Origin of the sequence: Parabacteroides johnsonii DSM 18315, from assembly GCF_025151045.1 — a bacterium.
In the GTDB taxonomy this organism is placed as follows: domain Bacteria; phylum Bacteroidota; class Bacteroidia; order Bacteroidales; family Tannerellaceae; genus Parabacteroides; species Parabacteroides johnsonii.
In genome coordinates this window covers 1211100-1672472 of sequence record NZ_CP102285.1, presented here as the reverse complement: position 1 = coordinate 1672472, position 461373 = coordinate 1211100, and the positions used below count along the sequence as shown (strand labels likewise).

General features: G+C 46.4%; 391 protein-coding genes, 5 tRNA genes, 10 pseudogenes and 1 riboswitch (2 of these 407 running past the window's edge). Of the genes and pseudogenes, 169 read left to right on the top strand and 237 right to left on the bottom strand.

The window, feature by feature from the left end; genetic code table 11:
- Together NQ564_RS06940 and NQ564_RS06935 are read left to right on the top strand one after the other, a co-directional pair.
- Window positions 1–1798, top strand: partial view of an outer membrane beta-barrel protein gene (locus NQ564_RS06940; RefSeq protein ID WP_008149495.1) — the 3' portion only. 578 nt of this gene lie to the left of the window's left edge; only the last 1798 of its 2376 coding nucleotides appear in the window; the start codon falls outside the window, past its left edge; its stop codon occupies window positions 1796–1798.
- A 239-nt stretch (window positions 1799–2037) separates the two neighbouring features.
- Complete coding sequence (locus tag NQ564_RS06935; protein WP_050771046.1) at window positions 2038–3111, top strand: PDDEXK nuclease domain-containing protein; 1074 nt, start codon at window positions 2038–2040, stop codon at window positions 3109–3111.
- A gap of 112 nt (window positions 3112–3223) precedes the next feature.
- Here NQ564_RS06935 and NQ564_RS06930 read toward each other — a convergent pair whose 3' ends face one another.
- Window positions 3224–3976 (bottom strand): sulfite exporter TauE/SafE family protein, encoded by a 753-nt coding sequence (locus NQ564_RS06930; protein WP_008149499.1) that lies wholly within the window; start codon window positions 3974–3976, stop codon window positions 3224–3226.
- A gap of 150 nt (window positions 3977–4126) precedes the next feature.
- Between NQ564_RS06930 and NQ564_RS06925 the strand changes: the two genes are divergently transcribed.
- Together NQ564_RS06925 and dnaB are read left to right on the top strand one after the other, a co-directional pair.
- Window positions 4127–5035, top strand: coding sequence for an AraC family transcriptional regulator (locus NQ564_RS06925; protein WP_008149501.1), 909 nt, complete (start codon window positions 4127–4129; stop codon window positions 5033–5035).
- An 11-nt stretch (window positions 5036–5046) separates the two neighbouring features.
- Window positions 5047–6570, top strand: a complete 1524-nt coding sequence (gene dnaB / locus NQ564_RS06920) for a replicative DNA helicase (protein WP_008149502.1) — start codon at window positions 5047–5049, stop codon at window positions 6568–6570.
- Window positions 6571–6581: 11 nt separating this feature from the next.
- On the opposite strand, the gene NQ564_RS06915 is transcribed toward dnaB, so the two are convergent.
- The gene (locus tag NQ564_RS06915; protein WP_008149504.1) at window positions 6582–6716 is read right to left on the bottom strand and encodes a hypothetical protein; all 135 of its coding nucleotides are present in this window, start codon (window positions 6714–6716) and stop codon (window positions 6582–6584) included.
- A 198-nt stretch (window positions 6717–6914) separates the two neighbouring features.
- Between NQ564_RS06915 and NQ564_RS06910 the strand changes: the two genes are divergently transcribed.
- The 4 genes from NQ564_RS06910 to NQ564_RS06895 all read left to right on the top strand — a co-directional run bounded on the left by NQ564_RS06910 (window position 6915) and on the right by NQ564_RS06895 (window position 12284).
- Window positions 6915–7508, top strand: a complete 594-nt coding sequence (locus NQ564_RS06910) for a hypothetical protein (protein WP_008149505.1) — start codon at window positions 6915–6917, stop codon at window positions 7506–7508.
- A gap of 133 nt (window positions 7509–7641) precedes the next feature.
- Window positions 7642–9519 carry a glycoside hydrolase family 127 protein gene (locus NQ564_RS06905; RefSeq protein ID WP_008149507.1) on the top strand — a complete coding sequence of 626 codons (1878 nt, stop codon included), beginning with the start codon at window positions 7642–7644 and terminating at the stop codon, window positions 9517–9519.
- A 134-nt stretch (window positions 9520–9653) separates the two neighbouring features.
- Window positions 9654–11972, top strand: coding sequence for an ATP-dependent helicase (locus NQ564_RS06900; protein WP_227963237.1), 2319 nt, complete (start codon window positions 9654–9656; stop codon window positions 11970–11972).
- Between the two features lie 72 nt (window positions 11973–12044).
- Window positions 12045–12284 carry a DUF6722 family protein gene (locus tag NQ564_RS06895; protein WP_008149513.1) on the top strand — a complete coding sequence of 80 codons (240 nt, stop codon included), beginning with the start codon at window positions 12045–12047 and terminating at the stop codon, window positions 12282–12284.
- Between the two features lie 235 nt (window positions 12285–12519).
- On the opposite strand, the gene NQ564_RS06890 is transcribed toward NQ564_RS06895, so the two are convergent.
- Window positions 12520–13839: a M56 family metallopeptidase gene (locus NQ564_RS06890; protein WP_008149516.1), complete on the bottom strand. Its 1320-nt coding sequence runs from the start codon at window positions 13837–13839 to the stop codon at window positions 12520–12522.
- Between the two features lie 20 nt (window positions 13840–13859).
- Window positions 13860–14219 carry a BlaI/MecI/CopY family transcriptional regulator gene (locus NQ564_RS06885; protein WP_005638199.1) on the bottom strand — a complete coding sequence of 120 codons (360 nt, stop codon included), beginning with the start codon at window positions 14217–14219 and terminating at the stop codon, window positions 13860–13862.
- Window positions 14220–14680: 461 nt separating this feature from the next.
- Between NQ564_RS06885 and nspC the strand changes: the two genes are divergently transcribed.
- The 16 genes from nspC (at window position 14681) to NQ564_RS06805 (ending at window position 30732) form a co-directional block, all read left to right on the top strand.
- Window positions 14681–15820: a carboxynorspermidine decarboxylase gene (nspC, locus tag NQ564_RS06880; RefSeq protein ID WP_129649933.1), complete on the top strand. Its 1140-nt coding sequence runs from the start codon at window positions 14681–14683 to the stop codon at window positions 15818–15820.
- 123 nt (window positions 15821–15943) lie between these two features.
- Complete coding sequence (gene ftsY, locus NQ564_RS06875; protein WP_005642931.1) at window positions 15944–16897, top strand: signal recognition particle-docking protein FtsY; 954 nt, start codon at window positions 15944–15946, stop codon at window positions 16895–16897.
- Window positions 16898–16917: 20 nt separating this feature from the next.
- Window positions 16918–18213 carry a 30S ribosomal protein S12 methylthiotransferase RimO gene (gene rimO / locus NQ564_RS06870; RefSeq protein WP_008149525.1) on the top strand — a complete coding sequence of 432 codons (1296 nt, stop codon included), beginning with the start codon at window positions 16918–16920 and terminating at the stop codon, window positions 18211–18213.
- A gap of 83 nt (window positions 18214–18296) precedes the next feature.
- Window positions 18297–18587, top strand: coding sequence for an HU family DNA-binding protein (locus tag NQ564_RS06865; protein ID WP_005642933.1), 291 nt, complete (start codon window positions 18297–18299; stop codon window positions 18585–18587).
- On the top strand, window positions 18580–19848 hold the full coding sequence (locus tag NQ564_RS06860) for an HU family DNA-binding protein (RefSeq protein ID WP_008149528.1): 1269 nt from the start codon (window positions 18580–18582) through the stop codon (window positions 19846–19848). The genes NQ564_RS06865 and NQ564_RS06860 overlap by 8 nt, the downstream gene beginning before the upstream one ends.
- A gap of 156 nt (window positions 19849–20004) precedes the next feature.
- Window positions 20005–21000: an AAA family ATPase gene (locus tag NQ564_RS06855; protein WP_008149530.1), complete on the top strand. Its 996-nt coding sequence runs from the start codon at window positions 20005–20007 to the stop codon at window positions 20998–21000.
- A gap of 104 nt (window positions 21001–21104) precedes the next feature.
- Entirely contained in the window at window positions 21105–21974 is an 870-nt protein-coding gene (locus NQ564_RS06850) for a DUF58 domain-containing protein (RefSeq protein WP_008157604.1), read from the top strand.
- Between the two features lie 9 nt (window positions 21975–21983).
- On the top strand, window positions 21984–23000 hold the full coding sequence (locus NQ564_RS06845; protein WP_008157607.1) for a hypothetical protein: 1017 nt from the start codon (window positions 21984–21986) through the stop codon (window positions 22998–23000).
- A gap of 1 nt (window position 23001) precedes the next feature.
- Window positions 23002–23988 carry a vWA domain-containing protein gene (locus NQ564_RS06840; RefSeq protein ID WP_008149537.1) on the top strand — a complete coding sequence of 329 codons (987 nt, stop codon included), beginning with the start codon at window positions 23002–23004 and terminating at the stop codon, window positions 23986–23988.
- A gap of 13 nt (window positions 23989–24001) precedes the next feature.
- Window positions 24002–25021 carry a vWA domain-containing protein gene (locus tag NQ564_RS06835; protein WP_008149539.1) on the top strand — a complete coding sequence of 340 codons (1020 nt, stop codon included), beginning with the start codon at window positions 24002–24004 and terminating at the stop codon, window positions 25019–25021.
- Between the two features lie 13 nt (window positions 25022–25034).
- Window positions 25035–25787, top strand: coding sequence for a tetratricopeptide repeat protein (locus NQ564_RS06830; RefSeq protein WP_187368673.1), 753 nt, complete (start codon window positions 25035–25037; stop codon window positions 25785–25787).
- 50 nt (window positions 25788–25837) lie between these two features.
- Window positions 25838–27649 (top strand): BatD family protein, encoded by a 1812-nt coding sequence (locus tag NQ564_RS06825; protein WP_008149542.1) that lies wholly within the window; start codon window positions 25838–25840, stop codon window positions 27647–27649.
- A 4-nt stretch (window positions 27650–27653) separates the two neighbouring features.
- Complete coding sequence (locus NQ564_RS06820) at window positions 27654–28421, top strand: tetratricopeptide repeat protein (protein ID WP_008157612.1); 768 nt, start codon at window positions 27654–27656, stop codon at window positions 28419–28421.
- Window positions 28418–29110, top strand: coding sequence for a phosphatase PAP2 family protein (locus NQ564_RS06815; RefSeq protein ID WP_008153581.1), 693 nt, complete (start codon window positions 28418–28420; stop codon window positions 29108–29110). The genes NQ564_RS06820 and NQ564_RS06815 overlap by 4 nt, the downstream gene beginning before the upstream one ends.
- Window positions 29111–29225: 115 nt before the next feature.
- Complete coding sequence (locus NQ564_RS06810) at window positions 29226–29501, top strand: hypothetical protein (protein ID WP_008153583.1); 276 nt, start codon at window positions 29226–29228, stop codon at window positions 29499–29501.
- A 115-nt stretch (window positions 29502–29616) separates the two neighbouring features.
- Window positions 29617–30732 carry a universal stress protein gene (locus tag NQ564_RS06805; protein WP_008157616.1) on the top strand — a complete coding sequence of 372 codons (1116 nt, stop codon included), beginning with the start codon at window positions 29617–29619 and terminating at the stop codon, window positions 30730–30732.
- Between the two features lie 104 nt (window positions 30733–30836).
- Here NQ564_RS06805 and NQ564_RS06800 read toward each other — a convergent pair whose 3' ends face one another.
- Window positions 30837–32030, bottom strand: a complete 1194-nt coding sequence (locus tag NQ564_RS06800) for a glycosyltransferase family 2 protein (RefSeq protein WP_039848182.1) — start codon at window positions 32028–32030, stop codon at window positions 30837–30839.
- 188 nt (window positions 32031–32218) lie between these two features.
- On the opposite strand from NQ564_RS06800, the gene NQ564_RS06795 reads away from it, so the two are divergent.
- The 7 genes from NQ564_RS06795 to NQ564_RS06765 are packed head-to-tail and all read left to right on the top strand — an operon-like array spanning window position 32219 to window position 40651.
- Complete coding sequence (locus NQ564_RS06795) at window positions 32219–33157, top strand: UDP-glucuronic acid decarboxylase family protein (protein WP_008149549.1); 939 nt, start codon at window positions 32219–32221, stop codon at window positions 33155–33157.
- Window positions 33158–33167: 10 nt separating this feature from the next.
- A complete protein-coding gene (locus NQ564_RS06790) occupies window positions 33168–34331 on the top strand; it encodes a glycosyltransferase (protein WP_021862555.1) in 1164 nt (387 codons plus the stop codon).
- Between the two features lie 13 nt (window positions 34332–34344).
- Complete coding sequence (locus NQ564_RS06785) at window positions 34345–36132, top strand: asparagine synthase-related protein (protein WP_008149552.1); 1788 nt, start codon at window positions 34345–34347, stop codon at window positions 36130–36132.
- Window positions 36133–36153: 21 nt separating this feature from the next.
- Window positions 36154–37191, top strand: a complete 1038-nt coding sequence (locus NQ564_RS06780) for a glycosyltransferase family 2 protein (protein ID WP_227963236.1) — start codon at window positions 36154–36156, stop codon at window positions 37189–37191.
- On the top strand, window positions 37173–38264 hold the full coding sequence (locus tag NQ564_RS06775; protein ID WP_008149556.1) for a glycosyltransferase family 2 protein: 1092 nt from the start codon (window positions 37173–37175) through the stop codon (window positions 38262–38264). The genes NQ564_RS06780 and NQ564_RS06775 overlap by 19 nt, the downstream gene beginning before the upstream one ends.
- 6 nt (window positions 38265–38270) lie before the next feature.
- The gene (locus tag NQ564_RS06770; RefSeq protein WP_008149558.1) at window positions 38271–39830 is read left to right on the top strand and encodes a lipopolysaccharide biosynthesis protein; all 1560 of its coding nucleotides are present in this window, start codon (window positions 38271–38273) and stop codon (window positions 39828–39830) included.
- On the top strand, window positions 39830–40651 hold the full coding sequence (locus NQ564_RS06765) for a glycosyltransferase family 2 protein (protein WP_129649929.1): 822 nt from the start codon (window positions 39830–39832) through the stop codon (window positions 40649–40651). Before NQ564_RS06770 ends, NQ564_RS06765 begins: the two co-directional genes overlap by 1 nt.
- 508 nt (window positions 40652–41159) lie before the next feature.
- Here NQ564_RS06765 and NQ564_RS06760 read toward each other — a convergent pair.
- The 11 genes from NQ564_RS06760 to NQ564_RS06710 form a co-directional block, all read right to left on the bottom strand.
- A complete protein-coding gene (locus NQ564_RS06760; RefSeq protein WP_008149566.1) occupies window positions 41160–42179 on the bottom strand; it encodes an acyltransferase family protein in 1020 nt (339 codons plus the stop codon).
- A 9-nt stretch (window positions 42180–42188) separates the two neighbouring features.
- A complete protein-coding gene (locus NQ564_RS06755) occupies window positions 42189–43130 on the bottom strand; it encodes a phosphoribosyltransferase (protein WP_008149567.1) in 942 nt (313 codons plus the stop codon).
- Window positions 43127–44332, bottom strand: coding sequence for a glycosyltransferase (locus NQ564_RS06750; RefSeq protein WP_008149569.1), 1206 nt, complete (start codon window positions 44330–44332; stop codon window positions 43127–43129). The genes NQ564_RS06755 and NQ564_RS06750 overlap by 4 nt, the downstream gene beginning before the upstream one ends.
- A gap of 7 nt (window positions 44333–44339) precedes the next feature.
- Window positions 44340–45464 carry a glycosyltransferase family 4 protein gene (locus NQ564_RS06745; RefSeq protein WP_039848183.1) on the bottom strand — a complete coding sequence of 375 codons (1125 nt, stop codon included), beginning with the start codon at window positions 45462–45464 and terminating at the stop codon, window positions 44340–44342.
- A gap of 16 nt (window positions 45465–45480) precedes the next feature.
- Window positions 45481–46710 (bottom strand): glycosyltransferase, encoded by a 1230-nt coding sequence (locus NQ564_RS06740; RefSeq protein ID WP_008149572.1) that lies wholly within the window; start codon window positions 46708–46710, stop codon window positions 45481–45483.
- Between the two features lies 1 nt (window position 46711).
- On the bottom strand, window positions 46712–48172 hold the full coding sequence (locus NQ564_RS06735) for an O-antigen ligase family protein (protein ID WP_008149574.1): 1461 nt from the start codon (window positions 48170–48172) through the stop codon (window positions 46712–46714).
- A 2-nt stretch (window positions 48173–48174) separates the two neighbouring features.
- A complete protein-coding gene (locus tag NQ564_RS06730) occupies window positions 48175–50337 on the bottom strand; it encodes a GumC family protein (RefSeq protein WP_008149577.1) in 2163 nt (720 codons plus the stop codon).
- The gene (locus NQ564_RS06725) at window positions 50337–51131 is read right to left on the bottom strand and encodes a TolC family protein (RefSeq protein WP_036608314.1); all 795 of its coding nucleotides are present in this window, start codon (window positions 51129–51131) and stop codon (window positions 50337–50339) included. The genes NQ564_RS06730 and NQ564_RS06725 overlap by 1 nt, the downstream gene beginning before the upstream one ends.
- A gap of 18 nt (window positions 51132–51149) precedes the next feature.
- Window positions 51150–52313 (bottom strand): sugar transferase, encoded by a 1164-nt coding sequence (locus tag NQ564_RS06720; RefSeq protein ID WP_129649927.1) that lies wholly within the window; start codon window positions 52311–52313, stop codon window positions 51150–51152.
- Window positions 52314–52318: 5 nt separating this feature from the next.
- Window positions 52319–52684: a response regulator transcription factor gene (locus NQ564_RS06715; RefSeq protein ID WP_036608461.1), complete on the bottom strand. Its 366-nt coding sequence runs from the start codon at window positions 52682–52684 to the stop codon at window positions 52319–52321.
- Window positions 52685–53158: 474 nt separating this feature from the next.
- A complete protein-coding gene (locus tag NQ564_RS06710; RefSeq protein WP_008149589.1) occupies window positions 53159–53611 on the bottom strand; it encodes a YhcH/YjgK/YiaL family protein in 453 nt (150 codons plus the stop codon).
- A gap of 187 nt (window positions 53612–53798) precedes the next feature.
- Between NQ564_RS06710 and NQ564_RS06705 the strand changes: the two genes are divergently transcribed.
- Genes NQ564_RS06705 through trhA form a run of 3 tightly spaced genes read left to right on the top strand, consistent with a single transcriptional unit; the run spans window position 53799 to window position 56895 of the window.
- Entirely contained in the window at window positions 53799–56009 is a 2211-nt protein-coding gene (locus tag NQ564_RS06705) for a heavy metal translocating P-type ATPase (protein WP_129649925.1), read from the top strand.
- Window positions 56010–56030: 21 nt separating this feature from the next.
- Window positions 56031–56237: a heavy-metal-associated domain-containing protein gene (locus NQ564_RS06700; RefSeq protein WP_008157645.1), complete on the top strand. Its 207-nt coding sequence runs from the start codon at window positions 56031–56033 to the stop codon at window positions 56235–56237.
- Between the two features lie 4 nt (window positions 56238–56241).
- The gene (trhA, locus tag NQ564_RS06695) at window positions 56242–56895 is read left to right on the top strand and encodes a PAQR family membrane homeostasis protein TrhA (RefSeq protein WP_008149596.1); all 654 of its coding nucleotides are present in this window, start codon (window positions 56242–56244) and stop codon (window positions 56893–56895) included.
- 155 nt (window positions 56896–57050) lie between these two features.
- On the opposite strand, the gene NQ564_RS19330 is transcribed toward trhA, so the two are convergent.
- The 6 genes from NQ564_RS19330 to NQ564_RS06670 all read right to left on the bottom strand — a co-directional run bounded on the left by NQ564_RS19330 (window position 57051) and on the right by NQ564_RS06670 (window position 63495).
- The gene (locus NQ564_RS19330) at window positions 57051–57161 is read right to left on the bottom strand and encodes a hypothetical protein (RefSeq protein ID WP_317135402.1); all 111 of its coding nucleotides are present in this window, start codon (window positions 57159–57161) and stop codon (window positions 57051–57053) included.
- A 158-nt stretch (window positions 57162–57319) separates the two neighbouring features.
- Window positions 57320–58639, bottom strand: coding sequence for a TldD/PmbA family protein (locus NQ564_RS06690; RefSeq protein WP_008149600.1), 1320 nt, complete (start codon window positions 58637–58639; stop codon window positions 57320–57322).
- Between the two features lie 96 nt (window positions 58640–58735).
- On the bottom strand, window positions 58736–60268 hold the full coding sequence (locus tag NQ564_RS06685; RefSeq protein WP_008149602.1) for a TldD/PmbA family protein: 1533 nt from the start codon (window positions 60266–60268) through the stop codon (window positions 58736–58738).
- A 52-nt stretch (window positions 60269–60320) separates the two neighbouring features.
- Window positions 60321–61556 (bottom strand): anaerobic sulfatase-maturation protein, encoded by a 1236-nt coding sequence (locus tag NQ564_RS06680; RefSeq protein ID WP_008149604.1) that lies wholly within the window; start codon window positions 61554–61556, stop codon window positions 60321–60323.
- A gap of 72 nt (window positions 61557–61628) precedes the next feature.
- Window positions 61629–62642 (bottom strand): N-acetylmuramoyl-L-alanine amidase family protein, encoded by a 1014-nt coding sequence (locus tag NQ564_RS06675; protein WP_008149606.1) that lies wholly within the window; start codon window positions 62640–62642, stop codon window positions 61629–61631.
- 292 nt (window positions 62643–62934) lie between these two features.
- Window positions 62935–63495, bottom strand: a complete 561-nt coding sequence (locus NQ564_RS06670) for an NUDIX hydrolase (protein ID WP_008149609.1) — start codon at window positions 63493–63495, stop codon at window positions 62935–62937.
- Window positions 63496–63777: 282 nt separating this feature from the next.
- Here NQ564_RS06670 and NQ564_RS06665 point away from each other — a divergent pair, with 282 nt between their 5' ends.
- The 3 genes from NQ564_RS06665 to NQ564_RS06655 are packed head-to-tail and all read left to right on the top strand — an operon-like array spanning window position 63778 to window position 68096.
- Window positions 63778–65226, top strand: a complete 1449-nt coding sequence (locus NQ564_RS06665) for an SGNH/GDSL hydrolase family protein (RefSeq protein ID WP_129649923.1) — start codon at window positions 63778–63780, stop codon at window positions 65224–65226.
- Complete coding sequence (locus NQ564_RS06660) at window positions 65198–66544, top strand: GDSL-type esterase/lipase family protein (protein ID WP_008149614.1); 1347 nt, start codon at window positions 65198–65200, stop codon at window positions 66542–66544. Before NQ564_RS06665 ends, NQ564_RS06660 begins: the two co-directional genes overlap by 29 nt.
- Window positions 66537–68096, top strand: coding sequence for an MBOAT family O-acyltransferase (locus NQ564_RS06655; RefSeq protein ID WP_039848202.1), 1560 nt, complete (start codon window positions 66537–66539; stop codon window positions 68094–68096). The genes NQ564_RS06660 and NQ564_RS06655 overlap by 8 nt, the downstream gene beginning before the upstream one ends.
- A 125-nt stretch (window positions 68097–68221) precedes the next feature.
- Here the strand turns inward: NQ564_RS06655 and NQ564_RS06650 are convergent, their stop codons facing one another.
- The 3 genes from NQ564_RS06650 to mfd form a co-directional block, all read right to left on the bottom strand.
- Window positions 68222–70825: a beta-mannosidase gene (locus NQ564_RS06650; RefSeq protein ID WP_008149618.1), complete on the bottom strand. Its 2604-nt coding sequence runs from the start codon at window positions 70823–70825 to the stop codon at window positions 68222–68224.
- 87 nt (window positions 70826–70912) lie between these two features.
- Window positions 70913–72817, bottom strand: a complete 1905-nt coding sequence (locus NQ564_RS06645) for an AMP-dependent synthetase/ligase (RefSeq protein WP_129649921.1) — start codon at window positions 72815–72817, stop codon at window positions 70913–70915.
- A gap of 7 nt (window positions 72818–72824) precedes the next feature.
- Window positions 72825–76184 carry a transcription-repair coupling factor gene (gene mfd, locus NQ564_RS06640; RefSeq protein WP_039848203.1) on the bottom strand — a complete coding sequence of 1120 codons (3360 nt, stop codon included), beginning with the start codon at window positions 76182–76184 and terminating at the stop codon, window positions 72825–72827.
- Window positions 76185–76292: 108 nt separating this feature from the next.
- On the opposite strand from mfd, the gene NQ564_RS06635 reads away from it, so the two are divergent.
- On the top strand, window positions 76293–77051 hold the full coding sequence (locus tag NQ564_RS06635) for a polyprenol monophosphomannose synthase (RefSeq protein ID WP_008149627.1): 759 nt from the start codon (window positions 76293–76295) through the stop codon (window positions 77049–77051).
- Between the two features lie 61 nt (window positions 77052–77112).
- Here NQ564_RS06635 and NQ564_RS06630 read toward each other — a convergent pair whose 3' ends face one another.
- Entirely contained in the window at window positions 77113–78231 is a 1119-nt protein-coding gene (locus NQ564_RS06630; protein ID WP_008149629.1) for a hybrid sensor histidine kinase/response regulator, read from the bottom strand.
- A gap of 200 nt (window positions 78232–78431) precedes the next feature.
- On the opposite strand from NQ564_RS06630, the gene NQ564_RS06625 reads away from it, so the two are divergent.
- Window positions 78432–80882: an alpha-L-arabinofuranosidase C-terminal domain-containing protein gene (locus NQ564_RS06625; protein ID WP_129649917.1), complete on the top strand. Its 2451-nt coding sequence runs from the start codon at window positions 78432–78434 to the stop codon at window positions 80880–80882.
- A gap of 145 nt (window positions 80883–81027) precedes the next feature.
- Here the strand turns inward: NQ564_RS06625 and NQ564_RS06620 are convergent, their stop codons facing one another.
- From NQ564_RS06620 to NQ564_RS06555, 14 genes are all read right to left on the bottom strand, one after another.
- Window positions 81028–83376, bottom strand: a complete 2349-nt coding sequence (locus NQ564_RS06620; protein WP_008149635.1) for a family 20 glycosylhydrolase — start codon at window positions 83374–83376, stop codon at window positions 81028–81030.
- A gap of 195 nt (window positions 83377–83571) precedes the next feature.
- Window positions 83572–84852, bottom strand: a complete 1281-nt coding sequence (glyA, locus tag NQ564_RS06615) for a serine hydroxymethyltransferase (RefSeq protein WP_008157671.1) — start codon at window positions 84850–84852, stop codon at window positions 83572–83574.
- Window positions 84853–84961: 109 nt separating this feature from the next.
- Entirely contained in the window at window positions 84962–86017 is a 1056-nt protein-coding gene (locus NQ564_RS06610) for a Gfo/Idh/MocA family oxidoreductase (protein WP_008149639.1), read from the bottom strand.
- Window positions 86018–86141: 124 nt separating this feature from the next.
- A tRNA-Arg gene (locus NQ564_RS06605) sits at window positions 86142–86215 on the bottom strand.
- Between the two features lie 33 nt (window positions 86216–86248).
- Window positions 86249–86325 (bottom strand) — tRNA-Arg (locus tag NQ564_RS06600).
- Window positions 86326–86358: 33 nt separating this feature from the next.
- A tRNA-Arg gene (locus NQ564_RS06595) sits at window positions 86359–86435 on the bottom strand.
- Between the two features lie 75 nt (window positions 86436–86510).
- On the bottom strand, window positions 86511–88826 hold the full coding sequence (locus NQ564_RS06590; RefSeq protein WP_008157674.1) for a patatin-like phospholipase family protein: 2316 nt from the start codon (window positions 88824–88826) through the stop codon (window positions 86511–86513).
- Window positions 88827–89054: 228 nt separating this feature from the next.
- The gene (gene htpG, locus NQ564_RS06585; protein WP_008149646.1) at window positions 89055–91106 is read right to left on the bottom strand and encodes a molecular chaperone HtpG; all 2052 of its coding nucleotides are present in this window, start codon (window positions 91104–91106) and stop codon (window positions 89055–89057) included.
- A gap of 319 nt (window positions 91107–91425) precedes the next feature.
- The gene (locus NQ564_RS06580; RefSeq protein ID WP_008149647.1) at window positions 91426–92982 is read right to left on the bottom strand and encodes a sodium:solute symporter family protein; all 1557 of its coding nucleotides are present in this window, start codon (window positions 92980–92982) and stop codon (window positions 91426–91428) included.
- Window positions 92979–93119 (bottom strand): symporter small accessory protein, encoded by a 141-nt coding sequence (locus NQ564_RS06575; RefSeq protein WP_008149649.1) that lies wholly within the window; start codon window positions 93117–93119, stop codon window positions 92979–92981. The genes NQ564_RS06580 and NQ564_RS06575 overlap by 4 nt, the downstream gene beginning before the upstream one ends.
- Before the next feature lie 13 nt (window positions 93120–93132).
- A complete protein-coding gene (locus NQ564_RS06570; protein WP_005643216.1) occupies window positions 93133–93558 on the bottom strand; it encodes a hypothetical protein in 426 nt (141 codons plus the stop codon).
- 35 nt (window positions 93559–93593) lie between these two features.
- On the bottom strand, window positions 93594–94895 hold the full coding sequence (locus NQ564_RS06565; RefSeq protein WP_039848204.1) for a phenylacetate--CoA ligase family protein: 1302 nt from the start codon (window positions 94893–94895) through the stop codon (window positions 93594–93596).
- 204 nt (window positions 94896–95099) lie between these two features.
- The gene (locus tag NQ564_RS06560) at window positions 95100–96416 is read right to left on the bottom strand and encodes a Na+/H+ antiporter NhaC family protein (RefSeq protein WP_008149654.1); all 1317 of its coding nucleotides are present in this window, start codon (window positions 96414–96416) and stop codon (window positions 95100–95102) included.
- Between the two features lie 18 nt (window positions 96417–96434).
- Window positions 96435–99020, bottom strand: coding sequence for a DUF5686 and carboxypeptidase-like regulatory domain-containing protein (locus NQ564_RS06555; RefSeq protein ID WP_129649915.1), 2586 nt, complete (start codon window positions 99018–99020; stop codon window positions 96435–96437).
- A 187-nt stretch (window positions 99021–99207) separates the two neighbouring features.
- Between NQ564_RS06555 and NQ564_RS06550 the strand changes: the two genes are divergently transcribed.
- Both NQ564_RS06550 and guaD read left to right on the top strand, forming a co-directional pair.
- Window positions 99208–100119, top strand: coding sequence for a cation diffusion facilitator family transporter (locus NQ564_RS06550; RefSeq protein ID WP_039848205.1), 912 nt, complete (start codon window positions 99208–99210; stop codon window positions 100117–100119).
- Window positions 100112–101413: a guanine deaminase gene (gene guaD, locus NQ564_RS06545; RefSeq protein WP_008149662.1), complete on the top strand. Its 1302-nt coding sequence runs from the start codon at window positions 100112–100114 to the stop codon at window positions 101411–101413. Before NQ564_RS06550 ends, guaD begins: the two co-directional genes overlap by 8 nt.
- Before the next feature lie 124 nt (window positions 101414–101537).
- Here guaD and NQ564_RS06540 read toward each other — a convergent pair whose 3' ends face one another.
- Window positions 101538–102806, bottom strand: coding sequence for a type IX secretion system plug protein (locus NQ564_RS06540; RefSeq protein ID WP_039848206.1), 1269 nt, complete (start codon window positions 102804–102806; stop codon window positions 101538–101540).
- 132 nt (window positions 102807–102938) lie between these two features.
- Here NQ564_RS06540 and NQ564_RS06535 point away from each other — a divergent pair, with 132 nt between their 5' ends.
- The 6 genes from NQ564_RS06535 to nqrF are packed head-to-tail and all read left to right on the top strand — an operon-like array spanning window position 102939 to window position 108942.
- On the top strand, window positions 102939–104288 hold the full coding sequence (locus NQ564_RS06535) for a Na(+)-translocating NADH-quinone reductase subunit A (protein ID WP_008149665.1): 1350 nt from the start codon (window positions 102939–102941) through the stop codon (window positions 104286–104288).
- A gap of 22 nt (window positions 104289–104310) precedes the next feature.
- A complete protein-coding gene (locus tag NQ564_RS06530; RefSeq protein ID WP_008149667.1) occupies window positions 104311–105513 on the top strand; it encodes an NADH:ubiquinone reductase (Na(+)-transporting) subunit B in 1203 nt (400 codons plus the stop codon).
- Between the two features lie 13 nt (window positions 105514–105526).
- Window positions 105527–106345 (top strand): NADH:ubiquinone reductase (Na(+)-transporting) subunit C, encoded by an 819-nt coding sequence (nqrC, locus tag NQ564_RS06525; protein WP_008157696.1) that lies wholly within the window; start codon window positions 105527–105529, stop codon window positions 106343–106345.
- A gap of 7 nt (window positions 106346–106352) precedes the next feature.
- A complete protein-coding gene (locus NQ564_RS06520; protein ID WP_008149670.1) occupies window positions 106353–106982 on the top strand; it encodes an NADH:ubiquinone reductase (Na(+)-transporting) subunit D in 630 nt (209 codons plus the stop codon).
- Between the two features lie 25 nt (window positions 106983–107007).
- Entirely contained in the window at window positions 107008–107625 is a 618-nt protein-coding gene (nqrE, locus tag NQ564_RS06515) for an NADH:ubiquinone reductase (Na(+)-transporting) subunit E (protein WP_008149672.1), read from the top strand.
- A gap of 27 nt (window positions 107626–107652) precedes the next feature.
- The gene (nqrF, locus tag NQ564_RS06510; RefSeq protein ID WP_008157699.1) at window positions 107653–108942 is read left to right on the top strand and encodes an NADH:ubiquinone reductase (Na(+)-transporting) subunit F; all 1290 of its coding nucleotides are present in this window, start codon (window positions 107653–107655) and stop codon (window positions 108940–108942) included.
- A 490-nt stretch (window positions 108943–109432) separates the two neighbouring features.
- On the opposite strand, the gene NQ564_RS06505 is transcribed toward nqrF, so the two are convergent.
- Window positions 109433–109882 (bottom strand): type I restriction enzyme HsdR N-terminal domain-containing protein, encoded by a 450-nt coding sequence (locus tag NQ564_RS06505; RefSeq protein WP_008149677.1) that lies wholly within the window; start codon window positions 109880–109882, stop codon window positions 109433–109435.
- Window positions 109883–109936: 54 nt separating this feature from the next.
- Here NQ564_RS06505 and NQ564_RS06500 point away from each other — a divergent pair, with 54 nt between their 5' ends.
- The 7 genes from NQ564_RS06500 to NQ564_RS06470 all read left to right on the top strand — a co-directional run bounded on the left by NQ564_RS06500 (window position 109937) and on the right by NQ564_RS06470 (window position 118061).
- Window positions 109937–110713 (top strand): AMP nucleosidase, encoded by a 777-nt coding sequence (locus NQ564_RS06500; RefSeq protein WP_005637985.1) that lies wholly within the window; start codon window positions 109937–109939, stop codon window positions 110711–110713.
- Between the two features lie 24 nt (window positions 110714–110737).
- The gene (holA, locus tag NQ564_RS06495) at window positions 110738–111760 is read left to right on the top strand and encodes a DNA polymerase III subunit delta (RefSeq protein ID WP_008149679.1); all 1023 of its coding nucleotides are present in this window, start codon (window positions 110738–110740) and stop codon (window positions 111758–111760) included.
- 1001 nt (window positions 111761–112761) lie between these two features.
- Window positions 112762–113211, top strand: coding sequence for a helix-turn-helix domain-containing protein (locus tag NQ564_RS06490; RefSeq protein ID WP_008157705.1), 450 nt, complete (start codon window positions 112762–112764; stop codon window positions 113209–113211).
- Window positions 113212–113273: 62 nt separating this feature from the next.
- Window positions 113274–114053 (top strand): dihydroorotate dehydrogenase electron transfer subunit, encoded by a 780-nt coding sequence (locus tag NQ564_RS06485; RefSeq protein ID WP_008149685.1) that lies wholly within the window; start codon window positions 113274–113276, stop codon window positions 114051–114053.
- Window positions 114041–114952, top strand: a complete 912-nt coding sequence (locus tag NQ564_RS06480; protein WP_008149686.1) for a dihydroorotate dehydrogenase — start codon at window positions 114041–114043, stop codon at window positions 114950–114952. Before NQ564_RS06485 ends, NQ564_RS06480 begins: the two co-directional genes overlap by 13 nt.
- A 202-nt stretch (window positions 114953–115154) precedes the next feature.
- Complete coding sequence (locus NQ564_RS06475) at window positions 115155–117314, top strand: alpha-galactosidase (protein ID WP_129649909.1); 2160 nt, start codon at window positions 115155–115157, stop codon at window positions 117312–117314.
- Between the two features lie 42 nt (window positions 117315–117356).
- Window positions 117357–118061 carry an MgtC/SapB family protein gene (locus NQ564_RS06470; RefSeq protein ID WP_008149689.1) on the top strand — a complete coding sequence of 235 codons (705 nt, stop codon included), beginning with the start codon at window positions 117357–117359 and terminating at the stop codon, window positions 118059–118061.
- Between the two features lie 4 nt (window positions 118062–118065).
- Here the strand turns inward: NQ564_RS06470 and NQ564_RS06465 are convergent, their stop codons facing one another.
- From NQ564_RS06465 to serB, 3 genes are read right to left on the bottom strand one after another with little or no spacing between them, the layout of a single operon-like run.
- Entirely contained in the window at window positions 118066–118539 is a 474-nt protein-coding gene (locus tag NQ564_RS06465) for a C-GCAxxG-C-C family protein (protein WP_008149690.1), read from the bottom strand.
- A 15-nt stretch (window positions 118540–118554) separates the two neighbouring features.
- Window positions 118555–118857, bottom strand: a complete 303-nt coding sequence (locus NQ564_RS06460) for a Dabb family protein (RefSeq protein WP_008149691.1) — start codon at window positions 118855–118857, stop codon at window positions 118555–118557.
- A gap of 20 nt (window positions 118858–118877) precedes the next feature.
- Window positions 118878–120104 (bottom strand): phosphoserine phosphatase SerB, encoded by a 1227-nt coding sequence (gene serB / locus NQ564_RS06455; RefSeq protein ID WP_129649907.1) that lies wholly within the window; start codon window positions 120102–120104, stop codon window positions 118878–118880.
- Between the two features lie 117 nt (window positions 120105–120221).
- Between serB and bla the strand changes: the two genes are divergently transcribed.
- Window positions 120222–121094: a class A beta-lactamase gene (gene bla / locus NQ564_RS06450; RefSeq protein ID WP_317127970.1), complete on the top strand. Its 873-nt coding sequence runs from the start codon at window positions 120222–120224 to the stop codon at window positions 121092–121094.
- 76 nt (window positions 121095–121170) lie between these two features.
- Here the strand turns inward: bla and NQ564_RS06445 are convergent, their stop codons facing one another.
- Together NQ564_RS06445 and coaW are read right to left on the bottom strand one after the other, a co-directional pair.
- Window positions 121171–122547 (bottom strand): aminopeptidase P family protein, encoded by a 1377-nt coding sequence (locus tag NQ564_RS06445; RefSeq protein ID WP_008149695.1) that lies wholly within the window; start codon window positions 122545–122547, stop codon window positions 121171–121173.
- A 264-nt stretch (window positions 122548–122811) separates the two neighbouring features.
- Window positions 122812–123654: a type II pantothenate kinase gene (gene coaW / locus NQ564_RS06440; protein ID WP_008157717.1), complete on the bottom strand. Its 843-nt coding sequence runs from the start codon at window positions 123652–123654 to the stop codon at window positions 122812–122814.
- 95 nt (window positions 123655–123749) lie between these two features.
- Between coaW and NQ564_RS06435 the strand changes: the two genes are divergently transcribed.
- From NQ564_RS06435 to NQ564_RS06410, 6 genes are read left to right on the top strand one after another with little or no spacing between them, the layout of a single operon-like run.
- Entirely contained in the window at window positions 123750–124094 is a 345-nt protein-coding gene (locus NQ564_RS06435) for a hypothetical protein (protein WP_008149697.1), read from the top strand.
- A 17-nt stretch (window positions 124095–124111) separates the two neighbouring features.
- A complete protein-coding gene (locus NQ564_RS06430) occupies window positions 124112–124537 on the top strand; it encodes an ATP-binding protein (RefSeq protein ID WP_008149699.1) in 426 nt (141 codons plus the stop codon).
- A 2-nt stretch (window positions 124538–124539) separates the two neighbouring features.
- On the top strand, window positions 124540–125916 hold the full coding sequence (locus tag NQ564_RS06425) for a [Fe-Fe] hydrogenase large subunit C-terminal domain-containing protein (protein ID WP_008149701.1): 1377 nt from the start codon (window positions 124540–124542) through the stop codon (window positions 125914–125916).
- Entirely contained in the window at window positions 125903–126241 is a 339-nt protein-coding gene (locus NQ564_RS06420; RefSeq protein ID WP_008149703.1) for a DRTGG domain-containing protein, read from the top strand. Before NQ564_RS06425 ends, NQ564_RS06420 begins: the two co-directional genes overlap by 14 nt.
- Window positions 126238–126978, top strand: coding sequence for a PHP domain-containing protein (locus NQ564_RS06415; RefSeq protein ID WP_008149704.1), 741 nt, complete (start codon window positions 126238–126240; stop codon window positions 126976–126978). The genes NQ564_RS06420 and NQ564_RS06415 overlap by 4 nt, the downstream gene beginning before the upstream one ends.
- Window positions 126975–127502, top strand: coding sequence for an ATP-binding protein (locus NQ564_RS06410; RefSeq protein WP_008149706.1), 528 nt, complete (start codon window positions 126975–126977; stop codon window positions 127500–127502). Before NQ564_RS06415 ends, NQ564_RS06410 begins: the two co-directional genes overlap by 4 nt.
- Here the strand turns inward: NQ564_RS06410 and NQ564_RS06405 are convergent.
- From NQ564_RS06405 to NQ564_RS06395, 3 genes are all read right to left on the bottom strand, one after another.
- Window positions 127499–128896, bottom strand: coding sequence for an MltF family protein (locus NQ564_RS06405; RefSeq protein ID WP_008149708.1), 1398 nt, complete (start codon window positions 128894–128896; stop codon window positions 127499–127501). The two genes, NQ564_RS06410 and NQ564_RS06405, sit on opposite strands and share 4 nt — an antisense overlap.
- Window positions 128897–128903: 7 nt before the next feature.
- Window positions 128904–130322, bottom strand: coding sequence for a 23S rRNA (uracil(1939)-C(5))-methyltransferase RlmD (gene rlmD / locus NQ564_RS06400; protein WP_087375452.1), 1419 nt, complete (start codon window positions 130320–130322; stop codon window positions 128904–128906).
- A gap of 82 nt (window positions 130323–130404) precedes the next feature.
- Entirely contained in the window at window positions 130405–130761 is a 357-nt protein-coding gene (locus NQ564_RS06395) for a winged helix-turn-helix transcriptional regulator (protein ID WP_008149712.1), read from the bottom strand.
- Between the two features lie 166 nt (window positions 130762–130927).
- Between NQ564_RS06395 and NQ564_RS06390 the strand changes: the two genes are divergently transcribed.
- Window positions 130928–131455, top strand: a complete 528-nt coding sequence (locus NQ564_RS06390; RefSeq protein WP_021862019.1) for a DJ-1/PfpI family protein — start codon at window positions 130928–130930, stop codon at window positions 131453–131455.
- Window positions 131456–131533: 78 nt separating this feature from the next.
- On the opposite strand, the gene NQ564_RS06385 is transcribed toward NQ564_RS06390, so the two are convergent.
- A complete protein-coding gene (locus tag NQ564_RS06385) occupies window positions 131534–132163 on the bottom strand; it encodes a recombinase family protein (protein WP_008149716.1) in 630 nt (209 codons plus the stop codon).
- A gap of 219 nt (window positions 132164–132382) precedes the next feature.
- Between NQ564_RS06385 and NQ564_RS06380 the strand changes: the two genes are divergently transcribed.
- A tRNA-Pro gene (locus tag NQ564_RS06380) sits at window positions 132383–132457 on the top strand.
- Window positions 132458–132968: 511 nt separating this feature from the next.
- Here the strand turns inward: NQ564_RS06380 and NQ564_RS06375 are convergent.
- The 7 genes and pseudogenes from NQ564_RS06375 to NQ564_RS06345 all read right to left on the bottom strand — a co-directional run bounded on the left by NQ564_RS06375 (window position 132969) and on the right by NQ564_RS06345 (window position 140069).
- Window positions 132969–133904: pseudogene (locus NQ564_RS06375) on the bottom strand (ISAon1 family transposase).
- Window positions 133905–133932: 28 nt separating this feature from the next.
- Window positions 133933–134292 carry an ISAon1 family transposase N-terminal region protein gene (locus NQ564_RS06370; protein ID WP_129649905.1) on the bottom strand — a complete coding sequence of 120 codons (360 nt, stop codon included), beginning with the start codon at window positions 134290–134292 and terminating at the stop codon, window positions 133933–133935.
- A gap of 104 nt (window positions 134293–134396) precedes the next feature.
- A pseudogene (locus NQ564_RS06365) lies at window positions 134397–134654 on the bottom strand (SAM-dependent methyltransferase); the annotation flags it as partial.
- Window positions 134655–134887: 233 nt separating this feature from the next.
- Window positions 134888–135859, bottom strand: a complete 972-nt coding sequence (locus tag NQ564_RS06360; RefSeq protein ID WP_227963233.1) for an IS30 family transposase — start codon at window positions 135857–135859, stop codon at window positions 134888–134890.
- A gap of 124 nt (window positions 135860–135983) precedes the next feature.
- Window positions 135984–136556: pseudogene (locus NQ564_RS06355) on the bottom strand (class I SAM-dependent methyltransferase); the annotation flags it as partial.
- A gap of 803 nt (window positions 136557–137359) precedes the next feature.
- Entirely contained in the window at window positions 137360–138625 is a 1266-nt protein-coding gene (locus tag NQ564_RS06350) for a mechanosensitive ion channel family protein (protein ID WP_008157735.1), read from the bottom strand.
- Window positions 138626–138899: 274 nt separating this feature from the next.
- Window positions 138900–140069: a mechanosensitive ion channel family protein gene (locus NQ564_RS06345; RefSeq protein WP_008147988.1), complete on the bottom strand. Its 1170-nt coding sequence runs from the start codon at window positions 140067–140069 to the stop codon at window positions 138900–138902.
- A 113-nt stretch (window positions 140070–140182) separates the two neighbouring features.
- Here NQ564_RS06345 and NQ564_RS06340 point away from each other — a divergent pair, with 113 nt between their 5' ends.
- The 8 genes from NQ564_RS06340 to hisB all read left to right on the top strand — a co-directional run bounded on the left by NQ564_RS06340 (window position 140183) and on the right by hisB (window position 151122).
- The gene (locus NQ564_RS06340) at window positions 140183–143071 is read left to right on the top strand and encodes a M16 family metallopeptidase (RefSeq protein WP_370758854.1); all 2889 of its coding nucleotides are present in this window, start codon (window positions 140183–140185) and stop codon (window positions 143069–143071) included.
- A 15-nt stretch (window positions 143072–143086) separates the two neighbouring features.
- Window positions 143087–143542 carry a DUF4268 domain-containing protein gene (locus tag NQ564_RS06335; RefSeq protein WP_005643292.1) on the top strand — a complete coding sequence of 152 codons (456 nt, stop codon included), beginning with the start codon at window positions 143087–143089 and terminating at the stop codon, window positions 143540–143542.
- A 23-nt stretch (window positions 143543–143565) separates the two neighbouring features.
- A complete protein-coding gene (locus NQ564_RS06330) occupies window positions 143566–146118 on the top strand; it encodes a M1 family metallopeptidase (protein ID WP_008147997.1) in 2553 nt (850 codons plus the stop codon).
- Window positions 146119–146146: 28 nt separating this feature from the next.
- Complete coding sequence (locus tag NQ564_RS06325; RefSeq protein ID WP_008147999.1) at window positions 146147–146464, top strand: DMT family transporter; 318 nt, start codon at window positions 146147–146149, stop codon at window positions 146462–146464.
- Between the two features lie 252 nt (window positions 146465–146716).
- Window positions 146717–147568, top strand: a complete 852-nt coding sequence (hisG, locus tag NQ564_RS06320; RefSeq protein WP_039848104.1) for an ATP phosphoribosyltransferase — start codon at window positions 146717–146719, stop codon at window positions 147566–147568.
- A gap of 23 nt (window positions 147569–147591) precedes the next feature.
- The gene (gene hisD / locus NQ564_RS06315; RefSeq protein ID WP_008148004.1) at window positions 147592–148881 is read left to right on the top strand and encodes a histidinol dehydrogenase; all 1290 of its coding nucleotides are present in this window, start codon (window positions 147592–147594) and stop codon (window positions 148879–148881) included.
- The gene (hisC, locus tag NQ564_RS06310; protein ID WP_008148006.1) at window positions 148878–149909 is read left to right on the top strand and encodes a histidinol-phosphate transaminase; all 1032 of its coding nucleotides are present in this window, start codon (window positions 148878–148880) and stop codon (window positions 149907–149909) included. The genes hisD and hisC overlap by 4 nt, the downstream gene beginning before the upstream one ends.
- 85 nt (window positions 149910–149994) lie before the next feature.
- Complete coding sequence (gene hisB / locus NQ564_RS06305; protein ID WP_008148008.1) at window positions 149995–151122, top strand: bifunctional histidinol-phosphatase/imidazoleglycerol-phosphate dehydratase HisB; 1128 nt, start codon at window positions 149995–149997, stop codon at window positions 151120–151122.
- Window positions 151123–151211: 89 nt separating this feature from the next.
- Here the strand turns inward: hisB and NQ564_RS06300 are convergent, their stop codons facing one another.
- The gene (locus NQ564_RS06300; protein WP_039848105.1) at window positions 151212–152324 is read right to left on the bottom strand and encodes a glycoside hydrolase family 43 protein; all 1113 of its coding nucleotides are present in this window, start codon (window positions 152322–152324) and stop codon (window positions 151212–151214) included.
- Window positions 152325–152426: 102 nt separating this feature from the next.
- Between NQ564_RS06300 and NQ564_RS06295 the strand changes: the two genes are divergently transcribed.
- A complete protein-coding gene (locus tag NQ564_RS06295; protein WP_008157744.1) occupies window positions 152427–152828 on the top strand; it encodes a lipocalin-like domain-containing protein in 402 nt (133 codons plus the stop codon).
- A gap of 142 nt (window positions 152829–152970) precedes the next feature.
- On the opposite strand, the gene ybaK is transcribed toward NQ564_RS06295, so the two are convergent.
- Both ybaK and NQ564_RS06285 read right to left on the bottom strand, forming a co-directional pair.
- Window positions 152971–153456, bottom strand: a complete 486-nt coding sequence (gene ybaK, locus NQ564_RS06290; RefSeq protein ID WP_008148013.1) for a Cys-tRNA(Pro) deacylase — start codon at window positions 153454–153456, stop codon at window positions 152971–152973.
- Between the two features lie 23 nt (window positions 153457–153479).
- Window positions 153480–155606 (bottom strand): Tex family protein, encoded by a 2127-nt coding sequence (locus NQ564_RS06285; RefSeq protein ID WP_008148016.1) that lies wholly within the window; start codon window positions 155604–155606, stop codon window positions 153480–153482.
- Window positions 155607–155764: 158 nt separating this feature from the next.
- Between NQ564_RS06285 and NQ564_RS06280 the strand changes: the two genes are divergently transcribed.
- A complete protein-coding gene (locus NQ564_RS06280; RefSeq protein ID WP_008148018.1) occupies window positions 155765–157273 on the top strand; it encodes a PAS domain-containing sensor histidine kinase in 1509 nt (502 codons plus the stop codon).
- Here the strand turns inward: NQ564_RS06280 and NQ564_RS06275 are convergent.
- The 3 genes from NQ564_RS06275 to NQ564_RS06265 all read right to left on the bottom strand — a co-directional run bounded on the left by NQ564_RS06275 (window position 157270) and on the right by NQ564_RS06265 (window position 162278).
- Entirely contained in the window at window positions 157270–158652 is a 1383-nt protein-coding gene (locus tag NQ564_RS06275) for an ATP-binding cassette domain-containing protein (RefSeq protein ID WP_039848121.1), read from the bottom strand. The genes NQ564_RS06280 and NQ564_RS06275 overlap by 4 nt on opposite strands.
- Before the next feature lie 8 nt (window positions 158653–158660).
- Window positions 158661–159575, bottom strand: coding sequence for a substrate-binding domain-containing protein (locus tag NQ564_RS06270; RefSeq protein ID WP_039848106.1), 915 nt, complete (start codon window positions 159573–159575; stop codon window positions 158661–158663).
- Window positions 159576–159689: 114 nt separating this feature from the next.
- The gene (locus NQ564_RS06265) at window positions 159690–162278 is read right to left on the bottom strand and encodes an ATP-dependent Clp protease ATP-binding subunit (RefSeq protein ID WP_008148023.1); all 2589 of its coding nucleotides are present in this window, start codon (window positions 162276–162278) and stop codon (window positions 159690–159692) included.
- A gap of 370 nt (window positions 162279–162648) precedes the next feature.
- On the opposite strand from NQ564_RS06265, the gene gyrA reads away from it, so the two are divergent.
- The 3 genes from gyrA (at window position 162649) to aldA (ending at window position 168511) form a co-directional block, all read left to right on the top strand.
- Window positions 162649–165258 carry a DNA gyrase subunit A gene (gene gyrA, locus NQ564_RS06260; protein ID WP_008148025.1) on the top strand — a complete coding sequence of 870 codons (2610 nt, stop codon included), beginning with the start codon at window positions 162649–162651 and terminating at the stop codon, window positions 165256–165258.
- 41 nt (window positions 165259–165299) lie between these two features.
- A complete protein-coding gene (locus tag NQ564_RS06255) occupies window positions 165300–166526 on the top strand; it encodes a tetratricopeptide repeat protein (protein WP_008157752.1) in 1227 nt (408 codons plus the stop codon).
- 548 nt (window positions 166527–167074) lie between these two features.
- The gene (gene aldA, locus NQ564_RS06250; protein WP_008148032.1) at window positions 167075–168511 is read left to right on the top strand and encodes an aldehyde dehydrogenase; all 1437 of its coding nucleotides are present in this window, start codon (window positions 167075–167077) and stop codon (window positions 168509–168511) included.
- A gap of 96 nt (window positions 168512–168607) precedes the next feature.
- Here aldA and NQ564_RS06245 read toward each other — a convergent pair whose 3' ends face one another.
- The 26 genes from NQ564_RS06245 to hypF form a co-directional block, all read right to left on the bottom strand.
- Window positions 168608–169096, bottom strand: a complete 489-nt coding sequence (locus NQ564_RS06245; protein ID WP_008157754.1) for an NADH-quinone oxidoreductase subunit NuoE family protein — start codon at window positions 169094–169096, stop codon at window positions 168608–168610.
- Window positions 169097–169108: 12 nt separating this feature from the next.
- Complete coding sequence (locus tag NQ564_RS06240) at window positions 169109–170899, bottom strand: NADH-dependent [FeFe] hydrogenase, group A6 (RefSeq protein ID WP_008148037.1); 1791 nt, start codon at window positions 170897–170899, stop codon at window positions 169109–169111.
- Window positions 170900–170926: 27 nt separating this feature from the next.
- Entirely contained in the window at window positions 170927–172720 is a 1794-nt protein-coding gene (locus NQ564_RS06235) for an NADH-quinone oxidoreductase subunit NuoF (RefSeq protein ID WP_129649899.1), read from the bottom strand.
- 33 nt (window positions 172721–172753) lie between these two features.
- Complete coding sequence (locus NQ564_RS06230; RefSeq protein ID WP_008148043.1) at window positions 172754–173152, bottom strand: (2Fe-2S) ferredoxin domain-containing protein; 399 nt, start codon at window positions 173150–173152, stop codon at window positions 172754–172756.
- Between the two features lie 175 nt (window positions 173153–173327).
- Complete coding sequence (gene epsC / locus NQ564_RS06225) at window positions 173328–174215, bottom strand: serine O-acetyltransferase EpsC (protein ID WP_008148044.1); 888 nt, start codon at window positions 174213–174215, stop codon at window positions 173328–173330.
- 2 nt (window positions 174216–174217) lie between these two features.
- On the bottom strand, window positions 174218–176422 hold the full coding sequence (locus NQ564_RS06220; protein WP_021862689.1) for a Kelch repeat-containing protein: 2205 nt from the start codon (window positions 176420–176422) through the stop codon (window positions 174218–174220).
- 12 nt (window positions 176423–176434) lie between these two features.
- A complete protein-coding gene (locus NQ564_RS06215; RefSeq protein WP_039848123.1) occupies window positions 176435–177382 on the bottom strand; it encodes a hypothetical protein in 948 nt (315 codons plus the stop codon).
- A 7-nt stretch (window positions 177383–177389) separates the two neighbouring features.
- Window positions 177390–179222: a serine/threonine-protein kinase gene (locus tag NQ564_RS06210; protein WP_008148050.1), complete on the bottom strand. Its 1833-nt coding sequence runs from the start codon at window positions 179220–179222 to the stop codon at window positions 177390–177392.
- Window positions 179223–179267: 45 nt separating this feature from the next.
- A complete protein-coding gene (locus NQ564_RS06205; RefSeq protein ID WP_008148052.1) occupies window positions 179268–180071 on the bottom strand; it encodes a PP2C family protein-serine/threonine phosphatase in 804 nt (267 codons plus the stop codon).
- 14 nt (window positions 180072–180085) lie between these two features.
- Window positions 180086–180601: an FHA domain-containing protein gene (locus tag NQ564_RS06200; RefSeq protein WP_008148054.1), complete on the bottom strand. Its 516-nt coding sequence runs from the start codon at window positions 180599–180601 to the stop codon at window positions 180086–180088.
- Window positions 180598–180837: a hypothetical protein gene (locus NQ564_RS06195; protein WP_008148056.1), complete on the bottom strand. Its 240-nt coding sequence runs from the start codon at window positions 180835–180837 to the stop codon at window positions 180598–180600. Before NQ564_RS06195 ends, NQ564_RS06200 begins: the two co-directional genes overlap by 4 nt.
- Before the next feature lie 134 nt (window positions 180838–180971).
- The gene (locus tag NQ564_RS06190) at window positions 180972–181625 is read right to left on the bottom strand and encodes an FHA domain-containing protein (RefSeq protein ID WP_008148058.1); all 654 of its coding nucleotides are present in this window, start codon (window positions 181623–181625) and stop codon (window positions 180972–180974) included.
- Window positions 181622–182014 carry a LytTR family DNA-binding domain-containing protein gene (locus tag NQ564_RS06185; RefSeq protein WP_008148059.1) on the bottom strand — a complete coding sequence of 131 codons (393 nt, stop codon included), beginning with the start codon at window positions 182012–182014 and terminating at the stop codon, window positions 181622–181624. Before NQ564_RS06185 ends, NQ564_RS06190 begins: the two co-directional genes overlap by 4 nt.
- Window positions 182015–182231: 217 nt before the next feature.
- Complete coding sequence (ppdK, locus tag NQ564_RS06180; protein ID WP_087375653.1) at window positions 182232–184952, bottom strand: pyruvate, phosphate dikinase; 2721 nt, start codon at window positions 184950–184952, stop codon at window positions 182232–182234.
- Window positions 184953–185221: 269 nt separating this feature from the next.
- Complete coding sequence (locus NQ564_RS06175) at window positions 185222–187282, bottom strand: acetate--CoA ligase family protein (RefSeq protein ID WP_008157823.1); 2061 nt, start codon at window positions 187280–187282, stop codon at window positions 185222–185224.
- A 79-nt stretch (window positions 187283–187361) separates the two neighbouring features.
- Window positions 187362–188135, bottom strand: a complete 774-nt coding sequence (hypB, locus tag NQ564_RS06170; protein WP_008157824.1) for a hydrogenase nickel incorporation protein HypB — start codon at window positions 188133–188135, stop codon at window positions 187362–187364.
- A 232-nt stretch (window positions 188136–188367) separates the two neighbouring features.
- Complete coding sequence (locus NQ564_RS06165; protein WP_008148070.1) at window positions 188368–189093, bottom strand: toxin-antitoxin system YwqK family antitoxin; 726 nt, start codon at window positions 189091–189093, stop codon at window positions 188368–188370.
- Window positions 189094–189163: 70 nt separating this feature from the next.
- Window positions 189164–190036, bottom strand: a complete 873-nt coding sequence (locus tag NQ564_RS06160) for a hypothetical protein (RefSeq protein ID WP_008148071.1) — start codon at window positions 190034–190036, stop codon at window positions 189164–189166.
- Window positions 190037–190071: 35 nt separating this feature from the next.
- A complete protein-coding gene (locus NQ564_RS06155) occupies window positions 190072–190500 on the bottom strand; it encodes a hypothetical protein (protein ID WP_008148072.1) in 429 nt (142 codons plus the stop codon).
- Between the two features lie 86 nt (window positions 190501–190586).
- Entirely contained in the window at window positions 190587–191042 is a 456-nt protein-coding gene (locus NQ564_RS06150; RefSeq protein ID WP_008153420.1) for a macro domain-containing protein, read from the bottom strand.
- A gap of 173 nt (window positions 191043–191215) precedes the next feature.
- The gene (gene mobV / locus NQ564_RS06145) at window positions 191216–192583 is read right to left on the bottom strand and encodes a MobV family relaxase (RefSeq protein WP_227963231.1); all 1368 of its coding nucleotides are present in this window, start codon (window positions 192581–192583) and stop codon (window positions 191216–191218) included.
- Window positions 192584–192977: 394 nt separating this feature from the next.
- The gene (locus NQ564_RS06140; protein ID WP_157632038.1) at window positions 192978–193172 is read right to left on the bottom strand and encodes a hypothetical protein; all 195 of its coding nucleotides are present in this window, start codon (window positions 193170–193172) and stop codon (window positions 192978–192980) included.
- Window positions 193160–193552: a hypothetical protein gene (locus NQ564_RS06135; protein WP_008148077.1), complete on the bottom strand. Its 393-nt coding sequence runs from the start codon at window positions 193550–193552 to the stop codon at window positions 193160–193162. Before NQ564_RS06135 ends, NQ564_RS06140 begins: the two co-directional genes overlap by 13 nt.
- Before the next feature lie 21 nt (window positions 193553–193573).
- On the bottom strand, window positions 193574–194806 hold the full coding sequence (locus NQ564_RS06130; protein ID WP_227963230.1) for a site-specific integrase: 1233 nt from the start codon (window positions 194804–194806) through the stop codon (window positions 193574–193576).
- A 263-nt stretch (window positions 194807–195069) separates the two neighbouring features.
- Window positions 195070–195411, bottom strand: coding sequence for a hydrogenase maturation nickel metallochaperone HypA (gene hypA / locus NQ564_RS06125; RefSeq protein ID WP_008148079.1), 342 nt, complete (start codon window positions 195409–195411; stop codon window positions 195070–195072).
- A gap of 96 nt (window positions 195412–195507) precedes the next feature.
- Window positions 195508–197790 (bottom strand): carbamoyltransferase HypF, encoded by a 2283-nt coding sequence (gene hypF / locus NQ564_RS06120; protein WP_081450202.1) that lies wholly within the window; start codon window positions 197788–197790, stop codon window positions 195508–195510.
- 192 nt (window positions 197791–197982) lie between these two features.
- Here hypF and NQ564_RS06115 point away from each other — a divergent pair, with 192 nt between their 5' ends.
- The 7 genes from NQ564_RS06115 to NQ564_RS06085 all read left to right on the top strand — a co-directional run bounded on the left by NQ564_RS06115 (window position 197983) and on the right by NQ564_RS06085 (window position 204599).
- The gene (locus tag NQ564_RS06115; protein WP_036608482.1) at window positions 197983–198210 is read left to right on the top strand and encodes a HypC/HybG/HupF family hydrogenase formation chaperone; all 228 of its coding nucleotides are present in this window, start codon (window positions 197983–197985) and stop codon (window positions 198208–198210) included.
- A complete protein-coding gene (gene hypD / locus NQ564_RS06110) occupies window positions 198198–199310 on the top strand; it encodes a hydrogenase formation protein HypD (protein ID WP_008148086.1) in 1113 nt (370 codons plus the stop codon). Before NQ564_RS06115 ends, hypD begins: the two co-directional genes overlap by 13 nt.
- A 9-nt stretch (window positions 199311–199319) precedes the next feature.
- Window positions 199320–200360, top strand: coding sequence for a hydrogenase expression/formation protein HypE (hypE, locus tag NQ564_RS06105; RefSeq protein ID WP_021862412.1), 1041 nt, complete (start codon window positions 199320–199322; stop codon window positions 200358–200360).
- A gap of 191 nt (window positions 200361–200551) precedes the next feature.
- Window positions 200552–201649, top strand: coding sequence for a hydrogenase small subunit (locus NQ564_RS06100; protein ID WP_087375651.1), 1098 nt, complete (start codon window positions 200552–200554; stop codon window positions 201647–201649).
- A gap of 37 nt (window positions 201650–201686) precedes the next feature.
- Entirely contained in the window at window positions 201687–203408 is a 1722-nt protein-coding gene (locus tag NQ564_RS06095; RefSeq protein WP_021862410.1) for a nickel-dependent hydrogenase large subunit, read from the top strand.
- Window positions 203409–203419: 11 nt separating this feature from the next.
- Window positions 203420–204160, top strand: a complete 741-nt coding sequence (gene cybH / locus NQ564_RS06090) for a Ni/Fe-hydrogenase, b-type cytochrome subunit (protein WP_008148095.1) — start codon at window positions 203420–203422, stop codon at window positions 204158–204160.
- A complete protein-coding gene (locus NQ564_RS06085; RefSeq protein WP_008148096.1) occupies window positions 204153–204599 on the top strand; it encodes a hydrogenase maturation protease in 447 nt (148 codons plus the stop codon). The genes cybH and NQ564_RS06085 overlap by 8 nt, the downstream gene beginning before the upstream one ends.
- 74 nt (window positions 204600–204673) lie before the next feature.
- Here NQ564_RS06085 and NQ564_RS06080 read toward each other — a convergent pair whose 3' ends face one another.
- Window positions 204674–205174: a thioredoxin-like domain-containing protein gene (locus NQ564_RS06080; protein ID WP_008148098.1), complete on the bottom strand. Its 501-nt coding sequence runs from the start codon at window positions 205172–205174 to the stop codon at window positions 204674–204676.
- A gap of 386 nt (window positions 205175–205560) precedes the next feature.
- Here NQ564_RS06080 and NQ564_RS06075 point away from each other — a divergent pair, with 386 nt between their 5' ends.
- Genes NQ564_RS06075 through NQ564_RS06055 form a run of 5 tightly spaced genes read left to right on the top strand, consistent with a single transcriptional unit; the run spans window position 205561 to window position 210330 of the window.
- The gene (locus tag NQ564_RS06075) at window positions 205561–206466 is read left to right on the top strand and encodes an ABC transporter ATP-binding protein (protein WP_317127969.1); all 906 of its coding nucleotides are present in this window, start codon (window positions 205561–205563) and stop codon (window positions 206464–206466) included.
- Window positions 206459–207184 carry a hypothetical protein gene (locus NQ564_RS06070; RefSeq protein ID WP_008148103.1) on the top strand — a complete coding sequence of 242 codons (726 nt, stop codon included), beginning with the start codon at window positions 206459–206461 and terminating at the stop codon, window positions 207182–207184. The genes NQ564_RS06075 and NQ564_RS06070 overlap by 8 nt, the downstream gene beginning before the upstream one ends.
- Complete coding sequence (locus tag NQ564_RS06065; protein WP_008148105.1) at window positions 207181–207570, top strand: GntR family transcriptional regulator; 390 nt, start codon at window positions 207181–207183, stop codon at window positions 207568–207570. The genes NQ564_RS06070 and NQ564_RS06065 overlap by 4 nt, the downstream gene beginning before the upstream one ends.
- The gene (locus NQ564_RS06060) at window positions 207557–207979 is read left to right on the top strand and encodes a hypothetical protein (protein WP_008148106.1); all 423 of its coding nucleotides are present in this window, start codon (window positions 207557–207559) and stop codon (window positions 207977–207979) included. The genes NQ564_RS06065 and NQ564_RS06060 overlap by 14 nt, the downstream gene beginning before the upstream one ends.
- Window positions 207980–208014: 35 nt before the next feature.
- Window positions 208015–210330 (top strand): TonB-dependent receptor, encoded by a 2316-nt coding sequence (locus NQ564_RS06055; protein WP_008148108.1) that lies wholly within the window; start codon window positions 208015–208017, stop codon window positions 210328–210330.
- Between the two features lie 179 nt (window positions 210331–210509).
- Here the strand turns inward: NQ564_RS06055 and NQ564_RS06050 are convergent, their stop codons facing one another.
- Window positions 210510–211037 carry a hypothetical protein gene (locus tag NQ564_RS06050; protein ID WP_008148110.1) on the bottom strand — a complete coding sequence of 176 codons (528 nt, stop codon included), beginning with the start codon at window positions 211035–211037 and terminating at the stop codon, window positions 210510–210512.
- A gap of 376 nt (window positions 211038–211413) precedes the next feature.
- Between NQ564_RS06050 and NQ564_RS06045 the strand changes: the two genes are divergently transcribed.
- Window positions 211414–212973 (top strand): PAS domain-containing sensor histidine kinase, encoded by a 1560-nt coding sequence (locus NQ564_RS06045; protein ID WP_008148113.1) that lies wholly within the window; start codon window positions 211414–211416, stop codon window positions 212971–212973.
- A 50-nt stretch (window positions 212974–213023) separates the two neighbouring features.
- Window positions 213024–214298, top strand: coding sequence for a BamA/TamA family outer membrane protein (locus tag NQ564_RS06040; protein WP_008148115.1), 1275 nt, complete (start codon window positions 213024–213026; stop codon window positions 214296–214298).
- A gap of 117 nt (window positions 214299–214415) precedes the next feature.
- On the opposite strand, the gene NQ564_RS06035 is transcribed toward NQ564_RS06040, so the two are convergent.
- Window positions 214416–216971 (bottom strand): DUF5686 and carboxypeptidase-like regulatory domain-containing protein, encoded by a 2556-nt coding sequence (locus tag NQ564_RS06035; RefSeq protein ID WP_008148117.1) that lies wholly within the window; start codon window positions 216969–216971, stop codon window positions 214416–214418.
- A gap of 251 nt (window positions 216972–217222) precedes the next feature.
- Between NQ564_RS06035 and thiD the strand changes: the two genes are divergently transcribed.
- Genes thiD through thiC form a run of 4 tightly spaced genes read left to right on the top strand, consistent with a single transcriptional unit; the run spans window position 217223 to window position 221110 of the window.
- Window positions 217223–218062 carry a bifunctional hydroxymethylpyrimidine kinase/phosphomethylpyrimidine kinase gene (thiD, locus tag NQ564_RS06030; protein ID WP_008148119.1) on the top strand — a complete coding sequence of 280 codons (840 nt, stop codon included), beginning with the start codon at window positions 217223–217225 and terminating at the stop codon, window positions 218060–218062.
- On the top strand, window positions 218059–218658 hold the full coding sequence (locus NQ564_RS06025; RefSeq protein WP_008148121.1) for a thiamine phosphate synthase: 600 nt from the start codon (window positions 218059–218061) through the stop codon (window positions 218656–218658). The genes thiD and NQ564_RS06025 overlap by 4 nt, the downstream gene beginning before the upstream one ends.
- A complete protein-coding gene (locus tag NQ564_RS06020) occupies window positions 218649–219386 on the top strand; it encodes a thiamine phosphate synthase (protein ID WP_008148124.1) in 738 nt (245 codons plus the stop codon). Before NQ564_RS06025 ends, NQ564_RS06020 begins: the two co-directional genes overlap by 10 nt.
- 17 nt (window positions 219387–219403) lie before the next feature.
- Window positions 219404–221110, top strand: a complete 1707-nt coding sequence (gene thiC / locus NQ564_RS06015) for a phosphomethylpyrimidine synthase ThiC (protein WP_008148125.1) — start codon at window positions 219404–219406, stop codon at window positions 221108–221110.
- A 3-nt stretch (window positions 221111–221113) separates the two neighbouring features.
- Here the strand turns inward: thiC and NQ564_RS06010 are convergent, their stop codons facing one another.
- Together NQ564_RS06010 and NQ564_RS06005 are read right to left on the bottom strand one after the other, a co-directional pair.
- The gene (locus NQ564_RS06010) at window positions 221114–221728 is read right to left on the bottom strand and encodes an HU family DNA-binding protein (RefSeq protein WP_008157856.1); all 615 of its coding nucleotides are present in this window, start codon (window positions 221726–221728) and stop codon (window positions 221114–221116) included.
- A gap of 276 nt (window positions 221729–222004) precedes the next feature.
- Window positions 222005–222964 carry a DMT family transporter gene (locus tag NQ564_RS06005; protein ID WP_008148129.1) on the bottom strand — a complete coding sequence of 320 codons (960 nt, stop codon included), beginning with the start codon at window positions 222962–222964 and terminating at the stop codon, window positions 222005–222007.
- Between the two features lie 159 nt (window positions 222965–223123).
- On the opposite strand from NQ564_RS06005, the gene NQ564_RS06000 reads away from it, so the two are divergent.
- Complete coding sequence (locus NQ564_RS06000) at window positions 223124–223981, top strand: helix-turn-helix transcriptional regulator (protein WP_227963229.1); 858 nt, start codon at window positions 223124–223126, stop codon at window positions 223979–223981.
- An 84-nt stretch (window positions 223982–224065) separates the two neighbouring features.
- On the opposite strand, the pseudogene NQ564_RS05995 reads toward NQ564_RS06000, so the two are convergent.
- Window positions 224066–224359: pseudogene (locus NQ564_RS05995) on the bottom strand (helix-turn-helix domain-containing protein); the annotation flags it as partial.
- Here NQ564_RS05995 and NQ564_RS05990 point away from each other — a divergent pair.
- A pseudogene (locus NQ564_RS05990) lies at window positions 224294–224837 on the top strand (flavodoxin). The pseudogenes NQ564_RS05995 and NQ564_RS05990 sit on opposite strands and share 66 nt — an antisense overlap.
- A 149-nt stretch (window positions 224838–224986) precedes the next feature.
- On the opposite strand, the gene NQ564_RS05985 reads toward NQ564_RS05990, so the two are convergent.
- The 4 genes from NQ564_RS05985 to NQ564_RS05970 all read right to left on the bottom strand — a co-directional run bounded on the left by NQ564_RS05985 (window position 224987) and on the right by NQ564_RS05970 (window position 228255).
- The gene (locus NQ564_RS05985; protein WP_008148136.1) at window positions 224987–225589 is read right to left on the bottom strand and encodes a DJ-1/PfpI family protein; all 603 of its coding nucleotides are present in this window, start codon (window positions 225587–225589) and stop codon (window positions 224987–224989) included.
- Between the two features lie 33 nt (window positions 225590–225622).
- Entirely contained in the window at window positions 225623–226309 is a 687-nt protein-coding gene (locus tag NQ564_RS05980; RefSeq protein WP_008148138.1) for a zinc ribbon domain-containing protein, read from the bottom strand.
- 201 nt (window positions 226310–226510) lie between these two features.
- A complete protein-coding gene (locus tag NQ564_RS05975) occupies window positions 226511–227341 on the bottom strand; it encodes a helix-turn-helix domain-containing protein (RefSeq protein ID WP_008148143.1) in 831 nt (276 codons plus the stop codon).
- Window positions 227342–227358: 17 nt separating this feature from the next.
- A complete protein-coding gene (locus NQ564_RS05970; RefSeq protein WP_008148144.1) occupies window positions 227359–228255 on the bottom strand; it encodes a helix-turn-helix domain-containing protein in 897 nt (298 codons plus the stop codon).
- Between the two features lie 280 nt (window positions 228256–228535).
- On the opposite strand from NQ564_RS05970, the pseudogene NQ564_RS05965 reads away from it, so the two are divergent.
- The 12 genes and pseudogenes from NQ564_RS05965 to NQ564_RS05910 all read left to right on the top strand — a co-directional run.
- Window positions 228536–228931 (top strand): annotated as a pseudogene (locus NQ564_RS05965) (putative quinol monooxygenase); the annotation flags it as partial.
- Between the two features lie 7 nt (window positions 228932–228938).
- Entirely contained in the window at window positions 228939–229754 is an 816-nt protein-coding gene (locus tag NQ564_RS05960) for a carboxymuconolactone decarboxylase family protein (RefSeq protein ID WP_008148148.1), read from the top strand.
- A gap of 32 nt (window positions 229755–229786) precedes the next feature.
- On the top strand, window positions 229787–230356 hold the full coding sequence (locus NQ564_RS05955; protein WP_036608487.1) for a sugar O-acetyltransferase: 570 nt from the start codon (window positions 229787–229789) through the stop codon (window positions 230354–230356).
- Window positions 230357–230501: 145 nt separating this feature from the next.
- Window positions 230502–231368 carry a DUF3737 family protein gene (locus tag NQ564_RS05950; RefSeq protein ID WP_039848125.1) on the top strand — a complete coding sequence of 289 codons (867 nt, stop codon included), beginning with the start codon at window positions 230502–230504 and terminating at the stop codon, window positions 231366–231368.
- Between the two features lie 19 nt (window positions 231369–231387).
- Complete coding sequence (locus tag NQ564_RS05945) at window positions 231388–232821, top strand: MATE family efflux transporter (protein WP_008148154.1); 1434 nt, start codon at window positions 231388–231390, stop codon at window positions 232819–232821.
- 3 nt (window positions 232822–232824) lie between these two features.
- Window positions 232825–233994, top strand: a complete 1170-nt coding sequence (locus tag NQ564_RS05940) for a MalY/PatB family protein (RefSeq protein WP_008148155.1) — start codon at window positions 232825–232827, stop codon at window positions 233992–233994.
- Window positions 233995–234046: 52 nt separating this feature from the next.
- Window positions 234047–234510, top strand: a pseudogene (locus NQ564_RS05935) (SDR family oxidoreductase).
- A gap of 145 nt (window positions 234511–234655) precedes the next feature.
- Entirely contained in the window at window positions 234656–235468 is an 813-nt protein-coding gene (locus NQ564_RS05930; RefSeq protein WP_008148159.1) for an AraC family transcriptional regulator, read from the top strand.
- Between the two features lie 131 nt (window positions 235469–235599).
- Window positions 235600–236433 (top strand): carboxymuconolactone decarboxylase family protein, encoded by an 834-nt coding sequence (locus NQ564_RS05925; RefSeq protein ID WP_129649893.1) that lies wholly within the window; start codon window positions 235600–235602, stop codon window positions 236431–236433.
- Between the two features lies 1 nt (window position 236434).
- A complete protein-coding gene (locus tag NQ564_RS05920; RefSeq protein WP_008148165.1) occupies window positions 236435–237007 on the top strand; it encodes a flavodoxin in 573 nt (190 codons plus the stop codon).
- An 11-nt stretch (window positions 237008–237018) separates the two neighbouring features.
- Window positions 237019–238191 (top strand): iron-containing alcohol dehydrogenase, encoded by a 1173-nt coding sequence (locus tag NQ564_RS05915; RefSeq protein ID WP_129649891.1) that lies wholly within the window; start codon window positions 237019–237021, stop codon window positions 238189–238191.
- A gap of 66 nt (window positions 238192–238257) precedes the next feature.
- Window positions 238258–238557 (top strand): LbetaH domain-containing protein, encoded by a 300-nt coding sequence (locus NQ564_RS05910; RefSeq protein WP_008148171.1) that lies wholly within the window; start codon window positions 238258–238260, stop codon window positions 238555–238557.
- Between the two features lie 185 nt (window positions 238558–238742).
- Here NQ564_RS05910 and NQ564_RS19395 read toward each other — a convergent pair whose 3' ends face one another.
- Window positions 238743–238931 (bottom strand): hypothetical protein, encoded by a 189-nt coding sequence (locus NQ564_RS19395; RefSeq protein WP_039848109.1) that lies wholly within the window; start codon window positions 238929–238931, stop codon window positions 238743–238745.
- Window positions 238932–239784: 853 nt separating this feature from the next.
- Here NQ564_RS19395 and NQ564_RS05900 point away from each other — a divergent pair.
- The 4 genes from NQ564_RS05900 (at window position 239785) to NQ564_RS05885 (ending at window position 243477) form a co-directional block, all read left to right on the top strand.
- Window positions 239785–240489: an acyltransferase family protein gene (locus NQ564_RS05900; RefSeq protein ID WP_008148180.1), complete on the top strand. Its 705-nt coding sequence runs from the start codon at window positions 239785–239787 to the stop codon at window positions 240487–240489.
- A gap of 434 nt (window positions 240490–240923) precedes the next feature.
- Window positions 240924–241676 carry an SDR family NAD(P)-dependent oxidoreductase gene (locus NQ564_RS05895; RefSeq protein ID WP_129649889.1) on the top strand — a complete coding sequence of 251 codons (753 nt, stop codon included), beginning with the start codon at window positions 240924–240926 and terminating at the stop codon, window positions 241674–241676.
- Window positions 241677–241701: 25 nt separating this feature from the next.
- A complete protein-coding gene (locus NQ564_RS05890) occupies window positions 241702–242865 on the top strand; it encodes an aldo/keto reductase (protein WP_129649887.1) in 1164 nt (387 codons plus the stop codon).
- Between the two features lie 228 nt (window positions 242866–243093).
- Window positions 243094–243477, top strand: coding sequence for an ISL3 family transposase (locus tag NQ564_RS05885; RefSeq protein ID WP_449406516.1), 384 nt, complete (start codon window positions 243094–243096; stop codon window positions 243475–243477).
- Between the two features lie 737 nt (window positions 243478–244214).
- Here the strand turns inward: NQ564_RS05885 and NQ564_RS05880 are convergent.
- From NQ564_RS05880 to NQ564_RS05850, 7 genes are all read right to left on the bottom strand, one after another.
- Window positions 244215–245099 (bottom strand): RelA/SpoT domain-containing protein, encoded by an 885-nt coding sequence (locus NQ564_RS05880; protein WP_009859883.1) that lies wholly within the window; start codon window positions 245097–245099, stop codon window positions 244215–244217.
- Window positions 245096–247252 carry an NACHT domain-containing protein gene (locus tag NQ564_RS05875; RefSeq protein WP_009859882.1) on the bottom strand — a complete coding sequence of 719 codons (2157 nt, stop codon included), beginning with the start codon at window positions 247250–247252 and terminating at the stop codon, window positions 245096–245098. Before NQ564_RS05875 ends, NQ564_RS05880 begins: the two co-directional genes overlap by 4 nt.
- Before the next feature lie 131 nt (window positions 247253–247383).
- Entirely contained in the window at window positions 247384–248292 is a 909-nt protein-coding gene (locus NQ564_RS05870) for a DUF5712 family protein (RefSeq protein ID WP_008148193.1), read from the bottom strand.
- A 4-nt stretch (window positions 248293–248296) separates the two neighbouring features.
- Window positions 248297–248881, bottom strand: a complete 585-nt coding sequence (locus NQ564_RS05865; RefSeq protein ID WP_087375795.1) for a BfmA/BtgA family mobilization protein — start codon at window positions 248879–248881, stop codon at window positions 248297–248299.
- Between the two features lie 284 nt (window positions 248882–249165).
- Entirely contained in the window at window positions 249166–249498 is a 333-nt protein-coding gene (locus NQ564_RS05860) for a helix-turn-helix domain-containing protein (protein ID WP_008148196.1), read from the bottom strand.
- A 153-nt stretch (window positions 249499–249651) separates the two neighbouring features.
- Window positions 249652–250293 carry an RteC domain-containing protein gene (locus NQ564_RS05855; protein ID WP_118220489.1) on the bottom strand — a complete coding sequence of 214 codons (642 nt, stop codon included), beginning with the start codon at window positions 250291–250293 and terminating at the stop codon, window positions 249652–249654.
- Between the two features lie 31 nt (window positions 250294–250324).
- Window positions 250325–250816 (bottom strand): hypothetical protein, encoded by a 492-nt coding sequence (locus NQ564_RS05850; RefSeq protein WP_008148201.1) that lies wholly within the window; start codon window positions 250814–250816, stop codon window positions 250325–250327.
- A gap of 167 nt (window positions 250817–250983) precedes the next feature.
- Between NQ564_RS05850 and NQ564_RS05845 the strand changes: the two genes are divergently transcribed.
- The 4 genes from NQ564_RS05845 to NQ564_RS05830 all read left to right on the top strand — a co-directional run bounded on the left by NQ564_RS05845 (window position 250984) and on the right by NQ564_RS05830 (window position 253035).
- Window positions 250984–251769, top strand: a complete 786-nt coding sequence (locus tag NQ564_RS05845; protein WP_008148204.1) for a LuxR C-terminal-related transcriptional regulator — start codon at window positions 250984–250986, stop codon at window positions 251767–251769.
- A gap of 316 nt (window positions 251770–252085) precedes the next feature.
- Window positions 252086–252400, top strand: a complete 315-nt coding sequence (locus NQ564_RS05840; RefSeq protein ID WP_009859875.1) for a helix-turn-helix domain-containing protein — start codon at window positions 252086–252088, stop codon at window positions 252398–252400.
- A complete protein-coding gene (locus tag NQ564_RS05835; protein ID WP_008148209.1) occupies window positions 252387–252680 on the top strand; it encodes a DUF3876 domain-containing protein in 294 nt (97 codons plus the stop codon). The genes NQ564_RS05840 and NQ564_RS05835 overlap by 14 nt, the downstream gene beginning before the upstream one ends.
- Window positions 252681–252741: 61 nt before the next feature.
- Window positions 252742–253035, top strand: coding sequence for a helix-turn-helix domain-containing protein (locus NQ564_RS05830; protein WP_004293696.1), 294 nt, complete (start codon window positions 252742–252744; stop codon window positions 253033–253035).
- A 284-nt stretch (window positions 253036–253319) separates the two neighbouring features.
- On the opposite strand, the gene NQ564_RS05825 is transcribed toward NQ564_RS05830, so the two are convergent.
- Complete coding sequence (locus NQ564_RS05825) at window positions 253320–254540, bottom strand: site-specific integrase (RefSeq protein ID WP_008148213.1); 1221 nt, start codon at window positions 254538–254540, stop codon at window positions 253320–253322.
- A gap of 242 nt (window positions 254541–254782) precedes the next feature.
- Window positions 254783–254855 (bottom strand) — tRNA-Lys (locus NQ564_RS05820).
- A 442-nt stretch (window positions 254856–255297) separates the two neighbouring features.
- Here NQ564_RS05820 and ettA point away from each other — a divergent pair.
- The 7 genes from ettA to cbiD all read left to right on the top strand — a co-directional run bounded on the left by ettA (window position 255298) and on the right by cbiD (window position 266022).
- Window positions 255298–256986, top strand: coding sequence for an energy-dependent translational throttle protein EttA (gene ettA, locus NQ564_RS05815; protein WP_008148217.1), 1689 nt, complete (start codon window positions 255298–255300; stop codon window positions 256984–256986).
- Window positions 256987–257011: 25 nt separating this feature from the next.
- Window positions 257012–257665 carry a 3-keto-disaccharide hydrolase gene (locus NQ564_RS05810; RefSeq protein WP_227963228.1) on the top strand — a complete coding sequence of 218 codons (654 nt, stop codon included), beginning with the start codon at window positions 257012–257014 and terminating at the stop codon, window positions 257663–257665.
- 187 nt (window positions 257666–257852) lie between these two features.
- A complete protein-coding gene (locus NQ564_RS05805) occupies window positions 257853–259517 on the top strand; it encodes an AMP-binding protein (protein ID WP_008148225.1) in 1665 nt (554 codons plus the stop codon).
- A gap of 48 nt (window positions 259518–259565) precedes the next feature.
- Window positions 259566–260978 carry a precorrin-3B C(17)-methyltransferase gene (gene cobJ, locus NQ564_RS05800; protein ID WP_008148227.1) on the top strand — a complete coding sequence of 471 codons (1413 nt, stop codon included), beginning with the start codon at window positions 259566–259568 and terminating at the stop codon, window positions 260976–260978.
- A complete protein-coding gene (cbiE, locus tag NQ564_RS05795) occupies window positions 260975–262234 on the top strand; it encodes a precorrin-6y C5,15-methyltransferase (decarboxylating) subunit CbiE (RefSeq protein ID WP_087375218.1) in 1260 nt (419 codons plus the stop codon). Before cobJ ends, cbiE begins: the two co-directional genes overlap by 4 nt.
- Entirely contained in the window at window positions 262227–264164 is a 1938-nt protein-coding gene (gene cobM, locus NQ564_RS05790) for a precorrin-4 C(11)-methyltransferase (protein WP_129649885.1), read from the top strand. The genes cbiE and cobM overlap by 8 nt, the downstream gene beginning before the upstream one ends.
- 13 nt (window positions 264165–264177) lie before the next feature.
- The gene (cbiD, locus tag NQ564_RS05785; protein WP_129649883.1) at window positions 264178–266022 is read left to right on the top strand and encodes a cobalt-precorrin-5B (C(1))-methyltransferase CbiD; all 1845 of its coding nucleotides are present in this window, start codon (window positions 264178–264180) and stop codon (window positions 266020–266022) included.
- Here cbiD and NQ564_RS05780 read toward each other — a convergent pair whose 3' ends face one another.
- The 5 genes from NQ564_RS05780 to NQ564_RS05760 form a co-directional block, all read right to left on the bottom strand.
- Window positions 266023–266697 (bottom strand): hypothetical protein, encoded by a 675-nt coding sequence (locus tag NQ564_RS05780; RefSeq protein WP_008148234.1) that lies wholly within the window; start codon window positions 266695–266697, stop codon window positions 266023–266025.
- Between the two features lie 123 nt (window positions 266698–266820).
- On the bottom strand, window positions 266821–267828 hold the full coding sequence (locus tag NQ564_RS05775) for an ABC transporter ATP-binding protein (protein ID WP_039848129.1): 1008 nt from the start codon (window positions 267826–267828) through the stop codon (window positions 266821–266823).
- Window positions 267828–268865: a FecCD family ABC transporter permease gene (locus NQ564_RS05770; RefSeq protein ID WP_008157907.1), complete on the bottom strand. Its 1038-nt coding sequence runs from the start codon at window positions 268863–268865 to the stop codon at window positions 267828–267830. The genes NQ564_RS05775 and NQ564_RS05770 overlap by 1 nt, the downstream gene beginning before the upstream one ends.
- Before the next feature lie 9 nt (window positions 268866–268874).
- Window positions 268875–270035: an ABC transporter substrate-binding protein gene (locus tag NQ564_RS05765; RefSeq protein ID WP_008148240.1), complete on the bottom strand. Its 1161-nt coding sequence runs from the start codon at window positions 270033–270035 to the stop codon at window positions 268875–268877.
- A 56-nt stretch (window positions 270036–270091) separates the two neighbouring features.
- Window positions 270092–270293: riboswitch (cobalamin riboswitch) on the bottom strand.
- Window positions 270294–270334: 41 nt separating this feature from the next.
- Window positions 270335–270694 carry a hypothetical protein gene (locus NQ564_RS05760; RefSeq protein ID WP_008148242.1) on the bottom strand — a complete coding sequence of 120 codons (360 nt, stop codon included), beginning with the start codon at window positions 270692–270694 and terminating at the stop codon, window positions 270335–270337.
- Between the two features lie 333 nt (window positions 270695–271027).
- Here NQ564_RS05760 and NQ564_RS05755 point away from each other — a divergent pair, with 333 nt between their 5' ends.
- The gene (locus NQ564_RS05755; RefSeq protein WP_008148246.1) at window positions 271028–271726 is read left to right on the top strand and encodes a precorrin-2 C(20)-methyltransferase; all 699 of its coding nucleotides are present in this window, start codon (window positions 271028–271030) and stop codon (window positions 271724–271726) included.
- Window positions 271727–271740: 14 nt separating this feature from the next.
- Here the strand turns inward: NQ564_RS05755 and NQ564_RS05750 are convergent, their stop codons facing one another.
- Window positions 271741–272175: a glutamine synthetase gene (locus NQ564_RS05750; protein ID WP_227963227.1), complete on the bottom strand. Its 435-nt coding sequence runs from the start codon at window positions 272173–272175 to the stop codon at window positions 271741–271743.
- A 465-nt stretch (window positions 272176–272640) separates the two neighbouring features.
- On the opposite strand from NQ564_RS05750, the gene NQ564_RS05745 reads away from it, so the two are divergent.
- The gene (locus tag NQ564_RS05745; protein ID WP_008148250.1) at window positions 272641–274308 is read left to right on the top strand and encodes a formate--tetrahydrofolate ligase; all 1668 of its coding nucleotides are present in this window, start codon (window positions 272641–272643) and stop codon (window positions 274306–274308) included.
- A 203-nt stretch (window positions 274309–274511) separates the two neighbouring features.
- On the opposite strand, the gene NQ564_RS05740 is transcribed toward NQ564_RS05745, so the two are convergent.
- Both NQ564_RS05740 and NQ564_RS05735 read right to left on the bottom strand, forming a co-directional pair.
- Window positions 274512–275318, bottom strand: coding sequence for an alpha/beta hydrolase (locus NQ564_RS05740; protein ID WP_370009009.1), 807 nt, complete (start codon window positions 275316–275318; stop codon window positions 274512–274514).
- A 70-nt stretch (window positions 275319–275388) separates the two neighbouring features.
- Window positions 275389–276492: a cytochrome-c peroxidase gene (locus NQ564_RS05735; RefSeq protein WP_008157915.1), complete on the bottom strand. Its 1104-nt coding sequence runs from the start codon at window positions 276490–276492 to the stop codon at window positions 275389–275391.
- 95 nt (window positions 276493–276587) lie between these two features.
- Between NQ564_RS05735 and NQ564_RS05730 the strand changes: the two genes are divergently transcribed.
- Window positions 276588–277448, top strand: a complete 861-nt coding sequence (locus NQ564_RS05730) for an urea transporter (RefSeq protein ID WP_129649881.1) — start codon at window positions 276588–276590, stop codon at window positions 277446–277448.
- A gap of 114 nt (window positions 277449–277562) precedes the next feature.
- Here NQ564_RS05730 and NQ564_RS05725 read toward each other — a convergent pair whose 3' ends face one another.
- Together NQ564_RS05725 and NQ564_RS05720 are read right to left on the bottom strand one after the other, a co-directional pair.
- Window positions 277563–277739, bottom strand: coding sequence for a DUF4250 domain-containing protein (locus NQ564_RS05725; protein WP_008148256.1), 177 nt, complete (start codon window positions 277737–277739; stop codon window positions 277563–277565).
- 39 nt (window positions 277740–277778) lie between these two features.
- Window positions 277779–278105, bottom strand: coding sequence for a hypothetical protein (locus NQ564_RS05720; protein ID WP_008148257.1), 327 nt, complete (start codon window positions 278103–278105; stop codon window positions 277779–277781).
- A 167-nt stretch (window positions 278106–278272) separates the two neighbouring features.
- Between NQ564_RS05720 and NQ564_RS05715 the strand changes: the two genes are divergently transcribed.
- A complete protein-coding gene (locus NQ564_RS05715; RefSeq protein WP_008148261.1) occupies window positions 278273–279172 on the top strand; it encodes a helix-turn-helix domain-containing protein in 900 nt (299 codons plus the stop codon).
- A 210-nt stretch (window positions 279173–279382) separates the two neighbouring features.
- Here NQ564_RS05715 and dapA read toward each other — a convergent pair whose 3' ends face one another.
- The 31 genes and pseudogenes from dapA to NQ564_RS05560 all read right to left on the bottom strand — a co-directional run bounded on the left by dapA (window position 279383) and on the right by NQ564_RS05560 (window position 315040).
- Window positions 279383–280276 (bottom strand): 4-hydroxy-tetrahydrodipicolinate synthase, encoded by an 894-nt coding sequence (gene dapA, locus NQ564_RS05710; RefSeq protein ID WP_008148263.1) that lies wholly within the window; start codon window positions 280274–280276, stop codon window positions 279383–279385.
- A gap of 132 nt (window positions 280277–280408) precedes the next feature.
- Entirely contained in the window at window positions 280409–280930 is a 522-nt protein-coding gene (locus NQ564_RS05705; RefSeq protein WP_008148266.1) for a DUF6913 domain-containing protein, read from the bottom strand.
- On the bottom strand, window positions 280927–282927 hold the full coding sequence (ligA, locus tag NQ564_RS05700) for an NAD-dependent DNA ligase LigA (RefSeq protein ID WP_021863177.1): 2001 nt from the start codon (window positions 282925–282927) through the stop codon (window positions 280927–280929). The genes NQ564_RS05705 and ligA overlap by 4 nt, the downstream gene beginning before the upstream one ends.
- Window positions 282928–283025: 98 nt before the next feature.
- Window positions 283026–283988, bottom strand: a complete 963-nt coding sequence (locus NQ564_RS05695) for a PCMD domain-containing protein (RefSeq protein ID WP_008157931.1) — start codon at window positions 283986–283988, stop codon at window positions 283026–283028.
- Window positions 283989–284042: 54 nt separating this feature from the next.
- Entirely contained in the window at window positions 284043–285146 is a 1104-nt protein-coding gene (locus tag NQ564_RS05690; RefSeq protein ID WP_008148275.1) for a sulfotransferase family protein, read from the bottom strand.
- 3 nt (window positions 285147–285149) lie between these two features.
- Window positions 285150–286613, bottom strand: a complete 1464-nt coding sequence (cysN, locus tag NQ564_RS05685; protein ID WP_021863179.1) for a sulfate adenylyltransferase subunit CysN — start codon at window positions 286611–286613, stop codon at window positions 285150–285152.
- Window positions 286614–286712: 99 nt separating this feature from the next.
- Entirely contained in the window at window positions 286713–287624 is a 912-nt protein-coding gene (cysD, locus tag NQ564_RS05680) for a sulfate adenylyltransferase subunit CysD (protein ID WP_195281458.1), read from the bottom strand.
- Between the two features lie 29 nt (window positions 287625–287653).
- Complete coding sequence (cysC, locus tag NQ564_RS05675; protein WP_008148283.1) at window positions 287654–288319, bottom strand: adenylyl-sulfate kinase; 666 nt, start codon at window positions 288317–288319, stop codon at window positions 287654–287656.
- Window positions 288303–288669 (bottom strand): annotated as a pseudogene (locus tag NQ564_RS05670) (four helix bundle protein). The gene cysC and the pseudogene NQ564_RS05670 overlap by 17 nt, the downstream one beginning before the upstream one ends.
- A gap of 20 nt (window positions 288670–288689) precedes the next feature.
- Window positions 288690–290243, bottom strand: a complete 1554-nt coding sequence (locus tag NQ564_RS05665) for an SLC13 family permease (RefSeq protein WP_008157937.1) — start codon at window positions 290241–290243, stop codon at window positions 288690–288692.
- A gap of 204 nt (window positions 290244–290447) precedes the next feature.
- Window positions 290448–291263: a 3'(2'),5'-bisphosphate nucleotidase CysQ gene (cysQ, locus tag NQ564_RS05660; RefSeq protein WP_008157939.1), complete on the bottom strand. Its 816-nt coding sequence runs from the start codon at window positions 291261–291263 to the stop codon at window positions 290448–290450.
- A gap of 175 nt (window positions 291264–291438) precedes the next feature.
- Complete coding sequence (locus NQ564_RS05655; RefSeq protein WP_008148290.1) at window positions 291439–292305, bottom strand: patatin-like phospholipase family protein; 867 nt, start codon at window positions 292303–292305, stop codon at window positions 291439–291441.
- A gap of 94 nt (window positions 292306–292399) precedes the next feature.
- A complete protein-coding gene (locus NQ564_RS05650) occupies window positions 292400–293398 on the bottom strand; it encodes a 2-hydroxyacid dehydrogenase (protein WP_008148291.1) in 999 nt (332 codons plus the stop codon).
- A 273-nt stretch (window positions 293399–293671) separates the two neighbouring features.
- A complete protein-coding gene (locus NQ564_RS05645) occupies window positions 293672–293863 on the bottom strand; it encodes a DUF6722 family protein (protein WP_008148293.1) in 192 nt (63 codons plus the stop codon).
- A 75-nt stretch (window positions 293864–293938) separates the two neighbouring features.
- Window positions 293939–295117, bottom strand: a complete 1179-nt coding sequence (locus NQ564_RS05640; protein ID WP_008148294.1) for a sensor histidine kinase — start codon at window positions 295115–295117, stop codon at window positions 293939–293941.
- Window positions 295114–295791 carry a response regulator transcription factor gene (locus tag NQ564_RS05635; RefSeq protein ID WP_008157944.1) on the bottom strand — a complete coding sequence of 226 codons (678 nt, stop codon included), beginning with the start codon at window positions 295789–295791 and terminating at the stop codon, window positions 295114–295116. The genes NQ564_RS05640 and NQ564_RS05635 overlap by 4 nt, the downstream gene beginning before the upstream one ends.
- A gap of 76 nt (window positions 295792–295867) precedes the next feature.
- A complete protein-coding gene (locus NQ564_RS05630) occupies window positions 295868–298993 on the bottom strand; it encodes an efflux RND transporter permease subunit (RefSeq protein WP_129649879.1) in 3126 nt (1041 codons plus the stop codon).
- 8 nt (window positions 298994–299001) lie between these two features.
- Window positions 299002–300090 (bottom strand): efflux RND transporter periplasmic adaptor subunit, encoded by a 1089-nt coding sequence (locus tag NQ564_RS05625; RefSeq protein ID WP_129649877.1) that lies wholly within the window; start codon window positions 300088–300090, stop codon window positions 299002–299004.
- 174 nt (window positions 300091–300264) lie between these two features.
- Window positions 300265–301527, bottom strand: coding sequence for a TolC family protein (locus NQ564_RS05620; RefSeq protein ID WP_129649875.1), 1263 nt, complete (start codon window positions 301525–301527; stop codon window positions 300265–300267).
- A 99-nt stretch (window positions 301528–301626) separates the two neighbouring features.
- A complete protein-coding gene (locus tag NQ564_RS05615) occupies window positions 301627–302088 on the bottom strand; it encodes a septal ring lytic transglycosylase RlpA family protein (protein WP_008148299.1) in 462 nt (153 codons plus the stop codon).
- 43 nt (window positions 302089–302131) lie between these two features.
- A complete protein-coding gene (locus NQ564_RS05610) occupies window positions 302132–303511 on the bottom strand; it encodes a cytochrome c peroxidase (RefSeq protein ID WP_008148300.1) in 1380 nt (459 codons plus the stop codon).
- A 102-nt stretch (window positions 303512–303613) separates the two neighbouring features.
- Window positions 303614–304336 carry a tyrosine-protein phosphatase gene (locus NQ564_RS05605; protein ID WP_008148302.1) on the bottom strand — a complete coding sequence of 241 codons (723 nt, stop codon included), beginning with the start codon at window positions 304334–304336 and terminating at the stop codon, window positions 303614–303616.
- Window positions 304337–304341: 5 nt separating this feature from the next.
- Window positions 304342–306717 carry a GumC family protein gene (locus NQ564_RS05600; protein WP_129649873.1) on the bottom strand — a complete coding sequence of 792 codons (2376 nt, stop codon included), beginning with the start codon at window positions 306715–306717 and terminating at the stop codon, window positions 304342–304344.
- A gap of 13 nt (window positions 306718–306730) precedes the next feature.
- Window positions 306731–307498 (bottom strand): polysaccharide biosynthesis/export family protein, encoded by a 768-nt coding sequence (locus NQ564_RS05595; protein WP_008148307.1) that lies wholly within the window; start codon window positions 307496–307498, stop codon window positions 306731–306733.
- Between the two features lie 53 nt (window positions 307499–307551).
- Entirely contained in the window at window positions 307552–308790 is a 1239-nt protein-coding gene (locus tag NQ564_RS05590; protein WP_227963226.1) for a carboxypeptidase-like regulatory domain-containing protein, read from the bottom strand.
- Between the two features lie 87 nt (window positions 308791–308877).
- The gene (locus NQ564_RS05585; protein ID WP_039848112.1) at window positions 308878–310419 is read right to left on the bottom strand and encodes a YjbH domain-containing protein; all 1542 of its coding nucleotides are present in this window, start codon (window positions 310417–310419) and stop codon (window positions 308878–308880) included.
- 515 nt (window positions 310420–310934) lie between these two features.
- Entirely contained in the window at window positions 310935–311177 is a 243-nt protein-coding gene (locus NQ564_RS05580) for a DUF4248 domain-containing protein (protein WP_008153732.1), read from the bottom strand.
- Window positions 311174–312355, bottom strand: a complete 1182-nt coding sequence (locus tag NQ564_RS05575) for a DNA primase (protein ID WP_129649871.1) — start codon at window positions 312353–312355, stop codon at window positions 311174–311176. The genes NQ564_RS05580 and NQ564_RS05575 overlap by 4 nt, the downstream gene beginning before the upstream one ends.
- Window positions 312352–313743 (bottom strand): replicative DNA helicase, encoded by a 1392-nt coding sequence (locus NQ564_RS05570; RefSeq protein WP_008157963.1) that lies wholly within the window; start codon window positions 313741–313743, stop codon window positions 312352–312354. The genes NQ564_RS05575 and NQ564_RS05570 overlap by 4 nt, the downstream gene beginning before the upstream one ends.
- Window positions 313740–314240 carry a helix-turn-helix domain-containing protein gene (locus NQ564_RS05565; protein WP_008157965.1) on the bottom strand — a complete coding sequence of 167 codons (501 nt, stop codon included), beginning with the start codon at window positions 314238–314240 and terminating at the stop codon, window positions 313740–313742. Before NQ564_RS05565 ends, NQ564_RS05570 begins: the two co-directional genes overlap by 4 nt.
- Before the next feature lie 332 nt (window positions 314241–314572).
- Complete coding sequence (locus NQ564_RS05560; RefSeq protein WP_008148317.1) at window positions 314573–315040, bottom strand: hypothetical protein; 468 nt, start codon at window positions 315038–315040, stop codon at window positions 314573–314575.
- 342 nt (window positions 315041–315382) lie between these two features.
- On the opposite strand from NQ564_RS05560, the gene NQ564_RS05555 reads away from it, so the two are divergent.
- The 3 genes from NQ564_RS05555 (at window position 315383) to NQ564_RS05545 (ending at window position 316821) form a co-directional block, all read left to right on the top strand.
- Complete coding sequence (locus NQ564_RS05555) at window positions 315383–315838, top strand: HU family DNA-binding protein (protein ID WP_008148320.1); 456 nt, start codon at window positions 315383–315385, stop codon at window positions 315836–315838.
- Window positions 315839–315944: 106 nt separating this feature from the next.
- Window positions 315945–316385 (top strand): glycoside hydrolase family 73 protein, encoded by a 441-nt coding sequence (locus NQ564_RS05550; protein WP_008148322.1) that lies wholly within the window; start codon window positions 315945–315947, stop codon window positions 316383–316385.
- 130 nt (window positions 316386–316515) lie between these two features.
- Entirely contained in the window at window positions 316516–316821 is a 306-nt protein-coding gene (locus tag NQ564_RS05545) for a hypothetical protein (RefSeq protein ID WP_039848477.1), read from the top strand.
- A gap of 111 nt (window positions 316822–316932) precedes the next feature.
- Here NQ564_RS05545 and NQ564_RS05540 read toward each other — a convergent pair whose 3' ends face one another.
- The 41 genes from NQ564_RS05540 to NQ564_RS05340 all read right to left on the bottom strand — a co-directional run bounded on the left by NQ564_RS05540 (window position 316933) and on the right by NQ564_RS05340 (window position 367700).
- The gene (locus NQ564_RS05540; RefSeq protein WP_129649869.1) at window positions 316933–317343 is read right to left on the bottom strand and encodes a WbuC family cupin fold metalloprotein; all 411 of its coding nucleotides are present in this window, start codon (window positions 317341–317343) and stop codon (window positions 316933–316935) included.
- Between the two features lie 27 nt (window positions 317344–317370).
- Window positions 317371–318357 carry an MraY family glycosyltransferase gene (locus NQ564_RS05535; protein ID WP_129649867.1) on the bottom strand — a complete coding sequence of 329 codons (987 nt, stop codon included), beginning with the start codon at window positions 318355–318357 and terminating at the stop codon, window positions 317371–317373.
- A gap of 3 nt (window positions 318358–318360) precedes the next feature.
- Window positions 318361–319287 (bottom strand): NAD-dependent epimerase/dehydratase family protein, encoded by a 927-nt coding sequence (locus NQ564_RS05530; protein ID WP_021863081.1) that lies wholly within the window; start codon window positions 319285–319287, stop codon window positions 318361–318363.
- The gene (locus NQ564_RS05525) at window positions 319284–320408 is read right to left on the bottom strand and encodes a glycosyltransferase (RefSeq protein WP_021863082.1); all 1125 of its coding nucleotides are present in this window, start codon (window positions 320406–320408) and stop codon (window positions 319284–319286) included. Before NQ564_RS05525 ends, NQ564_RS05530 begins: the two co-directional genes overlap by 4 nt.
- A 1137-nt stretch (window positions 320409–321545) precedes the next feature.
- Complete coding sequence (locus tag NQ564_RS05520) at window positions 321546–322610, bottom strand: glycosyltransferase (RefSeq protein WP_008148331.1); 1065 nt, start codon at window positions 322608–322610, stop codon at window positions 321546–321548.
- Window positions 322607–323170 carry a serine O-acetyltransferase gene (locus NQ564_RS05515; protein ID WP_008148333.1) on the bottom strand — a complete coding sequence of 188 codons (564 nt, stop codon included), beginning with the start codon at window positions 323168–323170 and terminating at the stop codon, window positions 322607–322609. Before NQ564_RS05515 ends, NQ564_RS05520 begins: the two co-directional genes overlap by 4 nt.
- Window positions 323167–324036, bottom strand: coding sequence for a glycosyltransferase family 2 protein (locus tag NQ564_RS05510; RefSeq protein ID WP_008148335.1), 870 nt, complete (start codon window positions 324034–324036; stop codon window positions 323167–323169). The genes NQ564_RS05515 and NQ564_RS05510 overlap by 4 nt, the downstream gene beginning before the upstream one ends.
- Window positions 324030–325109, bottom strand: a complete 1080-nt coding sequence (locus tag NQ564_RS05505; protein WP_165352359.1) for a glycosyltransferase — start codon at window positions 325107–325109, stop codon at window positions 324030–324032. Before NQ564_RS05505 ends, NQ564_RS05510 begins: the two co-directional genes overlap by 7 nt.
- 4 nt (window positions 325110–325113) lie before the next feature.
- On the bottom strand, window positions 325114–326250 hold the full coding sequence (locus tag NQ564_RS05500) for an EpsG family protein (RefSeq protein WP_129649863.1): 1137 nt from the start codon (window positions 326248–326250) through the stop codon (window positions 325114–325116).
- 43 nt (window positions 326251–326293) lie between these two features.
- The gene (locus NQ564_RS05495; RefSeq protein WP_008148339.1) at window positions 326294–327388 is read right to left on the bottom strand and encodes a Coenzyme F420 hydrogenase/dehydrogenase, beta subunit C-terminal domain; all 1095 of its coding nucleotides are present in this window, start codon (window positions 327386–327388) and stop codon (window positions 326294–326296) included.
- 390 nt (window positions 327389–327778) lie between these two features.
- Window positions 327779–328810: a glycosyltransferase family 2 protein gene (locus NQ564_RS05490; protein WP_008148340.1), complete on the bottom strand. Its 1032-nt coding sequence runs from the start codon at window positions 328808–328810 to the stop codon at window positions 327779–327781.
- Window positions 328801–329916 carry a polysaccharide pyruvyl transferase family protein gene (locus NQ564_RS05485; protein WP_008148342.1) on the bottom strand — a complete coding sequence of 372 codons (1116 nt, stop codon included), beginning with the start codon at window positions 329914–329916 and terminating at the stop codon, window positions 328801–328803. The genes NQ564_RS05490 and NQ564_RS05485 overlap by 10 nt, the downstream gene beginning before the upstream one ends.
- Before the next feature lie 152 nt (window positions 329917–330068).
- Window positions 330069–331166: a polysaccharide pyruvyl transferase family protein gene (locus tag NQ564_RS05480; RefSeq protein WP_008148343.1), complete on the bottom strand. Its 1098-nt coding sequence runs from the start codon at window positions 331164–331166 to the stop codon at window positions 330069–330071.
- 218 nt (window positions 331167–331384) lie between these two features.
- Entirely contained in the window at window positions 331385–332530 is a 1146-nt protein-coding gene (locus NQ564_RS05475; RefSeq protein ID WP_008148345.1) for a Coenzyme F420 hydrogenase/dehydrogenase, beta subunit C-terminal domain, read from the bottom strand.
- 74 nt (window positions 332531–332604) lie between these two features.
- Entirely contained in the window at window positions 332605–334134 is a 1530-nt protein-coding gene (locus tag NQ564_RS05470; RefSeq protein ID WP_008148347.1) for an oligosaccharide flippase family protein, read from the bottom strand.
- Window position 334135: 1 nt separating this feature from the next.
- Window positions 334136–335197 carry an endonuclease/exonuclease/phosphatase family protein gene (locus tag NQ564_RS05465; RefSeq protein ID WP_008148350.1) on the bottom strand — a complete coding sequence of 354 codons (1062 nt, stop codon included), beginning with the start codon at window positions 335195–335197 and terminating at the stop codon, window positions 334136–334138.
- Window positions 335172–337097: a UDP-N-acetylglucosamine 4,6-dehydratase family protein gene (locus NQ564_RS05460; protein ID WP_039848115.1), complete on the bottom strand. Its 1926-nt coding sequence runs from the start codon at window positions 337095–337097 to the stop codon at window positions 335172–335174. The genes NQ564_RS05465 and NQ564_RS05460 overlap by 26 nt, the downstream gene beginning before the upstream one ends.
- 988 nt (window positions 337098–338085) lie before the next feature.
- Window positions 338086–338973, bottom strand: coding sequence for a beta-propeller domain-containing protein (locus NQ564_RS05455; RefSeq protein ID WP_008148356.1), 888 nt, complete (start codon window positions 338971–338973; stop codon window positions 338086–338088).
- 4 nt (window positions 338974–338977) lie between these two features.
- The gene (lsrF, locus tag NQ564_RS05450) at window positions 338978–339850 is read right to left on the bottom strand and encodes a 3-hydroxy-5-phosphonooxypentane-2,4-dione thiolase (protein ID WP_008148358.1); all 873 of its coding nucleotides are present in this window, start codon (window positions 339848–339850) and stop codon (window positions 338978–338980) included.
- Between the two features lie 117 nt (window positions 339851–339967).
- On the bottom strand, window positions 339968–340582 hold the full coding sequence (locus tag NQ564_RS05445; RefSeq protein ID WP_008158010.1) for a DAK2 domain-containing protein: 615 nt from the start codon (window positions 340580–340582) through the stop codon (window positions 339968–339970).
- A 7-nt stretch (window positions 340583–340589) separates the two neighbouring features.
- Window positions 340590–341606 (bottom strand): dihydroxyacetone kinase subunit DhaK, encoded by a 1017-nt coding sequence (locus NQ564_RS05440; protein ID WP_008148363.1) that lies wholly within the window; start codon window positions 341604–341606, stop codon window positions 340590–340592.
- A gap of 35 nt (window positions 341607–341641) precedes the next feature.
- Window positions 341642–341956: a hypothetical protein gene (locus NQ564_RS05435; protein ID WP_008148365.1), complete on the bottom strand. Its 315-nt coding sequence runs from the start codon at window positions 341954–341956 to the stop codon at window positions 341642–341644.
- A gap of 116 nt (window positions 341957–342072) precedes the next feature.
- Window positions 342073–344508, bottom strand: a complete 2436-nt coding sequence (ccsA, locus tag NQ564_RS05430) for a cytochrome c biogenesis protein CcsA (protein WP_008148367.1) — start codon at window positions 344506–344508, stop codon at window positions 342073–342075.
- A 130-nt stretch (window positions 344509–344638) separates the two neighbouring features.
- Window positions 344639–348634 (bottom strand): SUMF1/EgtB/PvdO family nonheme iron enzyme, encoded by a 3996-nt coding sequence (locus NQ564_RS05425; protein ID WP_008158017.1) that lies wholly within the window; start codon window positions 348632–348634, stop codon window positions 344639–344641.
- Between the two features lie 28 nt (window positions 348635–348662).
- Entirely contained in the window at window positions 348663–349424 is a 762-nt protein-coding gene (locus NQ564_RS05420; protein ID WP_008148370.1) for a cupin domain-containing protein, read from the bottom strand.
- 152 nt (window positions 349425–349576) lie between these two features.
- Window positions 349577–350671, bottom strand: coding sequence for a chorismate transformation enzyme, FkbO/Hyg5 family (locus NQ564_RS05415; RefSeq protein WP_008148371.1), 1095 nt, complete (start codon window positions 350669–350671; stop codon window positions 349577–349579).
- The gene (locus tag NQ564_RS05410) at window positions 350668–352443 is read right to left on the bottom strand and encodes a YncE family protein (protein WP_008158024.1); all 1776 of its coding nucleotides are present in this window, start codon (window positions 352441–352443) and stop codon (window positions 350668–350670) included. Before NQ564_RS05410 ends, NQ564_RS05415 begins: the two co-directional genes overlap by 4 nt.
- A 6-nt stretch (window positions 352444–352449) precedes the next feature.
- Entirely contained in the window at window positions 352450–353259 is an 810-nt protein-coding gene (locus tag NQ564_RS05405; protein ID WP_008148377.1) for an IclR family transcriptional regulator, read from the bottom strand.
- A gap of 172 nt (window positions 353260–353431) precedes the next feature.
- The gene (locus tag NQ564_RS05400; protein ID WP_036608518.1) at window positions 353432–354523 is read right to left on the bottom strand and encodes an ABC transporter permease; all 1092 of its coding nucleotides are present in this window, start codon (window positions 354521–354523) and stop codon (window positions 353432–353434) included.
- A 5-nt stretch (window positions 354524–354528) separates the two neighbouring features.
- Window positions 354529–355665, bottom strand: coding sequence for an ABC transporter permease (locus NQ564_RS05395; RefSeq protein ID WP_039848134.1), 1137 nt, complete (start codon window positions 355663–355665; stop codon window positions 354529–354531).
- A gap of 38 nt (window positions 355666–355703) precedes the next feature.
- Window positions 355704–356432: an ABC transporter ATP-binding protein gene (locus NQ564_RS05390; RefSeq protein ID WP_008148381.1), complete on the bottom strand. Its 729-nt coding sequence runs from the start codon at window positions 356430–356432 to the stop codon at window positions 355704–355706.
- The gene (locus NQ564_RS05385; protein WP_008148383.1) at window positions 356429–357361 is read right to left on the bottom strand and encodes an ABC transporter ATP-binding protein; all 933 of its coding nucleotides are present in this window, start codon (window positions 357359–357361) and stop codon (window positions 356429–356431) included. Before NQ564_RS05385 ends, NQ564_RS05390 begins: the two co-directional genes overlap by 4 nt.
- A gap of 66 nt (window positions 357362–357427) precedes the next feature.
- The gene (locus tag NQ564_RS05380) at window positions 357428–358321 is read right to left on the bottom strand and encodes an HlyD family secretion protein (RefSeq protein WP_008148384.1); all 894 of its coding nucleotides are present in this window, start codon (window positions 358319–358321) and stop codon (window positions 357428–357430) included.
- A gap of 479 nt (window positions 358322–358800) precedes the next feature.
- On the bottom strand, window positions 358801–360120 hold the full coding sequence (locus NQ564_RS05375; protein ID WP_039848136.1) for a TolC family protein: 1320 nt from the start codon (window positions 360118–360120) through the stop codon (window positions 358801–358803).
- Between the two features lie 13 nt (window positions 360121–360133).
- A complete protein-coding gene (locus NQ564_RS05370; RefSeq protein ID WP_039848116.1) occupies window positions 360134–360781 on the bottom strand; it encodes a TetR/AcrR family transcriptional regulator in 648 nt (215 codons plus the stop codon).
- A gap of 121 nt (window positions 360782–360902) precedes the next feature.
- On the bottom strand, window positions 360903–361883 hold the full coding sequence (locus tag NQ564_RS05365) for a glycoside hydrolase family 43 protein (RefSeq protein ID WP_370009012.1): 981 nt from the start codon (window positions 361881–361883) through the stop codon (window positions 360903–360905).
- 123 nt (window positions 361884–362006) lie between these two features.
- Window positions 362007–363212: an L-serine ammonia-lyase gene (locus tag NQ564_RS05360; protein ID WP_008158041.1), complete on the bottom strand. Its 1206-nt coding sequence runs from the start codon at window positions 363210–363212 to the stop codon at window positions 362007–362009.
- Window positions 363213–363316: 104 nt separating this feature from the next.
- Window positions 363317–364447, bottom strand: a complete 1131-nt coding sequence (locus NQ564_RS05355; protein WP_008148396.1) for an acyltransferase family protein — start codon at window positions 364445–364447, stop codon at window positions 363317–363319.
- A 128-nt stretch (window positions 364448–364575) separates the two neighbouring features.
- A complete protein-coding gene (locus NQ564_RS05350) occupies window positions 364576–365691 on the bottom strand; it encodes an acyltransferase family protein (protein ID WP_008148399.1) in 1116 nt (371 codons plus the stop codon).
- An 81-nt stretch (window positions 365692–365772) separates the two neighbouring features.
- Window positions 365773–366978, bottom strand: a complete 1206-nt coding sequence (locus tag NQ564_RS05345; protein ID WP_039848137.1) for a DUF418 domain-containing protein — start codon at window positions 366976–366978, stop codon at window positions 365773–365775.
- Window positions 366979–367244: 266 nt separating this feature from the next.
- Entirely contained in the window at window positions 367245–367700 is a 456-nt protein-coding gene (locus NQ564_RS05340; protein WP_008148403.1) for a DUF6078 family protein, read from the bottom strand.
- Between the two features lie 126 nt (window positions 367701–367826).
- Between NQ564_RS05340 and NQ564_RS05335 the strand changes: the two are divergent.
- The 10 genes and pseudogenes from NQ564_RS05335 to NQ564_RS05290 all read left to right on the top strand — a co-directional run.
- A pseudogene (locus tag NQ564_RS05335) lies at window positions 367827–368038 on the top strand (type II toxin-antitoxin system YafQ family toxin); the annotation flags it as partial.
- On the top strand, window positions 368027–368131 hold the full coding sequence (locus tag NQ564_RS05330; RefSeq protein ID WP_233441443.1) for a type II toxin-antitoxin system RelE/ParE family toxin: 105 nt from the start codon (window positions 368027–368029) through the stop codon (window positions 368129–368131). The pseudogene NQ564_RS05335 and the gene NQ564_RS05330, both read left to right, overlap by 12 nt.
- A gap of 1028 nt (window positions 368132–369159) precedes the next feature.
- On the top strand, window positions 369160–369375 hold the full coding sequence (locus NQ564_RS05325) for a hypothetical protein (protein ID WP_004291535.1): 216 nt from the start codon (window positions 369160–369162) through the stop codon (window positions 369373–369375).
- Window positions 369376–369386: 11 nt separating this feature from the next.
- Complete coding sequence (locus NQ564_RS05320) at window positions 369387–369608, top strand: hypothetical protein (protein ID WP_004291534.1); 222 nt, start codon at window positions 369387–369389, stop codon at window positions 369606–369608.
- A 13-nt stretch (window positions 369609–369621) separates the two neighbouring features.
- A complete protein-coding gene (locus NQ564_RS05315; protein ID WP_004291533.1) occupies window positions 369622–370038 on the top strand; it encodes a PcfK-like family protein in 417 nt (138 codons plus the stop codon).
- Window positions 370035–371366: a PcfJ domain-containing protein gene (locus NQ564_RS05310; protein WP_004291532.1), complete on the top strand. Its 1332-nt coding sequence runs from the start codon at window positions 370035–370037 to the stop codon at window positions 371364–371366. Before NQ564_RS05315 ends, NQ564_RS05310 begins: the two co-directional genes overlap by 4 nt.
- A gap of 24 nt (window positions 371367–371390) precedes the next feature.
- Window positions 371391–371648 carry a hypothetical protein gene (locus NQ564_RS05305; RefSeq protein ID WP_004291531.1) on the top strand — a complete coding sequence of 86 codons (258 nt, stop codon included), beginning with the start codon at window positions 371391–371393 and terminating at the stop codon, window positions 371646–371648.
- 19 nt (window positions 371649–371667) lie between these two features.
- Window positions 371668–371901, top strand: coding sequence for a DUF3873 domain-containing protein (locus NQ564_RS05300; protein ID WP_004304291.1), 234 nt, complete (start codon window positions 371668–371670; stop codon window positions 371899–371901).
- Window positions 371898–372143: a DUF6956 domain-containing protein gene (locus NQ564_RS05295; protein ID WP_004291529.1), complete on the top strand. Its 246-nt coding sequence runs from the start codon at window positions 371898–371900 to the stop codon at window positions 372141–372143. The genes NQ564_RS05300 and NQ564_RS05295 overlap by 4 nt, the downstream gene beginning before the upstream one ends.
- A 53-nt stretch (window positions 372144–372196) precedes the next feature.
- On the top strand, window positions 372197–372505 hold the full coding sequence (locus NQ564_RS05290) for a hypothetical protein (protein WP_004304290.1): 309 nt from the start codon (window positions 372197–372199) through the stop codon (window positions 372503–372505).
- 33 nt (window positions 372506–372538) lie between these two features.
- Here NQ564_RS05290 and NQ564_RS19315 read toward each other — a convergent pair whose 3' ends face one another.
- From NQ564_RS19315 to NQ564_RS05195, 19 genes are all read right to left on the bottom strand, one after another.
- Window positions 372539–372928: a hypothetical protein gene (locus NQ564_RS19315; protein ID WP_004291527.1), complete on the bottom strand. Its 390-nt coding sequence runs from the start codon at window positions 372926–372928 to the stop codon at window positions 372539–372541.
- Between the two features lie 64 nt (window positions 372929–372992).
- Window positions 372993–373520 (bottom strand): glycoside hydrolase family protein, encoded by a 528-nt coding sequence (locus NQ564_RS05280; protein ID WP_004291526.1) that lies wholly within the window; start codon window positions 373518–373520, stop codon window positions 372993–372995.
- Complete coding sequence (locus tag NQ564_RS05275) at window positions 373517–374020, bottom strand: DUF3872 domain-containing protein (RefSeq protein ID WP_004291525.1); 504 nt, start codon at window positions 374018–374020, stop codon at window positions 373517–373519. Before NQ564_RS05275 ends, NQ564_RS05280 begins: the two co-directional genes overlap by 4 nt.
- Window positions 374017–374919 (bottom strand): toprim domain-containing protein, encoded by a 903-nt coding sequence (locus tag NQ564_RS05270; RefSeq protein ID WP_004291524.1) that lies wholly within the window; start codon window positions 374917–374919, stop codon window positions 374017–374019. Before NQ564_RS05270 ends, NQ564_RS05275 begins: the two co-directional genes overlap by 4 nt.
- A gap of 7 nt (window positions 374920–374926) precedes the next feature.
- Window positions 374927–375502 (bottom strand): conjugal transfer protein TraO, encoded by a 576-nt coding sequence (locus tag NQ564_RS05265; protein WP_004291523.1) that lies wholly within the window; start codon window positions 375500–375502, stop codon window positions 374927–374929.
- A gap of 2 nt (window positions 375503–375504) precedes the next feature.
- Window positions 375505–376491, bottom strand: a complete 987-nt coding sequence (traN, locus tag NQ564_RS05260; protein ID WP_004291522.1) for a conjugative transposon protein TraN — start codon at window positions 376489–376491, stop codon at window positions 375505–375507.
- A gap of 34 nt (window positions 376492–376525) precedes the next feature.
- Complete coding sequence (gene traM, locus NQ564_RS05255) at window positions 376526–377878, bottom strand: conjugative transposon protein TraM (RefSeq protein ID WP_004291521.1); 1353 nt, start codon at window positions 377876–377878, stop codon at window positions 376526–376528.
- On the bottom strand, window positions 377859–378146 hold the full coding sequence (locus NQ564_RS05250) for a TraL conjugative transposon family protein (RefSeq protein WP_018697145.1): 288 nt from the start codon (window positions 378144–378146) through the stop codon (window positions 377859–377861). Before NQ564_RS05250 ends, traM begins: the two co-directional genes overlap by 20 nt.
- 27 nt (window positions 378147–378173) lie before the next feature.
- Window positions 378174–378797 (bottom strand): conjugative transposon protein TraK, encoded by a 624-nt coding sequence (traK, locus tag NQ564_RS05245; protein WP_004291519.1) that lies wholly within the window; start codon window positions 378795–378797, stop codon window positions 378174–378176.
- Between the two features lie 31 nt (window positions 378798–378828).
- Window positions 378829–379833 carry a conjugative transposon protein TraJ gene (gene traJ / locus NQ564_RS05240; protein ID WP_004291518.1) on the bottom strand — a complete coding sequence of 335 codons (1005 nt, stop codon included), beginning with the start codon at window positions 379831–379833 and terminating at the stop codon, window positions 378829–378831.
- A 3-nt stretch (window positions 379834–379836) separates the two neighbouring features.
- Complete coding sequence (locus NQ564_RS05235; RefSeq protein ID WP_004304283.1) at window positions 379837–380466, bottom strand: DUF4141 domain-containing protein; 630 nt, start codon at window positions 380464–380466, stop codon at window positions 379837–379839.
- A 23-nt stretch (window positions 380467–380489) separates the two neighbouring features.
- Window positions 380490–380870, bottom strand: coding sequence for a DUF3876 domain-containing protein (locus tag NQ564_RS05230; RefSeq protein WP_004291516.1), 381 nt, complete (start codon window positions 380868–380870; stop codon window positions 380490–380492).
- A gap of 40 nt (window positions 380871–380910) precedes the next feature.
- Entirely contained in the window at window positions 380911–383415 is a 2505-nt protein-coding gene (locus NQ564_RS05225) for a TraG family conjugative transposon ATPase (RefSeq protein WP_004291515.1), read from the bottom strand.
- Window positions 383412–383744, bottom strand: coding sequence for a DUF4133 domain-containing protein (locus NQ564_RS05220; protein ID WP_004291514.1), 333 nt, complete (start codon window positions 383742–383744; stop codon window positions 383412–383414). Before NQ564_RS05220 ends, NQ564_RS05225 begins: the two co-directional genes overlap by 4 nt.
- 10 nt (window positions 383745–383754) lie before the next feature.
- Window positions 383755–384072 carry a DUF4134 domain-containing protein gene (locus tag NQ564_RS05215; RefSeq protein ID WP_002560983.1) on the bottom strand — a complete coding sequence of 106 codons (318 nt, stop codon included), beginning with the start codon at window positions 384070–384072 and terminating at the stop codon, window positions 383755–383757.
- Window positions 384073–384273: 201 nt separating this feature from the next.
- Window positions 384274–385002, bottom strand: a complete 729-nt coding sequence (locus NQ564_RS05210) for a hypothetical protein (protein WP_004304280.1) — start codon at window positions 385000–385002, stop codon at window positions 384274–384276.
- 16 nt (window positions 385003–385018) lie between these two features.
- Entirely contained in the window at window positions 385019–385372 is a 354-nt protein-coding gene (locus NQ564_RS05205) for a DUF3408 domain-containing protein (protein ID WP_004291505.1), read from the bottom strand.
- Between the two features lie 2 nt (window positions 385373–385374).
- Complete coding sequence (locus tag NQ564_RS05200; RefSeq protein ID WP_004291503.1) at window positions 385375–385815, bottom strand: DUF3408 domain-containing protein; 441 nt, start codon at window positions 385813–385815, stop codon at window positions 385375–385377.
- A gap of 2 nt (window positions 385816–385817) precedes the next feature.
- Window positions 385818–386867, bottom strand: a complete 1050-nt coding sequence (locus tag NQ564_RS05195) for a ParA family protein (protein WP_004291492.1) — start codon at window positions 386865–386867, stop codon at window positions 385818–385820.
- Between the two features lie 421 nt (window positions 386868–387288).
- Between NQ564_RS05195 and mobA the strand changes: the two genes are divergently transcribed.
- Genes mobA through mobC form a run of 3 tightly spaced genes read left to right on the top strand, consistent with a single transcriptional unit; the run spans window position 387289 to window position 390992 of the window.
- Entirely contained in the window at window positions 387289–387717 is a 429-nt protein-coding gene (mobA, locus tag NQ564_RS05190; RefSeq protein WP_004291488.1) for a conjugal transfer protein MobA, read from the top strand.
- A complete protein-coding gene (gene mobB / locus NQ564_RS05185) occupies window positions 387696–388943 on the top strand; it encodes a conjugal transfer protein MobB (RefSeq protein WP_004291483.1) in 1248 nt (415 codons plus the stop codon). Before mobA ends, mobB begins: the two co-directional genes overlap by 22 nt.
- Before the next feature lie 30 nt (window positions 388944–388973).
- Window positions 388974–390992, top strand: a complete 2019-nt coding sequence (mobC, locus tag NQ564_RS05180) for a conjugal transfer protein MobC (protein WP_004291482.1) — start codon at window positions 388974–388976, stop codon at window positions 390990–390992.
- 131 nt (window positions 390993–391123) lie between these two features.
- Here the strand turns inward: mobC and NQ564_RS05175 are convergent, their stop codons facing one another.
- The 17 genes and pseudogenes from NQ564_RS05175 to NQ564_RS05095 all read right to left on the bottom strand — a co-directional run bounded on the left by NQ564_RS05175 (window position 391124) and on the right by NQ564_RS05095 (window position 418199).
- Window positions 391124–394378: a P-loop NTPase fold protein gene (locus NQ564_RS05175; RefSeq protein WP_004291481.1), complete on the bottom strand. Its 3255-nt coding sequence runs from the start codon at window positions 394376–394378 to the stop codon at window positions 391124–391126.
- 16 nt (window positions 394379–394394) lie between these two features.
- Window positions 394395–395525 carry an ATP-binding protein gene (locus tag NQ564_RS05170; protein WP_004291480.1) on the bottom strand — a complete coding sequence of 377 codons (1131 nt, stop codon included), beginning with the start codon at window positions 395523–395525 and terminating at the stop codon, window positions 394395–394397.
- A 301-nt stretch (window positions 395526–395826) separates the two neighbouring features.
- Window positions 395827–396432, bottom strand: coding sequence for an RteC domain-containing protein (locus NQ564_RS05165; RefSeq protein ID WP_004304269.1), 606 nt, complete (start codon window positions 396430–396432; stop codon window positions 395827–395829).
- Window positions 396433–396670: 238 nt separating this feature from the next.
- The gene (locus NQ564_RS05160) at window positions 396671–397093 is read right to left on the bottom strand and encodes a dihydrofolate reductase family protein (protein ID WP_004291474.1); all 423 of its coding nucleotides are present in this window, start codon (window positions 397091–397093) and stop codon (window positions 396671–396673) included.
- Between the two features lie 301 nt (window positions 397094–397394).
- Window positions 397395–397646 (bottom strand): efflux RND transporter periplasmic adaptor subunit, encoded by a 252-nt coding sequence (locus tag NQ564_RS05155; RefSeq protein ID WP_005809234.1) that lies wholly within the window; start codon window positions 397644–397646, stop codon window positions 397395–397397.
- Window positions 397646–398689 (bottom strand): ABC transporter permease, encoded by a 1044-nt coding sequence (locus NQ564_RS05150; RefSeq protein ID WP_005809236.1) that lies wholly within the window; start codon window positions 398687–398689, stop codon window positions 397646–397648. Before NQ564_RS05150 ends, NQ564_RS05155 begins: the two co-directional genes overlap by 1 nt.
- 2 nt (window positions 398690–398691) lie before the next feature.
- Window positions 398692–398919, bottom strand: a pseudogene (locus tag NQ564_RS05145) (hypothetical protein); the annotation flags it as partial.
- 121 nt (window positions 398920–399040) lie between these two features.
- Window positions 399041–400399, bottom strand: coding sequence for an efflux transporter outer membrane subunit (locus tag NQ564_RS05140; RefSeq protein ID WP_005809240.1), 1359 nt, complete (start codon window positions 400397–400399; stop codon window positions 399041–399043).
- A complete protein-coding gene (locus NQ564_RS05135; protein ID WP_005809243.1) occupies window positions 400400–403513 on the bottom strand; it encodes an efflux RND transporter permease subunit in 3114 nt (1037 codons plus the stop codon).
- Window positions 403510–404631 carry an efflux RND transporter periplasmic adaptor subunit gene (locus NQ564_RS05130; protein WP_005809248.1) on the bottom strand — a complete coding sequence of 374 codons (1122 nt, stop codon included), beginning with the start codon at window positions 404629–404631 and terminating at the stop codon, window positions 403510–403512. The genes NQ564_RS05135 and NQ564_RS05130 overlap by 4 nt, the downstream gene beginning before the upstream one ends.
- Entirely contained in the window at window positions 404628–406574 is a 1947-nt protein-coding gene (tet(Q), locus tag NQ564_RS05125; RefSeq protein ID WP_008148693.1) for a tetracycline resistance ribosomal protection protein Tet(Q), read from the bottom strand. The genes NQ564_RS05130 and tet(Q) overlap by 4 nt, the downstream gene beginning before the upstream one ends.
- 660 nt (window positions 406575–407234) lie before the next feature.
- Window positions 407235–413075: an N-6 DNA methylase gene (locus NQ564_RS05120; RefSeq protein WP_057326955.1), complete on the bottom strand. Its 5841-nt coding sequence runs from the start codon at window positions 413073–413075 to the stop codon at window positions 407235–407237.
- Window positions 413065–413517 carry a DUF1896 domain-containing protein gene (locus tag NQ564_RS05115; protein ID WP_004304266.1) on the bottom strand — a complete coding sequence of 151 codons (453 nt, stop codon included), beginning with the start codon at window positions 413515–413517 and terminating at the stop codon, window positions 413065–413067. Before NQ564_RS05115 ends, NQ564_RS05120 begins: the two co-directional genes overlap by 11 nt.
- 162 nt (window positions 413518–413679) lie before the next feature.
- Window positions 413680–415767 carry a type IA DNA topoisomerase gene (gene topB / locus NQ564_RS05110; RefSeq protein ID WP_044132009.1) on the bottom strand — a complete coding sequence of 696 codons (2088 nt, stop codon included), beginning with the start codon at window positions 415765–415767 and terminating at the stop codon, window positions 413680–413682.
- A 60-nt stretch (window positions 415768–415827) separates the two neighbouring features.
- The gene (locus NQ564_RS05105) at window positions 415828–417399 is read right to left on the bottom strand and encodes a DUF3945 domain-containing protein (protein ID WP_004291455.1); all 1572 of its coding nucleotides are present in this window, start codon (window positions 417397–417399) and stop codon (window positions 415828–415830) included.
- Window positions 417400–417419: 20 nt separating this feature from the next.
- Window positions 417420–417770, bottom strand: coding sequence for a helix-turn-helix domain-containing protein (locus NQ564_RS05100; protein ID WP_004291454.1), 351 nt, complete (start codon window positions 417768–417770; stop codon window positions 417420–417422).
- Between the two features lie 3 nt (window positions 417771–417773).
- The gene (locus NQ564_RS05095) at window positions 417774–418199 is read right to left on the bottom strand and encodes a helix-turn-helix domain-containing protein (protein ID WP_004291432.1); all 426 of its coding nucleotides are present in this window, start codon (window positions 418197–418199) and stop codon (window positions 417774–417776) included.
- Between the two features lie 138 nt (window positions 418200–418337).
- Between NQ564_RS05095 and NQ564_RS05090 the strand changes: the two genes are divergently transcribed.
- Window positions 418338–418637, top strand: a complete 300-nt coding sequence (locus NQ564_RS05090) for a helix-turn-helix domain-containing protein (protein WP_004291426.1) — start codon at window positions 418338–418340, stop codon at window positions 418635–418637.
- A gap of 31 nt (window positions 418638–418668) precedes the next feature.
- Window positions 418669–418974: a helix-turn-helix domain-containing protein gene (locus NQ564_RS05085; protein ID WP_004291424.1), complete on the top strand. Its 306-nt coding sequence runs from the start codon at window positions 418669–418671 to the stop codon at window positions 418972–418974.
- Between the two features lie 77 nt (window positions 418975–419051).
- Here NQ564_RS05085 and NQ564_RS05080 read toward each other — a convergent pair whose 3' ends face one another.
- Entirely contained in the window at window positions 419052–419414 is a 363-nt protein-coding gene (locus tag NQ564_RS05080) for a hypothetical protein (protein ID WP_004291423.1), read from the bottom strand.
- Between the two features lie 11 nt (window positions 419415–419425).
- Window positions 419426–420661 (bottom strand): site-specific integrase, encoded by a 1236-nt coding sequence (locus NQ564_RS05075; RefSeq protein ID WP_004291422.1) that lies wholly within the window; start codon window positions 420659–420661, stop codon window positions 419426–419428.
- A 354-nt stretch (window positions 420662–421015) separates the two neighbouring features.
- Between NQ564_RS05075 and NQ564_RS05070 the strand changes: the two genes are divergently transcribed.
- From NQ564_RS05070 to NQ564_RS05020, 11 genes are all read left to right on the top strand, one after another.
- Window positions 421016–421573: a LemA family protein gene (locus tag NQ564_RS05070; protein ID WP_008148675.1), complete on the top strand. Its 558-nt coding sequence runs from the start codon at window positions 421016–421018 to the stop codon at window positions 421571–421573.
- 2 nt (window positions 421574–421575) lie between these two features.
- Window positions 421576–422544 (top strand): M48 family metallopeptidase, encoded by a 969-nt coding sequence (locus tag NQ564_RS05065; protein ID WP_039848149.1) that lies wholly within the window; start codon window positions 421576–421578, stop codon window positions 422542–422544.
- A gap of 85 nt (window positions 422545–422629) precedes the next feature.
- Window positions 422630–423802, top strand: a complete 1173-nt coding sequence (locus NQ564_RS05060; RefSeq protein ID WP_008148669.1) for a M24 family metallopeptidase — start codon at window positions 422630–422632, stop codon at window positions 423800–423802.
- A gap of 28 nt (window positions 423803–423830) precedes the next feature.
- Entirely contained in the window at window positions 423831–425525 is a 1695-nt protein-coding gene (locus NQ564_RS05055; RefSeq protein ID WP_129649859.1) for an alkaline phosphatase, read from the top strand.
- A 293-nt stretch (window positions 425526–425818) separates the two neighbouring features.
- Window positions 425819–426925 (top strand): efflux RND transporter periplasmic adaptor subunit, encoded by a 1107-nt coding sequence (locus NQ564_RS05050; RefSeq protein ID WP_008158055.1) that lies wholly within the window; start codon window positions 425819–425821, stop codon window positions 426923–426925.
- Between the two features lie 11 nt (window positions 426926–426936).
- Window positions 426937–430131 (top strand): efflux RND transporter permease subunit, encoded by a 3195-nt coding sequence (locus tag NQ564_RS05045; protein ID WP_008158057.1) that lies wholly within the window; start codon window positions 426937–426939, stop codon window positions 430129–430131.
- Between the two features lie 3 nt (window positions 430132–430134).
- Complete coding sequence (locus NQ564_RS05040; protein WP_008148658.1) at window positions 430135–431496, top strand: efflux transporter outer membrane subunit; 1362 nt, start codon at window positions 430135–430137, stop codon at window positions 431494–431496.
- A 197-nt stretch (window positions 431497–431693) separates the two neighbouring features.
- Window positions 431694–432614, top strand: a complete 921-nt coding sequence (pyrB, locus tag NQ564_RS05035) for an aspartate carbamoyltransferase (protein WP_008158061.1) — start codon at window positions 431694–431696, stop codon at window positions 432612–432614.
- A 16-nt stretch (window positions 432615–432630) separates the two neighbouring features.
- Window positions 432631–433095, top strand: coding sequence for an aspartate carbamoyltransferase regulatory subunit (gene pyrI / locus NQ564_RS05030; RefSeq protein ID WP_008148653.1), 465 nt, complete (start codon window positions 432631–432633; stop codon window positions 433093–433095).
- 18 nt (window positions 433096–433113) lie between these two features.
- Window positions 433114–433680, top strand: a complete 567-nt coding sequence (locus tag NQ564_RS05025) for a flavin reductase family protein (RefSeq protein ID WP_008148650.1) — start codon at window positions 433114–433116, stop codon at window positions 433678–433680.
- 2 nt (window positions 433681–433682) lie between these two features.
- Complete coding sequence (locus NQ564_RS05020) at window positions 433683–434411, top strand: porin family protein (protein ID WP_008148648.1); 729 nt, start codon at window positions 433683–433685, stop codon at window positions 434409–434411.
- A gap of 195 nt (window positions 434412–434606) precedes the next feature.
- Here NQ564_RS05020 and dnaJ read toward each other — a convergent pair whose 3' ends face one another.
- Together dnaJ and NQ564_RS05010 are read right to left on the bottom strand one after the other, a co-directional pair.
- Window positions 434607–435764 (bottom strand): molecular chaperone DnaJ, encoded by a 1158-nt coding sequence (dnaJ, locus tag NQ564_RS05015; protein ID WP_008158068.1) that lies wholly within the window; start codon window positions 435762–435764, stop codon window positions 434607–434609.
- A gap of 42 nt (window positions 435765–435806) precedes the next feature.
- On the bottom strand, window positions 435807–436409 hold the full coding sequence (locus NQ564_RS05010) for a nucleotide exchange factor GrpE (RefSeq protein WP_008148644.1): 603 nt from the start codon (window positions 436407–436409) through the stop codon (window positions 435807–435809).
- Window positions 436410–436641: 232 nt separating this feature from the next.
- Here NQ564_RS05010 and NQ564_RS05005 point away from each other — a divergent pair, with 232 nt between their 5' ends.
- Genes NQ564_RS05005 through corA form a run of 3 tightly spaced genes read left to right on the top strand, consistent with a single transcriptional unit; the run spans window position 436642 to window position 441648 of the window.
- Window positions 436642–438060 carry a PDZ domain-containing protein gene (locus tag NQ564_RS05005; RefSeq protein ID WP_129649857.1) on the top strand — a complete coding sequence of 473 codons (1419 nt, stop codon included), beginning with the start codon at window positions 436642–436644 and terminating at the stop codon, window positions 438058–438060.
- 15 nt (window positions 438061–438075) lie between these two features.
- Window positions 438076–440553 carry an endonuclease MutS2 gene (locus tag NQ564_RS05000; protein WP_008148638.1) on the top strand — a complete coding sequence of 826 codons (2478 nt, stop codon included), beginning with the start codon at window positions 438076–438078 and terminating at the stop codon, window positions 440551–440553.
- A gap of 12 nt (window positions 440554–440565) precedes the next feature.
- Entirely contained in the window at window positions 440566–441648 is a 1083-nt protein-coding gene (gene corA / locus NQ564_RS04995; protein WP_008148636.1) for a magnesium/cobalt transporter CorA, read from the top strand.
- Here corA and NQ564_RS04990 read toward each other — a convergent pair.
- Entirely contained in the window at window positions 441645–442241 is a 597-nt protein-coding gene (locus NQ564_RS04990) for a recombinase family protein (protein ID WP_008158077.1), read from the bottom strand. The two genes, corA and NQ564_RS04990, sit on opposite strands and share 4 nt — an antisense overlap.
- Before the next feature lie 335 nt (window positions 442242–442576).
- Here NQ564_RS04990 and NQ564_RS04985 point away from each other — a divergent pair, with 335 nt between their 5' ends.
- The 4 genes from NQ564_RS04985 to NQ564_RS04970 all read left to right on the top strand — a co-directional run bounded on the left by NQ564_RS04985 (window position 442577) and on the right by NQ564_RS04970 (window position 450188).
- Window positions 442577–442963, top strand: a complete 387-nt coding sequence (locus NQ564_RS04985; protein WP_039848157.1) for an HYC_CC_PP family protein — start codon at window positions 442577–442579, stop codon at window positions 442961–442963.
- A 213-nt stretch (window positions 442964–443176) separates the two neighbouring features.
- Complete coding sequence (locus NQ564_RS04980) at window positions 443177–446923, top strand: efflux RND transporter permease subunit (protein ID WP_129649855.1); 3747 nt, start codon at window positions 443177–443179, stop codon at window positions 446921–446923.
- A gap of 123 nt (window positions 446924–447046) precedes the next feature.
- Window positions 447047–448534, top strand: coding sequence for a TolC family protein (locus NQ564_RS04975; RefSeq protein ID WP_008148630.1), 1488 nt, complete (start codon window positions 447047–447049; stop codon window positions 448532–448534).
- A gap of 4 nt (window positions 448535–448538) precedes the next feature.
- Entirely contained in the window at window positions 448539–450188 is a 1650-nt protein-coding gene (locus NQ564_RS04970; protein WP_039848156.1) for an efflux RND transporter periplasmic adaptor subunit, read from the top strand.
- Window positions 450189–450231: 43 nt separating this feature from the next.
- On the opposite strand, the gene NQ564_RS04965 is transcribed toward NQ564_RS04970, so the two are convergent.
- Both NQ564_RS04965 and NQ564_RS04960 read right to left on the bottom strand, forming a co-directional pair.
- Window positions 450232–451074 carry a helix-turn-helix domain-containing protein gene (locus NQ564_RS04965; RefSeq protein ID WP_008148627.1) on the bottom strand — a complete coding sequence of 281 codons (843 nt, stop codon included), beginning with the start codon at window positions 451072–451074 and terminating at the stop codon, window positions 450232–450234.
- A gap of 30 nt (window positions 451075–451104) precedes the next feature.
- Window positions 451105–451911, bottom strand: a complete 807-nt coding sequence (locus NQ564_RS04960; RefSeq protein ID WP_008148625.1) for a helix-turn-helix domain-containing protein — start codon at window positions 451909–451911, stop codon at window positions 451105–451107.
- 113 nt (window positions 451912–452024) lie between these two features.
- Between NQ564_RS04960 and NQ564_RS04955 the strand changes: the two genes are divergently transcribed.
- The 5 genes from NQ564_RS04955 (at window position 452025) to NQ564_RS04935 (ending at window position 458388) form a co-directional block, all read left to right on the top strand.
- Window positions 452025–453890, top strand: a complete 1866-nt coding sequence (locus tag NQ564_RS04955; RefSeq protein ID WP_008148623.1) for an SLC13 family permease — start codon at window positions 452025–452027, stop codon at window positions 453888–453890.
- Window positions 453891–453941: 51 nt separating this feature from the next.
- On the top strand, window positions 453942–454850 hold the full coding sequence (locus tag NQ564_RS04950; protein ID WP_008148621.1) for a DUF2156 domain-containing protein: 909 nt from the start codon (window positions 453942–453944) through the stop codon (window positions 454848–454850).
- A gap of 9 nt (window positions 454851–454859) precedes the next feature.
- Entirely contained in the window at window positions 454860–455804 is a 945-nt protein-coding gene (locus tag NQ564_RS04945) for a GNAT family N-acetyltransferase (RefSeq protein WP_021862098.1), read from the top strand.
- A gap of 134 nt (window positions 455805–455938) precedes the next feature.
- Entirely contained in the window at window positions 455939–457282 is a 1344-nt protein-coding gene (locus NQ564_RS04940; protein WP_129649853.1) for an MATE family efflux transporter, read from the top strand.
- A 179-nt stretch (window positions 457283–457461) separates the two neighbouring features.
- The gene (locus NQ564_RS04935; protein WP_008148613.1) at window positions 457462–458388 is read left to right on the top strand and encodes a magnesium transporter CorA family protein; all 927 of its coding nucleotides are present in this window, start codon (window positions 457462–457464) and stop codon (window positions 458386–458388) included.
- A 308-nt stretch (window positions 458389–458696) separates the two neighbouring features.
- Here the strand turns inward: NQ564_RS04935 and NQ564_RS04930 are convergent, their stop codons facing one another.
- Together NQ564_RS04930 and NQ564_RS04925 are read right to left on the bottom strand one after the other, a co-directional pair.
- Window positions 458697–459986: an L-cysteine desulfidase family protein gene (locus NQ564_RS04930; protein WP_008148611.1), complete on the bottom strand. Its 1290-nt coding sequence runs from the start codon at window positions 459984–459986 to the stop codon at window positions 458697–458699.
- A gap of 283 nt (window positions 459987–460269) precedes the next feature.
- Window positions 460270–460932: a hypothetical protein gene (locus tag NQ564_RS04925; RefSeq protein ID WP_008148610.1), complete on the bottom strand. Its 663-nt coding sequence runs from the start codon at window positions 460930–460932 to the stop codon at window positions 460270–460272.
- 134 nt (window positions 460933–461066) lie between these two features.
- Here NQ564_RS04925 and NQ564_RS04920 point away from each other — a divergent pair, with 134 nt between their 5' ends.
- On the top strand, window positions 461067–461373 hold the 5' end (the start) of the coding sequence (locus tag NQ564_RS04920; protein WP_039848154.1) for an AAA domain-containing protein. The gene runs 1607 nt beyond the window's last position; 307 of the gene's 1914 nt are visible here — the first part of the coding sequence; it begins with the start codon at window positions 461067–461069; the stop codon falls past the right edge of the window.

Genomic DNA, 461373 nt, shown 5'->3' with positions numbered 1-461373 from the left:
GGTATGTAACGTAGAGATCATGTATAATGCACCAGCCAAGTATAATATCAAAGGAGCTATGATCAATGTCGTATTAGATAAGGAAACTGTCGAAAAGAATGCTCTGCAAGGAGAAACCGGTGTCGATTATTTGCAGCGCCATTACGCGGAGGGGAAAGTTCATGGCAACTTGCTTTACTCCACATCCCGTTTCAATATAGATTTCTTAGCCAATGGGGCTAAGGGACGGAACTATATGGGAGAGGAGATCCAGGCCCTCCATACCTTGAAAGATCAGGTAACGGAGGTCAACCAATCGGGACGTGGCACCCGGAGAGGTATAGATGGAACGATGCGTTTAGGTATGGACTATACTTTCAAAAATGACGACAGGCTCTCTGCCGCCTACTATCTTACGGCCGGCAAATCCGATCTTGAACGGACGGCTGCCACAACCTTCCAGGTATTGGAATCCGGACAGCCGGTGGAAGAACGCCTGAGCCGTACATACATAGAGGGAAACAGTGCGTTGCACAATGTCCGTATTCAATATGACGGTAACTCCGGACTGATGGCGGGTGCGGATTTTACGCGTTATCATTCACCCGGTTTCCAGACATTTGTCGATCAAAGCCATGAAACGACAGTGACGGATATGCAGAATAATTCCAAGCAGGATATTTCACAAGGAGCACTATTTATTAACCATAGCCACACTTTTGAAACCGGGTGGGCACTGAATTACGGTGTCCATGGCGGTTTCACCTCTTCGAAGACTTATATCGATTATCTATATAATAAAGGTAACGGCTATGAATCGGCTCTTGATGAACTTGAAAATAACCGCCAGAAAGAGTATAGTGGAAATGCATTTTTGGAGGTGTCCAAGGATTTCGGTTCGCATTTCTCTGCAACAGCTTCTCTGAAAGTTGAATACTTTAAATCGGATTATACCTCTAACGGGATGAAATCCACACTTTGGAATGATTGGACTTTATTCCCGAATGCGACACTCAGCTATACGGTCAATCCGATGCACATCATCCAATTGGACATAAGCAGCGACAAAACCTATCCGTCCTATTGGGATGTGACGCCGCAGGAAAGCCCGATCAACTCTTATTCCGTTATCTTGGGCAATCCTTCCCTGAAACCTTACCGTTCTTATAGCGGGCAGTTGATTTATATCCTGAAGCAGAAATATACGATTCTGGCTTTTTGCGACTATGTGCCCGATTATTTCGCCCAGTTACCTTATCAGAATACCTCGGAACTGAAAAACGTTTTCCGGTATGAGAACATGGACTACCAGTTGCAATTCGGTGTAGGGGTGATCGTTCCTTTCCGGGTCGGCGAGTTCTGGAACAGCCAGGTGACTTTGTCCGGTCAGCGTATGCAGGAGAAGTTAGACCATTTTCATGATCTGTCTTTCCATAATGAAAAATACACCGGGCAGTTCAAGATGGATAATACGTTTACCCTTTCCAAGTCTCGTCCGAATTTGAAGCTGGATTTGAATGGCTATTTCGTTACCGGAGCTGTACAGGGAATCTATGATCTCGGTCATCTCTATGATGTGTCTTCTGCATTGAAATGGCAGTTTGCCGACGATCGTGCTACTCTGATTCTGAAATGTAACAACATTTTCCGCAGTAATATGCCTCATACGATGGAAATCAACCAGTCCGGCCAATATAGCCGCCTCTGGAAACTGGACGACCAACGTTGTGTAACGGTTTCTTTTGTTTGGAAGTTCGGCGGTTATAAGAAAAAGCAACATGAAGCGGTGGATGCTTCCCGATTCGGCAAATCGATGTGACCTGTTCTTTTGACATTTAGATAGGGAAAAGAGGGTCTTTACTATCAAACTGAATGTTAAAAAATATTACCCTTGCGGGTAATTTCAAATAGATGGGGTACAAATCCGATTTTGATGGGATAGTGCTGTCTTTTTGATAAAAGGAGATGGTCGGGATTAAAATAAAATGAGTATGTTTGTATATAAATCAAAGAAGAGTATGGCTAAAAAAACAGATATACAAATGGCTGGATAACTTGATGGGTAATTTTCGAGGTTATGCAGCACTACTTCGAAAAATCAAGCAAAGAGTACTGACCGCTCAGCAAAGGGTGATTTATGCCGCCAATGAAGAGATGCTTCGGATGTATTGGGACGTTGGCGAAATGTTGCAGCAAAGCCAGGATGCGGACGGTTGGGGTAAGAAAACGTTGCAACGGTTGTCAGTGGATTTGAAAAACGATTACTCTGAGATAAAAGGTTTCACTGTACGCAATATGCAATATATGGTGCAGTTTTCCAATGAGTACAATCAAGCACTTACGATGGTAAAAAGTTCTGCTTCTCCAATTGCGAAATCACTGATTTCGCAATTAGGTGAGTATAATTTTAACCTCCCTGTCAAGCACTTGGATTGGACGCACAATCTCGTGTTGATGAAGCAGGTTAAAGACATTCGTGCCCGCTATTGGTATATGATGCAAAGCATCACCAATCATTGGACGACACGCTATCTGCAAGAAGCCATCAAACTTGATGATTACGGCAAGCATGGAGCGTTGGCGAACAATTTCGCTGAAACGCTGCCTGCACCGGAAGCAAATGATGTAAAATCCATGCTCAAAGATCCGTATATATTCGATATGTTGACTTTCACCGACCAATACAATGAGCGTGATGTAGAAATCGGTTTAGTGAGGCATGTGGAGAAATTTCTCGTGGAAATGGGAGCTGGTTTTGCTTTTATGGGCCGGCAGTATCACATAGAGGTGTCGGGTGATGATTACTATATTGACATATTAATGTATAATGCGTTTTTGCATAGATATTTAGTGATTGAGTTGAAAGATACGGAGTTTATGCCGGAGTATATCGGCAAACTGAATTTTTACTGTTCTGCTGTGGATGACATTCTTTGCCGAGAAGGAGATAACCGGACTATTGGACTGCTGCTTTGCAAGAACAAAGATCGTATCAAGGCTGAATACGCCTTGCGCGGCATTCAGAAGCCTATTGGAATTTCCGACTATGAATTAGGACAAGCCTTGCCGAAAGACATCAGAGGTAGTCTGCCTACGATTGAAGAAATCGAGAAAGAATTAGGATTGAAGTAGGTCGATAATTCAACAAGCCCAAAGGAATATTGTAAAGGCGATACCGTTTATGTCCGGTTACGCAAATGTGTCGTTCCTACAGTCCTTTTTTGAGATACCCTTCTACAGTTACTTAAATTAATAACATCAATACCGACAAGCAGGTAACCGCTGTTGTGAAATAGCGGAAGCCTTTTTCCGGCAGTTTTTTAACCAAGATGATACCCAAGACTCCGCCTATGATGATAAAAGGGATGGTACAGGCATCCAGCATCAGAGAGGAAAGGGTGATATTATCCCAGGCAAATACCTGTATGGGAATCTTCAGATAGTTGACGACCAGGAAAAACCAAGCATTCGTCCCCACAAAATTGTATTTGGGCATTTTAACAGATAGTAGGTAAATGGCCATCACAGGACCCGCAGCATTGCCTATCATGGTGGTAAAACCTCCCATTAACCCGAATAAGGGGCCATACCACCAATGATTGGAAAGGGAGTTTTCCTTACCTTTCCAGTCTGACCAAAACATGACAAGCAGCACTACCAAAAGGCAACTTCCCATTAAATGCTTGAATTCTGTAGGGGGAACCAGTTTGTCGACAAACAGAGCTACTGCAAATCCCACTAAAGCTGACGGCAACAATTTCAGCACGTATTGCCATTCGGCTATCCTGCGATAATACCAAACGGCCATCAGATCGGCCAAACACAAAATCGGCAATATCAGGCCGGTAGAGGGTTTGGCCCCGAAAGTCACAGCCATCATTGGCACTGCAAGAAGGCTGAGGCCTTGAATACCGGTTTTGGATATACCGACAAACAGGGCGGATAAAAATAATATTCCCCAGTCGTAAGGTGACTGTATCCATATTGAAAAGTCCATAACTTTAACAATTATATAGGTTACTAAAATAGGATACAAAGCGGGATAAGCCCCCCGATTTGACTTCGCAAAAGTAGGGTATATTTCTAATATGAAATTCTATTATATTTGCTAAATGTTTTCTTATATTTGCAGGGTGAAAAAGAAAGTATGGGTATACTGGAACGTAAAATCATTCATGAACGGACAACATTATGCAGTCATATCCCTTATCCTCAATTCGTATTGCCCCGTCATAAGCATATAGAATATGAGATTATGCTGTTTACTTCTGGAAGTGGAAAACAGTTTGTCGGGGAAGGGGTTCTTGACTATCAGCAGGGTGACATTGCCTTGATTGGCAGTAATGTTCCGCATTTGCACCTTTGTAATGCCAAATTGAATCCTGCGATGAGTTTTGAACCAAGTGCCGGAGAGGCTTTGCAGTTTCATCCGAAAATGTTTCCTTCTGAGTTGGAGGAGGTTCCTGATTACCAATTTATTTATCAGTTGCTTCAGAAGAGCCAATATGGGATACGTTTTTATGATAAAGAGTTGTTCGAGGAATTGAGACAACGGTTTCAAGAAATCGATCGTTACGAATATACCCACCGAATAATAGGCCTGTTCCGTATTTTGGAGCTATTGTCCACTTGTAAAAGCACGAAGCTGATGTCCGCTACGGCATATAGCAGTACAAATTTTGCTGTAGAGGCGAATGAGCCGGTCAGTAAAATATATACTTATTTGTTCAACCATTATAAAGAGAAAATCACATTGCGGGAAATTGCTGACTATGTCAAGCAGAATCCGTCGGCGCTATGTCGGTATTTCCGGCAACGGACAGATAAAAGCATTTTCCAATGTCTTGCAGAAATTCGGGTTGAACATGCTTGTAAATTATTGTCGTATTCTAATTTGAGTGTCTCTCAAATAGCCTACGAATCAGGCTATGGTAATGTTCCATATTTTATCAAGCAATTTGAAAGTATAACCCGGCAAACTCCCAAGGAGTATCGTATTTCTCTTTTGCAAGGTTCGGAGAACCGGATAAAAAGTAGTACATTTGGTGCCCGATAACAATTAGAACAATGGCAGAAAGAGGAAAAAATACAGGAGGAAAAGGAAGACAGAAACCGGTTATAGTACCTGATATGGGGCGTTTGCAACCACAAGCCCGTGAGTTGGAAGAGGCGGTGTTAGGCGCTCTGATGCTTGAAAAGGATGCCTATTCCATCGTCAGCGAGATCTTGAAACCGGAGAGTTTCTATGAGAAAGCACATGAGAAAATTTATGCAGCCATCGTAGATTTGGCGATCAGCCAGCGTCCGGTGGATATGCTGACCGTCACCGAGCAACTGAAGAAACGCGGCGAGCTGGAAGAGGTAGGCGGCCCGTTCTATATCTCCCAGCTGACCAGCAAGGTGGCCAGTAGCGCCCACATCGAATATCATGCCCGTATCATCGCCCAGAAATACCTGGCACGTGAGCTGATTTCTTTCACTGCCATGATACAGGGCAAGGCTTTTGATGAGTCGATCGATGTGGAAGATCTTATGCAGGAGGCGGAAGGAAAGCTTTTTGAGATTTCCCAGCGTAATGTGAAGAAAGATGTTACCCAGATCAATCCTGTCATCAAGGAAGCGATGGTTATGCTTGAGAAGGCTGCCAATCAAAAAGAAGGGTTGAGCGGTCTGCGCACTGGTTTCGAAGGATTAGACAAAATGACGTCCGGATGGCAGAACTCCGATCTTATCATCATTGCCGCCCGTCCTGCGATGGGTAAGACGGCTTTCGTCCTTTCGATGGCTAAGAATATGGCGGTGAACCATAACACGCCGGTGGCTTTGTTCTCTCTTGAAATGAGTAACGTCCAGCTTGTCAACCGTCTGATCGTGAACGTATGTGAGATTCCGGGCGAGAAGATCAAGAGCGGGCGTCTGGAAAACTATGAATGGGAACAGTTGGACTTTAAGATAAAAGAATTGTATGATGCACCGATTTATGTAGACGATACGCCGAGTCTTTCGGTATTCGAACTGCGTACGAAGGCCCGCCGCCTGGTGCGTGAGCATGGTATTAAGATCATCATTATCGACTACCTTCAGCTGATGAATGCGAGCGGCATGAGTTTCGGCAGCCGTGAACAGGAGGTAAGTACCATTTCACGGTCGTTGAAAGGATTGGCGAAGGAACTGAATATTCCGATCATTGCCCTGTCTCAGTTGAACCGTGGTGTCGAGGCGCGTCAGGGCGTGGAGGGAAAACGTCCGCAGCTGGCCGACTTGCGTGAGTCCGGTGCTATCGAGCAGGATGCCGATATGGTTTGTTTCATCCATCGTCCCGAATATTATAAGATAACGGAAGACGAGCGTGGAAATTCCCTGATCGGCCTGGCGGAGATTATTATTGCCAAACATCGTAACGGTGCGGTTGGAGATGTCCGTCTCCGTTTCAAGAGCGAGTTCGCCAAATTTATGAATGTGGATGAAGATGTCCCGGTCCGTGAGTTCTCCTCCAATATGAACGGTTCGGACCCGATGGAAACAATGCCTCCTATACCGCCGGCCGGTGCCGATTTCTTGGCTCCCGGCAATAATGAGGTGCCGTTTTGACGGTGCCTCGTCTATTTGCCGTCGGATGAATCTTTTTCGCTAATGTCCAGTATGTCTTTGACTATGTACCAAATGACGAATAGGACCATGACGCATCCGATCACGATGCCTCCGGCTTTTATGACTGTACCAATGTATTCTTCCATGTTTTCCAGGTATAATTTTCGTAAATATAGGAATAATATGATCACATTCCTGTTTTTCAGAATAAAAAGAGATTTATTTCCTATTATTCAGGAGTGTTGTTATTTCTGATATCAATTATTAAGATACTTCAATGTTTTTAATGAACTATCCAATAGGGGATTTCCACTTCTTGTTGTCTTTATAAGAAAAACAATGATATGTGGCGATACGGATTGGTTTTTCTATTTCCTTTTTTGTATACTGCTGTTCTTTCTGCTCAGAATATTTTACAAGAAGATTCGGTATGGGGATCGGTCGGTAAAGACACGATACGGCTGAATCCGGAATACCTGAAAGCGATAGAAAACGGGACTTTGATAAATATTGGGCAACCCTTGGAACTCGAATCCTCCCGACTGCCGATTCTGATAGATTTTTCGGAATATATAAAAGCGGATACTATTCGGCAATTGTTGCAAGTCGATTCACTTCCTCCGGCAGTGTTCTGGCTCTATCAGGCAGATACAGTGCATAAGGGCATACGGGGAGATTATCATAAGCCTATCAAATCGTTAGTCATAAATAATCAGATACGATTAGGACAGACGCCTTTTTACGGTAGAGCCGGAGCACAAAACCTTTTTCTGACAGAGGTGAAGGACGGACAGCGGAGGGGATCGGCGGGGGTTACCATAACATTCCATTTCTCAATAGAAGATATGTTGCGTTCCGCCTTTTGGAAAAGTGAACGGGATAAAAAGCGCAATCGGAAACGGGACTTTACCTGGAAGCATTATAATTCGTATCCTTAAACGGAAATATGGCGGCAGAGTGTGGTAGAGAAGCAGACACTTATCATAATTGACAGGTATTCTGTCAATTTTATAACACTATATCGTGGTTATCTCCTTATTTTTGTCTTATAATTCTTAAATTCTCAATATTATGATGATTCCGTTTAAGGTGAAAACCTTCTCTTTCCTGTTGGCTTGTGCCTGCTCGACGGCAGGGATGGCGCAAGTAGTGAATGACTCTCCTGTGAGACAGGTAAAAATATCCGGTTATGTAGGGACTCGAATCGCAGATTGTATCGAACGTCGTGTGAAAGCGCAGGATGTTGATCATCTGGTCGAACCGTTCCGCCACCAGAACGAGAAGTCGCGCTGGCAAAGCGAGTTTTGGGGGAAATGGATACAGGGGGCGATCGCTTCTTATCGTTATAACCGGGACCCGGAACTGTACCGGATCATAAAGGATGCGGCCGAATCGCTTATGGCAACACAACAGCCGAACGGCTATATCGGGAACTATGCACCGGAATACCAGTTGCAGCAATGGGATGTCTGGGGGCGCAAGTATACTTCATTGGGATTGATTGCCTGGTATGATCTGTCGGGGGATAAGAAAGCATTGGAGGCGGCTTGCAAAGTTGTCGATCATCTGATGACACAGGTCGGGCCCGGAAAAGTGGATATCGTCTCGACCGGTAATTATATCGGTATGCCGAGCTCGTCCGTTCTCGAACCTGTCATGTATCTGTATAACCGGACGAAAGAGGAACGTTATCTTGATTTTGCCAAATACATTGTCGGACAGTGGGAGACGCCTGGCGGTCCGCAGTTGATCAGTAAAGCCATTGCCGAAGTGCCTGTTGCCAACCGTTTCCCGCATCCGAAAACTTGGTTTTCGAGGGAGAACGGACAGAAAGCGTATGAAATGATGTCCTGCTACGAAGGGTTGCTCGAACTCTATAAGGTAACAGGCAATCCGCTTTATCTTTCTGTTGTGGAAAAGACAGTCGGGCATATCGTACGTGAAGAGATCAATGTGGCCGGATCGGGCAGCGCGTTCGAATGTTGGTATGGTGGGAAGGAACGGCAGACACAGCCTACCTACCATACGATGGAAACTTGCGTGACCTTTACCTGGATGCAGCTTTGTAACCGCCTGTTGCAGATGACGGGCAATTCCCTGTATGCCGATTATATGGAGACGGCTATCTATAATGCTTTGATGGCTTCTTTGAAAGCGGATGCCTCACAGATAGCCAAATACAGTCCGCTGGAGGGTTGGCGCCATGAAGGGGAGGAGCAATGCGGCATGCATATCAACTGTTGCAACGCGAACGGTCCGCGTGCTTTTGCCATGATTCCCGGGTTCGCTTATCAGGTACAGGACGATTGTGTCCGGGTGAATTTCTATGCTCCCTCGGAAGCGGAGTTAGTGTTGCCGGGCAAGAAGTCGGTCTGGTTGAGGCAAACGACCGAATATCCGCGGACTGATCAGATCGAGATAGAGGTCGATCCGACGAAAGAGACAACTTTCACCATTGCCTTGCGTATCCCGGCATGGAGCAAGATTGCGACAGTTTCCGTAAATGGGAGACCAGAGGCCGGTGTCCTGCAAGGTGCTTACTTGCCGGTGAACCGTAAGTGGAAAAAGGGCGACCGGATCACTGTTAAGCTCGATTTGCGTGCCCGTCTGGTGGAAAGGAACCAGGCGCAGGCCATTGTGCGCGGTCCGCTTGTTTTGGCTCGTGACAGTCGTTTCGGGGATGGTTCTGTCGATGAGGCGTCTGTTGTTGTGAGTAAGGATGGATATGTGGAGTTGACACCTGTGGAGGCTCCTGATTTTGCTTGGTTGGCTTTTACTGCCCCGATGGTATTGGGAACGGACTTGGAAAGCCACCGGACTCCGAGGCAGATTCATTTCTGCGATTTTGCTTCTGCGGGGAATACTTGGGACAAAACACAGCGTTACCGGGTGTGGTTGCCGAAGACATTGAATGTGATGCATTCACCTTATAAACCGTATAACCAGTAAACGGGAGCGCTTTACCCTTTTGGTAATCGGAAAATGTAAGGTGTTTATCGAAGCACGCAATATCGAGAACGATGACCTGGGGCAGGAAGGTAAATAAAAATTCGTACCTTTGTATCCTTAAAAATACAAGATACGTGGAAGAATATCTGAAACAATTAAATGAAAGTCAGCGCGAAGCAGTTGTCTATACCGACGGGCCTTCGCTTGTGGTAGCCGGGGCCGGATCGGGAAAGACACGCGTGCTGACCTATAAGATAGCTTATCTGTTAAGGCAAGGGTTGCCTCCCCAAAGTATTCTGGCACTTACTTTTACCAATAAGGCGGCACGCGAGATGAAAGAGCGTATCGCCTCCCTGACGGACGAACGGACGGCACGACGGTTATGGATGGGAACGTTCCATTCCATCTTTTCCCGTATTCTCCGTTCCGAGGCGGAGCGTATCGGCTATCCGTCCAATTTTACCATTTACGATGCGACAGATTCCAAAAGCTTGCTCCGTTCCATTATGAAGGAGATGCAGCTCGATGACAAAGTGTATCGGCTGGGAATGGTGCAAAGTCGTATCTCGAATGCGAAAAACGCGCTTATTACCTATAAGGCGTATGAGCAGAACAAGGAGTTGGTGCAACATGATATAGATTCGAAAGTCCCTTTGTTGCGTGAGATATATAAGCGGTATCAGAACCGTTGCCAACAAGCGGGGGCGATGGATTTCGACGATTTGTTGTTGCAAACGAACATCCTCTTCCGCGATCATCCGGACGTATTGGAGAAATACAGGAGCTTTTTCCAGTTTGTGCTGGTGGACGAGTATCAGGATACGAACTTTGCACAGCATCTGATCGTTCAGCGTTTGTGCGAAGTGCATCGGCGTATCTGTGTGGTTGGGGATGATGCGCAAAGTATCTATTCTTTCCGAGGAGCCAATATCGATAATATCCTGCAATTCAAGAACCAGTATCCGGGTTGCCGTATTTTCAAACTGGAACGGAATTACCGTTCGACACAGAATATTGTGAATGCGGCAAACAGCCTGATCCATAAGAACACGAAGCAGATCCAAAAAACCGTTTATTCGGAAAAGGAGGAAGGGAGCAAAGTCGCCATCTGTTCGTCCTATTCCGATTATGAAGAGGGATATGCTGTTGCCGGTAAGATTAACGATATGAGGATGCGGAATTATGATTATGCCGATTTTGCCATCCTGTACCGGACAAATGCACAGTCTCGCATCTTGGAAGAAGCTTTGCGTAAAAGGGGAATCCCTTATAAGATATACGGAGGTCTGTCTTTCTATCAGCGTAAGGAAGTGAAGGATGTCATCTCATATCTTCGCCTGATTGTCAACCCGCATGATGAGGAGGCCTTCAAACGTGTGCTCAACTATCCGGCTCGAGGGATAGGCGATACGACTCTCAATAAATTAATCGTTGCCGCCACTGATCATAACGTCAGTTTGTGGACCGTGTTGAACGATCCGATCGGGTACGCTTTGCCGGTCAATAATGGTACGGCAAAGAAGCTAAGTGATTTCCGGGAGCTTATTTCCGGTTTTATCGAACGTAATGTTAAACTCTCTGCCGAAGAAATCGCTGCAGCGGTGGTGAAGGAGAGCGGCATTGTCAGTGTCTTGTTTCAGGATCGTTCGGTGGAAGGGATCAGCAAGCAGGAAAACTTGCAGGAGTTATTGAAAGGCATTGCCGAGTTTTGCGAGATACGCCGCGAAGAAGGAGCGGAGCATGTATCGCTTGCCGACTTCCTGTCTGAGGTGTCGTTATTGACAGATCAGGATAACGATAAGGAAGAACAGGCAAACAAGGTGACAATGATGACGGTGCATGCAGCCAAAGGTTTGGAGTTCCGGAATGTTTTCGTTGTCGGGTTGGAAGAGGACCTGTTCCCTTCTGCCATGTCGAAAGACAATCCGAGGGCGGTGGAGGAAGAACGCCGCCTTTTCTACGTCGCTATTACCCGTGCGGAGGAAAATTGTGTGCTGACATATGCCAAAAGCCGTTACCGTAATGGCCAGAGTGCGATGTGTTCGCCCAGCCGCTTCTTGAGAGATATCGATACCAAATATATTTATGCGTCGGCAGATGTTGCTACTGATGGTTCATTTGCCGGCACCCGTCGTTCTTCGGCTTTTTCCTCTCCTTTCCGCCAACCGAAGGCAATGGAAGAAGACGCTTATGTCTCTCCGGTCGCTCAGGCAGTCGGACGGCAGGCACGTCTGACACGGATGGAAGCGGCTTCTTCGTCTCCCTCTTCTGTTTCGACGTCTGATCTGTCAGGATTGTATGTCGGGGCTAAAGTCCAGCACGATCGTTTCGGGGAAGGTGAGGTGACTGCCATTGAAGGAGAAGGCGGTAATGCGAAAGCAACCGTTTCGTTTGCCCATTTCGGTCAAAAACAACTGCTTTTGAAGTTTGCACGCTTGACAATTATCGAATAAATCGGCTGAATCAATTGATATTCCAGAATGAATCTCCTATCTTTGAGGCATTAACGAATAAAAGACTTAATTATGGGGAAATTCATGGAACAACAAGAGGCTTTGAAGGCTTTGAGAGAGATGAAAAGGGTTAAAAAAGAAGCGATGGCGAAGTATTTCTACGATTTATCGAAGTTGGCTTTTGCGGCAATGGTATTAGGAGGGATGGTTTCATTCTTTCAAGATGCAGATTTGAAGTGGGGAATCGTTATCGTATTGGGAATGCTGATGGCCATTAGTTTTTGTATAACGGGTAATAACTTATTAAAATAGTGAAATTATGGATGTAGCGATATTTTCATTCGGGTTAATGGCTGCTTTAGCCGTAGGTTTTTGTGTGTTTTTATATACACCGGCTGGCAAGCGCTGGAAGGATAGAAATTTATAAAAAATATCTCCCTCTTCGAGAGGAGCGTGGGGCATGTGATCTTCGTTTATCGCCTGGCAGCATTTTTGAAGATTGCATGCCTTTTTTTGTGTCCTGCTCAAAAAGGGAAATACTGTCAGGCTACTGCAATCGGTAAGTTAACGGGACCGTGTATTGTACGCGGACGGCTTTCCCACCTTTCATCTTTCCCGGAGTCCATTTGGGCATCGACTTGACAACCCGTAAGGATTCTTCGTCCAATGAGGGATATAAAGCCTGTGTCACTTTGGCGTTTGTAATACTTCCGTCTTTTTCGATAACGAATGTGACGACTACTTTTCCCTGTTTTCCCTGTTGCTGGGCTTCTGCCGGATATTTTATGCTTTTAGCAAGAAACTGCAATAATGCACTTTGCCCACCCGGAAATTCCGGCATGATATCACATGTGTCATAAATCTTGTCTTTTTCCGGTGGAAGCGGATTGGCTGCTTCCATTTTGGAAACAGTAGTGGTGGCGAGAACAGTCGGTTGTTGGATAACCTCTGCTACCTTTTCATTCAATACACGTGCCATCGCATCGATATTATTGAGCAATAGCAAGCCTGCGGCCATTAGAACCAGTGCCAGGTATTTCACTTTTCTGGCGTTGTTCGTCCTTTTTTTGTTTAACATAGTAATTCTCTTTTTAAGTGGTAAGACACTGAAATTGTTATATAAATTTGCAATAGCCGTATTGGGATGTTTTACTCCGATCAGATGGTACTGGTATTCTTTTTTGTCGAATCCGGCAAGCATGACCTGTTCATCTGCGATAAATTCATGGTTGATACCGATCTCTTTCTTTATCCACCAGGCAAACGGATTTATCCAGCAGGCGATACAGACGATTTCACTGGCCATCATGTCGATCGAATGCCATTGGCGGACGTGTGTTTGTTCATGGATCAAAATGTCATCAAGCTTTTCCCGTCGATGCGGATCGGGTGAAATGAAAATCCAGCCGAAAAAAGAGTAGGAGGCTTCCGCTTCCGGAAGGATACAAACTTCGGTGCCGTTCAAAGTGATTTTCCTACATTTCCGGTGTAAACGAGAAACAGTGAACAGCTCCGCCAGACACCTGGACAGCAACAGGCCGGCTCCTGCCAGCCAGATAACTTGCATAACCTTGAGTCCGGCTTCTTTCCAGTCGGAGGCGGCTATTTCATTGCTTGCCGTCAGGACTGTTTCTTTAGGTAGTAACCCCGAATAGTAGCCGACTATACCCGCTACGCTTGTCTGGGTGGACAACCAGCCGCTTAAATCCGGTAAAGGATAAAGGAATGCGATCAGGTAAATCGACAATAACACCCCTCTGCGAAGCCTGAAGAACGTATCGTCACGGAATAAGAGGCGATAACAGATATATAAAAATGCCAACGCCAGATTTACCTTTAGAAAATAGATAAGTATCGGAGTTATCATATTGATATCTTTATAATTGATTATTCTTCTTTTTCGATCTGGTCCATCAGGTCCTGTAAATCGCTTTTGGATAATTTACGGTCACGGACGAAGAAGGAAACCATTTCCTTATAAGAACCGGTGAAATAATTTTGTACGACATTCGACATGAAGGTACGCTTATATTCCGCTTCTTTCACACGTGGAGAGAAGAGGGTGATCGTTCCGAATTTTTTCGGGGTGACATACTTCTTTTTTTCAAGATTCCGGACCACCGATGCCACGCTGGTGTAGGGTGGTTTCGGATCGGGCATTTCGTTCAGTATGTCACGGATGAAACACGATCCTAATTTCCAGATATACAACATTACACTTTCTTCTTGTGCTGTCAGTCTTTCCATTGTCTTGTTGTTTTTGAATTTCAATTTACTATCTTTTCGCAAATCTACTTTATTTTAGTAGATGACAGCGTGCGTTTTGTTATAATAATTGTTAATGAAGAGGAAAGAGGCGTTTGGGAGGCCGTTTGCCTCCTTGCTTCCGGTATTGCGGAGAATAACGGGAAGAATATCTATTTTGAAATGTTAAAACATACAATAACCCCTCTAAAAGCAGTTGTTTTGCAATATATTGATAGTCAATGTTATAGTATGTGTTGGATTATTAAAAAATATTACCCTTGCGGGAAATTTCGTTTTCATGGGTATGAAAATCGATTTTCATGCTTGTGTGTTTCGATTTAGACTAACGGGTATTTTTCAGAAAAGTACAATAAGGGAGGAGGAGACAATAAGCCTCTCTCTTGTTTTTCGCTTTTTATTTAGTACCTTTGCACATATATACTAAATAGAATACTTACCGGATGATAGACTTCAATATGATACCATCCCCTTGTTATGTGATGGAAGAAAAATTGCTCCGCCGTAATTTATCACTGATCAAAAGTGTGAAGGAGAAGGCGGGAGTTAATATAATCCTGGCTTTTAAGGCATTTGCAATGTGGAAAGCATTTCCGATCGTGCGTGAATATATCCCGTATTCGACAGCAAGTTCAAAGTTCGAGGCCAGGCTGGCTTTTGAAGAGATGGGGAGCCGAGCACATACCTATTCGCCGGCCTATACGGAAGCGGATTTCCCGGAGATCTTGAGATACAGCAGCCATGTGACGTTCAATTCGCTCACGCAGTTCGAACGTTTCTATCCGATGGTGAAGGCAGACGGAAACCGGGTATCGTGCGGCCTGCGCATCAATCCGGAATATTCGGATGTCGAAACGGATTTGTATAATCCTTGTGCGCCGGGTTCCCGGATGGGAGTGGTCAGCGACCTTTTGGGCGACAAGTTGCCCGACGGTGTCGAAGGCTTGCATTTTCATACGCTTTGCGAGTCGAGTTCATATGATTTGGAAAAGACGTTGGGAGAGGTCGAAAAACGTTTCGGCCGTTTCCTGCCACATATCAAATGGTTGAATATGGGTGGCGGACATCTGATGACACGAAAAGGCTATGACACGGAGCATCTGATCGGTCTGTTGCAGTCGTTCAAGGCCAAGTATCCGAATCTCGAAATCATCATGGAGCCGGGAAGTGCATTTGCCTGGCAAACCGGGTTCCTGCTGACGACGGTGGTGGATATCGTGGAGAATCATGGCATCAAGACTGCGATTATAGATGCCTCTTTCACTTGCCATATGCCGGATTGTCTGGAGATGCCCTATAAGCCGGTGATTCGCGGGGCTATGGAGCCGGAAGAGGGGAAGCCGACCTATCGTATCGGGGGCAACAGTTGCCTGAGCGGCGATTATATGGGCGACTGGTCTTTTGAGCAGCCATTAAAAGTAGGTGATAAATTGATATTCGAAGATATGATCCATTATACCGTTGTCAAGACGACCATGTTCAACGGAATTCCGCATCCTTCTTTGGCTTTGTGGAGCAAGGAAGACCGGCTCGTGATGTACAAAGAGTTCGGTTACGAAGACTATAAGGGGAGAATGGACTGAAGCAATTGACAATTGACAATTAAAGAGTGTGACAAATAAAATTGTCAATTGTCAATTGTCAATTGTCAATTATTTAGTAATTTAGCGCACTCATTCAAAAGAAGAACAAAAATAAATTAAGGTATGGGTATTTTTAGCTTTTTCAGTAAGGAAAAAAAGGAAACTCTGGACAAGGGGTTATCTAAGACAAAAGAAAATGTATTTTCTAAGATTACCAGAGCCATTGCCGGTAAAAGCAAGGTGGACGACGAAGTCCTGGACAATCTGGAAGAAGTACTGATTACTTCCGATGTCGGAGTAGATACTACACTGAAAATCATATCCCGTATCGAAGACCGCGTAGCCAGAGACAAATACGTGACGACCAGTGAGCTGACAGCGATCCTGCGTGAAGAGATCGCTTCCCTGCTTACAGAAAATCATACGGAAGACCTGGAGTCGTTTACGGTTCCGGAAGACAAGAAGCCGTATGTCATCATGGTCGTAGGCGTGAACGGGGTAGGCAAGACGACCACGATCGGCAAACTGGCTTATCAGTTCAAGAAGGCCGGTAAAAATGTGTATTTGGGAGCAGCCGATACGTTCCGCGCCGCAGCAGTAGAGCAATTGGTGATTTGGAGCGAACGGGTAGGAGTGCCTATCGTGAAGCAGAAGATGGGTTCTGACCCTGCTTCAGTGGCATTTGACACGTTGAGTTCGGCAAAGGCGAACGGGGCGGATGTGGTGATCATCGATACCGCCGGTCGCCTGCATAACAAGATCAATCTGATGAACGAGCTGACCAAGATCAAGAATGTGATGAAGAAAGTGGTTCCCGATGCACCGCACGAAGTCTTGTTGGTATTGGACGGTTCTACCGGACAAAACGCATTTGAACAAGCCAAGCAGTTTACGGCTGCAACCGAGGTGAATGCTTTGGCGGTTACCAAACTGGACGGAACAGCCAAAGGTGGCGTCGTGATCGGTATTTCGGATCATTTCCGTATCCCTGTCAAATACATCGGCTTGGGAGAAGGAATAGAGGATCTCCAGGTTTTCAATAGAAAAGAATTTGTAAACTCCCTTTTCGGAGAATAAAGGGAGTTGTACCATAATATATGAGGAAAAATAAGGTAGATATTATAACACTGGGATGTTCAAAGAACCTGGTGGATTCGGAGCAGCTTATGCGCCAGTTCGTAGCGAACGGATATACCGTCGAACATGACCCCCATAAGATTAACGGTGAAATCGTTGTTGTGAATACCTGCGGTTTCATCGGAGATGCCCAGGAAGAGTCGATTAATATGATACTCGATCTGGGAGAGGCCAAGAAGAAAGGGAAGATCGGTAAATTGTTTGTCATGGGATGTCTTTCCGAACGGTTCCTGAAAGACTTGGAAAATGAGTTACCGGAAGTCGATCGTTTCTATGGAAAGTTCAATTGGAAAGAACTGTTGAACGATTTGGGTAAATCCTACCACCGGGAATTGGCTGCCGACCGTGTTTTGACGACTCCCCGGCACTATGCCTACCTGAAGATCGCCGAAGGGTGTGACCGCACCTGTTCGTATTGCGCCATTCCGATCAGTACGGGGCGTTACCAGTCCATACCGATGGAAGAAATCGAGAAAGAAGTCCGCCTGTTGGTGAAACAGGGTGTGAAAGAATTTCAGGTGATCGCCCAGGATTTGACCTATTATGGTTTGGATCTGTATAAACGCCATGCGTTGCCGGAACTGGTGGAGCGCATCTCCGATATTCCGGGAGTGGAATGGATTCGCTTGCATTATGGCTATCCGTCCCATTTCCCTTATGATTTGCTCAGGGTGATGCGCGAACGCGATAATGTCTGCAAATATATGGATATCGCCCTTCAACATATCAGTGACCCGATGTTGAAGAAAATGCGCCGTAACATCACGAAAGAAGAAACGTATGCCTTGATACGCCGGATGCGGGAGGAAGTTCCCGGCATCCATCTGCGTACAACCTTGATGGTCGGCCATCCGGGGGAAACCGAGCAGGATTTTGAAGAGCTGGTCGAGTTCGTAAAGGAAGCCCGCTTCGAACGTATGGGCGCCTTTGCTTACAGCCATGAGGAAGGAACCTATTCGTTTAAACATTATACCGATGATATCGATCCGGACGTCAAACAAGACCGGTTGGACTATCTGATGCGCATACAGGAAGGTATTTCGGCCGAAGTGAACGGCTCCAAGATCGGAAAGGAATTCAAGGTGATGATCGATCGGGAGGAAGACGACTTCTATGTCGGCCGTACGGAATTCGATTCACCGGAGGTCGATCCGGAGATTCTTGTTTCTAAAGAGAAGCCGTTGATCCCCGGAACGTTTTATAACGTACGGATTGACGATGCGCAGGCTTTCGACCTGTATGGAAGCGTACTTTAATTTGATATAAAAACTGCAAAGATGTTTGTCGGTTTACGAAAAAATAACTAATATAGCTGCATAATCTATTAATGGACGCGGATATGAAAAATAAGGAACTGGTTACTGAACTTGCCGCTCGTATGGGCTGGACTGCACAGGAAGTCGCCGAAACGCTTTCTGTCCTGAGTTCCGTCGTCAGTTCGCGTCTGGTAGACAACGACACCATCTATTTGCAGGGTTTCGGCCAATTCGAGGTGAAAAAGAAAGCGGAACGGATCTCGGTCAATCCTTCAAACGGCAAACGGTATTTAGTCCCTCCCAAGCTCGTTCCGGTGTTTAAACCCGGAACGACAGTCAAGAATAAACTAAAAGAATTAGGCGACCATGAATAACCGGCTGACGATACAGGATTTAGCCGGTCTGTTGGCCGAATATACAGGCAAGGACAAGAATAGTTCCGAGCGCTTTTTAAGGGAATTCATAGCGGTCGTATCGGAAGGTGTCTATACGGATAAGCTGGTAAAGGTCAAAGGTCTCGGCACTTTTAAAATTATTCCGGTGGAGAAGCGTGAAAGCATCCATGTGAATACGGGGGAACGTTTTGTAATCCCGGAACATTATAAGTTTTCCTTTCTGCCGGATAAGGAACTGCGGGAGCTTGTCAATAAGCCGTTCTCTTTTTTTGAAACGACCGAACTGGGCGAGAATGTCGATTTTACCGATATGGATATCGTGTCGGATGAACCGGAAATAAAAGAAACGGAAGATGAATCGGTCGAGGAGGTGATACCTGAAGAGAATCGTTTGCTTCAGGAAGAAGAGGCTCTTGATACTCCTGAAATCCAGGAAGCTTCAGAAGATATAGGAAGTCAGGGAGTCTCGGAAACTGATGAGGTGTCAGAAACTCCTGATATATTGAAACCTGCTGAAAGCCTTGAAAAAACTTCTGAAACATTTGAAGAAGCCCGGGAGATACCGGTAGTAGACCAACCCGTTTGCTCCGTTAAAGAAGAAGAGGATGAAGTAGCTCGCTATTCGGAAACAAGCGTAGGTGTGGATATGTCCCGGAATAAACTGAAATTGATTATTTGGGTGATTGTTATCTTTCTGGCCTGTTTTGGTCTTTGTTTGTCCTTGAATGTTTTCTTTTTTTCCAAAGAAGCCAAGGATATGCTTGATTTAAAAAAGAAAGTGGCTGTTTGGAAGAATCGTGCTGCTGTAGGAGATTCCATCTCTTTGAGGGAAGATACTGTTGTGGTCAGGGATGATGCCGCTCCTTTACCGGAAGACACGCTTTCTAAATTGCCGGATATGAGTTCTCCGGAAGCAGAAGAGCCTGTATTGGCTCCTCATGCCGGTTCACCGGATACGAAGGTAAAGTCTGAAACTGCTTCGCCTAAAGTCATTGCCCGTGTCAAGATCGAGCCGGGAAGCCGCCTGACGCTGATCTCGTTGAAATATTACGGGAGCAAATTGTTCTGGGTATATCTGTATGAATATAACAAAGCCATCATTAAAGACCCGAATAACGTGCCTATCGGCACTGTGATTGAGGTGCCTGCACCGGAAACGTATGGCATCGACCGTCGTGACCGTTCTTCCGTCGAAAAAGCCGCTGCCCGCCAGACTGAGATACTGAGTGGCAAACTGTAACGAAAACTCTCCCTTTTAAGTAAAATAAAACAAAATAGTTCTGCGCAGGTTAGTATTATTTAACTGCGAAAGTGCAGGATACGAATTTAACATTTCTAATTTTGTGCATCTTAAAAAAGCAAGTAAAAATAATAACAATATAATTGAAGAAAATCTATGAGTCAGACAGTAGACATTCGTGAGTTGAACGAGCGAATTGAAAGTAAAAGTTCGTTTGTGAACATGATTACGATGGGTATGGACCAGGTAATTGTTGGACAGAAACATTTGGTTGAATCGTTATTGATCGGTCTGCTTTCAGATGGCCATATCCTGCTGGAAGGTGTGCCGGGATTGGCAAAGACATTGGCTATTAAGACACTGGCATCATTGATCGATGCGAAATACAGCCGTATTCAGTTTACGCCGGACTTGCTGCCGGCCGACGTGATCGGTACAATGATCTATAGTCAGAAAAGCGAAGAATTCCAAGTCAAACAAGGTCCCGTCTTCGCTAATTTTGTATTGGCGGATGAAATCAACCGTGCTCCGGCAAAGGTGCAGAGCGCCCTTCTGGAAGCGATGCAGGAACGTCAGGTGACAATCAGCGAAAATACATACAAGTTGCCGTCTCCTTTCCTGGTAATGGCAACCCAGAACCCGATCGAGCAGGAAGGAACCTATCCGCTGCCTGAAGCACAGGTAGACCGTTTCATGCTGAAGGTCATCATCAACTATCCGAAGAAAGAAGAGGAAAAGCTGATTATCCGTCAGAATATCTCCGGAGTGAAGCCGGACATCAAACCGATCCTGACGAAAGAGGAGATCCTCGAAGCCCGCAAGGTGGTCCGTGAGGTTTATCTGGACGAAAAGATCGAACGCTATATCGTAGATATCGTGTTTGCTACCCGCTTCCCGCAGGAACATGGTTTGGCAAACCTGTCTAACATGATCTCTTTCGGTGCCTCTCCGCGTGCATCCATCAGTTTGGCGCTGGCCGCCCGTGCGTATGCCTTTATCAAACGCAGAGGGTATGTGATCCCCGAAGATATCCGTGCCGTATGTCACGACGTGATGCGTCACCGTATCGGTTTGAGCTACGAAGCGGAAGCCAATAACCTGACATCCGAAGAGGTGATCAGCGAAATTCTGAACAAAGTCGAAGTCCCCTAAATAGTTGAAAGTTGAAAGTTGAGAGTTGAAAGTTGCGTAAGCAGCCCGTTTTTAGCTCTCTTATTAACTTTCAACTTTCAACTCTCAACTTTCAACTGAATAATATGGAAACAAGTGAACTATTAAAGAAGGTTCGACGGATTGAGATAAAGACGCGTGGCTTGTCCCGCAATATTTTTGCAGGACAATACCATTCTGCGTTCAAAGGGCGTGGTATGGCGTTTAGCGAGGTGCGCGAGTATCAATACGGAGATGATATCCGCGATATCGACTGGAACGTGACCGCCCGTTATGTCCGCCCCTACGTGAAGGTGTTTGAAGAAGAACGGGAGCTGACGGTGATGTTGCTGATCGACGTGTCGGGGAGTAGGGACTTTGGTTCTGTGAATGTAATGAAGAAAGAAGTCATTACGGAGATCGCTGCGACATTAGCCTTTTCGGCTATCCAGAACAACGACAAGATTGGCGTGGTGTTCTTCTCCGACAAGATCGAGAAGTTTATTCCTCCCCAGAAAGGGAAGAAACATATCTTGTATATCATTCGCGAACTGATCGACTTCCAGCCGGATAAAAAGCAGACCAATATTGCACAGGCATTGAAATATCTGACCAATGCGATCAAGAAGCGCTGTACGGCTTTCCTGATCTCCGACTTTATCGACAAGGATGGTTTCAAGGATGCCTTGACCATCGCCAACCGCAAACATGACGTGGTGGCCATACAGGTGTATGACCGCCGCGAGACGGAATTACCGGCTGTAGGGTTGATGAAGATCAAGGATGCGGAGACCGGACAGGAACGCTGGATAGACAGTTCTTCCGCCCGTGTACGGGCCGCCTACAAGGAATGGTGGGACCGCCGGCAGGCTGCTATGAGCGATTCGTTTAAGAAATGTCGTGTCGATTCGGTCTCTGTCCGTACGGAAGATGATTATGTGAAAGCATTGATTGCTCTTTTTGACAAACGTAATTAAAGCAAACAAATGAAATTAATAAAGAAAAGCATTCTGTTACTTGCACTTGCCGGTGGAACGTTCCTGTCCGGCGGGAAAGCGTATGCGCAGCAGGCACTCGTTGACGTCCGTGTCGATTCTGCTGCTATACTGATCGGAGAGCAGACTGTTTTACATTTGACGGTAACGACAGACAAAGATAAGGCCGTCCAGCTTGTCATCCCGCGTGACACGTTGATGGCAGGAGTGGAGGTGCTGGAAATTCCGAAAGCGGACTCCACCTTGATCGAAAACGACCGCCTGCTGATCAAGCAGGACTTGCTGGTGACCTCTTTCGACTCTTCCCTTTATCTGTTGCCTCCATTCATGGTGATCGATGGGGCGGATACCGTTTACTCCAACCAGGTGGCCTTGAAGGTGTCGACAGTTCCTGTCAATGCTGACAAACCGGAGGAGTTTTACGATATCAAAAGCGTCTGGAAGCCGCCTTTTGTATTGGCCGATTACTATCCCTGGATATTCGGCGTGTTGCTGACTCTGTTCCTGATTTGTGTGGTTGCCTACGTGATCAAACGTATGCGTAACCGTCAATCCATCCTGCCGTTCAAGAAGCCGGAACCGAAACTTCCGCCTCACGAACAGGCGATCAAGGAACTCGACGAGATCAAGCAGCAGAAACTCTGGCAACAGGGGCGCAGCAAGGAGTATTATACCTTGATTACGGATACGTTGCGCCGTTATATTGTGGATCGTTTCGGTATCAATGCGATGGAAATGACTTCCGGTGAGATACTTGATATCATCCGCAAGCAGGAAGAAGCGACTTCTGTCTATGAAAGCCTGAAACAGATCATGCAACTGGCTGATTTCGTGAAGTTCGCGAAGATGAATCCGCTGCCCGATGAAAACGATTTGAGCTTGATGAACGCTTATTTGTTCATTAACCAGACGAAGGTGGAAGAGATTCCCGTTCCCGGAGAAGGTGAAAAGGTGGAAGGTGAAGTAAAGCCTGTAGAAAAGAATGATTCAAATATAAGTAAAGAATAAGATGATATTTGCAAATCCTACATATCTGTATTTGTTATTATTGCTGATCCCGATGATCGGATGGTACGTCTACAAACTGAGCAAGAATCAGGCAAGTTTGCAGGTATCGTCTACGGAAGGTTTCGATGCTCCGGGAGCAAGCTCCTGGAAAGTCTGGCTCAGGCATGTCCCTTTCATCTTGCGTATGGCGGCGGTGGCTGTCCTTATCGTGATATTGGCGCGTCCGCAGTCGACCAACAGTTGGCAGAACTCTTCGACGGAAGGCATCGACATCGTGCTGGCAATGGATATCTCGACCAGTATGATGGCGCAGGACTTGAAACCGAATCGTCTGGAAGCGTCCAAAGATGTGGCGTCCGCTTTTATCAACGGCCGTCCGAACGATAATATCGGGTTGGTCGTATTTGCGGCGGAGAGTTTCACGCAATGTCCGTTGACGACGGACCATACGGTCCTGTTGAACCTCTTCAAGGATGTCCAGCCGGGTATCATCCAGGATGGGACGGCGATCGGTCTGGGGTTGGCGAATGCTGTCAGCCGTATCAAGGACAGCCAGGCCAAGTCGAAGGTTATTATCCTGTTGACGGATGGTGTAAACAACCAGGGCGAGATCGCTCCGGTGACGGCTGCCGAGATTGCCAAGACGTTCGGCGTACGTGTTTATACGATCGGTGTCGGAACGCAGGGCAAGGCGCCTTATCCGTTCCAGACCGCTTTCGGTGTCCAGTATATGGATGTCGATGTGGAGATCGACGAACCGACTCTGAAACAGATCGCAGCTACGACCGGCGGGCAATATTTCCGTGCGACGGACAACGCCAGTCTGAAGGAGATCTATTCGGAAATCGACAAGATGGAGAAGACAAAGATCAGCGTACAGGAATATAGTAAAAAGCAGGAAGAGTACAAGAATTGGGCGATCCTGCTGTTCTCACTGTTGCTGGTCGAGATATTATTGAGAAATACATTGTTAAGAAATATACCGTAAATATAAAAGGCTTATGTTTCGTTTTGCACATCCGGACTTTTTATACTTGTTCTTCTTGCTTCCCGTACTGGTTGCATTCTATGTGTATGCAATCGTCTTGAAGAAGAAGGCAATAAAGAAATATGGTAATCCTGAATTGTTGGCAGAGTTGATGCCGGAGGTTTCTCCCAAACGTCAGCATCTGAAGTTTTGGCTGTTGTTCGGAGCCATTACGATGGTTATCATAGTTATGGCCGGGCCACAGTTCGGTTCCAAACTGGAGACAGTGAAGCGTCAGGGAGTGGAGATCATGGTTTGTCTGGACGTATCCAATTCGATGTTGGCGGAAGATGTTTCGCCCGATCGTTTGTCCAAAGCCAAACAGATGTTGTCCAAACTGACCGACGGCTTTTCGAATGATAAGGTCGGACTGATCGTTTTCGCAGGAGATGCTTTCACGCAGCTCCCTATCACATCCGATTATGTCTCGGCCAAGATGTTCCTTTCATCCATCAACCCGTCGATGGTGTCGACACAAGGTACGGCTATCGGGGCTGCCATCAACCTGGCTGTACGTTCCTTTACGCCGAGCGAGACATCTGACAAGGCGATTATCCTGATTACCGATGGTGAGAACCACGAAGACGATGCCGTGAAAGCAGCTGCCGCAGCAGCAGAAAAAGGTATTCATGTAAACATTGTCGGTATGGGCGACCCGAAAGGTTCTCCGATCCCGGTGGACGGTAGCAACAACTACATGAAGGACAAGGATGGAAATGTGGTGATCACGAAACTGAATGAAGAGATGTGCCAGGAGATTGCGGCTGCCGGTCATGGGACGTATGTCCGGGCCGACAACACCAATTCTGCGCTTCGTGCACTTCAAAAAGAGATCGATAAGATGAATAAATCGGAACTGGACAGCAAAGTCTATTCGGAATATGACGAACGTTTCCAGACGTTTGCCTGGATTGCATTGATTCTGCTTTTGGTGGATTTCATGACGCTGGATCGCAAGAACCGTATATTCAGAAAAGTAAAATTATTCTCTTAATGCTATGGATAAGATGAAACGTATGCGAAAATCGATTATATGGATGGCGGCATTTATGTTCTGTTCTGGAGCCGTGTTGGCCCAGAAAGCGGAGCGTAAGAATGTGCGGGAGGGGAATAAACTTTATGAGACGGAAAAGTTTACCGAGGCAGAAATCGCCTACCGGAAAAGCTTGGAGGTGAACCCGCGTTCATCCGAGGGGACTTATAACCTGGGGAATGCCTTGTATAAACAGAAGAAATTTCCTGAAGCTGCCGAGCAGTACCAGCTGATAGCCGGACAGGGGGAGAAGATGATTGAAACGCCCGAAGGCAAAGCTCGCTTGGCGGAAATTTATCATAATGTCGGAAATATTGGCATGCAGAGCAAAGAGTATGCCAAAAGTGTCGAAGCTTACAAACAATCTTTGCGCCTGAACCCGAAAGATGATGAGACACGTTATAATTTGGCTTTGGCACAAAAATTGTTGCAGGATCAACAGAATCAGCAGAATGAAGATCAAAATCAGGATCAGAACGAGGATAAGAAGGAAGATCAGGATAAACAGGATCAACAGCAGCAGAATCAGGATCAGCAACAACAGCAGGATGATAAGAAGCAGGATAAGACACAGGAGCAACAACCGCAACAGCAAGAACAGATGAGCAAAGATAACGCTCAGCAGATGTTGGATGCCTTCCTGCAGGATGAAAAAGACACTCAGGAAAAGGTGAAGAAAGCGCAGGCTCAACAGCAACAGCGCCGTCGCACGGATAAAGAGTGGTAGTTGACAAATTAAGAATTAAGAATTAAAAATTAAAAAATAAGGATTGAGGAATGAGGAAATTAGTTTTCTTATTTGTTCTCTTTGCAACTTTCGGAGTGGTAGCCAGAGCGGCGGATGTAACGTTCAAGGCTTCTGCTCCGGAAGCTGTTGTTATGGGAGAAACTTTCAGATTGTCGTACACGGTGAATGCGGAAGGTAAAGATATACGTGTACCGGAAATACCGGACTTCGAGGTATTGATAGGTCCGTCTACTTCCACAAATATGAGTACCCAGATTATTAACGGTAAAATGACAACCGAAACATCATTGACGTTTACCTATATCCTCCAACCGAAGAAAGAGGGTACTTTCAATATCGCACCGGCAACAATCAAGGTCAAAGGCGCTAATTACACGTCTAACGCATTAGTGATAAAAGTGCTTCCTCCCGATAAGGCGGAAGAGGCAACCAAAGGTGGTTCGACCGGTACCGGAATCAGTAAGGACGATGCTTTTCTGACAATCGATGTTTCTAAACGGAATGTGTATGAACAGGAAGGCATTTTGGTTACGTTTAAATTGTATGTAAGAAAAGATATCGGAGGGATTGATCAGCCTAAGTTCCCCGAATTTACGGGTTTTCTTGCCCAAGAGGTAGAGCTGCCGCAAAATAAGCAGCTGGTAATGGAAAACTATAAGGGAAAGAATTACGGGACTGCTATTATAAAACAAACGGTGTTGTATCCTCAGCGTTCAGGGAAGATTACGATTCCTTCCGGGAAATTGGATATTGTTTTGCGTGTGCCTGGACCGGCCAGACAGAGAACCAGCGTATTCGACGATTTCTTCGGTTCTTCGTCTTATATAGATGTAAAGAAAGAACTGACTACTCCCCCTGTAACAATCGATGTTAAACCGTTGCCGTCGGGTAAGCCGGCTTCATTCTCCGGTGCGGTAGGTAATTTTACAATGACATCCAGCATCAGTTCCAATAATGTAAAGACAGACGATGCTGTTACTGTGAAGGTGAAGATTTCCGGTAATGGAAACATTAAACTGATAAAGAATCCGGAAGTGGCTTTCCCGAACGATTTCGACGTGTACGATCCGAAGGTGGAAGTGGACATCAAGACTACTACGGCTGGATCTTCCGGTACGAAGACGATCGAATATATGGCGATCCCGCGTTACGCAGGTGATTTCGAAATTCCGGCTGTCGCATTCTCTTATTTCGATACCAAAACAGGTTCTTATAAGACGATTACATCCGAACCGTACAAACTGCATGTAGAGCAGGGTAAGGGGGGAGGAACATCTCCTGTCGTTTCTAACTTCAGCAATAAGGAAAGTGTTAAATACTTGGGTAAGGATATCCGTTACCTGAAGGTGAACGACATTCATTTCGTTCCGAATAATGAACTGTTCTTCGGTTCATTCATGTACTATATGTGCTATCTGATCCCGGCAATCCTATTCGTTGTCTTCTTCTTCATCTACCGTAAGCAGGTGAAAGAGAATTCCAACTTGGCATTGGTTCGAACGAAGAAAGCTAATAAGATGGCGGTAAGACGTTTGAAAAATGCCGGCAAGCTGATGAAGGAAAACAAGAAAGAAGAATTTTATGACGAAGTGCTTCGTGCTTTGTGGGGCTACCTGAGCGACAAGTTGAGTATCCCGCAGGCCAACCTGACAAAGGATAATGTCGAAACGGAACTGGCGAAATATGGTGTGGACGACGCTTTGATCAAAGAATTTATGGATATCCTGAACACTTGCGAGTTTGCTCGCTATGCTCCGGCACAGGCTTCGGATGCGATGGATAAGTTATATGAACTGACAGTGGATGCCATTGGCAAAATGGAAAATACAATTAAAAAGTAACGCGATGAAGATGAATATAAATATGAAAAAGATCGTATTCTTTCTCCTGGTTCAATTTGTTGCCATAGGAGCGTTTGCTCAGGAGGCAGCGATCAAAGAAGCGGAAGTTGCCTATACGAAAGAAGATTATGGCAAGGCTATCGAACTCTACGAAGGGCTTCTGAAGACTCATGGTGAATCGGCCGAAATTTACTATAATTTAGGGAACGCTTATTATAAGGAGAACAAGATTGCTCCGGCCATCTTGAACTATGAGCGGGCTTTGCTACTGGATCCGGGGGATGGGGATATCCGTTTCAACTTGCAGTTGGCACGTCAGAAGTCTGTCGACAAGATCGAACCGGTGGGCGATTTCTTCCTCCACCGTTGGTTCGACAAGGTTCAAAATATGGGGGCTGCCGATTCATGGGCGCAGACCGGTATCGTTTGTTTTATCCTTTTTATCGGCTGCCTGATCCTGTTCTTCTTCTCCAAATGGATTCATTTGAAAAAAATCGGGTTCTATTTGGGGCTGGTATTCTTGGTGTTGGTCATCTTTGCCAATATCTTTGCCGGGAACCAGAAGGACGAGCTGGTAAACCGGAAGAGTGCAATCGTGTTTGCTCCAACAGTGACAGTGAAAAGTTCTCCCGATGCAAGTGGAACCGACTTGTTTATTCTGCATGAAGGAACAAAGGTTTCTATCAAAAGCAAGTTGGGAGACTGGAATGAAATAGAAATGGAAGATGGAAATGTTGGATGGATGCCGAGCAAAGACATTGAAGTTATATGATTGAAAAAATACTAATTTACGAACGCGATGCGTTCTTTGCGCTTAACGGCAGCGACTCTGCTTTTCTGGATCGTTTTATGTGGATTTTCACAGGAAAGGCAGTTTGGCTGCCGTTAGCCTTTTTGATTCTGCTGGTTTTGATTTATAAAAAGAACTGGCGCGAGTCGTTATTGGTTCTGTTGGCGATCGTATTGGTCGTTACGCTGTGCGACCAGTTTGCCTCTCATGTCTGTAAGCCTATTTTTACCCGTTTCCGTCCGACTCACCATCCTGATTTTATGGACCAGGTGAAAATTGTTTTCGGATACCGGGGGGGACTTTACGGGTTTATCTCCAGCCATGCTGCGAACGCTTTCGGTTTTGCGACTCTTATGGCATTGATCATGCGGGATAAACTGTTTGGCTGGACGATTTTTTTCTGGGCGGTTCTTACCGCTTATACGCGGGTTTATCTCGGAGTCCATTTCATTTCGGATATCGTGCCGGGTGCCGTTTCGGGTGTGTTCTTCGGTTATCTGGTCTACAAGCTCTATTCTTTCGGCCGTTCGAAGTTATTTCCTGTGGAGGTGAATAACCGGGAACCGCTGTATTCGAAAAAACGTATCCGTCTCATTGTCTATGCAATATATGTGACGATCCTTATTATTATCATTTTTAATGTACCGCTTGCGGCTTGCCTGCAAAAATGATACATGTCGTAAAGCATATTTATTTACACGGAATAATTTTGTCGCTGTAATTTATAATGACTAAGTTAGTGGCACGAAATAAAACAAAGTAATTAACCTTCAAAATAAGGAAGCCATGACAAAAACTATTACATTTAATGAACTTCGCAGACTGAAAGACAGTCTGCCTGACGGAAGCACTCACCGTATTGCTGATGAGCTGGGAATCTCTGTTGAAACAGTTCGCAACTATTTCGGTGGGCATAATTTTAAAGATGGCAAAAGTTGTGGAATACATATTGAACCGGGACCTGACGGAGGTTTAGTAGTATTGGACGATACCACAATATTCGAACGTGCTTTGCAGATACTCGCTGAAAACGAAGAAGTATCGGAAGCACAGCAAGCGTAAAGAAATTCATTTTACAAAGAAATCCCATAGCTGAATCTAAAAAGACGCTGTGGGATTTTTTGTTTACTCAACATTTAGTGATTTCCGATTGTTTAATTTATAAAAACACACGAGTATGGAAGATAAATTAGTAACGTTAGCGATTCACACGTTCGAGAAAGCCCAGATTCTCAAAACGATGCTTGAAACAGAGGGGATTGAAGTCTACATACACAATGTAAACCAAATCCAACCGGTAGTTTCGGCTGGTGTACGTGTGCGAATTAAAGAAAGCGATCTGCCTCATGCCTTGCGTATCATCGAAGACAGTAAATGGCTTAACGAGGATGCCGAACAAGAGGAAAAAGCCGGTCCACAGGAGAAGAAGATATTGATACCGATAGACTTTTCCGACTATTCTGTCAAAGCGTGTGAATTGGGAATCAACTATGCCCATAAAGTCGGAGCCGAAGTGATGATCATGCACGCTTATTTCAGTCCTTATTTCCCGTCTGCTATTCCGATGGGCGACACGTTGGCTTACCAGGTGAACGAGGAAGAGACGGCACAGAATGTCCTGAAGCGTGTCCAGATCGATATGGAAAACATCTGTACGTTGATCAATCGCAAGATGCACTCTGGTGAACTTCCTGAAGTGAAATACAATTATGTTCTCCGTGAAGGTTTGCCGGAAGAAGAGATCATCGCCTACAGCAAGGAATACCATCCGTCATTAATCGTGATGGGAACTCGCGGAAAGAGTCAGAAAGATCTGGATCTGATCGGTAGCGTCACGGGTGAAGTGATCGAGGTGAATAAGGTTCCTGTCTTGGCTATTCCTGAAAATGTGCCTTTTGAAGATTTGAGCGAAGCTAAAAATATAGCGTTTGCCACTTCCTTCAATCAGCGTGACTTGGTGGCGTTCGATGGGTTTATGGAAATCATCAAACCGTACAATGCCCATATCCACTTGTTTAATATTTCGACAAGTAAGAACGAATGGAATGAAATACGTTTGACAGGAGTCAACGAGTATTTCAAGAAGCAATACCCGGAGGCCCATATCACCCACACGGTGCTGGCCGATGGCGATCTGTTATTGGCAATCGAAAAGTTTGTGCGGGATGAACATATCGACGTGATAGCACTCAGTACCTATCGACGGAATATCCTGGCACGCATGTTCAACCCTTCTATCGCCCGTAAGATGTTGTTCCATACGGACACACCGTTGCTGGTCATGCATGCATAAGCCATAGTGATCTGAAACAGTCGGCATCTACTGCTGACTGTAGAGGATATGGAACACCCAGATGAACGAGATCCCTAAATCTGCGTTCATCTGGGGTGTTTTTATTATAGGGTGGACGGTCCCCTTTTAGCCTTGCTCCAAGCTCCATTTCCCTTGTTTTTGTGCAGGTAGAAGAATCCCCGAATAACATTTATATTCATAAAAATAAAATAGTAGGGGATAAATAGCAGTTTATTACGCAGGTTCCGCTGTTCCATTTTGTAACCAGCATAGGCGGCAGTGTAAAACAGCAGTTGCAGGACGAATATCCCTATGTAGAAAGGACTTCCTGACAGAGCGAGGACAAAATTTGCCGGCAATAGTAGGAAAAGCATTAATGGGGTAAGCGTCCAACGCAATACACGGTGGCTGACATACTGGAAACTAAGTGTGCCGTAGCGGAAAATATTGAACAGGCCTTTAAGACGCCAGACCGATTGCAGGCCGCCGGCTGCTATTCGTATTTTCCGTTTCTCTTCTTCTTTCATGTTCAGGGAAGCAGTCTCTGTAGCATAGGCTTCCTTGCAATAGGCTATCTTATAACCTTTGGCGGCAATGCGGAGGGAAAGGATGAAGTCGTCTAACAAGGTATCTGCCGGCATTTGTTCGAATAGACAGGTTTGTATGGCGAAAAGTTCCCCTGCCGCACCGACAGCTGAATAAAGCCGATCGTCCAAATCTTTCAAAGCCGATTCATATCTCCAATAGATGCCTTCTCCGGCGGTCGCCCCTTGGGCTGATTGAGTATCGACTCTCTTTTCTCCTGCCACACATCCGACTTCGGGATTTGAAAAACTATGGACGATCTCTTTTATGGCATCTGTATTCAGCATTGTGTTGGCATCCGTAAAAACGACATAGGGTGTCGAGACATATTGCATTCCCCGGTTCAAGGCGGCTGTTTTGCCTTTCCGTTCGGGATTGAAGAGGACGGTGGCATCTTCATAGGCTGCCAGCCGTTCGTTTGTGAGGTCGTTTGATCCGTCGGTCACCCATACGATATGTAGTTTGTCGGCTGGATAGGAGAGACTCCGGCAGTTTGCCATCTTTTTCGGGATAATGTCTTCTTCATTATAAGCAGCGATGAAGAGCGTCACGTCGGGCAGGGGGACTGGGAGAGCCCGGATATCCTCCTTCTTAATTGTTTCTTTGATACGTACCAGAAGGTATAACAGGATTCCATAACCGATATAAGTATAAAAGACGATGAATAGTCCGAACCAAAATAAGAAGACGAAGAGGGAGTATATTTGTTCCATGCAGTTTTTTGTATAAATTATATTATTCCGAGTGTTGCAAATGTACTTAATTTTTCTTCCATCCCTCATGAATAGAAGAATAATATTTTTAATAGTATGTAATAATCAATATATTTTGGATTTTACTGAAAACAAATCATTACATTTGTTGACGATTAAAAAATAAACAAATCTAAGGGGTAAAATACATGAAATCTATATTGGTGACCGGAGGAGCCGGATTTATAGGGTCGCATTTATGCAAACGATTAGTGAAGGAAGGAAACAGGGTGATCTGCCTGGATAATTATTTTACCGGCTCCGAGCTCTTTGTGCACGATCTGCTTAAGTACCCCGGATTTCAATTGGTCGAACACGATGTGACCATTCCCTATAAAACGACTTCAATGATTGATGAAATCTATAACTTGGCATGCCCGGCTTCGCCGATCCATTACCAGTATGATCCGATTAAAACAATTAAGACTTCTATTTTGGGAGCTATCAATATGCTGGATTTGGCTCAAGAGCATGATGCCCGTATTTTACAGGCTTCGACGAGCGAGGTATATGGTGACCCTTTCGTTCATCCACAGCCGGAATCGTATTGGGGAAATGTGAATACAATAGGTCTCCGTAGCTGTTACGACGAAGGGAAACGGGCATCGGAAACGCTTTTCATGGATTATTACCGCCAAAACAAACTGAAGGTTAAAATTATCCGTATCTTTAATACTTATGGTCCATATATGACGGTCAATGACGGTCGTGTCGTTTCTAACTTCATTATTCAGGCTCTTAACAACGAGAGTATAACAGTCTACGGCAGTGGGCATCAGACCCGTAGTTTCCAGTATGTGGATGATTTGGTAGAGGGAATGGTCCGCATGATGTCGACCGGAGACTCTTTTACGGGGCCGGTCAACCTGGGCAACCCCGACGAGTTTACGATGCTTGAACTGGCAGAGCATATCATCCGCCTCACAGGCTCCCGCTCGGAGATCGTTTTCCGTCCTTTGCCGTCCGATGATCCTAAGCAACGGAAGCCGGACATTACGCTTGCCAGGAAGATGCTCCACGGGTGGACGCCTTCTATCTCTCTGGATGAAGGGCTTAGAAAGACAATCAGTTATTTCCAAGGTTTGTAAAGGCTGGCATATGTTACTAATAAGGCTACTGGAGATCATCTTGTTTGTATGTTTCTCCGTCAATATATTGTATTTGCTCGTTTTCAGCATCGCTTCTGTGTTCGGAAAACGGGAGAAGAGAGAGAAGGAGGCCGTTTCTTTTCGTCGTGTCGCCATATTGGTGCCGGCCTATAAAGAAGACCGGGTGATCATGGAGTGTGTGGAATCTTGCCTGCGGCAGAATTATCCTCATGACCGGTATGATGTGGTGGTTATCTCCGACCGGATGGAAGCGGTAACGAATGGGAGGCTGTCGGCTTTACCTCTTATTTTGGAGGTCGTCCGCTTCGAGAACAGTACGAAAGCAAAGGCGCTGAATCTGGCCATGAGTCATCTGTCGGGCTATGATTTGGCTTTGATCTTGGATGCGGATAATACCATAGGCCCTGACTATCTCAATCAAGTCAATGCTGCTCCTTTCAACGGAAACATCGTCGGCTACCAGACGCACCGGACAGCCAAGAATAAGAATACGAGTCTCGCTTACCTCGATGCTGTAAGTGAAGAGATCAATAACAGTATTTTCCGGCAAGGGCATGTGAATATGGGCCTGTCGGCCGCTTTGATCGGTTCAGGTATGGTCTTTGATTTCGAACTAATCAAAAAGATGCTATCCGATATACACGCGATTGGCGGTTTCGACCGGGCTTTGGAACTTACTTTATTTAAAGCTGGTAAACGTATTGATTATTTGCCGGATACTTATGTCTTGGATGAGAAGGTTCAGAACTGCCGGGATTTTGCCCGACAACGTAGGAGGTGGCTGTCGGCACAGATTCATTACCTGAGGGAGTTTGTTGGTGATGTGCCGGTTGCCTTGTTGAATAAGAATTGGGATTTTTGCGATAAACTGTTCCAGCAGATGAGTATTCCCCGTTTGCTCCTGTTGGGAGGTGCTTTTATTATTGCTCTGGTCATTTCTTTCATTTCCTGGCAAGTTTCCCTGAAATGGTGGGCGCTGTTCTGTATATTGATAGTCTCTTTGCTACTGGCTGTTCCAAAGAGTTTATATACTAGGAGACTATTCGTTGCCGTGATAGAATTGCCGGAGACGTTTTTCAGTATGTTCCTGAACCTTTTCCGTTTAAAGGGAGCTAATGAGAAGTTTATTCATACGGAGCATGGGGTAGAATAATAAAAAGATCGATATGTTTGTCGGATGTTGGAATAGAGGAAGTGAACTCCCGGAAGGGCAACAGGCTGAGCTGGAAGAGGGGATGGCTTATAAGGTGGATTGTCAGTGCTATCTGCGGAAGAATGTGCATATCTGGTTTTTCGGTGAGCTATATAATAAGAAGGAATATGGCTCGATAGACGATGCGGAAACATTTTTCACCTTATATGACCTAAAGGGAATCCAGGGGCTTTCCTCTTTGGATGGAGCTTTTACCTGTGTTATGAAAACTCCTGATTCGGTATTGATCGTTCGTGATCGACACGGCCTGGCTGACCAGGTATATTATACGGATAAGTATTTTGCTTCTTCTCTTTCTCTTTTGACATTGACGAAGGGATTCGAGGCGACACCAGATTACCAAGCATTGAGTTCTTTCTTATCGATCGGTTATATCGCTACCCCTTGTTCTGCCTTTTCAAGCGTTCGGAAATTAGGTGCTGGAGAAGTCTTGACATACAAGGATGGACATATGGAGTCCGGTCCCTTGTTTCCTACCGATGCCATAATTCCGGTTTCATCCGAGAAAAAAACATTGGAGGCTTATGCCGAAGAATACGCCGCTTTGCATATCGGAGCTATAAGAAAGCGTATCGGTGAAAGTTCGAATGTTGGCATTCTTTTGAGTGGTGGATATGATTCCGGATGTAATCTGGCAGCATTACGTTCCTTTTACAATGGCGATATCCGTTCTTATTCAATCGGGTTCAAAGGGGACAATTGGACGGAATTACCTTTGGCCCGGTGTATGTCCGAAACGTTCCGGACGATTCATACCGAATATGAGATGGACGGGAGCGAGATAAAGGCGCTTCCAGCTTTGGTCGAGCAGTTAGGGGATCCTTTTGTGGAAGGTGGATTAATGGTAAATTATGCTGTTATGCGCCTGATAGGGAAGGAGAAACCGGATGTAATATTGGGAGGAGATGGCAATGATCAATATTTCGGGACTTCCGGGCGCGAGGTCGCCTTGCATTATCTGATATCCCGCTATGGGATGAAGCCGATCGTGAATTTTTTATATAAGGTCCTGGATCGGCCTGCTTTTGATACAGATGCAAGTCCTTACCGGATCCGTTTCCACCTGGATAAGATATTGCATATTTTGGAGGGAGATTTATTTGGCTTTCCTACGTTTCGGTTAGAAAAACTGCTCAGAGACCATTCTTTTCTTTATTCTTCTCCACATCCGCTTCCTGATATGCGTAGTTTTGAGTATTTATATACCCAGCATAACTATAAGACTGATGTAGAAAAGATTATTAATCAGGTCATCTTGTTTAAGGCTTCTAAAATTGCTGATATGTTCGGCAACCATCTGGTCTTTCCTTACATGGATCTGGATTTATATATGTTCCTGGTGCGATTGCCGGTTCGTTATAAATGCAAAGGAGACAGTGTCTTTCGAATAGCTAAAGGAGATGTTACGGCTAAATATCTATTGAAATATCATTATCAGTCTATGCTTCCGGAGGCAATCACCGCAAAGAAAAAGCAGGGAGGATTTGCTCCTATGCCTGTCTTTTTCAAGGATGACAAACAGCGTGCGCGGATTGCCGACTACGTCCTTAGTTCATCTCTTGTTTCCGATTTCCTGAATAGAGACTATGTGGAGAAGTTTGTCGTTTCATACGACAGGGAATCGCATGAAGCTGGTAATTGGTTCTGGTATAAGCAGAATAGGGCTATACAATATTTTAATTTGCTGGCTCTATCTGTCTGGTGGGAGAAGTTTGTCAAACAGGGTAATCAATTTTTCTGATCTTATTATGAGTTTATGAAGATGAAAGTTTCTATAATCATACCTGTTTATAATGTTTCCAAATATATCGAGCGTTGTTTAAAATCTGTTCTCGGCCAGACTTGGAAAGATCTTGAGATCATCTTGGTCGATGACTGTACTCCTGATGATTCGATGGATATTGTCCGGGGTATATTGGAAACTTCCTCCCGAAGTGATATTGTCACCATTCTGAAACATGAGAAAAACAGAGGCCTTTCGGCTGCCCGCAATACAGGCATCCGGCAGGCTACAGGTAATTATCTTTATTTTTTGGACAGTGACGACTATTTGCCGGCCAATGGTATCGAGTTATTGGCGGATGCGGCGATCCAATATGATGTCGACTTTGTAATCGGTAATTATGAAATAACAGGCTCGCCCCGTTGGACTCCTCCTTTATTATTGGATACCTGTCTGTTAGTTAATAACAAGGAAATATTATCGGCTTATTCTAAAGATAAATGGTATGTTATGGCTTGGAATAAGTTGATAAGAAAATCATTTGTAGATGATAGTAGTCTTTTTTTTCAGGAAGGGATTATACATGAGGATGACTTATGGTCTTTTATGTTGGCTTGTAAAGCTCAGAAGGCTTGTTGTGTGGATCAGACGACTTATTATTATACAATTCAATCAGATTCCATTATGGGTAAACCGTCAATGTATGCTTTGGAATGCAGGGTGAAAATAATTGGATGCTTATATGATTACATAGATTTGCATTCGAATTTGAAAGAGGTCTCTGATGTTTATGTATTGTTTGAAACTTTAAAAGCCAAATATTTTGACAGAATCCTCTATTTTTCGAAAGATAAGGAGTTTCAATATGCGGCATATGTTTCCTTCCGTACGCAAACGTATATTTCGCCAATAAAAGCATTACTCGTTTTTAATCCTGGTATCAAACTTTGCTTGCGTAATGTTCATAAGCTCCTTCCTGAAAAACTGGGCTTTGAATATTTTAAAGCATTTGTGTATATGTCGTATAAGTTATTAATAGCATCGATAAAACTAAGACAATGGAGCGGTCGGCAATAGACAGGATACGAAGGTGTAAGATTTCAGTTATCGTACCTATATATAAAGCGGAAAAGACTTTGTCTAAATGTATAAGCAGCATTTTAGAACAATCTTTACCGGATTTTGAATTATTATTGATAGATGACGGAAGTCCTGATGCTTCAAGTAGTATTTGTGAAGATTGGGCCGATAGAGACGAACGAATTCGTGTTTTTCATCAGCAAAATGCCGGTGTCAGTGCTGCCCGGAATAAAGGATTAGTTGAAGCCACAGGGGAGTATGTCTGTTTTGTCGATTCGGATGATTGGGTAAAAACTGATTATTTAAAAGATTTATATGAGGCATTATTATCTGATGATAGTAAGTCCGGGCTAATCGTACATGGTTTTGTCGAATGTCTTCCTGATGGCAGGGTGATTTCGGAAATCAAATTGCAGGATAAAATTTTGAAGGAAAAACAATTTGCTGATGCTTTTATTCAGGATGATATATGCAGGTTAGGGTATATATGCTCTAAATTGTACCGAAAAGATTTAATTGACAAGCATAATATTGCTTTTAATACAGAAGTAGCATGTTGCGAAGATTTACTTTTTATGTTGGAGTATTTGTTGTATTGTGATTATATCGTATATGGAAAAAGTACCCATTATATTTATGTTAGGTATTGCACATCGCTGTCTGTTCGTGTGAATTCTTTTGAATCGGAATACGTTTGTTTCTTGCAGTATATATCATTGGCAGAACAGATAAAGCATAAATATGGTCTATCGTCTGAGGATATGGAAGCTGTCTATCGTTCGTTGATGGTTTGTTTTCGCCGTACCTTGAAGACCGATTATCAGCCGGGAAATACTGTTTTAAGAAAAGAAAGACTTATGCATTTGAGAAAACTGGTAGATACACGTCTGGAAATGATACGTTTCTATTATCATCCGGTATATAAAATAGACCTGTTTGGAAGATACCTGTTATTACATCGTATGTTCTATTTATATGATTTACTGATGACAACAGTCTTTTTATTAGGTATACGATCCGTTTTTATGGGTCCTAAAAGTAGTTCTATGATAAGCAGTCCAATTCCATAAAGCAAAATGATGAATGAGTCCCGTTCTTACAAAAGTTTATTGAACGCCCAGATCGGTCTGATTTTTTATTTGGTCACACTGGCTTTATCCTTTGTGTCCAGAAAAATATTTTTGGATAATCTAGGGGTGGAATTTATTGGTCTGACCGGAACGTTAACTAATATTCTTGGTTTTCTCAATTTGGCGGAATTCGGAATAGGATCGGCTATTAGTTTCTTTCTTTACAAACCGTTGCAAGTTGCCGATCGTGGCCGGATTTCGGAACTTATTTCTATATTTGGATATGTCTACCGCAAAATAGGCTGTATGATTGGGGCAGGGGGAATTGTGGTCAGTCTGTTTTTCCCTTTGATCTTCAAACAGACACCGATGGAATTCGGTATTATTTACTTTGTGTTTTATTGCTATCTCGGTTCTTCACTGATCGGTTACTTCATCAACTATCGCCAGGTATTGTTGACTGCCGATCAAAAGAACTATATTGTCACTGCCTATTTTCAAACGGCCAGTATTATTAAAACACTGGTACAAATCTTATTGGCTTGGTATTTCAAAAAACTTTTTATCTGGATCAGTATAGAGTTCTTGTTTAGTATAATCAGTTGTTTGATCTTGAACTGGAAAATCGATAAGGAATATCCGTGGTTAAAAAGTAATCTTTCTGATGGTAAACGACTACTGGAGAAAAATCCCCGATTATTCGTATATACCAGGCAGATATTTATACATAAAATTAAAGATTTCTTACTGAATAGAAGTGACGAAATCATGATCTTCGCTTTTGTTTCGCTGAAAATGGTTGCATATTACGGAAATTATACCCTCATTATCACAAAAATAAATCAAATCATCTCCACCGCTCTCGACAACGTCAGTGCGGGTGTAGGACAATTGATTGCCGAAGGAGATCAGCAAAAGATTATGAAGGTTTTTTGGGAACTTACAGCTATTCGCTATTTTATAGCAGGTGTAGTCGTTTTTGGTCTTTTTCATCTGTTGCCGCCTTTCATCACTCTCTGGTTGGGATCGAAATATTTACTTGGCCAGAGTGTACTAATCCTTTTAATGATCACTGTCTTTGTTATGCAAACACGGGGAGTGGTAGATATTTTTAATCATGCTCATGGCCTATATGCCGATGTCTGGACTGCTTGGGTGGAAGGTGTTGTGAATCTTGCGGTCACTATCACTGCTGCTTATTATTTGGGTATAGCAGGAGTATTACTGGGTAAAATAGCCAGTATCTTGCCAATCATTGTTTTTTGGAAACCTTATTATTTGTTTTCTACCGGTTTTAAGCTTCCGGTTAAAGTTTATTGGAAGCAGACAATCCGTTATTATTTTTTGTTTGCTGTTGGTTTTTTTCTCTTTACCTTGCTAAGCCGATGGGTTCCTTTCAAGCCAGAAAGAAATTTTAGCAATCTGATCGGGTATGCTTGTTTGACGGTGCTCCCTTTTACTTTCTGTTATTTCTTCTTATTACTGTTTGGTGCTACAGGAATGAAAGATTTTTTAGGCCGGTTTTTCCAGCTTGTACAATTATTAAAAAATAAATTTTGCAGATAATGAAAAAAGTATCAGTTATCACAGTTAACTACAATAATGCGGATGGCTTGAAAAGAACGCTTGAAAGTCTTTTTGCTCAAACTTTCACTGATTATGAATCAATTGTAATAGATGGCGGATCAACTGACGGAAGCCGGGAGATAATCGAAAACTTTGCTGATCGGATTACGTATTGGGTGTCGGAACCCGACGGAGGTATTTATCATGCAATGAATAAAGGTATTCGTCAAGCCACAGGTCTTTATTATAATTTTATGAATTCGGGTGACCTTTTTGAAGATCCGACGGTCCTGGAAAATATATTCGCTTCTGATCCTACCGAAGATATTTTGTTTGGAAAGTATGCCAGTGACCGTCACCCGAAAGGAGTTGCCTATCCGACTCCTATCACAATGTTGACTTTGTACAAGACGCATCCGAATCATCAAGCTTCTTTTTTGAGGCGGACACTGTTTAATGATCATTTGTATGACGAAACTTATCGGATTGCCTCAGATTGGAAATTTTTTATAGAGTGTCTGATTTTCCGTCAATGTAGCTATGCACATCTTGATGTAATAGTTGCCCGGTACGACCAGACTGGGATCAGTAGTGTGAACCAGAAACTTTATGAAGAAGAGCGGGAACAAATACTTCATTTGTTATTGCCTGATAGAATCTATGCCGATTACATCTATTTGGGAGATGCCGATTCACCTCTTCTCAAACTCACTCCCTACTTCAATCGGACAAGGGGATTCCAGCAGTTAATTTATGGAATCACTTATGCTTTGATACGGTTTCGCTCACTTTTTGTCAGGGAGTTAGGACAACTACACTAAAATCGCAACTAAATATCGTATTTTGTATCTTGTATGAATATTTACAAAACAACTATCATACTATCATTATTACTTAGTTACTATTGATTATCAATTTATTGAGTTATGATAGTCTCTATTCTCAACTATCATGCCTCTATCATACTATCATCTTATATATTTCTTTATTTGATTGATAATATGTTGTTTATGTGAATTATGAGCAAAAAACATATAGACAGATAGAAGCGGATTTTTATTAAAAACGACGTATTTCCCCGGATTAAGAAGAGAAACAGTGTATAAAATCCTGCCAAACAAGGCGGAAAAGTTGTCCGACATCCCTGTCACAGCTCTCCGAGACCCGGATCTCCTGCCTTTCAACATACGGGTCTCGGTACTCCGATATCCGGGTCTCAAGCAGCTTCTCAAGTTGTTTTTGCAAAAAAAGGCTTGATTGTGTGATAAAATGTAGGGTATTAGAATTTTGATACGGTTACCCTATCAGGAAGTAGGAAGTCTTTTCAATTTATTTGTGGGGTACAGTCCCTAAAAACAGCCTACTTGAAATTTTCCACTTTTTACAGACTTTTTCCACTAATATAGGACAGAAGGTTGCAATAGATCCAGCAAACAGAAATACAAGAAATTCGTTTTGTATGCCTATCCCTGAAAGGATAATACGACCTCCTGATGTGCCAAAACCATGATATAGATAGATTGTGTATGCATATTGGGCTAACCAGATAAAAAAGCGATTGTTTAGTTTTAAGTTGACTAAAAATGAGGAGGAAAGAATACCAATAATGATTGATAAATGATATTTGGTATAAAATGTTGTAATATGCGGGTAAAAGAAATTCATTTGTTGTAAAACAATTCCTATAATAAGGCCCGCTAAATATATTTTTAGCATTACCGGGCTTGATAGTCTCTCTTTGAACCTGACAATACCTACACCGGTAAGGAAGAAAGGCGATAAGTAGAACGCATTTTTAAATGCAAAATAATTAGGAACGGACCTTGGTATTATACCTGTTAATTCAGAATAGCATAATAGGCAGGCTACAATCATAAGAATATACCATCTGGATATGGTATTCAGATATTTTCTTATGTCACAGATAGCTATGCCGATAAAAACAAGGAACAGGGCAGGCAAATACCAGTAGATGCTGTAAGGAAATATATAAATTTTCCATATATCGGGTAATACCATTTTGTTGTTTGTTCCAGGAATGAAATATTGGAGCAGGAAATATAAGGAACCGACAAATACCATCGGAAATAGTAGACGTCTGACCTTCTTCCTTAGAAAGATGGAAATATTATCAGCCTTTACGGGATGTAAAGCATATACCCACCCTGAGATAACAGTGAAGAGAGGCATTCGAATGTTTACAAAAAGATCGTATAGATATCTGAAAAAGGAATCATTGGCAACTTTCATTCCTCCTTCCGATGTAGAGCCGATAACGTGCCCCAGCACAACAAGTAAGATTGCAATTCCACGTAAAGTCTCTATGTGGCAGGATTTTTGTTTTATCATAAGAAATCTCTATCGGATTATTTTTTTAATCAAATCTCTAAGTTTTAATAGCCCTTTTCGAACCAAGGGTAAAGACTGGCCGTTTTTTATGTTGTACAGTACAGACTGTGAGTCAAATATCATCTCGAAGTTCTCAGTGCATAAAACGGGTTTTCCTGTAATTTTATTTATTTCGATAGCTTGTGGTAAAGAGCTTTCTATAAATAATTTATATGGATTGAGTCTATATTCGTTTGCTTTATGTGAAGCATGACAGTTTGCTTTTTGCCTGGCTTCTTTGTTTGGTAGATCCAACATGACCAATTTGTTGTATTTAACCTTGTTAGCCTTTAACCATATTTCTGTTTCCGACCTATATTTTTCCAGACGGGAAGTTACCAATGTGCCAATTGGGGCACCTGGGATGAATAGAGGCTGCGCATGAAGAATAAAGTTTTTATATAATATACCATCGTCATTTTGTTCGGGTAAGGGATCTACACATAAAACACCGTCTATATCCATACAGGTTTTTTCCAATACGGTGTGATTCAGAATATTCCATTGGAAATAACGAGGAAGAGGAACGATATCAAAAGCATAATCAACCATATTTTCTTTACCGGGAATAGCATAAACGACACAATATCGGATGTTAAACTCATTTTCCAGATGTTTGACTTGTTCTTTACACTTTTGTATAGCTGACCCAGACGAAATGCTGTCATCGACGATCAATATTTTTTTGTATCGCCGGGAATCAAAGAACTGTCCTCTTTCTCCGGCTTTGTAGATATGACCATTGATAAATGAACCGAGATCGGTCACAGGCCTATTCAGATAAAGAGCCAGGAGGTTTGCCGGAAACATTCCACTTCGAGGAATGCCGACAACCAGATCGATATCCCTGGGAATGATATATAAGCGCTTTAATATGATCTGATTAAGGTCGGAGATACTTCTATAGTTCATAATGTCTTCTTTTGAAATTGTTCGATAATATTATAAATTTTCTGGACACTATGCCCCCAACTGTGTGTTTCTGCAAAACAGATACGTTCTTCTTTCTTTATCGGATCATTTATTTCTTTCAGGGCCTTGTCTAAGGCTTGAAGATATTCGTCTTTATTTGCCGGCAGATATGTATGTGCCGCAAAAATGTCCCGCATGGTATGAGTACTGGTCGCAACAATCGGCTTCCCCATAGCCAGGTATTCGTCTATTTTTAATGGATAATTTCCGTTTGTAATATCGTTGACCATTTGGGGATTGATGCAGACATCGTAGCTATTGATATAAGCCGGTAAAGTTTCAACCGGCTTTTTGCCTAAAAAATAGACATTAGGGAGTCGGTGTATCGGATGTTGACTGAACACTTCGTCTTCCGGGCCTGTAAAAACAAAGCTGTATACAGGTCGTTCTTCTGCAATTTGTAAAAGCAGATCACTATCCAGACGGGTACTGTTGACTGTGCCGACATAGCCAATTATAGGATGGGGTATAGGCTTTATATCTTCCGGTATCAGCCATTTTTTCCGACCATCATACAGAGCAAGATTGACTCCGGTTTCAATAGAAAAAGTGTGACGGTTATATTGCCGGAAACGTTCGGCAAAGTGTGTAGAGTTTGCCAGGACAATATCAGATTTGGCGGCCAATAGCGGTTCAAGTCTCACCCCGTTCTTTTTCCAATAGGATTCTCCAATGACGAAGTCTCTGCAATAATAGATGGAAAGAGATGGGGTTAGGTACTCCTTTAAATATTGGCTGCGATAGATATCCGTATCTATCAGATGTATATAATTATTGAAGTTCAATTGAGTCGTTATTTGACGGATATAGTCTGCTATTTTCCGGTTATTGATTCTGTTTATCCAATCGAATAGGCAAGTAGTCGGTAATCCTCCGACCGGCAAGACGCAAAATGGGCAGTCTGCAATCCACATATGTTCGTTAATTTGACGGATGGGAGAGGCCTGTTTCTTTATCACATCCATCCTGCGAGTCCAGGCTTTATTTTTATTTCCCCGTAATCGGGTGGAATAATCCATCGGGGTATTGATGTATAAAACCCGGTTATTTTTCGAGATCTCCAAGGCCGTATTTTTGATGGTACTGCCTATTTCGATATCCCAAGGTTGTAAGCTGGTAATGATAAAGTCGCGATTCTTCATGGTGGTGTTATTTAGATTTGACGGTTGATTGATATAGTTTTAACAGTTCACAGGCTGTCTGTTCCCATGAAAAACATTTGGCACGTTCGAGCCCATAAGCCGATTGTTTTTGATAGTATTCTTTATCCTGTTCCAATAAAAGGAGTTGGGCTGCTATCGATCGCTCGTCTGTCGGGTCCGTCAGAATAGCGCCTTCTCCTCCGATCTCCGGCATGGATGAGGTGTCGGACGTTATTACTGGGATGCCGCAAGCCATTGCTTCCAGCAAGGGGATACCGAAACTTTCCCGCAAAGATGTATAGAGAAAAGCGAAAGCACCATTGTATATAAAAGGCAAATCGGTATTGGGGATATATCCCAGTAGATACAGGTAAGGGCGTATATTCTCCAAACCTGTTTCTTTTAGCATCTCATCTACAAATTCCGGTTTCAGGTCTGCGATTAATAGAGGGCGCTTCTCTTTGGATTGTTGCAGATACGAATAATATGCTTTCAATGTACGGGGCGTATTTTTCTTGGGATCTGTATTCCCTAAGAAAAACAAATAGCCGGTTACCGGTATGTATTTTTGTATGACTGTTTCTATGTTGTCCAACGGCTGAAAATGATTACTAAAACCATTATAGATAGCCATAATCTTGTTTTCCGGCAAATGAAGCGTTTCCCGTATACGGTTGCATTCGAAATGAGATACGGTGATTATTTTTCGGCATTTAGGCAAAATGCGAGGCACAACCAGACGCCTGTAGCACCTTCCCATATTTTGGTATAAGGATTTACTGCTGCCCTGTCTATTCTCCAAAAAAATAATATCGTGAAGAGTCAGAATCAGAGGAACCTGAATACGCAAAGGAGCAGTATTGCTTGTGCAATGGAGTAAATCCGGTTTACACTTATTTATCGCACGCGGTAATGCCCATTGTTCCCAAAGCGGATAGGTCGGACATTTCACTTCGATGATATGTACATTATCCGTTTCTCCCAGGCAGTGATCTGTTCCCGGACTTACAAAAATGAAATATTCATTTTCTTTATCGATCTTCTGCAGTTCCCGGACGGTTTCGAGGACTACGAAATCCATTCCGTGCTTGTTCGGGCGAAAAATGCGTTGTGCTTCTATTGCGATTTTCATTTTGTCGGGTTTTATATTAATTGTTATCGGATGAATGATCACCGTGTACCGTATGAATAAATTTTTTGTTTGCTCCTCTCAGGCGGAAAAGATTGAGGAACATTAAAATGAACAGAAGCGGCAGGCTGATGATGGCTTTCTGGAAACGATTGTCCACCAGATAATCCGGTATCGCCATGAAAAATGAAATGATCAGTATGAATGTGATTCCCCACCATTTAAGAGATAAAGACCAATCGTACCAAGTTGTTACAATTGAAAATATCACCAGAAAACCAAATAAGATTATTCGCGGAGGCATCATCCATTGCAAAAGTTTGTCACAATAATCCCAGTTGCCTGAGAAGAAAGCTTTGGGGAGCTTCCATAAGCCGGAAAACAAATTCGTGAATTGTGTAGCGATCCATCTGCGTCGTTGTTCGTAGAACTGTCCTTTCTTTTCGATTTTTTCATCATAAGTATAAACGTCTTCCAGAAATTCGATATAGATATTCTGTGAAAGCAACATGCTTTCAAGTTGTTTATCCACTCCGACATGAGTCGCTTTATAAATGTATTGTATAAGCCAATCATAATCGAAAGCCATGCCGGAACCTATCAATGCGGAGGAAAAGCCCAGGCGGGTATGCCCGGAACGGAAAATGGAATTATTTATCTCTTCGCTGACCGCATCCAGAACGGCTGTATTGGTATTCCTGTTTTTGGCAACTCGATGTGTTTGTATGGCGAGGCAGCCGGAATAATAGGCATCGTTCAATTTATTCAGGAAAGATGCGTTCACGATGTTGTCCGCATCCATGATTACGACCATGTCACATTTTTCAGTTTTTGTACTCAGGTAGTCCATGGCGAGACGGAGCGCATTCGTTTTGGTACTTTGGGCATATCCAGCTTCCAATACTGTGATGGATGGTAATGCTTTGAGTGTTTGAATAGTTCTTTCCCGCATTTTGTCGGTTATCACGATAATCTCATACATATAGGAAGGGTAATCCTGTTCCAAAAATGAACAAACAGAATTAATAATGACTGCATCTTCCTGGTAGGCAGGAAATAGAACGACAAAGCGGTGTTTCTTCCGGGCAGGAGGATATTTGTTCCTTGTCTTTTTCAGTGAAGCCAATGAAAAAATGAAAATATACAATACTGCTATCAGAAACAAAAGAAATACGATTGCATCTGCATATTCTATCAGTTTATCCCCATTGGAGAACCACCATTTGTTTATTTCATATTCAAAATCCATGCTATAATATGTTTGTATTGGGTTCTAATTTTGTTTGTCCTGTCAATTCATTGTCATACGATTTTCCTAAAACAAGAAAAGTCTGAAATATATACGCGATATATCCTGTCGGGTACTGCCAGAAAAAATTATTGCCGTATGCACTGAGCATGATACCCCATAGACCGCAATTCATGGCTATCAACATGCCTTTCAGCTCCCTGTTTCGTATGCGGAACATGATCAGATAGGCACTGTATGTAATGATAAACAATAAAATGACGATATGCAGGCATAATCCGACGATCCCAAACTGTACCCAAATATTGACATAGTGTGAGTCTGTCGGTACCTCGGTTGTAAAACGGTGGGAAAAGCGTCTTCCTTCTATGCCTGCCAACCCGACTCCTTCTCCGAATGGTTTATGAACCATATATTCGGCAAGTCGTTTCTGATTTGCTTTCCTGACCAGATAAGAAGCGTCTTTTTCCGGATGAAAAGCTGTGCGCATACGATGTATCTGCCGGTTTGAATCCCAAATATGTGTTTGAGCGAAAAAAATATAAATAAAAAGTAAACAGATTGCTCCTCCCACAATATAGCGGACATTTTTATTAAGCAGGATAAACATGGCTAATCCTCCAAGTGGGACGATCATGGCGCCGCGTGTACCGGACATTATTAGTCCATAAGCAGCAAATAGAGACACGAACCTGTAGTAATACCGGAGCTTCTTATTGGACATATAAAAAGATAAAATCATAAAAACGACTGCTGCCATTCCCATATTGGAACCAAAATTTCCAGCATCCGAAAAAATGGAAAAGTAACGGATTCCACTTGGTAAAAGATGTGTTTTATAGCTTTCACTTCTTATTAGCCAGGCATTTTCTCCAGCATCAAACCCTATATAACGTTGTATAAGTGCTTTAGCGATCGCTATCAAGGTGAAAATGGATAACAGGAATAATATTCTTTTGATATCCAACACTCTGCTTAATAGCAGGGAGGTTAATAACACCAATAGCGTAAAATTGTAAAAAGAATTGCGAGTATATACCCAGGCTTCTATGACTGCGGATGGATTGAACAACTCAAAAAACACATAGATCATCCATACAAGAGATATATACAGTAGTTTATTGTTGGCTCTTTGCCAGGGTATTTTCCCTCCGCATAAAGAATAGAGGAAAATACATACCAATAGAAATATAATAAAAGCATCCATCATCACACTGCTGTTTTGGATATTCACATAACGTAATATCCCGATGAAAAAATAGTTCAATGTAAATAGGGTTATAAATCCCCAGTAGGGTTTATTAAGCACGGTAACGATGTAAAAAGTAAGAAAAGGAACTATCACGACAGCTGCCGCCATCAACCATATTTGTTGTATTAATGCATAAGCTAACAGTATAAGCCCTATAACCAATAGCGGATAGGGGCTGAAAGATTTAGTATCTTCTTTTATCCCTTCCATATTTATGATTTATTGGCTGTGAGACCGAATTGATTGAGCCGGAATGTCAGATTCTTCAATCCTGAATAGGGAGGAAGCTGGCCGGTAAAATCTTCTACAAATTCCCGTTCCGCACGGTTTAATAGCAAATAAAGAGGTTTGTCCTTGATCTGTTTTCTGAAATGTCCTAAAAGCTGGGTGTCACTGGTTGTCCATACCCGGCAGGCATCTGCTACTAACAGGTTGACTTGTGCTTCCTGCAACAAAGCAGTGGAGATGGGATAATCTCTTAGTGGAGGATATTTGACTATCAGGATATCGGGGCTTTCCTGTCCGTATGGAGGCTCGTAAATACTATGAATGCTATTGGCTTGAGCATATACCATCGATTGTGAATTGTAGTCTTTACCATAAGATATTATTTTGACAGTGAAACCCAAATCCTCCCAATATTCCTGTAAATAGGATGCAATAAAACTTTTTCCTTCCTGCTCTCCGAAGCTGATCAAATTAATGATTGAGGTACGGCCGAGTTGCAAGAATATATTTAATTGATTGCAACAATAAGCTGCGACAACCCTGTTCGAAGCCTTTGTAAATCCCCGGTATTTCAGATTGATGTGTCCGGTGAATGCTGCCAGAACCGGAAGACCGGTAAGCCGTCTGGCACGGTCTGCATCCCGTAGGGTGCGGTCCAGTAATTCTATCAGCAGATTAAATCCGATAATAAAAAGTATGCTACCCAAAAAGGCGGCTATAACCAGTAAAGATCGTTTACTTTTATCACTCAAGATAGGGAATGTCGGTTCGGAAATCAACCTTAGTGTTGCAGAGGTGAGCTGTATATCCTTCTGTTTCATTTTAGCCATGTTCAGTGCATGCAACATTTGCAGATAGGATTGTTCCAACACTTTGATTTCGCGTTGTTGCCTATCTATTTGTGTCCCGATGGGAGAGTAAATCTTATACTGTTCGTTGTAAACCTTTCTTCTTTGGTCCAAAACATCCAATTCGGCTTTCGCTTTTGTCTTCACGATCGTTTGCCTTAACCACTCGTCTACAAGTCCGTCGATTGCAACCCCTTCCTTACTTTCTTTATAGCTGTTTATCATTGTCGTCAAGGAGGATATTTTTTGTTCGGCGCTTCTTAATTGCTCTTTATATTTTAGAAGATCGGTGTTTTTATTTTGCATCTCTTCCGAATTGAATGTTTCAATCTCGGTTATTTTTCCATTGATCGAAGATATTTCATTCAGAGCTTGAATAAACTCATCATTGGCTTTCACCAATTTTGTTCGGATATTCATATATTGTTCCATTTTTTGAATGACTTTGTCCGCACTTTCGTGAGCCCTCCGGGTCGCTTCGTAACGGTTTTCAAATTCTGAATATGAGTTAGCTATAGCTTTGGTCTGTTCCGGATAGTTGATGACACTGTTTGCGACATTATAGTTGACTAGATTATCTTCCAGGCTTGACAGTTTTGCTTGCTGTCTGTTAAGTTCTTTTTCATAATAGGCAACGATGTCATTTGTGGTTTTATAGCGTATGTCTTCATAGGCGGCTCGCAATTCGTCATATATGAGTTTGATTGTACTTAGTGTGATGCCCGGATCTGTTGTCTGGTAGGAAATTTCGATAAGATCGCTGTTGTCCAGTCTTTTTGCGGTGAGGGAAGACAGCTTGTTGTAGCTATAAAATGGCCCGTTGCCGTTAAGTATGCCATATAAGAAATTTTCAGGATCGTTTTTCATGTATTTCATGAAATTGTCGATTGTTCTTTCTTCAGAATCTTTGTCTACTAATTGCAGCAAGTCTTCAGGTATGATTTTTATTAGCTCTTGGTAATTTTTGGCACGTATATAAACATTGTCTTCATCAAGGTTGCCGTGGACAAGATTTATAGCGAGTAGTTTGATTGCAATATTTTTCTGTATACCTTTTTCCTGAGTCAACTTGACAAGGTTATCGAACATATTCTCTACAGATTTCCAATTGGCCGGTTGCTGATCGCTATTTAAACCTGTGTCGGAGACAATGCCGGTGTAGATTGTTGCTTTTACGGTGTATGTTTTAGGTATAAAGCGAGAAAAATAGATAACCAACCCCGTGACAATAACGGAGCCAAATATCAGTTGATATCGAATCCGGTAAAGGAAACGTATTATGTATAATGTGATATTCATTATTTTTCCTGGCTGCTTCTGTTGATAATCTTTACATTCGTAAGCATCTCCAATAGTGTGACGGCGTTATGTAAGGCGGCACGGCCTTCTTGATAGGTAATCACAGCACTTGAACGGCGTCCTCTTTCAAGAGAAAGGGCGGTAATATCTATTTTCCCGTTAATAAAATCCTGTTCGGATATTTTCATTTGGGCGTTGTACAACGCAGCGGCATCGGATTTCGCTTTTAGTGTCGCCAATTGCTGGAGTACATTGTTGTAAGCCTGTAAAATCATCAATTTTCGTTCTTCTACCGACATTTCATATTCGGATTGCAGTTGAAGATATTGTGCTTTTTTAGCCTTGTTTTTTTGTTTTCTACTCACCAAGTCACCGATCGGGATACTAACGGATACTCCTGCATTATATAAATTCTGGTTATTTCCTATGTCACTGATTATAGGATTTCCATCTGTGGAAGAAGTAGAATAGAGATTATTCCGACCGTATTGGTATGTACCATGCAATCTCAGGTAACTAAGCCATTCCCGTTGGGTGATTTTTCTTTCCGCGTTTACCTCATCCCGTTTCGCTTCATATATTTTGACGGAAGGATGTTCATAGACGGATTGAAGAAACACTGAAAGGGGAGGTAGTTGAACACGTTCGTAATCATCCAACATAGCCTGTATGGAGTCGGAGTCGGACTTGGCTCCGACTTCTACAATTGTCGCATTGTCCGTATAGCTTTTGCGTTTTTGCGCCATGCAATGCATAGAGCTGAATATCAATAATAATATAAGTGTTGTTTTCATGATGTTCCTCCGTCGGGTTTAGACATTTTCCTCCTGAATAAAGGCTGTAAAAGTCCGGATGATTATTTTCATATCCAGGCTGAAAGAAAAAGTCCGGGCATATTTAATATCCAGTTGTTTACGCTCTTCTGGAGACAGACTGCCTCCATTTCCTCGCTTCTCAACCTGCCAAAGGCCGGTTAATCCGGAAGGGGCCATGAACCGTTCGATATAATTATCGGAAGTTAATTGTTCAGCCTCGTAGATAGGCAATGGGCGGTTTCCTACGACAGACATGTCACCTTTTAGAATATTGAATAATTGCGGAAGTTCGTCAATGCTGTATTTTCGAATAATACGGCCTACGCGGGTGACACGCGGATCGTTTTCCATCTTAAAAAAAGTATTGGCACGTTCTGTCGATTTATTTTTTAAATAATCATGCTCTGTCGTGCTAAAGTTATCGGAATATAGAAGGGAACCTGCCGATCGATCATTCGCTAATGGTACCTGCAGTACTGCAGAGGTAGAGGGGCCAAGCCTCTCTACCTCTGCGTTATACTGATTTTGCGTCTTATATTCAGCCAATCTTTTATCTGCGTCAGGATACATGGACCTGAATTTATAAAAGTCGAATATTTTGTAACTGCTGCCTACCCGTTTGGATTTATAGACAATAGGACCTTTACTTTCCAATTCTATAGCAATAGCCGTTATGGCGAAAATGGGAGATAAGCATAGTATGGCCCCTAAGGATGCGGCGATATCAAAAGCCCGTTTCCAAAGAGGGAGGTGGAAAGAGTATAATCGGTCCGGCTCTTTGTCTTTCTTGTCACAGATTGCTTTTTTACTCAGGAAATCTTCTGCGATAGCGAGTAAACGGAGCAGCTCTTCTTTAGTTATGCTTTCTGTGATGACACAATTGACCCCTACTTTTATATATGCGATCTTTTCTTCTTTATCCAGGAAATTCGCAAATAAAATAATATAGGCGGTAGAATAGAGCTTTCGTAGTTTTTGGATTGTCTCCAAGTCTTCCCTGACATCGTCCTTTTCTAAAAATATGCAAAAGTTAACAGGATCCACATGTACCATAGCCTGACAAAACTGTGTAAGTGTCGGACATTCTACCACGCGTCGATTTAAGGCTCTCTCCAGCCTGCCAGGTAGTGAAGAATGATTTCCAAAGAAGATATATTCCATATCAGTTATTTTACAAGTCTTTTAATCCTGATTCTTAACTCTTCGGGATTGAATGGTTTTATTATAAAATCTTCAGCTCCTTCTTCCAGTAGGCGTATTCGTGTTGAACTGCTTTCTTCGCTCGATAATACTAAAATTGGGATGTGATTGAAAAGGTTGTTCCCTTTTAAATAACATACGAATTCTTCACCACTCATCTCCGGCATATTCAAATCAGAAATTATACCGTCCGGAATATTTCCCTCGTTCATCCATGAAATGGCTTTTACTGGATTTTCCATATACACCACTTGATAGGAGCTGGATAAATAGATCATGATGATCTTTGCTATTTCCGGCTTGTCATCAACAATTAGAATCGACTTCATTATTGGCAATTTTGCGTTACCCTACAATTATTTGACTTTAAAACTCGTTGGACTTCTCCACTATTGGCTTTATCATTGAAGAATGTATAAAATACAAAAAACTCTGACCCACCTTGGAAGTCGGGTAGAGTTAGATTCTATAAATTCATTGGAATAATATGTGTCTTTGTGAATATGCCAATGCAAAAGTAGAGAAAACTTTTGAAAATTAAAGTATATTGAATAATATTTTTGTGAGAATAACGGTTTGCTTGAGGTTTTTCCGGTTTATTGTACCTTTAGTCGAAGTTTGGTTGGTGCTTTTTTGTCTGTTTCGCGTATAAAAAATAAGAGAGTGTGTCGAAACTATCCTGTTCCCGCGCCTCTCGCGGGATCGCGTTAAAACCAGCCCTATAAAAGTCAGATTAATAAGGCCTGTCCTTTTGCGTCCCCGCATCAAGTGCGGGGACAAGGAGATTTTGACACACTCTCTTATTTTTATTTTTCAACTTGTACCTTTACGATCACCTTACGGATATTGCCCTGACCGATGCCGGGTGCATGGCCGTCTTCGGGGAAATAAATGGCGAACTGTCCCGGGTAGATCTTGGTGTAGGCTGTAGGACGGTCAATATAGAAAGCGATGTCTTTTTGCTCGTTATAAGGAGTCGATTCTTCCTGTAGCTCACATCCCGGTTTCCAGCCGATTTTCTCCACACCTAACAGGGGCATCTGGATGTCGATGTATTTTTTGTGTGTTTCGATAGCAGCATCTTTCTTTTCTTTACCGAAAATACTGACGACGCTTACATATAAACGAGAACCTTCCAGTTCATACTTACCATCTTCCACCTTAGAGAAGTCCGTAGATTTTAAATAGTCGAATGCTTGTTTGAATAGAGGATGCAGGCATTCGATTTTTTCTGTGTTGTTTAATGAATCAAGTATCATACGTCTTATTTTTTAATTCGTTCATTCGTTTGATCATCGGCAAAGGTCGTATATTCGAATGTTAAATAATAGCCCCTTTCTGCAAATAATTCTATTAAAATCAAAGAATATTTATTTAGTTACGAAATAACCGAATAAACCGTATCTTTGTTATACTAATGAAACAAATTTGACATTTGAACGCGATATGAGAGAAACAGAAACAAAGGTATTGCCTGTTCTTGAAATGAGTTGTGCCGTTTGTGCGGCGAGTGTGGAGAGTACGGTACAGGCATTGCCTGGTGTGGAGAAGGCAAGCGTGAATTTCGCTGCGGGTACGTTGACGGTGACTTATAATCCGTCTATCATCACTTTGAAGGCTATGCAAACAGCTGTACAGGCTGCCGGATATGATCTGATAGTCGATGCTGAAGATCCTGTAGCCATGCAGGAGGAGATGGCTAGAAAACATTATAAGATATTGAGGAGGAATACGATAGGTGCATGGGTGCTGTCCATCCCGTTAGCACTTTTGGGGATGGTGTTTATGCATATGCCGTTTGCCGACTGGATCATGATGGTGTTGGCATTGGCCATTATGGTCTTTTTCGGACGCTCGTTTTATGTGAGCGGCGTGCGGCATGCCCTGGGGGGAAAAGCCAATATGGACACATTGGTCGCACTCAGTACTTCGATCGCTTTTCTGTTCAGCCTTTTCAATACTTTATGTCCCGGATTTTGGTTGGAAAAAGGGCTGGAACCACATGTTTATTATGAGGCTTCAGGCGTGATCATCGCGTTCGTGTTGTTGGGCAAACTGATGGAGGAGCGTGCTAAGAACAGTACGTCTTCGGCGATAAAAGGATTGATGGGGTTGCAGCCTAAAACGGCCCGTTTGGTAATGGACGGGAGAGAAGAAGAAGTGCCTATCTCGATTCTTCAGGTCGGTAATATAATCAGTGTACGACCGGGAGAAAAGATTCCGGTGGACGGAACTCTTTTACAGGGAAGTTCTTCGGTAGACGAAAGTATGCTGAGCGGAGAGCCGATTCCGGTGGAGAAAAATGCCGGTGACCGGGTGTTGGCCGGAACGATCAATCAGAAGGGCGCTTTTACGATGGAAGCGACAGGTGTCGGGGGAACGACCGTATTGGCTCAGATCGTGCAGATGGTTCAATCGGCACAGGGAAGCAAGGCTCCTGTTCAGCGGATTGTAGATAAAATAAGCGGTATATTTGTTCCTGTCGTCGTATTGCTTTCGATTCTCACCTTTGTCTGTTGGCTGATGATAGGGGGAGAAAGCTATTTCTCGTATGCATTGCTATCGGCCGTCTCGGTGTTGGTTATTGCTTGCCCGTGTGCATTGGGATTGGCTACGCCGACAGCCTTGATGGTCGGAATGGGAAAAGGGGCCGAACGGCATATCTTGATTAAGGATGCTTTCGCTCTGGAAAATCTATGCAAGGTCGATACGATTGTTTTGGATAAGACCGGGACACTGACGGAAGGTGTGCCGGTTGTTACGGATTCTTACTGGATTTCAGACGACAATACCCGTTACTTGGACATTCTGTACACGGCAGAGCAGAAGTCCGAACATCCTTTGGCATCCGCTATTATCCGTTGGTTGGAAGATTCCAGTGCAAAGGTCTGTGAGACTGAGAATTTCGAAAGCCTGACAGGACGGGGCGTGCGCATTCAGGTCGAAGGGGCCACCTACTGGGTAGGGAGCCAGGGATTACTGGAGCTATTCCAGGCCGATATTCCGGAAAAGGCACGTAAGCAAATCGGACAATGGCAGGAGGAGGGGCAAAGTGTTGTCTTTTATGGTCAGGATGCCCGGTTGTTGGCTGCCTTGGCGATCTCGGACCGTATCAAGCCGACTTCTGCGGAAGCTGTTAAGGAACTGAAAAAACAGGGAATAGAAGTACATCTTCTGACAGGCGACGGTGTCCGGACAGCTGAACGAGTCAGCGAGGCATTGGGCATAGATCATTATAAGGCTGAAGTGATGCCGAACGATAAAGAGGAATATATCGTATCTTTGCAAAGACAAGGAAAGAAAGTAGCGATGGTCGGCGATGGTATTAACGACTCGCAAGCACTTGCCCGGGCGGATGTCAGTATCGCGATGGGAAAAGGAACGGATATTGCGATGGATGTGGCGATGGTCACGCTTATCACGTCTGACCTGTTGCTGCTTCCCGATGCGATCCGTTTGTCCAAACAGACAGTTCGCCTGATTTATCAGAACTTGTTTTGGGCATTTATATATAATGTGATCGGTATTCCGTTGGCTGCGGGCGTTTTGTTCCCGATAAACGGACTGCTGTTGAATCCGATGTTGGCAAGTGCAGCAATGGCTTTTAGCTCTGTATCGGTAGTATTGAATAGTTTACGGTTAAAATTCATGAAATAACAATTTAAAAATAGAATGATTATGGCAACAACAAAATTTAAGACAAATGCAAAGTGTGGTGGATGTGTAGCGGCAATAGGTGCAAAGCTCAATACGTTAATGGCCTCGGATGACTGGTCGATCGATTTGACCGATCCGAATAAGGTGCTGGAAGTGAAAGTTGATCTTGCTCCTGCTACTGTGATTGCAGCAGTAAAAGAGGCCGGGTTCAAGGCTGAACAGTTATAAGCGGATGATTGCCCGGCAACGACAAACATACGGTGAAGAGGTAGCCAATGTCCTGACACATGGCGCCGGGATGCTTTTGGGACTAACCGCTATCGTTGTTTTGATGATGGCGGCTATCCGAAGCGGCAATCCTTGGGCGATCGGCAGTTTTGCTGTTTATGCTGTTTGTATGACACTTTCGTATGTGACATCTACATTTTACCATGCTTCGACCCATGCACGGCAGAAAAGGCTTTTACGCCGGTTCGACCATAGTGCGATCTATCTGCATATTGCGGGGACTTATACACCCTTTACTCTGGTAGCCCTTCGGCAGGAAGGCTATTGGGGTTGGTCGCTATTCGCCATCGTATGGATTGCGGCAGTGGTCGGTGTCTGGTTGAGTTTCCGGAAGATGAAGAAGAAAGACCATCTGAAAACGGTTTGCTATCTGGCAATGGGCTGGGTAGTCATAATTGCCTTCAAGCCCTTACTGCATGTCTTTCGTGAGACTGGTTCGATGGATGTTCTGTATTGGTTGATAGGAGGAGGGCTGTTTTATACGGTGGGCAGCTTGTTTTTCTTCCTGGACAAGTATAAATATATGCATCCTGTTTGGCATTTCTTTGTGCTGGGAGGGAGCGTCTGCCATTTTATATCGATTTACCTGTTGGTATAAAAGAAAAAGGAGAAAGCAATTGCCGCTTTCTCCTTTTTCTTATTACTTACATTCTTCCGGATGTTCTTTCTTGTATTTCCGTTCCCGGTAGGAAAGGATCGCAATCATAATTAATCCGAAAACAATCATACTACTGAATAAATATACGGCTTCCATCATTTACCTCCTTTTTCTTTATAATATTTAAGACCTACAATAACAAATACTACAGTAGCTGAAATACCCAATATTAAAACTAACAGTTTATCACTTGTTATATCCAACAACGTACTTAAAACAACTCCTGCAAAGACCAATTTGGCAATATCGATAAAGAAATCACCCAGTTTCTCATTGATGATTAATACCGGAGGATACAAATAATCCGATAAAATAAAAAGGCAGACTTGGGTAAGCCCGCCTTTTTGCGATATGTCTCGTTTCTCTATAGTCCGCTAAAATCCACTCCGTCGAATAATAACGAAGGAACACGCCAGCTGGAGAACGTGCGAGGGTCGTTGCCGACTTCGGCTAGGTTGCTCCACAAAGAAATCATGTTGCCTGTTGCATTCATTTCGGAGATGGGCTGTGTCAGGCAGCCTTTTTCGATTAGGAAACCTTCCACACCGTAGGAGAAGTCGCCGGTCGTACTGTTGCTGTTGCCGCCGTTGAAGCCGGTTACCAGAATGCCTTTATCGACAGATGCGATCAGACCATCCGCATCTCTATTTCCCATCTGCATGGTCAGGATAGAAGGGGAGGCGATAGTCTGTTTCATATCCATCTTATTGGCTGAATAAGTATCGATATAATAGGTTTTCAGAACACCGTTTTCAAACACCGGCATACGCTTTGTCGCTACGCCTTCGCCATCGAAATAGCGGGCACCGGATGCACCCACCATGTGCGGCTCGTCGATAATTGTCAGGCGGTCACCCAATACTTTCTGGTCGATTTTATCCAACAGAAAAGAGTTTTTCTGCTGGATGGAAGAACCGTACAATGCATCGATTACCGGAGAAAGCAGGCGGGAGGAATTCATATTGTCCACAACCATCTGATACTTGCCGGAAGCGACCTTCTTCTGTCCCAGCTTACGCATTACACGTTCCAGAGCTTTTGCACCCAAGCCTTCCTTAACCAGCGTATCATAATAGAGCGAAGAGTCGAACCAGTATGATTCCGGGCGGGCATCCCCTTCGCCTTTGATGCTTACGCTGGCAACCAAGCTGAAAGAGGAACCGGATGCTTCCCCTTCGAAACCATTGCTGGCAACCATATATTTGAAATCCTTTTCGTCGCTGTAGGATGAATTGGCCGAGATGATACGGGCGTCTTTCCCCATCATTTCGTTGCAGACGTTCATGGCCAGCGCCACTTTATCGTCCGGCTGGATCGAGTCGAATTTCGGATCGATCAGTTGCAGGTCAGCACCTCCTCCTTTATAATAGAGAGAAGCGTCGGGCAACGTGCGTGCCTTGTCTTCCGCTAGGAAACGAGTGGAAGCGATACCGTTGCGAATGAAACCTTCCAGTTCCTTTTTATCCAGACGGTTTGTGGAGAAGGAGCCGAAACGCCCGTCCACAAACAGATGGATCACCAAACTGTTTTCCGATGCCTGCTGCAAACGGTCCATCTTCATGTCGCGTATTTCGAAAGAACTGCTCGATCCGTTATAGATGCTTACACGTGAGGCCTGGCAACCGTTTTTCAAGGCAAATTCCATAGCCCATTGAGCCAGCTTTTTATTTTCGTTCGTTATCATGTCTAATAATTTATGATTTATGATTTATGAATTATGATTCCAGATTATAGATTCATGTGTCGGTGATAAATCATAAATCTGAAATCATAAATCATATCAATTTTCTCCTCCTACTGTAAGTTTACTAACTAAAGCTGACGGCATCCCGCAGGTTACCGGGCAGGATTGTCCGTCCTTGCCGCATGTCCAAGTGCCGTTATCCATCTTGTAATTGTTTCCGACCATCGTGATATCGGCCAATGCACGAGGACCGTTACCGATGATATTGATATCCTTGATCGGCTGTGTCAGTTTACCGTTTTCAATCAGGTAACCGTCTTTCACGAAGAAGGTGAAATCGCCCGCACCGATCTGTACCTGTCCATTGGTAAAGCTGGAGGCATAGATACCTTTTTTCACGGTCGAGATCATTTCTTCTTCCGTCACGTTTCCGGCTTCCATGTAGGTAGCGCGCATACGCGGGATCGGCATCTGGCGGAATGACTCGCGGCGGCCGTTGCCCGTTGACGGAATACCGTAATGCTTGGCGCTGATACGGTCGTGCAAGTAGCTGGTCAGGATGCCTTCCTTCACGATATAGGTCTTCTGTCCGGCGATGCCTTCGTCGTCGATGTTGACAGAACCGCGGTTGAAAGGAATCGTACCGTCGTCCACCACATTGATATGCTCGTTACAAACCTTCTTGTTCAGCTGGTCGGAGAAGATAGACGTATTCTTGCGATTGAAGTCGGCTTCGAAAGCATGGCCGATTGCTTCATGCAACAAGATACCGGAGCCTCCGGCACCCATTACGACCGGCATTTCGCCTCCTTTAGGCTTGATGGCCTGGAACAGGATGGAGGTTTTTTCTACTGCCTCCTTTGCTACTTCGGCAATGATATCGTCTGTCAGGAATTCAGCCCCCATACGGAAAGCGCGGGATGCATACGAATTTTCGATCTTCCCGTTGTCTTCCATGATGCAGACCGCACCTAACGTCACCATCGGGCGATAGTCGTAGTACATCTGTCCCTCGGAATTGCAGAACAAGATGTGTGAAGTCGTGTCTCCCAGTGAAGCCATTACCTTATGTACCCGCTTATCGAGTGCAAAAATCTGATCGTTCAGTTTCTGAAGATACGGGGTCTTTGCGTTTACGGCGAGTTCGTCCCAGGGAGTCTGCACGCCATAATAATTATTCAGGATCGGTTCCTCTGTCAGGGCTGCCGGAGCTTTTCCTGCCGAGCCGGTTGCGATACGGGCTGCCGTACGGGCTGCTTTCAGCATCTCGTCGAGAGTCACGTTTTCCACATACGCATAACCGGTCTGGTCGCCGGCCAATACGCGTACACCCATACCGAAATCGATATTGGAGGAAGCCCGGTTTACGGCTCCGTCCTGCAATCCTATGTTATTCCGGTAGGAATGTTCAAAGAAAAGATCGGCATAGTCGCCGCCTTTTTCAAGTGCTGCCGCCAGCACTTTCTTCATGTCGCTTTCACTGACACCAAAATGGTTCTGAGCGAATGAGATACCGGTAGCTTGATCTGTTCCATTTCCGGTACAACTTCCCAGGAATGAGGGAGCCGCTAATGATCCAAGCATAACCATACCTCCTGTTTTGATAAAATCACGTCTATTGATTTTCACGTTATAATTGATGATTTATAATTAATTCTTTAATTCCTTAATTCTTTAATTTTTAATTCCCATCCTCCCTTGCCCATCGCATAACATTAGCAGGCGGGCGCTCGGCCAACAATTCTTTTTTCATGAAATCCATGTAAGGAGCCACATGCTTGAAAAATTTCTTGTAACCTTTACATAGATAGTTCAATCCGGGTTCGCCGTTTGCCGTATGGAGGAAACGGTTTTTGGGGCATTCGCCGTTGCAGGCAAACAAGTAATCACACTCCTTGCACTGAGTTGGGAGTTTTTCATATTTGTCTGCTCCGAACTTCAGTTGGCGCTGACTGTACATCATCTCGGTAAGCGTCTGGGTATGGATGTTACCCAACTTGTATTCCGGGAATACGAAGTGGTCACAGGCATATACATCTCCATTGAATTCCATCACTCCGGCATGTCCGCAAGTACGTGCCAGTGTGCAGACACCCGGTTGCTCGCCTACCCAGTTTGCCAGTGTGGAATCGAAAAGTTGGATATAATAATTACCGACATCTTCTTTCAGCCATTCGTCGAAGACCGCGCAGAGGAAATCTCCCCATTTCCCGGCATCGACCGTGAAAGGGGCCAGTTTGATATTTGCATCCTGCTGTTCCGGCGAGGTGAGCAATGTTCCGTCCTGATGGAATCCGAGACGTTCCACAATCGGGGTGAACTGGATATAGTGGCAATCTATTTCCTTGAAAAAGTTATAGAATTCCAGCGGATAATCTACGTTATAGTCGTTGACGACTGCCATCGCATTATATTCCACACCATGTTTCTTCATCAGTTCGATTCCCTTCATCACCTTATAAAAAGAAGGAAGACCTTGCTTGTTACGGCGATATTCGTCGTGAAACTCTTGCGGACCGTCAATCGAGACTCCCACAAGAAAGTTATTCTCTTTGAAGAAACGGCACCAGTCATCGTTAAGCAACGTCCCGTTTGTCTGGATACAGTTGTCAATCTGGCGTCCGCGGCCATATTTGCGTTGCAACTCCAACGCTTTCTTGTAGAAGCTGATCGGGCGCATCAGCGTTTCACCACCATGCCAGGTAAAGAGAACTTGCGGCATCGTTTGACATTCCAGATATTCCTTGATGAATTTTTCCAGTAACTGTTCGCTCATGATATGATTTTTCACCTCAGGATAAAGTTTCCCCTTCTCAAGGTAATAGCAGTATTCGCACGCCAGGTTGCAAATCGAACCGACGGGCTTCAACATTACATATACGGGTTTCGCGAACGGGGATATATACGGACTGTTCATGGTATGTCTAAAACGATATTTTATTTAGTTTCGTATGCAAATGTAGTCTTTTTAACGAATGAATGTTTTTTTTCATCGTGTTTTTTTCCTGTAGCGGTTGTAATCGGTGACAAATCCTTCACAAAGCCAATTCGCGAGTGCCTGCCGATTATCACTCAAGATGATTCGTTGCTGGTCGAAACTGTTTTGGATATTGCCTAACTCGACGAAAACGGAGGCTGGTGTCGTATGTCTCAACACGTATAGGTTCCGTCCGTCCACCGTTCCGGTAAACCCTCGTCCCGGCTGGTGCTTCTTGTATTTATGGGTGAAAGTCGTCCGCATGGTTTTTGCCAGATGTTTGCTTTCGGAGTTTTTATTCTGGTGATAGAAAAAAACATCGGTCTGGTGTCCCTTGTTCCGGCTGTCCACATGTACGAAGATAGCTCGTTTGTAGGCATATTTATCCTGCTTGAACAAGGAGTTTATCTTGTCACTTCGTTGTTTCAGGCGGCGAACCTGGTTGAAAGGGATCGGACTGCCCATGCAGGTTTCCCGTTTGCTGTTTTTCAGGTATTTATCGTCCCGTATACCGTCTTTGGCATCTTGGATGATAATGTGAACTTTGGCTCCTTTCATCATCAGGTTGCGTGCCAGCCGAAGCACGATGTCATAAGCATATTCGTCTTCGTGCAACTCGATTTTGCCAATCCGTCCGATTGCCCCCGGATCAGGACCTCCATGCCCGCTGACCAGATAGAAACAGGCTCCTTTCAGTTCGGACGATGTTACTTTATAGGAGGCCAGTTCTTTACCGAACAACGGTTCATAGTTCGCTCGTTTGGCGGCGGCTGAGACAGCTTCTTTTCCTTGTAAAGGGGGAAGCGTATATTTGACTCCCATCCTAAGGACGTTTCCCTTGCCTAATTTCTTTTTATTCAGTTCGATGAACTGTTTCTGATAGGCGGCTCCTGTACGGTTGTGACGTTTGAGGAACAGGGTGACGCCTTCGCCTTTCTTGGGAAATGCTTTCTCCTGGGCCTGTAACCGGTTGGCGCAAAGTATGGTGAGGAATAATGCGAATATGATACTAAGTTTGAACTTCATTGGTGATATGTTGCTAATGCGAACAAAAATAATGCTTTTTCGGGATTATGCAATACGTTGTTATGCAGAATCAGAAAAATATGACAATATCCCCCTTGAAAAACGTGTTTTTGACACCTGTTGAAAATCAGTGTTATAGCATGTATAAGATTATTAAAAAATATTACCCTTGCATGAAAATCTATTTTCTCGGGTATGAAAATAGATTTTCATGCCTGTGTGTTTCGATTTGGACGAATGGGGATTTCTGGGAAAATAAACAATAAGGCATAGAGTGGGTAAGGCTCCTTTCTCAGATCAAATGATTCATCGCCATGTATTTCCAAAGTGGGGCGGCATGGAGCGCTTGTTTGATCCGGTCGTCGAGGAGTAATTCTTTTACTTCATCGAGCGTCAGGAGATGGACACTCAGGTCTTCTGTCGCTTCAAGGTGTTGGACTGTGACGGGTTCGACATCCGTGGCAAGATAACAGTAAGTCTGGTTGGTATGGGTGCTCGGATTGACGCCTATTACCATCAGTTCGCTCCAATTTCCGTTGCCGTAACCGGTTTCCTCGAGCAATTCCCGTTGGGCGGAGATGAGTGGGGAGGCGTCTTCCTTTTCGCAGACACCGGCGCAAAGTTCGTAAGCCGTAATACCCAGGCCATGACGGTATTGGCTTACAAATACGAATTTCTGCTCTTTGGTGATTGCGATCACGTTGATCCATTCCGGATATTCGAATATATAATATTCGGGGATTCTGTTCCCATTCGGTAATTCCACTTCTTCCTTGCGCACGGTGAACCAAGGTTGGCGGGATAGATATTCACTTTTCAATACTTTCCAGTTTCTGTTTTTCGGAGTTTCCATATTTGTTGTTTGTTAATATGTAATAAATAATGGTGTCCCGTAGGGGCGGGGTTCTACTCCGCCCAATGCAAATAACGTCCGTTTTGTCCGGGGTCAATGGATGGTACCAATATCCGGATTCAATGGGCGGATTCAATGGGCAGAGCAGAGCCCTGCCCCTACGAGCGACAATTATATAGTATGACCATGCCATCCATATCATCAATATAAATATGAAACGGCCGAGTTTGTAATAAATTGCGTTTGTTTCTTATCTTTGTGGCTTCGAAAGAGAGGAATTAGATGAATAAAGATAATAATTTCGGCAGGCTTTTGCTCCTGCTACTTATTGCGTTAGGTATCTGTTTGGGGCTTTATTACTTACCGGACCAGCTGTTCGGCATGAAAATAAAAAAAGTTGATTTGCTTTCCGATCTCAGGGTAAAGCCTGAATCCCTGTCTATGGATTCCTTGCGTATGCAATTGGAACAACCGGATACGATCCGGATAGATTCGGCCGCCATACGCGATTCGATCCTGAAAACGACAGGTATCGATTCTGTCGCTCTTGCGTTGCGCGATTCGCTTTATAAGGTCATGTATGCGGATAAGGGAGCCGATTCACTGGGAACGCGTATCGAGGATTACTCCGTCGGCCATATCGGTTTGAAGCGGTTCTTTGCCACTTTAAGAAATAGCAGGCAGGCGAGTCGTCCGGTGCGTATCGCCTTTTTGGGAGATTCGTTTATCGAAGGCGATATCGTGGTGGCTGATTTCCGTTCAGGAATGCAGGAGCAGTTCGGAGGACGCGGAGTCGGTTTCGTTCCGGTTATGTCGGTAGCCGCCCAGTTCCGTCCGACGATCGAGCAAAAGGCAGAAGGCTGGACTACCTGGTCTATGCTGACGGACCATTATCATCGGTATACACTTTCCGGAATGACGTTCGAACCGAAAGGAGAGAAGCCGTCTATCTCGGTTAAGACGACAGACCGTTATCCGGAGTTGAAAACGGTTTCTTCCCTCAAATTCCTGTATGAAAAGAATTCCCGCACACAGATGACCTTGGTTTGCAACGGCACGCAGGACACGATCCGCGAAACATTGAAACCGACATCCGTCATCACGCAATACGAACAAACAGGGACCTTCACGGAGGCCTCTTTCAGCTTTGCCGATACGGCCGGTTTCCGTGCTCTCGGAGTCGCGCTTGAAGATAATTCAGGGGTGATCGTGGACAATTATTCCTTGCGTGGCAATTCGGGGATGATCCTTTCGAGGCTGGACAGTGCCCGTTGCAGGGAGTTGAACGAGATACGCCCCTATGATCTGGTCGTTTTGCAGTACGGGTTGAATATCGTCAGTGACAGCGTTCTCCTGTATGGCTGGTACGCCAAACGGATGGAAGAAGCCGTACGCCACGTACGCGTTTGTTTTCCGGATGCCGATATCCTGATGTTAGGTGTTTCGGACAGGAGCCGGCAAGTGGACGGAACCTTCGAAACGATGCCCGCCGTATTGGCCTTGTTGCACGCACAGCGACAGGCAGCCCGCCGCTCGGGTGTTGCTTTCTGGAATGTCTTCGGGGCGATGGGAGGAGAGAACAGTATGGTCCGCTTCGTGGAAAACAACTGGGCCAGCAAAGACTATACACATTTGAGTTTCAGGGGAGGAAAAGAGATCGCTTCTGCCTTGTTGAAAGCCATATTATTAGAAAAGGAGTTTTATGATGAAGCAGACAAAGTGGCTCGTTAATCTGTCGGCTTGCCTGGTTTTGATGGCCGTCAGTGCCGTCGGAGCAAAAGGAAAATTGGCGGGCCCGCGCGGGGCGAGGGAACAGGGGGGCCTCGATACGATCCCGCTCCCTTCCCGCATTTATTCGATCGGGAAGGAGGTCGATTCGATCCAGTCACCCTCTTCGCTACAGCCCTTCTTTGCCGGACTGGATTCGCTCAGGGCGGGGAAGGATACCGTATTGACGATCGTCCATTTAGGCGATTCCCACATACAGGCCGGTTATTATTCCGGTAAGGTGATGCGTCTTTTGCAGGCGCAGTTCGGGAATGCCGGACGCGGATGGATCGCCCCTTTCAAGTTGAGCCGGACGAATGAACCGGACGACTATTTCATCTCTTCTTCCGTCCGCGAATGGGTGACGGGACGCTGTATCCAGACCAATAAGAAATGTCCTGTCGGAATCGGCGGGATCGGTATCCAGTCCGTTTCGCCCTCCATCAATTTGGATGTCCGGATAGCGCCTAACAACGGAGCCGGCTATTCCTTCAACCAAGCGATCCTTTACCGGGGGGAGAAGGCCATGCCGATGTTGCCGGCCGGTCCGCTTAAAGATTCCGTACAGACATTTTTGGCTACGGTTCCGGCTGTCGCTGGTGTCCTGGCCGATACCTTCCGCATTTCTTATCCGGTTGATACGTTGCAGTTGCATAGTACCCGGAGGAAACAAGGTACGGATAAGCTGCTTCCGGCCTCCACCTTCAAGAATATTTATTACGGTTTCAGCCTGACGAATGGCAATCCGGGCGTCCTCTACCATTCGGTCGGTGTGAACGGAGCGATGTATGTCAATTACACAGACGAAGCCTATGTCCGACAGTTGGCCCTGCTGAAACCTTCTTTACTGATCATTTCGTTGGGTACGAACGAGACTTTCGGTCGCCGCTTCCGTCCGGAAGAATTCGGCGGGCAGGTACGCGCGTTTGTTTCCCTCGTCAAGAAGCAGATGCCTGAAACAGCTATTCTGCTTACCACTCCGCCGGAATGTTACAAGCGGACGTATGTCAATAAGAAGCGGACGTATGTCCGTAACGCGAATACCCAGCTTGCTGCAAAAGCAATTGTAAAAGCGGCCCATGAAGAGGGCGTAGCCTGCTGGGACCTTTTTGCCACTACGGGAGGGAAAAGTTCTTGTATCAAATGGCATAAGGAGAAACTGATGGGGCGTGACCGCATCCATTTCACAAAGGAAGGCTATCGCGAACAAGGAACCTTGTTATATCGTGCCCTGATGCAATCTTATAATCAAATGTTGAAAATCAGAAAAGATGATGAATGATTTTATAAATAAAATGGGAGAATATTGGTCTCAGCTCTCATTCGACAAACTTGGCGATATATTGACCTACCAGCACAATGCACCGATACTTTTCAGTAGCGGATTGTTTTTCTTCCTTTTTATCGGTTTCCTGATTATTTATATGTCGCTCAGGAAGCACCTGCTGACACGTATCATTTACGTTACGTTGTTTTCCATCTATTTCTATTATAAGAGCAGCGGATTGTTTTTCTTTCTCCTGCTGTTTGTCGCGACATCCGATTTTTGTATTGCGCAGTGCATGGCCAAGACTGCTTCCCGGTGGGGACGCAAAGCAGGGGTCGTCCTGAGCCTGTGTATCGACTTAGGGTTGTTGGGATACTTCAAATACTTCAATTTCCTGAGAGAGATCGTGGCTACCGTCGCTCATGAATTGGGGTATCAGTTAGGGAATGCCTCGTTGCAGAACATCACTTATCAGCCATTGGATATCTTTCTGCCGGTTGGTATCTCTTTTTTTACTTTCCAGACCATCAGCTATGTGATTGATGTGTACCGGGGCAGGATAGAACCCCTCCGGCGTTGGATCGACTATGTTTTCTATGTCTCCTTCTTCCCACAGCTGGTAGCCGGTCCGATCGTCCGGGCACGCGATTTCATTCCCCAGATTTATAGGACTCCGGTTGTTACGCGGGCGGAGTTCGGGGAAGGGCTTTTCCTCGTCTTGTGCGGGCTTTTCAAGAAAACGGTCATATCCGACTATATCAGCCTGAACTTCGTTGATCGCATATTCGATGCCCCATTGCTTTACACAGGGGTGGAAAACCTGTTGGGTGTGTATGGTTATGCTTTGCAGATCTATTGCGATTTTTCCGGTTATTCGGATATGGCGATCGGGATCGCATTACTGTTAGGGTTCCGCTTTAACGTGAACTTCGATTCGCCTTATCAGTCGGCGACTATCACAGAGTTCTGGCGGCGCTGGCATATCTCGCTTTCTTCGTGGTTGAAAGACTATTTGTATATTTCACTCGGAGGTAACCGGAAGGGAAAAATACGGACATACATCAACTTGCTGATAACGATGTTGCTGGGCGGTTTATGGCACGGGGCTTCTGTGAGTTTTATCCTCTGGGGCGCTTTGCATGGGGTTGCGCTGGCCGTTCATAAGTTTATGATGAACCGTTTCAGCAGTTTCAAACCGTTAGGGGCGGAAATGAAACCCTGGAGAAGAGTGATAGGGGTCCTGGTCACTTTCCATCTGGTATGTTTCGGCTGGATTCTGTTCCGTGCCGACTCGATGCAGACGGTAGGCGAGATGCTGACGCAGATTTTCACGAATTTCCATCCGGAGGTCTTCACGCAGTTTGTGATGGGCTATAAGGGTGTGTTCGTTTTAATGGTGGTGGGGTATATCCTGCATTTCATGCCGAAATCGGCGGAAAACAGCTTGCAGACGGTCGTCACTCGCTCTCCTTTGCTTGTGCAGGCGGTGATGCTGGCGATTGCGATTTTTGTTGTCGTTCAGTTTAAGAGTGCCGGCGTACAACCGTTTATTTATTTCCAATTCTAAAGGCTCTGTTTTTCCGTTCGGAGCTTTCGTTGTGTCTTTTTGTTCCTGTGGCTCGACATGGGATCGCATTGAACCGACTTCTTCTGCGTTCCCATATCAAACATAGGGGAGGACAAATGAACGATTTAATAAGTATCCGCTAAACTCTCGCTGCGAAGTTGCTTGTCGAAAGTATCCTTATCCAGACTGGTCGTGACATGGATTGTGACCGGTTCGCCCGGCAACAGATCGAAATAGTTGTCGGAGAAGAAATTGTCTATGCCGTCAAGGCTTAAAAATACGCCGCGTGCAAAGACATCGCTGCTGACCGTCAGGTCGTAGCCGTCTCTGGCAGGAACGGATGTGATCCGGATATCGGCTTTCGGGAAGTCGATGTTCTTATAACGGTCGAAGAAATAGTTGTTCGTGACGATCTTGCCCTCTTTTCCGTTTTCGGTGAAGCGGGCGTTTACAAAAACTTCGTTCGGTTTCTTTCCGCCTAAGACATTTTTGACGGGAGCGGAGAACTGTATCTTGCTTGTGTTGGGGGGCAGTGTCACATTTTTCTTCTTTTCAAAAAGGAGATTGCCTCTGAGGTCCATCACACGGATATCGAGAGTCCCTTTTGTCGCTTTCAGGCGATCCGAGACGATATATATGTCCAGCGTATCGTTTTCGGCGATGGGAGAAATCAGGATGTCCTCGAACGCTTTCCTCGCAAAATAGTGCTGGGCCTTCCAGCGCCCGTAATAGTCGCGGCTCGACCAGGAGGCGACAGGCCAACAGTCGTTATGCTGCCAGAAAAGGCTTCCCATGTTGTAAGGCATCATGCGACGATGCGCCTCGATGGCGGTCTTGATGGCATCTCCCTGAAGGAGGATGCTCATATAAAGAGTACTCGGAAAGTCTTTGGGCTTACGATATTCGTCTGCTGTAATTTTTTCGATACGTGAATTGGCTACCTGGCCGCCACGCTGATGCGCCATCATCACATCGGAGTAGATATTGTGATCCCGTTCTTCCGGAGCATATTTCAGTACGGATTGGTATTCGGGAAACGATTGGAAGCCATATTCGGAGAAGAAGCGGGCTTTGATCTTGTTGAAATGGGCGACGGAGTCGATACCCTGCCATACCCCCCAGTAATGGGCGTCGCCGTTCGGGTTCCAGTTGACTGTCCCGCTTTCGCATTTGGCGTCCGGATCGCCTCCGTATGGGGAGGAAGGGAGGTAGAACGTTTTCGGATCATATTCCTTTACGACTTCGGGGAGCAGTTTGTGGAAGAGCTCTTTGTCGTCTTTGCGCATTTCCTCTAATACGCCTAACTTCTCGTATTTCTGCATCCAACCCCAGTTGAACCAGGCGGTATGGTTCTCATTGTTGCCGCACCAGATAGCAATGCATGGGTGGTTGCGCAGGCGGACGATATTGTCGATGGCTTCCTGACGGATATTCTCCAAACGTTCTGCTGTCATCGGATATGTGCTGCAAGCGAACATGAAGTCTTGCCAAACCAGAATGCCGTATTTGTCACAAAGGTCGTAGAAAAGATCATTCTCGTAGATGCCGCCGCCCCAGACACGGAGCATATTCATATTGGCATCGACCGCATCGAGGATTGTCTTTTCGTAGCGCTCGGGGGTGACACGCGGCAGGAAGTTATCCTGTGGAATGTAGTTGGCTCCTTTGGCAAAAAGCGGTTTGCCGTTCAGTTCGAAATAGAACGTCGTTCCCGCTTCATCTTTGTCGCGAACGACGCGGAGGCTGCGGATGCCGATGTGAGTTGTTTCCGTGTCGGCAATCTTTCCATTCATCGTGATGGTGGCTGTGAACGGATAGAGATGCGCTTCGCCCAAACCGTTTGTCCACCATAGTTTCGGATTGTTGATGACAAGATCGGTTTCGATCAGGTTCTTTCCTTTCTTTACGGGAACAGTTTTCAACCAGGTGTTTTTGAGACCGTCGACTTTAATTATGAGGGTTGCTTCTCCCTCCTTGTCCGCCGTTACTTCGACACGGGTTTTGATATCGGCCCGTTTGGCGTTGACCTTTTCCTGGATATATTGGATGTTGTCGATACGGGCATCGTTCCAGCCGATCAGATAGGCGGGACGCCAGATACCGCTCGTGACAAGGCGGGGGCCCCAGTCCCAGCCGTAGTGATACCCTGCCTTCCGGGCGAAAACGCTTACTTTCTTATCGAAAACGCCACCATTTTCGGATTGGTCGTTACCGGCTTCGATCGGGTGCTTCAAGGCGTCGTAGTTCGGTAGGTCCGTTTTGATGGGAGAGTGGAAATAGATGCGTAGTTCGTTACCGTCCTTTTTCAACAATCCTTTTACGGGGATCAGCCATTCACGGAACATATTGTTCGCTTTCAGGATGCAGGAGTCGTTCAAATAGACATCGGCATAAGTATCGAGTCCTTTGAAGTCCAGGTCGATATTATCCTTGTCGAATACATCGGGAGCGACGTTTAAGGTCGTTTTATATTCCCAGTCTTCTTTGTCCACCCATTGCACGCTCCGTTCGTTCAGGCGGTAAAAGGGATCGTCGATGATCTTGTTGTCCATAAGATCCGTGTGAACTACTCCCGGCACAGTTGCCGGATACCAGTTATTGCCGCGGACCTGCTTGAAAGTCCAGCCGCTGTCGATGTTTTGTTTGGATACACCGTCCGCCATCGCCGGAGCTGTTGCCCAAAAAGCAAAAGCCAGGGTGATGGTGGAGGTTACAGTTTTGTAATGCATAATTATTTAGTTTAATGGCGTGATATGGCGATTTGTGAACCATATTGGGTTGTTATCCTAACAATAACAAATGAAATTGTGTTTTTGTCAATCTAATGCCTTTTTATTCTCTTCATTAAGCGGATTCTTTCCTTCCGGCGTGTAGAGATGGTCGATGCGGGAGGCATACGCTTTTTCTACTTTCCCGCGGACGATCTTCATCGTGCTGTTGACCATGCCGTTCTGTTCGGTGAATGGTTCCGGCAGGATAGCAAAGGCTGTAGGCAGCCAGCGGTCGGGGAAAAGGGCGGACAGATCGCCTCCCTTACGGAAACGGTCTATCTGGGATTGGATGATCCGGATTGCCTCTTCACGACCTTTATCGGATGAAAGATCAAGATGCTGATGTGCCAGATGCTTTTTCAGCCGGTCTTTGTTAGGGACGACGAGGGCAACGGTATAGGGACTTTGGTTGTTATACAGGATCAGCTGGTCGATGCAGGAAGAATGTTCGACGAGCGCCTCCTCGATCCCTTCCGGACTGTATTTCTCCCCGTCACTACCGATCAGCAGGCTTTTGAAACGTCCGAGGACGTAGAGCAGGCCGTCATGCCCCATATATCCCATATCCCCGGTGTAGAGCCATCCGTTGCGTACGGTTTCGGCAGTCGATACCGGGTTCTTCCAGTAGCCGGCCATCACATTCTCGCCCCGTATGACGATCTCTCCCTTTTCGCCTGTCGGAAGTTCTTTTCCCTCGGCATCGCATATTTTCAAATCGAGCGGACGAACCAGCACGCCGCTGCTGCCGAAGGTATGCCGGTGCGGGCCGTTGGTGGAAATTACGGGAGTCGCTTCGCTTAGTCCGTACCCTTGGTACATCGGAAGTCCGATTGCGTAGTAGAATTTTTGCAGGTCTTTATCGAGCAATGCACCACCACCGATGAAGAACTTCAATTGTCCACCGAAGTTTTCGCGGACTTTCGTGAAAAGCACGCGGTCGAACAGGCTCACGAGCGGTTTCAGCAGGAACCGGGCGCCGCGTCCCTTGTCTTCTCCGCCGTCTCCGTTATAGATGTAGGCCACTTTGAGGGCAAAGTTGAACAAACGGGTGACATGCTTGCCTTGGGCACGGATGCCCTGTTCGATATTCTTTTTGAAGTTCTTGGCCAGTGCCGGGACGCTCAGGATCAGGTAAGGCTTGAACTCTTTGATGTTGACCGGAATGTTCTTTAATGTTTCCAGCCCTGTCCGTCCGACTTGTACGGTTGCTACGGATGCTCCTTTCGACATGAAGATATAGAAACCGACCACATGCGCGAAACAATGGTCGAGTGGGAGGATTACTAATGTGCGCCATGTATCGTCGATATCGACACAAGATAGGGCTTGTTCCACATTTGCCGTGTAGTTACGGTGCGTCAGGATGACGCCTTTTGGGTCGGCCGTCGTGCCTGAGGTGTAGGTAATCGTTGCATAGTCGCCATTCTGCAAGGATTGTCCGACGGCAAGGAAGTCTTCCAGAGAATGAGATGCCAGATATTCTTTACCCATCCGGAGTACTTCGGACCATGATATTTCCTTTTCTTTATGTTCCGGCAGTTCGTCTATCACGATTACTTTTTCTACTAAAGGCAGTTTGTCCATGATAGACCGTATCTTTTTGAGCTGGTTGCCGGAAACCAGGATATATTTCACATCGGCATGCACAAGACGGAACAGCAGGTCGTTCGCTTCTTCGAGCTTGATGGATAGCGGGACGTTGGTTGCGCCGGCGTAGAACATGGCCAGTTCGCCGATGATCCATGCATTACGGCCTTCCGAAAGGAGTGCCATATTGTCGCCCTTCTTCACTCCGAGAGCGATTAGTCCGGCACCGGCAGTATAGACTTGTTGCTGAACTTCCTTATAAGTGGTAGGTTCGAAGGCATTCGTGGTTTTTTCCCACAGGAAAGGGTTATCAGGATATCGTCTTACTGAACTTTCGAAAAGGTCTATAATTGTCTTCTTCATATTTAATTTATTTTTGTATTTGTACTTTCCCGATCTCATCTAAGTAACCGCAAGCCGTTTCTACTGTCGGTACGTTTTTGATCACGATACTGCGTTTCCCGTTTTGTTCGCGAAGTGTGCATTCACGCGGATGCTTTTGGATGAAGCCGAGTAGTTTGTCGAAAGCTTCGCTCTCATAATAAGGACTTTCGGGATTGGTGACGAGAAAGATGCTCATCTGTCCTTTTTTCAGAATGACTTTTTCCATACCCAACGTCTTTGCCATACGGCGAAGGCGAACGACACGGATCAGCTCTTTCCCTTCTTTCGGTACTTTCCCGAAACGGTCTTTCAGACGTTCGGTAAAAGCGAGGATATCACGTTCTTCCTCCATCTTGTCCAATTCACGATAGAGGGAAACACGCTCGGAATCATTCGGGATATAGGTTGGCGGGAACATCAGTTCCAAATCACTTTCGATATAGGTTTCACGGACATATTCGCTACCGGTGTCGGGTCGCTTTTCGGTGGCATCAGAATATAGGTCGGCAAATTCTTCCGCTTTCAGTTCGTCAACGGCTTCTTCCAGGATTTTCTGGTATGTTTCGTAGCCCAAGTCGGCGATGAAACCGCTTTGTTCAGCTCCTAACATATTACCAGCTCCCCGGATGTCGAGGTCCTGCATGGCGATATGGATACCGCTTCCCAGCTCTGAAAAATTCTCGATTGCCTGCAAACGGCGGCGTGCTTCCTGCGTAAGGCTTGACAGAGGTGGAGAGAGGAGGTAGCAGAAGGCCTTCCGGTTACTTCGTCCGACACGGCCGCGTAATTGATGCAGATCGGACAATCCGAACTGTTGTGCATTATTGATGATGATCGTATTTGCATTCGGCACGTCGATGCCACTCTCTACAATGCTCGTAGCGATCAGTACGTCGTATTCGTAATTGACGAAATCCAGAATAATTTTTTCCAGCTTGTCCGGCTCCATCTGTCCGTGGCCGACGGCGATACGGGCATCTGGCACTTCGCGTTTGACAAGCGCCTCCATTTCATAAATATTCTGGATGCGGTTGTTGATGAAAAAAACCTGTCCGTTACGGCTCATCTCGAAATTGATGGCTTCGCGGATGATGTCCGGGTTGAAACGTTCCACCTCTGTTTGAACCGGGTAGCGGTTGGGCGGGGGAGTCGTGATGCTCGACAAGTCGCGGGCTCCCATCAGCGAGAATTGCAGGGTACGGGGAATTGGCGTGGCAGTCATGGTGAGCGTATCGACGTTGGCCTTCAGCTGTCGCAGTTTTTCTTTGACGGATACGCCGAATTTCTGCTCCTCGTCAATAATCAGCAGGCCGAGATCTTTGAATGTGACATCTTTTCCGACGATGCGATGGGTACCGATGATAATGTTGATCTTTCCTTCCTTCAAGTCTTTCAGGGTTTCTCTTATCTCTTTAGCCGTACGTGCCCGGCTGATATATTCGATCCGGCAGGGAAAATCTTTCAACCGTTCAGAGAATGTCTGATAATGCTGGAATGCTAACACCGTAGTCGGGACCAGTACGGCAACTTGCTTGTTGTCCGAAACAGCTTTGAAAGCGGCGCGGATGGCAACCTCTGTTTTTCCGAAGCCCACGTCTCCACAGATCAGGCGGTCCATCGGACGGTCGTTCTCCATGTCGGTTTTGACATCGGCTGTTGCTTTCATCTGGTCCGGGGTATCTTCGTAGATGAAGCTGGCTTCCAGTTCGTGCTGCATGAAGCTGTCCGGACTGTAGGCGAAACCTTTTTCCTGTTTCCGTTTGGAGTAGAGGAGGATCAGGTCGCGGGCGATATCTTTTACTTTCGACTTGGTACGTTCCTTCATTTTCTCCCAGGCTCCTGTTCCGAGCTTGCTCAGCTTGGGCGGTTCTCCACTGTCCTTACCTTTATATTTGGACAGTTTATGGAGAGAATGAATACTGACGAATATAATGTCGTTGTTCTGATAAATCAGCCTGATGGCTTCCTGCATTTTTCCGTTCACTTCGGTACGGACCAGCCCGCCGAATTGTCCGACACCATGATCGATATGTACGATATAGTCACCGGTCGTGAATTGGTTCAACTCCTTCAACGACAAAGAGAGCTTTCCGCTTCTTGCCTTGTCGCTTTTGAGGTTGAATTTGTGGAAGCGGTCGAACAACTGGTGATCCGTGAAAAGACAGACACGCAAAGTCTCGTCGGCAAAACCTTCGTGTATAGTTTTGTTGACAGAGGTAAAAGGTATATTGTCTCCCCGATCTTCGAAGATGGCCCGGATACGGGTTGCTTGCTTTTCTACATCGCTCAGTATATATAATGTATAGCCGTTTTCTAAATATTTATGGAAAGATTCGCTTACTAAATCAAAATTTTTATGATAAATTGGTTGTGCTTCCATTGAGAAAGTCAGGGTGGCATCGGCTACTCCCGTCACCCGCGTACCGAAATGGAGCCGGCAGAAACCAAGTGCCGTACGTAGAAAATCCTCTCCGGTAATCAATTTGGCTCGTAGTTGTTCGATGTCGGCAAATGATTCTTCGTCTCCGATGATCGGCTCTTCATTCCAGATACTGCCGATACGCTCTTTTACCCATGCCAGATCTTTGCTGGCGAGTAGTGTCTCGGACGGCAGTGAATCCAGCAGGGACGAGTTGGTCCGGTTTCCTTTTGTCATTTCGGGCACGATATAGATACTGTCCAGTTTTTCTTTGGAGAGCTGTGTCTCTACATCGAACGAACGGATCGTCTCTACCTCGTTTCCAAAGAAGTCGATACGATAGGGAAATTCATACGAGAACGAGAACACGTCTAAGATACTGCCACGCATCGCATACTGTCCCGGTTCATAAACGTAATCTACCTGTTCAAAACCGTATTCGTCCAGTACGTCGGAAACAAACATATTGTCCAACTTCTCACCGACACTGATCTTCAGTGTGTTTTCTTTCAGGACCTCCCGCGAGATCACTTTTTCTGCCAATGCATCCGGATAGGTGACAATGACGAAAGGAACAGTTGGATCTTGCAATGTGCTGAGAACTTCTGTCCGCAGAATTTCGTTGGCAGGGTCTACATGTCCGTATTTGATAGCACGCCGGTAGGCAGAGGGGAAGAAGTAGATTCCGTCGCCTCCGGTGAGCTGCACCAGGTCATGATAAAAGTAGCCGGCTTCTTCCAAGTCATTTAACACACACACGTAGCTCCCCCTTCTTTTAAAAAAAAGAGAAGCTATTGTCATTGCGGCCCCTGAACCGTTCAGCCCTTTCAGAAATATATTGCGGGACGTTTTGCTTTTTAACAGGGTATTTAATGCTGCCACTTGCGGATGGGCGGCATATTGTCTAAGTAAATCTTGTACCTCCAATGTGATATGTTCTTTTCGCAAAGGTAGAGTTTTTGTTCAAAATAGTAGATATGCGTAGTATTAAATCAATTAAAATATGTACCTTCGCCCTACAAATTTAGAAGGATTATGTCAGACAGTATTGTTATTATTCCCACGTATAACGAGAAGGAGAATATAGAAAATATTATTCGGGTTGTATTTGGGTTAGAGAAAGAATTTCATATTTTGATTATAGATGATGGATCGCCCGATGGTACGGCAGATATTGTAAAACGGTTGCAAAAAGAGTTCCCCGAACGCCTTTTCATGGTGGAACGTAAAGGTAAGTTAGGTTTGGGTACGGCTTATATTTGTGGGTTCAAGTGGGCTATAGAGCATAAGTATGATTTTATATTTGAAATGGATGCAGACTTCAGTCATAATCCGAATGATCTTCCTAAATTATATGCGGCTTGTACGGAACAGGGTGGTGATGTCGCAGTCGGCTCTCGCTACTGCAACGGTGTGAATGTCGTGAACTGGCCATTAGGACGTGTGTTGATGTCTTATTATGCTTCCGTATATGTCCGTTTTGTTACCGGAATGAAAGTACAGGATACGACAGCCGGTTTCAAATGCTATCGTCGAGAGGTGCTTGAGATGATTGATTTAGACCGTATTCATTTCAAAGGATATGCGTTCCAGATAGAAATGAAGTTTACGGCGTATAAGTGTGGTTATAAAATTGTGGAAGTTCCCATTATCTTTATCAACCGTGTATTAGGCACTTCTAAGATGAACTCCTCTATCTTCGGGGAGGCACTGTTTGGTGTATTAAAATTGAAATGGTGGAGTCTGTTTCGTAAATATCCCCAAAAAGGAAGCCGGAAAGCAATTACCGGATAATATATATGAAGCAAAAGGGGATTTTGACACACCTCCTTTTGCTTTATATATGCTATTTTTGTTATTCTTGATTCAACGCTTTCAAGGAGAAATAGAAGGTGGTGCCTTTCCCTTCTTCGGAATCGAACCACAGCTTGCCGCCGAGCTGTTCGATAAAGTCTTTGCACAGCATTAGTCCCAAGCCGGACCCCTTTTCGTTATTCGTCCCATAAGAAGTAAAATGAGTGTTTTGCTTCAGCAGCTTACCTTGATCTTCCTTTTTGATCCCTTTACCCGAATCTTTCACACTGACAACAACAAAATCCCCGTCTGTTTTGGTTGATACCGCAATCACCCCTTTTTCGTAGCTGAACTTGACTGCGTTGGAAACCAGATTGCGGACGATTGTCTTTACCATATCGATATCTGTCGATCCCATCAGTTCTTTATCCAGACCTTCAAGTGTGATGGATATGCCTTTCTGGGTAGCCATCGGAATAAATATCTCGGCAGTGCTGTTGACTATGCTGTTGATGTCGACTTGCTGTCTGTAAATGTTCTGTTTGTTCAGGCGGTTCTTCGCCCATTTCAAGAGGTTGTCGAGAAGTTGGAATATCTCTTCCGATGTCTTGTTCATCATCTGAAGCATTTCGTATACCTCGTCGCTAACCTGATTCTTATCGACCATCATCAGGATGGCATTATTCATCATCTTCAAAGAGCCGAGTGGAGAGCGCAAATCGTGTGCAATAACGGAATAGAGCGTGTCGCGGGATTCAATCGTGTTTTCAAGTTCCTGCTTGATACGTTTAATACTGAACAGTTCGTAACGGTGGGCGACACGTTTCACCAATTCTTCCCGTTGAAAAGGTTTTGTTACATATTCTGTTGCCCCCAATTGATAACCTTTTACAATACTTTGCATATCACTCAAGGCTGACATGATAATGACAGGAATGTTGTTGGTCTCCGGATTGCTTTTCAAATGCTGCAGTACCTCATATCCGTCCATCTCCGGCATCATAATATCGAGCAAAATAAGATTGGGATGCCTTTCCTGGGCAATGCGTAGCGCTTTAGCTCCGCTGTCTGTCGTCAGTAGCGTATAACCTTCTTTTTTCAGTATCGCTTGCACAAGCATAACGTTAGTTGGCACATCGTCTACCACTAATACAGTATATTGTGATGCTAAGTTTTCCATTCGATTCTGTACTTTTCTTGATATTCAAATACTATCAATGATACAAATGTATTTAATTCTGTCGATATAATCGTCTTTTTCCCTAAAATAAATTCCATTTCTGAAAAATATTTCTTTTATATATTAAGTGTACACAGCTAAAACGCTTGATATAGGATGAGATGGGGCTTTTTATTGAAATTATTCTTTAAGTTTGCACCATGAAAGTGAATTTGGTTCTTTTAGCACTCATATTAGCCGGGTGTCAGCCGGAAATGCCTGTAACATCTTCTATTCTGGTAGAGGGGGATGGTTTGACAATACCTGTGAATAAGGAACTGTATGGTTTGACCATTGAGGAAATCAACCATGCGGTGGATGGCGGTATTTATGCGGAACTGATACAAAACCGGAGCTTTGAAGATGGAGTTCCTCCCTTGAATTGCCCATACGATCCTGTCCGCCGGGTTCTGACTACCCCGAATGGATGGGTTATTCCCTTCTTACGTTCTGATTCGGTGCCGGGGTGGCGCCGCTTTTCTGCGACGTCTTATATGTATCCTGACACTAAGGAATTGATTAATGACAAGAACCGGCGTTCTCTGCTGGTTTCGGTGTCCGCTTCGGCTGAGTCGGGAAAAGGAGGTGTCATCGCCGAAGGATATGGAGGGATACCGCTTCGGAAAGGCGAGAAATATGATTTGTCTTTTTATATGAAAGGCGCTTCTATGGTTCCGAAAACTGTAAGCCTGACTTTAGCCGATTCTACCGGTGAGACAACCTTCAGCGAAGTGTTCCGGGTGGCACCAGCCTATGAATGGAGGAAGTACAGGCATACTTTTACTGCAACCTCGAATACGAATAAATCCGTGCTGGCGATAACGACTGACAGCTCGGCTGTTTTCTGGCTGGATGTCGTTTCCCTGCTTCCACAAAAGACATGGAAAGGCCGTCCGAACGGATTGCGTCCGGAACTGATGGAGCTGATTGCTGCATTGAAGCCTGCGTTCATTCGCTTCCCTGGCGGAAGTTTTGTAGAAGGATATACGGCCGGGACCTATCCGGTTTGGCGTGAGACGGTAGGAGATATTGCCGAACGTAAACATTTTTGGAATGTATGGGCATACGGTACGACAAACGGTGTCGGCTATCATGAATATCTCCAGATGTGTGAAGATTTGGATGCCGAACCAGTCTATGTCATTAATAGCGGTGTGACCAACCAAAGCCGCCGTCCGCGTTATGAAGATATAACGGCGATGGGGAAATTGGTACAGGATGCCTTGGACGCTATCGCTTATGCCAATGAACCGGCCGATTCCGTTATGGGAGCCTTGCGGGCTGCTCATGGACATCCGGAACCTTTCGGATTGAAGTATGTGGAGATCGGCAGTGAAAATTACGGACTGGAATATACCAAGCGTTTCGAGTTGTTTAAAAAAGCGATCCAGGAGGCTTATCCGGACATTACGGTGATAAGTAGTTCTGACGTAAGAGGAAAGAGCAGGAATGAATGGTCGGATACTCATTTTTATTCGAGTGAATCATTTTTGATCTCTAATCACAACCGTTTTGTTGCCGGACGGTATACGCGCCGGATGCCTCCTGCCTTTATCGGAGAATTCAGCTTGTCCGGCGGGGCTGCTCCCGGAAGTTTACGAGCTGCCATCGGGGAGGCTTGCTTTCTTGCAGGAGCAGAGAACGGGCAGGAGATCGTGAAGCGTTTAGCTTATGCCCCGGTTTTGGGGAATACGAAATACAAGATGGATCGTTATCCGGCTATCTTTTTTGACGGTGAACAAATCGCTCTTTCTCCTTCTTACCATCTATTGCAAATGTTTGGCAGCAACAGGGGAGACGAGGTGTTAAAGACTGAAGTCCGCACCTATCAGAAACCCCAGGTTATCTTCGGACGTGCCGGTATCGAAATGTTCGATAATAGCTATGAGTTTAAGGAGGTGAAAATAGATAACTTGCCGGTTAAGGAAGGGACTGTCATGACCGGAGGCTGGACAGTTGGACAGGGTACGTTGATACCGGTTGCAAACAGGTGGAACTACATTCTTTTAGGTGATCCGTCTGCCTATGACTACACCTTCTCGGCGGATATCAGGAGGACGAAGGGGAGTGGACAAATCCAATTCCGTGTGCGTGACAACGGGTTGCCCGGAGAACAGAATGACTATATCGGATTGACGATCGGTTCTGGTGCTGTCGAGTTCTACCGCCAGGCGGGAGGAGTGAGGGACACGTTGCGTACACCTGTCCTTTATCCCTTCCAAAGCAATCGTTGGTATAATGTGAAGATCGCTTGCAAAGGCGAACAAATCGGTTGTTTCGTGAATGATACGCTGGTCCATGAGACGATACTTCCCGGCATACCTTCATTGGTTTCCACTGCAGCGCTGGATAAGGAAACGCATACGATTATACTAAAAGTGATCAACACGACCCAGCACGAAGAGAAAACGGAACTGAACTTGCAAGGTGTCAGTGTCAAAAATACGGCGGAGATTATTCAGCTCACAGGAGATCCCGAAGCGCGTAACACCTATGACAAACCTGATGTGGTCGTACCGAAGACAAAAGAAATATCCTTCTCATTGAGTGGTCCCAGAGTATACAATTTTCCTCCGAACTCGATTACGATAATGAAACTGAAGATCGACTGATGGGATGACAGGCATCGGACTCAAAACCGATGCCTGTCGCATATCCAATCGATGCTTGTCCGTTAACTATCGGATGCTTACCTGATAAAATAAGAAAGGCTGCCTCTTATTCTGAAGCAGCCTTTTTCTTTTGATATCGTATTGATTAATGGACTAACATTTCAGGAGTGATCTTAACAAACTTATCGGTGTCGGCTTTGCGGAGCTTCACGCTACCGTCGTTCCAGTTTGAAGGCCAACCACCAATGATATGCCCCAGGAATACCACCTTGATCTCATGCAAGCCTTTCGACAATGCAGCCGAACTGTCGTGGCGGGAGAAGCGTTTCACTTCACCACCGTTGTTCACTAACAATTTGCCGTCAATCCATACTTCTTCGTTATCGGATGAAATATAATAAACGCCGTCTTCAGGAATATTGACATAACCGGTTGCTATGGCAGCATATTGCTTGACACCGCGCATTGATTCGCTTGTTTTGACGACACTGGTGATTTCACGTAAATCCTTGATAACCGATTTCTTCCATTCTTTTACCTCTCCCAGTTTGGAAGAATTCAGGAACATACCGTCAGTCACTTGCATTTCCAATCCCGGAGTAGTCTTGGCAACCTCCTTAGCAGGAGCCAAGGATTGCTTTTCAACCGTGATTGTACGAGTTTTGCTCATCTTGCCGGAAGGCAATACGGAACGAATCTTCAGAACGCCGGATTCTGTGAATTCGATCGGAGCGGAATAGACAGTTGATTCCGGCGTCGGTTCGGTTCCGTCGATCGTATAAACCACCTTGATCGGACGAGTAGTCTTGAATTCCAGAGAGGCCTTGTCGGTGAAAGCGACGAAATTGCATGAACCGTTCGGTTGTTCTGGTTGTGGAATATGGTAGTTGATGTTAAGCTCATCCAAACGAACCAAGGCATTATCCAAGCGACGTTCGAAGTCTTTATAATCCTTACGTGCCAATGGAGTCCAGCCTATTTCAGCCAATGCCAGCACACGCGGGTAGGCGCGGTATTCCAGCAGGTCTGTATTGTACATATATTCGGACCACAGATTTGTTTGTACCCCCTTGATCAAGTTTGCCTTTCCGGTAGTAACCAAGGTATCGGGTGTTGGATTGTATGCATACACCCTTGACAATGGATCATAACCGCCGATAGAAACCGGTTCGATCTTCGGGTCACCTTGGAACTGGTCAATGTACATACCACCACTTCCAGGAGTCATGATTGCCTCATGTCCCATGTTTGCAGCAGCGATACCACCTTCTTCACCACGCCAAGACATAACAGTTGCGGAAGGAGCGAGGCCGCCTTCGAGGATTTCATCCCATCCGATGATCTTTTTACCATGTTTATCGGACAGGTATTTCTCCATGCGCTGAACGAAATAGCTCTGCAACTTTTCTTCGGCAGAGTGATTTTTGTCGGCTTTCAGACCTTCCTCGCGAATACGTTTTTGGCAGAGCGGGCATTCTTTCCAGCTTGATTTCGGGCATTCGTCACCACCGATGTGAATGTATTCGCCAGGGAAAAGAGGAGCGACTTCGTCGAAAACATCCTGCAGGAACTCGAATGGTTTTTCCTTCCCGGCACATAATACGATGTCTTCTACACCCCAGATAATACGCGGAGTGGTCGGTTCGCCTTTGCAAGACAATTCAGGATATGCGGAGATCGCAGCTAACTCATGTCCCGGAAGTTCGATTTCAGGGACGATCGTGATAAAACGGTCTGCAGCATATTTTACCACTTCCTTGATTTGCTCTTGCGTATAAAAACCGCTATATTCCGTCCCTTCACCATCTATACGTTTGGAACCTACTTCAGTCAGTTTCGGATATTTTTTGATCTCGATACGCCAGCCCTGATCGTCCGTCAGATGCCAATGCATACGGTTGATTTTGAACAGTGCCAATACGTCGAGATGTTTTTTTACGTTCTCTACCGGGATGAAATGACGGCAAGGATCCAGCATGATACCGCGATATTCGAAACGCGGCTCGTCTTTCACCGTTACGCAGGGAGCAGTCCAAGCAATACCGCTCACGACCGCCTGGCTTTCGATTTCGGCAGGAAGCAATTGCATGAATGTTTGCATACCGTAGAACAAACCTTGCGGGGTTTTAGCCTTAACTGTCACGCTTTGTGGAGTTACATCCAATGTATAGCCCTCGTCGTTTACATCCAGTGCTCCATCGATTACCAATGTAATACCGTTTGAACCTGCCTTGTCACTAACTGTTATTTGATAGCCGGTGGCGAGATTCATTTGGGCGGCAAAATATTCAGCAACTGTTTTAGCTTCCGGAGTAGAGACGGAGAAGGCTGTGTTTTTGCTTAGTTTAAAACTACCCTCGTTTTGGACGAGGCTTACTGGCGTCGGAATTACATTGATACCTTGGTTATAAGGCATCTGTTTAGTAGGTCCTTCGCTGCACGACGCAAGGATACAAAGTGCGGCGCCTGCACAAAGTGATAAAAGTGTTTTCATAAATTATTTATGTGATTTGATTGATTTAGAAAGAAAGAGGGTGTGTCAATTTGATATCACTGGACGCAGATGACGCAGAATACACAGACGGACGCAGATTTATTTTGCTGATAATTAATAATATCTGCGTTAATCTGCGTTCGTCTGCGTTGTCTGTGTCCCATGAATACCGATATTTAGCACACCCTCATCGTTTTACCAAGCGAAGATAGGATATTCCTTCATGATGCTGTTTACTTTTTCGCGAACAGCAGTGATAGTCTTGTCGCATTCAGGTGCAGCCAGCACGGTATCGATCAATTCGACGATCTCGGCCATCAACGGTTCTTTAGCACCGCGAGTCGTGATAGCCGGAGTTCCGACACGAATACCGGAAGTTTGGAAAGCCGAACGGCTGTCGAACGGAACCATATTCTTGTTTACAGTGATATCGGCGGCAACAAGTGCTTTTTCTGCAACCTTGCCGGTCAGTTCTGGGAACTTTTTGCGCAGGTCGATTAACATGCTATGGTTGTCCGTACCATCGGAGATGATCTTGTAACCTTTGTCCATAAATGCTTTTGCCATAGCAGCCGCATTTGCTTTTACTTGGGCCTGATAAGTCTTATATTCTGGTTCCAATGCTTCACCGAAAGCTACAGCTTTAGCGGCGATCACATGTTCCAGAGGGCCTCCCTGGATGCCTGGGAATACGGCGGAATCCAATAATTGAGACATCTTTTTGATCTCTCCTTTCGGTGTCTTCTTACCCCAGGGATTTTCGAAATCCTTACCCAGCAGGATGATACCGCCACGTGGACCACGCAAAGTCTTGTGAGTCGTGGAAGTTACGATATGAGCATATTCCAACGGGTTATTCAGCAGTCCGGCTGCGATCAGACCGGCAGGATGGGCCATATCGATCATCAGAAGGGCACCGACCTTGTCAGCAATCTCACGCATCCGTTTGTAGTCCCATTCACGGGAATAAGCGGAACCGCCACCTACGATCAATTTAGGTTTTTCACGTAAGGCAACTTCTTCCATTTGGTCGTAGTCTACACGACCTGTATCTTCTTTTACATTATATTCTGTAGCGCGGTATAAGATACCGGAACTGTTTACTGGAGAACCGTGAGAAAGATGGCCGCCGTGTGCCAGGTTCAGACCGAGGAATGTATCACCGGGATTCAGGACTGCCAGAAATACGGCTGCGTTAGCCTGTGCTCCTGAATGTGGCTGTACGTTGGCCCACTCCGCATTGAAAATCTGTTTCAACCGTTCGATAGCGATAGTTTCGCTCTGGTCTACTACTTCGCAACCTCCATAATAGCGCTTACCGGGATATCCTTCAGCGTATTTGTTGGTTAGACAGCTACCCATGGCTTGCATCACCTGGTCGCTTACAAAGTTTTCGGAAGCAATCAGTTCAATGCCTTTCAGCTGGCGCTGATGTTCCTTCTCAATGATGTCGAAAATGATATTGTCTCTTTTCATTACATGTAAAATTGGTTATTGCAATGAGTCCCCTTCTTTTTTATAAGGGGATCGTTGGCAAATTTACGATAAAAAATCTATGCGGGGATAAAATAATATCGAAATATCCTTATAACTTCACCACATTTCCTTCTTTACAGCTTTCCCAGGCCGCCTCGATCAGACGGATGACAGGCAATACGCCGGCGGCATCCGTCAGGAGCGGTTCGTTGTGGCGGAGATGACGATAGATGTTGTCGTAAAATCCTGCGTAATTTCCGGCAAGGCTGGGGTATTTACGACGGACGACGTTGCCGTCTTTTTCTGTGTGAAGAAGTCCCCACATGCCTTCGTCTTCAACTCCCCAGCCAGGAATGCCGGGGATTTGTCCGTCATTCAGATCCGCTTCCTGGCGGTCAAGGCCATATTTTACGAATGAACCTTCCGTACCATGTAAGACGAAGCGGGGTTCAGGTTCGCACATCAAGTAGCTGGATTTCAAGGTGACTTTGACATGTGGTGCCTTAGACGGACGGAGCAGGTGGATCACGAAATAATCATCTACCATGCCACCTGTACGAATGATGTCGATATCAGCGAAAACCGCTTCCGGCACACCGAACAACTGAACCGCCTGATCAATCACATGAGCCCCCAAATTATAGGTCAGGCCACCGCCCAACTCTCCGGTTTCCTTCCACGTTCCCGGCTTTATAAAGTTGCGATAGCGAGGGAAAGTCGACTCGAACTCAACAAGACGTCCAAGTAGCCCCTTATCCAGTATTTCCCGAACTGTAAGGAAATCCGAATCCCAGCGCCTGTTCTGATATACACTTATAGCCAGCCCTTTGGATCGGGCGAGGTCGACCAATTCTTGTCCCTGCTCAACTGTTGTCGTGAAAGGTTTCTCGACAATCACATTTTTTCCAGCCTCCAGTGCTTTCCGTGCATACTCGTAATGCGTACTGTCCGGCGTGTTGATAACGACCAGTTCTAACTCATCCAAAGCAACGAGTTCCTCGAAACTGCGCACAATACGAGCTGAAGGATAACGTTCTTTTGACAGTTCCTTACTGCGCTCCGTGATTGCTGTCAGACAGAAAGCCGGGTTCGTGCTGATAAATGGGGCGTGAAATATTTGCCCTGACATGCCGAAGGCTGCCAATCCTGTTTTGATCTTCTCCATTTTTATGAAAGTTTATTTTTGCGAAGATATGAATTTATCGGTTACAATGATCTGTTTTGGTGCGGTTGCCTAAAGAACTTTAGAAACAAAAAAGAGAATACTATCGATAGCATTCTCTTTTTTGTGACCGCGACAGGATTCAAACCTGTAACCGGCTGATCCGTAGTCAGCTACTCTATTCAGTTGAGCTACGCGGCCAATCTTTATATTTTCGTTTAAACTTCATCTGAATGGTGACCGCGACAGGATTCAAACCTGTAACCGGCTGATCCGTAGTCAGCTACTCTATTCAGTTGAGCTACGCGGCCAATCTTCATTTTTGTTTAAACTTCATCTTGAAATGGTGACCGCGACAGGATTCAAACCTGTAACCGGCTGATCCGTAGTCAGCTACTCTATTCAGTTGAGCTACGCGGCCATTATTTCTTGATTGCGAGTGCAAAGGTAGTACTTTCTTTTATATTTGCAAGCCTTTTTGATATCTTTTTTTTAACTAATCAAGCATCCTTGGGTTAAATATCAGATAACCAATATTCAAGCCGAAATTAAAATTTTTTGCCGGATAGCTGTATCCGTTTGCATACAGGCTGATGCTGGCGAAGGGCAGTTGTAAAACAAGGGCTGCTTCTCCCATATACTTAAAAGAATGAAGGAATTTCCCGTAATAGGGGATAGCTGTATATGTGTTGTTGTTCCATACTTCTTCTTTCTTTATCTCGTATAATGGCGCGAAACCGTACATGTCGAGGCGGAAGTGCAACAGTTTGCTGAATTTCAAGATCGGCGATAATCCGAATGCTACATATTGGTTGGCGCGGAACGCTTCGTTGAAGACAATTTGACTATGCGGCGTCGGCGTAAAGGCGGGCGCTTGCAAAACGGAAGCTGTATAGTTGTTCATCAGGTTCTTGCTGGAGAGTACGAGTTCGCTCATAAAACCAAGATTGAAATGCGGGCTAATCGTCTTGTACTGTTCCCATTCACCTTTCATTTGCAGCCAGCTATGGACTTTCCGGTCGAATGAGCCCATATCCGTAATGGGAGACGGCATATACTTTTCTGTACCCGTTACATATTGTGCCACTAAGAATTGTTTTCGCCCGGAGATCGGATATTGTTTATAATCCAGCGAGTTACGCTCGATGCTGAGCGAACCGGCAAACAGATCATACCAGCTGTGATCGGTGGTCGCGTTCGGGAATGTCATGTTGGAGGTCTGAAAATAGTAATCATTCAGCCGGCCATAAGCAAAACCTATCTCGGCTTTGGCACGGTTCAGGAATGGGAATCCTAACTTGACCTTCGTGTACAATTCTTTCTGGTGGATGAAAGCCGGTAGTACGTCTTCGTAGAACAAAGACTGGCTTTCGGAATATTTTTTATCCGAAAATACACCTTGCCAATTCAGATAGGTCGGTATTCTTGTCTGCAAATAGATACGGCCGTTCAGCATCACACCGCTGAATGAGTTGCCGACCTGGAAATTGGCATTCACATCGGCGGCATACCGTCTTAAATACTGGTATCCCAGTCCGAGGAATAGCTGGTTGGCTTGGTAGGAGGAGATATTACCTCCGAATCCGACCGTGATCTCTTCCTTCATCTTCACATCAAGATAAAGGTCGAACTTCTTTTCCTTCCGGTTATAAACGGCATGGGGCAATATTTCTTTGATCTTGGAATAGGTCAGCATTTTGAAATAGGCGCGTTTGAACTCTTCCATCGAGAACTCATGGTTGATGTCGCGGTGTAATTGGGATTCAATGTATTTTTTTTGCGATTCATTTACGCCTGTCACATATATATTCTGGAAAATCAGAGGAGGGAGGCCTTGCTTATAGGCCTCACGGCGTTTGTTGACTTCGCTAAGTTCCACATGTCGGGGGACACGCGCTTTGATGGAGTCGATCATTGCTATCGTCCGTTTGTAGCCGATATCCATCAATTCCCGTGCTTTTTGGAAATCGAGCAGAGAGACGGTGGGGAAGCTGAATTTGATCATCATACCTTCGTCTTCGGGAACGTCGTATTCCGTTTTCTGCATGATCATCGTTTCAAGCTGGTTATAAGGGTTGGACGAAGGCTTGTTGTTGCCGCCTGCCACTGTCGAGCCGAAAATGAAGTCCGGATGGAAAGCCTCCTTCATTGGGCCGACCGGGAAGTTGTCATAGATGCCACCGTCGAAAATGGGGACACTGTCTTTCCAGATCGGCTGGAAAAAGAAGGGAAACGTCATCGATGCACGGACGGCGTCTCCGAGGTCTCCATTCTTGAAGATAATAGCTTTCTTGCTGTAAATGTCCGAGGCCACACAGCGGAACGGGACGAAAAGATTGTCGAAGTTCCAGCCGGCTTTTGCCGTAGCTTGCGAAAACAGAGCCATAAACGCCTGATTCATCTGGATCGGATTGATCAGGCTTTGTGGGAAGAAACTGGCTTTTACTTGCAAAGAGTCCGTCATGTCGATAGAGAAATGGCCGAATTCCGGTGTCGGGTCGGGGCGTTTGAAATAATATTTGTATTCGTTTTCCACCGTTCCGGTTTGCCAGTAGCTGAACTCCTCGGAGAGCATCAGTTCAACCATTTCTTCGGGTGTATATCCCATCGCATAGAGACTACCGACGATCGCGCCGGCAGATGTTCCCGTTATGTAATCAATAGGTATTCCGTTTTCTTCCAGAGCTTTGATTACCCCGATATGGGCGGCACCTTTCGCACCGCCACCGCTCAGAACCAAGCCTACTTTCTGGGCATATCCTATTTGTAAGGCCGCAAACAACAGGGCTGTCAGTACAGCTATTCTTTTCATACTTGTATCTTCTCTGCTTAATGAATTCAAATGTAGTCGTTATTTCTCAGACTACAAGAGTTTGAGATATATAAAATACAACATAAAATTAGTCCGTTTTGTTAATCCTGCGAAGAAACTTGGTGCCGGCCGTTGGTCTAAATAAAAAAGGGTGTCAAACTTCCCATTCCCATATCAAGTGCGGGAATGGGGACTTTGACACCCTTTTGTTATTTTTCCGGCCTCGGTTTAACCGATCATCTGAACGCTGCGTTTGATGAATTGGCTCAATGCTTCACCTTTCAACATACCGTTTGCCAACAGGGCAAGGTCGATCAACTGGCTGACCAGTTTATTTCCACCAGCATATTCGGCCAGGATGCTGTTGCGCTGTTCTACCAGTTCGTCAATCTTTTTGTTCGTATTCGTCATATCTTCCTTCTCTTCAGAAGTGATTTCTTCTTCTTTCTTCTTGCTCTGGGCTTCGCGCAAGTCGGACTGACGGGCTTTCCAGCCTTTCAGGTCGGAAAGGATCGGATTCAGCTTTTCGGCACAAGCCGCTTCTTCTTCGCTCAGGATTTTCTTAACCAGTTCGTGGTCTGTGTTCAGCACCAGATTGTAGTTATCCGGCAGTTCTCCATAAAACGACATACCTGGCTGCATGGCAGACATTTCACGCATACGGCGCATATATTCGCTTTGTGTCAGCATGACCGGGTTTGAGTTTTCGCCCAACGCCTCGAATGTGACAATGAAATCTGTCTTCTCGATCTTCGGTAACTGGCTTTTGAACATCTCCTGCAGAGCATTTTTTTCGTCCTCATTCAGTGTTACCTTGTTGACATCGTCCTTGCGGATCAGATTGTCGATCGTGTCGCTATCCACACGGACGAAACGTGTCTTTTCGAACTTCTGTTCCATCTGGCTTATAGCATGGACATCCAGCTGACCATCCATGATCAGCACGCTGTAGGCTTTGTCTTTTGCAGCCTGGATATAGCTGTACTGGTCATTGGCATTCGTTGTGTACAAGTAGATCAGGTTGCCTTCCTTGTCTGTCTGGTTGGCTTCCGTCAGAGCTTTGTACTCTTCGAATGTGTAATATTTGCTGTCTACATCCTTCAGGAGGGCGAACTTGGCTGCCCGATCGTAAAATTTTTCTTCGCTCAACATTCCGTACTGGATGAAAAGTTTCAGGCTGTCCCACTTTTCTTCGAATTGAGGACGGTCGTTCTTGAACATTTCTTCCAGGCGATCTGCCACCTTTTTCATAATGTGGTTGGAGATCTTTTTCACGTTCTGGTCGCTCTGTAGGTAAGAACGGGACACATTCAGCGGGATATCCGGAGAATCGAGCACACCGTGCAGCAATGTCAGGAATTCAGGAACGATACCTTCAACCGAATCGGTGACGAACACTTGGTTGCAGTATAATTGGATCTTGTTGCGATGCAGATCGATGTTGCTCTTGATGCGCGGGAAATACAGGATACCGGTCAGATGGAACGGGTAATCCACGTTCAGGTGAATCCAGAACAGAGGTTCGTCGGACATTGGATACAGGTCCTGATAGAATTTCTTATAATCTTCATCTGTCATATCAGTCGGTTTACGAACCCATGCCGGCTGGATATCGTTGATGATATTGTCTTCGTCGGTATCGACATATTTGCCGTCTTTCCATTCCTGCTTCTTTCCGAATGCGATGGGAACCGGCAGGTAACGGCAGTACTTGGTCAACAGGCTGTTGATCTTGTCTTTGTTCAGGAAATCTTTGTTCTCGTCGTCGATATACAGGATGATGTCTGTTCCGCGATCTTCTTTTTCCGTCTCTTCCAATGTGTATTCGGGTGTGCCGTCGCAACTCCATTTCATAGGAACGGCTCCTTCTTTATATGATTTGGTAACGATCTCCACTTTTTTGGAAACCATGAAAGAAGAATAGAAGCCAAGTCCGAAGTGACCGATGATAGCGGCTGCGTCGTTCTTGTATTTTTCAACGAACTCTTCGGCGCCGGAGAAGGCGATCTGATTGATATATTTGTCGATCTCTTCGGCAGTCATACCGATACCGCGGTCGGAGATTTTGATCGTATTGCTATCGAAGCTGACATGTACAGTCAAATCTCCCAGTTCTCCTTTGAACTCACCGACAGAAGCCAGTGTTTTCAACTTCTGCGTTGCATCAACTGCGTTAGATACCAATTCACGAAGAAAAATTTCGTGATCACTATACAAAAACTTTTTGATGATAGGGAAGATGTTCTCACTCGTAACACCGATGTTTCCTTGTTTTGCCATAATCCGATATAAAATATTTTGATGTTATACTTATTGTTTCCTATAACTATAATTATTCACGCAATGTTTAGTTACAAAAACAATGCCAAACGAACAAAATGACATTTTGACTGACAAGTTATCAGTATGGAGAGAGAAAGGACTGGAATGTATATAAAAAATTAAAGGCTGTCTCACGACAACCCCTAACCAACTTTGTTAACCTTAAATCTAATACTATTATGAAAAAACCACATTGCAAATGTATGGATATTTCTATTATTGTCAATAGATAAAGTATTAAATTTTGTTCTTTTGATTTTAATAAAATCTAATATCTTCAGATCTCTTGCTTTTTGTACGTTATTAGGCTTGTGAGAACCATCGCAACGGTGGATAAAGGCAATGCGAACAGGATCGGATCGATGGCGAACCAAGGATAGATATCGATCAAAACATCACGCCCAGACAGCATATTACATAAGCCGACCGCTCCGGCTTCCGCCTTGTGAAGAAACAGCATAGCAAACAAACTTGCCAGCGCCCCCGTCCATAAACTAGCCAGTGCTCCTTCTTTGGTCGCCTTCTTCCAGAAAAGGGAACAGAAGTAGGCCGGGAGGAAAGTGGCGGCACAAATCCCCATGAACAGGGCTGTCCCGCGTGCTATGACTCCTGCGCTCAGCGTATAACAGATTATATAACTTACCAGAATGGAGCAAAGTACTCCGATGCGTACGCCCATCGTCGAGTTAGCATTCTGTCGATGTCCCAGTTTTGGGAATATGTCTGCCCCGAAAGAAGCTCCCATCGTGTGGAACTGGGCGCTGAGTGTAGACATACTTGCCGACAAGATACAGAGCATGAAAACGGCACTGAACCATTCCGGCATTGCCCGGTCGATAAACAGCGGGATAATCTTATCCATATCCTTGATGGCTTCCGATGCAACCACGCCTTCTGTTTTCAGAAAAAAGAGGTTCGATAATGCCCCGACATGATAAATGGCTCCGACGGTCACGATCAGAAAAACACAACCGATCAGAACGCCCCGGTTCAATTGCTTGGTGCTTTCCACCATCATAAAACGTACGACCAACTGAGGTTGGGCGAGACAGCCGATACCGACTCCCAGAATAAGCGAGGTTACGAGGGTATACCATTGTGGAGAACCGGTCACCGGCATGGCCGTCCATCCCAGGTGTCCTACCTCCTTAAAACGTTCAGGGACAAGCGGGGCGATTTCCGTCAGCTTCCGGTTGGCTTCGATAAAGCCCATATCCATCACCCGATAGAACCAAAATAGCAGGAACAACATGCAGGCGAACATAATGACGGCTTGCAAAGCATCTGTATATAACACGCCTTTAATACCTCCTGTGATTACATAGGCCGCTACTATAAGCGTGAAAATAAGCAGTGCCAGATGCAAGTCTATGTGGAACATCTGTTCGATGAACACTGCACCTCCTTTCATCACGACTGCTGCATACAGCGGCATGCCGATAAAGATGATGGCGGCAATGAATATCTGTATGGCACGTGAATTATAGTGCAGTCCCAATAATTGCGGGAATGTGCGGGCATTGTACTTTTCGCCTAATTTACGGGTGTTCCGCCCGAATATGATAAAAGCGATGACAACGCCCATAAACATATTTAATAAGCAAAGCCATTGGATTCCCATACCAAATGTGGCTGCAACCCCTCCGAAACCGACAATGGCCGATGCGGAAATAAAGGTCGCCCCGTATGAAAGGGCCATGATGATGGGATTCACTTTCCGTCCCCCCAGCAAATAATCGCTGGCATTTTTCGTCTGTTTGTATCCGATGTATCCCAACCAGGCCAGGATGAACATATAGATGATTACTACGATACCTAAAGTCAGTGTGCTCATTTTTCCGGCTGTTGTGGGTTTGTATTATCTTCGTCGTCTTTATTCCAATGGGTTATTCCGAACCAAATGGAATAAAACAGGCAGACGAGGGCTAACAAGTAGGCCAGCCAGATGCCAGGGTCGCTTATTCCGAACATGTATTGTTGCTTTTTATAATTTGATCAAATCACTTTCACAAATATATTCCAGATTCTGACGGCGGATCACTTCGCGGGCGGCTTCCCGGTTGTTCGTGCGTAAGATCAGGATTGATTTCTCGTTGGCTGAGAAGCAATACATATATTCGATACTGACGCCGGCTTTCGTGAAACAGGACAATGTCTGGGCAAAACTGCCTGCGCAGGAGTTGGTGACGATTGCCAGCACATCGGTCAGGTTGGCACTGACATTGTTGCCCTTCAGTATTTTATAAGCCTTTTGCGGATCGCTGACTATGATGCGCAGAATGCCGTATTCGGATGTGTCTGCTACTGTTGCGGCAATAATCCGTATCTTCTCTTCGGCCAGCAAAGCGAGGATTTCGCTTAACTTGCCGTATTTGTTTTCCAGAAAAATAGAAATCTGATTGACTGTCATGTTGATTTATGATTTTAGATGTATGATTTATGAGTTCAGCAAAGTTTACGCAAGTCTTTCACCCGGACAGCTTTTCCATCCTGTACCGGCAGAGAGCCTTTAGCGACCAGTTTGAGATGGGGAGTCAGAAGCAACTCATCCTTCAACTGGCGGGTGATTTCCTTTGTCAGACGTTGCAAAACGCTGTAATCGTCGGTAAACAGGTCGCTCAATTCCACTTCGATCAGCATCTCGTCATTGTTTCCTACCGTTTCGATTGTAATCAGATAATTGCTACCCAGTTCTTTAAACTGCATCAGTATCTTTTCGATCTGGATAGGGAAGAGGTTGACCCCTTTCAATATGATCATGTCGTCGCTGCGGCCTTTGAAACGTGCCAGGCGTTTGTGCGTCCGTCCGCAAGGGCATTCGCCCGGAAGGACACAGGTCAGGTCACGGGTACGGTATCGGAACAAAGGCATTGCCTCGCGGTTGATGGTCGTCAGGACCATTTCGCCGACTTCCCCTTCTTTTACCGGTTGCAGTGTGACAGGATCGATAATTTCTACGATTACATTATCTTCCCAGATATGGAGACCGTTCTGTTCCGTGCATTCGAATGCGACGCCGGGACCGTTCATTTCCGACATCCCGAAACAATTATATGCTTTTACGCCTAACAATTGTTCGATCCGGTGGCGTTGCTCTTCCGAGTGGGGCTCGGCACCGATACAAACGGTGTGCAGTTGGGTGTCGCGACGGGGATCGAGGCCCATTTCATACATTACTTCTGCCAGGCGGGTCGCATAGCTGGGAATGATATGGAGGCAAGTCGTACCGAAATCCGTGATGAACTTGATCTGCCGTTTGGTATTTCCAGCTGCTGCCGGTACGGTCAGACAACCTAATTTTTCGGCTCCGTATTGGAATCCTAATCCACCGGTGAACATTCCGTAGCCGGAAGTGTTCTGGAAGACGTCCGTGTTGCGGATACCTACCATATACATACATCGTGCCACCTGATTAGCCCATTGGTCCAGATCTTTGGCCGAATGCAACACGACCGTGGGGTTTCCTGTCGTGCCGCTCGATGAATGGATACGGACACAGTCTTTGATAGGAATAGCTGCCATACCGTACGGATAATTGTTGCGAAGGTCGTCTTTCGTCGTAAAAGGTATCTTTTGCAAGTCGTCCAATGATTGTATACTGTCGGCCGTAATGCCGTTTTCTTTGAAAATCTTGCTGTAGAAAGGAGAATTTCCGGCTGCTTCAATTGTCTTTTTCAATCGCTCCAACTGTAGCTTTGCCAAGTCTTCACGATTCATGGTTTCAATATCTTTCTGCCAATATTCCATCGTTTTTTGCATTATAATGTGTTTGATTCATGAAATTAGACTGCAAATGTATTGTTAATTTTGGAGAAAAACTATATTTTCATCAAAGATAATATCATGAAGGATTGGATATTTTGAAAAGAAACATCATCTGAACAGCAATAAAGCAGGACTTCCGCATTTAAATCATGCATGGAAGGTTTGAATTCTCCTTGGCGAATAGTCTTACACCTTGTTCAAGCTATATTTACGGGGATAATTGAAAGCGATAGCCAATAATGCGCCAAGCCCCAAAAGATAAGGATAATATAAATACTGCATGATCTCAATGGGAGAGACATGCCCTAAACCTGCTGCCATCAACAATTGTGCACCGTAAGGTATGATGCCCTGTATGAAGCAGGAAAAAATATCCAGTAGGCTGGCACTGCGTCTCGGATCTATTTTAAAACGGTCGGCAATATCTTTGGCTATCGGACCTGCCATGATCAAGGCGATGGTATTGTTGGCAGTACAAAGGTTAGCAAAACTGATTAACGCGGCAATGCTCCCTTCTGCTCCTTTGGCGGAACGGATGCGGGAAGTGAGTTTCAGGATGATCCAGTCGATACCTCCGTTATATCGTATCATTTCCAGCATTCCGCCGGCCAGTAAAGTCACGATGATAAGTTCACCCATATTCGTGATGCCCAGTCCCATTGAAGCATTCCATCCCCAGATGTCGAACCCGCCTGTCAGCAATCCGACGATACCGGAAAGGATAATTCCGACTATCAGGACCATCATGACATTCACACCGCAGATAGCTGTTATCAGGACAATCAGATAGGGCAGGACTTTGACCCATTCGATCGGCCCTGTTTCATATCCGCTCCCGACCCCATTTCCGATCAGTACATAGAGAAAACCGGTCAGGATAGCGATCGGAAGGGCGATTCGAATATTCACCTTGAACTTGTCGTTCATATTACAACCTTGTGTGCGGGTGGCAACAATAGTGGTATCCGATATGAAAGAGAGGTTGTCTCCGAACATGGCTCCGCTTACTACGACACCCAGCATCAGGGCATCCGGCATTCCGGTTTTGCTGGCGATCCCTACGGCAACAGGAGCCAGAGCAACGATTGTCCCGACGGATGTTCCGACGGAAATGGAAATGAAGCAGGCGGCAAGGAAGATTCCGGCTGCCAACAAATTGCCCGGCAGGATGGACATGGCCAAGTTTACGGTAGCATCGACAGCCCCCATCGCTTTGGCTGTTTGGGCGAAAGCACCGGCAAGAATGAAGATTAATACCATCAGCATAATATTGCTGTTGGCCGCTCCACGGCAGAATTGTTCGGTCCGGTTGCTGAGCTTGCCCCCTTTGGACATGGCGATGGCCACTACCGAGGCAATAACAAAGGCTACGGTAATAGGCATCTTGTAGAAATCACCTGCAATAATTGACACGACAAGGTAAGATAATAAAAAAACAACCAGAGGTGTCAGCGCCCAGGGATTAGGGGTATGGTGTAAACGTGAACTGTTCGGATCTGCCATTCTCAAATAAATCACATATTAGAAAGTGAATCTCAGCGCAATACGGATACCTCCCTTTTTGATGTCAGGGTGGTCCAGATAGGTTAAGCGTCTGTAATAATCAATGCGCAGGATCTTGAATATATTTTCCAAACCGACGCTGCATTCCATGTAGGGAGTGTTACCTAATGGCTGTGTCCCTTCCGGCAACAAGAAAAGTCCAGGGGTCAAGGTCGGATTGTTTTTATCCGTCAGTCCGCCATAGATCATATTAAAGGAAAGAACTTCACGCAGACGCAGCCACTTGATGCCCGGAATACGGTTCAGAAGCCAGCCCTTCATATAATAAGTAGCATTGAACGATACATATTGGTCGGTCACGAACTCCAATGCGTTCATCATGTGGAATGCTTCCGGTTGGATGGTGATGGATTGGTTCGTATTCGGCAATATCAGCAGGGGGAAAGGTACTTTATCCCAGACCTTGCCCGCTTTAACCTGTGCGTCGATATGTCCGAACGAAGAAAGCCAGATACGTTTCTCGGCGCTGATCTCCGTATGGTTGTAATTGTAATCGCCGCCTAACACGCCTTTGATACCTAATTGATGAGAAAGCTTGAATACGGGTGCGTCTTTGGACAAGTTGAATACGGATTCTTTTCCTGAACGCCCGTTATAAGCGCGTTCACCCGGAGCGAAACGCAGCTGTGTTCCGATTTCAGATGTCGTAAAATCTTTTATATGGTATAAATTCCCGGATGCGTCCCGTTTGATATATTGAAGCGTCCCTGCCGCCTCGTTGTTCTGGTTCATCATCCAGGACTTCCATGTCAGGCCGTTCAGCCATTCTTTTTCGTATTGCAATACACTTTTGCGGATATACTGCATCTTGGTAACCGGCTCACCTACTTTCCAGGCAACGAAAATGTTATCCTTGCTTGTGAAAAGGAAATCCTGGCCTGGGGTGTACACATCATATTCCTGGATAAACGACAAGTTATTGACCGGATTTTCACCTTCGTGATATTCTTTTTTAGTGAAACTGTGCGTTAATTTCAGGTTGTACTTGATCTTGCGGTCATTTGTACCGTAAGCCAGATAGCCACTTGCAAACCAATACGGACTGAGGTTGGCAGTCGTCATTCCTCCCACACGCATACGGAAACCTTCCAGATGGTTCGCACTGAAGGTCGTATTCATCGGGCCGAAGTCGAATTTGGTTACCTTCTTGTCATTTGCTGTCGGGATATAGCCCGTTATCAGGATTTCCGCAGTTTTAATAATGGCATTGAAGGCCGGGACTTTCCGCAGTTGCCCCAATAAGTCTTTTAGCGCATCTTCCTTTTCTTTCAGCGGGATAGGACGATTATGCATCCAGAACGTATCCGGCTGTGCTGTCGCCTCCGGCAAGATATGCAATGCTCCTAAAAGGCCGAAAATGGAATCTGCATTTTGAACGTTGAAATTATAATTGTCGTAATCCCTGAGCTGGTGTGCATAGAGCTGTTGCGTACCCTTTACTACATAGAAATTGACAAAGGTATTCTCTTGGTCAAGTACCCAGGTACTATCCGGCATCTGTTTGAATTCCTGCTCGATACGGAGCTTGTCCACCCAGTTCAGATTGATCTTTGCCGGTGTGTTCAACAACGCTTTCTTGACTGCATAATTACCGTCAAGCGTTATATAAAGCCGTCCCGTAAACCCGTAGCTTTCGCTGTTTGCCGGAACGAAAGCCAGATCCACACATTTATCTCCTCCCACATCAAGCGTATCCATGATGTAGTAATGGTAATATGTGGTCGCTAATGTCGATGATAACGGGCTGACGAACCGGTTCAATAGGATAGGAATGTTGTTATCGAAAATATTGATACTCTTGAAAATCTCTTCCAGGTTGGAGGTTATGCCGCCACCGTCATCCAATGTCTTATCGATTCCCTGCATACGCTTGGCTCTGACAATTGTCTTTTCCGCTTTGGGACTTTTCCGGTAGTAGAAATCCGATAGGTTTTCACGAACGGAAACGGTCAGGATCGGTTTGCCGTTAAACTCGGATGTATCCAGATAGTTTTTGATAAATTTGAACTTTTTCAAAAATTTGTTCTTGTCGAGATTCGGATTGAAATTATCCAGCGACAGGCTTAATTTTTCGTATACTTCCGTTTGATATTCTGGTTTTGCTTCGATCCGGTTATCGTTCTTGTGTGCAATAACTTTCTTGATAAGCTCTACAGCCGGATTATCCTTGCGAGTATATTTTTCTCTTTTGGGTTTGACTACGACTTCCGAGATTTCGAAAGCAGTCGGTTTCAACAATACTTCCAGATTGTCATTCTTTTTACCAGGCTTGAGGTCGATGAATTTAGTATCGTAGCCCAATGAGGCGGCGGCCAGTTTGGTGTAGCCCTGGTTGTTTTGGAGGGTAAATGTCCCATTGTCGTCTGTCATAGCTCCGATAGTCGACCCGTCAAAATAGACGGATACGAACGGGAGTGGTTCACCGGTAATCGAATCTTTGACAATACCGGATGCCGAGGTAAAACTCTGAGCGTATGATAGAAAAGTTCCTGCTACTACTTGTAACAGAGCTATTAATATTATATAACGGATAAATCTTACCATGTATTTAACGTTGTTCCTTCTCGGATATGGACAACAAAGGTAAGATTTTTATTGGTTACAGTTTTACTGGCGATATTAATAATCTTTAATCGAAAGATAGTCTGCTGTTTAAATGGGGACAGATATCAATAACGGTTTTTATCCGTATATTTGTCTTTTTGAAAACATAAAAACAGGTTCTAAAGAGATGAAAGAACATATTAGAAAACGAAAAATCATGGCTGTGACCTTGACCGGATCTTTTGCCAACTTTCTGCTATTGGTTTTCAAATTTATAGCAGGTGTGTTAGGGCACAGTAGCGCCATGATCGCAGACGCCGTCCATTCTCTATCTGATTTTGTGACAGATATAATTGTTTTGCTCTTCATTAACATATCGTCCAAACCGAAAGACGAAGGCCATGACTATGGGCACGGGAAGTACGAGACTTTGGCTACTACGATCATCGGGATTGTCCTGATGTGTGTTGGAGCCGGTCTTTTCTGGGATGGTGCGAATAAGATTTTCGGATTTTATTTTAGGAACGAACAGTTGGAAAGCCCTGGTAAGATCGCACTTATTGCCGCCATTGTCTCTATTCTGGTAAAGGAAGCCCTGTATCGTCTGACGTTATATGTCGGGAAGAAAGAAAATAGCCAGGCCGTTATTGCGAATGCCTGGCATCATCGTTCGGATGCTTTTTCTTCTATAGGGACGACGTTGGGTATTGGAGGAGCTATCCTCTTAGGTGATAACTGGCGTGTGTTGGACCCGATAGCAGCCGTGATCGTCAGCATATTGATTGTGAAGGTGGCCTTTCAGTTGGTCGTACCTGCAATTAATGATTTGTTGGAGAAATCTTTACCGGGTGAGGTCGAAGATGAGATTCTCTCTATAATAAATGAGACACCGGAGGTCAGGAATCCGCATAATCTATGTACACGCAGAATCGGTAATGATTTTGCAATAGAAGTACATATCCGGATAGACGGGCAAATAACCGTAAGCCGGGCACATGAACTGACGAAGGAGATAGAAAATAAGCTACGTTTGAAATTTGGTCCGACAACCCATATCATCTTACATGTCGAACCTATAAAAGAGAAAAAAGATGAGTGAACTGACATTATACAAAGGAGAAGTTTTTGATTTTATCGATTCTCCGTTAAATAGAAAAGATGCTTACCGGTATTTTCCCGATGGGGCATTGGTCGTACAGGATGGAAAAATAATCGATTGCGGGCCTTTTAAGGAGGTCAAAGGCCGTTATATCGATTACGAACAGGTTGATTATTCAGGTAAACTCCTGATGCCTGGATTTATAGATTCCCATATCCACTACCCACAAGCCGAAATAATCGGTATGTACGGGAAGCAGTTGCTGGATTGGCTGGATGATTATACTTTTCCAGCGGAACAGGGGTTTGCTCTTTCGGAGCATGCGGACAGGATGGCCCGTTCCTTTATAGAAGAGCTGTTCCGGAACGGAACAACGGCTTGCATGGCTTATGCAACGGTACATCCGGCATCCGTCACCGCCCTCTTCTCTGTTGCGTCGGAATATAATATGTGTATGTTGACCGGAAAAGTGCTGATGGACCGGAATGCTCCGGCAGGATTGACCGATACGGCGGAACAGGGGGAATCCGAAAGCCGGTCCTTGATTGAAACGTGGCATGGAAAAGGACGGAACCGCTATGTCATCACACCTCGTTTTGCTATATCCTGTTCAACGGAACAACTGATTGCAGCCGGACGTTTGCACGAACAATATCCGGGCACTTATATACAGACACATCTTTCCGAGAATAAAGATGAGATCAACAGCACGCTTTCCTTGTACCCTGATTGCCAAGATTACCTGGAAGTATACGAGCGGGCCGGATTGGTTACGGACCGCTCTGTCTTCGGGCATTGTATTCATTTGTCTGATTCGGAATGCCGACGGCTGGCCGAAGCCGGTTCTGTCATCGCGCATTGTCCTACATCCAACCTCTTTTTGGGAAGTGGCTTGTTTGATATGCTACAAGCCAATCGTGTCGGTATGCAAACCGTATTGGCGACGGATGTCGGAGCCGGAACTTCTTTTTCTTTGCTGCGCACGATGGGAGAGGCATATAAGGTGCAGCAACTTAATGGATATCCGGTGTCTGTATTCGAGTCATTATATAAATGTACGTTGGGAGCAGCCAAGGCACTTCATTTGGACGATGAAATCGGCTGTTTCGGGAAAGGTCGGAAAGCGGACTTCATTGTTATAGATTATGCTGTCACACCCTCCCAGCAGGTACGCATGGATTATCTGAAACACCATGAGAAGTGGACATTGGAAAACAAACTGTTCGGTCTGCAAACTATTGGAGACGACAGGAATATTCTGGCAACCTATATAGTGGGAAGGCGGATGAAGTAAATAATCTTTCCCACCGGCATGAAAATTCTTTTTCACGCCGGTGAAAATTTATTTTCCTGCTGGTGAAAATAAATTTTCAGGGATTCGGAAGTCGTGGTAAAAAACGAACGAATTGTTCGTAGACTTAGAATACCTGCATCTCGTTCCTGACAGTCGTGACACCGATCAGCCGATCATAGCGGGCACCCATCGGACGGTAATAGACATAGATGCTATATTCATTTTGCGTCTGGTAGTAATTACCTTCTATCGGGCCTGTTTGGCCAATAGTGGAACCAGTCGGAACAAACAAATACTGATAATTGTAACTTCCCTGTTTGAGGAGCACCGCTTTTTCGTATTGCTTCGTCTCGAAGTTATAGCCCATTTTGCTTTTTTCATCCAATACATTATTAAATAGCTCTCCGTTCAGATAGACACTCCCGCCGGGTAGCGGATCACATGCAAGCGTAAAATGCACGATATAATAATCCGCTTCCGTATCCGGATCGTTACAATCACTGCAGCGGATGAAGAAGCGGCCGTCCTGATCCTGATCATATTGGTAAGTGCCTTTATCCCGCTTGTAATCGGTCATAAGTTCCACATTATAGTAAGGATTGTGGAAAGAGATATTTTCGACATGCATACCATTATATTTATTGCTTAGGAATTCCATGCGGCGATACTCGTTCCCGGCAGGGAAAATAAGGTTGCGGTTATACGTGTAGGATATTTGATTTTCCAGAATGCTCATAGGCTGCAAGTCTGTCACGGCATTATCGCGCCGGTTATCCTGGTAAACGAATATCTTCAGGTCCGTCTGCGGGTAAGTGATCGGGAAATTTTTGTTGTTAATGTTGAAGCTTACCTGTTGGTGGCTTTGATTAGTGTCGATATCCGTGTTACCGCTCACTGAAGCCGAGATATTGACAACTGGTTCTACCACAGAGAAACAGGCTGTCAAAATGATCTGGTCCGGTGTATCCTCGTTATAAATCTGGATGGCATAATTGCCGGAGACCTTAAACTGGATATCGTCGTTCGGAAGTAGGAGCCGGTAGTTCGAATATTGGGTAGTAGTTCCGATGGAATTGGCAAAATCGTCGATTGTTGTTCCCTGGAAGCCATTCATATATTCGATCGGACTCAGTTGGGATTGTGTCCAGTCGGCATTGCAGTGCACCACATTATAAGCATATCGTGTGTATCCACTCCCCAAACCGTCGAAATTGATTTCGATCTGTTCTTCTCCTCCCAACGTTATGTAAGGCTCGGATATCAACTCTCCGGCAACTTTCACCTGAAGCGTTTTTATCTGCTTGCTATTGACATTGGTGAAGAACTTCACCTGTGCGTTTGCCCCGATGGAAAGGGCAAAAAACATCATAAATAGTAAACTGTACACTCTCATTTTCATATTTCTTTCTTTGTCGGTGCAAAATTATGGAATTATTTCTTTAATTATTTTCCATTCCCTGCTTTAAAGCATAAAAAATTGCTTACTTTTGCGGGAAAATTACATATAAACAATTTTAGTTGTATCATGGCAAATGTGATTAAGATTAAAAAGGGTTTAGACATTAATCTGAAGGGCAAAGCTTCGGACGTACTGTTAAACGGAGGGAAAAGCGATACTTACGCTATCGTTCCCGATTATTATAACGGTATTGTACCCAAAGTTGTTGCCAAAGTAGGAGAAAAAGTCAAAGCCGGTTCTGTATTGATGATCGATAAGAACCGCCCGGAGATCAAGTTTGTTTCGCCTGTCAGTGGCGAAGTAACTGCCGTAAATCGAGGAGAGAAGCGCAAAGTGCTCAGCGTGGTCGTCAAGCCGGAAGCGCAGGTCGAGTATGAAGATTTCGGTAAGAAAAATGTAGCTTCCCTGAAAAGAGAAGAGGTAAAGGAGGCCATCCAGCAGGCTGGTATGTGGCCATTTATCAAACAACGTCCGTACGACATCGTCGCTTCGCCTGCTGACGAACCGCGTGACATTTTTGTTTCTGCATTCTATTCCGCACCGTTAGCTCCGAACTTCGATTTTATCGTGAAAGGACAAGAGGCCGATTTTCAGGCGGGGCTGGATGCACTTGCAAAACTTACCGACGGTAAGGTATATGTCGGTATCCGCAAAGGTTCTTCCGTTAGTGTGAAAGGTGTTGAAACTGTAGAAGTGGAAGGTCCGCATCCTGCAGCCAATGTGGGAGTACAGATTAATCATATCAAGCCTGTCAATAAAGGCGAAGTGGTTTGGACGGTCAATCCTGCCGACGTGATTGTAATCGGACGTCTGTTCAATAAGGGCATCGCCGATTTCAGCCGCTTGGTTGTGATAACCGGTTCCGAAACGACAGAGAGAGGATACGTTAAGGCAATCGCCGGCTGTACGATCTCCAGCTTGGTTGACGGAAAGATCATGAGAGGCAATGAAGATATCCGTATTATCAGCGGTAACGTCTTGAGCGGTACGAAGGTAATGAAAGACGATTATCTGGGGGCCTATGACAATCAGATTACGGTTATCCCGGAAGGTGACGAAACACACGACTTCTTCGGTTGGGCGACTCCCGGCTTCGGAAAATTCAGTGTGAGCCATTCATTCCCTGCCTGGTTGATGGGCAAGAACAAGGAATATGTGATAGATGCCCGTATCAAAGGAGGCAAGCGTGCTATGATCATGTCCAACGAATACGATAGCGTGTTCCCGATGGACATCATGCCTGAATATCTGTTGAAGGCTATTATCGCATTCGATATTGATAAGATGGAAAACTTGGGTATCTATGAAGTAGCGCCCGAAGATTTTGCCCTTTGTGAATTCGTCGATACGTCCAAACTCGAAATTCAGAAGATCGTTCGTCAAGGTCTGGATGTATTATACAAGGAAATGAATTAATAACATTAAAAATTAGAATACATTGAAAGCGTTAAGGAATTACCTCGACAAGATTAAGCCTAACTTTGAGGAAGGCGGAAAGCTGGCGATGTTCCGTTCTGTTTTTGAAGGTTTCGAAACATTCCTGTTTGTTCCGAGCACAACTTCCAAATCAGGCGTACACATTCATGACTATATTGACTCGAAGCGTACGATGACCGTGGTCATCATTGCTTTGTTGCCCGCTTTGCTTTTTGGTATGTACAATGTCGGTTATCAGCATAACCTTGCAGTAGGGGCTGATCCGGGATTTCTCATGACTTTTATTTTTGGTTTTCTGGCCGTATTGCCTAAAATCATTGTTTCGTATGTGGTAGGTCTGGGTATCGAGTTTGCTGTTGCCCAGGTGAAAAAGGAAGAAATCCAGGAAGGTTTTCTGGTTTCCGGTATCCTGATCCCGATGATCGTTCCTGTCGACACTCCGCTGTGGATGATTGCTGTAGCTACTGCATTCGCTGTTGTTTTTGCTAAGGAAGTGTTTGGTGGTACAGGTTATAATGTATTTAATGTAGCATTGGTTACACGTGCATTCCTGTTCTTCGCATATCCGGCAGCCATGTCCGGTGACCAGGTATTTGTTCGTACAGCTGACACGTTCGGCATTGGTGGCGGACAGGTGGTAGACGGTTTCTCGGGGGCTACTCCGCTGGGACAGGTTGCTATCGCAGGTAAAGAACTGATCGGTTCGTTCCAGGCTGTAGACGTGCTGGGTAACCCGATGACTACTTGGGATATGTTCTTAGGTCTGATTCCGGGTTCGATCGGCGAAACATCCGTATTGGCAATCCTGATCGGTGCGGTTATCCTTCTTTTCACAAAGATCGCAAGCTGGAAAACAATGGTTTCCGTATTTGTGGGTGGTGCGGTTATGTCGCTTATCTTTAATATGATCGGAACAACGGTGGCCATGTGCGTATCTCCGTTGGATCATTTGTTCTTGGGTGGTTTCGCATTTGGTGCTGTGTTTATGGCTACCGACCCTGTCACTTCTGCCCGTACGGAAACAGGTAAGTACATCTATGGTTTCTTAGTAGGGGCTATGGCTATCATTATCCGCGCATTGAATCCGGGTTATCCTGAAGGTATGATGCTCGCTATCCTGTTGATGAATGTATTTGCTCCGCTGATCGACTACTATGTAGTGGAAGCTAACATCAACCGCAGATTGAAACGTGTAATCAAATAAAGTAAGAAGGAGTATGGCAAAATATAAATGTAAAGTATGTGGATATATCCACGAAGGAAATAAAGCTCCGGATGTTTGTCCTGTATGTGGAGTTCCTGCTTCTGAATTCGAAGAGATCAAAGACGAGGCTGTTGCCGGCAAGAAAAAGGGACTGGATAGAGACAGTAACGTGTACACTGTTGTTTATGCTTCCGTAATGGTTGTTCTGGTCGCAGTTGTGTTGGCCTTTACTTCGCAATCGCTTAGAACTTTCCAGCAGAAAAACGAAGAAAACGACAAGAGACAGCAGATCCTGCGCTCTATCAACGTGACGGTTCCGGCCAATGAAGCCGAAGCCAAATATTCGGAATTGATCAAGGAAGCATTTCTGGTAAATGAAAACGGCGAAAAGGTAGAAGGCGATGCGTTTGCCGCCGATGTGGTAAAGGCTGCTGCCGAACACCAGTATCCGGTTTTTGTTGCAAATGTAGACGGTCAGACCAAATACATCATGGCTTTGCATGGTGCCGGTTTGTGGGGACCGCTGTGGGGGTATCTTTCTGTAGATGGCGATAAGAATACGGTTTATGGTGCCGACTTCAGCCATCAGGGTGAAACTCCGGGTCTGGGTGCCGAAATTTCAAAACCGGAATTTAGCAACGAATTCAAAGGAAAAAAACTGTTTGTGGATGGTACATTCAAGTCTATCGCAATCGTTAAGCCGGGTAAGAGCGTTGCCGGCCAGGATTATGTAGACGGTATTTCCGGAGGTACAATCACAAGTAATGGCGTTGGTGCGATGCTGTTCGACAGTTTGAGTGGTTATGTTAAATTTTTAACCTCACAAAATTAAGTAGAAGATGGGATTATTATCTGAAAAGAATAAAGAAGTTCTGTTAGGCCCGCTTAGCGTAAACAACCCGGTCATCGTCCAGATGTTGGGTATCTGCTCTGCGCTGGCTGTAACATCAAAACTGGAGCCGGCTATTGTAATGGGTCTTTCAGTAACGGCTGTTGTGGCTTTTGCCAACGTGATTATTTCACTGCTGCGTAATACGATTCCTAACCGTATCCGTATCATCGTGCAGTTGGTGGTGGTAGCAGCGTTGGTGACTATCGTGAGTGAAGTGCTGAAAGCGTTTGCTTATGACGTAAACAAACAGCTTTCCGTGTTTGTGGGTCTGATCATTACTAACTGTATCCTGATGGGACGTCTGGAAGCGTTTGCGCTGGGTAACGGCCCGTGGGAATCGTTCCTCGACGGTATCGGTAACGGCTTAGGTTATGCATTGATCCTGGTGATCGTCGGTTTCTTCCGCGAGCTTTTAGGTTCTGGTACGTTGCTGGGATTCCAGGTTATTCCGCAGGCATTCTATGACTTCGGTTATGTGAACAACGGTTTGATGATCCTGCCTCCAATGGCGTTGATCGTGATCGCCGTGATTATTTGGGTTCACCGTTCTCGTAACAAGGAACTTCAGGAAAATTAATGCTAACTATTAAAAGAATAATAGAATGGAAGAATTATTAAGCACATTTGTCCGCTCGATCTTTGTAGACAACATGATTTTCGCATACTATCTGGGTATGTGCTCTTTCCTGGCTGTTTCCAAGAACGTAAAGACTGCTTTGGGATTAGGTATGGCTGTAACGTTCATCTTGGTATGTACGTTACCGATCAACTATATGCTTGAAAATTATGTATTGAAGGAAGGTGCTCTGCAATGGCTGGGTGCTGAATTCGCTGGTGTAAACCTGAGCTTCCTCGCTTTCATTATCTTTATCGCCATCATCGCCTCGTTTACGCAGCTGGTGGAAATGGTAGTGGAAAAGTTTGCTCCGGCCTTGTACGCTTCTCTGGGTATCTTTTTGCCGCTGATCGCTGTAAACTGCGCTATCCTGGGTGGTTCTCTGTTTATGCAACAAAAGGCATTTCCTAACGTAGGTGTTGCTACTGTTTATGGCTTAGGTTCTGGTATCGGTTGGATGCTGGCTATCGTCGGTATGGCTGCCATCCGTGAAAAGCTGGCATACTCGGATATCCCCAAACCATTGAAAGGTCTTGGTATTACCTTTATCATCACTGGTTTGATGGGGATGGCATTCATGTGCTTCTCAGGTCTTAAGATATAATATTAACGCATTAAACTTATTACAGAAATGACTTTATTAATGACGACTGGCAGTCTTACAATCGCAGCAGGTGCCGTAATCTTCTTGGTGATTACGCTGATCCTGGTGGGTGCGTTGTTGGCGGCCAAAGCAAAATTGGTACCGTCAGGAAATGTAGACCTGAAGGTAAATGGAGAAAAAGATATTGAGACTCCTATAGGAAGCACTTTGCTGGCTGGTTTGCAGAGTGGTGGTATCTTCTTGTCTTCTGCTTGTGGTGGTGGTGGTAAATGTGGCCAGTGCCGTGCACAGGTATTAGAAGGAGGTGGAGAAATCCTGCCGACAGAAAAGGGCTTTTTCTCTCGCAAGCAGATTAAGGAACATTGGCGTCTGGCCTGTCAGTGCAAAGTGAAGGAAGATATGGTTGTTCAGGTTCCGGACGAAGTTTTCGGTGTAAAGGAATGGGAATGCGAAGTTATCTCCAACAAGAACGTGGCTACTTTCATCAAAGAGTTTATTGTGGCATTGCCTAAGGGTGAACACATGGACTTCTTGCCAGGTTCTTATGCACAGATCAAGATTCCGGCATACTCGATGGATTACAACAAGGATATCGATAAAGCCTTGATCGGCGATGAATATCTGCCGGCATGGGAAAAGTTCGGTTTGTTCACACTGAAATGTAAGAACGACGAGCCGACTATCCGTGCCTATTCTATGGCTAACTATCCTGCTGAAGGCGACCGTATTATGTTGACGGTTCGTATTGCAACCCCGCCGTTCAAGCCGAAACCCGAAGTGGGCTTCCAGGATGTGATGCCGGGTATCGCTTCTTCTTATATCTTTACCCTGAAACCGGGTGACAAGGTGACGATGAGTGGTCCTTACGGTGATTTCCATCCGATCTTCGATTCGAAGAGAGAGATGATGTGGGTCGGTGGTGGTGCCGGTATGGCTCCGCTTCGTGCTCAGATCATGCACCTGACGAAGACACTCAAGACTACGGACCGCAAGATGTCATATTTCTACGGTGCACGCGCCCTGAACGAAGTGTTCTATTTGGAAGACTTCCTGGAAATCGAAAAGGAATTCCCGAACTTCACATTCCATCTGGCGCTCGACCGTCCGGATCCTGTAGCCGATGCGGCAGGAGTGAAGTATACGGCCGGTTTCGTTCACCAGGTAATCTACGATACATACCTGAAGGATCACGAAGCTCCGGAAGATATCGAATACTACATGTGTGGTCCGGGCCCGATGTCAAAGGCTGTGGAAAATATGCTGGACAATCTGGGTGTGCCGCGTGAAATGTTGCATTTCGACGACTTCGGCGCATAACAAGTCATTCAAACATGATAATAATAGAATCGGGGAAAGAAATTTATTCTTTTCCCGATTTTTTTTAAACTATTCTAAGTATGAACATGTTATCCTTAAAAATCAAAGGCAAGGGGCGAGTTGTTACGAAAGAATTACAAAGAAAATACATTTCTTTTGTAATATAGTGCAGCGTTTTGCGTTTTGAATACATCATACTTGTATATGATATTAAAATTGTAATAGAATATGAAAGCGTTGATATTATCTTTTTTTGCAGTAATCTTAGGTTATTCACTTATCTTCAATGAGAAGAAAACAACTGACCGGCCTGTTATAAAGGATAGTAATTCCGTGTATGTCGACAGACCGGTCAATATGCAGATTTCCGATTCCGTTATGATATATAGAGATCAGACCGCATCTGTTCTGTGATTTAGTTAGAGTTTGTTGTTTACCTGTGTTGTTTTGCTTATGTAGTACCCACTCTATCACCTGGTAAAAACGAGGTTTATAATTCGTTGTATGCAGGTATTTCTTCCAAAAAAGTATATGTCCGGTTATTATAGTCAATTTTACAGCAATAGTGATTTAAGCCGTTGCTGACGATCAGGTATTCGACATGTAGCACCATGTTATAACGGGCTATCTGGTCGAAAACAGTGTTGGTAATGTTTATATGGGGGGCTTTGTACTCGACGATGACCAGAGGTTCCAGAAAACGGTTGTAAGCAACCGTGTCGCAACGTTTGGATGTTCCATTCAGCTTGACCAGCACTTCGTTTGCCAGTAGTTCTTTCGGGTAGCTTTTTCGGGTGATCAGGTAATTGACAAAATGCTGACGTACCCATTCTTCGGGAGTGAGAGCCACATATTTTTGCCGTACAGGATCGAAGATCGTACGCTTTCCATCTTTTTCTGCTACTTTAGGTGCGAAACCAGGTAAGTTTAATGCAAGCATTTATTATATTTGTTCTTTTATTCTGTAAAAATAGACCATCAAAGGTAGTGATTTATGAAAACAAAACAAGAAATTGTCGAGAATTGGTTGCCGCGCTATACGGAGCGGAAGCTGGAAGATTTCGACAAATATATCCTGCTCACCAACTTTACGAAATATGTGGAACTGTTTGCCGACCACTTTAACGTTCCGATCTTGGGACTGAAAAACTCCATGCCGAACGCGGCGGCCAATGGCATCACGATTATCAATTTCGGGATGGGGAGCGCGAATGCGGCGACAATTATGGATTTGCTATCGGCAATAAAGCCGACTGCCGTCCTCTTTTTGGGGAAATGCGGAGGATTGAAGAAGGCGAACAACCTGGGAGATTATGTCATGCCGATTGCGGCTATCCGAGGAGAAGGAACTTCGAATGAATACCTGCCGGCAGAGGTTCCGTCGCTCCCGGCTTTCTCGATGATGCGTGCCATCTCGTCCGCCATACGTGACCGGGGGAAAGACTACTGGACCGGAACCGTCTATACGACGAACCGGCGGGTATGGGAATATGACAGTGATTTCAAGAACTACCTTCGTCGTACACACGCTACCGGTATCGATATGGAGACGGCTACCTTGTTTACGGCAGGCTTTGCAAACGAGATCCCGACAGGAGCTTTATTGATGATTTCCGACAAGCCTATGGAAGAAGCTGGGGTGAAAACGGAAGCCAGCGATCGTGAGGTGACCCGGAATTTTGCGAAAGAGCATGTAATGTTGGGAGTGGAAGCACTTCGCCAGATTATTGATGGAAAGAAGACGATTCGTCACATCCGCTTCAGTTGGTAATTTTAATTGAGATCACACACAAATATGGCAAAAAAAGAATATACATACGAGGAAATATGTCGGGATATCGTTGCAAAAAAATTCGCTCCTGTCTATATAATGATGGGTGACGAACCATTTTTTATGGATCAGATAACAGACCTGCTACTCGAAAATGTATTAGAAGAATCCGAACGGGATTTTAACCAGATTATCATGTACGGAGCAGATGCGGATGCAGCATCTATAATTAACGCAGCCCGCCGTTTCCCGATGATGTCAAAATATCAGTTAGTGGTTGTCCGGGAGGCTCAATTAATTCGTGATATCGAGCTTCTGTCGAACTATGTTAAGAACCCATTAATGTCAACCGTTTTGGTTGTCAATTATAAATATAAAAACTTAGATCGCCGCAAGGCGCTGGCTTCTGCGACGGACAAAACCGGAGTGTTGTTCGAGTCCAAAAAGATTCCTGACTACAAGATGCCGGCATTTATCGCTTCGTTCATGCAACTGCGTTCGATAGGGATAGACGGAAAGGCGGCCCAGATGCTTTCTGACTTCCTTGGAAACGATTTAAGCCGCCTGAGTAAGGAATTGGATAAGCTGGCGCTGATCCTGCCTGAAAAAGGCGTAAAACGCATCACGCCGGAATTGGTGGAGCAAAATATCGGAATCAGTAAAGAATACAATAACTTTGAACTGATAAAGGCACTTGCCATGAAAGATGTCTTGAAGGCGAACCGTATTGCTCAATACTTCGAGAAGAACCCGAAAAGCAATCCGATTCAGATGACCCTTCCTGTATTATTTAACTATTTCTCGAACCTCCTGATTTGTTATTATACGAAGGATCGTTCCGAAGCCGGCTTGATGGCGGCACTCGGACTTAGAGGAACATTTCAGGTGAAGGATTATCTTTTAGGGATGCGAAACTACTCGGCGATGAAAGTGTTCAACCTGATCAGTGAGATCCGTATGACGGATGCCCGTTCGAAAGGAGTGGAAAATACTTCTGTTTCCGATGCCGAACTTTTAAAGGAATTGCTCTATAAAATCCTGCATTGACAGGTTTTTGAAAGTATATTTTTATCTGAGAGGGCGTTTTTTCTGGAATAACTGAAAAGTTGAACAGAAAAAACGCCCTTTTTCTTTTGTCTTTCAATACTTTATCTTGATTTTTCATATCTGAGATTTTCATATTTCTATTTTTCGGCCCCTCATTCATAAGAAACGCAGCGTAGGAGTAGATAAGCTCCACGTTCAACTATCAAAATGTCACTCCACCTCATGAAAATTCATTTTCCATAGCATGAAAATAAAATTTCTATAGCGGGTAATATTTTTTAACATATCTATTTGCATAGGATTATTCTTTTTTGTCTGTCGAAATGACAAAATGATTTTTGACAAAATAGAAACTTTTGGTAAAAAATACTGAGGGTTGAAAGAAAGAAGAGTGATAGTGTCATTTTGGCAGTTTCAAAAATAACTGAAAAAACAATCTGTACGAATTTGTAAACAATATTAATGATATTACAGTTGTAAACTTCCATAAAGAAATCAATTGAGTTATTTTTTTGTTCTACTTGCAAACGGATGTTTACTGATATTACAAATGTATCTATTTATAAATGTAATAAATTTAACCGGCCATCCTTATTTTAGACAATGCTGTTTTATTCTATATAAGTAAAATATATTCAGTTTATTATGTGAAATATGTGATTTGATACATTAATATGTTGATCACAAGACTATACAAATGGCTGTAAATATAGAGATGGGAAAGTTTTACGTGATTGGTAATAATATGGTTTTCAGATAATAGTAGTTCTTTATTAAAGTTGAGATTTAACCTGTATTTAGTTGGTTTCTGTAGGATTTACATTTATAACAGTACAACAATGTCATTTATGGTTACAAAAGTGTATGTTTAAGTTTATACAATTAAATTGCACAATTGAGAATTATAGTGTATATTTGTATCGTCATTGATTTGTGTATATTTTCTCTATAAAAACAGACATAATGACAGTATTTTTGTAAACAAATTAGGAATTACTAAGATGATAGAACGTATTACCCAAATCATGGAGCGTGAAGGCTTGACTCCTTCTAAATTTGCAGAAGCAATCGGTATTCAGCGTTCAGCGATGTCACATATTTTGAACGGAAGAAATAATGTAAGTCTGGATGTCCTAATAAAAATTCTGGATCGATTCGCTTATGTGGATTCCGACTGGCTTCTTTTCGGTAAAGGCGAAATGGAACGAAATCGTATGCCGACACAGCCCGATTTGTTCTCAAATACGGCGATAAATCCATCCGGAGGGCAAGTTGCTCTTGAATATCGCAAGGAAATGAGGGTTGATACACCTGTAAACAGCATCAAACAGCCTGTTGTTGAGCAAATTATACAACAAGAAACAGTTACTAAAAAAGTAAGTAAAATAATGGTATTTTATTCCGATAATACATTTGACACTTTTATTTCTGAAAAAAACAAGAAAGAATAGCTTGTTTTGGTTTATATACCATATTCATCTATCTTTGTATAGAATTAGACTAATCATATTATATGAAGAAGTACATGCTTGACATGAAGGTGACTGAAAACTGTAGCCTTCACAAAAATTACTGCCTGCTTAAACTAACATCTGATCAGATCCTGCCGGAAATGCTGCCGGGACAGTTCGTACAGGTACGTGTGGATAACTCTCCTACAACATTTCTTCGTCGTCCGATCTCAATTAATTATGTCGACAGAGCGACCAATGAACTGTGGTTGCTCGTCCAGTTGGTCGGTGACGGAACACGCCGGATGGCTGAGTATAAGCCGGGTGATGTTGTTAACATCATGTTGCCTTTGGGAAACGGTTTCACGCTGCCTGCCGATAAAGAACAAAAATTACTGCTGATCGGTGGTGGTGTCGGGACAGCTCCGATGTTGTATTTGGGGGCCATCCTGAAAAAAGCCGGTTACACACCTACGTTCCTTTTGGGAGCTCGTTCTAAGGAAGATGTGTTACAATTGGAACAGTTCGAACAGCTTGGAACAGTGTATGTTACAACAGAAGACGGCTCATTGGGCGAAAAGGGATATGTGACCAATCATTCCATCTTGAAAGATGTACATTTCGACCGGATTTACACTTGTGGACCTAAGCCGATGATGGTGGCTGTTGCCAAATATGCCCATGCAAACTCTATTACATGCGAAGTCTCTCTTGAAAACACAATGGCTTGTGGTATAGGAGCTTGCTTATGCTGTGTGGAGAAGACCAAAGATGAGCATCATGTGTGTGTATGTACTGAAGGACCTGTATTTAATATTGAAAATTTGACATGGCTGAATTAAACGTAAACATCGGTAATTTGCAATTGAAGAACCCGGTCATGACGGCGTCGGGTACTTTCGGATATGGCATTGAGTATTCGGACTTTATGGATATCTCCCGCTTGGGTGGTATTTTTGTGAAAGGAACAACGATCCAGCCACGTGAAGGGAATTTGTATCCCCGTATGGCGGAAACCCCTTCGGGAATGTTGAATGCTGTAGGTTTGCAGAATAAGGGGGTGCAATATTTTGTCGATCATATCTATCCGGAGATAAAGGACATCGACACGAACATGATCGTAAACGTGAGCGGTTCCTCTGTGGAAACGTATGTGGAATGTGCTGAGAAGATAGCGGATTTGGACAAGATTCTGGCGATCGAACTGAATATTTCCTGTCCGAATGTGAAGCAGGGAGGTATGGCTTTTGGCGTGACGACTTGTGGGGCAAGCGAAGTGGTGAAAGCTGTCCGCAAGGTTTATCCGAAGACCCTTATTGTAAAACTTTCCCCTAATGTGACCGACATTACGGAGATTGCCAGAGCGGTCGAAGCCGAGGGAGCAGACTCTGTTTCATTGATTAATACTATGTTGGGGATGGCCATTGACGCGGAGAAGCGTAAACCGGTATTATCTACAATAACCGGTGGTCTTTCCGGTCCTTGCGTAAAGCCGGTTGCCTTGCGGATGGTATGGCAGACTTATAAGGCTGTGAAGATTCCTATTATCGGTCTGGGAGGCATTTCGAACTGGAAAGATGCAGTGGAGTTCATGCTGGCCGGAGCTACAGCAATCCAGATCGGGACCTACAATTTTGTAGATCCAGCCGTTGGCATAAAGGTTATCGAAGGGATGAACGACTATTGTGACAGACATGGTTTTTCGTCTGTCCGCGAACTGATCGGAGCTTTGGAAGTATAAAAACAGGATGAGATAATCCTTTTCGGAATAACAAATTAAAGAAAAGCCTGTAAAACGACTTATTTTATGTGTTTTACAGGCTTTTTTCTTGTAATTTTATTCGTTTGGAATATCATTATTCCAATAATTATAATATCTTTGTTCGTATATAAAATAAACCTTGGATTTGTAATATCTAATTAATAAATTATAGAAGAAAAACATGAAGATCAGACATCTTTTTTTGCTATGTCTAATAGCGATATCAGCGACGCTGAGTGCAAATGGAAAAACTGTAATTCCAATTACGACCGATGACATTAGCCTTATTTATAAGGTTGATGATAAAAATGGCCGCCTGTATCAATCTTATCTGGGACAAAAACTGTCATTTGATTCGGATATCGTACAATTACCTCTCGGTAATGAAGCCTATCTGACACATGGTATGGAAGATTATTTCGAACCGGCTATTCGTGTTTTGCATAATGACGGTAACCCGTCATTGCTCCTGAAATATGTCTCCCATGAAAACAAACAGCTTCAGCCGGGAGTCAACGAGACGGTCATTCTTTTGAAAGATGATAAATATCCGGTCGAAGTAAAGTTGCATTTCATCGCTTATCCAAAGGAAAACATCATCAAGGAATATGCGGAGATTTCACATCAGGAGAAGAAACCTGTAACCCTTTATAATTATGCTTCCTCTTTATTGCATCTGAATGGCAGCAAGTATTTTCTGACTGAATTTGCAGGAGATTGGGCCCACGAAGTCAATATGAAGGAAACCGAGCTGGCTTTTGGTAAGAAGATGCTGGACACCAAGTTGGGAAGTCGTGCCAACATGTTTTGTTCTCCGTTCTTTTTGCTTGCTCTGGACAGGAAAGCGGAAGAGAATGCCGGAGATGTATTATTTGGCACTATCGGATGGACAGGTAATTACCGTTTTACGTTCGAAGTAGACAACGAGAATGGCCTGCGTATCCTTTCCGGTATCAACCCATATGCATCGGAATACTCGTTGAAGCCGAACGAAGTGTTCCGCACGCCGGAGTTTATTTTTACCTATAGTGCCAAAGGAAAGGGCAAAGCCAGTCGTGATTTCCAACGTTGGGCACGCAAATATCAGTTGAAAGACGGCGAGAAGTCTCGTATGACATTGCTGAACAACTGGGAAGCGACCTATTTTGACTTTAATGAAGACAAGTTGGTGAATATTATGGATGAAGCCGTTGCATTAGGAGTCGATATGTTCTTGCTTGACGATGGCTGGTTTGCCAATAAATATCCCCGCAGCAGTGACCATCAGGGATTGGGAGACTGGGAAGAAACCGTTACCAAGCTGCCTAACGGTATCGGAAAGCTGGTGAAGGAAGCGACGGACAGAGGCATTAAGTTCGGTTTGTGGATCGAACCGGAAATGGTAAACCCTAAAAGCGAGTTGTATGAGAAACATAAGGATTGGGTGATCCATTTGCCGAATCGTGACGAGTATTACTTTAGAAACCAGATGGTTCTGGATTTGACTAATCCGAAAGTACAGGATTATGTATATGGTGTGGTTGACAATCTGATGACGAAATATCCGGGTATCGCCTATTTCAAATGGGATTGTAACAGCCCGATAACGAATATCTACTCTCCGTATCTGAAAGACCAGCAATCCCATTTATATGTTGAGTATGTACGCGGCCTGTATAATGTATTGGAACGGATCAAACAAAAATATCCGAATCTGCCGATGATGCTGTGTTCCGGTGGTGGTGGCCGTTGCGACTATGAAGCGTTGAAGTATTTCACTGAGTTCTGGCCAAGTGATAATACGGATGCCATCGAACGTATCTTTATCCAGTGGGGGTATTCCCACTTCTTCCCCGCTAAAAGCATGGCTGCCCACGTAACGAGTTGGGGAAAACAGCCGGTTAAGTTCCGTACGGACGTAGCCAGCATGTGCAAGTTAGGTTTCGATATCCGTATCCATGAAATGAACCAGGCGGATCAACAATATTGCAAGGAAGCGGTGGCTAACTTCAAACGTCTGGACGATGTCATTCTGGACGGCGACCAATACCGTTTGCAATCGCCTTATGAAAGCCAGCATGCTGCCGTTATGTATGCCAGCGGCAATGCAGACAAAGCTGTCCTGTTTGCCTTCGATATCCATCCGAGATATGCAGAATCGATGCCACCTCTTCGTTTACAGGGATTGAAGAAGGATGCCCGTTATGAACTGAAGGAAATCAACTTGGTTCCGGGTACACAATCCAAATTGGCCTGCAATGGCAAAACGTTCTCCGGAGAATTTCTGATGAATGTCGGCATTCCTGTGTTTTCAAGCCGGCCGACAAATAGTCATGTGATTGAAATTACAGAGGTCAAGTAATCAAACAAATACTTATATTTGCGTGTTACTAATGTGATAAGTATGTTAGAACAGATAAACGACATATTACACAATACGGTTATTACCCCCTACACGGCAGCCGTAAAGCTGCTGATCAGTTTCCTCTTGGGAGCAGTCATTGGGATAGAGCGCCAATTTAGAAGACGGGAGGCGGGAATGCGTACCTTTACATTGATTTGTATGGGTTCGACTGCTGCCATGCTGGTCTCTATCTGGATTCCGCAATGTTATCCTAATTTCTTGAATGGCGATCCGGGACGTATTGCGGCACAAGTGCTTTCGGGTATCGGTTTCCTCGGAGCAGGGGCGATTATCCAAAGCCACGGGAGCGTGCATGGACTGACGACGGCTGCTTGTATCTGGGTAATGGCGGTAATAGGTTTGGCAGTGGGAGCCGGAATGTATATTCCGGCTGCTATTGCAACTGTCATAACACTTTTCATTCTGGTCAGCCTGGAACATTTGGAGAGAAGAATGTTCCTGAACGGTGTCAACAAGATACTGACTATCACCTGCTCTACGGCAACACCCGATTTAAAGGCAGTTCGTAAAATATTGGAAAGTAAAGGCGTTTTTATCGTGAGTGTCTCTTTCGAGACATATTATAAAGAGGACCGGTCCGTTATCACATACAAAGTGAATGTAAAGGCGATTTCCTCCTATACGAACTTATTCAACGATATTCGGAGTTTAGGTATTGTTACACAAATCAGATTGATGGCATAAGCCATCAATCCAATTCTCCTTTCAGCATTCTTCCTGCAATGCGAGCCGAATCTTCAATGTATTTTTTGCAAGGGCGCTTCTGATAATATTCTTGCGTACGGGCGGCTGGTGCCGGTGTCGTAGCTGCTGCGTCTTCAGGGGGCAAAAGGCGGCGACAGATGATTGTTTCGTTTTTCTCCTTGAATATGTCAGCCATTTTCTGCACCATTGCATAATTCTTGGTGCGGGCTTCCTGGTCGGTAATATCCTGAACCGGATATTTAAACCCCGCCAGCATAGCCATTGCGCTGACTGTTCCGCAAACTTCGCGCATACGGCCTACACCTCCTCCAAAAGAGACAGACATTTTCTTGGCTGTCTCCATTTCCAACTCAAAGACATCCGAGTAAGCCAGAAAGACAGACTGTGCACAATTATAACCTGCTTCAAAATTCCGAACTGCACGGTTTACTCGCTCTTCAATATCAAAGTCTTTCATGATGCTCTTCGCTTGTTAATATTCATAATCGACGCAAGCCCTGTCTGCCTTGACTGGACCGATGATGCCTTTGGATATGGCTACATGTTCGGGATGGTTGGCATACGTACTGACATCTTCAAGTGTGTCCAGCTCTGTAGTCAGGATGATATCCCATGTCTCTGCCGGATTCACGTTAAAATCTACGCGGATCATGCGCAACACGTCAATCTTATCGAGCAATGCTTCTAATCCCGTTTTGATTTCCTGCATTTTAGCCTGTTTGTCGGCCGGAGTTGCAAACTCCTTCAATTTGAACATTACGATGTGTCTGATCATTTTTCTCTTATTATTTGTAGTTACATTTTTTCATCCAGATAGGAATCTTTATAGCCTAAGAAGTACAGGATGCCGTCGAGACCGATCGTTGAAATAGACTGTTTGGCCGTAGCCTTTACTTTCGGCTTGGCATGGAAAGCGATTCCGAGACCGGCAATACTGATCATTGGCAAATCGTTGGCACCGTCTCCGACAGCGACCGTCTGGCGAATATCCACATTTTCGACCTGTGCAATGAGACGGAGCAACTCCGCTTTGCGTTTCCCATCGACTATGTCGCCGACATGACGTCCGGTCAGCTTTCCGTTTTCCACTTCAAGTTCGTTGGCATAGACATAGTCAATGTTGTATTTTTGTTTCAGATAGTTACCAAAATAGGTAAATCCTCCGGAAAGGATCGCAATCTTGAAACCGACCTTTTTCAAGATACGCATCAGGCGGTCCACCCCTTCGGTAATCGGTAGGTTCTCGGCAATTTCCTGCATAACAGAAACATCCAAACCTTTCAACAAGGCGCAACGTTGGCGGAAACTTTCACAGAAGTCGATTTCTCCCCGCATGGCCGCTTCGGTAATGGCTTTCACTTGATCGCCAACACCGGTCCGGATAGCCAGTTCGTCGATCACTTCCGTCTCGATCAGTGTCGAATCCATATCGAAGCAGATCAGGCGGCGCATGCGTCGGAACATGCTTTCTTCCTGAAAAGATATATCCATCTCCTGCTCGGCGGAGAGTTTCATGAAATCGGCCTTCATCTGTTCCTTGTCCCTCGGCGTACCGCGCACGGAGAATTCCACGCTGGCTTTCGGCGTACGGGCATTCTCGTCCAAAGGAATACGTCCCGTCAGGCGCTTGATATCGTCGATATTCATATCTTGATCGGCAACAATACGTGTGACACCGGCAATTTGCCGGGCAGTCAGTTTCCGGCCCAAGATCGTTATGATATACCGATTCTTACCCTGCATGGAAACCCATTGGTTATAAGCCTCTTCGGAGATCGGGTTGAAACGTATATTCACATCGAGCTCGTAGCTCTTAAAGAGTAATTCTTTCAGAATATCCCCCGAATTGCCTTCGCTACTTTGAAACAAGATGCCTAAAGAGAGGTTGTTGTGGATGTCAGCTTGACCGATGTCCAGGATAACCGCATTATTTTTGGCCAGTATCTCGGTAAGGGCGGCGGTCACTCCCGGACGATCCGTACCATTTATGTTTATCAGTATTATTTCGTCTTTTTGTTCCATTATGATTGTAATTATGAAGCGAAGAAACAAATAATTCTTTTAAGTAAAAAACATTTTCTTTAAAATAAGCTACACTTTCTGTATCTTTGTTCATCTATTATTCAAACTTGTGCATTAATGAAGCGATTCCTCATGTCTGCGGTATGCAGTTTTTACTCCATAATGGCGTTCGGCCAAATTCAAATTGGGGATATAAAGGAAGTTATCCAAGAAAAAAAAGCGACAGTCGGTGTGGCAATCCTATATCAAGACAAGATCTTTACATTATCCGACAATCAGCAATACCCTTTAATGAGCCTTTTTAAGTTTCATGTGACTGTGGCTGCTTTGAAAAAGATGGATAGGGAACATATTCCCTTAGACAGTACGGTGTGCATAACACGTGAACAAATGCATGAAAACACATATAGTCCTTTGAGAAACAAATATCCCAATCAAGGAATACACATATCATTGCGTGATATAATAACGTATACGATTATTTATAGCGACAATAACACGTGTGACTGGCTCATTGATTTTGCTGGAGGGATAAAAAAGGTGGATACTTTCATCAAATCATTGGGCATCAAGAAACTGAATTTGACAGAGACGGAACATAGCATGCACGAAAATATCATGAATAGCTATAATAATTGGAGTTCACCTTTGTCAGTCGTACAATTGATAAAGAAAATATATACGGATGAGATTTTATCTGCAACATCTTTCGCATTTCTGGAAGAAACCATGCTCAACTGCTCGTCCGGAGAAAATAAACTGAAAGCCGGTCTGCCTCCCAATGTCAAGATCGGACATAAGACGGGACATTCGGATCGTACTTCGGATGGCTTACAGATCAGTGAAACAGATGCCGGCGTTATCTATTTACCTGATGGAGAAAGATGTTACATTGCGGTCTTGATAAAAAATTCTTTAGAATCGGACGAAACCAATGCCCGTATTATGGCAGACATCACTCGTGTCATTTATCACAGTTTACAAAAATGAGTAAAATTCGGCATGGACTGCACATCACATGCAAATCCATGCCTATATCATGAAAAATTATTAGAATTGTGATGTATTATTTCCTTATCGCTTCTACTTCTTCTGCACGGACAGGGATCTTTTTACCTAACAGGCGAGCGCCGTTTTCGGTGATCAGATAATCCTCTTCGTTGCGAATACCGCTGAAATCTTTGTATGTGAACAACTTGTCGTAATTGATAAATTCAGTGAACTTGTTCTGGCTTCTCCAAAGGTCCATCAGTTCGGGGATAAAATAAACCCCCGGCTCGATAGTCAGGACAAAGCCCGGTTCCAGTTTACGTCCGAGGCGGAGAGACTTGCGTCCGAATTCAGTGCTTTTCGGTTGGCCGTCGTAGCCGACGTACACTTCGCCCAGGTTTTCCATATCGTGGACATCCAGCCCCATCATATGTCCCAGACCGCAAGGCATGAACATGGCATGGGCACCGGCTTTTACGGCCTCCATCGGGTCGCCTTTCACGAATCCCAAATCTTTCAAGCCTTCCATAATCACTTTGCAGGACAATTCATATACATCGACAAACGGGATACCCGGACGCAGGGCCGCAACAGCCGCTTCGTGGGCAGCCACCTGGATATCGTAGATCTCACGTTGGCGAGACGTGAACTTGGCATCGGCAGGAATCGTGGACGACATGTCACCGGCATATCCCATCTCCGTTTCGGCACCAGCATCGAGCAGAAGCATATCACCGCTCTTGATCATATTGCTATGGTCGTGATTGTGCAACGTCTGTCCGTTGATCGTCGCGATGATCGGGAAGGAGAGTTCGTAATTGTTTGCCAAAGCCACTTCGGCGACTGCGGCGGCCACTTCGCTTTCGCGAATACCCGGACGAACGGTGCGCATGGCGGCCAGATGCATATCGGCTGTCACGATACAGGCCTTTTCTATTTCAGCAATTTCTTCTTCACTCTTATAGTTACGCTGGTTGACTACGCCCATAATGAAAGGAACGGACGGTTTTTCGGCTCCAGGAACGACACCTAACCATTGGAATAGCTTGATCTGGTGTTCGGCGCGGTAAGTCGGCAGATAATGGATGGGTTGGCCTTTCTGCTGCGCGTTCTTCAGATATGTTTCGATTTCCTTGAACGGACGGACTTCGATGATACCGGCGGCTTCGCTCTTTTCCTTCAGCGTCGGCTGCGTTCCCATCCAAACGATCGCGTCGATTGTCAATTCGTCGCCGAAAATGATCTCGCGGTCGTTGTCTATGTCGATGATGGCGGACAGTCCGGCGTAGGGAAGTCCGAAGAAATACAGAAAAGTGGAATCCTGGCGGAAATGGTATGTGTTATCGGCATAGTTCATGCCGGACTCATCGTTGCCTAAAAATAATAACAGGCCTGAACCTATCGTCTGTTTTAATTTAGCCCTGCGGGCGATATAAGTTTCTTTTGCGAACATGATATTATAAATTTAATTTAATGCTATCAAAGATAAGAATAAATTGTAATCCGTACATATCCGGGGTGTATTATTTTTTATACGCCTCCTACGGCTCTTAAAAATCCGGATTTTGGTTTTATCAAAATGTCACTACCACCCCATCAAAATCGAATTAGTAGTGCATCTATTTGGAATTAGTATAGCGGGTAATATTTTTTAACGTTTCATAATGCACTACTTTATCTTTATAAAGATGACAAAATGGTAATCCGGTCGGGGAAATTAACGGACCGGATGAACCGTCGAACCGTTTATGTAGGTAAGGGCGGCTCCTATGGCAGTTCTGTATTCCGAATACTTGGGGATCAGGAAACGGACACCATACATTTCTTCCAGCTTAGGGAAGATTTCCTTGCACTGAGGCAGCTGCGTCAGGTTACCGATCAAGACGAAATCCTGTATCGGGCTGTTGAGAGCTGACAGGATGGCGGCCTGGCCGATCGATTGCAGGACCATGTGGATGATCCCTGAAGCGATATCTTCAGGAGAGGCGTTGCCGTCCGCTTTTCCGAAGTTGGAGGCGGTGGCATCCAGCGGAAGGTCGGGCAGAGGCCGGTTGCAGATATCCTGTATCTGGAGGTCGATATTCGTCAGAGTTCCCTTCAAAGCCATATCGGAGATCTGGTGGATGTCTTGCGTTTTCAGGAGCAGGCGGGAGAGTCCAAGCAAGGTTCCGCCTCCGACACCGATCCCGCCGATATGTTGGATATGCTGTCCATCCACCTTGACGAAAGAGGTTCCCGTTCCCATGCTTACGACGATCAGGCGCTCCAGCGAAGCGGCATATTGGGCACCGAGGCCATTGGCAAGGAATTCATCTGTCTTGGCTGTCGGCAAGCCGTATAGTGGCTGGTCGATAAAGGCACTTCCCACACCTGTCAGCATTACCATCTCGATCTCCGGCAAGGTGATTCCGTTGTCATAGATATATTTACCGAAAGCCCCGAAGAGCGAGGTGACCGGATCTGTCGCCTTGACGAACATTGGTGATTTGATAGTCTTGTTTTCCACTCCGACAATCTTGGTTGTGCTTCCACCGACATCGATACCTATTACTACGCCCATATTTTCATGATTTAGTTGTAACTTTCTATCTGTTTTCGCTTGCAAAGTTATAACTATTTCTTACATTGTCCCGGCAAATATAACCTTTATATAACATGAAGATACGGCAGATAATGGCGCTTACCGGCGCAGCAGTCGTATGCGGAAGCGGCCGGGAAGACCACGAAGTGCAATGCGCTTTCGCCAGCGACCTGATGAGCGATGTCCTGACACTGGATTGCAACGGAGTGCTGCTCGTCACAGGTTTATGCAATATGCAGACGATTCGGACTGCAGAGATGGCGGATGTTTCTTGCATCCTGTTTGTGCGGGGGAAAAAGGCGACTCCTGAAATGCTGCAACTGGCAGCGGAAAACGATATGATCCTGATGGAAACGGACCACTCTATGTATCACACGGTCGGTGAGCTTTATTGCAACGGCCTTCCGCCGATCTATTAAGTAAAGGAGGTGAAGATATGCAATTCAGATTTGAACTGGAAGGAGGCAACTTCTCAAAAGCCGGCTCTGCTTCGAGCCAGATAAAGAAGGTGTTGAAACAACTATCCATCGATCCGCGCATCATCAAGCGGGTGGTTGTCGCCCTTTATGAAGCCGAGGTCAATGTTGTTGCCCATGCCTGGCGTGGGACGGTGTTGGCCGATATCGAAGTCGACAGGATCAGCCTTCTTCTGCAAGACGAAGGCCCCGGTATTCCCGATATCGACCAGGCGATGCAGGAAGGATTTTCCACTGCTTCGGCTGCCGTTCGTGAGATGGGCTTCGGTGCAGGTATGGGACTACCCAATATGAAGAAGAATGTAGATGAATTAATGATCGAGAGCAAAGTGGGAGAAGGTACGACCGTTCGTATGCTGACCTATTTCTCCGCAAATGCCAGATAGCCATGGAAGAAACGAAGTTTTACCACGCATTGAAAATAGATAATGACCGTTGTGTCGGCTGTACCCATTGTATGACAAAGTGCCCGACCGGTGCGATCCGCATTCGCGAAGGGAAAGCTTCCATCCGCAAAGGTTGGTGTGTGGACTGTGGCGAATGTCTGAAAGCCTGCCCGGCGGAAGCTATCTATGTGGAGCAGGACGACTTCCAGAAAATCTTCGACTATAAGGCGCGTGTCGTGCTGGTTCCGACGGTCTTTATCGGGCAGTTTTCCAAATACACGACGGAGGAGGAGATTTTCAGTGCACTATACGAACTGGGGTTCACCCATGTGTTTCAGGTCGAGTTTACGGCAGATATGATCCACCGCGAGATGCTGCGACAGATGGAACAAGCGGAGGAAAAGCCTGTTATTAGTTCGTTCTGTCCGGCTATCGTCCGGCTGATACAGGTGCGCTTTCCGGCTTTGGTCGATAATATCCTATTGGTGAAATCGCCGGTTAATGCAACAGCTACCTATTATCATAAAATGCTGGAAGAAGACGGTTTCTCGTTCGAAGAAATCGGTATCTTTTATGTGACGCCTTGTGCAGCCAAAATCGCGGCCTTGAAAGGTGCGGAAGGCTATTCGTCTACGATCAAGGGCGTGATCAATATGGATACATTATATAATAAGGTATACTATATCCTGAAAAACCGTCCGAAGGATTATAAACCCAAATGTATTCTCCCACCGTCCCTAACCAAAAAGGAGATGCGTTGGAGCCAGACCGGAGGAGAAGCCAAGCATTTTTCCGGCCGTTGCCTGGCGATCGATGAGATACACAATGTCATTGAGTTTTTGGAACGGATGGAATCGACAACCGAAGTCCGCAATGTGGATTTCCTGGAACTGCGTGCCTGTGACCGGAGCTGCGCGGGCGGTGTGCTGGCTGTTGCTAACCGTTTCCTTACTGCCGAGCGGGTAATGAAGCGTTCGATGAAGCGTGATAAGGCTCCGCTGATCTATTCCGACCGCTTGGAAGCGTTGTCCTATCTGAAGCAGCACATCACCATTCGTCCGCTTCAGCCCAACCCGAAGCTGCGATACGAAGGAAGTATCGAAGAAGTCCTGAAAAAGATGGAGCAGGTGCGCAAGTTGATGTGTCACTTGCCCGGTATCGACTGCGGGGCCTGCGGTTCGCCCAATTGCCAGACGTTGGCAGAAGATATCGTCCGCCATGAAGCGCAGTTCAGCGATTGTGTTTTTATGCAGCGTAATATGGAAAAACATGGGAAATTGGATAAGGAGCATGCTTTCCGCCTGATCGAGAAGACGTGGGGAAAAGACCGGTTGAATAAAGATTGTTATAAGAAAGGAGCTAAATATGAAGGTCAGTGATTTGGTAAAAGAATTGAACTTAACCGTTTTTTGCGGGGAGGCAGGGTTGGACGCGGAGATTTCCGGCGGTTATACCAGCGACCTGTTGAGTGATGTAATGGGACATATTGACGAAGGGATGTTGTGGATTACGATGCAGACGCACCAGAATATTTTAGCTGTCGCCACCCTGAAAGATGCAGCCGCCGTCCTGATCGTTAACGGGGCTTCGCCGGACGAGGAGACGCTTGATAAAGGAAAAGAAGAAAACGTGCCTTTGCTCGGAACGCAGCTTTCCGCATTCGAGGCAACGGGAAAAATATATCACCTTTTGCAACAGGCATGAAAGAGTTCCGGGTAGACTTGCACCTGCACACTTGTCTTTCGCCTTGCGGAAGCTTGGAGATGAGTCCGCGGCAGATTGTGGAAACAGCCCTTGAACAGGGACTGGATGCGATTGCCGTCACGGATCATAACAGCACGTTGCAATGTCCCGAAATCCAGGCTTTAGGCGAAGAGTACGGACTGGTGGTCTTTGCCGGTGCAGAGGTGACGACACGCGAAGAGGCGCACTGTGTTGCCCTTTTTTCTGATGACCAGGCTCGTGCCGCTTTTCAGAAATATCTGGAAGAGCATCTGCCGACTGTCCCGAACGACCCCGAACGTTTTGGTGACCAGGTCTGGGTGAACGGCCGGAACGAGATCGTGGGGGAGGTTCCTTATCTGCTGATTTCCGCTCTTGACAGGAGTGTCGGCCAAATCGCTGCTGTCGTCAGACAATCGGGTGGGTTATTTATTGCGGCGCATGTCGAACGCCCTTCGTTCAGCCTGATCAGCCAGTTAGGATTCATCGACCCTTCCCTACCTTTGGATGCAATCGAGTTCAATGACGCTGTCCGTTTTGAGAAGCTGATGGCAGCACATGATTATTTGAAACAGTATACGGTCTACCGTGCTTCCGATGCTCATTATCCCGGACAGATCGGTACTAAATATTCCTTGTTGAAAGCCGATGCACTCGATTTCCAGCATTTGGCGATGGCTTTCCGGAAGGAAAACGGTCATATGATTGTAACGGCATGAATAATCTATCTTTCCATATCACCGATGTCATGACAAACAGCATCCGGGCAAAAGCTTCGGAAATAGGTTTGTTCATAGAAGAACGGGATCTCAGAATCACGATCCGTATTGCGGACAACGGTTTGGGAATGGATGCCGGGACTATTGCCCGTGTCACAAATCCGTTCTACACCACCCGCACGACCCGTAAAGTTGGACTTGGCATCCCCTTCCTGATCCAGAATGCAGAGCAGACCGGCGGAGCTGTGTCCATAACATCCCAGCCGGGAAAGGGAACGGTGGTGACAGCCTCTTTCTGTTCCAACCATATCGACTGCCCGCCTTGGGGTGATCTTCCGGGAACGGTTGCCATGCTGATCACCGGCAATCCAGATATTAATATATGTTTTGAATATCAGGCAGTAAAAACCGTATTCTCTATTAGTACGAGTGAGATAAAAGAGATTTTGGATGGCATCCCGCTTAGTTATCCGAAAGTGATGCTGTTGGTAAAAGAGATGATCAAAGAGAATATCAGACCTTAACCTTTTTGACCTGTTTTTGTCAAGTAGTAGTTGTAACGCTCCATCACTTCGCGAACATAGTTGAAAGTTTCCGAACCACGCAGGTAACCGTGTTTACAAACCGGATCGTTGTAGTATTCCGGATCGTTTTTCAGCCGGATATATTCGGCCACATTGTCATCCCAAACATATGGATTTTTGCCATATTTCTCAGCCAGCCGTTGCGCGTCGTAAATATGCCCGATCCCAGCATTGTAGGCTGCCAGTGTGAACTTGATCTTTTCGACCGGATCGGTCACTTTCCCAAATCCCTGGCGGAAGCGGCGCAGGCAATCCACACCTGTACGGATACCAGTGTCGGGGTCTTTCAGTTCATGAGGCGTCACACCCAAAGCCTTAGCTGTATTCGGCATGATCCCCATCAGCCCTTCTGCTCCGGCCCATGAGACTACGTTTGGATTGAAGCGGGACTCCTGATAACCGATCGAGGCAAGCAACTGCCAATCCCATCCGATATTTTTGGCATGTTTGCGGAAGAGTTCATCGTAAGGTGAAACATGGCCGTTCCTGACTTCCGGCAGTTCGGCGGTGATGGGTTGTTTGCTCAATTCGAAATAACGTTTCGTCAAAGCCTTGTAGACATGCGTTCCCGCCTTGTCGGATGCCCAGGCATCGATCGCCTTAGCCAGTTCAGGACTGCTTTTGCGTACGACCCATGAGGAACGTTGCATAAAACTGATCTTCAGAGAAACGTTCAGGTTCCAGAAATAAGTTTTGTTCAGGCGAGCTATATTCTCGTCGCTTACGGTGTAAGGGATTTCTCCTTGCGAGACCATGCCGATCAGGTCCTCTGTCGTTACCGTGTCGGCATCCGCTTCATGAATCCGGATACCGCCACCCAGTTCGACATCGAGGTTTTTCAGCCGTTCGAAGTATTTGGTCCCTGGTTTTACATAAACGTCTTTTCCGAGCAGTTCCGTCACGTCGGTGATTATTTTGTCGCCCTTGTTGGCCCGCTGGATCAATACTTGGCAGTCTTGTTCCTCCTGTCCGCAATAGATCAGCTTATCTTTCAAACGGTTGCTGATCTGGATCGGGTAGGCGACTACATCTGCTTCGCCTGCTTCCAGCATCTCGATCAACTTCGTTGGGCTTTCTGCGACCTTGATATTCAGTTTCAGTCCTTCCGAGCGGGCGAAATCCTTGATCAGTTCGTATTCATACCCCATCGGTTGCATTTTATACTGAAAATAGGAAGTCGAGCTGTATAGCGTGACAGCGGTTATTTCGCCTTGTGCTTTCAGTTGTGGCAGGTCGATTGTCACATCGTCATCCTCCTGTCCTTGTTCCTGCCTCGTACGATTGCAGCCGGACAACAACAACGTCACAAAAAACAAGAGGATGACCTTTTTCATTAGCTATTTAATTCTTTAATTTTTCCAAAAGAACAACATTCTCCACGTGATGCGTATGCGGGAACATGTCTACCGGCTGCACCTTCTTGACGGCATATTTCACAGAGAGCAAGCTCAGATCGCGTGCCTGTGTTGCCGGATTACAGCTTACATAAACGATACGTTCCGGCTCGGCAAAGAGGATCGTGTTGATCACATCGTCATGCATACCGGCACGAGGTGGATCTGTGATAATAACATCCGGGCGGCCGTGTTGGTTGATGAAATCCTGTGTTAGAATGTCCTTCATGTCACCGGCGTAGAACAATGTATTTTCGATCTTGTTTAGTGCAGAGTTGACTTTGGCATCTTCGATTGCTTCGGGTACATATTCGATGCCGATCACTTTCTTTGCCTGGCGGGAGACGAAATTGGCGATTGTGCCGGTTCCGGTGTACAAGTCGTAAACCATTTCATTTCCGGTCAGTCCGGCGAACTCACGGGCAACTTTGTACAGTTCGTAAGCCTGTCCACTATTAGTCTGGTAGAATGATTTCGGACCGACTTTGAACTGAAGCCCTTCCATCTCTTCGATGATATGATCTTTTCCGCGGAACACAAGAACATCCTGGTCGGTGATCGTGTCATTGCATTTTCCATTGATGACATACATCAGCGAAGTGATCTCAGGGAACTGCTCGGCGATATGAGAGAGAAGCGCTTCACGGCGTTCCACATCTTCGTAGAAGAACACTAATACCACCATCAGATCGCCTGTCGAAGCTGTGCGGATCATCAATGTGCGCACCAATCCTTCTTGATTGCGAAGGTCAAAGAACGGATAACCTTCGTGTGTCAGACAATATTCTTTGACCGCCAGACGGATGCGGTTCGATATGTCGTTTTGCAACCAACATTTGTGAATGTCGAGGACCTTGTCGAACATCCCCGGAATATGGAAACCGACTGCATTCATGCAATCGAACTTGGCTCCGGTTTTCACCTCTTCTTCCGTCAGCCACTTCTTGTTGGAGAACGTGAATTCGAGCTTGTTGCGATAGAAAGTCGTGTGTTTGGACCCTTTGATCGGAAGAACTTCTTCCATCTTGATCTTACCGATGCGCGTCAAGTTGTCGATTACTTGTTTATGTTTGTAACGAATCTGCTCCTCATAGGGGAGATGCTGCCATTTACAGCCACCGCACACGCCGAAATGTTCGCAGAATGGCACAGCACGCAGGGGTGAATATTCATGAAAATATACTGCTTTTCCCTCCGCATAACTATGTTTCTTACGTGTCAGCTGTATGTCGATGACATCTCCGGGGGCGACAAAAGGTACGAATATCACCATGTCGTTCACTCGTGCGATAGCCTTTCCTTCTGCGGCTACGTCTGTTATTGTTACCTTTTCCAATAAAGGCAACTGCTTCTTATTTCTTGCCAAGATGATTAATATTTTAATTTTTGCGCAAAGATAGAGATAAAATACATCGTAAAATACTTTGCGCAAAAGATTTTGACTATCCTTATAATTGCCCTGCCTTTTCCCGGCTTTCGAAAATAACCGTCATATGTTCCAATGCCCAACCGACAAGATTTTCTATATGTGGCATCAGTGTTTGACCGGTTTCCGTAAGTTGGTATTCAACTCTGGGCGGGACTTCGGCATAGACTGTTCTCGAAACAAGCCCGTCGGTTTCCAATGTCCTGAGCGTGACAGTCAGCATACGCTGTGAAATGTCAGAAATTGTTTTTTGGATGTCGCTGAAGCGCATCGTTCCATTTGTGTTTAGCGTGATCATAACAAGCATCGACCATTTGTCACCGAGCCTGCACAAGATGTCCCGGATTGGACAATTTCCTGTCGGATGAAAATTTTTCATTTTTTTTGTTTTAGTAGTGTCTTGTGTCTCAACAATAGTTACACTCGTGTAAGTAGCTTATTCATAGGTGCGTTCTTGTTTTACCGAATCAGACTACTTATCTTTGCTGCACAAAGGTAATAAACTTACTAAAAAGAACTATTGTATCACTAAAATTATTATTATCATGGCAAAGAAAGTAGCAGTTTTGGCAGTGAATCCGGTAAACGGATGTGGATTGTTTCAGTATCTGGAGGCATTTTTTGAAAATGGTATTTCTTATAAAGTGTTTGCTGTCAGCAATTCGAAAGAGATTCGTACGAACTCCGGTATTACTTTGGTCGTAGATGATGTCATTGCAAATTTGAAAGGGCATGAAGATGACTTCGATGCGATGGTATTCTCATGCGGAGATGCTATACCTCAATTTGCTCAACATGCAGGAGAATCGTACAACCAGGACCTGATGGCTGTTATTGCAGCGTTCGGACAGAAGGAAAAAATTATGATCGGTCATTGTGCCGGAGCAATGCTGTTCGATATGGCAGGTGCCATCAATGGAAAGATGGTGGCTGTCCATCCGCTTGCAAAGCCAGCTATCCAAGGGGGAAAGGCAACAGACAACAAATCTGAGATCGATGGAAATATCTATACGGCCCAAGATGAAAATAGCATCTGGACAATGATGTCGCAGGTACTCGATGCCTTGAAATAAAAATCAGATTGTCTATTTAGAAAGAGCGGTACTTCCGGAAAATTTATAAATTTCGGGTTCGCACCGCTCTTTTTATATTTATTCGGTATCGTTTTTCTTTTTCCTTCTTGAAGGCAGGTTCGGTATATTTTCCCGGATGAAGCGCTTAAAACCACTTAAAGAGACCTTATAATAATCGGCTAATTCGGCATATGTCGCATTTTCTTCTTTCAGTTCTCTTTCGATCTGATTTTTCTGGGAAAGGAGAAATTCGGTTTTGGGACTTCCCAAAGGACGTCCTAACTTTGTTCCTTTGTTCTTACTGGCAGTCAGTGCTTCTTTCGTACGGGCGGAAATAAGTTTGCTTTCTATTTCGGAAACAAGCCCGAATGTGAATGCCAACGTCTTGCTGTCCACGTCATCTTCAAACGAATAGCCTTCCTTGATACAATAAAGCGTCACTTTCTTTTCAATACACAACAAAATCAAATGCATTATCTCCATCAGTTTCCTGCTGAGCCGAGTGACATCGGCAACGATAAGAATATCGCCTTCCTGCAAATTCTTTATCACGTCTTCGAGCCGGTTTTTCCCTTTGGGAGAATTTTTAGCATCTTTCAGCCACTTGTCAATCTCAATTTTTTTTGCTTTTGCAAATTGTTCGATTGCATTTTTCTGACTCTCTGTTTGTTGTTTATTTGAATATGTACGTATATAAGCGATTGTCATATTTCTTTATTATTTAAATTTTGTTTCATCATTTGATATATAACAGATTGGTTTGCAATATGTTCATTCTGAAAGTTAATAAAGGGGGTATACATATTGTTGTAATGATCTCCTAAACTGATGCGAATGTACGCAAATAAAAAAAACAATGAAATATTTGGTAGTTAAAAATAAATACCTACCTTTGCACCGCAATCGGAAATAAAGAGATTGTAAAAACGGGGTGTAGCGCAGTCCGGTTAGCGCACCTGCTTTGGGAGCAGGGGGTCCCAGGTTCGAATCCTGGTACCCCGACATAAAAAAAGAGTCTATACGGTTGTATAGACTCTTTTTTTATGTCAAATTTTGTGGATCATCCGAAATCGGGGATCATGGATCATACCGAAATCCTGAGGGATTAAAATATAATCATCTCCTAAAGTATCTATTGCATCTTCCTATAAGCCTCCTGATAGTATTTAAGTATTTATTATAATCCCCGATAGTGTAAAAATAATTCCAGATAAATTTGTTTTGTACAAAATAAAAGCGTTCCTTCGCGCTGTCACTCATTTTCAGAGAGATTATAGGTATAGAGTGAACAAAAACAAAGGAGCCTTGACTGTGCAATGGGTATAGCTTGACAACTTTCAGGTCAAGCTTTTTTTGTAACAGTATATAACGACAAGAAATATAATAACCCAAACCTTAACTATAAGAAAGAGCGTGTTGCCTCTATATTAGAGGGACACGCTTTTTTAATAGTTATGTTGCATTAGCTCGGTTATGTACGTATAAGGAGATACCTATATTCATAGAGAATTAATTATGCATAAATATTGGTGAGTCTGAATAAGAAAAAAGCAATATCCCTCACGCCTCTTAGCTGTGCTCTAAAAGCTTTGATTTTAGAATTGAAGGACTCACTCGCGGCATTGGTGGAGCGTCTTTTAAAAAAGCCAACAATATTCAAGTAATGTGTTTGTATGGTTCTGGCGACAGTGCCAAAAGACAGGAAACCGGATTTGTCCACCTGATCATACCAATGTGCCAAACGCGTCAAGGCAATATCTGCCGATTGTGCCTGATGATATATCAACCCTAACCTCATGCTTAAGTAATAGGCCTTCTTGATATCGGGATATTCCCGGAAAAGGATTTTAGCTCTTTTTCTTTGGCTCTCCGACCACAGTTCAGTTTTTTTGAACAAAAGATAGCGGCTTCTGGCCAACAGCTGTTTTCGACTGTCCCCATTCTCAAATGTTTCAGTAACAAAAGGCTGTCCTGATGCTTTAGCGTATGTGATCTCGACCATTTCTTTATCCAAGGCTTCCCATCGTGCCTTTATCCGCATTTCCTGAACGGCTTCAAAAGCTAACTTTTGAACATGAAAACGGTCGATAACCAGCTTGGCAGCCGGGAAACAGAGACGGGTTATCCGGGCCATATTGGGTGCCATGTCCAATGTTATTTCCCGAACTTGAAACCGCCTGCGACGGGAAAGTTTGAGTATAACTTGGGATACCTTTTCTACGGATGTCCCTTTGATCATGGCGATGATAGTGCCTTTTCTTCCTTTGGCCTCTTTGTTAATCAGGATTGTATACAGTTCTCCCGACGACAGTGCCGTTTCGTCCATCCCGACGTAGGGTCCAATGTTTTTCTCGAAGAGCATCCATTCTTCGGCATGGGCACGTTGCTCCTAATTTCTGAAATGACTCAGATGATTCTTATATTGGGACTCCAACAGTTTGGCTTCCATTCCGTAATGATCCGCCAAAAGACTAATGCTAAGAGCGCGAGAGTCGATCCAATGCTTTTAAAAAAGACGCAAATTCAGTCGTTATTTGCGTTCCTTCTGCTACTAATTTCCAATTGCGGCTTACATATTTGCCAGTACTGTGATTGAACCATCTTCGTTTTTTGATAAACAACAGGCAGCTACGCCCACGCATCGGATAATCCTGCATCCTGACTTGTTCATAAAAGCCCTTGCTTTCCAAGTTATTGGTTGCATATTCTTGGGGGTGTATATTCTTCTCTTCAAAGTATATTTCTACCCTATCCGACTTTTCTTTGAAATCAGACAACTCAAAATAATCAAACATTCCCTCCGGAAAGATAAAACGAAGAAATTGATCGTAACTCATCTCTTTTATTTTTTTACTGCCACTAAGATACGATTTTTCCCCTCAGGATTATTTCGAATTGGGAATTTCGAAATAATCTCCAATGAACTTTCCGTTAGCAATAGTTAGATTTTCTTTCCGATGTAAAATACATAACCGTAAAACTCTTTGTATTTATAATATAATTGAGTCTCGTGGCGTTGGTTGGCAATAAAGTCTTCGGCAACTTTATTGCCTGCATATTTTTTCAGGAAATTATCTTGAATTTCTACTTGTGGAGCATAAAAATGTTCCGTCCAACAATTTTCTGGTAGAATAAAACTGGCTACAGGAATATAGCCGGCTTTTTGCATTTGGGCAACTTTGTTGGGGATAGTATCTATTGGTAGAGTCAACAAGCAAGTGCAATTATAGTCATAAAAATGAAATTCATCCAAAAATCGTCATTATTAAAAGAAAAATCAATAAAGATTTGCAAACTTTAAAATAATCGTTTACATTTGTGCATATCAAAACCCTAACTATGAAAAGAAACCGAAACCTTGACAGCAAAAACAAAAAGAATTATTGACCAAAGCCAGGCTATGATTAGTAAGGCTTTTTGTACGGGTGGTATTTATACCACCCGTTTTTGTTGCTCCCATTTCTCGAAAAAATACTCTTTGGGGCTTCTGAAGCCCAGCTTTTCCCGAGGCCTACAGTTGATCTTCTTCTGTATCTCCATGACGAAACGGTCGCTCACCGTATTAAAATCAGTGCCTTTTGGGATGTACTGCCTAACCAGCTTATTGGCATTCTCTATAGCCCCTTTTTGCCAAGAGCAATAACTGTCCGTAAAATAGACGGTAGCTCTTAACTTTTTCTCTATGAGTTCATGGCAGGCAAACTCGCCGCCATTATCCGTCGTTATGGTCCTAACGCCTTTGCCCCTATAAGGGAACAGAAGACGGTTCACCACTCTCGGCAGGGAAGCTGCCTTCTTGCCATCGGGCAGCTTTTCCATCAGCAATAAGTTGCTTGACCTCTCGGTTAAGGTAAGGATCGCCCCTTTGCCCCCCTTGCCAACGATAAGATCCATCTCCCAGTCGCCGAAGCGGGTGCCATCCGCTTCCAAAGGGCGTTCGCGGATACTCGTGCGGTTGGGGATGTTCGTGACTTTTGTAGGACAAAGACGGGATATATGCCGACGATACTTCATCTTGTGACGACAATGGGAAGCAAGCTCACCACTAAAGTCCGCACGTATACGTCTATAGAGGGTCTCATGGGAGATCTTATACCCTTTCCTCTTCAAATAACCGGATATTTGCATGGGAGACCAATCTTCTTCTACCAACAAACGCAACGCCTCTTTTTCTATGGCGCTAGGAATTTTACGATTGCCGGGGAGACGTTCACGCCGTTCGCGCGACATCTCATCCGCAAGGCTATAACTATAAACACGATGACTTTTATTGCGTCTGAGCTCACGACTTACCGTACTGGCCGACACTCCTATTTGAAGAGCTATCGCTTTTTGGGTCTTACCTTCTTTTAGTCCCAAAGATATTGCATATCTTTGCTCACGGGTTAATTGTTTATACTTCATAACAATACAAAAATAATTAATCCTAAGGAGACTTCGGTCTCCTTTTTTATTGTATTGCTAATTGATTCTACGCTCTCAGGGGCTATGCACCCCTGCCGCTGGGGCAAACCCGCAGTGGTTTTTTCATGGGAAACACACTGCGAAGTTGCACTTCTAAGTTGAATTTGCAGATAGTATCTATTTCCGGATAAGCATCCAGCCAGAAGTCATTAATTTCCGCAGGACGTTTGTTGGTGAACCAAGAAACTTCGGAAACGGCAACATAACCGCCTTTTCTCAGATATTCCCTCCATGTATGCAGTCCATGCTGAAAACCGATATTGTAAATAGCTCCTTCCGACCATATCAAATCGAACTCTTCTTTTCCGAATGGGAGATTGTCCATAGAGCCAACTATTCCTTTCACCCGGTCTTGGAGATCGAGTTTTTGAATATTCTGCTCGAAAATACTGATAAAATCGGGAAATAGATCCAAACCCACAATTTGTCCGGGTGTATGCCGAGCCAAAGTAATTGTTTGGGTTCCTGTGCCACAACCAAGATCGGCAATGCGGGATTGAACGGATAGATTTTCAATAAAATCAAGAGCTTTAAGAGTCACTTCCGGACTACCGGGACCTTGCCGTTCAACGCTGGAGAAATATTCACAAATTAAATTGAAGTCGAATTCGTGAATCGATTTATTTTCGTTACTCATGATGTCTAAATATTAATGATTCATAGAGATAAAATAACTATGGCAAAATATGCCAAAAAACTATGGGATAACCTTGAAACAGAGTATTCAGAGGTTATTTACTTCAGGGAATCCTTCTTAAATTTAAGCATACTACTTTTCTTATTGAGAGCGAAGATAGAAACATTTTTGTTTTTGGCAAAATCAGCACTTTCAACGATTCAATCTTTTTAAGCTAAAAACAATAGCTATTATGTGTCAGCAATATCTTTTGATAATCCAAAGATATTGAAGTATTTTTATAGAATAAGATTGATAAATAATCTCAATTACATATATAATAATATGTCTAAAATGCTAATTATAAGCATAAATAACATTTTATATATTTATATTTCATCAATATTATTGTCAGAATATACAAGTAATTTATTAATATTTGTATGTAATATCTTTATTATGTCTGTTATTTTTGTAGTGTTAAGACTAAATTGTAATTATATAAGATGACGGTAAAGAATATGCATTCAGATTTAGATATATCATTATTTCAGGTAAAAAACTGGGAAGAAATTTTAGGTGAAGAGTTTTATATGACAAATCCTCTTGTACGTTATATTTTGTTAGCTATTCTATTGTTAGTACTATTCTTGCGTACTTTATCATGGTTACAATATTTATATTTAAAACGTGAGTTGAAAAAACGATTTACCAAACTTGTTTAGTATTTTTCCATTCAGGTCCGTTCTGCAAAATGTGGTATTGTCACTGCAATTACTCAGATAAACAAAAAGCGTTACCCTATGGCGGGCGACGCTTTTTTGTTATCTCATTATTTTCAGCCCCCTCAAATCGCTACCGGAGACATTCTGGAAGACGCTGAGTCCGAATTCCGGGATTACGGCCAATACATGGTCGAATACGTCAGATTGAATGCCTTCGTAGGGCACCCAGTCTTTCACGGAAGAGAAAAAATAGAGTTCGATCGGAATACCGGTTTCCGTCGGTTGCAACTGGCGGACCATGCAAGTCAGTTCCTTGCTGACCTCCGGAAGGCTTCTGAGATAATTGACCAAGTAGGCACGAAACACGCCGATATTCGTTTGCCGCCGACCGTTTACGCGGATGGAGCCGTCGATCTGATGCTTCTTGTTATAAGCGTTCAATTCCTTTTCTTTCTCGTCGATATAATCTGTTAGTAAGGATATTTTGCGGAATTTAGCCAACATCTCCGGTGTGCAGAAACTCACGCTGTTCATATCAATATTGATAGAACGCTTGATCCGCCGTCCGGGAGATTCCGACATCCCACGCCAGTTTTGGAAAGCATCACTCACCAGGGCGTAAGGGGGAATCGTCGTAATCGTATTGTCGAAATTTTTGACTTTGACTGCGTTCAGCGTGACTTCGATAACCGTTCCGTTCGCCCCATACTTATCCATCGTGATCCAGTCGCCCGGCCGCAACATATCGTTGGCGGAAAGCTGTATGCCGGCCACGAATCCCAAGATCGTATCTTTGAACACCAGCATCAGGATTGCGGCAGATGCACCCAGTCCGGCGAACAGCGTCGTCGGAGATTTACCGATCAGAATACTGATGATCAGTATAAAACCGATAAAGAAGACAGCAACCTGTAATAGTTGGATGAAACCTTTCAGGGGCTTGTTCTTGAGCGATTCCTTCCGGTTGTATATTTCATGTACGACATTCAGGGCGGCATTGATAAAACGAAGCGAAACGGCAATGATATAAATTTTGCATATTATTTGCAAGATCCCCAATATCTTAGGCGTCTCATCGACCGGGAAGGCCAGCGGTAGCAGCACATATACCAAGATGGCGGGGATCATATGCATCAACTTGTTGATAATCTTACGCTCGACGATCAAGTCATCCCACTGGTTGCGGGTTCTCTTCGCAAGTCGCTTAAACATATTCAGGAAGATATAACGGCAAGCGTAGTCGATACCGATCGTTACTACAATGATCAGCAGCAGGACGATCGTGTTGTCCAGTTCATTTGCAGAACTACTGATTATACCCCATTCGATCAGACGATCGTTAATCCATTCTTGTATTGCATGCATATCTTTAATGATTAATCGAGTCTACTTGTGATAACCTTGAATTTGTATACAAAACTAACTAATAAAAATACAATATTCCCCATAAAAAGCGATAAAAAGGTCATCATTCTGAGATATAGCCGATTACCAAAAAACAAGTTTGTTAAAAAATATTACCCTTGCGGGAATTTCTATTTTCACGGGTATGAAAATCGATTTTCATGCCTGTGTGTTTCGATTTGGACCAATGGGTATTTTTATTAATTTGACAATAAGGTCTGTTTTTTTATCGTCCTTACTCCGAGTACTGATACACCTTCAATTGGAACTTGGGAACCATTGCGAAGAAATGGTCGAAGATATCCGACTGGATGCGCTCGTATTCTTTCCATACTTTATTGCGGGAGAAAAAATAGATCTGGATCGGTACGCCATATTCAGTCGATTGCAACTGGCTGATGATCAAATCGAGGTCCGTATTAACAACCGGGAGGCTTGTCAGGTATTTCTCCACATAGACACGGAACATCTGCGAATTGGTAGGTGTCACGCCTTCGTCCGGCTGGTAGTCGGCAAGCAAAGGAATCTCTTTGCGGAACGTGTCGAGCATATCCGGCGTACAGAACTTGATGGTATTGAGGTCGAGAAAGATGGATTTCATCACGCGACGGCCACCCGATTCGACCATTCCCCGCCAGTTCTGGAACGAAGCGTTTACCAGCGTATAAGGCGGGATGGTGGAAATGGTATTATCGAAATTCTGTATCTTGACTGTATTCAGCGTGATCTCCTGTACGATACCGTTCGCGTTCGAGCCGGGAACCGTGATCCAGTCGCCCGGTCGTAGCATATCGTTGGCAGAAAGCTGTATGCCGGCCACGAATCCCAAAATCGTATCTTTGAATACTAACATCAGGATCGCCGCCGAAGCGCCCAATCCGGCAAACAGGCTGGCAGGTGACTTCCCGATCAGGATGGCTATAATGACGATCCCGCCGATAAAGAACAGCAGGACCTGAAGCACCTGCATGAACCCTTTGATCGGACGGTTCTTGTTCACCTGCCGCATATTATACATATCCAAGAACACTAAAATAAAACCGTTTATCGCCAATAGCAAAGCGAACACGATATACACGGCACATATTTTCTGAGACAACAGCAATAAGCCTTTCCCTCGTATAAACGCCAAAGGCAAGAGAGCATAGACTAAGATCCCCGGTATCGTATGGACTAAGTGGTGGACGACTTTACGTTTGAGAAGCAACGAATCCCATTGATAATGCGTATGTTGTGCCAGTTTTTTCATACTGCCGACAAAGATCGCCTGGCACAGGTAGTCCAGTCCGATCGCCAGTATGACCAGCAATGCTGCAATAATCATTTCGTCAAAAGTATTTGCAATTTTAGGGTCTACACCCCAACTGATCAGGATGCCGTTCATCCAACTACCTAAGTTTATCATATTGTATTGGCTTTTATTTGGATAACAATTAAATATTCGTTTGGTTTATCGTATCAATCATAAATATCTGATTAATTTTTTTACCTTTGACGCTAATATTACAAATCTGTAACATGACCGTGAAATTAAAAGTAGTGATGATGGTATTCGCATGTTGTTCTTATCAATCGCAAGCAGAGGACTTGAACGCTCTCAAAGTAAAAGAATATAGACTGGAAAACGGACTGACTGTTTGGCTGAACGAGGATCACAGCCAACCGAAAGTTTTCGGCGCCGTTGTCGTGAAAGCAGGAGCGAAAGATTGTCCGGATACAGGTATCGCCCACTATTTCGAGCATATGATGTTTAAGGGAACAGACCGTATCGGGACACTCGATTACGAGTCGGAGAAAGTCCTGCTGGATTCCATCGCCATGAAATATGACGAACTGGCCATGACGGAGGATACTGCTGCACGTGCCCGTCTGCAAAAGGAGATCAACGAACTGAGCATCCGCTCTTCCGAATATGTCATTCCCAACGAGTTCAACCGGCTCATCAGCCGGTTCGGCGGTTCCGGTCTGAATGCGGCGACCTCATACGATGCCACGATCTATTTCAATACGTTTTCTCCGCAATATATGGTTCAATGGGCAGAGATCAACAGCGAGCGCCTGATTAACCCTGTATTCCGTCTTTTCCAAAGCGAACTGGAAACGGTTTATGAGGAGAAGAACATGTACGGTGATTTCATCGGTGGCCAGGTGATGGACACGTTGATGGCCCGCTATTTCGGCCCGCATCCGTATGCTTATCCGATTATCGGTAGCACGAAGAATCTCAAGAATCCACGGCTGACGGAGATGCGCAAGTTTTTCGAGGACTATTATGTAGCCCCCAATATGGCACTGATCCTTAGCGGTGATTTCGATACACAGCAAGTTATGCCCGTTTTGGAAAAGACTTTTTCACGCATTCGTTCGGGCAATGTTCCAAAACCGGAAAAGGTGATGCTCCCGCCGTTCAACGGACGGGAGAAAATGAAGGTGAAGTTCCCGATCCCCTTTATAAAAGCGATGGGACTCGGTTTCCGGGGTGTTTCAGCCAACCATGAGGACCAGGTTGCTTTGAATATAGCGGTCAATCTGCTGAACAATGCCAACGGTACGGGCTATCTGGACAAACTGATGGTGGAGCATAAGCTGATGGGAGCTCTTGCCATCAACGAGAGTATGAATGAAGCGGGAATCTTGGCGGTCGCCATTATGCCGAAGTTGTTGATCCAGTCGTATAGTTCGGCCGAGAAGATGGTCTGGAACGAGATCAACCGGGTGAAGAACGGAGACTTCAGTGACGAAGTGTTCAACAGCCTGAAACTGGAACAGAAACGGCAATATGCTTCCGCATTGGAGAATATCGACTCGCGTGCGACGGTCATGATGAATCTGTTTTCGCAGGGAAAGAATTGGAACGATTACCTGAACGAAGTGGCGCGGATCGAGTCCATCACGAAAGAGGATGTCGTGCAGGTCGCCCAAAAATATTTCAGCAATAACTATTTGTGTGTAACCAAGAGCACGGGGAAATATCCGAAAGACAATCTGCCGAAACCGGCTTTCTCTCCGGTTGTTCCCCGGAATGCAGACGCTTCGTCTTCCTATGCCGAACAGTTGGAGAAGATACCGGAACAGCAAGTGGCACCTCGTATCATCGATTTCGAGAAAGATGTGAAGACGTCGAAGTTGACTCCTTTGGTGACGTTGTACACGACTCCTAATCCGCTGAACGATATTTTCACCTTCAACATCTCTTACGGGATCGGTGCTTTGGAACAGCCGGAATTGATGCAGCTCACCAACTATCTGCAATTATTAGGAACCGAGTCTTTACCTTTCGAGCAGTTCCGTAGCCGTTTGCAATCGATCGGGAGCACGCTTGCTTTCGATGTGACACCCGATGCTTTTGTCATGAAGGTGACTGGTTTCGATAATCATATTGACGAAACGATGGAACTTGTGGGCGACTTTATCCGCCATGCAAAGGCTGACGACAAGAAGCTACGTCAGATTGTGGACGATGCTAAAGTCTCGGAGAAAGCCTTTTTCAAATCGGGCGACAATGTGGCATCAGCTTTGTTAGAACAGGTGAAGTACGGCGACCAGTCCCGTTACCTGCGTAAACTTTCACTCTCGCAGATCAAGAAATTGAAGGGAAAAGATCTGTTAGCGGTCTACGATAAGGTACGAAGTGTACAGTGCGACCTTCACTACTGCGGCACATTGCCTGTAGAGAAGGTGATCGGGACGATTCGCCAGCATATCCCATTGGAGCAGACGACCGTAGCCTCCAATTCTCCCTACTACCGCGAATTGAAGCAATACAACAGGCCGACAGTCTTTTTTATCGATATGCCGGACATGACGCAGAGTATCGTTTACAGCTATGTCAAGGGCGATCCGGTCGATGACAAAGCTTCCCGCCATGCTTCCCGGCTGTTCTCCGTTTATTTTGGAGGCGATATGTCGTCGCTGATGTTCCAAGAGATAAGGGAATTCCGTTCTTTTGCATACCGGACAAGCGGTCGTTATCAGTTGCCGAACCATGCCCATAAGGGGACTGCCGGATCTTTTACGGCGATGCTGTCCACTCAGAGCGACAAAACGCTGGATGCGTTGGGCGTGTTGGATTCGCTGATCCGGAAAATGCCGTTGAAACCGGAAAGGGTAGAAGCGATCAAACAGTCGTTGGCCAACCGTATCAATAACGATTATCCGCCTTTCCGTAGCCTTTCCGAGAAAGTGGCGGGTGCGCGAATGGAAGGTTTCGACCGTGATCCGGCAGAAGAATTTCTACGGGATATCGCAACGATGGATATGGAGGATATTTCCCGTTTTTATCAAGAGCAGATCTGTGGCCGTCCGGTCGTTTACGTGATTGCCGGAAACCGGAAACGTATCGATATGAAGAAACTGGCTGAATATGGTACGATAGTAAAAGTGAAAAAGAAAGAAATTTATAAATAGCTGCTAAATTATTTAATGTATAGTAAAGACGAACTCAAGAACCTGAAACTTGAATTTTGGGAAAGTTTCGCCGCATTTTGTGAAGTACAACCGTATCTGAGGGGACGCAAGAAGATATGGACTTTGTATGATACGAAAGTGAAAGGGGTTGAACTCAAATTCGATGCAACAAGAGAGGGGGCGTTTGTCATCCTCGAAGTGAACCATAGGGGCGAAGAAGCCCGGTTGGAAATGTTCGAGCGCCTGACGTGGTATAAGGATACGCTGGAAACGGATTTTCCGGAGGGGTTGACCTGGGATATCTGTTTTGTGCGTGATACCGGAAAACAGGTCGCCCGTATTTATACCTCCAAATCCGGGATTGACTTCCACCGCCGTCAGGATTGGGGAGAGTTTTTCTCCTTTATGGCAAGTCAAATGTATCTGTTGGAACGGAACTTCATGTCCATAGCAGAGTATTTGAGGGAATAGAGGGAATTTATGATTTTTGAGTTATGATTTATGTTATGTTTAAACACTTCATTGGTATAGCTTCTATCGCATTCTTGAGTGCTTGCGGTAGTCCTGCACCCGATGCTGCGCTGTTGCAACCGGGAGTCAGCCGGGAATTGGCTCAGTTCAGGAAAGAACATTTCAAGGAGGTACGTTACAACCTCTTTTTTTCCATCCCGGAATCCCGCGAAGAAGCCGTCACAGGCAAAGCGGATATAACGCTTGCCATCCGCGAAAGACAGCCGGTTATCATAGACTTCCGGGGGGAATCGGAACAGGTAGCCTCGGTTTTGTTGAATGGCAGGAAAGTCCCTTATACGGTTAAGGACGAGCATATCGTGATCGATACAAGAGAGGTGACAAACGGAGAGAATCGCGTGACCATCGAATTTACGGCAAACGATCAGTCGCTTAACCGTCGGGACGAATTCCTCTATACGTTGCTGGTTCCTGACCGGGCGCGTACGCTCTTCCCTTGTTTCGACCAGCCGGACATGAAATCGCTTTTCACCCTGTCGTTGGAAGTTCCGTCTTCCTGGCAGGCTGTCGCCAATGGGGCGATCGAGCAGGTGGATTCGACTTCCGTCACCGGTCGTAGACGGGTTTATTTCCGGGAGACAGAGCCGCTCAGCACCTATCTTTTCTCTTTTGTCGCCGGTAAGCTGACACGGGAAACTTATTCGCGTGACGGACGAAACATTTCGATCTACCATCGTGAGACCGACCCGAAGAAAGTAGCACAGTGCTCCGATATCGCATCCGAAGTGTTCGATGCACTCGAATGGCAGGAGGAATATACACAGATACCGTACCCCTTTGCCAAATACGACCTGATCATTTTGCCGGGATTCCAGTTTGGCGGAATGGAACATACGGGAGCAACCTTATATACGGACGGCCGGATGTTCCTGAACGAAAATCCGACATTGAATGAACGTCTGGCACGCAGTTCCCTGATTGCGCACGAGACTTCGCATATGTGGTTCGGGGATTTCGTGACGATGGAATGGTTCAATGATGTCTGGACAAAAGAGGTTTTTGCCAATTATTATGCCTCCCAGATGATCGAGCCTCTGTTTCCGGAGGTGAACCATTCCTTAAACTTCATGCTCGATTATATCCCGGCAGCCTATTCCGAAGACCGTACCGCCGGTGCCAATCCGGTAAAGCAACAACTGGAGAATATGCGGGATGCCGGATTGATGTACGGCAATATCATCTATGACAAGTCTCCGGTTATCCTGGAAATGCTGATTAAGAAAATGGGGAAGGAGTCTTTCAGGAAAGGGATTCAGGAATACTTGAAAACGTATGCCTACGGAAATGCTACCTGGGAAGGACTGATCGGTATTCTGGACAAATATACGGACGACGACCTCTCTGCTTGGAGTCATGTCTGGGTAAATGAAAAGGGGATGCCGGAGATTAGTGGAGTCATAACCGAAGGTAAAACATTGTTGGTTGCACAGAAAGATCCGCTAAGGCGTGGTCTTCATTGGGAACAGGACTTGTCTTTCCTGGTTGTTTATCCCGATGGGAAAACAGAGGATGTGCAAGTTTCTTTTAAAAAAGAGGCTATGTTCTGTTTCAAGGATTTGAAAAGACCGGCAGGCGAAGGTACTTTTGTCATCCCCAATGCCGACGGAAAAGGGTACGGCTTTTTCTGTCTGTTTGAAAACAGCGCGAATGCTTGTTTGTCCTACCTGCCTTTCTGTAAGGACGAAGTGTTGAGAGGTTCCTTGTTGATTACCCTGTATGAAAACCTGTTGAACCGGAGGATTCCTGCGGAACTTTATATGGAAGCCATGTTGGATTATCTGCCGGGAGAAACTAATTCTTTGTTGTTCTCGGCAGCACTCGGATATATCGGCAATTGTCAGCGTCTATATCCCTCTAACCCGGAGAAACTGGAACAGGTACTCTGGCGAATCGTGATGACGGCAGAGCAACCTCAACGACGTTTGCAGGCGTTCCGCCAGTATCGCTCTATAGCTCGTTCGCCGGAAGCGGTCAGAAGACTGTACGTACTTTGGAAAGACGGGAAAGAGCCAGCCGGATGTTCGTTGAGCGAAAATGATTATATCAGCTTGTCGTACGATCTGGCTATCCAAATGCCTGACAAAGCCGATGAAATTGTAGCCACCCAGCAAGCTCGGATCACTAACCCGGACCGTAAACGGCAATATGCGTTCATCTCGCCATCTGTTTCTCCCCGAAAGGAAGTACGTGACAGTGTGTTTGCCTCTCTGCTCGTTGCCGGGAACCGCCGTGTCGAACCATGGGCTTCGGCTGCCTTGTCGAACCTGAACTGCCAGTTGCGCCAAAAAGAAGCGGTCGGTTATATCCGTCCGGCACTGGAAGCCTTGCAGGAAGTACAGCGTACGGGGGATATCTTTTTCCCGCGTGATTGGGTACGGGCTTTACTGAACGGACATACTTCGTTGGCAGCCCGGAAGGAAGTGGACGATTTCTTTGCCGCCCACCCGGACTATCCGGTCCTGCTCTCAAATAAAGTTCGTCAGCAGGCGGATCATTTATATAGGTTGCACGACTAATTATCATAAAGAATTAAAAAGACATATCATGGGATGGATTTATCTTTTATTGGGAGGTGTGTTTGAAATCGGCTGGCCTTTAGGTATGAAACTGGCGCAAGCAACCGGACACCGTTTTTTATTTTTGAGTGTCTCTGTCATTTCGATGGCATTGAGCGGTTATTTCCTTTATATGGGACAAAAGACTATTCCGATCGGGACGGCTTATGTCGTATGGACGGGAATTGGAGCCGTTGGCACATTGTTGATCGGCATTTTCTTTTTCCATGATTCGGCAGGGTTGCTCCGGATACTTTCGGCTTTATTGATTATAACCGGAATTATCGGGTTAAAATTGGCCTCATGATAAAAAAATCACCCCGATTAGCTAATCTTTTGTAAGTTTTATTTGCTAATTCAATTATTATTGTAACTTTGCAGCGTAAAAATAATAACAAATGAAAAGTACGGTTCTGCATCTCCACCATCATCATTACAACGGGCAATAGTTCGGTGGGCTGTGTGGTATGTAGGAACATATGATATAAATGAATAAGGCTTGCCGTTTACGGTGGGCCTTATTTTGTTTTTGGAAAAAATATATATAAACAAAATAAACATGTTACGAATCGCAGTACAATCAAAAGGTCGTCTTTACGATGAAACAATGCTTCTCTTAGAAGAAGCCGGTATTAAACTAAACAGGGGAAAACGTATTTTGCTGTTGTCGGCAAAAGGTTTTCCGGTAGAAGTCTTATTCTTGCGCGATGACGATATTCCACAATCTGTAGCCAATGGAGTTGCCGACATAGGTATCGTAGGCGAAAACGAATATGTAGAAAAAGGGCAGGAGGCCAAGCTGATCAAACGTTTGGGATTCAGTAAATGCCGTCTTTCACTCGCCATCCCGAAAGATGAAGATTACCAAGGGGTAGAATGGTTCTCCGGAAAGACGATCGCAACTTCCTATCCGGAAATACTGAAGGCTTATCTGACAGAAAAGGGGGTGAAAGCAGACCTCCATGTAATCAGTGGGTCTGTGGAAATTGCGCCGGGTATCGGTCTTGCGGATGCGATTTTCGACATTGTCAGCTCCGGCAGCACACTGGTGAGTAATCAGCTCAAAGAGGTGGAAGTCATCATGCAGAGCGAGGCCCTGTTGATTGCCAATAATAATTTGTCGGATGAAAAACAGGCTATCCTGAACGAACTGTTGTTCCGTTTCGAAGCGATCCAGGTAGCGGAAGGTAAGAAATATGTATTGCTGAACGCTCCGAAAGACAAGATGGACGAGATCATAGAAGTGCTGCCGGGTATGAAGAGCCCGACTATTACGCCGCTTGCCGACGGGAACTGGGTGTCTGTCCAATCTGTTATAGCAGAGAAGCATTTCTGGGAAATCATCGGTAAACTGAAGGCATTGGGAGCGGAAGGCATATTGGTGTTGCCCATCGAGAAAATGATTTTATAAATTGACAATGGACAATTGAAACTATGGAAGTAATCAAATATCCATCAAGAGAAGAATGGGCCTCATTGGCCCAGCGTCCGGCATTGGATGTCACGACACTGTTCGATACGGTCCGTACGGTGCTGGATGAAGTCCGGGAGGGAGGAGATGCCGCCGTTATCCGGTATGAGGAAAAGTTCGATAAAATAGATCCTTCAACCTTCAAAGGGTTGCAGGTTTCAGAACAGGAATTAGCGGAAGCGAAGGAGCTCGTACCTGAAGAGCTGAAGCAAGCTATCCGTCAAGCAAAGAACAATATAGAGATATTTCACGCCTCACAGCGTTTTATGGGTAAGAAGGTGGAGACGACACCGGGTGTCACCTGCTGGCAGAAAGCGGTAGCAATAGAAAAGGTCGGTTTATATATTCCCGGCGGAACGGCCCCTCTTTTCTCTACTGTCCTGATGTTGGCTGTCCCGGCCCGTATTGCCGGCTGTAAGGAAATCGTGCTTTGTACGCCTCCTGACAGGGAAGGAAAGGTGCACCCTGCCATCCTGTTTGCCGCAGAAACGGCAGGAGTCAGCAAGATATTCAAGGCTGGGGGTATCCAGGCCATAGCAGCGATGGCTTACGGAACAGAATCGGTTCCGAAGGTTTATAAGATATTCGGCCCCGGTAACCAGTATGTGACGGCGGCCAAACAGTTGGTCAGCTTGAAAGAGGTGGCCATCGACATGCCTGCCGGTCCTTCCGAAGTGGAGGTGATAGCGGATGAATCGGCTAATCCTGCCTTTATCGCCGCCGATTTCCTTTCCCAGGCGGAACATGGAGTAGACAGCCAGGCCATGCTGGTGACAGCTTCCGAAAGTATCGTCTGCCCGGTCATGCAAGCGATCCGGGAGCAACTGGACCTGCTGCCTCGTAAGGAGATCACAGAAAAATCGTTGAGTCACAGTCGTATTATCGTACTGAAGGATAAACAGGAAGTGATTGATTTCACGAACTTGTACGCTCCGGAACATCTGATTATCCAGACTACCGATTATATTGATATTGCCGGGCAGATCGAGAATGCGGGCAGTGTCTTTATGGGACCCTATACGCCGGAAAGTGCTGGAGACTATGCTTCCGGTACGAACCATACGTTACCGACCAACGGATATGCAAAAGCCTACAGTGGTGTGAATCTGGACAGCTTTATCAAAAAGATCACGTTCCAGGAGATCACGGCCGACGGTATCAAGCAGTTGGGCGGAACGATTCAGACGATGGCGGCCAACGAGCAGTTGGATGCGCACAAGAATGCAGTAACAATCAGATTGAACACATTATGAAAGACTTGAAAGATTTAGTCAGACCCAATGTCTGGAACATGAAGCCGTATTCGTCTGCCAGAGACGAGTTTCAGGGCAATGCCTCCGTTTTCCTGGATGCGAACGAAAACCCGTTTAACAGACCGTACAACCGTTATCCCGATCCCTTGCAATGGGAGTTGAAGAAGAAGATTGCGGAGATCAAAGGGGTGAAACGCGAATCTATCTTCCTGGGGAACGGAAGCGACGAACCGATCGATCTGATTATCCGTGCGTTTTGTGAACCGTCTATCGACAGCGTCGTAAGCATCGACCCTTCCTATGGTATGTATGAAGTAGCGGCCAATGTTAATAACGTAGAGTTTAAGAAGATCAAGCTGGATGGAAAGTTCGACCTGGATACCGATAGCCTTTTGGAAGCAGCAAACGACTGGGTGAAGGTGATATTCCTGTGTTCTCCCAACAATCCGACGGGAAATAACCTGAGTCGTGACCGTCTTTATAAAGTCTTGAATACTTTCCAGGGAATTGTCGTGATTGACGAGGCTTATTCAGACTTCTCTATCGAACCTTCCTTCTTAAGTGAGTTGGATAAATTTCCGAATCTGATCGTCTTGCAAACCATGTCGAAGGCATGGGGGGCTGCCGGAATCCGATTGGGGATGGCTTTTGCTTCTCCTGAAATTATTGCCATCCTGAATAAGATCAAATATCCGTACAATGTAAATCTGCTGACTCAGGAACGTGCCTTGTATGTGCTTGAAAACAAGGAACGGATGGAAAACCAGCTTCGTTCGATCCTTTCCGAACGGATTCGTTTGCAAACAGTACTGCCGGAGTTGAACTGTGTACGCAAGATTTATCCTACAGATGCAAACTTCATCCTGGTCGAAGTGACGAATGCCGATACGATCTATAAAAATCTGGTTAGACAGGGGATCATCGTCCGCAACCGGACAAACGTGACCATGTGTAACGGATGCCTTCGCATTACAGTCGGTAAGCCGGGTGAAAACGATGTTTTACTCGATGCGCTAAAAAAAATGTAAAGATTTATGATTTAAGATTTATGATTTATGCAACGATACATAAATCATAAATCTTAAATCATAATTCATAAATCATAATTCATACATGAAAAGAGCCTTATTTATAGACAGGGACGGGACGCTTGTGATAGAGCCACCGGTGGATTATCAGTTGGACAGTCTGGAGAAGCTGGAGTTTTATCCGAAAGTATTCCGTAACTTGTACTTTATTCGTAAACAGTTGGATTTCGAGTTTGTGATGGTGACGAACCAGGATGGTTTGGGGACGGATTCTTTTCCGGAAGATACTTTCTGGCCGGCACACAACAAGATGTTGAAGACATTGGAAGGCGAGGGAATCCGTTTTGACGATATCCTGATCGACCGTTCTTTTCCGGAAGAAAACTCTCCGAACCGAAAACCCCGTACAGGCATGTTAGGCCGCTATCTGTCCGGTGAGTATGACCTGGCAAACAGTTATGTGATAGGTGACAGGCTGACGGATATGCAGTTGGCGGTCAATTTAGGGGCAAAAGGGATATGGCTTCGTTCGGATGACAGCGAAGCTCAACAGTTGCTCATGGAGAATACGGCTATTTCTCCTGTCCTGATTACAGACGATTGGGACCGGATTACGGAATATCTTTTTGCGGGAGAACGCCGGGCTACTGTTCGACGCACGACAAAGGAGACGGATATTTTTGTAGAAGTGAACTTGGACGGACATGGACGGACGGAGATTTCTACCGGTCTCGGCTTCTTCGACCATATGCTCGACCAGATCGGAAAACATTCGGGTATGGATTTGACGGTACGGGTGAAAGGAGATCTGGAAGTAGATGAACATCATACGATAGAGGATACGGCTATTGCGCTTGGAGAAGCTCTGTCAAAGGCTTTAGGCGATAAGAGAGGAATCGAACGCTACGGTTACTGTCTGCCGATGGACGATTGTCTGTGCAGTGTGGCACTTGATTTCGGCGGACGTCCCTGGTTAGTTTGGGATGCAGAGTTTCGCCGTGAAAAAGTAGGGGATATGCCGACCGAAATGTTCTTGCATTTCTTTAAAAGCCTGAGCGATGCTGCCCGTATGAACCTGAACATTAGAGCGGAAGGCGTGAATGAACACCATAAGATTGAAGGAATCTTCAAGGCTTTGGCCCGTTCCATCAAAATGGCTATCCGGCGTGATATTTACCGGTTTGAACTGCCGAGTACAAAGGGAGCTTTGTAGTTGAAAAATTAAAGAATGAAAGAATGAAAAATAAAAAGTTGATGTTGCCTTTTTCATTCTTTCATTCTTTAACTCTTTCATTCTCCTATTTATTCCGCAGTTGGCCCTTCCACATACAGCTTGCCGTTCTCATCGATTCCCATTTTGTCGATAAAGACAACCCGCTCGCTTCCAGTTTTCTGTGTGTAACCATGATAAACACAATACATCTGCTTGCCGTCTTTTGACCAGGTCACGCTGTTGTGCCCCGTACCGGTAACGATGCCTCCCTGCTCCACGTTCTTTTGTAGCACAGGATTGTCGTTTGATTTGACAAACGGACCGAGCGGATTTTTTGCCGTTGCATAGCCGACAGCATAATTCTTTCCTTTATAATAATTGGCCGAATACATCATATAGTAAGTATCTCCCTTTTTCATTGTGTAAGGCCCTTCCGTCCAACGGCGGTTGATCTCGCCGGATGTTACGGAGCGGCTTTCCCATTCGGATTGCGTGTCGTCCAGCTTTACAGGCGGTCTGAGCAGCAGGACCGGCTCGCCGATCACCTCTGTCAAATCCGGTTTTACCTCAATACCATATATCCAGCTTTCCTCTATCTCGTCGAATTTCCCGTCCTTTTTAGCCTGTTCGGCAATTTCGCTTTCCACCGGATGTTTGTAACAACAACGGGAATAATACAGATAGGTCCGTCCATCCTCGTCATCGATCAAGTTTCCATCGATAACCGGATAGCCCGGATCGAATAAAGGTTTGTCGGATAATTCCTTGAAAGGCCCTGTCGGTTTGTCTGCAACGGCCACTCCAATACGAAAATTTTCCAATTCGTTAGTCGGATTTTCTTTCCAGTCGGCACTGTATAGCATATAGAACTTTCCACCCCGTTCATACACCTCCGGAGCCCAAAAGTTGGCGACTCCCCATGATCCCGGAATGTTACCCCGGAATACCTGCCCTTCGGCTTTCCAGTTTACCATGTCAGGGGAGGAATACACACTGAAGCCATCGACAGCACCTCCACCTGTTCCATACATATAGTATATGCCGTCCGAAGCCAGCAATACATACGGATCACCAAACTGTACGGGGAGGGGATTGGTATGCACGATACTCTTTTCCTGTTGTTCCTTCTGCGCTTTGTGTACGCAGGAAGAAAAAGTAAATACTGCTGAAAGCAGTATTACAAATTGTTTCATTTGTCTCATAGAATGTTTGTAAAATTAAAAACACATAATAAATGGCGACAAATATACAAAATTGAAATTATTTCCTTTCCTTTGATGTCCGATTTAAGCAGAAAAAAGAATATGGTTAGAAATATATTGATAGCGTTTTGTGTGATCCTGCTTGCCTCATGCAGCAAGGATACCGGGTCCAAACTGTTCGGTAAATGGCAATTACAGAAGGTAGAAACAAGTGGGGACGTGCAGAATGTCGACACGGTTTATTTTAATTTTGAACATTCTTTGTTTATGTACCAAGTGTATGTTACGGAAATCGATTCTTTCCGCCATCAATATGGCTATAATACGTTGGAAGGAGAAAAAACATTGTTGTTGGAATTAGAGAACGATCCGACCCCGATCAGTAAATTTCTGCCCTATACCGATTGGGATTCAGCCAAACAAACTTACACGATCGAAAAGCTTGAATCCAAACAATTAATCTTAAGTCGCGAGGGAAAAACGTATACATTCCGGAAGTTCTAAAGATAAAAGCAAGGTAACATTTCTGTAACTGTAATTCCTCCTTTGGGAAGCGGCAATCATCCCTTTTTAAAACATATATGATTTGATTTCAAAACACCTATGTTTTGCATTCAAATCATAGGTGTTTTGAAAATGATACATATCACTCATCATTCTTTATGATATCTGCAATTTCCGCCCGTGCCTCCCGGATCAAATCTCCCGGTGCGAGGCATATCTGCAAACCCCGTTGTCCGGCACTTACATAAATATGGTCGAACTGTCCGGCTGTGTGGTGGATGTAGGTTGGGAAATGCTTTTTCATGCCGATAGGGGAGCAGCCGCCACGGATGTAGCCGGTGAGAGGCAGGAGTTCCTTGACCGGGATCATTTCACAACTTTTGTTGCCGGAGACTTTGGCGGCCTTTTTAAGATCGACCTCGTCGGCACCGGGGATGACACATACGAAATACCCGCTTTTGTCACCGTGCAGAACAAGCGTCTTGAATACCTGCGCGACATTCTCGCCTAACTGGTCGGCAACGTGTGTCGCGCTCAGATCGTTTTCATCTACTTCATAAGGAACCAGCTGGTAAGCCACTTTGGCCTTGTCCAGCAGGCGTGCTACGTTTGTTTTGTTAATTTTCATCGCTACTATAAAAAGCTGTTTTTTTATATCCCTTTCATTGAAAGCCCGACCCGCTTGCGAACGAGGTCAACGCTTACCACTTTTACTTTCACATGCTGATGGATCGAGACTACTTGTGTCGGATCGCTGACGAAACGGTCTGCCAATTCGGAAATATGAACCAGGCCGTTCTCCTTGATGCCGACATCGACAAAACAGCCGAAATTCGTTATATTGGTGACGATACCCGGCAGGATCTGCCCTTCTTTCAGGTCTTCGATCGTTTTGACTGTCGGATCGAAAGAAAATACCTGGATGGCTTGGCGGGGGTCACGTCCCGGCTTGTCCAGTTCTTCCATAATATCCAACAATGTCGGCATTCCGACTTTATCTGTGACATACTTTTTCAAGTCAAGCTTTTTCTTCAGGTCTTTATTGCTGATCAGTTCGGCGACGGTACATTTCAAGTCCTTTGCCATCAGTTCGACGATCGGATAACTTTCCGGATGGACGGCCGAGTTGTCCAATGGATTCTTGCCATCCTGAATGCGAAGGAAACCCGCGCTTTGTTCAAAAGCTTTTTCTCCCATACGAGGCACTTTCATCAGTTCGCGGCGGGATTGGAAAGGGCCGTGTTCGGTACGGTAATCAACAATGTTCTGGGCCAGCGTCGGACCAAGTCCGGAAATATAAGTAAGCAAATGTTTGCTTGCCGTATTGACATTCACCCCCACTAAGTTTACGCAGCTTTCCACCGTCTGGTCGAGGCTCTTTTTCAAAGCACCCTGCTCGACGTCATGCTGGTATTGCCCGACACCAATGCTTTTCGGGTCGATCTTAACCAACTCTGCAAGCGGATCCATCAGGCGGCGGCCGATACTGACGGCACCACGGACTGTCACGTCATATTCGGGGAACTCGTCGCGGGCGATCTTGGATGCGGAATAGATGGACGCTCCGTTCTCGCTGACCACGAACACTTGTACTTTGCGGTCGTAGCGGATATTGGTAATGAACTGTTCTGTTTCACGGCTTGCCGTCCCATTCCCGATAGCGATGGCATCAATAGCGTATGTGGCTACCAGTTGTGCCACTTTGGCAGCCGCTTTGCTTTTTTCGTTCTGGGGCGGGTGGGGGTAGATCGCTTCGTTATGCAACAATGCTCCCTGCGCATCGAGGCAAACCAGCTTGCAACCGGTACGGTAACCGGGATCGACCCCCAACACGCGTTTCTGCCCCAAGGGTGGAGCCAGTAACAGCTGACGCAGGTTCTCGGCAAATACACGGATCGCTTCTTCATCGGCTTTCGCCTTGCTCAGATTAGCAAATTCAGTTTCGATGGAAGGTTTCAACAGGCGCTTGAAAGAGTCGTCTACGGCTGTCGATACCTGGTCGGAAGCTTCTCCCCGTCCTTTCACGAAGCGGCGTTTCAGACGGTCCAGGCAACCCGCCGTATCGGGAGAAATGCTTACACGCAAAATACCTTCCGCTTCCCCTCGGCGCAGGGCTAACAAGCGGTGTGAACTCGTTCGGTTCAAAGGTTCGCTGAATTCGAAATAATCGCGGTACTTGGCTCCCTCTTCCTCTTTCCCTTTGACGACTTTGGACGTGATAACCGCCGTGTGTGAAAAAGAATTCCGGACGGCGTTACGGGCCTCTTCGTTCTCATTCACCCATTCGGCAATGATGTCACGCGCCCCTTGCAACGCTTCTTCCGCGTTCTTCACTTCTCCTTTGACGAAGGCTGACACACGAGCTGACAAATCTCTTTCGTTCTGCATCATCACAACTTTGGCAAGAGGTTCGAGCCCTTTCTTGCGGGCGATCTCTGCTTTGGTGACCCGTTTAGGCTTGTAGGGGAGATAGAGGTCTTCTATTTCGGTACTGTCCCACGAATCCTCAATCCTCTTTTTCAGTTCGGGAGTCAGTTTGCCTTGTTCTTCTATGGAGGATAAGATACTTTCTTTTCTCTTCTTCAGTTCGGCCAACTTGTCCAACTGATCTTTGATGTTGCCGATCTGGACTTCATCCAGCCCTCCGGTTACCTCTTTGCGGTACCGGCTGATGAAGGGGATTGTCGCTCCTTCTCCCAGCAGCCCGATAGTTCGTTCCACCTGTCCGGCGGGAATACTCAGGATACGGGAAATCAGCGTATGAAATGATGCTACCATATGGGTTGTTTCTTTATATTTGAATCACAAAGATAATTGTTTGGCATTTATTTTGCTCCAGCCAACGAGTTCTTTATCCAAATATTTGCAATTCACATTTAAATTCAAGACTTTTGTCAACCTAAAGTTTTTGTTGTTTCCATAAAATCACTTCAAATATGACATCTGTCTTTCCTAACAAGAAAGTTCTTGAACAAGAATATAAGGATTTATCCGGTTTGCTTTCAAACATAGTGGACTCCGTGCCCATGTATCTCTTCGTTAAAGATACGGGTGATGAATTTCGTTATGTCTATTCCAGTCCGATGATGAATCAGTTATACGGGCAATATATGGGGGATGTAGTGGGAAGGACTGATTTCGAATTATTTTCCGATCCTGTTGTCGCACAAGCTTTTCGTGACAAGGATCTGGAAGTTCTGAAAACAGGGAAGGTACAACGCTTTACCGAGCAGATGATAGACCGGGAAGGCGTTCTGCGCTTCATCGATACGATGAAAATGTTGGTTTCCCGTGAAGGGAAAGCACCTTATCTATTGGGAATGTCCTGGGATGTCACCCATCAGCGACAGATCGAAGAGCAACAACAGGAAAATAACAAGCGTTTGGCTCTTTCCTGCCAGGCAGGAAAGATTTACCCCTGGATATGGGATGTGGTCAACGAGACTGCCGAACTTTCTTTAACTCAAAATGGTGAGATTGTCCATACTTTCATCAGCCACGAAAGTTTTACGGAAAAGATACATCCGGATGAACAGCAGATGTACCGGGATGTGGTGAACGCCTTTGCAAGAGGAGAGACCGATTCGCTTCGCCTGAGTTTTCGTTGCCGTTACTTTTCGGACGAATACGTATGGTTGGAAAAGATAGGGGAAGTTTACGAATATGACAAGGACGGCAAACCTTCCAAAGCGATCGGAATCTTGCGTGACATTACGACGGATAAACAACATGAGGAAGATGTCAGAGCTAAACGACTGGCCGAGGAAAGCGACCGGATGAAATCTGCTTTCATAGCCAACATGAGCCATGAAATCCGTACGCCGTTGAATGCCATCGTCGGCTTCTCAACTTTGTTGGCGCAGGCTGATACAGAGGAAGAAAAGCAGGAATACCTACGGATTATCCAATCAAGCAACGAATTTCTGTTGCAATTGATTGGAGATATTCTGGATATTTCCAAAATCGAATCGGGCAAACTGGAATTTATCTACACTTCTTTCCGTCTGAATGAAATCTTCCAACCTCAGGAAAGGGCCTTTTCTTTCAGGGCTGAACCAGGTGTCAGAATCATTTTTGAGACAGATGGCAACGATTATTATATTGAATCAGAAAAAACACGCCTGACACAGGTCTTGACCAATTTCCTGTCTAACGCTGTTAAGTTCACTTCTTCCGGCTCCATCCGTTTTGGATATAGACTTACGGAAACGGGGATTTATGTTTATGTAACGGATACGGGAAGCGGCATTGCAAAGAAGCACCTATCGACTGTCTTCGATCGCTTTGTCAAACTGGATATGTTCAAACAGGGAACAGGTCTCGGACTTTCTATTTGCAAGACGATTATTTCTATCTTGAAAGGGGAGATAGGAGTGGAATCGGAGGAAGGCAAGGGCTCTACTTTCTGGTTTACCATTCCTTGCTCACTGATAAAAGTCTCTTAACGACCGGTTTGATCCAAACGAACTGTCTTATCTGCAAGCAAACGCAGGTCTTCGGGATTATGGGAAGTGAAGAGAATCGTCTGTCCGCTTTCTCCCTGCCGTTCACGGATACGTTCGATAATACGGCGGCTTAAAGCCTCGTCCAACCCTTTAAAAGGTTCGTCCATAAGCAGGAGTGGGGAAGGATAAGTCAAGGCACGTGCGATTGCAACCCGTTGCTGCTGTCCGAAACTCAGTTCATTCGGGAAACGGTTCGCAAAATCTTCCAACTCCATCTTTTGTAACATTGAGACTGCCTGTTCGAGAGCCATCTCTTTTGTCTGGCAGGCGGCCAGGGGAAGAGCGATATTTTCAGCAATCGTCAGTTGGCTAAGTAATTCCGGTTCCTGGAATACATAAGCTACTCCGGTTGTACAGTCTGTTTCTATTTCTCCTTGTACAGGCTTTAAAATCTTTCCTATCAAGTTCAACAAAGTCGTTTTGCCGGTTCCCGACGGAGCTGTTATGCCATATATGAATCCTTTTTCGAAAGTGTAGCTGAAGTGGGATAGGACCTTATCCGAACCATACCGGTATGAAATATCACGAACCCGTATATCGCAATTCCCTTTTGGCACAGGCAGTTTGCTACAATGTTTGTTATAATGTATGGAGAATCGTCGCTTCGCCAACCAGCTGATCCCTCTATCAAAAAGGTAGCTGATCAGGATGGCTATGACTGTCCATGCGATCAATTCGGGAACGGCAATAAAAACTTGTGCCTGTTTCATTTCCCCGCCAATACCGGGCGAACATTGCGCCAGTACCTCTCCCATAATGATAGCACGCCAACCAAAGCCCAAAGCAGATGCAAGACCGCTGTATAGGAATGGCTTCAACTGTGGGTAGGTCACTTGTGTCAGTCTGTTCCAACGTCCGATCTTGAATTGGCGAGCCATTATCGAAAGCTCTTTCCGCCGGCTCCGTATTCCTTTCGTCAAGTTTTCCGTAAGGAGAGGGAACATAGTCAAGAAAGCGATGATCAGAGGAATACTTTCCGCATTCAGGAAAATCAAAGCCAGAAGTATAAATGAGATGACCGGAATGGCCCGCATGATTGCCAGTAACGGACGGAAAAGTTCATACATCCACTCGCATTTGTAGAACAGGAAAGAGACTCCTACGGCCGCCATTAACGAGATAGACATCCCGATGGTTCCGCGCAACACTGTCGCCATAACCGATTGATAGAATGAACCGGATGCGAAAAGTGCGGCGAGAGTGCTCAGCAGGCGAGGTACGGACGGTACCAAATCCGGCAAACGGACCAGCATAGCCAACAGTTGCCAGGCCAGCAAGAGGATTGTTATCGACAGGATGATAAGGATGCTTTTCTTCATTTTCCGGATCATTTATAGAATTTCTCGTCGGGCATCTTTCCTCCCAATGCTTTAGGTTCATATTGCCCGATCAGTTGCAGGAAGCGAAGTATATTTTCTTGGGCTTCGGATGCTGTTCTGTAGTCGATTTTACAGCGTTCGATACTTTCGGGCGTCAACATGCCGGATGCAAAAATCTTTTCTTTTTCCAATATACGAATAGCCTGTTCCGGTTGTTCCACGGCAAAGCGACATGAAAGATGTAAAAGACTGTCTATCGCTTTTTGACTCTTTTTTAAGGCGGGTGCATAGAGTATGGCAGTCTGGGCAAATCCAGAAGAGACTGAATCAGGCCTGTTCAGGTCTGCCAGTATTTGCAGTGTGCTGTCTTTCCGCAACGCAATGCTCAAGAACGGCTCTCCTAAAACGGCATGGTCGACTTTTCCGGCCAACAGCCCCTGCATGATCTCCTGTGCGGTAGTAAATGAATAATTCAACGTATAACCAGTGTTATGTTGCCTGAGGTAATGACGGGTAAGAATATCAGGTGTCGTTCCGGCTCCGAAAATATGTAAAACCGGCTTATTCTCTCCGGATATACCCTTATCGCTTCTACCCACCAAATAGAGAGTACCCCATATCGGACAACCTGCCAGATGATACCGAATGCCTTTATTATACAGGTTGGCAGCGCTGATCATCGGCAAAACGGCTATATCCGCTTCACCTTTTATCAGGGCAGCCTGCATCAAGTCGGGAGAATCGATTATCCGAACGGATAACGGCTTATCATCGACGACGGGTGTTTCTTCCATCCAGTGTGCAAAGGCAATGGCGGAGGGACCACGCAGAACCGATACACGTATCGTTCCCCCGTCTGTTTTGGGTTTACTATTGCAACAGCATAAAATAAGTAGCAAGCAAAGGCATCTGAAGAATGTCATAGCATAAAAAGTTTAGGCAAACTTACGGAAAAACTCTCGATTTATGGCAAATCGCATAAAAAAATGCCGTTGCGATATAAAACCACAACGGCACTCCTATCATATTTTTGAAAATCAAGACTCGGCAGCCGGCTCGCTTTTCTTTACATTCGTAACAATCTCCTGTTTGTCCTTATCGAAGTCGACAACGATCGTATCTCCTTCTCCGACAGAGGCACGGATAATCATTTCTGCCATTTCGTCTTCCAGATATTTCTGGATGGCACGTTTCAGCGGACGTGCACCGAACTGGATGTCATAACCTTTGGTTGCAACAAAATCTTTGGCGGCATCTGTCAGTTCCAGGGAATAACCCAGACTGGCCACACGTTTGTAAAGACCTTGCAGTTCGATGTCAATGATCTTATGGATCGCTTCCTTATCCAGTTGGTCGAACATGATGATATCGTCGACACGGTTCAAGAATTCCGGAGCGAATGCCTTATTCAGTGCTTTCTGGATAACGCTGCGGGAGAAATCCTTATCCGGTTCGCCGGCAGCCTGTGAACTGAAACCGACACCACGACCGAAGTCTTTCAACTGGCGCGTACCGATATTAGACGTCATGATCAGAATCGTATTCTTAAAGTCGATCCGTCTGCCAAGGCTGTCAGTCAGACGACCTTCGTCCAAAACTTGCAGCAGCAGGTTGAACACGTCCGGATGCGCTTTCTCGATCTCATCCAACAGGACGACAGAGTAGGGTTTACGACGAACCTTCTCGGTCAACTGGCCACCCTCTTCATAACCAACATATCCCGGAGGTGCACCGATCAGACGAGACACCGCAAACTTTTCGAGGTACTCGCTCATATCGATACGGACCAAAGCATCGGCCGAGTCAAACAGATATTCCGCCAACTTTTTGGCCAAGTGAGTCTTACCGACACCTGTCGGCCCTAAGAACATGAATGTGCCGATCGGCTTGTTCGGGTCCTTCAATCCAACGCGGTTACGCTGGATTGCTTTTACGATCTTCTGTACGGCATCATCCTGGCCGACCACTTTCTTTTTCAGGTTCTCCGCCATTTCAAGCAGTTTCAGGTTTTCTGCTTTTGCGATACGCTGAACAGGTACACCTGACATCATGGCTACCACTTCTGCCACCTTATCTTCATCCACCGTTTCGCGATGTTCCTGCAATTCCTGTTCCCATTTGGCTTTTGCAGCTTCCAATTGCAAGAGGTACTGACGTTCCTTGTCGCGGAAGCTGGCGGCCAGCTCGAAGTTTTGTGACTTAACGGCAGCGAGCTTCTCTGTTTTGGTCGCCTCGATCTTGGCTTCCAATTCTTCGATACTCTTCGGAACCGTTATGTTAGATATATGTACGCGGGAACCGGCTTCATCCAATGCGTCGATTGCTTTGTCCGGGAAGTTGCGGTCGCTGATATAACGTTCTGTCAACTTCACACAAGCTTGCAGGGCTTCGGGCGTATAGATCACATTGTGGTGTTCTTCGTAGCGGGCCTTGATATTTTGCAGGATCTGCAAAGTCTCTTCCGCTGTTGTCGGATCGACGATCACTTTCTGGAAACGACGTTCCAAAGCTCCGTCTTTCTCGATATTCTTACGATGTTCATCGAGTGTCGTAGCACCGATACATTGTATTTCTCCACGGGCCAGGGCCGGCTTCAGCATATTGGCGGCATCCATTGAACCGGAAGCTGAACCTGCACCGACGATCGTATGGATTTCATCGATAAACAGGATGATGTTCGGGTTCTTCGACAGTTCGTTCAGAATTGCTTTAATGCGCTCTTCAAACTGCCCGCGATATTTGGTACCTGCCACGATGGATGCCATATCCAGGCTGATCACACGTTTGTCGAACAAAACGCGGGAAACTTTGCGCTGGATGATACGCAGAGCCAGACCTTCCACAATCGCCGATTTGCCGACACCCGGTTCACCGATCAGGACAGGATTGTTCTTCTTGCGGCGGCTCAATATCTGAGCCAAGCGTTCGATCTCCTTCTCACGTCCGACAATCGGGTCGAGACGGTTTTCAGCGGCCGCGCGCGTCATATCCGTACCGAAGTTGTCCAACACAGGCGTGTCGTTCGGTGATTTGGGCTGTGCGGAGCCGGCTCCGGAAGAGGAGCGGGGAGACTCCCGGCGGGAAGAAAAATCTTCGTCTTCATCTTCATCGTCGTCGGTATAGCCATCGCTGATTCCTTCGAAATGTCCGGCATCTTCTTCTCCGACAAAATCATCCATACGCTTCAAGCTTGTACCGCTTATCAGATAATTATATATACTGCGATACGTTACGCCCGCTTCGTTCAGCACTTTTGCCGCAACATTAAACTCTTCTTTCAGAATAGCCAAAAGCAGATGTTCCGTCCCCGTTTCGTCTTTTTTAAACAAGCGGGATTCAAGCATACTCATACGCAGGACACGCTCGGTTGTTTTACTGATCGCGATATCATGCTGGACAGCATCTTCGGCATCAATTGTATTCTTGATTTCTTGTTCGATCTTTCTTTTAATATCCCATTCGTCAACATTTAGTTCGCGCAGGGTTTGCACGGCTTTCCCTTCGCCGTCGCGGATAATTCCAAGCATTAAGTGTTCCGGTCCGATATAACTGTTCTGAAGCCTTGCAGCTTCTTCGCGGCTATATTCAATAACGTCCATTAATCTCTTTGAATAATTATTTTTCATATTATAATAATGTACTATGATAATGCAAATGTAATAAACTCTCGTTATATATCTAACAAAATCCATGCCATTATTCCTTAAAAGAAAATAAAGTATCAAAGACGGATTTGTCATATTATTACAAAAAACAGTCTTATCCTGTCATATAGAAACGTTAAAAAATATTACCCGCAAGTGTAATTCCAAATACATGCACTACTAATCCCATTTTCATGGGGTAGCAGTTTCATTTTGATAGTTCGGAACCGGATGCCTCCAGACAAGTTAATTCTAAAATTTCGAGTCAAAAGTTTTCGTGATAAACGGAAAAGCCTTACCTTAGTGCACTTTTTAAAAGGTGAGATATTGAGTGTAATTAATATAAAACTAAATGGTTGATCAAGACAGAATTATTAAGATTAACATCGAGGAGGAAATGAAATCGGCATACATTGACTATTCAATGTCTGTCATCGTTTCACGTGCTCTTCCGGATGTTAGGGATGGTTTTAAACCGGTTCATCGTCGTATTTTGTTTGGAATGAATGAATTGGGTAACACCTCCGACAAACCTTATAAAAAATCTGCGAGAATTGTTGGTGAAGTTTTAGGTAAATATCATCCACACGGCGACTCGTCCGTTTATTTCGCAATGGTTCGTATGGCGCAGACATGGTCTATGCGTTATACGCTGGTGGATGGACAGGGGAACTTCGGTTCGGTGGACGGTGACAGTCCTGCCGCCATGCGTTATACGGAAGCAAGATTAAGCAAGCTTGCCGAAGAAATGCTGCGCGATATTGACAAAGATACGGTTGATTTCCAGTTGAACTTTGACGATACGCTGAAAGAACCGACCGTATTGCCGACTCGTATTCCGAATTTGTTGGTAAATGGCGCTTCTGGTATTGCCGTCGGTATGGCGACAAACATGCCGACACATAACCTTAGCGAGGTGTTGGATGGCTGTATGGCCTTCATCGATGCCCGCGGAGAAATGGAAGTGGCAGATCTGATGCAATATATCAAAGCTCCGGATTTCCCGACTGGCGCAACTATCTATGGATATGCTGGTGTAAAAGATGCTTTCGAAACAGGTAGAGGGCGTATCATCCTGCGGGGTAAAGCTGAAATCGAAACGGAAGGCAATCATGAGAAGATCATTATTACCGAAATTCCTTACCTTGTTAATAAGGCGGAATTGATCAAATATATCGCTGATCTGGTAAATGAAAAACGTATCGAGGGCATTTCCAATGTCAACGACGAGTCGGACCGTAGCGGTATGCGTATCGTTGTGGATGTCAAGAGAGATGCCAATTCGAGCGTGGTGCTGAATAAATTGTACAAGTTGACAGCTTTGCAGTCTTCTTTCAGTGTTAACAATATTGCACTGGTGAACGGGCGTCCGCGCCAGCTCAATCTGAAAGACCTGATCAAGGCATTCGTCGATCACCGCCATGAAGTCGTGATCCGCCGTACCAAATACGAATTGCGCAAAGCGGAAGAACGTGCCCATATCTTGGAAGGCCTGATTATTGCTTCCGACAATATCGACGAAGTCATTGCCATCATCAAGTCATCAAAGAGTCCGGCGGAAGCTATCGAACGCTTGATGGAACGCTTCTCCTTGTCAGAAATACAATCTCGTGCCATCGTAGAAATGAGACTCCGTCAATTGACAGGTCTGGAACAGGATAAACTTCGTGCAGAATATGAAGAAATCGAAAAATTAATCGCATATTTGAAGGAAATTCTGGAAAATGACGATCTTTGTATGAAAGTCATCAAAGACGAATTGAAGGAAATCAAGGACAAGTACGGAGACGAACGTAAAACGGACATCGTTTATGCTTCTGAAGAGCTTAATCCTGAAGACTTCTATGCAGATGATGAGATGATCATCACCATCTCCCACATGGGATATATCAAACGTACGCCGTTAAGTGAATTCCGTGCTCAGGGACGTGGCGGAGTAGGGGCTAAAGGTTCTGAAACGCGTGATGAAGATTTTGTGGAATACATCTATCCGGCTTCCATGCATGCCACCTTGCTGATCTTTACGGCAAAAGGAAAATGTTATTGGCTGAAAGTATTCGAAATTCCGGAGGGAGCGAAGAACTCGAAGGGTAGAGCGATCCAGAATTTGTTGAACATCGAACCGGATGATAAGGTCAACGCTTTCATCCGTGTAAAGAAACTGACGACAGATACCGAGTTTATCAATTCTCATTACCTGTTGTTCTGTACAAAAAAAGGTGTGATCAAGAAGACGTTGCTGGAAGCATATTCCCGTCCTCGTCAGAATGGTGTAAATGCCATCACATTACGTGAAGACGACGGTCTGATCGAAGTTTGTATGACAAATGGCAATAATGAAGTTTTGATTGCAAACCGCAACGGGCGTGCCATCCGTTTCCATGAAAATGCAGTACGTGTTATGGGCCGTACAGCATCCGGTGTGAGAGGTATGACACTCGATGACGATCCTAACGACGAAGTGGTAGGAATGGTTTGCATCAAGGATAAAGAAAAGGAAACTGTACTGGTCGTGTCCGAACAAGGCTACGGAAAACGCTCGAATATCGAAGATTATCGTATTACGAACCGTGGAGGTAAAGGTGTCAAAACCATCAATATTACGGAGAAGACCGGTAAACTGGTTGCAATCAAGAATGTTACGGAGGAAAACGATATTATGATCATTAATAAATCCGGTATCACAATCCGTATGAAGGTATCCGACCTGAATGTCATCGGACGTGCGACACAAGGGGTACGCCTGATCAATTTAGGAAAACGTAATGACGAAATCGCCTCTGTATGTAAAGTTCTGTCACAGACCGAAGAAGAGATCGCTGAAGAAAAAGCACAGCGTGAAGCTTTAGAAGATGGTGCGAACCATGAACATCCAACGGAGAATACCGATTTCGAAGATGTCTCTAACGATATCGAAAGCAATGAAAATGCGGACGATACGGAAGAAACAACTGAGGAATAATTTAAACAAATAGAAATATTAATCTCAAATCACTATCACAAATGAAACGAGTATTATTGACAGTTGCACTATGTGTTGCAGCATCTGCCTCTTTCGCACAGAAAAAAGTTGTGAGCGAGGCACAGAGTATTGCTAAAGGCAGTAACGCAGACTTCGGAGAAGCCAGAACCTTGATCAAAGGTGCGTTGGAAAATCCGGAAACTAAAGACGACGCTAAAACTTGGTATGTAGCAGGTTTTATTGAAGACCAGCAGTTCAACGCTGAAAGAGCTAAACAAATCTTGGGACAGCAACCAAACGAACCGGTTATGTACGAAGCTTTGTATGGTATTTTACCTTATTTCCAGAAAGCCTACGAACTGGATCAGCTGCCGAACGAGAAAGGTAAAGTAAAACCTAAATACACAAAAGATATTAAAAGTATCTTGAGTGCAAACCATGTATATCTGTTCAATGGTGGTGCATATTATTTCGATAAACAAGAGTATAAGAAAGCATACGATTTCTTCAACCAGTATGTGGAAATATCCGAACTGCCAATGTTTGAAGGGACTCAGACTGCGGAAAAAGACTCTACATTCATGACTGTTCAGTTCTATGCAGCTGCAGCTGCTTCTTTAGCTAAAGATTCCAGATTGGCTATTTCCGCTTTGGAACGTGCCAAGAATACTCCTTATCGTCAATATGATGTTTATCAATATCTTTGCTACGAATACGGAGAAGCAAGAACTGCTCAGGATTCTGTTATGCTGGAAAAGACATTTGAAGAAGGTATGCAGGTTTTCCCGGATTCAATTTTCTTTTTGAATAACTTGATTAATACTTATATTTATTCCAATAGAAATGAAAAAGCCTTGGAGTTGTTGAACGTAGCAATACAAAAGACTCCAGATGATGCTACTCTCTATAATGTAATGGGACACGTGTACGAAAATGGTGTGAAAAATCCTGCCGAGGCAGAAAAATACTATTTGCTTGCTTTGGAAAAAGATCCGAATATGACAATTGCTCTTTCTAACATTGGCCGTGTCTATTACAATCAGGGTGTGAACAAATTAAGTGAAGCCAATATGATTAATGATAGTAAGAAATATCAGGAAGAATTAGGTATGGCAAAAGATTTGTTCAAAAAGGCTCTTCCTTATTATAAAAAAGCTCACGAAGCAGAACCTGAAAAGATGGACAACATGATCGCTTTGAGAGGTATCTATTACAATCTGAACATGGGTCCGGAATTGGAAGCTATCGAAGCTGAAATGAATAAATAATAGATCGGATAAGACTATTTATAAAAGGAGTTCTCTGAATCGGAGAGCTCCTTTTTTATTTTAAAATTCTTTTTCCCTTGAAAAGTGAAACTGACTTTATATTGTATATGTAGGAGCCCCAATAAGGAACTTCAATAATTCTATTAAACATAATCGTAATTATATAAAGTAACCGTCTCAGCCATAGCAGGTTATATGAAGAACACAAAAAAAGCCCGTATCCAACTTCACAGTTACATACGGACCAAACAAATAACAAACTCTACTTATATGAAAAAACAAATACTACTAACTTTTATCATCTTAGGAATTTCTTTGGATGTAATTCCTGATTCATTTTATCATATAACAGCACACAAATCAGTTTGGTTCAGAAATAATGAAAAAAAATTCTCTTCCGGTTAGCTTAGATATGTACATCATAAACTATATAATCCTGTATTACAGAAATATATCATTTATGAAATAACTAATATCATTTTTAAAACATGATCCTCTTTTCTTTCTTGTACTTTTAAAATCAAAATTAAACCTAAAAAGATATTACCATGAAGGAATTGAAAATGTTTATTGATGGCAGATTCATAGAAAATGAATCTGGAAAATGGATTAAAGTATTAAATCCTTCTACTGAAGAAGTTATCTCATTAATGCCGGATGGAACGGTCGAAGATGCTAAAAAAGCAATTGATGCGGCAGAAAAAGCTCAGGATCAATGGGAAAGAACACCTTCTATAGAAAGAGCCGCTTATCTGACTAAAATTGCGGCGGGTATTCGTAAAAGAGAAAAGGAACTGACTGATATAATTGTTCGTGAAGGTGGAAAAACTCAAGGTTTGGCTAATGTAGAAGTTCTTTTTACAGCAGATTATATCGACTATATGGCTGGATGGGCCCGCCGGTATGAGGGAGAAATCATCCCCAGTGACCGTCCACATGAAAGTATATTCCTGTTCAAGAAAGCAATTGGTGTAACAACCGGTATTCTCCCCTGGAACTTTCCCTTCTTCCTGGTTGCCCGTAAAGCAGCTCCGGCTTTGATTACCGGTAATACGATTGTAGTAAAACCGAGTCAGCTTACACCTGAAAATGCATACGTTTTTGCGCAAATTGTAGAAGAAGTCGGTTTGCCGGCCGGAGTTTTCAACTTAGTGAACGGGCGAGGCTCGGTGATTGGCCATGAATTGGCTGCAAATCCGAAAGTTGGCATGGTCAGCCTTACCGGAAGTGTGAGTGCCGGACAACAGACAATGGCAGCAGCAGCTCCTAATATAACAAAAGTATCTTTGGAGTTAGGAGGAAAAGCTCCTGCAATTGTGATGGAAGACGCAGATATAGATTTGGCGGTAAAGTCGATTATTGCTTCACGTGTTATCAATACAGGACAGGTTTGTAACTGTGCAGAGCGAGTTTATGTCGATAAAAAGATCAAAGATGCTTTTATCGAAAAACTTGTGACCGGCATGAAGCAAGTAAAAGTCGGCAATCCGAACGAGGTCGCAGATTTGGATATGGGACCACTGATCGAAGCAAATGCCCTGGCTGCCATGGAGCAAAAAGTTGAAAAGGCTGTTCAGCAGGGAGCTAAACTTTTGTGTGGTGGTCATCGGATCGGAACAAAAGGATATTTCTTCGAACCGACAGTGTTGGATTGTGCCACACAAGAAATGGATATCGTACGGGAAGAAACCTTCGGCCCTATCCTGCCCGTTGTCGAATATACGGATATCAATGATGCGATTGCATGGGCAAATGATTGTGAGTACGGATTGACTTCTTCCGTTTATACGCAGAATCTGGACCATGCATTCAAGATCATGCGCTCGCTGAAGTTTGGCGAAACATATATCAATCGTGAGAACTTTGAAGCCATGCAAGGCTTCCATGCAGGATGGCGTAAGTCCGGAATTGGCGGTGCAGATGGAAAGCACGGCCTTGAAGAATATCTGCAAACACATGTCGTCTATATAGAAACTAAAGAATAGCAGATCGCCATTGTGCGTCCGTGCCATCGTCATGACACAATTGTGCCAATGCGATGGCACGGTTGTGTTACCGCATTGGCACAAAAGACGAATAACTTATACCTGTTCCAACAGGTAGTATTCGGAAAGGATATCTCGCACTTTCTCCGGAGTCAGACGTCCATAGACTTTTCCGGCAATCGTAACGACCGGGGCCAGCCCGCAAGCACCCACACAACGTAAACAATCCAATGAGAACAGGCCGTCAGGAGTAGTCTCTCCAACTTTGATCTCCAACTGGCGTTGGAACTCATCCAGGACTTTCTCGGCTCCACGTACATAACAGGCCGTTCCCAGACAGACGGAAATAGGATATTTTCCCTTCGGAGTCATGGTAAAGAACGAATAGAACGTAACAACGCCGTATACCCTGGAAACCGGGATATGTAATCGGCTGGCAATGATCTCCTGCACTTCGCGAGGTAGATAACCGAATATGCCCTGAGCGGCATGCAATATGTTGATCAGCTCTCCCGGATCATTGTTATGTTCATCACAGACAGCCAATAATTCATTGATCTTTATCTGAATCAAATGTATTTTCATCTTATCCATCGTTTATCCCTCCTGATTTTCTTGCGTAAACATATTAATGGCTTCCTTACGGTCGAAATAGTGTGTGTGCAACAGTTCATGGGCACGCGGTCCGCACGGTTCTCCCAGATAGTTGGCATAAAGAGCCTGAATATAAGGATTCTCATGACTCTTGCGAAGCGTCTTGCTACGGTCCTCCTGATAAAGAGCCGCCGCACGCTTGCGCAACACCTCCATCCTACCCCTGTGAAACGGTTGGCCGCCACCGCCGATACAACCGCCCGGACATGCCATAACTTCGATTGCATGATAGGGCGACGTGCCGTTTTTGACATCTTCAATCAGTTTACGGGCATTACCCAAACCATGAGCTATCCCTATTTTTATCGGTGTTCCATCAAAGTCTATTGTTGCACTGCGAATACCTTCCAATCCTCGGAGTTCTTCAAAATCAATTTTAGGAAGAGCCTTTTTCGTATATAGCTCGTATGCTGTACGGCAGGCAGCTTCTATCACGCCACCAGTTGTTCCGAAGATGACGCCTGCTCCTGTCGATTCGCCTAACGGACGGTCGAAATTGCTATCCGGCAGTTCTGCAAAGTTTATATTTGCATAGCGGATCAGGCGGGCCAATTCGCGCGTATAGATCGAAATATCGACATCAGGATTGCCATCGACCGCAAATTCCGGGCGGCTGGCTTCATATTTCTTTGCCAGGCAAGGCATGATCGACACGACAACGATCTGCTTTCGGTCCACTCCCAACTTTTCGGCAAAATAGCTTTTTGCGATCGCTCCGAACATTTGTTGCGGGCTCTTTGCCGTCGACAGATTGTCTAATAATTCCGGGAAATGCTGCTCGACGAAGCTGACCCAACCCGGACAACAGCTTGTCATCAATGGCATTTTTACTTCTTGATCGCCTTTCAGGTATTTCCCGATCCGTTGTAACAACTCTGTCCCTTCTTCCATAATGGTCAGGTCGGCAGCGAAATCCGTATCAAAAACATAATCGAAACCCAATCCACGGAGGGCAGAAACCATCTTGCCAGTCACCAATGTTCCTGGCTCATATCCGAAATCGCGCCCTAAAGCCGTACGGACAGCCGGAGCTGTCTGGGCTATCACTATCTTGTCCGGATCGGCCAACGCATCCAATACCGGTTGTTGCGTATTCCGTCCGCTCAACGCATTTACCGGACAAACCGATACGCACTGGCCGCAATAGGAGCACGTACTACCTGCAATATCCCGTTCGAAAGCAGTAGAGACGGCGGCATTAAAGCCCCGATTGACAGCAGTCAGGGCTCCAACGGTCTGAATATTGTTACACATGGTCTCGCAGCGACGGCACATGATGCACTTATTCATGTTGCGCACGATAGACGGTGAACGGTCTATCTGGAACGTCGACATCTCACCTTTATAGCGAATCTCGCGTATTCCCAGATCGTGGGCGATCGCTTGTAATTCGCAATGTCCGTTACTGCTGCAAGTCAGGCATTCTGCCGGATGGTTGGACAGGATCAGTTCCATCACGGTTTTCCGGGCATTCATCACGCGTGGGCTGTGTGTCTGTACGACCATTCCCTCCGTACACTCTGTTTTACAGGAAGGAGCCAGATTACGACGGCCTTCTATTTCGACTACGCAGATACGGCAGGCACCCGGATTATTTTCATAATGCAAATCCTCCAACTTCATGTAGCAAAGAGTCGGAATACGGATACCCATTCCTTTTGCGGCATCCAAGATCGTGGTTCCTTTGGGGACTTCCACGGATCTTCTATCTATAATAAGTTTTACTGTTTCCATAATTTTAATTGACAATTGTCCATTGTTTTAGTGCACATAGATGGCGCCAAACTTACATCTCTCTATACACGAACCGCACCGGATACAAGTCTGCGGATCGATCACATGCGGAACTTTCTTGTCTCCTGTGATCGCATTCACCGGACACATCCGGGCACAAAGCGTACACCCCTTGCATTTTTCCGGATTGATAAAATATTGCGTCAGTTCACGACATTGATGAGACGGACAACGTTTTTCCTTCACATGAGCCAGATATTCATCATAAAAGTTATCCATCGTAGACAAAACCGGGTTAGGCGATGTCTGTCCCAAACCGCATAGGGCCGTGTCTTTAATCACTCCGGCCAGGTTGCGGAGTCGATTCAAGTCCTCAATCGTTCCGTTGCCGGACGTAATCTTTTGCAACATCTCGTGCAGCCGCTTGTTACCAATCCGGCAGGGAGCACATTTGCCGCATGATTCCTCGACAGTGAAATCCAGATAGAATTTGGCCATAGCCACCATGCAATCGTCTTCGTCCATCACAATCATACCTCCCGATCCCATCATCGAACCAGCAGCTAAAAGATTGTCATAGTCAATCGGCAAATCCAGATGCTTCTCAGTCAGGCAGCCACCCGAAGGCCCTCCTGTCTGCACAGCCTTAAACTTTTTTCCATCTTTGATGCCTCCTCCGATGCCAAAGATCACTTCGCGCAACGTCGTCCCCATCGGAACCTCTATCAACCCGACGTTGTTTACTTTTCCCGCAAGAGCAAAGACTTTCGTGCCCTTGCTTTTCTCCGTTCCTATACTGCTGAACCATTCGGCTCCCTTCAATAGGATAACCGGTACATTGGCATACGTTTCCACATTGTTTACATTGGTCGGACAACCCTTGTAGCCATGTTCACTTGGGAAAGGAGGTTTCACGGTCGCTTCCCCGCGAAGCCCCTCCATACTATGGATCAAAGCCGTTTCTTCGCCACAAACGAATGCCCCTGCCCCATAGCGTATCTCGATATCGAAAGAGAAATCCGTCCCGAAGATATTATCCCCCAGCAAACCGTATTCTTTCGCTTGATGGATTGCAATCTTCAGCCTCTCTACGGCTAACGGATATTCGGCCCGGATATAAACCAACCCTTTCGTGGCTCCTGTACAATATCCGTTGATCGCCATCGCTTCAACGATGGAATGCGGATCACCTTCCAAAATGGAACGGTCCATGAATGCTCCCGGATCACCTTCGTCCGCATTACAAACGACATATTTCTGGGGAGATTTCACTTTGCGGGTTATTTGCCATTTCAAGCCAGTCGGGAATCCACCGCCTCCCCTACCACGCAATCCACTGTCCATAATTTCTTTGATCACCGATTCGGGCGTCATCTCGGTCAAGGCTTTGCCCAAAGCCACATAACCGTCACGGGCAATATATTCGTCTATATTTTCGGGATTGATGAAACCACAATTTCTGAGAGCGATACGGAGTTGCTTTTTGTAAAAATTGATATGTTTAGAGTCCGGCACCAGCTCCTTTGTTTCGGGATTGACGTAAAGAAGCCGTTCCACCTTGCGTCCTTTCACCAAATGCTCCCGGACAATGTCTACGGCATCCGTCGGCTTTACCTGAACATAGAACGTATTGTCTGGAACCATTTTAACCACCGGCCCTTTTTCACAAAAGCCGAAGCAACCGGTACGGATCACCTGGACGGTCTCTTGCAATCCCTGTCGTTCGACGGCCTCTTTCAGATTTTGAAGTATAAGTTCACTCTGTGATGCACGGCAGCCGGTACCGCCACACACTAGTATATAACTACTGTATTGTGCCATTATGTAAGTATTAAGTGTTTAAGGAAGTTTTCGTTATTCCGGTTTAACAGCCGTGTAAGTAACCGGGATGATATCATCCAGCAATTCTCCGTGCCGGATATACCGGGCGATGATTTCATCCACCTTTGCTTTCTTCACATGTCCAAACACAAGAGGTTCTTTGCCAGGTAGGGTAACTTCGACAGTTGGTTCGGCATAGCAATATCCCATGCATCCGGTTTGTGTCACCAAAGCATCTACTTTTTCACGATCCAGCGCTTCAATGAAATAATTCATGATCTCTTTGGCTCCGGCGGCAATCCCACAAGTTGCCATAGATACACGGATCTGTACCATTTGTTCAGGATGATTACTTTTCTCTCTAATATCCAAGGTCGATCGCAAGGTTTCACGCATCTTCCGAAGATCATCCAATGTTTTCACTTTATTCATGGTCTACACTATTTTAAGGTATAATACGCTCTAAAAGGTATATCGCAAACATACGTATTTTTCCGGAATAAAGCCCACCTTTTCTCTTTTATCCCAAGGTATTGTACAAAAAATCGTTTGGGATTCCCTAAAGCTATGGGTTTTGAAATGAAAGTGAAAACAATATGTCGTCCTGTTATTTATCCTCGACAGCACGTGTCTGCAATACTTTGGAATTGGGTGGAACGCTGTGGGTTAGCCAGATGTTACCACCGATCACGGAACCGTGACCAATGGTGATCCTTCCTAAAATAGAAGCATTGGAATAGATCGTAACATAATCTTCGATAATCGGATGGCGTGGAACGTCCAGAGGTAATCCTTCTTCATCCAGGGTAAAGCTTTTTGCTCCCAATGTCACACCTTGATAAAGGCGAACATGATTACCGATTATAGCCGTCTGTCCGATCACAACACCTGTACCATGATCGATACTGAAATATTTTCCGATTTGCGCTCCCGGATGAATGTCTATTCCTGTATCGGAATGAGCCATTTCCGTTATAATACGCGGAATCACAGGTACATCGAGCTTTAGTAGCTCATGGGCCACCCGCTGATAAAGAATGGCATGAATTGCCGGATAGCAGAAAATAATTTCGCTGGAACTTTTGGCCGCCGGATCGCCATCTAAGATTGCTTTCACATCTGTCGATAACAGATATTTGATATGTGGGACTTTATTGATAAAAGCAATGGCTATTTCAGAAGCACGATCCTTGGAGTCACAACAACATTCGACTTCAAAGCATAGGCCGTTATAGATTTGCTCCTGTAACAGGTCATAGATCTGCTCCAGATATACACCTGTATAATATTGTATGGAATCTGTCTGTGCTTCTTGTTCCGTCCCGAAGAATCCAGGGAAAATGACCTTGCGAAGCAAGGTCATGATCTCCCTGAGTGCCGTCACCGATGGTGAAGGTTTCTGGTGTAGCGGAATGTATTGGTATTCCGGTTGATCTGTCACTGACAGCAAATCTACATTTCTCCGGATTTCTTCTAAGATAGTTGCTCTGTTCATATTCAATTATCCCATATTGGATTATATACAGTGAATTTATTCTTTTGATAGATATCTTGCCCTAAAATATAGATCGATCCATCCAGCATGAACATGTGATAATTTTTCATACGAATCCATAACGAGCGTGAAGTCCATTGTGCTGTAGTCAAATTGTATTCCCAAATTTTTCCGTCGTTGTCAATCATAAAGAAGCTCTTTTTCTGTTCATCATAAACACCAGAAGAAATAACACCGAGCTGTGCAGGTATAGAGGGAATCGGCTCCCATTTCGTCAAGCTATCCGAAGAGACGTAGAAGCCGTTACGAATACCGCTACTTTTTTCTCCTAAACCAGCATATACTTTATCTTCTACAACAAATGCGACGCCTCCTCTTTGGTTTGCTTCGTTCACTTTAGCAATTGTAGTCCATTCTCCACTATTTTGAGTTGAAAGATCATAACGTACTATTTCATTCATATTGCTACTATTGTCAGTTCCACCAAAAACGTACAAGGAATCACGATACACAAAACAGACAGAGTTAAATCGTCCCTTCGGCAACGAAGGGAATTCGAATAACCAACTATTATTTTCAGATGTATACACTTGACATTCTATTCCTGCTTGTTTGTCAAGTCCTCCAATGACATAGGCTCTATTATTGTAGACGGTTGCAGCCATGTGCGAATAGGCGACACTGCATCCTTGTTGGGATTTCCATTCATTTGTTTCCACATTATAACTAAAGAGTTCGTTACTGCGTTTATCTCCTAAATCCCCACCAACGATATAGGCTTGTCCGTTTAGCACAAAGCTTGCCGAATATTGACGGTCTTCACCTGTGTATATGCTCTTTTCCGTAAAGATGTCAGGCGTCTTGAATGTTTGTGTCTGGCCATATCCGACAAAGCTATGTTCATTTACAGCGTAAGCTCTTACATAATAATTTGTAGCCCCTTTTAATGTCGATAAAGCATATGTGAAAATCGAGTCTTCTACAGCAACATGATTATCCTTGATACTCGGTTCCTTATTACTTGAAGACCAACAAATTCCCCACTCTGTGGCAGCACTGCTTCCGCCATTCTGCAACTCCCCGCCAATGTGAACTGTTCCGTCGCTTTTGATCGAATCAGGGGTGATGGGGAATGTTATAATATTCGGCTTCTCGCTTTTTGTCGAAATCGTAATTTCTTCTTCACTATATACTGTACCGAAGTCATTTATGGCATAGGCCCTTGCATAATATTTTTTGGCCGATTCCAAGCCCCGGATCCTTCCTGTAAATTTACCATCATCTGCAAGATTCGTACAAGTGATTGTATCGGCTTCTATCGTCGGCCTTTCTTCTACACTCCAGCAAAAACCATAGGCACTGACAGATGCATCCCCTTCATTAATCAAGAATGCTGACAGATCGGCAGTGGTGAAAGTCGTACTATCTTTTATCAGGCTCAACTTACCAACCAAAGGTTTGCCATCCGTAGTCCTAAAAGAATCTACATTAAAGGCGAACTCGCCAAACTGATTTTGGGCAAAAGCACGGACATAATACCAAGTTTCCGGCTCCAGATTCGTAATCTGGCAGGAGAAAGTATCGACAGTCGCCAAATCACTCCCTTCGTATGTGATAATTGAATCTTGATCCGAAGGTTCAATATCTCCGGCTTGTTCCTTTTTCTTGTAGTAGAAGCCTAATTTCTCAATACCTACCCCCCTGTTCTTGACTTTTCCTTTCACCCAGGTGGAAGTTGCTTTTACTGTTGCACTATCCACATCCAGAGTTGCAACTTCTCCAATACCATTTATTGTCGTATACGCCCCCTCTGTTTTTGAAAATGCAGTATCTACATCATTAATAGCATAGGCATATACATAATATTTTGTACTATCTTCCAAATTGGACATAGTAGCTGTAAAATTATGGTTTTCTATTTTATCAGCTTTTGTATATCGCTTGTTACGCATGTTATCAAGCGGTTCCGTCCCCTTCTGTGTACTCCAACAAACCCCACATTCTTTTATTGGCAAACCGTTTTCTTTCATTATTTGAGCCTTTAATGTGATCGAAGAAGCACATGCCTCTCCTTCCATTGAAGTCTCGGAAACTTCCGGTGCCTTTGCATTCTGCAAACGCGTATCCATATCCGGATCTTCCACACATCCGGAAAGTATCCATAAAAATGAAACAACTGATAAAAAGATTGAGTATATATATTTCATAAATAATTTTTGTTAGAAAAACAGGCCGACACCGGCATTCAAATCAACATATTTAAAATTCAACGTATTGCACCCTGCACTTACAAACACAGGACCGAACTTGACCATTACATCTAAATCGGCTGCTAACCCGCTATAAGAATAATCTAAATTCTTCGCCCAATAGGATTTTTCTATTTTATAATCCGAATTGTCGATTGTGATATATTCGCATAATAATTCCCGACTGCCATATCCCAAACCTACAGACGTATATAACCAGGATGTACATTTTACAACCAAACCAGCCGTACCGGCATAGCTATTTACCTTCTTCTTGTTCGTGAAATGAAACGGATTATCGGGAGCAGAGCCGACAAACTCATCTGTTCCCCGGCATTCCCCGTCATACTCATTAAAGCCTAGATTGGTTTTAAAGCGCAGGAACCAACCCAAGCGAGATTTCACGCCTCCCACTGTCAAACCATAAGGAGCTTCCATGGAGTAGGCATAACCAACAAAGAACTTCATCGGTTCTTTAGGCTTGTCCGGCTTTATTGGGTTGACAGAAGGATAGAAAACAGGCTCTACCGGTTTGCGAAATGCTTCCAAACGATCTTGCCAGGATTTAGCCAACGTTTCATTTTTGGAAGTTCCTATCCCCTCGGTATAATAGATTATCAACTGTGAAATAGCTGTTGTATCCTCATTATTGGCCATCAGTTCTAGGCAAGCCCGACACTTGTTCATCAGACTATGCATTGATGGACGCATCCGCTGATTGGCTAACCAAATCGATGTGAGTTGTTCGATACTGTAAGGATCGCATTGCACGACACCTTCTTCATACCACATCCTTGCATCGCTATAGTCCAGGCGTTTCATCGCCTCGTCACCTTTTCTGTTATATTCTGTTTTTTGTTGGGCCAGCAAACACATCGGCAACACAACAAAAAAAATCAAAATCCAAAGTCTTTTCATAAACACGTTAATAATACGTTGATCCTTCATTTACCAATACGCCATCGGCATTATAGATATCGAACAAACCATCTTTACGTTCGAAAGCACGCCCATTTTCAGCAATCCCGACATTACGGTATTTACATGGTATACGCTCATTCGCCTCCGAATCGATCGCCCCGTATAACATGGTCGATTTCTTTCGTACAATTGTAAAGTTCCCGAAAGTCTTCTTCACCTCATATTGAGCTTTCCTGTCGGCCAGAAGTTTGGCTGCTTCCTTTTCGTCACAAGAAATTAAAAGGCGTACGACCTCTTCCGTCAACTTGGTTTCTTTCGCTTTCGTGAAATCTTTCTTTGCGTTCGTAAAGTCCGCTTTTCTCATCTTCTCCTTGCCGGAAGCTATTAAAGCAGCATATTCCGCATCAATCTCTTCAGCAGTAGGCTGTACTGGCTGTATTGTTATTTTATTCTTTTCAGCTGGGACCTGCTTTGTTTCCGGTTGTTTCCGGGGTTCATCAACAACAACAGGCGTAACCTTTTCAGGCAGTCGGGGTATTGCTGTCTCTGTTTTTTTATCCTCCTCACCAAGCATAGATTCTTCAATTTTCATCTCTGAAACAGTGGTGTCTTGAGGAATGCTCACTGAATCTTTCTCCTCTCCGACCGGACTAATCAATTCCGTCACACTCGGTTTTGTAGAGACTTTGTTCCCCTGCACCAGAAAAGCAACGGCAGATCCTACGCAGGCAAATATAGTAATAACCACGGATATCAGCACCCCTTTTCTTTTTTTCTTACGGGGCTGGGAAATAATTTCTTCGCTGTTTACAATCGTACGATCTTCGTCATCCTCATTCTGAAGCGATTGTTCATTTGGATGTATAACCGTTGTCTCATCATCTTCTGCTTCCAGCCCGTCTGTATTATGCAATTTATTTGCAGGTGTTTCTTCTTCCGCAGGAAAATCTAATGCAGCCATCATTTCATCTACTGTTTGGAAACGATCGGCCGGAATGATTTGCATTGCCTTGATTATGGCGGCTTCTGTCTTAGGAGATATATCTTTGTTCAGTTCCGACGGCTTCTGCAAAGGACGTGTTGCCCGCAAAATAGATTCGGTCGGAATCTTTCCTGTCAAAAGGTTATACATGGTAGCACCGAGCGAATAGATGTCCGGACAGGGTGAAAAACTTTGTGTCCCTTCGTTATCGTATTGTTCGATCGAAGCAAATCCTTTTGACAAGGTAAGCATGGTCGTACTTGTTTCCTGTTGCTCGATATCATATCGCTTGCTTACGCCGAAATCGATCAGACGCGCTTTCCCTGACGAGTCGATTAGAATATTGCTGGGTTTGATATCCAAATGAAGAATATTCTTTTCGTGTACAAACTGGAGTGCTTCTCCAATCTGCCGAACATACCTGAGAACTTTCGGTTCCGGCAATATGCCTTCCCTGTCCATCATATATTTGAGTGAACAACCGGAAATATATTCCATAGCAATATAAGCCGTGTCGTTTTCTTCGAAAACTTCCAGCACATTCACTATATGGGGATGATGGACTTCAGAAAGTATCTTGGCTTCTTTGATAAGTTTCTCCTTGAATTTATCGAACAAAACTTTTCCAGTCTCGGAATGCACCTTGACAGCAAATGATTCTGTTTCCCTGTAACAATAGTCTTTAAAGAAATATTCTTTTATACAAATAGGCACCTCTGTTTGCACAGTTCCTAACGAGCCCTTCACTTCTGTATACCAGACGCCTTTGTATGTTATACCAAAGCCGCCCTGACCAATTACATGAGTGATCCGATATTTTCCATTCTGAAGAACATGTCCGTTTGGCAAATTCATAACTATACTATGCGCAATTCTATTAATCTGCCAAAATTACGTTATTTATATAAAAGAATAAAGGAAAGAAAGAATATTTTGCTTAATTCCTGTGGAATCTAACACATTTTGTATAGGTATGATATAAAAAGAAAAGTTATCGCGTGTTTTCCCGCTACAAGCGGACATGATTGCATTTTTAATCTCTTCCGGACCGCTTGAATGTTCAAATATATCAGAAAGTTCCTCATTATTAAGACGTTCGAGTACACCATCCGAACACATGAACAAATAATCACCAGCCTTGATATCGTTCAAAAGCACGACATCGGTCTCTGTCGGGCGGTCCGTCCCTTGAATGGCCCGTATGATCACATTCCGCTGCGGGTGGTGTACAGCCTCTTCGCGGGTGATTTTCCCTAATTTCACTAACGAATTGACAAGTGAATGATCTTCAGTCTGGAACAAGATTTCTCCCTTTCGGAAATGGTAAATCCGACTGTCCCCCACATGCGCCAAAGTTATGCCGGTAGTGCCTATAAAGGTCATGGTCAAAGTGGTAGCCATTCCTTTGGCTTCCGGATGAATTGCCACATAGTCGTCAAAACGTGCTTCGGTATAACGAATTGCTTTATTTATAAAAGCTACGCTCGGCTCACCTTCACGAAAAGTAGAGAAAAAAGTCTGGAAAGACTCGCAAGCTAACGAACTTGCAACCTCTCCTTTTTCAGCCCCCCCGACACCATCACATACCAAAAATAAGTTTTGATTGGAATTTGCCGTTTCCGGCGGAGGAAAAATGGAATCTTCGTTATTCAATCTGCCTCCTTTTTCGCTGACTGCCCAGGGTTTGCCGATCGTTATATTCATAGCATAGACTATTTTTATTCATTAAACCGGAGAACTGTGCGACCGATAATAATTTCATCATTATTATTGAGTACGACAATCTCTCCATTCTCTAAGTAATTGCTATTATATAACGTATGATTTTTACTATTATTGTCAGAAAGATAATGTTTATAGCCTCCTTTGGCATCTTTTTTTACCTCGATCCGGATATGTTCCCGACTCATTGATTTATCAGCTGTTATAATACCGATCGTAGCAGTAGAGGCATTGGATTTTCGTCCGATAATATAGACACCTTCCTGAAGGGGGAAAGTTTGCTCCGGCGTATCAGCATTTGCAATTACAGAGAGACGTCCGGTTGTCATACGAAGAGGTTGTATCAGAACCGTTTCCGATTCAGATGCGGTACTCCCTTTCTCCATAGACAGCAAAGAGACAGGAATCGGTTGTTTGCACTTCGGGCATTTGAAAGAGGTGATATCGAGGGGAATTTTCCCCTCGTCTACCTTTAACCCAACATGGCAATGTGGACATTTAACGGAAATCATAAGATAAACGATATATCAGATCCGTCAATATCGGTTGAATATGTATCCAGCATATCTGCGTCGGACAACATAATAGTGTCATCAGATAATGTAATAAAATCAGAAGCATCAATACTTTCGTCAATCATTACAGCATCCGACAAGTCGTTTCCCCCGTCCACATCCACGATAACAGCGTCGGTCAGCATTGCGTCGTCGCTGTCTAAAGTCACGAATGTGTAATCCTCTTCTTGCATAAAATGTTATAATTAAATTTTCTGGAAACAAAAGTAGAGAAAGAGGCTGACATCCAAGCACAAAATAGTTCCTTATAATCAAATGTTTGGGTTTACTGTACGAAAGTATTACTTTTAGTATATGAAACGGAATCCTACTCGCTCACCCATTTAGCTTTACAAGAAGACATCGGGCATTGTTTTCTATTGCGCAATGATTCCCAGGGTATTTCACCTAAAAACGTTCCGCACTTGGGACAAACATAGTCGATTTTGAATTGATTGGTCAGATCTTGCAGCAACTGTGGGATCTTGGCTGACTGTTTCGCACCCAGATAGATACCGACTGTCGGGGCACAGATCGTGATAAACAGACTCAGCCCAAACAATTCCGGACTTCCTTTCCCCAAAAAACCGATCACAACCCCCACTACACCGGGAAGAGCAAACGGAAGAGATTGAAATAATCTGGTTTTAAATTGGTTAGACGATTGTATCTTAACTTTTGCTTGAATGTAATCATCGTATATTTGCTTCAACGCTGCAAACTCTTCGCTGTAATCATTGTTGGACTTCAAGGCTTCGGAGATATTTAACACATAATGATCTCCCAGCCTGATCTTATCGCTGGGAGTAACATGTTTCTTAATGATCTGGGCACCATTGACAAATGTTCCGTTTGTCGACCCCAAATCTTCAAGTAGCCAACATCCCCCCTCTTCACGGATCAGCTTTGCATGATACCGGCTTACATGAGGGTCGTTTACTACAAAATCATTATCGCTTGCTTTTCCAATCCTGATGATCATTCCGTAACAACTTTTGGTTCTTCAGGTTTCCGCATTTCCTTTTCGAGTGTTTCTTTCAGAATCTTCAACGGATCTTTGGATATTACCAATTCCTTCGGCTTTCCGTCTTGCATGAGCAACAGCAGCTTCTGTTTCGGAAGGTTTATTTGCAGGATATGGTTTTTATTGATGATATGGCTTTTACCCACACGCATCAAAATTGCATTACTGCCGGCTACCTGCGTTTCCAACAATTCTTCTATTTTCCCGATATTTATGGCAAACGTGAATTGGATACCATTGGACAATAACAGCTTAGTATAGTTTCTGTCTGCTTCAAAATAGAGGATCTGCCCTATTTTAATACGCAATAATTCATCTCTCGTCTTAATTATTAAATACCGCTCCATACGTAGATATTGTTTATTCGTTCATCATCAGAAGACAAATGTACACTATTTTGTGATTCTCCGGCAAGTTTCCAGCAAATTATTTCAGTAAAACAACCATAGCTCTTGCATAAAACAAGAGTTCCATGCCAATGAAACAAGAGTTTCATAAGCACGGAACTTCAATTTCATACTAATGAAACTATATTCTCATGCCAGTCTTTATTTTACTTCCTTATCAGTCTTCTATTGCAGCCTGTGCCGCCGCGATACGTGCGATCGGAACGCGGAACGGTGAACAGGATACATAGTTCAGTCCTACTTTATGGCAGAACTTCACAGAGGAAGGTTCACCACCATGTTCGCCACAGATACCACATTTCAGGTCCGGACGGATGGCACGGCCCTTTTCGGTAGCCATACGAACCAATTGCCCCACTCCATTCTGATCGAGAACCTGGAACGGATCGACTTTCAGAATCTTCTTTTCCAAGTAAACCGGCAGGAAAGAAGCGATATCATCGCGCGAATAACCGAAGGTCATCTGTGTCAAGTCATTTGTTCCGAACGAAAAGAACTCGGCAGAAGAAGCGATACGGTCTGCAGTCAGTGCGGCACGCGGAATTTCTATCATTGTACCAACCTTGAAGTCGATACTGTCTCCCATTTCCTCGAACAATTGTGCGGCTGCTTTACGGATTACTTTTTCCTGTTCCTTGAATTCGTATAAGATACCTGTCAGCGGAACCATAATTTCAGGTTTAGCTTCGATACCTTCTTTCTTCAGCTCGAGAGCGGCTCCCAAAATGGCACGTGTCTGCATTTCTGTGATTTCAGGATATGTATTACCCAAGCGGCAACCACGGTGTCCTAACATCGGGTTATGTTCGCAAAGTGATTCTACGCGTTTCTGAATTTCTTTAACCGATACGCCCATTGCTTCCGCCATTTCTTCCTGACCTTTCAGATCATGAGGAACGAATTCGTGCAAAGGAGGATCGAGCAGACGCACGGTTACCGGACAACCTGCCATTGCCTTGAAAATACCTTTGAAGTCATCCTTTTGGTAAGGAAGGATCTTTGCCAGTGCATTCTTACGTCCTTCTGCATCTTCCGCCAGGATCATTTCACGCATAGCTTTAATCTTTTCACCTTCGAAGAACATATGTTCCGTGCGGCACAAACCAATACCTACGGCACCAAAACTACGTGCAATCGTAGCATCGTGCGGAGTATCGGCATTCGTACGAACCTGTAATTTCGTATATTTATCTGCCAAAGTCATCAATTCGGCAAAATCACCAGACAGTTCGGCAGCCTTCGTCTCTACCTTTCCGACATAAACTGTACCAGTCGTACCGTTGATAGAAATATAGTCGCCCTCTTTCAGTTTGACGCCATCAACCTCGACTGTCTTATTCTTATAATCGATTTCCAAAGCACCGGCACCGGATACGCAGCATTTACCCATACCGCGTGCAACAACGGCAGCGTGCGAAGTCATACCGCCACGAGCAGTCAGGATACCTTCGGCAACAGCCATACCAGCCAGATCCTCAGGGGATGTTTCAATACGGACCATTACGATCTTCTTTCCGTCAGCATGCCATTTTGCTGCATCATCGGCGAAGAACACGATCTGTCCCGTTGCCGCTCCCGGAGATGCCGGCAATCCTTTCACCCAAACTTTCGCCTGTTTTTCGGCCACCTTGTCGAATACCGGGTGAAGCAGCTCGTCCAGTTTATTCGGTTCGATACGTTTCAATGCCGTCTTCTCGTCAATCATACCCTGATGCAACAAATCGATTGCAATTTTAACCATTGCAGCACCGGTACGCTTTCCGTTACGGGTTTGCAGGAACCACAGTTTTCCTTCCTGTACGGTGAATTCCATATCCTGCATATCATGATAATGGTTTTCCAGCTTTGTTTGCAGTTCGTCCAGTTGTTTATAGATTTCCGGCATGGCTTCTTCCATTGAAGGATATTTGGCGACGCGGTCTTCTTCTGAAATACCGGCACGTTCCGCCCAACGCTGCGAACCAATCTTCGTGATCTGTTGTGGTGTACGGATACCAGCCACCACGTCTTCGCCTTGTGCGTTGATCAAGTATTCACCATTGAAGAGATCTTCTCCGTTACCGGCATCACGAGAGAAACATACACCGGTAGCGGAAGTATCCCCCATATTACCGAACACCATAGCCTGCACACTGACAGCCGTACCCCATTCGGCAGGAATCCCTTCCATCTTACGATAGAGGATGGCACGTTCGTTCATCCAGCTGTCAAACACAGCACAGATGGCGCCCCAAAGTTGTTCATAAGCGGAAGTTGGGAAATCTTTACCTGTCTGAGCCTTGACAGCTGCTTTAAATTTAGCGACCAGAACCTTCAGATCTTCCACATCCAGCTCATTATCCAGCTTAACACCTTTCGCTTCCTTGACTTCTTCGATGATTGCTTCAAACGGATCGATATCTTCCTTGTTGGTCGGTTTCATACCCAATACGACGTCTCCGTACATCTGTACGAAACGGCGATATGAATCCCATGCAAACCGGGGATTGTTCGTCTTACGGCTCAACCCTTCCACCACTTCATCGTTCAAACCTAAGTTCAGGATCGTGTCCATCATACCCGGCATAGACGCACGGGCACCGGAACGAACGGATACCAACAATGGATTGGCCACATCTCCAAACTTTGAATTCATCAACGTCTCGATATTGGCAATTGCCTTTTCGACATCTGATTTCAACAGTTCAACCACTTTGTCTTTTCCTAAATCATAGTATTCGGAACATACTTCTGTGGTAATAGTGAATCCCGGAGGAACCGGAACACCAATCAGATTCATTTCGGCAAGGTTAGCACCCTTACCACCCAGCAGATTTCTCATATCCGCTTTACCTTCGGCTTTTCCATTTCCGAATGTGTAAACTCTTTTTCTTTCCATATTCGACAGTATTTAATTTTAGATTTTAGTTTTGCTATCTCCAGATTGCAATGCTGCAAATATATGTTATTTAAAGATCGCATTCACATGTATGGTTAAATAATTTTAGATGTTTTACAACTATTTTTTACCATCCATATTCGGTAAATAACTACATTTGCGTGCGGGAATTTTTAAAGCCTAAAAAGAAATGTCCTGTATTCCGAAAGTTTTTTATAGGACTTTCGGAATACAGGACATTTAATATCAGAGAATTATCCAAGATTTAATCACTTTTCAATTCGTATACGTGCATCTACGGCGAACAGTCCTCGTTCGGTCGCGACAAGAGGATTGATGTCCATTTCCTTAATTTCGGATGCAAAACGGAGTAGTGTGGACAGGCGGACTATGATATCCGCATATTGCTGTTCATCCACTCCCCGCTGGCCACGTGTTCCCTTTATAATAGGATAACCGCGCAAGGAACGGATCATGGAATAAGTTTCGTCATACGACAGAGGCGACAGACCGTAAGAGACGTCTTTCAGCACTTCGACGAAAATACCTCCCAGACCGCAAAGCACGACATGGCCGAAACGGTCTTCATACTTAGCCCCCAAGAACAACTCCTGCCCTTTCAACATCGGTTGTACCATGACGGCCGTCACATCAGGTAGACGCATCATCCGTTCATATTCGAAAATCAGATGTTCCTCACTGCGGATATTCAAAGCGACACCTCCCATATCGCTTTTATGTATAGGACCGACAACCTTGGCTACAACCGGGAACTTAACTTTCTTGGCAAAAGCGACCAGTTCGTCACGGTCGGTCGACGTAAACTCTTCTACTAACGGTATCTGGGCCGCTTTCAACAAAGTACGAACTTCTTCGGGATTCAAATAACCGCTGCCCGGCAACCGGTCGATAATACGGCGGACTTCGGGAACATCGACACCATACAATTGGATATCCGTACTCATAGGCTTCGGCGTATTGAGCACCCGCGAGAGAGCTGTTCCTAATGTCACTTCATCCGAAAAGTTCACATGTCCTTTCTTTACGAAGCTTTTCACTTCCGGACCCGCCGTTACGATGGATGGCAATACCGGGAAAATCGGTTTCTTGCATTCCTCCATTTTCTTATGGAGCACTTCATAAGTATCGTATAGTTTTACCAATCCCGGACTGCCGAAGATAACCATCATCAGGTCGATATCTTCAAAACGGTTTTCACAAAAATCGATAGCGGTAGCCAGATGTTCGGGAGTGCCTGTACCGATGATATCTATCGGATTGCCGACAGCAGCTCCCGGATATAGTTTGGATTTCAATTCTGCGGCAAGCGGACCGTCCAGCTTGGGTACGTTCAGCCGTCCCTTTTCCAGCGCATCCGCCAACATTACGGCTGGACCTCCGGCATGCGTGATAATCGCGCAGTTCTTGCCTCTCACTTCTTTCAGGGTAAAGATACTGGCAACGGTCGTCAATTCTTCACGGCTGAAACAACGCACGATACCAGCTTTGCGGAACAGGGCTTCCACTGCCGAATCCGAGCTGGCAATCGCTCCTGTATGGGAAGATGCAGCCCGTTTACCGACATCCGTACTACCCGCCTTTATGGCTGCGATATGACACCCCTTGCGAATCAGGGAAGAAGCATGATACAAGAGCTTATCCGGATTTTTGATCTGCTCGATATAAAGCATCTTTATTTTGGAGTCAAGGACCGGGTCGAAGTTGCGGTCCATGTATTCGATCACCTCTTCCACACCGATCTGCTTGGAGTTGCCGACAGACCAGACCGAAGAGAAACGAAGTCCTTTTGTCAATGCCGATTCGATAATGAAAAGAGCCGTACCACCTGAACTGGAAACGAAATCGACCCCGTCTGTATGAAATTCGGGAATCGGCTGGGTAAAGACACCATGATAGTTCATATTCATCAAACCGATGCAATTCGGACCGATCAATGAAGCACCGGCTTCGTTAATACTCTTCAGCATCTGTTCTTCTAGGATTGCTCCTTCATGCGTTTCCTCTCCGAAACCGGCCGAAATGACAATGAACGCCTTTACATTTTTCTGTTTGGCAAGCACATCCACCGCTTCCGGACAAGCCGGACCGGGAATAGAGATGATTGCCAGTTCCGTTTCTGGAATATCATGCACCGAATGATAGGATTTCAGGCCCTGCACATCGTCTTCTTTGGCATTTACGACATATAGTTCGCCTTTATACTTTCCGTCCAGCAGATTACGGACCAAACGGCCACCCGGTTTATGTACATTATTGGATCCTCCCACCACTACGATGCTCTGAGGATTAATTAATTCTCGGTTAATCATGACATTTTGATTAATTTGGTTCAATGAATGGGAACAAATATAGTTTATTTCTCCGTTTATCCATCAAATCCAGGGTAAATTATTTACATTTTGCACACTCTTCCACCAGCCAATCGCACCAGGCATCCATTCCCGTGCCTTTTGTCGCAGACACTTCGAATATTTGCAAGTGATGGTTTATCTTCAAAGCATTATTCCGCAACGTCTCCACATCAGTGTCCAGATAAGGTGCCAGATCGATTTTGTTGATCACACAGATGTCCGCCTCCAAGAAGATATGAGGATATTTCAGCGGCTTGTCATCCCCTTCGGTGGTACTGACGATAACGACTTTCTTCGCTTCTCCCAAATCGAACATGGCAGGACAAACAAGATTACCGACATTTTCCACAAACAGGATGGAGCCGTCGGATGGATTCAGATGCTTGACAGCATGATTCACCATATCGGCCTCCAGATGACAACCGGTTCCGGTATTGACCTGGAAAACGGGTACATTAAGGGCGGCAATACGGTCGGCATCGTTCGAGGTCTGCTGGTCTCCTTCAATGACACAGATTTGCGAGGGCAATCTGCGAACCACACCGGAGCTCAACCGACGTATCGTTTCTTCCAACAGCGTCGTCTTACCGGAGCCTGGCGAACTCATTAGATTCAGGCAGAAAATATGTTTCGCCTCGAAATAGCCTCTGTTACGTTCGGCCAACAAATTGTTACGCTGGAGAATATCCTGTTCCAACGTTATTACTTTTCCTTCATCGTGATGATGATGGTGTTCATGTCCGTGCTCGTGTTCATGGTCATGATGATGATCGTGATGATGATGCTCTCCGCATCCGCAAGTTCCACACATAAGCGTTTGTTTTTTATTTTAGATTTTTATCGGTTTGACTTAACCGATTGAAGAATAAACTTTTAGCGAATTATTTGAGAAATAGAGGTAACGATTTAGCAACCGTGCGAATTTCAGCGTTTTGCGTTGCTATGCTGTCAAATAACTCTTTCAGTTGCAAATATAATATCTTTTTCCGAAAGTATGAATTATCGGTGGTAATTTTATAGAATCAACTTGCAAAAAAAGAAAATCATTCATCCCATTCACGGGTTGTGTCATCGGTAGCGTTGTACTGCTTCCAGCGTCCCGATTTCTCGCCGTCGGTATATTGTCCCTCAATGGTTATATAGGGTTTGCCGTCCTCTGTCGATTCCACACGATAAGAGCCGTCAAGTTTTCCATTACGGTAGTGTCGTGTAGTCCTGCTGCGAAGTGTGCGCCCATCCTCGAAGATTTCCCATTCCTCACCCTCTTTTTTGCCGTCTATATAATGGGATTCAAAAATCTGCTCACCCGTCTTGCTGTCAAAACGGCGTTCACGTCCGTTTTCCGCACTCTGCCTATACTCCTTTTCGGTTTCTATTTTGCCGTTACGGAAATAGGTTTTTACCGTTCCGTCTATCTTGCCTTGCTGCATGGGTGTTTCCTTTCGGGGAGTAACGCCGTCTTGGTAATACTCCGTGAATGTACCGTTACGCTTGCCTTTGGCATATATGCCCGATTCACGCAGTACCCCATCACGATAGCGGCGATAATCGCCGTCTATTATGCCATCGGAAAGTTTAACACGCTCCTCGTCAAGCCCTCGTATAATACGATATTCTCCCTGCAATGGATGTTTGCTGCCTTTTTCATAATAGACCGTGCGCCGTGCGTTATCCGTTAGTATCTGCAAATCATTCCATTCCATTATTTGTTGTGCGGAAACCGTGCCGCACAACAATAAAAAGAGGTATAGTGTTAAGATTCTATTCATTGTGTTTTAGTTTTTCGGGGTTGATAATGGTGTTGTGAATAACTGTCTTTTTAAGCTGTTTATTCATTTGTTAGCTATCTTCCCATTTCATTAAAATTAGTTCCAAATCGCTTTTCAAGAGGTTGCAATCATATTCGATTTTCTTTTTCTGCAATTTATCAGAAACATATTGTATATAATACAAGAAATCATTTATGATTATTTTCTTCTGCTCCAACAACGGTAATTCACCGAATTTACGACTAAAATGACATTCGACCTTTATATGATACACTCCGTTTTGATTTACCAAACGCCCCCATCTATGCTTAGGACGAATATAATATTTACCATTAAATCCTTCTGGTACTTCATTTTGAGAATGAAAGTATTCATACCTGACAGATTCATTTTCGTCATCGTGATGACTGAAAAACATTGAAATGCCAAGATAAGAAAAGCTATCGCCATATTCTTCCGGTCGAAGTTCATGTACGACCAAATCTTTTAGTCTATCAAGACTTTCATAGAACGGTTGAACTGATTTTTGATAGTTCCCTGACTTCTGCCACCGAATAGGTGATTTGGGCAATAAATTTCGTTGTGACTGAAATTTATAACCAGTATAATAGGTTTTATCACTACCATTTTCCAAAACATAGGAATCTTTTAATTTACTCCATCCTTGCTCATCCTTAATTTCAAAATATTGGTTCATCAATGAAGTATAGAAACTACCATTTATCCAGCGTTGAGCTTTCGCTTCCAAAGGTTCTCTATCTCCCCAGCCAATAATTTTTAGAGCCTCACATACTCTCACAAGTTCATTCCATTCTTTAATGTTTGCGTAATGGTATAACTTATCAAATTGGCTAAATAGCCAATTTCTGGCTATTTCCTGTTCTTGTTTACTTAAATAAACAGACAGTTCATCAAGACTCTCTATGTTGTAAATTTCAATCATTTCCTTAATAGCTAATGCGTTTCAGCTAACAGCATTTAGCTGTTAAGGTGATTGTTACCAATGTTTTGTTTGGGGAAATAATATAAGCTATCAACTTTGTTTTCCTCAAAATACAGCTCTATATTTCCAGTTCTAATAGAACCATTCTTTGTGATATTATTCTTTAATTTGCCTTTTACATCATCTATATATTGTCCAAAAATGAATATATCGTCAACAAATTCAATATTGATATTCTGCTTCTCTCTTTTCTTGTTAAATTCTTCAACCATAATATATTGACATATATTATTTTCTTTATCAAAAGAGAACTCTATTTTATATCCCGATGAGAAAGCCGCCATAAGATAATGTTGCTTAGTTTCACACAAATCATCAGATATGTTTTTGACAACTTCAATACTTGTCAATTCTTCAGCTATATCTTTTCCAGAAAGTAAGTCCGATGTCTTGATCCTATACATAGCTTATTTTATTTTCGTTATTCTAAATTGGTAATGTTCAGCGGATAATCGACCTTTGGGGAGATTGATTCGCTTGTTATCTGCCTTTATTCGTTTTGATAAGTTTCAACTACATACAAATCAATATTAGGATAATCGTTTGAAACTTTATCCAAAACGGCTTTCACATCATCCCATTTCAATCCTCCTAATCCTGCACCGATTGCAGGCAAAGCTATTGCCGTTACATTACTGCGAGTAGCACAATCAAGCATTTTTGTTAATGACTTTTCGATATACTCTATTTTAGCCCGTGTTCTCCACGTCGCTTGTGTGCCAAGATTATATACATGCCCATTGCCATAATTATAATCGAATACATCACCGGGACAAAACTCTTTATCTTTACATAGCTTTTTATATTCAAGATACATATCGGGATATTTGTCCTTAAATTGTACGGCAATGCCTTTACCCATAGCACCGGCACAATTACAACCGTGAGCATAATTTCTCACACCTTCAATACGAAATATGTCGCCTTTCTCAATATACCTAATCATAATATTTTCTTTTTTATTGTTAATTCATTCCGGCAGATAACGTTATGCTAACAGCGGAATCGACTGTTATTTTCCTTAAAAGTATATCACTTTGCGAACAAATATAAAAAAAGTGCGGTACACCACGAACGGCGCACCGCACTTTTTTCGGCAAATCGGGCAGGATTTAACATTTATAGCTTCATCCCCCTGCCTTTCTTTTGCGGCTGTATGGGGCGGTGTATGCTCTGCCTTAGCTTGTCGAACTGCTCCTTGAACCACTCGGCAATGGGCTTTCGGTCGATGGCAAGAACCAGTTTCGTCCCGTCCGTGGGGTCTTTCACCACTTGAATCCCAGCCTTTTCGGTCTTGAATTTCCGTCCGTGTTCCTCCGAGTAGAGTTCTCCTGCATACTCCAACGGCTTTCCCTTGACGAGCGTCGCCGTCTGCCCGTCGCTGAACCCGACAAGGCGGCAGAGGTTTTCGATACGGAGCATTTCACGGAAATAGGGAAACCATGCCGCCGCCCTTGCGATTACCGTTTTCAGAAACGATATTTCCTGCTTGTGTTTCGCTTCCTTGTCCGCTATCTCCCTGCGGTGCTTCTGCTGTACCTCCGCCATTTGTCTGCTGTGGTCTGCCTGCATGGTCTGTATTCTATCTTGCAGGGCTTCGATGGCTTCCCCGTGGGTGGCTACCTCCCTACGCAGGGCGGTATTCTCCCTCTCCAGCGTCTTGACCTTGTTACTGCCGAAAAGAGAACCGACGCTCTCGGCGATGTTGGCGGCTGCGGTCGTGGCTGCCCCTTTCAGCTTCTCGGTCTGTATCTCTTTTTTCGTCCGTCTTAGTTCCTCCTGCGCCGTTTCTTTCTGCCGCTGCAAATCCACGACCTCCGCTTTGAGGCTGTCGGCGAGTTTCTTCGTTTCATTGTAATATTGCTGCGTGGACTTGTGCCGTGCCTTTGAACCGTCTATGCCTCTTTGCAACCCGTATTTCGCCATCGCTTCGGCATAGGTGTCTTGGTAGGATTTCAGCCTTAGCCGTGTCATAATATCGTCTGCGCACAGCCTTACGGTGTCGGTCGGCTTCTTGCGGTATCGCTTCTTCGTCTGCTCTTCCCTTTTCCTGCGTTTGCGCTCTCCCTTGACGATGGGGACAAGCGTAACGTGTATGTGGGGCGTTTCCTCGTCCCGATGCAGGTGCGCCGCCACGATGTTCTCCTTTCCGAACGTGTCGGCGAAGTATTTCATATTGTCGGCGCACCACTCGTCCAAACGCCCCTCCCTTTCGATGCGTTCCATGTCCTCGTGCGTTCCCGACACGTTGATGCGGATTGCCCGTACTTGGTTGTTTCCGATTTTGCGTGTCAGCCCAGCTTCTTCTAATCTTCTCTGAATAGCCGCCGAACGGTCTTTAATTCCGTCGGGGTAAGCAACGAGTTTTCGGTTCAGGTGCGTGCGTGTGGGGTCTGCGTTCTTCGGGATGATGAAACGCTCGATGTGGGCGGTCGTTCCGCTGTCGGAACCGTGCGCCTTTTCCATGTGCAATACTACGAAACCCATATATTTTTCCTTTCTTTTTTAGCTTGTGAAACAATGATTCTTTGTATCTTCGGGGGCGGCAAAGAGCCGTCCCCGATGGGGTGTGCAGAGGGGCTTGCCCCTTGCCTTATTGGGGAATTTTCAGCGATACGGAGTATTGCGGCTCGGAAAATTCCCTAATAAGCTACGGTATTTTCTTCGTAAATACCCTGCGGCGTGTCGGCGGTCTTTCTGTGGTGGCTCTCCCTGCCGCCTGCTTACCCGTATAACCCCACCTTATTATTTTTCCCTTTCGGTCGGTGGTGGGTGGCGGGGCGGTCGTTTCCGTTTTCAAAGGCTTTCCCTGCACGGGGCGGTCGGATGCAAGGTTTAGGGGAAGAATACTACCCGAAGCATGAGGGTGGAGATTGTTCCCCTAACGGCGTAGCCGCCCGACCTTGCAGCCGACGGAAAGCCCCGTGCTTGCTTCGCCTTTGTAAACGGGAATGACTGCTCCGCTTTCCTGCGGTCGGGAAACAGCCCCTTTCCGTCCGTGTGACGGTATGACCGTATGAATGTATGACCGTATTACGGACTGATACCCCGACCGACAGACCGTTACGCCATCCATCGGCGGCTCGGCTCGGTGTCGGCAACGACAGACACGATAACCGTCGTTTTTTCTTTTCGCCCGTTCATAATCCTATCTAATAATAGCTTGCGGACTTTCGCCGCCCCGAACGATTCGATGCGGAAAGCGAGGGCGGCTATCGTTTCGAGGTCGTAAACCTCTATGCTGCTTCTGTCCGATAGGCGGACAAGGCGTTCGATGCCGTACTCTTTCAATACTCCGCTCTTGCAGAATGCCTTTATCCCTGCCCGAACCGTCGGGGCGATAACCCCGAACAATTCGCAGATTTCCCACTCGGTCATGGCGGTTGCGCCTATGTCGGTCGGCAGGGAGATATTGCCGTATTCATCTATCGTGATGATGTTTCTTTCTTCTTTCATCGGTATGCTGTTTTAAGGTGACTAAATGGCTCGGCAGATATTCTTCTCCATTTCCTCCAGCTTGTGCGACAAGGTTTCCATGTCTTGGCTTATTTTCTGGGCGGTGATTTTGGCGTATATCTGCGTGGTCTTGATGTTCGTGTGCCCCAATAGGCGGCTCACGGTTTCGATGGGTACGCCGTGCGACAGAAGCACGGTCGTGGCGTTCGTGTGGCGTGCCACATGATAGGTCAAGCGCACCTTGAAACCGCATTGTCTGCCTATCTCTTTGAGTATCTTGTTGCAACTGCCGTTGCTCGGAACGGGAAAAACATGACCGTCCCTTGCAAGTCCCTTGTATTTCTCGATGATACGCTTGGGAACGTCCAACAGACGGATATTCGATTCGGTATTGGTTTTCTTCCGTCGGGTGATTATCCATAGGTTGCCGTCGAAGAATGTTTGCAGGCGGTCGGCGGTGAGGTTCTTCACGTCCGAATACGCCAAACCCGTGAACACGGAAAAGACGAACAAGTCCCGTACGAGTTCATGGTAGGTGTTCTTCATCGGTGCGTCCATGAGCGTCTGTATCTCCTTTTGGGTAAGGTAGCCCCTATCGACGCTTTCGGGCGAGTTGATGTACCCTGCAAAGGGATTGAACGGCAGACGCCCATCGTTCCTCGCTATGGAAACGATGTGCTTCAGCACAATCATGTAGCCCCACACGGTATTGGTGCGGCATTTCTTCTCCGTGCGCAGGAAATACTCGAAGTCGTTGATGAATGTGAGGTTCAACTCTTTTAGGGGAATATCCTCACGCTTGTAGGTATGGGGCATAAACTCCCGAATGTGGTTGCAGACCGTCTGATAGCGTCGGAATGTCCCCTGCGCCCTGCTGTGCCCGACCTTCTTGGCGAACTCGGCGTTGTGCTGCTCGAAAAGTTTCAGCAAGGTTTCCTGCTTGACGCCGATACCGAGATAGGCATCTTTGAGCTTGGCGGCGGTAACATACCCGTCCGTCTGCATCAGTTCTTGATAGCGGCGGTTTACCTCCACACGGATTTTATCCACCGCAAGGTTGATTCTCTGCGCTTCGACGCTCTTGCCCGAAGCACGACCCGTCTTCACGTCCCACAACCGCAGGGGAATGTCCATCTTGCAACTGAACTGTTTAATCTCTCCGTCCACCGTAAGGCGGCACATCAGAGGCAGGTTGCCGTTAGGCTTCTCGCTGCCTTTCTTCACGTAAAATAAGACCTTGAATGTACTTCGCATAACTCACTCCTTTTTTTGGTTACAAAATTAGTTTATAGTGAGTTACCGACAGCTATGCAAAATTACGCAAATCGCAGAAAAAGAACCTCTTAGCAAGAAATCTGCACCCATTACGGGGGTAATGAGGTGGTAACTGAACTTCTGCACCGTTTGGCTTCGAGGTGGCATTCCGTTGGCTCTGCCCAATAGAAAAACAAAGCGTAACGAACGCTATTTCAGCTAATTCGCTACGCTTTGCTCAAATTTGCAAATCCGCTATGTGTTTATTTTATAACAATTGATTTAATCCGAAGTTCCCTCCCCTTTGTAATATTTATCAGATAAGAGCCACAATCGGGGCAGGGAGAAAACAAATTCCCGACAGGGAAGACCGCTTCGCAATCACTGCACTGTCCTTCTCCGTCTATATAGTGGCGGATTATCTTTGCCTTTTCGAGCAAAGTGCCTTTCACCGCACTTTCCATCGCAAACTCCAATGTTTGCAGCTCCACCCCGGCAAGACGGCCTATCTCAAGTTCCACTTCTTCTATCTGCGAAGAATGATGTTCTCGAGCTTGCTGTTCGGATAGCTGAACGATACTTCGAGCAATCGATAATTCATGCATAACTTTAACGATATAACTACTTCATTTAAAACATAGGTGTTTTGCAATCAAAACATATATGATTCGTTTTCAAAACATATATGTTTTGCATTCATACTATAACTGCCTCTTCTGGGAAGCCGCTATTGCCAGTTGTCCGACCGCCACACCTCCGTCGTTGCAGGGTATACGTCCCGATACGAACAGAGGGATACCGGCTTCGGCAAACATGCGCTGCAATTGTTCCGTCAGACGTTTGTTCTGAAAACAGCCACCGGAGATCACGACTTTGTCTGCTCCCGTCTGCTTCCTGTACCGTTTAGCCATCTCTACCAAGAGCCATGCTAGCGTATTATGGAAACGAGCGGACAGCTCGGCTACCGGAACTCCGGCTGCCAGGTCCTCCAATATCCCCTCCAATACGGGACGCATGGAGATAAATTCCTTTTCTATTAAAACAGAATAACGGCTTTGATGTTCATCGGAAGCCAGTTGTTCCAGCTTAACAGGCGCTTCCGCCTGATGCGTAGAGATATCACAGACACCCAGTAAAGACGCGACAGCATCGAACAACCGGCCCGCACTGGATGTATAAGGCGTATTAATGCCTTTCTCCATCATCTTCAGAAGCATTTGTATCTTCGCCTCCCCTATCCGTTCCCTAAAACCGGTAGGAAAAGGTATTTCATTTCCGTAATAATGCCATAGGTAAGCAACCGCCATACGCCAGGGCTCAGTCGAAGCCTTATCCCCACCAGGAAGCGGCACGTATTCCAGATGCGAAAGTCGTTTATATTCCCGGCGGTCGCAGAGGAAAATCTCTCCGCCCCAGGCTTTGCCGTCATCTCCCAATCCTGTTCCATCTAAAACAAGCGCGATCACCGGCTCGTCCAACCCGTATTCCAGCATACAAGCGGCAGCGTGCGCATGATGATGTTGCACATGCAATAACGGGAGATGCAGATCCGACGCATAACGTTCCGCTTCACGGGAGGAAAGATAGTCAGGATGCAGGTCGCAGACCAAAAGGGACGGCCGGAAACGGAAAAGATGCTGAAAACGTTCGAGTGACTCCTTATAGAATCGATAGGTCTCCCAATTCTTTAGGTCGCCGATATATTGGCTTTGCAGAATCGTTTCTCCCTTCCCCAAAGCAAACGTATTTACCTTCTCGGCCCCGAAAGCCAAGATTCCTTCAACCGGAATGTCAGCAAAGAATGGTTCCGGCACATATCCCCGCGAGCGACGTATCAGGCAGGGCTGACCACCGCAGATCTGTAACACGGAGTCGTCTACCCGGTTATGGATCTCCCGGTTATGATGGAGCAAGAGAGGAACTTTGCCGGCCAGTTGCTTTTCTGCTTCTTCGGGGGTAATGGCTATCGGACATTCGCTGATATTGCCGCTTGTCATCACCAATACAGGTGTATCCAACTGTTCGAACCAATCGGAATGGATCGGCATATAAGGAAGCATACATCCCAAAGTCTCCATTCCTGGGTTGACGGACGGAGCCAATGCTCGGAGTTGCTTCAACAGAACGATCGGGCGGCGCCAGGAAAGCAAAGACTCTTCTTCCGCTTCATTCAAGGAAACGTACCGGCGAATATTTTCTATATCCCGAAACAGTACGGCAAAAGGTTTGCCATCTCGTTGCTTGACCTCCCGTAGCCGGGAAACCGCCTTTTCATTCCTCGCATCGCATATTAGGTGATAGCCTCCTATCCCTTTCGTAGCAATCACTTCACCCTCACGAAGCAAACGGGAAGAAAGGTCGAGTAGTTCCGGATAGTTCGTTACCTTTACCTTATTATATAAAGCGTAATAAGACGGACCGCAATGGTTACAGGCAACAGGCTCGGCATGAAAACGCCGGTCGCAGACCGTTGTGTATTCTTTCCGGCAGGACGGACACATCGAGAAAGCCGACATGGTTGTCTGGCCCCTATCATAAGGCAGATCACGGATAATGGAAAAGCGAGGTCCACAATGCGTACAGTTGACAAAAGGATATTGCAAACGATGCGCTTGCATCTTCCGGTCACGTAAGCATTCGGAACAGACGGCAATATCAGGAGCAACCTGCGTCACCTCGTCCGATTCCGACCGACTGGGAGTAATACGAAAGTCCGTGTATGGATTCTTTGCTTCTATCTTTTCCGAAATGGTTATCCGGTGTATGGAGGCCACTTTCGGACGTTCACGATATATGCGTTCGATGAAGAGTTCTCGCTGCGCGGAGGTAAGGACCGCACGGATACACACCCCGTTATTCCGGTTGTCTACTTCCCCGCAGATATTCATTTCGCTGGCGATTCGATAGATAAACGGGCGGAAGCCGACTCCCTGGACTAACCCCTGGACGGTCAGGACCGATATGACAACATCCTCCTCTTTCATCTTCCTCATTTACGTTTTGACAAATGTAATTCCTTTCATAAGAATACGCAAACATGCCGGATGGCAATTTTCTATGGCCTTTATAAATTATATCTATCCAAAAGATAAATAGAAATGTATGTTATCGTACATTTCTTCAGAACATATTGTTTACTTTTGAAGTTAGATAAATATAACAAAGATTTTACTAATATGTGTCTTGCAATACCCGGAAGAATAGTAAGCATCGATGACTCCATCCCTGAGCTTAAAATGGCCAAAGTGGATTTTAGCGGAATCGTTAAGAGTATATGTGTCCAGTGGGTCGACGTATCCATTGGCGACTATGTGTTGGCCCATGCCGGTATGGCTATCTCCGTCATTAATGCGGAGGAAGCGGAAGAGACACTGAAAGATCTGGAGAAACTATGCGTTTCGTAGACGAATACAGAGACAAAGAACAAGTTCGGTCGCTCGTCCGGGCTATCCGGCAGGTAGTGACACGGCCCTGGCATATCATGGAGATATGCGGAGGACAGACGCATACTATCGCACGTTACCGTCTGGAAGAGATGTTGCCGGAGGAAGTAAAGCTGCTTCACGGACCGGGTTGTCCGGTTTGCGTTACTCCGGTCGGAATCATCGACCGCGCATTGGAACTGGCTAAACGTCCGGATGTCATACTGGCTTCTTTCGGTGATATGATGCGCGTACCGGGAAGCCGGGAAGATCTGTTGCAGATCAAGGCACGCGGGGCGGATATCCGTATATTGTATTCACCATTGGATGCCGTTAGCCTGGCTGCCGATCATCCTGACAAGAAAATCGTATTCTTTGCGATCGGTTTTGAAACGACTGCTCCCGTACATATGATGGCTTTAAAAGAGGCTGCGCGGAGGAAGTTGGAAAATTTCTACCTGCATACCTCTCTGTTCACTGTACCTCCTGCCATCGAGGCGATCCTATCCGATCCCGAATCGCGTGTCGACGGTTTCCTGGCGGCGGGACATGTTTGCGCCATCACTGGAAACGGGGCATATCGTCACCTCGCCGAGAAATATAAGACACCGATAGTCGTGACTGGATTCGAGCCAGCCGATCTACTTTTAGGTATCTACTGTTGTTTGCTTCAACTGGAAGCTGGTATATATAAGGTAGAGAACGTTTATAAACGTGTCGTACCCGAAGAAGGGAATCTGCCTGCCCGTGCCCTGATGGAAGAGACATTGGAACTTTGCGACCAGGAGTGGCGAGGCCTCGGAACTATTCCGCAAAGCGGATTACGGCTAAAAGAGATATTTGCACGGCAAGATGCCTCGCACCTTCTCCCCGCGCTTGACGCGAAGGCACATAAACAGTGTTTGGAGGCTACCTCGTCGGGTGTGGAAAAGGGACAGTGCATTGCTGGTGATATTATGCGAGGAACGAAACAAACGAAAGACTGTCCCTTTTTCGGAACGCTCTGCACACCCGACCATCCGGTCGGTGCGCCGATGGTTTCTTCGGAAGGGGTTTGCGCGGCTTATTATAGATATAAATAGATTCAGAATATGAAAACGACAAATTGTCCCATTCCTTTCTCCGATTCCGACTGTGTGCTATTGGCACACGGTGGCGGCGGACGAATGACGCACCAACTGATAAGTAACATCTTCTATCCTGCTTTTCGCAACTCCCTGTTGGAACAGGATCATGACGGATGCGTATTCCGGGTAGAAGCCGGACGGATGGCCTGCTCGACCGATTCGTTTGTGGTCGACCCGATCTTTTTCCCCGGTGGCGATATAGGGGACTTGGCAGTCAATGGGACCGTGAACGACCTGGCTTGCTGCGGTGCCCGACCGCTTTATCTGACTGCCGGCTTCATACTGGAAGAGGGATTGCCTTTTGTCGATCTCCAGCGTATCGTTCTGTCGATGAAAGCGGCAGCCGAACGAGCGGGCGTACAGATTGTCGCCGGTGATACGAAGGTGGTGGAACGGGGCAAATGCGATAAACTCTTCATTAATACAAGTGGTATCGGCATCGTTCCCGAAGGTGTTCACATTGCCCCCGACAAGGCTCACCCCGGTGATGTAGTCATTTGTAGTGGATTGATCGGCGTGCATGGCATTACCATCCTTTCCGCCCGTGAAAGCCTGGGTTTTGAAACAGACTTGAAAAGTGATACAGCTTCGTTAAACAATATGATTGGCGGGCTGTTACAAGAGATAGAGGAAGTCCATGTCCTGCGCGATCCGACACGAGGCGGTATAAGCGGAACGTTGAATGAAATCGCACAGGTGGCCGGCGTCGAGATAGTCTTGGATGAGGCACTGCTCCCGATTCCCGATGCCGTGCGCGGCGCTTCGGAGATTTTAGGACTCGATCCGCTTTATATCGCCAACGAAGGACTGGTGTTGGTGATCCTACCGGAAGAAAAGGCGGAACAAGCGCTTGCTATCATGCGGAATTATCCGGAAGGAAAAAATGCCGCCGTTATCGGCTGCATTCAGGAAAGAGACCATACATTGGTTAAAATGAAAACGTTGTATGGTAATTACAGGATTGTCGATATGCTCAGTGGTGAACAGTTGCCGAGGATATGCTAACAAAGATGCCATCGAACGAAGGTGTGTCAAAATCTCCTTGTCCCCCACTTGATGCGGGGCCGCAAAAGGACAGACCTTATCAATCAGACTTTTATAGGGCTGGTTTTAATGCGATCTCGCGAGGGGCGCGGAAACAGGATAGTTTCGACACACCCTCACTTACAAAGAAGAATCAACAAAAAGACTAAGATATGGAAAATAAAAGACCGTCTATCTACGAAGAATGCTTGCAGAAAGGCATCTCCCGCCGGGATTTCCTGAAATTCTGTACCACTGTTGCCGCCCTGATCGGACTCGAATCAAGTGGTGTGGCACAAGTAGTAAAAGCATTGGAAACAAAGCCTCGGCTTCCGGTTATCTGGCTCCACCTGCAGGAATGCACCTGCTGTAGTGAATCGTTCATCCGCTCTTATCATCCCACGGTAGGCAACCTGCTGTTCGATAATATCTCGCTTGACTATACGGAAACGCTGATGGCGGCCTCCGGCTTCCAGGCCGAAGCTTGCAAGGAGGAGACCATGAAGAAATATTGGGGTGAATACATCCTGATGATCGAAGGTTCCATCCCGACTAAAGACGAAGCTTATTGCTGTGTCGGCGGAAAAAGTGCTATGCAAATCGTCGAGGAATGTGCCGAAGGTGCCAAAGCGATCATTGCGTGGGGCAACTGTGCCTCTGCTGGCTGCATACAGGCTGCCAACCCGAACCCTACCGGGGCAAAAGCCATTCATAAGCTGATCAAAGGTAAACCACTGATGAACGTGCAAGGCTGCCCTCCTATCGCCGATGTCATGACAGGCGTCATCGTCTATATGCTGACCTACGATCGTATGCCTCAACTCGACGCTCTCGGACGTCCGAAGATGTTCTATAGCCGCCGCGTACACGACACCTGTTACCGCCGTGCTAATTTCGATGCCGGCCTATTTGTCGAAAGTTTCGACGACGAAAATGCCAAACGAGGTTACTGTCTGTATAAGGTCGGCTGTAAAGGGCCGAACACCTACAATGCCTGCGGTATCATCAAATGGAACGAAAGTACCAGTTATCCGATCCAGAGCGGGCATCCCTGCTTAGGCTGTAGTGAAGCGGGGTTCTGGGATATGAGTCCCTTTTACAAGCGACTGCCCGATGTACACGGTTTCGGTATTGAAGCGACTGCCGACCAGATCGGCCTGGCTGTCGGTGCTGCCACAGTCGCTGGTATCGCCGTACATGCCGTAGCCACCAACATACGCAAGAAAGAGCTGATCGACAATGACGAACCCGAAAGCAAGTCGACCATCTAACTTATTCCTAATTTTCAATCTTCAATTATCAAGAGTTATGTCAGAAAGAATAGTAGTAGACCCGCTTACCCGCATAGAAGGGCACCTCCGGATCGAGGCCGATATAGAGAATGGAAAGATTAAAGACGCATATAGCTCCGGCACGATGGTACGCGGAATCGAAACGATCGTGAAAGACCGTGACCCACGTGATGCCTGGGTTTTCGTCGGACGTGTATGCGGAGTGTGTACCTCCATCCATTCGCTTTGCTCCGTACGGGCGGTAGAGAACGCGTTCAATATCGTCATCCCGCCCAATGCTCAGATGGTACGCAACATCATGACCGCCGTATTGTATATGCACGATCATGTCGTCCATTTCTACCAGTTGCATGCGCTCGATTGGGTGGATGTCGTTTCCGCCCTCAAAGCCGATCCCGCCGAGGCTTCGCTGCTTGCACAGAAACTCTCTCCTTGGCCGAAAAGCTCCACTGGCTATTTCACTGCGTTGAAAGAACGGCTCAATAAGTTTGTAGGAAGCGGACAGTTAGGAATCTTCGCCAACGGTTATTGGGGGCATCCAGCCTATAAGTTGACTCCCGAACAAAACCTGATCGCAGTCGCCCACTACCTCGAAGCCCTCGAATGGCAGAAAGAAATAGTCAAGGTGCATGCTGTATTCGGAGGGAAGAACCCGCATCCAAACTATTTAGTTGGCGGTATGCCGTGCAGCATCGACCTGAACGAAGCCAATGCGATCAACACCGAGCGTCTGGCTTTGGTCAAACAGAAGTTGCAAGAGGCAAAAACCTTTATCGACCAGGTGTATATCCCCGACCTGCTGATGATAGCTGATGTCTACAAGGACGAATGGAGCAAATTAGGGGGTGGTGTGAAAAACTATCTCGCCTATGGGGATTTCCCTATGTACGAATACGGGGAAACGGAGAACTACAAGATGCCACGCGGGATCGTTCTGGACCGAGACCTGTCGAAGGTGCATCCTGTCGATGCCAACTCTCCGGAAGAAATAAAAGAGTATATCTACCATTCCTGGTACAACTATACACAGGGCGATAAAGCCGGCCTGCACCCGTACGAGGGCGAGACGAACCTGAACTATACAGGTCCCCGTCCTCCTTATACACATCTGAATGTTGAAGATAAATACAGTTGGATCAAGACACCTCGATGGAAAGAGGAACCAATGGAAGTAGGACCGCTCGCCCGTATGATCGTTGCTTATGCCGCCGGAAAGGAACCGCAAAAATCACTGATCGACGACACGCTGAAGCAACTTGACCTGCCGTTGGAAGCTCTTTTCTCCACGCTCGGACGTACAGCTGCCCGTGGGCTGGAAACGAAGCTTACGGCCGATTGGGCGCTCGAGTTTTACGACCGGTTGATCAAGAACCTCGAAAACGGCGACTCACGTATGGTTAATCATTATATGTGGGAGAGCGAAGCATGGCCGCAACATGCCCAGGGCGTTGGCCTGACGGAAGCGCCTCGGGGTGCTTTGGCTCATTTTATCGTAATAGAAAACAACAAGGTGAAGAATTACCAAATGGTCGTACCGACTACCTGGAATGCCTCTCCCCGTGACGAAATAGGTAAACTATCCGCTTACGAATCATCTTTGATCGGTACGCCGATACATGATCCGAAGCAGCCGTTGGAAATCCTCCGTACTATTCACTCGTTTGATCCCTGTCTGGCATGTGCCGTACACTTGTATGACGAAGAGGGAAAATATGTGCATCAAATGGACACGTTCTAAAAAGCAGCTCAATGAAAAGTCGTAAGAAACGTTTAAGAGAAGTCTATGTATGGGAGCTTCCCGTGCGTATCTATCACTGGCTGAATGCACTTTGTATCGTAATACTCTGCATCACCGGTTTTATCATAGCCGACCCTCCTGCTATTATGACGGAGACAGAGGCAAACTTCAGTTACTGGTTCGGCATGGTGCGCTTTATCCATTTCGTGGCGGCGTTCGTGTTCTTCTTCAATTTTGTCTTCCGTCTGTATTGGGGGTTTGTCGGGAACCGGTATGCGCGCTGGAATAACTTCATCCCACTGAAAAAGTCGCAGTGGAAAGAGATTCTCGAAGTGATCAAGGTGGATATCCTGATGATTAAAAATAAGCCTGTGGACAGTATAGGGCATAATGCATTGGCAAGTGTTATTTATTTCGGTACGTTCTGGGCTTTTCTGTTGCAATCCATTACGGGGTTTGGCCTGTATGCCAAAATGAGTGAGTCTGTTTTTCCGCAACTGTTCGCCTGGACCATTCCGTTGATGGGTGGCGACTTGGTTGCTCGCGAGATTCACCATTTCCTGATGTGGTTCTTCATCCTTTTTGCCATCGTGCATATTTATTTGGTGTTCTACCACGACTATATTGAACAACGCGGTGAGACTTCCTCTATCATTGGTGGCTGGAAATTCATCGAAGAAGAGATTGCAGACAAAGAAGAGGTAACGGAAAATGCGGAAGTAATCACCAAATCTGCCCGTAGAAATGAATAAGGATATATTGGTTTTGGGTGTCGGCAACCTGCTGTTGAAGGACGAAGGAGTCGGCATCCATGTAATACAGGCACTCGAAAAAGAAGAACTCCCCCCTAATGTATCCCTGATGGACGGTGGTACAGGTGGTCTGCATCTGATAAGCTGGATACAAGATTATAACCGGATCATCATGGTCGACGCAACTCTCGATCACAATCCTCCAGGAACGATACGCCTGATCCGCCCTCGCTATGCGACAGACTTTCCGCCTCTGATGAGTGCGCATGAAATCGGCCTTCGTGACATGATCGATGCCATGATATTGACAGAGAAGCTACCGGATATACAACTGATCGTTGTCTCTGCTGAAGATATCAGCGAAGTAGGAATGGATTTGACTCCCGTAGTGCAAGCGGCTGTCCCGAAAGTGGTGAAAATGATCAAGCAGATACTATAAAGGAATAAGGGAATATATAAAAAAGAGCTGCCCCTTTTGACAGGAACAGCTCTTTTTTGCTAATAATCTACTGATTAACTCTTCTTCAATACCTTCGTCAGATCTTCCGGGGCTACATTGGCGGCGATAATAACCCCTTTGTCGTTAATCAGGAAGTTACGGAATCCCTTTTGCAGGTTATACTTCCCAAACAATTCTGACTTTCTGCCAAGTTCTTCATGAAATTGCTTTGTGCCCTCCAACTTGTCGGCTTTTACTGTTTCAGTAAAAATGGATTCTTTCTCATCCAAAGAGATCGAATACATCGCAATCTTGTCTGAACTCAACTTGTTGACTTCATTCCATAATTGAACGTTACGGGCCCGCGATTCAGCATCGTAAGCTGCCCAGAAATTCAGCAATGTGTAACGTCCTGAATGATTTTGGAAACTGAAATTGCTTTCGTTTCCTAAAGACTCTATTCTCGGAGCAAGGTCGCCAGGGTTAATACCGACTGTCGGCTTTGCGTTTTTAGTTCCGGCAGACACTGCAAGCAGTGCAACCGCAACAAAGAGAACATAAGCTCTTACTTTCATATCATCATTTTTATGTTAAACCTAATCGGAGTATCGTGTAATAGTCTTCGCCTCCGACTCCTGATTTTCAGGAAGTAAACAAGAGCTTCACCTTCGCTAAGGAATTGCTTTCTTGTTCTTAACGGTTGCAAATATACAGGCAAAAGCCCTATTTAGCCAAATGATATAACACTTTTAGACCGAAGAGCAAGATTTTTTATATGTTTTATTGCATATATAGAACGAAAATAGTATGTTTTATAGCATATTATTAATATTATTTTACATATACTTATCTGTCGATAAACCAGAGTTTATTGCTTTATTGTTCCTTTTTCCAAAATATCTGGTAGTTTAAATCGAAACTTACATCCATAAAAATAAATATCTTTTTCCTTGTTTATTTCATGGTTTACTTTACCTTTGCAGTGTACTATTATACTAATACACTTAAAAACTTGATGTGTATGATCACAATACAAGATGTCAGTTTATTTTATAAACACAATAAATCCATACTGGAGAATATAAATCTAAAAATTCTTCCGGGTCGTATTTATGGACTTTTAGGTAAAAACGGTGAAGGAAAAACTACTTTACTGAATATTTTAAGCGGACAATTGTTTCCAGACAAAGGTATTTGCAATGTTTCCGGTGAAGTTCCATCTTGCCGGAATATATCCTTTTTGCAAAAGTTATTTTTAATGCCGGAAGAGCAAAAGATGCCGGGGATAAAGATAAACGAATATATCCGGATGTATGCTCCCTTCTATCCCGCCTTCAGCAACGAGACCTTGACGACCTGCTTCGAATCATTCGAAATCGACCGCTCCGCCCGGTTGGACCAGATATCTCAGGGGGAAAGAAAGAAAGTGATCATCTCACTGGCCTTTTCAACCCATACTCCGTTACTTTTGATGGACGAACCGACCAACGGGCTGGACATTCCCTCAAAGGAAATCTTCCGGAAGTTGTTGGTTTCTTTTGCAGGCGAGGAACAGACAGTCATTATCTCCACCCACCAAATCCGTGATCTGGAAAGCCTGATTGATGCGGTTATAATACTGAATGATAAGAAAATTATCTTAAACAACACATTAGATGAAATCAGTGAGAAACTATTTTTTCGTCAGACAGAACCGGATGAAAAAGTCTTTTACCGAACATCTACGCCATTAGGAACGATAGGTGTAGGAAAAAATTGCAGGAATGAGGAGACCCCTGTCTCGTTGGAGCTATTGTTTAATGCGGCCATTTCACAGCCGGAAGCAATAAGCAGTTTGTTTACATCAAAAAGGTACCGGTATGAATAATTTCAGTTTTCAAAGAATCAAATTGCTGTTAAAGGCAGACTATACAGAGTATAAAATCTATCTTTATTACGCTTTAGGAGCTTTTGCTGCTATCATCAGCGTCGCGTTTATCATCATGAATATGGAAGATACGGAACGGGGCAAGTTACAAATACAATATTCTTTGTTTTGGTTGATGTTGTTTTCCTGTTCGACCTATTTTTGCCAGTATGTTGGAAGAAAAGTGCATGAATATAAAAACACATACCTGACACTACCGGCGCGGACATCTGAAAAATATGTCGTGATTCTGTTGGAAGGGTTTCTGCTGCTTTTGCTGCTATACTTGTTATTTACAGGCTGCATGCACTTCCCATTGTTGTTCGGGCTAAACTATCCGATTACAGGAAACAGCCTGCTGACAGGGAAGTTATCCCCTTTTGTCGCCATGTTTCTGATCGCCCTCATGTTCCTGGCCTATCTCTCGTTTTGTAAATATGCTTTTTTGGTCACGATAGGCGGATATATAGGAATTATGGCATCTTTTTATCTGTTCTTAGGCTGCTTTGGAGGGAGGCTGACTCACAATTTGCATCAGGCATCCTCCTTTTTTGAAATGACACCTTTTTCCTATACACTGGAATGGCTGGTACGATATCATCCAGCCTCGATGACTGTTGCCACTATCATTATATTGTATATCGGTTATCTTAAACTTAAAGAAAAAGAAGCTCGATGAATTTCAACAGTAATCAGTCTATATTCATTCAAATCGCCGAGAGGATTTGCGACCGTATCTTAAGCAAGGAATATCCGGCAGATACTCGTATTCCGTCCGTACGGGAAATTGCAGTGGAAATGGAAGTCAACCCCAATACCGCCATGCGCTCTTTCGAACGCTTGCAAGCGAACGGTATCATTTATAACAAGCGGGGAATAGGAAACTTCGTCTCTTCCGATGCCGGAGAGCGGATCCGAAAAATGCGACACGAGCACTTCATTAGTGAAGTACTGCCTGCCGTATTTGCAGAAATGCAATTATTAGATATCGGGTTTGATGAATTAGCAAATGCCTATACATCCTTTTATCAACCACATAAAAAAAAGAATCATGAAGAAAAGTAACCTCTTGTTCCTCTATCTTATGGTTGCACTATATATCTTTCCGTTTATTATCTGGGGAGTGAAGGAATCAACGTGCAAGAATCAGGCTTATACGGGTATTTATAAGGAACAGGCTTTTATCGATATCGAAAATCCTCAGCTCGAACCGGAAAACGTTCATATAGATACGAGGCAATCTTCTTATTTCCCTAAAGAAGATAAAATCGAGATACAGCGTCGCACATACCTCTATTATGCAGGCACCCGGCAATATTTACCGGAAATTTCTATACAAGGTGATACGGTCAAGATCGGAAAAGCTGTAGAAATGGGAAAAGAGGACGACACGGAACAACTGTCCTTGCACATTCATTTTATAGATTTAAAAGCAGTCAGGCTGAATGGGAAAATAATCTGGGAAAAAAAATAAAACTCTATTTATAACATCACTAAATCATTCTTATAATGAAACAAATCATTATGACAGCCCTTTTTATGCTCTTACCTGTAAGCATATTGGGACAACAAACGCATCAAATCAAAGGGATCGTAAAGAGCGGAGACGAGAATTTGCCGCTTGAGTTTGCAAATATTGTACTGCGGACTTCAGCCGACTCTACTTTTATCACAGGTACGAACAGCGATGAGAAAGGCCGTTTCAAACTGGATCAGGTAAAACAAGGCGACTACCAAGTTGCCATATCGTCATTAGGATACGAGACTGCCGTCATTTCCGTCCAAGGACTTAGCCAAAATATAGATCTCGGAACGATAGCGCTCCAATCTTCCTCGTATGCTATCAATGAAGTAACCGTGAAGGCATCTGCCGTACGTTCTTACTCTGACCGCCGGATCGCCTTTCCAACCGAACAGCAAAAACTAAGTTCCACAAACGGTATCAACTTGCTTGGCAGCATGATGCTGCCGAGGCTTCAAGTCAATCCGATAACCAACGAAGTCAAGGCTGACGAAGGTAATATCCAGTTCTGTATCAACGGTATCAAAGTCGAAGCCATCGACGTGCAAGCGTTGTCTCCGAAAGATATCATCCGGGTCGAATACCACGATAATCCGGGTGTCAGATACGGAAATGTCGCTGCCGTACTGGATTATATCGTCAAACGTGAAACGACGGGAGGAAGTGTCAATCTGAATCTCTCGAACTCTCCGGTCACTTCATTCGGAAACGACCAGGTTGCCATCCGCCTGAACCATAAAAAATCGGAATTCGGCCTGCAATATTCCACACGCTACCGTGACTTCAACGCTTCGAAAGAATCTGTGGAAAGTTACATCTTCGACAACGGCAACCAGATACAGCGCGTGCTGACCGGAATCCCGACATATGTAGGCGAAACGACTCATAATACCTCTCTCAACTACAGCTTGGTCGATCCCGATAAATACTATTTTAACGCCACACTCCGCTATTCGCTGACAAAAGAATCAAAGAAAGCGCATAATACGCTATTCGAGAAGAGTACCCCGGAACGGCTGACCGATGTCAGAAGCGGAGGGGAAAACACTTCCCATCTGCCCTCACTCGACCTCTATTACATGCGCACGCTGAAAAACAAACAGACAATAACAGCCAATGTCGTAGGAACTTATATCAATACAGACATGGACCGGTTCTATACCGAGACAGAAGACGGACAAACCCTTTCAGATGTCCTCTCCTATGTTGCCGGAAAGAAATATTCCTTGATCGGCGAAGGTATTTATGAGAAAATGTTCGAAGCCGGACGTTTGAGTAGCGGAATCAAGCATTCACAAGCATGGGCAGATAATACTTACACCGGAACAGTCGGTGGCAATACAGACATGAGGCAATCGGAAACCTACCTCTTTGCCGAATTCAGCGGAAAAGTGAAAAAGCTCAGCTATATGGGAGGTGTGGGAGTTGCCCGCTCCTGGTTCAGGCAACAAGGCGAAGACAGTTATCAATACTACTCATTCCATCCTAAAATCTCTTTGCAATACAACATGACGGACCGAATGTTCCTCCGTGTAGGAGGAAGTGCCGGAAACGCCTCTCCGTCCCTGTCCGAACTCAGCGCTATCGAGCAAATCGTAGACACCTTGCAGATCAGACGTGGAAATCCCAATCTGACTCCGCACATGAACTACAACACGTATCTGAACTACGAATATAAAAAAGGAATTTTTACCGGAGGAGCTAACTTCTATTATCGCTACAGCCCGGACATGATCATGGAAGAAACACTTTTGGAAAACGACAAGTTTATCCGCACATACGCCAACCAAAAAAGCTGGCAGAAGATCAGCGGAGACCTGAACGTGCGTTTCGGCCCGATCAAAAATATCCTGATGTTTAACCTGACCGGTGGCATCAACCATTTCATCAGTGAAGGCCACACATACCGGCATACATATACGAACCTGTATTACAGCGCGGCAGTAATGGCGATGTATAAGAAGTTTATGGCCATGTTCCAGATCGGAAGCCGCCGGGACAATTTTGTCGGCGAGACCTTGAATGGAGGTGAAAATATGCACCTGTTCATGCTTCGGTACAATCATGGCAAATTTACGGCAGGTGCCGGTATCATGCTTCCTTTCTCTTCCGAATACAAGCGGGAAGAGGAAAATAGGAACCGGTTTGCTTCCTACAACACGCAGGCGCTTTCGACATCTGCCTCCAGGATGCTATTGCTGACTTTCTCCTGGAATTTCGATTTCGGTCGCAAATACAAAGGTGGAAGTAAAAAACTCAATAACACGGATACCGACACAGGTATTGTCAAGGGTGACAAATAACCACAAAAAGAGAAGGAGGGTGTGTCGAAACTATCCTGTTCCCGCGCTTGACGCGAGATCGCATTAAAACCGGCCCTATAAAAATCTGATTGATAAGGTCTGTCCTTTTGCGACCCCGCATCAAGTGCGGGGACAAGGAGATTTCGACACAGCCCCTTCTTTCTATTTTATTATTTACTCTATCGGCCGTCACCATAGGGAGAAGGCATCGGCATCCCTTCCTTTATATATTCGTCATATACAACTGTCGGATGATCCTGCGGAGATGTGACATTATATTCCTCTTTGAAGTTATCGCGACGGAAGTTCTTCAATTTCAAATTTTCCGAACTATAAGTACGCAAAGTCTGCCTCTTATTCCCGGTTAATGAACTTTCCACGACTTCCGAATCCAAAATATTCATTTTAGGAGTGAGGGATGGCAAAAGTTTCTGTTCGAGTAAACCGCGATAGGCTCCGATGTATTCACACCAGACGGCATTTCCGCGCGTAAAAATACGATAGGTGTAATTGGACCATGCTGTCCGGATGTGGATTTCATGTTGCCAGATTTCAATACAGGCTTCTGACTCGTAGTTCGGGTCCTTGATCGTTACCCGCTCCAGTCCATGCATCTTTTCAAGGATTTTTGTTTGCCATTTGTCTGAATGCATTATTTCTGCAATAATCTCAGGCAATTTTTCCTTAATTTCAAACTGAATCTTCATCTTCGTGTGCCTGCCAGTCAGGACTTTTTAAGGTTGCCAGGTTCTGTTATTAATATAATGTCTCTGAATTAACAACAATAAATACACATGGTTTGTTTACAAAACAATCGTTTTTTGTACAGATCTCGTGCATTTTTGTTTCACAATATAATACTGTGCCATCATTTAGCGGCAGATTAACTACATATAAACGTCTATTTGTATCTTTCGTAAAAATAGTAGTAAAATATCATTTATCAAAGAAAATTCCTTTTTTTGATGTTCTATTTTTATTAGTGACACGCATATAGGAATTGAATTTTAAATACTACCTTTGCGATAGATAATAATAATCAGCTATTTTAGTGTATCAGGGTAAAAAGTATAACGTTAGCTTATGGAACTAATGCTAATCATAGAAACGATAATTTGTATCATTCTTCTATTACTTTTGGTCAGAAGTAACAGAAAGCAAACCTCATATAAAGCCAGGGAAGCTAAAATCATAGACTCTCAGCAATTTTGTCTGAATATATTGGACAACCTCCCCTTCCCCGTATTCGTCAAGGACATCAATGACGATTTCAGATATAAACTTTGGAACAAAGAAGCAGAAAGGAAGTCTGGGACAACCCGAGAAGAAATTCTGGGACACTCCGATTTTGAAATATACGGTAAAGAACGAGGTCGGAAATATCGCCAAATAGATGAGCAACTGGTAAAAAATAAAGTTGAATACCAAGCGGAGGACGATTATGTTACACCTGACGGGACAATACACAATACGATCGTAAACAAGTCTGTCATAACACTAGGAAACAATCACTGGCTCTTAGTTGTTCGCTGGGATATCACACAGATAAAAGAGTATGAGAAAAAACTGATCCAGGCTAAAGAGGAACTGGAAAATGCAATCAAAAACCAAAACCTGGTATTGAACAGCATCAATTTCGGACTTGTTTTCGTCGATAAAAACTATGTTGTCCAATGGGAGTCGACAGCCAACTTGCATGAGATCGCCAAAGGAAGGCATTATAGTGCCGGAAAAGTTTGTTATCAAACAGTGATGGGCCGTGGAGCACCTTGTTCGCAATGTGCTTTAAGTGAAGCGATAGAAAGAGGGAAGCCGGTACGCCATGAGCTGATCGAAAAAGACACTGTCATCGAAATCAGCGCCATTCCGGTTTATACAAATACCGGAGAAATACAAGGCGGTCTGATGAAGATCGAAGATATATCAGATAAAAAACGTATCGAGCGTCTACAATACGAAGTGAAGAAAGCTGATGAAGCCAACCGTTTGAAATCAGCCTTTCTGGCAAACATGAGCCATGAAATCCGCACACCTTTGAATGCCATCATAGGCTTTTCTAACCTATTAGTCGAAGCAAACGATCCGGAGGAGAAAAAGGAATTTGTCCATATCATCACTTCTAACAACGAACTGTTGCTGCAACTGATAAACGATATTATCGATATGGCCAAAATAGAATCCGGGACCCTCGACTTCACCTATTCCGACACGGATATCAATCAGTTGATGGAAGATCTTTGTCAGCAAATGAAAATGAAAAACACAAGACCAGATTCTGTTAAAATCGAATTCGTGCAAAGACAATCCGAATGTATCATCAATACGGATAGTAACCGTATCATGCAAATCATGATCAATTTCATGACCAACGCCATGAAATTTACCGAACAAGGCAGTATTACCTTCGGTTATAAAAAATCTGAAAAAGACATCTACTTTTTTGTAAGAGATACAGGAATCGGAATTCCATCAGACAAGAAAGAGCAGATATTTGACCGCTTCGTCAAATTGAACACTTTCGCGCAAGGGACAGGACTTGGACTACCTATATGTGCCATGATTGTCGACAAATTCGGAGGAACAATCGGTGTAGATTCCCAACAAGGTGAAGGGGCGACTTTTTGGTTCCGCTTGCCCCTCTGAAATAAATCCGATTTTTTTTATACATTTGTCCTCATTAATAGGATTAGTCAATGCTTAAATATATTATTGTATTTGCGGGAGCCTCTTTGCTTACGATTTCTTTGCCGGCAAAGGCGCAGGAGCAACGCGATATCGTTGCGCTCTCCTCTGAAGAAATAATGACTCCTTCAGATACCGTGTCCCGAAAGGAAACTGTCATCGTAGACGGAGTGAAATTGAACGAAAAGCAGTTGAAACGCTACTACCGTCAATTGCGTAAAGATTCCATCCGGGCCCACAAAAATGTATGGTGGTCCGTATTAGGGGGGCCTTCCTATACGCCGGAAGCTTCGTTCGGTGTGGGCGGTGCTGTCCTTGCCAGCTTCCGGATGAATAAGCAGGACACGATTTCCCAACGCTCCTTCCTTCCTGCCGGTTTGAACCTGTCTATAAACGGAACCATTGTCGTAGCGGGTGCTGGAACATTTTTCTTCAATGAGAACCGTTTCCGTATCTATATGAATTATGGTTATCGGAACGAGCCTTCGCACTATTACGGGAAAGGATTTGAAAAGGCGGAGACGATCGAGAGGGGAGATTCCACCACCCGGTTTCATCGAAGCTATTTTCAATTGTATCCTCGATTCGTATGGGAAGTCCGTCCGCATTTCTATTTAGGCGGCCTGTTTGACCTGAACTACACAAAGGTTTCGGATGTTAATCCGGTAATGGAAAAAGACCCCTATTTTCAACAATTCAAAAGAAAATACTTCAATGTCGGCATAGGTGGACTTATCCAATATGACACTCGTGATGATGTGGCGACACCTACGCGTGGTATGTTGTTAGGAGCCAATTTCAAACTATTCGGTAAATATTTAGGAGGAGCTTATAATTATGAGATTATCGAGCTTGAATACCGACAGTTTAAAAACATATTCCGTCCGCGTAGTACACTTGCCTGGATTGCCAAAAGCCAGATTGGTTTAGGGGATGTTCCTTTTACGGAACTTCCGACTTTCGGTTCTCCCTTCGACCTTCGTGGTTATTATATGGGCAAGTACCGGGACAAGTCGATGGCGTACGGAATCGTTGAGTACCGTCATATGTTCGGCTCCCCGGCCAAATACAAAAGCGGGAACTTTTGGGCAAAATGTGGTTTTGTAGCATGGGTCGGGACCGGAACGATCGGGGAAACTCCTTTTGACTGGAATAAATGGAAACTTAATTTCGGAGCCGGCCTCCGCTTTCAGATGCAGCCGGGAAAGAACTTCAGACTGGATATAGGGAAAGAACCCGGACAGCCGGGCATGCAGGTCTATATGAATATGACAGAGGCTTTTTAAGAAGGAAGATAAGCTACCTTACTAATAAACACAATTTAAGGGTGGGTCAAATTGATATTACCGGACGCGGATGACGCAGAATACCGATATTTGACACACCCTCAAAAAATAGTGATATCAGAATGACATTCGCATCATAAACCGAACACCTTTCGTCTGGATACCCGGATGATCGCGATAGTTCAAACGCCAAACGTAATCAAGACGAAGGAACTTAAAGATGTTTTCAATGCCGACACTGGCTTCCATATAAGGAGCTTTGCCCAATGTGTACGAACCGTCAGGGAAAAGATACAGGCCGTCTCCCCCATTCATCGGATTGTTCTTATCGGTCAGATGTCCCCATAAGCCACGAAAACAAAAGACTTCCCTCCATTTCAACTTCTTGACAAGCGGCAGACGATTCAACAAGTTTCCGTTCATATAATATGTCAAATCCCAGGAGGCATATTCGTCACTGATGAACTCCATCGCGTTCATATTCGTATAAGATTCTGGCTGGATCGTGTACGAAAGGTTTGCATTCGGAAGGATCAACAAAGGATATGGCACCTTGTTCCATACTTTTCCCGCTTTCGTGATAAGATCGATATAACCGAAAGCCGAGAACCAAAAACGCTTCTGAATACCAATATCCGTACGGTGATAATCATAAGACGAACCCAACAAATCTTTCTTTGCCATCACATGACTGAAGTTGAAGATCAGCGCATCGAAAGTAATCGGATAGCGAAGGTTACGTGTCTGGTAGAACTTTTCATCTTTAGCATAACGGAACTTCAACTCCAACTCTGTCATATCATAGCTTTTAACCGGGCTAATGGTTCCATCCGGCCCGATCCGGTCAAACACAGCATATTCAGTTGCATATTCGCGACGGTTACGGACGACAGCCCCATAGGCCAGACCATTATAATGTTCATGGTAGTAGGTCAGTTCGGCTTGCCGCAGATAAGTGGCCCGCGTATCTTTCTGACGTTTCCAGGCCAAAAACATATTATCCTTGCTGGCGTACATATATTGCTGACCTAACTGGTTGATATCGTACATATATTCCAGGCGGATCGAGTTCAGCGGGAACTCCTTACGGTATTCTTTACGATCATTGAACGAATACTCGACAAGAGCATCATATTTCAGTTTTTCATCTTTTGTCCCATACGCCATATATCCGTCAAAAAACAAATTTTTGCTAAATGCCGTCGTTGTTGTCCCACCCACACGGAAACGGGCTCCTTCGATCGCATTACCGCTGATAGCCGTATTCATGGGCCCGAATTCAAACTTACTTTTCAGCGGGTCCTTATTAGTCGGGATATAACCGGATACAAGAACCGATACGACTTTCTCCGTTATATAAAAGAGCGGAACAGAACGGAATTTAGCCATCAGCTTTTCGACCGAATTCGGATTCTTCTTTATCGCCTCTTCCGGTCGGTTACTTGTCCAGAAATCCTCCGACTGCTGATAGGCATCCTTTAACGTGATGACGGGTGCGCTCTCCTTAAACACAAGCGCCCGTTCGGCATCAGGTTCATCAAAAGAATGGTTGCTGTAGATATTCAATCGCCGTGCATACATACCTTTCGATTTCTCACTCAATTTAAAATTAACATTGATGTCGTCCTTCGTAATGATCCGGGTACTGTCGGGCGTACGTTCGAAAGTCTGTTCGATCGTCATTCCGGAAACAAAGTTCAGGTTGATGTCTTTAGGGACATTCAGGATAGCCTTCTGTACAAAGAATGTAGAATCGAGTGTAACAAACAGATGGCCGGTGAAACCGAATGTTTCCGAATTGAAAGGGACAAACCCCAGATCAACACATTTCTGTCCGTTCACATTCAACGTATCGAGCAAGTAATATTTGTAATAATTCGGTCCGATAGTAGACAGCGGACTGACAAACCGCTGTAAAAACAAAGGAATGTCATTCTTGAAGATATCGACTTCCCGGAAAACCTCATTCAAAAACTGCTGGATACCATCGCGCGAGAATATCTCATCTACACCGGATGATTTGTTCCCTTTCACAAGACGCTTCTCCGACTTCGGATCTTTACGGTAATAGACAGATTCCACCTTCTCCTTTTCCGACACCGGAAGAATAGTCGTACCGACATCAAGCGTATCGACAAAATCGATCAAGAAATCGAATTTGCCCGGCTTTCCGTTCTTTTTAGGTTTGGGATGATAATCATTCATCGCAAAGACCATCTTCTCATATTGATCGTATTGGAAATAATCGTGGTTACGCGGATCATTGCTTTCACGCGAGGCAATGACCTGCTTCACGAACTTAACGGCCGGGTTCTCTTTCTTACTATATTTCTCCTTCTTGGGCTTTACGACGACTTCATTCAACGTGATCCCGTTCGGAGCCAATTTTATTTTCAGATTATTCGTTTTACCCGGAATGACCTTCACTTCTTTCGTATCATATCCTAAATAAGACACTTCCAGATTCTTGACACCGGTCGATGCGGAAAATGAAAAGTTTCCATCCCCGTCAGTCGCTGTACCTATTGTCGTCCCTTTAAATATAAGGGAAACGTAGGGCAGCCCCTCCCCTGTAATCGAATCGGTTACTATTCCCTTTATAATCGTATTCTGTCCGTTTGCTATCCATACCGTAAACAAGGATGCCAGCAAAAAAACAATCTTCTTCCCCATCACAACTTCTTATCCTTTTATTTTTACTTTATCCCTAAATAAAACGCTGCAAAAGTATAACAGATTCTTTTTATAGAGTGTTCCAAAACACGCACATTATATTCCAATTACAAAAAATCTTCCTACCTTTGTCTCCTGAAAGGGGTGCCATACTGTTAACGGGCTGAGATCATACCCTCATGAACCTGATGCGGGTAATGCCGCCGTAGGAAAGAACAGACAAGGCTTTTTCCCTCCTTTTGTATGTAAAAATGAAAATAAACACGACGTTTCGCTATCCAGTGGCACTGACTATTGCCGGTTCAGACAGTGGTGGTGGTGCCGGAATACAAGCGGATCTGAAAACATTTTCGGCCTTAGGAGTCTTCGGGGCCTCAGCCATTACATCGATCACGGCCCAGAACACACAGGGGGTAAGAGGAATACAAGCTATTTCCCCGGAGATCGTCGAAGGACAAATTCATGCCGTATTCGAGGACTTGACAGTCGATGCCGTCAAGATCGGGATGCTGCATAACCGGGAGGCAGCCCGGATCGTAGCCTGCTCGATCGACCGTTTCTGTCCGTCGAAAATCATTCTCGATCCGGTTATGATCTCGACAAGTGGCAGCAAGCTGATAGAAGATGAAACCATCGAAGTCATTGTGAAAGAACTTTTTCACCGCGTCACACTGATTACCCCGAATATTGACGAAGCTGCTTTTCTTTCCGGTATGCCGATACGCAACGAGGAAGAAATGGAAATGGCCGCACAAAAGCTGTTGGCTTTGGGATGCCGGTCCGTATTGATGAAAGGCGGCCACTTGGAAGGTAAAGAAATGGCCGATATCCTGTTCACACACGATGAAGCTCCTCTCCGACTGGCTGTACCGACCATCCAGACTCAAAATACACATGGCACAGGTTGCACGCTCTCGTCTGCCATCGCCGCCTATATGGCTTTAGGAAAAGAACTGCCGGATGCCGTACGTGCGGCAAAAGATTACATAACGGCAGCCCTTCGTGCCGGGGCCGATGTAAAGACAGGACATGGACACGGACCTCTCGATCATTTCTTTGATCCGGTTCCCCTCATAAAAATAGAAGTATGAAAAAGCTGATCGTCATTACTTCTCCCCGTTTTTTTCAAGGAGAAGATACCGTCCTTTCGCATCTGTTTGATGAAGGAATGCAACGTCTTCATCTGCGTAAACCGGATAGCGAAGCAAATGAATTGCGCAAGTTGCTGGATCGGATTCCGGCTATCTACTATCCGAAAATCGTACTTCATGACTGTTTCGGACTGGCAGTAGAATATGGCCTGGGCGGAGTACACCTGAACAGACGCAACAACCAGATACCGGACGGTTTTACAGGCACAATCAGCCGCTCATGCCATTCGATCGGAGAACTCGAACAGTTCGGGGAGCTCGACTATCTGTTCCTAAGTCCTATTTTTCAAAGTATATCCAAAGAAGGCTATGGGAATGGTTTTGAGCCGGAAACACTCAGGCAAGCATCCGATACCGGGACTATCAATGATAAAGTCATAGCCTTAGGAGGCATAGACCAGACGACCCTTCCGCTTCTGAGCCCTTTCCGCTTCGGGGGAGCCGCCGTTTTGGGAGCACTTTGGGGAAACCACCCTTCGGTGGATAAAGAGGATTCTATTATCACACAATATAAAAAGCTACAAGCATGGAATTAGATGATTTCTTATATACAAGTGCAGGCAGAGGAAGATATGCCTGTTTTACCGGTACTAACCGGTTGATGTTCATCACACACCGTACGGACAAATACACAGAGCTGGATGAGGTCAAGATGGTGACCAAAGGCGGTTGTACCTGGGTACAACTCCGCATGAAAGAGAATTTGAATTTGGAAGTTGCCAAGGCAGTTGCACATTTTACCATGTTCGACTGCGACACAGATTGTGCTTGTTGCCTGGACGACGATCTGGAAATGGCTTTCAAGGCCGGCATCCATTGTGTCCATTTAGGCAAAAACGACATGCCGGTCTCCGAAGCCTGGCGCCGTATCATCGAAAAAGGGAAAGAGGATCTTTTCCTTGTGGGGGCAACAGCCAACACGTTCGAAGATATCCTGAAAGCAGACCGGGAAGGAGCTTCCTACATCGGCCTGGGCCCTTATCGCTATACCGAGACCAAAAAGAACCTGAGTCCGGTGCTGGGCTTGGAAGGATATCGAAAAATCATGGAACAATGCAGAGAAGCTGGCCTTGAAATTCCTATCTTTGCCATCGGAGGGATCGAGTTTGAAGACATTGCTCCGTTGATGGAAACAGGGATAGAAGGCATCGCTGTTTCCGGAGCGATCATCAACGCCGAAGATCCGGTCGAAGAGACACGCCGTTTCATCCGGGAGATTAACAAGCATAAACCGGACCCTTGCAGGGACGATTCTGAAATATAAAAATAAACAATATAATTATGGCAAATAAGAACAGAATACGCATCACGTATCCTTCATCGGAAAAGATCTACATACCCGGCAAGATACATAAGATAAACGTGGGTATGCGAAAGATCAAAATACTGGATACCGTCACACGCGATGAAGACGGAGAGTTGATCCACAAAAAGAACAATCCCGTCATCGTGTATGATACCAGCGGGCCCTATTCGGATCCGAAAATCCCGGTCAATACGCAAAACGGCATTCCCCGTATCCGCGAATCTTGGTATGCAGGACGCAAAGACCTGATCCGCCTGGAAGAACTGACTTCCGATTATGGCCGGCAACGCCTTGCCGATTCTTCGCTGGATCATATCCGCTTCCCGAAACATCACCTGCCCTATCGTGCTAAAGCGGGGAAAAACATCACCCAGCTGTATTATGCGAAACGGCGTATCATCACTCCGGAAATGGAATATGTTGCCATCCGCGAAAACCAGCAGATCGAGGCGTTAGGGTTGAAATCATATATCACTCCCGAATTTGTCCGTAAAGAAATTGCTGCCGGGCGTGCCATCATCCCGGCAAATATCAACCATCCCGAAGCCGAACCGATGATTATCGGCCGGAAATTCCTGGTGAAGATCAACACCAATATCGGCAACTCCGCCCTCTCGTCCGGTATAGACGAAGAGATCGAAAAGGCCGTATGGAGCTGCAAATGGGGAGGCGACACCTTAATGGACCTTTCGACGGGAGACAATATCCATGAAACCCGCGAATGGATCATCCGTAACTGTCCGGTTCCGATGGGGACAGTTCCCATCTACCAGGCTTTGGAAAAAGTAAACGGAAAGATAGAAGACCTGAGTTGGGAAATCTATCGTGACACACTGATCGAGCAGGCGGAACAGGGAGTCGACTATTTCACTATCCACGCCGGCTTGCTTAAAAAGCATATCGAACTGACACAAACGCGTTTGACCGGTATCGTCTCACGAGGTGGTTCAATCATGGCCAAGTGGATGCAGATCCACAATGAAGAGAATTTCCTGTATACGCATTTCTCCGAGATATGCGAGATATTGAAAATGTACGACATCGCCGTTTCGATCGGCGACGGGCTCCGTCCGGGTTCCATCTATGATGCGAACGATGCCGCCCAGTTTGCCGAACTGCATACGATGGGCGAGCTGACCCAGATTGCCTGGGATCAGTTCGTGCAGGTCATCATCGAAGGTCCGGGCCATGTCCCGATGAATAAGATACAGGAGAACATGAAAGAACAGCAGTATGCTTGCCATAATGCCCCGTTCTACACATTAGGCCCGCTGACAACAGATATCGCTCCGGGCTACGACCATATCACATCGGCTATCGGAGCTGCCCAGATTGCCTGGCACGGCACGGCGATGATCTGTTACGTCACCCCGAAAGAACATCTCGGCCTGCCGGATAAAGAAGATGTCCGCACTGGTGTCGTCGCCTATAAGATCGCTGCCCACGCCGCCGACTTGGCAAAAGGACATCCCGGAGCACAAGTCCGTGACAATGCCTTGAGCAAAGCCCGCTTTGAGTTCCGCTGGAAAGACCAGTTCAACCTGTCTCTCGATCCGGAACGCGCCTTACAATATTATAAGGATAGTGCCGTGACGGATGGCGAATATTGTACGATGTGCGGCCCTAACTTCTGCGCCATGCGGTTGAGCAAGGATTTGCATAAGGAAAACTGCGATATCTAAAGATCACTCCTCTTGTGCTGTGGCGAGGATATATACGCGATGCGTCTTATATCCCTGCCGCTGCACAAGTTCCGCTTCCTCAAACTTCTTGAAATCGTTTTTCGCCACATAATACGTGCATCCCACGAACCTTTGATAATCGGTCAGGTTTATAAACCGGTGCATTTCCAGATAAGCCATCAGCTTGGCTTTGCGTCCATCATAATCAAGCTTCGACACGTTCGTCCGCTTCACTTTCTGAGGCTGGCTTTCCCGTACCTGTTTTTTCAGTTTCTTCGCGCAACGGAAATTCACGCCGTCCACCCTCACTTTATATATCTCCTCTCCTTTCTCATTCACACCGTCTTTAAAGGTTTTCAAAGCGGGCGAGAAAAACCCCAGTCCGTCCAATTCTACACAGGAACCGTACGACAGTTCCCTCCCTACATATTTTGACAAAGCATCCAAAACCCCTTTGATGTCGGCCGAGTTGACCGAACAGCACTCATTGATAAACGAGCAGATCTCATCCATCTTCTTCGTCTCTTTACTGATCAGCCGGGCATACGCACGTTTTCCGTTTGCTCCTTGTTCATTTTTTGCCGGCACCTGGTAAATACCGAATTGCACCCGTTTCATTTCTTCTTTCCAATTTGATTGATACTAAAATCCCATCTATCGCTTGTCGCCATCCAATGTCATCAGTGTTTCCTGACCATGTATCCGATATCAGATGCCAGTGTAATTTGTTTCTGACAATGTCGTGTATGTTTTCGACATTGTCGAAAATATCTTTGACGTTGTCGTATATATACACGACATTGTCGAAAACAAATTGTACTGGCATCAAATATACAAAATATAAGGTGGAACAACAAGTTTCTCTTCATCAAAAGGACGAAAGAGACGAAGGGACTATTTCCGCAAGAGGCGGTTTCTATTTGCCTTATAGGATTCCAACTCCTTCCTGCTCCGGCTCAAAGTGACCAGATAGACACCGCCAAAGATGAAGACCACGGCTATGCCCTTGATGAAATTGAAAGAGTCCATGCCCCAGCAGACGGCAACGATGCAGGCTACAAGCGGCTGGATATAGTTGTACATGCCCGCCACGGTGGGACGGAGATTCTTCTGCCCTACTACAATCAGCATATAGCTGATGAAGGTGGCTCCCACCACAATAAAGGACAAGCCACCCAATTCAGGAAGATGCAGGCTGCTCCAGTCCGTACGCATCAGGCTGTTGGCAGAAAATGGCAGGATGCATATGAACGAGTAGGTGAACATCCATTTCATAATGGTCACCAGCGAATATTTGTTCACGAAATCCTTATATAATACAATGTAGAGGGCATAGCAGAACTGTGCCAGCAACACCAGCAAATCGCCCCATATCATTGTGCCGCCTGCGGTTGTTGCCGATGTTCCTTGCCCGTTTTGCCCGTTTCCAAGTATCAGTAACAACGCACCGCTCGCTCCGGCCGCAATGCCCAACACTTTCTTACCGGTAATGGGCTCTTTCAGTATCAATGCAGCCAGTACCATAGCCCATAGAGGCATACTGGTAGTAATAATGGAGGCATCACCGGGTGAGCTTAGACTGACACCGAATATGAAACAACCTTGATTGAATACAATACCTAAAAGGGAGGCTACGAACAGGCTTGCCAAATCCTTATGGTTGACATGTTCCGGTTTTTGAAAAAAAGAAGTTATCCAGAAGAGCACCATCGCGCCCCCGATACGCAAATCGGTTACGACAAGAGGCGTAACAGCTCCTCCCAACATGATAAATTTGGATATGGGAGACATCAGCCCCCACATGGCATTTGCCCCGAACATGGCGGCATGTCCTTTCCAACAAATCTTTTCCATATTGCTATTGTTATGTCTTTAATAAGAAGTCCAACCTCCGTCTGCGACAAATCATGCTTGGAGGCGGCATAGGTTGTCCCTCTGTTTTTTGTGCAAAGTTAGATGTCATGGGTATGAAGATTATTGTATTTTTGCACCATAAACATGGAAAAATAAACTATGTGGAAAGAAAATCTATATCAGCCGGTTGAAATACTTTTAAGGGAGCACGATACATTTCCGATTGGAGAGCACCAGCATTCCTTTTTCGAAATGGCTTATATTCTGGAAGGTACTGAAAGTTTTGTTGTCAATTCCGTAAATGGCGGGAAAGAACATCATAACTATTGTGCCGCCGACTTATGCCTGATACCGCCCAATAGAGTTCATCTGTTTCGGATCTGTTCACATAGCCGTTATTTGTTTATCCGGTTCACGGAGAATTATGTAACCGATTATATAAACAGATATGCTGAAGGGGCTCTCGACATACAAGCCAGATACTGTATCTGGTTTCAACAGAGTGATGCGGAAATGCTTCACAGTTTGATTGGGCTTATTGTCAGGGAGGTATCTGAAAAGAAAATGATGTCGGACTATCTGCTGAACTGCTACGTGAACAGTGTCATTGTGCTTGCTGTAAGAAATCTTTCCACATCGGCCCCGGAGCATGACAATGCGGACAGTAGCAAGGCACAGTATATGCTAAAATATATCAGGCAGCATATCCACCAGCCCGAACTCCTGAAATTGAATATTGTAGCTGAAAAATTTCACCTTTCCCCCACTTATGCAGGCCGTTTCTTTAAACGGAATTTTGGAGAGGATTTCAAACAGTACATCCAAAAAAGCAGGTTGAAAACGGTGGAAGATATGCTTGTCGGCACTCAAATGAGCATTAAAGAGATTTCAAACAGAATGGGCTATACCGACCCGTGCTACTTGAACAAGTTGTTTCAGCAATATCATAATATGACTCCTTTGCAATATAGAAAGAAGTATTGCGGTACACATTCACCTATTAGTGAAGAAAAATGATTATTATGTCGGTAACAAGATGAATGCTAAAGGAAGAATCATAAGTATTTTTTCTTAATCAATTATTACATAGTTATTTATAAGTTAATTTAAATTTCTGTATTCATTCGGCGAACATCCCACGACACGTTTGAAAGCCTTGCTGAAATACTGAGGATATTGATACCCTAAAGCATAAGCCACATCACTGACAGATTTTGTAGGATCGGCAAGCAGCTCTTTTGCTGTATCCATTGTTTTTGCCAATATATATTCTTGTGCAGATAAACCGGTCTCTTTTTTTATCAAATCTCCGAAATAATTCGCAGATAGATGCAACTGGTCAGCACAATAAGCAACGGTCGGTGTACCGAATTTAGAGGGTTTATCCGAAGTGAAATTGAAAATCCTGCTAATCCGGATGAACCCGATACTCCGTCCGGGAACGGCAATATGCTTGTGGTTTACTTTTCCGCCGAGGGGCACACCGGGGCCGTAGCGGAACGCATCGTGGAACTTACGGGTGCTGACATCCATCGGATTGAGGCTGTCGAACCGTATGCCGCAAATCCTTATGATGACAGCGACCGCATCCAGCGTGAAGCCTACAACGACCTGCGTCCCGGAGTAGCGAACCTGCTTGATGAGGAAACGATTGCGAAATACGATACGATTTTCGTCGGTTCGCCTTGCTGGTGGCATCAACCCGCGATGGTGGTTTGTACGTTCCTCGAAGCATATTCCCGAAACACTTCCCGAAGACCTCGATGCGGATGACATTACGACGCCGGGACGTCCCGACGATGCGGGTATCGATATGCCGGGCAGTGCAAACGGTACGGAAGGCTGGCTGCGTCGAATTGGAGTTATTGAATAGACATATAAAACAAGTAAAGGCTGAAAAGAATCGGAATGGCCGAATAAGTGATAACGGTTCAAACCTGTTCAATGCGTTAGGATGTGTATTCTATGTTTTTTATGCAAGTAAAACACAGAATACACACCCTAACACTTGCTTATGTAAGATTATACCAGGGCGCAAAATCCCTGCTTGTTGAACTGATAATACATTTCTATGCGCTCCGGCATATCATTCTCAAGCAACAAAAGTAACTCCTTGGCAAATTCGAGCGTTGCCGAACCGTTGGCAGTCACGATGTTTTTATCTCCAATCGCTTGTACATGGACATATCCTGTATGATTCGTGTAGTTCTCTCCGCCCCACAGTTTCAGCTGATCAATGCCATTGCCTGTGTGTTTGACATCATTCAGGAAACCATGTTTCGCCATGAACGACGCGGCATTGCAGATAGCTCCGACAATTTTTCCATTCTCAACGGCTTGGCGCACAATAGGCACTACTTTATCGGCAATGGGCGTTACCCAACCAAAGCCGCCGATCAGCACGAGTGCCGCATAATCATCGGGTATCGTGTCAAACGAATAATCGGGCATGATCCGAAAGCCGCCGATAGACTTGATCGGATCCAAAGTGGAAGCCACAAATTTATTGATGTATTTCGGATTTTCTTTCAGGGAAAATTCATCAGAGGCTATTGCCTCCGCAAGGTAAACCATTTCGTGCTCTGCAAAGTCGGGAAGCAGGATGTAGAGGATTTCGTTACTCATCGTTTGTTCTGTTTTATTTAATTTATGTGTAATTTACTTGGGGAGGTTTACATGGGCAAACTCGCCGTTTATCCAGATTGTCGCTTCTGTGCCGATAAAACGGATAAGTACATAGTTCGGGTCAGCCGGACCTCCGGGGAAATAATTGATGAAGTATTCCTGCCACATCTGTTTGCGTGTCTCGTCGTCGGTAATGATTTCAACAGTTCCACGCAATGCGACGCTGTCGCCATAAAACGAATAGGAAAGCCCTGCTTTGGGATTGAGATTGAAATCCGCCACTTTTTCAGAGCCTTTAGCGGTGACTACCCATACCTCATTGCATCCTGCCGAGTAAATCTTATCCAAGGGTACGGGACGAGGAAAGCCGTCGGCATTGATCGATACCAACGTTACTTCTTTGCACTGTGAAAGAAGATGCGCGGCCTTTTCAGTCAAGCTTCGTTCATCTTTCTGCTTCCAGCGTTTGAGCGTTGGAAAGAATTGCCGCATCTGCTCCTTTGCTTGTTGGGGTGTCAAATTCCAGCCCGCTTCCTTGTTTATCTGATCGGTAAATTGCGTGCAGAACTCTATCATCTGGCTCATGTTAAAGTCTTGGGTGAATTTCCCCTCCTTGTAGCAATAGATGCAGTAGTCCTCATTAGGATTACCATCGGCATTCGTCCCTTTGTTGGAATTATTAAGAGGCATACCGCAACTCTGACAAAATTTTTGTACCATGTTTCTTTATTGTTTTTTGCCTGTCAATCCGTATACAGGCAGGTTTTAAATACAAAAATAGATAAAAATCCGCTCTCCCGCAAGATGGCTATCTCCTCCCCCACTTGGCAGCAACTTTCAGGTGTTCAAATAATGGTTTGTTTCTGAAAAATCAACGCACTAATAGTATATAGTATAGAACAATAGAATTACCTTTATAAATCAATTCAATAGTTTATATTCATTCGGAGATATTCCTGTTATCTTCTTGAAAAGAAAGCCGAAATATTGTACCGAAGGAAATCCGAGTTCATACACTATTTGAGAAAGGGATTCTTCTGAGGAACGTAGTTTCTCTTTTGCTATTTCGATACGCAGAAGTTGGATATGGCAATTGTGCGTATGTCCAAGTTGCAGTTCAAGCAAATCGTTGAAGTAGGCTTCCGATAAATGAAGCTGTTCGGCACAATAGGCAGATGTAAGCGACTCTTGTGCCAGTCGCCCTTCTCCAATATATTGTTTGACGAGTTTTTCGTATTGTCGTATCAGCAGTTCATTGTTCAATTCACGGACAATGAACTGCCGCTCGTAAAAACGGGTGGTATAATCCAACAAACGGGTGATATGTCGTGTCAGAATAGTACATTTGTAAGAGTCCGTACCATGATGAAGTTCCCTGCGAATATCATCGACACAGGAAGAAAGTATCTGTTTCTCTTTTAGTGATATATGCAACGCTTCTTTGAGTGCATATGAAAAGAACGTGTATTCTTCGATCGTTTTTTCAAGTATTCTGCCCTTGAACAGGTCGGGATGAAATGCAACCGTCCATAGGCAAGGTGCAGGAATTTCCATACAGAGGGTATCCGGACGATAACCGATGAGCGTTCCATCGCAGTAGTCGCAATGCAGCCGGCCATACTTTGTGCAGGCTACAATAAGCAAGTCCGTCAATATCAGACAATAGTATCCCGACCGAAACAAGCTCGGAAGAATCACACGAGAATCGTCAGTGTCAGCGATATAAAGTCCGGGAAATAACAGTTCGTTCATAACTTGCTATATAAAGACTAATTTTGAGAACGAAATTCATTGGGCGTACAACCTGTCACCCGTTTGAACATCCGGCTTAGATGCTGCGGATATTGGAATCCCAATCCATAAGCAATCTCGCTCGTCGTCTTGTCCGTACCAAGCAAGGCTTCTTTAGCCCGCTCGATCAGTTTGTTCTGAATATATTCCGAAGCGGTCTGCCCTGTCTGTTTCCTGATCATATCTCCAAAATAATTCGCAGACAGAAATACTTTGTCGGCAAAATATTTGACAGTCGGTAATCCCTCGTGCATCGGGGCATCGCTGTCGAAATACTCGTCTAACAGTCGCTCGAAACGGACGACAATATCTTTGTTTACCTCTTCACGGGTAGTAAACTGCCGTTCATAGAAGCGCATACAGTAGTCGAGCAACAGTCCGATATTGGCACAAATCAACCGGCGGCTGTGCTTGTCGATACTATGCTTCAATTCTGCCTCTATTTTATGCAGGCAGTCCATTACGGTTTCACGTTCTTCCTCTGAAAGATGCAACGCCTCGCGGGTTTCATAAGAGAAGAATGAGTAGTTCTTAATTTCCTGACCGAGTGCTGTGCCCCGAATCAAGTCGGGATGGAACAGAATGCCGTGAGCTTTCGGCTGCACATTTTTCAGCATCTCGGTCTCCGCGACCTGACCGGGAGCGAAGCTGACAATCGTACCGTCCTGATAGTCGTAACTCTGACGTCCGTATAGGATGTTCCCGCAGTAGGTATCTTTCAGATAAAGGGCATATACACCATAGTTGACCTTGAAGTGTTCCGGCCACTGCGTCGCCTTCGACAAATCAATTACACTCACTAACGGATGCCGTGTTTCGAGTCCGAACAGTTTGTTGTATTTATCTATTTCATCGAGTTTTATAACTTCTTCCATAAGCGTTTATTTTAATTCTTTCGAGCAAAAGTAATTCATTTGATTCGAATTACATACAGCTCTATGTAGAATCGAGGATTCGGGTATGAATATCCGTAAATCGTATACAAACCGGCTTATCCGATCACGGTAAATTTGCAATCAGAAAATAAACAATGAAAAATAGAAAATTATGGATTGCAGAAATTTCTTAAGGACGGCATCGAGTTTTGCACTACTCGCAGCCGGTGCTACAACAGGTATTTTCCGTGTATTTGCTGAAACTCCTCCATCCTCTCTGACGGAAGAGATCACCGACAAGTGCCAGGATACGGACAAGCAGCCGGGCATGTGTGCCAAAGAGCCGATGACGGCTGATGGTATCGTGCGGCTGTCGAAAATAGAGGTTTATCTGCAATATCTCGACGAGTATATAAACTATGCGACTGAGGTGGGCGAAATCTCTCTGCGCACTGAACCAGGCGTGCTGACGATGTATGCGATTGGTGAAAAGGAGAATCCTTGCAAGGTAACGATTCTCGAAACGTATGCAAGCCGTAAGGCATACGAGAAGCATATCGCTTCGGAACACTTCCAGAAGTATAAGCTGGGAACGTTGCATATGGTCAAATCGTTGGTATTGTCAGACCAGACACCGCTTAATCCGGCCAACAAGCTCTATAACTTCATAAAATAAAATAATCATGAACAAGATTCTTCTAATTTCAGTATTCAGTATTTTAACACTCAATGTTATGGCACAGGAAAAAATAGTACAGACAGCAGGGCGTACCCAACTCGGTGAGTTCGCCCCCAAATTTGCGGAACTCAACGATGATGTCCTCTTCGGCGAAGTATGGAGCCGCACCGATAAATTAGGTCTGCGTGACCGCAGTTTAGTAACGATTACCTCCCTTATCAGTCAAGGTATCACGGACAATTCGCTCGTGTTCCATCTCCAGTCGGCAAAGAAAAATGGTATTACCCGCACCGAGATCGCTGAAATCATTACCCATATCGGTTTCTACGCGGGTTGGCCGAAGGCTTGGGCAGCGTTCAACCTCGCCAAAGGTGTATGGGCGGAAGATACGGCAGGTGAAGATGCCAAAGCAGCTTTCCAGCGGGAGATGATTTTCCCTATCGGTAAACCGAATACGGCATACGCACAGTACTTCATCGGTAACAGTTACCTTGCACCCATTTCAGGCGAGCAGGTGTCGATAGCAAACGTCACTTTCGAACCTCGCTGCCGTAACAACTGGCATATCCACAAAGCGACAAAAGGCGGCGGGCAGATACTTATCGGTGTAGCCGGACGAGGTTGGTATCAGGAAGAAGGTAAGCCGGCGGTAGAGATTCTACCCGGTACGGTCATCCACATTCCGGCTAACGTGAAGCATTGGCACGGAGCGGCTGCAGATAGCTGGTTCGCCCATCTGGCTTTCGAGATTACGGGAGAAAAGACATCCAACGAATGGCTCGAACCGGTTACGGACGAGGAGTATGACAAACTTAAATAAGATCGACCAATATGGAGCACAAAGAAAAGAGCATGACAACAGATGCATTCAAAGAATATGTCAAGACTCGCAGGGCACTCGATACAGAGGAGATACACCGCTTTATGGACGATATGAGCAACGAAGCCCGGCGCATTACTTTCCGGCTGAATACAGCATACCACACACCGGACGAAGTACGCGAATTACTTTCCGAGCTATTCGGTTACGAGGTACCGGAATCGCTCCGGGTATTTCCACCGTTCTATGCCGATTTCGGTAAAAATATCACCGTCGGTGAAGGGGTATTCATCAATGCCTGCTGTCATTTTCAGGATCATGGCGGAGTGATAATTGGCGACGGATGCCAGATAGGACATAACGTGGTCTTTGCCACACTCAATCACGGTTTGGCTCAAGAAGATCGCCAAACGACCTATCCCGCACCCATCGTGTTGGGCAAGGACGTATGGATAGGTTCCAATGCGACGATTTTGCAAGGCGTAACCATCGGCGACAATGCAGTTGTCGGGGCTGGAGCGGTCGTTACGAAGGATGTGGAAGCTAACACAATCGTAGGCGGTGTTCCTGCCCGATTCATTAAGTCCATAGTAAAAGAATAGTGCCTATAACATAAACCATCCCCTGTTAGATGAACTTTATAACAAAGCAAATTGAGCCTTGAAGCAAAGTTGTTGTGATGGTAGCTTCATACTTTTGCACTGTTACAAGTTGAATATGGATTATAATAATTGAAAAATGAAAAATATGAAAGTAATATCAAATGCAGAATTCGGAGGTGAAAGACCTTTGTTCGAATCACATGACTTACGTTTGGAAAATGTAATCATCCGTGCCGGAGAGTCGGCCGTCAAGGAGTGCAGCAACATCGAAGCCGTCGATTGCCGGTTCGAGGGGAATTATCCTTTCTGGCATGTGCACGGTTTCGTTATCGACCGTTGTTTCTTCGATGTCGGCGGACGTTCGGCGCTATGGTACTCCGACCATCTGAAAATGACGAATACACGCATTGATGCGCCCAAGATGTTCCGCGAGATGCACGACATCGAAATCGAGAACGTGGAGATAAACGATGCCGATGAAGTGTTCTGGCGTTGCCGGAATCTGAATATCAAAAATCTGAAACTACATGGCGGCACTTATCCCTTCATGTTCAGCAGCAATATCCGCATCGACGGATTGGAAAGTGACAGTAAATACGTTTTCCAGTACGTGAAAGATGTGGAGATTCATAATGCCAAAATCACCACGAAAGATGCTTTCTGGGAGGTGGAGAACGTGACGATCTACGATTCGGAACTCAACGGCGAATACTTGGGCTGGCATTCGCACAATCTCCGGTTGGTGAACTGTCACATTACCGGCGAACAGCCGCTCTGCTATGCCCACGACCTCGTGTTGGAGAATTGCACGTTCGGCCCCGACTGTGACCGGGCTTTCGAGTACAGCTCGGTGCAGGCCACCATCAAAGGTGCGATAGGCGGAGTGAAGAATCCGCGAACAGGTTGTATCACCGCCGAAAGCTACGGAGAGATTATCCTCGACGAGAATATCAAAGCTCCCGCCGATTGCAAGCTGAAACTCTGGGACGAGAAAACCTGTTTTACCGATTGACACCCTTGCAAATAACTTGATGGGAATAGGAAAAGGAAAGACCGATTACCTGCTATCGCTTATCCGCGAAGGGAAGCAAATGACGCTGGGGCAGCAGTTACGCCTGACTGCATACCTTAGCGTCCCTGCAATTATGGCGCAACTATCCTCCATTGCCATGCAATACATTGACGCCTCGATGGTGGGCAGCTTGGGGGCGAATGCCGCTGCCTCCATCGGATTGGTATCGACCACCACTTGGCTGTTCTGGGGGGTGTGTGCAGCTGCTGCGACGGGATTTTCCGTACAGGTGGCACACCGTATCGGAGCCGGGGATTTCGTGGAAGCCAAAAAGATACTTCGTCAAGCAGTTACTGCCACGCTTGTTTTCAGCTCATTGTTGGCGGTTGTCGGCATTTCCATCAGTGGTATGCTTCCTATCTGGTTGGGCGGCGATGAGGCGATACGGGGCGATTCATCCCTCTACTTCAGAATATTCGCACTATTCCTGCCTGCCTTGCAGTTGAACTTTCTTGCAGGAGGCATGTTGCGTTGCAGTGGGAATATGCGCGTGCCCGCCATACTGAACATAATGATGTGCTTGCTGGATGTCATGTTCAACTTCTTCCTGATCTTTCCGACGAGGCAGGTGGAGTGGTTCGGAGTAGCATTTACCGCTCTCGGTGCAGGTCTGGGTGTGAAAGGTGCTATATTGGGAACGGTATTGGCCGAACTCGTTACCGCCGGAGGAATGATGTGGTATCTATGCCGCCGTTCGCCCATGCTGAAGCTCATCGGAGAACGGGGAAGTTTTCTACCCCAACGGGAGACGTTGCGTAAGGCTTTCCGTATTTCATTACCGATGGGATTCGAACACATGGCCATTTGCGGGGCGCAGATCGCAACGACGGTGATTGTCGCACCGCTCGGCATCGTTGCCATTGCTGCCAACTCGTTCACCATCATTGCCGAAAGCCTCTGCTATATGCCCGGCTACGGCATCTCGGAGGCTGCCACGACGTTGGTCGGTCAGAGCCTTGGAGCGAACCGTATCCGGTTGCTCCGTCGTTTCGCCAATATTACCGTCTGGTCGGGAATGCTGATTATGGGTGTTATGGGAGCGTTGATGTATGTGGCGGCTCCGCAAATCATCGGAGTGATGACTCCCGTGGAGGAAATCCGCACGTTGGGAATCGAGATTCTGCGGATAGAAGCCTTTGCGGAGCCGATGTTTGCGGCATCTATCGTTGCCTACGGTGTATTCGTAGGTGTGGGTAATACATTCGTACCCAGTCTGATGAACTTCGGTAGTATTTGGGGCGTGCGACTGACACTGGCGGCATGGCTTTCTCCCACGATGGGACTACGCGGCGTGTGGCTTGCCATGTGTATTGAGCTTTGTTTCCGGGGAGTAATCTTCCTCGCGAGACTTTGGAGCGGTAACTGGATTTATAAACTACGTATAAAAAGATAAATTATGAACTACGATTTCGATACGATTGTTCCGCGTCGCGGGACGAACTCCTATAAATGGGACACTCCCGAAGAGGAAAATGTACTGCCCATGTGGGTGGCGGATATGGATTTTCGTACGGCACCTGCCATTATCGATGTCTTACAAAAGCGGGTGGATCATGGTATTTTCGGTTACACCAAAGTGCCCGAAACCTATTACGATGCGGTTGTCCGGTGGTTCGAGAGCCGTCATCGTTGGCGGATAGATCCCCGGTGGATTATCTATACAAGTGGTGTCGTACCGGCTCTGTCGGCCATTATCAAAGCCCTGACCGTACCGGGCGACAAGGTAATCGTCCAGACTCCGGCATACAACTGCTTCTATTCGTCGATTCGCAACGACGGATGCGAACTATCGGCCAATAACCTCGTTTACCGGGACGGTCGCTACTCAATCGACTTCGACGACCTCGAAGCGAAGGTGGCTGATCCGAAGACGAAAATCCTATTACTATGTAATCCTCACAATCCGGTCGGACGGGTCTGGACGCCGGAAGAACTGCGGCATATCGGCGACATCTGCCTTCGCAACGGGGTGTTTGTTGTGGCCGACGAGATTCATTGCGAACTGACCTACGAAGGGCATGATTATACGCCTTTCGCCTCTCTATCCGAACATTTCCAACAAAATTCCGTGACTTGCGTTTCGCCAAGCAAGGCGTTCAACCTTGCCGGACTGCAAATCGCCAACATCATTGCGGCCGACGAAGAGGTGCGCCGCCGCATCGATCGCGCCATCAATATCAACGAAGTATGCGATGTCAATCCGTTCGGTGTCATCGCCACGATAGCTGCTTACAACGAGGGCGAAACGTGGCTCGATGCTTTGCGAAAATACCTGCGAGGGAATTACGAATATCTATGCCGCTTTTTCGCCAAGAGGCTGCCGCAATATCCCGTGCTGCCGCTTGAAGGAACTTACTTGGTCTGGATAGACTGCCGAGCACTCGGTATCGGTTCGGATGCTACGACCTTGCGCCTGCAAGAGGAACAAAAACTGATGATCAATTCAGGTACGATGTACGGACCCGGTGGAGAGGGATTCATCCGCTTGAATATCGCCTGCCCCCGTGCGTTGCTTGCTGATGGATTGGAGCGGATGGCCCGTGTGCTGGAACAAAATGAAGAATAAACCGGCAATGAGATAAAAAATTACGTTATCGAAGAATAAAGAAAAAGCAAATATGAATAAAGAAGTAATGATATTGACCGGTGCCGGGCAGATAGGAATGGCGATAGCCCGCCGCATGGGATATGGGAAAAAGATCGTTGTCGGAGACCACAATCTGAAGAGTGCCGAGGCTGTTTGCCGCACGTTGAATGAGGCAGGATTTGATGCAACACCCATCGAAATGGATCTTTCCTCAAGGGAGTCCATTTTGAACTTGATTGCAGTTGCACGGAAACATGGTGAAATTTCAACGCTCGTCAATGCGGCGGGCGTATCGCCGAGTTCAACGGGCCACGAGGTGATTTTTACAAAAACATGTTCGCCAAATGCCCGGCAGGACGCCCCGAAACCGCGGACGAGGTTGCCAATGTTGCCGAACTACCTATGAGCGACAGAGGGGCATTTATCACGGGAGCGGACTTTCTGATCGACGGCGGTGCTACGGCATCGTACTTTTATGGTCCGTTGAAACCGTAATATATTGGACTACAACCAGTAAGACAACCACTGTCATATAAGATCAAGTGTACAAAATATTTTATCCGTTTTGCGAATTTGAGCTTTACAACAAAGATTCTGTGGTTGGAATGCGTTATATTTGCGAAAATTAAAGACTGACAATATGGAACGATTAGATGTATTCGATTGCTCGAACGTGCTTATAGCGAATTATTTCACCGATGACCGGGGATGCGCCCATGAAAACAGGGAGCATACGCTTATTTATCTGTGCTCCGGTGAGCTGGAGATAGAGGAACGTGGTAAGAAAACCGTGTTGCATCCGGGGGATTGTGCTTTCATGCGGCGTGATAACCGGATGTGGTTGCAGAAAAAGGTTGAGGACGGAAAGCCTTACCGTTCTGTCGTACTGAAGTTCTCAAGACCGTTTCTACGAGAATTTTACCAGACGCTTAACCGGCAACAGATTCCAAACGATTCCGAACGTGAGAAGGTAAGCCTGCGTGTGTTGCCCAGTAACAGGCCTGATATCCGTTCGCTGTTCGAATCCGTCATTCCCTATTTCGATGCAGGCGAAAAACCGTCCGAAGAGGTACTGAAGCTGAAAATGGTAGAAGGGATATATGTACTGCTTAATACCGACCGGAATCTCTATGCCTCGTTGTTCGACTTCGTGGAGCCATGGAAAATCGACATTCTCGACTATCTGAACGAGAACTACATGTGTGATCTCTCTCTGGAGGAAATCGCCAGTTACACGGGACGCAGCCTGGCTACCTTCAAGCGGGACTTTGCCAAAGTCAGTAACCTGACACCGCAAAAGTGGATTATCAAACGCCGTTTGGAGGCCGCGCACGGCCTGATAAAATCAGGCAAGAAGAAAGTGACGGAAGCCTGCTTCGATGTGGGTTTCAAGAACCTGTCGCATTTCTCCAAGATATACAAGGAGGCTTATGGTGTCGCTCCTTCATGGTAAGATGAACTTCAGAACAAAACAGTTTGAGCCTTGCAGCAAAGCTGTTGTGGAATAATGCCTGTACTTTTGTATCGGAAAACAGGAAAGACCTGTCGGTTGTCTTGGAAATGTCGAACTAAAAATCATATCGTATGAAAACAAAAGTAGCATCATTAGCTTTATTATTGACTTTAATTTTTCCGATCATGGCAAAATCACAAGTAAAAATCCAACAAACTGCCGGACGCGACGCGCTCGGAGAATTTGCCCCCGAATTTGCACGTTTGAACGATGATATTCTTTTCGGGGAAGTGTGGAGCCGGAACAATCTGCTTTCGCTCCGCGACCGTTCCATTGTAACCGTGGTGGCCCTGATGTCGCAGGGACTGACCGATTCCTCGTTCAAGTACCATCTCGAATCGGCGAAGAAGAACGGAGTGACTCAAACCGAGATAGCCGAAATACTCACCCATGCCGCATTCTACGCGGGCTGGCCAAAAGCGTGGGCGGCTTTCCGCATGGCAAAAGAGGTTTGGACCGACGGTAATACAGACAGCGTAGCGGCAGGTTCGCTCGAAGCGTACGCGCAAACCATCATTTTCCCCGTGGGGAAACCCAACGATGCCTATGCCAAGTATTTCATCGGTCAAAGTTACACGGCTCCCGTGGTAACGGACGGAGTCCCCGTGGTTAATGTGACCTTCGAGCCGGGCTGCCGCAACAACTGGCATGTGCACAAGGCAACAAAAGGCGGCGGTCAAACACTCGTATGCGTGGGCGGTCGCGGCTACTATCAGGAGTGGGGCAAAGAACCGGTGGAACTACGCCCCGGGGATGCTATCAATATTCCGGCAGGCGTGAAGCATTGGCACGGGGCGGCTCCCGACAGCTGGTTCTCGCATTTAGCCATCGAAGTGCCCGGTGAGAACAACAGTACCGAATGGCTGGAACCTGTCGGCGATGAAGTATATTCTAAATTAAAATGACATGAAACAGATAGTATTGATACTTATGAGCCTGCTTACTTTCAGTTGCCCGTCGAAAGCACAAAAACAGACTGCGGATACCGACAGGCCGTCCGATAAGAGAATCCTTGTAGCCTATTTCTCCTGCACGGGGACCACAGAGAAAGTGGCAACCGCTATTGCAAAAGAGACTGGTGGTAAACTTTACCGGATTACTCCGGCTACGGCCTACACTTCGGCAGATCTCGACTGGAACGACAAGGCGAGCCGCAGTTCGGTGGAGATGACAGACGAAAAATCACGTCCTGCGCTGGGTGGAGAAACGATTGATCTGAAAGATTACGACGTGGTGTTCCTCGGTTATCCGATATGGTGGGACTTGTGTCCGCGCCCGGTCAATACCTTTCTTGAGAAATATGATTTCACGGGTAAAACCGTCATTCCTTTTGCCACTTCGGGTGGCAGTTCAATCACGGGTAGCGTGAAACAACTCAAGAAACTCTATCCCAAAATTGAATGGAAAGAAGGCCGACTGTTCAACGGTGGTACAGCAAACGTCGCCGGATGGTCGAAGCAGATTATTGAAAAACTCTAAAAACAACAGATATGGAAAATTTCGAATATCATACCCCGACCCGTTTGATTTTCGGGAAAGGTATTATCGACAGACTGCCCGAAGTGATGCGTCCCATCGGAAATAAAGTCCTTCTTGCCTATGGCGGGGGAAGCATCAAACGCCTCGGGCTTTATGACAAGGTGAAGGAACTGCTCAAGGATTTTGAAATCCACGAATTGGGTGGTATCGAACCCAATCCCAAATACAATCCGAGCGTACTTGACGGACAGAGAATATGCAAGGAGAAACGGATTGATGTTATCTTATCCGTAGGTGGAGGTTCAGTCCTCGACTGCTGCAAGGCGATTGCCGCAGCCGCCCGATATGAAGGTGACCCTTGGGACTTGATTTCGTATAAGGTAAAAGCAGAGGATGCTCTTCCCATTGTCGATGTCATGACGCTTGCCGCTACCGGCAGTGAGTATGATTGTGGCGGTGTTATTTCCCGGACGGAGACCAATGACAAGATCGGATATGTGGACCCGCTTCTTTATCCTGTCTGCTCTCTGCTTGACCCTGCCTATACCGAAACGGTCAATGCTAAACATACTGCGGCCGGTGTGGCCGATGCCATCAACCACGCGATGGAACAGTTCTTTGTCAATCCGTCCAACTCGGTTGCCGACGGTTTCTGCGAGACGCTGATCAAAACCCTGATGAAGTTCGGTCCTGTCGCTTTGGATCATCCCGACGACTACGAAGCCCGCGCCGAAATCATGCTTGCCTGCACTTTCGGCTGCAACGGGTTGCTCAATCTGGGGGCAGGCATGTCGGGATGGCCCATGCACGGTATTGAGCATGCGCTATCGGCCTACTACGACATCACGCACGGTGAAGGGCTTGCCATCATCACACCGAGATGGATGCGACACATCTTGAACGACCGCACGCTGGAACGTTTCGTGAAGTTCGGTGTGGACATTTACGGCATCTCCGCTGAACTGCCGCCTTACAAGATTGCGGAACAGACGATTGACAAGACTTACGATTTCTTCAGGAACACGATGCGCATGCCGATGACTCTGCGTGAAGTGGGCATCGACGAAAGCCGTCTGAAAGAGATTGCCGCACACATCGCCACGAATGAAGGACTCGATAATCCTTCCATTTTTGCTCCGCTTACGGAAAAGGACATTTACGAAATACTTGAAACATCTTTGTAAAACATGTAAGGAATAATCGCGGACGGATTTCCGGACAAGGAGTCCTGTCTGTCTATTATAAATGATATGGAAGAATTCAGAATAGACTGTCTGCACCAGACGGAAGAAGAACTGGGCGTGGCAAAAGAGTTACGGCAAAATATCTGCCGGCTGAATCATACGATGCCGGATACGGAGGAATATCGTGAATTATTGCACAAGGTATTTCCACATCTTGGAGAGAATTGCCGCATTGAAACACCTTTTTCAGGTGTCCGTACCGCCAATGTAAAGTTCGGACGCAATGTGATTGTCATGCACAATGTGGAGCCGAATACCCTTGTCGCAGGCAATCCCACCAAATTTATTCGCAAGATAAAATCATGATTGGATGAAACAGAAAATGATTATATGTGTATCCATTTTTATAGTATTGGTTCTTACCGTTATTATCGTTCTGAACCATCCGGCTTTCGGATCACATGTTTGACTGCCCGCCATTTTTCAGGCCGGTTCCTTCGGCAGAATCCCTCGCTGTGGGCTTCATTCATGCTCGAAGGACGCTCTACGGTCTATATCGGCGGTGACAGCGGGAACCGTTTGCCCATTTCTCGGAAATCGGCAAACGGTTCCCGCATATTGACCTTGCCATCCTCGAAAACGGGCAATACAACGAAGACTGGCGGTATATCCATACGATACCCGAACAGCTTCCGGCAGAGATTCACGAACTGGATGCGGCTAAAGTCCTTCCGGTGCACAACAGCAAATTTTCACTCTCCCGTCACGCATGGGACGAGCCGGTCCACCGCATCGAACAGGCAGCAACAAAGGACAGCAGCCTGCATGTTATACATGGTATCATCGGCAGCCCTATAATCTATTGAAATAGTCCATAAAATACATCCAGTTCCTTTTTTAACAAAGTGAACTTCCTGACAAAGAACGTTGAGCCTCGCAGCAAAGTTGTTGCGGGGCTCAATTCGTAATTTTGCACCGGAACATTAAAGCAAATCGTTATGGATTCAAAAAATATGGGAACAATCAGCAGCACGGACTATGGAGGGGAATAGCCGTTGGCCGGATTTCGCAATCTCCAATAGGAAAATGCAGTTCTTGCATTTGAATATTCCAACTTTGCAGGTTCAAATTGGACATATAGCGAGTATCAAGAATTCCGGTGAGGAGGGCCATTCTGACCGGCAGTATCGATGGGATTATACCGGACGAATTTATATCGCTCCCAGGTTTCAATAGTCATAACAGCCCACCGAATTTATATGGTAGTCTCGTTATCCGTTTCAGGCAATCTACTTTTACCCCAGTGTTTTCATCTCACCTGAAAACGGAAGACCTGACTGCCATTTCATCTCTTTACACTGATTGTAGCGTGCGGTCATGACCGGAAAGTCAGACTTTCGATTGCGGTCTTTTCACCAGCCATCAACTCCTTACTACCCGGTATATCCCCGGTTACAATACTGCCATTATTATGTTACAGCTCTGACATGGCATGATGTTTATTTATCTCAAACATGAAAAAAGGGAATTTATGATCAATGAGAAATACCAAATGACCTTGGATGATACCCTCGTGCTAAGAGGTATGTCATATTGATTATTATTTTGCATAATTATATTCACCGGTTTTCAAATGTCGTACTTGAAAATCAGCATATATATTATCCTGAAAGAAATAAGGAACTTATAAATAGTTTCCTTGAATTTGATTCCGGTTTATTCCTGGATTTGATTTCCCACTACGGACATTATGGAGTACCGGTATTCGTTTTTCTAAGTGGATATGGTCTGGTCATTAAATATGAGAAAAAGGAAGTCCCCTTAAAATTTCGGGAGTTTATGAAGAGGCATGCCGGCAAACTTTGGCTGCTTCTGCTACCATTATTAATTCCTCATTTTCTTATCCTTGGCATAAAGGACCCTTCCTATTTTCAGGAACATTGGTTTGACCTGGCATTGATGACAGGCTTTGCAGGTAATCTACATCCGGAACCATATATTTTTCATGGACCATGGTGGTTCTTTTCACTGATAGTCCAGTTATATATTATCTACTATGCCTTTGTCTATCATCGAAATATAAGACCTCTCGTTCTTCTAACGGTAGCGTGCATAATGGTTCAGGCTACGGCAATCGGTATTATCAGGAATACAGATTTGTTGGAATACTTCAGATTCAATTTTATTGGTTCCGTACTTCCTTTTGCGTTAGGAACGCATAGCTGCACGGAGACACTTTTTCCCGACGGGAAGTATGGCGGCAGTTGCCTTTATTCTTTTTATTGTATGCTGCTTTAATCAGTATTTATGGCTGCTGACGTTCGGTCTCGTGACAATCGCAGTTTTACCGTTGGCAAGGGCTCTGCATTCTTTATGCCGCCCTTAAATGGCTCGGAGGCATTTCCGCCTTTCTATTCGTCACTCATCCGATAGTCAGGTCATGCATGCTTGGGATAAAACAAGATTTCCCTTGTCTGTCTATTTGGGGATATACATTTCTAAGCATATTGTTTGCGTGGGAATACAAGAGACTTCTGCTGTGGTGCAAAAACAGAATCGTATTCAGACAAAGGGAATAATATATGGATCTGGAAGGAAATTTATATTGTAAAATATCCAATGGCATTCTTTTAACAATTTGAACTTTATAACAAAGCAGAATGAGCTTTGCAGCAAAATTGTTGCGGGACTCTCTTCGTAACTTTGCATCAGAACATTAAAACAAAAGAATCATGGGAACAATGAATGAAAAAGTGGCAATGGTAACGGGGGCAGCGGCAGGTATCGGGTTGGCCTCGGCAGAAACATTTGCAAAAGCGGGTGCAACTGTAGTATTGGTGGACATCAATGAACCGAAAGAACAAGCCGGGAAGTTGGTTTCAGAAGGGTATAAAGCCGTGGCATATCGCTGCGACGTGTCCGACACGCGAGCTGTAAAGAAGATGATTGACTGGATCGTTGCGACTTACGGCAGGCTGGACGCTGCATTGAACAATGCCGGGATACAGACCCCGCAACGGCCGATGGCTGAGATTACCGATGAAGAGTTCGACCGCACGGTAGCTGTCGATCTGAAAGGTGTATGGAACTGTATGCGTTACGAGATTATCCAGATGTTGAAACAAGGCGGTGGCGCTATTGTCAATACCTCGTCGCAAGGCGGCGTTACGGGGTTCCTCGGACAAGCGGCCTATATCGCCTGCAAACATGCGGTGATCGGTCTGACCCGCACGGCTGCCATCGACTACTCGGCAAAAGGGATTCGTATCAATGCCGTCTGTCCGGGTGTGATCCGAACACCTATGGCCGAAGAACTGATACGGTGTAACCCCGATCTAGAAAAGGAACTGGTCCGCGATATTCCTGCCGGACGTCTCGGTAAACCGGAAGAAATAGCCAACGCCGTATTGTGGCTTTGCTCACCGCAGGCAAGTTTCGTAGACGGGCACGCCCTTTTAGTGGACGGGGCATTTTCCATTCATTAAGTTATAATTCATAAAACATAAAATTATGGAAGAAAACAATAAAATGGATATCAGCCGTCGTGGATTTCTCAAGACGGCTGCATTGGCAGGAGCCGCAATGGCCATGCCTTCGGGATTGGGCAAGGTATTCGCTTCAGAGGCGAAACAGGCGGAAACATCCGATGCGGATACCGATGCAGCCCGTATCAAGGGACATCGTGTATTGGGTACGGGTAAGGCTGCCTTCGAGGTGTCGGCACTCGGCTTCGGCGTGATGGGCATGACTTACAACCGCAGCCAACACCCGGATAAGAAAGAGTGTATCCGATTGTTGCATGAAGCGGTGGATCGCGGTGTAACGCTCTTCGATACGGCTATCATTTATGGACCGTTGACCAATGAGAACCTGGCAGGAGAAGCGTTGTCCGAATTCAAGGGACGGATTAACGTAACGACTAAATTCGGGCATGAAGTCATCGACGGCAAAGGAACCGGTCGTCAGGACAGCCGTCCGGCAACCATCCGCCGCTATTGCGAGGAGTCACTTCGCCGATTGAGACTAGATTCACTGCCGATGTTCTACCAGCACCGTGCCGACCCGAATACTCCGGCCGAGGAGGTAGCGGCTACCATTGCCGACTTGATCAAGGAAGGTAAAGTGCAACGCTGGGGGATGTGCGAGGTCAGTGCCGAAACAATCCGTAAGGCTCACGCCATTTGTCCGCTGACGGCTATCCAAAGCGAGTACCATCTGATGCACCGTTTGGTGGAAGAAAACGGCGTCCTCGATGTATGCCGGGAGTTGGGTATCGGCTTCGTCCCGTACAGTCCGATTAACCGTGGATTTTTGGGAGGCTGCATCAACGAATACACGGTATTCGATGTGAACAACGACAACCGCCAGACCTTGCCGCGTTTCCAGCCGGAAGCGATGCGTGCGAATACCCGCATTGTAAATGCGCTGCAAGCTTTCGGACGCACACGGGGCATGACCTCGGCACAGGTGGCTCTTGGCTGGTTGCTTCAGAAAACACCGTGGATCGTACCGATTCCAGGAACAACAAAACTGTCTCACCTGGAGGAGAACCTGCGTACACTCGACTTCAACATCAGCTCCGGGGATTGGAAAGAACTGGAGGATACCGTGGCTGCTATTCCCGTTGTGGGAGACCGGTACAATGCGGAACAGCAACGTCAGGTAGGCCGATAAACTCATAATCTGGATCATCCCGAAATCCTGAGGGGAAAAAATCGTATCTTAGTGGCAGTAAAAAAATAAAAGAGATGAGTTACGATCAATTTCTTCGTTTTATCTTTCCAGAGGGAATGTTTGATTATTTTGAGTTGTCTGATTTCAAAGAAAAGTCGGATAGGGTAGAAAGAAACATTTGAGAATGGGGACAGTCGAAAACAGCTGTTGGCCAGAAGCCGCTATCTTTTGTTCAAAAAAACTGAACTGTGGTCGGAGAGCCAAAGAAAAAGAGCTAAAATCCTTTTCCGGGAATATCCCGATATCAAGAAGGCCTATTACTTAAGCATGAGGTTAGGGTTGATATATCATCAGGCACAATCGGCAGATATTGCCTTGACGCGTTTGGCACATTGGTATGATCAGGTGGACAAATCCAGTTTCCTGTCTTTTGGCACTGTCGCCAGAACCATACAAACACATTACTTGAATATTGTTGGCTTTTTTAAAAGACGCTCCACCAATGCCGCGAGTGAGTCCTTCAATGCTAAAATCAAAGCTTTTAGAGCACAGCTGAGAGGCGTGAGGGATATTGCTTTTTTCTTATTCAGACTCACCAATATGTATGCATAATTAATTCTCTATGGATATAGGTATCTCCTTATACGTACATAACCGAGCTAATGCAACATAACTATTAAAAAAGCGTGTCCCTCCAATATAGAGGCAACACGCTCTTTCTAATAGTTAAGGTTTGGGATATTTATATTTCTTGTCGTTATATACTGTTACAAAAAAAGCTTGACCTGAAAGTTGTCAAGCTATACCCAATTGCACAGTCAAGGCTCCTTTGTTTTTGTTCACTCTATACGTATAATCTCTCTGAAAATGAGTGACAGCACGAAGGAACGCTTTTATTTTATACAAAACAAATTTATCTGGAATTATTTTTACACTATCGGGGATTATAATAAATACTTAAATACTATCAGGAGGCTTATAGGAAGATGCAATAGATACTTTAGGAGATGATTATATTTTAATCCCTCAGGATTTCGGTATGATCCATTTTTGTGACCTTTCCGTGTCTTCGGTCACGGACTTTATACAAAGAAAAAACTCCTACAATACCTTGATATTGTAGGAGTTGTCTTTTCTTTGTCTGGTTTTATCCAGCTTCTTGGTGATCCGCCTGGGATTCTCCTTACAGAGTTACCACACTGATATTTAAAACTTTATATTTTTTGCTTCAAGCATATCCCATGATTTAACCCACTGTTTTCTACGTGCTTTTGCGGTAATTTGCTCATGGAGAATACTGAGGGCAAAGATAATATATTTTCTATTATTGATGAAATTTATAATCAAAACTATTCAATACTAAAATAGTATTTAAAATCATCTAACAGAATACTAGGTGTTAACTGGGTAATTCTTTCGTCATGTATATATAGATAGTTGCATAAAAAACATATATTATTAAACGTTATTGGCATTCTTAATTCTGAATTAACAAGTTTATATAATAAATCTTTTCTATCTAACTTGAATATACGTTTTATTATATTATCATCTGTATTGAATATTTCGAGTAGATCATTCGATAAATCTTGAAGTTTAAATCTTAATCTAAATTTATTTCTAATCATTCCGCTATAATTATGTGCTTTATACTGTTTGTATGATATGTCATTAAATAGGTTTCTTAAAGTATAATCACTTGTTTCTAAAGTTGCATATATCCCATTCAAGGCTCTGGATTCCTGTTCTAATTCATTCCATTCTTTTTTACATTTGTAGCGCATATTGTGCTCAACTTCATGCCATCCTTCAGATAAAGTAGTTCTGAATTGTATCTCAAAAGTGGCATCTATAAAGTTTAATTCTTCATGTCTGCTTTTTACTTCATTAAAAATCTGTAGATTATCTCCATTCAATCTGCAAACAAGATTCTTACGCAAAGGATTAAACTCATTAACTTTAGGCTCATCATATTGTAGATTATCTTTGATATAATGGTTAGAGAAATAATCTGCTACTAATTTAACATCGTCTTCAAAATAAGTTATTACTCTAAACCCTATAATATCTTGCATCAATTTTGTTGATGTAGAGTAGTGGTTACGTTCATTCTTTTCAGTTATTGAATCTGCCGTTTTGATTCGAGAATGTAATCTATATAAGATTCCTATTCTATTTAACTGCTTTTGTATATCTTGCTCTATATTGTTTTTAATTAATTCAAGTCCTATCATGATTTTCTGTATTGTTCGTTATAATAGATTATACCTTCTTTCGTAAGATGACAAAGATTTCCATTCATCGCAATATAATTTTTTACTTCAAGAGAGTGTAGTTGTTTTGATAATTCTCTACTTCCCATATCTGATAATTCTGAGTTAAGCTGCGAAAATTGCCTATATCTTGGCCGTAATGATCCCTGATTAAAAAATTTATCAAGAATAAGCTTTTCTGAACTTATTTCTTCTATCTCATTCTCTAAAATCTCATCGTCGCTGATAGTCATCTTTTCAATAAAACCATTATTATCTGTAGATGTAAAGAAACCAATATAATTATTGTTTTCTTTTTTATTATGCACAATGCAATCATAAAATTTGCATTTCACAAAGGAACAGTTTCGAAAAGAATTAGTATTAAATTCACAACTCTTAAAAGCACAATTAGTAAAAACTGTATTCTCAAATCTATCTATTCCAATAAATGAAATATTAGACATACAATAGTTGTCTATAGCGAGTTGCTTGTACTTTCTGTTTAGAGATTTTTCTAACTCAACATCTATTTGAAGATAAAATAGTGGATCATAATTAAATGGTAATGAAGTGAATACTTCCCATAATTTATGTTTTTCACTATCTGTCTGCACCCTATATGCATGAAATGCTAAGTTTGCAAACATTATGTCCAGATCTTTATAAAATTTAGAATTATGTTCCATATATTTACCCATAACTAAATTTTGAGCAATCAATGTACCGAGTATGAATTCATTTACAAATCCAATAGTCTTATTATCTTTTTTATCTAAAAATGCATGATTTGATAGAGTATCTGCTAATTGTTCAATACGTGGTCTTTCTGATGGAAGATATTTTTCTAATGTTTTACTGAGTATTTTTTTATTATAATCTAAAATTAATTCTTTGATATCATCTTTTGATGCCGTTTTAATATCTAGTTCTGTAAATAGGCGAACTAATTTTCGGAATATTCTTAATTGTGTTTCAGGTTCTATTAATAGTCCTTGTCTTGTTTGTTCACGTTTCAATAAGAAGTCTAAATACTCGTTGATTATAGTATTATCTTTTAATACCATTTTTTCCAACTCTTCCATTGATGAATATTTCAAAAATGCTAATAGAACAGGATTTGCAAATGTTTCTAATGGTAAATTCGCTCTATTAATAACATCTAGCTGCTCTTTATTTAGCCAATTTTCAATACATGGTTCAGAAATAGTGATTTTTGCCATTGTATAATCAATATTTCTATTTGACATCCAATTGTAAAAATCTTCACTGTTGAAAATTGCAGTTTTTCTTGATGTTATTACAATTTTTGCATTATCCGATAGGAGATCAACAACTGTTGAAAGCATACTTTCTACCTGCTGAAATTCACTCGTATTGAATGAAAAATCTTTGGATATTAATTCATCAAACCCATCTATAATTAAAGGTATTCTTCCTTTTTTTATTTCTCCAATAACAACAGATGAATCAACTCTATTCGCAAATTGCTCTTCAATTTCCTTTCTTAAAATATGGCTAAAAATGGTTGCTTTTCTATCTCTAGACAATTCTGTAAAGAAAGGAATTTTTGTATTACTTATTTTTAAAAAACGACTAAGTAATTCATAGGCGGTACAAGTTTTTCCATAACCGGCGGCTGCTTCTAGTATAACAAATAAGGGACCTTGATGAGAATCTAATAGGTCAGAGAGCCTTTCTACTAATCCCTCTTGATAAAATTTCACAGATGTGTTCTCGAAATTTTCATTTTCAGACTGATATTTTGAAATTTCATATGGACATTTTATATACTCATAGGTTGCACTATCCGAAAGCTTATCCATAACTCTACGGATAAAGTCCTCATATCTTCTCTTTAGATTTTGAATAACAGCGTCTACTTTAAAAAACTCTTTAAATAGAATAACTTCGGCTTCTTCAATAGATTTATATTGTCTAACTTTTACAGCATATCCGCTATCACTATATTCCTTCCTTAGTTGTTCAATATTGCAACTTTGGGAATCTGTTACAATTATTTCAGCACCTGAGTATATGCTTTTGGTAAATATATAAACGCGTACTCCTACGTGTGATTTCTTCACCTCATAGCCATAACGTTCATATATACTATCTAATAATTCTATATTCATAAACAATAGTTATTAAATTGAAACATACAAAGATACGTTATTCTCTTTGCTTGCAAAACATTTTATTAACAAATTTAGGTTATTGATAATGAAACTACAAATTAAAATATAGTTTTTGAGGATTACAACAATCATCTCTTCTGCTTCTTTTTGTATTTCTGTACGTGTAATTTCTCAGCCAATGTTGCATCGTAATTATTTTCATCTCTAAATGAAAAGATAAATAACAGAGAATCATCACCAGTACTATTTTTTTGATTGTAAGAGTGTTTATCATCTGCCTTAATATTAAAATTGCAAGAAATCATGTTTTCTTTTTCACTGGATTGGAATATTTCCTTTTTCTTTTCGCAAGTAAAGTTTTGTTCTTGTAATTCAAGTTGTTCTGTGATAGAACTGTTTTTCATCGTATTAGCATACTCAAAGGATTCTGATAATTGGCGGTTGTAGCAGAATAGCTTATCAAAGCCTTGTTCTGCTTCTCGGAACAATTGTACACGTTCAAAACCGCCTGTTACCGTCCCTTTCTTGGTGTTCTTGTGGTTGGTGAGAGGTGATAACTTCTTTTTATTAGACTGGTCTTTCCGGCTCACTATCAAATGGCAGTGCATATTTAAGTCACTATCTGAATGGTTACGACCAAAATGAATCTTACCATAAAATTTTATATCAAAAGCGGATAGCCCTTTGTTGAAGTTCTTGGCATATTCAGGTATAAACACTTCACGGATATAGCGTTTCATGGCTTCGGCTTGCTCCTGTTCTGTATAACCCATTGCTCGGAGTTCTTTTTCTGATGGGCTGACATGAATAGCATAAAACTTAGCATCTGTTTTCAATAGTTGCCCGATATTGGAATCTATATCTTTTATGACCTTTGATTTATAGATGTTATCATCTGTCAGATCGAAAAAGCCTTCGGTATAGATTCTCTTTTCCATTCGTTCTAAATCTTCATGTTCAAGGTAATTAGCTAGCTGTCGGCTACTTCCTGCATTATTATACGTTCCGTTTGATGGTGGAGCAAAGCCTATGTGCATAATCTTATGTATTTATCAGATTGCTGATTTCAGCTTTCAGGTTTTCTTTCCTTTTGCTATCCATCACACCACAAGCGGACAGTTCCGAATGGAGTTGTATCAGTTGAAGTAGCTTTTTATAATCCCGTTGGTGTATCTGGTAAAGTGCATTAATCTGTTTCGACTGGTTGTTTATCACATCTGCATGATTACAGAATTGTTCACTTAACTTTTTAAGCACGGCTGTTTGTTTTTCCTGACTGGCTTCCAGTTGAGAGAGTATAAGAGTTTCCAAAGTTTTGCTGATAGTATCGAAGCGCAAAGCGATAGAATTTGTTACCCGTATCATGGGATTCAGTTGTTCTTCCTCATAGTGACGGATGAACCGGATAATATCATCCTGTCTCTTATTTATTTTCGCCAGTTCTGATTTTACGGATTCAGGGACTTCGGATGGGTTGATATGTGCCTTATCTATATACCCGAACGCCAACTTTACAACTTCACTCTTTTTCAGTGAAAAGCGTTTGCATATCTTCTCTACCAAAGCTGCCGTTTCCTTGTCTATGGAAATGGTGGTAAATATCGTTTTTCGATTGCTGTTTGGCATGGTAATTACTCTTTTATAGAAATATGAATAGATAAATACCTGAGAATAAGCATTGCAAAGAAAATGCTTATTACAGGTGTCATTACAGCGTGTTCTTGTAACACGCTAAAGCCGAAGGCTTTGCCTCGCAGAGCAAGAGGGAAGAACAGGACTTGTCCAGTTCCCTCTTGCTCAATTTAGCGAAACGGGCTGAACCGATAGGTGAAGCTGTTTGTGCTAAATTGGGGTAGTAACATAGAGGAATAGCCTGAACACTGGCTTCTTTCCTCTGCTACTTTTTGCTATCAAGGTTGATTAGCCAACTGATTGGCTTTTTCAAACTGTTTGTAGGTTTGAGAATCAGCACGTTCACGAACAAAAGCTCGAATATCTACAGCCCGATAATAGGTTTTCCTTCCGATAGTGAAATAAGGAAGTTGTTTATTTACTCTGTAGCGTTGAAGAGTTCGGAAAGATACTTTCAAAAGAAAAGCTAAATCTTGATTATCGAGAATTTTCTCATTATCATCTAGTACCGTATCAGTATTGATGAGTGATTTCAAGTCTTGTCCGATTTCAGTGAGTTTCTTGGATAGTTTCTCCATCCACCTCTCGAAGTTTTCGTTGTCTATATACATTTTGCTTAATTTTTAAGTTCAACATTCTTGTTTTCAATCGATTGATGAAGCAAAGTTCGGCAAATGAGTGTAAATAAGTTAGGGGAATACCAGTGGTACTCCCTCATAAATTGCATGTATATGATTGATTTTCAGATTAAATTACTTTATACTTTATGAATGATAGTAACCTTCATCTTTACTCTTCTGGATAATGACAGCTTTCAACCTATCGAGAAATTCAGTTATTTTCATTGGCTTTCGTTTGATTACTGCACTTTCTTTCTTATAAATATCACCAAAATTTATATTAAACATCTTTTCAAAGATACGAGCTACATCGCTAAGAAAGATTTCCTTATGATCTATGCGAATAACACCATTCGATATATAGAAAATACCACAAACTAGCTCCATCATATCTACGAGTTTTATTACTTCATTATTTAGATAAAATGGTGATTTCCATTCAGATTCAATATTGATAAAAAATTTAGGATACTCCATCTGTCGATAAATTAGTTCCTGTTCCATATTTATCAACGATAACAACTTATCCAGAAAAACCAATTTCAACTTACTGTTTTCTGTGGGACATGATTCTTCCAACGCTTTAAGTGTTCCAAAGTCAATATAACTCATATTAAGCTGTCTAATTCGTATTTTATTGTCACCTATTCTATTCAGGTAATCAAAGAGCTCCTCTACAAATTCCAAATAAGCAGAAGCCATATCTTCAACAACAGACTTATCTAATTGGTATGGATGTCTTAGCAATTTATATATACGTTTTTCAGTTAAATCCCAATCTGACATGGCTTTCTGTTTTTTATCGCTCTATATGAATTTATAAACTTTTAGCTATCTCTTGCCATTTGCGTTGTCTGTGCTTATAAAATTTCAAAGTCCACCATGCAGCAATAGACGTTAAACAACCTGCATATAAATCCACAGTGTCAGTATATCGGGTTACTTGTTGGCTTATTTCTTCCATCTTAATATAGTGATTCCAAATGACTACAGTATTATCATATTCTTTTGTATCTATTTCTCGTGACGTTTTATCCATCTTGACAACATTAATTGTATGCCTACCTACTGGCAAAAAGCCATGCAAGTACATTTTGAAAACAAAAGTTTTGCCTTCTTTCCACTGTATAGGAGAATCATCACAAGCAATAAAACTAGCTTTAGGTTTACAAATTTCTCTCAAAGTATCAATATCTTGAATTTTATCCCATATATTCTCTATGTTAGAATGAAAATCCGAAGTAACAGTAACTCGGTAGCCCATAACTTTTTTACCTTCACGTGTTATTAACTTAACTTTCTGAATCATAATTGATAGTTTTTAATTGTTTATTATTGGCATGAATAACTATATGTAACCCTACACATGTTATTCATTATTAATTTATTAACTTTGTGCAAAGTTATAGGCAAGCCTTAACTGTTACAATAGTCATTTATAATGAGGAAAGACTTAATAGACTGAAAATGTGAGGTATGAAAAATGAATCAATAGATAAAATAGAAAAAGCAGTCGAAAATATTCTGCCAACATCAAGTGCTTTTATCAATGAGTTGGATTACTCTGTTATAGAACGGAAAAGAGCAGATTGGCTCAAATTGTCGGAATTAACTCATAGTATTGTGCTGGTCTTTGATTGCTGCACTAAAAAATTCGTTTTTGTATCAAATAATATCCCTCAATCATACGGAATTGACTCTGAAAGGTTATTTATCAATGGACATGAACCAGTCTTAAAAATTATTCATCCGGGTGATATATATTACGGCCTGCTTGTTAGAAAGAAAATCTACTCTTTATTAAGTAGTCTTTCCGCAGAAGAAAAAATGAAGCACAAGATGGTACATGAGATGAGAGTAAAAAATGTACGTGGTGAATATATCCGTATTATTGAACAGGAGCAAGCAATAGAATTGGATAAATCTGGTAATATTTGGCTTATGCTTTCGGTTATTGATGTTGATGCAAGTCATGAATCAGAAATAACCAAAAGCCACCTATATAATTTTGAAACAGGAGAACAGATATTTATTGATTTGTCAGATACCTTAGAAGAACCATTGACCAATAGGGAGTTGAGCGTCTTGCAATTAATGAAACAAGGCTTATTAAGCAAAGAAATTGCAAACTCTTTAAATGTTAGTATCAATACAATAAACACTCATAGGCAAAACATACTATTAAAATTAAAAGCAAACAATTCTATTGAAGCTGTTAATATTGCTCAAAGGTTGGGCTTATTAAACAGCTCGATTCAATAAAATATTTTTTCTGAGACGGATTAATAACATTAACTCTATCAGTGTATTATCCAGTTTGTGCAAGTCTTAAACTAGAATATAACCCGAAGCATAGCGCAGGTGTGGAGACTTAAAATCTACTTTTGATATTAATCTAGTATTTCCTAATAACAAAGCATATTTCAATTATATATCTGGCTTTTAAATTTTTGGAAGAAGCCATATATAGTCACATTCTACCACTTCCAGACAGTTTTGAAAACGTCTCTTGATTCTTCTTTCATTTGCTGGTGAAAGTTTAATCAACATGTTTTATAAACCATTAAAAAATGAAAGTATGGAAGTAGTAACCATTGAAAAAAGAACTTTTTCGTGTGTCTGCGAACGGTTCACCGAGTTTGCCAAACGGATAGAAAGTTTGTGTAACACTCATACCCAGAAAGTAGAAAACTGGCTGGATAGTCAGGAAGTTTGCCTGTTGTTGGGCTTTAGTAAACGAACGCTGCAATATTACCGAAGTAGTGGGCGGTTGGCTTATTCTCAAATCGGGAGTAAGATTTTTTACAAGTCTTCCGATATTGAAAGAATTATTGCGGACAGTGAAACACAAAATCAATCACCCAAACAAATTATGCCTTATGAAAAGAACTAAAGAAGATTACCCGTCCTTCAACCTGTTTTCCATTGTCGGCACATGGGAAAGCGTTAATCTGAATCCTACGATAATCATTTATCGGAGCGATAAAGAGTACCTTCTTTCTATTATATATGTATCGGAAACCACTAAACAGGCTTCACCCGCTACTTATGAGATACAGCAAGATGGTAGCCAGTATTTTATTATTGCTGGATCCAAACGGCTCTATGTAGATTATGATCTGGCAAAAGATATACTTAACATTTCATCTTTGGGTGACTATCTGCGTAACTAGCCAGCTATCTAGCTATCTAGCCATCTTGAAATCAAGATTTCAATAAAACAATCTTTCAATCATGGAATTAATAAATAAAGATACCCCACAAGTCAAAGAATTTATTTCTTCGCTTGATTCGATGCTGAACGGCATTGAGTCTATAGTCAAGCATTACAAGCCCCACCTGAACGGGGAACGCTTTCTTTCTAATAATGAAGTTTCCAAGAAACTGAATGTCAGTTTGCGAACCCTGCAAGAGTGGAGAGATACAGGTCTAATCCCCTTTATCCAGATAAAAGGTAAAATCATCTACCGTCAGAGTGATATTGATAAACTGCTCCAAAAGCACTACTTTGAAAGTTGGAAAGAGTAACCTGTCAAGCCAAAAACATTGTTTCTCGGAATTTAATTTGAATCATTGACTTTTCCAGTGAAGTATTTAGTCTGTGCAAGTCTTTGGATAAAAATACGCTCGGAATGAAATGGAGAGGAAGATTTTTATTCAAACCGAAGGCTCTGACTTGAACAGGCTAAATGCGGAACTTACCTTTGTCAATGCTTCATATTGAGTTTTGGAAAACTTACCTTAAAAGAAAAGGATTGAGAAAATGAAATTCATTCTTCCCAATCCTTTTTCTATATTGCCTATTACCTTTATTATATAGTTAATTCTGATAAACAGCTATTTACTTTTTGCATATCCTTGAAAATATTCTGATCCAATACCCTTGCATAGTGTTTTGTTACGCTTGTATCTGCATGACCTAACATCTTAGCAACATTCTCTATACTCACGCCATTTGCAAGGCAAATGCTTGTGGCGTAGCTATGACGGGCGGTATGTGTACTAAGATTTTTATGAATTCCGCACACATCGGCAATTTCCTTCAAATAACTGTTCATGCGTTGATTGCTTAATACAGGCAAAAGTTTTCCGGTACACTCTGCCACATCCTTATATTTATCAAGTATGGAAGCTGCCACAGGTAACACAGGAATGTTACACATGATTTTGGTCTTTTGGCGGTTCTTCCTTATCCAAAGTTCTCCTTTATTGTCTTTTACCAAGTGTTCGGGTGATAAATCTTTCACATCGCTGAACGCCAAGCCAGTAAAAATGCAAAAGACAAAAACGTCACGTACCTGTTCTACTCGTTTAATTGTGAACTCTTTAGCGAGAATGATTTTAATCTCGTCCATTGTCAGAAATTCAGGATCTGTTTCTTCCAGTTTGAAGCGATAGTAAGCAAACGGATCTTTCTTTATCCAGTCGTTTTCCAAAGCAATGCGGATAATCTTCTTCAAATTTTTCAATCGGGTGATAGCGGAGTTCTGCGCACAACCTTTTTCAATCTTCAAAAAAGCATCGAACTTAGAAATGAAGTTGGCTTCCAAGTTATTCAGGGCAATATCCGGTAATTGATATTCTTTCTTAATGAATTCTTCTAAATATCGGGTAGTGGTTTCATATCGCTGGACGGTCTTACTTACAAAGTCTTTTCCAATCAGCTTACGGCTTTGTTCATTATGCTCTCTGAATACCTGCAATAGCGTTTTGTTATCTTCGTCCACACCATAATACAGTTTTCTAACAAGATCAACAGTGATAACCTTACCGGAAGTTTCCAGTTCTCTATAAATTTGGTGTACGTGGGAACGTGTGATTTCTAAGTAGTGGTTCAGTTCCACCGACATGCGGTCTTTGCCTTTTGAATTCTCTTTTGCCTGATTCCATAGGTTTACGGGACAACTTCTTTTGATAGAAATATCTACCATACAGCCGTTTACGGTGATTCTCATGCACACGGGTGCTTCTCCGTTCTTTAATAATTTGCCTTTCTTGATGAAGAACAATACAGAAAATGATTTTCGAGCCATTTTTACATCGTTTTTAAAGTTACAAAACTATGTATTCTCTTCCAAAGTAAGTCTATGCAAAAGACTATGAATCAGTGAGAAAGATGCAAATTCGTGGGACTTTTTTGAACTAAATTTTAGTCCCACGATTTATCCACCGATAATATGCTTGAAACGGCTATTTTCTGCTAGCTGCCAGAAAAAAGAAATCCCTGATAATGTCTGATTATCAGGGATTTGCTTGATTTTTCTTGTTGTTTCAGTGATCCGCCTGGGGTTCGAACCCAGGACCCCATCCTTAAAAGGGATGTGCTCTACCTGCTGAGCTAGCGAATCATCCTGTGCGTTACTTCTGTAATGCGGGTGCAAAGATATGTGATTAATTTTTATCATGCAAATATTGAGTGCATTTTTATTTGTTTTTCATTTAGAAAAATATATATCAAAACAGATTATAATTGAAAATCAATATTTTTTCAAAAAATCGGCTTTTCACAGAAAAGGGGTGTTTTCATCAATTACGCAACCGGGGTTATTTCATATAAACCAAAATATCGGCCAGATAAGGATAGTGAACACATTTGCAGTGTTTGCGGTGAACCGATACCACAACAGGCAATCATACATCCCTACGATTGACCTTAACGATCAAATACAAAGGGAGGCAGAAAGGATAAAAATACACGCTATTTTCATCCGATATATATGAACTATGAAGATATTTCCGTAAGTTTGTCCACGAAGAAAAATGATCATATAAATACACATAATTTGAAACATGGCAGACGACAAGAAAATTATTTTCTCGATGGTAGGCGTGAGTAAAATCTTTCCGCCTCAAAAACAAGTATTGAAAAATATTTACCTGTCCTTTTTCTATGGAGCGAAGATCGGAATCATCGGTTTGAACGGTTCCGGTAAATCTACATTGCTGAAAATTATTGCCGGTATCGAAAAAGAATACCAGGGAGAAGTGGTTTTCTCACCCGGATATTCCGTTGGATATCTGGAGCAGGACCCGAAACTGGAACCGGGCAAGACGGTAAAAGAAATCGTACAGGAAGGTGTACAGGATATCGTAGACACCCTCAAAGAATATGAAGAAGTAAACGAAAAGTTCGGCGATCCTGAAGTGCTCGAAGATCCGGACAAGATGGACGCCCTCATCAACCGACAGGCCGAATTGCAAGACAAGATAGATGCAACCGACGCATGGAACCTCGACAGCCGCTTGGAAAGGGCGATGGACGCCTTGCGCTGCCCGCCTGAAGATCAGGTAGTCGATACGCTGTCGGGAGGCGAACGCCGCCGTGTAGCTCTCTGCCGTTTATTGCTGCAACAGCCGGACGTCCTGTTACTGGACGAACCGACCAACCACTTGGATGCCGAATCGATCGATTGGCTGGAGCAACATTTACAGCAATATGCGGGTACGGTTATCTGTATTACGCACGACCGTTACTTCCTCGACCATGTAGCCGGATGGATTCTGGAACTGGACCGCGGAGAAGGTATCCCCTGGAAAGGAAACTACTCTTCTTGGCTGGATCAAAAGACCAAACGTATGGCACAGGAAGAAAAGCAGGCAAGCAAACGTCGTAAGACACTGGAACGCGAACTGGAATGGATCAATATGGCTCCGAAAGCCCGCCAGGCAAAAGGCAAGGCCCGTCTGAATTCGTACGAAGCTCTTTTGAACGAAGACCAGAAAGAACGGGAGGCCAAACTGGAAATCTTTATCCCGAATGGTCCACGCTTGGGTAACAAGGTGATCGAGGCTCAGCATGTAGCAAAGGCGTTCGGCGACAAACTGCTGTTTGACGACCTGAACTTCATGTTACCACCGAACGGAATCGTCGGTGTGATCGGTCCGAACGGTGCGGGTAAGACCACGCTGTTCAAAATGATCATGGGAATGGAAAGCATCGACAAAGGCTCTTTCGAAGTGGGTGAAACAGTAAAGGTCGGTTATGCAGACCAGACACATAAAGACATCGATCCGAAAAAGACCGTTTATCAGGTCGTTTCCGGTGGACAGGAGTTCATCCGCGTAGGTGGTAAGGAAGTCAACTCCCGCGCCTATCTCTCCAAATTCAATTTTGCGGGAGCCGACCAGGAAAAACTCTGCGGCGTGCTCTCCGGTGGTGAACGAAACCGCTTGCATCTGGCCCTCACACTGAAAGCCGAGGCGAATGTGCTGCTGCTTGACGAACCAACCAACGATATCGATGTGAACACACTTCGAGCACTCGAAGAAGGTTTGGAGAACTTCGCCGGTTGTGCGGTGGTTGTTTCTCACGACCGTTGGTTCCTCGACCGTATTTGTACACATATCCTTTCGTTCGAAGGAGATTCGAATGTCGTGTTCTACGAAGGTTCCTACTCTGAATATGAAGAGTACAAGCGCAAACAGTTGGGCGATGTGGAACCGAAACGTGTCCGTTATCGTAAACTTATTGTTGATTAATTATAATAAATAATTTTGTAAGACCATGAAAAAAAGAATGTTATCGATGGCAGTAATGGCTGCCGCCTTTTTGTGTTTCGGAAGTGATGCAAGTGCACAGAAAACAACTAAGTTGTTCAACGGGAAAGACCTTGCCGGCTGGAACTTCGTTGTCGACAAGAATTCTGTCCCTGCCGAACAGGTATATTCCGTAAAAGACGGCGTCATCAACATCGCAGGACAACCCTTCGGATATATGTACACGAAAGAAAAATACGGCAATTATAAATTGCATGTCGAGTGGCGCTGGCCAAACGGCGAAGAGAAAGCGAACAGTGGTATTTTCCTCCTGATCGCCGATCCGGCCAACCCATTCCCTAACGGAATCGAATGCCAGTTGTGTGCCGGCAAGGCCGGAGACTTCGTCCTGCTAAACGGATCGGACCTGGCCGAGTTCCAGAACAAACCGGGCACGCCGAGACCAGCATTCCCAGTGGTAGAACGCAAAGTGGCCAACAGCGAGAAACCTGCCGGTGAATGGAACGAAGCTAATATCTTCGTAAAAGACGGTGTCATCACGGTTTACATCAACGGCGTTTACCAGAACACCGGAACAAACAAGGTGAAGGAAGGTTACATCGGACTGCAAAGCGAAGGCAAAGAAGTACAATTCCGCAACGTGACGGTCACTTCATGGTAAACGGACGCGGATTTATTCCCTCCGCATGAAATTTCTGTTCCATAGGCATGAAACTTTTGTCCCATGCCTATGGAATTTTTATTTCATGCCTATGAAACTGTACCATCATTCCGTAAAACATATCGTTTCTTTGCTATCTTTGCAACATTCTCACAGATATTCCGGTTCTTTTTAAAATTATATCACTATGGATAATCGTTTCTTGGGCCTTATAGAGAGAAGCATGAAGGAACATTGGGACCTCCCCGCCTTCTCTGATTACAACGGACATACCTTTCACTTCAAAGACGTCGCACGGCGGATAGAGAAGTTCCACATCCTGCTGGAACACGCCGGTATCAAGAAAGGCGACAAAGTGGCCATCGTCGGGCGTAACTCTTCTAGCTGGGCGATCTGCTTTTTCGGAATATTAGCATACGGAGCTGTTGCTGTGCCGATCCTGCATGAATTCAAACCCGACAATATCCATCACATCGTCAACCATTCGGGAGCGAAAGCCGTACTGGCAGGCTCCAGCAACTGGGAGAACATGAACGAAAAGATGATGCCGGATGTCAAGCTGTTCATGATGCTGGACAACTTCTCCATCATCGACTGCAAGAATAAGGAGGTACGCACCGTACGCGACCGCATCAACGAATATTTCGGCAAGAAATACCCCCGTTCCTTCACCGCCAACGACGTGAAATATCATATCGAGGCCCCGGAGGAACTGGCTGTCCTGAACTATACATCAGGCACGACCAGCTTCTCGAAAGGGGTCATGATCCCCTACCGCAGCTTGTGGAGCAACACGCAGTTTGCCTACGACCGCCTGCCGTTCATCCATCCGGGGGACAACATCGTCTGTATGTTACCTATGGCACATATGTACGGGTTGGCGTTTGAAGTGCTGAACTCCGTCAACAAAGGCTGCCACGTTCATTTCCTGACACGCACACCAAGTCCGAAAATCATTGCGGAAGCATTTGCGACGGTTCGCCCGGCTTTGATCCTTGCCGTGCCACTCATCATCGAGAAGATCATCAAGAACAAGGTCTTCCCCGAACTGGAAAAGCCGTTGATCAAATTGCTGCTGAAAGTGCCGTACATCGACCAAAAGGTACGCGAAAAGATCGCCCAAAAGCTAGAAGCCTCTTTCGGTGGAAACTTCGGCGAAATCGTGATCGGCGGTGCAGCCATTAATAAAGAGGTAGAGACGTTCCTCAAATCCATCAACTTCCGTTATACGGTAGGTTACGGGATGACAGAATGCGGACCGCTGGTTTCCTACGAACAGTGGGACACGTTTAAACAAGGTTCGGTAGGCCGTGTCGTCGACCGCATGGAAATCCGGATCGACTCGAACGATCCGGAAAACGAAGTAGGCGAAATCCTGGTTCGCGGTATGAACGTGATGTTAGGCTACTACAAGAATCTGGAGGCGACGAAAGCGGTAATGCTACCCGACGGTTGGTTACGGACAGGTGATTTGGGGACACTTGACAAAGATGGTTTCCTTTATATCCGCGGACGAAGCAAAAGCATGATCCTAAGCTCCAACGGACAGAACATCTACCCCGAAGAGATAGAAGACCGTCTGAACAATATGTTGTACGTGGCGGAGTCGTTGATCATTTCGCAGGGAGGAAAACTGGTTGCACTGATCTATCCAGACTGGGAACAGGTGGACAAGGCTGGCATCCAACACTCTGAAATCGAAGGGCTGATGCAACAGAACATCGACCAGCTGAATACCGAAATGCCCGCCTACAGCAAAGTGTCCTGCTTCAAGCTTTATCAGGAAGAATTCGAAAAGACACCGAAACGGAGCATTAAGCGGTATTTATATCAGCCCGCAGAGGAAAATTAAACAAATAAAATCGTACCTTTGTTTTCTGTTAATTTACAAACAGCTCATATGAACAAAGGGAAAATTACTGTTGCCGGCATCGGACCGGGAAGTCGCGAAGACATAACGCCCGCAGCGTTATCTGCCATCAGGCAGTCGGATGTGATCATCGGATACAATTATTACTTCCAGTTTATACAGGATATAATCCGTCCGGATGCCCAATGTATCGATACCGGGATGAAGCGTGAGAAAGCACGTGCCGAAGAGGCCTACAAATACGCTTCGGAAGGTAAAACAGTGACAGTGATCAGTTCTGGTGATGCCGGAATCTACGGGATGGCCCCGTTGATATATGAAATGCGAGCGATGAAAGAGGCGCCGCAAGTGGAGATCGAGGTAGTGCCCGGTATCAGTGCGTTCCAAAAAGCAGCTTCGCTTCTGGGAGCACCTATCGGGCATGATCTCTGTATCATCTCCCTCTCCGACCTGATGACTCCCTGGCTACGGATCGAAAAACGCATACGGGCCGCCGCTATCGGCGACTTCGTGACAGCCATCTACAATCCGAAAAGCGAAGGGCGCTACTGGCAGTTGCATCGTCTCAAGGAGCTGTTCCTCGAAGAACGTGCCCCCGAAACACCGGTCGGCTATGTCCGTCAGGCCGGACGCGAAGAGCAGGTCGTCAACCTGACCACGCTGGCAGAGTTCGACCCTGAACAGGTCGACATGTTCACTGTCATCCTGATCGGGAACTCGCAGTCATATGAGGCCGACGGTAAATTCATCACACCACGCGGCTATTATGGAGAGATCAAGATGAAAACAGATGTCGGGATCGGCCAGGACATCATGATCCGCAGCTTCCGCACCATCGAGAAAGAACTCAAGAACAAAGAAATACCGCTCGACAAGAAATGGGCTTTGCTCCATGCCATCCACACGACAGCCGATTTCGATATGGAAAATATCCTACGGATCGACGATCACGCGGTGGCTTCCCTTTACGGGAAATTCAGCCGGGGGGAGGTGCGCACCATCATCACAGACGTCACAATGGCTGCTTCCGGCATCCGCAAAGGAGCTTTGCAGCGTATGGGAATCGAAGTGAGATGCTATTTGCAGGACGAGCGCACCGTACAACTTGCAACAGAAAAAGGGATCACCCGCACACAGGCCGGCATCCGGCTTGCCGTACAGGAACATCCCGGCGCTCTATATGTATTCGGCAATGCGCCGACCGCATTAATGGAACTTTGTGACCTGACAAGGAAAGGGAAAGCCACTCCCGCCGGCATCATTGCCGCTCCTGTCGGTTTCGTACACGTACAGGAATCCAAACACATGGTAAAGCCGTTTGTCTCTATTCCTAAACTCATCATCGAAGGACGGAAAGGCGGTAGCAACCTCGCCGCGACTTTGGTAAATGCGATTTTATGCTACAATGATGCAGAACAATTAAAACCAGGTAGAGACGTATGAGAACTCAAGAAATTATAGAGGCTTACGGCAAAACACACATCTATATGGTCGGGATGGACGACAATCCACAACCTAAGCATGTAGAAGTCATTATCAAAAGTGTCAAACACGACAATATCTTCTCCGGAGGGAAGCGGCATTATGAGATTGTGAAGCCGTTCCTGCCCGCCGATGCGGTATGGATCGAAATCAAGGCTCCGATAAATGCCGTCCTTGCAGAATACAGCCGGTTGATCCAAGAAGGCAAAGTGATCGTCTCCTTCGTTTCGGGAGATCCGTTCTTTTTCGGTTTCGCTTCCACCATCCAGAAAAACCTTTTAGGGGTAGGCATGAAAGTGTTCCCCTACTTCAACTCATTGCAGATGTTCGCACACCACGAACAAATCCCGTATGAGAACATGCACGCCGTGTCCGTTACCGGACGACCGTGGCACGAACTCGACCGGGCATTACTGGAATGTCGGCCGTTGATCGGTGTGCTGACCGATCATGTCCATACGCCCAGGGCTATAGCCAAGAGGATGATGGAATATCATCTGGACAAGGATTACACCATGCGGGTAGCCGAACATTTAGGTAACCCGAAGAAGGAGAAAATCTATAATATCTACTCGATCGAGGAAATCAGCGAAATGAGTTTCAGCTGCCCGAACTGTGTCCTGCTGATGAAGGCTCCGAACAGCACGCAGCAACGACCGACCTTAGGCATACCCGACACGAAGTTTGTCTTGCTGAACGACCGGGCTAAGATGATTACCAAAGCACCGATACGGGTGATGGACCTAAGCCTGCTGGAACTGCATAACAGCCGTACCTTCTGGGATATCGGCGCCTGTACCGGCTCTGTTTCGATCGAAGCACGCCGCCAGTACCCCCACCTGAATATCCAGGCTTTCGAAGTGCGGGAAGAATGCAAAGACATCATCCGGGCAAACGCACGTCTGCACAGTGCTCCCGGCATAGACCTGCATATCGGTAACTTCCTGAACCTGCCAATCGCAGAGGATGCAATTGTCGATGCTGTTTTTATCGGCGGTCACGGCGGCAAACTGAAAGAGATCATCTGCAAAGTCGCTTCTCATCTGGATAAGCTGAAAGGCAAGATCGTCTTCAATTCCGTTTCGGAAGAAAGCAACAAGCTGTTCCGGGAGGCAGTCGAAGAAAACGACCTGAAACTACATTCGGAAATGAACATTACGGTCGATACCAATAATCCTATTACAATTCTTTGTGCAACAGGTAAATATCATGTCTAAAAACATATTGAACATTCTTGTGGTTTCGGCAAGCAGTCTGCCGTTAGCACGCAAAATCCGGGACAAATATCAGGGTAAAACCATTATCTATTGTAGAGAGGCAGATAACGATGTCGAACCATTCACCTCTTTCGAGGAGCTGGCCGGCGATCTTTTCAATAAATCGGAAGCGATGGTCTTTATCGGGGCGATGGGCATTTGCGTACGGAGCATCGCTCCGTACGTCAAAAGTAAGTACACGGACCCGGCAGTCGTCTGCCTTGACAGTACCGGCAAATATGTCGTGTCGGTACTATCCGGCCATATCGGCGGGGCGAATGAGCTGACACACGAGTTGGCCCGCCTATTGAATGCCGAGGCGATTGTCACGACACAGAGCGACAATCTGGGACTCTGGCCACTGGACACTTTGGCACAGCAATACGGCTGGGAACAGGACGTCTACAATCTGCAAGACGACATACATAGTTTTTTCGATACGAATTTCGATAAAACAGACGAAGAGGTCTTTGCTGCCTCCAGGAAGAAAGCGATGAACGAATGCGTCACACGTTTCGTCAACCGCAAGTCGACCGCTCTCCTGCTCGACATCCGCACGAAAGAAACGGACTATATGGAAGAGACCTGTCCCCCACACGTGGATATCTTCTACAAATATGAAGATATCGACTTGGAAAAATACGAACTGCTAATCACGGTCAGTCCGACTTTCTACCAAAAAGTTCCTATCCCCTGCCTGTCATTCTTCCCGAAAGTGCTTCACTTAGGTGTCGGATGTAAAAAAGGATTGACGGATATGAGATCCGTCCTCACAGACTTGTTTATCTGCTCCATCTTCTACGGGTTCAACCTGAAGAGCATCGCTGATGTCTCCTCCATCAATCTGAAGAAAGACGAACCGATATTAAAGGAACTGGCGGACATCTACCTGCGTAGCCCGTTCAAGACCTATGCGGCAAAGGAGCTGGACAAAGTTCCCGTCCCCCATCCCTCTTCTAAAGTAAAAGAGGTCACCGGATCGGACAGTGTATCGGAGGCAGCCGCCATCTTGAGCGCGGAAAGTGGCCCGTTATGGGTAGAAAAACAGAAGGGACAGACAAAGAACTTCACTTATGCGATCGCCATCAGCAAATCGGCAGTACGGGACGAAAAAGAAGACGAACAAAAAAGGAAACTGAAACAGGGTCACATCGAGATCGTCGGAGCCGGACCGGGCGACCCGGAACTGATCTCTATCCGGGGCCGGCGGATGCTGGAAAATGCGGACCTGATCCTCTATGCCGGAAGCCTCGTACCCAAAGAGCTCACCCTATGCGCTAAAAAAGAGGCAACAGTTCGCAGCTCCGCCGACATGAACCTGGAAGAACAATTCGCCCTTATGAAAGAGTTTTATGACAAAGGGAAATTCGTCGTACGCTTGCACACAGGCGACCCCTGCATCTACGGGGCGATACAGGAACAGATGGCCTTCTTCGACCGTTACGGCATGAGCTACCATATCACACCGGGGATCTCCTCGTTCCAGGCTGCAGCAGCAGCTCTCCGCTCCCAGTTCACCATTCCAGAAAAGGTGCAGACCATCATCCTTACGCGTGGCGAAGGACGTACCCCCATGCCGGAGAAAGAGCAGCTGCATAAACTGGCCGCCAGCCAAAGCACGATGTGCATCTTCCTGAGCGCCGGTATTGCCGGACAAGTTCAGAAAGAGCTTCTGGAACATTACCCGCCGACGACACCGGTAGCCGCCTGCTACAAGTTGACTTGGAAAGACGAACGCATCTACCGGGGCGAATTGAAAGATCTGGAACGGATCGTAAAAGAAAACAACCTGACGTTGACAACCTTGTTAGTCGTCGGCGATGCCATAGACAACAGGGAGGGACTTTCACGTCTTTATGCAGACGAGTTCAAACATCTTTTCCGCCATTAGCGAGACGCACATCATGATACTGATCTTAGGAGGAACAACCGAAGGACGAAAGGCCGTACAAGTCGTTGAAAGCGCAGGTAAACCTTACTACTACTCGACGGTTGGTAACGAACAGGCGATAGAAACCGTCCATGCCATCCGCCTCACCGGTGGTATGGATGAAGAAGATATGGCACGATTCTGCCGCGAGAAAGAAATCTCGTTACTGGTCGATGCCGCTCACCCTTTCGCCATCCAGTTGCACCGGACACTTGCAAAGGTTTCCTCCCGCCTCCGGATTCCTGTCGTCCGGTTGGAAAGGCAATATCCCGCACATGACAAGCGGTTGATATGGTGCACGGATTATGCCGCCGCCATCGACCGCCTGCGTGCGGACGGGATCTGCAACCTGTTGGCCCTGACAGGCGTCAAAACCATTGCGAAACTGCGCCCTTACTGGGAGCAGACACCCTGCTGGTTCCGTATTCTGAACCGGAAAGAGTCGCTTTCGCTGGCCGAATCCAACAGATTCCCGAAAGAACGGATCATTTTTTTCCATGAAGGAGAAGACGAGAAGAAGCTGCTGGACCGGCTTCATCCGGATGCTATACTGACAAAGGAAAGCGGGGAAAGCGGATATTTCAAGGAAAAGGTCGAAGCAGCACAAGCCTGCGGCATTCCCGTCTATGTCATACAACGCCCTCCCCTGCCCGACAGTTTCACCTTCGTGCAAGGCCTGGAAGGACTTCGTAAAGCCATCGAACGCCTCGCTCCCGGTTTCTTCCCGCTCCGGAACGGTTTCACGACCGGCGCATGTGCTACGGCTGCCGCCAAAGCCGCCTTAGTCGCTCTACTGAGCCAAACGGTACAAACCACAAGTTGCATCACGCTCCCTTCCGGAGAAAAGATCACACTCCCTGTCACCGCTACCGAATGGGTGGAAAACGCCGCCCTGTGCACAGTTATAAAGGACTCCGGCGACGATCCGGACGTGACAAACGGCTGTTCCGTCATCGCCCGTATCGAGTTGCAGGCAGGACAATCCCCCGTCCCCGTTATCCTGTTTCGCGGCGGTGAAGGGGTCGGTACGGTAACGCTTCCCGGTCTCGGCCTCGAAATAGGCGGACCAGCCATCAACGCCACTCCCCGCCGCCTGATTACCGAAGAACTGACAACAGTACTGGAAGAAAACGGCCTGTCGGGCAAGATAAAGGAGGTGGTCGTTACGATCTCCGTTCCGGGAGGGAAAGAGTTGGCTGCCCGGACATTCAACCCGAAGTTGGGAATTGTCGGCGGAATCTCGATCATCGGGACATCCGGAATCGTACACCCTTTCTCGAACGATGCCTTTATTGCCTCGATCAGGAAAGAAGCCGAAGTTGCGAAAGCAATAGGATGCTCCCGCCTCGTCATCAACTCAGGGGCGAAAAGCGAGCGTTTCCTGAAAGGCTACCTGTCGGAACAGTTGTCGGAAGAACTTCCTCCACAGATGTTCGTACACTACGGGAACTTTATCGGAGAAACACTGAAAATAGCTGCCGAACTGCAATTCGCCGAAGTCATCATGGGAATCATGATCGGCAAAGCCGTCAAACTGGCAGAAGGAGCACTGGACACGCACAGCAAGAAAGTCGTCATGAACAAAACCTTTCTGAAAGAACTGGCCGGAAAGGCAGGCTGCAAACCGGAATCCGTACAAACAATAGATTCCCTGACACTGGCCAGGGAACTATGGGAACTGTTCAGTGAGACCGAACAGCAAAGCTTCTTCCCTCTTCTGTTGCAGAAATGCCAGGAGCACTGTGCACCCCTGTTCCCCGATGGGAAACTGTCTGTCCTACTGATTTCGGAAAGCGGGGAAATAGCCTTTCAATCGTGATTATTCAAATGTAACATCCTTGTTCTGCACATAAGAGACATCGATCTTTCCTCCTGCATTGCCGTTGCTCTCCTGCAAAGGGAGTTTCCTGACGCGGCTCAGGAACAAAGTTCCTTTGGCGGCAGAGGTCGGATTCGTAAAGTTCAGCGTGATAAAGGTCGCACCTTCCTGCGTATTGTTGATATCATAAACACCACCATTGTAGGTCAGATGTGCCTGGACATATTCATCCTTTCCGACCGGCTTTCCTACCCAAGTGATAACGGTCGTGCCATTACCTTTAATAGACGTCAGAGATTCGGGAAGCGCGATCGGATCGACATCGTCGATAGAGGCCTTGTTTGTATAAACCTGGTCCTTCCAACGGGTAAAGGTGAACGTGACCGGGTCCAGCCCGGACTCGGACAGCATATACATATAGGTTCCCATCCCCAAAAAGTCAGGTGCTTTCCCGTTAAAGAGAATACCTTTGGCCGGCAGGCGCAGATTGGCTCCTTCACTGTTATACTTATTGAAATTTGCGCCTATATGGGTATGATTCTGCGTAACATTATATTCGACACCCAAATTCTGGTAGAAAGGGATCGACGGATCAATCCCGTCCGAATCATCGTTATCGCAAGCGGTAAACACACCTGCGAACAACAGGCAAGCATAAAGGAAATACTTTCTCATATCGTTTAATTTTATCCGAGTTCCGGAAGGTATAAGAGATCAATTGCTTCTCCGAAGACTCTACTGTTCTTTGATAGAAATAACAAATGAGGCGGGAAAAGTTTTTCCTTTTAGGCTTTTTTGTCAGATGGAAAGCTGTTGCAAAAGGGATTCTATCGTATCAGCAGACAGCGTACATCCATCGGACTGGTGGATCAGGAATGCAGAACCGGCAGACAGCTCACCCGTCTCGATCCATACAGGCGACTCCACATGCCTACCGGCACGTATGCCGTTCCGCTGGAGCGCCTTACGGACCATCGCATACTTCTGTCCGTGACCGGTCAGACGTATCTCTCTCGAATACTGGTTATCAATACGGAACAAGCCGGTCTCCGTGTCGAACACGATCCCCTTGCGGGCGAAGAAACCGCTCAAATGGCCACTCAGGGCAAGGTCTTCGGGCGTACCGGTCGTAATCCCGTTCGTCCGGTCCATCAGCCAAATCTTGTCGGCGATCTGGAGCGCCAGTTCGAGGTCGTGTGTGGAGAGGAAAATCGTCTTATTCGTGCTTCGTGTCAGATGGTGGAGCAATTGCATGATCTCCACCTTGCTCGGAAAATCGAGGAAAGCGGTCGGCTCGTCCAGAAAGATAACAGGTGTTTCCTGAGCCAGCGCCTTGGCGATCATGACCTTCTGCCGTTCTCCGTCCGAGAGGGTATGCACCATGCGGGAGGCCAGGTTCTCGATCCGTACCAGAGCGATCGATTTTTCTACGACTTGCTTGTCCTCCTTGCCCAACCGCCCCCAAAAACCGGTGTAGGGACTGCGTCCCATCTCGACCAACTCCCGCACAGACATATTCCGGATATCACATTTCTCCGTCAAGACCACACCGATCGTCGTGCTCAGTTCCTTGTCCGAATAGCTATCCACATCACGTCCCAAGACGGCGATCTCACCTCCCAACTTCGGCTGGAAAGCCGACAACGTGCGTAAGAGCGTCGACTTCCCGACTCCGTTCTCCCCTAACAGGCAGGTTAATTCTCCGCTATAAATCCGGGCTTGTATATGGCTTGCCACCAACTTAGTATCGTTCTTTGTCCGGTAACCGATAGAGAGATCATGTATATGGATCGTATCTTGTTTCATCATTCGTTCAGTTCGTTCTTACGTTTGCGGAATAGTACGGAGGCCACTACAGGAGCACCGACCAAGGCAGTCACCGAGTTGACCGGCAAAGCCCCTTCGAAGCCGGGCATCCGGGCAATCAGGTTACAGGCGAGCGCCAATGCGGCACCGGCAAACAAGACGGCAGGCATCAGGACCCGGTGGTCGGAGGTTTGAAAAATGGCCCGGCACAGGTGCGGAACGGCCAGGCCAAGAAAGATGACCGGTCCGCAATAGGCCGTCACGATCGCCGTCAGCACTCCTGCCGAGGTGATCACCAAAAGACGTGCCCGCTTGATGTTCAATCCCAAGTTACGGGCATAGCCGTCGCCAAGCAGCATCAGGTTCAACGTCTTGATCAACAGGAACGACAAAGGGATCAGAATCGCCATGATCGCAACAAACAGCATCATCTGGTTGCCGGAAACACGTGAGAAGCTGCCTAACCCCCAGATCACATAGGCGCGAATATCCTCCTCCACGCTGAAGAACTTTAGCACGCCGATCACCGCATTCGCCACGTAGCCGATCATCACACCGATGATCAGTAGCGTCACGTTCCCTTTCACCTTCTGCGACACATATACGATCAACGCCATCACCGACAGCGAACCGATCACAGCCGCAATCGAAAGCGCAATTTCTCCCATAAACCCTAATTTGCTAAGCGCAACTCCTCCGAGGCTACCGCTCAACAACACCACGAAGGCCACGCCCATACTCGCACCGGAACTGATCCCCAACACGGAAGGCCCCGCCAGCGGATTCCGGAAAACAGTCTGCATCTGCAAGCCGCTTATCGCCAAGCCCGCTCCCGCCACCAAAGCAGTCAATGCCTGCGGAAGACGTGATTTCCAGACGATATTCTGCCAAGTCACCGGCTCGTCTCCAAGTCCGCAAATAATGTTCCAGACAGACTTCAACGGGATAGACACCGATCCTAACACCAAATTCAGGAACATCAGGACCAGGATAGACGCTACGATGAGCAACATAAGAAAAGTAGTGGAATGTCTCATTCGTGCAGCTTATTTGAGTCGGGCATAATAAACAGGCGTATGATCGGGCAGCAAGTCCGGATGGAATATATGCAGCAGGTCGGCCAGTACGACTTCCGGCTCGGTCGGCATACTTTCGTAAAAAGGCGTATCTTTCATGTTGCAATAGATGATCCCTTTCTCTTTGAAGGCACGGAAATCGGCATAACGCGGGTCCTGCTCCTTCAATGCCTCATAGCTGAACGTACCCGGATAGCTGTTCACAATGCGCCAGTAATCGGCTTCGTCACCCTGGTTGTAGACAGTTTCGAAATCGAGCGTCACACCTCCCGAACGTTTATCGTCTTTGAGGAAATAGTCGGCACCGGCGTCCTTGAAAAGCTGGGCGAGAAAGCTCTCCCCTCCTACGGCATACCAGTTACCGCCCCGCATCTCGCCGCTCAACACGACCGGACGTTTCTTCACTTTTCCTTCCGCCGTCAGCTCCTTCAATTCATTGTAACGGGCCGCGATGGCGTCGAATGTCTCGTTTGCCTTTTGCTCCTGTCCCACCAACAGACCGACGAACTTCACCCATTCCGCCTGTCCCAACGGCGTCATCTCCTTATAGCCTAAATGCGGGATCAATGGGATACCGACATCCTTCAAGGTCTCATATCCGCCCCGTTTAAAAGGCGAAACAAGGATCAGGTCGGGGTTCATACTCATGATCACCTCGTTGTCGAAATTCCCTTCTATACCGATTTTGGCGGTCTTCCCGCTCTTGAGACGTTCGTTCATCTCTCTATTGAACAGATGCCGGGTACTGGTCACCCCTACGACCTTGTCCAGTTCGCCCATCTTGATAAAATTGGACAACTGCAAAGATGTCATACAGATAACACTTCTGATGGGTGTCTCGATCACAGTATACGATTCGGGGATGCCGGCCGGTTTCGTTCCTCTCCTGACAAGCGCATAATGGAAAGTCGTACTTTCCTCATTCTGCGGGTCCTGGATATCCAGCAAGACATACCCGTCCCGATAGGATAATTCGAAACCACGGGCATACTCCGGTACAATATGGACACCGGAAAACGCGCTTTTTTCCGTCGTTTCCACCTTGTCGGTCCGTTGATTGTTTTTGGTCGTACACGAGGATGCGACACACAACGACATAAGCAGGCAGCACCCTGCCAGGCATTTTTTCATATTCAATATTATTTTATTATAACCAGGCGAGCGTTGTCCACCCCACGAGGACGAGACTCTTCTAAACCGAAACGGCAGGTCTTCTGACTTACTTCCATCCCCGGACACCTTCCCGATCCCCCGATCAGTGGCATTGAGTATTGCCGGTATGTTACCGAAGTTTCACAGCAGCGTGGTCTGTCCGGGATTCCCACCCGGTTCCCTTTTCATCCCTGTCCTGTAAGGAGGACAGGGAAACCTGTTTCAAAGGGCAAATATAATAATATTACTTTTCTTTCAAGAGAAAAGTGGCAGACAAATCAGTTTTTCTTACGAGCCGCCAGATATTCGTCTTCCGGCATGACTTTCAGCACATGGCCGCTTTCGTCGAAAGCGACAACCAGATTCCGCTGATCAGTCGTCTCGAGAGAGACCTTATACTGGATAGGGCTGCCGCCACCATTCGACTTGTACACCTCTTTGATCAGGCAATTTTCATAAGCGTTGTAAATCGCTTCCTGTGTGGCAAGATCCACATCGACGATATCGACCGCATAGAAATTTTTCATACTCAACATATCGATATCCATATTCTCGTCCTGCCCTGCCTGCGCATAACCGTTTTGAGACATACAGACACACGAAACCACCATAACCATCATCAATACTAACTTCTTCATAACCTAAAATTTTAAACAATCTATTTACCTTTTTCTAATCGCCCCATTAAATACAAATTATATGCCAAAGAACATAAAACGGTATTCTCCTTCTGAAACATTCTTCACTGCTTTTAAAAGTTTCAAGAGTTCCATCAGGTTGAAACTTTTGTTTCATCCGGGGAAACTTTAGTTTCATGCGGCAGAAACTTTAGTTTCATACTTTGAGACAGAATGAAACTAAAAAAGATTGTGGAACAGGATATGTAGAAATTATCCCCACAATTGTGGAATGCCGATTTGGAAAGTTCCTCAATTCTCCTCACTTTTGCACATCAAATAAATCAAACGCATATGTCGTACCCCATCTGCTTCGTATCGCTCGGTCCGGGAGACCCCGAACTGATCACCCTGAAAGGCTTGAAAAAGCTCCGACAGGCCGAGATCATCTATTGTCCCGCCACCATGAACAAAAACGGGCAACTCCTCTCCCGTGCGGCCCGTATTATTGAAGAATTGGGAATCGGCGAATCCGCGATCCGGCTCTTCACGCTTCCGATGAGTAAAAACCGCACCGAAGCCTGGAAAGTCTACGATGCCTTGTATGAAGAGGCAGCATCCGCTTGGGACGAAGGGAAAAAGGTGGTCATTGTGGCGGAAGGCGATGCCGGGTTCTACTCTTCCATACAATATATATACGACAAATTCAGGGAGAACCGCATCGAAGTAGAACGAACCGCCGGAATCCCAGCCTTCATTGCGGCAGGAGCCTTAGCCGGCTTGCATATCGTCAAACAGGAAGAACAGATCATCGTCATACCCGGAACGCTGACAGCGGAAGAATTGTCGGAAAAAATCAAGGCCGGCTATGTGATCGTCATCATGAAGCTGTCCCAATGCGTGGAGGCTGTCCATACCTGCATCCAGTTGCATCCGGAAGCGAACTTCCACTATTTTGAGAATGTCGGGACCGGGAAAGAGTTCTATACTTCCGACCGGAAACAAATTCAGGGAAAAATATTCCCATACTTTTCCCTGATGATCATCCAATAGTATATCTATCTAAACTATGCTATTATCGCATTCAGGCTGTCTATATGGAAACGAAGCATCTCGATATAAGGCAGGACCGAATTATGATATATGACTGCTTTCATATGCGAATCTTCCATTTTGTTGGCCTTGCGGTTGGCTTCACGCGTCTTACGGGCGTTATACAAGATAGCGGAAATATGATTCGAGATCTCATCCAGCACCTTATTCCCGGCATGGCAAATAGCCTCCGCCTCGTCCGGAGCGTATATCGAACTGGCCTGGGATACAGCCTCCAACATGGACTGCTGGTATGCACCTGCCATCGGGATCAGTTTATGAATTGCATGATGGCATAGCGAATGGGCCTCCTTCTGCTGCTGCTTGAGCGCAAGTTCCCATTTTGTTTCCTGGCTGTCCGAGCAAACCTGCTTGGATATCGAACGGGCCCCGAAACACTCTGATACCATTTTTAACCAAGTTTCTGTTTCAAATACTTTGGATGCAATTACTGCTAAACTAAATCTTGCTGTTGACATAATTCATATCTCCTCTAAATTGGTTTAAAGATTCTAACACTTTCTTTTTATCACATTAAAACTGATTTTTGATTTCATTTTATCATCATCACGATGCAAAAGTAAACAAATTATCAAACCCACCCCTACTACTTCCATACAAGAAGGTCTATTTTATAATTCTTTAAGAGAATAGATAGCTAAATGTATATATTTTGCCAACTCTGGTTTACAAAATATCAACAAAACAACAAATACATATTACATATTGCATATTCAAAAGTCAAAAAGACCAACATTTATCAATTTAACACTTTTATCGGGAGAGAATTACCACCTGTAAACCACCCGAGCTTTCATTTTGTTATTATATAAAAATATATTTACTTTTGTTTTCCACTTAAACTTACATAAGACATGAAATCGGACATAGAAATTGCAAGAGAGGTCTCTCTGCGCAAGATAAAAGAAATCGCGACCGGATTAGGCATCCCGCGCGAAGAAGTTCAGAATTACGGCAGATACATCGCCAAAATACCTCTCCATCTGATCGATGAAGAGAAGATCAAACAACACAACCTTATCCTGGTTACAGCCATCACTCCTACGAAAGCGGGTATCGGCAAGACGACCGTTTCGATCGGGCTGGCTTTGGGATTGAACAAGATCGGTAAAAAGGCGGTCGTCGCTTTGCGCGAACCATCACTGGGCCCGTGCTTCGGTATGAAAGGCGGAGCTGCCGGAGGCGGATACTCGCAGGTGTTGCCGATGGAAAACATCAACCTGCATTTTACGGGGGATTTCCATGCGGTTACTTCCGCCCACAACATGATCACGGCATTGCTGGACAACTACATCTACCAGACGCGTAATACCTGCGAGGGGCTGAAAGAAATCAAATGGAAACGTGTGCTGGATGTGAACGATCGCAGTTTGCGTAACATCGTTTCCGGCCTGGGAGGATCGGCCAACGGCGTACCGACAGAGACTGGTTTCGACATCACGCCCGCTTCGGAAATCATGGCGATTCTCTGTCTGGCAACGGACATCGAGGACCTGAAACGTCGCGTCGGCAATATCTTGTTAGGATATACGAACGATGACAAGCCTTTCACCGTAAACGACCTTGGAGTGGCCGGAGCGATCACGGTATTGCTGAAAGACGCCCTCCTGCCTAACTTGGTACAGACAACCGAGAACACGGCCGCATTCGTACACGGAGGTCCGTTCGCCAACATCGCACATGGCTGCAACTCTGTCCTGGCGACCAAAATGGCGCTGACGTATGGTGATTATGTCATTACGGAGGCCGGCTTCGGTGCCGACTTAGGAGCTGAAAAGTTTTTCGACATCAAATGCCGCAAAGCCGGATTGACACCGAAACTGACGGTTATCGTGGCAACGGCCCAGAGTTTGAAGCTGCATGGAGGCGTACCGGAAGACAAGATCAAAGAACAGAATATAGAAGGGCTGAAAAACGGTTTCGAGAACCTGGACAAGCATGTCGAGAATATGAAACGTTTCGGCCAGGAAGTGATCGTGACCTTCAACAGATATGCATCCGATACGGACGAGGAAATCGCGCTGGTTGCAGAACATTGTCGCGAGATCGGTGTAGGTTTCTGTATGAACAACGTATTTGCTGCCGGTGGCGAAGGGGGTGCCGAGTTGGCGAAATTGGTGGTCGACACGATCGAAAAGAAACCTTCCGCCCCGCTCAAATACATCTACGAGGACAGCGAACCGATCCGCAGCAAGATCAAAAAGGTATCCGAACAGATCTACGGAGCCGCTTCCGTTGTCTACACGACCTTGGCGGACAAGAAAATCAAACAGATCGAAAGCCTCGGCATCTCCCACTACCCGATCTGCATTGCCAAGACACAGTATTCGTTCTCTTCCGACCCGAAAGCATACGGGGTGGCCAAGAATTTTGAGTTGAAAGTGCGTGACATCATCATCAATAACGGTGCGGAGATGATCGTCGTTATCATGGGCGAGATCATGCGTATGCCGGGACTACCGAAAGACCCGCAGGCAAAACGCATCGACATCGTGAACGGCGTGATCGAAGGGTTAAGCTAAAAAAGAGAAGGGTGTGTCAATTTGATATCACTGGACGCAGATGACGCAGAACACACAGACGGACGCAGATTTATTTTGCTGATAATTAATAATATCTGCGTTAATCTGCGCTCGTATGCGTTGTCTGCGTCCCATGAATACCAATATTCGGCACACCCTCTTTGATTTCAAAATATAGGGATTTCACAACCAGTCCTATCCGGTTAATCCTTTCCTTTGTTTTTATCGAAGAACTTCTTAAAGAACATGATCTGGTAGTCGATCGAGTTTTTCCAATACTCCCCGTTATGCGATCCGGGACGGACCAGGAAATCATGGTCGATCTTATATTTCAACAGCTTCTTATGGAAGTCGTTATTCACTTCGAAAAAGAAATCACTGTAACCGCAATCGAAGATGATAGCCAGCTCACCATTCTTAATGCGGTCGATCTGCGTGATTGCCGTATGACGGTTCCAGACCTCCTGGTTGTCGCTCTCGCTTCCGAGCTGCTTACTCATCTCCCAGTTATTAGGGAAGGGCCGGATATCGACTCCGCCACTCGTACTACCGGCTGCGCCAAACACATCCTTATGACGGAAAGACAGCCACATGGCTCCGTGTCCACCCATGCTCAACCCTGTGATGGCACGACCGGAACGGTCTTTCACTGTCGGATATTCGGAATCGATATACTTGATTAATTCAGAGGATACGAATGTCTCATAACGGTAAGACGGATCTTTCGGACTATCCCAATACCAGCTGTTCTTGCCGTCGGGACAAACAAAGATCAGACCGTCGCGGTCTGCAATATCTTTCAACTCCGGCTTCATGGAAATCCAGGTTTTCGCATTTCCTCCATACCCGTGCAACAGGTAGACAACCGGTTTCGGTGCACGATTATTATCCGGAGAAACGACAACGACCTGGACATTCTTCTTCATTGCCTCGCTATAAACATCCAACGTATCGACAACCGCTCCTTTCACCGAAATGGCGACCAAGACAAAAACCGCCACGAACATCATCAATCTTGTTTTCATATCTCTTTCATTTTTTATTAAATGACAGCAAATGTATACAAAAAAATAATATGGATCAATCTATTCGATACCCATCGGTCAAGGTATGCATGAAAGCGACAATGGCCGCTTCTTCTTCCGGGGTGAGTCCGAGATTCCCCAGTTCGTCGCGGTTGACGGTCTCCGCATATTCGGGAGCCGGGTACTCTTCCACATCACGCACATTATAGAAATGGACAATCTCCTCAAGTGTCTTGAAATAGCCGTTATGCCCGTAAGGAGCTGTCAGGGCGATATTGCGTAACGTGGGTACCCGGAACTTGCCGAATTCGGTACTATCATGCAGAAAAGCCCCTAACCCCAGATCCATCGTGTCCCGCCCGACCGTGTTATGGGGAGCGGGAACCCGGAAGAACGGATTGTCCGGGTTGGAAGGGATTCCGAGGTTGTCATATGTATGGTCGGTAAACAGGACACGTCCGGCTCGCTCGTCGTTTTCCAGAATATGGCATTCCGCGCAGAGACCTTTCTCCTTAAATAAGTCCAGCCCTTCCATCTCCTGTCCGGTAAGCTGGCATTTGCCTTCCAGGTAGGCATCGTATTTGGACGTGAAGGGGTTCACCTCGGCAGAACGTTCATAAGTGGCTATTGCATCCAATATATGGGCATAAAGAGAATCGTCGGACGCTGTCTCTCCATAAATACGCACAAAATCGGGATAGTAGGCTGCACGCCGGACTTTCTCCGTAACAGCCCGGCTGTCCTTGTTTCCCATTTCCAGCGGATTGACGAACGGTTGGCCGGCCTGTTCTTCCAACGAGTTCACCCGGCCGTCCCAGAACAAGCCGCCTACATAGGTTTCTTCTTTTTCGTCATAATACAAGGCCGGGACATACGCCACATACGAACAGCTCATGGAGTTCCGGTTGCTGAACAAGCCTTTCACGGCCCCTTCCGAAGTGATCCGTCCGTATGTATCGGCAAACCCTTTCGTCGGTTCATGGCAGGTTCCGCACGACTGTCCGGCCGGTTCCGATAACGACTCGTCAAAAAAGAGCTGTTTCCCTACCAGTTCCTTGTCATTTAACTCCGAACGGGAACCCGGTACACACGCGGAAAACAACACAGATGTCCCTGCCAATCCGGCAACCATCACTTTTAGATATACACGACTATTCATAACCCTATTACAATTTATGGGCCAATGTACGAATAAATCTTGCATTATACTGTAGGACTTCAGGGAAAATCGTTATATTTTTGCAGCAAAAAAACATGCGTGAAGGATTGTTTATCATAAGCCGTGGAATCGGTCAGGTAATGTTTCAGAACAACGCTCTTTCGGGAGCCCTTATGTTAGTGGGTATTTTATGCGGTTCATGGCAAATGGCCCTATTGGCCGTCGCCGGGAATTTAGTCGGTAATTTGACGGCCTGTCTTTGCAAGTATAGCCGGGAGGATATCCGGAACGGACTCTATGGATTTAACGGGACGCTGGTCGGGATCGCCATCGGTGTCTTTATGCCGATCAACCTCCTGTCGATAGCGTTATTAATAGCCGGTTCCGCCTTGTCCACCTGGATTGCCCGTCTGTTCGGTTATTGGGGGAAACTGCCGGGATATACCGCCCCGTTCATTTTATCGGTCTGGATATTGCTGGCCGGATGTACATACGGGTATCCCTCGCTTTTGTCGGCCTCCGCTCCTGCCGTTGCCGAACAATCACCCGATCTGGTACGGGCCTTCTGTCTGAATATCGGACAGGTGATGTTCCAAGGAAATACGATCCTGTCCGGTCTGTTCTTCCTTGCTGCCATCCTTGTCAATTCACGTTGGCATGCATTATATACGGTCTGGGGAGCCCTCCTTCCCATCCTTGTCGCTTGGGTGGCCGGAACAGATTATACGGCGCTGAATGCCGGACTGATCGGTTACAACGGCGTCTTATGTGCGATCGCTTTAGGCGGCGACACATGGAAAAGCGGCTTGTGGGCGACAGCTTCCATTTTGCTTTCCATCGCTTTGCAGCTATTGGGGATGCACTTTGGATTCGTGACTCTGACCGCTCCTTTCGTCGTTGCCGTATGGATCATATTAAAAGGAGGTATGTCAAAACTATCCTGTTCCCGCGCTTGACGCGGGATCGCATTAAAACCGGCCCTATAAAAATCTGATTGATAAGGTCTGTCCTTTTGCGGCCCCGCATCAAGTGCGGGGACAAGGGGATTTTGACACACCGCTTTCCATCGATTACCAAAACTTGTTATTCTCTTGGCTATACTCGAATCCTACGTTCTTCAGTTCCTGGACAAGTGTCTCTTTTTGGATATGCATATCGTCGCACAATTCGTCAAGAGAGGAATAATTATCACGTAATTTCATATTGATAACGCTGAAAAGCATCATCGGATCTTCCGGAAGTGTCATAATTCATCATTTTTCTAAACCGGGTGCAAAGGTAATGACTTATTCCATAATCTTGCCTTCCCGGTTCATAAAAACATACATTTGTGTTCGGTCTTCTTTCTGTACCAATACTTTATACAGAGGAGCGCACTCCGTCCCTTTCACGTATGCACCTTCGAAGGTACAGCCTTCATAGGCTTCGGATGTCCCCATCGTTTTCAATACATCATAAGGCAAATGCTGCAATTCGACTCTTCGAAAAGCATCAGATTCAACCAATTTCACAATCGGTTGAGCTGATACTTGTGCATTTACATCACATTGTGAAACACAGATTCCAAAATAAGTCGCCACTAAAGCTGATAATCCTAAAACAATCTTTTTCATTATATGCTAATCTATTTATATTTCCTGTATGCAAAGTTATACCAGATCATTTCGATAGTCTGTATATAAATTACGGTTATGCTTACCAATATTACCGAAGAGTTGAAACAGATGGGATAAGAAGAAAAAATATATTATTTTTGTGAGGAAACAAACTAAAGAAGGTTATGGGAGAAATTATTAAACTGGACAATATCTGTCAGTACAATGAAATGGTAGGCCATGAAACCTTGCATCCGCTGGTAAGTGTTATCGATCTGTCGAAATCGTCCCGGATGATGAAGCACGTACGCATGAGTTACGGTTTCTATGCAGTCTTCCTGAAGGAGGTCAAATGCGGAGATTTGCGATACGGACGCAACTATTACGATTATCAGGAAGGCACGCTGGTTTTTCTGGCTCCCGGACAGGTGATCGGTATCGATGACAACGGCGAGTATTTCCAACCGAAAGGCCGCGCCCTGCTATTCCACCCCGACCTGATCCGCGGCACATCCCTCGGACACAATATGAAGGACTATTCTTTCTTCTCCTACGAGGTGAACGAGGCCCTTCATCTCTCCGAACAGGAACGGGGTGTCATCATCGATTGCCTGAACAACATCAGCGAAGAGCTTAACCGGGGAATAGACAAGCACAGCAAAATGCTGATTGTCTCCAACATCGAGCTTTTGCTCAATTACAGCATCCGTTTTTATGACCGCCAGTTCATCACCCGTGAAAATGTAAACAAAGACATCCTTTCCAAGTTCGAGAATGTCGTGAACGGTTATTTCCAGACCGACAAACCGCAAACGATCGGTTTGCCATCCGTACGCTACTGTGCCGACCAGCTGCATCTTTCCGCCAACTATTTAGGCGACCTGATAAAGAAGGAAACGGGTAAATCCGCACAAGAACACATCCAGCTCCGGCTGATCGACATCGCCAAAGAAAAGATATTAGGCACAAACAAAACCGTCAGCGAAATCGCTTACGAACTGGGATTCAAATATCCCCAACATTTCACCCGGGTATTTAAGAAAAATGTGGGACATACGCCTAACGAGTACAGAGGCATAAACTAAATGTGGGGTTATATGGGTTGAATTGGGAGGGGGATTATTGGGACGGTATCGAGAGTGTGTCAAATATCGGTATTCATGGGACGCAGATAACACAGAAGAGCGCAGATATTATTAATTATCAGCAAAATAAATCTGCGTCCCTCTGCGTATTCTGTGTCATCCGCGTCCAGTAATATCAATCTGACACACCCTCCTACAGCCTGAAATATCTTAACATTTGATGCTCAACTGGCGTAATACGTCACGAATCTTTTCGAATGTGGTGATACGGGTCGGAACCAAAGGCAAGCGCAATTTATTTTCGATAAAGCCCATTGCATTCAGCATACTCTTCGCTCCTGCCGGATTACCGTCGACAAACAGCAAACTGAACAGCTCCGTAAAACTATGGTGGATCGTGCGGGCACTATCGTAGTCGCCTGCCAATGCCAGACGCACCATACGGCTGAACTCACGCGGGAAAGCATTGCCGATTACAGAAATCACGCCGACAGCTCCCAACGTAATCAGCGGGAACGTAATGCCATCGTCTCCTGAAATCACATTGAAGTTCGCCGGTTTGTTCTTGATGATATCATCCATCTGGGTGATATTGCCGGAAGCCTCCTTGACTGCGATCACGTTCTTGAACTCACGGGCGATACGCAGCGTAGTCTCGGCCGTCATGTTCACTCCGGTACGTCCCGGAACGTTATACAGGACAATCGGTAACGCGGTCGCCTCCGCTATCGCTTTATAATGCTGGTAGATCCCTTCCTGAGATGGTTTATTATAATAAGGTACGACAGACAGGATCGCATCTATACCGTCAAAGTTATCGTTTTTCAACTTCTCGACAACCGAACGCGTACAGTTTCCGCCCACACCCAACACGATGGGAATGCGTCCGTTTACCTTCGTCACGACCAAATTGATTATATTCTTCTTTTCTTCTTCCGTGAGTGTAGGAGTTTCTGCAGTGGTACCTAACACAACCAGATAATCGGTTCCATTCTGCAACTGATAGTCTACAAGCCGAGCCAACGCCTCATAGTCTACACTTTCATCTTCTTTAAAGGGAGTGATCAACGCCACACCCATTCCTTTTAAATTTATGTCTGCCATGATTATAATTGACAATTGATAATTGACATTTGACAATTAATAATGGATAAAGGAACAATTGTGACTTTACTCGTCAATTGTCAATTGTCCACTGTCAATTGTCAACGGTACTGCAAAAATAAGGAATTTATATCATTTTGAGCGTATCTCCTGCAAATAAAATAATATATGTTCGAACAAATGCTTGATATCTTCGCGCTCTGTTACTGATATGGAGAGATCATATAAATCGATATCGGCATGTTTCACTCCCACCTTGAACCCACAAGGATGCTGTAGCATAAGGTATTGCATCGGGTAGCAGTCGGGACGCGTAAGATCGATCAGGATATCCGCCTTGATCGTCCTGAACCGTTCCAGAACAGCATCGGAAGGAACCAGCCAAGTGCTCACATCCTTCTTGGCATGGACCGGGATGTACGAGGCATCCGTTTCAGGTGCCAGATCGCCGGTTACATAGACACAAGCCTGTACCTTCTTGTTCTTCTTACGCAGGACGTCCAAGCAAGGTTCCACAAGCTCGCCATCCTTTGCCTGATAAAGGACCAGGATATGGCCTGCATCTTCCAGCGTACAAAACTCATGCTTGCGACTGGCAGCCCCGGAAGCTAAAGACTGCACTTTCTTTTTAATAAAATAATTCGTCAGTCTCATTCCGCTATCATATTTAAGAATTCGTCTTCATTTATAATCTTCACACCTAACTTGGCCGCCTTTTCGAGCTTGGCCGGTCCCATATTATCTCCCGCCAGGATATAATCGGTCTTGCCGGACACTGAGCCACTGTTCTTCCCGCCATGCTGCTCGATCATGGCTTTGTACTCGTCGCGGGAATGTCTGGCGAATGTCCCGCTGATGACAATGCTCAGACCTTTCAGTTTCTCGGAACGGTTTGCCAGCACTTCTTCGGCCACGGACATCCGCAGCCCGTATTCCTTCAAACGGTTCACCAAATTCCTGTTACGTTCGTCGGCAAAATAAGCGATGATGCTCCGGGCAATCCGTTCCCCGATCTCATCCACAGCTATCAAGTCCTCAAAAGAAGCCTGTTCCAACTGATCCATCGAATGGAAAGCAGCAACCAGGCGTTTAGCCACCGTCTCGCCCACAAAACGAATCCCCAATCCATAAAGGACCCGCTCGAAGGGAACCTGTTTGGATTCTTCGAGGCTCGCCATCAGGTTACGGGCACTCTTGTCAGCCCAACGTTCCAAGCGTAGCAGATCAGATATTTCCAATGTATAGAGATCGGCCGTATCCTTGATATAGCCAGCTTCGTACAAATCTTCGACAGTCTCCGGTCCCATATTGATGTTCATGGCCCTCCGGGTAACGAAATGCTCGATCTTTCCCTTGATCTGGGGAGGACAGCCGGCTTCGTTCGGACAGTAGTGGGCCGCTTCTCCTTCGGGGCGCATCAACGGTGTGCCGCATTCGGGACAGGAACGGATGAAACGGACCTTGTCACCTACCAGCAAACCACGGGCCTCGACATCGACACCGACAATCTTCGGGATGATTTCGCCGCCTTTTTCCACAAACACCTTATCACCCAAATGCAGATCGAGTCCTTCGATGATATCCGCATTGTGGAGGGATGCACGCTTTACGGTCGTCCCGGCCAGCAATACTGGTTCCAGGTTAGCAACCGGAGTAACGGCCCCCGTCCGTCCGACTTGGAAAGACACGGAGTTAAGGCGTGTCACGGCGCGTTCGGCCTGGAACTTGTAGGCAATCGCCCAACGCGGACTCTTGGCTGTAAATCCCAAATTGAGTTGTTGGCGCAATGAGTTCACTTTCAAAACGATCCCGTCTGTTGCAACCGGCAAGTTCTTGCGCTCGGCGTCCCAATAGGCGATATAATCGTATATATCCTCCAAGCTGTTGCACACACGGATCACGTTCGGCACCTTGAACCCCCATGAACGGGCCGCCTCCAGATTATCGAAATGCGTTTCCGCCGGTAACTCCTCCCCCAACAAATAATAGAAATAGGCATCCAACTTACGAGCAGCCACAATAGCCGGGTTCTGTTGCTTCAGTGTACCCGAAGCGGCATTGCGCGGATTGGCGAAAAGAGGCTCCTCCTGTTGTTCCCGTTCTTTGTTCAAGCGGTCGAACTCGGCCCAGGGAAGCAGGATCTCCCCCCTTATCTCAAATGCTGCCGGGTATCCGTCGCCCATCAGTTTCAAAGGGACCGAACGGATGGTCTTCACATTGGCCGTCACATCGTCGCCACGTGTCCCGTCTCCACGCGTCACGGCTCGAACCAGACGTCCGTCCTCATATGTCAGAGAAATGGAGGTTCCGTCATATTTCAACTCGGCAACGATTTCGAAAGGTTCGTTCAGGTCACGGGCTATGCGCTCGTAAAAATCCTTCACTTCATCTTCCGAATAGGTATTACCCAACGAAAGCATCGGATATTTATGCACTACCTGTTCAAACTCTTTGGAAAGGTCGCTCCCCACCCGCTGCGTCGGCGAATGAGGGTCGGCATATTCAGGATGCGCCTCTTCAAGGGTCTGTAACTCCTTCATCATCTCATCGAACTCACGGTCCGATATCGTCGGTGCCGAAAGCACATAATAGTTGTAATTATGTTGCTCCAGCGCTTCGCGAAGTGCCTTTATTTTATCTTTTACCACCATTTTTTCAGTTGAAAGGTGAAAGTTGAAAGGTGAAAGTTGAAAGGTGAAAGTTAAAAAGAAAAATTCATCACTTTCAACTTTCACCTTTCAACTTTCAACTAATATATAAGTTTTACATTATCGATCCACATCGTATTGCCCGGCGAGCCGATATAGGCACCACCGTGGCTGGAAGTAAATTGCAGGACGAGATGAGTCGGCAATTCGCCTTCCGCCGCCCAGCCTACTTCCTGAATAGGGACGCTTTTACCTTGGCTGTTCAAAGCATAGCGCTCTTCCACCTGAATCCGCATATAAGGCTTATACTCCGGATGCTTCGTAATATCACCGTACAGGATCGGGTAGGTCGCATCATTCACCCAGCTATTGCTGGATTCCGTATAACGCTGCACCATCGTTCCGACACGTTTGGCATATATGTTTCCATCTTTATCTTCCCAACGTTTCTGTAGCAAAAGGATGGCTGCGATCGAATCCTGTCCGGCAACCGTCGACTTACGGCTGAAACCGGTACTGCGGATACGGTTCTTTTCCGGAGCCAGCTTCACCTTATAGTCAAAACGCAACGCCTTCGGCTTCTTGGTAAACGCCACTCCACTGTTCAACATGGCCTGCGGATTTTTGGTTCCCTTGATCGGTTCGTGCACCGTTCCGAGAAAAACGGAACCGGCAGCTACCACTTCGATATCGACCAAGCCGAAAACCTTCACACTTTCCATTCGTGTCTCCAGACGCGCACACCAACCGTTGTCCCGCCTCTCCGGGAAGACAGAAGTATTCGTCTTCACCACGCCTGCCACCTTTGCCATCACGTTGGAGTTCGCCCACGGCGAACCGCCCCGGTTCGTATAGGCTGTATTGCCGATGATCGTATCCGTCGGACCCAGCTCATAAAGATGCTTCGTATTTCCTCCGATGATGCCGGACTCATGTATCTCGCGAACGACCCAATGATCCATATCTCCAAAACTGAACGGCACCACTTTCTCTTGGCAATTGACAATTGACAATTGACAATTGACAATTCCCAGGAGAAAGAGGAGTTTTACTTTCTGTTTCATTTCAAATTTTGTTTTTCTTAAATCCCCTAAGTCGGCTTTGCCGACAATGGACAATTATAAAGAATATCCCCACTCCTTGAGAGCCATTCCCCAATTTTCTTCCACAAGCTGTACCGTACGGTCGTCATACTTGTACTGGTTCTTTTTATAGCCCTTCTTTTTCCCAAGATATTTCTCGATTTCTGCTTTAGACTCTTCAAAGCCGGGGAGGTTTAATTTCTTATATATATCCTCTGTCATGGCGAAAGCATCCTGCTCGAAATCCTCAAACTTCACCTCTACCAGGTTGCCTTCGGGTATCAGGTGCTTTTGTTCTTCATATTTATAGAACAAACGGCGGTACACTTCAATAAAATTACTTTCGATCTGCTCGTTGGAGATCTCCTGCAAGCGGAGCGGCTGAATCGTATTGGTAAAAAAGCTGCGCGTGCTCTCGAACACCGTATACGGATTTCGTTTCAGATAGATAAATTTAGCATTCGGGAACATTTCCACCAACGTCTTCACCCGTCCCGTATGGGGCGGGTTCTTACTCAGGAATTGTGTCCCGTTCGTATTCCAGAGGGAGATCTTGATCAGTTTGAGGAACGTTTCCTTAAACACTTTCCGTTCATGTTCGCTGATATTGTCGAAAAGCAAATAACGATCGCAATATTCGAGCATATGCTTCGGGAAAAACCAGAAGTTATAATACGTGTAAGGCATCATATTCGCCAAGGCAAATTCCTCTTCCTGGGGAAGATCCACCTTCAATTCCATATTATCGGTCGGACGCTTGTCGGGCATCAGGAACGCCATGTTCTTCTTGAAGAAAGGCTGCCCCCAGAGCATCAGGTTCGGGAATACGGTCTGATAAGTCGTATTGTAGCCGAAATGCTTGTCGCACGAGAAAACATTGTGCATGAAAGTCGTCCCGCTACGCCAATGTCCGAGAATGAACACCGGGTCCATCTCCAACGGCTTGTCCGCAATCTTGCGGTAACGCGCATTTTCGAAGGGTTGCAACAGGCTGAGCAGGCGGCAAACGGATTTAGTCAGAAAATATTTATTACGAAATCCTTTGTCGATCGTTTTATTGGCTGTCACAGCCTTGAACGTTTTCCAGTCAGCACCCACTAAAGTATTGATCGGTAGTTTGTCAAATTCCAGTAATCCCATACCTTATTTATTTTCTGTTATACACTTGACGGAAACCCCTTGCCGTTCGAGCTCTTTACAAACGGAACGGATAGCTTCGTAGTGCTCGGGGCCGATACCCAATTCCGGAAGATTCAGTACAGCCAACGCGTCTTCCGTCACCATGTCGCGAGCATCTACCCGGTCGATAATCATACCGACAGCCGATGTATTATTCGTGATCGGGTCGATCAGGATAAAGGCTCCGGTCTGTTTGTTTTTCTGATACGGATCGAAGAACAGTTCCTTTCCGGTCGTGAAGACGACACGAGCGATCTCGTTCAGCTTCATCGGCAAATTGTCAACGGTCAATTGTCCATTGTCAATTGACAACTGTTCCATCGTATTGACATTCACTTTATAACGGATACTGTCCACACGAGCGCGTGTCAGGTTGGTCGTATGCTTGATATAGAACTGCTTGCTTGTGTCCATCGGCTCTTCGTCCATCCACACCAGCATGGCTTCGAAGTTACGGTCCGCTATCGGCAGGTTATCCGGATGGACGAGCATCTCACCACGTGAAACATCGATCTCGTCTTCCAGCGTGATGGTGACGCACTGGGGAGGGAATGCATAATCCAGCTCTCCGTCGTATGTCACGATACTCTTCACTTTGGATGTTTTTCCGGAAGGTAAAGCCATCACCGTATCGCCTTTACGAACGATACCGCTGGCCACTTTCCCACAGAAACCGCGGAAGTCCAGATTCGGACGCAATACATACTGTACCGGATAGCGGAAATCCTCAAAGTTGCGATCCTGGTCGATAGGAACCGTTTCGAGGAAGTCCAGCAACGACGGCCCTTCGTACCAAGGTGTACGGTCGCTCTTCTCCACCACATTGTCGCCATCTAAAGCAGACAGCGGGATGCAGGTGATATCCGGGATATTCAACGGAGCGACAAACTCCTTATAATCGGAAACGATCTTGTCGAAAATATTCTTGTCGAAATCAACCAGGTCCATCTTGTTGACCGCCAGCACCACGTGCTTGATGCCTAAAAGCGAAACCAGATAGGTATGGCGGCGCGTCTGCGTAATCACCCCCGTACGGGCATCCACCAGAATGATGGCAAGGTTGGCAGTCGAACCGCCGGTGATCATATTGCGGGTGTACTGTTCGTGCCCCGGAGTGTCGGCTATGATGAACTTACGGTTATTCGTACTGAAATAGCGATAAGCCACATCGATGGTGATCCCTTGTTCGCGTTCGGCCTTCAGGCCATCCAGCAACAGGGCGTAGTCGATGTGGTCGCCGGCATTCCCCATGCGCTTGCTGTCGCGTTCGAGGGCGTCCAACTGGTCTTCGTATAACTTCTTACTATCAAACAACAAACGACCGATCAGCGTCGATTTGCCATCATCCACCGATCCGGCAGTCAAGAAGCGAAGCAAATCCTTTTGTTCATCTCTGTCGAGGTATTCTTTTATATTTAATGTTGCCATATGTTTTAAGTTGAAAGGTGAAAGGTGAAAGGTGAAAGTTGAAAATGAAAATAGTGACGCGAAGCCACTTTCAACTTTCAACTCTCCACTTTCAACTAATTAAAAATATCCTTCTCTCTTTTTCTGTTCCATACTTGCCTCCTGGTCGAAGTCGATCACGCGTGTCGTGCGTTCGCTCTTGGTTGTCGTCATCATCTCTTCGACGATCTTTTCAATCGTGTCGGCATCGCTTTCCACAGCCCCGGTCAACGGCCAGCAGCCTAAGGTACGGAAGCGCACCATACGCATCTTGATTTGATCGCGGTACTGTTCCGGCAGACGGTCGTCGTCCGCCATGATCAGGTTGCCGTCGATCTCTACACACGGGCGTTCCTTGGCAAAATACAACGGTACGATCGGAATATTTTCCAGGCGGATATATTGCCAGATATCCAGTTCCGTCCAGTTGGACAAGGGGAACACACGGATGCTCTCTCCTTTATGGACACGGGCGTTGTAGATGTCCCACAACTCCGGACGCTGGTTCTTCGGGTCCCATTGATGGAACTTGTCGCGGAACGAGTAGATGCGTTCTTTCGCACGGCTCTTCTCTTCATCGCGACGGGCACCTCCGAAAGCGGCATCGAACTTATATTTATCGAGCGCATGCAGCAACGCCTGCGTCTTCATCAGGTCCGTATGCACCTTGCTTCCGTGCGTGAAAGGCCCTACACCGGCATTGAATGCCTCCATATTGGATTCCACGATCAGGTTCCATCCGAATTTCTTCGCATAGTCGTCGCGGAACTGGATCATCTCCTTGAACTTCCATTTGGAATCGATGTGCATCAAAGGGAAAGGGACTTTTCCCGGAGCAAAAGCCTTTTCAGCCAGGCGAACCATGACGGAAGAATCTTTTCCGATAGAATAAAGCATAACAGGATTCTCGAACTCGGCAGCGACCTCCCGGATGATATGGATAGACTCTGCTTCCAGTTCCTGTAAATGGCTTAATTTATAATCTGACATAATTATAGGATTGTATTATTTTGATTACTTATTTATGATTGTCTTGCAACGGTTACTTTCGGAATGATCAGGTCCATCAGCTTGTGAACGGATTCCTCCAGGCTCAACACGGAAGTGTCTAACGTCAGGTCTGGATGTCCGGGAGCTTCGAAAGGAGCGGAAACACCCGTGAAATCCTTGATCTCGCCCCGGCGTGCCTTCGCATACAACCCTTTGACATCGCGCCGCTCGCATTCTTCGATCGGAGTGCTGACATATATTTCCAGAAAGTTCTCTTTCCCGATAATGGATGCCGCCATTTCCCTCAAATCGTTATTCGGGCTGATAAAAGCCGCTATCGTGATAATGCCTGTATCGATAAAGAGCTTGCTTACTTCGGCGATACGGCGGATATTCTCTATCCGGTCTTCTGCCGAGAAACCGAGATTGTTGTTGATCCCGCTGCGGATATTGTCGCCGTCCAGGATGCGGCACAGCAAACCGCACTTGTGCAACTCGCGCTCAAGCGCTATCGCCACCGTACTCTTTCCCGAGCCGCTCAGACCGGTGAACCACACCATCACACTGCGCTGCTTCAACAAACGCTCCTTATCCTCCCTCGTCATCATCCTATCGAAAATAGGATAGATGTTAGTTGAGAGTTGAGAGTTGAGAGTTGAGAGTTTCTCTTCGATATTATTATTATTTACTTGTTCCATTCATATTTTGTTTACTTGTTTTCACAATACTGACTGTCAGTTTAATCAATTCACGGCAGTCTTCTATAATCGATTCGTATTCTTTTTCAGATAAATAATCCGTTTCTTTCAATAACATAATCCAATATTCCGTTTCATATTGCTTCCTTCAAAGCAATATTCACTTTGCTTATAAAATCGGCTTTGGACTGCGCATGCTCAACTTCTTTCAAAAGGGCGCCAATGGCAGTTCCACTACGCAACATCTGTTTTGACAGAACAAATTCTTTTCTTTCATATAATATCTTATATAGTCTAACGATACGGATCGCAAAACCAAAGGACTTTTCTGCCGTCAAACTCTTCCCCATCACTTTCAACTTTCACCTGTTTAGAATTTCCAGATCATCGGTATCACGAATACCGAGATCAAGAAGGTGATTAAGTTAAGAGGTAAGCCGATTTTCACAAAGTCCGTGAACTTATAACTACCGATACCTTGCACGATCAGATTGGTCTGATAGCCGATCGGCGTACTGAAACTTGCGGATGCCGCCATACAGATCACCACGAAGAACGGTGTCGGGTCTACGCCGAGCTGCGTAGCGACCGACAAGGCGATCGGGAAACTAAGCGCCGCAGCCGCATTGTTTGTAATCAGTTCCGTAAAGATATTGGTGATAATAAAGACAATCGCCAACAGGGCATACGGTCCCATACTGCTGGACATACCGATAATATGACGGGCTATCAAAGCAGCGAAACCGGAATTCTCCATCGCCTTGCTGATAGCAAAGGCACAGGCAATCGTAATCAGAATATCCCAGGATATATATTTGGTATACTTTTTCGGAGGGAAAATCTTGGTCCACGCCATGATGATGGTCGTAATGCAGACAAAGAAAAACATATCCAGCCGTATTTCAGGGAACGCCTCTTTCACCACCGGCAACTCCCCTATCGTGGCGCCTACGATCATAAAGATCAGCAAGCCCAATGCCAGCCAGCGTTTCGTACGGGAAACCGGTTCCGTACCGTCCGTACCGTTGGCAAGCAAAAGGAAGACGCTGGATTCACCCCATGTCGGAACGAACGTATCGTCCGCCCAAAGAACCAGCGTATCGCCTTCGTGCAACGTCACCCTGTCGAGATCACGGGTAAACCGTTGTCCCCCGCTCTTCACTTCTTTCACGATCGCACCGTAATGGCGGGTAAAGTTGAACTCGCCCAATGTCTTGTTGATACCCGGAAAACGGGAACCTAACACCGCTTCCACCCGGTGCAGATTACCAGGATTGCCGTCTTCCTCATCTTCCTCGTAACGATCGGTGCGGGAATCGGGCAGCAGTTTGTTGGAGAACACGAACAGGTAAATGATGCCGGCCAGCGCGATAAAGATCCCCACCCTTCCCAACTCGAACATCGTAAACCCTTCATATCCGGCTTCAAGGATCATGCCATGTACGACTAAGTTGGTCGATGTTCCGATCAGGGTACAGATACCGCCTAAAATGGTCACATACGAAAGAGGAATCAGGAATTTCGTCGCCGGTAGCTTGACCGACTCCGCCCAACGTTTGATGATAGGGGCGAAAATAACGACAACAGGCGTGTTGTTGAGAAAAGCGGAGACAAAAGCAATAGGCGGAAGCATACGCAACTGCGCCTTGAAAACGGTTGTTTTTCCTTCCGGCAACAACTTCTTGATGAGCTGTCCCAATGCTCCGCTCTGGCGAATGCCCTCGCTTACCAGAAAAAGCATTCCGACGGTTATCATTCCTTTATTGCTAAAGCCTTCGAGCATTTCCTTCGGTGTCAATATTCCGGCACAGAGGAATAGCACCACAACCGTGAGTAACACCATCCCGGGTCTCAGTCCATCCCATATTAACGCTGCTATCATGCCGACCAACGCCAGCAATACAAATACTATTTCAAAGTTCATCTTTTCAATTGACAATTGAAAATTAACAATTGACAATTAAGAACAGAGACTATCAATTGTCCATTTTCAATTGTCCATTGTCAATTATTCCGTTAAGGTTGCAAATGTAATAAGAATATTAAATCTAATCTCACTACGATAAGCAATTTTAGGGATTATCTTGCTTACAGACCAAAAGTTTCAGCAAACGGAACAAACCGCTCATCAGAGCGGTTTGACAATGAACCACGGGTTATGAAGGTCTTCCTTATTATACTTTAATGGTGTTTTGCCGTCGATATGATACACATCGCATCCGGCAGCCCGTGCAATCGCATGTCCGGCGGCGGTATCCCACTCCATCGTCGGTGCGAAACGGGGATAGACATCGGCCGTTCCTTCTGCTACCAGGCAGATCTTCAAGCTGCTGCCGCTACTGATCAGGGTGACCGGCTGTCCCTGCTTGCGCAGATTCTCGATAAAGGCCGTCGTATCTTCCGTCTGATGAGAACGCGAAGCGACCACCACGACTCCCTGGTGTCCCATCGACATAGGCAGGTGTACGGCTTTCGTTTTGATATCGTCCATCGAGGGCTGGTAGCCGCTGTCGATCTCCGCCAGCTTGAATGCTCCCAACGAGTCTGCCGCGAAATACAGCTCTTTCCGTACGGGCACGTAGATCACGCCCAACACCGGAACTCCTTCCTTCACAAGAGCGATATTAACCGTAAATTCACCGTTTTTCTTGATAAACTCCTTCGTCCCGTCCAACGGGTCCACGATCCAGAGCATATCCCAGCCTGAACGTTCGGCAAAAGGTATTTCCTTTCCTTCTTCGCTCAATACGGGGAAAGGCGTCACAGACAGAGCCATCGAGATAATGGCATGGGCTTTCTTGTCAGCTTTTGTCAATGGGGAGTTATCGGCTTTACGTTCGATACCGAAATCGGATTCCGGATCGGTATAAATATCCATGATCGCTTTGCCTGCATCGAGGGCGGCGCGAATAGCTATATACAGGTAATTTGCATAATTATTCATCATTTGCATCTTTTAGTGTGTTAATATACAAATGTAAGGAATTTCCTCGAATAATCCGAATTTTAAGCTCTCATTTATTCAAATCGTCACCGATTCACCCAAATATAAAGCAACATATATAGGTAGCAAATGTGAAACATATATGTTTCGAATTCAAATCACCGGTGTTTCGTTTTCAAATCACTGGTGTTTTGAATTCGAACCGGTTGTTTTCGACGATGGATCGGCCGATGGCATAGCCTTCGTCATACAAGGCGGACAGCTTCTTACGGTCGTTGGTGGTACGGCTGACTTCCATTTTCTTTTGCGGACGGATGACGATCGCGTCTCCTTTCGCTTCCAGCTCGTCGATATAATCCAGCACTTCGTTATAGTTGCGGTAGCGCAGCTTCAACTGCTTCCGGATAGCGGGATACCGGCGGTAGATGAAGCCGGGCAGCCAGAAATCCTTTTCTTTCTTCCGGTAGCCTTTGTTACGGGTCAGGATAATCACGTTCTTGCGGAAACCGTCGTCGATGGCATGCCGGATGGGAATGGCATCGCAGACACCTCCGTCGACCATCGGGACACCGTCGACATACGTCACCGGACAAAGCACCGGAAGCGTACAGGAGGCACAACAGATATCGACCAGACGGTCTGCATCCTGCTTCTCCTCGAAATATTCGGCTTTACCCGTCAGGCAATTGCTGGTGACCATGACGAAGCGGTTCGGCGACTTGAAATATGTCTCGTAGTCGAGCGGATAATATTTCTCCGGATAAATATAGAAAAGGTATTTCATATCGATATATCCCCGCCCCCGCAGGAAATGCCTGAAACCGATATAATCATATTTTTCCAGCAGGTCGATATTGCTGAACCGGGAACGCCCGCGCTGCCGGGAGGCATACGAAATGCCGTTGCTCGCCCCGGCGGACACACCGATCGTATAAGGGAACCAAATGTCATGATCCATAAAGCAGTCCAGCACTCCGACGGTGAAGATGGCACGCATCCCTCCTCCTTCAAGCACCAGACCTGTGCGACTGTCTATTTCCATATCTGTTTACCATAAAAAATAATAGCCATTGCCTGGCTCACACCGGACAATGGCCGCAAAAATATAATAAATCAGCGATATAAACATAGTCTTTTTACAGAATAACTTCGTTCACCAAAGGACGGTGATGGCGGAAATCGTCGATATTCTGAAGAGTCGTCTCTGCAATGTTATGCAGAGCCTCCTTCGTGAAAAAAGCCTGATGCGAAGTAACTATCACATTATTAAAAGAAAGCAGACGGGCCAATACATCATCGTCGATAATTTTATCGGACTTGTCTTCATAGAAGTATTCGCCCTCCTCCTCGTACACATCCAGACCGGCCGCCGCGATCTTCTTTTCCTTCAGACCTTCGATCAGGTCGTTGGTATTGATCAGTTGGCCCCGGCCTGTATTGATGATCATCACACCTTCCTTCATCTTGTCGATGGAGTCTTTGTCGATCATATATTTTGTCTGGTCGGTCAGCGGACAGTGCAAAGAGATGATGTCCGACTCGCGATACAGTTCGTCTAACGACACATAAGAAATGCCTTCCTCTTCGGCAAACTGCGTGTCGGGATAAAGGTCATAAGCCAGAATACGCATTCCGAACCCTTTCAAGAGACGGATCAGGATCTTGGCGATCTTTCCGGTACCGATAATACCGATCGTCTTGCCGTGCATATCGAACCCCATCAGGCCGTTCAGCGAGAAATTACCGTCTCGCGTACGCCAGTAGGCACGGTGTATCTTCCGGTTCAGCGACAGCATCAGGGCAAGCGAATATTCGGCTACGGCGTAAGGCGAATAGGCCGGTACGCGAACGACCGGCAACTTTCCTTTGGCCGCTTTCAGATCCACATTATTAAAACCGGCACAACGAAGGGCCAGCAGTTTGACACCATTGTTCACCATCGCATCGATCACGGCGGCATCGGCAGTGTCGTTGACAAAGATACAGACCGCGTCCGTATCTTGCGTCAGGACTACATTATTCGGATTCAAATGTCCTTTGTAGTAACGAATGTCGTAATTGTACTTTTCATTTACTTTGTCGAATGAAGCTATATCGTATGGTTTAGCTCCAAAGAATGCAATTTTGTATGTCATATTATTTGTTTTTATATCTAACAATCAAAACGGCCTGAATGTTGCGAGGAAGAGGTGGGTAGTAGAAAAGGAAAGGTCCGGCTAAAGAGTGCTTAACCGGACCTCTGCCCATATATAGTTTTTATAATGAAGTTATATCGTTCAGCCTTCCTTTGAAGACTGTCCTTTTTTACCTGCGGCTGCTTTACGCTTATTATCTTGATAAACGAAATAGAGCGGTATCAATATTGCCGCTATCGACATTGCACAAAAAGATATAATAAAAGCCATCGTTCAATCCTCCTTTTTTACTTGACTACATAATACAAAACCTATCACAATAATTAATACAAATGCAAAAAGGCCCAATAAGTACAACACCCACCTATTGATTTCTTCGGTCATTATACCTCCGATAATAATACCTGCAAAGATCAATTTTGCAATGTCCAGCAGAAAATTCCCTGTTTTCTCCTTTATATCCATAGCTAATACTTTTAGTTAAATAATATCACAAAGATAGCCATTCTTTCCATCCGTCCAAGCGTAACAGTCTAAAACTTACGGAAATTCGATTTCCACCGTCGTACCCTTCCCGACCTCGGACGTAATCGTAATTTCCGCCCCGTAGCTTCTCAGGATACGCATGGAAAGACTGAGTCCGATACCATGCCCGGCGAACTCCCGTGTGTTGGAGGCACGATAGAAAGGCTGGTACACACGGGTGATCTCCTCCTCCGGAATACCGATCCCCATGTCCGTAATGGTCAGGACAGAACCTTTCAGCTGCATCTCGACAGGCGCTTCTCCCGAATATTTACAGGCATTATTCAAGATGTTGCCGATAGCGATCTTCAGCAGATGCGGATTCGCCTCGATAGCGAAAGCGAAATGGTCGGTTGTAAAACGAACACGGTTACCCACGAACTGCATCAGGAAGTCGGCCAGCAAAACCGTCTCACGTGCATTCTTCAGAATCTCCTTATCCCCATGAGAGAGGAAAAGCAGGTTCTTCATCAATAGGATGATGCGTTTCGTTTCAGAAGCGATACGCCCCAATGCTGCCTGGTATTCGGCCGGCGTACGTTCCTTCAGCAAGCTGATCTCGCATTCTCCCTGGATGGCCGTAAGCGGATTATTCAGTTCATGAGATGCATTGCTGATAAAAGACTTCTCACTCTGGTAAGCCGCATCGATACGGTCGACCATGCGGGTCGCATACAAACGGCCGACGAAATAGACCAGGACGGCACTGATCACCAGCATCCCCAGCAACAGCCAGCCGATCCGGTGCTGGATATCCCCGCCGTACTGGTTGCTCGACACAACCAGTACGATAAAATTGCCCTCATTATCCGGATAGTAGACAGCCGCTCCTAATTCTTTCCCTTCATGGAAACGAACCACATTGCCTGCATACAGGGAAGCGATCTTCTCATCGGTCAGGTAACGGGACAAGACGGCATGCGCCTCCGTTATGCTGTCGGCGTTCAGCAAGATTTCCGCTGCAACAGGCAACGTCTCCTCATAATGCTGCTGGATACGGGCATAATCTTCCTCGTCCAACTCATCCTTCTCCCAATGCTTCTGTGCCGTCGCGTATGCCTTCTCCGTCAGATAGGAATAGTAGAGGCGGCTGATATAGTCGGTCGCCACAAAATAGAAAACGACTGTCACCACCGAAATAATGCCGATCGTGATAGCCGTATAAAAAAGCGCTATCTTGTTCCCGGTCTTCATGCTTCCATCATATAGCCCACTCCCACTACGGTGCGGATCAGTTTGTGGTCGAAATCCTTGTCGATCTTGCTACGCAGGTAATTGACATAGACATCCACCACATTCGTATTCGTATCGAAGTTCTTGTCCCACACATTTTTCAGCAAGGTCAGCCGGCTCTGTGCCGTCCCTTGGTTCTGGATCAGATATTCGAGCAGGCGGTATTCCTTTACGGTCAGGTCGATCACCACCTTGCCACGGATCGCCCGGTGGCTGGACGGATCGAGTGTCAGGTCTCCACAACTCAGAAGCGGTACGGCAGGTTCCACCCCCGTACGCCGCAAAAGGGCTTTGATACGGGCTTCCAGTTCCTGGAAACTGAAAGGTTTCACCAGATAGTCGTCGGCACCGGCATCCAGTCCGTTCACGATATCGTCCGTCGTCCCTAAGGCGGTCAGCATGATGACGGGCGACTGGTAGCCATACGCCTGGCGATACTGTTTACAGAGTTGCAGGCCGTTCATCTTCGGCATGATGATGTCGAGTATCAACAAGTGGAAATCTTCCTGCTGAACCAACTCCCAGCCGGCTTGCCCGTCATTGGCCACGCGGACTTCATGGCCGAACTCCTGCAAGCCCCGCTCGATGAAAGAGGCGATGTTTATTTCATCTTCTACTAATAATATCTTTGCCATTACATATTTTTGTGTATCGGACTACAAATATAGGATAAATGATGATTGAAGGGTGATTCTTTTCCTCCCAATCTCTTTATAATTTACGTTGCAACAATTTTCCGTCTTTATCGTACAGCATCCGCCGGTAAAAGGTTTCGACCATCAGGGGGAAGACGAAGAGGGTGAAGAAGGTCGCTCCTATCAGGCCGCCGATGATGACGATCGCCAATGGCCGCTGGCTTTCCGAACCGATGCCGTGACTGAGTGCCGCAGGCATCAGACCGATAGCAGCCATCGAAGCTGTCATCAGGACGGAGCGGACACGCGAACGGACGCTCTGTTTGATGGCCTGGTCCAACGGGCTACGAGCCTTCAGGTTACTTTTGATATCCGATATCATGATCACCCCGTTCTGTATGCAGATACCGAAGAGAGCGATAAACCCGATCCCCGCCGATATCGAAAAGTTGAAACGGGTAAGCAGCAAAGCCAGAATCCCCCCGACCGCGGCATACGGCACATTCAACAAGACCAGTCCTGCATCACGGGCATTCCCGAAGAGGACGAAAAGGATGATAAAGATAATCGCGATACTGACCGGTACGACCTGTGCCAACCGTTTCGTGGCCCGTTGCTGGTTCTCGAAATCGCCTGTCCATTTCAACGTATAACCCTCCGGCAAACGCACCCGCTCCTTCACCTTCTGCTGCGCTTCGGCGACAGCCGTCCCCATATCCCGTCCGCGGACGGAAAACTTGACGGCACAGAAGCGGGCATGATTATCGCGGTAGATAATCAGCGGTCCCGTAATCGTGCGGATATCCGCCAGTTCCTTGACCGGGATCATCGCCCCGTCGCGTGCAGGGACCAGTATCTTGCCGATCTCGTCTTCACTCCGGCGGAAAGAGGATTCATAACGGACCATGATGTTGAACTTCCGTTCGTCCTCGTAAAGCAGCGAGGCGCTCTTGCCCCCGATCGCCATCTCGATGATCGACTGCACGTCCTCTTTCGCCACACCGTAACGCGCCAGGCGGGATTCGTTCAGTTCGATCCTCAGTTCCGGCTGTCCGATATTGCGGATCACGCCCAGATCTTCGATCCCGTCCACCGTCTGCAAGACCTTATACACCTCGACCGCTTTCTTCTCCGACTCGTACAGGTCCTTGCCGAACACCTTCACTGCGATAGAACCTTTTACCCCGCTGGCTGCCTCCTCCACGTTGTCGCTGATCGGTTGCGAGAAGTTGAAGTCCACCCCCGGATAGATATCCAGCCGTTCCTGCATCTTCTCGATCAGTTCCGCTTTCGTCAGCTTGCTCTCCCATTGCTTCTCCGGATAGATATCCACATGAAACTCGATGTTGTAGAAACCTGTCGCATCCGTCCCATCGTTCGGCCGTCCCGTCTGTGACAAGACTTGGCGGACTTCGGGATAAGAAGCCAACGTGCGCCTCATCCGGTTTGCCAGTTCCACCGATTCATCCAACGAGATGCTCTGCGGAAGCGTCGCCCTGATATAGATGGAACCTTCGTTCAACTGCGGCAGGAACTCCGTCCCCAACAAGGTGAAGCACCACAACCCGACAGCCGCCACCGCTGTCGTCACCGTCACCGTCATCCGTTTATGGGCATGGCAACGGTCGAACAGCCCCGTCGCCATCCGGTTTACCCAAGCCAGGAACGGGTTATGCTTCTCCCTCACATTCTTCTTCAACAACATCGACGAGAGGACCGGCACAAGTGTCAGGGTAAAGATCAAGGCCCCCAACAGGGCGAAGCCCAACGTATAGGCCAACGGACTGAACATCTTCCCTTCGACCTTCTGGAAAGAGAAGATCGGAACCAATGCCGTGATGATGATCAACTTGGAAAAGAACACAGCTTTCGCCCGGTCTTTCGCTGTATGCCGGATAATCCCCATCTTACTCATCACGTTAAAGGCAGGCATCCCCACTTCGCGGGCTTTCCTGTCGAGTGCGACAAACAGCCCCTCTACCATCACGACCGCCCCGTCGATAATGATGCCGAAGTCTATCGCCCCCATCGACAGCAGGTTCGCACTCATCCCCATCGCCCGGAGGCAGATGAAAGCAAAGAGCAGCGCCAACGGTATGATGATCGACACCACGACCGTCGTACGCCAGTCCGCCATAAAAATCAACACAATGAAAGTCACCAGCAAGATTCCCTCTATCAGGTTGCGAGTCACCGTATGCACCGCCAGGTCCACCAGATTCTCCCGGTCATAGAAGGGGACGATCCGCACATCCTCCGGCAACGAGTTTTGCTGGATATCGGCGATCTTGTCTTTCAGGGCGGCGATCACTTCACTGGGGTTCTCCCCTTTCCGCATCACGACGATCCCCTGCACCACGTCGTCCTCTTCCATCCTTCCGACCTGCCCGAGACGGGGCAAAGAGGACTCATGCACGTCCGCCAGGTTCTTCACCAGGATAGGCGTACCGTTGATGTTCTTCACCACGATATTCTCGATCTCCTTCACGTCGTTGATCAAACCGATCCCCCGGACGACATACGCCTGCGAACTCCGGGTGATCACGTCCCCTCCTACGTTGATATTGCTTTTGGCAATGGCGTCATAGAGCTCGAGTGTCGTCACCCCGTAGTTGATCAGCTGGTTCGGATTCACACTCACCTCGAAGGTCTTCACCTCCCCTCCGAAGCTGACGATATCCGCCACTCCGGGGACCGCCCTCAGTTTCCGTTCGATCACCCAATCCTGGAAAGTCTTCAACTCCCGTACCGTCCGTTTGTCGCTACGCAATGTATACCGGAAAATCTCTCCCGTAGGCCCGTACAACGGCTGTACCTCCGGTGTCACCCCTTCCGGCAGGTCTGCATCGTTCAAGAGGTTATAGACCTGCTGGCGGGCATAGAAATCGTCCACATCGTCGTCAAACATCACATGGATGACCGACAGCCCGAACAGTGTCGTACTCCGGATATCCGTCTTCTTCTGTACCGGGTTCATGGCTATCTCGACCGGGATCGTGATGAACTTCTCGATCTCCTCCGCGCTCCGTCCCGGCCATTGGGTAATGATCGTCACCTTCGTGTTCGTCACATCGGGAAAAGCGTCGACAGGTGTATGCAGGAAACTGACCGCCCCGGCGATAACGGCTATCACGGTCAGGAAAAAGATGAAAAACTTGTTCCTGAGCGAGAAGGTGATGATTCTATCTATAAAGGTATGCATCTTGTTTCTTATTTTAAAGCATTATAGACCAGCAGAGTATTCTTGTTTACGACCACGTCTCCCTCTTTCAGTCCGGCATTCAGGTAGCAGTATTCGTCCGTCTGCTTATAGACGCCGACTTCCTGCATCCACAGGCGGCCATCCGTACCGACACACACGACATACTGCTTGCCTCCCTCGAATATCAGGGCGTGCGCCGGTATGCGGGGCATAAGCTGCCCTTCCACCCGGCATTGTACATACACGTTCGTAAACATTCCCGGTTTAAGCATATAATCCTTATTGTTCAATTTGATACGGACCTTCATCGTCTTGCTCTCACTATCGAGCAAGTTATAGACCTTGTCGATCGTCCCGGCAAACTCCCTGTCCTTCCCGTAAGCGAGCGTCGTGATACGGACAAGCGCTCCTTCCTGTATCTTGCGGATATCGCCTTCGTACACATCCGCCATCACCCAGACATTGTCCAGACCGGAGACGGTAAACAACTCCTCTTCCCGGTCGGAGCGGATCAGCATATCCCGGCTGATGTTCTTCCCGACCACAAAGCCGGAGACGGGAGAGGTTATATCGTAAGTCGAGTTGGCACCGATCCGGTAGATGTCATACACCTCACGCAGCCTTTTCACCTCCGCCTTCGCACCGGCAGCTTCCTGTTCAGCCTGCAAGAGGTCACGTTCGGAGGCCGTTCCGCTTCCGAGCATATCCCGTACCGCTTCGAGGTTACGGTCGGCCAAAGCGAGTCGACGGACGGCATCCTTCTGCTGTTTCTCGAAATCGGCCACTTCGCTGCTTCGGATAACGGCAAGGAGATCGCCTTTCTCCACATAATCGCCGGCTTCAACCTCTACCTGCGTAACGGTCCCTCCGAAGATAGGATACACCTGGGCTACCTGCTCCGCATCGAAGGCGACACGACCGTTCAACAACAACTCGTTGTTCAAAGGCGTCCTTCGTACGGTATCGACCGAGATCACCTGCCGGAGACTGTCTGTCAACATCAGGTCCGTAGACGTTTGTTCTGGCATGGCGGCTTGCTTGCCGCATGAAAAGAACAGGGGGAAAAGAAAGAGTAGAAAAAGAGTTTTCTTATTCATATTTATAGAGATATATTTTAAATTCTTATTTGTTCTATTGAGGGTGTGCCAAATATCGGTATTCATGGGACGCAGACAACGCAGACGAGCGCAGATTAACGCAGATGTTATTAATTATCAGCAAAATAAATCTGCGTCCGTCTGTGTGTTCTGCGTCATCTGCGTCCAGTGATATCAAATTGACACACCCTCAACGCCCACAACTGTGTTCAACTCCTCCACCGCCATCACCACCTCCTTTTGCATACCGTATAACTGCAAACAAGTCTCCTTATAAGCCTCATAATAATCGATAAACTCCAACAGGCTGATGTTGCGCTTTTGGAAACCGGCGTTCACCCCTTCGATGATGCGATTGAAATCCCGCTCCAGCTCATAATCCGAGGAATGGTAAAGCTCCAACGCCTTTTCCAGCTTCGTGTAACAAGCAAAAAGCTCGTTATCCGCCTGCCTGCGTGCCAGCTCCGCCAAACTGTTGTTGCGAAGGACAGAGAGGCGTGCCGATTTGATATTTCCCTGGTTACGGTTGAAGATGGGGACAGAGACACTCAATCCGATGGCAAAGTAATTGTTGCAGAAGTTCCCCGCCCTGTCATAAGCCCCTTTCAAGCTCACTTCAGGGAAAGCGAGCGACCGCTGCAAACGCACATCCGCCTCCGAAGCCCGTATGTCCGCCTCCGCCTGTTTCAGGTCGGGACGCTCGGCTATACGGGCACTCAATTCAGCGAACGGGAGTTTATCCAGACTGATGCGGTCCAGCACCGATTCATCGAAAAGCGGTTCCAGGACCTCCCCCCTCTTCAACCCCAAAAGCAAACGCAGATCTCCCTCCAAAGCGACCGCCTCATTCGAAATGCCGTTCCTCTCCTGTCTCAGCGAAAGCAGCAAAGCCTGTATGCGCGACTTCTCCAAGAGAGAGACATTCCCTTTCGCATTCTGTTCCTTATAAACATCCAAGACAGTTCCCAGGTATCCGATCTCCCGGTCATAGACCGACAAGGATTTCCGGGTATAATAAAGGTCGACGAACTTCTCCTTCAGCTCTCCCCGAAGCGTGCGGAGCACCTCTTCAAACTGATATGCCGCCCTCTCCTTATTGATCTTTTCCAAGCGGACCCGCTTGTTGCGCTGGCCGGCAATATAGATCAACTGTTCGATCTCCACCACCGCCTCGCCTTCCTTTCCCAGATCGAAATACTTGCCATTATTGCGGTTGTAGATATTCTGTTCGAGCGAAATGACCGGATTCTCGAACAGCTTCGCCTGCATCACCTGCGCCTCCGCCATATCGATATTATAACGCTCGGCGATCAAAGACAGGTTACAAGCGGCGAAACGTTCAAGGGCGTCGTCCAACGACAGCCGGACCACCCTCTCCTGTGCCGCCCCCGCCCACACAGGCATCATCAACAAGATCAATAAAACAGGTCTGTACATTTGCTTTTTCTTTTTTGCGGCAAATGTACAGACCTGCAACATGAATCACCCCGAATATCCGATTAGAATACTCTTAGGTCAAATTAGAAAATCATTAGATCATTTTTTCAGATCGATCCTGTAAGGTGGCTTCACCCGAAGATGATCCACTTCCAGAAAAGGAATCTTGGGATAGAGAAGATCGAGAAGGCTGAGATCGATTTTACCCGGAACGACCTCGATACGGACACGGGCAAGACCTTTTTTCTTAAAGCCCAGAAGTTCGGCCGCACCGACAGAGACATCGATGATACGGCCCTTGCGGAAAGGCCCGCGGTCAGTGACACAGACGATCACCCGCTTCATATTGGCCAGATTGGTGACACGCAGAAAAGTGCCGAAAGGATAGGTCCGGTGGGCAGCGACCAGCTCGTCCGCATCATGGACCCGGCCACTGGCAGCCTTACGCCCGTGGAAACGGTTGTGGTAATAAGAAGCAAGCCCTTCCTCCTGGCCCCACACTTCCCCCTTGCCCGCGAAAGCGACCAGCAGGAGAAGGATATGTACCAGACGGAAGGGCATACACGTTATCGTTTTACTTTACAATAACGTAAAGCTCTCGATTTTATTGTAGCAGCTCGCCCTTATATTCTCCGGTGAGCGTGTTCAGGAACGCCACGAGACTCTTGGTATCCGCATCCGAAATGTTCTTACCGATCTGGAACTGGTGCATGATGCGGATAGCATCTTCGACCGTCGCGATCGATCCGTCGTGCATATACGGCGGGGTAAGCATCACGTTACGCAGGGTCGGAGTCTTGAAACGATGACGGTCCTGCTCGTTCTTCGTAACGGAATAACGTCCGTTGTCACCGTCCGTCAATCCTGTTCCGCGGTAATCGAAGTAGCTTTTCTTGATTCCCATATACTCGAAAGACTGTCCGCCCAAGTTCACACCCGTATGGCAGGTAGCGCATTTATTCTCCTTAAACAATTCGTATCCGGCAACCTCTTCGGCAGTCAGAGCCGTCTTATCGCCCATCAAATACTTGTCGAAACGGCTCGGCGTGAGCAACGTCTTTTCAAACTCGGCGATAGCGTCGGTGATCGTAGACTGGTTGAACCCTTCCGGATACACTTCGAGGAAACGTTTGCTCAATTCCTTGTCTTCCGCCAGCTTGGCCGAAATATCGTCGAACGAGTGACTGCCCATTTCAACCGGGTTCAAAGGAGGCCCGGCAGCCTGTTCCTTCAGGTCGGCAGCACGGCCGTCCCAGAACTGGAGGATATTCAAAGCCGAGTTATACACGGTCGGGGCATTCACACCGCCGAACTGTCCGTCTATACCTTCGGAATATTGCTTACGGTCCACACCGGCAGTCTCCAGCCCATGGCAGGTCGCACACGAAATCGTGTTATCACCGGAAAGACGCGTATCATGATAGAGATCGAAGCCTAAAGCCACCTTTGCCGGATCGGTCGGGATAGAAGCCATCAACGGCTGTACAGGTTCGTTGGCGAATTCTTCGGCGACGGTAGGTGTCGAATAGTTCTTCTTACGGACCTCCTTCGCCCAGGAAAGCAAGACAGCCTTTTCGTCGCTATTAAGATTCGTCCCCCAGTGCATCGGCATGTGCGTGTACTTGGCGGGAGGCATCGAACCGGAGAGAGCAGCATCTTCCACCTTCGCCAGGTCGGCTTCGGAAACGAGCTGGCCATTGTCGAGGGCCTCCAACATCGCCGTCAGGTCCAGATAGCGCGTACCTTCCTGCATATCCGCCTTGACAGTCGGGCCGATCAGGGGAAGATTACCGTAAAAAGGAAGCGCCGCCGTAGCCGAGTGACATTGCATACATCCGTTCTCACGAAGGATGGAAGCAACCTGTTTTGCCTGGTTATCCGCATACTTCTTGTATTCGGAGGAACCACACGATGGCAGAACCAGAGCCAATGATAGCAGCCCTAAAGGTAATGCCGTCCTCTTACAAAGAATAGTGTTAAGCATAATTATTGGTTTATTTAGATTTGTTAAGTGCAAAGGTAGGCAGAATTATCAAGAGGTATGTAGAAAGCTCATCAGTTTTATCTATGGAACGATAAATAAAAACTATAGTCCCTTGTTATTCTCCAGCACCTCCCTGAGAGCGTCGAACATTTTGCCCGATAGTTTCAGCCGGGCGAGGTTTCTCTTGTAGTCGTCAGGATGATGCAGGTCGGAACCGGCGTAGTCATAGAAACCCTCCTTCATCAGGTAGGCGGCATATTTGGCAGGACGGGCGCCATATACGCCGGCAAGGGAGAACAGGTTCAACTGGAATTTGTAACCCTTGTCCTTCAGCCGGAAATAATCCTCCTTCGTCATATACATATACCGCTCCGGATGAGCCAGGACAGGCGTGTAGCCCTCCAACCTCAGCTCGTAAAGCAAGTTCAGATAGTCGGGAGGCGGCGAGAGATAGGAAGTCTCGACTAAAACCTGCCTGTCCGCATACGTCAATAATCCGTCCGCCATCTGCAAACGGAAACCGGCATCCAGCATATACTCAGCCACCAGCCTCAGCTCGATCCCTTCCGGGGCAAGCATTTTCATGCAGGCAAAACGGTCCTGCAGATAACTGCGCCGGTTGTCGGGCAGGTCCGCCATCACATGGGGAGTCAGGAAAACACGTTCCACACCTGCCTCCTGCATCGATTTCAGAGCCGCCCGCATATCATCGACGCTCTGCACACCGTCGTCCACACCGGGCAGCAGATGTGAATGCACATCTGCCGTCCCCCTCAATAAATCGGTGTGAACCACTTTCTTCTTCGGAAAAAGTAAGGAAAACATCTTTGCTATTTCTTTTTACGTTGTCCGTAACCATACCCGTAACCGTAACCGTAGCCGTATCCATACCCGTAATGATAGCCATACGTGCCATGCTTGTAGACCGTCCCGTTCAGGATCAGGCTCATGTTACGCAATTTGCCTTCGCGGTAGAGCTTCTCCACTTCGGGAAGGGCACGGCGATCCATCCTGCCCGCACGGACGACATAGATCGTCAGGTCGGCCACCCGGTTGACAATCACCGCATCGGCCACCACTCCGGCCGGGACGTTGTCCAGGATGATATAATCATACCGCTCACGCAGCTCGGCGATCAAAGCCTCCAACCGGTCGCTCAACAAGAGTTCGGCTGGGTTGGGCGGAACGGGACCGGCATGGATGATATCCAGCTTGTCGTACAGTTCCCCTTTCTGGATGATCTCGTCGACATTGTCGATGCGGCCGGAAAGGTAATTGGTCACACCCATGTCCGATACCTGGACATGGGAGCTAAGGGTACCCTTACGTATATCGAGGTCGACCAAGACGACCTTCTTGTGCGTGAGGGCGAAGCTCATCGCCAGGTTGATGGACACGAACGTCTTGCCGGCTCCCGGATTGAACGAGGTGAACATCACCACCTGCATGTTCTTCTCCTTCACCCGCATGAAGTCCATGTTGGTACGCACGATACGGAACGCCTCCGAAACCGAGTCGCGGCCGTTCTCATGCACCACCACTTCGTTCTTGTCCTTCTTGTCGCGCATCGGTATCTCGCCTAAGAACGGCACGGAGAGTACCCCCTCCACATCCTTCCGCGAGCGTACTTTCGTATCGCTGACCATCAACAGCCACAGGATACCGGCCGGTATCGCGCATCCTAACACGACAGAAGCCAACAGGATCATCATTGCCTTCGGAGCGACCGGGGCATTGCTTCCCGCCGCCGGGTCGATGATACGGGCGTTGCTTTCCGTCATCCGCTGCGTCAGCTCGTTCTCCTCGCGCTTGTTCAACAGGTAGAGATACAGCTCTTCCTTGATCTTCTGGCGGCGTTCCACCGAAAGGACCTCCTTCTGCTGGGTCGGCACGGCCGAGATGCGGCGGCTCGTCTGTTCCTCCTGCGCCCGGATATTCTTGATCTTGATGTTCAGGCCGACGATCAGGTTATCCACCGAACGGATGATGGTCTGCTTCATCGCGATCAACGAATTGTTCAGATCCTGCACCACCGGGTTCTTGCTACTGCTGTTGCTGATCAGCTTGTCGCGTTTCAGCAACATCTCGTTGAACTCCCCGATCTGCGACTCGATGTTCACATCCGATATGCCCGTGTTCGCCGGGATCAGGTCCGAGTTCTTGCCGGGGTCCGTCAGGTAGTTCTTGATGTATTTCGCCAGGCTCAACTGATTCTCCAGGCTCAATCCCTCTTGGCGGTACTGGCTGGACGTCTGCAGATACATGCCCGTCTCGGACGAGATATCCGTCAACTGGTGTTCCCGCTTGTACGACTCGATATCCGAATCCACATCCCCCAGTTCCTTCTCGATCACGATCAGACGGTCGTTGATGAAGTTGGAAGTGTTCATCACGATCTGGTTCTTGTCGTTGATCGCGTCCGTGTTGTAGGCGGAGATCAGCGTGTTGATCACATCCTCCGCACGCGGGATGGAGACATCCTGGAGCGTCAGGTTGATGATCGTTGCCGTCTTGCTCGCCAAAGTAGCCTGCAAGCCGCTCTGGAAAAGGAGCGCCACATTCTGCAGCGGCGATTTCGTCACCTGCACGGTCGTATTGAAATACTTGTCGCCGTAATAAAGCGACGGGACCACCACCACCCGGCCGATAGGTGTCGTGACCGTATCGTTCAGCGCCACCTTCATCGGCTTGCCGTCCGAAACCTCCTGGTCTCCGAGGGTGAAGCCGGACAACATCACTTCCTTTCCGGAAACAGGGACCGCCTGCAACGAAAAGGCCTGTGCCTCTTCCGCATCCGGGAAAGAGAGCTGTACGGGCGACTGGGTGTACAATTCCACCGTCCGCAGCCCGTCTTTTACCGTGTAGCTCACATCCAGATGCAGGTTGCGCGCCACTTCGGTCATCAACCGTCTGGATTTGAATACCAGCACTTCATTATCCACATTCCGCTTCGTACCGAAAAGCCCCAGATCCTCGAAAGCGGCCGATTCGCTCATCGCACCGCCCTTCGCATCGTCCTTGATCAGTACCGAAGCCGTCCGGGTATACACCTTGGGCGCCCACTTCAGATAGAGGAACGCCGCTCCGGCACATACCACGACAGACAGAACAAACCAATACCAGTTAGCCAACACCGTTTGCAGGATGTCCCCCAGGTTCAATTCGCTCTCTTCCACGCGGGTGTTCGTTTCTTGTTCTGTGTTCATAGGTTCTCTTTTTTTACTTTGTTAATGTCACAATCAGAGACGCGATGGAAACCAAGATCGATGCGGCGGACAACCACACTCCCACCGACTTGTTCTGGTTGATCTCGCTCTGTCCCGCTTTCGCCTTGTTCGGTTCGACATACACGATATCGTTCTGCTGCAAATAATAGCAGGGAGAATTGAAGATGTCGGCCGAACGGAGATCATGGAACAGGATCGTCCGTTTCCCGTCTTTCTCACGGATCACGGCTACCCGGTCGCGTCGTCCGTAGATCGTCAGGTCGCCAGCCATACTCAAGGCTTCCAGCAAGGTGATACGGTCGCCGGAGATATTGAACGATCCCGGACGGTTCACTTCACCCATCACCGCCACCTTGTAGTTCAGGAACTGCACCGTCACGATCGGGTCTTTGATCAGGTCCTCCTCTATCAGGCGTTGCTTGATCAGGTCTGTCAACTGCAAACGGGTCAGCCCCGCCACATGCAACTTGCCGAGGATCGGGAAATCGATGTCCCCGTTGGTATCCACCAGATAGCCCAGCACGCGCTGCTGCCCTCCGCTTTCGCTTCCCAACTGGTACGTCACCATCGGCATATTGAACGGCAACGCCAGCTCCGGGTTCTTGCTATTCACCATGATCGCCAGCAAATCGTCGTTATGGATATACACTTCGTATTTCTGCTCGATCACCTGCTGCTTCAGCGGGACGACATCCTGCAAGTACACCACTTTCTTGGAAGATGCGCAGGAGGTACAGAGTACCACCACGCACATCAACATATAATTCCAGATTTTCACTCTTCTTTTTTCTATATTAAATAAACAATTGCAACTTATTGAGCAACACCGCCACCGTGTGCCGGATGGCTTGCACCGCCTTCCTTAGTGATCGTCGTGCTTACACCTGCGTATGTTGCGATTTCCACGCTGAACGGAACGACACGGCCCTGGTAGTTGAAGTTGACAGAGAAAGAAGAGAGGTTCTTCTTAGCCTTCATGTCGATCGTCACCTTCTGGTCGCCGTCCACTTTAGCTGTACCCAAAGAGAAAGGAATTTCTTCCACACCGGCAGCCGAACCTTTGGTTGACGTGATAGCCGCGTTCAACTGGTTGGCCAGGCTTTCGAGATCAGAGCCGCTCAAAGCGGAGAACGCGCTGCCCAACAACTGTTTCAGGTCGCCCTGGATTTCCCAGCCGATTTTCTGTTTGCCTGTCACTTCCTGTTCTGCAGCCGCCATCTTGCCTAAGTTGTCGATTGTGACGGTAGACAAGTTTTCTGTCGAGCTTCCGGCATCGGATACCGAATAAACCGGACCGAAGGAGTGGTTGGAGAAACCGTCCAAAGAGCAGGCATAAACATTACGGTCTGCATCGAAATCGGCTGTGCCCATTTCTTTCCAAGCATTGCCATCTTCCACGAAATGCTTTACATCGGCAAAGCTGATCGCGTTGCTGGTCGCATTCTTAACCGTCACTTCCACGCTCTTTTCAAATTTCAGTCCGTCGGGCGTACAGTTGATTGTCGAAAGACTGGCATGGTCGGCTTCGGCTTTCGCACCTTTCAGATATTCGGTCATCGTGATCTCGGTATCTTCCTTCACGGCTCCTGCCGGAACAGCCAGTTCGGCCACATGCGTACGTTCGTCATACACAATCGTGTCCTGATCAGCCGATACGGTCACCGGAGTAGCCAAAGAAGTCAAAGCCTGTGACAAAGAGATACTGCCCTGTTTCGGTGTGCCCGAAAGGATCACCGCGTCAGCCGAAACACCCACATATCCGTCCTTGGCAAACGTCACGACATACGTTCCGATCTTATCCATCGCCAACTGGTACGTTCCGTCGGCAGCCGTCTTGACCGACTTACCTGACGTGCTGACTTCTACTCCCTCCAAGGCGGCAGAACCGTCCGTCACCTTACCGGCTATATAATAGACCTCCTTATCCAAAGGATTATCGGTCACGATTTCGGGAGTCGGTTCGTCATCATCACTACATCCTACAAATCCCACACTCAATGTCGCAGCCAAGCCCATGGCCAGCACTGCGCTCCACAAATTTTTCTTTTTCATACTCATTAAAAATAAAATTATTATATTATTTATTGAAAGATATTTTCTTGTGAGTCGTTTTTTAGCACACTCTCTCCAAATAGATCATCAATCCTGATTTCTCCTATCATAAGGAAGGCTGTTGCTCTCGTCCGGCCGGGTCTCGTAGTCCTGTCCGAGACGGCGGTGGAAGTATTCAAGACCGCTCTGTCCCGAATATTCCATCTGGTAATATTCCGGCAGGCGCACCCGCACCTTACGCGACTTGCCCCATTGCGGCAACGGGACGGCAAAATGGAAACCGCCGTTCGCCTCGCCTCCCGTGTACATGGCATACAAACCGGCCGTCGTCCGTCCGAAATGCCGGATGCAGTCCACCCGCACCCCGTAGTCGCCATAGACATAGCGGTGCACACCCAAGTTGAAATCCATATTGAAACGCCTTTCGCGGAAACGGACCTCCGCCGCCCCGCTTACCCGCTTCCAATTCGACACCTGCCATTTGCCCTCGTAGAAGGTAGACGATCCGGTCACACCGCCTTCCAAGCCGAACAGCCAACGGTCGTCCGGCGTCGCATAGCGCAGTTTCAGGTCCGCCCCCATCCGGCTGTTCGTGAAGTTGCCGACCGTCACCCGTCCGAACGCCCCTCCGGGCAATCCGAACTCCTGGCTCAAGGTCAGTACACCGGCCCGGATATAGTCCATCTGCCCGACCATATTGTTCCAGACCGGCAGAATCACCTGCCCTGTGAAAGCCGCCCCTTTCCAAAGCCGCGCCTCCACCGCCGGAGCGATATTGATCACCGCCCCGTATATCTTGTCCAGCCACGAATTGTTCAACGTGATCTGCGGATAAAGCACCAGCTCCACCCGTCCGTCCCAGGGCATACGGACCTCATCGGACCGGAACGCGCGAGGCCGGGGCGTCAGTTCGTACCGGAGACCGCCCGCCACCGTCTTGAAATCGTAGCAATAGGCATACAAGGAAAAATGGTCGAACAGCCGGGCCGATACTCCCACATTCACCACCTTCGAGTCATATTCCGCCATCACCTCAAGCAGTTTCAGGAATGCCGGACGGTAGCTCACCCCGCCGAACACGCCCTTATTCTCGCTCCTGCTGCGAAAGGGCATATGTCCTCCCACCGTCACGCCGATATCATGGCCGTAGAAACCGAAATGCTTCGTCCCGACCGCATAGACGGAAGAGAAATAACGATTTCTGCCCGAATCCAAGAAAGGATTCAACTCGCCGGTCGTCAGCAAGTCATTCGAACCGATCACGACCGACGGCCACCATTTCCCCTCCTTCAACGGACGCAGGCGCAGGGAGACCGAACGGTCCTGGTTCCATTTGCCGGTACTCTTGACCTTCAACAAGGTGCACCGGTAGGCCACCTCCATAAACGGCAGGAATGTCAGGTTCACGAAATAGTTTCCCGAATTATATCCCCACTCCCGGGGTAGCATCTCCTGAGGCAGGTAGTTGCCTCCCGTCATGAACGTACCGTCTTCCTGCATATCGGCCGAAGGGATGTTCAGTAGACCGGAGACGCCCAACGAGCGTTGGGCAATTGACAATTGAGAATTGACGATCGACAATGAGATGCCGATTGTCAATAGGGTTTGCTTTATTATTTTATGTTTCATATTCTGTTCTGTTACTTTTGGCTTGATCCAAAAGTAACCAAAAGATCAAGGCTTAACCGGCTGGGCTACTCCGGTCAAAGACTACGCTGTCGCCTGCGAAACTCGCTTCGCTCAGACAGCGCAGGCTCCTGCCGCTCCGTCTTTGCCCTCCGCTTGACGCCCATCCGCTTAGGCCTTTCATAGAAAGCTCCGCTTTCTCTTGGGATGGCCGATACCGCCTGCTTCTCTCACCTGCTTCTCTGCGATCCCTCATCAAGTGCAGGAACAGGCTTGTCCCCGTGCCCCGCACGGGGCCGCAAAAGAACTGTCGAAATCGGCCATCCCAAGAGAGCCGTCAGGCTCTACTTCCGGCCTAAGCTGGTGAGCGTTAAGCGCAGAGACCGCAGTGAGCGCCCGGAGCGTCTGCTGTTTGAGCGAAGCGAGTTTCAGACGCGACAGCGAACGAAGGGAACGGAGTAGCGAAGCAGCTTAAGCCTTGACTTTTTGGTTACTTTTGGGTCAAGCCAAAAGTAACATCAAGGTTCCCCAAGAATCCTCACAATCTGCTCCACCTGCCTCGGCGTCAGCACCCTTCTCGAAGCCGTCCAGCCGTTCTCGTGCAGGAGTCCGAGCAGGACGGGATTGCCGACGATCCACTGTTTCAAGCGCCTGGAAGCGACTTCGGGCGTGACATCCGGGCTATATTGCCGTCCCAGCCTCCGGAGAGTGGTGGAACGGTTTTTCCATTTTTCTTCTTCCTCATCCGTCCTCCCGGTCATACCCACCTCCAGTCTATTGTCGCCGGACGGCAAGCTGCGGCGGACAAGCCCTTCAACTGCGCCAGGCAATCCTCCAGCACCATCAACAAGCGTTCCCGTTTCTCCGTCTCCGCCACATCGGACAAAAGCCCGACGCCTTTCCGGATACGTCCGAGCAACACCAGCTCTTCCGAAGGCTGGACCAGCCGTACCACCTCGCGGACATAAGCGGCAAACGCCTCTTTCCCCAGACGGCGAAAGAGCGAATCCGGATCGTCCCCTTCCGGCAACCCGATCCGTACCACCTCCATCCCTTCGCCTACAAGCGTCGGGACAATCGCATCCGTCGCCTTACGCCCTGCCTTGTCGGCATCCAGCATCACGCGGACAGATGTCGTATATCGTTTCAACAAAGCAATGTGCCCCGTACAAAGCGCCGTCCCGCATAACGCCACCGTATGCCTGAATCCCGCCGCATGCATCGCCAGCACATCCTTATATCCTTCCACCAAGAACACGCTCCCCTCCCGGCGGATCGCCTCCCGTGCCTCATACAACCCGTATAACAGCTCGCTCTTCCGATACAGTTCGCCCGTTTCCGAATTGATATATTTCGGTTTATCCCGATCTTCGTCCGACAACCTCCGGGCGGCAAACCCGACCAACCGTCCCTCCTCGTCCCGCACAGGGAACACCAACCGGTTCCGCATCGCCTTCCAGCGTTCGGGAACCAAGAAGGGCGACTGCCCCACCCCGAAATCCAACCAGGTAGGAGTCAGTTCCGGACAACCGCTACCCGCAGGCAACAACATAGCCAAGAAAACTTCGTTCTCCACGGACAATCGAGAATCGACAACGGACAACCGTTCCGGCAGCGCCCCCGCATCCTTATTGTCTTTCCTCTCGATCGTCAATTGTCCATTTTCAATCGTCAACTCCTTTGTCAATCGTTTCGCCGCCTCAGCAAAACCGACCTTCTCGATCTTACTGACAAAAGCAAACACATCCCCTCTCTCCCCGCAAGCATAGCAAACAAAGCTGCCCTTCTCTTCGTTGACGGAAAGGGAAGGATGGCGGTCTCCATGGAACGGGCAAAGCCCCATCCACCGGCGGCCGACGCGTCTCAGTGTCGTATAGCGTCCGATCACCTCCCTGATCGACAGGGAGGCTTTCAGTTCTTGTATCTCTTGCTTCGTCATATCCCTAAAGAGGTTTGTGTACCGGGCTGGATATAATCCGTGATACGGGTGAACGAAGGGTTGTACCGGAAACGGGCGATCCCTGTCGAACCATTACGGTTCTTCGCTATATAGATCTTGCCGACTCCCACCAAGCTGTGCCCCGTCTTGTCGTCGCGGGTGAAGCCATAGCGTTCGGGACGGTAGATAAACGCCACACAGTCCGCCACCTGCTCGATCGTCCCCGAATCGCGCAAGTCGCTCATCACCGGCAGGTACGCCTTGTCGGCACGCGCTTCGCAGGCACGGTTCATCTGCGAGACCGTGAGCACCGGACAATTACTGTCCAACGCCAATTGCTTCAGCGCCCGGATATTCCGTCCCACCATCTGTTCCTGCGTCTCCCCCTTCCGGCGGTCGCCTCCGAGGAGGTGCAGGTAGTCCACGACCACCAAGTCGCATTTCCCCTGCCGGCATTGCAGCAGCACCTTCGCCCTGATCTGCTCCACGGTAGCCCCGACCGTATAGTCGAGGTAGAAAGGCAGGTCCTTCAACCGGAGGGCGGCCTCTTCCAAATGCTCCACCTCGCGGCCGGTCGGCTTGTTGATGCGCAGGTGGTCCGGGTTCACGTCCGTCATCCCTGCCAGCACGCGGTTCAGCATTTGCAGGCTCGACATCTCGAGGCTGAAGAAGCAGACCGATTTTCCGGCACGCGCCGCGTTCAGGGCCATCTGCAACGTGACTGCCGTCTTCCCGTCACTCGGTCGTCCGGCGATGATCGTCAGCTCCGTATTGTGGAACCCTCCGGTCACATAGTCGAACTCGGCAAGCCCGCTCTTCACCTGTTCGGCCTCCAGCTCGCCACTGAGGCGCCGATGATGCCAGGTCACCGCCTCGGCAGCCAGTTCCCCGATCGTACGCACCGGAGTGCCCTCGGCCGTCTCCTGGCGGAACTGCATCAGAAGACGTTCGGCCTCGCCGGCCAGTTCCTCAGGGACGGACGACACCTTGCCCGCCTTGAACGCCATCGTCCCGAACAACGTGACCAAGCATCTCAGTTTATATTGTTTCTTGATTCCTTCCACATAGGCCGCCACATTCCCGTCGTGGCGCACATTCAGCATATAGGGCAGCAGGAACGACAAACCGCCTAACCTGGCCGCCTGTTCCTCGTCCGCTTCACGCATTCCGCGTTCCACCAGCACCATATCCGGCCGTACCCCCGTTGCATAAATTTTCATGATCACTCCATAGACGAACCCCAACGAAGCATCGGCAAACATTTCCTGGGTCAACCCGGCCGATTCCGCCTGCACCGGCGCTTCCATCGAGGTCATCAACAGGCAGACCAACGCCTTTTCCATATCGTTCAAAGAGATGCCTCCGTTCATTTCTTCACCGTTCATCATTGCATGCCTCCTTCCCCGTTTGCGCTACAACAATCGAACTGCATGCTCCGTCCGCCCATACGTCGTTCGGCTTCTTCCAAGGCGAGGAAAGCGGCCTTCGCCGGTATCTCTTCGCCTTTCCTGCGAAAACCCATAATAAAATCATATCCGCAGACACGGATAAAAATTCCGTCTTCAAGGCGCTTCATCTCGATAAGCCCTTCATCTTTCAACCACTTCAAGCTCCGGCGCAAAGTAGTGGCACTCATTCCGCAGCATCCGGCCAGTTCCTCACATCGTCCGACATACTCGCCACGTTTGCACGTATAGGAGCGTCTTTTCAAACATACGCGTCCATCAGCAAAATAAACTTCCGAAATCAAAATCAAATACGCCATGCCGATCGTCTTTTCCCGACCCTTACCGTGAAATAACATGGTAAACACTTTGCGCGGAATTCGGACAAACGATTGTCCCAGGAATCCGGCTACCTTGTCTCTGCTTAAATTTGCATCCATAACAGTTGGATTTACAGTTTATAAAATTGGTTACTCGGTTTGGTGTTTTGTTGATCGGTCTGAGCAAACTATGAAACAACTACTTATGGCATGGTGTGGCGCGCATATGCCCACTCGCTTTGGCGATCTCTCTTAATATAATAAGAAAGATTCTTCTTATAAAGATTTATAAATAGCAATTTTTCAATTCTTTCAGAACATCAAATTCATACTTACCGACACCACAAAGGTATAGTCTATACCTCCGTTTAAAAAAACTGTTTTATGCAGATTTTCAATTCCCTTTATTCCTCAAAAAAGAAGCCATATAACACTACCAATCGGTTCATTCTTTATTTTTTATCACGTATTTTGAAGTTCTTGAATTCCGCTTTCATCCCGTCCACGATCTGATCGGCCTCCGGAAGTTGCTCCTTCAACTTGTTCAGAACCGTGTTTTCCGTATTTCCCGTGTCGAAGATGCGGTCCACATGGCCGGCCATCCGGGCGAACGAGCAGTCCTCGATAATGCCTGCCCTCATCATCGCCCCCATATAGACCATAAACAGGTCGGGACGTGCCACCCATACCCGGGCAAACCCCGGAGTTTCCATCTCGTAGCCGCAACAACGGTACAGCTCATCACTGTAAACTTTGAAAAAACGATCCGCCAAATGGTTCCACGATTCGTTTTTCTCATCTCTCAACCCTTTGAACAGGAAAGCGAGCGCAAACAGCTCCACCTCCCGGTCTTCTTCCAACTTAGCGATATAATCCTGTAGAAGCGGAAAAGACAAATATTTTCCTGCTATCGCCCTCACTTTTTTTTATAATACCATAGGAAATCTTTCATGAAATCATCCCTTTTATTCTTATGCTTGTTCATTGCTTTAAATGTTTTTTCAGATCGTAGTATTATATGGCATTCTTCCTTTTTTCTTTCCTTTCAAAACATATATGTTTTGATTTTAAAACACCTATGTTTCGTTTTCAAAACACCGGTGTTTTGAATCTGACTGATCGGATGCAAATATACAAAAGATTAATCGACTCTATTCGACCCTAATCGACTCTAATCGACCCGGCGTTTTTCCCCTACCGTATCTTTGTATAGTCAAAAGCGACATCTCCCTAATTATCAATCTTTTAATTTTTCAATCCCTATGCCATTAATTTACACTCTCGTCAAACGCAAAGACATGAGCAAAGACGCAGCCTCAGGTGCAACTCTTTATCATGCACAGACCAGCATCACAAAAAAACTGACGCTGAACAAAATCTGTACCCGTATCGAAAACATCTGTACCGCCAGCCGCGGTGAGATCATCTTGGTGCTCGACGGCCTGATCAAAGTCATGAACGAAGCTCTTTCAGACGGCGAATCGGTTCACTTGGGCGAATTCGGCAGCTTCCGTATGGTTGCCGGCAGCAAAGGTTCGAACACCGTCGACGGTTTCAACACCGCCCTGTTCAACCGTGCCCACATCGTCTTCTACCCCGGCACAATGCTGATCAACCTTGTCAATAACGTCTCCTTCGAACGCTACGTCCCCAAAAAGGACGCCTCCAGCGAATCATCCGGTGGCGGGGGTGAGGATGACCGTCCGGGAGAACTTTAAATCAAGTGAAAGTTGAAAGGTGGAAGTAACTCCACGTTGCTATTTTTCAACTTTCAACTTTCAACTTTCACCTTTCAACTAAAAAATCACCTTTCAACCAAAAGAAATGAAGCAAAGCGAATTTTTTTCCTCCCTCCTTCCCCTTGCCCAAAAGGCAGGGGAAGCGTTCCGGATCAATCCGGCGGTCATACTGGCACAGGCGGCTATCGAGTCGGGTTGGGGACAAAGTGATCTTGCCAGCGAGTATCATAACTATTTCGGCATCACCGCCTACGGCCGTTCCAATGTATGGTGGAAAGGCCAAAGCATCGAGTTGGGCACCCATTCCCTCCGTTTCCGTGTCTACGACACCCCCGGCGACTCCTTCATGGACTACGCCCGCCTGATCCGTTCGGTCTACCCGTTCGCCGCCGACGTCAGCGACGACCCGAAAGCCTTCGCCCGCAAAATCGCCTACAGCAAATACATCAGCGAAGTCAACGGCGACAACCGTGCCGCCTATCAGGCGTTGTTGGTCAAGGTTTGCAGGAAGATCGGGAAAAAGTGATGGACAGGCTTCCTCCAACGACATAAATAGGATATGCCTCTACAACCGGATTTTCCTGCGAGTAAGAGATTCTCAACCCTCTATATTCTTATTTTTTAATCGATAATTTATAATTCATAAATCATAAATCATGAACCTCCTTGAAACCATCCTCAATTTCCTCACCACCCTCGCCCGGATCATCTTCCCCCGGCGCAAACATCCGGTTGCCGGTGACGACCTTTGTCCTTCTCCTCTGCCTGAGCCTCCTATCCCTCCTCTCCCTGTGGAGGGGAGAAACGGAAGTAACCCTCGCCGCTCTCGGAGCAATTCTCTCCCTCCTCTCTCCCCGTCCCCCGAAACTCCCCACCCCGAAGCCGACTGGCTCGGCCTCTCCGGCTACACCCTGATGCTGGCGGGAGGAATCGGGAGTCTTTATAAGGTGCTGGTGGGATAAAGGGCTACAGCAAGGAACGTGTCAAAAGCCATTCCGATAGCTTTTTGACACATTTCTCCTTTTTATTTTAACAAATCACAATATTTCCTTTTGGGATATGGCCTTCTGTTTTTATTGTGCCACATACGCACCATCTTTAGCCTCAAAGATGGTGCTTGGTTCTTTCACATCCACGCTATGCCACACACCCAACGGGATCTGTACCCCATATTTGCCTTCGCGCGGACAAAGCGTAACACGGGAAACCTCCACGAACTTCCTTTCCCCGCCCGTTTCATCCTGACCGGAAGCCTCGGCATATAGAACAACCTCCAAATATCCCTCTATACAGATCGTCGTTTCCGCCGTTTCCATATGTCGGTGAACAGGTACTTGTGTCCCAGGCTCCAACGCATTCAGCATACGCTGACTCTGATCCAGAGCTGATGTGCGCAAGTCAAAGTTCATACGCTTCCGCTCATTCGCAACTGCTCTCTGATGAAGATCGGAAAGCAGATTCTTATCTATTGTTTGTATATCCATACTTTCTTTGATTATTCAACAACCATCCTACTTCTTCAATGACTCAAGATATCTCTCATGAAGATGATAATATTTCCTCATGAACAAGAGATAAACCACAGCCAACAAAGCGATCACTATTCCCAAATAAACCCAATGAACAAGCACCCGATCCGGTAACGCATACACCATGACCAAAGAAACGGCCAACTGCAAGACCATATAAACAAGGCTGACCACCGGATGAGACATGTTCAATTCATTCGCCATCAACTGGTATGCATGTTTACGGTGTGCCTCTCCCAAGTTTTCATGAAGCATAATCCGATGGCAGATCGTAAGACAACCGTCCACCCCGTACACAACAAGAAAAGACAGCCATGTTATATCTCCGGTCTGTATCACCAATTTCCCGATAGAGAACAATAAGATAAAAGCAATTCCGATACTTCCGACATCCCCGGCAAAACACTTCGCCTGGTTTTTCGGACGGAAATTGAACAGGCAAAATACCACTACGGACAAGATCGCGACAATCAAAAACGAACTCTCCATAAACTGGATCTTCCGGTTCATCAACAGCAGCGGAACAAGCACCGCTAACGAATATCCCCCCGTGATTCCATTCACCCCATCCATAAAATTGATGATGTTCGTCGCTCCCACGCATACGATCAATGCAAGAAGCACGATCCACCACATATCCAAATGCAGGATATCCAACTGATAGAACATCAATCCCATCGCCACAAATTGTACCACAAGACGCAAACTGTCCGGCAAACTGTGAATATCATCCACAAACGATATTCCAGCAGCTAAAGTCACCGCTGCCAACATCCACGGATACTGGAAACCATAGAGACAACTCCACACCCATGTACCGACCAGAAAGATGACTCCTCCCCCACGCAACACCACCTTTGAATGAGAACTGCGCTGGTTCGGCTTATCAATGATATTGCATTTGTCGGCAAGACGGAAATAAATCAGCTCTGCCATAAGCAGAAGCACAAAAATCAACAGATACAACATATATCAAAAACTTTTAATCGTCTTGATCAAACCTTCCTTAGCCCTGACCGGCATCTTATCTACTCCCAAAGCCGACTTTATCTTCCGGTTGGAAACGACATAATTTTCAGTCAACTTGGCCAGACGCTCCCTGTTCAAGGGCAGATGCAGACAACCTCCGGCACTCGCCGCCATCTCCATCATCTTCTTGTTCAAATGCCAGATATGCGCCCTCCGTCCCATAGCCTCACAAATCACAGCTATCAGTTCGTTGGTCGACAAAGCTTCATCATCAGCCATATGATAGACTCCCGAAGCTACCTCTTTGGTTAACAGACCTTCCACAACATAGCACAAATTATCGATAGAAGTAAATGTCCGTTTATTCTCAAAAGCCCCCAACGGCCATGGGATTCCTTTCTTCACCACATTATAAAGCAAATTCAGATTTCCTTTGTTTCCCGGCCCGTGAATCATGCAGGGACGCAATATATAGACCGATTTGTCAGCCGGCCATTTTTCCTGAATATATTCCTCGGCCTTGATCTTGCTCTCACCATAAGGTCCTTTGGGCGAAGGCACAACCTCTTCGGTCAGGATATCTCCCTCCACCTGATCAGTAGCCGCTTTCACCGAACTGAAGAAAACAAACTTCTTCGCAGAAGAACCCAAGAAATAGTCATAAATCTTTTGTGTCAGCCCTGTATTGATATCAAAATAAACCTGCGCCTTAGATTGATTCTTCGTATCATGCGCTTTCCCCGCCAGATGAATAATGGCATCTACCTCCGGAATATTCCTTTTTCCAAGATCATCCCAACTATAAGTTTTTACCACTCCATCCTTTTCAGGAGCAACAATATCTAATCCGTAAAGAATATGTTTTTCTTTTAATGCATTTACCAAATTAGCTCCCACAAAACCATGGATACCGGTTATTAAAATTTTCATTTATATAATTTTTCTATTTCACACCAAACCTTTCGACAATCGAAATACTCTTTTACCCATTCACGTCCGAACTTACCATCTATACGATGTTTCAACCGGATCTCATCTATCTTTTCAACTATATCTTCCGGATCATGGGTAATAAAAAGGCCACTCCTACCATCGCAAATGGCATCACAACAACCCGTTACGCGGGTGGTAAGCACTGGTAATTCCATTGCCTGAGATTCCAAGACACCAGTAGGAAATCCTTCACGATAGCTGGGTAATACATACAGGTTCATCAAGGAATAATAATATTCCATTCCTCCATTGACAAATCCGGTATAAATGATACGCGGATCATTCTCAATCCTTTCCTTCACATCCTCCGGCAAAGCATCCCGGACCTCAAACATACCTACCAACAAAAGCTTGCAATCGTCCGCATCTTCCAGCATGTCGAAAGCCCGTACCAAAGAAATAATACCTTTATCTCGTACAAGACGACCGGAATATCCAATCACAAAATCACTTTCTTTAATCCCCCACCTCTTACGAAGGTCAGCCACTTTCTGCCGATCCACAAGGGCCGGATTAAATTTGAACTCCGTATCAATTCCTCCACAAGTACCATGTCCCAATACTATTTGTTTATTGGCAGGCGCCAATCGATCCTCAATACTACGCTTAAGAACCGAAGGACTTACACATACGATCTCAGTAGCACAAAATGATGCCAGCCTGTCCACGCTCATTAAAATAAAACGTTTAAGACCACGACTCGTCTCATAAACCAACCCATGACGAAAATAGATACGGTTAGGAACTCTCATCAGCCAAGCAGCCACCATAGCCAAAAGTCCTCCTTTCGGAGTATGTCCCACTACTATATCAATATCTTTCTTCCTAATGAATTTACAAATATTCCGAATCGTAATAAAATCCTCTTTCAACGAAATACTACGATTAACCGGACTCTCTATATAATCAAAACCTTGTTTTTTAGCATAATCAGCCAAATATTCGCTCGGACTACACACAACATTCATATTATAGCCCTTACTCTTAAAGTATTTGAATTGATCACCAATAAAATAGGGAAGAACAAAGTAGATGTTTACGACGTGTAGGATGTTCATAATATAACTAATAAAACCATTATTGTTATATACTGTTTGTTTTTCTTACTTTCAAGATGTCACTATTATAATGGCGACATTTACATTTTTAATGAAAAAGCATAATTTCCTTTATACAAAGTTAAATTTTTAACATTTCACTCAATAGATTTATTATATAATTAATAACTAGAGCTGTAATCATAGAGCAAAACACTGTAACTAGAAATATTATGAGCGGATACTTAAATCCAAACACGAAATCGTGAAAAATATAATAACAATAATAAGAATGAGTTAACCATATTGCTGTACTCACTCCACCCATATACATTAATACAGCTTTAACACGTTTTCCTAAACTCATTTGAATAAACGTCAACACGAAAAGAATAACATAGACAATTCTGAATATAGGTAAATTCAACCAAGATGTAAGAAGTACAAGCATTATAAGAATCAATGCTAATATAGTATTATTACATCTATATTTCGGAAATATAATATTTTTGTCATTTGCTAACATACAAAAAATACTTCCAAGACAAAATACTCCAAGACATTGGAAGTAAGGAAAAAATATCTGCATGAAAACACTATCACAATAGTGATGTCTTGATATCAAAAAACTTGCCCCATAATATAACAAAATGGATGAAATAAAAGATATACAAGGTCCTATTCTATCAAGAAACTTAAATACATATTTGGAAGAAAAAACTATTAGCACATAAGGAAAAAGAAACCATGCTTGCGGATACCACGATGTATTGATAGCAGAAATATTCCGTAATATAATATAAAATGACATTGAAAAGCGCTCTGGAGCCATTATTAAGCCAATAGGAATCATAATAATTAAACATACCCACCAATAAAGATATAGTTTAAAAATTCTTTTAGTATTAAATACCAAGTCTAATTTTCCTGATATATGCGAATAATATAAACCATACCCTGATATGAGCAAATAAAATGCAACAGGATTCATTGCTCGACATAACCAATGTACAAATGGAATATCTCCTACATACAATAGCGGTGTATAATCTCTAACAAAACTTAGACTATTGAATAGATGTAAAAATACCATAAATAGGATAGCCATCCCTTTCAACATATTGCTCTGCTCCTTTGATATGTAAAAAATGTTTTGATTCATTTTGAAAATATAGTTTTATAAATATTTGTATATCCTTCTACCATTGTAGAAATATCGTATTGAGCAGCACGTACATACCCTTTCTCTACAAGTTCTGAATATAGTACTTCATTCATACAAACACCCTCTATTTCCAGTGCAAGTGTATCTGCATCCTCATGAGGAAAGAGAAGACCTGCATCTTTAACTACCTGAGCTAAACCTTCTACATCACTCGCTATAATCGGCTTTCCTGCCGCCATTCCTTCAACAGCAGCCAGTCCAAATCCCTCAATATGGCTTGATTGCACTACCACATCCGAAGCCTTCAAAATATTTGGTACATCATTTCGTAATCCCAAAAACAAAACTCTATCATTTACACAAAGTTTTCTGGCAAGTGCCTTTAAAACTTCTTCCGTTTCTCCATAACCAACAAGCCAAAGTTTATATACCTTTGGAAGTTTTGCAATTGCACGAATGATAGTAGCTTGATCTTTCTGATAACTCCATCTTCCCACCATTGTGATGATCTTACCATCTTTTTTTAAATCACTAGCAGGAAATGCATCATGATACTTCTTAATATTGATACCATTGCATATAACAGTTGTTTCTGGCGCACTCTTACCTACTACTTCTTGCATCGATTGCTGAGTTGCTTCAGAGATACATATCACATGAGTATAACGACTATACATCCATTTTTCAACAGGAGCAAACCACCATACACGATGGCGGCTAGTTGTAGTATGTTCCGTTGTACACCACTTAGCTTTGCTGAATAAACTTGCAATTGCTCCATATATCTGGCAGGCAGTATTATGAGTATGTACAATATCAAATTTTCGTGCCAGTTTAGCTAAACAAAAAACATTTTTTAGATGATACACATTTCTATTTTCCGAGAATGAATGTATAGTAATTCCTTTATCTTTCAAACGCTTATAAAATTCAGTCTTTTGACCTTGAAATAAAGCTAATTCAACCTGACAATCCTGTTTTAGCAACGGTAGGAAATCTACTAACAACTTTTCTGCACCTCCTGTTTCAAGGTTAGTTATTACATGAAGTACTTTCATTGATAATCTTCAACTTTATAGACTATATATTTATCCGTAGGAGAAAACTCACGTGGAATAATTTTTCCTGGATTCCCAATAACAATACTATTAGGGGGAACATCAAAATTAATAAAAGCTCCAGGTGCAACTAAGACATTATCGGCAATATATACTCCTCCTACAACAATTGCATTTGCATTAATACACACATTGTTACCTATTTGGGGCACTCCCTTCTTATGCCCTAGAGAATTTCCAATAAGTACATTCTGCGCAATATTACAATTATTACCAAGCACAACTGCTGGATTCATTACAATAGCTCCCCAATGTGAGATTCGGAAACCTTTTCCGAGTCTCACACCTGTTGGTATTTGAATACCAAATTTAAATGAACACAGTTTCAACAATACATTCCATAAGAAGCGACTAATACAATTTCTAGCCTCTTGTGCATGACGAAGAAAATAAATATACTGAAAACCTGGAACAAACAATATATATCTTAATTGTGTCAATAAACAATGACATTTCAGACCTTCATAACGATAAAGATCTTCCTTTAAGGATCTAATCATATTTTCTGCTTTCTTTTATCATTTATATGCATTACAAGACCTAATGGAAATGAAATGAACCACAATACTCCAATATTTGCTTTTTGATTCGTTGTATGACAAAACCAAAAGCGCCAATAGTTAACTGAAGCTCTAAACTTTTGACTTACAGAAATATTAGATTTTGTTAGTTCCGAATAACAAATAGTACTTGCAACAGGACATTGCATTCTAATTCTAGTTATCTTTGCTGTTAAACCATCAAGAAGATAATCACAAAGATATATTTTACGGTAAAAATAGTAGAATTTATACTCACTAGCTATCCTCTGAAAAATAACAGCTTCTGGACAGAACTTTTCGTCCGGAATTTCAGGAAAAGGGAATTCTCGTATCACCTTAGTTCGGAAAACTTCCGCCATATCTCCTCTTATATGATATTTGTAACGAAAATCCAATGAATTACAAATAAAAGGATCAAACCTTTGTTCTCCTCCAACTTTTTCACCTGAAAAATAAGCCTTTAAACCACATACTCCACATATGTCTTCACGCCCTCTGACCTTGTTGTATTCTTTACATATAATGAAAATTGAATCTTTCGGCAACTGATCATCACTATCTACAATGAAAAACAATTCACCTTCTGCTATCTTTGCACCATAGTTAATAGCTCGGTGCTTACCACCATTGGGAACGAATACATAATGAATGGGAAAATCCGACTCATTTTCCCATTTACTGAACAAAGATTTAGTATCATCAGTAGAGCCATCATCTACCACAAGCCACTCAAAGTCCTTACAAGTCTGTTTACACAAACTTTTGTACAAATCAGGTAAAATATAAGCCCTATTGTAAGTCGGTGTAAATATAGTTACTAACATAATTTACTTTTGTATAGTTGTTCAACCTCTTTTGCAACAACTCGAATATTATAATGAGAATCAAATGCTTTACAAGAAAGTTCCAATCGCTTATCCTCACTATAAATATCTTGTTTTAATAAATCATTCCATCTTCTAATATCAGCCAGCGCTACCCGTTCAAAACTCCCCATCTGCATATCCGCCTCTATTGGTATTGTGTTAGTAGATAGTACACGCAATCCACACGCTTGAGCTTCTATAGCAACTATACCAAGTCCTTCATAAATAGAAGGAAAAATAAATACATCAGCTGCACATAGCCATTGAGAAACATCGAAGCGTTTACCCATCATATGGACATTGGAAATATATTCGTCTTCAATACGTTTACTCAACGACTTAAAAAGAGGACCATCTCCTATGATCACAAAGAGTATGTCTTCGTTTTTTAGCTCTTTAGCCCTATCTAAAATGAATGAATGATTTTTCTGATCTGTACAACGACCAACATTTATTATTACTTTCGTTTTATCTGTTACACCAAGTTCTTTACGCTTTTGTTTGCGAACTGCTACATCAAACTTGAAATCATCAAGGTCAATAGCATTATAAATCACATAAACAGAGTTTCTGTGACGCGGAAACATCCATTTTGCAGCAATATGCGAACAAGCAAAAAAAAGATTTGCATAATTCTCTACACACCAATTGCGAAAAATTTGAACAGGCCAAAATAGATGAGGAATATCCAAACGAGCATTATGAGAGTGAGCTACTCTAACAAGAATTCCAGCTTTGCTTGCACATTCCATTACTAATCCCATATCAGAATGCATATGGGTATGCACAACATCATAATGATAAGAATTAAAAAAAGTCATGAGATCTAGCTTATATTGTTCTTTACTTGTAAACGGTATAAGATAGATACTACACCCTATTTTACGAAAAATTTCTTCATTATTTCCCTGTTTACGAACAAGTATATCAACATGGTACTGACTAGAATCAAAGAATTTTGCTAAATTATACATCACAACTTCTGTACCACCACAGTTCAGTTGAGGATATTCAAATAATATATTTATCATAATTTCAAAAATAAAAAAAAGAGCAACCATCTACAAATGGCCATAATCTATATTCTCGATAGAGCATATCTCCATTAAAGCCAAATAATAATCGAAAATAGCCATATACACAAAGAGAAAAAACAAAGAAAATCATACTTTTTCTTAATTCTTTTGAATTTAAAGAATCAATCACATACCCTAGTAAAATAGCATACGATAAAGTAAAATAATCTTTTTCACGTGTCATAATCTCACTCATTCTAAAAAGAGTAAATAATGGTAGTAAACAGACAAATAGTTTTAGTATAAATTCTTTATTTTTACCATGTTCAAATATCACATCAAATCTCCGATATATAAAATAAGAAAACAAAAAGAACTCCAATGTATATATAATATTAATGGACGAAGTACTGTCACTATCAAAATATTTAGCAGCCTTTGATGCTGTAAACTCAGAATCGGCATTAGCTTGAATAAACTGCCCAATTGGTCCCAACACATCAACCCCAACAAAACCCAAAATTATAGTAGGAGTAAAGATTATATATAACCACTTAAAGGCAAATTTATTTAAGTTCAAATATGTTATAAAATAAAGCGGGAATAACAAATATGCACCATTATGAAATCGAGAAAGAAGAAAGGCTCCTATAAAATATTTCACCCATTTACGATTTTCTAAATAAGGCATTATCAAAAAAAAACCAGCAATGGTTATTGGCTGACGCATACTAATATGAGTATCGTAAAACAGTAATTTATAAGCAAAAAACATTGTCAACAATCCATAATGTACAGTATATTGTTTAAAACCTTTCCAAATACAACAATAGAAAAAAGCACTAGTTATAACACAAAAGCCATAAAACGTCACACCTAAAGTTTTAAAAAATGACATCAAATAAAAATAACCAGTCTCATAAGAAAATCTAACTAACGTATCAGATTTGATCTCAAAAAGTTGCGGCACATTATCATACCAACCATCATATATATTATAATCAAAACCATCAATATTATAATAGCGAAAAGCACTTGCTAGCCACAAAACAAATAGACTATAAACACCATATTTCTCTTTTTTCTTTGCAATCACTGAATTTTCAGAGGCAATAGAAAATACTAAGGCTATTAAAAATGTTAATATAAGTACCATTATATTTGATTTTTACTCCCCCCCCAAAAAAATTATTATAATCTTAGTAACTTGTATGCCGCATGTAACGAATGAAGTCAAGTCCCCAGCGCATCAGACGGATATAATATTCCCTCCAAAAAGAATAGTGCTGAGTATGTTTATTAAACGATACCTGTAGTCCTTCTGCTACGTAAGTAGCATAATATCGGTTTCGTTGCATTTCTCCTAAAATATTCTCCACCAAAACCTTATTCCCGTAAATAGCTTGATCAAGGTTACTCTCAAAGCTTATTATCTGACGCATTATCTTACTATACATTTCTTTGCCCTTATCTGAATTAATAAGAATCATTGAAATACCCTTGTCGTCATCCAAATCTGGAAAGTCACGCCCTATCCCCCAAAAGTCTCCAAGAGAGAGATCACCTTGTCGATTAGTTGTTGTAAACGGACAATGGAAACAAGCATTACGCTGGCTCTTATTACCGAGGAAAAGTTGCATATAAGGATCGAACGTTGCATTCTTAAAGTATTCCTTGCCATTATCAAAATGAAGGTTTATGTATAAACGCTTCCATTCTTTTTTCTTGCTTCGAAAACTGATAAAACGAGCATGCGAACCATACTGTTGTTCCAGCATCTCTTTATATTCCTTGAAAAGTTTAGGTGAAGGAACACCATGGCATAAGACGTCTACACTATAGAGATTATCAAACGGCTTGATTAGAAACCTCTGGAGCCCAGCCACCTGACAAGGAGTACCAGAGAACAGAACCTTTCTTCCATCAAGAAGTAGTTTGCGTATCTGTGGGAAAACTCCCTCCACATTACTCTGTACATACTTACTCGAACGTAAACGAATAATATCTTCCAGAGTCTCACAAATAATGTGCACAGCTTGAAGATTTTTATCCATCTCACAACCAACAACTACTCCCCCTTCTATTATAAAAATCTCAGCAAGGAGAGAGAAAACACCGCCAGAAGAAGATGCTTTACGAACAACCGCATTTTGATGCTTGGCTCCAATTACACGTTTCACACTTCTCTCAGATTCTGGATGTAACATTGGACAAACCTTCTCGCACAACCCACAATTCACACATGTAAAAGTATCTACCTTAGGAAACTTAAAACCTTCAGCATCCTCTATCATTGTGATACTATTATGTCCACATATAGATGCACAAGCAGTACATCCACAACATTGGTTTTTATCGGTTATATTAATCATTTGCTTATATTGATTATCCTCTACTACCCGTGATTAAACTCCAAAATCTCGAAGCATGAATCTTGAGGATATCGCCTATTTTTATTAATACATATATGGTCAAAATCGGAAGCCATAAATATTCACTTATCACAAGATATGGCTTCAATCCTGTAACTTCTGTATAGATACTCCCTGAGAACACATCACAAAAATCATATGGGCACAATAGATAAAGAATGAGTATTTTATCCATGAACGAACTTTAACATCTGGAAATAAATCACAAACAGCCCATAAACTAATGCACCATATCCAGCGGAATTAATGCATTTACTTCAAAATCTTTTTCAACGGATATAATAACTTTGATTTCACTGCTTCTAAACGTGCAATCTTAAGCATTTTACTAACCTCATTATTACGCGCGAGAGTAAACAATTTACCATTCAGTTGCGAGTTCGACAATAATCCTCTACGAATATATTCATCCTGTAAAACATGCTGTAAATGAGACACTTGTTTATCTATACTATATGGGGCTCTTATTTCCATACTAGTTAGAGCCGGAATACGGCAAGCGAAATGATAATCAATATTGGCCAATATATTAACATTAACGATTCCCTGTTGCTCCACAAACAGACGTATATCATCAAATGCCCTACGATAGTGCTCATATAGATCGGGGTGAAAACGATTAGTGGCTCCATAACCCGACTGACGATAATAATACAATGGAAGTCTAATATATCGAATATTATCAGCCATGAGTATTACCTTCCAACAGAAAAACATATCCTCTCCATAAGTCATAGTAGGATCAACGCGAATTATCTCGCCTACACGGCTCCGCCGTATCGCTTTGGAACAAAGCGATACGGCGGAGCCGTTCGCCATCAAATAATTGAAGGCCTCCTTATGCTCATTCTGTACATCCTCTATTTTTACTTCTGATGGTATCGGGACAAACTTAGGATTTGTATAAAATGTAGCAAAATCCCATACGATAATATCCGGATACACCTCTACAATCTCTTTTCTAAGAAACGACAATAACTGTGGATGAAGTATATCGTCAGCATCCATGAAATATAAATATTCTCCCCTGCATTCGTCAAGTCCGCAATTCCGTGTAGTACTCACACCTTCATTAACCTTATTTATCACACGAACATTCCGATATTTCTTTTCATATTCACGAAGCACAGACAACGAACCATCCTTTGAACCATCATTAATAAGCAAAATCTCACAGTCGTCAGTATCTTGCACAAAAATACTATCTAACGAAGTCCGCAGATACTTTTCTACATTATAAACAGGTACGATAATACTTAAAAGCGGATTTTTCATCATGTCCATTCCTTTAATAATTCACACCCTTTAGCACCATGTTTTTGCATGATACGATGCACTTCTGCATAATCAATACTTTCCTCAATAACGCGAATACTACCACTATAAATATGATTACCCAAACCCAATGGATTGAGGAGTGTAGTAATGCGATCGTTCATCTTTATAGCAACACCTGTAACAGGATAAGTCAAAAACTTTCTACCAAACAAAAGAGTAAATACAGTACCGTGAAAAGAGTTAGTAATGACATATTCAGCATTAGCAATGAGGGACAACCATTCATGAATGCTTGCCTGTGTATGTTTGAATTTATCCTCTTGACCTTGACTTGCAACATAAATAATTTTCAACCCTTTTTCCTTAGCAAATGCATGTATCTCTTTCCAATTGATGATTGTACGTGTTCCAAGAAAGTAGATAAACAAATATTTATCTTTAGGCAACTCCTTAGACGCAATCTTGAGATAATCTGTTGCTGTCAATAACATCGTTGGATCAACAACGCATACTGCATCTCTACGACCCGCATTTACACAGATCTCCACCCCACTCTGTTCTCTAACAGAAACATAATCAAAGCGTTTCAACCATTCAGACAAAGTTTTACCATCAGGTAAAGTATCGCATCCACCAAAACTGGCAGCATAAGCAATTTTACGTATTTTATCATGCACCCAACTTAAATAGTAAATACCATCATGAGTATTCCAAATTTGATCACTCCCAACTACAAAAATATCTGCAACAGGGGGATCATTCTGCAACTCTTCAAATGTATATACCTTAGTACAATTCAAATACTCTTGACGAAACTGCTCAAAACCGAGGTCAACAGTACGCTTTCGGAAACTCCCATGTGTAAATACATAAAAAGCAGAACTGATAACACGCTTCACCAAATAAAATGGATAAGGCAAAAGACGATAGACTATACGCGCCTTTTCCATTAATTGCTGCTTGAATGTAGGACTATAATCTCTACCATTCGTTGTACGCACCAAGAAAGTCTCATGCCCCAACGACTGCAAATATGTCTGTAAGGCATAGCATTGCAGTAACTGACCATAATTATCTTCTGTTTTCCAAAAAGTTAATATACCAAGTTTCATTTTCCTTCTATTACCAACTATCACTACTTACTAATATATTCCTATTATAAACAATTCATGGACATTATATTTTCAGATACTAAAATTGCGACTCATTCAAGTCTCTAAGTTTATTAAAATAAACAGATACAACATTTTCAAACATCTCCATACTATTTCAACGCATAGGTTAAAAACTTCATAGATTCTATCTGTCTCTTAGATAAAAGTATATTTATTTCCTGCCAATCAAAGGTTGGAATCTTAACACTATTAACATCGTTACAAATACAATCCATCAAACCGAAATTTGTAAGCAAAGACTCCAAGCGTGTATTACCTCTAACGGCATTCAACTTTACCACAAAAGGCACATTAAATAGAATACAAAAAACTGCCCCATGAAAAGAATCTGTTATAACAAATGAAGCATTATAAATATTACTCAACCATTGTTCGACTGATATATTAAGATGTGACTGTAAAGATTCTCCTCGATAGAAAATAGGTGATGCAATATTAGAACGAATCTCAGATATTTTAATGGCATACGCAATACGCTTAACTAATGTACGTACCGATTCCGATTCTTCCAGTAAATAATTCAACACATAGCCATTGCTCTTCTCAGAAGTAACAAACTTCATGAAACCATTCTTGCCTAAAAGCATTGTAGGATCAAGCACCCAAGCAGCGTCCACACCAAGTTTCTCTTTACATAATGTAACCCCAGTATTTTCGCGTACAGAAATAGCATCGAATCGTTTTGCATATTCACTTACAACAGGAGTCAGATCTTCACCATACTCCCATTTTTCAACACCGAAGCTGGCTGCATAAGCTATCTTCTTTGCGTTACTCTTTACAAAATCAAGATAATAGTTCTTTATATTTGCAGAGTAACATGGACGCCAGCATTGATCACTACCAACGATATAAGCATCCATAGGATGACTTTCCACATAGGCATCAAATACAGCCTGCGTAAATAATCTATCTGTATGTTTGATGTTCTGTTGCACAAACGGTTGCTGCAAACGTGACAAATCCGCTTTCTGCTTACTTGTCAACAAACTAGCATCATAACTCGACTTTACCATTTGAAAAATCCGTTTAGCTACCTCCTTCATAAGGCATACAGACCTAGGTATATGACGATCAATGGTAATAGGATCATGCCCCATCTCCCTTAAAACTTCCTGCAAAGCATAATTCTGAAGCAATCCTCCATAATTACTATGAAGGGCTTGGGTTAGTATTCCGATTTTCATCCTTTCTATAAGAATTATTCCAAAAATTTCTTTACTTTATTACCTTTAATCCCTATGTATCATTTAATCACATCTAGACTTGCTTTGACCACAGTTTTTCTGCCCATTAAATCTGATGTCAGATATTATAATATCAAATATGAAAATTAAACAGATTTACAAGCATAGTATTCCAATAACTGTTCATAGATATCTTCTGAATTCTAAAAGTAATATTTTCACTTTACTAATTTCAAATTCATCAACAAATTATAAATCCACACCTTACACTGAATTTTAATCGGTAATTGAGTCGCACGAGAAACAAACTGTACAAACTTTTCTGGGTAATGTCTATAAAATTCATCTCGTTTAGTGGACAATAAAGCAGACTTGATTAAAGCTGTATTTCCTTGAAACACTTCTTTATATGAAGATATGATTTTGTTTACATTTATTTTTGATACATAAAATATCCCTTTGCTTGTATTCACAATTGTACAACATATCCCTTTATCATCATCTATCTCTGGTTTTACATTCTGTATACCCCAATAATCACCAATCGTTATATCACTTCCACTCTTTAAGCATTTACTCGGACAAGCATAGCAAGATGGACGCAAATACAAATTTGCCAAAAATCCTTTCATAAAGATATTTTCATTATGGGGTTCTGAGAGCAAAACAGTATTTTTTGATCCGTACTCGTCGGTCACAGAAAGGGTGAGAGCAAAACAATATTTTTTCCAACCTAACCGCTTATTCCTAAATTCAATATGAGAAATATTCCGTATCGAATTTAGAATGATTGATTCAGAGTGGGAATAAACTGAAATTCTACTATTGCCCAAATGGGTAATTAATTCATTCAAATATTGACGCCAAACACCCGAGCTTGGTACACCGTGGCATATAAAATCCATAGTTAAAAGATTTTCATATTCTTTCCGAAGATACAATTTCAAACCTGCAATTTGACAAGGAGTTCCTGAAAATAAGACTTTCCGTCCTTGTTTCAAAAACTGTTCAGTTTGACTAAATGTATTACCTATTCGACTCTGAACATATTTAGATCCTCTAAACACAGATAAGCCTTCTATTGTTTCCACATAATCATGAACAACCTCCCAATCCTCATTAAAACGAGCACCAAACACAACACCTCCCTCTTTAATGATTTGATTCGCTAATGCTGTGAATATTCCACCTGAAGAACTTTGCATCCGTATTTCTTCATTTTTATTAAACGCAGCATACACTTCTAATGGTTCACGTTCACTACTTTGATTTAAAACAGGACAAACTCTCTCACACAGTCCACAATCAACACAAACGCATTCATCTACAACAGGATAAAAAAATCCCTCTGTATCTTCCTGCATCGTTATGCACCGTTTAGGACAACACTGAACGCATGCGTTACAACCACAGCATTGTTTTTTATCTTCTATATTTATCATAAAAATCTTTGAAGCCGATCCGCGATTCTACGCAATGGAGAAAAAAATAGTTCTTTTTCATAGAGATTCATCCCAAAAAACAAAAACAGAGGAATATAGACCGATGAAAATACTAATATACCTATCACAAGCATCCATACAGTTTTTATATTATAAACTCTAAACAGATTATAAAACAATACTCCTACAATCAATGGTGTAATAGACATTTTGCTTATTTCTTTCCAGAATTGAGGTATATCAATATGAATTACTCGATGATAATACACATTCATTGCAATAATCTGCCCAGCAATTAATGCTAAAGCTGTTCCCACAGCACATCCAATACCTCCATATTGTTTAGCCAATGGAATGGATATACATAAACTAGCTACCGCTATAATAACATAAAGTGTTGAACGAAATTTCATTTGGTTCCGTGCCTGCAATATTGTTATTCCTAAATTTTGTATATAAGGAACTGTTAAAGGGATGAAGAAACATAAAGCAATCCAATAGGCATCCATGTAATCTTCACCAGCCCATAAACAAATAAAAGACTTTCCAAAAACAATAAAACCTGTTAAAATAAAAGCCATTATAATATACTGGATACGCCCAGTACGAATAAAAAGATCAGAAATAGCCTTCTCATTGTTCTCTTTCGTCACCATAGCGGTCACCTTCGGTAGAAACACACCAGATATAGCTGTAGAAAATCCCATATAAATTGCTTGTAACTGAATGGCAACCGCATAAACAGTTACTACCGCCGCCCCCTTGAACACCCCTAACACAAACTGTCCGGTGCTCCAATAAATACGATCCATAATGGCATTTAGAAAAATCCAAAAAGAATAAACGGATACCTCTTTGAAAAAGCCCCATTGGAAATGTCCGAAACGTACTTGGATCTTCAATCGCTTTTTACAATACCAATAATTGATCAATAATGTAACTACATTAAAGATTGTTGTAACCACTACCATTCCTATAGCTCGATAACCAATCAAAAGCATGGCTATCATTACCAATGGATTCAATATGATTCGTACGATTCCTACTAATTTTTGAAATACAAAATTTTCATATGCTGTGATAATCGATCCCCAAATACTCATTGGGAAGGTAAAAGCTAAATTAAAGACCATTAGTAACATCATGACACGAATTTTATATAATTCGCTATCATCCATAGTTGCATCAAATAAATAGTCAACATTAAAATAAAGACCTAACCCTACCAGCAATGCTAAAACTCCGATTCCTATATAAAGGAGAAAAAACATTCCGAACATTTCATATTGTTCACGAGTTTTTCCTTCTGCACGAAATTTTGCCGTATAACGGACTATAGCATTTCCAAAACCTAAATCCAAAACGGTCAAATAGGCTACCACCGAAGCGACAAGGGAATATAAGCCATATTCCGACTGCCCCATCATACGCAACATGAATGGGGTATACAACAAGCCTACAATATTATTCAAACCGATAGAGACATAAGAAAGGAATGCCCCTGCTTTGAGTTGATTTATTGCCATACTAATTTTTCAAACATCCTCTCCAAACAACCATATTATGGTCACTATAAGATACATCCGGAGAGAAACAATCCTGTCCTTTTAAAGATTCAGAATAAAAAACATAATCAATCCGCCACAGTCTATACAACTGCCGGAAAGTATATTGATAGCCGTTTCCGGCATCCTGAAAACCATCTGTCAAACCTTTTCTCACTCGATGATAGGTGTAGGAGGCGGGCGTATCATTGAAATCACCGCAGACGATAACCGGATAAGGAGATCGTCGGATTTCAGCATAAATCGAATCAGCCTGAATCGCTCGTTTCCGGTTGTTGTCTTTCATTTGCAAGATCAAGTTCTTGACTGCTTTTGCACGGATCTCCAAACTCTTGCCGGGAGCAGTAATGATACCGCGATAAGCATTGACGCTTGTTGTCTCGAAGTGGTTGTTGATCACGCGGATGTATTGGTTGTTTATTCTTACATCGGCGATTAACGACATATTACTGGAATTCTTATAATACAGAGCTTTTACCGAATGGATCGGATAACGACTGTAGATCGTAGTCGGTAAATGGTCCGTACGGCGGCTGATATATTTATACAGTACATAATCGAAAGCGTACCGGATACTGTCCCGATGATAATACCCGTCACCGGGGGCTTCCTGGAAGCAGACGATATCGGGTTGTAGCTTCTTGATATAAGCGGCGGCTTCGTTCATGGTGTACTTTCTGTCCCAATAGAAATGGCTGGCGTTGTAGGTGACTACGGTCAGCGGGGTTCCTTCTTGTTCGGATGCAGCCGGTTCATTCCAATATGGGGGTTGATAAACGGCTAACAGATAATCTGTATGAAGCAGGATCGCTAACAAGGGAACTATAGTTTTCCATTTCGTCTTCGTGAATAATTGTATCGCCACTAACAACAGATTCCCTGCCAATATCGGCCAAACCAGTAATGTCAAGAAGGATAGCCAGATGCAAATTCCATCGGCGTAATAGCCTCCGGCCAAACAGAGGACGGATAATACCGCAAAAAACAGGAGTAGGGTATTATTCAACCTTGTCCAGCACTTCATATACTGAATTCTTGCTCTTGAACTCCGGCACGATTCCTTTCATCATCCGGACGGTACCCATTTTATCTACTCTGATGGCAAGGTCGATCAGAGGGTTCATGACCGTACAGATGTCTTCGTAATCGTATTCCCGGACTTGGGCACGGTAGATCTTTTCGTTTTCCGTAGGTAATGTATTTTCTTTCGTTGCTAAAAGTTCTTCGTACAACTTTTCACCCGGACGAAGACCGGTATATTTGATCTCGATATCCTGCTCGGGGACAAGACCTGCCAGTTCGATCATGCGACGTGCCAGATCGGCGATCTTTACAGGAGTTCCCATATCGAAGACGAAGATTTCGTTTCCTTTACCCATAAAGGCGGCTTCCAAAACCAGACGGCAGGCTTCGGGGATCGTCATGAAGTAACGGATGATGTCGGGATGGGTAACGGTCAGAGGACCGCCCTTCGCCAACTGCTCGCGGAAACGGGGAATGACGGAGCCGTTACTGCCTAACACATTGCCGAAACGGGTAGTGATAAAGCGGGTTTTACCGGAATACCGACCTTTGCTGATAGCGATACTCAGGCTTTGTACATACATCTCCGCCAAACGCTTGGACGCTCCCATGACATTGGTCGGATTGACCGCTTTATCGGTCGAGACCATAATGAATTTGTCTACTTCATATTTGACTGCCATATCGGCCACGTTACGCGTACCGTAGACATTCGTATGGACGGCTTCGCACGGGTTCTCTTCCATCAGGGGCACATGCTTGTAGGCGGCGGCATGGAACACGATCTGGGGATGGAAACGCTGGTAGATGCTTTCCACACGGTGGATCATACGGATATCTCCCATGACAGGGGTAAATTCGACATCGGGGAACTTTTCTTCCAGTTCCAGCCGGATGTTGTGCATCGGGGTTTCGGCACTGTCGAATAGGACCAGTTGCTTCAGGCCGAAGTGACAGAGCTGGCGGCAGAGCTCGCTACCGATGGAACCGGCGGCTCCGGTAACCAAAACGACTTTGCCTCTCAGGGAGTTGGCGATCTCCTCCATGTTGATACGGATCTCTTCGCGTCCCAACAGGTCTTCGATGCGGACTTCGGGAAGGGTACGCAGCTGTATTTTACCTCCCTGGAGTTCGTCGATGGAGGGTAACAGCAGCATACGGATCTTCTTTTTCTCGCAGAAACGGACCAGGCGTTCGCTTTCCTCTTTTACAACCTTGTAATCGGTGAAGAGAATGGCCTTGATGTTATAGCGGTTCACCAAACGGTTGAATTCTGCCTGATCGGAAACAAAATAGACTTTATAGATTCCTATACGCATAGAGATTCTCGGTCCGAACCGAAGAATACCTTCGACCTGATAAGAGGAGTTTTCGCGTAAAAACGAATCGTTCAGGAGTGCCGGAGAAGAATTCTCATGCCCGAAAATAAGGAGTTTGTCTTTACTGCGGGAAGTCATGCTGCTCACCATAAAGGTATAGGCCGTGATCAGGAAAACACGGAAAATCGTCAGGATAAAGAAGGTAAGGAAGAAATCGATCACACTTCCCAACAGGAAGCTACGGAAGGAAAAAGCATCAGTCGCCAGGAAAAGGATAGGCAGGATGATCGCAACTTTCAGAGAAGAGGCCATAGCGATACGACCAGTCTCGGTAAAAGCAGAGTGACGGATAATCCCTTTATAGGTCTGGACAATAAAGAAACTGATAATGCTACAAAACGACGAGACTAAAAAAACTTTGAATATAACCAAGTTGGAATAATCATGGTCTAAAATGTAGCTGATTAAGGCCAGGGAGGTGATGGTCGAAAACACGGAAAGAAACAGATCAATCAGGAGAATCACCCAACGATTGATATATTTTTCTCGTGTTAGCCTTAATAATAAATAGTTGATTTTCATATGATTAAAGAATTAATTACCCCACACAAAAGTTCGTCAGTCCCAATATAGGCAACGTAATCGAATAATCTTGGTTACAAAATCTCAAAATAAAATACCATTAATTCGTATTAGAAACGGCGGCTATTTTGTACTTTAAAGTACAAAATAAGAGGTATTTAAATACCTCTTCAGGTGATAAATAATATTTTATTTTGACAGTGAAAATATATTTAATTTCTTTGATATTCAAACTTTTTCGAATTTTAATAGCTTAATTATCAATTATATCCGATTTTTACAAAAATGTATGATAATCATATATTAATTTTATTATTTACTTTAATTCACAAGAATATTTTTTACTATTATAAATGGATATTTTTTCGATTATACTAATCAAATAACACATGATTATCAATTATTATTGAAAAAAATTTACCCTAATCATAAATTAGACTATTTCTAAATAGTGTAATTTCATCCGCTCTTTTTCGGCCGTATAACAATGAAAGATAATCAATCTTGATTTTTCCTTTGTTAACCAATTATCATAAAATATTGGTTTACAAATATTTATCATACAACCTATTTCACACGAAAGCTCGTCAGTCCCAGAAGCTGGAAAAACGTAACAATCTGATTATATGAAGATTAAGCGTGTTCTAAATGACTAAAAAAAACGTACGTTTTTTTTAGTCATTTAATTTATGAAATATTGTTAATGGCTGACTATCAGGGAGTATCAGGTCTATTCCTTGATGTATTTGACTGACAGGAGAATAAAAAACAAATAAGAATATTTGAGATTCAAAGATTTTAAGTATATTTGCTCCCTCTAAATGACTAAAAAAAACGTACGTTTTTTTTAGTCATTTTATATTTACGGAGTTTAGCAGAGATTGATAGTTTTAATCTCTTTTTCAGAAAAATGGAGATAGGAAGAGTTCAATAAAAAAGGGTATATCAAATGAATGACATACCCTTTTATGATCTAAATAAAGATGGCTTATTCTATCGTGCTAATCGTAGAAATCATACCGAACTTTTCGTTGTCGTTCAGGTTCCAGATTACTTCACCTTTATCGTTTATTTCAAATACCTGGGGACTGTTGGCCTCTACGGCATTCTTGTCATGTCCCTGCCAGTTGCAAACGTACAGGCCACCATCTTTTGCAGGAAGCAAGCCGGCCACGAAGAACAGGCGGACACCTTTGATATCGTTCTCACCGTAACGACGGGCTACTTCGCCGTTATCGAGGTTCACCTCCATCAGGGAGTGACCGTCACCACAGGCAACCCAATGGTTGCCGTTCGCCAACGCCAATGTCGTGAAGGGAGTCCCTTCGAGACGGGTGATCTTCACGACTTCGCCTTGCGGAGAGATCTCGCGCACGTCGGAAGTAGCAAAGAGGGGCATCAGGTAGTTACCGCGTGCATTCTTGTTCAGTTGTCGGAACTGGGCATGCGGATTTTCGATGCCTGTCTCATACTCGGTACGCGACAGGATATCTCCCTTCGGACTCACCTCCATAATGACAGCCGGATGACCGACCCAACCCAAGAGGTAGTTGCCGTCAGGCAACACGCGGGCAGTCTGCATCTCGCAGGTATCGGGAGCGGCAATATTCCAAATCTCCTGATGGTTACGGTCGATCAGCTTCGCACCTCTAGCATAAGCAAAGAGGATATTTCCGTCGGGAGTGGCTACAGCCGAGTTGCACTCCCAGCCTTTTTCAAGGGGATGCTCCCACTCTACCTGCTTGGTGTTCTTATCGATGATCACGATCTTGTTCCAGCCGGAACCACCCAACAGCAATTTTTCTGTCTTCCTCTCGCAGGAGGTGGCGGTTACCAGCAATAATGCGGAACAGAGATAAGTAAATAATTTATGCATACCGTCACTTTGATAAATCTTGGAACATTTCGAAACCTTGTTCCGGTGTCAAGCCTTCGTGTACGACAGCATGTACGGCCTGGATCATGGCGGCAGGGTTTTCGCTTTGGAAAACGTTACGTCCCATATCGACACCGGCAGCACCATCGTTAACGGCGTTGTAGCAGAGTTCGAGTGCTTCCTTTTCAGGCAGTTTCTTACCTCCGGCGATCACAACGGGGACCGGACAAGCGGCAGCTACCTTTTCGAAACCGTCGCAGTAGTAAGTCTTCACGATAGAAGCACCGTTCTCGGCACATACGCGTGATGCGAGTGCGAAGTAGCGGGAGTCACGTGCCATCTGTTTGCCGACAGCCGTCACACCCATGACGGGGATGCCGTAGCGGTTACCCATATCGACAGCTTCCACCAGGTTAGCTGCCGTGATAGCTTCCTGTTCGCCGTCGCCGGCAGAGAACATGATAGCCATAGCCGAAGCATTGTAACGGATCGCATCTTCGATATCGATCAAGACGTTACGGTTCAATTCCGTCAGAATCGTCGAACCGGCATCCGAACGGAGGCAGACAGGCTTGTTGATGTTGGCGGGAATAGAAGTCTGCAAGATACCGCGCGTACACATGATACAGTCGGCATATTGTACGAGGGGAACGATATTCAGGTCGATACGTTCCAAACCTGAAGTCGGGCCCATGATAAACCCGTGGTCGAATGCCAGCATGACGGCACGGCCTGTTTTCGGGTTGAAGATACGAGAGAGGCGGTCTTTCATACCCCAAGAGTAGTTAGACGCACCTTTTACATGAAAATTGTCAAATTGGGAAGTCTGTCCGAAGCCAAAGTTATTCGCTTCTCTGAACCCATCCATATCTGCCATAGCTTTTTGATTTATGATTTATGATTTATAATTTATGATTTGGGGACTTATGATTTATGATTTATGATTTATGATTTATTATCGACGCATAAATCATAAATCATAAATCATAAATCTTTACAGTGCTTGTGCGAACGATTCGAACATGCAGCTCCAAGAAGTGGCACCGCTGTCGGCATAGCCGATGGAGCGTTCGCCGTAGTTACGCGCACGACCGAAGTTGGCTTTCATTTCCACGGTCGAAGCAGCACCGGCAAGGGCGGCTTTCGCTCCGGCTTCGAGGATTTCCTTGATGTCGTCCGAAGGACATGCCTGGATCGCTTCCACAGCCGGGATCAGGGCATCCATCATGGTCTTGTCGCCTTTTTGGGCCTTTGTCTGTTTCTGCACATTGGCGAGGCCCCCGGCAAACATCGCTTTCACTCCGGCGGCATCCAGCTCCGTTCCGGAAGCATGGTCGCTCATACCTAAGAAGAAAGCACCCAGCAGCGTACTGGTGGAACCGCTCACCTGCAACATGACGTCGAAGCCCATGTCGTTCAGCATAGCCTTGAACTCCGTTCCTTTCTGAGCCGTGGCCACGATGGCGGACATAGCTGTCACGATAGCCTGTCCGTGATCGCCGTCACCGATAACGGCATCCAGTTTAGAAAATTCGTCTTCGCGTTCTTTGATGTTCTTCAAGGCGTTGTCGAGCATCGCCTTGAAGTTTTCGATAGTCAGTTGTTTCATATCTCGTTTATTTACCGATTGTTGTCCAGTAAGGTGCATCAGCACGTTTGTTCTTCAGATAGTCGATATGATCTTCGTCGAGGATGGCCATGATCATCTGGAAACCGGCCTGTTCCTGTACGGTCAGGATTTCCTGGATGCGGCTTACGACAACCTGGAGGCCACGGGCTTCCAGTTCCTTGTAGGCTTTACGGAAAATGATATTCAGCTCCATATGGGTAGTCGCTCCTACGCCGTTGATGATAAGCATCATCTTGTCGCCAGCTTTCGGTTTGAGCTGCTGGCAAAGCAGGTCTACCATTTCGGCAGCCGTATCGTCGGCAGACACAAGCGGTTTCTGTCCGCCACCGCCTTCACCGTGCTGTCCCATACCGATCTCCATGATGCCCTGGGGCAGGTCGGTGATCGTACCACCGTTCTGCGGATGCGTACAAGAGCGCATGGCAACGGCCAAAGTAGCAACATTATTGTTATAGCGTTCAGCGATTTCGACCAGTTCGTCAAGTGTCTTGCCTTCTTCGGCTGCGGCACCCAAGATCTTATACAAAGGTACGCAACCGGCCAGTCCACGACGATCGTTGATGTCGGCATCGATACCGGCACTGATATCATCGTGAGTCAGCACTTGTTTCACCTTGATGCCTACGCGTTCCGCCAACTGGCAAGCCATGTTCGCACTCATCACGTCGCCGGAATGGTTCAGAACAACCAGCAGGATACCGGCTTCACGCTTCATCAGCTGCAAAGCCTGAAACAGACGCTGTGCACCGGGAGCGGCAAACACATCGCCTACGACGGAGCAGTCCAGCATACCTTCGCCTACGAATCCGCTCAATGCTGGTTCATGGCCGGAACCGCCCAACGTCACGATCGCCACTTTGTCTTCACTCTTCGGGTTGGCACGTACGACGATATTTTCTCCCCCTAACTTAACCTGGTCCGGGTATGCCAATACATAACCTTCCAACAATTCGGGTGTTATCTGTTCGGGATCATTTATGAATTTTGTCTTCATGTCTGACATGGTATTTTCCTCCTTTATTTAAGTTATTAATGTTGTTATTTGATTTCCATGATTTCGATAGCAATACCTTCTTCTTCAATGAAAGCGATCGTCAGGTGTTCGTCGCATACAGCCGGACCGAAGATCACCTTCTTGCCTTTCAGTTCTTCTTCCAGCGAAGGAACCGTATAGGCGATGTGTCCCTGTTTCTGTACCAGTTCGGGCAGGCAGCTGCCTTCTTCAAACTTCAGGAATTCGATGCGGTTCGGACTTTTGCTATAGTCTGTCAACCATACACTCAGGCCTTCGTTAAACATAGCCCCTTCTACTTGTTCTGTCGTTACGATACCGACGTGATTAAATGTTCTCATGACTAATTAATTTTAAGTGTTCGTACTATTTTTATTCGTTATCTGTTTTCTCTACTTCAAAGCATATATGTTTCGCATTCAAAACACCGGTGCTTCGTTTTCAAAACATATATGTTTCACCCCTTCGTCTTCCCTCTCCTGTATGAAAGGACAGCCAGGACAACGACTCCCCCCAAGGCGATATAAAGATAGGTGAATATTCCATGCACATTATCATTTTGACCGTATGAATGCATTCCGCTCAGGAAATAATTGACACCGAAGAAAGTCATCAGCACGGAGGCGAACGCAATCACGGATGCCAGGTTGAACAGCCAGAGGCTATTCCAGCGTTTCACCAAGTGGAGATGAGTCACTACGGCATAGACGACCATCGTGATCAATGCCCACGTCTCCTTCGGGTCCCAGCCCCAATAACGGCCCCAGGACTCATTCGCCCAAACAGCACCGAGGAAAGTACCGACGGTCATCAGGGCAAGCCCCACCCACAACGCCATCTCGTTTACAATGCTCAGTTCGGTGATACGGGCCTTCAATACATCCCCGTTCTTTTTTCCGGTAACAGACATCATCCCCATATTGGTCAGCCCGATCAGGCAACTGATGCCGAAGAAACCGTAAGCGGCAACGATAACCGCCACATGGAACATCAGCCACGGTGATTTCAAGACCGGCACGAGCGGATTGATCTCAGGGTCCATCCAGTTCAGGCCGGAGACGAAGAGGATGATACCGCCGAACAGGGTGGCCAGCGCGAAGGTGATCGTACTGCGGCGCACGAACAACAGGCCGGCAAGGACAGTCGCCCATCCCACGTAGACCATCGTCTCATAGGAGTTGCTCCAAGGAGCATAGCCACCGATATACCAGCGCATCCCCATACCGAACATGTGATAATGGAAGACAACCAGCACACCGATTCCCAACAGCCATAAGACGACCTTCATCCAGCGACTCCGGCGGAACAGCATCACGAAAGAAAGGACCAACAGCAGTCCGCCTAAGACCAGGTAACCGATCTTGCAATAGCGGAAGACATCCATCTTATTATATTTCAATTCGGCCTGCATACGCTTCGGGCTGATATCGAGTGTCTTGTTCTTGGCTTGCTGGTATGTGCCAATCATGCCGACCACTTCATCAGCTTTCGCCCAATCGCCACTCTTCAAGCCCTCCTGCACCTCGCCCAAATACCAGTCGAGAATACGGGAGACGAACATGGAGTCCTTGCCGCTGAAGGCGGAGAGGTCGTCACCGGGTGCATACCATTTATGATTCGGATCGTCTTCTTTCGGAAAGAGGTTCAGCATTTGGTGGTTGATCAATTGGTGGAAGATGTTCAACTGCTCGTCTAATTTCATCAAGTCCTTGTCGAAGCGGGTCCGCTGGGCAGGCATCTTGTTGTAGGCTTCCTCCAACTTCTCCTGCAATTTATAATTGCCGTTGCTGTCGAATACCTGGATATAGGCACATTCGCCGTCCGTCAGGTCATAATAAGCAGCCAGTTCGGGGTTGGACAGGGCGATAAAGGGAACGCGCATCCACATATCCGGCATGGCTAAGAGGCTTAAAAGGAACTGGTCGGAGTTCAGTTTGCCGACCTTTTCCGATTTATGGAGCTTACGAAGAATCTCCGAAGAGAAAGTGTTGACCGGCATCATACGGCCACTACCCGACTGGATCGGAAGGGCGCCGAAGAGGGCGGCATGCTCCGGGCTCACCGCGTATTTCTGCACGGCATCGAGCATCGGGGAAGTCTTCTCGCCGGCATTTACGGACAGGGAAACGGCAAGGAGCGCAAACAACAGGACCGTTACGTTGGTCGCCTTGCGCAATTCTTTCAGGCGGCGACTCTGACGCATGAAGCGGGAGTCCTTACCGACCAGACAAAGGATCAAGCCGATGACCAGCAAGAGATATCCGGTGTAAGTGATGTTCCGTCCCGCCACATCGCGGTTGACGGATAGGATGGTACCGTGTTCGTCTTGGTCATAAGAAGCCTGGAAGAAACGATAGCCTTTTACATCCAATACGTTATTCATAAAGATCCGTTCCTCGCGGTCCTCCCCGTCCACATGGACGATCACTTCGCTCTCGTAAGAAGAGGGGCTGGCAGAACCGGGATAGCGGGTTAAGGTGAATTTCTTCAGTTCAACGGAAAAAGGCAGGGTATGAAAGGTCGTGTTATCGGAAGTGCGGACAGCGATCTGGTTGCTTGTCTCCCCTTCACGCAGATGCAGGATTCCTTCTTCGCCGAAAAGGAAAGAGGTCAGGGCGCCGAGAAGGATGATGATAAAGGCGAAATGAGTCAGCATCAGTCCCCATTTGCCGCGTTTGAGGTATTGGTGTTTGATCGTAGCCGCGATAAAATTAACGACTAAAAGGAATTGGAGCAGGAAAAACAGGGGGGAATAATACACCATTGCTTTGGCTGCTGCTGTACCGTGATACTTTTCGATGAAAGTGGCAACGGCCAGGCCAAAGGCATAAATCAGTAACAGGACGATCGTCGTTACAAAGGAGGAGAAAAATCTTTCGAGATTTGTTTTCATTTACTTTTTTATTAGAGTTCACAGATGCGGCAAATGTACGCAGATTAATCGTTTGATGAAATAACCGGTGGCAATCTGCCACATCTGTGCGCTCTATTAGTTGATAGATATTATCTATACCTCTTCATTATCAATCTTCAATGATCATACGGAAACCGACATTGAACACACGCTGGTACGGATAGTAAGCCTTACGTGTGTGGGAAGCCGCATACTTCGGACGGTCGATATAAGAACCGCCGCGGGCCACCTTGTATTCGGATGTCTCTTTCGTCTTCTCATTATACGGATACGATACATAGTCGGAACGGGTCCATTCAGCTACGTTACCGTGCATGCTGTACAGACCGAACGGATTGGCTTCATAAGCCTTGCCGCCAACCTGGACCAGGTTACCGTCGTCTACGCTCTCTTCTTTCGGAAGATAGGTATAGTATTTGTACCACGGGTTCGTCTTCGCCATCGGCTGCGGGTCCACACCGTAAACGGCAAACAACAGCGTTGTCTTGTCTGCCAAGTTGTCCTTCTTGCCGAAATCCGTGTGCATGTCGCCATACCAGAAGTCCTGGTCGCTACCGGCACGACAAGCCCACTCCCACTGTGCTTCGGTCGGAAGCGTGATCTTGAGACCAGTCTTTTCGCTCAGTTTCCGGCAGAATTCCATCGCATCGTTGTAGCTGACACGGATGACAGGCTGTTCCGGTTTATTGGCCGGATATCCCTGAACCACGTGGTCTTTCCATTGCTGGTCGACGAAACGACTGTCATGATCCGGGAAGACAACGTTGAACTGTTCGTTCGTCGTTTCCAGCTCGGCCATCCAGAAGGCTTTGTCGATCTTCACTTTGGCAGTCGGATAAGCATCCGGTTCGCCACGGTAGCTACCCATCACGAATTCACCGGCCGGAATACGGACGAAATTGACTTTCACTCCCGGAGCGATTTCAACCACCTTACGGGTTTCCTTCTCCTTAGCCAGCATTTCCTTGATCCGGTCGGAACCGAACGGCCAACCTTTCACCTTCAGGTTCTTTTCCTTTACAGGAGCAGCCTTTTCAGGCATTACCGGGGTGATCGGACCTTGCTTCTTCAGATAGTCGGCATAGTCGGCGATTTCCTTCTTCCAATCGACACCGGCTCCGTTCGCATATTTGTCGGTCAGTTCCTTACGACGCTTGATCTGGTCGAATCCTTTATAAGGAAGCATCGTCAGGACATTCGCGTTGAAGTAACCTTTGTCGGGAGCATTATAGTCGATCCAGTTGTAAAGCGTCTTCCATTCCTTGTCGGTCAGCTTCACGTTGTGATGGCCTTTTTTCAACAGGCGGACGAGTTCGCTCGTGTTCGGATGATATTCATACGGCTGCAAAACAACCATATCGCCTTCACCTCCCTGACGGTGCACATACGGATGCAGGTTCAGGTAGGAAGTACCATAGCCCCTATCATCTTTCTTACCACCACGCAAGTCGAACGCTTTTCCTTCACCGTTATGACAGGCGATACAAGCGCGATCCAGGATCGGCTGCACTTCCAGATCGAACGTGAAAGAACGGGTGCCACCTTCGGGCAACGTCAAAGCAGACGGAGCTTTCTGCGAAGCAATCACACGCTTCGGGATCGCGATCTGGTTCTGGTCTTCGTGGCAACCGATACAGGAAACCACTTCACCGGGCTGACCGGTCACCCAGCTACGCATCCACTGGATAGCCACGCCGTCTTTGTCCAAAGGCTGGATGGATATCGGAGTGTTGGCCGGAGCTTTGAAGATCACGGAACCGTCTTCTTCGACAGGAACCGTACCCAACATACGTTTGATATCCCAACCGGACTGGATTCCGTGCCAGTTATGGTCGGAGCGAGTCTTCACATACGCATATTCGTAAGCATGCAGACGCAGTGACTTGACCGTTCCGCGAGGAATACCCTTCAACCCCTCTCCTTCGTAGATGTCCTGGATAAAGAAGGTCGCTTCCTTTTCATTCAGTTTCACACGGTCGGGAATAGACGGAGGAGTCTTTGTTTCACGCACCAGGATCGGGCTGATATAGCCTTCGCCTTCTGCCTGCATCAGACAGGTCACGTTGTCGTAAACGTCCACCAGGTAAAGTCCCCACAAAGCATGCGGATCTAACTTGGCTGCAACCAGGAAGTATTTGTCGTTCAGCGGAGTCGGTTTGATGAACTGCGGCCAGACACCGTTTACTAACTCATCTTTAATCTCTTCCTTGATCGGACGGTTGCGGTGAGGGATTTCCTGTACCATACCGGCTGTGCTCTTACGTCCCTTGGTCGGATCGAAGATGATCATACGGCCTGAACGTGCCACACCATGGTGACCGGAGATGATTCCGACAAACGCCGAACCGTGACCGGGCAACGGCTGTATGTCGAACGTACTGTTCGGGAACATCGCGCCGCTACCGTAGAGGGCTTTGTTTTCCGTTCCGTCCGGATTCATATGCATGACGATACGGGAATAATAGTGAGTCAGGTCGGTGTACTCCCAGCGGGTGTACATCACACGACCGTTATTCATGATGACCGGATTCCAGTTGGCATCCTGGTCGAATGTCAGACGGCGCATGCTCTTATCCTTCGGATTATAGAGTACCATATTGCCGACAGCGTCATCGCCGTTTACGCAGGGCACACCCTGGTAACCGATGTTGGAGATAGCGATCACACGACCGTCAGGCAAGTAAGTACCATCGTAGAACTCCAGATCCGGCTCGTCGTTTTCCACAAGTGGCTTGAAGCCTGTTCCATCCAGCTTCACTTCAAACACGTTCCAACGCTTGTCGTCCTGTGTCTGTGTGAACATCACGCGGTCGCCGTCCCAATGTAGCTTCAGGTCGGCGATGGAAGAACCGTTCTTCGGTTTGTAGACCTGACGCATCTGTATATCGCCACGCAGGTTGGAGAGTTCGACGATCTCGGCATCAAAGCCTTCACGACCGGCAGATTCCTGGTTACTCCAGTTATTCGCCTGGGTTCCCAAAGAGGGAGTCATGATCTGGTGTGCCTTCGAACCGACCTTGAAGCGGGCGGCCACGATCTTGTCGGCATCCAGCAAGGGGTTTGCCAGCAAGATGGCACGTTTGCATTCCAATGCTTTCTTGGCATCGGCGATGGCCTGTTCGTCACCGTTGTAGATACCTTTGAAACCTTTCTTTTCGAGCTGTACCAGTTCGTTCAGCATCGGTTCGTATTTGGCGGCGTCGTAGCCTTTCTGCTTCTTCATATCGGCGAAAGCCAATTTGACAGCCTCGACGTTCAGCCATTCCAGATCGCTCTGAAGCGTGTACAGATCCTGTACTTTCTCCACCAGCTCGAGATATTTGCGAATCTGGGTATTGAGGTCTTTCTCATTTGCGATCTGTTTTGCCACATTCGAATAGTAGGCACCGTCCTTCAACCGGGCGATCGCATTATCCGCAGCCTGCTTTTCAACCGAGGCATCCGGGGTGATCAGCCAGGTATCCAGGCCGTCCAGTACAGCGCCCAGCATACCGATTTCTTCCGGATACTTGTTGTTCAGTTCTTCCGCCACAAAGTTCGGAACCGTATTCAATGCTTGGAAGAACACGCTTCCGCCGCTTGAAGTATCGTCGATACCGACTTCGGCTTCGAAACGGACATACTGGCCCCCCACCGGATATACTAACGTACCGTTCGCATGACAGAACACACCGTGCTTGTATTCCTTTCCGGCGATCACGATCTCATGATCGTAGGCATTTGTGTTCATCTTAGGCTTCGCCCAACCCGCAACACCATATTCATAAGGAACTTCGTCCAACCATACGGCCGTACCATCGGCCTTGATCAAACGGGCGTTTGCCCATACAGCCTGGTCATAATCCGTACCGTCAGGACCTCCGGCCGTTACAAGCACCAGCTTATCCACACCTTTCAAGTCTACCACGAAAGGTTCGGCTTTCGCCTTATGCTTCACCCAGGTAGAGATGACGGGCATTCCGGATTTCTTCAGCTTTGCCTGTAATTCCGTTTTAGCTTTGACAGAAGCATCAATCCACGTTTCCGCCTTCTTCTGCTTGGGTCCGGCGGATACCATAACAGAAGAAGACAGAAGGAGTGATACTAATAAATAGTATTTGTTCATGTAATAAATTATAAGGTGGTATTACTTATTATAACGCAGCTTTCGTATTGGTGAAGCGCAAGCCGTCATTATCGTGGTAGCATGCCCATTCATCAACAATAGCACCTTCAGGACCAGCCATCATAAAGTGGAACGATTCCAGCTTTTTCAGGCGGAGAACATCACCTACATTCTGTACGACAAAGTTTTTGCTCTTGATCGCACCGTGGGTAGCGGGGATAGCAGGGGCGTTCGGAGTCTCGTCGCCAATTTCAGAGAAGTTATAGACCCATCCCTTTTCAACCATCCAGGATTCATGTTTAGCCGGAAATTTAGTCTTTACATGCGCATGTTCGGGGATCATCTGTCCCGGAAGCAGGTAGATCGCATGAGCGAAGTAGCCGTATTCAGGATCGTTGATCCAGAAAATACCTCCCATACCTACGTTTTCAAAATCGCCCAGACCGAAGTCAGTCACCCACATGTCCTTAGCCATCAATTCGGTGAAAGGAACACCATAGAAAGCGAACATGTCTTTCATTGCTTCCATAGCAACATCCTGTTGGAACTTGCCGTCTTTGTAGAAATCGGCATTTGTGTACTTCTTTGAATACTTCATTTCTTTATTAATTTTACAGTTAGCATTGTTGTTACATTCATTCTTGCAGTTGCTTCCGCACTGTTCGGTACATTGTCCTTCGCCTGCCGCTGCGCAACAGGTAGCTTCGCCAGTAGATGTTTTGCCGGTACAGGCAGCCATAGAAAGCAGAAGGGCTCCCATAACGGCTGATTTCATAAGATTCTTTTTCATTTTTTTCTCTTGTTTATTTAGTTAGTACTATTTGTTCCTTACCTATTCCCTGCCGAAGAAACTTTTGTTTCCATAAGGTGAAACGACTGTTTCATGCCGAGGAAACTTTTGTTTCATGCCGAGGAAACTTTTGTTTCATGCCCATGAAACGTTTATTCGATGGCGATCCCTTCTATTTCGATCAATAACTCATCCCGGCAAACGTCCGCCCACATATAAGATATGGGGATATTCAAATTATATCCTTCCAGCAGTTCGCGTGCTTCCTCATAGAAGGATTTCTCTTTCAGATAGACACGCAGCATTTTCAGCTTCGCTTTACCGATCAGCTGATCGATGTTTTCCATCGTGATATGGAGCTGGCGTCCGAGTCCTACCCCTACCAGGCTTTCTTCTCCGCGGATAGCGGCCGTACCGGAAATGTAGACGATCCGACGGCCATCGAAAGTCATGCTCTTGGCCCGTTCGAACTTAGGTGTCGCCTTCTTCTGCTGGGCAGCTTCGAGGACCTGGTCCGAATAGGCATGGGCAGCTATCTGCAACTTATTGTCGATCGGTGTGGCGTAACATTCGGGGCGGGCGAATACGGCTGCATCCAAGTCGACCAGGATACCACCCAAGTTGGCTCCGATACCGGTAGCAGCCGGATAACCGTTGTTCCAGTCCGTCTTTCCATAGAAATCGGCGCGGGCGTTGTTGAACATCTGGTAATGCTGGTCAGGCCCGTCGAAGCGGGTGATCTGCTCGATATAGTTCCACTGGCGGATGATGCTGTTTATGGGGAAACCTTCCCGGCGCATCACCTCTCCCATCATATGGAACACCTCGGCAGACTGTTGCTGGATACCGAAGTTTATCACATCTCCGTGGAAACCTCCGGCAAAGAGGAAACGGCCGTCGGCATTTTCCAGCATGACATACGGGAAACCACCATGACGGCGGAAGGTGATATGATCGTCTTCGTTCGCTTTGTAGCTATGGACCTCCAGGATCAATCCGGCATTCAGAGGAGGCTGTGAAACGTAGCTCAGAACCGGTTCATGATTCCCGTAGGATTTACGGATCTTCTCGCGCAGCATGATACGACGGGAGACATATTGCTCGTTGTCGCTCGGCATGCCGAAGAATGCCAGACGGAGGATCTGCTCGTCCCCAGGCAACTGTGCCAGCAGGGCGTCTACCATCTCACCAAAGGTAGCCAGCCCGGTCGTATAGATATTATAATGTATTTTATCGCAATAATTCATAAAGAGTTCACATATTCGGTTAATGCTTCGATATCTTTCTCTGAGACTTTTTTCTCGATGCCGTGCTTATGGACACTGAACACCTCTTTCATGGTAGCGGCACGTCCGTCGAACAAATAAGGAGCCGTACGCCACACCTCACGCAAAGTCGGAGTATCCCAACCTTTTTCGAACTCTATATCTTCACCGATACGGTGGTATTTCATATCCGTATAGTAGACACCGCTATGGCATTCCCCGCATTTCAACTTTTCGAAAACCTTCTGCCCTTCCTTTGCCAAATCAGACAACTCGCCGTTCACCAAGTAAGGACTGGGCACGGGACGAAGTGATTTCATGTAGGCATCCACACAAACGGCATCTTCTTCGGAAACATCATAAAACTGGATAAAGTTAAAGCCGGCCCGCACAGCCCGTTCTGCATGTTCACGGATACCGGAAATCATGTTGGGAGGAGTCACATGGCTAAAGAGCATGCTCTTGCAGTTCTTGGAGTTGCCGACACCGTCGTTCATCAAATCCCAGTTCATACCGTCCGTCCGGGCATCTCCCGGATGGCAGCCGTTACAGCTCTGCCAGTTCTGGAAGCAGTGCGAAGCATCGTTGAAGTAGCGTTCGCCCTTGTTTTCAGCCGTTTCTTCGCGTCCGGGATTCAGTTCGACCGACGTCACTTCGTTCGTATTGATATCCATTATGTTCAGGACATCGGCAAAGTAAGTCGGGATAATCAGCTTATCACCGTTCAGGATCATATTACGAGGACCGTTCCCCTCCAGCGGGATACGTTCGCGAAGGCCGTATAAGAAAGTCAGGTCGTAATCCAACACCGCCTTATTGGGATAGTTCAGGAACTTCTCCAACATCGCCTTATGGTCGATCACGCTGACCTCGTGTGTTCCCGAATGGGAGATGAAGACAGACTCTTCGTTACAGGCAATACTCCAGATACCGGCCGCACCCCGTTCGGGCTCATCCACGACGATGGCTCCCAGGAACTCCTGCTTGTCGACATCGATCACACTGAAAGCACTCGTGTTCATCCATCCCTGCTGCAACTGAGAAGTAGGAACGGTGAAACGCCCTAAGTTATGAGATACATATATATATTTGCCGTCGGGCGTTATACAGATTCCGCGGAGGGCGTTGCTTCCGTTTGCCAACTGGATGTCCTTCACCTTCGTGAAACCATCCATTTCGATGACGGAGACACAAGCGGCCACATAATCGAGATCAGCCCGCTGTGCAGGGAGGAAGTTCGTGACAAACATATATTTGCCGTCCTTGCTGAACACGGCGGACTTCGGTTCGCGCAACACCTTCACCGTACGCATCACCTTACGGGCCACCGGATCGATTTCGGAGATCGTGGTCTGGAACTGGTTACATACATATATATGCTTCTTGTCCGGACCGAACATCGGATGGCATGCTCCCGAACCGGTCGGAATGGAAGCCTCTACCCTTCCCGATTCGAGCGACAGGATCTGTAAATGGCCTGTCGTCCCGAATGTAGTCACATACGCCTTATCGCCATCCACAAGGATACCGGTAGGCGGCTCGTCCATCGGGAAAGAGCGCAGCAATGTCTTACCATCAGGCGAAAAAACATCAACCCGCTTTACCCCCTTATCCGTCATCAACAACTCACCTTTGGCATTCGTCACGACATCTGTCGGGAAGAATGGTGGGTTGCCTGCTGAAGCAAAGGAGAGGCAACAGCAGGCAAAACAAGCCACCAGTGAGTTTTTAAACATGTATTTTCGTGTGTTCATGGTATATTATATTTTTTTTGCTTTACTATATCCCAACTCAAGAGAAATCGTCTGGGCCACTTTCCTTATACAGTCTGCCGAAGCCCGTACGACCTCTTTCGACAGTCGGTCCTTCGGACCTGAGATCCAGATTGCCCCGCAGGGATAACCCGTATAATTAAAGATAGGCGCCCCGATGCAAATCACACCGTTCAACTCTTCCTCGTTATCCATAGCATAGCCCAATTTCCGGACTCTTTCAAGTTCCTCCAGATAAGCGTCACGTGTAGTAATAGTCCGGGCGTTGTAGCGTGTAAATTCCATATAAGACAAATACCGGTCCCGGACTGTATTCGGCAGATACGCCATGATCGCCTTTCCCGGAGCCGAACAATGCAAATCGAAAGGTTTCCCCGGCGAGAGGATAAAACGGAACGTATGATGTCCCTGTGCCTGCTCGATAAAGATACCTTTCCGGTCTCCCAGCACGCCGAAGCATGCCGTCTCTTTTACCTGATCGCGCAAATCGCGTAAACGAGGCAAAACAGTTTCCAACAAATTGTGTTCGTTCAGTGATCTGAATCCCAAAGTTAGCAATTTACGGGATAACTTGTACCGTTTTGTATCTTCATTATAAATCAAATAATCCAGACGGACCAACGTATTTAAAATACGGTAGGCCGTGGTCTGCGAAATATCAAGGGCGGACTTGATATCCTGAAGCGTCTCACCCTGGGTGTGAAGCGACAAGTACTCAAGTACAGCGATCCCTTTTTCGAGATTCGGAACCTTGTAGTTCTCTTCTGCTTTTTCCATATTTGGAATAACGCTTTCCATATTTGAAATATTGTTTCAGATTTGAATCAAATATAAAAGAGTGAGAAGAAACGAAGGCAGGATGTTTGTAAAAATTAGTTAAGTATGTCGTAAAACACATTATAGTTGAAAGGTGAAAGGTGAAAGTGAAAATAGCAACGCAAAGCAACTTTCAACTTTCACCTTTCAACTTTCAACTCTTCTTGTAGCTGACGATAGCCAATATGTTAAAGAACACAGCAAACAGGCAAACGGCAATGAAGTGCCCGGTGAGGTCTGACAAAGTGCTGCCTTTCAGATAAACCATCCGCATCACTTCGACTAAATAGCGGAGCGGATTGATACGTGTCAGTTCCTGCGCCCAGACCGGCATACTGCTGACCGGTGTGAACATACCGCTCAGGAGGACAAAAATGATCATAAAGAAGAAAGCCGTGAACATCGCCTGCTGCTGGGTGGACGAGACGGACGAGATCGCCAGACCGAAGCCGGTAAACGCTATCAGGTAGACGGCCGCAAACAAATAGATGATCCCCATATTGCCCACCGGCAACAACCCGTAGACAAGCCAGGCAATACAGGCGCCTATCGTGAGCAGGATAAGACCGATCACCCAAAACGGTATCAGCTTGGAGAGCAGGAACAGAGCTTTCGGGACAGGTGTCACGTTGATCTGTTCGATCGTTCCTTTCTCCTTTTCGCTCACGATGTTCAGGGCGGAAAGGAAACCTCCGATAAGCGTCAGCAGGAAGGCCATGATACCAGGAACCATATAGTTCTTATAATTCAGATGCGGGTTGAACAGGTTCGTGACACGGATTCCGCCCTCTCCGGCCGATACGGGCAAAAGACTCTTCTCCTGATTGAAATCCTGGATGATGGACGCGAGGTAGGAACTGCCGATTCCCCCCTTCGTCCCGTTCACTGCATTGGCGGCAATCAGAAGCTCGGCCGTTCCCTCCCGCCCCAACCGTTCTTCAAAACGGGACGGGATTTCGAGGATGATATCGGCGGCGTTGCTTTCGATGGAAGCTAAAGCCTCGTCATAGCGGGGCGAAACATCCGCCAGACGGAAGTAGCCGGAAGAAAGAACTTTCTCTGTCAGCCTCCGGGAAAGGACAGTATGGTCGTTGTCGACAATACTCAGATTGATATTCCGCATCTCGAAATTAGCGGCAAAAGGAAGGACCATCAGTTGTATGACCGGCAACAGGAAGATGATACGGGGCAGGAAACGGTCCCGTTTGATCTGCTTGAACTCCTTCTCCAACAAATATTTCAGCATCCTCATTATAATCGTATTTTAAAACGTTTCACACTTAGTCCTATCAGCACGACTGCCATCAGGACCAATACGCCTACTTCCTGCAGGACGGAACCGAAGCCCAGACCCTTTATCATGATATCTTTCACGGCGATGATATACCATTTGGCCGGTACGATATTGGAAATGACTTGCAGGATCACCGGCATATTCTCGATCGGGAACATCATCCCGCTCAGCAATATGATAGGGAGCATCAGGACAACAGCACTGATCAGCATGGCGGCCTGCTGGGTGTCGGCTATCGTCGAGATCAGCAGTCCCAGGCACAACGCTACCAAAGCGTAGAGGACAGATACGCACACCAACAGGGACAGGCTGCCATTAATCGGCACATCCAGCAGGAAATACGACAAAGCCAGAATAGTAGCGATATTCACCAAGCTCAGCAACAAATAGGGAGTCGCTTTGGCCAGAATGATATAGACCGGTTTCATCGGAGAGACAAGAAGCACTTCCATCGTCCCGATCTCTTTCTCCTTCACAATCCCGACGGAGGTCATCATGGCACAGATCAGAATCAGAATCAGTCCCATGACACCGGGCACGAAGTTGTACGCGCCTTTCATTTGGGGGTTGTAGAGCAAAGAAATTGTTGGCACAATTCCTTTGCCAGTTGAAAGGTGAAAGGTGAAAGGTGAAAGTTGCTTCGCGTCGCTATTTGCATTTTCACTTTCAACTTTCAACTTTCCACTTTCAACTGCTATCTGCGTAGCATATGCAGATAGCTGCGTCGCTTCGTTCGGATCGGTCGCGTCGACTAATAACTGGATTTCACTTTCACCTTTCACCTTTCCACTTTCCACTATTAAAGCCATCCTGATTTTTCCCTGGCGGAAAAGGACCTGGCCTTCTTCTTCGCTATCGATCATCTTATAGAGTTCGAAATACTCGCTGGCGGCAAAATGGGAAATCATCTTCTGCGTCACCTCGTCCCGGCTCTGATCCAGGATTGCGATAGGCACACGCTTGACCTCCGTCGTGATGGCATAGCCGAAAAGGACGATCAGGACAATAGGCATCAACAGCAAGATCATCATCGTCCGCTTGTCACGGAAGATGTGGATAAATTCCTTTCTAACAAAAGCTCCCCAACTCTCCATCATCTTTCATTCTTTAATTCTTTCATTTTTTAATTCTTTCATACCCAACTTCCCCTCGCCAACGTATAGAAGACCTCATTCATATTACCAGCCTTGAAAGACGATTTGAGGGCGGAAGGACTATCCAAAGCCTCTATCTTACCGTCTACCATGATGGAGACACGGTTGCAATACTCCGCCTCGTCCATATAGTGGGTAGTGACAAAGACTGTAATACCACGCCCGGCAGCCTGGTAGATCAGTTCCCAGAACTGGCGGCGGGTGACGGGATCGACACCTCCGGTCGGTTCATCCAGGAAAACGATCCGGGGTTCGTGGATGATGGCGACCGAGAAAGCCAGCTTCTGTTTCCAGCCCAACGGCAGGGCATCGACCAGAGTGTTCCGTTCGTTCTCCAGGTCAAGAGCCCGGAGCAGTTCGTCCGTCTTCGCTTTCAACTGCTTTTCCGACAGGCCGTAGATCCCGCCGTACAAACGGATATTCTCCCAGACCTTCAGGTCGCTGTAGAGAGAAAACTTCTGGCTCATATAGCCGATATGCCGTTTGATCTGTTCCGTTTCCTTATAAATATCGAAACCGGCAACTTTTCCCATCCCGGAGGTCGGTGTCGAAAGACCGCACAACATACGCATGGCTGTCGTCTTGCCAGCTCCGTTCGCCCCCAAGAAACCGAAAATCTCCCCCTCGCCTACCGTGAAACTGATATGGTCGACGGCGGTAAAGGAACCGAAGCATTTCGTTAGTTGATCTGTTTCTATTACATTCATCTTGCAAATATTTTATCTATAAAACAGTCCTCAATACCAGGTTTTATCCGCTCAATACCGATTTCCGTATGCCCTTGGGCTTCCAAAAAGGTGCGCAAGCGGTTACGGAAGGACATTTCCCCCTCCTTGTCCACCACATCCCTCGAGATGGAGAAATGATGGGCATCCCCGAAAGAGAAACAGGAATCCGCATCCGGGTATGTCCTGAGATCGAGCAACAGTTTATACATCGAAGCCGACCGGATCGCATACAGATAGTTATCGAACGTACTACGGATGCCTTCCGGCGTATCGACCGACAAGCATCGTCCGTTACGCATCAAGGCAATACGGTCGCAACGGGAAGCCTCGTCCATATAGGGTGTCGAAACCAGGATCGTAATCCCCTGCCTTTTCAACCGGTCCAGCATATCCCAAAACTCCACACGCGAAACGGGATCGACACCTGTCGTCGGTTCGTCTAAGAAAAGAACGTCGGGCCGATGGATCAGTGCACAGCTCAGCGCCAACTTCTGCTTCATCCCGCCGGAGAGCTTCCCGGCTTTCCGTTCCCTGAAGGGTTCGATCTGGACATATATGTCACGGATCAGGTCATAGTTTTCCCGGACAGTCGTATTGAACACGGTAGCAAAGAAGTTCAGGTTCTCTTCCACCGTCAGATCCTGATAAAGGGAGAAGCGTCCCGGCATATACCCTACCCGCCACCGGATCTCTTTATAATCGCGTACGACATCCAGTCCGCAGACCGACGCCGTACCGCTATCCGCCAGCAACAGAGTGGTCAGTATCCTGAACAGCGACGTCTTACCCGCCCCGTCCGGTCCGATCAGCCCGAAAAGCTCTCCTTCGTCGATATGCAACGAGATATCCTGCAAAGCCTGTACCTCGCCGTAAGCCTTATTCACTTCCTGTACAACAATATCCTTCATGAGTAAAACATTTGATAATTAATAATTAGAATACAAGCATAAACCAGTTTCATTATTAATTATTCATTATTCATTAAACCTCACTTCTCCATACTGCCCAATTTTTAAGTAACCGTCGTTCTTGACCGCGATCTTGACAGCATAGACAAGATTGGCGCGTTCGTCTTTGGTCTGGATACCTTTCGGGGTAAATTCCGACTTTTCGGAAATCCAGGTGAGCGTACCGGGATATTCCCTTTGTTCCTTTTCACCGAAATCAACAAAGACACGCACCCCACCGCCGATCTTCAATTTCGTAAGTTGTTCGGCTGTAGGATAAGCACGGAGATACAACAGATCGGTGTCGGCTATCTTATAAAGAGGCTTGCCGGCTGCCGTGACTTCACCGGGTTCGGCATATTTCATAAGGACAGTGCCAGACTTCGGGTTGACGATGCGGCTTTTCTGCAACTGGTCATCCAGCTGCATGATCTGGTAGACGATACTTTCCGCTTCGGCATCCGCCCCTCCTGTCGTTTTATGCAAGGTCGAATATTGTGCATCCAGCTGTTTTTGCAGCACCTTGATGTTGTTGACGATGTCATCGACCTGTTTCTGGTTGCCGGCTTTTGCTTTTACCAGGTTCTCCATACGCTGCTGTTCGCTCCGGGCGACGGCAATCTGCTGTTCGAGGGAAGCAATCTGTTTGCGGATATCCGGTTTCCGGATGTCCACACTACGGAGGCCTGCTTCGAGCTGCTTTTTCCGGAGATAAAGCTGCGTACTGTCCACATAGCCCAGTACGGCCCCGGCTTCGAGCCGGTCACCTTCCTGCAAGTTCAGTTCCATAATCTTTCCGTTCGCCTCCGAAGAAACGATTATTTCGGTAGATTCAAATGTTCCGGTAGCATCAAAGTCGTTCTCATTGCCGCTGCAAGCCAGCAGAGCCAGAGCAAAACTGAATAAAAGAATCGGTTTCATATTGATTGGTATTTAATTTCATAAAATAATGATTTATCTGTTACTTTTGGCTTGATCCAAAAGTAACCAAAAGATCAAGGCTTAACCAGCTGGGCTACTCCGGGCAAAGGCTACGCTGTCGCCTGCGAAACTCGCTTCGCTCAGACAGCGCAGACTCCGGACGCTCCGCCTTTACCCTCCGCTTGACGCCCACCCGCTTAGGCCTTTCTTAGAAAGCTGCGCTTTCTCTTGGGATGGCCGATGCCGACACCTAATATAACAGGCGGTATCGGCCATCCTCAAAGAGCCGTCAGGCTCTATTTTCGGCCTAAGCTGGTGAGCGTTAAGCGCAGTGACCGCAGTGACCGCCCGGAGCGTCTGCTGTTTGAGCGAAGCGAGTTTCAGACGCGACAGCGAACGAAGGGAACGGAGTAGCTCGCCAGGTTAAGCCTTGAACTTTTGGTTACTTTTCTTTCAAGAGAAAAGTAACTGGTAAATCATCATTTGTATCCTTCATTTGTCGTATACATATAATTATAGATAGATTGCAACTGTTGTATCCGGTGTGCGGCTGCCGCCTGGCGGGCCAGATCTTCAGAGTTGATCTCGCGGATAAGATCGGTGACGGAGATCACGCCGTTCGCCAATTTGACCTCGGCCGCCTTCTTGATACTGGAGCGGAGGCGGATGATCTCATCGTCGGCTTTCATCAGATCAGTCATTTTCTTGATCTCTGTGTTCTGCTGCATCAGTTGGAGACGGGTGTTAAAGAGGAATGTCTCCCGCCCAATCTCCACCGCCTGCCGGTTCGTGGCAATCTTCCGGCGATCGTTCTTCAAGGTATACAATTTACCCATATTCCAACTCAGACGGACACCGGCGACATAGAACGGACTGAAACTGTCTTCCAGCATATTCAACCCCGGCCGACCGTAACCACCCTGGAAGAAAGCACCGATACGAGGCATCAGGCCGGCAGTCAACTGCTTGTTCTGCAGTTCGAGCAGATCACTTTTAGCATCCAACGCACGAAGTTCCGGCCGGTTGATCACAGGTGACAACGAAGGAGCCTCCGGCAGCGAAGGAACTTCCAGCACGAACGTTCCGGCATCCGGGCGACCGATCAAGGCAGCCAGCATCTTGCCATAAGCCGAACGGGCCGCCTTCAGTTCGATCTCTTTCTGGCGGGCGTTCAACAATTCGACTTCCATGCTTTCGCGGTCGGACTGATTGGCAACACCGTTCTCCATCATGGCCGAGATACGGTCGATATTGATCTGCAACTCTTTCTGTAGCAAACCGTTCTGGCGGATCAGCTCGTCCTGCAAGAGACAACCGAAATAAAGCTGGTTCACCCGGTCGTTCAAGGTATAAAGGTCGCTGTTCAGCTGTTCCCGGTCAGCTGTCGCCTGTGCCTCTGTCAACTGACGGGTGGAACGGATCACACCACCGTCCCAGATCGTCTGATTCACTTCGGCCACGACCTGATACTGATCCTTGCTAAGTGTCGGGATCTCGATTCCGGGGATGATCGCCGACAGCTTATCGGCATCGAACGGCAGCTTCGTCACATCGCTCTGGTACGTCGCCTTCGCATTGACCGAGAGTTGTGGCATCCAGCCTTTGGCGGCATTGGAGAGGTTATACCGTTCAGTCTGTTCGATCAGCCCATACTGGCGTATCTGCGGATAATTGGCATGCGCCCATTCGTAGCACTCGCCCAGTGTAATACGCTCCTGTGCTCCCGCTCCTTCCGCCATAAGGGGAAAAACGAGTAACAGGGCGATCTGTTTCCAGCCATGCAGGAATGTCTGTTTCATATGCATCCTCCTTTTATTCATTTTTTACGGTTTGTGTCTCGTCCGGCGTCAGCAACCGGACCATGACATCCGTGATAAAAGTCTCTCGTTCCTGTAAGAAATCCTCGAATTTCCGGGGATCGCCTTCAAAGAAAGCACTCGTGAGCGGATTCCTTGCCAACATCGGAAAGACGATCAGGCTCAACAGCGTGGAAGCTGTATAGACCAGCGGAACCTTTTTCAGCAATCCCCGTTCCATTTCTTCCCGCATCTGTTTTTGCAAGAGCAATAACGGCTTGACTTTCTCCGGATCTTTCAAGATCGTCTTGTATAAATGCTCCGGATCACGGTTAAACTCATTCACCACAAAGATCGGAAACAGCGGATTGGCCTGAATCATCGCCGTGTACTGTTCCACAATCTTCGGAATCTTTTCCAGAAAAGAGGTCGGCTCACTTACAATCACCCCGATATTGGGCAACAACGCATCCATCAACTGGCCGAAGATCGCATCGAAAAGCATCTCTTTCGTCCGGAAATAATAGTGCATGGCCGTACGGCTGATCCCAACCTCAAGAGCGATATCTCCCATCTTGGTCGCCTCATACCCTTTCCTGACAAACACCCGTTTCGCCGCTTCGATAACCCGGCTTTCCATGTCCTGAAGTTCTTCTGTACTCATCGCTATAATGTTATTAAATATTTTCTCACTAAAGTCTGACACATGTGTCAAAAGTAGTATAAAAAAACAGGAGTGCAATAGCTACACTCCTGTTTTAATATCTTTTAGCGATTAACTCTTCTTACTTATCTATTGTACGGGCGGGAACACCTTCGAAAGTCATTTTAACAGGATTTATAAATCCATTCTCATCGAAAGTCATCCGGTCGATACAAGTCACACGGTGGTCGCGAGTATTGTCGTTCAGCGGGCGACGATGGTAGACGATATAATAATCTTCAGTATTCGGGACATGCAAGACGGAATGATGTCCGGCTCCCCTCGCTATCGTCGAATCCTGCTCAAGAATCGTGGCGACACGCTCGAAAGGTCCGAAAGGTGAATCGGCAATCGCGTATGCGACACAATAATCGGGACCGGTCCAGCCTCCTTCGCTCCACATAAAATAGTATTTGCCATTCTTCTTAAACATAAACGGACCTTCCACATATTTATCCGGTGTCACCTCCTTATAGACCGTCCCGTCTTCAAAAGGCACCAATCCGGTGAAGTCATCGTTCAGGAGAACGACATTGCAATGTCCCCAGCCACCATAATACATATAGTAGCGACCGTCGTCGTCACGGAAAACAAACTGGTCGATCGGCTGTGCCCCATTCACAATCTCGTTGATAAGCGGTTTGCCTAACAAGTCCTTATACGGACCTTCCGGGCGGTCGCTGACAGCAACTCCAATTCCTCCCACTTCGCCCTCGTGCACGTCGTTGGCTCCGAAGAAGAAATAATATTTGCCATCCTTATTGATGATAGACGGCGCCCACATAGCTCGCTTCGCCCATTTCACGGCAGAGGTATCGAGTACAGAGGAATGCTTCGTCCAATTCACCAAATCCTTAGACGAAAAGCAGTCAAAATGCGTCTGCTTCTCATACGCATCGCTCCAAGTCGGGAAAACCCAGTAGGTGTCACCATAAATGATCCCTTCCGGATCGGCATACCAACCCTCGAATATCGGATTACCACTGGTCGCAACATCTGCAACAGCCTCTTGTTGTTGTTTCGGCTGCCCGCACGAGACTAACGCGGCAGCACACAATAGCATATATATACTTTTTTTCATTTATGATTCCTTGATTTAATTTATGATTTATGATTTATAATTTATGATTTATGCGATATAAAGCGTATCAACACATAAATCATAAATTATAAATCATAAATCTTTTCATTTCTGTTCCATATTCTTAGCCAACCCTCCTTCGGATGTTTCCTTATAAAGACTCGGCAAGTCGTTTCCGGTCTGACGCATCACTTCCACCACCTGGTCGAAACTTACCCGATGCTTGCCATCGGAGAAGTTGGAGAAGGTGTTTGCATCCAGCGCACGGGCTGCCGCAAAGGCATTACGCTCGATACAGGGAATCTGGACCAATCCGCAAACAGGGTCGCAAGTCAATCCCAAGTGATGCTCCAGCCCCATCTCGGCCGCATACTCAATCTGGGCAGGCGTTCCCCCGAACAACTGGCTGGCTGCCGCAGCCGCCATAGCACAAGCCACACCGACCTCTCCTTGGCATCCTACCTCGGCTCCGGAAACGGATGCATTCGTACGGACCACATTACCGAACAACCCGGCAGTAGCCAACGCCCGCAAGATGCGGGAATCACGAAAATCGCGCGACTCTTTCAAATGATAGAGCACAGCCGGCATCACACCGCACGAACCGCAGGTCGGAGCCGTCACGATCTTACCTCCGCAAGCATTCTCCTCGGAAACGGCCAACGCATACGCATAGACCATCCCACGGCTTTTGATGCTGCTGCCATACCCTTTGGCACGGATCATATAGTCGGATGCCTTACGCCGGATTCCCAGGCCACCGGGCAAAATTCCCTCGGCCTCGAGCCCGTTACGGACTGCCTGCTGCATCACTTCCCATACTTCGGTCAGATAGTCCCATATCTGCGGTCCTTCGCACTGTTCGACATATTCCCAGTAGGAATGGCCTGTTTTTTCGCACCAAGCCTGTATGTCCTTAATGGTGTGCATTTCGTAGACCTGGCCCTGCGTCAGCTCATTGTAGGTTTCGTTTGCCAGCGTTCCGCCTCCGATACTGTAGATCGTCCAGTTATCCAGTTCCTCTCCGCTTTCGTCAAACGACTGGAACAAGATGCCGTTCGGGTGGAAAGGCAGGAACACCTTCGGTTCCCAGGTGATATCGGTCTTGGCCACTGGGCTCAAAACTTCGAGAATTGCCGCATCTGTCATGTGACCTTTGCCTGTGGCCGCCAGACTACCATAGAGCGTAACGTTAAACCGCACAGCACCCCGATTGCGTTCCAGAAACATCCGGGCGGCACGCATCGGCCCCATCGTGTGGCTACTGGACGGCCCGTGACCGATCCGGTATATTTGTTTGATTGATTCCATTGTTTTGAGATTTATAATTTATAATTTATGATTTATAATTTATGATTTACGATTTATAGTTTATGCATTGATGATAAATCATAAATTATAAATCATAAATCCTTTCACACCTTTAAAAATATATTCCGCTTATAAAGCAGCCACAAAATTACATAAATAATCAATGCGTTCGACGCTGCAATCAAAGCCGGATAATAATTTTCTGTATATTGTTCGAGGCCATGAAAAAGAGATGTCCCTATACATCTGAAACTAATCACGTTAGCCAGCATATAGGCGACAATCGAATTCATGCCGTAGACTTTCAGCCAGGTCAGGTTCTTCCGGTGTCCTTTATAATCGATCCAATAATAGAACACGCCCATCAGCAGGAAGCAGTAACCGCTACTGACCAGCACCATCGAACTCGTCCATATCTTCTTGATCACCGGAAGCTGCAATCCCCACAGCCAACCTAAGGCAACCATCGCCACGCCGATCCCTAACAGCCATTGCCATTTACGTTTCTGATCCATCGCGCTTTTCAGGATCTGTCCGGCGAAAAGCCCGGTCAGCACCGTCACCCCGAAGTTCAGGCTGCTCAGTATCCAGGTATAGCGATATGATTCGGCAAATACGACCTGTCCGTTCTCGACCACGGCAGCATCCCGGAACCGTCCCAGCACAGTACGGTCCACCCATTCGGCCAAATTTCCGTCGGGCGTGTAATTACCCCCTCCATAACCGTCAACCGTAATAAACTGCATCGCTCCCCAATAGACCAGCAAGAGGGCAACCGCCGTCCCGATCTGTACGGAAAGCCGCACATGCAGGAACAGCATGGCTGCGATCAGGTAACCCATCGCAATCGCCTGCAACGTGTTCGAATAAAGATAAATCCGGCCCGGGTCCAATCCTAACAGGTTTCCCTGGCACATCATGCCGAAGATCCAGAGCAATGCCACGCGCTTGATGATACGACGGTACACCGCCCATTTATCCGGCATCGCCTTATAGCGGGAAAGAGCAAACGGCATCGACACGCCCGCCATGAACATGAAGAGCGGCATCACCAGGTCCCACGAAGAGAACCCTTCCCACTGCACATGCGAGAAACCCCACAGAAAGTCATTATACCACGACGCATCTATCGCACGTCCGAGAGGATGCAGAATCCCTTCCAGCGCCACCAGGCAGAACAAATCGAAGCCACGCAATACGTCGAGCGACTCCAAGCGTTTATAAGTAGAGTTCATTATGATTTATGATTTATGATTTATGATTTATGATTTATGATTTATGATTTGTATAAAAAAGATTTCAGATTTATGTTTAATGTTATGTTTTCTGGTCATAAATCATAAATCTGAAATCATAAATCTTCTCACACTTTCAGGAAAATTCGTTGACGATACAAGAAGTACAGGAATCCCCAACAGACGGCAATATAGCCGACCGAGACGATCAACGGCTGAACGGCCTCCGGCATCAGTCCGGCAAGCCCACCGAACAAAGCGTCGGAGGTGAAAGAGAAATTGACGAACTCCTGGGCCAGATAGATCGTGATAGAGTTCACACCGATCACCTTAAAAAACAAGGTCCATTTACGAAACTCCAACACATCGACAACATAAAAAAACAGCGCAAACATCCACACGGAGTATGCTCCGACAACACAGACGAATGAACTTGTCCACAGGTTCTTATTGATCGGAAAGAAAAGGCTCCAAAGCAAACCGACAGCCAACAGGACGGCTCCGGCGATAACCAGTCCGCCCACCTTCTTCTTGTCCGTCAACCCTTCCCTCTGCATCTTGATGAACTCACCCGTAAACATGCCTAACAGGGCGGTCGCAACCGCAGGCACAGTCGACAGAATTCCTTCAGGATCATGCACCGTCAAGTGCAGGCGTCCGGGCAGCAGTAACCGGTCCACATAGCCGACCAGCGAGCCTTCCATCGTGAAGACTCCTGCCCCGTTGCCATCCGGCGCCGGAACAAAAGCCAACAGCAACCAGTAACCGACCAGGATAGCCACCGTGATCCAGACACGTGTGATCGTCCGCGTATTGACAAAGATCAACGCCCCGAACATCCATGCCAGACCGATCCGTCCCAGCACGCTGGCGTAGCGCTGATGCTCAAAATCGAAATTCAGCAATCCGTTGTAGACGAAACCCAACACCACCAGTGTCAGTCCGCGGCGGATAATCTTCCTATAGATATCGGCATCCGTCTTTCCCTGCTCCCGCTGCTTCTCCAATGAGAAAGGAAACGAGATACCGGCAATAAACAAAAACAGCGGGAAGATCGTGTCGTGGTGTGTCAGCCCGTCCCACTTCACATGATGCATCTGGTCACCTATCACCTGAAAAAAAGGATTCGGAAACAACGTTGCCAACGCAACAAAAAGGGAAGCACCTCCCATAATAAAGAACATATCGAAACCCCTCAGGGCATCCAGCGATAGCAGCCGCCGGGACTGTTTTTGTTTTTCCATATACACGATGTCTTTTGAGTTAACTTTATCGATTGAATTTACAAATATAGGTCTTTTTCCTCAAAAAGCCACTCTAAACAATCACCTGAGCAACGGCTGCCATTTCAAATAAGTTCCGGTTCGCCACAACCATTCCATCGGACCATAGCGGAAGTTCTTCAGCCAATAATGACTCAGCACAATCTGCACACCCGTATAAACAAGGCAAACCAATACACTCAGAAAAACGCCCAGATGGCTCCAATCCAACCCGAAACCGGAAAAAATAAAGACACCGATCACAGACTGTACGATATAATTCGTCAACCCCATACGACCATAGCTGACTAACGGTGTCATCGCCTGCTGCACCTTTCGAAAACGATATGCCTCTATCACGACAACCACCCATAAATAAGCCGTCAGTAAGTTAATCAGATTGGTCACGGTCGATCCCATCCACGCGTTAAAAGAGACTTCGCGCCAAGACACAGGCGCGAGGTAAGACTGTATCATATATAATAGTCCCAATCCTATAAGAGCCAACAGCCCTCCGCGGTTCAGCCGGCTGCGAAACTCGTCCAAGCGTTCGAACAGACGGATACGCCCTACGATGAACCCTAAGACAAAAAGTCCCAAAGTCAGATAGATACGACCACTGGAGAACTGGAACCTCATTTTCCCGACTACCCCGTCCCAAGCATTGTTCGAGACCATTTCGGAAAGAGTCGGTGCCTGGCGGGGAGCAGCCGGACGGGAGACCGCTCTTTCGGGTACACGCTCTACCTGTTCCGTCGCCGGAGTTGTCAGACTCTTATAGGCTACAGGAACAAGCGTGGCACCTCCCAGAAAGAGGAACAGCGTGATCCCGGCCAGCAGCTTGGTCGGCCATTTATACATCAACACCAAAAGGAAGCCCAGCAACGCATATATCAGCAGGATGTCCACCCGGACAAACAAGCCGTGCAAATAGCCGATGGCCAACAACAACACCAATCTCCACAGAAAGCGAGGACGGAAATCTACCCCTTTTTTGGCCGCCCGATCCATCTGGATAAAGAAACTCAAGCCGAACAGACAAGAGAAAATAATGAAAAACTTCCCGAAAACAAGATAGTTGATACACCATCTGAAAATTTCGTTCATCGTTCCCTCCCACGGGAACATTTCCTGAGGCGTCATCGTCCCCATAGCTCCGAAATGTTGCATAGAATGAATCAGGCAAATACCGATAAGAGAAAAACCACGCAAGGCATCAATCACTGTAATACGCCCTCCGGAAGTCAGCACTGTTTTTGTTGTTTCCATATTTTCAAATTTCTGATTTGATTTTTGTTCGTTTTCTTTCGGGAACAAAATTACAGGGCTTCATTCATACAAAAAGGATACAAATTACGGTTTTATGGATACTTTTTACTGTGGAACGACTTTTATCAAAATACACGAGGTAGGTTCTCTTTAGAAACACCAAAATGTTTCACCTTTCTCCAAACAGTGAAAATAAATTTTCCACCGCATGAAAATTTATTTTCCCGCTATAGAAAATTTATTTTCATGCGGTGGAAACTACTTTTTCATGCAATGGTATCAGAATAGCGTTCCCAACCGAAATTTTCTTCATACCGGTCGAAGACTGGTTCCTCTTCGATACCGTATTGACGGAGCAGGTCACGTACATACTGCTGGTCTTCGGGAGTAAAACGACGCTCCTTGCGCGTTAAGCGGTAAAAATGAGTAGTCCCGAAATATTCCCGCATCTCCCGCCGTATTTCTTTTGCCTGGCGATAAGGGACATTATCCAGCAAATGCTCCATACCATAGGCGTTTTTCAACGGACTGTCGTCCATGAATCCGGAACAATCACCATCGGGAACAACACGGTCCGGGTTGACCACCTTCACCGCCCAGCGTTCTTTCGGAATATACCGCGAAGCCTGATAGCGCAGACAGGTGGAAGCATGCAAGCATTTCCCATTAAAACAGAGTGCAAAATCGTTCGGAACCAAAGAATAATCTAATTTGTTTAACATGGTATTAATGTATTGATATTATACAAAAGTACTCACAGATCCGGCGGAAAGCAAACATTTATGCCCAAAAGAAACCTTACCGTAACAAATAAGTCTCTTTTTCCATTATCTTGATAAAGTAAAAAAATGAAATACACACTCGAATTTACCCATCAATATCTAAAAGACCTTAAACAGGCTCGTCGACGACAGTTAGATGAATCAAAACTTAACGAGATTATTCTCCTATTAATGAATGATAAAAAATTACCTGCTAAAAATAAAGATCACGCACTAAAAGGGGACTACAGAAGTGTCGTGAATGCCATATAACTCCGGGTTGGCTATTGATCTACAAACGAGACGAAGGACGACTCATATTAGCCTTGGTTCGGAATGGATCACATAGCGACTTGTTTTTAAGACGCAGGAGAAACAACATTGTAAATTAATTCGTATGTTTGCAGACAGAAGTTACGAAAAGAGTGTAATTTATTGGAAATGAGCGTAGGTTAATTGCTCTTGATAGTAATAGGTTACGATTTAGTTAGTTATCTACTGCATTATCCTTCTGCGCGTTGCGTAACCTTCAAAGAACTCTTCGTATGCAAAAGTAGCTATTTAATTCGAGATTTTGATATAAACTCCCGTTTTTTATCCCCTCATTCATAAGAATTTTCCGTAAAAGCGGTATTGTCCGTCGGCACACCATTGCCCAAAACGAGTTTGGAACAAACGTGTGCCGACTACCGCATAGCTGGAGAAAAGGGCATTGCCTCACGCCTAAACGATGTTTAGACAGATGAAGCAATGCCCCTTTCTTTTGCGCCTATGCCAAGAGGTGCTTTTACGGGTTTTCAAATGATTTTTCTTTTTTCGCTGTCTCTTTTGCCGGAAGCGGAAAGTGAATGCAGAGTGTGTCAGCCTGCCCCATGAATGAAACAGGCGCCCACACACAGCCGGACAAACCGGGAAGAATGATTGTTGCCACCCGGCTGAACAAGTTCCGTCGGATCGGAAACAATCATACTTCCTTTGTTGTGGTTTGCCCTTTTCACGCTTCCGGTGATGTCTTTTTCCTTTTGGTGATTCTTTTTTTTACGGATTTTCCCCTGAAGTTTTTTTCTACACAATCTGCCTCTGTTTTCGTTTACCTCCATTTTGCGCCTTTCAGTAAGCCGCATCAGTCAGTCATTTTCGTTCTGGGCGCAAAGGTAATTCCGGGATTGGACGGGAAAGCAAGGTCAAGCCTCCTGTTTTCGGTAAAAATCTCCAGCCCTGCGGGTAGTATTTTGACCGAAAAACCTTGCATTCCCTAATCCCTACCTTTTCAAGCACCCGAAACGAAAACGACCGATGCGACAGAAAGACGCATAAAAAAAATGTCGGATAAACGAGAGGCAGATAAGATAGTTTGAAACTCAACTCCCTCAGCTCTTGAATCCGCATTAAAAACAAAAAAATCAAAAACAGCGAAGATATGACGGCAACGGCAAATTTCAGACAAATGGCGCAACACATCGGGTTGGCGATATGCGGCTTGATGATGCGCACCGCCTTCGGGGTGTTCGGCATCCTTTGGGGCATCATCAGAGAGATTGTAAACGGAGTGTTCCGAGTGGCGATAGGTGTAATCGTGGCTATCCTTTCCACCATTGCCTTCTTTGGCTTCATCCTTTGGTTATTCACCCTTTAACCCTTACCGACATGGCAAAAAGAAACAGCAAGACGGCAGCGCAGCAGTGCAGATATTACGAGGTGGACAACATCTTCGTGTATATGGTGGAAACGTACATCAACGGCAATTTTGAAACTTTCCGAAGATTGTACCACGAACTGAACAAGGACGCACGGAGGGATTTCATGGACTTCCTTCTCAGCGAGGTAGAGCCGACCTATTGGAGAGAGATACTGAAACAGATAATCTAAAAATGACAGCGATATGAAAGGAACAGACCATTTCAAGAGAACGATATATATGTACTTGGAACAGCGTGCGGAGGAAGATGCGCTATTTGCAAAGAAGTACCGCAACCCTGCCAAGAACATGGACGAGTGCGTGACCCACATTCTGAACTATGTGCAGAAAAGCGGTTGCAACGGTTTCACGGACGGAGAGATATTCGGGCAAGCCATCCACTACTATGAGGAAAACGAGATAGAGGTGGGCAAACCGATGGACTGCCAAGTGGTTGTGAACCACGTTGTGAAACTCACGGCAGAGGAAAAGGCGGAGGCACGTCAGAACGCTGTCCGCAAATACCAAGAGGAGGAACTCCGCAAGTTGCAGAACCGCCACAGACCGTCAGCGAGAAAAGAAAACCAACCCCAACCCTCATTATTTGATTTAGGCTTATGAAACCGAAGACCAAGATACAGAAAGAGGTGGCAAGACTTTCCGCCAACCTTCGCCCCATATCAGCGACACAAATAGATTGGGCATACCGCCACTGCGTTGAGCATATCGGCTACCGCACCAAGAAAGGGAACATCACCTGTTCCGACTGCGGTCACGAGTGGCACAGCGACAGCGGACTATGCGACACCCTTGAAGGCTGCACCTGCCCCAAATGCCATGCCGAACTCAAAGTGCAGGACACACGCAGACGCATCTACAAGGAAACGCAGAATTTCAGCGTGATAACCACCTGCAAAGGGTATCAGGTAATCCGCGTGGCGCAGGTCAGATGCGAGAGCAGGAAAGGCGAACCGATGCGTTTCTACTGCCACGAGGTCGTGCAGCGTTGGATTTCACCCGACGGCAAGGTTACGGACATGGCGTTGCTCCGTGGCTTCCTTTTCTGCTATTGCGATGTGTGGGCATTAGGCAGCGATATGGAGGTAAGACCGCACAACAGCCTATACGATGATGTGGTGGCAAGAAGCTGTGCATATCCAAAGATGAGGATATTGCCCCAACTCAGACGTAACGGCTTCAAGGGCGATTTCCACGGCATCTCCCCCGTGCGTCTTTTCAAAGCCTTGCTTTCAGACCCAAGAATTGAAACCCTTATGAAAGGCGGTGAGATTGAGGTCATGAAACACTTTCTTTTCAATACCCGTACTGCCGATGAATGTTGGGCATCATATCTGATTGCCAAGCGTCACAAGTATCAGATAGACAACCTCTCAATGTGGTGCGACTATCTGCGTATGCTCAAAAAACTCGGTCAAGACCTCCGTAACCCGAAGAACATCTGTCCCGAAGATTTCATGGCGGCACACGACAACGCAACCCGAAAAATTGAAGCCATACACGAGAAGGAAAGAGCCGCAGAGCAACGCCGTTGGGAGATTGAAAGGCGTGAGCGTGAGCAACAGCGACAACTCCAACGAAAGAAAGATGCGGAGGATTTCATCGCCAACAAATCCAAATTCTTCGGCTTGGTAATCACGGACGAGGAAATAATCGTCAAGGTGCTTGAAAGCATAGACGAGTATTACAACGAGGGCAAGACGCAGGGCATCTGCGTGTTTGGCAGTGGATACTACAAGAAAGCCGACACCCTCATACTATCGGCAAGGATTGGCGATGAGATTATTGAAACCGTAGAGGTGGACTTGCGAACCCTCGAAGTGGTGCAGTGCCACGGCAAGCACAACCAGGACACCGAATATCACGAGCGCATCATAGACCTTGTGAACAAGAACGCCAACCTTATCCGTGAGCGGATGAAAGCGGCATAGCATAACCCCTAAAACAACATTGATATGGAAGTAAGAATTGAAAGTATGATTTGTGTGTGGGATGATGCAATCCCCACGATGTTCCTTGAATTTGTGAACCTCCTCACTCTCACAACGAGTGAGGGGGAATTGAGAAAGAGCGTAAAGGAGTTTGCCGAGAAGCACGAACTTGACAAGTTTTTCCTTTACGGCTTCGGCTCACACCATTTCTACCTGCACCAACGCTACACAAGCAACCCCGAAATGGTGATGAAGAACAGAGTTCTGTCAGTACATTTTTAACCATCTAAAAAGCAACATTATGACAACACGAATGACCATCAACGGAGTAAGCACCTGCGCGGAAGCAGGTACGGAGAAATACGAGCGTTTCCAATCGGGTATCGGAAGACGCAGGCGGACACTTGTGCAGTACGACTACCGCCACCCCATAGACAGAGAATTGTTCTCTTGTGTCAAACCCACGTTGGACGAGTGCCGAGCCGCACGGGACAAGTGGCTGAACGCAAAGAAGGGAAAGGAGGACAGACTATGAACACGACCTATCAAACGCTGATAGTCAAGTTCAGCGAACCTATCACGGCATTGGACGGTATCTTTGACGATACCGGAGCGTGGGGAACGGACACCCTCAAGGGGTGGATAGATGATTACGAAAGCACACGTTTCACCGCCACCGACAGCCATACGGCAGTCATCACGAGCGAGTACAATATGGAATGTGTGAAAGAGTGGCTACAACGGCAGACCCCCATTTCCGAAATGCGAGAATTTTGAACGGGATGGCGGTGTCCGCACCGCCAATACTTAAAACCCTAAAAACAAAAGATATGATAGCCAAGACGATATTACAGCAGATAGGCGGAAAACGCTTCACCGCCATGACAGGTAGCCGTGATTTCATAGATATGGGCAACGGCTTACGGATGAGCCTTGCAAGGAACAAAACAAGTGCCAACCGCCTTGACATCATCTATGACGAAGGGGCAGACCTCTACAATATGCGCTTCTACCGCAGGACGTTCAGCAAAAAGACCTTTGAGTGCAAGACAAAGGACATTGCCGTACACGAGGGTATCTATTTTGATATGCTGGAGGAAATGTTCACGATGGTGACGGGACTTTACACACGCTTTTGAGTGGCGGGGCGGCGAGAGCCGCCCTACTTTCTTTCAGTGAGCATGATGGCGGACAAAGAAAGTAGCAAAGAAACCTTTGTCCAATCTGCGATAACTAAAAAATCCGCAAGTAAAACTTGCGGAGGCTATATATTGGGTCGTTATTTTTTGGTGGAGGGGAATGATAATCTCGAACCGTTGAACTACACATTTCTGCTTCGTCTCCATTTCCCCCAACGATTTGATACGTTCAATCATTTTTGTTGTTCCTTTCTGAATTTTCCTAAATACTTTCTTCATAATTTCGCTATACTTTTTATGGTTAATAACTATGTTTTGTATTGCTCTCACAACACTTACAACTTGAAGTGTTATTTGGAAACCGATAGGCAAAAATGGCTCAACGATGTCAATTAACGAGAAAATCCTACGATAATCTATCAAGTGATAGAGCAAAAGACGTGCCAAGTTAAATATGGCACGTCTTTTGCCAGTTTTGTCAGTCCTTTTATGGGATATACAACAGCGCAAACTCCGCCTTTCTCCGTTTGAGCAGCATGGCGTGGCGTTTTCCTTTGTAGTTGCAGAAGGCTATATACTCACGGTAGATGTTCCTGTCACCAGCTTCCAGCTTCTTGATTAAGGTGCTTTTGGGGATTGTTTTGCTGCCTAACAGCTTCGCCGGTCCCACATTGTAAGCTAACGTGCCAAGCAAAATCGAATCAACCCCGAATTTACGGAACATGGCGACAAATTTGCGCAGGTCTTTCCGCAAAAGTTCATCCGCATCCCGTTTTGTCATGGTTCGTGCCGAATACTTCTCGTTTGGCAAAAGTTTGTGACCCCAACCGACGTATGGGTAGTGTTTTTCTGAGTGCCAGCCTTCAAAGTAGCGGCAGCATAAAAAAGCACGTTCCATAAGCGGCAGTCGGTAGATTGCCGCCTGCCCGTCCGTTCCCTCTTGGCGGCTGATCTGCGCGGACACAGAACAGACCGTCAGAAGTGAACAGAGCATTGTCATGAATACACGCATCATTTCAACAAGGGGCTGAAGTTGCCGATGGGAACGATGGTAAGATCGTCGTCCTTTACATTCCTGTTGTTGAAGTCAAATTCCAGTTCGTAGGAGTTGCTAAAGTTATCCTCCACCACCACGATGAAATTATGCGCCTCATCACCCGCCGCCGTGTAGTACAGGCGGAATTTTTCGTTCTCCAGCAGGTAGCGGTCGTTAGGCAGGAAGGTGATGCCGTTATCCATTTTGAGCGAGCCTTCCCCCTCGAACTGGAAATAGCGGATGGTATAGAGCGTACCCGAAAAGTCGCCCTCCTTTTTCAGTTCACAGCGGATTTCCACTGTCTGCCCCTTTACTACCTTGTTCGGCACGGGCATGACCTCCACCGTGAAGGGATAGGACTGCTGGATGTCCATGTCATCGTCACATGACACGAGGGTGAATGACATGGCGGCTATCAGGCATAACGCCACTGCCTTGAATATTGATGTTCTCTTGTTTCTGTTGTTCAGTATGTTCATTGTTCTTCGATTTTTAGATGGTTGTTTTTCTGTTTTTTCGTTGTCAGTTGCAGGTACTCGTTCAAGTCCTTGCAACCGTCATAGAGGGAGGAACGGTCGGTGACACGTTCCCCGTATCGCATGGTAAGTGCGGCAAGCGTCCGCCGTCCGGCTTCGTCACGGTCGAGGAAGCAGCCGATGCGCCCGTATCCGTCCAGCAATCCCGCCGCCTTCTCCACGTTGGCGACTGAGTTCAGCACAAGACAGTCAGCGTTACCGGTTACACCAAGCGTCACGGCAGAGAGAAAGTCCATGAAGCCCTCGAACACGAGGCACTCGTCAGCCGGGATGTCATTCGCCTTTACCAGTGATACAGACTTCGGAGGTATGCAACCCTTGAAATATCGGCTTCTGACTTCATAGCCACCTGCCATGTTCGGAAAGCCAACGGCAAAATACCGTTTCCCACGCACACCGTAGTTCAAGCGGCAGCAGTGACGGGATGCGATGGCGTAAGGGATGCCCCGTTCCTCTAAATACTCCGTCAGCAGTGAGCGGAGCAGCGGAGCGACCTCCACATCCTCAAAAACGGATTCGGTCGGCTTCGAGAGATAGACGGGCTTTTCCCATCCGGCAACCGTCATATTGGCGGCTTCCGCTATGAACTTCGCTTGCTTCATGAAGTCATCGCTTTGCAGAAACTCCCCGGCAAGCGTGAAGATGTCGCCGCCCTTGCCCAAACCGAAGTCGTACCAGAGCTGTTTCGCCACGTTCACACGGAAAGAGGATGTGCGCTCGCCCCTGTACGGGGCAAGATACCACAGCTCGTTACCGCTCCTTCTGACAGGCTCATGCCCCAGCCGTGCGAGAAAATCCGCAAGCGGCATCCTTCTGACAGCATCTATTTCCGTCCTTTCCATGCCCGTGTCAGTTGATGATGAACTTGATACCGACCCCGAACTGCGTGTGGAACTTCCGTGTGTCGCCACCCCAAAGGCAACGCTCCCGCAGGTTGGCAAGCAGGGCGATACGGTCTGCCACGTAACACTCCACATCGAGCGTCAGCGCACCGCCGTAGATGAAGGCGTCCCGGTCGTGCAGCGTGGAGCCGTCATGCAGCACCTTCTTCCCCCAATTTACCGCCTCATATCCGGCGAGAGCCGAAGCCCCGGCATAGACGAAAACAATCTTTCGGGCGTCCGACAGTATCTTGAAGTAATAGCCGCCCTCCGCCGTGAACTGCGCCACGGGTATCTTGGTGTCCTTGTAGGGATTGTTCTTCAACAGGTATTCGCCACCGAACACCCACTTGTTCCCCTTCTTCGTGTAGGTGGAGAGAGCCGCCCCGAAGCTGTACCCGCCGTCCTTGCCGCCGAGATTGAAGCCGTCCGCCATGTCCGCCCTCACCTCGATGCCCTGCATCTTCGGCAGACACCGCTGGGCGTGCGCCTGCCCTGTAAAAAGGGCAAGCGACGCGATGATTATTGCGATGTACTTTCTCATGGTCAGCGTACTTGAAGTTCGTTGATGGTACCCGCGCGTACCAAATCCTCGTTCTCAATCACGAAGGACTGGTGACGGCCGCCGTTCTTCTCGTTCAATTCCACCACGAGGCACTTGTCATCGGGGATGGTGAACTTCGCCATCGTGAAGACCGTGCGCTCGCTCTTTTTGCCCGGCACGAGGGTGGCGTAGTTCTGCGCGCGGAGCGGCAGAATAATCTGCTCCTGCACGGCAGTACGCTTCGCAACCTTCTTGTCCACGATTTTCCAAGTGATGTAGTCCACATCGAAAGGCACGTTGCTCTGGTTCTTTATCTCCGTGTGGAAATAAAGCAAGCCGTTGTGCGTGTAGATGCCTTTCAACAGGTATTGGATGCCGAAACGCTTGCAGCCGATATGCTTCACCTCGCGCTTGTTCTGTTTGTGGATGGACTTCATGATAAGGCGCACCAGCATCGGGCTTTCGCTGCCCAGCTCTTTCAGATAGATTTCCTGCGCGTTGTTCGGGCGGTTCACCGTGCTGCCGTCATGGATGAAGTCGCACATCTCCACGTTGAGCAACAGCGGTTCGGCGGCGTACTTCACGTTGAAGGTGTAGAAACTGCCGTCCTCCGTGATGACGGACATATTCGTTTCGTTGGGAAAATTCCTTACGGTAGCCTTCACACGGATGATGTTCTCCGCTCCGTCGGCTTTCCCGGCAATCAGGTCGGGCGAGCCTAAATCGACATAGCGCACCTCCGCCGGAAAAATGACGTGGACGGTCTTGTCGTAGGTCACTTCCAGACCGTGCGGCGGTATCATGCGGTCGAAGGTCAGCTTGCGTGACAGCCCGTGATATAGGTCGCCGTCCGCCTCCTTCTGCGGATAGACCTCCTTCGTCAAGGTCGGTTGTTCACTTCCGTTGGTCGTTTCAACGGTTACATTCTCCTGCGCGTTGGCAGTTATGATGCCCATAGCGAGGGCAAACATGATGATTACTTTTCTCATTACTTTTGGATTTTAGTGGTAATTTTTATTGTTTTCAATATTTTTCTTGGTAAAGCATGACCCTGTACCCGGCTTTCAGATGCACCTTGACGGTTCGCATCTTTTTGGCGATGTACTGGCTCGTGCCTTGTATCAGCCCCTTGCCCAAGTCGGAGGCGAGCTGCGCCCCGGCATTGGTGGAGATGTTGATGCTGCTTCCCAGCGAGCCGCCCATGTTGGCGGCGACCTCCCGGACGGCGTTCATCTCCATCGAGTTCGGGATGAAGATGCCGGGCTGTCCGTCCGTGTCATAGACCGCAAGCTCCACGGGGATAATCGTGCCGTCGTATTCCAGCGAGGTAATCTCGATGTCGAGCCGCTCACCCTGTATCTTGCCCGTGCCGACCACCACCGCACCCCGGGGTATTGTCCTGCCTGCCACCGCCATAGGCTCCAGCAGGCGCAGCCTTACCGTCTGCCCGTCCGTCACGCTCTGCGCCCCATGCACGCACGCCGGTATGGTGTTCCTGTCCAATACCTCCGCCGTGCCGACAGCCGTGTTGAAACCCCGGTTGCGTTCCTGCGATAAGGCGGCGACAAACTCCGCGTTACTCATAGGCTGTGAGAGTGAAGAAACTACTTGATGCTCCACCTGTCTGATAGGCATTGCCTTGTTCTTCTTCCCTTTCTGCACGGTAGTTGGCTCTGCCCTCTGTTCCGCCGATGGCTGTCCTCCGTTCTGACCGCCCATGTACTTTGCCGCCAGCTCGTAGGACTTCTCCATAAGAGCCACCTGCTCGTCCATAGAGGAAGCCTTGCCCCTCTCGCTTTCCAGTTCCGACTCCAGCGATGCGATGCGCTCCAACAATTCGTCCATCTCCGCATTGTCGTTTTTCGGCTGGTCGTAGAAGTTTCCGAGCGTGGCGTTCAGGTCACGGTAGGCGGCTGCGGAGGACTGGATGGTCTGCGGCGTGGCTGGCTTTGCCCTTTCTTCCTTGCCGCCCGGATTGGCGAGGTCGAAGTCCACTCCGTTCTCCGTTCCCGCTATCTCGCGGTCGAACATGTCGCCCAGCTGCCCGATGGCACGGTTGCGGCTCTCCTGACGCTCTTCCATCTCCCCATGCTCGTAGGCTTTCAGCTTGTCGCCGATAATCTGCCGGTTCGCCTTGTCAGCGTCGGGCATCTCGGTGTTGTATCCGTCCGTTCCCGGCGGTTGCTCCTTGCCGGAGGACGGGGCGAATATCAGCCACATCGCCCCGATGAACACCAACACCATAGCGGGCAGCACGATCATCTTCTGCCGTTTCAGCCGTTGCGCCTCTGTCAGCGGTTCGCGCTCCTTTTTCGGTTTCCCCGTTTCGGGAGCAGCTTTGTTCTCTTTCGTCGGTTCATTCTTTGTCTGTTCCATATAAATAAGGTGTTAAGTGATTGCCTGTTTCCGCCGGGGTCGGCAGTTCCACCCGTCCGGCGTGTCCCGTTTCCATATGTGAGCCGTCGTTCCTGCCGATGTCATAGACGGCTCTGCCGAAGGTGTAAAGGGCAAGCACCGCGAAGGCGGCGAACATCCCCAGCACGATGCGGCGGCGTGTTTCCGGCGGCAAGCCGTCCAGATACCCTTTGAGACTTGCCGCCAAGCGTTTCCGTTTGTCGTGGAGTTTCCAATACATGCCCCACATTGATTTTCTGATACTTTTCATGTCCTGTTACCGTTTGATAGTCTGTAAATCCTTGTTCTCAATGATGGTGAAACCCTCGATGGTAAAACCGTTCGGGTTGTCATCCGACCGCGATGCGTTCAGCAGGCGGCAGGTGGTCACGAGGCTGCGCTCGGTGACGTTGCTCTGCCGGATGATTTTCTGTGTGGCGTAGGTCACGGCACGGTAGGGATAGGCGTTGAAGTCGCACACCACGCTGTCCACCTTCAGCACTTGGTTGATGTTCCCGGCGATGATGCGGTTGTAGTACCCCTTCTCCGCGAAGTCCGAATAATAGTGGTACACGCTCTTGTCCGCCAGCAGCAAGGCACGTTTCACGTTGTGTTCAATCGCGCTTTTTTCAGGTGATAGCGTGAAGAACATCTCGTGGAAACGGCGCACATGTTCCCGTGCCTCCGCCGGGCGGTTCTGCGACAAATCCTGAGACAAGGCGAGCATCAGGCTCTTGCCGTTGTCCAGCACATAGATTTTCTCCCGTTGCTTCTCTGCGAAACGGTAGGAGTTCCACACGCTCCACACCGTCACCACGGCGCACAGCGAGAGGAAGACGATACCGAACAGGCGTATCTGCCTGAACGACGATTCGATGTTTCTAAGTGATTTGAATTCCATTTATATTTTCCAATTTATGATTGCACATTGATTATTTCAGCAATTTGCCGACACGTCCGACTGCGTTTCCTGCGGCTGCACCCGCCACGCTGCCCGCCATGCTTCCGGCTCGTCCCGCCATCTGGTTCACGTTGCGACCGTAACCGCCCATGCCTCCGGCTTGGATAATCCAGCCCGCAACGGTGGGAATGGTAAAGTAGCCGATGATGCCGATGCAGAGGAATACGATATACACCCCGTCGCTCGAATCCAGCGAGAAGTTCGGGTCTGCCTGCATCCGCTCGATGTCGTTTTGCAGCATCAGAACCTGTATCTTCGCCAGTATGGTGCTGAACATGTCCGATACCGGTAGCCACAGATAGACCTGTATATAGCGGCATATCCACTGCGTGAGCGTGTTTTGGAAACCGTCCCATACCGACAGGGCGAAGGCTATCGGACCGAGAATCGCCAGCACCACGAGAAAGAAGGTGCGGACGGTGTCTATCACGAGGGCGGCGGCTTGGAACAGCAGTTCGAGTATCTCGCGGAAGAAGTCGCGGATGCTCTTCTTCATGTTGTACATTCCCCGGTCGATATACATTCCCGCCATCGTCACCATGTCGGAGGGCGACCAGCCGAGTTCCTCCAGTTGCTTGTCAAATTCCTCGTTGGACACGAGGTAGGCGGTTTCGGGGTTGCGTACCATCGCCTCGTATTCCAGTTTGTCCTTCTGCTCCCGGTATCGGTTCATGTCCAGCGTTTCCGCCTCCAGCATCTTTGCCGTGCCCTGTACGACGGGTGAGAGGATGCTGTTTATCGTGCCCAGCACCACAGTCGGGAAGAACATGATGCACAGACCGATGGCAAAAGGACGGAGCATCGGGAATACGTCTATCGGTTCAGCTCTCGCCAGCGACTGCCATACCCGGTAGGCGACGTAGAACAGCGCACCCAGCCCGGCGATGCCTTTCGCCACACCAGCCATGTCCCCACACAGCGGCATCATCTGCTCATAAAGTGAACGTAAAATCTGATGAAGGTTGTCGAACTTCATAGGCTACCAGTATCTTTCGTTCATGTTCCCGTACAGCCCCATGATGCGGTCGAGGTCGTTCTTCTTTTTCGCACGCAGGTAACTCACGGAGATGTTCTTGTTCGTGTAGTAGCTCACGAGGTTGCGGTAACGCTTCATCTTCGAGTGGCAGCGTTCCACCACGTCCATGCGCTCCTTGTCGGTCATGGAGAGCGTGGTGATGTTCACCACGTTCCTGAGTTCCGTCAACACTTCGTTGCTTTCCTCCAGCAGTTTCGTGTAGCCGAAAGCGATTGCGGAAAGCTCTTCGGGTCTGAAATTCCCGTCACGGAGCATCCGTTGGAAACTGTTCACATAGATGTCTGTGATGTCGCCCACCATCAGGATGGTCTGCTGCACCTTGCGGGCGTCCTTGACCAGATTGTTCACCGATTTGAGGGCATCGTAATACTTCTTGCCCTGCTGATAGATTTTCACCGTCTCCTGAAAGTTGCTCACCATGTTCGTGGCGGTCTTGGAGGTATGGATGATGTTTTTGGAGGCATTGATGATGCCCTGCGCTAGATTGCCCGGATCGCTTACGACCCACTGTGCGCTTGCCCTGCCCGCGAAAAGCAGGCACAGGCAGATAATCATTGTTATTCTTGTTCTCATGTTACTTTGGATTTTAGTGGTTGTTATTCTTCGGTCGGATGTCCCGGCTGCGGCTTCACCCGCACATAGTCCCCGTTTGGCGAGAAAGTCAGCACATCCGTGGCCTCGTTGTAGGACACGTCGATGCGGAAGCCGGTGTTCATGAACAGGTTGCCGTTCTCCTCCTGCAAGAGATAGGTTTCCGGCTTGAGCTTGCGGCGCAGACCGCTACGACGGAACACCGTCACTTTGTAGGCTTCGCCCTCCTTGTAGATAAGCACGTCAGGTTTTCCCTCCACGCTCTCCCAGTTCCCGCACAGCATGTCGCGGCGGTTGTCGGCCACGTCGCAGGATTGCAGCATCATGACCGCCAATCCGATAAGGCACTTGCTGACTTGCAGCATTTTCACTTTTGGTAAATTCATACGCGTTTTTCTTTTTTGGTTGATACATTCTGTTTTTTAGTTATTCCTTGTTTCTCCGCCTTTCGGCAAGCTGCCGGATGGCGGCTTCGATGTCGTCGCCCAGCTTCTCCGCCAGACGGTAAACCTCCACTTTTTCCGTTTCCTCGGTGGTGTACGCCAGATACTCTTCCGCGCTGACCTCCGTGGCATAGACCGCCGACTGCGTGCCGCCCAAGCCTATCCACACCTCCTTGTAGAGCCGTGAAGGGTTGTTCGCCATGTTGATGGAGAGTATCTGCGACTTCTCCTTTTCCGTCAGTCCGAGCAACGCCTGTATCTGGTCGAACTTGTTCATATATTTCCTTTGGTCAAGCAGGATTTTACAATCCGAGTTGTTGATAATGCTCTCTTTGACCACCGGAGAACTGATAATGTCGTCCACCTCCTGCGTCACCACGATTGCCTCGCCGTAATATTTTCTGACCGTCTTATACATATAGCGCAGATATTCAGCCATGTTCGCCGATGAGAGGGCCTTCCAAGCCTCTTCCACGATAAGCTGTTTCCGCACGCCTTTCAGCCGCCGCATCTTGTTGATGAAGGCTTCCATGATGATGATGGTCACGACGGGGAACAGTTCGCGGTTTTCTTTAATCGAATCTATCTCGAAGACGATGAACCGCTTGCCGAGCAGGTCGATGTTCTCCGTGGAGTTGAGCAGGAAATCGTAACGCCCGCCCCGGTAATACTGCCGCATGGTGGTGAGCATGTTGTCGATGTTGAAGTCGGACTTCTCCACCTTGATGTCACGCTGTGCCAGTTCCTTGCGGTAGTCGTCACGCATATACTCGTAGAAGGTGTTGAACGACGGCACGATGCTACGGTCGGATTGGATGCGCTCAATATAGGCACTCACGGCACTGCCCAGCTCGCCGCTCTCCGTCTTTGTCACCTTGTCGTCCTCCGACTTCCAGAGCGTCAGCAACAGGGTCTTGATGCTGTCCTTCTTCTCCACGTCGAAGATGTAATCGTCGGTGTAGAACGGGTTGAAGCTGATGGGCTTATCTTCCGTGTAGGTGAAATACACACCGTCCGCTCCGCCTGTCTTGCGTCGGATCATGCCGCACAAGCCCTGATAGGAGTTTCCCGTGTCCACCAATACCACATGTGCGCCTTGCTCATAATATTGGCGCACGAGGTGGTTCATGAAGAAAGACTTGCCGCTGCCCGAAGGACCCAGCACGAACTTGTTGCGGTTGGTCGTGATACCTCGCTTCATGGGCAGGTCGGAGATGTCAAGGTGCAGCGGTTTTCCCGTGAGCCTGTCCACCATCTTGATGCCGAAGGGCGAGAGCGAGCTGCGGTAGTTGGTTTCCTCTGTGAACAGGCACACCGCCTGTTCGATGAAGGTGTGGAAACTCTCTTCCGCCGGGAAGTCCGCCGCATTGCCGGGTATCGCCGCCCAGTAGAGTGTCGGGCAGTCGATGGTGTTGTGGCGCGGCACGCATTCCATGCTTGCCAACTGGCTGCCCACGTCGTTCTTGATATGCTTCAGTTCCTCCGCATCGTCGCTCCACGCCATGACGTTGAAGTGTGCCCGTACCGAGGTCAGTCCGTAGGAATGGGCTTCGTTCAGGTATTGGTCTATCCACTCGCGGTTGATGCTGTTGCTCCTTGAATAGCGAGATAGCGACTGCATGTTACGGGCGGACTTCTCGAACTTCTGCAAGGTTTCCTCACTGTTGTCTATCAGCACATACTGGTTGTAGATATGGTTGCAGGAGAGCAGAAGCCCCACCGGGGAGGCGAATGACAGTCGGCAGTCACTCCGGTCGGTGGAGAGCTTCTCGTAACGGGTGTCGGTAGCCACCTTGCCCGGCAGGTCTTCCGCGTCGGAGAGGGTGTGCAGACACAGGCGGTTGTCGCCGATGCGCATCTCCCTTGCCGAAAGCTCGATGTCCTGCAAGGTGGTGTCACCTTCCGGCATGAGCGAGAAGTAGCGTTCAATAAGTCCCGTCTTTCCCTCAGTACCCACAATCTCATCGGTGGAGAGGCGGCGCAGCCTGACAAGCCCGCTGTCGTTCATGATGCGCTCGAACTGTTCGCAGGCTTCCAAGAACTTGGTCGTGGTTTCCCTGTCCAGCTCCTTCGGGATGATATGTCCCCGGCACAGCGTGCTGAAATTGCTCTGCATCCGGTTACGCTCCTTTGTTGTCTTGGTCAGGTAGAGGTAGCAGGTGTGTTTCAGGTACGGACGCTCGTTGAAGTGACGCTCGAAAGAGCGGCTTAAAAAGCTCATGTCGTCCTTCTGAAGCTCCGGTTTGTAGCGTTCCTTGATGAACCAGTCCTGTTTGTGGACGACGGAGTAGTCCGGCAGCACCTTGATAGCCTTGCACCAGCAACTGTGTATCGCCTCGTACTCCGCACCCGTCACGGTGTAAAGTTCCGGTAGTTCCACCTCGAAAGCCACCGTGATGTCGGCGTCCTTTGAGATGATGCAGCCATGCTCCACCGCTAAAAGTGGGAACCTGTTTTCCAGTGTTGTCATTTTCGATGTATTCCTCATTGTCTTTCTTCCTTTCGTTGTCGTTTGAACAGACGGGTTATCCGCCGCCGGTTGATAAGGTATCGGGGATGGCTCCGTGCCGCTCCTAATTTCATCAGCCCGTGTTCACCGTACCGGGCGTTCAGCGCGAAGGTCTGCCATACAAGGAGGGAGGACGATGCCGCGCCGAAGCCGATACATATCCACTGGTCGATACCGACCATGTAGAGGATGACGAACAGGACGAAGAGAGCCAGCAGACCTCCGCAGAAGATGAAGAGGTACTGTGCCTTCAAGCCCTTGAACTCTACCGGACGGCCGATACCCTTGTTGATTGGGTATTCAGCCATACATTATTTATTAAAGGAAGAATGAGCGCAGGATGGTGGCGGCAACAATCAGGAAGATGCACGCGCCGAACCACGAGGCGGCTGTCTTGCTGGTGTCGGGGTCGCCCGATGAAAACTTGCCGTACACTTTTACGCCCCCGATAAGCCCGACGACTGCACCGATGGCGTATATCAGTTTAGTTCCGGGGTCGAAATAAGAACTCACCATAGAGGTGGCTTCGTTGATGCCCGCGATGCCGTTTCCCTGCGCGAAAGCGGAGGCGGTTGCGGCGATGACAAGTGCCGCGGAGAGGATTGCTTTTCTGTTTTTCAAGATGTTCTTGTTCATAAACTGTTCTTGTTTTTTGCCGTCAAAAGGGTGGATGGTCCTTTGTCGGGCGGTTGATACTTTGTTTCTTTACTTTGGTTTTAGTGGATGCCCGTTTGTTTCCACGGACGTGGGCGTGTCCGTTGCGGATGGGGATGCGCCTTGCGTTTCCTCGCCGCGTGGGTTGATGTCATTCTTTCATGTTCATTTCTTTTATTGTTGTCATACATAGTTGCGAATGTCGAACTCCTCGATGTTGTCCGGCACGACGAACTCCTTTTCAGATTTCTTCAGCCGAATCTCGATAAGCCCCTTGATGCGGATGCCTATCTCCGAAGAGCCTTCCATCATTTTCTCGTACAACTCCGTGCCCTCCATGTCGGTGAACACCTTAGCCGCCTTTTCACGTTCCGCCTGTGTCGCGTCCGGGTTTTTGGCGGTCTTGCAGGCGTCGTCAATCTCGTCAAAGCTGCTGCCCGAAGCCCGTGGCGTGTCCGAGGCGTCCTCTTCCGGTTCGTCGTCCCCGTATCCCAGTTCCTCCGGCGGTATGCTCGTGAAGGTCTCATCGAGTTTTTCCTCCGGGACTTGTGCCGGGCGGGATGCGTTTCCCGTTTTTCCGTCGTCAAAAGTAGCCTCTTCCTCCGACAGCTCAATGCCTTTTTCAATAGTGGCGGCTTCTTGCGTCGGTATGGCAGCGGTTGTCCGGGTGGATGCCATCCTGAAACGGCTCTTGCCGATGATGTCCGCCTTTTCCGCAGGGACTTCCTCGTGTGCCGCTATGCGTTTAGCCTCATTCCCGTCCAGTGACCGCCATAATCCGACAATGCCCTTGAAGAAGCGGACAATCCGCGTGTCCATGATGCGCTCGTAAAGGAGCAGGAACAGGAACCAGAGGTTGCAGCCGACCGATACCGCCAGCAGAATGTCTGTCATGCTGATTGTGTAATTCATATCCTTCCGTTTTTGGTTAGAATACTGAATTGTAATTTCGGGCATAAAGGCTCTTTATCGCATCTTCGCACTGGTTGAAGTGGTGCGTCAGCACATGGTCGATGTAAGCGGACAGCGTAAGCCGGTCATGCCCGATTACACGGGTGATACGCATGATACGCTCGTGGTACTCCGGGCGCACATACGCCATCTTCCCCTCACGTGCCTTTACTTCCGGGTCGCGGATGAACAGGCGTTCATAGTCCTTCTCACTGCATTTGCCGCTTACCGGGACAGGCGACAGTATTTCCACACTCGCCTGCACTTGGGTAAACATACCTCCGCAGTCTTGCTGTGGTCTTTTTTCATTCGGTGTCATTTCTTTTTCCATTTTCAAATCAGATCTTCACGTTGTTTCTTGTACAGTTCGTTGATTCTCTCCTTGTGCTGTTCCAGATGCTGGCGCAGCACGGTATCCACATATCCGCCTACTGAGATTTCCCCTCCGGCGATGTCGTTCACGATTCTGAGGATCTTGCCGTGGACGTCACGGCTGATATAGACACATTGGCGGGTCTTTATCTCGTTGCGGCGCAGGAATAGCTCGTTGTAGTCCTCGTCCTGCCTTTTCCGGCGTCCACTTTCCCTCTGCGCTTTTTCCCGTGTTACGGGTTGCACAGGAGATGGTTCCGGTGCGGCGGTGTCCTCTTCGGTCGGTGCAGCTGCGGGTACTTCCTGTGCGGGGCGCAGTGTCCCGTCCTGTGTGCGCCGCCCGATGGAGGCTAACAGCAGTTCCTCGTCGATGCCTTCCGTGTTCACTTTCCTGCTGCCCATGCTCACTGCGGTCTGATGATGTCGCTTATCTCTTCGGAAAACTCCCGGATGCCACTCCCTTTCAGCAGTGCCGTGTCCATCGGGAAGATGGTGGAGCGGAAAACGCTCTTGCGCTCTTCCGAAAGGTCACGGCGGAACTTCTTGCTGTCGGGCAAGCGGGTGGAAAGTACCGGAAAGCCCATTTCGGCTATCACTTCCTCGTAGATGCCGTACAAGTCGTTCCTCTCCCTGCCGTCCACCATCGTCCAGAACAGATGCAGCCCCTTTGTTTTCGCCTGTCCGGTAGTCATCAGCCTGTCGCGGAACATCGTGACGAATTTCAGGGTACTCTCCACGACAAAGCGGTCGGCACTCAGCGGAGTGAAAATGTAGTCCATCTGCGAGAGCGTCTTTATCACGCCGTTGCTTCGGAGTGTGCCGGGCATGTCGAAGAACACCACGTCGGGTTTCACGTCCTCAGTGGCAATCATCCTCTCGGCATCGTCGAGGGCGTTCACCGCATTGCTTTTGACGATGGTGTAGGCGTTCTTTTTGATCCGGCGGAAATGGTCGCAAGCGAGAGCCTTGAAGTAGGTGCTGCTGTCGATAAGCCCCATTTCGTGTTCGCGCAGCCCGTGGATGCTGTGCTGCGGGTCGTCGCAGTCCACGACGGCGACATTGTAGCCTTTCACGTTGTGCAGGTAGCTGGCGGCAAGTGCCGTGACAGTGGATTTGCCGATGCCACCTTTCTGTGTTGCGAATGCAACGAAGATTTCCTTACTCATAGTTCCATTTATTTTAATTGTTGATGATTTGTTTTTCTGTTTCCATACGGATTTGGCTGTCGCACCATCCGCTTCCGTGACTACACACGCAGGCGGGTCGTCGCGTATCCGGTTCTGTGGTGAAGCGGTGCGTCGGACAAATGGTGATTGACGACATTGCGTCATGAAGTCATTGAATCCATACGTCACCGAATTGTCGGAGAACCGGGTTTCCGACGGTTCGGGTATCCGTTTCGGCAAGTATCCGAAGAAGCGGATTTCCGGGTATTTGAATGTTCCGTTTATCATATCTTCAAATCGTTCGTTTCTTGAATCATGCTGCAAATAAACAAGTATATTTTGGAACCTGTATCACTTCTCCGGCAAGTGGCGGCACGTTGCGCCAGTTGGCAGTCATTGACCGGGTCAAGCATCTGTCCGATACCGCTTTAAGGGCGTAACTTTGCACCCGGACAGCAGGGTTCGCCGATGACGCGCGGCCCGGAGTCCTGAAAGGTATTTTCCCAATCCGTCCCCTGACGGATTTTTATGTTCACCTGAACATAGCAAGATGTCTTTTCAGCCGCTCAAAATATTTTGAGCAGCCACGAAAAGCACTTGCCCTTGCAGGGGGCGGGCTTTCCCTCCGAAGTCGGGAAGCCTTTCAGAACTGCGGTGCTGTAATCCGAAGCGGCGGCTTATGCCGTCAATCCGCTAAATCCAAAGTAATATGAAAGAGAAAAGGAAAAGCAAATCAGGGAGAAATCCCAAACTTGATCCGGCGGTGTACCGGTACACCGTCCGTTTCAACGAGGAGGAACACAACCGTTTCCTCGCCATGTTCGGAAAATCGGGTGTCTATGCACGGTCTGTTTTCCTCAAAGCGCACTTCTTCGGGCAACCGTTCAAGGTGCTGAAGGTGGACAAGACGTTGGTGGACTATTACACCAAACTGTCGGATTTTCATGCACAATTCCGTGCCGTGGGTACGAATTACAACCAAGTCGTGAAGGAACTGAGGCTGCATTTTTCAGAGAAAAAGGCGATGGCGTTGCTCTACAAATTAGAGCAACACACCGTCGAACTCGTGAAACTGAGCCGCCGGATTGTGGAACTTTCAAGGGAAATGGAGGCAAAATGGTCGCAAAAATCAGTGTAGGAAGTTCGTTGTACGGCGCGATTGCCTACAACGGGGAGAAGATTAACGAGGCGCAGGGGCGGCTTCTCACCACCAACCGCATCTACAATGACGGTTCGGGAACGGTGGACATAGGCAAGGCGATGGAGGGTTTTCTCACCTTCCTGCCACCGCAGATGAAGATCGAGAAGCCGGTGGTGCATATCTCTCTCAACCCGCACCCGGAGGATGTGCTGACCGATATTGAGTTGCAGAATATCGCCCGCGAGTATCTGGAAAAACTCGGTTTCGGAAACCAGCCTTATCTTGTATTCAAGCACGAGGACATCGACCGCCACCACCTGCACATCGTGACGGTCAACGTGGACGAGAACGGGAAAAGGCTCAACCGGGATTTTCTCTACCGCCGCAGCGACCGTATCCGCAGGGAACTGGAACAGAAGTACGGATTGCATCCGGCAGAACGTAAAAATCAGAGATTGGATAATCCGTTGCGCAAGGTGGCCGCATCGGCAGGTGATGTGAAGAAGCAGGTAGGCAACACCGTGAAGGCTCTGAATGGGCAGTACCGTTTCCAGACGATGGGCGAATACCGTGCGCTCCTTTCCTTATATAATATGACGGTGGAGGAAGCGAGGGGCAACGTGCGCGGACGGGAGTATCACGGGCTGGTCTATTCCGTCACGGACGACAAGGGTAACAAGGTGGGCAACCCGTTCAAATCCTCGCTTTTCGGGAAGTCCGCAGGCTATGAAGCCGTACAGAAGAAGTTTGTCCGTTCCAAATCGGAAATCAAGGATAGGAAACTGGCAGACATGACGAAACGCACCGTCCTTTCCGTGCTGCAAGGCACTTATGACAAGGACAAATTTGTATCCCAACTCAAAGAGAAGGGCATCGACACCGTACTGCGCTACACAGAGGAAGGGCGCATCTATGGGGCTACCTTCATCGACCACCGCACGGGATGCGTGCTGAACGGTTCGCGCATGGGTAAGGAGCTTTCGGCGAATGCCTTGCAGGAACACTTCACCCTGCCATACGCCGGACAACCGCCGATACCGCTATCCATCCCTGTGGATGCTGCGGACAAGGCACACGGGCAGACCGCCTACGACAGTGAAGATATATCGGGCGGTATGGGCTTGCTCACTCCCGAAGGTCCGGCGGTAGATGCCGAGGAAGAGGCTTTCATCCGGGCGATGAAGCGCAAAAAGAAGAAAAAACGCAAGGGCTTGGGTATGTAATCAGAGTATCAACAATTAAAAAATCAATGTATGTCACAACAAGAAGACGATTTGAGGGCATTGGCGAAAATCATGGATTTTCTGCGTGCCGTGAGTATCATTTTAGTGGTCATGAACGTGTACTGGTTCTGCTACGAAGCCATCCGGCTGTGGGGCGTGAACATCGGCGTGGTGGACAAAATCCTTCTGAACTTCGACCGCACGGCGGGGCTGTTCCATTCCATTCTCTACACGAAGCTGTTTTCCGTCCTTTTGCTTGCCTTGTCCTGTCTGGGTACGAAGGGTGTCAAGGGTGAGAAAATCACTTGGGGGAGAATCTGGACAGCATTTGCCGTCGGGTTCGTGCTGTTTTTCCTGAACTGGTGGTTGCTGCCCCTGCCGCTGCCGCTTGAAGCGGTGACGGGACTGTATGTCCTTACCATTGGAACGGGCTATGTCTGCCTGTTGATGGGTGGTCTGTGGATGAGCCGCCTGTTGAAACACAATTTGATGGAGGATGTTTTCAACAACGAGAACGAGAGTTTCATGCAGGAAACGAGGCTTATCGAAAGCGAGTATTCGGTCAATCTGCCGACACGTTTCTATTACAGGAAACGCTGGAACAACGGTTGGATCAATGTAGTTAATCCCTTCCGTGCGTCCATCGTGTTGGGTACGCCGGGCAGCGGCAAGTCCTATGCCGTGGTAAACAATTTTATCAAGCAACAGATTGAAAAGGGCTTTAGTCAATACATCTACGATTTCAAGTATCCCGACCTATCTACTATTGCCTACAACCATTTGCTGAACCACCCGGACGGCTACAAGGTAAAGCCGAAGTTCTATGTGATCAACTTCGACGACCCGCGACGCTCTCATCGGTGCAATCCCATTCACCCGGATTTTATGGAAGATATTACGGATGCCTATGAGAGTGCCTACACAATAATGCTCAACCTCAATAAAACGTGGGTGCAAAAGCAGGGCGACTTCTTCGTGGAGTCACCTATCATTCTGTTTGCCAGTATTATCTGGTATCTCAAAATCTATCAGAACGGGAAGTTTTGCACGTTTCCCCATGCTATCGAGTTTCTGAACCGCCGTTACGAGGATATATTTCCGATACTGACCTCTTATCCGGAGCTGGAGAACTACCTTTCGCCGTTCATGGATGCGTGGCTTGGAGGGGCTGCGGAGCAGCTCATGGGTCAGATAGCGTCGGCAAAAATCCCGCTTTCGAGGATGATTTCACCGCAGCTCTACTGGGTGATGTCAGACAGCGAGTTTACGCTGGACATCAACAATCCCGAAGAGCCGAAAATCCTCTGCGTGGGTAACAATCCCGACCGTCAGAATATCTACGGTGCGGCACTCGGTCTGTATAATTCCCGTATCGTGAAGCTCATCAACAAGAAGGGGATGCTGAAGTCATCGGTCATCATCGACGAGTTGCCCACAATATACTTCAAAGGGTTGGACAATCTTATAGCTACCGCCCGAAGCAACAAGGTTGCCGTGTGTCTGGGCTTTCAGGATTTCAGCCAGTTAGTGCGTGACTACGGGGACAAAGAGGCGAAAGTGGTGATGAACACTGTCGGCAATATTTTCTCCGGTCAGGTGGTGGGGGAAACAGCCAAGACGCTCTCCGAGCGGTTCGGTAAGGTGTTGCAGAAACGGCAGTCCATCTCCATCAACCGGCAGGATGTTTCCACCTCCATCAACACGCAGATGGACGCGCTCATTCCACCGAGTAAGATTTCCGGGCTTACGCAGGGAATGTTTGTCGGTTCTGTATCCGACAACTTCAACGAGCGTATCGAGCAGAAGATTTTTCATTGCGAGATTGTGGTGGATGCCGAAAAGGTGAAACGGGAAGAAAGTGCCTACAAGAAAATTCCCGTCATTACAAACTTCACGGACGAGGACGGCAACGACCGCATGAAGGAAACGGTGCAGGCGAACTACCGGCGCATCAAGGAAGAGGTGAAGCAGATTGTGCAGGAGGAACTGGAGCGTATCAAAAACGATCCGGTGCTGTGTAAACTGCTACCAGATAATGAGACTGTCTAACAAGTCCCCAAAATTGAAAATTATCCCTATCGAAGTTTGAAGTGACCCCCAAAAGTTGGATACAATTTTTTTGGGGGGCACTTCAGTTCTGACGGGTAAAATCGTAAAATTCGGACTTGTTAGACAAATACTTACGCGGTTTCAACCTCAGGTACTGAATCTATCGAATTGACAAATTTAACCAATTGCGGATCTGAATCTTTTTGTATGAGGTTTCGGAGACTCTTTTTCAATTCATAAGCATCATCCCCTGCTGTATTTATTAAATCCATATAAAAATCTTTGTTTTGCAGAATCAATGAACGGCATGCCCCATCGGAAATTACAGGTTTCACTATTTTATCAATAACGTCTCCAGCTTGACTTTTCAAATTACCATGCGATCTAAGCCATGTTTCGAAAAATTGAAACTTTATTGCATTGATAGTCTTTTTACCGATGCAGAAATCATTTCTTATATCGGTAACTGTCGATTTAATTTTTCGTTTATCCAATCTTTCAACTATATTCTTGAAACAATTAGGGAAAGGATTCAAACTTTGAGTTCCAGAAGCAATATCCATCAGAATCTTTTTGCCAAATTCAGTCAAGTTATCTGGCAAGGATTTGATTTTAGCCAGTAAATGTTTTATTGCGACAAACCAATAATATGATGTATGTGCTGTTCTTTGGGCGTATAATGTATCAACACTTATTTCAGACAACGCTTCGAACGCTATTTTATTGATATGATCGGTCAGGACATTGCTTATTTTAGTGGTCAAATCGTAAAAAGATGCGTCAGGAATTACATCTTTAATATTGTTCTTAGTGATATACTTATCCAAATCGGTATTCCACTCTGCTAAATGCTCGATAAATACCTCATCCGTTACACCTATTCTGTTCTTAATATCTTCAAATTGGGGCAATATGTCTGAGAGCAATAATTTATAGCCAAGTTTATGATTTACCATGTATTGTAGTGTTTCATTTAATAGCGGTATATTCCATCCCACACTATTTACTAATAAGTCTCCATGATCCACATAATAGTCCATGAGTTCTGCAACATATTTTATATCTCCACCCTCTATTAAGGAAACGGAATGACCATGTGCCAATTGCATGGCGACTAAATCGTAATATCCAGACTCTTTAATGTTTCGGCCATCAGTTTCTAATTCAGAATGCAACTGATTTATGTAGGTTGAATCTAACGTTACAGGTAAAGGTCTTTCTTCGTCAGATGCCAATAAACGATAGGTTGTAAATATAGCCCCTATATTATCTTTATTTACATTCTGTTCATCAATGCAATTCGTGATCGCTTGCAAAAGCGTTGGAAACGTATAGGTAGAATTATCTTTTAACGTTTTTACAATATCTGCATGGTCGAAATTATCGGGTAGTAAGTTTGCCAAATAATTATCGAGCGCCTCCGAATTTGTTGCTACTTGATAATATTTATATGCTTTAGTTGTCGCGTTATCCCGATAGGCAGCATCTGTTGCATTTGCAGCTTGAATATAATCGATAAATGTATTTGGCTTGACTGTTTTTGCTTCAATCAATGACGTAAAATCGCACGCCAACTTATTTTGCGCAATAAACCTGTCTATTGCATCTAACGTTTTGAAATAGTCGCCGCCATTGAAGTCATTGAACCGAACTATCTTCTTATATAATTGAGCAATCACATGGTTTTGGCTTTCCGTGTCTAAATGCAACAGCAGTTCTTGGTATTCGACAGGGAACACCTGCTTCTCTATGGATTCTTTTAATTTCAATTGTGCTATTCTTTGCCATACACGCAGAATAACATCGCTCTTTCGAGTTAATTTATGCAAACAATGTATAATCTTATCGATAAGCGCATTGTCCATACATTGTATAACTTCTTCTAATACAGTGTCAAATTGTTTATTAGTCTCTGCATATTGATTTATGTCGTGGTCTTCTTCTCCGTTGATGCAGCCTTCAATATATTTTTTCAATGGAATTTGTCGAGCATCTTCAACATCGACACCATATACCAAAGCTGCAATTTCGCGTTGTGTTTGCAGATCATTGTTAATTATTGTTTGAATGCCATTCAGATAGTCGCCGGACAATATTTGTTCTACTGGATTTGCCAGAATATCCGTCTTCTTCAAACAGAACAATGCTATGTTTATCATCAAAATTTCGTTACACCACTCTTGTTTAAGAGCGACCATCTCATTGATATATGATATAATTTCCCTAACATTGGCATTAGGATTTACCAATCTGAATATCCGATTTATAGTTTCTTTCGCTTCATTTTCTGTTTCTCCAAATGCTTCAACAAACAGTTTGTTGAATATACTTCGATAGTCGGTAATAACAGGAGGAGCAACACGATAAACAATAGGGAAAGTTTTATTGATAAAATACTTGGTCAGTTGTTTCGTTTGTTCGTCGGTCTCATCTCCGAATGCACAAGCTAAATGTGTTTCATCGAAAGGAATAACAGCCCAAACATTTTCAAAACCGCTATCGGCGAAGAACGTATGGATAGAAGACCATAATTCTTTTACTTTTTCAGCGGGGAGACGATCCATGTTGTCAAAAACAAGGACTAATTTACGTTGTCCTTTTTCCTTGATAAAATCAGAAATGTCTTGCATCCATGTTTTGAACTCGTAAACCGTTGGTTCGTCTTCGCTCAAAGTCTCATAGCAAACGTCCTTTTCGACTTTATCTTGATAAATAGCTAACATATAACTCCATCCATATTTATGATCTTTGCTATATGCCCATTTCCAAACGCACAATGCAATAAGAACTGGCAGTGCAGCTATGATAATAGACAATAAAGAAAACCACCATGTTGTGGGTGTAGGTTTTACTGCATACGCAATAAATGTAAATATCGGAGTTAAAACTGCAACCAAAAATGCCGCAACCATACCATTACTGATAAGGGGATATTTTTCGGTTACGGTCTCCGTTTTACGGGCTAATAAATATTTCAGCTTTTCAGACCATGATACGGTTTTCGTACCTCCACCTTTGACTTTTATTGTTGCATTTCCAGATAGGATACCATCATCAATAAGTTTGCTTGTAAGCAATTCCAATATAGAGCGGCGTTGCAAGTCCTCTTGATGTCCCCATGCGTCATACTCAAAAAAGTAATAGTCGTCTGATAATTCACGTTCCAACATTTTAACCACGTTGGATTTTCCAGATCCCCAAATACCTTCGATGCCGATAATTCGAGGTAAAGTACATTCCTCATCCAATGAATCATTCTGACAAAAATGGCGAGCAATAGTTTTTGCCAACCTTTCTTGCGAACCTCCATCGAATTTGTCAATACCACACGGTTTATTTTGGATAAACCGCGGATATTGCTGTTTGGATTGTAGTTTTGTTTCCATATACGTAATTTATTGATTATACGAACTCCAAATAATTCTCCCGATTTACCACATGAAACTCGGCATAGGGATAGGCTTCTTGGAAGGCTTTCGGTGCGGCCGGCATTTTATTTCCCCACTTGAACTCCAAGGCGGTAAGACTGTCGGCACTCTCCTCAATCAGGTCGATTTCCTGTTTGTCGTAGGTGCGCCAGAAATAGAACTCCCTGTGCAGTCCCTCATTGAAGTTCGCTTTGCGCCGCTCTCCGATGATGTAGTTCTCCCACAGCGCACCGACATCCTGCCGAATGGCCAGCGGTGAGAAAGCCCCGATAATGGCATTGCGAATGCCGTTGTCGTAGAAGTACCACTTGCCAGCTTTTGTAACCTCCTTGCGTAGGTTACGCGAATAAGCCCCCAGACGATAGATAACGAAGACCTTTTCCAATAGGTCGAGGTATTTTTCAACGGTCGTCTTGCTCATGCCGAGTTGTTTACCTAACTCTTCGTAAGAAACTTCGCTGCCCAACTGAAAAGCTATCAATCGCAGTAGATCGCGCATCTTGCTCGAATTTTTTAAGCCGTCAATTGCTAAGATATCTTTAAGCAGGTATGCACCGACAATATCACGTAGGTAGTCTGTTTTACGTTCATAGTTCTCCATCATTACTACTTCGGGATAGGAACCGTAAATCAAGCGCGCTTCGAGGTTCTGGCGGGTTTCAAGTGCCGTTTCCGTCTGTGCGATTTCCCGTTGCGAGAATGGTGTAAGGAGAAATTGCGTACTGCGGCCGACCAACGGTTCACCAGTCTTATTCAGCAAATCGAATGACGAAGAACCACTTGCCAAGACACTTATTCCCGGTATTTCATCAACTATCAACTTCAGAATACTACCGATTTGTGGTATGTTCTGTGCCTCATCAATAGCCAGCAAATCAATACCATCCAATAAATGCCGATAATTGGCTATTGAGCGATTCTCCAATAGTGCTAATGTGTCGTAGTCTTCGCCGTTGAGCATCATCGTCCTACCTGAATAGTTGTCCACAATTTTACGCATCATTACCGTTTTACCAACACGGCGAGCACCAAAAATCAGTACTGCTTTATTGGGCGCGATTCGTGCTGTAATCTTCTCTTGAAGTATTCTATTTACTGTTTCCATACCTTATAAAATATAATGCAAAGATAATCATATTTTTTTAATTGGCGAATTTTACAAAAAAAACGGGCTATTAAATGGCGATTTTTACAACCACAATCTTATGGAAGTTGTTTCATTGTTTTTAGTAATGATATATGTTCATACTATGATGACTCAATAATTTACCAGACATACGTTTCTGAAATTTGTCCTTATAGGAATGAAAAACTCACATATATTGTGCTAATTAATATATAATTAAATGAAAATAAAAAGACAGGATACGAGTATTCCTGTCTTCTCATATGTAATGGATATTTTTTTATTTTCTCATCCGCTCCAACTCCTCATCACGCAACATTCTCTCGTTCAGTTTTTCCTGCATCCTGTCAATGAAATAGGTGCGGCTTTCGTTCTTCCGGCGTTTGATATCAGTGTAGAAGCGGTAGCAGTCTTTAGAATCAACCCCGAATATCTTATAGAGAAGTGGGGCGAGCTGTTTGAGCGGCATATTGCCGTTGTTGATGCAGCCCATCACGTCTATGCCGTAGATAAGTTCCACGAGGTCGATGGCATTGCCCGTCCATTGAAGAAGGCTGGCGGTGGTTTCTGTTGCGTTGTTGGCGGATATTAGTGGTGGCACTTGGGGCGTGGCAAGGAATTTCTGCATCTTTCTTACGAAAGACAGAGCCTTGCTGACGTAGGCGGCAATCTCTCTTTTTTCTTCTGACAGATTACGTACGGGATGGTGCTGCAACTCGATTTCGATGTAGGCAAGCGCGATGACGGTAAGGTTCATGTCCATGCCGCCGTTGCACAGTTCGATCACTTGGGTGGCGAAAGCCGTGTATGCCGTTTCCATATTGCAGTCGCCGGCTTCGTTTATCAGGCGGAAAAAGTCGGTTTCCGCCAGCAAGAAATAATTCATGGTTCTGTCAATTTTGAAAATTACACTTTGTTTTCTGCGTGCGCACATGAATATAATTGGCAAAAAACGCGGCAGAAAATAAAAAATCCAACACTCAATTTTACAAAGTGCTGGATTTCAGAGGTATAAAATTCAGTATTTTTTCACAAGGACAAATTATCTCCGACTTAAATTGTTTGTAATCGGAACATTTATTCTATTCCTGAAAATAGAAATGTATGCTTGCCGCACATTTTGGCTATCTTGCTTTTTTATCAAGGATATAGATAATGCGACATACACCGTTGGGATAGCTTTTCAAAGAGGAAAGCGTCCAGTGTTGCTCTGGCAGAGCCGACTTAAAAAAATGTCGTCCGCTTCCGGATATGAAAGGAACGGTGTATAGTATGATTTCATCCACAGCGTGCATCCGCAGCAGTCCGTTTATATAGTCTGCCGTGTCCGGTGTGGCTTCCGCGAGGTAACGGATGTTTGTGCAGTCTTTTCTCCATTCGTGCAGCATTGAAATGGAATAGTCCGGTGTCACACGGTAAAAGGCTTTCTTCCTGATTTCATCAAGACCGCAACGGTCAAGGCACAAATCCTGATGTGCTTTATCATATAACTCTGAAGAAAGACATCCGTCCATCGTCAGTACGGCGAGAATCTGAACTTTACCCATAATCGTTTCCTTTCGTTAGGCAAGGGTAAAAAAGTAGCGTGCAATTCACACTACCTTCAAGCGATGGCTCTGGTAAAGCCTTTACGGAGAGTACGTGAATGCACGCTATGCGTAAGCATAGCATAAGCATCACGCAATCGTCTCCGTAGTTCCAATTTACCAGATTTTCGCTTGAAACGCCTTGCGGTCTTATCCTATATGTTGGCGGCGAAAAGCTCCTGCCAATCGCCGTTTTTCTCAAATGTTATGCAAAGATAGCCAAATTCAGTGAATTACGGGCTATGATTGCTTGAATTTATATTTAATCTCCTATGCGCACTTTATCTCCTATCGAAACATTAATCTTGTCCAGGACTCCCGATATCTGCGATTTTATTTCGATCTCCTTCATCGGAAAAACATTGCCGGATATGTTTATTTCCTCTTTGATCTCGCGATATTGTGGTTGTGTAGTTTCGTAAATTGCCTTTGTACCTCTTAGCGAAGAACGAAAAGCAACAAATGCCAGTGTGGCGGAAAAGATGCAAATTAATATAATCTTAAATGTCTTCATTATCCTATATTTTCGTTTCTAATGGCGTCAATGGGTTGTATAACAGATGCTTTCATAGCCGGAAATGCTCCGGCAATGACACCGGACAAAATCAAGATAACCAAAGCGAGAACAGCTACATTTATATCTATTTCTGCATGCTTTATCATTGTCGCGTGACGGGCGCTTTCGAGCAACCAATTTATAATCTCAAGAATAGCTGCACCTGATATCAATCCGATGATACCGGAGATTACAGTTATGATGACAGATTCCGTCAGCATTAACACAAGAATGGATTTAGGAGTTGCTCCTACAGCCTTACGGATGCCTATTTCGCTACTCCTTTCTTTGATCACGACAAACATGATGTTGCTTACTCCAACAATACCACTTATCAGAAAACAAATTCCTACGATCCAGATAAACATTTTCAATCCATCAAAGAGTCCCTCAAAAGCAGATGTTTGTGTCTCAAAATTGATTATCTGTAAGGCTTGCTTATCAGAATAAGCAAATTGGTATTTATTAGCGATGAAGGCTCTCAGCTCATTCTCAAATCGCTTGGAATCAACTTCTTTGTTCAGATATAAACAGAAAGCGCGCAATGGAGTCTTATTGTCAATACAGTTTATGTAACTTGAGAAGGGCACATATACCGAATTGATTTCCGAAGCGCTGAAAATATCATCATTCTTTAGTACGCCTATCACCTTAAAATCAATACCGGCAATGTTGATCGACTTACCCAACGCTTTTTGATTATTAAATAAGGTCGTACTGACATTTTCGCCGATAATGGTAACATTACGGGTATTCTCGTCATCTCCTTTATTAAAATATCGTCCATCTTCGTTGATTTTAAGTATCTTAATTCCCATATAGTTTTCATTGATTCCTATAATCTTAAAAAGTCCGCTTTTAGCTTTATTCATCACTTGCGAATAAGGTCCTGTTATTTCAGGCGAAATAGCTTTTATCCCCGGGAACTGTTTCTTTATGCGGTTAAGAAAATGCAAATCGAAATGCAATTGTTCCCCTTCTCTGATATTCTTATACTTCACCCAGAATCCTCATCATTCCATACCATGACGGATTCACCATAAGTTACTAACGTGGTCACATAGCGGTGTGTGGTATTGATATTGTGCTGGGTTTGAAAAATAGCGATTGATTCATTCTCTATTTTCTGTACACGACTACGCTCGTGCAGAACAATAGCGACCATGCTGCCAATGATCGCCATTAAAAGAAAGTATCCTATAAATATTTTATGCTGCAAAAGTATTTTCATTGGCTTGATATTTTACAATCCAAATATTGCTTTCGTACAATATCTACATGCGGCAGAATCACGAAAAATATCCGAGATGAATAACACTAATAATAATTTCAAATTTTTCTATTTATTGCAGTTACATTCCTCCTCCCAACACATGATAAAGTTTGATTACACTTTGTATGCGTTCAAAACGAGTTTGTAGCTGTTGCACTTCCGCTTCGAGAAGAGACTGTTGGGCGGTCAACACTTCCAGATAGGTGGCATTGGAATGACGCATAAGCGATTCTGTCTTTCGCACAGCATCGCATAATGTTTCAACCTGTCGAGCATTGATTTCAATTTGCGATTTTGCCGTCTGCCATGCAGTCAGAGCATCGTTCACTTCTTTTCCAGCGTTCAGCAATGATTGCCGGAACAACAGTTTGGCTTCTTCCTGACGGCTTTTGGCTATCTTCAAGTTGGCGATGTTTGTGCCCCGGTTGAATAAGGGCTGTGTCAGGGAACCGATGGCATTGAGCAACCATTGTCCGGGATTTACGATTACGCCACCGCCGTTATTAGTCCATCCAAGAGTCCCCGAGAGGGTAATATTGGGATAGAAGGCGGCACGAGCCGCATTGGTGGCGTAGAACGCCTGCGCCAGTTCCATTTCAGCCTGACGCACGTCGGGACGGTTGGAAAGCAGTTGCAAAGGGACTCCAATCGAGACAGTATCGGGGAAAGCAGCCTCGGCCAGATTACTTCGTCCAATCGAGTGTGACGGCATGGCAAGTATCGCAGACAGGGCATTTTCTGTTTCGGAAATACTCTTGCGTATGGATAACAGGGATGCTTCGAGTCGCATCACGTTCGCCTTTGCCTGCAATACGCCGGCTTCGTTTGATTTCCCCACTTTTTTCAACGCTTCAAGAGTACGTACGGTAGTCCGCCAGTTCTCCAAAGTCCGGTTACTTATTGCCATTTGTGCGTCAAGCATGGCAAGGGTGTAGTAACTGTCTGCAATAGTGGCGACAAGCTGTGTCTGTACGGCCTGCCGGTAGGCACGGCTTCCTTGTAACGCGGCGGCTGCACCACGCTTTGCCGCCGTAAGTTTGCCGAAGATGTCCAGTTCCCAGCTTGCCGACGCTCCCACATTATATGTCTTTGCCGTTGCTCCGTCATGTTTATTGGCATTACCTTCGGCAGTCAGTCCCAGTGATGGAAGATATGATAGTCTGGCAGTCATCAGGACGGCTTCTGTCGCTTCCACGCGTAACCGTGCCACATTGAGGTCTGTGTTCCGTTCAAGTCCGGTTTCAATCAAGGACTGGAGTTTCGGGTCGGTAAACATTTCCCGCCACGACAGGGACGCGATGGTCGTTGTATCAATGTCCGCCGGTACGTCCCGATACAGATTCTCCGTTGAGAGGTCAGGACGATGATACCGGCTGTATGTGCCACAACCGGCAAACATCCATCCTGACAATATGATATATATTACTGTCTTCTTCATTTAATTATGCTTAACACGTTCTTGAATATATTGGAATACAATAAACAATGACGGCACAAGGAACAACAGAGCCAAAGTACCGACAATCATTCCACCGATTACACCTGTGGCAAGCGAACGGCTGCCGTTGGCACCCACTCCGTGCGCCATCATCAGCGGGACAAGACCGAACACCATGGACAGCACAGTCATCAATATAGGGCGCAGGCGGACTTTTGCCGCACTGTATGCTGCCTGTGCCAGCGTCATGCCTTCCGACCGCCGCTTGCCGGCGTATTCGGTAAGCAGGATGGCGGTCTTGGCAAGCAGGCCGATAATCATGATTAATCCGGTCTGCATGTAGATGTTGTTCTCCAGACCGAAGAGCCACGCAAACAGGAAACTGCCCATTAGTCCGCAAGGCACCGACAACAGAACCGCGAAGGGTATGAACACGCTCTCATACAAGGCGCACAGAATCAGATAGACCAGAACCATGCAGAGCAGGAATATAAGCGTGGCATTGTTGGTCGTCTTGCTTTCCTCACGCGAAATGCCGCCAAACTCGTATGTGTAATTTGACGGAAGCACTTCACGTGCCGTCTCGCCGATGGCTTCGAGCACCTGCCCTGAACTGTAACCCTGCGCCGGCGACCCGCTAATCGAGATGGCGTTGAACAGGTTGAAACGGGTGAGGTCTGACGGGCCGTTGGTCTTGGTCAGGCGCACGAACCGGCTCAAAGGCGACATGCCGCCATCGGAGGCGCGCACATACATGTGGTGCAGGGATTCCGCATTCACACGATATTCCGCCGGAGCCTGCATGGTCACATGGTAGAGCTTGGAGAACCGGTTAAAGTCGGAAACATATTGTCCGGTATAATAGCCCGACAATGTGGAAAGCACATCTGCGGGCGACACACCCGACTGCTCACATTTGGCGGCATCGATATCCACCCAGTATTGCGGATAGTCCGTGGCAAAGGAGGAATAGACTTCGCCGATTTCGGGTCGTTGCGACAAGGCTTCGACAAACTTGTCCGCCTCTTCCTTGAAAGCGGCGATGTTTCCGCCCGCCTTGTCCTGCAAATAAAGCTCGAAACCGTTTCCCATGCCGTACCCGGCAATCATCGGAGGCGACATGGCGAACACCGTGGCATCGGGAATATCTGAAGTGGCGGCATAAATCTTTCCGATGACATCATTCACCGACTGCCCCTCTCCCTTACGATCCTCCCAGTCTTTGAGTGTCACGAAATACATCGCCTGCGAGGGACCGGAACCGCTGAAAGAGAAACCGGCTACCGCACCGCTGTATTCAATCTCGCCGATGCTGTCGAGACGGCTGTTGATACGCTCCATCACCTTACTTGTCTGAGCCATGGATGTGCCGGGCTTCGTGTTCATGCTCACCATGACCGTCCCGGTGTCCTCTTCGGGAATAAGTCCCGTCTTTGTGACATTGACCAGCAGCACCAGCAACCCGAAAGAAATGCCTATGATGCTCCACAACAGCCATCGGCGATGGATAATGAACATCACTCCACGTACATAGCGTCGGCTCAGACTGTCGAAGACGGCATTGAACGCTTTACGGAAACGGGCTGCAAAATTGTTCTTAGTGTTGCCCTGCTCATCGATATAGGGTTTCAGCAGCAGCGCGCAAAGTGCCGGTGAGAGTGTGAAGGCATTGACTGCCGAGATTCCCACGGCAACAGCCATCGTGATACCGAACTGCGTGTAGAACGCTCCCGAAGTCCCGCCCATCATGGCTACGGGGAAAAACACTGCCATAAAGATTATGGTAGAGGTCAGGATAGCCGACGAAACGCCTTTCATGGCATCATCAGCCGCGAGAACTGCTGATTGATAGCCCTCATCGAACTTCGCCTGCACCGCTTCCACCACCACAATGGCATCATCGACCACGGTTCCGATGGCAAGCACAAGCGCGAACAGGGTGAGCAGGTTGATGGAGAATCCAATCATGGACATCACGGCAAATGTGCCGATGATGGAAACGAAGATGGATATGGTAGGGATAAGCGTTGACTTGATGTCCTGCAAGAACACATACACCACCACGATGACCAGAAGTATCGCTTCCAATAAGGTGCGGAGGACAGAGTGGATGGAGGCATACAGGAACTTGTTGGTATCGGTAAGCACCACGAATTCCGTCCCTTCGGGCAAGTCCCGGCTAAGGTCGTCAAGCACTTCGTGAATCTCCTTGATGGTGCTTGATGCATTGGACCCGGCTTTCTGGTTGATGAGCATCATAGCTGCCGGATGCCCGTTCACCTCGGAGGAATAGTTGTAGTATTCATCGCCCAGTTCCACATCGGCAACCTCTTTCAACCGAAGCACATTGCCGCCCGGCAGTGACTTGACGACCAGCTCACCGAACTCTTCCGCTCCGGACAAGCGTCCGCGGTATTTCATCGTGTATTCATTGGCGGTAGGATGATTGGCACCGAAGGAGCCGGTGGCGGCCTCGATGTTCTGTCGTGCAAGTACGGCAGAGATGTCATCGGGGATAAGCCCGTATTGCGCCATCTTGTCGGGACGCAGCCAAAGTCGCATGCTGTAGTTGGAACCGAACAACTGTGCCTTTCCCACGCCGCTGATACGTTTCAGCCTCGGCTCGACATTGATTTTCACGTAATTGCTCAGGAAGGTCTGGTCGAAGCGGTCATCGGGCGAATAGAGCGCGAAAGTCATCAGTTCGGCATTCTGCTGCTTTTCAGTGGTGACACCGGTCTTGGTGGCTTCCGCCGGAAGTTGGCTCAGTGCGCCGTTCACGCGGTTCTGCACGTTTACCGCCGCCATGTCCGCGTTGGTTCCCTGTTTGAAATAGATGTTGATGGAAGCATCTCCCGTATTCGATGCCGTGGAAGTCATATAGGTCATGTCTTCCACTCCGTTGATGGCTTCTTCCAGAGGGGTTATCACTGCCTTCTGCACGGTTTCAGCGTTTGCTCCCGGATAAGTTGCGAATACGTTGATGGTCGGAGGTGCGATGTCGGGGTATTGTTCCACCGGCAAGGAAAACATGGAAATCATGCCCAACAGTACAATCACCACCGAGATAACGCCCGAAAACACCGGGCGGTCTATAAAAAATCGCAGGTTCATTTCGTTTCGTTTTTAGGGGTTATGCTCATGCCTTCTCTCACCAGTCCCACGCCTTCGGCGACAATGGTGTCACCGACCGAAAGACCTTCTTTTACGATAAACCGGTTGCCGTCGTTCAGGCGGTCCACCGTGAGATAGGCGGCTTCCGCCTGTCCGTTTTTCAGACGGTAAGCGATAATCTTGTCCTGCAGTTCCACGGTGGCGGTCATGGGAATGGTTACGGCCTCCGTTTTCGGGTTTTGAAGGATGACATTGCCGATGCTGCCACTCAACAGTTCGCGGTCGGGATTGGGGAACAGGGCTTTGATTTGTACCGTTCCGGTAACAGGATCCACCACGCCGCTTACGGTTTCAATACGTCCTTTCGCCTTGTACAGGCTGCCGTCGTTGAGTTGCAGGCCCACTTCCGGCGTCCCGGCTATCATGCTGTCAATCGAGCCATAGCGAGCCGAATATCGCCGTAGCATATTCTCCGAAATGGAGAAATAGGCATACATCTCCGCATTGTCGGACACGACCGTGAAAGGCTGTGCCATATTGGGACCGACAAGCGCACCGATGCGATAGGGCAATGTGCCTACTACTCCGTTGCTCGGGCTTTTGATTTCCGTATAGGAGAGATTGTTGCGTGCATCCGATTCTTGTGCCTTTGCCTGTTCGAGTTCAGCACACGCCACTGCCAGTTGGTTCCGGGCGAGAGAAAGCTCGTAGTCGGATATGACCTTCTCGTCAAACAATGCCTGCTTGCCCCGCAGCTCGATTCTTGCCGTTTCCACTTTTGCCTGTGCCGCGCTGACATTGGCCTGCGCCGTGCGTAATGCCGCCCGATAGGGCACTTGGTCAATTACAGCCAATACTTGACCGGTCTTCACCCGTTCACCCTCTTTCACTTTCAGACGGATAATGCGCCCGGATATTTGCGGCAGGATGTCCACATCCTGCCGTCCGCGTATGGCGGCGGAATAGGACTCGGAGATTTCCACCGGACTTGCCGCGACCTTTATGACCCGATAACTCTGCACCGCATCCTGCTTGCCGTCCGCCTGCCTGCATCCGGTCGGCAGGAACAGCATGAGAGCAAATGCGGCGAAATTCGTGATAATGAATTGCTTGTTCATATTTTCTTCTTGTTTTGTATTAATTCATAAATTGATTTTTGGAACATGAATAAAAGTTTATCTTTTTCGTTCATGCGGATATTATCAGAATAACCGTCTTTTGTTATTTGATACCCACATGGCTTAACCATAAAAATGCCTAAGCCCTTAGTGTACGAACTTACTTCTGAGGCATAGTCTTTACTTGTATTTAATGGAACTTTCCCTTTAATATGACACCACTCATTATTACAACTGATGTCTTCAATCTCAGACATCAGTTTTTGCAAATCTGTAATAGCTTTGGAACTCGCTACTTGGGGTATCTGCAACTCAAAACAGAGCATCGGTTCGAGAATGTCCACACCTGACTGTTGCAAAGCCAGCCTGAAGACATAAGGGGTCAGCTGTCTGAAATCAGCAGGTGTACTTACCGGGCTATAATACTCGGCTTGAGTAAAAGTTACTTTCAGATCTGTCACTTCCCATCCATGTAAACCAGATTGGCAAGACATACGAATCCCTTCAAAAACGGCATTTTGAAAAGAATGGTTCAGATAACCATAGGAGATGTCACTTTCGATTTGCAACCCTGCCCCTAACGGTAAGGGTTCAAGAGTCAGCCCTATTGTGGCCCAGTAAGGGTTGGGTGGTACTTCGATCTGAATAATCTTATTGACCTTTTTTATAGGTCGTTCTTTGTAGATAGTCTTGATCTCATCAAAATGGACCTTTACGGAAAATCGTTCTTCCAGCAATGTCTGTATGATTTCCTTTTGGGTCAAACCATATAACGAGATTTCCAATTCATCACTATATGAGTTTATGGAAAAGGACAAAGACGGGTCTTCAATCCACAATGTATTCAGAGCGGATATCACCTTGCTTCTCTCTTCGGGCCTGTCTGGCCGGACGGAGGATTTGAGAGCGGGATGCTGATGCGATAATCCTTGAATCAAACAAGGTTCAGCACCTAAATAATTTCCGATTCGAAAATCATCCATATCCTCTACAATCGCGATATCATTGGCGCCCACTTCATCAACATTTATCTCTCTGCCCTGATTGATAGTTTTTAGATTTTTAATCTTGATGAATTTTTCCGAATCGTTGATTCTTACAACGTCTCGAAGTCTCAGACTTCCGTCAATTATTTTTAGAAAACTTCTTTTATGTCCTTTGGGGTCATGCTCTATCTTATAAAGATAAGATGAAAGTCTGTTTGAGACCGATGCCGGAGGAAGTATAAAAGAAGTGATGGCGTCCAACAACTCATTGATACCGATATTGAACATTGCTGATCCATGTAGCACCGGATAGACTTTGGCTTTTGCCACAAGATCGATTATCGTATTCCAATAATCAGCCGGTGAAATTTCGCTATCCGCCAAATATCGTTCTAATATATTGTCGTCATGGTTGCATACAAATTCTTTGTATTCTTCCTTTATATATGTTTGGGAGCAAATCGGATAAACCAATCCATCGACAACAGTTTGCATAAACAGGACATCTTGAGACAGATTTGTTTTTATATCCAGATACAAACGCTCTAAATTCACACCGTCACGGTCAATTTTATTGATAAATATAATTGTCGGGATTTGCAGTTTTTGTAAAGTATTGAACAGCAACTTTGTTTGCGCTTGTATGCCTTCCTTTGCGGATAAGATGAGGACTGCTCCATCAAGCATTTTGAATGTCCGCTCCACTTCCGCAATAAAATCCATGTGTCCCGGAGTGTCAATGATATTGCATTTCACTCCATTCCAGATAATAGATGTCGTAGAAGCCCGAACAGTAATTCCTCTACGTTTCTCTATATCCATAGAGTCTGTTATGGTGTCACCATTATCCACACGGCCGCACTTTTCCGTTGCTCCACTGGCAAACAGCAGATTCTCGGTTACGGAAGTTTTTCCTGCATCAATGTGAGCAAGAATTCCTAAATTTATAATATTCATTTGGATTAAGCAATAATATACTACAATAGATGCATTGTCGAAACGCACCTTTTAATACCTCCTCGTAGCATGTGAGAACTACAGGATTACTAACTCGTATTAATATGTATATTATTACTGCCGCATAACGATTGCAAAATTACACAAAAAAAATATATCTAACAAAAGTGGGAGGATTTTTTAACTTTTTTTACCATAGACATTTTATTAGGGAAGCGTAGGTTCAACTGGCAAGTACAAATAAGTAGAAATGTTTGAACAACACCGTTTTAGGAAGTTGAAAAATCAAGTTTCTCTCTCGGTATAGCGTTTATTTTGGCCAATATCTTCTTTAGTTTGGCATTTGAGTATTTCCCATTCGTGTTCTATTTAGCTCCTTATTATGAGTATGTAGCAAGTTGCTTATCAAATTCAGCCTCTTTGAGGGTCAAATATGGTTTTGCAAATGGTGACTGACAAGACATAAACAAGGTCAGCAGGATTTTTTACATAAATGGACATGAATGTATATAACCTAAAATAAGAATAAATTTTAATAAGGGCTGCCCAAAAAGAAAAAAAATGCAGTTGCCATCCTACAGATACTTGCAGAAAGGATAAAATTTACTTTTAGACCTTTTGGGATAGCCCTTATTAATACTTCAGATAAAATTCCTAAGGTTATATTTTCAATCCTTTGGACCGGGTTTCCTCCTTGGCATACAGCCCCGGATGCCCAGTTATGGTGTGATTGGCGATAATACTTTCCGATGGATTGCGTATTTGCGGTGATGTATCTTCGGGATATTGCCTGATACCGTTTCGCACACCTTTCGCTTCCGGTTTGACCTGTTGCCCTTCATGCTCCTTTTCGGTGATTTCGGGTGTAGGCGGCGCAAGTTCCAGCTGTATCTTGCGGTCAAGGGCGGCAAGTTCGGACTTCAACTGTTTCAGTTCTTCCTCCTTCTTCCACACCTTGCCTGCTATCTCCTGCAACTGCGGTATCTCACGTTCCAAGACCTCATTCTTCGCTTTATACTGGTCGATGATGGAGGGGATTCTCTCAATCGCGTTGAGGAAGTTGCGGGCGGCGGCCAACGGGTCAGCCAGCGCCAGATGCCCGTTGTTGTAGGTGTACTTGTAGTTCCCCTCGACCACGAAGCGGTTGTCGGTAAACTCCAATCCCTCTTTGAGTATCCTTTCGCTGACCACCTTTATCGGGAAACCGTAAAACTCTCCAACCTGCGTGTACAACCCTCCGGTCGTGGCATTCTTGGCTATCTCCTGCAAACGCTTTCCGATGACTTTCTCATCGGCGGAATCCACTCCGTCCACCTTTATTATATTAAGGTGATTGCCCTCCTTGTCGGTCTGCACCACAGAGAGGAAGCGGTTCCAGTCCTCCGTCATGGCATCTATGAAAGCTGTGTTGTTGCCCAGCTCGCGGGTCTTCGATTCCAGCTTGAACTCCGAATCACGCTTGCCCTTGTTGAACGACTTGCGTTCCCCTTCGAGCGAGGCGATACGTTTTTCCAGTTTCGCCTTGTCCAGCAGGTCGGTGTTGCCGGATAGCAACGCCATATATTCCGAGAAGTTCATGCCCGATTTCTCGTCCATTGCCCCCTCGTCGATGGTACGCGCTTCCATAGCACCGCTTTTAAGCTGGCTGATGAAAGTCTGCTTGCAGTGCAGGAGGTTGAACTTGTAACTGTCCAGTGATTTTTCCACCGCGTAGATTATTACGTCCACGTTGTTCCCGGCGAAATGCTTGGCTATCTCGTTGCCTGCTCTAACTCCCCGTCCGTCACGCTGTTGCAGGTCGGACGGTCGCCACGGCGTATCAAGATGATGAATTGCCACACACCGTTTCTGTGCGTTCACACCCGTTCCGAGCATGGAGGTGGAGCCGAACAGCACACGCACCGTCCCGGCGTTCATGGCATCTATCACCGCCTTCCGAGCCTTGTCGGTCTTGCACTCCTGAATGAAGCGCACCTCGCTTGGCGGTATGCCGTAGTCCTCCGTCAGTTTGCGCTTGATTTCCGAATAGACGTTCCACCCATCGCCCGGCTGGTAAGTCCCCAAGTCAGAGAAAACGAACTGCGTGCCTTTCTGCGCGTCGTATTTTTGATAATACTCCGCGATTATTTTGGCACAGTGGCTCGCCTTGTTGTCGGGGTGGTCTTCGTAATGCGGGTCTATCATGCGCATGTCGAGTGCCATCTTCCGGGCATAGTCCGTGGCGATAAGCATCTTCGCCTTTTCCTCCGTTTCCGAAAGCGGCAGTCTGCCCAACAGGGTGGCGTCGCCCGTCTTGGCGAATTGCATCAGCTTCTGTATGAAGTCCTCCTGCTCCGGCGTGGGCGGTATGTGGTGCAGTATCTCGTTTTTGTTGGGACGGTCCACGCCCACATCCTCCGCCGTGCGGTAGTCCGTGATTTCATTATAGAAGGCGGCAAGCTCCGGCACTTTGATGAAGTAGCGGAAACGCTCCTTCTGCACCACGTTGTTCGTCACGTTGAACTCAAAATCCGTTGTCTTCTTGGCAAATATCGCCGACCACGCATCAAAACATCGAATGTCCTGCCGTTCCAGCTCCTTCGGGCGCAGGTACTTGAACAGCAGGTACAGCTCAGTCAGCGAGTTGCTGATAGTCGTGCCGGAGAGGAAGGTCGCCCCCAAGTCCTTGCCCGTGCGCTCCTGTATGGTGCGGATAGCAAAGAGCATGTTCAGTGCCTTCTGGCTTCCCTCGCTGTTCCCCAATCCCGCCACACGGTCGTGGCGCGTGTTGAAAGTCAGATTCTTGAACTGGTGCGATTCATCAATGAAAATGTGGTCGATGCCCATCTGCTTGAAGTCCACCACGTCGTCCGTGCGTGACTTTATGGCGTGTTCCACCTTCTCCAATTTCGCTTCAAGGTTATGCTTGCGCTTCTCCAGACCTTTCAGCATCGCCCGCGATACGTTCTTTCCCTGCTGGCGCAGCACTTCGAGGTTTTCCTCCACCGTGTCAAGCTCCGCTTGCAGGATGCGCTGCTGCAACTCCGGCGACTGCGGTATCTTGCCGAACTGGTCGTGCGACATAATGACACAATCGTAGTCGTTGTTCTTGATGTTGTTGAAGAAACGCACGCGGTTGGCGGTCGAAAAGTCTTTCTCCGAAGCGTACAGAATCCTCGCGTTGGGATATGCCGCTTGATAGGTGGCGGCAATCTCCGCAACATTGGCTTTCAGCCCGATAATCATCGGCTTGTGCGCCAAGTTCAGACGCTTCATTTCATGCGCGGCGATGCACATTATCAGCGTCTTGCCGGTTCCAACCTCGTGGTCACAAATTCCGCCGCCGTTCTGTTTCAGCATCCAGACGCAATCCATCTGCGAGGGATAGACGCTCCTGATGCCCCGGCTTGCCAGCCCTTTCAGATTGAGGTCGGGAAAAGTCTGATGCGAGCCGTCATACTTCGGGCGCACGAAACAGTTGAACTTGCGGTTATACATCGTCGTCAGCCGCTCCTTGAACTGTGGCGACTGCTCTTCGAGCCATTCGGAGAAGCCGTTTCGTATCTCGTCAATCTTGGCGTTGGCGAGCTGTATTCCCTCGCTGTCGCGCACCTTGATGTCGTTGCCATGCTCGTCCCTGCCGATGGACTTCATCATGTCGGGACAGGTGTTGTGCAGGGCGTGTTTCAGAAGGTGCATGCCGTCATAGTTACGGTAATACCCCTTCACCAGAAACTCGTCCGTGATTTTCATGGTGCGGTAGCCGCACGCCACCGAAAACTCGTCCATGCTTGCAGAGTAGGCGATTTTCACCTCCGTGTCGAACAGCCGGCTCATGTAGGCGGCATAGACACCCGTCGGAATCCAGCGTTCCCCGAAATTGAAATCAAGGTCTTCAAAAGCGATGCGCGGCGGTTCGGCATCTTTCAGAGCCTCCAACGCCTGCTTCACCTCCGGCATACGTTCACTTTCGGGGTTTTCGCCCATCCAAGCCTCTATGCGTTCCGCTTTCTCTATCACGTTTCCGGCAATAAAGCGGTCCTTAATCTCGTAACCGGTTACGAGCGGATTGTAATAGATGCGCCCTTGCAGGGCTGTGAGCAAATCCTCCGCCGTACTGTCGGTTATCTCCCGCATATAGTCGAGATCGACAGTGCCGAACTTGTTGAGCGACGCGGACAGTGCTTCTTCGGGTGAGCCGACGTTGGCATGGCTCTCCACGGAGAAGGAAACGGGACGCTCGAAGATGTCCGCCTTGACAAACTTCCCGTTCTCCGCCCGTTCCAGCGAAAGGATGTCACGCCCGCCCGCGTCCATCATCACTAACTTCACGTTCTGCTTGGCGTTGAGGTTGCCGTAGCGCATGACAAACTCATCGTAACAGGTGTTTAGATGCTCTCGCCACGGGACATTTGCTTCATGCAGGTTCGATTCATAGCGGTACAGCCGCTCGTAGGCGTCACGGAGTAAAACATACTGTAACGCCTTCTCCTTCTGGTAGCCTTTCAGGTCGAGCGGCTGGAATGTCGCCCCGTATGGCGTGATGTCCTTCAGGTAGCCGATGTTATGACGCCCCCTGTCAGCCACCAGCGACCCTTCGCGCAGGTGCATCTCCGGCGTGCGGTGGTAGGCACGCGGCGAAAGGTCCACGACTTCTTCCTTCGGCTTCTCCGCTTCGATGTCGGGGAAAAGGGAGGTCGCCACCGCTTCCGGTGGGGTATCTGTAACGGCAGGTGCGGTGACTGCTTCCGGCTGTGTTTCCTCCTGCCGTGGTTGCTCACGGGGAGTGTCCGGCACGGCTTTCACTTCCATCTTTTCCGCCGCCGCTTGTTTCTCGTTATGCTGCCTTGCCAGTTCCCGAAGTTCCTTCCTGCGTTCCGGCGTCAAATCCATCATCATCTCGTAGAAGCCGTTGATGGGAGGATTGGTATCCCAGTCCAACGTGGCATAGATGTCGTCCGGGTCGGCAGGCTTGGCGGTGTTCTCCGTTTTAGCCTCCTTGTTCTCTGTTACAGTCTTAGGGGTGGTAGCCGTCGGCACAGCCGTAACATTTTGTGTGACATGCACCTGTGGCTTGGGTAGAACGCGCCTTGCCGAGCTTTCCTTTTTCGCCTCCTTTTTCTTTTTGGCGGTTTTCGGTTGTTGGCTGACTTCTTCCGTCATCCCCCAGAGATCGAGCAAGGATAGCTGCACACCGTCAGAATATTTCGGACGTGGCTCTATCTCCGGCTTTTCATCTGCGGGTTGCGGCTTTTCTGTCGGAGTTTCCACCGTCTGCGCCGAGGATACTGTTTCCAATTTTATGGCAGGACGCTCTACTTTATTTTGAACGGCAACTTTTTCTTCCGTTCCTGCCTGCCGGATTGAACCCGAATACAAGCGCATGGCAAGCCTGTAATGGAAATCCTCGTCGAGCATACGGCGCAAATCCCCGGCGATGCCTGCTGCCTTGCCCTCGTGCAGATAAACCATAGCGGGCTTCCCGTAGGGGTCTGTGTCAAGTTTCGCCATCGTATGCACGATGCGTTCCGGGTGGTGGATGAAATAGGCGTTGTCGGTCAGGGCGGTTTTCGTGTCCGTCTGTATCACGGTCATCAGCCGCTCGTCCTGCGACATTTCCTTCTTGCTGAGGTTCTTTTGCAGGACAATCAGGTCACTGCCCACCTCCGTGCCCGCGTTGTCCGTGAACAGGTTGTTGGGCAGGCGTATCGCGGATACCAGATTGGCCTGACTGAACAGCTCGTTACGCACGGAGGTCTTGGTGCTATTCAATACCCCTTGCGAGGTGATGAACGCCACGATACCGCCGTCACGCACGGCATCCAGTCCTTTGAGAAAGAAATAGTTGTGGATGGTTTTCTGGGCGGAGCGTCTGCCGAAAGAGTCGCTCCGCTGAAACTCCGCGTCGAACACGGCAATGTCACCGAACGGAATGTTGGACACCGCCAAGTCGAAATAATTGTTGAACGGTCTTTCGATTTTCTCAAAACCGCAGGTGCGCATTTTCTGGTCGGGATAGAGATGCCTCAAGATTGTACCCGTGAGCAGATCCTTCTCGAAAGCCATCACATCCGCATTGGGGCTGTGCCGCAGCATGGAATCCACGAACACGCCGACACCTGCCGACGGTTCGAGCATACGGGCGGGGCGGACGCTGTAATCTGCCAGCACGTCCGCGATGGTGTCGGTTATCTCTTTGGGGGTGTAGAAAGCGGTCAGCACGGACGCTTTCAGCGAATCCACAAACCGCTTGTACTCTGTTTCGTCCTTGCTGTTCTCACGGATAAGCCTGTGCAGCTCCACCGTCGGGGCGAACAGTTCGAGGTCGGATTTCGCCCACCGGACGGCATCCGTCAGTTCCTTTGCAGGGTTGAGGATACATTTCAGACCGCCGAAACCGCAGTACCTTTGAAGTATGGCACGCTCTTCGGTTGTCGCTGTCCTATTTTCCCTGTCAAGGATGAATGCCGTCCGTATCGCCTCGATGTTGTCCCGCAGTTTCTGTTTGCGGTTAAACGCCATATTCGTCTAAGTAAAGGACGGTTGCTCCCGTCAGCTCCGTGTAGAGCAGGTCGTAATCGGAAGACAGGGCGAAATTGTCATCCGAGAGGTCATAGACGGAGAACACGTTGCCGACAAGCGGCAGCAGTTTCAGGACAAAGGCTTCACGCTTCTCTTCCGGCACTTCATCGGCAAACTCGTTTTCCACGACTTCGCGGAGGATGGCGTAACGGGAATAATGCAGCCCGCGCAGCAGCGTGTCCATCGCCAGTTCCTGCGCACCATCGGCGGGATAGCCTTCAAGCCGTGCCCTCTCATACGTTTCGGCGGCACGGTCGGCCCGTTCCCGTATGAAAGCGGTGTCGTCAGCCTGTTCAAACTTGTTCGTGCGGAGATAGTCCAGCAGGTACAGACCGTAATAGGAAAAGTCGGTCTGACCCTCGTTTTTCTTCTTGTTGTTCATTACTTTGGATTTAGCGGATTGATAATTAACGGGATAATCGGTTGGAAAAAGGAAGAAAAAGGCACTCGGTATCCCTCCGAGTGCCACCACTAAATCCAAAGTATGAGTGTAATCCGGTATCGAAGAACAATTCATTACTCTGAACAAGTGGCAAAGTTAATACTATTTCTTCCGTCCTGAAAATTTCTTGTCCTTTTTAGCCTCCGGGAACACAAAAGTCGTGTTATATTCCCCGTCAAAGGCGACAACAGCATCGAAACTCTTGCCCTGTTTGCTCTTGAACCCTTTGAGCAGCTTGGTATGCCCTTCGGTGAGCAGGTCTTTGATTTCATCGTCGGACAGGGTGCGTCCCGCTTTCAGCCGGAACACGGGCAGTCCGCACTCCGTGTTGTCGCAGCGTACCACCTTGCCGTAGAACCGCATCCTGCCCGTGCCACACTTGGGACACGCGCAGCCGGAGTCACGGCTGCCGAAGAGCTTGTCGCACGAGAGCAGTTCGGAGGTTATCTCACGTGTGTACGCCTCTATCTCCTTGCGGAAGGTGTCGGCGGACAGTTCCCCGCGCTCGATACGCGCCAGCTCCTTTTCCCATTCGCCCGTCATGGCAACATCGGCGATGCGCATCGTCTTGACGACGGAATTGAGGGCAAGTCCTTTTTCGGTGGGAACAAGCGACTTCTTGCAGCGTTCCATGTAACCGCGCTTGAAAAGCGTTTCGATGATGGAGGCGCGTGTGGCGGGAGTACCGATGCCACAGTCCTTCATCGCCTGCCGCAGTGCGTCGTCCTCAATTTCCTTGCCCGCCGTTTCCATTGCCGAGAGCAGGGTGGCTTCGGTATGCAGCGGCTTGGGTTTGGTCTTTCCTTCGGTAATGGACGAGCCTTTCGGTGTCAGCGTGTCGCCTTCCTGCCAGCCGGGGATGGTAATTTCCTCTTTTTCCTCGCCATAGACGGCACGCCATCCGGTTTGCTTCACGACGCTGCCTTTTACGGTAAACTCCACTCCGGCACATTCCGCCGTGACAGTGGTCACATCCTTGACGCATTTCTCAGAGAATGCCTCGACCATGCGCCCGGCAATCATCTGATAGATGGTATTGTCCTCTTTGGAGAGGAAGAGCGGTTTCTCACCCGTGACGAGCAGGGCATGGTGGTCTGTCACCTTGCCGTCGTCCACGCTGCGGCGTGTCGGGGCGGCTTTTGCCCGCACCTTGTCTTTCCATTCGGGCTGTGTGCCGATGAAAGCGAGCAGTTTGGGAATTTCGGCAAACACGTCTTCGGGGATGTAGCGGCTTCCCGTTCTCGGATAGGTTATCAACTTCTTTTCGTAGAGTTTCTGCGCGATTTCAAGCGTCTGTTCCGCCGTGAAGCCGTGCTTGGCGTTGGCTTCTTTCTGGAGCGTGGTCAGGTCGTAGAGCAAGGGAGTTTCCTCCGTCTTCTCCTTGCGCTCGGCTTTCGTGACAGTGGCGCAACCTGCCGCCTTTACCTTATTATATAGTTCCATCGCCGGTTCTTTCTCTTTCCATTTCTCGGAGGATGAGAATTTCACGACTTCGCCGTCGCAACCGTCCGTTGCGATATGGAGCTGCCAGAATGCTTCGGACGTAAAGCGGCGGTTCTCCCAGTAGCGTTCACATACCATAGCCAACGTTGGTGTCTGCACCCGCCCCACGGAATACGTGCCGTGTCCGGCGGCGATGGATAACGCCTGTGTGCCGTTGATGCCCACGAGCCAGTCGGATTCGCTCCGCGCTTTGGCGGCGAGGTAGAGGTTGTCGTATTTGCTGCCGTCTTCGAGTTTCCGCAGTCCCTCGCGGATAGCTTTGTCGGTGAGAGAGCTGATCCACAGGCGCACGAAAGGAGTGGTGCAACCCGTATAGTGGTAGAGGTAGCGGAAGATAAGCTCTCCCTCGCGTCCGGCATCGGTCGCCACGATGATATGTTCGCTTGTGTCGAACAGTCTTTTGATGACTTTTATCTGCGACACCACGCCGCTGTCGGGCTTGTAACCTTTCTCCGTCCTGACCTGACGGGGGACGAGCGTGAATGTGTCGGGAATAATCGGGAGGTTGTCACGGACAAATCCGCGCACGCCGTAGCCGTCGGGCATGGCAAGCTGAACGAGGTGTCCGAATGCCCATGTCACGGCATAACCGCCTCCCTCGAAATATCCTTCCTCTCTCTTTGTCGCGCCCACGATGCGGGCGATTTCACGTGCCACGGAGGGCTTTTCTGCAATGATTGTCTTCATGTCTTCTTCTTTTTTGTTGATACTTTGGATTTTATTTTGGATTCAGTGGCGGACACGGGATTACATTTTCATGCCCTTGCCCGTTTTCTTCTGCGGCTTCTCCTGCTGCTGTTGCTGGCGGGCGTCCTTCGGGTTGGTCTGACCTTTCTGCAACGGCTCTCTCAGATTCTTTGTAGCCTCGTTGGTCTTGCCATCGTTGTTCACCGCCACCTGCGTGCGGCTCTCGTTGGACGGAGCAACCTGCTGTGCATTGTCAGGGTTCGTGTCGTAGCGGTACGGGCGTCCCTTCTCCGGGTTGAACTTGATATACATCGTGGCATGGAAGCCCTGCTTGTCGGTCACGTTCTCCAGCTTCACGGCTTTACCCGCCACATAGTCGGCTTTCTGCTGGTCGGTGAAGCTCACGCCGCTCCATTTGCTGATGGGGCGGATGCTGCCGTCCTCGTTCGTCCACGTGTTGCGGCGTTGCTCCTTCTTGGTCTGTGCGGCATTTTCCCCGCCCTGCGCCTGACTTTTCGATGTGTCGCCTTTGGTTTCCTGTGTCTGTGCGGTACGGGGCGACTTGCCGGTTCCCGGCACGAACTCCACGCCGCGCTGCTCCACGTTCACTTGCAGGGTGGTGACGAACTTTCTGCCGTCGTTGCGCTCGATGAGCTTGTCGCGTACGGGCAGTCCGGCGCGGAGCATGTCCCGCTCCTGCGTGGTGATTTCCGTCTTGCCGATGCGCTCCGGGATGCGCACCCTGCTTGCCGGAATGTCCGTGATTTCATTCGTCTTGCGGTCGATGCTGATGTAGGAGGGGATGATCTCGCCCGTTTCCCTGTCCACAATGTCCACGACCCTACCGAGATTGCCCGTTTCGCGGAGGTTCTTCCGGTCATTGTCGGAGAATTTGTGTTCCTTGTACTCATCCAGCTTCTGCTCCTTGCGGATGAAGTGCGGCACGAGGCTGATGTTTCCCTCACCGTCCTTCTTGAAGGAGAGGCGGGCGTCCAGCTCGAATGATTCGCCGCCGAAGGTCGGTTTGACCTTTACCAAGTCGGACTTGCCATAGTTGAGCATCTTCGTAAGGTCGCCGGACTTTTCAAGGTTGTCCCGCTTTACGCCCCATCTGTCCTCCAGCTCCTGCCAGTTGATTTTACTCTCGTCGATGGGCTGGTAGCCACGTTTGCCCTGCATCTGTTCGGATTTGTCCTGTTGCTGTTCTTTCCGTTGTTCCATGTTCTCCTGTTTTTGAGGTTCTTGTTTCTCTGTCTGTTGTGCTGCCATCTCTTCCTGCACCTTCTTCTCATAGTCGGAGGTGTCCACCTTGTGAGGGGCGAGCAGCTCCTTGTTCGCTTCGGGGTCTTTCAGCAGTTGCTTCATCACCTCTAAGAGATTTTCAGCTTGGTCTGCCGCAATGCGGTAGAAACCGAAGCGGCTGGGTTCCTTGCACTGCCGGAAGAAGTTCTTGAAGAAGTTGTCCAGCACGTCGCCATGTCGGTCGAATTGCAGGAAACTCTGCGCGTTCTCCGCTTTTGCGGGGGTGCGCTTGGGTGTGCCGTCCGCGTTCAGCCCGGCTACCACGCTGATCTCGCCTGTCTTCTCGTCACGGACTACCAGCACGTCCTTTTCGTCTTTTTTCTTTGCCATCTGAAAAATGTTTTAATGGGTTATTTATGAAAGAAATTATGGATACGAGCCTTGTAGAAGGCTATATCTTCCTTTTTGAAGTCCTTGATATGGTTGGAAAGGAATGTCAGCACGTCCTCCTCGCTGTAATAGGTCTTCTTGCCCAGCGTCTTGTAGGGCAATGCGCCTACGCTGCGGTAGCGTTGGAGGGTGCGTTTGCTTATCTGGAGCAACATGCACAAATCCTGATTGTCGAAAAGGCGGATGCTTTCCGTGATAGTGGGCTGTTTCCCCTCAGCCTTCATCGCCAGCAGCAGTTCGTCCTGACGGTCGAGCCGTTCCATCAGCTTCTGCATCCAGCCCTCGAAGTTGTTTCGTGTGAGCAGTTCCATGACCTATGTCCTCCTTCCTTTTGGTTTGCCGCCCGTGCGCAGCGTGTGGTTGTGGAACAGGGTGTCTATTGTCCCTTCCTCGTTCCTTACTGTGTTGTCCTCCAATAGCCGCAGTATCTCGGAAAGGCGGTAGCGGCAGCTTCCGCGTACCACCACATACTCGATACGGTGGTCGGTGCGCATACGCTGCATGGTGCGCTTGCTCACGTTGAGCATCTTCGCCGCCTGTGCCGTGTCAAGCAGCTTGTCTTCGGTTTCCCGCTTCCGTTTCTTCTCGTCCCTTGCCTCGCGGATGTACCCTGCGATGTTCGCAATCTGCGCCATCATCTCCTTGTAGGCGGAACTTTCCATTGTTATCACTTTCATGTTCAGTCCTTTCTTTTTGTTTCTGCGACAAAATTCGGCAATAAACAAAAGGGGCTTTAACAACTCACTACGTGACTCACGTAAGATTTTTGCGGAAGATGGCTCCGTAACCCGGTCAAACGGCGCAACAGGCAGCCTTTCAGCGGAAAACGATACGTCTTGTATGCCGTTTCGTTACCTTTGCGGCAAACTCTAAATGACATGAATATGGAAATAGTATCTATCGAGAAAAAGACTTTCGAGATGATGGTGGCGGCATTCGGCGCACTCTCGGAGAAGGTCGCCGCCCTGAGGCGCAAAAGCGACACGGGGCGCATGGAAAGATGGCTCACGGGCGAGGAGGTCTGCGGGCAGTTGAGAATAAGCCCGCGCACGTTGCAGACGCTGCGTGACAGGCGGCTTATCGGCTACTCGCAGATAAACCGCAGGTTCTATTACAAGCCAGAGGAGGTGAAGCGGCTGATACCGCTTGTCGGCACGCTCTATCCGCACGGCAGATGATTTGATTTATTCACCCACTGAATCCGAAGTTATGATGAACGAGAACAACGATGTTTTTACGATGGAAGACGAGCCGATAGCCTCTGTGGTGCAGGATATGCGCAAAGGCTCGAAATGGCTGTCCGCATTTCTGGAAAGCTACCGTCCTCCGCTGGACGGGGAACGTTACCTGACGGACGGCGAGGTGTCGGAACTGCTCCGTGTGAGCCGGCGCACCTTGCAGGAATACCGCAACAACCGCGTGTTGCCCTTCATACTTTTGGGAGGGAAGGTGCTTTACCCGGAAACGGGGCTGCGCGGGGTACTGGAAGCGAACTACCGCAAGCCGCTGGAGTGAGGCGGTTTCATGAAAAAGTAAACGGGTGACACCTTTTGTGGTGCTACCCGTTTACTTGTCTTATGGGGTATGTGCAATCAGCAATACCCGGCTTTTCCGTTCTGTATGAACATCACGTATGTCTGCCGTTTCTCTTGTGAGAGTGCCTTTCCCACCAGCCATGTGCGGAACAGGTGGGTGTTGTAGGTATTCACCCTGAAAGCGACCGGGATGATGATTTCAAGGGCGTACACGTCCGCGTGCAGCCCGTTTTCAAGCTGCATGTAGCGGCACACCTCGTAGTCGTTCAGCACGTCCGACTTGCGGACGGCTCTGATGGCGGCGTTCACTGCCGGGACGGTCGTATGGAACAATCCGGCTATTTCGGTGGCGGTCATCCACACGTCGTTACCGGTTACGCTGACTGCCTTGTCCTCGATGATGATTGTGTCACGTTTCATGGCTTTTCTTTTTAGATGGTGCAACCTGCAAATTCCTCGACGCCGTTCAATCTTGCGGCAAGGTTCTCCATGTCCTGATTGAGCTTCTCTTTGGTTATCTTTGCGTAAATCTGCGTCGTCTTTATGCTCTTGTGTCCGAGCATGGAGCTGACCGTTTCGATGGGAACACCGTTGGAGAGGAATATCGTCGTGGCTGCCGTGTGGCGGCTCTGATGCCACGTGATATGCTTGGTGATGCCGCAACGCTTGGCGACGGCACGGATACCGGCAAGGCACGTGTTATAATGCGGAACGGGAAATATCCTGCCGTCCCCGCACAGTCCCCGGTATTTGCCGATTATGCGGTTGGCGATGTCGAGCAGGCGGATGTTGGACACCACGCCCGTTTTCTGGCGGTTGATGTTTATCCACTCGTGTTCGTCGAAGTAGGTGCGGATATTCTCTTCCGTAAGGTTGCGCATATCCGCGAACGACAGCCCCGTGAAGGCGCAGAACAGGTAGAGGTCGCGGTACAATTCCTGTTTGGCGTTTTTCAGTTTCCCCTCCATCAGCAGGCGGATCTCATCTTTGGTCAGGAAACTGCGTGTTGTTTCCTCCTTCTTGATTTCATACTCGCGGAACGGGTCGCGCGTCAGCCACTCGTTGTTGATGGCGATGAATACCATCGTCCGTAACGGGCAGACGTACAGCCACACGGTATTGGTGCAGCAGTGCTTGTCCGTGCGCAGGAACATCTCGAAGTCGGAGATGAAAGCCGGGGTAAGCTCTTTTAGGGCGATGTCCTTCACATGGTAGCGGATGTCGAGGAACTCTTGCATGTGCTTGTAAACGGTGCGGTACTTCAGCAGCGTGCCTTTGGCTTTCATGCCTGCCTCCACCTGCTTCTCGTAGTCCTCGTTGTGCTGGCGGAACACCTGCATCAGCGTGTGGTAGCGGTGTTCCAGTCCGAGAAAGGCGTTCTTCACCTTCTCCGCCGTGACGAAGTTGTCACGCTCCATGATTTCCTGATAATGCCTGTTGATGCGTACCCGCATCTTGTCAAGCATACGGTTCGTTTCGAGTGCCGCCGTGCTTCTGCCCGTGACACGTCCACCTTTGGTGTCCCACAGTTTCGGATCGACAGTCAGTTTGCAGCTGAACTGTGTCTGGCTGCCGTCCACCGTGATGCGTCCCATGACGGGAACTGTCCCGTCCTTTTTCACTACCTGACGCTTGAGGTAGTAGATTACTGAAAATGTACTCTTCATTGTCCTTAATTTTTGGGTTTCAAAATTAGTTGGTGAAGAGTCCGGTGTTGGTACGCAAAACGGGGAGGAACGGCGCAATCTTTTTCCGTAACCTGATTTTTCGCATGAGTTATGGATAACTCACTATTCCTTAGAGCCTTGTTTCGCTATTCGTACCCGTTTGTCGCATTTTCGGGCATGGTTACGAACAAGTAACGTAGCGGCGTCAGGATTTGGCTTCGGCAGGGATTGTAATGGCTTCACGGATTATCGCCACTTCAACCAAAACCCTTGTAACTCAATTCTATCACTATATCTTTCCGCATTTCACTTTTTTGTAGTAACTTTGCTTTATGAACCTAAAAAATATAGACAATGACAGCAATCATTTTAATAGCAGTGATCGTGATCCTGGCAATCTGGATCGCTTCCTTGTATAATTCGTTAGTGAAATTGCGTAACAACCGCGAGAACGCTTTTGCCGATATCGACGTGCAACTTAAACAACGCCATGACCTCATCCCGCAGTTGGTCGAAACGGTCAAAGGCTATGCCTCACACGAGAAAGAGACACTGGAGCGCGTCATTAACGCCCGCAACGGAGCGATCAGCGCCAAAACGATCGACGACAAGATCGTGGCTGAAAACGCCCTGACTTCCGCACTGGCCGGCTTGAAGATCACGCTCGAAGCCTATCCCGATCTGAAAGCCAACCAGAACTTTTTGCAGTTACAGGAAGAAATATCCGATCTGGAAAACAAACTGGCTGCCGTACGCCGTTATTTCAATTCGGCTACGAAAGAGTTGAACAACGCGGTCGAGACATTCCCATCCAACCTGATCGCCGGTATGTTCGGCTTTAAGAAGGAAGTGATGTTCGACCTCGGCGAACAACGCGCAACACTCGAAGAAGCACCAAAAATCAAGTTCTAAGGATGCAATACGTCGGCATACAAACCCAACAGAGCAGGAACAATTTCCGGTCCCTGCTCCTGCTTTGCTTGTTTCCCTGCCTGGTGATGGGATTGCTTTTCGCGTTCTGCTACCTGCTCCACCTGTTGGCGATGAACGACGACGGCTTGACGCAAGCCGAGATACTAAAATATTCCACCGGAATGTTCATCCATTTGGCACCATACGTGTTGGGAGGCGTATTGATTTGGTTTATCATCGCCTATTTTGCCAATACAAGCATCATCAACTCGGCAACCGGTTCCGAGCCTTTGTCGAGAATGGAAAACAAAAGGGTATATAACTTAGTGGAGAACCTGTGTATGAACCAAGGGATGAAAATGCCCAAGATCAATATCATCAACGACGATTCGCTGAATGCTTTTGCAAGCGGCATCAACGAAAGGACCTATACCATCAGCCTCTCGCGGGGAATCATCGACAAACTGGACGATTCCGAACTGGAAGCGGTCATTGCACACGAACTGTCGCATATCCGCAACAAGGACGTACGCCTGATGATCGTATCGATCGTCTTCGTCGGTATCTTTGCCATGCTCGCACAGATAGCCATGCGCTCCGTCTACTACTCGTCGATGAGCCGCAGGAGAGACGAGAAAAACAACACTGCGATCATTATCGTCTTAGTCATGATCGTTGCGGCCATCGGTTATTTCTTCTCCATGCTGATGCGTTTCGCCATCTCGCGCAAACGGGAATACCTGGCCGACGCCGGAGCCGCCGAGATGACCAAGAACCCGCTCGCCCTCGCCAGCGCACTACGGAAAATATCGGCCGATCCCGACATCGAAGCCGTCAAACGGGAAGACGTAGCCCAGCTTTTCATCCAGCATCCGGGCCAACAGGCTAAAAGCGCACTGAGCGGCTTAAGCGGACTTTTCGCCACTCACCCGCCCATCGAAAAACGGATACAAGTGCTCGAACAATTCTAAATTTAATCAAGAATTAATATCCGAAATCATTCCATCCCGGCATTAATTTAATATCTTTGGTGCCGGATAAAAATAAGTGTTGGAAATGATACAAAAAGAATTGATTGGCGATCTTAAGCTGAAATGGGATCACATGCAGCAGGCGATGCAAAAAATAAATGCCGGCGGATGCCTGCTTACCGTGGATGTGAATCTGTATTATACAACCGGACGTATCTATAGCGGCTATTTCTATCTTCCCGCGGAAGGTGCTCCCCGGTTCTTCGTGAAACGGCCGAACGGACTGGCCGGCGACCATGTCGAATACATCCGCAAACCGGAACAAATGGCTGAGCTTTTCGCATCCCACGGACTGGAAATGCCGGAAAAGCTCCTGCTCGAAGCCGACGAGCTGACATACAACGACTATATACGCCTGCAAAAGATCTTCAATCCGAAAGAGACCGGAAACGCAACCGCAATGATGCGTGAGCTACGCCGGATAAAGACGCCGTACGAGATCGAAATGTTCCGTATCTCGGCCGAACGACACGCCAAGACATACGCTGAAATTCCCGAATGTTTCCGTCCCGGAATGACCGACCTCGAATTCCAGTATGAAATAGAAAAACGGATGCGCAAGAACGGCTCCATCGGGTTGTTCCGTGCTTTCGGAGCCAACATGGATATCTTTATGGGAAGTATCCTGGCGGGAGAAAACGCCGAAGTCCCCTCTCCTTTCGACTTCGCCTTAGGTGGCGGAGGTATCGACGCCTCCTGCCCGTTAGGTGCAAACGGGACGACCCTGAAAGAAGGGACGGCCGTCATGGTGGATATGGCGGGAAACTATACGGCTTATATGACGGATATGACACGTGTGTTCTCCGTCGGCCGACTGCCCGAACTTGCTTACCGGGCGCATCAGACAGCCCTTCTTATCGAAAGCGAGATCGAAAATATCGCCCGGCCGGGAACACCTTGTGCCGAACTCTATGAGATAGCTGCCAAAATCACCGAAAAACAGGGACTCGGCGCCTACTTCATGGGGACCAAGCAACAAGCCAAATTCGTGGGGCACGGCATCGGCATCCAGATAAACGAGCTCCCGGTACTTACGCCCCGCTCGAAAGACAGGCTCGAACCGAACATGGTGTTCGCGCTCGAACCGAAATATGTGATACCGGGTGTCGGCGCCGTCGGCATCGAAAACAGCTTCCTGGTTACGGAAACCGGACTGGAGAAGATCACGCAATTTACAGAAGATATCATACAATTATAAATCATAAATCATAAATTATAAATCATAAATGAAAAAAGCAATCTCACTTCTCCTGTTACTGGCTATCATCTTCATGCCGGCAAAGGCTCAGGATGTAGAAAACGTTAAGCCGGTGAAGAATGTCATTCTTCTGATCCCGGACGGGACATCGCTGGCAACTGTTTCCATGGCGCGTTGGCTGCAATGGTATACCAACCCCGACAAACCGAAATTGAACATCGACCCGTATCTCTGCGGGACAGTCCGCACACATTCTTCGAATGCACCTATCGGAGACTCGGCCCCTACGACTTCCTGCTACATGACAGGACAGCCCAGCCGTACAGGCTACGTTTCCACTTATCCGGAGAACGACGGCGACAACGATATCTACCCGACCGATCCGGCACGCGCTTTCCAACCGCTAACAACCGTCCTGGAAGCGGCCAAAATAAAACAGGGCAAATCGACGGGACTGGTTTTCACCTGCGAATTCCCGCATGCGACACCGGCCGACTGCTCCGCCCACAGCTACAACCGTGGCAAATATGAATGGATCGCCCCACAGATGGCTCACAACGACCTGAACGTCGTGATCGGAGGCGGCACCAGCCTGCTTCCCGAAGAGAGCGAAGCCTACCTGAAAGCGAACGGATATGGTGTCTTTAAGAATGACATCAACGGTATGCGTAATTATAGCGGTAACAATATGTGGGCTTTGTTCGGAGACAGGGAAATGGCTTACGACATCGATCGCGACCCGGCCCAACAGCCTTCTCTGGAAGAGATGACTCGCAAAGCGATCGAAAAGTTGTCTCAAAACCCGAACGGTTTCTTCCTGATGGTGGAAGGCAGTAAGGTTGACTGGGCTGCACACGCGAATGATCCGGTCGGCATGGCCACAGATATGTTGGCTTTCGACCGTGCTTGCGGTGCTGCCCTCGAATTTGCCCGTCAGAATGGTGAGACTGCCGTAGTGATCGCTCCTGATCATGGCAACAGCGGTATCAGCATCGGGCGTGCCGATTGCAAAGGGTACGATAAACTGAGCAAAGACCAACTCTTCCACCAGTTTTCCTTGTATAAGCTGACCGCCGAAGGTTTTGCCAAAAAGGTGAACAGTGTACCGGCATCCGAAGTACAGAACGTATTCCGCACATACGCAGGTTTCGAACTGACACCGGAAGAGTTGGACGCCTTAAACCATTGTAAAGACTATAAGAACAGCCCGATCCCGGAAAACGAACGTTCGACCAAAGGCAAAGGTTCTTTATACAGCGGTTCTTTGACGACTTTCATGTCCAAGTTGCTTACCTCCAAAACTTGTTTCGGTTTCACAACCGGCGGCCACACCGGTGAAGAGGTGTTCCTCGCTGCTTACCATCCTGACCGTGCAAGCCTGCCTCTCGGTATGCACACGAATATCGAACTGAACCATTATCTCTGCGCCCTGTTCGGCATGACACACGACACGCTGGAAGAACTGACAGCCGGCAACTTCGCTCCTCACACGGAAGTATTCAAAGATTTCAAATGTGAAATCGTTCCGGCTAAAGACGAAAAAGGTTCTCCTTCATTAGTTGTAAAGAACAAAAAGAAGCAGATCAACATCACGCCGTTCAGCAACATCGTGACGATCGGAAAGAAAGGACAGGAAGAAATCCGCCTGAATTCGGTAATCGTGTATGTTGACAAAAACAACACATTTTATCTGCCGGCCAAACTGGTAGAATATCTGCAATAAAAACAAAGACGATAGCAGGGTGGTGTGCCAAGTGCGAGAACAAGTACATTTGACACACCGCCTTCTTTCTCTCTCGTGAAACCTTATCTCCCCCCATTAACCGGTTCTCTTCTTCTAAATGCCCGAATTACAAACCACACAGTAAAACGTTATAGTTATTTGTTTTTTTTCAATCATTCTTTTCTTAAAATATCTATACAGTATCAATACAGGAGATTTATATAGACTTTTAGACAAATAAGACCGATCTTTTTTGAAATACATTTGCGTCATTTCTAAAATAATAAATGAATATGACAAGAGCAAATGCAAAATGGATACGGCTGATGGCAGTTATCGGCTGTACGACTATGTGGATGGCATCCTGCAAACATGCACCGGATGCGCAGATGAAAGCATCTTATGCGACGATGAAAGTTTCTACTGCAGACAAAGAGCTGACAACACCTTATTCGGCCACGATCCGCGGTCGCCAGGATATTGATATTTATCCGCAAGTATCGGGAACTATCGAACGACTGTGTGTGACAGAAGGACAGGTCGTACGGAAAGGACAATTACTTTTCGTCATAGATCAGGTTCCTTACAAGGCCGCTTTGAAGACGGCCCAGGCAAACGTGGAAGTGGCAAAAGCAGCTTTGGCTACCGCCGAGCTGAACTACAGCAGCACAAAAGAACTGTTTGCGAAAAAGGTTGTTTCCGCTTTTAACCTGAAAACAAGCGAGAACAGCTACCTGACCGCCAAAGCACAGTTGGTCCAGGCCGAAGCCCAGGAGCTGAACGCCCGCAACAACCTGTCTTATACGGAAGTTAAAAGTCCGACTGACGGTGTTGTCGGTATGTTGCCTTACCGTGCCGGGGCATTGGTCAGCGCCAGTATTCCCCAACCGCTGACAACGATTTCGGACAATTCGAATATGTATGTCTACTTTTCCATGACGGAAAACCAGTTGCTGGCCATGAGCCGCCAATACAAAAGCATGGACGAAGCGTTGGAAAACATGCCGGAAGTGTCGTTGAAACTGAACGACCAGTCCATTTACGAGCAGAAAGGAAAGATCGAATCGATTAGCGGGGTGATCGACCGGAAGACCGGAACAGTCGGCGTACGTGCCGTATTCCCCAACGAATCCCGCCTGCTTCATAGCGGAGCCTCCGGCAATGTGCTCATACCGCAGGCCTACAAAGACTGTATCATTATTCCTCAAGGCGCAACGGTTCGTTTGCAGGACAAGACGATTGTCTACAAAGTAGTGGACGGTAAAGCCGTTTCCACATTGATTACCGTAGCTGAAATCAGCGACGGCCGTGAATACATCGTACTCGACGGATTGAAGGTAGGCGAAGAGATCGTATCCGAAGGAGCCGGATTAGTACGTGAAGGAACGCAAGTTAAATAAAGGATCGAAGTATGAAAGGAAATATTTTTATTAAACGGCCCGTTATGGCCATCTCCATCTCCATTCTTATTTTGGCGATCGGATTGATTTCGCTCTTTACCTTGCCGGTCGAGCAATATCCTGACATCGCGCCGCCTACGGTCCACGTATCGGCGACTTATACCGGTGCGGATGCCGATGCGGTGATGAACAGTGTCATCATGCCGTTGGAAGAAAGTATCAACGGTGTAGAAAACATGATGTACATGACTTCTACTTCCACCAATGCAGGTTCGGCAAGTATCGAAATATATTTCAAACAAGGGACGGACCCTGACATGGCGGCTGTCAACGTGCAGAACCGTGTAACGAAAGCACAGGGTTTATTGCCCGCCGAAGTAACCCGTATCGGTGTCAGCACCCAGAAGCGACAGACCAGTTTTTTGCAGATCGACGCACTTGTTTGCTCCAATGGACGTTATGACAAGACATTTCTCGGAAACTACCTCGACATCAACGTTATCCCGCGTATCAAACGTATCGAAGGCGTAGGCGACGTGATGGAGTTGGGCGATACCTACAGTATGCGTATCTGGCTGAACCCCGAACGAATGGCCCAATACGGACTGGTTCCTTCGGATGTGACTTCCGTATTGGGAGAACAGAATATCGAGGCTCCGACCGGTTCGCTGGGTGAAAACTCGAAAAACGTTTTCCAATACACAATGAAATACCGCGGACGTTTGAAGAGCGTGGAAGAATTCCAGAACATCGTCGTCCGGGCTCAGGAAGACGGTTCGGTATTGCGCCTGAAAGATGTCGCCAAGGTCGAGCTGGGGACATTGAGTTACGGCTTCGACAGCCAGATGGACGGTAAGCCGGCCGTGACATTCATGATCTACCAGGTAGCCGGCTCTAACGCAACGGAAGTAAACGAACGTATTGCCGCCGAATTGGAAAAGATGAAAGAGGAATTGCCTACAGGAACGGAATTTATCACGATGATGAGCTCCAACGACTTCCTCTTCGCTTCTATATATAATGTGGTAGAAACGCTGATCGTGGCAATCATCCTCGTAATCCTTGTGGTGTATTTCTTCCTTCAGGACTTCAAGAGTACGCTGATCCCGTCTATTTCGATCATCGTTTCGCTGATCGGTACATTCGCCTGTCTGACAGCCGCCGGATTCACGATCAACATCCTGACCCTGTTCGCCCTGGTGCTTGCCATCGGTACGGTGGTGGACGACGCGATCGTGGTGGTGGAAGCCGTACAGGCGAAATTCGATGCGGGCTACACCTCTTCCTACCAGGCTACAAAAGACGCGATGGGCGACGTAACGATGGCCGTTATCTCTTGTACCTGTGTGTTCATGGCCGTGTTCGTGCCTGTAACTTTCATGGGTGGTACTTCCGGTATCTTCTATACGCAATTCGGTGTGACGATGGCGACCTCCGTAGGTCTTTCCATGATTTGTGCATTGACGCTCTGCCCTGCCCTGTGTGCTATGATGATGCGCCCAAGTGATGGGAATAAGAGTGCCAAAAGTATTAACGGCCGTGTACGTGCCGCCTACAATGCCTCTTTCAACGCCGTGTTGGGTAAATACAAGAAAGGCGTCATGTTTTTCATCCATCACCGTTGGATGGTATGGGCCGGACTGATCGCATCCGTTATTCTGCTGGGCTGGCTGATCAGCAATACTAAAACAGGCCTTGTCCCGCAAGAAGACCAGGGAACCATCATGGCGAATGTAGCCATTGCTCCGGGTAGTACGCTGGAAGAGACCGGCAAGGTGCTGGACAAGGTAGAGGACATCCTGAAGAATACCCCGGAAGTAGAACATTACTCCCGTGTAGCCGGTTACGGCTTCCTGGCAGGTCAGGGTACCTCCTACGGTATGGCAATTATCCGTTTGAAAAACTGGGATGAAAGAAAAGGTGCCGAACATGTTTCCGATGCGGTGGTCGCACGCCTGAACGCACAATTCGCCCAAATCAAAGAGGCGCAGATATTCTGCTTCCAGCCGGGTATGATTCCGGGCTACGGTTTGGGTAACTCTATCGAGTTGAACTTGCAGGACCGTACGGGTGGAGATATGAGCACTTTCTACGGCAACGCCATGCAGTATATCGGGGCTCTGAACCAACGTCCCGAAGTGGCGATGGCCTACACTTCTTATGCCATGAACTTCCCGCAGATATCGGTCGATGTGGACGCAGCCAAATGTAAACGGGCCGGCATTTCACCTTCGACGGTTCTCGACGTATTGGGTAGTTATTGTGGTGGTGCATATGTCTCTAACTACAACCAATTCGGAAAAGTATATCGTGTGATGTCACAAGCCTCACCGGAATACCGTCTTGACGAACAAGCCTTGAACAATATGTTCGTCCGCAACGGAACGGAAATGGCTCCGATCAGCCAGTTCGTAACCCTGAAACGAGTACTCGGACCTGAAGTGGCCAACCGTTTCAACCTCTTTAGCTGTATCACAGTCAATGTGAATCCGGCACCGGGATATTCCACCGGTGAAGTGCAACAGGCCATCGAGGAAGTGGCTGCCCAGATGCTGCCGACAGGATATGGATACGAGTATGGCGGTATGGCACGTGAAGAGGCCAATACGGGAGGCTCGCAGACACTCTTTATCTATGCGGTCTGTATCTTGCTTATCTACTTGATCCTGGCTTGTCTGTACGAAAGTTTCCTTGTGCCTTGGGCCGTTATCCTGTCTGTTCCGTTCGGTTTGATGGGCTCGTTCCTGTTTGCCAAACTGTTTGGATTGGAAAACAACATTTACTTGCAGACCGGTGTCATCATGTTGATCGGACTTTTGGCCAAGACGGCGATTTTGATTACCGAGTTTGCCATCGAACGCCGTCGTAAAGGGATGGGTATCGTCGAATCGGCTTATTCGGCCGCACAAGCCCGTTTGCGTCCTATTTTGATGACTGTACTTACGATGATCTTCGGTATGCTTCCGCTTATGTTCGCATCCGGAGCCGGAGCCAACGGTAACAGTTCATTAGGAACAGGTGTTGTCGGCGGTATGGCAGTCGGGACATTGGCATTGCTGTTCGTCGTGCCGGTATTCTACATCATTTTCGAATACATGCAAGAAAAAATCCGTCCGCCGATGGAAGTGGAAACCGATATGCAAGTTGCGTTGGAGAAGCAAAAGAGCCAAACCGAACGTGACGGTTTAAACAATGAAAATAAATAAGGTATGAAGAAAATAATCATATTGACAACCGCAACCGCTCTGTTGAGCAGTTGCGGCATATACACCAAATATCAACCGGCCGAAACGACTCCGGACAACCTATACGGAGAAGAGGTGGCTGTCGATGATACGACCAACTTCGGTAATGTGAACTGGCGGGAACTTTTTACGGACCCGCAGTTACAGGCTCTTATCGAACAAGGGTTACAAAACAACACCGACCTCCGGTCCGCCCAATTGCAGATCGAGGAAGCGGAAGCGGCGTTAATGTCGGCGAAGCTCGCTTTCCTACCTTCGTTCGCACTTTCCCCACAAGGAACGATCAGCAGTTTCGACGGAGGGAAAGCGACTAAAACATACACGCTGCCTGTCACAGCCAGTTGGGAATTGGACATTTTCGGACGTCTGCGCAATGCCAAGCAACAGGCCAAAGCGCTGTATGCCCAAAGCAAGGACTACCAGCAGGCCGTGCGTACCCAGTTGATAGCCGGGATCGCCAATGTGTACTATACATTGTTGATGTTAGATGAACAGTTAGCCATTTCGCAACAGACAGAAGAATCTTGGAAAGAAACGGTAGCTTCTACCCGCGCATTGATGGATGCCGGATTAGCCAACGAAGCAGCCACTTCCCAGATGGAAGCGGCCTACTACAGTGTGCAGACTTCCATTCTCGACCTGAAAGAGCAGATCAACCAGGTCGAAAACAGTCTCGCCCTGTTGCTTGCCGAAACTCCTCGCCGCTACGAACGCGGAAAGCTGGCAGACCAGCAGCTCCCGGAAGACGTGGCAGTCGGCGTACCAATGCAAATGTTATCAAACCGCCCCGACGTGCGTGCAGCCGAACGTTCGCTGGAACAGGCATTTTACGTGACCAACCAGGCTCGTGCCGCTTTCTATCCTTCCATCGTACTGAGCGGAAGTGCCGGATGGACCAACTCGGCAGGGAGCATGATCGTCAATCCGGGCAAATTCTTGGCTTCGGCAGTCGGATCGCTCACACAGCCGTTGTTCAACAAAGGACAGATCATGGCCCAATACCGCATCGCCAAAGCACAGCAGGAGGAAGCAAGCCTGTCTTTCCAGCAGGCTTTGCTGAATGCCGGCAGCGAAGTCAACGACGCTTTGGTCGCCTGCCAGACAAGCAAAGCCAAGACGGTCTTGTTCGAAAAGCAAATCCAATCTCTGGAAAAGGCTTTGGAAAGTACCTCGTTACTGATGGAGCACGGTACGACCACCTATCTGGAAGTGCTGACTGCCCGCCAGTCCTTGTTGAGCGCACAGTTGTCGCAAACAGCTAACCGGTTCACCGAGATACAAAGCGTGATCAACCTTTATCAAGCTTTAGGCGGCGGTAGAGAATAAGAAAACATTTTTTATCCATAAAAGCCAAAAACCTTTTAAACCGGACCTTTTACCTATTCCATAGGACCTGTTTCAGAAAAGTATTCAAACTTCGATGAAACAGGTCCTTTTTTATCGAGCGAAAAATACGCGGAGCCATGACATTGTCTATTCATTTTTTTATACTTTTGTGGGCATAAGACAGAATATACACAACAATGAAAAGTAAAAGTTTAGTTTCTATCGATCAATGTTCCAAAGAGGACATTCTTCGTATTCTGGATAACGCCAGGAAGTTTGAAGCAAATCCGAACCGTAAGGTGCTGGAAGGCAAAGTCGCAGCGACCTTGTTCTTCGAACCCTCCACCCGTACACGCCTGAGCTTCGAGACTGCGGTAAACCGGTTGGGTGGCCGTGTGATCGGTTTCTCCGACGCTTCCACGACCAGTTCCTCCAAAGGCGAAACACTGAAAGATACCATCCTGATGGTAAGCAACTACGTCGATCTTATCATTATGCGCCACCATCTGGAAGGCGCCGCCCGTTATGCTTCGGAGGTCACGGACGTACCTATCATCAATGCCGGCGACGGAGCAAACCAGCATCCTTCCCAGACAATGCTGGACCTCTATTCCATCCAAAAGACACAAGGCAAACTGACCGATCTCAACATCACGATGGTAGGCGACCTGAAATACGGACGTACCGTACACTCTCTGATAGTGGGTATGTCTCATTTCAATCCGACATTCAACTTCATCGCACCGAACGAACTCCGTATGCCGGACGAACAGAAAAACTTCTGCGACAAACATGGTATCAAATACAACGAATATACCGAATTTACGGAAGACATCATCAACCAGACGGATATTCTGTACATGACCCGTGTACAACGCGAACGTTTTACCGATCTCGAAGAATACGAACGTGTGAAGAATGTGTATATCCTGAAGAATGACATGCTGAAAAACAGCCGTGAGAACCTGCGTATCCTGCATCCGCTGCCTCGCGTTAACGAAATCGCTTATGATGTGGACGATAATCCGAAAGCCTATTATATCCAGCAGGCACGCAACGGCCTGTTCGCCCGCCAAGCCATCATCTGTGAAGTCTTAAATATCCAAATTGACAATTGATAATTAACAAAAAGTTATGTCAGCAGAAAAGAAAAAAGAATTGCAGGTAGCCGCTTTGGAAAACGGCACTGCCATCGATCATATCCCCCCCAGCCAGTTGTTTAAAGTAGCCAAATTACTGGGACTGGAAAACATGAACAATACGATTACGATCGGAAACAATTTCCATAGCAATAAAATGGGTTGCAAAGGCGTGATCAAGATCTCCGACAAATTCTTCTGTGACGAAGAGATCAACCGGATCGCCCTGATCGCCCCGAACGTGATCCTGAACATTATCCGCGATTACGAAGTGGTGGAGAAAAAGGCCGTTACCTTACCGGACGAATTGGTTGGGCTCGTAAAATGCAACAATCCGAAATGTATTACCAATAATGAACCGATGCCGACTCGTTTTGATGTAATAGACAAAGAGAAAGGTACGATCAGATGCCATTATTGCGAACGCAAGATCAATAAAGAAGACATCATCGTTAAATAATTAACAACGGCAATTGCTATGAAACACGACTGGAAGCCCGGCACGATGATCTATCCGCTGCCTGCGGTAATGGTTAGTTGCGGTTCTGAGCCTTCAGAATACAATATTATAACTGTCGCGTGGGTGGGTACGATATGTACCAACCCGCCGATGTGTTATATATCCGTCCGTCCGGAGCGCCACTCCTATCCGATCCTCAAAAAGAACATGGAATTTGTGATTAACCTGACAACCCGCCGATTGGCTTATGCAACCGACTGGTGCGGTGTCAACTCAGGAAAAGACCATGCCAAATTCGAGGAGATGAAGTTGACGCCGGGGAAAGCCTCGGTCGTAAGTGCCCCGATCATCGAAGAATGTCCGCTCTGCATCGAATGCCGGATAAAAGAAGTAATGGCCTTAGGTAGCCATGACATGTTTATCGCCGATGTGGTGAACGTGCAGGCCGACGACCAATATCTGGACCCGGAAACAGGCGCTTTCGATATGCAGCGTGCCGACCTGCTGGCTTATTCGCATGGCAAATATTATGGATTGGGCGACTTTGTCGGTAAGTTCGGCTGGTCGGTCAGAAAGAAGAAATAGTCATGAAGAAAATTTACCTTATATTGCTGATACTTCCATTCTGCTTCCCGGCCAACGCCCAAAAGTTTATTAAGATCGAAGATAAGACATTCAACTGGGGAGGAAAAGTCGGAGTCAATGCCGCGCTTCCGATTGTCAAAGCGTTGACGATCGACAATCAGGAAATGGAAGACATACGTCTGCAATATAAGGTAGGTTACCAGGCAGCCGCGTTTGCACGGGTCAATATCGATCGTTTCTATATCCAGCCCAGCTTGGCATGGCAATATACGGAAGGTGACATACGTTTCAACATACCACAGACAGAAAGTAGCCTGCCTGACGGAACAAACACCCAAATGCCTATCGGCAAGAACCGGATTACCTATAAGTCCGCCACATTAGAAGTCCCGGTGATGGTAGGTTATTATCTGGTAAAAGAGGGTCCATACGCATTAAGCATGATGTTCGGCCCCAATATCAAATACAATTACAAAACTCACTACAGCACAGATATGACAGACAGGCCCCGCGAGTTTGAAGACGATAACACGCCTTTCGGTATCGGTATCGCCGCCGGACTGGGAGTCAGCATTTGGCGTCTGTTCCTTGACTTCAGCTATGAATTCGGCTTGAATGAAGTTGCCTCCGATTTCCGTGAGATAGGTAAGACCGAAGCCAACCAGAAAGGGACTCTCAACATTGAAAAACGGACAAACATAATGAGTTTCTCACTGGGTTTCCTGTTCTGATCCTTTCATTGTCAAACCATTTAATAAAAAAGGAGGTGTGTCGAAACTATCCTGTTCCCGCGCTTGACGCAGGATCGCATTAAAGCCAGCCCTATAAAAATCTGATTGATAAGGTCTGTCCTTTTGCGGCCCCGCATCAAGTGCGGGGACAAGGAGATTTTGACACACCGCCTTTTTTACCAAACTTCACAAACGTCAATCAAACATATGTCTGAACTTATCGAAAATCTTCTCCTTGACAGATTTCTTCGGTTGGAAATTGGGAGAATTCTCCAGGCCGTTCATGATATCCTTCTCTGATGCGGATAACGTTTCCGGAATATAAACACTTACGTTTACGAGCAGGTCTCCTGTTCCATAACTATTGATAGACGGTAGCCCTTTGTTCCGCAAACGGAGCACTTTACCCGGCTGGGTCCCCGGTTCGATCTTAACTTTTGCCTTGCCGTCGATGGTCGGAACTTCAACCGTGCCGCCCAGAGCAGCCTGGGGCACACTCAGCAACAGGTTATACAGAATGTCGTTCTCGTCACGTATCAGTTCCGGATGCGGTTCTTCTTCGACTAGGATCAGCAGATCGCCGTTAATCCCCCCATGACGGGCTGCATTCCCCTTTCCACTCATGGAAAGCTGCATGCCTTCCGCCACACCGGCCGGAATATTGATCGTGATCACCTCGTCGTCACGCACGATTCCTTCACCGTTACATTCGCTACATTTCTTGGTGATAATCTTCCCTTCGCCTCCACAGGTCGGGCAGGTTGTCTGTGTCTGCATCTGTCCTAAGATCGTATTGGCTACACGGGTGACAACACCGCTGCCATGACAGGTTTCACAAGTCTTGGAACTGTGATCGTCCTCCGCCCCGCTGCCGTGGCATTTCGAACAGGTCACATATTTCTTAACCTTGATCTTCTTTTCAACTCCGGTCGCGATCTCTTTCAGGTTCAACTTTACTTTCACACGCAAATCCGAACCACGATTCACCCGGCGACCGCCACGTGAACCGCCACCAAAGCCGCTGAACCCGCCAAAGCCACCGAAATGTCCGCCAAAGATGTCTCCAAACTGAGAGAAAATATCATCCATAGACATTCCTCCGCCAAAGCCACCGCCCTGCGAAGCACCTCCTACTCCGGCATGACCGAACTGATCATAACGCTGACGCTTCTGAGGATCACTCAATACGTCGTACGCTTCAGCAGCCTCCTTAAAGTTTTCTTCAGCCTGCTTATCACCCGGATTCTTGTCAGGGTGGTACTGAATCGCCTTTTTACGGTAAGCTTTCTTTATTTCTTCTACCGAGGCAGTCTTCTCGACGCCCAGCACTTCATAATAATCTCTTTTAGCCATCTTCGTATCTGTCTGTTGTTATTTGCTCATTATCCTGTCGTATTATTCGCCTACTACAACTTTAGCATGGCGAATCACCTTATCGTTCAAAGTATAACCGGTCTGCACACAATCCAGAACCTTGCCCTTCATATCGGGTTCCGGTGCAGGAATCATGGCGACTGCTTCAGACGTTTCAGCATCGAACGGTTCACCGACAGTTTCGATCGGTTTTACATTCTGATGAGACAGGTAAGACATGAATTTCGAATAGATAAGTTCCACTCCCTCCGTAACAGCCTTTATATCTTCAGCCGAACGGATATTCTGCAAAGCACGTTCGAAATCGTCGACAACAGGGAGCAGGTGAGTCAAAGCACTTTCGCCACCGTTCTTGATCAGCTCGGACTTTTCGCGCAATGTACGTTTACGGTAGTTATCGAACTCAGCCATCAGGCGCAGGTGGGAATCATTCAGTTCGTCATATTTCTTCTTAAGTTCTTCCAACTCCTTCTGCTCCGGACCTTCATCCGTCACATTGTCAGATGCGGCATTTTCTTCTGCCGCATTTACCTGTTCATCCTGCAATTTTGTCGCGTCATCAGCACCCTGGCGTTCTTTTTTGTCAGCTGTTTCCTTCTTACTATTAAAATTCATCTTGTTCATAATCAATTATATATTTTCATTACTATCTAATTGTCAATAAGATATCAAACCTATATCACTCATGTGACCTGCCTGCCGGCACCATTCTTGTCGATATCAATCACCAATATAACATCAAATATACTGCCAACTGTTCTTATAGAACGAAAATATCTTTACCTTTGTGTAGTAAAAGATGATTTATTGTCATAGCACAAAAATATAGGATTAATAAAACAATAAGAAATTAATTATGAAGAGAGCGATTTTGTCAGTTTTACTGCTATTTGCATTTCTTACCGGTTTTGCCCAAAACCGGAATATCTGCCGATTAGGAATTACATACGATATCAGTCAAAGTGACCACTGGGGGAAAAGCAAACCGGTTATTACCAGTGTCATCCCTTATTCGCCAGCAGAACTTGCAGGTATTAAAACCAACGATCTCATTATTGCTATCGACGGCGTGCAAACAACAGATATTTCGCCCGAAGAGATCGGTGAAATGCTGAATCCCGCCGGGAAAAACGAAGTATTGCTGACGATCGGCAATTTGGCAACCCCGGCTAAGCAGGTGCTTGTCAAAAAAGAATGCAAAAAAGGGAATGCGATTACCGAAGAACAACTGGCCACCGCTTTTTCGATGTACAGCCTCGAAACAACTAGCGAAAGGGAATTTGTCTGCCCGTTCAAGACAACCGTGACAGCCGACCCTGTAGATTTCGGAAAGTTCAAGACTTTTGCCTTCTCTGCCATAGACGAGAATAACAGCAAACTGGAAACGGCCATCAACGAAAGCATCGAAAAGGAGTTGACCAAGAAAGGAATGACAGTCGACACAGACCGTCCCGACATCATAGTACAGACCTTCTATTTCTTCGATAAGAATCCGAACTATAAAGGAGCGAACAAGATCCTGGTCGAAAAAGAGCCGATCTATCGCTATAACTTCAATCACAGCAAGATAGAGACATTCCCGTTCCTGAACTCGATGTCTGCAGAAGCGGAAGCGGAGTACCTGCTCCAGTTCGGTTTCCGCCTGATCGACCAACGTGACGTACCGGGCCGCATCCTGTGGGAATGCGAAGCAAACGAGCTGTTGGAAGACTCATACCGCCTGGATGAATATGCCCGTATCCATGCACCATTGATGTGCATGCAATATCCGTACGTCAAATATCAGCGTAACGTGCCGTTCAAGGTCAATCAGAAAACCTACAACTACACGGGGCTGAGTTACGATATCGACCGTATGGAACAGATCGCCGACGTCGATAAAAACTCACCTGCCTATGCAGCCGGATTACGTCCCCGTGATATTGTAGAGAAAATCAACGACCAGAAAATGAATTACACGGCAGAAGAGTTCTCCTCCGCTTACAAAGGATTTATTACCAACACGATGAAATACCGCGATCCGAAAACCCAGTTTACGGATGCCAACGGTTTCAGACGTTGTATGTTCTGGGATACATTCAAATACCCGCAGGTAGCCGATGCGATCCAGAAATCCGGCAACAAGGCCGCCTACTCATATTTATATTATTACGCCCCGTATATCAACCCATCCGGCAACAACGCCTGTACGTTCGATATCAAAAGGGGGAAAAACAAAATGGAAATCATCGTCCGCCCGACCATTCGCCGGTCTGTGACGGTCGAAGTTAAATAAAGCATTTACAAGAACGTGATATACCCGCAAAATTTCGAACAGAAAACGGGCTTCGATAAAGTCCGCCGTTTAATTTCAGAAAAATGTTTAAGCCCGCTCGGAGAAGAGCGGGTAGCAGAGATGGGGTTCTCTGCCGATTATCAAACCGTAACCCGACGTCTGGAACAGACCGACGAATTTGTCCGCATCCTGCATGGAGAAGACGAGTTTCCCGCCAGTTATTTTTTCGATGTACGCTATTCGTTGAAGCGGATACGTCCTGAAGGAACCTGGCTGGATGAAAAAGAACTATTCGACCTGAAACGTTCGCTCCAGACAATCAACGACATTATCCGTTTCTTCCGTCCTTCCTTGGAAGAGAAAGAAGAAATCAAGTATCCGGCATTGACCGCCCTTGCCGGCGATATCCTGGTATTCCCGCAACTGATCGGGAAGATCGATGCAATCCTCGATAAATTCGGACGAGTGAAAGACAATGCCTCTCCTACACTGGCACAGATACGAAAAGAGATCACGGCCACCATGAGCGGTATCTCCCGTAGCTTGCAGTCGATATTACGAGCCGCCCAATCGGAAGGTGTAGTAGATAAGGATATTACTCCCACTATGCGCGACGGGCGCCTGATGATCCCGGTCGCTCCGGCCTTCAAACGAAAGATCAAAGGAATCGTGCACGATGAATCAGCCAGTGGCAAAACCGTTTTCATCGAACCGGAAGTCGTTGTGGAGGCAAACAACCGCATCCGCGAACTGGAAGGTGACGAACGACGGGAGATCATGAAGATCCTGACGGAATTTACAAACTTCATCCGTCCGTTAGTACCCGACATCCTGCAATCCTACGAGTTCCTGGCCGAGATCGATTTCATCCGTGCCAAAGCATTGTTTGCCGAGCAGGTAAACGGAATCAAGCCGGTTGTCGAGGACAAACAACAAATTGACTGGATACGCGCCGCACATCCCCTACTCTTCCTTTCGTTGCAGAAACAGAACAAGCAGATCGTCCCTTTGGATATTCTTCTGGAAGAGAAAAAGCGTCTGCTGATTATCTCCGGTCCGAATGCGGGTGGTAAATCCGTCTGCCTGAAAACGGTCGGATTGCTGCAATATATGCTGCAATGCGGTCTGTTGATCCCCGTATATGAAAGCTCGAAGACGGGATTATTCGAAAACCTGTTTATCGATATCGGAGATGAACAAAGTATCGAAAATGACCTGAGTACCTACAGTTCACACCTGACGAACATGAAGTTTTTCGTCAAGAACTGCAACAGTAAGACTTTAATCTTGATCGATGAGTTCGGTAGCGGTACGGAACCCCAGATCGGAGGTGCGATTGCCGAAGCCCTGTTGGACCGTTTCAACCGGAATCACAGCTACGGCGTTATCACAACTCACTACCAGAACTTGAAGCATTTCGCTGAAGACACGGAAGGGATCGTTAACGGCGCCATGCTCTATGACCGCCACCTGATGCAACCGCTCTTTAAGCTGTCGATCGGTAATCCGGGAAGTTCTTTCGCCGTCGAGATCGCCCGGAAGATCGGCCTGCCGGAAGATGTCATTGCGGATGCGTCCGCTAATGTCGGCTCCGACTATATCAATATGGATAAATATCTACAGGATATCGTTCGTGACAAACGCTATTGGGAAAGCAAGCGACAGAATATCCGCCAACAAGAAAAGAAGCTGGAAGATATTACCGCCCGCTACGAGCAGGATTTGGAAGCCGTAAACAAACAACGGAAAGAGATCATGCGTAACGCCAAGGAAGAGGCACAGCGTATCCTTTCCGAAGCCAACGCAAAGATCGAAAACACGATCCGCGAAATCAAAGAGGCACAGGCAGAAAAGGAACAGACCAAGCTTGCCCGCAAAGCCTTGGAAGAATTCAAAGCCTCTGTGATAGCAGCCGAAGAAGAGGACGACAAGATCGCCCGCAAAATGGCAAAATTACAGGAACGCAAAGAACGTAAAAAGCAGAAACAAAACGCGCCGGCCTCCAAGCAGGTCTTTAACCGTGATGTCATAGAAGCTGGCGACAACGTCCGCCTCAAAGGACAAGTCTCTGCCGGAACCGTTATGGAAGTTCAAGGAAAGCAGGCAGTTGTAGCATTCGGCATGATCAAGAGCACAGTCAAGTTGGAACAACTGGAGAAGGTCAGCAAAGGACAAATCAAGAAAGAGATCCAGAAAAGTACTTTTGTCAGTGTCCAGACAGCGGACGATATGCATGAAAAGAAATTGAACTTCAAGCAGGAGATAGATGTTAGAGGTATGAGAGGGGACGAAGCCTTACAGGCCGTTACTTACTTTGTGGACGATGCCATACAGGTTGGTGCCACTCGCATCCGTATCCTGCACGGGACAGGGACAGGCATACTTCGGCAGCTGATACGCGATTACCTGCACACTGTTCCGGGCGTGCGCCAGTATCACGACGAACATGTACAATTCGGAGGTGCCGGCATTACGGTTGTGGAACTCGAATAAAGACAAACAGATATGAGGCGAAAAGAATATGTACATCCACATAAGCGCAAGCATATTTCGAACCGGCATCTTGCCGACCGGTATTTCTATGCCGGCGAACATGATACCGTCACTCGGATCAGCCTCACACAATACAATGCCGATATCCTGCACACACGGGAGATCAAGACAAATGAAACGTCATTCAAAAAATTTGTCGACGAGAACAGCATCAATTGGTTCCAGGTTAGCGGCCTGACTGATTCGGAAGCGGTCACGCGTATCGTCAACGAATTCGGGATGCACAACCTGGATGCCAAAGACATTCTGACTCCCCAACACGTAGTCAAGATAGAAGAGTACGACAAACATATGCTTATCGTACTCAATTCTTCCTATTACGACACCAATATGGAGATCAACTCCGAACATATCAGCATCCTGATCACAGGAAATGTGGTGATCAGTTTCACGGAAAGCAACAATCCGGTCTTCGAAAACGCCTACAAAGCCATCGAATCCAACATGCTGAACATCCGCCGGAAAAACAGCGGACTGCTTCTGGCATTCCTTTTGAATACGATTATTGCCAATTTAGTGGAATCAGCATCCAAAGTGGAAGAAATGCTTGAAGATATAGAAGAAACCCTGCTCGATATCAAAAACGACCAGGGCAATATGGGGCTGCTTATCCAGCAACGTCGGAAAGAATATATGGTTATCCGCAAGAACAGCCAACCGCTGAAAGAACAATTTGCCAAACTGCTGCGCACCGAGAATGGGATCATAAGTCCCGACATCCGTCCCATCTATAACGATTTATCCGACCAGTTGCAGTTCATCATCCAGACAACCGAGAGTTGCCGGGAAATCATATCCTCCCTGGTCGATCTATACATATCCAATAACGATCTACGCATGAATGCGATCATGAAACGCCTGACAATCGTCTCCACAATCTTCATCCCACTCACATTCCTAGCCGGTATATGGGGAATGAACTTCAAGATGATGCCGGAATTGGACTGGCAATATGGATATGGCATAGCCTGGTCACTCATGCTGCTGACAGCAATCTCGACCTGGCTATACATGCGGAAAAAGGACTGGTTTTAGAGCCCGTAGTTCCGCTTAAACATATAATAGGTATTTCTGGAAACATTAAAACGTTTACAAATCTCGAAAACGGTGTCCCCACGTTCGAGCATGCTGATCACCTCTTCTCTATTCGCATCCAGGAAAGACTGTTTTGCAGCCGATCCCTTCGGACGGCCTAACGGCCCTCCCGTACTCTTTTTATGATTCAAGGCCTCTTTGGTACGGGTAGACATCAAGCTGTGTTCGATCTCCGTCACCAGCTTGAACACGTTTCCCATAACCGGCAAGTTCAATGCCTGGTCCAGGATATACCGATCCCTTATACTATAGATCTGAACGCCTTTTTCCATGCATCGCCCCATAATCTCCATTACTTCCGACAAAGTTCGCCCCAAACGGGAAATATCCGACAAGACCAGACTATCGCCTTTTTGCATACGATCCAGTACCATCGCAAGATTACGTTCATCTTCCTTTTTGCCGACAGTGACATCCGTAACCCACTTATCGACGTTCATATCATGATCCGAAGCATAGCGTTTAATCTCATTTTTCTGTTCTTCCAGAAGTTCTTTGTTTGAAGTTCCTACTCTTAAATAAGCTATTACCATATTTCCAGCAACTTAATAATTAAAAAAACGTAGAACCAAAATTTATTTTTCGGTGAAGATACGAAAAGTAATTATAGCACAATAGCTAAACTTTCCATTTTATTTAAAGAAAATGTTAGTATTCCGCTCTTTGACACAATAAATTAAATCGTATGCTAAAAACTATCGGACTAAAAATGAAATAGCTAACAAATTATCCAATAACCGGGGATTTATGACCTCTTTCGCTTTTCACCCGTAATCGACACTTCTCCCCCGATATAAGTATTTTGAACATGTTTATCATTTTTTTTGCTTTCCGTTCTGCCGGACACTTCTTATATTTGCAATTACAAATGAAAAGGTTTTTGATTGTCATATTCGCGTTGCTATATATCGGATTGTCTTCCGGTATAACATTGACACTTCACCACTGCATGGGTAAGCTGGTCGAAGTAAACATGTGGCAAGACGAAACCTGCAATACTTGCGGAGCCAAGCATACTCACAAGTCCTGCTGCTCTACCGAAACACAGTTTATAAAGATATCGGACGACCAGAATGTCGACCAGTTGCAAGTGATCAAACATGTACCGGTGGCAATCGCCCTTCTGTTTGATTTGAGGGATCTATATAACCTGACGGAGACGGAACAAGGAACCACCCTTCCCGCATATGCCGACACTCCATCCGAATGGAGCGGGACAGACCGGCTCATCCGTCATTGTACCTTCCTTATTTAGCTGATAGCAGCCCCTCGCAGGCCCTTTCACCCTTTATATAGAAGGGCGGACCGCTCTTTTGTCTTCATCCCAGACAACAAAAAAGAAAAAATTCTGTTTCCTCTGTGTGTACCAGAGGTAATCGCAGTGTATCAAAATGTATCTGTCCCCGCATGGGAACAAGGTAGTTTCGGCACACCGCCACGATCTATTATCAATAAATATATACTTCTTATGCTAAATAAAATAATTCGTTATTTCCTTGAAAACAGGGTGATAACAATACTGATCTTAGTGCTGGTGGTCATATGGGGTCTCTCGACTTCCCCGTTTAACTGGCATGGCGGGATCATCCCCCGTAATCCGATCCCGGTAGACGCGATTCCCGATATCGGCGACAACCAGCAGATCGTTGCCACCGAATGGATGGGACGTTCGCCCAAAGACATACAAGACCAGATCACTTATCCTCTGACGGCATCCCTTTTAGGAATTCCCGGAGTCAAATCGATCCGTAGCTCCTCGATGTTCGGAATGTCCTTTATCTATATCATTTTTGATGATAACATTGAATTCTACTGGAGCCGTTCGCGGATTCTCGAAAAGCTCAATTCACTACCTCCCGGTACCCTGCCCGAAGGTGTGCAGCCAGCATTGGGACCGGACGCCACCGCATTAGGCCAAATTTACTGGTACACGCTGGAAGGGCGCGATCCGGCAACCGGAAAACCGACAGGCGGATGGAACGCGGAAGAACTGCGTACCCTACAAGACTATTATGTCAAATACAGTCTTTCGGCCGCCGAAGGCGTGTCGGAAGTGGCGTCAGCCGGAGGATTAGTGAAAGAGTACCAGGTCGAACTGAATCCGGAAGCCATGCGTGCCTTCAATGTTTCCGTCATGGACATTATGAGCGCCATCAAGAAAAGTAATCTCGACATCGGCGCCGAGACAATGGAAATCAACAAGGTCGAATACCTGATCCGCGGCCTGGGCTACATTAAAAATGTCTCCGATCTGGAAAAGGCTGTTGTGACCGTTCGCGACGGTGTGCCGGTACGCATATCGGATATCGCGTTTGTGAATATCGGTCCGGGTACCCGGCGCGGCGGCCTGGACAAAGAGGGGGTGGAAGCTGTCGGAGGTGTCGTTATCGCCCGGTATGGCTCCAATCCTCTGGAAGTCATCAATAACGTAAAAGATAAAATCAAGGAGATGGCTCCTGGACTGCCCCAGAAAACGTTGCAGGACGGGACCGTCTCCAAAGTGACCGTAGTGCCGTTCTACGACCGGACAGGATTGATAAAAGAGACGATCGGCACACTCGAAACATCGTTGTCACACGAAATCCTGATCTGTATCATCGTCATCATTGTCCTGGTTCTCAATCTCCGGGCTTCCGTCGTGATAGCCAGCATGCTACCTATAGCCGTATTGTCTACTTTCATCATTATGCGTTACACGGGAATAGCTGCCAATATCGTGGCACTTTCGGGTATCGCCATCGCTATCGGTGTGATGGTGGATGTCGGAGTGGTATTTGTCGAAAGCATCATCCGGTATATGGAGATGCCGGAAAACAAAGGTATTCGCAAAGGAAAAGCGATGGTGAACCTTATTTATAAGGCGGTCAGTGAAGTGTCGGGAGCCATCGCAACGGCAATGATCACGACCATCGTCAGTTTCCTCCCCGTTTTTGCGATGGAGGCGCAGGAAGGGAAGATGTTCTCTCCCCTCGCCTATACGAAAACCTATGCTTTGGCCTCCGCCTTCGTATTAGGATTGATCCTGCTGCCGACCTTATCCTATATACTATTCTCGGTACGAATCGATTCAAAGCCGATACGGAAAATACTCAACTACATATTGGTAGCCGCAGGCCTCCTTCTATCTGTTCTGTACGGAAACATTCCGGCACTCGGACTTACCGCTGTCGGGCTGAACAACCTGCTTGCCCACCGTTGGAAAAAGCCGGGAACCGGCAACTATATCAACATCGGTATCGCACTTGCTGTCGCCACTTACTTTTTGACGGAAGAATGGTTGCCGATGGGACCCCAGAAAGGGATTTTCATCAATCTCCTTTTCGTTGCGGGATGTATCGCCGCCATTCTCTCACTTCTCTGGCTGCTGGTGATCTATTACGAACGTATTCTTCGCTGGTGCCTGGATAACCGGTGGAAGTTCATGTTGCTGCCTGCCGTGACCATCCTTTTCGGTATCCTGATCTGGAAACGGATCGGACAAGAGTTTATGCCCAGCCTCAACGAAGGTTCGTTCCTGCTGATGCCGACCAGTATGCCCCATACAGGCATCGAACAAAACCTGGATTACATCGAAGCTCTGGACAAGCGCCTGGCAGCTATCCCCGAAGTGGAAACGGCAATCGGCAAATGGGGACGGGTAAATTCGGCCCTCGACCCGGCACCCGCCCAGATGTTCGAAAACACGATCAACTATCGTCCCGAATATATCTTGAACGAAGACGGAAAGAGGGAACGCTTCAAGGTGAACCGAAAAGGCGAATATGTCTTGAAAAGCGGAGGTACATACAACCCGGCAGACGGTTTCCGGCTGATACCGGCGGACAGCCTGATACCGGACCGGAAAGGAGACTATTTCCGGCAGTGGCGCCCCGAAATCAAGAACACGAACGACATATGGCAACAAATCGTCAACATCACCCATCTGCCCGGACTGACATCCGCTCCGAAACTGCAACCGATAGAAGCACGCCTGGTCATGCTCTCGACCGGTATGCGCGCCCCGATGGGATTGAAAATCTACGGGCCGGATCTCGAAACAATCGAACAAAGCGGAAAGGCGATCGAACAGGCACTCAAAGACGTCCCATCCGTCATCCCCTCGTCCGTCTTCTACGACCGGGCCGTCGGCGCTCCCTATCTGGAGATCAAACTGAACCGGGATAACATGGCCCGCTACGGGGTGAATGTCGAGGATTTGCAGGAGATCCTAAGTGCGGCTGTCGGCGGCATGATCCTGACGAAGACAGTCGAAGGCCGCGAACGTTTTCCCGTACGCCTCCGTTATGCACGCGAACTGCGTGACAACCCGGAAGCGCTGTCCATGCTCTTAGTCCCGACGGCTACCGGTGCACAGATACCGCTGAAGGAACTCGCCGATATCGAATATGCGCGGGGAGCCCAGATGATCCAGAGCGAAAACACCTTCCTCGTCGGCTACGTGATCTTCGACAAGAAACAAGGGAAGGCTGAAGTGGACGTTGTGAAAGAAGCGACAAAAGTGATCGAAGACAAGATACGGAACGGAGAACTGGAATTGGCAAAAGGCGTCTCCTATAAATTTGCCGGAAACTACGAACAACAGGAACGCGCCACCGCCCGGCTGATGATCGTCGTTCCCTTGGCCCTGCTGATCGTCCTCTTGGTTCTGTATTTCCAGTTCAAGACCATTACCGCATCGTTGATTCATTTCTCCGGTGTATTCGTGGCTTTTGCCGGTGGTTTCATCCTGCTCTGGCTGTACGGGCAGGACTGGTTCATGAACTTTTCCCTGGCGGGAGTCAATATGCGGGATTTGTTTCAGATGCACACCATCAACCTGAGTGTAGCCGTATGGGTCGGCTTCATCGCCCTCTTCGGAGTGGCGACAGACGACGGCGTACTGATGGGAACCTACATCCATCATGTCTTCCTGGAAAAGAACCCGCAGACCAAACATGACATACGCGAAGCCGTAGTGACAGCAGGCCTCAAGCGGGTACGCCCCGCAGCCATGACGACCGCGACCACCCTGATCGCCCTGCTCCCCGTCCTCACCTCGACCGGAAAGGGAGCCGACATCATGGTCCCGATGGCAATCCCGACTTTCGGCGGCATGTTGATCCAGTCGATGACCATGTTTGTCGTTCCCGTATTCCAATGCTGGTGGCGGGAAGGACTGCTGAAGAAAGAGGAAAAGGCCCGCAACACAGCAGAAAATTCCTCACCGGGAAAATAAAGTTTCCTTAGCATGAAACTAAATTTTCTTCGGATGAAAATAAATTTTCCATTGCATGAAAATAAATTTTCACGCAAAGACAAAAGCTGAAAATAAAGTTTCAATAAATAAAATAGTTATAGAATGAGAATAAAAAAGCATAAAGCCATCTTACGTTGGGGCACCATCCTGCTATCGGCACTTTGGTACCTCCCATCACAGGCACAGACGACCGACAGCCTTTCCTATTACCTGGAAACGGCCGCCTGGAACAATCCGTCGGTAAATTCCAGTTTTGCCCTTTACAAAGCATCCCTGGAAAAGATACCGCAAGCGGGAGCTTTCTCCGATCCCGAACTCGAAATGGGATTCTTCTTCAAACCAATGGAACAGCTCTCCGGCAAACAGGTAGCCGATTTCACCCTGATGCAGATGTTCCCCTGGTTCGGGACGCGTAAAGCAGCCCGCAGCGAGGCGACCGAAATGGCACGCATGGCCTACGAACAATTCCGCGAAAGCCGCAACAACCTGTTCTACGAGGTCAAGAGTCAATGGTACCAATTGAACAACCTGAATGAGCAGTATAAAAACACGGCAGCCAACCTCGCACTGTTAAAGCAGTTGGAACAGTTGGCACTGAACCGCTATACCGCATCCTCTTCACCGGGTGTTCCGGTATCGTCAGCCGCCACCTCACCGGTCATCTCCCCTCTTCCCCAAGCAACGGTAAACAACGGTATGGGAAGTATGGGGAATATGACTCCCTCCCCTGCACCTGCATCGCCGGGTGGCAACAAGGCAATGTCCGGCATGGGCAGTAACATGGGAGGTAGCCCGATGGGGAACGGTTCGTCTGGCAGCATGTCCGATGTCCTTCGTATCCAGATCGAAATGGCCGAACTCGAAAACAACCTCGAAGCCCTCCTGTCAAACAGGAAAGCAGCCGAAGCCCGCTTCAACAGCCTGCTGAACCGGGATCAGAGTTTGCCGGTACAGACGTCCGACTCGCTAACACAAAAACTGTTTTCCGTAAAAGACAATGCGGTTTTAGACAGCATCATCCTCTCCAACCCAATGCTCTCCATGCTCGAAGCAGAAGCGAATGCCTATAAGGCCAAAGCGGAGATGGACAAAAAGATGAGCCTCCCCATGTTCGGCATCGGACTGCAATATTCCATTATGGCAAAGCGCTCCGAGGAGATGGCCCGGATGTCCGGGATGGGCAATATGAACGGGATGGATATGGTCATGCCGATGGTCAAGATCAGCATCCCGATCTTCCGCCGGAAATATAACGCCCAGCAACGGGAAAGCAGGCATTACCGGCAAGCAAGCGAGTTGAAATATGAAGATACGCTTAACCAGCTTCACGCCGAATATATCGCATTAAAGCAACAATTGGCAGATGCTTCGCGCAAAATAGACCTGTACGCCAAGCAGCAGGACTTGTCCCGGTCGACCTGGCAATTGATGATCCGCGAATTTTCGGCAGGGACAACTTCCCTCACGGACATTATCCAGTTGGAACGCCAATTGTTGGATTACAGCCTTAAAAAAAGCGAAGCGGTTGCCGAATACAACACGCTGGTCGCAGGATTGGAAAAATTAGTATCAACCTCCGTAAATGAATAACAAGATGAAAAAGATAAATGAAATAAGAAGAAACAAACCGGTTCAATATGCAGTGGTAGCCCTCGCAGGCTTATTGGCCGGCTGGCTTTTGTTCAGCCCGTCCAAAAACGCCACCCCGGAGACCTATGAGGGGCATGAGATGCACAAAGGACACAGCCATGACCTCATACAGGATGAAACGGGTGTCTGGACCTGCTCCATGCACCCCCAGATACGCCAGGACAAACCCGGCAAATGCCCGATCTGTGCGATGGATCTGATCCCGGTCCGTAAAAGTAGCGATGGCAATGGCAGCGAAAGCTCCGATCCCAACGCCATCCGGCTGTCTGAAGAGGCGGCGGCCCTGGCAGATGTGCAGACTTCGAGGGTAAGCAAAGAAAATCCGATCAAGACAGTCCGCCTGTATGGCAAGATCGTCCCGAACGAACAAAGCCTTCAATCCCAGACGGCTCATGTCGGTGGACGCATTGAACAGTTGAATATCAACTTCACCGGTGAGACTGTACGTGCCGGACAGACACTTGCCGTCCTCTATTCCCCCGAACTGTTCACCGCCCAACAGGAACTCTTAGAAGCCGTCAAGATGCAGCAGCCCGCTCTTATCCAGGCGGCTCGCGAAAAACTCCGTCTCTGGAAAATGACGGATGCCCAGATAGGAGCGATCGAACAGTCGGGAACCGTTTCCCCGCTCGTCGAGATCAAAGCGAACGTAAGCGGGATCGTGATGACTAAACGGGTAAGCCAGGGTGATTATGTTGCTTCGGGGGCCGTACTGTTCGACATCGCTAACCTGTCAAACGTATGGGCGATGTTCGACGCTTTCGAAGTGGACCTTCCTTTCCTGAATAGAGGCGACCAGGTTCATTTTACTTTGCAGGCCCTTCCCGGTAAGACATATACGGGACGAATCGCTTTTATCGATCCGATCATCAACCCGTCCACCCGTACGGCACGTGTCCGTGTGGAAGTAGCCAACAGCCGGATGGAGCTAAAACCGGAAATGTATACGACCGCCGAGGTCAATGCCCCCCTTCAAGGCTATAAGGATCGGATCGTCGTGCCGCAGACTGCCGTTCTCTGGACCGGAAAACGTTCTATCGTCTATGTCAGGCAGCCTGACACGTCTACCCCTACTTTCCTGATGCGCGAAGTCGAATTGGGACCGTCCCTCGGTAATGCCTACGTCATCCTGAAAGGATTGTCCGAAGGAGAAGAGGTCGTAACCAACGGCGTATTCTCGATAGACGCCAGCGCCCAGCTCGAAGGGAAACAGTCGATGATGAACAACGCCGGCGAAACGCAACCGATGAACGGCCATGCAGGGCATACGATGGGTGGGCACGGAGGACATACCACGCACAAGGCCTCCGATACACAATCAGAAACAGCAGGCGAACACGCCATGTTCGGTGTCAAAGGCTCCTGCGATATGTGCAAACAGCGCATCGAAACGGCGGCTAAAAGCGTAAACGGTGTTCTGTCAGCCCATTGGGACAAGGAAAAACAGATGATACACCTGCAATACGATCCGTCGAAAACCTCCGTCGACGCCATCAGCAAAGCTATTGCCAAAGTGGGGCACGACACTGATACCGACAAAGCGGATCAAACCGTCTACGACCAACTGCCGGGCTGCTGCAAATACCGCAAGTAAGCGAGCGCTGCAACCCGACCAAGCGACCGACCCGTCATCGCCACTATTGTCCTTTTTTATACTGGTGGCGATATTCGGTCGCACTCAACCCGGTTGCGTTCTTGAAGAAACGGCTGAACGCAGCCTGGTCTTCGAAACCCAGCATCAAGGCGATCTCTTTCGAACTTTTGGCCGTATAGAGCAGCAAACGCTGGGCTTCAGCCTGGATACGATTATGGATAATACGAATGGCGGAAGGCTGCTGATAGGTGGAAAGGATATTTGCCAATGTCTTCGGGGATTTGTTCAGCATGTCTGCATATTCCTGCACCTGTTTTTTCTCCTTAAAATAAGTATCGACCAAGACATAGAATTTACGGATCGTCTCGAACTGGAAGCTATTCTCCCGAACGACTCCCTGCCGGTCTTCCGCTATTCGCGTACACAATATGATAAACCGTTTCAACAGTACCCGGAGCATCTCGTCTTGCAGGTGGTCAGTACTGAGAAACTCCTCTTGCATGATCCCCGTCAGCGTGTCGATCTTCCGCCGTTCATCTTCCGAAAGGACAAAAGTCAGCACATGCGACGAACCGTGAAACAGTAACCCGTTACACGACACTTCATGGTCATTGCCATGTATGCAGTAAAAGTTTCCGTTGAACAGCAGAGCATGGTATTTGCCTTCGATGCGCAGGAACTCCAGATGATGCAAATGGGAAAGTGGAATGAGCTGTCCCTTCTTCAAAACAAGCTGCTGATGGTCGATATCCAACTCCACTTCGCCGGAATCCACCCATATAAACTTGTACAGTGTTTTGTCTTTCAGAAGATCCGGGTCTTCATGGAGCGAATCGGTCAAAACGATCTGCCCCTTTATCTTCGCATTCTCAAATGTCCATCTCATGGTATCTTAATTTTCAATTCTCAATTTCCATTATCTCCAGTTCCCCGGCAACTCTCCCGTATGCCGCCTGAACCAGCGTGCAAAGGTATCATAATTTGAGAAATTAAGCATCACGGCAATACGGGAAGGTCTCAGTCGAGTCTTAATCAGCAAGTCTTTCGCCTCAAGTAAGACATACTGGCTGATCCATTCCGCCGCCGAAATACCGGAATGCGATTTGCATTTGTTATTCAGTTCCGCCGAAGTCATTCCTAACTTCTCGGCAAAATAATAAACCGGATAATGATGATAACGACTAATCAGCAAAGCGAAATCGTGGAAGAAAGGTGGAACCTCGCTATCCCGGTCGTCCGCCAGATGTCCTCCCTGCTGGAGGAAGAAAATAAGGGCACGCAAAAGTGATTCCACCACTTTGACACGGGCATCGCTCATTCGCTCGATTTGTGACTGTATCAGCCGGATATAGAGTCCGGACTCTTCCAGTTCGTCCGGTGTAATCGTCCGGAACATCAGACGTTGCCGATTGATCAGCAGATCACTACCGGCATAGATTACAATCCCTTCAAAACCTGTCTCCGAAAAACAGGATATGTCACTCACGTCTTCCACAGACGCCAGGAACACCTGTCCGGCAACTATGGAGATTTCCTTTCCAAGCGCTTTGCATTCGAACTTTCCTCCCCGGCAGACCACAGCAAGAGTTCCCGGTTCCAAAGGCAACAGTTCATGATCCTGCCCGACTTCGACGTGAATGATCTTTAAAGTACTTTCCAATGTCAAATTCGCAGTCGACACGGCATGATAGAGGTCGATCGGTAATATTTTATCAGTATTCATTTCCTTCTCACTTTTAAATAAAAATCATTTCACTTCGAACATTTAAAGATAGTTATTAGTTTAATACATACAAGTCTTTTTAGATTAAGTTAAAACCCTATTAATAACATTTTATGATAACAACTCTCGTCATTTTAGCGCTTTCCGCCTTGTTTTTCGTGAACGGGAAGATACGCTCGGACCTTGTTGCGCTCTGCGCACTCGTACTCCTCATGGTCTGTAAGATTTTAACTCCTGAAGAAGCATTATCCGGTTTTTCAAATCCGATCGTAATCATGATGGTCGGCTTGTTCGTGGTCGGGGGAGCCATCTTCAAAACCGGCCTGGCCAAGATGATCAGCAGTAAAATACTCCAGTTGGCAGGGAAAAGCGAATTGAAGTTATTCATTTTAATTATGGTTGTGACAGCCTTCATTGGCGCCTTTGTCAGCAACACCGGAACTGTGGCCCTGATGTTACCCATCGTGGTCAGTATGGCGATGAATGCCAACATAAACCCCAGCCGCTTCCTGATGCCTCTCGCTTTCGCAAGCAGCATGGGAGGAATGGCGACCCTGATCGGTACGCCTCCCAACCTCGTCGTGCAGGAGGCTTTGAAGAACGCCGGGTTCGACAACCTTTCGTTCTTCTCTTTCACTCCGGTCGGATTGATCTGCGTGCTAACTGGGATCATTATCCTGATCCCGCTCAGTAAAATATTCCTGGCAAAAAAAGACGACAACAATAAAAAAGAGACTTCCGGCGGCCGCACTCCAAAAGAACTGGCACAGAAATACCAACTCTCCGACAATCTCTACCGCTTGAGAGTCACCTCCGGTTCCCTGGTTTGCAATAAAACATTACAGGAACTCAATATCACACAAACATATAATCTGACGATCCTCGAAATACGAAGAAAATCGCCGTCACAGGGCCGCTTCATGAAGACCGTGGATCAAAAATTGGCCGGTCCGGACACAGAACTGAAAGAAAACGATATCTTATATGTCTTCGGAGCATTCGACAAGATCGAACTGTTTGCCCGTGAAAACAGACTGTCGCTCACAGAATCGAGAGTCACCGAGTTCGCCGGCGGACCGTCCGACGAAAAACTGAGTGTGCAGGAGATCGGTATCGCCGAAGTCTTGTTGATGCCGGATTCCAAATTGATCAATAAAGCGGTCAAAGATTCCGGTTTCAGGGATAAATATGGAGTCAACATATTAGGCATACAACGGAAAAACGAATATATCCTGTCTGATATAAAAGAGGTAAAGATGCACTCCGGCGACATCCTCCTGATACAGGGCACATGGGATAGCATCGCCCGCATGAGCCATAAACAGTCTCAATGGGTAGTACTCGGACAACCTGTCGAAGAAGCATCCAAAGTCACACTGGACTATAAAGCACCTGTCGCCGCCCTGATCATGACCGGCATGATCGCAGCGATGGTATTCGATTTCATTCCGATTCCTCCGGTCGCAGCCGTCCTGATCGCAGCGATCCTGATGGTGCTGACAGGCTGCTTCCGCAATGTGGAAGACGCCTACAAGACGATCAACTGGGAAAGCATCGTACTGATAGCCGCCATGCTCCCGATGTCGCTTGCCCTCGAAAAGACAGGAGCCTCCAACCTGATATCGGAAAAACTGGTAAGCGGATTGGGTGATTACGGGCCACTTGTCCTTATGGCGGGAATCTATTTCACGACTTCTCTGCTCACCATGTTCATCAGCAATACGGCAACAGCGGTACTGGTGGCTCCCATCGCGTTACAATCGGCCTTGGCAATCGGGGTCAGTCCCTACCCGTTCCTGCTGGCCGTAACGGTGGGTGCGAGCATGTGCTTCGCCTCCCCCTTCTCGACTCCTCCGAACGCTCTGGTCATGTCGGCGGGCAAGTACACATTCATGGACTATGTCAAAGTCGGCATGCCCTTGCAAATCATCATGGGAATCGTCATGATCTTCATATTGCCATTATTATTTCCGTTCTAAACATTCACTGATATTTATTAGTTTTATATTTGCACACCAAAAAAGAAAAAGATGAAGATACCGTTCAAACCAATCGGAATCGAAGATAAAGATATTATAACATCCTTTACGATACCGAGCAATTACAAGAATTGCGATTATTCATTTGCCAACATCTGTAGTTGGCGATTCCTATACGACAGCGAGTTTGCCATTGTCGACGGCAGCCTGCTGATCCGTTTCTGGATCGAAAACAAAACGAGAGTCGCTTATATGACACCTACGGGTCAGGGCAACCTGAAACAGGCAATCGACCTGTTGGAAGCCGATTCACTCGAACAGGGCCACCCGCTCTGTATGTTAGGCGTAACGCCCGATGCCAAAGAAGAACTCGAAAAAGCAATCCCCGGAGGATTTTTCTACATTCCCGAACGAGATTATTTCGATTACATCTATTTGCGTGAAGACCTGGCAACCCTGAAAGGAAAGAAATACCAGGCGAAACGCAATCATATCAACAACTTCAATAAGAAATTTGATTACAAATATATCCCTATCACACCCGAACTGGTTCCCGAATGCCTCCAGCTCGAATGCAAATGGTACAAAGCCAACCGGGAAGATAATGACGAGGAGGATCTGAACGACGAACGCCGTTCCATCCTCTACGCCTTGAACCATTACAACGAATTGGGACTTATTGGAGGAGCCATTTGCGTAGACCACGAAATTGTCGCTTTCACCTTCGGCGCCCCGATCAACCACGACACTTTCGGCGTCCATGTCGAAAAGGCGAATGTGAACTATGAGGGGGCTTATGCTGTTATCAACAAAGAATTCGCCTCCCACCTTCCGGAGAAATATACCTATATGAACCGGGAGGAAGACTTGGGTATTCCCGGTCTACGTCAGGCTAAACTTTCGTATAACCCGTTCATCCTATTGGAAAAATCCGCAGCAATAAAGAAACCTGCAAAATAATATTGAACGATGGATAACAACAAACCTCAATTGATCGACCTGTGGCGTACCTCTTTCGACGACAGTGAAGAATTTATCAAACTGTTCTTCGACCGAGTCTACAAAAAAGAAAACGCCCTGTTTATAGAGAAAGACGGAAAAATCGTTTCCGCCCTTCAAATGCTTCCGTATGTCATGACTTACTACGGGACGGAGATATCCGTAAGCTATATATATGGAGCCTGTACCCTTCCTTCCGAACGTGGTCAGGGGTTTATGCGCCAACTGATACAGAAGGCATTCGAAGTGATGGAAAGCCGGAAAGTAGCCTTGACAGTCATTATCCCGGCCGATCCGTGGCTGTTCGATTATTATCGCGATTTAGGATATACGGAGGCTTTCGACTATTCGGAAGAGACATATATCCGGCCTATTGAAACAGCTTGGGAACAGGGTATTTTGGTTGTACCGCCCGAAGTCCCTTCGATGGAGTCTCTCTACAATTTTTTCAATAAGAAACAGCGGGAACGCACTTGCTATGTGCTGCACGGTTATGACGATTTCGTCACTATCCTGCGCGATCTGCAGATGTCCGGCGGGCAGATGCTGACAGCCTTGAACATTCAGAACGAACCGATCGGAATGATCTTTTTCCATCCTGCCGGCGACCATATTTATGTCAAAGAATTGATGTATGACAACGACAACATCAAGAACCTGCTCTTACAGGAGGCGACAATCCAGAACAAAGTGGAAAAGGCTATCTACCGCACTCCTTTCGCCGGACCAGGAACTTTCCCCTTAGGTATGGCACGTGTCCTGGATCGTGACCGCCTCATCCATCACTGGGCTTCCACCCACGAAAACTCCGTTCTCAATATCGGTGAACTGAAGGAAATGGACACTCAATCTCTTACCCGCCTGTTACTCGACTACCAGAGCCGGGAAGCTTATATGAGCTTGATGCTCGATTAGGGATTCATTCTGCCACCAAACAAAAGCTCTTCACCATTCCGGCAGAGTTACGGAGATCCGAAGGAATGGTTATCTGATTAAATTCGTATTTTTGCAAACTCATACAAAATTATACGGATAAAAAAGAGCTGACAATGTTACGGAAAGGAGACCTTACACAAGGAGGTATAACCACCACCTTGCTACAATTCACATTGCCGATGCTGGCAGGATCGCTTTTGCAACAATGCTATAACATAGCCGACACACTGATCGTAGGACAATGTATCGGCTCAAATGCGCTGGCTGCGGTCGGTTCCGCCTATACCTTGATGGTTTTCCTGATCTCTATCCTGCTGGGTTTGTCGATGGGGAGCGGCACGGTTTTCTCACTGCAATACGGAGCCGGTGACCTCCCCGCCCTGCGACGTAGCATTTATGTTTCCTTCTTGTTGATCGGCACGGTGACCGTTCTGCTGAATGTAGCTGTGTTCCTGTGGCTCGATCCGATTTTGCGATGGTTGCAAGTCCCCTATGATGTTTATCCGTTGATGCGTAACTATCTATGGATCATTTTCTGGGGAATAGCCTTTACTTTCCTGTATAATTTTTATGCGGCATTACTTCGGGCCGTAGGCGATTCCGTGACACCTTTATGGTTCCTGGCCGTGTCAGTCGTTTTGAATATCGGGCTTGATTTGTTTCTTATTCTCGTCTTGGATCAAGGCATCGAAGGAGCGGCAGTCGCAACGGTCATCGCACAGGGAATGGCGGCATCCGGTATCTTGCTGTACACCTATAAAACCCGCCCCGAACTACGATTACACCGGAAAGATATGCGCTTCGACCGTTCCAGCCTGAAAGAAATCACTTCTTTCTCCACACTGACTTGCGTCCAACAATCCGTGATGAATTTCGGAATATTGATGGTGCAAGGGTTGGTAAATAGTTTTGGTACGGCTGTCATGGCCGCATTCGCCGCAGCAGTCAAGATCGACTCTTTCGCCTATATGCCTGTTCAGGAATTCGGGAATGCTTTTTCCACCTTCGTCGCCCAGAATTTTGGGGCGCGAAAAGGGGATCGTATCCGCCGGGGAGTACGCAGCGCATTTCTTATAACGATCGTCTTTTCTCTTGTCATCTCGCTGTTGGTTTTCTTTTTTGCCAAGCCGTTGATGCTTATTTTCGTCCGTCCGGATGAAGCTGAGATACTTCGCATCGGAACAGAATACCTGCGCATTGAAGGGACTTTTTATTTAGGCATCGGAATCTTGTTCCTCCTTTATGGTTATTACCGGGCCATCCGTATGCCGGGAATGTCCGTCGTGCTTACCATTCTGTCTTTAGGTACACGCGTCGTCCTTTCCTATTGGCTGGCATCCATTCCTTCCATAGGAGTTACCGGTATTTGGTGGTCTATTCCTATCGGTTGGTTCCTGGCTGATTTGGTGGGTATCGCTTATTACCGTTATCGCAGATATGCAATCTCACGAACTTGACAAAAATCCGCTTCCAATACATATTTATTACCGGATTTTTCTATCTTTGCAGCCGTAAAAAGTAATGATAAATTATGGACGACAGTATTCCGCGAGAAATAGAAACAATAAGTAACAAGTAACGCGCAGGGGCAGACAGCAAGGCCTCTGTACGTTGACAAAAACGAAAGGAGGCAATAATGAGAACTTTTCTTTATTGTGAAGCCGGCTTTGTGGAAAAAGACCAATGGCTTCCAAACAGCTGGATCAATGTAGAATGCCCTACACCGGAGGATATCCATTACCTGACAAACCAATTCAATGTTCCCGAATCTTTTTTAAGCGACATTGCCGATACGGACGAACGCCCGCGTATCGAATATGAAGGAAATTGGTTATTGACTATCATTCGAATTCCGGTACAAAGCCAGGAACAGGGTATTCCTTTCACGACTATCCCCCTGGGGATTATGACAAACAATGAAATCATCATATCCGTTTGCTATTATAAGACGGAACTGATATCGGACTTTATCCGGTACACCCGCCGCAAAGAGGTCGTCGTACGTCACAAATACGACCTGATCCTGCGGTTGATCCATTCGTCCGCCGTATGGTTCCTGAAATATCTGAAACAAATCAACAATGAAGTGGCGCATGCCGAAAAAGCCCTGGAAAAAAGTATCCGCAATGAAGACTTGCTTCGCCTGATGAAGCTGGAAAAGAGCATGGTTTACTTCAACACCTCCATCCGTGGTAATGAAGTGATGCTCACCAAACTGCAAAGCATCTTCCAGGAACCGGTTTATATGGACAACGAACTGGTGGAAGATGTGGAAACAGAGTTAAAGCAGGCGCACCTCACAGTCAATATCTATAGCGATATCCTGACCGGCACGATGGACGCATTCGCCTCCATCATCTCCAACAACGTGAACACCATCATGAAGCGCATGACCTCCATCTCCATCATCCTGATGGTTCCCACCCTCATCGCCAGTTTCTACGGTATGAACGTCCCGATCTACGGAGAGAACATGCCACACGGTTTCGCCATCATCGTCATGATCTCCCTCACGTTATCGGCCTTATCGTTCTTCATTTTCAGAAAGATCAAATGGTTCTAAATTAAAAAATCCGCTTTACCTTCACAGGCGAAGCGGATTTAAAATCGATAAGCTTTTTCTAATCAAATATCTAATCAGAAAACAATATCTCGGGAAGGATAATATCTAATTCTGATAAATAAGTTGCAAAGGACGTGCCAGAAATGGGAAAGCTGATGCACATCTTCAACAAGCTCCTGATAAACAAGAGTATAAAATCAGTATAAATTATTTGAGGGGAAATAGGAAAAGTGTGGAAAGTGTGGAAAGGATTGAGTAAGGTGTGTAAAAATTCCACAATTCTTACACACCCGAATTGTTTTTATTCGTTAGCAGGATTTTCCAGTCATAATGTCCAACACCAGCTTATCCGTGGCTTCCATACCTTTGGAACCGATAGAAGTCAGATTGATGATCGACTTATCGACATCCTCGTCGATAATGCCCTCAACCGGAGTCACTACCTTGTTTTCCATTGCCATCAGCGCGGACAACATAGCAGTCGAAACACCACTGGAAACTTTCATGGCGCAACTGGGTTTTGCCCCGTCGCATATCATACCAGTAATATTGCCGATCATATTCTTGATCGCATAGGAAATCTTCACTTTATCGCCCCCCATCAGATAGGTAATGCCGCAACTGGCTCCCGTGGCAGCCACCACACAACCGCAAAGGGCGGACAGGCGTCCCAGGCTTTGCTTGATATAGATGACCATCAGATGGCTTAGCATCAGGGCACGGATCAACTGTTCTTCCGTACATTCGATATCTTCAGCAAAAGAAAGGACGGGAAGTGTCGCTGCAATCCCCTGGTTCCCACTGCCGGAGTTACTCATCACCGGGATCATGGCACCATCCATACGGGCATCGCAGGCGGCGGCCGTCATTGCCAGCATATGGGTATAGGCAGAGTCGCCCATATATTTACGTCCGTATGCACCGGAAACAGTCTTGCTAACCGTATGTCCGAAATTCCCCTTCAGGGAAGCCTCGGCCGCTCTCCGGTTCAGATCGGCAGTTTCCAGGATAAAACGGATCTCATCGAGCGGCATTTCCATCGCAAACTCATACACGGTAGAGAAAGAGAGCCTCAATTCATCATCGTCCAAAACATCACAAGAAACCCCTTCTTTCCTCTGGTCTGTCAAGACTACACCATTCTTTTCCACATACACGATATTCGTATGTTCATGGCAGATAATCACCCGCGAAGTTTCATCTCCGGCCGAACAAATCACCTCGATATAGAGCTTGTCGACATTATCCTTTAAAGCGATATGAATCCGTTTATCTTCGATCACCTGCTTTCCTTCGGTAAGTGCCTCAGGTGTCAGGTCGCGCAAAACTTCGAGGCCATAAGCAGACTTGCCGATCAGCGTACCCAAAGCAATCGCTATCGGCAACCCGACCATTCCGGTTCCGGGTATTCCTACACCCATTGCATTCTTCAGAATGTTGGCACTCAGAAATACTTCCGTTTTCTCCGGTTTACAGCCTAAAACCTCGGCAGCCTTAGCGGCAGCCAATGCGACCGCAACCGGTTCCGTACAGCCGATAGCGGGAATCACCTCCTGATGTATAAGTTTGATGATTTGTGTTTGAGTTGTTTTATCCATGAATATAGATTTCTTTGACTTTATGATTGCAAAGATAAGACATCCTTCTCAAAACATAAGTATTTCGATTGCGGAACATAGATAATTTGAACTATTTCTTTAGTAAAGAAAGGAATACCCGACAAAAAAATGTACATTTGTTTCATCTAATAAATAATTAATAAATTATGGGAACTTTAGGCTGCATAAATGATATGTTACAACGGGACAAAGAAAACCGTGAGCTCCGGAAATTAAGTCCTCCTTTCAATATGGCTGCTTTATTCTCTCATCAGATAAGATCTCATTTGTCACCACCGACAGTTTTAACCGTAAAGGTTTCCTCTTCCGTGCCGTTGCCACGCCCTTCTTTCAGGCGGACGCTGAACACAGCTTCGCCTGTACGCAACTTCGGGGAGGCCTGCACCATGACATTATAGGTGATACGGTCATCGCGGGTGATTTTGGTGATCTTGACAGGTTCGGACAGTTTCAGATGTTTGCCCTTCTCAACTTTTACTATTGGTTCCACGTCCAAAGCATCCTGAAAGCTGTTATTCACGATCACAAGGGAGATATGGCAGGTCTCACCCGCATTGATCTTATCGTCGCGAGTGACACTGTCCTCTTCCAATAAGATGTCTTCGATCTGCAAATCGGGAAGGAGAACATGCGAAGACGGCGTATAATTCCCCGGATTCCTCTTCTCCACTCTTACCACCTCACCTGTATTTGCTGCGATCTGCGCACCGGCAATTCCTCCGACCGCCGTCCCGACAAACGCCCCTATGTCACCCCCTATATCATCGTCTATAGCATTTCCGACCGCTCCGCCGAAAAGCCATCCGACAAAAGCGCCTATCTGGGCCCCTACACCTGCCCGGTCTTCCCGGCTCATATTCTTCATCGATCCGCATCCCGTCAGAATCAACAAAGACATGATTGCATATAGAACTTTATTTTTCATACTCAGTTATTTTAATCCTTCCAATTAATAAACAAAGATAGCTATCCGTTTGACTTAATGACATCGGAAAGAAGAAAAACCCCTATCCGATTGCGTTTTTTTATGTAAGTTTGCGCCCGATTAAACAAAGAATGATGACAACTCAATTCAAGACTCCGACCGCAGACCTGCAACATCAGTACGATCTTCTGCAGAAAGAATTCGAATATGAAAAAGAGATGTATCGGGAACAAACCGAACGGGCCGGCATACACCGCCGCATCCAACAAGGACTATGCTGGTATCCTGTCGTACCGGGAAAGAGCTATTATAACTCCCTGAACCAACTTGTCGTAGAAATAGGGCGGCTGGAGGACAAAGAGACCGAACACAATTTTGAATATGGCTGTCCGGTCTGCTTCTTCACAACAAAAGGAGGCGGGAAACCTGAATACCTGAACT

Coding starts and splice junctions, on each gene's coding strand:
- NQ564_RS06935 (WP_050771046.1), top strand. CDS start 2,038: ATGGGTAATTTTCGAGGTTATGCAGCACTACTTCGAAAAATCAAGCAA.
- NQ564_RS06930 (WP_008149499.1), bottom strand. CDS start 3,976: ATGGACTTTTCAATATGGATACAGTCACCTTACGACTGGGGAATATTA.
- NQ564_RS06925 (WP_008149501.1), top strand. CDS start 4,127: ATGGGTATACTGGAACGTAAAATCATTCATGAACGGACAACATTATGC.
- dnaB (WP_008149502.1), top strand. CDS start 5,047: ATGGCAGAAAGAGGAAAAAATACAGGAGGAAAAGGAAGACAGAAACCG.
- NQ564_RS06915 (WP_008149504.1), bottom strand. CDS start 6,716: ATGGAAGAATACATTGGTACAGTCATAAAAGCCGGAGGCATCGTGATC.
- NQ564_RS06910 (WP_008149505.1), top strand. CDS start 6,915: ATGTGGCGATACGGATTGGTTTTTCTATTTCCTTTTTTGTATACTGCT.
- NQ564_RS06905 (WP_008149507.1), top strand. CDS start 7,642: ATGATGATTCCGTTTAAGGTGAAAACCTTCTCTTTCCTGTTGGCTTGT.
- NQ564_RS06895 (WP_008149513.1), top strand. CDS start 12,045: ATGGGGAAATTCATGGAACAACAAGAGGCTTTGAAGGCTTTGAGAGAG.
- NQ564_RS06890 (WP_008149516.1), bottom strand. CDS start 13,839: ATGATAACTCCGATACTTATCTATTTTCTAAAGGTAAATCTGGCGTTG.
- NQ564_RS06885 (WP_005638199.1), bottom strand. CDS start 14,219: ATGGAAAGACTGACAGCACAAGAAGAAAGTGTAATGTTGTATATCTGG.
- nspC (WP_129649933.1), top strand. CDS start 14,681: ATGATAGACTTCAATATGATACCATCCCCTTGTTATGTGATGGAAGAA.
- ftsY (WP_005642931.1), top strand. CDS start 15,944: ATGGGTATTTTTAGCTTTTTCAGTAAGGAAAAAAAGGAAACTCTGGAC.
- rimO (WP_008149525.1), top strand. CDS start 16,918: ATGAGGAAAAATAAGGTAGATATTATAACACTGGGATGTTCAAAGAAC.
- NQ564_RS06865 (WP_005642933.1), top strand. CDS start 18,297: ATGAAAAATAAGGAACTGGTTACTGAACTTGCCGCTCGTATGGGCTGG.
- NQ564_RS06860 (WP_008149528.1), top strand. CDS start 18,580: ATGAATAACCGGCTGACGATACAGGATTTAGCCGGTCTGTTGGCCGAA.
- NQ564_RS06855 (WP_008149530.1), top strand. CDS start 20,005: ATGAGTCAGACAGTAGACATTCGTGAGTTGAACGAGCGAATTGAAAGT.
- NQ564_RS06850 (WP_008157604.1), top strand. CDS start 21,105: ATGGAAACAAGTGAACTATTAAAGAAGGTTCGACGGATTGAGATAAAG.
- NQ564_RS06845 (WP_008157607.1), top strand. CDS start 21,984: ATGAAATTAATAAAGAAAAGCATTCTGTTACTTGCACTTGCCGGTGGA.
- NQ564_RS06840 (WP_008149537.1), top strand. CDS start 23,002: ATGATATTTGCAAATCCTACATATCTGTATTTGTTATTATTGCTGATC.
- NQ564_RS06835 (WP_008149539.1), top strand. CDS start 24,002: ATGTTTCGTTTTGCACATCCGGACTTTTTATACTTGTTCTTCTTGCTT.
- NQ564_RS06830 (WP_187368673.1), top strand. CDS start 25,035: ATGAAACGTATGCGAAAATCGATTATATGGATGGCGGCATTTATGTTC.
- NQ564_RS06825 (WP_008149542.1), top strand. CDS start 25,838: ATGAGGAAATTAGTTTTCTTATTTGTTCTCTTTGCAACTTTCGGAGTG.
- NQ564_RS06820 (WP_008157612.1), top strand. CDS start 27,654: ATGAAGATGAATATAAATATGAAAAAGATCGTATTCTTTCTCCTGGTT.
- NQ564_RS06815 (WP_008153581.1), top strand. CDS start 28,418: ATGATTGAAAAAATACTAATTTACGAACGCGATGCGTTCTTTGCGCTT.
- NQ564_RS06810 (WP_008153583.1), top strand. CDS start 29,226: ATGACAAAAACTATTACATTTAATGAACTTCGCAGACTGAAAGACAGT.
- NQ564_RS06805 (WP_008157616.1), top strand. CDS start 29,617: ATGGAAGATAAATTAGTAACGTTAGCGATTCACACGTTCGAGAAAGCC.
- NQ564_RS06800 (WP_039848182.1), bottom strand. CDS start 32,030: ATGGAACAAATATACTCCCTCTTCGTCTTCTTATTTTGGTTCGGACTA.
- NQ564_RS06795 (WP_008149549.1), top strand. CDS start 32,219: ATGAAATCTATATTGGTGACCGGAGGAGCCGGATTTATAGGGTCGCAT.
- NQ564_RS06790 (WP_021862555.1), top strand. CDS start 33,168: ATGTTACTAATAAGGCTACTGGAGATCATCTTGTTTGTATGTTTCTCC.
- NQ564_RS06785 (WP_008149552.1), top strand. CDS start 34,345: ATGTTTGTCGGATGTTGGAATAGAGGAAGTGAACTCCCGGAAGGGCAA.
- NQ564_RS06780 (WP_227963236.1), top strand. CDS start 36,154: ATGAAAGTTTCTATAATCATACCTGTTTATAATGTTTCCAAATATATC.
- NQ564_RS06775 (WP_008149556.1), top strand. CDS start 37,173: ATGGAGCGGTCGGCAATAGACAGGATACGAAGGTGTAAGATTTCAGTT.
- NQ564_RS06770 (WP_008149558.1), top strand. CDS start 38,271: ATGATGAATGAGTCCCGTTCTTACAAAAGTTTATTGAACGCCCAGATC.
- NQ564_RS06765 (WP_129649929.1), top strand. CDS start 39,830: ATGAAAAAAGTATCAGTTATCACAGTTAACTACAATAATGCGGATGGC.
- NQ564_RS06760 (WP_008149566.1), bottom strand. CDS start 42,179: ATGATAAAACAAAAATCCTGCCACATAGAGACTTTACGTGGAATTGCA.
- NQ564_RS06755 (WP_008149567.1), bottom strand. CDS start 43,130: ATGAACTATAGAAGTATCTCCGACCTTAATCAGATCATATTAAAGCGC.
- NQ564_RS06750 (WP_008149569.1), bottom strand. CDS start 44,332: ATGAAGAATCGCGACTTTATCATTACCAGCTTACAACCTTGGGATATC.
- NQ564_RS06745 (WP_039848183.1), bottom strand. CDS start 45,464: ATGAAAATCGCAATAGAAGCACAACGCATTTTTCGCCCGAACAAGCAC.
- NQ564_RS06740 (WP_008149572.1), bottom strand. CDS start 46,710: ATGGATTTTGAATATGAAATAAACAAATGGTGGTTCTCCAATGGGGAT.
- NQ564_RS06735 (WP_008149574.1), bottom strand. CDS start 48,172: ATGGAAGGGATAAAAGAAGATACTAAATCTTTCAGCCCCTATCCGCTA.
- NQ564_RS06730 (WP_008149577.1), bottom strand. CDS start 50,337: ATGAATATCACATTATACATAATACGTTTCCTTTACCGGATTCGATAT.
- NQ564_RS06725 (WP_036608314.1), bottom strand. CDS start 51,131: ATGAAAACAACACTTATATTATTATTGATATTCAGCTCTATGCATTGC.
- NQ564_RS06720 (WP_129649927.1), bottom strand. CDS start 52,313: ATGGAATATATCTTCTTTGGAAATCATTCTTCACTACCTGGCAGGCTG.
- NQ564_RS06710 (WP_008149589.1), bottom strand. CDS start 53,611: ATGATACTTGATTCATTAAACAACACAGAAAAAATCGAATGCCTGCAT.
- NQ564_RS06705 (WP_129649925.1), top strand. CDS start 53,799: ATGAGAGAAACAGAAACAAAGGTATTGCCTGTTCTTGAAATGAGTTGT.
- NQ564_RS06700 (WP_008157645.1), top strand. CDS start 56,031: ATGGCAACAACAAAATTTAAGACAAATGCAAAGTGTGGTGGATGTGTA.
- trhA (WP_008149596.1), top strand. CDS start 56,242: ATGATTGCCCGGCAACGACAAACATACGGTGAAGAGGTAGCCAATGTC.
- NQ564_RS06690 (WP_008149600.1), bottom strand. CDS start 58,639: ATGATAACGAACGAAAATAAAAAGCTGGCTCAATGGGCTATGGAATTT.
- NQ564_RS06680 (WP_008149604.1), bottom strand. CDS start 61,556: ATGAACAGTCCGTATATATCCCCGTTCGCGAAACCCGTATATGTAATG.
- NQ564_RS06675 (WP_008149606.1), bottom strand. CDS start 62,642: ATGAAGTTCAAACTTAGTATCATATTCGCATTATTCCTCACCATACTT.
- NQ564_RS06670 (WP_008149609.1), bottom strand. CDS start 63,495: ATGGAAACTCCGAAAAACAGAAACTGGAAAGTATTGAAAAGTGAATAT.
- NQ564_RS06665 (WP_129649923.1), top strand. CDS start 63,778: ATGAATAAAGATAATAATTTCGGCAGGCTTTTGCTCCTGCTACTTATT.
- NQ564_RS06660 (WP_008149614.1), top strand. CDS start 65,198: ATGATGAAGCAGACAAAGTGGCTCGTTAATCTGTCGGCTTGCCTGGTT.
- NQ564_RS06655 (WP_039848202.1), top strand. CDS start 66,537: ATGAATGATTTTATAAATAAAATGGGAGAATATTGGTCTCAGCTCTCA.
- NQ564_RS06650 (WP_008149618.1), bottom strand. CDS start 70,825: ATGCATTACAAAACTGTAACCTCCACCATCACCCTGGCTTTTGCTTTT.
- NQ564_RS06645 (WP_129649921.1), bottom strand. CDS start 72,817: ATGAAGAAGACAATTATAGACCTTTTCGAAAGTTCAGTAAGACGATAT.
- NQ564_RS06635 (WP_008149627.1), top strand. CDS start 76,293: ATGTCAGACAGTATTGTTATTATTCCCACGTATAACGAGAAGGAGAAT.
- NQ564_RS06630 (WP_008149629.1), bottom strand. CDS start 78,231: ATGGAAAACTTAGCATCACAATATACTGTATTAGTGGTAGACGATGTG.
- NQ564_RS06625 (WP_129649917.1), top strand. CDS start 78,432: ATGAAAGTGAATTTGGTTCTTTTAGCACTCATATTAGCCGGGTGTCAG.
- NQ564_RS06620 (WP_008149635.1), bottom strand. CDS start 83,376: ATGAAAACACTTTTATCACTTTGTGCAGGCGCCGCACTTTGTATCCTT.
- glyA (WP_008157671.1), bottom strand. CDS start 84,852: ATGAAAAGAGACAATATCATTTTCGACATCATTGAGAAGGAACATCAG.
- NQ564_RS06610 (WP_008149639.1), bottom strand. CDS start 86,017: ATGGAGAAGATCAAAACAGGATTGGCAGCCTTCGGCATGTCAGGGCAA.
- NQ564_RS06590 (WP_008157674.1), bottom strand. CDS start 88,826: ATGAAAAGAATAGCTGTACTGACAGCCCTGTTGTTTGCGGCCTTACAA.
- htpG (WP_008149646.1), bottom strand. CDS start 91,106: ATGGCAAAACAAGGAAACATCGGTGTTACGAGTGAGAACATCTTCCCT.
- NQ564_RS06580 (WP_008149647.1), bottom strand. CDS start 92,982: ATGAGCACACTGACTTTAGGTATCGTAGTAATCATCTATATGTTCATC.
- NQ564_RS06575 (WP_008149649.1), bottom strand. CDS start 93,119: ATGTTCGGAATAAGCGACCCTGGCATCTGGCTGGCCTACTTGTTAGCC.
- NQ564_RS06570 (WP_005643216.1), bottom strand. CDS start 93,558: ATGACAGTCAATCAGATTTCTATTTTTCTGGAAAACAAATACGGCAAG.
- NQ564_RS06565 (WP_039848204.1), bottom strand. CDS start 94,895: ATGGAATATTGGCAGAAAGATATTGAAACCATGAATCGTGAAGACTTG.
- NQ564_RS06560 (WP_008149654.1), bottom strand. CDS start 96,416: ATGGCAGATCCGAACAGTTCACGTTTACACCATACCCCTAATCCCTGG.
- NQ564_RS06555 (WP_129649915.1), bottom strand. CDS start 99,020: ATGGTAAGATTTATCCGTTATATAATATTAATAGCTCTGTTACAAGTA.
- NQ564_RS06550 (WP_039848205.1), top strand. CDS start 99,208: ATGAAAGAACATATTAGAAAACGAAAAATCATGGCTGTGACCTTGACC.
- guaD (WP_008149662.1), top strand. CDS start 100,112: ATGAGTGAACTGACATTATACAAAGGAGAAGTTTTTGATTTTATCGAT.
- NQ564_RS06540 (WP_039848206.1), bottom strand. CDS start 102,806: ATGAGAGTGTACAGTTTACTATTTATGATGTTTTTTGCCCTTTCCATC.
- NQ564_RS06535 (WP_008149665.1), top strand. CDS start 102,939: ATGGCAAATGTGATTAAGATTAAAAAGGGTTTAGACATTAATCTGAAG.
- nqrC (WP_008157696.1), top strand. CDS start 105,527: ATGGCAAAATATAAATGTAAAGTATGTGGATATATCCACGAAGGAAAT.
- NQ564_RS06520 (WP_008149670.1), top strand. CDS start 106,353: ATGGGATTATTATCTGAAAAGAATAAAGAAGTTCTGTTAGGCCCGCTT.
- nqrE (WP_008149672.1), top strand. CDS start 107,008: ATGGAAGAATTATTAAGCACATTTGTCCGCTCGATCTTTGTAGACAAC.
- nqrF (WP_008157699.1), top strand. CDS start 107,653: ATGACTTTATTAATGACGACTGGCAGTCTTACAATCGCAGCAGGTGCC.
- NQ564_RS06505 (WP_008149677.1), bottom strand. CDS start 109,882: ATGCTTGCATTAAACTTACCTGGTTTCGCACCTAAAGTAGCAGAAAAA.
- NQ564_RS06500 (WP_005637985.1), top strand. CDS start 109,937: ATGAAAACAAAACAAGAAATTGTCGAGAATTGGTTGCCGCGCTATACG.
- holA (WP_008149679.1), top strand. CDS start 110,738: ATGGCAAAAAAAGAATATACATACGAGGAAATATGTCGGGATATCGTT.
- NQ564_RS06490 (WP_008157705.1), top strand. CDS start 112,762: ATGATAGAACGTATTACCCAAATCATGGAGCGTGAAGGCTTGACTCCT.
- NQ564_RS06485 (WP_008149685.1), top strand. CDS start 113,274: ATGAAGAAGTACATGCTTGACATGAAGGTGACTGAAAACTGTAGCCTT.
- NQ564_RS06480 (WP_008149686.1), top strand. CDS start 114,041: ATGGCTGAATTAAACGTAAACATCGGTAATTTGCAATTGAAGAACCCG.
- NQ564_RS06475 (WP_129649909.1), top strand. CDS start 115,155: ATGAAGATCAGACATCTTTTTTTGCTATGTCTAATAGCGATATCAGCG.
- NQ564_RS06470 (WP_008149689.1), top strand. CDS start 117,357: ATGTTAGAACAGATAAACGACATATTACACAATACGGTTATTACCCCC.
- NQ564_RS06465 (WP_008149690.1), bottom strand. CDS start 118,539: ATGAAAGACTTTGATATTGAAGAGCGAGTAAACCGTGCAGTTCGGAAT.
- NQ564_RS06460 (WP_008149691.1), bottom strand. CDS start 118,857: ATGATCAGACACATCGTAATGTTCAAATTGAAGGAGTTTGCAACTCCG.
- serB (WP_129649907.1), bottom strand. CDS start 120,104: ATGGAACAAAAAGACGAAATAATACTGATAAACATAAATGGTACGGAT.
- bla (WP_317127970.1), top strand. CDS start 120,222: ATGAAGCGATTCCTCATGTCTGCGGTATGCAGTTTTTACTCCATAATG.
- NQ564_RS06445 (WP_008149695.1), bottom strand. CDS start 122,547: ATGTTCGCAAAAGAAACTTATATCGCCCGCAGGGCTAAATTAAAACAG.
- coaW (WP_008157717.1), bottom strand. CDS start 123,654: ATGGGCGTAGTAATAGGTATCGATGTCGGTGGAAGCACAACCAAGATT.
- NQ564_RS06435 (WP_008149697.1), top strand. CDS start 123,750: ATGAAGATACGGCAGATAATGGCGCTTACCGGCGCAGCAGTCGTATGC.
- NQ564_RS06430 (WP_008149699.1), top strand. CDS start 124,112: ATGCAATTCAGATTTGAACTGGAAGGAGGCAACTTCTCAAAAGCCGGC.
- NQ564_RS06425 (WP_008149701.1), top strand. CDS start 124,540: ATGGAAGAAACGAAGTTTTACCACGCATTGAAAATAGATAATGACCGT.
- NQ564_RS06420 (WP_008149703.1), top strand. CDS start 125,903: ATGAAGGTCAGTGATTTGGTAAAAGAATTGAACTTAACCGTTTTTTGC.
- NQ564_RS06415 (WP_008149704.1), top strand. CDS start 126,238: ATGAAAGAGTTCCGGGTAGACTTGCACCTGCACACTTGTCTTTCGCCT.
- NQ564_RS06410 (WP_008149706.1), top strand. CDS start 126,975: ATGAATAATCTATCTTTCCATATCACCGATGTCATGACAAACAGCATC.
- NQ564_RS06405 (WP_008149708.1), bottom strand. CDS start 128,896: ATGAAAAAGGTCATCCTCTTGTTTTTTGTGACGTTGTTGTTGTCCGGC.
- NQ564_RS06395 (WP_008149712.1), bottom strand. CDS start 130,761: ATGAAAAATTTTCATCCGACAGGAAATTGTCCAATCCGGGACATCTTG.
- NQ564_RS06390 (WP_021862019.1), top strand. CDS start 130,928: ATGGCAAAGAAAGTAGCAGTTTTGGCAGTGAATCCGGTAAACGGATGT.
- NQ564_RS06385 (WP_008149716.1), bottom strand. CDS start 132,163: ATGACAATCGCTTATATACGTACATATTCAAATAAACAACAAACAGAG.
- NQ564_RS06370 (WP_129649905.1), bottom strand. CDS start 134,292: ATGAGTTACGATCAATTTCTTCGTTTTATCTTTCCGGAGGGAATGTTT.
- NQ564_RS06360 (WP_227963233.1), bottom strand. CDS start 135,859: ATGAAGTATAAACAATTAACCCGTGAGCAAAGATATGCAATATCTTTG.
- NQ564_RS06350 (WP_008157735.1), bottom strand. CDS start 138,625: ATGCATGCAATACAAGAATGGATTAACGATCGTCTGATCGAATGGGGT.
- NQ564_RS06345 (WP_008147988.1), bottom strand. CDS start 140,069: ATGATAAACTTAGGTAGTTGGATGAACGGCATCCTGATCAGTTGGGGT.
- NQ564_RS06340 (WP_370758854.1), top strand. CDS start 140,183: ATGACCGTGAAATTAAAAGTAGTGATGATGGTATTCGCATGTTGTTCT.
- NQ564_RS06335 (WP_005643292.1), top strand. CDS start 143,087: ATGTATAGTAAAGACGAACTCAAGAACCTGAAACTTGAATTTTGGGAA.
- NQ564_RS06330 (WP_008147997.1), top strand. CDS start 143,566: ATGATTTATGTTATGTTTAAACACTTCATTGGTATAGCTTCTATCGCA.
- NQ564_RS06325 (WP_008147999.1), top strand. CDS start 146,147: ATGGGATGGATTTATCTTTTATTGGGAGGTGTGTTTGAAATCGGCTGG.
- hisG (WP_039848104.1), top strand. CDS start 146,717: ATGTTACGAATCGCAGTACAATCAAAAGGTCGTCTTTACGATGAAACA.
- hisD (WP_008148004.1), top strand. CDS start 147,592: ATGGAAGTAATCAAATATCCATCAAGAGAAGAATGGGCCTCATTGGCC.
- hisC (WP_008148006.1), top strand. CDS start 148,878: ATGAAAGACTTGAAAGATTTAGTCAGACCCAATGTCTGGAACATGAAG.
- hisB (WP_008148008.1), top strand. CDS start 149,995: ATGAAAAGAGCCTTATTTATAGACAGGGACGGGACGCTTGTGATAGAG.
- NQ564_RS06300 (WP_039848105.1), bottom strand. CDS start 152,324: ATGAGACAAATGAAACAATTTGTAATACTGCTTTCAGCAGTATTTACT.
- NQ564_RS06295 (WP_008157744.1), top strand. CDS start 152,427: ATGGTTAGAAATATATTGATAGCGTTTTGTGTGATCCTGCTTGCCTCA.
- ybaK (WP_008148013.1), bottom strand. CDS start 153,456: ATGAAAATTAACAAAACAAACGTAGCACGCCTGCTGGACAAGGCCAAA.
- NQ564_RS06285 (WP_008148016.1), bottom strand. CDS start 155,606: ATGGTAGCATCATTTCATACGCTGATTTCCCGTATCCTGAGTATTCCC.
- NQ564_RS06280 (WP_008148018.1), top strand. CDS start 155,765: ATGACATCTGTCTTTCCTAACAAGAAAGTTCTTGAACAAGAATATAAG.
- NQ564_RS06275 (WP_039848121.1), bottom strand. CDS start 158,652: ATGAAGAAAAGCATCCTTATCATCCTGTCGATAACAATCCTCTTGCTG.
- NQ564_RS06270 (WP_039848106.1), bottom strand. CDS start 159,575: ATGACATTCTTCAGATGCCTTTGCTTGCTACTTATTTTATGCTGTTGC.
- NQ564_RS06265 (WP_008148023.1), bottom strand. CDS start 162,278: ATGAAAAATAATTATTCAAAGAGATTAATGGACGTTATTGAATATAGC.
- gyrA (WP_008148025.1), top strand. CDS start 162,649: ATGGTTGATCAAGACAGAATTATTAAGATTAACATCGAGGAGGAAATG.
- NQ564_RS06255 (WP_008157752.1), top strand. CDS start 165,300: ATGAAACGAGTATTATTGACAGTTGCACTATGTGTTGCAGCATCTGCC.
- aldA (WP_008148032.1), top strand. CDS start 167,075: ATGAAGGAATTGAAAATGTTTATTGATGGCAGATTCATAGAAAATGAA.
- NQ564_RS06245 (WP_008157754.1), bottom strand. CDS start 169,096: ATGAAAATACATTTGATTCAGATAAAGATCAATGAATTATTGGCTGTC.
- NQ564_RS06240 (WP_008148037.1), bottom strand. CDS start 170,899: ATGGAAACAGTAAAACTTATTATAGATAGAAGATCCGTGGAAGTCCCC.
- NQ564_RS06235 (WP_129649899.1), bottom strand. CDS start 172,720: ATGGCACAATACAGTAGTTATATACTAGTGTGTGGCGGTACCGGCTGC.
- NQ564_RS06230 (WP_008148043.1), bottom strand. CDS start 173,152: ATGAATAAAGTGAAAACATTGGATGATCTTCGGAAGATGCGTGAAACC.
- epsC (WP_008148044.1), bottom strand. CDS start 174,215: ATGAACAGAGCAACTATCTTAGAAGAAATCCGGAGAAATGTAGATTTG.
- NQ564_RS06220 (WP_021862689.1), bottom strand. CDS start 176,422: ATGAAATATATATACTCAATCTTTTTATCAGTTGTTTCATTTTTATGG.
- NQ564_RS06215 (WP_039848123.1), bottom strand. CDS start 177,382: ATGAAAAGACTTTGGATTTTGATTTTTTTTGTTGTGTTGCCGATGTGT.
- NQ564_RS06210 (WP_008148050.1), bottom strand. CDS start 179,222: ATGAATTTGCCAAACGGACATGTTCTTCAGAATGGAAAATATCGGATC.
- NQ564_RS06205 (WP_008148052.1), bottom strand. CDS start 180,071: ATGAATATAACGATCGGCAAACCCTGGGCAGTCAGCGAAAAAGGAGGC.
- NQ564_RS06200 (WP_008148054.1), bottom strand. CDS start 180,601: ATGATTTCCGTTAAATGTCCACATTGCCATGTTGGGTTAAAGGTAGAC.
- NQ564_RS06195 (WP_008148056.1), bottom strand. CDS start 180,837: ATGCAAGAAGAGGATTACACATTCGTGACTTTAGACAGCGACGACGCA.
- NQ564_RS06190 (WP_008148058.1), bottom strand. CDS start 181,625: ATGATCATCAGGATTGGAAAAGCAAGCGATAATGATTTTGTAGTAAAC.
- NQ564_RS06185 (WP_008148059.1), bottom strand. CDS start 182,014: ATGGAGCGGTATTTAATAATTAAGACGAGAGATGAATTATTGCGTATT.
- ppdK (WP_087375653.1), bottom strand. CDS start 184,952: ATGGAAAGAAAAAGAGTTTACACATTCGGAAATGGAAAAGCCGAAGGT.
- NQ564_RS06175 (WP_008157823.1), bottom strand. CDS start 187,282: ATGATTAACCGAGAATTAATTAATCCTCAGAGCATCGTAGTGGTGGGA.
- hypB (WP_008157824.1), bottom strand. CDS start 188,135: ATGTGTGGAACTTGCGGATGCGGAGAGCATCATCATCACGATCATCAT.
- NQ564_RS06165 (WP_008148070.1), bottom strand. CDS start 189,093: ATGAATAGAATCTTAACACTATACCTCTTTTTATTGTTGTGCGGCACG.
- NQ564_RS06160 (WP_008148071.1), bottom strand. CDS start 190,036: ATGATTGAAATTTACAACATAGAGAGTCTTGATGAACTGTCTGTTTAT.
- NQ564_RS06155 (WP_008148072.1), bottom strand. CDS start 190,500: ATGTATAGGATCAAGACATCGGACTTACTTTCTGGAAAAGATATAGCT.
- NQ564_RS06150 (WP_008153420.1), bottom strand. CDS start 191,042: ATGATTAGGTATATTGAGAAAGGCGACATATTTCGTATTGAAGGTGTG.
- mobV (WP_227963231.1), bottom strand. CDS start 192,583: ATGGGTTTCGTAGTATTGCACATGGAAAAGGCGCACGGTTCCGACAGC.
- NQ564_RS06140 (WP_157632038.1), bottom strand. CDS start 193,172: ATGGATGGCGTAACGGTCTGTCGGTCGGGGTATCAGTCCGTAATACGG.
- NQ564_RS06135 (WP_008148077.1), bottom strand. CDS start 193,552: ATGAAAGAAGAAAGAAACATCATCACGATAGATGAATACGGCAATATC.
- NQ564_RS06130 (WP_227963230.1), bottom strand. CDS start 194,806: ATGCGAAGTACATTCAAGGTCTTATTTTACGTGAAGAAAGGCAGCGAG.
- hypA (WP_008148079.1), bottom strand. CDS start 195,411: ATGCATGAATTATCGATTGCTCGAAGTATCGTTCAGCTATCCGAACAG.
- hypF (WP_081450202.1), bottom strand. CDS start 197,790: ATGAAAGAGGAGGATGTTGTCATATCGGTCCTGACCGTCCAGGGGTTA.
- NQ564_RS06115 (WP_036608482.1), top strand. CDS start 197,983: ATGTGTCTTGCAATACCCGGAAGAATAGTAAGCATCGATGACTCCATC.
- hypD (WP_008148086.1), top strand. CDS start 198,198: ATGCGTTTCGTAGACGAATACAGAGACAAAGAACAAGTTCGGTCGCTC.
- hypE (WP_021862412.1), top strand. CDS start 199,320: ATGAAAACGACAAATTGTCCCATTCCTTTCTCCGATTCCGACTGTGTG.
- NQ564_RS06100 (WP_087375651.1), top strand. CDS start 200,552: ATGGAAAATAAAAGACCGTCTATCTACGAAGAATGCTTGCAGAAAGGC.
- NQ564_RS06095 (WP_021862410.1), top strand. CDS start 201,687: ATGTCAGAAAGAATAGTAGTAGACCCGCTTACCCGCATAGAAGGGCAC.
- cybH (WP_008148095.1), top strand. CDS start 203,420: ATGAAAAGTCGTAAGAAACGTTTAAGAGAAGTCTATGTATGGGAGCTT.
- NQ564_RS06085 (WP_008148096.1), top strand. CDS start 204,153: ATGAATAAGGATATATTGGTTTTGGGTGTCGGCAACCTGCTGTTGAAG.
- NQ564_RS06080 (WP_008148098.1), bottom strand. CDS start 205,174: ATGAAAGTAAGAGCTTATGTTCTCTTTGTTGCGGTTGCACTGCTTGCA.
- NQ564_RS06075 (WP_317127969.1), top strand. CDS start 205,561: ATGGTTTACTTTACCTTTGCAGTGTACTATTATACTAATACACTTAAA.
- NQ564_RS06070 (WP_008148103.1), top strand. CDS start 206,459: ATGAATAATTTCAGTTTTCAAAGAATCAAATTGCTGTTAAAGGCAGAC.
- NQ564_RS06065 (WP_008148105.1), top strand. CDS start 207,181: ATGAATTTCAACAGTAATCAGTCTATATTCATTCAAATCGCCGAGAGG.
- NQ564_RS06060 (WP_008148106.1), top strand. CDS start 207,557: ATGAAGAAAAGTAACCTCTTGTTCCTCTATCTTATGGTTGCACTATAT.
- NQ564_RS06055 (WP_008148108.1), top strand. CDS start 208,015: ATGAAACAAATCATTATGACAGCCCTTTTTATGCTCTTACCTGTAAGC.
- NQ564_RS06050 (WP_008148110.1), bottom strand. CDS start 211,037: ATGAAGATTCAGTTTGAAATTAAGGAAAAATTGCCTGAGATTATTGCA.
- NQ564_RS06045 (WP_008148113.1), top strand. CDS start 211,414: ATGGAACTAATGCTAATCATAGAAACGATAATTTGTATCATTCTTCTA.
- NQ564_RS06040 (WP_008148115.1), top strand. CDS start 213,024: ATGCTTAAATATATTATTGTATTTGCGGGAGCCTCTTTGCTTACGATT.
- NQ564_RS06035 (WP_008148117.1), bottom strand. CDS start 216,971: ATGGGGAAGAAGATTGTTTTTTTGCTGGCATCCTTGTTTACGGTATGG.
- thiD (WP_008148119.1), top strand. CDS start 217,223: ATGAAAATAAACACGACGTTTCGCTATCCAGTGGCACTGACTATTGCC.
- NQ564_RS06025 (WP_008148121.1), top strand. CDS start 218,059: ATGAAAAAGCTGATCGTCATTACTTCTCCCCGTTTTTTTCAAGGAGAA.
- NQ564_RS06020 (WP_008148124.1), top strand. CDS start 218,649: ATGGAATTAGATGATTTCTTATATACAAGTGCAGGCAGAGGAAGATAT.
- thiC (WP_008148125.1), top strand. CDS start 219,404: ATGGCAAATAAGAACAGAATACGCATCACGTATCCTTCATCGGAAAAG.
- NQ564_RS06010 (WP_008157856.1), bottom strand. CDS start 221,728: ATGAAACGGGTGCAATTCGGTATTTACCAGGTGCCGGCAAAAAATGAA.
- NQ564_RS06005 (WP_008148129.1), bottom strand. CDS start 222,964: ATGGAAAAGATTTGTTGGAAAGGACATGCCGCCATGTTCGGGGCAAAT.
- NQ564_RS06000 (WP_227963229.1), top strand. CDS start 223,124: ATGTGGAAAGAAAATCTATATCAGCCGGTTGAAATACTTTTAAGGGAG.
- NQ564_RS05985 (WP_008148136.1), bottom strand. CDS start 225,589: ATGAGTAACGAAATCCTCTACATCCTGCTTCCCGACTTTGCAGAGCAC.
- NQ564_RS05980 (WP_008148138.1), bottom strand. CDS start 226,309: ATGGTACAAAAATTTTGTCAGAGTTGCGGTATGCCTCTTAATAATTCC.
- NQ564_RS05975 (WP_008148143.1), bottom strand. CDS start 227,341: ATGAACGAACTGTTATTTCCCGGACTTTATATCGCTGACACTGACGAT.
- NQ564_RS05970 (WP_008148144.1), bottom strand. CDS start 228,255: ATGGAAGAAGTTATAAAACTCGATGAAATAGATAAATACAACAAACTG.
- NQ564_RS05960 (WP_008148148.1), top strand. CDS start 228,939: ATGAACAAGATTCTTCTAATTTCAGTATTCAGTATTTTAACACTCAAT.
- NQ564_RS05955 (WP_036608487.1), top strand. CDS start 229,787: ATGACAACAGATGCATTCAAAGAATATGTCAAGACTCGCAGGGCACTC.
- NQ564_RS05950 (WP_039848125.1), top strand. CDS start 230,502: ATGAAAGTAATATCAAATGCAGAATTCGGAGGTGAAAGACCTTTGTTC.
- NQ564_RS05945 (WP_008148154.1), top strand. CDS start 231,388: ATGGGAATAGGAAAAGGAAAGACCGATTACCTGCTATCGCTTATCCGC.
- NQ564_RS05940 (WP_008148155.1), top strand. CDS start 232,825: ATGAACTACGATTTCGATACGATTGTTCCGCGTCGCGGGACGAACTCC.
- NQ564_RS05930 (WP_008148159.1), top strand. CDS start 234,656: ATGGAACGATTAGATGTATTCGATTGCTCGAACGTGCTTATAGCGAAT.
- NQ564_RS05925 (WP_129649893.1), top strand. CDS start 235,600: ATGAAAACAAAAGTAGCATCATTAGCTTTATTATTGACTTTAATTTTT.
- NQ564_RS05920 (WP_008148165.1), top strand. CDS start 236,435: ATGAAACAGATAGTATTGATACTTATGAGCCTGCTTACTTTCAGTTGC.
- NQ564_RS05915 (WP_129649891.1), top strand. CDS start 237,019: ATGGAAAATTTCGAATATCATACCCCGACCCGTTTGATTTTCGGGAAA.
- NQ564_RS05910 (WP_008148171.1), top strand. CDS start 238,258: ATGGAAGAATTCAGAATAGACTGTCTGCACCAGACGGAAGAAGAACTG.
- NQ564_RS05895 (WP_129649889.1), top strand. CDS start 240,924: ATGGGAACAATGAATGAAAAAGTGGCAATGGTAACGGGGGCAGCGGCA.
- NQ564_RS05890 (WP_129649887.1), top strand. CDS start 241,702: ATGGAAGAAAACAATAAAATGGATATCAGCCGTCGTGGATTTCTCAAG.
- NQ564_RS05880 (WP_009859883.1), bottom strand. CDS start 245,099: ATGATAGGACTTGAATTAATTAAAAACAATATAGAGCAAGATATACAA.
- NQ564_RS05875 (WP_009859882.1), bottom strand. CDS start 247,252: ATGAATATAGAATTATTAGATAGTATATATGAACGTTATGGCTATGAG.
- NQ564_RS05870 (WP_008148193.1), bottom strand. CDS start 248,292: ATGCACATAGGCTTTGCTCCACCATCAAACGGAACGTATAATAATGCA.
- NQ564_RS05865 (WP_087375795.1), bottom strand. CDS start 248,881: ATGCCAAACAGCAATCGAAAAACGATATTTACCACCATTTCCATAGAC.
- NQ564_RS05860 (WP_008148196.1), bottom strand. CDS start 249,498: ATGTATATAGACAACGAAAACTTCGAGAGGTGGATGGAGAAACTATCC.
- NQ564_RS05855 (WP_118220489.1), bottom strand. CDS start 250,293: ATGTCAGATTGGGATTTAACTGAAAAACGTATATATAAATTGCTAAGA.
- NQ564_RS05850 (WP_008148201.1), bottom strand. CDS start 250,816: ATGATTCAGAAAGTTAAGTTAATAACACGTGAAGGTAAAAAAGTTATG.
- NQ564_RS05845 (WP_008148204.1), top strand. CDS start 250,984: ATGAAAAATGAATCAATAGATAAAATAGAAAAAGCAGTCGAAAATATT.
- NQ564_RS05840 (WP_009859875.1), top strand. CDS start 252,086: ATGGAAGTAGTAACCATTGAAAAAAGAACTTTTTCGTGTGTCTGCGAA.
- NQ564_RS05835 (WP_008148209.1), top strand. CDS start 252,387: ATGAAAAGAACTAAAGAAGATTACCCGTCCTTCAACCTGTTTTCCATT.
- NQ564_RS05830 (WP_004293696.1), top strand. CDS start 252,742: ATGGAATTAATAAATAAAGATACCCCACAAGTCAAAGAATTTATTTCT.
- NQ564_RS05825 (WP_008148213.1), bottom strand. CDS start 254,540: ATGGCTCGAAAATCATTTTCTGTATTGTTCTTCATCAAGAAAGGCAAA.
- ettA (WP_008148217.1), top strand. CDS start 255,298: ATGGCAGACGACAAGAAAATTATTTTCTCGATGGTAGGCGTGAGTAAA.
- NQ564_RS05810 (WP_227963228.1), top strand. CDS start 257,012: ATGAAAAAAAGAATGTTATCGATGGCAGTAATGGCTGCCGCCTTTTTG.
- NQ564_RS05805 (WP_008148225.1), top strand. CDS start 257,853: ATGGATAATCGTTTCTTGGGCCTTATAGAGAGAAGCATGAAGGAACAT.
- cobJ (WP_008148227.1), top strand. CDS start 259,566: ATGAACAAAGGGAAAATTACTGTTGCCGGCATCGGACCGGGAAGTCGC.
- cbiE (WP_087375218.1), top strand. CDS start 260,975: ATGAGAACTCAAGAAATTATAGAGGCTTACGGCAAAACACACATCTAT.
- cobM (WP_129649885.1), top strand. CDS start 262,227: ATGTCTAAAAACATATTGAACATTCTTGTGGTTTCGGCAAGCAGTCTG.
- cbiD (WP_129649883.1), top strand. CDS start 264,178: ATGATACTGATCTTAGGAGGAACAACCGAAGGACGAAAGGCCGTACAA.
- NQ564_RS05780 (WP_008148234.1), bottom strand. CDS start 266,697: ATGAGAAAGTATTTCCTTTATGCTTGCCTGTTGTTCGCAGGTGTGTTT.
- NQ564_RS05775 (WP_039848129.1), bottom strand. CDS start 267,828: ATGAAACAAGATACGATCCATATACATGATCTCTCTATCGGTTACCGG.
- NQ564_RS05770 (WP_008157907.1), bottom strand. CDS start 268,865: ATGAGACATTCCACTACTTTTCTTATGTTGCTCATCGTAGCGTCTATC.
- NQ564_RS05765 (WP_008148240.1), bottom strand. CDS start 270,035: ATGAAAAAATGCCTGGCAGGGTGCTGCCTGCTTATGTCGTTGTGTGTC.
- NQ564_RS05760 (WP_008148242.1), bottom strand. CDS start 270,694: ATGAAGAAGTTAGTATTGATGATGGTTATGGTGGTTTCGTGTGTCTGT.
- NQ564_RS05755 (WP_008148246.1), top strand. CDS start 271,028: ATGTCGTACCCCATCTGCTTCGTATCGCTCGGTCCGGGAGACCCCGAA.
- NQ564_RS05750 (WP_227963227.1), bottom strand. CDS start 272,175: ATGGTATCAGAGTGTTTCGGGGCCCGTTCGATATCCAAGCAGGTTTGC.
- NQ564_RS05745 (WP_008148250.1), top strand. CDS start 272,641: ATGAAATCGGACATAGAAATTGCAAGAGAGGTCTCTCTGCGCAAGATA.
- NQ564_RS05740 (WP_370009009.1), bottom strand. CDS start 275,318: ATGATGTTCGTGGCGGTTTTTGTCTTGGTCGCCATTTCGGTGAAAGGA.
- NQ564_RS05735 (WP_008157915.1), bottom strand. CDS start 276,492: ATGAATAGTCGTGTATATCTAAAAGTGATGGTTGCCGGATTGGCAGGG.
- NQ564_RS05730 (WP_129649881.1), top strand. CDS start 276,588: ATGCGTGAAGGATTGTTTATCATAAGCCGTGGAATCGGTCAGGTAATG.
- NQ564_RS05725 (WP_008148256.1), bottom strand. CDS start 277,739: ATGACACTTCCGGAAGATCCGATGATGCTTTTCAGCGTTATCAATATG.
- NQ564_RS05720 (WP_008148257.1), bottom strand. CDS start 278,105: ATGAAAAAGATTGTTTTAGGATTATCAGCTTTAGTGGCGACTTATTTT.
- NQ564_RS05715 (WP_008148261.1), top strand. CDS start 278,273: ATGGGAGAAATTATTAAACTGGACAATATCTGTCAGTACAATGAAATG.
- dapA (WP_008148263.1), bottom strand. CDS start 280,276: ATGGCAGACATAAATTTAAAAGGAATGGGTGTGGCGTTGATCACTCCC.
- NQ564_RS05705 (WP_008148266.1), bottom strand. CDS start 280,930: ATGAGACTGACGAATTATTTTATTAAAAAGAAAGTGCAGTCTTTAGCT.
- ligA (WP_021863177.1), bottom strand. CDS start 282,927: ATGGTGGTAAAAGATAAAATAAAGGCACTTCGCGAAGCGCTGGAGCAA.
- NQ564_RS05695 (WP_008157931.1), bottom strand. CDS start 283,988: ATGAAACAGAAAGTAAAACTCCTCTTTCTCCTGGGAATTGTCAATTGT.
- NQ564_RS05690 (WP_008148275.1), bottom strand. CDS start 285,146: ATGGGATTACTGGAATTTGACAAACTACCGATCAATACTTTAGTGGGT.
- cysN (WP_021863179.1), bottom strand. CDS start 286,613: ATGGCAACATTAAATATAAAAGAATACCTCGACAGAGATGAACAAAAG.
- cysC (WP_008148283.1), bottom strand. CDS start 288,319: ATGGAACAAGTAAATAATAATAATATCGAAGAGAAACTCTCAACTCTC.
- NQ564_RS05665 (WP_008157937.1), bottom strand. CDS start 290,243: ATGAACTTTGAAATAGTATTTGTATTGCTGGCGTTGGTCGGCATGATA.
- cysQ (WP_008157939.1), bottom strand. CDS start 291,263: ATGAATAATTATGCAAATTACCTGTATATAGCTATTCGCGCCGCCCTC.
- NQ564_RS05655 (WP_008148290.1), bottom strand. CDS start 292,305: ATGGAAATAGACAGTCGCACAGGTCTGGTGCTTGAAGGAGGAGGGATG.
- NQ564_RS05650 (WP_008148291.1), bottom strand. CDS start 293,398: ATGACATACAAAATTGCATTCTTTGGAGCTAAACCATACGATATAGCT.
- NQ564_RS05645 (WP_008148293.1), bottom strand. CDS start 293,863: ATGGATATAAAGGAGAAAACAGGGAATTTTCTGCTGGACATTGCAAAA.
- NQ564_RS05640 (WP_008148294.1), bottom strand. CDS start 295,117: ATGAAGACCGGGAACAAGATAGCGCTTTTTTATACGGCTATCACGATC.
- NQ564_RS05635 (WP_008157944.1), bottom strand. CDS start 295,791: ATGGCAAAGATATTATTAGTAGAAGATGAAATAAACATCGCCTCTTTC.
- NQ564_RS05630 (WP_129649879.1), bottom strand. CDS start 298,993: ATGCATACCTTTATAGATAGAATCATCACCTTCTCGCTCAGGAACAAG.
- NQ564_RS05625 (WP_129649877.1), bottom strand. CDS start 300,090: ATGAATAAGAAAACTCTTTTTCTACTCTTTCTTTTCCCCCTGTTCTTT.
- NQ564_RS05620 (WP_129649875.1), bottom strand. CDS start 301,527: ATGTACAGACCTGTTTTATTGATCTTGTTGATGATGCCTGTGTGGGCG.
- NQ564_RS05615 (WP_008148299.1), bottom strand. CDS start 302,088: ATGCCCTTCCGTCTGGTACATATCCTTCTCCTGCTGGTCGCTTTCGCG.
- NQ564_RS05610 (WP_008148300.1), bottom strand. CDS start 303,511: ATGCTTAACACTATTCTTTGTAAGAGGACGGCATTACCTTTAGGGCTG.
- NQ564_RS05605 (WP_008148302.1), bottom strand. CDS start 304,336: ATGTTTTCCTTACTTTTTCCGAAGAAGAAAGTGGTTCACACCGATTTA.
- NQ564_RS05600 (WP_129649873.1), bottom strand. CDS start 306,717: ATGAACACAGAACAAGAAACGAACACCCGCGTGGAAGAGAGCGAATTG.
- NQ564_RS05595 (WP_008148307.1), bottom strand. CDS start 307,498: ATGTTGATGTGCGTGGTGGTACTCTGTACCTCCTGCGCATCTTCCAAG.
- NQ564_RS05590 (WP_227963226.1), bottom strand. CDS start 308,790: ATGAAAAAGAAAAATTTGTGGAGCGCAGTGCTGGCCATGGGCTTGGCT.
- NQ564_RS05585 (WP_039848112.1), bottom strand. CDS start 310,419: ATGAAACATAAAATAATAAAGCAAACCCTATTGACAATCGGCATCTCA.
- NQ564_RS05580 (WP_008153732.1), bottom strand. CDS start 311,177: ATGACCGGGAGGACGGATGAGGAAGAAGAAAAATGGAAAAACCGTTCC.
- NQ564_RS05575 (WP_129649871.1), bottom strand. CDS start 312,355: ATGACGAAGCAAGAGATACAAGAACTGAAAGCCTCCCTGTCGATCAGG.
- NQ564_RS05570 (WP_008157963.1), bottom strand. CDS start 313,743: ATGATGAACGGTGAAGAAATGAACGGAGGCATCTCTTTGAACGATATG.
- NQ564_RS05565 (WP_008157965.1), bottom strand. CDS start 314,240: ATGGATGCAAATTTAAGCAGAGACAAGGTAGCCGGATTCCTGGGACAA.
- NQ564_RS05555 (WP_008148320.1), top strand. CDS start 315,383: ATGCCATTAATTTACACTCTCGTCAAACGCAAAGACATGAGCAAAGAC.
- NQ564_RS05550 (WP_008148322.1), top strand. CDS start 315,945: ATGAAGCAAAGCGAATTTTTTTCCTCCCTCCTTCCCCTTGCCCAAAAG.
- NQ564_RS05545 (WP_039848477.1), top strand. CDS start 316,516: ATGAACCTCCTTGAAACCATCCTCAATTTCCTCACCACCCTCGCCCGG.
- NQ564_RS05540 (WP_129649869.1), bottom strand. CDS start 317,343: ATGGATATACAAACAATAGATAAGAATCTGCTTTCCGATCTTCATCAG.
- NQ564_RS05535 (WP_129649867.1), bottom strand. CDS start 318,357: ATGTTGTATCTGTTGATTTTTGTGCTTCTGCTTATGGCAGAGCTGATT.
- NQ564_RS05530 (WP_021863081.1), bottom strand. CDS start 319,287: ATGAAAATTTTAATAACCGGTATCCATGGTTTTGTGGGAGCTAATTTG.
- NQ564_RS05525 (WP_021863082.1), bottom strand. CDS start 320,408: ATGAACATCCTACACGTCGTAAACATCTACTTTGTTCTTCCCTATTTT.
- NQ564_RS05520 (WP_008148331.1), bottom strand. CDS start 322,610: ATGAAAGTACTTCATGTAATAACTAACCTTGAAACAGGAGGTGCAGAA.
- NQ564_RS05515 (WP_008148333.1), bottom strand. CDS start 323,170: ATGATTAGATCCTTAAAGGAAGATCTTTATCGTTATGAAGGTCTGAAA.
- NQ564_RS05510 (WP_008148335.1), bottom strand. CDS start 324,036: ATGTTAGTAACTATATTTACACCGACTTACAATAGGGCTTATATTTTA.
- NQ564_RS05505 (WP_165352359.1), bottom strand. CDS start 325,109: ATGATAAATATATTATTTGAATATCCTCAACTGAACTGTGGTGGTACA.
- NQ564_RS05500 (WP_129649863.1), bottom strand. CDS start 326,250: ATGGTACTTATATTAACATTTTTAATAGCCTTAGTATTTTCTATTGCC.
- NQ564_RS05495 (WP_008148339.1), bottom strand. CDS start 327,388: ATGATAGAGGATGCTGAAGGTTTTAAGTTTCCTAAGGTAGATACTTTT.
- NQ564_RS05490 (WP_008148340.1), bottom strand. CDS start 328,810: ATGGACATGATGAAAAATCCGCTTTTAAGTATTATCGTACCTGTTTAT.
- NQ564_RS05485 (WP_008148342.1), bottom strand. CDS start 329,916: ATGAAACTTGGTATATTAACTTTTTGGAAAACAGAAGATAATTATGGT.
- NQ564_RS05480 (WP_008148343.1), bottom strand. CDS start 331,166: ATGAAAATCGGAATACTAACCCAAGCCCTTCATAGTAATTATGGAGGA.
- NQ564_RS05475 (WP_008148345.1), bottom strand. CDS start 332,530: ATGCAGGAAGATACAGAGGGATTTTTTTATCCTGTTGTAGATGAATGC.
- NQ564_RS05470 (WP_008148347.1), bottom strand. CDS start 334,134: ATGGCAATAAATCAACTCAAAGCAGGGGCATTCCTTTCTTATGTCTCT.
- NQ564_RS05465 (WP_008148350.1), bottom strand. CDS start 335,197: ATGAAGTGCTGGACAAGGTTGAATAATACCCTACTCCTGTTTTTTGCG.
- NQ564_RS05460 (WP_039848115.1), bottom strand. CDS start 337,097: ATGAAAATCAACTATTTATTATTAAGGCTAACACGAGAAAAATATATC.
- NQ564_RS05455 (WP_008148356.1), bottom strand. CDS start 338,973: ATGCATAAATTATTTACTTATCTCTGTTCCGCATTATTGCTGGTAACC.
- lsrF (WP_008148358.1), bottom strand. CDS start 339,850: ATGGCAGATATGGATGGGTTCAGAGAAGCGAATAACTTTGGCTTCGGA.
- NQ564_RS05445 (WP_008158010.1), bottom strand. CDS start 340,582: ATGAAACAACTGACTATCGAAAACTTCAAGGCGATGCTCGACAACGCC.
- NQ564_RS05440 (WP_008148363.1), bottom strand. CDS start 341,606: ATGTCAGACATGAAGACAAAATTCATAAATGATCCCGAACAGATAACA.
- NQ564_RS05435 (WP_008148365.1), bottom strand. CDS start 341,956: ATGAGAACATTTAATCACGTCGGTATCGTAACGACAGAACAAGTAGAA.
- ccsA (WP_008148367.1), bottom strand. CDS start 344,508: ATGAAAACAAATCTCGAAAGATTTTTCTCCTCCTTTGTAACGACGATC.
- NQ564_RS05425 (WP_008158017.1), bottom strand. CDS start 348,634: ATGAACAAATACTATTTATTAGTATCACTCCTTCTGTCTTCTTCTGTT.
- NQ564_RS05420 (WP_008148370.1), bottom strand. CDS start 349,424: ATGAAAAAGAATCTTATGAAATCAGCCGTTATGGGAGCCCTTCTGCTT.
- NQ564_RS05415 (WP_008148371.1), bottom strand. CDS start 350,671: ATGAATTATTGCGATAAAATACATTATAATATCTATACGACCGGGCTG.
- NQ564_RS05410 (WP_008158024.1), bottom strand. CDS start 352,443: ATGAACACACGAAAATACATGTTTAAAAACTCACTGGTGGCTTGTTTT.
- NQ564_RS05405 (WP_008148377.1), bottom strand. CDS start 353,259: ATGGAAAGCGTTATTCCAAATATGGAAAAAGCAGAAGAGAACTACAAG.
- NQ564_RS05400 (WP_036608518.1), bottom strand. CDS start 354,523: ATGCTGAAATATTTGTTGGAGAAGGAGTTCAAGCAGATCAAACGGGAC.
- NQ564_RS05395 (WP_039848134.1), bottom strand. CDS start 355,665: ATGGAGAGTTGGGGAGCTTTTGTTAGAAAGGAATTTATCCACATCTTC.
- NQ564_RS05390 (WP_008148381.1), bottom strand. CDS start 356,432: ATGAATGTAATAGAAACAGATCAACTAACGAAATGCTTCGGTTCCTTT.
- NQ564_RS05385 (WP_008148383.1), bottom strand. CDS start 357,361: ATGAAGGATATTGTTGTACAGGAAGTGAATAAGGCTTACGGCGAGGTA.
- NQ564_RS05380 (WP_008148384.1), bottom strand. CDS start 358,321: ATGAAACCGATTCTTTTATTCAGTTTTGCTCTGGCTCTGCTGGCTTGC.
- NQ564_RS05375 (WP_039848136.1), bottom strand. CDS start 360,120: ATGAAACAGACATTCCTGCATGGCTGGAAACAGATCGCCCTGTTACTC.
- NQ564_RS05370 (WP_039848116.1), bottom strand. CDS start 360,781: ATGAGTACAGAAGAACTTCAGGACATGGAAAGCCGGGTTATCGAAGCG.
- NQ564_RS05365 (WP_370009012.1), bottom strand. CDS start 361,883: ATGCTATTGTGTGCTGCCGCGTTAGTCTCGTGCGGGCAGCCGAAACAA.
- NQ564_RS05360 (WP_008158041.1), bottom strand. CDS start 363,212: ATGGAATCAATCAAACAAATATACCGGATCGGTCACGGGCCGTCCAGT.
- NQ564_RS05355 (WP_008148396.1), bottom strand. CDS start 364,447: ATGAACTCTACTTATAAACGCTTGGAGTCGCTCGACGTATTGCGTGGC.
- NQ564_RS05350 (WP_008148399.1), bottom strand. CDS start 365,691: ATGGAAAAACAAAAACAGTCCCGGCGGCTGCTATCGCTGGATGCCCTG.
- NQ564_RS05345 (WP_039848137.1), bottom strand. CDS start 366,978: ATGGAAACAACAAAAACAGTGCTGACTTCCGGAGGGCGTATTACAGTG.
- NQ564_RS05340 (WP_008148403.1), bottom strand. CDS start 367,700: ATGTTAAACAAATTAGATTATTCTTTGGTTCCGAACGATTTTGCACTC.
- NQ564_RS05325 (WP_004291535.1), top strand. CDS start 369,160: ATGACGGCAACGGCAAATTTCAGACAAATGGCGCAACACATCGGGTTG.
- NQ564_RS05320 (WP_004291534.1), top strand. CDS start 369,387: ATGGCAAAAAGAAACAGCAAGACGGCAGCGCAGCAGTGCAGATATTAC.
- NQ564_RS05315 (WP_004291533.1), top strand. CDS start 369,622: ATGAAAGGAACAGACCATTTCAAGAGAACGATATATATGTACTTGGAA.
- NQ564_RS05310 (WP_004291532.1), top strand. CDS start 370,035: ATGAAACCGAAGACCAAGATACAGAAAGAGGTGGCAAGACTTTCCGCC.
- NQ564_RS05305 (WP_004291531.1), top strand. CDS start 371,391: ATGGAAGTAAGAATTGAAAGTATGATTTGTGTGTGGGATGATGCAATC.
- NQ564_RS05300 (WP_004304291.1), top strand. CDS start 371,668: ATGACAACACGAATGACCATCAACGGAGTAAGCACCTGCGCGGAAGCA.
- NQ564_RS05295 (WP_004291529.1), top strand. CDS start 371,898: ATGAACACGACCTATCAAACGCTGATAGTCAAGTTCAGCGAACCTATC.
- NQ564_RS05290 (WP_004304290.1), top strand. CDS start 372,197: ATGATAGCCAAGACGATATTACAGCAGATAGGCGGAAAACGCTTCACC.
- NQ564_RS05280 (WP_004291526.1), bottom strand. CDS start 373,520: ATGATGCGTGTATTCATGACAATGCTCTGTTCACTTCTGACGGTCTGT.
- NQ564_RS05275 (WP_004291525.1), bottom strand. CDS start 374,020: ATGAACATACTGAACAACAGAAACAAGAGAACATCAATATTCAAGGCA.
- NQ564_RS05270 (WP_004291524.1), bottom strand. CDS start 374,919: ATGGAAAGGACGGAAATAGATGCTGTCAGAAGGATGCCGCTTGCGGAT.
- NQ564_RS05265 (WP_004291523.1), bottom strand. CDS start 375,502: ATGAGAAAGTACATCGCAATAATCATCGCGTCGCTTGCCCTTTTTACA.
- traN (WP_004291522.1), bottom strand. CDS start 376,491: ATGAGAAAAGTAATCATCATGTTTGCCCTCGCTATGGGCATCATAACT.
- traM (WP_004291521.1), bottom strand. CDS start 377,878: ATGGAACAGACAAAGAATGAACCGACGAAAGAGAACAAAGCTGCTCCC.
- NQ564_RS05250 (WP_018697145.1), bottom strand. CDS start 378,146: ATGTGGGGCATGTATTGGAAACTCCACGACAAACGGAAACGCTTGGCG.
- traK (WP_004291519.1), bottom strand. CDS start 378,797: ATGGAATTCAAATCACTTAGAAACATCGAATCGTCGTTCAGGCAGATA.
- traJ (WP_004291518.1), bottom strand. CDS start 379,833: ATGAAGTTCGACAACCTTCATCAGATTTTACGTTCACTTTATGAGCAG.
- NQ564_RS05235 (WP_004304283.1), bottom strand. CDS start 380,466: ATGAGAACAAGAATAACAATGATTATCTGCCTGTGCCTGCTTTTCGCG.
- NQ564_RS05230 (WP_004291516.1), bottom strand. CDS start 380,870: ATGAATTTACCAAAAGTGAAAATGCTGCAAGTCAGCAAGTGCCTTATC.
- NQ564_RS05225 (WP_004291515.1), bottom strand. CDS start 383,415: ATGAGGAATACATCGAAAATGACAACACTGGAAAACAGGTTCCCACTT.
- NQ564_RS05220 (WP_004291514.1), bottom strand. CDS start 383,744: ATGGCTGAATACCCAATCAACAAGGGTATCGGCCGTCCGGTAGAGTTC.
- NQ564_RS05215 (WP_002560983.1), bottom strand. CDS start 384,072: ATGAACAAGAACATCTTGAAAAACAGAAAAGCAATCCTCTCCGCGGCA.
- NQ564_RS05210 (WP_004304280.1), bottom strand. CDS start 385,002: ATGAATTACACAATCAGCATGACAGACATTCTGCTGGCGGTATCGGTC.
- NQ564_RS05205 (WP_004291505.1), bottom strand. CDS start 385,372: ATGGAAAAAGAAATGACACCGAATGAAAAAAGACCACAGCAAGACTGC.
- NQ564_RS05200 (WP_004291503.1), bottom strand. CDS start 385,815: ATGGGCAGCAGGAAAGTGAACACGGAAGGCATCGACGAGGAACTGCTG.
- NQ564_RS05195 (WP_004291492.1), bottom strand. CDS start 386,867: ATGATAAACGGAACATTCAAATACCCGGAAATCCGCTTCTTCGGATAC.
- mobA (WP_004291488.1), top strand. CDS start 387,289: ATGAAAGAGAAAAGGAAAAGCAAATCAGGGAGAAATCCCAAACTTGAT.
- mobB (WP_004291483.1), top strand. CDS start 387,696: ATGGTCGCAAAAATCAGTGTAGGAAGTTCGTTGTACGGCGCGATTGCC.
- mobC (WP_004291482.1), top strand. CDS start 388,974: ATGTCACAACAAGAAGACGATTTGAGGGCATTGGCGAAAATCATGGAT.
- NQ564_RS05175 (WP_004291481.1), bottom strand. CDS start 394,378: ATGGAAACAAAACTACAATCCAAACAGCAATATCCGCGGTTTATCCAA.
- NQ564_RS05170 (WP_004291480.1), bottom strand. CDS start 395,525: ATGGAAACAGTAAATAGAATACTTCAAGAGAAGATTACAGCACGAATC.
- NQ564_RS05165 (WP_004304269.1), bottom strand. CDS start 396,432: ATGAATTATTTCTTGCTGGCGGAAACCGACTTTTTCCGCCTGATAAAC.
- NQ564_RS05160 (WP_004291474.1), bottom strand. CDS start 397,093: ATGGGTAAAGTTCAGATTCTCGCCGTACTGACGATGGACGGATGTCTT.
- NQ564_RS05155 (WP_005809234.1), bottom strand. CDS start 397,646: ATGAAGACATTTAAGATTATATTAATTTGCATCTTTTCCGCCACACTG.
- NQ564_RS05140 (WP_005809240.1), bottom strand. CDS start 400,399: ATGAAGAAGACAGTAATATATATCATATTGTCAGGATGGATGTTTGCC.
- NQ564_RS05135 (WP_005809243.1), bottom strand. CDS start 403,513: ATGAACCTGCGATTTTTTATAGACCGCCCGGTGTTTTCGGGCGTTATC.
- NQ564_RS05130 (WP_005809248.1), bottom strand. CDS start 404,631: ATGAACAAGCAATTCATTATCACGAATTTCGCCGCATTTGCTCTCATG.
- NQ564_RS05120 (WP_057326955.1), bottom strand. CDS start 413,075: ATGGCGTTTAACCGCAAACAGAAACTGCGGGACAACATCGAGGCGATA.
- NQ564_RS05115 (WP_004304266.1), bottom strand. CDS start 413,517: ATGAACAACAAGAAGAAAAACGAGGGTCAGACCGACTTTTCCTATTAC.
- topB (WP_044132009.1), bottom strand. CDS start 415,767: ATGAAGACAATCATTGCAGAAAAGCCCTCCGTGGCACGTGAAATCGCC.
- NQ564_RS05105 (WP_004291455.1), bottom strand. CDS start 417,399: ATGGCAAAGAAAAAAGACGAAAAGGACGTGCTGGTAGTCCGTGACGAG.
- NQ564_RS05100 (WP_004291454.1), bottom strand. CDS start 417,770: ATGGAACTGCTCACACGAAACAACTTCGAGGGCTGGATGCAGAAGCTG.
- NQ564_RS05090 (WP_004291426.1), top strand. CDS start 418,338: ATGAATATGGAAATAGTATCTATCGAGAAAAAGACTTTCGAGATGATG.
- NQ564_RS05085 (WP_004291424.1), top strand. CDS start 418,669: ATGATGAACGAGAACAACGATGTTTTTACGATGGAAGACGAGCCGATA.
- NQ564_RS05080 (WP_004291423.1), bottom strand. CDS start 419,414: ATGAAACGTGACACAATCATCATCGAGGACAAGGCAGTCAGCGTAACC.
- NQ564_RS05075 (WP_004291422.1), bottom strand. CDS start 420,661: ATGAAGAGTACATTTTCAGTAATCTACTACCTCAAGCGTCAGGTAGTG.
- NQ564_RS05070 (WP_008148675.1), top strand. CDS start 421,016: ATGACAGCAATCATTTTAATAGCAGTGATCGTGATCCTGGCAATCTGG.
- NQ564_RS05065 (WP_039848149.1), top strand. CDS start 421,576: ATGCAATACGTCGGCATACAAACCCAACAGAGCAGGAACAATTTCCGG.
- NQ564_RS05060 (WP_008148669.1), top strand. CDS start 422,630: ATGATACAAAAAGAATTGATTGGCGATCTTAAGCTGAAATGGGATCAC.
- NQ564_RS05055 (WP_129649859.1), top strand. CDS start 423,831: ATGAAAAAAGCAATCTCACTTCTCCTGTTACTGGCTATCATCTTCATG.
- NQ564_RS05050 (WP_008158055.1), top strand. CDS start 425,819: ATGACAAGAGCAAATGCAAAATGGATACGGCTGATGGCAGTTATCGGC.
- NQ564_RS05045 (WP_008158057.1), top strand. CDS start 426,937: ATGAAAGGAAATATTTTTATTAAACGGCCCGTTATGGCCATCTCCATC.
- NQ564_RS05040 (WP_008148658.1), top strand. CDS start 430,135: ATGAAGAAAATAATCATATTGACAACCGCAACCGCTCTGTTGAGCAGT.
- pyrB (WP_008158061.1), top strand. CDS start 431,694: ATGAAAAGTAAAAGTTTAGTTTCTATCGATCAATGTTCCAAAGAGGAC.
- pyrI (WP_008148653.1), top strand. CDS start 432,631: ATGTCAGCAGAAAAGAAAAAAGAATTGCAGGTAGCCGCTTTGGAAAAC.
- NQ564_RS05025 (WP_008148650.1), top strand. CDS start 433,114: ATGAAACACGACTGGAAGCCCGGCACGATGATCTATCCGCTGCCTGCG.
- NQ564_RS05020 (WP_008148648.1), top strand. CDS start 433,683: ATGAAGAAAATTTACCTTATATTGCTGATACTTCCATTCTGCTTCCCG.
- dnaJ (WP_008158068.1), bottom strand. CDS start 435,764: ATGGCTAAAAGAGATTATTATGAAGTGCTGGGCGTCGAGAAGACTGCC.
- NQ564_RS05010 (WP_008148644.1), bottom strand. CDS start 436,409: ATGAACAAGATGAATTTTAATAGTAAGAAGGAAACAGCTGACAAAAAA.
- NQ564_RS05005 (WP_129649857.1), top strand. CDS start 436,642: ATGAAGAGAGCGATTTTGTCAGTTTTACTGCTATTTGCATTTCTTACC.
- corA (WP_008148636.1), top strand. CDS start 440,566: ATGAGGCGAAAAGAATATGTACATCCACATAAGCGCAAGCATATTTCG.
- NQ564_RS04990 (WP_008158077.1), bottom strand. CDS start 442,241: ATGGTAATAGCTTATTTAAGAGTAGGAACTTCAAACAAAGAACTTCTG.
- NQ564_RS04985 (WP_039848157.1), top strand. CDS start 442,577: ATGAAAAGGTTTTTGATTGTCATATTCGCGTTGCTATATATCGGATTG.
- NQ564_RS04980 (WP_129649855.1), top strand. CDS start 443,177: ATGCTAAATAAAATAATTCGTTATTTCCTTGAAAACAGGGTGATAACA.
- NQ564_RS04975 (WP_008148630.1), top strand. CDS start 447,047: ATGAGAATAAAAAAGCATAAAGCCATCTTACGTTGGGGCACCATCCTG.
- NQ564_RS04970 (WP_039848156.1), top strand. CDS start 448,539: ATGAAAAAGATAAATGAAATAAGAAGAAACAAACCGGTTCAATATGCA.
- NQ564_RS04965 (WP_008148627.1), bottom strand. CDS start 451,074: ATGAGATGGACATTTGAGAATGCGAAGATAAAGGGGCAGATCGTTTTG.
- NQ564_RS04960 (WP_008148625.1), bottom strand. CDS start 451,911: ATGAATACTGATAAAATATTACCGATCGACCTCTATCATGCCGTGTCG.
- NQ564_RS04955 (WP_008148623.1), top strand. CDS start 452,025: ATGATAACAACTCTCGTCATTTTAGCGCTTTCCGCCTTGTTTTTCGTG.
- NQ564_RS04950 (WP_008148621.1), top strand. CDS start 453,942: ATGAAGATACCGTTCAAACCAATCGGAATCGAAGATAAAGATATTATA.
- NQ564_RS04945 (WP_021862098.1), top strand. CDS start 454,860: ATGGATAACAACAAACCTCAATTGATCGACCTGTGGCGTACCTCTTTC.
- NQ564_RS04940 (WP_129649853.1), top strand. CDS start 455,939: ATGTTACGGAAAGGAGACCTTACACAAGGAGGTATAACCACCACCTTG.
- NQ564_RS04935 (WP_008148613.1), top strand. CDS start 457,462: ATGAGAACTTTTCTTTATTGTGAAGCCGGCTTTGTGGAAAAAGACCAA.
- NQ564_RS04930 (WP_008148611.1), bottom strand. CDS start 459,986: ATGGATAAAACAACTCAAACACAAATCATCAAACTTATACATCAGGAG.
- NQ564_RS04925 (WP_008148610.1), bottom strand. CDS start 460,932: ATGAAAAATAAAGTTCTATATGCAATCATGTCTTTGTTGATTCTGACG.